The organism is Streptomyces sp. CA-142005, assembly GCF_050942335.1.
In the GTDB taxonomy this organism is placed as follows: Bacteria; Actinomycetota; Actinomycetes; order Streptomycetales; family Streptomycetaceae; genus Streptomyces.
In genome coordinates, this window is record NZ_CP192078.1 from 3038069 (window position 1) to 3496140 (window position 458072).

General features: G+C 72.0%; 404 protein-coding genes, 1 other RNA gene, 7 pseudogenes and 2 riboswitches (2 of these 414 running past the window's edge). Of the genes and pseudogenes, 175 read left to right on the forward strand and 237 right to left on the reverse strand.

From position 1 onward, the window contains the following. Positions 1–783, forward strand: partial view of a bifunctional metallophosphatase/5'-nucleotidase gene (locus tag ACQPXS_RS14495; RefSeq protein ID WP_351800613.1) — the 3' portion only. Its footprint begins 1023 nt before the window's first position; 783 of the gene's 1806 nt are visible here — the last part of the coding sequence; the start codon falls outside the window, past its left edge; the stop codon is at positions 781–783. 40 nt (positions 784–823) lie between these two features. Here the strand turns inward: ACQPXS_RS14495 and ACQPXS_RS14500 are convergent, their stop codons facing one another. The 6 genes from ACQPXS_RS14500 to ACQPXS_RS14525 all read right to left on the reverse strand — a co-directional run bounded on the left by ACQPXS_RS14500 (position 824) and on the right by ACQPXS_RS14525 (position 9399). Further along, a complete protein-coding gene (locus ACQPXS_RS14500) occupies positions 824–2236 on the reverse strand; it encodes a lysine N(6)-hydroxylase/L-ornithine N(5)-oxygenase family protein (RefSeq protein WP_433449601.1) in 1413 nt (470 codons plus the stop codon). Further along, a complete protein-coding gene (locus ACQPXS_RS14505) occupies positions 2233–3609 on the reverse strand; it encodes a pyridoxal phosphate-dependent decarboxylase family protein (RefSeq protein ID WP_433449602.1) in 1377 nt (458 codons plus the stop codon). Before ACQPXS_RS14505 ends, ACQPXS_RS14500 begins: the two co-directional genes overlap by 4 nt. A 140-nt stretch (positions 3610–3749) precedes the next feature. After that, on the reverse strand, positions 3750–4580 hold the full coding sequence (locus ACQPXS_RS14510; RefSeq protein ID WP_433449604.1) for an NAD(P)H-binding protein: 831 nt from the start codon (positions 4578–4580) through the stop codon (positions 3750–3752). 111 nt (positions 4581–4691) lie between these two features. Then, positions 4692–7205, reverse strand: coding sequence for an aminopeptidase N (pepN, locus tag ACQPXS_RS14515; protein ID WP_433449606.1), 2514 nt, complete (start codon positions 7203–7205; stop codon positions 4692–4694). A 923-nt stretch (positions 7206–8128) separates the two neighbouring features. Next, positions 8129–8476 (reverse strand): chorismate mutase, encoded by a 348-nt coding sequence (locus tag ACQPXS_RS14520; protein WP_433449607.1) that lies wholly within the window; start codon positions 8474–8476, stop codon positions 8129–8131. A 5-nt stretch (positions 8477–8481) separates the two neighbouring features. Further along, positions 8482–9399, reverse strand: a complete 918-nt coding sequence (locus tag ACQPXS_RS14525; RefSeq protein ID WP_433449608.1) for a helix-turn-helix domain-containing protein — start codon at positions 9397–9399, stop codon at positions 8482–8484. Positions 9400–9497: 98 nt separating this feature from the next. Between ACQPXS_RS14525 and ACQPXS_RS14530 the strand changes: the two genes are divergently transcribed. Continuing rightward, a complete protein-coding gene (locus ACQPXS_RS14530; RefSeq protein WP_433449609.1) occupies positions 9498–11255 on the forward strand; it encodes a glycoside hydrolase family 35 protein in 1758 nt (585 codons plus the stop codon). 57 nt (positions 11256–11312) lie between these two features. Next, complete coding sequence (locus ACQPXS_RS14535; RefSeq protein ID WP_433449610.1) at positions 11313–12194, forward strand: hypothetical protein; 882 nt, start codon at positions 11313–11315, stop codon at positions 12192–12194. Positions 12195–12240: 46 nt separating this feature from the next. On the opposite strand, the gene ACQPXS_RS14540 is transcribed toward ACQPXS_RS14535, so the two are convergent. Continuing rightward, positions 12241–13680 (reverse strand): MFS transporter, encoded by a 1440-nt coding sequence (locus ACQPXS_RS14540; protein WP_365326475.1) that lies wholly within the window; start codon positions 13678–13680, stop codon positions 12241–12243. 145 nt (positions 13681–13825) lie between these two features. Between ACQPXS_RS14540 and ACQPXS_RS14545 the strand changes: the two genes are divergently transcribed. Then, a complete protein-coding gene (locus tag ACQPXS_RS14545; protein WP_351800587.1) occupies positions 13826–14308 on the forward strand; it encodes a MarR family winged helix-turn-helix transcriptional regulator in 483 nt (160 codons plus the stop codon). 25 nt (positions 14309–14333) lie between these two features. Here the strand turns inward: ACQPXS_RS14545 and ACQPXS_RS14550 are convergent, their stop codons facing one another. Together ACQPXS_RS14550 and ACQPXS_RS14555 are read right to left on the reverse strand one after the other, a co-directional pair. Continuing rightward, positions 14334–14945: a TetR/AcrR family transcriptional regulator gene (locus ACQPXS_RS14550; protein ID WP_351800585.1), complete on the reverse strand. Its 612-nt coding sequence runs from the start codon at positions 14943–14945 to the stop codon at positions 14334–14336. Between the two features lie 24 nt (positions 14946–14969). Further along, positions 14970–15695 (reverse strand): VWA domain-containing protein, encoded by a 726-nt coding sequence (locus ACQPXS_RS14555; RefSeq protein WP_433449611.1) that lies wholly within the window; start codon positions 15693–15695, stop codon positions 14970–14972. A gap of 137 nt (positions 15696–15832) precedes the next feature. Here ACQPXS_RS14555 and ACQPXS_RS14560 point away from each other — a divergent pair, with 137 nt between their 5' ends. Then, on the forward strand, positions 15833–16699 hold the full coding sequence (locus tag ACQPXS_RS14560; protein WP_433449612.1) for a rhomboid family intramembrane serine protease: 867 nt from the start codon (positions 15833–15835) through the stop codon (positions 16697–16699). 845 nt (positions 16700–17544) lie between these two features. Here the strand turns inward: ACQPXS_RS14560 and ACQPXS_RS14565 are convergent. The 3 genes from ACQPXS_RS14565 to ACQPXS_RS14575 all read right to left on the reverse strand — a co-directional run bounded on the left by ACQPXS_RS14565 (position 17545) and on the right by ACQPXS_RS14575 (position 24778). Continuing rightward, complete coding sequence (locus ACQPXS_RS14565; RefSeq protein WP_433449613.1) at positions 17545–19008, reverse strand: glutamate synthase subunit beta; 1464 nt, start codon at positions 19006–19008, stop codon at positions 17545–17547. Next, a complete protein-coding gene (gltB, locus tag ACQPXS_RS14570; protein WP_433449615.1) occupies positions 19001–23512 on the reverse strand; it encodes a glutamate synthase large subunit in 4512 nt (1503 codons plus the stop codon). The genes ACQPXS_RS14565 and gltB overlap by 8 nt, the downstream gene beginning before the upstream one ends. Positions 23513–24046: 534 nt before the next feature. Beyond that, entirely contained in the window at positions 24047–24778 is a 732-nt protein-coding gene (locus ACQPXS_RS14575; RefSeq protein WP_433449616.1) for a VIT1/CCC1 transporter family protein, read from the reverse strand. A gap of 258 nt (positions 24779–25036) precedes the next feature. On the opposite strand from ACQPXS_RS14575, the pseudogene ACQPXS_RS14580 reads away from it, so the two are divergent. From ACQPXS_RS14580 to ACQPXS_RS14610, 7 genes and pseudogenes are all read left to right on the forward strand, one after another. Further along, positions 25037–26047 (forward strand): annotated as a pseudogene (locus ACQPXS_RS14580) (ADP-ribosylglycohydrolase family protein); the annotation flags it as partial. A gap of 569 nt (positions 26048–26616) precedes the next feature. After that, positions 26617–27735 (forward strand): ADP-ribosylglycohydrolase family protein, encoded by a 1119-nt coding sequence (locus ACQPXS_RS14585; protein ID WP_433449618.1) that lies wholly within the window; start codon positions 26617–26619, stop codon positions 27733–27735. 7 nt (positions 27736–27742) lie between these two features. Further along, positions 27743–28945, forward strand: coding sequence for an ADP-ribosylglycohydrolase family protein (locus ACQPXS_RS14590; RefSeq protein WP_433449620.1), 1203 nt, complete (start codon positions 27743–27745; stop codon positions 28943–28945). After that, positions 28933–30351: an ADP-ribosylglycohydrolase family protein gene (locus tag ACQPXS_RS14595; protein WP_433449622.1), complete on the forward strand. Its 1419-nt coding sequence runs from the start codon at positions 28933–28935 to the stop codon at positions 30349–30351. Before ACQPXS_RS14590 ends, ACQPXS_RS14595 begins: the two co-directional genes overlap by 13 nt. After that, complete coding sequence (gene rbsK, locus ACQPXS_RS14600) at positions 30348–31241, forward strand: ribokinase (RefSeq protein WP_365326493.1); 894 nt, start codon at positions 30348–30350, stop codon at positions 31239–31241. The genes ACQPXS_RS14595 and rbsK overlap by 4 nt, the downstream gene beginning before the upstream one ends. 10 nt (positions 31242–31251) lie before the next feature. Next, complete coding sequence (locus tag ACQPXS_RS14605; RefSeq protein ID WP_433449623.1) at positions 31252–32478, forward strand: CaiB/BaiF CoA transferase family protein; 1227 nt, start codon at positions 31252–31254, stop codon at positions 32476–32478. Continuing rightward, positions 32475–33287: an HpcH/HpaI aldolase/citrate lyase family protein gene (locus ACQPXS_RS14610; RefSeq protein ID WP_433449624.1), complete on the forward strand. Its 813-nt coding sequence runs from the start codon at positions 32475–32477 to the stop codon at positions 33285–33287. Before ACQPXS_RS14605 ends, ACQPXS_RS14610 begins: the two co-directional genes overlap by 4 nt. A gap of 82 nt (positions 33288–33369) precedes the next feature. Here the strand turns inward: ACQPXS_RS14610 and lgt are convergent, their stop codons facing one another. The 9 genes from lgt to ACQPXS_RS14655 all read right to left on the reverse strand — a co-directional run bounded on the left by lgt (position 33370) and on the right by ACQPXS_RS14655 (position 40348). After that, complete coding sequence (lgt, locus tag ACQPXS_RS14615; protein WP_433449625.1) at positions 33370–34335, reverse strand: prolipoprotein diacylglyceryl transferase; 966 nt, start codon at positions 34333–34335, stop codon at positions 33370–33372. Between the two features lie 102 nt (positions 34336–34437). Next, positions 34438–35214: a DsbA family protein gene (locus tag ACQPXS_RS14620; protein WP_433449626.1), complete on the reverse strand. Its 777-nt coding sequence runs from the start codon at positions 35212–35214 to the stop codon at positions 34438–34440. 111 nt (positions 35215–35325) lie between these two features. Continuing rightward, positions 35326–36144, reverse strand: coding sequence for a tryptophan synthase subunit alpha (gene trpA, locus ACQPXS_RS14625; protein WP_433449627.1), 819 nt, complete (start codon positions 36142–36144; stop codon positions 35326–35328). Next, a complete protein-coding gene (gene trpB, locus ACQPXS_RS14630) occupies positions 36141–37424 on the reverse strand; it encodes a tryptophan synthase subunit beta (protein ID WP_351800539.1) in 1284 nt (427 codons plus the stop codon). Before trpB ends, trpA begins: the two co-directional genes overlap by 4 nt. Positions 37425–37561: 137 nt before the next feature. Beyond that, the gene (trpM, locus tag ACQPXS_RS14635; RefSeq protein ID WP_351800536.1) at positions 37562–37729 is read right to left on the reverse strand and encodes a tryptophan biosynthesis modulator TrpM; all 168 of its coding nucleotides are present in this window, start codon (positions 37727–37729) and stop codon (positions 37562–37564) included. A 21-nt stretch (positions 37730–37750) separates the two neighbouring features. Next, a complete protein-coding gene (trpC, locus tag ACQPXS_RS14640; protein WP_323375029.1) occupies positions 37751–38560 on the reverse strand; it encodes an indole-3-glycerol phosphate synthase TrpC in 810 nt (269 codons plus the stop codon). A 135-nt stretch (positions 38561–38695) separates the two neighbouring features. Then, positions 38696–39115 carry a DUF2752 domain-containing protein gene (locus ACQPXS_RS14645; protein ID WP_433455814.1) on the reverse strand — a complete coding sequence of 140 codons (420 nt, stop codon included), beginning with the start codon at positions 39113–39115 and terminating at the stop codon, positions 38696–38698. A 145-nt stretch (positions 39116–39260) separates the two neighbouring features. Continuing rightward, on the reverse strand, positions 39261–39521 hold the full coding sequence (locus ACQPXS_RS14650; RefSeq protein ID WP_351800529.1) for an HGxxPAAW family protein: 261 nt from the start codon (positions 39519–39521) through the stop codon (positions 39261–39263). A gap of 188 nt (positions 39522–39709) precedes the next feature. Beyond that, on the reverse strand, positions 39710–40348 hold the full coding sequence (locus ACQPXS_RS14655) for a TIGR02234 family membrane protein (RefSeq protein ID WP_351800526.1): 639 nt from the start codon (positions 40346–40348) through the stop codon (positions 39710–39712). A 261-nt stretch (positions 40349–40609) separates the two neighbouring features. Between ACQPXS_RS14655 and ACQPXS_RS14660 the strand changes: the two genes are divergently transcribed. Next, on the forward strand, positions 40610–41827 hold the full coding sequence (locus tag ACQPXS_RS14660) for a S53 family peptidase (RefSeq protein ID WP_433449629.1): 1218 nt from the start codon (positions 40610–40612) through the stop codon (positions 41825–41827). Between the two features lie 6 nt (positions 41828–41833). Here the strand turns inward: ACQPXS_RS14660 and ACQPXS_RS14665 are convergent, their stop codons facing one another. Next, on the reverse strand, positions 41834–43312 hold the full coding sequence (locus ACQPXS_RS14665; protein ID WP_433449632.1) for an anthranilate synthase component I: 1479 nt from the start codon (positions 43310–43312) through the stop codon (positions 41834–41836). Positions 43313–43323: 11 nt separating this feature from the next. Beyond that, positions 43324–43737 carry a phosphoribosyl-AMP cyclohydrolase gene (gene hisI, locus ACQPXS_RS14670; RefSeq protein ID WP_433449634.1) on the reverse strand — a complete coding sequence of 138 codons (414 nt, stop codon included), beginning with the start codon at positions 43735–43737 and terminating at the stop codon, positions 43324–43326. Positions 43738–43820: 83 nt separating this feature from the next. Between hisI and ACQPXS_RS14675 the strand changes: the two genes are divergently transcribed. Continuing rightward, a complete protein-coding gene (locus tag ACQPXS_RS14675; protein ID WP_433449636.1) occupies positions 43821–44456 on the forward strand; it encodes a TIGR03085 family metal-binding protein in 636 nt (211 codons plus the stop codon). 22 nt (positions 44457–44478) lie between these two features. On the opposite strand, the gene ACQPXS_RS14680 is transcribed toward ACQPXS_RS14675, so the two are convergent. The 10 genes from ACQPXS_RS14680 to hisD all read right to left on the reverse strand — a co-directional run bounded on the left by ACQPXS_RS14680 (position 44479) and on the right by hisD (position 52118). Next, on the reverse strand, positions 44479–45720 hold the full coding sequence (locus ACQPXS_RS14680; protein WP_433449638.1) for an MFS transporter: 1242 nt from the start codon (positions 45718–45720) through the stop codon (positions 44479–44481). 14 nt (positions 45721–45734) lie between these two features. Further along, positions 45735–46322: an ArsR/SmtB family transcription factor gene (locus ACQPXS_RS14685; RefSeq protein ID WP_365326515.1), complete on the reverse strand. Its 588-nt coding sequence runs from the start codon at positions 46320–46322 to the stop codon at positions 45735–45737. A gap of 84 nt (positions 46323–46406) precedes the next feature. Further along, entirely contained in the window at positions 46407–47162 is a 756-nt protein-coding gene (gene hisF / locus ACQPXS_RS14690) for an imidazole glycerol phosphate synthase subunit HisF (protein ID WP_433449640.1), read from the reverse strand. Positions 47163–47168: 6 nt separating this feature from the next. Further along, positions 47169–47564 (reverse strand): RidA family protein, encoded by a 396-nt coding sequence (locus ACQPXS_RS14695; RefSeq protein WP_351800506.1) that lies wholly within the window; start codon positions 47562–47564, stop codon positions 47169–47171. After that, positions 47561–48286 carry a bifunctional 1-(5-phosphoribosyl)-5-((5-phosphoribosylamino)methylideneamino)imidazole-4-carboxamide isomerase/phosphoribosylanthranilate isomerase PriA gene (gene priA / locus ACQPXS_RS14700; protein WP_433449641.1) on the reverse strand — a complete coding sequence of 242 codons (726 nt, stop codon included), beginning with the start codon at positions 48284–48286 and terminating at the stop codon, positions 47561–47563. The genes ACQPXS_RS14695 and priA overlap by 4 nt, the downstream gene beginning before the upstream one ends. A gap of 3 nt (positions 48287–48289) precedes the next feature. Next, the gene (hisH, locus tag ACQPXS_RS14705) at positions 48290–48940 is read right to left on the reverse strand and encodes an imidazole glycerol phosphate synthase subunit HisH (protein ID WP_433449643.1); all 651 of its coding nucleotides are present in this window, start codon (positions 48938–48940) and stop codon (positions 48290–48292) included. Continuing rightward, a complete protein-coding gene (locus ACQPXS_RS14710) occupies positions 48931–49095 on the reverse strand; it encodes a hypothetical protein (RefSeq protein ID WP_351800499.1) in 165 nt (54 codons plus the stop codon). The genes hisH and ACQPXS_RS14710 overlap by 10 nt, the downstream gene beginning before the upstream one ends. A gap of 4 nt (positions 49096–49099) precedes the next feature. After that, on the reverse strand, positions 49100–49693 hold the full coding sequence (gene hisB, locus ACQPXS_RS14715; RefSeq protein WP_030783530.1) for an imidazoleglycerol-phosphate dehydratase HisB: 594 nt from the start codon (positions 49691–49693) through the stop codon (positions 49100–49102). 2 nt (positions 49694–49695) lie between these two features. Then, on the reverse strand, positions 49696–50796 hold the full coding sequence (locus ACQPXS_RS14720) for a histidinol-phosphate transaminase (RefSeq protein WP_366488019.1): 1101 nt from the start codon (positions 50794–50796) through the stop codon (positions 49696–49698). Beyond that, complete coding sequence (gene hisD / locus ACQPXS_RS14725) at positions 50793–52118, reverse strand: histidinol dehydrogenase (protein ID WP_356304663.1); 1326 nt, start codon at positions 52116–52118, stop codon at positions 50793–50795. The genes ACQPXS_RS14720 and hisD overlap by 4 nt, the downstream gene beginning before the upstream one ends. Before the next feature lie 164 nt (positions 52119–52282). Here hisD and ACQPXS_RS14730 point away from each other — a divergent pair, with 164 nt between their 5' ends. From ACQPXS_RS14730 to ybaK, 4 genes are all read left to right on the forward strand, one after another. Continuing rightward, positions 52283–53860: an oxidoreductase gene (locus ACQPXS_RS14730; RefSeq protein WP_351800492.1), complete on the forward strand. Its 1578-nt coding sequence runs from the start codon at positions 52283–52285 to the stop codon at positions 53858–53860. A 169-nt stretch (positions 53861–54029) separates the two neighbouring features. Continuing rightward, positions 54030–55091 carry a hypothetical protein gene (locus ACQPXS_RS14735; protein WP_433449645.1) on the forward strand — a complete coding sequence of 354 codons (1062 nt, stop codon included), beginning with the start codon at positions 54030–54032 and terminating at the stop codon, positions 55089–55091. Between the two features lie 11 nt (positions 55092–55102). Next, complete coding sequence (locus tag ACQPXS_RS14740) at positions 55103–55843, forward strand: LON peptidase substrate-binding domain-containing protein (protein ID WP_433449646.1); 741 nt, start codon at positions 55103–55105, stop codon at positions 55841–55843. A 51-nt stretch (positions 55844–55894) separates the two neighbouring features. Further along, the gene (gene ybaK / locus ACQPXS_RS14745; protein ID WP_433449648.1) at positions 55895–56398 is read left to right on the forward strand and encodes a Cys-tRNA(Pro) deacylase; all 504 of its coding nucleotides are present in this window, start codon (positions 55895–55897) and stop codon (positions 56396–56398) included. A 28-nt stretch (positions 56399–56426) separates the two neighbouring features. Here the strand turns inward: ybaK and ACQPXS_RS14750 are convergent, their stop codons facing one another. The 4 genes from ACQPXS_RS14750 to ACQPXS_RS14765 all read right to left on the reverse strand — a co-directional run bounded on the left by ACQPXS_RS14750 (position 56427) and on the right by ACQPXS_RS14765 (position 60313). Beyond that, entirely contained in the window at positions 56427–57056 is a 630-nt protein-coding gene (locus ACQPXS_RS14750) for an AAA family ATPase (RefSeq protein ID WP_433449650.1), read from the reverse strand. A gap of 34 nt (positions 57057–57090) precedes the next feature. After that, the gene (locus ACQPXS_RS14755) at positions 57091–57906 is read right to left on the reverse strand and encodes an ABC transporter permease (protein ID WP_351800481.1); all 816 of its coding nucleotides are present in this window, start codon (positions 57904–57906) and stop codon (positions 57091–57093) included. Between the two features lie 94 nt (positions 57907–58000). After that, the gene (locus ACQPXS_RS14760) at positions 58001–59014 is read right to left on the reverse strand and encodes an ABC transporter ATP-binding protein (protein ID WP_433449653.1); all 1014 of its coding nucleotides are present in this window, start codon (positions 59012–59014) and stop codon (positions 58001–58003) included. A gap of 81 nt (positions 59015–59095) precedes the next feature. Further along, positions 59096–60313, reverse strand: a complete 1218-nt coding sequence (locus tag ACQPXS_RS14765) for an NYN domain-containing protein (RefSeq protein ID WP_433449656.1) — start codon at positions 60311–60313, stop codon at positions 59096–59098. Positions 60314–60538: 225 nt separating this feature from the next. Here ACQPXS_RS14765 and ACQPXS_RS14770 point away from each other — a divergent pair, with 225 nt between their 5' ends. After that, the gene (locus tag ACQPXS_RS14770; RefSeq protein ID WP_356304682.1) at positions 60539–60715 is read left to right on the forward strand and encodes a hypothetical protein; all 177 of its coding nucleotides are present in this window, start codon (positions 60539–60541) and stop codon (positions 60713–60715) included. A gap of 83 nt (positions 60716–60798) precedes the next feature. Here the strand turns inward: ACQPXS_RS14770 and dnaE are convergent, their stop codons facing one another. Beyond that, on the reverse strand, positions 60799–64338 hold the full coding sequence (gene dnaE, locus ACQPXS_RS14775; protein ID WP_433449658.1) for a DNA polymerase III subunit alpha: 3540 nt from the start codon (positions 64336–64338) through the stop codon (positions 60799–60801). Between the two features lie 217 nt (positions 64339–64555). On the opposite strand from dnaE, the gene ACQPXS_RS14780 reads away from it, so the two are divergent. The 4 genes from ACQPXS_RS14780 to ACQPXS_RS14795 all read left to right on the forward strand — a co-directional run bounded on the left by ACQPXS_RS14780 (position 64556) and on the right by ACQPXS_RS14795 (position 69347). Then, positions 64556–65881: a DUF2252 domain-containing protein gene (locus tag ACQPXS_RS14780; protein WP_433449659.1), complete on the forward strand. Its 1326-nt coding sequence runs from the start codon at positions 64556–64558 to the stop codon at positions 65879–65881. Between the two features lie 67 nt (positions 65882–65948). Continuing rightward, a complete protein-coding gene (locus ACQPXS_RS14785; protein WP_433449661.1) occupies positions 65949–66638 on the forward strand; it encodes a hypothetical protein in 690 nt (229 codons plus the stop codon). Between the two features lie 133 nt (positions 66639–66771). Further along, positions 66772–67584: a thioredoxin domain-containing protein gene (locus tag ACQPXS_RS14790; protein ID WP_433449663.1), complete on the forward strand. Its 813-nt coding sequence runs from the start codon at positions 66772–66774 to the stop codon at positions 67582–67584. Positions 67585–67676: 92 nt separating this feature from the next. Beyond that, on the forward strand, positions 67677–69347 hold the full coding sequence (locus ACQPXS_RS14795; protein ID WP_433449665.1) for an alkaline phosphatase D family protein: 1671 nt from the start codon (positions 67677–67679) through the stop codon (positions 69345–69347). Between the two features lie 7 nt (positions 69348–69354). Here ACQPXS_RS14795 and ACQPXS_RS14800 read toward each other — a convergent pair whose 3' ends face one another. Then, the gene (locus tag ACQPXS_RS14800) at positions 69355–69933 is read right to left on the reverse strand and encodes a dienelactone hydrolase family protein (protein WP_351800456.1); all 579 of its coding nucleotides are present in this window, start codon (positions 69931–69933) and stop codon (positions 69355–69357) included. Between the two features lie 104 nt (positions 69934–70037). On the opposite strand from ACQPXS_RS14800, the gene ACQPXS_RS14805 reads away from it, so the two are divergent. Continuing rightward, positions 70038–71120: a mechanosensitive ion channel family protein gene (locus ACQPXS_RS14805; RefSeq protein WP_433449668.1), complete on the forward strand. Its 1083-nt coding sequence runs from the start codon at positions 70038–70040 to the stop codon at positions 71118–71120. On the opposite strand, the gene ACQPXS_RS14810 is transcribed toward ACQPXS_RS14805, so the two are convergent. The 6 genes from ACQPXS_RS14810 to ACQPXS_RS14835 form a co-directional block, all read right to left on the reverse strand. Next, positions 71083–71823 carry an SDR family NAD(P)-dependent oxidoreductase gene (locus ACQPXS_RS14810; RefSeq protein WP_356304704.1) on the reverse strand — a complete coding sequence of 247 codons (741 nt, stop codon included), beginning with the start codon at positions 71821–71823 and terminating at the stop codon, positions 71083–71085. The two genes, ACQPXS_RS14805 and ACQPXS_RS14810, sit on opposite strands and share 38 nt — an antisense overlap. 90 nt (positions 71824–71913) lie before the next feature. Beyond that, complete coding sequence (locus ACQPXS_RS14815; RefSeq protein WP_356304707.1) at positions 71914–73500, reverse strand: Na+/H+ antiporter; 1587 nt, start codon at positions 73498–73500, stop codon at positions 71914–71916. 131 nt (positions 73501–73631) lie between these two features. Further along, a complete protein-coding gene (locus ACQPXS_RS14820) occupies positions 73632–74099 on the reverse strand; it encodes a GNAT family N-acetyltransferase (RefSeq protein WP_433449670.1) in 468 nt (155 codons plus the stop codon). Beyond that, entirely contained in the window at positions 74096–75040 is a 945-nt protein-coding gene (locus tag ACQPXS_RS14825) for an RluA family pseudouridine synthase (protein ID WP_433449673.1), read from the reverse strand. Before ACQPXS_RS14825 ends, ACQPXS_RS14820 begins: the two co-directional genes overlap by 4 nt. 81 nt (positions 75041–75121) lie before the next feature. Then, on the reverse strand, positions 75122–75766 hold the full coding sequence (lspA, locus tag ACQPXS_RS14830) for a signal peptidase II (protein WP_351800437.1): 645 nt from the start codon (positions 75764–75766) through the stop codon (positions 75122–75124). Between the two features lie 59 nt (positions 75767–75825). Continuing rightward, positions 75826–77022, reverse strand: coding sequence for a TraR/DksA C4-type zinc finger protein (locus ACQPXS_RS14835; RefSeq protein WP_433449674.1), 1197 nt, complete (start codon positions 77020–77022; stop codon positions 75826–75828). A 606-nt stretch (positions 77023–77628) separates the two neighbouring features. Between ACQPXS_RS14835 and ileS the strand changes: the two genes are divergently transcribed. Further along, a complete protein-coding gene (gene ileS / locus ACQPXS_RS14840; protein WP_433449676.1) occupies positions 77629–80772 on the forward strand; it encodes an isoleucine--tRNA ligase in 3144 nt (1047 codons plus the stop codon). Positions 80773–81113: 341 nt separating this feature from the next. Here ileS and ACQPXS_RS14845 read toward each other — a convergent pair whose 3' ends face one another. The 16 genes from ACQPXS_RS14845 to rsmH all read right to left on the reverse strand — a co-directional run bounded on the left by ACQPXS_RS14845 (position 81114) and on the right by rsmH (position 99500). Beyond that, a complete protein-coding gene (locus tag ACQPXS_RS14845) occupies positions 81114–82256 on the reverse strand; it encodes a DivIVA domain-containing protein (protein ID WP_351800428.1) in 1143 nt (380 codons plus the stop codon). A 55-nt stretch (positions 82257–82311) separates the two neighbouring features. After that, positions 82312–82599, reverse strand: coding sequence for a YggT family protein (locus ACQPXS_RS14850; protein ID WP_055707297.1), 288 nt, complete (start codon positions 82597–82599; stop codon positions 82312–82314). 61 nt (positions 82600–82660) lie between these two features. Continuing rightward, positions 82661–83302 (reverse strand): cell division protein SepF, encoded by a 642-nt coding sequence (locus ACQPXS_RS14855; RefSeq protein ID WP_351800424.1) that lies wholly within the window; start codon positions 83300–83302, stop codon positions 82661–82663. Between the two features lie 128 nt (positions 83303–83430). Then, entirely contained in the window at positions 83431–84150 is a 720-nt protein-coding gene (locus ACQPXS_RS14860; protein WP_351800421.1) for a YggS family pyridoxal phosphate-dependent enzyme, read from the reverse strand. 6 nt (positions 84151–84156) lie between these two features. Beyond that, the gene (pgeF, locus tag ACQPXS_RS14865) at positions 84157–84864 is read right to left on the reverse strand and encodes a peptidoglycan editing factor PgeF (RefSeq protein ID WP_433455816.1); all 708 of its coding nucleotides are present in this window, start codon (positions 84862–84864) and stop codon (positions 84157–84159) included. Positions 84865–84881: 17 nt separating this feature from the next. Beyond that, a complete protein-coding gene (gene ftsZ / locus ACQPXS_RS14870) occupies positions 84882–86090 on the reverse strand; it encodes a cell division protein FtsZ (protein WP_433449679.1) in 1209 nt (402 codons plus the stop codon). A 279-nt stretch (positions 86091–86369) separates the two neighbouring features. Next, positions 86370–87164, reverse strand: coding sequence for a cell division protein FtsQ/DivIB (locus ACQPXS_RS14875; RefSeq protein ID WP_433449680.1), 795 nt, complete (start codon positions 87162–87164; stop codon positions 86370–86372). Positions 87165–87292: 128 nt separating this feature from the next. Continuing rightward, complete coding sequence (murG, locus tag ACQPXS_RS14880) at positions 87293–88384, reverse strand: undecaprenyldiphospho-muramoylpentapeptide beta-N-acetylglucosaminyltransferase (RefSeq protein ID WP_351800410.1); 1092 nt, start codon at positions 88382–88384, stop codon at positions 87293–87295. Positions 88385–88390: 6 nt separating this feature from the next. Next, positions 88391–89749 carry a putative lipid II flippase FtsW gene (gene ftsW / locus ACQPXS_RS14885; protein ID WP_433449682.1) on the reverse strand — a complete coding sequence of 453 codons (1359 nt, stop codon included), beginning with the start codon at positions 89747–89749 and terminating at the stop codon, positions 88391–88393. 97 nt (positions 89750–89846) lie between these two features. Next, on the reverse strand, positions 89847–91289 hold the full coding sequence (gene murD / locus ACQPXS_RS14890) for a UDP-N-acetylmuramoyl-L-alanine--D-glutamate ligase (RefSeq protein ID WP_433449684.1): 1443 nt from the start codon (positions 91287–91289) through the stop codon (positions 89847–89849). Then, positions 91271–92341, reverse strand: a complete 1071-nt coding sequence (gene mraY, locus ACQPXS_RS14895; protein WP_351801111.1) for a phospho-N-acetylmuramoyl-pentapeptide-transferase — start codon at positions 92339–92341, stop codon at positions 91271–91273. Before mraY ends, murD begins: the two co-directional genes overlap by 19 nt. After that, on the reverse strand, positions 92341–93747 hold the full coding sequence (locus ACQPXS_RS14900) for a UDP-N-acetylmuramoyl-tripeptide--D-alanyl-D-alanine ligase (protein ID WP_365326574.1): 1407 nt from the start codon (positions 93745–93747) through the stop codon (positions 92341–92343). The genes mraY and ACQPXS_RS14900 overlap by 1 nt, the downstream gene beginning before the upstream one ends. 28 nt (positions 93748–93775) lie before the next feature. Then, the gene (locus ACQPXS_RS14905; protein ID WP_433449686.1) at positions 93776–95431 is read right to left on the reverse strand and encodes a UDP-N-acetylmuramoyl-L-alanyl-D-glutamate--2,6-diaminopimelate ligase; all 1656 of its coding nucleotides are present in this window, start codon (positions 95429–95431) and stop codon (positions 93776–93778) included. Between the two features lie 41 nt (positions 95432–95472). Then, entirely contained in the window at positions 95473–97437 is a 1965-nt protein-coding gene (locus ACQPXS_RS14910; protein ID WP_433449688.1) for a peptidoglycan D,D-transpeptidase FtsI family protein, read from the reverse strand. A 5-nt stretch (positions 97438–97442) separates the two neighbouring features. Continuing rightward, positions 97443–98039: a septum formation initiator family protein gene (locus ACQPXS_RS14915; RefSeq protein ID WP_433449689.1), complete on the reverse strand. Its 597-nt coding sequence runs from the start codon at positions 98037–98039 to the stop codon at positions 97443–97445. A gap of 504 nt (positions 98040–98543) precedes the next feature. Then, the gene (gene rsmH / locus ACQPXS_RS14920; RefSeq protein WP_433449690.1) at positions 98544–99500 is read right to left on the reverse strand and encodes a 16S rRNA (cytosine(1402)-N(4))-methyltransferase RsmH; all 957 of its coding nucleotides are present in this window, start codon (positions 99498–99500) and stop codon (positions 98544–98546) included. A 419-nt stretch (positions 99501–99919) separates the two neighbouring features. Between rsmH and ACQPXS_RS14925 the strand changes: the two genes are divergently transcribed. The 4 genes from ACQPXS_RS14925 to ACQPXS_RS14940 all read left to right on the forward strand — a co-directional run bounded on the left by ACQPXS_RS14925 (position 99920) and on the right by ACQPXS_RS14940 (position 105502). Continuing rightward, the gene (locus ACQPXS_RS14925; RefSeq protein ID WP_351800386.1) at positions 99920–100468 is read left to right on the forward strand and encodes a beta-class carbonic anhydrase; all 549 of its coding nucleotides are present in this window, start codon (positions 99920–99922) and stop codon (positions 100466–100468) included. A gap of 248 nt (positions 100469–100716) precedes the next feature. Next, entirely contained in the window at positions 100717–101757 is a 1041-nt protein-coding gene (locus ACQPXS_RS14930) for an AAA family ATPase (protein WP_351800383.1), read from the forward strand. Next, positions 101757–103118 (forward strand): DUF58 domain-containing protein, encoded by a 1362-nt coding sequence (locus ACQPXS_RS14935; protein WP_433449693.1) that lies wholly within the window; start codon positions 101757–101759, stop codon positions 103116–103118. The genes ACQPXS_RS14930 and ACQPXS_RS14935 overlap by 1 nt, the downstream gene beginning before the upstream one ends. Continuing rightward, a complete protein-coding gene (locus ACQPXS_RS14940; RefSeq protein ID WP_433449694.1) occupies positions 103115–105502 on the forward strand; it encodes a transglutaminase TgpA family protein in 2388 nt (795 codons plus the stop codon). Before ACQPXS_RS14935 ends, ACQPXS_RS14940 begins: the two co-directional genes overlap by 4 nt. A 91-nt stretch (positions 105503–105593) precedes the next feature. On the opposite strand, the gene ACQPXS_RS14945 is transcribed toward ACQPXS_RS14940, so the two are convergent. From ACQPXS_RS14945 to ACQPXS_RS14955, 3 genes are all read right to left on the reverse strand, one after another. Next, positions 105594–105977, reverse strand: coding sequence for a DUF3040 domain-containing protein (locus tag ACQPXS_RS14945; RefSeq protein WP_433449696.1), 384 nt, complete (start codon positions 105975–105977; stop codon positions 105594–105596). Between the two features lie 276 nt (positions 105978–106253). Beyond that, on the reverse strand, positions 106254–107081 hold the full coding sequence (locus tag ACQPXS_RS14950) for a methyltransferase (protein WP_351800372.1): 828 nt from the start codon (positions 107079–107081) through the stop codon (positions 106254–106256). A gap of 120 nt (positions 107082–107201) precedes the next feature. Next, positions 107202–107765: an SAV_6107 family HEPN domain-containing protein gene (locus tag ACQPXS_RS14955; protein ID WP_356304762.1), complete on the reverse strand. Its 564-nt coding sequence runs from the start codon at positions 107763–107765 to the stop codon at positions 107202–107204. 165 nt (positions 107766–107930) lie between these two features. On the opposite strand from ACQPXS_RS14955, the gene ACQPXS_RS14960 reads away from it, so the two are divergent. The 4 genes from ACQPXS_RS14960 to ACQPXS_RS14975 all read left to right on the forward strand — a co-directional run bounded on the left by ACQPXS_RS14960 (position 107931) and on the right by ACQPXS_RS14975 (position 113341). After that, positions 107931–108710, forward strand: coding sequence for an ATP-binding cassette domain-containing protein (locus ACQPXS_RS14960; protein ID WP_433449697.1), 780 nt, complete (start codon positions 107931–107933; stop codon positions 108708–108710). Next, positions 108697–110781, forward strand: coding sequence for a YhgE/Pip family protein (locus ACQPXS_RS14965; RefSeq protein ID WP_433449699.1), 2085 nt, complete (start codon positions 108697–108699; stop codon positions 110779–110781). The genes ACQPXS_RS14960 and ACQPXS_RS14965 overlap by 14 nt, the downstream gene beginning before the upstream one ends. A gap of 47 nt (positions 110782–110828) precedes the next feature. Then, on the forward strand, positions 110829–111458 hold the full coding sequence (locus tag ACQPXS_RS14970) for a TetR/AcrR family transcriptional regulator (RefSeq protein WP_356304768.1): 630 nt from the start codon (positions 110829–110831) through the stop codon (positions 111456–111458). Between the two features lie 371 nt (positions 111459–111829). After that, entirely contained in the window at positions 111830–113341 is a 1512-nt protein-coding gene (locus ACQPXS_RS14975; RefSeq protein ID WP_433449701.1) for a phytoene desaturase family protein, read from the forward strand. Between the two features lie 33 nt (positions 113342–113374). On the opposite strand, the gene ACQPXS_RS14980 is transcribed toward ACQPXS_RS14975, so the two are convergent. From ACQPXS_RS14980 to ACQPXS_RS15005, 6 genes are all read right to left on the reverse strand, one after another. Continuing rightward, the gene (locus ACQPXS_RS14980; RefSeq protein WP_433449703.1) at positions 113375–114325 is read right to left on the reverse strand and encodes a hypothetical protein; all 951 of its coding nucleotides are present in this window, start codon (positions 114323–114325) and stop codon (positions 113375–113377) included. Positions 114326–114381: 56 nt separating this feature from the next. Next, positions 114382–115305 (reverse strand): methylenetetrahydrofolate reductase [NAD(P)H], encoded by a 924-nt coding sequence (metF, locus tag ACQPXS_RS14985; protein ID WP_356304774.1) that lies wholly within the window; start codon positions 115303–115305, stop codon positions 114382–114384. Between the two features lie 122 nt (positions 115306–115427). Further along, positions 115428–116075 (reverse strand): thiamine phosphate synthase, encoded by a 648-nt coding sequence (gene thiE / locus ACQPXS_RS14990; RefSeq protein ID WP_356304775.1) that lies wholly within the window; start codon positions 116073–116075, stop codon positions 115428–115430. 94 nt (positions 116076–116169) lie between these two features. Continuing rightward, positions 116170–116535 carry an Rv2175c family DNA-binding protein gene (locus ACQPXS_RS14995; RefSeq protein ID WP_055707421.1) on the reverse strand — a complete coding sequence of 122 codons (366 nt, stop codon included), beginning with the start codon at positions 116533–116535 and terminating at the stop codon, positions 116170–116172. A 64-nt stretch (positions 116536–116599) separates the two neighbouring features. Beyond that, positions 116600–117832: an NAD(P)/FAD-dependent oxidoreductase gene (locus ACQPXS_RS15000; RefSeq protein WP_433449705.1), complete on the reverse strand. Its 1233-nt coding sequence runs from the start codon at positions 117830–117832 to the stop codon at positions 116600–116602. 32 nt (positions 117833–117864) lie between these two features. Then, the gene (locus ACQPXS_RS15005) at positions 117865–118215 is read right to left on the reverse strand and encodes a hypothetical protein (protein ID WP_351800343.1); all 351 of its coding nucleotides are present in this window, start codon (positions 118213–118215) and stop codon (positions 117865–117867) included. 53 nt (positions 118216–118268) lie between these two features. Next, a riboswitch (TPP riboswitch) is annotated at positions 118269–118380 on the forward strand. Here ACQPXS_RS15005 and thiO point away from each other — a divergent pair. The 7 genes from thiO (at position 118378) to fxsT (ending at position 131074) form a co-directional block, all read left to right on the forward strand. Further along, positions 118378–119541: a glycine oxidase ThiO gene (gene thiO, locus ACQPXS_RS15010; RefSeq protein WP_433449707.1), complete on the forward strand. Its 1164-nt coding sequence runs from the start codon at positions 118378–118380 to the stop codon at positions 119539–119541. (Overlaps the previous riboswitch by 3 nt.) Before the next feature lie 2 nt (positions 119542–119543). Continuing rightward, positions 119544–119744 carry a sulfur carrier protein ThiS gene (gene thiS, locus ACQPXS_RS15015; protein ID WP_351801109.1) on the forward strand — a complete coding sequence of 67 codons (201 nt, stop codon included), beginning with the start codon at positions 119544–119546 and terminating at the stop codon, positions 119742–119744. Between the two features lie 3 nt (positions 119745–119747). Next, entirely contained in the window at positions 119748–120542 is a 795-nt protein-coding gene (locus tag ACQPXS_RS15020) for a thiazole synthase (protein ID WP_356304781.1), read from the forward strand. A 1114-nt stretch (positions 120543–121656) separates the two neighbouring features. Next, the gene (gene pknB, locus ACQPXS_RS15025; protein WP_433449710.1) at positions 121657–123573 is read left to right on the forward strand and encodes a Stk1 family PASTA domain-containing Ser/Thr kinase; all 1917 of its coding nucleotides are present in this window, start codon (positions 121657–121659) and stop codon (positions 123571–123573) included. A gap of 153 nt (positions 123574–123726) precedes the next feature. Further along, entirely contained in the window at positions 123727–125661 is a 1935-nt protein-coding gene (locus ACQPXS_RS15030; RefSeq protein WP_433455819.1) for a hypothetical protein, read from the forward strand. Continuing rightward, positions 125658–126674 carry an AAA family ATPase gene (locus ACQPXS_RS15035; RefSeq protein ID WP_365326615.1) on the forward strand — a complete coding sequence of 339 codons (1017 nt, stop codon included), beginning with the start codon at positions 125658–125660 and terminating at the stop codon, positions 126672–126674. The genes ACQPXS_RS15030 and ACQPXS_RS15035 overlap by 4 nt, the downstream gene beginning before the upstream one ends. Next, on the forward strand, positions 126674–131074 hold the full coding sequence (fxsT, locus tag ACQPXS_RS15040; protein WP_433449711.1) for an FxSxx-COOH system tetratricopeptide repeat protein: 4401 nt from the start codon (positions 126674–126676) through the stop codon (positions 131072–131074). Before ACQPXS_RS15035 ends, fxsT begins: the two co-directional genes overlap by 1 nt. A 647-nt stretch (positions 131075–131721) precedes the next feature. Here the strand turns inward: fxsT and ACQPXS_RS15045 are convergent. The 4 genes from ACQPXS_RS15045 to ACQPXS_RS15060 form a co-directional block, all read right to left on the reverse strand. Then, positions 131722–133443, reverse strand: coding sequence for an aKG-HExxH-type peptide beta-hydroxylase (locus ACQPXS_RS15045; RefSeq protein WP_433449714.1), 1722 nt, complete (start codon positions 133441–133443; stop codon positions 131722–131724). Beyond that, positions 133440–134597 (reverse strand): FxsB family cyclophane-forming radical SAM/SPASM peptide maturase, encoded by a 1158-nt coding sequence (locus tag ACQPXS_RS15050; RefSeq protein ID WP_433449716.1) that lies wholly within the window; start codon positions 134595–134597, stop codon positions 133440–133442. The genes ACQPXS_RS15045 and ACQPXS_RS15050 overlap by 4 nt, the downstream gene beginning before the upstream one ends. Positions 134598–134604: 7 nt before the next feature. Then, positions 134605–134775, reverse strand: coding sequence for a hypothetical protein (locus ACQPXS_RS15055; RefSeq protein WP_433449717.1), 171 nt, complete (start codon positions 134773–134775; stop codon positions 134605–134607). 159 nt (positions 134776–134934) lie between these two features. Beyond that, entirely contained in the window at positions 134935–135255 is a 321-nt protein-coding gene (locus tag ACQPXS_RS15060) for a CU044_2847 family protein (RefSeq protein WP_433449718.1), read from the reverse strand. 92 nt (positions 135256–135347) lie between these two features. Between ACQPXS_RS15060 and ACQPXS_RS15065 the strand changes: the two genes are divergently transcribed. Together ACQPXS_RS15065 and ACQPXS_RS15070 are read left to right on the forward strand one after the other, a co-directional pair. Further along, positions 135348–136241 (forward strand): deoxyribonuclease IV, encoded by an 894-nt coding sequence (locus ACQPXS_RS15065; protein ID WP_365326625.1) that lies wholly within the window; start codon positions 135348–135350, stop codon positions 136239–136241. A gap of 75 nt (positions 136242–136316) precedes the next feature. Next, positions 136317–136829: a DUF4396 domain-containing protein gene (locus ACQPXS_RS15070; RefSeq protein WP_433449720.1), complete on the forward strand. Its 513-nt coding sequence runs from the start codon at positions 136317–136319 to the stop codon at positions 136827–136829. A 3-nt stretch (positions 136830–136832) separates the two neighbouring features. On the opposite strand, the gene ACQPXS_RS15075 is transcribed toward ACQPXS_RS15070, so the two are convergent. Then, positions 136833–137465 carry a sulfite oxidase-like oxidoreductase gene (locus tag ACQPXS_RS15075; protein WP_365326629.1) on the reverse strand — a complete coding sequence of 211 codons (633 nt, stop codon included), beginning with the start codon at positions 137463–137465 and terminating at the stop codon, positions 136833–136835. A gap of 185 nt (positions 137466–137650) precedes the next feature. Between ACQPXS_RS15075 and bfr the strand changes: the two genes are divergently transcribed. Further along, entirely contained in the window at positions 137651–138130 is a 480-nt protein-coding gene (gene bfr, locus ACQPXS_RS15080; RefSeq protein WP_351800317.1) for a bacterioferritin, read from the forward strand. Here bfr and ACQPXS_RS15085 read toward each other — a convergent pair. Both ACQPXS_RS15085 and ACQPXS_RS15090 read right to left on the reverse strand, forming a co-directional pair. Continuing rightward, positions 138127–138366 carry a (2Fe-2S)-binding protein gene (locus ACQPXS_RS15085; protein ID WP_365326633.1) on the reverse strand — a complete coding sequence of 80 codons (240 nt, stop codon included), beginning with the start codon at positions 138364–138366 and terminating at the stop codon, positions 138127–138129. The two genes, bfr and ACQPXS_RS15085, sit on opposite strands and share 4 nt — an antisense overlap. Positions 138367–138535: 169 nt before the next feature. Then, on the reverse strand, positions 138536–139888 hold the full coding sequence (locus ACQPXS_RS15090; RefSeq protein ID WP_351800311.1) for a class II 3-deoxy-7-phosphoheptulonate synthase: 1353 nt from the start codon (positions 139886–139888) through the stop codon (positions 138536–138538). 114 nt (positions 139889–140002) lie between these two features. Here ACQPXS_RS15090 and ACQPXS_RS15095 point away from each other — a divergent pair, with 114 nt between their 5' ends. Beyond that, complete coding sequence (locus tag ACQPXS_RS15095; protein WP_115913573.1) at positions 140003–140059, forward strand: trp operon leader peptide; 57 nt, start codon at positions 140003–140005, stop codon at positions 140057–140059. A gap of 90 nt (positions 140060–140149) precedes the next feature. Next, positions 140150–142012, forward strand: a complete 1863-nt coding sequence (locus tag ACQPXS_RS15100) for an anthranilate synthase family protein (RefSeq protein ID WP_433449723.1) — start codon at positions 140150–140152, stop codon at positions 142010–142012. 46 nt (positions 142013–142058) lie between these two features. On the opposite strand, the gene ACQPXS_RS15105 is transcribed toward ACQPXS_RS15100, so the two are convergent. The 4 genes from ACQPXS_RS15105 to ACQPXS_RS15120 form a co-directional block, all read right to left on the reverse strand. Further along, a complete protein-coding gene (locus tag ACQPXS_RS15105; protein WP_365326637.1) occupies positions 142059–143087 on the reverse strand; it encodes a 6-phosphofructokinase in 1029 nt (342 codons plus the stop codon). A 111-nt stretch (positions 143088–143198) separates the two neighbouring features. Then, positions 143199–143876, reverse strand: coding sequence for a response regulator transcription factor (locus tag ACQPXS_RS15110; RefSeq protein ID WP_351800302.1), 678 nt, complete (start codon positions 143874–143876; stop codon positions 143199–143201). Further along, complete coding sequence (gene macS / locus ACQPXS_RS15115; RefSeq protein WP_433449726.1) at positions 143873–145081, reverse strand: MacS family sensor histidine kinase; 1209 nt, start codon at positions 145079–145081, stop codon at positions 143873–143875. The genes ACQPXS_RS15110 and macS overlap by 4 nt, the downstream gene beginning before the upstream one ends. Before the next feature lie 34 nt (positions 145082–145115). Beyond that, positions 145116–145844 carry a lysophospholipid acyltransferase family protein gene (locus tag ACQPXS_RS15120; RefSeq protein ID WP_351801105.1) on the reverse strand — a complete coding sequence of 243 codons (729 nt, stop codon included), beginning with the start codon at positions 145842–145844 and terminating at the stop codon, positions 145116–145118. Between the two features lie 187 nt (positions 145845–146031). On the opposite strand from ACQPXS_RS15120, the gene ACQPXS_RS15125 reads away from it, so the two are divergent. From ACQPXS_RS15125 to ACQPXS_RS15135, 3 genes are read left to right on the forward strand one after another with little or no spacing between them, the layout of a single operon-like run. Further along, positions 146032–146811, forward strand: coding sequence for an alpha/beta hydrolase (locus ACQPXS_RS15125; protein ID WP_433449727.1), 780 nt, complete (start codon positions 146032–146034; stop codon positions 146809–146811). Beyond that, positions 146804–147364 (forward strand): hypothetical protein, encoded by a 561-nt coding sequence (locus ACQPXS_RS15130; protein WP_433449729.1) that lies wholly within the window; start codon positions 146804–146806, stop codon positions 147362–147364. The genes ACQPXS_RS15125 and ACQPXS_RS15130 overlap by 8 nt, the downstream gene beginning before the upstream one ends. A 40-nt stretch (positions 147365–147404) precedes the next feature. Next, positions 147405–148121: a TetR/AcrR family transcriptional regulator gene (locus ACQPXS_RS15135; RefSeq protein WP_433449730.1), complete on the forward strand. Its 717-nt coding sequence runs from the start codon at positions 147405–147407 to the stop codon at positions 148119–148121. 32 nt (positions 148122–148153) lie between these two features. Here the strand turns inward: ACQPXS_RS15135 and ACQPXS_RS15140 are convergent, their stop codons facing one another. The 7 genes from ACQPXS_RS15140 to ACQPXS_RS15170 form a co-directional block, all read right to left on the reverse strand. After that, entirely contained in the window at positions 148154–149524 is a 1371-nt protein-coding gene (locus ACQPXS_RS15140; RefSeq protein WP_433449731.1) for a serine hydrolase domain-containing protein, read from the reverse strand. Positions 149525–149624: 100 nt separating this feature from the next. Further along, the gene (locus ACQPXS_RS15145) at positions 149625–150407 is read right to left on the reverse strand and encodes an endonuclease/exonuclease/phosphatase family protein (RefSeq protein WP_433449734.1); all 783 of its coding nucleotides are present in this window, start codon (positions 150405–150407) and stop codon (positions 149625–149627) included. Positions 150408–150534: 127 nt separating this feature from the next. Continuing rightward, positions 150535–151488, reverse strand: a complete 954-nt coding sequence (locus ACQPXS_RS15150) for an ROK family glucokinase (protein WP_055705252.1) — start codon at positions 151486–151488, stop codon at positions 150535–150537. Positions 151489–151555: 67 nt separating this feature from the next. Then, entirely contained in the window at positions 151556–152056 is a 501-nt protein-coding gene (locus tag ACQPXS_RS15155) for a DUF5304 domain-containing protein (RefSeq protein ID WP_356304819.1), read from the reverse strand. A 60-nt stretch (positions 152057–152116) separates the two neighbouring features. Further along, positions 152117–153292, reverse strand: a complete 1176-nt coding sequence (locus ACQPXS_RS15160; RefSeq protein WP_433449738.1) for an ArsA family ATPase — start codon at positions 153290–153292, stop codon at positions 152117–152119. 794 nt (positions 153293–154086) lie between these two features. After that, on the reverse strand, positions 154087–154527 hold the full coding sequence (locus ACQPXS_RS15165; protein ID WP_351800275.1) for an SRPBCC family protein: 441 nt from the start codon (positions 154525–154527) through the stop codon (positions 154087–154089). A gap of 144 nt (positions 154528–154671) precedes the next feature. Further along, positions 154672–155484: a metallophosphoesterase family protein gene (locus ACQPXS_RS15170; protein WP_433449740.1), complete on the reverse strand. Its 813-nt coding sequence runs from the start codon at positions 155482–155484 to the stop codon at positions 154672–154674. Between the two features lie 297 nt (positions 155485–155781). Between ACQPXS_RS15170 and ACQPXS_RS15175 the strand changes: the two genes are divergently transcribed. Next, a complete protein-coding gene (locus tag ACQPXS_RS15175; protein ID WP_433449741.1) occupies positions 155782–157578 on the forward strand; it encodes an AMP-dependent synthetase/ligase in 1797 nt (598 codons plus the stop codon). Between the two features lie 19 nt (positions 157579–157597). Here ACQPXS_RS15175 and ACQPXS_RS15180 read toward each other — a convergent pair whose 3' ends face one another. Together ACQPXS_RS15180 and ACQPXS_RS15185 are read right to left on the reverse strand one after the other, a co-directional pair. Continuing rightward, a complete protein-coding gene (locus ACQPXS_RS15180; RefSeq protein WP_433449742.1) occupies positions 157598–159184 on the reverse strand; it encodes a GMC oxidoreductase in 1587 nt (528 codons plus the stop codon). Positions 159185–159322: 138 nt separating this feature from the next. Further along, a complete protein-coding gene (locus ACQPXS_RS15185; RefSeq protein WP_433449744.1) occupies positions 159323–160465 on the reverse strand; it encodes a glycosyltransferase family 4 protein in 1143 nt (380 codons plus the stop codon). A 116-nt stretch (positions 160466–160581) separates the two neighbouring features. Between ACQPXS_RS15185 and ACQPXS_RS15190 the strand changes: the two genes are divergently transcribed. Beyond that, on the forward strand, positions 160582–161817 hold the full coding sequence (locus ACQPXS_RS15190; RefSeq protein ID WP_433455822.1) for a glycosyltransferase 87 family protein: 1236 nt from the start codon (positions 160582–160584) through the stop codon (positions 161815–161817). Between the two features lie 661 nt (positions 161818–162478). Further along, positions 162479–163009: a PadR family transcriptional regulator gene (locus ACQPXS_RS15195; protein ID WP_433449746.1), complete on the forward strand. Its 531-nt coding sequence runs from the start codon at positions 162479–162481 to the stop codon at positions 163007–163009. 25 nt (positions 163010–163034) lie between these two features. Here the strand turns inward: ACQPXS_RS15195 and ACQPXS_RS15200 are convergent, their stop codons facing one another. The 5 genes from ACQPXS_RS15200 to ACQPXS_RS15220 all read right to left on the reverse strand — a co-directional run bounded on the left by ACQPXS_RS15200 (position 163035) and on the right by ACQPXS_RS15220 (position 168444). Continuing rightward, positions 163035–164228 carry a hypothetical protein gene (locus tag ACQPXS_RS15200; protein WP_433449747.1) on the reverse strand — a complete coding sequence of 398 codons (1194 nt, stop codon included), beginning with the start codon at positions 164226–164228 and terminating at the stop codon, positions 163035–163037. Between the two features lie 28 nt (positions 164229–164256). Further along, entirely contained in the window at positions 164257–165285 is a 1029-nt protein-coding gene (locus ACQPXS_RS15205) for an NlpC/P60 family protein (RefSeq protein ID WP_433449748.1), read from the reverse strand. A 286-nt stretch (positions 165286–165571) separates the two neighbouring features. Then, positions 165572–166606, reverse strand: a complete 1035-nt coding sequence (locus tag ACQPXS_RS15210) for an NlpC/P60 family protein (RefSeq protein WP_433449750.1) — start codon at positions 166604–166606, stop codon at positions 165572–165574. 212 nt (positions 166607–166818) lie between these two features. Further along, on the reverse strand, positions 166819–168162 hold the full coding sequence (locus ACQPXS_RS15215) for an NYN domain-containing protein (protein ID WP_433449751.1): 1344 nt from the start codon (positions 168160–168162) through the stop codon (positions 166819–166821). Positions 168163–168204: 42 nt separating this feature from the next. Next, positions 168205–168444 carry a hypothetical protein gene (locus ACQPXS_RS15220; RefSeq protein WP_014672226.1) on the reverse strand — a complete coding sequence of 80 codons (240 nt, stop codon included), beginning with the start codon at positions 168442–168444 and terminating at the stop codon, positions 168205–168207. Positions 168445–168599: 155 nt separating this feature from the next. Between ACQPXS_RS15220 and ACQPXS_RS15225 the strand changes: the two genes are divergently transcribed. Together ACQPXS_RS15225 and ACQPXS_RS15230 are read left to right on the forward strand one after the other, a co-directional pair. Continuing rightward, positions 168600–169343 (forward strand): rhomboid family intramembrane serine protease, encoded by a 744-nt coding sequence (locus tag ACQPXS_RS15225; RefSeq protein ID WP_433449752.1) that lies wholly within the window; start codon positions 168600–168602, stop codon positions 169341–169343. Next, positions 169340–169621: an Lrp/AsnC family transcriptional regulator gene (locus tag ACQPXS_RS15230; RefSeq protein WP_351798615.1), complete on the forward strand. Its 282-nt coding sequence runs from the start codon at positions 169340–169342 to the stop codon at positions 169619–169621. Before ACQPXS_RS15225 ends, ACQPXS_RS15230 begins: the two co-directional genes overlap by 4 nt. Before the next feature lie 52 nt (positions 169622–169673). Here the strand turns inward: ACQPXS_RS15230 and ACQPXS_RS15235 are convergent, their stop codons facing one another. From ACQPXS_RS15235 to ctaE, 6 genes are all read right to left on the reverse strand, one after another. Further along, positions 169674–171050 carry an aminotransferase class V-fold PLP-dependent enzyme gene (locus ACQPXS_RS15235; RefSeq protein ID WP_433449754.1) on the reverse strand — a complete coding sequence of 459 codons (1377 nt, stop codon included), beginning with the start codon at positions 171048–171050 and terminating at the stop codon, positions 169674–169676. Between the two features lie 162 nt (positions 171051–171212). Further along, positions 171213–171329: riboswitch (SAM riboswitch) on the reverse strand. A gap of 75 nt (positions 171330–171404) precedes the next feature. Continuing rightward, complete coding sequence (gene trpD / locus ACQPXS_RS15240) at positions 171405–172469, reverse strand: anthranilate phosphoribosyltransferase (protein ID WP_351798609.1); 1065 nt, start codon at positions 172467–172469, stop codon at positions 171405–171407. 119 nt (positions 172470–172588) lie between these two features. Beyond that, the gene (gene qcrB / locus ACQPXS_RS15245) at positions 172589–174226 is read right to left on the reverse strand and encodes a cytochrome bc1 complex cytochrome b subunit (protein ID WP_433449755.1); all 1638 of its coding nucleotides are present in this window, start codon (positions 174224–174226) and stop codon (positions 172589–172591) included. Beyond that, positions 174223–175281: a cytochrome bc1 complex Rieske iron-sulfur subunit gene (gene qcrA, locus ACQPXS_RS15250; protein ID WP_433449757.1), complete on the reverse strand. Its 1059-nt coding sequence runs from the start codon at positions 175279–175281 to the stop codon at positions 174223–174225. The genes qcrB and qcrA overlap by 4 nt, the downstream gene beginning before the upstream one ends. Beyond that, a complete protein-coding gene (qcrC, locus tag ACQPXS_RS15255) occupies positions 175278–176090 on the reverse strand; it encodes a cytochrome bc1 complex diheme cytochrome c subunit (RefSeq protein ID WP_356304852.1) in 813 nt (270 codons plus the stop codon). Before qcrC ends, qcrA begins: the two co-directional genes overlap by 4 nt. A gap of 63 nt (positions 176091–176153) precedes the next feature. After that, positions 176154–176774, reverse strand: coding sequence for an aa3-type cytochrome oxidase subunit III (ctaE, locus tag ACQPXS_RS15260; RefSeq protein WP_153534828.1), 621 nt, complete (start codon positions 176772–176774; stop codon positions 176154–176156). A 166-nt stretch (positions 176775–176940) separates the two neighbouring features. Here ctaE and ACQPXS_RS15265 point away from each other — a divergent pair, with 166 nt between their 5' ends. Beyond that, positions 176941–177342 (forward strand): hypothetical protein, encoded by a 402-nt coding sequence (locus ACQPXS_RS15265; protein ID WP_351798598.1) that lies wholly within the window; start codon positions 176941–176943, stop codon positions 177340–177342. Between the two features lie 104 nt (positions 177343–177446). Here the strand turns inward: ACQPXS_RS15265 and ACQPXS_RS15270 are convergent, their stop codons facing one another. From ACQPXS_RS15270 to ctaC, 4 genes are all read right to left on the reverse strand, one after another. After that, positions 177447–178709 carry an Ig-like domain-containing protein gene (locus ACQPXS_RS15270; protein WP_433449758.1) on the reverse strand — a complete coding sequence of 421 codons (1263 nt, stop codon included), beginning with the start codon at positions 178707–178709 and terminating at the stop codon, positions 177447–177449. A 165-nt stretch (positions 178710–178874) separates the two neighbouring features. Continuing rightward, on the reverse strand, positions 178875–179273 hold the full coding sequence (locus ACQPXS_RS15275; protein ID WP_351798592.1) for a cytochrome c oxidase subunit 4: 399 nt from the start codon (positions 179271–179273) through the stop codon (positions 178875–178877). Further along, complete coding sequence (ctaD, locus tag ACQPXS_RS15280; RefSeq protein WP_433449761.1) at positions 179270–181003, reverse strand: aa3-type cytochrome oxidase subunit I; 1734 nt, start codon at positions 181001–181003, stop codon at positions 179270–179272. The genes ACQPXS_RS15275 and ctaD overlap by 4 nt, the downstream gene beginning before the upstream one ends. Further along, positions 181000–181959, reverse strand: coding sequence for an aa3-type cytochrome oxidase subunit II (gene ctaC, locus ACQPXS_RS15285; RefSeq protein WP_351798588.1), 960 nt, complete (start codon positions 181957–181959; stop codon positions 181000–181002). Before ctaC ends, ctaD begins: the two co-directional genes overlap by 4 nt. Positions 181960–182243: 284 nt before the next feature. On the opposite strand from ctaC, the gene ACQPXS_RS15290 reads away from it, so the two are divergent. Beyond that, positions 182244–183623: a cysteine desulfurase/sulfurtransferase TusA family protein gene (locus tag ACQPXS_RS15290; RefSeq protein ID WP_433449763.1), complete on the forward strand. Its 1380-nt coding sequence runs from the start codon at positions 182244–182246 to the stop codon at positions 183621–183623. 35 nt (positions 183624–183658) lie between these two features. Here the strand turns inward: ACQPXS_RS15290 and ACQPXS_RS15295 are convergent, their stop codons facing one another. Further along, positions 183659–184633, reverse strand: coding sequence for a carbohydrate kinase family protein (locus ACQPXS_RS15295; protein WP_433449765.1), 975 nt, complete (start codon positions 184631–184633; stop codon positions 183659–183661). A gap of 129 nt (positions 184634–184762) precedes the next feature. Between ACQPXS_RS15295 and ACQPXS_RS15300 the strand changes: the two genes are divergently transcribed. Together ACQPXS_RS15300 and ACQPXS_RS15305 are read left to right on the forward strand one after the other, a co-directional pair. Continuing rightward, positions 184763–184984, forward strand: coding sequence for a hypothetical protein (locus tag ACQPXS_RS15300; RefSeq protein ID WP_356315763.1), 222 nt, complete (start codon positions 184763–184765; stop codon positions 184982–184984). A 102-nt stretch (positions 184985–185086) separates the two neighbouring features. After that, positions 185087–186592 carry a hypothetical protein gene (locus tag ACQPXS_RS15305; RefSeq protein WP_433449766.1) on the forward strand — a complete coding sequence of 502 codons (1506 nt, stop codon included), beginning with the start codon at positions 185087–185089 and terminating at the stop codon, positions 186590–186592. A gap of 115 nt (positions 186593–186707) precedes the next feature. On the opposite strand, the gene ACQPXS_RS15310 is transcribed toward ACQPXS_RS15305, so the two are convergent. Next, the gene (locus ACQPXS_RS15310) at positions 186708–187064 is read right to left on the reverse strand and encodes an iron-sulfur cluster assembly accessory protein (RefSeq protein ID WP_028422454.1); all 357 of its coding nucleotides are present in this window, start codon (positions 187062–187064) and stop codon (positions 186708–186710) included. Between the two features lie 263 nt (positions 187065–187327). Here ACQPXS_RS15310 and nadA point away from each other — a divergent pair, with 263 nt between their 5' ends. Continuing rightward, positions 187328–188512: a quinolinate synthase NadA gene (gene nadA / locus ACQPXS_RS15315; protein ID WP_433449768.1), complete on the forward strand. Its 1185-nt coding sequence runs from the start codon at positions 187328–187330 to the stop codon at positions 188510–188512. A gap of 51 nt (positions 188513–188563) precedes the next feature. On the opposite strand, the gene ACQPXS_RS15320 is transcribed toward nadA, so the two are convergent. The 6 genes and pseudogenes from ACQPXS_RS15320 to ACQPXS_RS15345 all read right to left on the reverse strand — a co-directional run bounded on the left by ACQPXS_RS15320 (position 188564) and on the right by ACQPXS_RS15345 (position 196013). Beyond that, positions 188564–191665, reverse strand: coding sequence for an efflux RND transporter permease subunit (locus tag ACQPXS_RS15320; RefSeq protein ID WP_433449771.1), 3102 nt, complete (start codon positions 191663–191665; stop codon positions 188564–188566). 129 nt (positions 191666–191794) lie between these two features. Beyond that, positions 191795–192475 carry a response regulator gene (locus ACQPXS_RS15325; RefSeq protein ID WP_433449772.1) on the reverse strand — a complete coding sequence of 227 codons (681 nt, stop codon included), beginning with the start codon at positions 192473–192475 and terminating at the stop codon, positions 191795–191797. Continuing rightward, positions 192472–193704, reverse strand: coding sequence for a sensor histidine kinase (locus tag ACQPXS_RS15330; RefSeq protein WP_433449774.1), 1233 nt, complete (start codon positions 193702–193704; stop codon positions 192472–192474). The genes ACQPXS_RS15325 and ACQPXS_RS15330 overlap by 4 nt, the downstream gene beginning before the upstream one ends. A 599-nt stretch (positions 193705–194303) precedes the next feature. After that, positions 194304–194418, reverse strand: a pseudogene (locus ACQPXS_RS15335) (DUF5819 family protein); the annotation flags it as partial. 491 nt (positions 194419–194909) lie between these two features. Continuing rightward, complete coding sequence (gene pspAA, locus ACQPXS_RS15340; protein WP_433449775.1) at positions 194910–195188, reverse strand: PspA-associated protein PspAA; 279 nt, start codon at positions 195186–195188, stop codon at positions 194910–194912. A 33-nt stretch (positions 195189–195221) separates the two neighbouring features. Next, complete coding sequence (locus ACQPXS_RS15345) at positions 195222–196013, reverse strand: PspA/IM30 family protein (protein ID WP_433449776.1); 792 nt, start codon at positions 196011–196013, stop codon at positions 195222–195224. A 246-nt stretch (positions 196014–196259) separates the two neighbouring features. Between ACQPXS_RS15345 and ACQPXS_RS15350 the strand changes: the two genes are divergently transcribed. The 3 genes from ACQPXS_RS15350 (at position 196260) to ACQPXS_RS15360 (ending at position 198792) form a co-directional block, all read left to right on the forward strand. Then, positions 196260–196886 carry a DUF3043 domain-containing protein gene (locus ACQPXS_RS15350; protein WP_351798560.1) on the forward strand — a complete coding sequence of 209 codons (627 nt, stop codon included), beginning with the start codon at positions 196260–196262 and terminating at the stop codon, positions 196884–196886. Positions 196887–196969: 83 nt separating this feature from the next. Then, positions 196970–197671, forward strand: a complete 702-nt coding sequence (locus tag ACQPXS_RS15355; protein WP_433449778.1) for a class I SAM-dependent methyltransferase — start codon at positions 196970–196972, stop codon at positions 197669–197671. Between the two features lie 56 nt (positions 197672–197727). Next, on the forward strand, positions 197728–198792 hold the full coding sequence (locus tag ACQPXS_RS15360) for a S1C family serine protease (protein ID WP_433449779.1): 1065 nt from the start codon (positions 197728–197730) through the stop codon (positions 198790–198792). A gap of 49 nt (positions 198793–198841) precedes the next feature. Here the strand turns inward: ACQPXS_RS15360 and ACQPXS_RS15365 are convergent, their stop codons facing one another. Continuing rightward, complete coding sequence (locus ACQPXS_RS15365; RefSeq protein ID WP_055709718.1) at positions 198842–199054, reverse strand: hypothetical protein; 213 nt, start codon at positions 199052–199054, stop codon at positions 198842–198844. Positions 199055–199241: 187 nt separating this feature from the next. Between ACQPXS_RS15365 and ACQPXS_RS15370 the strand changes: the two genes are divergently transcribed. Then, positions 199242–200444, forward strand: a complete 1203-nt coding sequence (locus ACQPXS_RS15370) for a bifunctional adenosylcobinamide kinase/adenosylcobinamide-phosphate guanylyltransferase (protein WP_433449781.1) — start codon at positions 199242–199244, stop codon at positions 200442–200444. An 8-nt stretch (positions 200445–200452) separates the two neighbouring features. Here the strand turns inward: ACQPXS_RS15370 and ACQPXS_RS15375 are convergent, their stop codons facing one another. Beyond that, the gene (locus ACQPXS_RS15375) at positions 200453–201439 is read right to left on the reverse strand and encodes a class I SAM-dependent methyltransferase (protein ID WP_433449783.1); all 987 of its coding nucleotides are present in this window, start codon (positions 201437–201439) and stop codon (positions 200453–200455) included. Between the two features lie 133 nt (positions 201440–201572). On the opposite strand from ACQPXS_RS15375, the gene cobT reads away from it, so the two are divergent. The 3 genes from cobT to ACQPXS_RS15390 all read left to right on the forward strand — a co-directional run bounded on the left by cobT (position 201573) and on the right by ACQPXS_RS15390 (position 205325). Next, complete coding sequence (gene cobT / locus ACQPXS_RS15380) at positions 201573–202649, forward strand: nicotinate-nucleotide--dimethylbenzimidazole phosphoribosyltransferase (protein ID WP_433449784.1); 1077 nt, start codon at positions 201573–201575, stop codon at positions 202647–202649. A 104-nt stretch (positions 202650–202753) separates the two neighbouring features. Continuing rightward, entirely contained in the window at positions 202754–204550 is a 1797-nt protein-coding gene (locus ACQPXS_RS15385; protein ID WP_433449785.1) for a phosphatidylglycerol lysyltransferase domain-containing protein, read from the forward strand. Positions 204551–204560: 10 nt separating this feature from the next. Further along, positions 204561–205325, forward strand: a complete 765-nt coding sequence (locus ACQPXS_RS15390) for a hypothetical protein (protein WP_433449787.1) — start codon at positions 204561–204563, stop codon at positions 205323–205325. A gap of 293 nt (positions 205326–205618) precedes the next feature. Here ACQPXS_RS15390 and ACQPXS_RS15395 read toward each other — a convergent pair whose 3' ends face one another. Beyond that, positions 205619–206383, reverse strand: coding sequence for a hypothetical protein (locus tag ACQPXS_RS15395; protein WP_433449789.1), 765 nt, complete (start codon positions 206381–206383; stop codon positions 205619–205621). A 60-nt stretch (positions 206384–206443) separates the two neighbouring features. On the opposite strand from ACQPXS_RS15395, the gene ACQPXS_RS15400 reads away from it, so the two are divergent. From ACQPXS_RS15400 to ACQPXS_RS15445, 10 genes are all read left to right on the forward strand, one after another. After that, positions 206444–207229 carry an adenosylcobinamide-GDP ribazoletransferase gene (locus ACQPXS_RS15400; RefSeq protein WP_433449790.1) on the forward strand — a complete coding sequence of 262 codons (786 nt, stop codon included), beginning with the start codon at positions 206444–206446 and terminating at the stop codon, positions 207227–207229. A 61-nt stretch (positions 207230–207290) separates the two neighbouring features. Next, positions 207291–207983, forward strand: coding sequence for an RDD family protein (locus tag ACQPXS_RS15405; RefSeq protein ID WP_433449792.1), 693 nt, complete (start codon positions 207291–207293; stop codon positions 207981–207983). Between the two features lie 202 nt (positions 207984–208185). Then, the gene (locus ACQPXS_RS15410) at positions 208186–209751 is read left to right on the forward strand and encodes a leucyl aminopeptidase (RefSeq protein ID WP_433449793.1); all 1566 of its coding nucleotides are present in this window, start codon (positions 208186–208188) and stop codon (positions 209749–209751) included. A 290-nt stretch (positions 209752–210041) separates the two neighbouring features. Then, positions 210042–211430 carry a dihydrolipoyl dehydrogenase gene (gene lpdA / locus ACQPXS_RS15415; protein ID WP_356315799.1) on the forward strand — a complete coding sequence of 463 codons (1389 nt, stop codon included), beginning with the start codon at positions 210042–210044 and terminating at the stop codon, positions 211428–211430. 61 nt (positions 211431–211491) lie between these two features. Then, positions 211492–213288, forward strand: a complete 1797-nt coding sequence (gene sucB / locus ACQPXS_RS15420; protein ID WP_433449794.1) for a 2-oxoglutarate dehydrogenase, E2 component, dihydrolipoamide succinyltransferase — start codon at positions 211492–211494, stop codon at positions 213286–213288. A 318-nt stretch (positions 213289–213606) separates the two neighbouring features. Next, positions 213607–214230 (forward strand): GntR family transcriptional regulator, encoded by a 624-nt coding sequence (locus ACQPXS_RS15425; RefSeq protein ID WP_351798522.1) that lies wholly within the window; start codon positions 213607–213609, stop codon positions 214228–214230. 281 nt (positions 214231–214511) lie between these two features. Next, entirely contained in the window at positions 214512–217214 is a 2703-nt protein-coding gene (gene aceE / locus ACQPXS_RS15430; protein ID WP_433449795.1) for a pyruvate dehydrogenase (acetyl-transferring), homodimeric type, read from the forward strand. Positions 217215–217309: 95 nt separating this feature from the next. After that, positions 217310–218326 carry a helix-turn-helix transcriptional regulator gene (locus ACQPXS_RS15435; RefSeq protein WP_433449797.1) on the forward strand — a complete coding sequence of 339 codons (1017 nt, stop codon included), beginning with the start codon at positions 217310–217312 and terminating at the stop codon, positions 218324–218326. Next, the gene (locus ACQPXS_RS15440; protein ID WP_433455824.1) at positions 218323–218550 is read left to right on the forward strand and encodes a WYL domain-containing protein; all 228 of its coding nucleotides are present in this window, start codon (positions 218323–218325) and stop codon (positions 218548–218550) included. The genes ACQPXS_RS15435 and ACQPXS_RS15440 overlap by 4 nt, the downstream gene beginning before the upstream one ends. 66 nt (positions 218551–218616) lie before the next feature. After that, the gene (locus ACQPXS_RS15445; protein ID WP_365334658.1) at positions 218617–219135 is read left to right on the forward strand and encodes a DUF4240 domain-containing protein; all 519 of its coding nucleotides are present in this window, start codon (positions 218617–218619) and stop codon (positions 219133–219135) included. An 11-nt stretch (positions 219136–219146) separates the two neighbouring features. On the opposite strand, the gene ACQPXS_RS15450 is transcribed toward ACQPXS_RS15445, so the two are convergent. Both ACQPXS_RS15450 and ACQPXS_RS15455 read right to left on the reverse strand, forming a co-directional pair. Further along, entirely contained in the window at positions 219147–219392 is a 246-nt protein-coding gene (locus ACQPXS_RS15450; protein ID WP_433449799.1) for a hypothetical protein, read from the reverse strand. Between the two features lie 72 nt (positions 219393–219464). Continuing rightward, positions 219465–220235, reverse strand: a complete 771-nt coding sequence (locus ACQPXS_RS15455) for a peptidoglycan recognition protein family protein (protein ID WP_433455826.1) — start codon at positions 220233–220235, stop codon at positions 219465–219467. Positions 220236–220914: 679 nt separating this feature from the next. Here ACQPXS_RS15455 and ACQPXS_RS15460 point away from each other — a divergent pair. After that, positions 220915–222099, forward strand: coding sequence for a MarP family serine protease (locus ACQPXS_RS15460; RefSeq protein WP_433449800.1), 1185 nt, complete (start codon positions 220915–220917; stop codon positions 222097–222099). Positions 222100–222102: 3 nt separating this feature from the next. On the opposite strand, the gene ACQPXS_RS15465 is transcribed toward ACQPXS_RS15460, so the two are convergent. Beyond that, positions 222103–222582: a GNAT family N-acetyltransferase gene (locus ACQPXS_RS15465; protein WP_356315810.1), complete on the reverse strand. Its 480-nt coding sequence runs from the start codon at positions 222580–222582 to the stop codon at positions 222103–222105. 583 nt (positions 222583–223165) lie between these two features. Here ACQPXS_RS15465 and ACQPXS_RS15470 point away from each other — a divergent pair. After that, the gene (locus ACQPXS_RS15470; RefSeq protein WP_433449801.1) at positions 223166–224062 is read left to right on the forward strand and encodes a TIGR01777 family oxidoreductase; all 897 of its coding nucleotides are present in this window, start codon (positions 223166–223168) and stop codon (positions 224060–224062) included. Between the two features lie 183 nt (positions 224063–224245). After that, a complete protein-coding gene (locus ACQPXS_RS15475; RefSeq protein WP_433449802.1) occupies positions 224246–225610 on the forward strand; it encodes an NAD(P)/FAD-dependent oxidoreductase in 1365 nt (454 codons plus the stop codon). Positions 225611–225659: 49 nt separating this feature from the next. Here the strand turns inward: ACQPXS_RS15475 and ACQPXS_RS15480 are convergent, their stop codons facing one another. Next, positions 225660–227129 (reverse strand): regulator, encoded by a 1470-nt coding sequence (locus ACQPXS_RS15480; RefSeq protein WP_351798503.1) that lies wholly within the window; start codon positions 227127–227129, stop codon positions 225660–225662. 239 nt (positions 227130–227368) lie between these two features. On the opposite strand from ACQPXS_RS15480, the gene lipB reads away from it, so the two are divergent. From lipB to ACQPXS_RS15500, 4 genes are all read left to right on the forward strand, one after another. Beyond that, a complete protein-coding gene (lipB, locus tag ACQPXS_RS15485; RefSeq protein ID WP_356315818.1) occupies positions 227369–228166 on the forward strand; it encodes a lipoyl(octanoyl) transferase LipB in 798 nt (265 codons plus the stop codon). Positions 228167–228285: 119 nt separating this feature from the next. Continuing rightward, positions 228286–229251 carry a lipoyl synthase gene (gene lipA, locus ACQPXS_RS15490; protein ID WP_365334655.1) on the forward strand — a complete coding sequence of 322 codons (966 nt, stop codon included), beginning with the start codon at positions 228286–228288 and terminating at the stop codon, positions 229249–229251. A gap of 244 nt (positions 229252–229495) precedes the next feature. Further along, positions 229496–229693: an SCO2195 family GlnR-regulated protein gene (locus ACQPXS_RS15495; protein ID WP_208901281.1), complete on the forward strand. Its 198-nt coding sequence runs from the start codon at positions 229496–229498 to the stop codon at positions 229691–229693. Positions 229694–229770: 77 nt separating this feature from the next. Further along, on the forward strand, positions 229771–230460 hold the full coding sequence (locus tag ACQPXS_RS15500) for a DUF4191 domain-containing protein (RefSeq protein ID WP_351798493.1): 690 nt from the start codon (positions 229771–229773) through the stop codon (positions 230458–230460). Between the two features lie 24 nt (positions 230461–230484). Here ACQPXS_RS15500 and ACQPXS_RS15505 read toward each other — a convergent pair whose 3' ends face one another. Next, entirely contained in the window at positions 230485–230985 is a 501-nt protein-coding gene (locus ACQPXS_RS15505) for a flavin reductase family protein (protein WP_351798491.1), read from the reverse strand. Positions 230986–231089: 104 nt separating this feature from the next. After that, complete coding sequence (locus ACQPXS_RS15510) at positions 231090–231560, reverse strand: RDD family protein (protein ID WP_351798488.1); 471 nt, start codon at positions 231558–231560, stop codon at positions 231090–231092. A gap of 210 nt (positions 231561–231770) precedes the next feature. On the opposite strand from ACQPXS_RS15510, the gene glnA (ACQPXS_RS15515) reads away from it, so the two are divergent. The 4 genes from glnA (ACQPXS_RS15515) to pspAB all read left to right on the forward strand — a co-directional run bounded on the left by glnA (ACQPXS_RS15515) (position 231771) and on the right by pspAB (position 235456). Then, entirely contained in the window at positions 231771–233180 is a 1410-nt protein-coding gene (glnA, locus tag ACQPXS_RS15515; protein WP_351798485.1) for a type I glutamate--ammonia ligase, read from the forward strand. 350 nt (positions 233181–233530) lie between these two features. Beyond that, positions 233531–233785 (forward strand): hypothetical protein, encoded by a 255-nt coding sequence (locus ACQPXS_RS15520; RefSeq protein ID WP_351798477.1) that lies wholly within the window; start codon positions 233531–233533, stop codon positions 233783–233785. Between the two features lie 162 nt (positions 233786–233947). Continuing rightward, complete coding sequence (gene htpX / locus ACQPXS_RS15525) at positions 233948–234868, forward strand: zinc metalloprotease HtpX (protein ID WP_433449804.1); 921 nt, start codon at positions 233948–233950, stop codon at positions 234866–234868. Between the two features lie 3 nt (positions 234869–234871). After that, the gene (pspAB, locus tag ACQPXS_RS15530) at positions 234872–235456 is read left to right on the forward strand and encodes a PspA-associated protein PspAB (protein ID WP_433449806.1); all 585 of its coding nucleotides are present in this window, start codon (positions 234872–234874) and stop codon (positions 235454–235456) included. Between the two features lie 16 nt (positions 235457–235472). Here pspAB and ACQPXS_RS15535 read toward each other — a convergent pair whose 3' ends face one another. Further along, on the reverse strand, positions 235473–235751 hold the full coding sequence (locus ACQPXS_RS15535) for a hypothetical protein (RefSeq protein WP_433449807.1): 279 nt from the start codon (positions 235749–235751) through the stop codon (positions 235473–235475). A 137-nt stretch (positions 235752–235888) separates the two neighbouring features. On the opposite strand from ACQPXS_RS15535, the gene ACQPXS_RS15540 reads away from it, so the two are divergent. Continuing rightward, positions 235889–236635 (forward strand): alpha/beta hydrolase, encoded by a 747-nt coding sequence (locus ACQPXS_RS15540; protein WP_433449808.1) that lies wholly within the window; start codon positions 235889–235891, stop codon positions 236633–236635. Positions 236636–236713: 78 nt separating this feature from the next. On the opposite strand, the gene ACQPXS_RS15545 is transcribed toward ACQPXS_RS15540, so the two are convergent. Next, positions 236714–237028: a hypothetical protein gene (locus ACQPXS_RS15545; RefSeq protein ID WP_433449811.1), complete on the reverse strand. Its 315-nt coding sequence runs from the start codon at positions 237026–237028 to the stop codon at positions 236714–236716. Positions 237029–237248: 220 nt separating this feature from the next. Between ACQPXS_RS15545 and ACQPXS_RS15550 the strand changes: the two genes are divergently transcribed. Both ACQPXS_RS15550 and ACQPXS_RS15555 read left to right on the forward strand, forming a co-directional pair. After that, positions 237249–237617, forward strand: coding sequence for an arsenate reductase family protein (locus ACQPXS_RS15550; RefSeq protein ID WP_433449814.1), 369 nt, complete (start codon positions 237249–237251; stop codon positions 237615–237617). Between the two features lie 121 nt (positions 237618–237738). Continuing rightward, positions 237739–238452 carry a hypothetical protein gene (locus tag ACQPXS_RS15555; protein ID WP_433449816.1) on the forward strand — a complete coding sequence of 238 codons (714 nt, stop codon included), beginning with the start codon at positions 237739–237741 and terminating at the stop codon, positions 238450–238452. 3 nt (positions 238453–238455) lie between these two features. Here the strand turns inward: ACQPXS_RS15555 and ACQPXS_RS15560 are convergent, their stop codons facing one another. After that, positions 238456–238989: a hypothetical protein gene (locus ACQPXS_RS15560; RefSeq protein WP_433449817.1), complete on the reverse strand. Its 534-nt coding sequence runs from the start codon at positions 238987–238989 to the stop codon at positions 238456–238458. Between the two features lie 81 nt (positions 238990–239070). On the opposite strand from ACQPXS_RS15560, the gene ACQPXS_RS15565 reads away from it, so the two are divergent. The 8 genes from ACQPXS_RS15565 (at position 239071) to ACQPXS_RS15600 (ending at position 246436) form a co-directional block, all read left to right on the forward strand. After that, positions 239071–239535: a MarR family winged helix-turn-helix transcriptional regulator gene (locus ACQPXS_RS15565; protein WP_433455828.1), complete on the forward strand. Its 465-nt coding sequence runs from the start codon at positions 239071–239073 to the stop codon at positions 239533–239535. Positions 239536–239694: 159 nt separating this feature from the next. Continuing rightward, the gene (gene glnII / locus ACQPXS_RS15570; RefSeq protein WP_433449819.1) at positions 239695–240726 is read left to right on the forward strand and encodes a glutamine synthetase; all 1032 of its coding nucleotides are present in this window, start codon (positions 239695–239697) and stop codon (positions 240724–240726) included. Between the two features lie 186 nt (positions 240727–240912). Then, positions 240913–241035 (forward strand): hypothetical protein, encoded by a 123-nt coding sequence (locus ACQPXS_RS15575; RefSeq protein WP_433449820.1) that lies wholly within the window; start codon positions 240913–240915, stop codon positions 241033–241035. 117 nt (positions 241036–241152) lie between these two features. Further along, positions 241153–241719: a winged helix-turn-helix domain-containing protein gene (locus ACQPXS_RS15580; protein ID WP_356303362.1), complete on the forward strand. Its 567-nt coding sequence runs from the start codon at positions 241153–241155 to the stop codon at positions 241717–241719. A 66-nt stretch (positions 241720–241785) separates the two neighbouring features. Further along, positions 241786–242838, forward strand: a complete 1053-nt coding sequence (locus ACQPXS_RS15585; protein ID WP_433449822.1) for an NAD-dependent epimerase/dehydratase family protein — start codon at positions 241786–241788, stop codon at positions 242836–242838. A gap of 31 nt (positions 242839–242869) precedes the next feature. Beyond that, complete coding sequence (locus ACQPXS_RS15590; RefSeq protein ID WP_433449823.1) at positions 242870–244132, forward strand: sensor histidine kinase; 1263 nt, start codon at positions 242870–242872, stop codon at positions 244130–244132. Beyond that, a complete protein-coding gene (locus ACQPXS_RS15595) occupies positions 244117–244770 on the forward strand; it encodes a LuxR C-terminal-related transcriptional regulator (protein ID WP_433449825.1) in 654 nt (217 codons plus the stop codon). The genes ACQPXS_RS15590 and ACQPXS_RS15595 overlap by 16 nt, the downstream gene beginning before the upstream one ends. A gap of 136 nt (positions 244771–244906) precedes the next feature. Continuing rightward, complete coding sequence (locus ACQPXS_RS15600) at positions 244907–246436, forward strand: DUF1996 domain-containing protein (RefSeq protein WP_433449827.1); 1530 nt, start codon at positions 244907–244909, stop codon at positions 246434–246436. A 67-nt stretch (positions 246437–246503) separates the two neighbouring features. Here ACQPXS_RS15600 and ACQPXS_RS15605 read toward each other — a convergent pair whose 3' ends face one another. Further along, the gene (locus ACQPXS_RS15605) at positions 246504–246905 is read right to left on the reverse strand and encodes a hypothetical protein (protein WP_433449829.1); all 402 of its coding nucleotides are present in this window, start codon (positions 246903–246905) and stop codon (positions 246504–246506) included. A 172-nt stretch (positions 246906–247077) separates the two neighbouring features. Here ACQPXS_RS15605 and ACQPXS_RS15610 point away from each other — a divergent pair, with 172 nt between their 5' ends. The 4 genes from ACQPXS_RS15610 to ACQPXS_RS15625 all read left to right on the forward strand — a co-directional run bounded on the left by ACQPXS_RS15610 (position 247078) and on the right by ACQPXS_RS15625 (position 251699). After that, on the forward strand, positions 247078–248994 hold the full coding sequence (locus ACQPXS_RS15610; RefSeq protein ID WP_433449831.1) for a hypothetical protein: 1917 nt from the start codon (positions 247078–247080) through the stop codon (positions 248992–248994). Positions 248995–249072: 78 nt separating this feature from the next. Further along, the gene (locus ACQPXS_RS15615; RefSeq protein WP_433449832.1) at positions 249073–249951 is read left to right on the forward strand and encodes a metal-dependent hydrolase; all 879 of its coding nucleotides are present in this window, start codon (positions 249073–249075) and stop codon (positions 249949–249951) included. Then, the gene (locus tag ACQPXS_RS15620; RefSeq protein ID WP_433449833.1) at positions 249951–250973 is read left to right on the forward strand and encodes a PDR/VanB family oxidoreductase; all 1023 of its coding nucleotides are present in this window, start codon (positions 249951–249953) and stop codon (positions 250971–250973) included. Before ACQPXS_RS15615 ends, ACQPXS_RS15620 begins: the two co-directional genes overlap by 1 nt. 36 nt (positions 250974–251009) lie before the next feature. After that, the gene (locus tag ACQPXS_RS15625) at positions 251010–251699 is read left to right on the forward strand and encodes a TetR/AcrR family transcriptional regulator (RefSeq protein WP_365325195.1); all 690 of its coding nucleotides are present in this window, start codon (positions 251010–251012) and stop codon (positions 251697–251699) included. Positions 251700–251706: 7 nt separating this feature from the next. Here the strand turns inward: ACQPXS_RS15625 and ACQPXS_RS15630 are convergent, their stop codons facing one another. The 7 genes from ACQPXS_RS15630 to ACQPXS_RS15660 form a co-directional block, all read right to left on the reverse strand. Continuing rightward, positions 251707–252066: a 5-carboxymethyl-2-hydroxymuconate Delta-isomerase gene (locus ACQPXS_RS15630; protein WP_351798422.1), complete on the reverse strand. Its 360-nt coding sequence runs from the start codon at positions 252064–252066 to the stop codon at positions 251707–251709. 32 nt (positions 252067–252098) lie between these two features. Then, positions 252099–257471 carry a pullulanase-type alpha-1,6-glucosidase gene (gene pulA, locus ACQPXS_RS15635; protein WP_433449835.1) on the reverse strand — a complete coding sequence of 1791 codons (5373 nt, stop codon included), beginning with the start codon at positions 257469–257471 and terminating at the stop codon, positions 252099–252101. A gap of 189 nt (positions 257472–257660) precedes the next feature. Then, on the reverse strand, positions 257661–259037 hold the full coding sequence (locus ACQPXS_RS15640) for an alpha-amylase (protein WP_433449836.1): 1377 nt from the start codon (positions 259035–259037) through the stop codon (positions 257661–257663). A gap of 155 nt (positions 259038–259192) precedes the next feature. Further along, on the reverse strand, positions 259193–260875 hold the full coding sequence (locus ACQPXS_RS15645; protein WP_365325201.1) for a glycoside hydrolase family 13 protein: 1683 nt from the start codon (positions 260873–260875) through the stop codon (positions 259193–259195). A gap of 166 nt (positions 260876–261041) precedes the next feature. After that, complete coding sequence (locus ACQPXS_RS15650) at positions 261042–261947, reverse strand: sugar ABC transporter permease (protein ID WP_351798411.1); 906 nt, start codon at positions 261945–261947, stop codon at positions 261042–261044. A 16-nt stretch (positions 261948–261963) separates the two neighbouring features. Next, the gene (locus ACQPXS_RS15655) at positions 261964–262968 is read right to left on the reverse strand and encodes a carbohydrate ABC transporter permease (RefSeq protein ID WP_433449838.1); all 1005 of its coding nucleotides are present in this window, start codon (positions 262966–262968) and stop codon (positions 261964–261966) included. Positions 262969–263068: 100 nt separating this feature from the next. Beyond that, a complete protein-coding gene (locus tag ACQPXS_RS15660) occupies positions 263069–264346 on the reverse strand; it encodes an extracellular solute-binding protein (RefSeq protein WP_351798406.1) in 1278 nt (425 codons plus the stop codon). Between the two features lie 344 nt (positions 264347–264690). Here ACQPXS_RS15660 and ACQPXS_RS15665 point away from each other — a divergent pair, with 344 nt between their 5' ends. Next, the gene (locus tag ACQPXS_RS15665) at positions 264691–265725 is read left to right on the forward strand and encodes a LacI family DNA-binding transcriptional regulator (protein WP_365325205.1); all 1035 of its coding nucleotides are present in this window, start codon (positions 264691–264693) and stop codon (positions 265723–265725) included. Between the two features lie 68 nt (positions 265726–265793). Continuing rightward, positions 265794–266666: a phosphatase PAP2 family protein gene (locus tag ACQPXS_RS15670; protein ID WP_433449839.1), complete on the forward strand. Its 873-nt coding sequence runs from the start codon at positions 265794–265796 to the stop codon at positions 266664–266666. 26 nt (positions 266667–266692) lie between these two features. Here the strand turns inward: ACQPXS_RS15670 and ACQPXS_RS15675 are convergent, their stop codons facing one another. Beyond that, positions 266693–269692, reverse strand: coding sequence for a bifunctional [glutamine synthetase] adenylyltransferase/[glutamine synthetase]-adenylyl-L-tyrosine phosphorylase (locus tag ACQPXS_RS15675; RefSeq protein WP_433449840.1), 3000 nt, complete (start codon positions 269690–269692; stop codon positions 266693–266695). A gap of 405 nt (positions 269693–270097) precedes the next feature. Between ACQPXS_RS15675 and ACQPXS_RS15680 the strand changes: the two genes are divergently transcribed. The 3 genes from ACQPXS_RS15680 to ACQPXS_RS15690 are packed head-to-tail and all read left to right on the forward strand — an operon-like array spanning position 270098 to position 273262. Continuing rightward, positions 270098–270985 carry an alkaline phosphatase family protein gene (locus ACQPXS_RS15680; protein ID WP_433449842.1) on the forward strand — a complete coding sequence of 296 codons (888 nt, stop codon included), beginning with the start codon at positions 270098–270100 and terminating at the stop codon, positions 270983–270985. A gap of 1 nt (position 270986) precedes the next feature. Next, a complete protein-coding gene (locus ACQPXS_RS15685) occupies positions 270987–272246 on the forward strand; it encodes an MFS transporter (RefSeq protein WP_433449844.1) in 1260 nt (419 codons plus the stop codon). Next, positions 272243–273262, forward strand: a complete 1020-nt coding sequence (locus tag ACQPXS_RS15690) for a TolB family protein (protein ID WP_433449845.1) — start codon at positions 272243–272245, stop codon at positions 273260–273262. Before ACQPXS_RS15685 ends, ACQPXS_RS15690 begins: the two co-directional genes overlap by 4 nt. 13 nt (positions 273263–273275) lie before the next feature. On the opposite strand, the gene ACQPXS_RS15695 is transcribed toward ACQPXS_RS15690, so the two are convergent. Genes ACQPXS_RS15695 through ACQPXS_RS15705 form a run of 3 tightly spaced genes read right to left on the reverse strand, consistent with a single transcriptional unit; the run spans position 273276 to position 277800 of the window. Beyond that, complete coding sequence (locus tag ACQPXS_RS15695; protein WP_433449848.1) at positions 273276–274250, reverse strand: antibiotic biosynthesis monooxygenase; 975 nt, start codon at positions 274248–274250, stop codon at positions 273276–273278. Between the two features lie 5 nt (positions 274251–274255). After that, a complete protein-coding gene (locus ACQPXS_RS15700; RefSeq protein ID WP_433449850.1) occupies positions 274256–276973 on the reverse strand; it encodes a molybdopterin-dependent oxidoreductase in 2718 nt (905 codons plus the stop codon). Then, a complete protein-coding gene (locus ACQPXS_RS15705) occupies positions 276970–277800 on the reverse strand; it encodes an FAD binding domain-containing protein (protein ID WP_433449852.1) in 831 nt (276 codons plus the stop codon). Before ACQPXS_RS15705 ends, ACQPXS_RS15700 begins: the two co-directional genes overlap by 4 nt. Positions 277801–278111: 311 nt before the next feature. Between ACQPXS_RS15705 and ACQPXS_RS15710 the strand changes: the two genes are divergently transcribed. Beyond that, positions 278112–278771 (forward strand): NADPH-dependent FMN reductase, encoded by a 660-nt coding sequence (locus ACQPXS_RS15710; RefSeq protein ID WP_433449854.1) that lies wholly within the window; start codon positions 278112–278114, stop codon positions 278769–278771. A gap of 21 nt (positions 278772–278792) precedes the next feature. On the opposite strand, the gene ACQPXS_RS15715 is transcribed toward ACQPXS_RS15710, so the two are convergent. Together ACQPXS_RS15715 and ACQPXS_RS15720 are read right to left on the reverse strand one after the other, a co-directional pair. After that, on the reverse strand, positions 278793–279902 hold the full coding sequence (locus ACQPXS_RS15715; RefSeq protein ID WP_433449855.1) for a PP2C family protein-serine/threonine phosphatase: 1110 nt from the start codon (positions 279900–279902) through the stop codon (positions 278793–278795). A gap of 158 nt (positions 279903–280060) precedes the next feature. Continuing rightward, a pseudogene (locus ACQPXS_RS15720) lies at positions 280061–280147 on the reverse strand (glutamine synthetase); the annotation flags it as partial. Positions 280148–281013: 866 nt separating this feature from the next. Here ACQPXS_RS15720 and ACQPXS_RS15725 point away from each other — a divergent pair. Continuing rightward, complete coding sequence (locus ACQPXS_RS15725; protein ID WP_433449857.1) at positions 281014–282063, forward strand: hypothetical protein; 1050 nt, start codon at positions 281014–281016, stop codon at positions 282061–282063. Here the strand turns inward: ACQPXS_RS15725 and ACQPXS_RS15730 are convergent. Further along, a pseudogene (locus ACQPXS_RS15730) lies at positions 282024–282368 on the reverse strand (UTRA domain-containing protein); the annotation flags it as partial. The gene ACQPXS_RS15725 and the pseudogene ACQPXS_RS15730 overlap by 40 nt on opposite strands. 30 nt (positions 282369–282398) lie before the next feature. After that, positions 282399–282626: a hypothetical protein gene (locus ACQPXS_RS15735; RefSeq protein ID WP_433449859.1), complete on the reverse strand. Its 228-nt coding sequence runs from the start codon at positions 282624–282626 to the stop codon at positions 282399–282401. 484 nt (positions 282627–283110) lie between these two features. On the opposite strand from ACQPXS_RS15735, the gene ACQPXS_RS15740 reads away from it, so the two are divergent. From ACQPXS_RS15740 to ACQPXS_RS15755, 4 genes are all read left to right on the forward strand, one after another. Beyond that, the gene (locus tag ACQPXS_RS15740) at positions 283111–283359 is read left to right on the forward strand and encodes a hypothetical protein (protein WP_433449860.1); all 249 of its coding nucleotides are present in this window, start codon (positions 283111–283113) and stop codon (positions 283357–283359) included. 221 nt (positions 283360–283580) lie between these two features. Beyond that, positions 283581–283784: a cold-shock protein gene (locus ACQPXS_RS15745; RefSeq protein WP_141360305.1), complete on the forward strand. Its 204-nt coding sequence runs from the start codon at positions 283581–283583 to the stop codon at positions 283782–283784. Positions 283785–284681: 897 nt separating this feature from the next. Next, on the forward strand, positions 284682–285026 hold the full coding sequence (locus ACQPXS_RS15750; RefSeq protein WP_433449863.1) for a hypothetical protein: 345 nt from the start codon (positions 284682–284684) through the stop codon (positions 285024–285026). A gap of 1057 nt (positions 285027–286083) precedes the next feature. After that, a complete protein-coding gene (locus tag ACQPXS_RS15755; protein WP_433449864.1) occupies positions 286084–286482 on the forward strand; it encodes a hypothetical protein in 399 nt (132 codons plus the stop codon). A 366-nt stretch (positions 286483–286848) separates the two neighbouring features. Here ACQPXS_RS15755 and glnA (ACQPXS_RS15760) read toward each other — a convergent pair whose 3' ends face one another. Beyond that, positions 286849–288210 (reverse strand): type I glutamate--ammonia ligase, encoded by a 1362-nt coding sequence (glnA, locus tag ACQPXS_RS15760; protein WP_356303289.1) that lies wholly within the window; start codon positions 288208–288210, stop codon positions 286849–286851. A 304-nt stretch (positions 288211–288514) separates the two neighbouring features. Here glnA (ACQPXS_RS15760) and ACQPXS_RS15765 point away from each other — a divergent pair, with 304 nt between their 5' ends. After that, entirely contained in the window at positions 288515–289705 is a 1191-nt protein-coding gene (locus tag ACQPXS_RS15765; RefSeq protein WP_433449865.1) for a globin domain-containing protein, read from the forward strand. Between the two features lie 6 nt (positions 289706–289711). Here the strand turns inward: ACQPXS_RS15765 and ACQPXS_RS15770 are convergent, their stop codons facing one another. Together ACQPXS_RS15770 and ACQPXS_RS15775 are read right to left on the reverse strand one after the other, a co-directional pair. Next, the gene (locus ACQPXS_RS15770) at positions 289712–290491 is read right to left on the reverse strand and encodes a hypothetical protein (RefSeq protein ID WP_433449866.1); all 780 of its coding nucleotides are present in this window, start codon (positions 290489–290491) and stop codon (positions 289712–289714) included. A gap of 107 nt (positions 290492–290598) precedes the next feature. After that, complete coding sequence (locus ACQPXS_RS15775; protein WP_433449867.1) at positions 290599–291051, reverse strand: RrF2 family transcriptional regulator; 453 nt, start codon at positions 291049–291051, stop codon at positions 290599–290601. A gap of 152 nt (positions 291052–291203) precedes the next feature. On the opposite strand from ACQPXS_RS15775, the gene ACQPXS_RS15780 reads away from it, so the two are divergent. From ACQPXS_RS15780 to ACQPXS_RS15790, 3 genes are all read left to right on the forward strand, one after another. Beyond that, the gene (locus ACQPXS_RS15780; protein WP_351798356.1) at positions 291204–291881 is read left to right on the forward strand and encodes a DUF3105 domain-containing protein; all 678 of its coding nucleotides are present in this window, start codon (positions 291204–291206) and stop codon (positions 291879–291881) included. Then, entirely contained in the window at positions 291881–292516 is a 636-nt protein-coding gene (locus ACQPXS_RS15785) for a DUF305 domain-containing protein (RefSeq protein ID WP_433449869.1), read from the forward strand. Before ACQPXS_RS15780 ends, ACQPXS_RS15785 begins: the two co-directional genes overlap by 1 nt. Before the next feature lie 247 nt (positions 292517–292763). Next, positions 292764–294704 (forward strand): S53 family peptidase, encoded by a 1941-nt coding sequence (locus ACQPXS_RS15790; protein ID WP_433449870.1) that lies wholly within the window; start codon positions 292764–292766, stop codon positions 294702–294704. Positions 294705–294917: 213 nt separating this feature from the next. Here the strand turns inward: ACQPXS_RS15790 and ACQPXS_RS15795 are convergent, their stop codons facing one another. The 4 genes from ACQPXS_RS15795 to ACQPXS_RS15810 all read right to left on the reverse strand — a co-directional run bounded on the left by ACQPXS_RS15795 (position 294918) and on the right by ACQPXS_RS15810 (position 299797). Further along, entirely contained in the window at positions 294918–296141 is a 1224-nt protein-coding gene (locus tag ACQPXS_RS15795) for an MFS transporter (protein ID WP_433449872.1), read from the reverse strand. 107 nt (positions 296142–296248) lie between these two features. After that, the gene (locus tag ACQPXS_RS15800; RefSeq protein WP_433449873.1) at positions 296249–297298 is read right to left on the reverse strand and encodes an endonuclease/exonuclease/phosphatase family protein; all 1050 of its coding nucleotides are present in this window, start codon (positions 297296–297298) and stop codon (positions 296249–296251) included. A gap of 187 nt (positions 297299–297485) precedes the next feature. Next, positions 297486–298115: a TetR/AcrR family transcriptional regulator gene (locus ACQPXS_RS15805; protein WP_351798348.1), complete on the reverse strand. Its 630-nt coding sequence runs from the start codon at positions 298113–298115 to the stop codon at positions 297486–297488. Between the two features lie 95 nt (positions 298116–298210). After that, a complete protein-coding gene (locus tag ACQPXS_RS15810) occupies positions 298211–299797 on the reverse strand; it encodes an MFS transporter (RefSeq protein ID WP_365325247.1) in 1587 nt (528 codons plus the stop codon). Positions 299798–299994: 197 nt separating this feature from the next. On the opposite strand from ACQPXS_RS15810, the gene panB reads away from it, so the two are divergent. The 3 genes from panB (at position 299995) to ACQPXS_RS15825 (ending at position 303482) form a co-directional block, all read left to right on the forward strand. Continuing rightward, positions 299995–300861 (forward strand): 3-methyl-2-oxobutanoate hydroxymethyltransferase, encoded by an 867-nt coding sequence (gene panB, locus ACQPXS_RS15815; protein ID WP_351798344.1) that lies wholly within the window; start codon positions 299995–299997, stop codon positions 300859–300861. A 777-nt stretch (positions 300862–301638) separates the two neighbouring features. Beyond that, a complete protein-coding gene (locus ACQPXS_RS15820; RefSeq protein WP_433449877.1) occupies positions 301639–302664 on the forward strand; it encodes an ATP-binding cassette domain-containing protein in 1026 nt (341 codons plus the stop codon). Beyond that, positions 302661–303482: an ABC transporter permease gene (locus ACQPXS_RS15825; RefSeq protein ID WP_390681942.1), complete on the forward strand. Its 822-nt coding sequence runs from the start codon at positions 302661–302663 to the stop codon at positions 303480–303482. Before ACQPXS_RS15820 ends, ACQPXS_RS15825 begins: the two co-directional genes overlap by 4 nt. 26 nt (positions 303483–303508) lie before the next feature. Here ACQPXS_RS15825 and ACQPXS_RS15830 read toward each other — a convergent pair whose 3' ends face one another. Together ACQPXS_RS15830 and ACQPXS_RS15835 are read right to left on the reverse strand one after the other, a co-directional pair. Next, positions 303509–306772: a BTAD domain-containing putative transcriptional regulator gene (locus ACQPXS_RS15830; protein ID WP_433455830.1), complete on the reverse strand. Its 3264-nt coding sequence runs from the start codon at positions 306770–306772 to the stop codon at positions 303509–303511. Between the two features lie 14 nt (positions 306773–306786). Then, positions 306787–307272 (reverse strand): DUF6578 domain-containing protein, encoded by a 486-nt coding sequence (locus ACQPXS_RS15835; protein ID WP_433449878.1) that lies wholly within the window; start codon positions 307270–307272, stop codon positions 306787–306789. A 116-nt stretch (positions 307273–307388) separates the two neighbouring features. Between ACQPXS_RS15835 and ACQPXS_RS15840 the strand changes: the two genes are divergently transcribed. Beyond that, complete coding sequence (locus ACQPXS_RS15840) at positions 307389–308159, forward strand: site-2 protease family protein (protein ID WP_433449880.1); 771 nt, start codon at positions 307389–307391, stop codon at positions 308157–308159. On the opposite strand, the gene ACQPXS_RS15845 is transcribed toward ACQPXS_RS15840, so the two are convergent. From ACQPXS_RS15845 to ACQPXS_RS15855, 3 genes are read right to left on the reverse strand one after another with little or no spacing between them, the layout of a single operon-like run. Further along, the gene (locus ACQPXS_RS15845) at positions 308156–308398 is read right to left on the reverse strand and encodes a hypothetical protein (RefSeq protein WP_356303249.1); all 243 of its coding nucleotides are present in this window, start codon (positions 308396–308398) and stop codon (positions 308156–308158) included. The genes ACQPXS_RS15840 and ACQPXS_RS15845 overlap by 4 nt on opposite strands. Before the next feature lie 4 nt (positions 308399–308402). Next, positions 308403–309116: an NADPH-dependent F420 reductase gene (gene npdG, locus ACQPXS_RS15850; RefSeq protein WP_433449881.1), complete on the reverse strand. Its 714-nt coding sequence runs from the start codon at positions 309114–309116 to the stop codon at positions 308403–308405. Between the two features lie 35 nt (positions 309117–309151). After that, positions 309152–310225, reverse strand: coding sequence for a sialidase family protein (locus tag ACQPXS_RS15855; protein ID WP_433449883.1), 1074 nt, complete (start codon positions 310223–310225; stop codon positions 309152–309154). A 129-nt stretch (positions 310226–310354) separates the two neighbouring features. Here ACQPXS_RS15855 and ACQPXS_RS15860 point away from each other — a divergent pair, with 129 nt between their 5' ends. Then, positions 310355–310954 (forward strand): hypothetical protein, encoded by a 600-nt coding sequence (locus tag ACQPXS_RS15860; protein ID WP_351798329.1) that lies wholly within the window; start codon positions 310355–310357, stop codon positions 310952–310954. 493 nt (positions 310955–311447) lie between these two features. After that, on the forward strand, positions 311448–312734 hold the full coding sequence (locus tag ACQPXS_RS15865; RefSeq protein ID WP_433449885.1) for an MFS transporter: 1287 nt from the start codon (positions 311448–311450) through the stop codon (positions 312732–312734). Here ACQPXS_RS15865 and ACQPXS_RS15870 read toward each other — a convergent pair whose 3' ends face one another. Next, a complete protein-coding gene (locus ACQPXS_RS15870; RefSeq protein WP_351798326.1) occupies positions 312735–312968 on the reverse strand; it encodes a hypothetical protein in 234 nt (77 codons plus the stop codon). Positions 312969–313026: 58 nt separating this feature from the next. Here ACQPXS_RS15870 and map point away from each other — a divergent pair, with 58 nt between their 5' ends. Both map and ACQPXS_RS15880 read left to right on the forward strand, forming a co-directional pair. After that, entirely contained in the window at positions 313027–313884 is an 858-nt protein-coding gene (map, locus tag ACQPXS_RS15875) for a type I methionyl aminopeptidase (RefSeq protein WP_351798324.1), read from the forward strand. Positions 313885–313991: 107 nt separating this feature from the next. After that, positions 313992–314639, forward strand: coding sequence for a heme oxygenase (biliverdin-producing) (locus ACQPXS_RS15880; protein WP_433449889.1), 648 nt, complete (start codon positions 313992–313994; stop codon positions 314637–314639). Positions 314640–314646: 7 nt separating this feature from the next. On the opposite strand, the gene ACQPXS_RS15885 is transcribed toward ACQPXS_RS15880, so the two are convergent. The 5 genes from ACQPXS_RS15885 to ACQPXS_RS15905 all read right to left on the reverse strand — a co-directional run bounded on the left by ACQPXS_RS15885 (position 314647) and on the right by ACQPXS_RS15905 (position 316609). Further along, a complete protein-coding gene (locus ACQPXS_RS15885) occupies positions 314647–315291 on the reverse strand; it encodes a PhzF family phenazine biosynthesis protein (RefSeq protein ID WP_433449891.1) in 645 nt (214 codons plus the stop codon). After that, positions 315284–315478: a hypothetical protein gene (locus ACQPXS_RS15890; protein WP_433449894.1), complete on the reverse strand. Its 195-nt coding sequence runs from the start codon at positions 315476–315478 to the stop codon at positions 315284–315286. Before ACQPXS_RS15890 ends, ACQPXS_RS15885 begins: the two co-directional genes overlap by 8 nt. A 138-nt stretch (positions 315479–315616) precedes the next feature. Beyond that, positions 315617–316087, reverse strand: a complete 471-nt coding sequence (locus tag ACQPXS_RS15895; protein WP_433449897.1) for a hypothetical protein — start codon at positions 316085–316087, stop codon at positions 315617–315619. Positions 316088–316106: 19 nt separating this feature from the next. Next, entirely contained in the window at positions 316107–316352 is a 246-nt protein-coding gene (locus tag ACQPXS_RS15900) for a type II toxin-antitoxin system RelE family toxin (RefSeq protein WP_433449900.1), read from the reverse strand. Continuing rightward, entirely contained in the window at positions 316349–316609 is a 261-nt protein-coding gene (locus ACQPXS_RS15905; RefSeq protein WP_399176331.1) for a type II toxin-antitoxin system Phd/YefM family antitoxin, read from the reverse strand. Before ACQPXS_RS15905 ends, ACQPXS_RS15900 begins: the two co-directional genes overlap by 4 nt. 177 nt (positions 316610–316786) lie before the next feature. Here ACQPXS_RS15905 and efeO point away from each other — a divergent pair, with 177 nt between their 5' ends. Genes efeO through ACQPXS_RS15925 form a run of 4 tightly spaced genes read left to right on the forward strand, consistent with a single transcriptional unit; the run spans position 316787 to position 321016 of the window. Further along, complete coding sequence (gene efeO, locus ACQPXS_RS15910; RefSeq protein ID WP_433449902.1) at positions 316787–317923, forward strand: iron uptake system protein EfeO; 1137 nt, start codon at positions 316787–316789, stop codon at positions 317921–317923. A 2-nt stretch (positions 317924–317925) separates the two neighbouring features. Next, on the forward strand, positions 317926–319188 hold the full coding sequence (gene efeB / locus ACQPXS_RS15915) for an iron uptake transporter deferrochelatase/peroxidase subunit (RefSeq protein WP_433449903.1): 1263 nt from the start codon (positions 317926–317928) through the stop codon (positions 319186–319188). Positions 319189–319191: 3 nt separating this feature from the next. After that, positions 319192–320064, forward strand: coding sequence for an iron uptake transporter permease EfeU (gene efeU, locus ACQPXS_RS15920; protein WP_433449905.1), 873 nt, complete (start codon positions 319192–319194; stop codon positions 320062–320064). After that, positions 320024–321016, forward strand: coding sequence for a hypothetical protein (locus ACQPXS_RS15925; RefSeq protein ID WP_365325278.1), 993 nt, complete (start codon positions 320024–320026; stop codon positions 321014–321016). The genes efeU and ACQPXS_RS15925 overlap by 41 nt, the downstream gene beginning before the upstream one ends. Positions 321017–321045: 29 nt before the next feature. Here the strand turns inward: ACQPXS_RS15925 and ACQPXS_RS15930 are convergent, their stop codons facing one another. The 5 genes from ACQPXS_RS15930 to ACQPXS_RS15950 all read right to left on the reverse strand — a co-directional run bounded on the left by ACQPXS_RS15930 (position 321046) and on the right by ACQPXS_RS15950 (position 326034). Continuing rightward, a complete protein-coding gene (locus ACQPXS_RS15930) occupies positions 321046–321774 on the reverse strand; it encodes a bifunctional DNA primase/polymerase (RefSeq protein WP_365325280.1) in 729 nt (242 codons plus the stop codon). A gap of 115 nt (positions 321775–321889) precedes the next feature. Next, positions 321890–322504 (reverse strand): TetR/AcrR family transcriptional regulator, encoded by a 615-nt coding sequence (locus ACQPXS_RS15935; protein ID WP_433449906.1) that lies wholly within the window; start codon positions 322502–322504, stop codon positions 321890–321892. Between the two features lie 26 nt (positions 322505–322530). Beyond that, a complete protein-coding gene (locus ACQPXS_RS15940; RefSeq protein WP_433449908.1) occupies positions 322531–323538 on the reverse strand; it encodes a small ribosomal subunit Rsm22 family protein in 1008 nt (335 codons plus the stop codon). 70 nt (positions 323539–323608) lie between these two features. Continuing rightward, the gene (locus ACQPXS_RS15945; protein WP_433449909.1) at positions 323609–324790 is read right to left on the reverse strand and encodes a serine hydrolase domain-containing protein; all 1182 of its coding nucleotides are present in this window, start codon (positions 324788–324790) and stop codon (positions 323609–323611) included. After that, positions 324730–326034 carry a multidrug effflux MFS transporter gene (locus ACQPXS_RS15950; protein WP_433449911.1) on the reverse strand — a complete coding sequence of 435 codons (1305 nt, stop codon included), beginning with the start codon at positions 326032–326034 and terminating at the stop codon, positions 324730–324732. The genes ACQPXS_RS15945 and ACQPXS_RS15950 overlap by 61 nt, the downstream gene beginning before the upstream one ends. A 133-nt stretch (positions 326035–326167) precedes the next feature. On the opposite strand from ACQPXS_RS15950, the gene ACQPXS_RS15955 reads away from it, so the two are divergent. Together ACQPXS_RS15955 and ACQPXS_RS15960 are read left to right on the forward strand one after the other, a co-directional pair. After that, positions 326168–327181 carry a Gfo/Idh/MocA family protein gene (locus ACQPXS_RS15955; protein ID WP_433449914.1) on the forward strand — a complete coding sequence of 338 codons (1014 nt, stop codon included), beginning with the start codon at positions 326168–326170 and terminating at the stop codon, positions 327179–327181. Positions 327182–327277: 96 nt separating this feature from the next. After that, a complete protein-coding gene (locus ACQPXS_RS15960) occupies positions 327278–328036 on the forward strand; it encodes an SDR family oxidoreductase (RefSeq protein ID WP_433449915.1) in 759 nt (252 codons plus the stop codon). A gap of 220 nt (positions 328037–328256) precedes the next feature. On the opposite strand, the gene ACQPXS_RS15965 is transcribed toward ACQPXS_RS15960, so the two are convergent. Beyond that, positions 328257–329516 carry a D-alanyl-D-alanine carboxypeptidase family protein gene (locus ACQPXS_RS15965; protein WP_433449917.1) on the reverse strand — a complete coding sequence of 420 codons (1260 nt, stop codon included), beginning with the start codon at positions 329514–329516 and terminating at the stop codon, positions 328257–328259. Positions 329517–329716: 200 nt separating this feature from the next. Here ACQPXS_RS15965 and ACQPXS_RS15970 point away from each other — a divergent pair, with 200 nt between their 5' ends. Together ACQPXS_RS15970 and ACQPXS_RS15975 are read left to right on the forward strand one after the other, a co-directional pair. Further along, complete coding sequence (locus ACQPXS_RS15970) at positions 329717–331156, forward strand: ABC transporter permease (RefSeq protein ID WP_433449919.1); 1440 nt, start codon at positions 329717–329719, stop codon at positions 331154–331156. Between the two features lie 99 nt (positions 331157–331255). Next, a pseudogene (locus tag ACQPXS_RS15975) lies at positions 331256–332064 on the forward strand (ABC transporter ATP-binding protein). A 241-nt stretch (positions 332065–332305) separates the two neighbouring features. Here ACQPXS_RS15975 and ACQPXS_RS15980 read toward each other — a convergent pair. Then, positions 332306–333289 (reverse strand): aldo/keto reductase, encoded by a 984-nt coding sequence (locus tag ACQPXS_RS15980; RefSeq protein WP_433449922.1) that lies wholly within the window; start codon positions 333287–333289, stop codon positions 332306–332308. Positions 333290–333342: 53 nt separating this feature from the next. Beyond that, the gene (locus ACQPXS_RS15985; RefSeq protein WP_433449923.1) at positions 333343–333669 is read right to left on the reverse strand and encodes a nuclear transport factor 2 family protein; all 327 of its coding nucleotides are present in this window, start codon (positions 333667–333669) and stop codon (positions 333343–333345) included. Between the two features lie 132 nt (positions 333670–333801). On the opposite strand from ACQPXS_RS15985, the gene ACQPXS_RS15990 reads away from it, so the two are divergent. Both ACQPXS_RS15990 and ACQPXS_RS15995 read left to right on the forward strand, forming a co-directional pair. After that, complete coding sequence (locus tag ACQPXS_RS15990) at positions 333802–334347, forward strand: DoxX family protein (RefSeq protein ID WP_351798292.1); 546 nt, start codon at positions 333802–333804, stop codon at positions 334345–334347. Positions 334348–334388: 41 nt separating this feature from the next. Then, positions 334389–334742: a MazG-like family protein gene (locus ACQPXS_RS15995; protein WP_433449924.1), complete on the forward strand. Its 354-nt coding sequence runs from the start codon at positions 334389–334391 to the stop codon at positions 334740–334742. A 56-nt stretch (positions 334743–334798) separates the two neighbouring features. On the opposite strand, the gene ACQPXS_RS16000 is transcribed toward ACQPXS_RS15995, so the two are convergent. Further along, on the reverse strand, positions 334799–335458 hold the full coding sequence (locus ACQPXS_RS16000) for a response regulator (protein WP_433449926.1): 660 nt from the start codon (positions 335456–335458) through the stop codon (positions 334799–334801). Then, positions 335431–336693 (reverse strand): sensor histidine kinase, encoded by a 1263-nt coding sequence (locus tag ACQPXS_RS16005; protein ID WP_433455832.1) that lies wholly within the window; start codon positions 336691–336693, stop codon positions 335431–335433. The genes ACQPXS_RS16000 and ACQPXS_RS16005 overlap by 28 nt, the downstream gene beginning before the upstream one ends. A gap of 290 nt (positions 336694–336983) precedes the next feature. On the opposite strand from ACQPXS_RS16005, the gene ACQPXS_RS16010 reads away from it, so the two are divergent. The 4 genes from ACQPXS_RS16010 (at position 336984) to ACQPXS_RS16025 (ending at position 342797) form a co-directional block, all read left to right on the forward strand. Next, entirely contained in the window at positions 336984–338828 is a 1845-nt protein-coding gene (locus ACQPXS_RS16010) for a BTAD domain-containing putative transcriptional regulator (RefSeq protein WP_433449927.1), read from the forward strand. Positions 338829–338944: 116 nt separating this feature from the next. Next, positions 338945–339460 carry a DedA family protein gene (locus ACQPXS_RS16015; RefSeq protein WP_433449928.1) on the forward strand — a complete coding sequence of 172 codons (516 nt, stop codon included), beginning with the start codon at positions 338945–338947 and terminating at the stop codon, positions 339458–339460. A 149-nt stretch (positions 339461–339609) separates the two neighbouring features. Continuing rightward, complete coding sequence (locus tag ACQPXS_RS16020) at positions 339610–340347, forward strand: ABC transporter ATP-binding protein (RefSeq protein WP_356303186.1); 738 nt, start codon at positions 339610–339612, stop codon at positions 340345–340347. Continuing rightward, positions 340341–342797 carry an FtsX-like permease family protein gene (locus ACQPXS_RS16025; protein WP_433449931.1) on the forward strand — a complete coding sequence of 819 codons (2457 nt, stop codon included), beginning with the start codon at positions 340341–340343 and terminating at the stop codon, positions 342795–342797. The genes ACQPXS_RS16020 and ACQPXS_RS16025 overlap by 7 nt, the downstream gene beginning before the upstream one ends. A gap of 322 nt (positions 342798–343119) precedes the next feature. Here ACQPXS_RS16025 and ACQPXS_RS16030 read toward each other — a convergent pair whose 3' ends face one another. The 35 genes and pseudogenes from ACQPXS_RS16030 to ACQPXS_RS16200 all read right to left on the reverse strand — a co-directional run bounded on the left by ACQPXS_RS16030 (position 343120) and on the right by ACQPXS_RS16200 (position 392583). After that, positions 343120–344064: a TauD/TfdA family dioxygenase gene (locus ACQPXS_RS16030; protein WP_433449932.1), complete on the reverse strand. Its 945-nt coding sequence runs from the start codon at positions 344062–344064 to the stop codon at positions 343120–343122. Continuing rightward, positions 344061–344837 (reverse strand): 4'-phosphopantetheinyl transferase family protein, encoded by a 777-nt coding sequence (locus ACQPXS_RS16035; RefSeq protein WP_433449934.1) that lies wholly within the window; start codon positions 344835–344837, stop codon positions 344061–344063. Before ACQPXS_RS16035 ends, ACQPXS_RS16030 begins: the two co-directional genes overlap by 4 nt. A 4-nt stretch (positions 344838–344841) precedes the next feature. Beyond that, a complete protein-coding gene (locus ACQPXS_RS16040) occupies positions 344842–345780 on the reverse strand; it encodes a TauD/TfdA family dioxygenase (protein ID WP_433449936.1) in 939 nt (312 codons plus the stop codon). Between the two features lie 3 nt (positions 345781–345783). Further along, complete coding sequence (locus ACQPXS_RS16045; protein WP_433449939.1) at positions 345784–346578, reverse strand: thioesterase II family protein; 795 nt, start codon at positions 346576–346578, stop codon at positions 345784–345786. Then, a complete protein-coding gene (locus ACQPXS_RS16050) occupies positions 346541–347848 on the reverse strand; it encodes an MFS transporter (RefSeq protein ID WP_433449941.1) in 1308 nt (435 codons plus the stop codon). Before ACQPXS_RS16050 ends, ACQPXS_RS16045 begins: the two co-directional genes overlap by 38 nt. Then, entirely contained in the window at positions 347845–348768 is a 924-nt protein-coding gene (locus ACQPXS_RS16055; protein WP_433449943.1) for an ornithine carbamoyltransferase, read from the reverse strand. Before ACQPXS_RS16055 ends, ACQPXS_RS16050 begins: the two co-directional genes overlap by 4 nt. Positions 348769–348802: 34 nt before the next feature. Further along, positions 348803–359680 (reverse strand): amino acid adenylation domain-containing protein, encoded by a 10878-nt coding sequence (locus tag ACQPXS_RS16060; protein ID WP_433449945.1) that lies wholly within the window; start codon positions 359678–359680, stop codon positions 348803–348805. Then, entirely contained in the window at positions 359677–364728 is a 5052-nt protein-coding gene (locus tag ACQPXS_RS16065) for an amino acid adenylation domain-containing protein (RefSeq protein ID WP_433449947.1), read from the reverse strand. The genes ACQPXS_RS16060 and ACQPXS_RS16065 overlap by 4 nt, the downstream gene beginning before the upstream one ends. A gap of 42 nt (positions 364729–364770) precedes the next feature. Further along, positions 364771–364989, reverse strand: a complete 219-nt coding sequence (locus ACQPXS_RS16070) for an MbtH family protein (protein ID WP_433449948.1) — start codon at positions 364987–364989, stop codon at positions 364771–364773. Between the two features lie 108 nt (positions 364990–365097). Beyond that, on the reverse strand, positions 365098–366096 hold the full coding sequence (gene sbnB, locus ACQPXS_RS16075; protein WP_433449950.1) for a 2,3-diaminopropionate biosynthesis protein SbnB: 999 nt from the start codon (positions 366094–366096) through the stop codon (positions 365098–365100). A 114-nt stretch (positions 366097–366210) separates the two neighbouring features. Then, positions 366211–367560, reverse strand: coding sequence for a condensation domain-containing protein (locus ACQPXS_RS16080; RefSeq protein ID WP_433449952.1), 1350 nt, complete (start codon positions 367558–367560; stop codon positions 366211–366213). A 6-nt stretch (positions 367561–367566) separates the two neighbouring features. After that, complete coding sequence (gene sbnA / locus ACQPXS_RS16085) at positions 367567–368550, reverse strand: 2,3-diaminopropionate biosynthesis protein SbnA (protein WP_433449953.1); 984 nt, start codon at positions 368548–368550, stop codon at positions 367567–367569. Positions 368551–368591: 41 nt separating this feature from the next. After that, positions 368592–368861, reverse strand: a complete 270-nt coding sequence (locus tag ACQPXS_RS16090; RefSeq protein ID WP_433449955.1) for an acyl carrier protein — start codon at positions 368859–368861, stop codon at positions 368592–368594. Continuing rightward, positions 368858–370669: an acyl-CoA dehydrogenase gene (locus ACQPXS_RS16095; RefSeq protein ID WP_433449956.1), complete on the reverse strand. Its 1812-nt coding sequence runs from the start codon at positions 370667–370669 to the stop codon at positions 368858–368860. The genes ACQPXS_RS16090 and ACQPXS_RS16095 overlap by 4 nt, the downstream gene beginning before the upstream one ends. Beyond that, on the reverse strand, positions 370666–374250 hold the full coding sequence (locus ACQPXS_RS16100; protein ID WP_433449957.1) for an AMP-binding protein: 3585 nt from the start codon (positions 374248–374250) through the stop codon (positions 370666–370668). The genes ACQPXS_RS16095 and ACQPXS_RS16100 overlap by 4 nt, the downstream gene beginning before the upstream one ends. Positions 374251–374490: 240 nt before the next feature. Then, the gene (locus ACQPXS_RS16105) at positions 374491–375225 is read right to left on the reverse strand and encodes a 2-hydroxychromene-2-carboxylate isomerase (RefSeq protein WP_433449958.1); all 735 of its coding nucleotides are present in this window, start codon (positions 375223–375225) and stop codon (positions 374491–374493) included. Beyond that, positions 375222–375968 carry a 3-oxoacyl-[acyl-carrier-protein] reductase gene (fabG, locus tag ACQPXS_RS16110; RefSeq protein ID WP_433449960.1) on the reverse strand — a complete coding sequence of 249 codons (747 nt, stop codon included), beginning with the start codon at positions 375966–375968 and terminating at the stop codon, positions 375222–375224. The genes ACQPXS_RS16105 and fabG overlap by 4 nt, the downstream gene beginning before the upstream one ends. A 12-nt stretch (positions 375969–375980) precedes the next feature. Beyond that, positions 375981–376484: a 3-hydroxyacyl-ACP dehydratase FabZ family protein gene (locus tag ACQPXS_RS16115; RefSeq protein ID WP_433449961.1), complete on the reverse strand. Its 504-nt coding sequence runs from the start codon at positions 376482–376484 to the stop codon at positions 375981–375983. After that, the gene (locus ACQPXS_RS16120; protein ID WP_433449963.1) at positions 376481–376909 is read right to left on the reverse strand and encodes a 3-hydroxyacyl-ACP dehydratase FabZ family protein; all 429 of its coding nucleotides are present in this window, start codon (positions 376907–376909) and stop codon (positions 376481–376483) included. Before ACQPXS_RS16120 ends, ACQPXS_RS16115 begins: the two co-directional genes overlap by 4 nt. Continuing rightward, a complete protein-coding gene (locus tag ACQPXS_RS16125; RefSeq protein WP_433449964.1) occupies positions 376906–377169 on the reverse strand; it encodes an acyl carrier protein in 264 nt (87 codons plus the stop codon). The genes ACQPXS_RS16120 and ACQPXS_RS16125 overlap by 4 nt, the downstream gene beginning before the upstream one ends. Positions 377170–377219: 50 nt before the next feature. Next, complete coding sequence (locus tag ACQPXS_RS16130) at positions 377220–378335, reverse strand: beta-ketoacyl synthase N-terminal-like domain-containing protein (RefSeq protein ID WP_433449965.1); 1116 nt, start codon at positions 378333–378335, stop codon at positions 377220–377222. A gap of 48 nt (positions 378336–378383) precedes the next feature. After that, positions 378384–379199: an SDR family oxidoreductase gene (locus ACQPXS_RS16135; protein WP_433449966.1), complete on the reverse strand. Its 816-nt coding sequence runs from the start codon at positions 379197–379199 to the stop codon at positions 378384–378386. Then, a complete protein-coding gene (locus ACQPXS_RS16140; RefSeq protein ID WP_433449967.1) occupies positions 379183–380241 on the reverse strand; it encodes a beta-ketoacyl synthase N-terminal-like domain-containing protein in 1059 nt (352 codons plus the stop codon). Before ACQPXS_RS16140 ends, ACQPXS_RS16135 begins: the two co-directional genes overlap by 17 nt. Continuing rightward, entirely contained in the window at positions 380238–381434 is a 1197-nt protein-coding gene (locus ACQPXS_RS16145; RefSeq protein ID WP_433449968.1) for a beta-ketoacyl synthase N-terminal-like domain-containing protein, read from the reverse strand. The genes ACQPXS_RS16140 and ACQPXS_RS16145 overlap by 4 nt, the downstream gene beginning before the upstream one ends. After that, positions 381431–382405: an acyl-CoA thioesterase gene (locus ACQPXS_RS16150; protein ID WP_433449969.1), complete on the reverse strand. Its 975-nt coding sequence runs from the start codon at positions 382403–382405 to the stop codon at positions 381431–381433. Before ACQPXS_RS16150 ends, ACQPXS_RS16145 begins: the two co-directional genes overlap by 4 nt. A 60-nt stretch (positions 382406–382465) precedes the next feature. Further along, on the reverse strand, positions 382466–383383 hold the full coding sequence (locus ACQPXS_RS16155) for an alpha/beta fold hydrolase (protein WP_433449970.1): 918 nt from the start codon (positions 383381–383383) through the stop codon (positions 382466–382468). Continuing rightward, a complete protein-coding gene (locus tag ACQPXS_RS16160; protein WP_433449972.1) occupies positions 383380–384417 on the reverse strand; it encodes a beta-ketoacyl synthase N-terminal-like domain-containing protein in 1038 nt (345 codons plus the stop codon). The genes ACQPXS_RS16155 and ACQPXS_RS16160 overlap by 4 nt, the downstream gene beginning before the upstream one ends. A gap of 23 nt (positions 384418–384440) precedes the next feature. Continuing rightward, a complete protein-coding gene (locus ACQPXS_RS16165; RefSeq protein WP_433449973.1) occupies positions 384441–385634 on the reverse strand; it encodes a beta-ketoacyl-[acyl-carrier-protein] synthase family protein in 1194 nt (397 codons plus the stop codon). Continuing rightward, on the reverse strand, positions 385631–386917 hold the full coding sequence (locus tag ACQPXS_RS16170) for a beta-ketoacyl-[acyl-carrier-protein] synthase family protein (protein ID WP_433449974.1): 1287 nt from the start codon (positions 386915–386917) through the stop codon (positions 385631–385633). The genes ACQPXS_RS16165 and ACQPXS_RS16170 overlap by 4 nt, the downstream gene beginning before the upstream one ends. A 34-nt stretch (positions 386918–386951) precedes the next feature. Further along, on the reverse strand, positions 386952–387221 hold the full coding sequence (locus ACQPXS_RS16175) for an acyl carrier protein (protein WP_365721463.1): 270 nt from the start codon (positions 387219–387221) through the stop codon (positions 386952–386954). 89 nt (positions 387222–387310) lie between these two features. Continuing rightward, positions 387311–388132 carry a helix-turn-helix transcriptional regulator gene (locus ACQPXS_RS16180; RefSeq protein WP_433449975.1) on the reverse strand — a complete coding sequence of 274 codons (822 nt, stop codon included), beginning with the start codon at positions 388130–388132 and terminating at the stop codon, positions 387311–387313. A gap of 747 nt (positions 388133–388879) precedes the next feature. Beyond that, positions 388880–389282, reverse strand: an RNA gene (gene rnpB, locus ACQPXS_RS16185) — RNase P RNA component class A. Between the two features lie 118 nt (positions 389283–389400). Further along, positions 389401–390180 (reverse strand): annotated as a pseudogene (locus ACQPXS_RS16190) (DMT family transporter); the annotation flags it as partial. A 22-nt stretch (positions 390181–390202) separates the two neighbouring features. Further along, positions 390203–391024: a helix-turn-helix domain-containing protein gene (locus tag ACQPXS_RS16195; protein ID WP_433449976.1), complete on the reverse strand. Its 822-nt coding sequence runs from the start codon at positions 391022–391024 to the stop codon at positions 390203–390205. 122 nt (positions 391025–391146) lie between these two features. After that, the gene (locus ACQPXS_RS16200) at positions 391147–392583 is read right to left on the reverse strand and encodes an RNB domain-containing ribonuclease (RefSeq protein WP_433449977.1); all 1437 of its coding nucleotides are present in this window, start codon (positions 392581–392583) and stop codon (positions 391147–391149) included. Between the two features lie 74 nt (positions 392584–392657). Here ACQPXS_RS16200 and yaaA point away from each other — a divergent pair, with 74 nt between their 5' ends. Continuing rightward, positions 392658–393440, forward strand: coding sequence for a peroxide stress protein YaaA (gene yaaA / locus ACQPXS_RS16205; protein ID WP_433449978.1), 783 nt, complete (start codon positions 392658–392660; stop codon positions 393438–393440). A gap of 73 nt (positions 393441–393513) precedes the next feature. After that, entirely contained in the window at positions 393514–394176 is a 663-nt protein-coding gene (gene eda, locus ACQPXS_RS16210; protein ID WP_433449979.1) for a bifunctional 4-hydroxy-2-oxoglutarate aldolase/2-dehydro-3-deoxy-phosphogluconate aldolase, read from the forward strand. Here eda and ACQPXS_RS16215 read toward each other — a convergent pair. Further along, entirely contained in the window at positions 394148–395305 is a 1158-nt protein-coding gene (locus ACQPXS_RS16215) for a bifunctional RNase H/acid phosphatase (protein ID WP_433449980.1), read from the reverse strand. The genes eda and ACQPXS_RS16215 overlap by 29 nt on opposite strands. Before the next feature lie 22 nt (positions 395306–395327). Continuing rightward, positions 395328–396011, reverse strand: coding sequence for a zinc ribbon domain-containing protein (locus ACQPXS_RS16220; protein WP_365325669.1), 684 nt, complete (start codon positions 396009–396011; stop codon positions 395328–395330). Here ACQPXS_RS16220 and ACQPXS_RS16225 point away from each other — a divergent pair. Then, positions 395970–396092: a hypothetical protein gene (locus ACQPXS_RS16225; protein ID WP_365325319.1), complete on the forward strand. Its 123-nt coding sequence runs from the start codon at positions 395970–395972 to the stop codon at positions 396090–396092. The two genes, ACQPXS_RS16220 and ACQPXS_RS16225, sit on opposite strands and share 42 nt — an antisense overlap. Here the strand turns inward: ACQPXS_RS16225 and ACQPXS_RS16230 are convergent. Next, complete coding sequence (locus ACQPXS_RS16230) at positions 396085–396933, reverse strand: Nif3-like dinuclear metal center hexameric protein (protein ID WP_365325321.1); 849 nt, start codon at positions 396931–396933, stop codon at positions 396085–396087. The genes ACQPXS_RS16225 and ACQPXS_RS16230 overlap by 8 nt on opposite strands. Positions 396934–397121: 188 nt before the next feature. Between ACQPXS_RS16230 and ACQPXS_RS16235 the strand changes: the two genes are divergently transcribed. Continuing rightward, the gene (locus ACQPXS_RS16235) at positions 397122–398492 is read left to right on the forward strand and encodes a hypothetical protein (protein WP_433449983.1); all 1371 of its coding nucleotides are present in this window, start codon (positions 397122–397124) and stop codon (positions 398490–398492) included. A gap of 96 nt (positions 398493–398588) precedes the next feature. After that, positions 398589–398747: a hypothetical protein gene (locus tag ACQPXS_RS16240; RefSeq protein ID WP_356303156.1), complete on the forward strand. Its 159-nt coding sequence runs from the start codon at positions 398589–398591 to the stop codon at positions 398745–398747. 74 nt (positions 398748–398821) lie between these two features. On the opposite strand, the gene ACQPXS_RS16245 is transcribed toward ACQPXS_RS16240, so the two are convergent. Genes ACQPXS_RS16245 through ACQPXS_RS16255 form a run of 3 tightly spaced genes read right to left on the reverse strand, consistent with a single transcriptional unit; the run spans position 398822 to position 401768 of the window. After that, positions 398822–399775 carry a 3-oxoacyl-ACP reductase gene (locus ACQPXS_RS16245; protein WP_433449985.1) on the reverse strand — a complete coding sequence of 318 codons (954 nt, stop codon included), beginning with the start codon at positions 399773–399775 and terminating at the stop codon, positions 398822–398824. A gap of 14 nt (positions 399776–399789) precedes the next feature. Next, the gene (locus ACQPXS_RS16250; protein ID WP_433449986.1) at positions 399790–400866 is read right to left on the reverse strand and encodes a Zn-dependent alcohol dehydrogenase; all 1077 of its coding nucleotides are present in this window, start codon (positions 400864–400866) and stop codon (positions 399790–399792) included. 26 nt (positions 400867–400892) lie between these two features. Beyond that, positions 400893–401768, reverse strand: a complete 876-nt coding sequence (locus ACQPXS_RS16255; RefSeq protein ID WP_433449987.1) for a MaoC/PaaZ C-terminal domain-containing protein — start codon at positions 401766–401768, stop codon at positions 400893–400895. Between the two features lie 254 nt (positions 401769–402022). Here ACQPXS_RS16255 and ACQPXS_RS16260 point away from each other — a divergent pair, with 254 nt between their 5' ends. From ACQPXS_RS16260 to ACQPXS_RS16270, 3 genes are read left to right on the forward strand one after another with little or no spacing between them, the layout of a single operon-like run. Beyond that, a complete protein-coding gene (locus ACQPXS_RS16260) occupies positions 402023–403021 on the forward strand; it encodes an ABC transporter ATP-binding protein (RefSeq protein ID WP_433449988.1) in 999 nt (332 codons plus the stop codon). After that, complete coding sequence (locus ACQPXS_RS16265) at positions 403021–403737, forward strand: ABC transporter permease (RefSeq protein WP_433449989.1); 717 nt, start codon at positions 403021–403023, stop codon at positions 403735–403737. Before ACQPXS_RS16260 ends, ACQPXS_RS16265 begins: the two co-directional genes overlap by 1 nt. A gap of 17 nt (positions 403738–403754) precedes the next feature. Next, positions 403755–405026, forward strand: a complete 1272-nt coding sequence (locus ACQPXS_RS16270; RefSeq protein WP_433449990.1) for a sensor histidine kinase — start codon at positions 403755–403757, stop codon at positions 405024–405026. Here ACQPXS_RS16270 and ACQPXS_RS16275 read toward each other — a convergent pair. Both ACQPXS_RS16275 and ACQPXS_RS16280 read right to left on the reverse strand, forming a co-directional pair. After that, entirely contained in the window at positions 405004–406572 is a 1569-nt protein-coding gene (locus ACQPXS_RS16275; RefSeq protein ID WP_433449991.1) for an alpha-L-arabinofuranosidase B, read from the reverse strand. The genes ACQPXS_RS16270 and ACQPXS_RS16275 overlap by 23 nt on opposite strands. 163 nt (positions 406573–406735) lie before the next feature. Beyond that, positions 406736–407512, reverse strand: coding sequence for a class I SAM-dependent methyltransferase (locus ACQPXS_RS16280; protein ID WP_433449992.1), 777 nt, complete (start codon positions 407510–407512; stop codon positions 406736–406738). A gap of 63 nt (positions 407513–407575) precedes the next feature. Here ACQPXS_RS16280 and ACQPXS_RS16285 point away from each other — a divergent pair, with 63 nt between their 5' ends. Beyond that, positions 407576–408217 (forward strand): response regulator, encoded by a 642-nt coding sequence (locus ACQPXS_RS16285; protein ID WP_433449994.1) that lies wholly within the window; start codon positions 407576–407578, stop codon positions 408215–408217. A 63-nt stretch (positions 408218–408280) separates the two neighbouring features. Here the strand turns inward: ACQPXS_RS16285 and ACQPXS_RS16290 are convergent, their stop codons facing one another. Next, entirely contained in the window at positions 408281–409711 is a 1431-nt protein-coding gene (locus ACQPXS_RS16290; protein ID WP_433449995.1) for an MFS transporter, read from the reverse strand. Positions 409712–409919: 208 nt separating this feature from the next. On the opposite strand from ACQPXS_RS16290, the gene ACQPXS_RS16295 reads away from it, so the two are divergent. The 6 genes and pseudogenes from ACQPXS_RS16295 to ACQPXS_RS16320 all read left to right on the forward strand — a co-directional run bounded on the left by ACQPXS_RS16295 (position 409920) and on the right by ACQPXS_RS16320 (position 415759). Further along, positions 409920–411662: an MFS transporter gene (locus ACQPXS_RS16295; RefSeq protein WP_433449996.1), complete on the forward strand. Its 1743-nt coding sequence runs from the start codon at positions 409920–409922 to the stop codon at positions 411660–411662. A gap of 118 nt (positions 411663–411780) precedes the next feature. Beyond that, positions 411781–411987 (forward strand): annotated as a pseudogene (locus ACQPXS_RS16300) (MFS transporter); the annotation flags it as partial. 155 nt (positions 411988–412142) lie between these two features. After that, positions 412143–412793, forward strand: a complete 651-nt coding sequence (locus tag ACQPXS_RS16305) for a class I SAM-dependent methyltransferase (protein ID WP_433449997.1) — start codon at positions 412143–412145, stop codon at positions 412791–412793. Between the two features lie 22 nt (positions 412794–412815). Continuing rightward, positions 412816–413769: an N-acetylmuramoyl-L-alanine amidase gene (locus ACQPXS_RS16310; RefSeq protein ID WP_433449999.1), complete on the forward strand. Its 954-nt coding sequence runs from the start codon at positions 412816–412818 to the stop codon at positions 413767–413769. Between the two features lie 116 nt (positions 413770–413885). After that, positions 413886–414635, forward strand: a complete 750-nt coding sequence (locus ACQPXS_RS16315; protein WP_433450000.1) for a hypothetical protein — start codon at positions 413886–413888, stop codon at positions 414633–414635. 104 nt (positions 414636–414739) lie between these two features. After that, positions 414740–415759, forward strand: a complete 1020-nt coding sequence (locus tag ACQPXS_RS16320) for an LLM class F420-dependent oxidoreductase (RefSeq protein WP_433450001.1) — start codon at positions 414740–414742, stop codon at positions 415757–415759. Here ACQPXS_RS16320 and ACQPXS_RS16325 read toward each other — a convergent pair. Continuing rightward, positions 415756–416319 (reverse strand): hypothetical protein, encoded by a 564-nt coding sequence (locus ACQPXS_RS16325; RefSeq protein ID WP_433450002.1) that lies wholly within the window; start codon positions 416317–416319, stop codon positions 415756–415758. The two genes, ACQPXS_RS16320 and ACQPXS_RS16325, sit on opposite strands and share 4 nt — an antisense overlap. A gap of 128 nt (positions 416320–416447) precedes the next feature. Between ACQPXS_RS16325 and ACQPXS_RS16330 the strand changes: the two genes are divergently transcribed. Further along, complete coding sequence (locus ACQPXS_RS16330; protein WP_351798243.1) at positions 416448–416741, forward strand: hypothetical protein; 294 nt, start codon at positions 416448–416450, stop codon at positions 416739–416741. Between the two features lie 33 nt (positions 416742–416774). Here ACQPXS_RS16330 and ACQPXS_RS16335 read toward each other — a convergent pair whose 3' ends face one another. From ACQPXS_RS16335 to ACQPXS_RS16345, 3 genes are read right to left on the reverse strand one after another with little or no spacing between them, the layout of a single operon-like run. After that, entirely contained in the window at positions 416775–417842 is a 1068-nt protein-coding gene (locus tag ACQPXS_RS16335) for a prenyltransferase/squalene oxidase repeat-containing protein (RefSeq protein ID WP_365325358.1), read from the reverse strand. Further along, positions 417839–418585, reverse strand: a complete 747-nt coding sequence (locus tag ACQPXS_RS16340) for a class I SAM-dependent methyltransferase (protein ID WP_351798239.1) — start codon at positions 418583–418585, stop codon at positions 417839–417841. Before ACQPXS_RS16340 ends, ACQPXS_RS16335 begins: the two co-directional genes overlap by 4 nt. Next, a complete protein-coding gene (locus ACQPXS_RS16345) occupies positions 418579–420072 on the reverse strand; it encodes a glycosyltransferase family 4 protein (protein ID WP_433450003.1) in 1494 nt (497 codons plus the stop codon). Before ACQPXS_RS16345 ends, ACQPXS_RS16340 begins: the two co-directional genes overlap by 7 nt. A gap of 220 nt (positions 420073–420292) precedes the next feature. On the opposite strand from ACQPXS_RS16345, the gene ACQPXS_RS16350 reads away from it, so the two are divergent. Beyond that, positions 420293–420913 carry a TetR family transcriptional regulator gene (locus ACQPXS_RS16350; RefSeq protein ID WP_351798235.1) on the forward strand — a complete coding sequence of 207 codons (621 nt, stop codon included), beginning with the start codon at positions 420293–420295 and terminating at the stop codon, positions 420911–420913. 3 nt (positions 420914–420916) lie between these two features. Here ACQPXS_RS16350 and ACQPXS_RS16355 read toward each other — a convergent pair whose 3' ends face one another. The 5 genes from ACQPXS_RS16355 to ACQPXS_RS16375 all read right to left on the reverse strand — a co-directional run bounded on the left by ACQPXS_RS16355 (position 420917) and on the right by ACQPXS_RS16375 (position 424560). Further along, a complete protein-coding gene (locus ACQPXS_RS16355) occupies positions 420917–421780 on the reverse strand; it encodes a tetratricopeptide repeat protein (protein WP_356303101.1) in 864 nt (287 codons plus the stop codon). A 63-nt stretch (positions 421781–421843) separates the two neighbouring features. Beyond that, the gene (locus ACQPXS_RS16360; RefSeq protein WP_356303098.1) at positions 421844–422077 is read right to left on the reverse strand and encodes a ferredoxin; all 234 of its coding nucleotides are present in this window, start codon (positions 422075–422077) and stop codon (positions 421844–421846) included. 3 nt (positions 422078–422080) lie between these two features. Next, positions 422081–423532 carry an aldehyde dehydrogenase gene (locus tag ACQPXS_RS16365; protein WP_433450005.1) on the reverse strand — a complete coding sequence of 484 codons (1452 nt, stop codon included), beginning with the start codon at positions 423530–423532 and terminating at the stop codon, positions 422081–422083. A 108-nt stretch (positions 423533–423640) separates the two neighbouring features. Next, positions 423641–424375 (reverse strand): carbonic anhydrase, encoded by a 735-nt coding sequence (locus ACQPXS_RS16370; protein ID WP_433450006.1) that lies wholly within the window; start codon positions 424373–424375, stop codon positions 423641–423643. Between the two features lie 35 nt (positions 424376–424410). Next, positions 424411–424560 carry a hypothetical protein gene (locus ACQPXS_RS16375; protein WP_433450007.1) on the reverse strand — a complete coding sequence of 50 codons (150 nt, stop codon included), beginning with the start codon at positions 424558–424560 and terminating at the stop codon, positions 424411–424413. A gap of 66 nt (positions 424561–424626) precedes the next feature. Between ACQPXS_RS16375 and ACQPXS_RS16380 the strand changes: the two genes are divergently transcribed. The 9 genes from ACQPXS_RS16380 to ACQPXS_RS16420 all read left to right on the forward strand — a co-directional run bounded on the left by ACQPXS_RS16380 (position 424627) and on the right by ACQPXS_RS16420 (position 433502). After that, positions 424627–425649: an MBL fold metallo-hydrolase gene (locus ACQPXS_RS16380; RefSeq protein WP_433450008.1), complete on the forward strand. Its 1023-nt coding sequence runs from the start codon at positions 424627–424629 to the stop codon at positions 425647–425649. Between the two features lie 53 nt (positions 425650–425702). Beyond that, entirely contained in the window at positions 425703–426065 is a 363-nt protein-coding gene (locus tag ACQPXS_RS16385; protein ID WP_433450009.1) for a nuclear transport factor 2 family protein, read from the forward strand. Positions 426066–426296: 231 nt separating this feature from the next. Then, positions 426297–427529: a prenyltransferase/squalene oxidase repeat-containing protein gene (locus ACQPXS_RS16390; RefSeq protein ID WP_433450010.1), complete on the forward strand. Its 1233-nt coding sequence runs from the start codon at positions 426297–426299 to the stop codon at positions 427527–427529. Then, positions 427526–428179 (forward strand): SCO2322 family protein, encoded by a 654-nt coding sequence (locus tag ACQPXS_RS16395; RefSeq protein WP_433450012.1) that lies wholly within the window; start codon positions 427526–427528, stop codon positions 428177–428179. Before ACQPXS_RS16390 ends, ACQPXS_RS16395 begins: the two co-directional genes overlap by 4 nt. Further along, positions 428166–429338 (forward strand): CbiQ family ECF transporter T component, encoded by a 1173-nt coding sequence (locus ACQPXS_RS16400; protein ID WP_433450013.1) that lies wholly within the window; start codon positions 428166–428168, stop codon positions 429336–429338. The genes ACQPXS_RS16395 and ACQPXS_RS16400 overlap by 14 nt, the downstream gene beginning before the upstream one ends. Next, positions 429335–431080 carry an ABC transporter ATP-binding protein gene (locus tag ACQPXS_RS16405; RefSeq protein ID WP_433450014.1) on the forward strand — a complete coding sequence of 582 codons (1746 nt, stop codon included), beginning with the start codon at positions 429335–429337 and terminating at the stop codon, positions 431078–431080. The genes ACQPXS_RS16400 and ACQPXS_RS16405 overlap by 4 nt, the downstream gene beginning before the upstream one ends. After that, complete coding sequence (locus ACQPXS_RS16410) at positions 431077–432000, forward strand: ECF transporter S component (RefSeq protein ID WP_433450015.1); 924 nt, start codon at positions 431077–431079, stop codon at positions 431998–432000. The genes ACQPXS_RS16405 and ACQPXS_RS16410 overlap by 4 nt, the downstream gene beginning before the upstream one ends. A gap of 285 nt (positions 432001–432285) precedes the next feature. Then, positions 432286–432699, forward strand: coding sequence for a transglycosylase SLT domain-containing protein (locus ACQPXS_RS16415; RefSeq protein ID WP_433450016.1), 414 nt, complete (start codon positions 432286–432288; stop codon positions 432697–432699). 101 nt (positions 432700–432800) lie between these two features. Then, positions 432801–433502: a YoaK family protein gene (locus tag ACQPXS_RS16420; protein ID WP_433450017.1), complete on the forward strand. Its 702-nt coding sequence runs from the start codon at positions 432801–432803 to the stop codon at positions 433500–433502. Between the two features lie 84 nt (positions 433503–433586). Here the strand turns inward: ACQPXS_RS16420 and ACQPXS_RS16425 are convergent, their stop codons facing one another. Continuing rightward, entirely contained in the window at positions 433587–434822 is a 1236-nt protein-coding gene (locus ACQPXS_RS16425) for a cytochrome P450 (protein ID WP_433450018.1), read from the reverse strand. 236 nt (positions 434823–435058) lie between these two features. Here ACQPXS_RS16425 and ACQPXS_RS16430 point away from each other — a divergent pair, with 236 nt between their 5' ends. Beyond that, positions 435059–436228 (forward strand): steroid 3-ketoacyl-CoA thiolase, encoded by a 1170-nt coding sequence (locus ACQPXS_RS16430; RefSeq protein WP_433450019.1) that lies wholly within the window; start codon positions 435059–435061, stop codon positions 436226–436228. On the opposite strand, the gene ACQPXS_RS16435 is transcribed toward ACQPXS_RS16430, so the two are convergent. Together ACQPXS_RS16435 and ACQPXS_RS16440 are read right to left on the reverse strand one after the other, a co-directional pair. Next, positions 436212–436472, reverse strand: coding sequence for a DUF397 domain-containing protein (locus tag ACQPXS_RS16435; RefSeq protein ID WP_433450020.1), 261 nt, complete (start codon positions 436470–436472; stop codon positions 436212–436214). The two genes, ACQPXS_RS16430 and ACQPXS_RS16435, sit on opposite strands and share 17 nt — an antisense overlap. Further along, positions 436453–437280, reverse strand: a complete 828-nt coding sequence (locus ACQPXS_RS16440; protein ID WP_433450021.1) for a helix-turn-helix domain-containing protein — start codon at positions 437278–437280, stop codon at positions 436453–436455. Before ACQPXS_RS16440 ends, ACQPXS_RS16435 begins: the two co-directional genes overlap by 20 nt. A gap of 108 nt (positions 437281–437388) precedes the next feature. Between ACQPXS_RS16440 and ACQPXS_RS16445 the strand changes: the two genes are divergently transcribed. Next, positions 437389–437793, forward strand: a complete 405-nt coding sequence (locus ACQPXS_RS16445) for an ATP-binding protein (protein ID WP_365325673.1) — start codon at positions 437389–437391, stop codon at positions 437791–437793. A 394-nt stretch (positions 437794–438187) separates the two neighbouring features. Next, positions 438188–438787 (forward strand): hypothetical protein, encoded by a 600-nt coding sequence (locus ACQPXS_RS16450; protein ID WP_433450023.1) that lies wholly within the window; start codon positions 438188–438190, stop codon positions 438785–438787. A gap of 348 nt (positions 438788–439135) precedes the next feature. Here the strand turns inward: ACQPXS_RS16450 and ACQPXS_RS16455 are convergent, their stop codons facing one another. Beyond that, positions 439136–441187 carry a bifunctional glycosyltransferase 87/phosphatase PAP2 family protein gene (locus tag ACQPXS_RS16455; protein ID WP_433450025.1) on the reverse strand — a complete coding sequence of 684 codons (2052 nt, stop codon included), beginning with the start codon at positions 441185–441187 and terminating at the stop codon, positions 439136–439138. 355 nt (positions 441188–441542) lie between these two features. On the opposite strand from ACQPXS_RS16455, the gene proP reads away from it, so the two are divergent. Continuing rightward, entirely contained in the window at positions 441543–442928 is a 1386-nt protein-coding gene (gene proP, locus ACQPXS_RS16460; protein WP_433450026.1) for a glycine betaine/L-proline transporter ProP, read from the forward strand. 576 nt (positions 442929–443504) lie between these two features. Further along, positions 443505–444176 carry an O-methyltransferase gene (locus ACQPXS_RS16465; RefSeq protein WP_399173718.1) on the forward strand — a complete coding sequence of 224 codons (672 nt, stop codon included), beginning with the start codon at positions 443505–443507 and terminating at the stop codon, positions 444174–444176. A 27-nt stretch (positions 444177–444203) separates the two neighbouring features. Here ACQPXS_RS16465 and ACQPXS_RS16470 read toward each other — a convergent pair whose 3' ends face one another. Then, positions 444204–444596 (reverse strand): hypothetical protein, encoded by a 393-nt coding sequence (locus ACQPXS_RS16470; protein ID WP_356303036.1) that lies wholly within the window; start codon positions 444594–444596, stop codon positions 444204–444206. Positions 444597–444714: 118 nt separating this feature from the next. Here ACQPXS_RS16470 and ACQPXS_RS16475 point away from each other — a divergent pair, with 118 nt between their 5' ends. Then, positions 444715–445161: a DUF1992 domain-containing protein gene (locus ACQPXS_RS16475; protein ID WP_433450028.1), complete on the forward strand. Its 447-nt coding sequence runs from the start codon at positions 444715–444717 to the stop codon at positions 445159–445161. On the opposite strand, the gene ACQPXS_RS16480 is transcribed toward ACQPXS_RS16475, so the two are convergent. The 4 genes from ACQPXS_RS16480 to ACQPXS_RS16495 form a co-directional block, all read right to left on the reverse strand. Further along, the gene (locus ACQPXS_RS16480) at positions 445150–446220 is read right to left on the reverse strand and encodes a hypothetical protein (RefSeq protein WP_433450029.1); all 1071 of its coding nucleotides are present in this window, start codon (positions 446218–446220) and stop codon (positions 445150–445152) included. The two genes, ACQPXS_RS16475 and ACQPXS_RS16480, sit on opposite strands and share 12 nt — an antisense overlap. Before the next feature lie 5 nt (positions 446221–446225). Further along, a complete protein-coding gene (locus ACQPXS_RS16485; protein ID WP_433450030.1) occupies positions 446226–446834 on the reverse strand; it encodes a hypothetical protein in 609 nt (202 codons plus the stop codon). An 88-nt stretch (positions 446835–446922) separates the two neighbouring features. Next, entirely contained in the window at positions 446923–447351 is a 429-nt protein-coding gene (locus ACQPXS_RS16490) for a nuclear transport factor 2 family protein (RefSeq protein WP_433450031.1), read from the reverse strand. Between the two features lie 49 nt (positions 447352–447400). Next, entirely contained in the window at positions 447401–448054 is a 654-nt protein-coding gene (locus tag ACQPXS_RS16495; protein WP_433450032.1) for a helix-turn-helix transcriptional regulator, read from the reverse strand. A 51-nt stretch (positions 448055–448105) separates the two neighbouring features. Between ACQPXS_RS16495 and ACQPXS_RS16500 the strand changes: the two genes are divergently transcribed. Continuing rightward, positions 448106–448612 (forward strand): GNAT family N-acetyltransferase, encoded by a 507-nt coding sequence (locus ACQPXS_RS16500; protein ID WP_351798174.1) that lies wholly within the window; start codon positions 448106–448108, stop codon positions 448610–448612. Here the strand turns inward: ACQPXS_RS16500 and ACQPXS_RS16505 are convergent. Continuing rightward, positions 448605–450644, reverse strand: coding sequence for a DHA2 family efflux MFS transporter permease subunit (locus ACQPXS_RS16505; RefSeq protein WP_433450033.1), 2040 nt, complete (start codon positions 450642–450644; stop codon positions 448605–448607). The two genes, ACQPXS_RS16500 and ACQPXS_RS16505, sit on opposite strands and share 8 nt — an antisense overlap. Positions 450645–450784: 140 nt before the next feature. On the opposite strand from ACQPXS_RS16505, the gene ACQPXS_RS16510 reads away from it, so the two are divergent. Next, the gene (locus ACQPXS_RS16510; RefSeq protein ID WP_433450035.1) at positions 450785–451720 is read left to right on the forward strand and encodes a peptidoglycan-binding domain-containing protein; all 936 of its coding nucleotides are present in this window, start codon (positions 450785–450787) and stop codon (positions 451718–451720) included. A gap of 66 nt (positions 451721–451786) precedes the next feature. On the opposite strand, the gene ACQPXS_RS16515 is transcribed toward ACQPXS_RS16510, so the two are convergent. Beyond that, on the reverse strand, positions 451787–452443 hold the full coding sequence (locus tag ACQPXS_RS16515; RefSeq protein ID WP_433450036.1) for an HAD family hydrolase: 657 nt from the start codon (positions 452441–452443) through the stop codon (positions 451787–451789). Positions 452444–453298: 855 nt separating this feature from the next. Next, on the reverse strand, positions 453299–453880 hold the full coding sequence (locus tag ACQPXS_RS16520; protein ID WP_433450038.1) for a TMEM165/GDT1 family protein: 582 nt from the start codon (positions 453878–453880) through the stop codon (positions 453299–453301). A gap of 389 nt (positions 453881–454269) precedes the next feature. On the opposite strand from ACQPXS_RS16520, the gene ACQPXS_RS16525 reads away from it, so the two are divergent. Next, positions 454270–454914 carry an HNH endonuclease family protein gene (locus tag ACQPXS_RS16525; RefSeq protein ID WP_433450039.1) on the forward strand — a complete coding sequence of 215 codons (645 nt, stop codon included), beginning with the start codon at positions 454270–454272 and terminating at the stop codon, positions 454912–454914. A gap of 141 nt (positions 454915–455055) precedes the next feature. On the opposite strand, the gene ACQPXS_RS16530 is transcribed toward ACQPXS_RS16525, so the two are convergent. Beyond that, a complete protein-coding gene (locus ACQPXS_RS16530; RefSeq protein WP_433455835.1) occupies positions 455056–455667 on the reverse strand; it encodes a DedA family protein in 612 nt (203 codons plus the stop codon). A 245-nt stretch (positions 455668–455912) separates the two neighbouring features. On the opposite strand from ACQPXS_RS16530, the gene ACQPXS_RS16535 reads away from it, so the two are divergent. After that, the gene (locus ACQPXS_RS16535) at positions 455913–456449 is read left to right on the forward strand and encodes a superoxide dismutase family protein (RefSeq protein ID WP_433450041.1); all 537 of its coding nucleotides are present in this window, start codon (positions 455913–455915) and stop codon (positions 456447–456449) included. A 48-nt stretch (positions 456450–456497) separates the two neighbouring features. On the opposite strand, the gene ACQPXS_RS16540 is transcribed toward ACQPXS_RS16535, so the two are convergent. Both ACQPXS_RS16540 and ACQPXS_RS16545 read right to left on the reverse strand, forming a co-directional pair. Beyond that, positions 456498–456953, reverse strand: coding sequence for a DoxX family protein (locus tag ACQPXS_RS16540; RefSeq protein ID WP_351798160.1), 456 nt, complete (start codon positions 456951–456953; stop codon positions 456498–456500). Positions 456954–457318: 365 nt separating this feature from the next. Next, entirely contained in the window at positions 457319–457549 is a 231-nt protein-coding gene (locus tag ACQPXS_RS16545) for a DUF2277 domain-containing protein (RefSeq protein ID WP_433450042.1), read from the reverse strand. A 93-nt stretch (positions 457550–457642) separates the two neighbouring features. Between ACQPXS_RS16545 and ACQPXS_RS16550 the strand changes: the two genes are divergently transcribed. Beyond that, a protein-coding gene (locus ACQPXS_RS16550) for a ketopantoate reductase family protein (RefSeq protein ID WP_433450043.1) crosses the window boundary here: on the forward strand, positions 457643–458072 show its 5' portion. It continues 470 nt past the right edge of the window; the window shows 430 of its 900 coding nt (coding positions 1–430); it begins with the start codon at positions 457643–457645; its stop codon lies beyond the right edge, outside the window.

Sequence of the window (458072 nt, forward strand, 5' to 3'; positions counted from 1 at the left end):
TCCGCGTCGCTGCGCAATTCCAGCACGGTCGCCGACGACCCGGAGATCACCCGGCTGCTGAAGGAGGAGCACGAGAGGGTCGTCGCGTACGTCAACCAGGTGGTGGGCCGGGCCACCGAGACGCTGACCACGGTCGAGGCCCGCTACAAGGACGCCCCGATCATCGACCTGATCACCAAGGTGCAGGAGGACGTGGTCAAGGCGGCCCTCGCGGGCACCTCGTACGCCTCGCTGCCGGTGATCGCCCAGGCCTCGCCGTTCTCCCGGACCTCCGAGATCCCGGCCGGCGATGTGACCATCCGGGATCTGTCGGGTCTGTACGTGTACGACAACACGCTGGTCGCCAAGCTGCTGACGGGGGCTCAGGTGCGGGCGTACCTGGAGTACTCGGCGGAGTACTACGTCCAGACGGCCGCCGGTGCACCCGTCGACGTGGACAAGCTCACCAACGCCGGTGGCCGCCCCGACTACAACTACGACTACGTCTCGGGGCTGTCGTACGACATCGACATCGCCCGGCCGGCCGGGTCCCGGATCAAGAACCTCACCTTCGACGGCGCCCCGCTGGACGACGCCCAGCGGTTCGTCCTCGCGGTGAACAACTACCGGGCGAACGGCGGCGGTGCGTTCCCGCACGTGGCCACCGCGCAGGAGCTGTGGTCGGAGTCCACGGAGATCCGCACCCGGATCGCGGAGTGGGTCACCGCGAAGGGTGTGCTGGACCCGAAGGACTTCGCGTCGGCGGACTGGAAGCTGGTGCGGGACGGCGTGCCGGTGTTCTGATCGCGGAGGTGGCGCGGCGGCGTCGGGCGGCCGCCGCCCGTCACCTTCCCTCGACCAGTGGTGTCAGGCGCGGTGCCTGGCGGGCCTGCGGCATGCGGTGCGGGGGTGCCTCGAGTCCGAACGAGGTGAAGGCGGTTCGTGAGGGCTGCGGGTAGGGCTCCTTTCCGGTGAGGGAGTTGAGGATGGTGGCGCTGCGCCAGGCGGCGAGGCCGAGGTCGGGGGCGCCCACGCCGTGGGTGTGCCGTTCGGCGTTCTGGACGTACACCGAGCCGGTCACGGACGGGTCGAGGACGAGCCGGAACTTCTCGTCGATGCGCGGGCGTTCGCTGCTGTCGCGGCGGATGTAGGGGGCGAGTCCGGCGAGGATGCGGCCGAGCGGGCGTTCCCGGTAGCCGGTGGCGAGGACGACGGCGTCGGTCGTCAGCCGGGAGCGGCTGTCCTGCTGGAGGTGTTCGAGGTGGAGCTCGATCCTGGTGTTGGCGATGCGGCCCGCCGTGCGGACGCGGACGCCCGGGGTGAGGACGGCGTCGGGCCAGCCGCCGTCGAGGGTGCGCCGGTACAGCTCGTCGTGGATGGTGGCGAGGGTGCCGGCGTCGATGCCCTTGTGCAGCTGCCACTGGGCGGCGACCAGCCGGTCCCGGACGGGTTCGGCGAGGGCGTGGAAGTAGCGGGTGTAGTCGGGGGTGAAGTGCTCCAGGCCCAGCTTGGAGTACTCCATCGGCGCGAACGCCTCGCTGCGGCCGATCCAGTGCAGTCTCTCGCGTCCGGCGGGGCGGTGCCGCAGCAGGTCGAGGAAGACCTCGGCGCCGGACTGTCCGGAGCCGACGACGGTGACGTGGTCCGCGGCGAGGATCTCGGCGCGGTGGTCCAGGTAGTCGGCGGCGTGGACGACCGGCACGCCGGGGGCGTCCACCAGGGGCTTGAGCGGATCGGGCACATGGGGCGCGGTGCCGACGCCCAGGACGACGTTGCGCGTGTAGGTACGGCCCAGGGCCTCGGCCTCGCCCTCGGCGTCGAGCTGGGTGAAGTCGACCTCGAACACGTCTCGTTCGGGGTTCCAGCGGACCGCGTCGACCTGGTGGCGGAAGTGCAGCCCGGGCAGGCTCTGCGCGACCCAGCGGCAGTAGGCGTCGTACTCGGCGCGCTGGAGGTGGAAGCGCTCGGCGAAGTAGAAGGGGAAGAGCCGCTCGTGGGCTTTGAGGTAGTTCAGGAAGCTCCACGGGCTGGTCGGGTCGGCGAGGGTCACCAGGTCGGCCAGGAAGGGCACTTGGATGGTGGCGCCGTCGATGAGCAGGCCGGGGTGCCAGTCGAAGCCGGGGCGCTGTTCGTAGAAGACGGCGTCGAGTTCGGCGAGCGGGTGGGCGAGGGCTGCCAGCGAGAGGTTGCACGGGCCGATGCCGATGCCGACCAGGTCGCGGGGGGATGTGGGCTCGTGTCGTGGGGGGTTGGTCATGCGAGGGTGCCTTCTTCGACGAGTTTGAGGAGCTGGGCCAGGTCGTCCGGCCGGGTGTGGGGGTTGAGGAGGGTGGCCTTGAGCCAGAGGCGGCCGTCGAGCCGGGCGCGCCCGAGGACGGCCCGGCCCTCGTGCAGCAGTCTGCGGCGGACGGCGGCGACGGCGTCGTCGGTGGCGTCCGCGGGGCGGAACAGGACGGTGCTGATCACGGGTTGGTCGTACAGCTCGAAGCCGGGGTGTTCCCGGACCAGGGCGGCGAACTCGTGTGCGTGGGCGCAGACCTGGTCGACGAGGGCGCCGAGTCCGGTGCGGCCGAGGGTCTTCAGGGTGACCGCGGTCTTGAGGACGTCGGGGCGGCGCGTGGTGCGCGGGGAGCGGCCGAGCAGGTCGGGGAGTCCGGCGTCGGTGTCGTCGTCGGCGTTCAGATAGTCGGCGCGCTGGTGGAGGACGGCGAGTTCGCCGGGGCGGGCGACGGCGAGGAGGCCGGCGGCGATCGGCTGCCAGCCGAGCTTGTGCAGGTCGAGGGTGACGGTGTGGGCCGCTTCCAGCCCGGCGAGTTTCCTCCGGTGCCGGTCGCTGAAGAGCAGGCCTCCGCCGTAGGCCGCGTCGATGTGCAGGCGGGCGCCGTGCGCGGCGCACAGGCCGGCGATCTCGGGCAGCGGGTCGACGAGGCCGGCGTCGGTGGTGCCGGCGGTGGCGGTGACCAGCAGTGGGCCGGAGAGCGTGGTGAGGGCCTCGTCGAGGGCGGCGAGGTCGAGGGTGCCGCCGGCCGCCGGGACGACGACCGGGTCGGGCAGGCCGAGCAGCCAGGCGGCGCGCGGCAGCGAGTGGTGGGCGTTGGCTCCGCAGACGAGGCGCACGCTGCCGCCGTGCGCCTCGCGGGCGAGCAGCAGGGCGAGCTGGTTGGATTCGGTGCCGCCGGTGGTGACGAGGGCGTCGGCGAGGCCGGCGGCGTGGGCGAGGGCGCGGGTGACCGCGGCCTCCAGGGCGGAGGCGGCCGGTGCCTGGTCCCATGAGTCCAGGGAGGGGTTGAGGGCGCTGACGGCGAGGTCGGCGGCGGTGGCCACGGCGAGCGGCGGGCAGTGCAGATGGGCCGCGCACAGCGGGTCGGCGGGGTCCGCGGCGCCCTCCGCGAGGGCGTGTACGAGGGCGCGGAGGGCGTCGGGGTCGCCGTGGTCCGGGAGTACGTCCCCGAGCACGTCGGCGACGCGCGCGGCGACGGCCTCCGGTCCGCCGGCGGGCAACGGCCCGCCGCGCGCCCGGGCACCGGCCGCGAGCGCGTCGAGGACGGTGCCGAGGAGGGGACGCAGGGCGTCGGGGCCGTGCGGGCCCGAAGCGAGGGGCGGCGTGCGCAGAAGTTCTTCACCGCTCATCGGCTGTCCCTCCGCTCGTGGACCGACCCTGGCTTCCGGCTTTACGGGGCCTTGGGCTTCCAGCTTGTACGGGAAGCGCCCCGTGTGTCCCGAAAGTTCAACGACCGGAACCCGAAAGTGGGTACGGCGCAAGGGCGTGCTCAGGCCTTTGCGCGGAAGTCCTCCGCGTGATCCCGTGCCCACTGGGCGAAGGTCCGGGCGGGGGTGCCGGTGAGTTTCTCCACCGTGCCGGTGATCTCCGGCGGTACGCCGACCGTCTCCTGGAAGGTCCGCAGCAGTCGTTCGAGCATCTGCGGCGGGACGTGCGGGAACAGCTCCGGGCCCGCCTGGCGGGGGGCGGTCTCCACGAACGTCAGCTCCCTGCCGAGGGCCGCGCCGATCGCCGCGACCTGCTCGGCGTTGGTGGTCGCCTCGGGACCGGTCAGCCGGTGCACTGCGCCTTCGTGTCCGCCGTCGAGCAGTACCCGTTCGGCTACGGCCGCGATGTCGTCCTCGTGGATCGGCGCGGAGAGCGCGTTGGCGAAGACCCCGCGGACGGTGTCCCCGGCGCGGACCTGCGGCGCCCACTGCAGGGCGTTGGTGGCGAAGGCGTTCGGGCGCAGGAAGGTCCAGTCGAGCCCGCTGTCGCGGATCTGCCGTTCCACGGTGGCGTGCATGACGTGGATGGGGTGGGTCTCGTCGGCGCCCTCCTGGATGATGCCGCTGGAGAGCAGGACGACGTGCCGCACCCCGTGGGCGCGGGCGGCTCGAAGGAGGTCGGGCGCGCCGGCCTGTGCGTACAGGAAGAGGGCCGTCGCCGCGCCGAACAGGGCGGCCGGGTCGTCCGGACGGAACCGGACCACCTCGGCGCCGGCGGGCAGGGCGGCCCGCTGCGGGTCGCGGGTGAGCGCCCGCACGGGCCGGCCCGCGGCGAGGAGACGGTCGACGAGGGCACGGCCGACGTTGCCGGTCGCGCCGGTCACTACGATCACGGAAGGTGCCTCCGAAGGCTCGGCTGATCGCTTCTGACGGCTCGAGCCTAGGGGGACGACCGGGGCCGCGGCATCGTCGGCAGGGACCAGCCGCGCCCTACGTCGACGGACCTACTCCGCCCGTGCCGCCTGCGCCTCTTGCGTCTCCTCGCCGCGCACCCGCAGGGCGCGGGCCAGGTCGTCGAGGCGGTCGGCGAGGGTGCGGCGCAGGGCCGGGGTGGGGTCGGCGCCCTGCAGACAGGCCTCGCCGAGCCGCAGGTTCTCGGTGTCGACGGCGTGGGCCGGGAAGGCCCAGCGGCCGGCGGCCTGCGCGATGGCGGGCCCGCGCCGGGCGCTGAGGGCGACGGCGTCCGCGTAGAAGCGCGGCACGTACTCCCGTACCAGGTCGGCCTGTTCGGGCTGCCAGAAGCCCTGGGCGGTGGCCGTGAAGAGGTAGTTGGACAGGTCGTCGCCGGCGAACATCGCCTCCCAGGCCGTCCGCTTGGCCTCCGGGTCGGGCAGGGCGGCGCGGCAGCGGGCGGCGCCCTCCTGGCCGGTGGCGCTCGGGTCGCGCTCCAGCTCGGCGGCGATGGCGGCCTCGTTGGTGGCGCCGAGCACGGCGAGCCGGCCGAGGACGCGCCAGCGCAGTTCGGGGTCGAGTTCCGGCCCGCCGGGCACCGTGCCGTCGGCGAGCCAGGCGGCGATGGTGTCGGGGTGGGCGGCCACGCCGATGAGGTGCCGTACGGCGAGCAGCCGCAGGCCGGGGTGGTCGCCGTCCTCGGTGCGCCGCAGCAGGTCGCGGCAGAGGGCGGTGAGGGTCGCCAGGGCGGCCGGGCGGTCCTCGGGCCTGAGGTACTGGTCGGCGATCTGGCCGGAGGCGAAGGCGAGGACGCCCTGGACCAGGGCGAGGTCGGTCTCGCGCGGGAGGTGGGCGCGGGCCGTCTCCAGGTAGGCGGCGGGCGCCAGTTCGCCGTCGCGTACGGCGTCCCTGAGGGCGTTCCAGACGACCGCGCGGGTGAGCGGGTCGGGCAGGCCCGACAGGCCGGTGCGGACCGTCTCGAAGGACTCGGTGTCGAAGCGGATCTTGGCGTAGGTGAGGTCGCCGTCGTTGAGCACGAGCAGCGCGGGGCGCTTGCCGATGGGCTGCGGGTCGGGCTGCGGGACGTCGAGGTCGAGGCGCTCGCGCAGCACCAGCCGGCCCTCGTCGGCGACGTCGTGGTCGTACAGGCCGGCGGTGAGGCGGTGCGGGCGGCTGCCGGTGCGGTCGACGGTCAGCGCGCAGGTGCCGTCGGCGGAGGCGACGACGGGCGTGAGCTTGTCCACGCCCGTGGTGCGCAGCCAGCTGTCGGCCCAGGCGGGCACGTCGCGCTCGGTGGCGGAGGCGAGGGAGTCGATGAAGTCGGCGAGGGTGGCGTTGCCGAACCTGTGCCGGGCGAAGTGGGTGTTGATGCCGGCGAGGAAGTCCTTCTCGCCGAGCCAGGCGGCGAGCTGGCGCAGCGCGGAGGCGCCCTTGGCGTAGGAGATGCCGTCGAAGTTGAGCAGTGCGGAGGCCGTGTCGTCGACCTTCTCGGGGGCGACCGGGTGGGTGGTGGGCCGCTGGTCGGCGTCGTAGCCCCAGGCCTTGCGGGTGACGCCGAACTCGGTCCAGGGGCCGGTGAAGCGGGTCGCCTCGGCGGTGGTCTGGTAGCCCATGTACTCGGCGAAGGACTCGTTCAGCCAGATGTCGTCCCACCACTTGAGGGTGACGAGGTCGCCGAACCACATGTGGGCCATCTCGTGCGCGATGACCATGGCGCGGGTCTCCCGCTCGGCGTCGGTGACGGCGGAGCGGTAGACGAACTCGTCGCGGAAGGTGACCAGGCCCGGGTTCTCCATGGCGCCCGCGTTGAACTCGGGGACGAACGCCTGGTCGTAGGAGTCGAAGGGGTACGGCTCCTCGAACTTCTCGTGGTAGCGGTCGAAGCACGCGCGCGTGACGTCGAGGATCTCCTCGGCGTCGGCCTCCAGGTGGGGGGCGAGGGAGCGGCGGCAGTGGATGCCGAAGGGCAGTCCGCGGTGCTCGGTGCGCACCGAGTGCCAGGGGCCGGCGGCGACGGCGACGAGGTAGGTGGAGATCAGCGGGGTGGGGGCGGCCTGCCAGACGCCGTCGGCGCGCTGCTCGGTGATGCCGTTGGCGAGCACGGTCCAGCCCTCGGGCGCCCTGACGGAGACCTCGAAGACGGCCTTCAGGTCGGGCTGGTCGAAGGCGGCGAGGACACGCTGGACGTCGTCCATGAACATCTGCGTGTAGACGTAGGTCTCGCCGTCGCTCGGGTCGGTGAAGCGGTGCATGCCCTCGCCGGTGCGGGAGTAGCGCATGGCCGCGTCGACGTGCAGCTCGTGCTCCCCGGCGGAGAGGTTCTTCAGCGGCAGCCGGCCGTCGTCGAGCGACTCGGGGTCGAGGGGCTCCCCGTCCAGCGTCACCGCGCGCAACTCGGCGGGCTTCAGCTCCACGAACGTGTCCCCGGCGGACCGCGCGGTGAACCGGATCACGGTGCGGGAGTCGAAGGTCTCGTCCCCGGTCGTGAGGTCCAGTTCGACGGTGTAGCGGTGGACGTCGAGGAGCTGTGCTCGGAGCTGCGCTTCATCGCGCGTGAGTACGGACATGCAGGCCATGCTGCCTGATCGCACCGACAGCGCACAGGGGGCGGACGGCTTCACGGCTTATGTCCGACTCACCGCCCCACCCTGTGCCCGCTACCCCGGCTGCCCCGCCCGGCACACCCCCGACCACCCGTGACCGCACCGCGCTTACTTCTGCACGCCCCCGACCGAACATGACCACGTGACCCGTCCCCAGCCGCTCGCGCCCCGATCCTGAAAGACCCCGCTCGCTCCCACCCATTCCCTCGCCCGGCCCTGCACCGCCGACGCCGCGCTCCGGCCCCGGCCCCTCCGCGCCACGGCCGAGGGGGATCAGACGTCCGCCTCTCAGCCCGCTGCTCCCATCCGGCCCGGCCCCTGGCCGCCCGCGTTGCCACCGACCGTCCCGTCCCCGTCCAGCCGTTCCCCATCCAGCCCCGGCCGCCCGTAGCCAACCCCGAGCCTCCGCGCCACTGCCGGCCGCCGCCGTCGCTCGCCTCTGCCGGCCGGACCGAGGGAGATTGGGCGTCCGCCTCATGGCCCGCTGCTCCCGTCCGGCCCCGGCCGCCCGCGCCGCTCCCGGCCGCCCCGTCCCCGTCCAGCCGTTCCCCATCCAGCCCACGGCCGCCCGCGCCGCATTCCCGCCCGGCCGCCCCGTCCGGCCCCAACCTTCCGCACCGCTGCCGACCACCCCCGTCGGCTCACTCGCCGTTGTCGGCCGGACCGAGGGGATTGGGCGTCCGCCTGCTCGCAGCTCCCGTCCGGTCCGTACCGCTCCGGCCCGAGCCGCCCGCGCCGCTCCCGGCCGCCCCATCCCCGTCCAGCCGTTCCCCATCCAGCCCCCGGCTGCCCGCGCCCCCACTCCCGCCCAGCCGCCCCGTCCAACCCCGACACTCCGTGCCGCTCCCGTCGGCTCACTCGCCGCTGCCGACCGGCACGAAGGGGGATCAAGCGTCCGCTTGCTGCCCGTTCGCGGTGTCCTCGGCGATGCGCTCGTGGTGCCGGATGACCTCGGCGATGATGAAGTTCAGGAACTTCTCGGCGAAGGCCGGGTCGAGCTTGGCGTTCTCGGCGAGGCGGCGCAGCCGGGCGATCTGGCGGGCCTCGCGGGCCGGGTCGGCGGGCGGCAGCTGGTGCACGGCCTTGAGCCGGCCGACCTGCTGGGTGGCCTTGAACCGCTCGGCGAGCAGGTGGACGACGGCCGCGTCGATGTTGTCGATGCTGTCGCGCAGCCGCTCCAGTTCCTGGCGGACCTCAGGGTCCACGTCACCGGTTCCGGTGTTGCTGGTGGTCATGCCGGTCACCCTATGGGTTCCGCGGGCCGCGCCTCGGGGCTGTCCGGAGAGTGGATCATCGGCGGATCGTCCGGGTCCGGGACGCGGTCGCTCCAGCCGCCGGGCACGCTGCGGCCCTGCTGGGCGCGGAAGCGGACCGGGGCGAGGCCCACACGGCGGGTGAACAGCCGGGAGAAGTACGCGGGGTCGTCGTAGCCGACGCGCCGGGCGACGGCGGCGACCGGCAGCTCGGTGGCGGCGAGGAGTTCCTTGGCGCGGCCGAGGCGGATGCCGAGCAGGTAGTCCTTGGGGCTGCAGCCGGCGGCCCGGCGCACGGCACTGCGCAGCTCGGCGGGGGTCATACCGTGCACGCGCGCGTGGTCGGCGACGCTCATCGGCGTGCAGGCGTCCCGCGCGAGCGCCTGGAGCACCTGGTCGCCGTCCGGCGCGAGGTCGGCGTGGGCGCGGCGCAGGGCGACGAGGAGCTCGTGCACGGCGGCGCCGGTCTCCACCTCCAGCAGCGGGTTGCCCCGGCGGGCGGCGCGGGCGATGCGGGCGACCACGGCACGGGGCCCGGAGGCGTCGGAGAGCGGCACGACGGGCCGCTCGGGTTCGATGTAGCCGAGCTCGGTGTACGTCGTGGTGGCGGGCCCGGCGAAGTCGACGAAGCCCTCGTCCCAGCCGGTGTCCGGATCGGGCGCGTAGTGGTGGGGCACGCCGGGGGTGAGCCAGAGCAGCGCGGGCGCGGTGACGGCCGTACGGCGGCCGTCGGCGCCCCGGTGCCAGCCGCGGCCGGAGCTGATCACGACGGCCACGTGGTGGTCGAGGGTGCGCGGGCCGACCGTGGGCAGGGCGCCGTGCTGGAGGCCGACGCCGAGGCAGACCAGGCCGAGGCGGTGGTGGGCGGGGCCGGGGCTGAAGAACCGCATCCAGGTCTGGTACATCGGTGCTCCTCCCGGCGTCGGCGACCGCGGACTTCTGTCCAAGCAGCGACGATCTTCGTCCATGGCGCGGACCGCCGGAAGGGGTGAGGCTGGGGCGCATGAGCGAGTTCACGGTGGGGGAATCCGACTTCCTGCTGGACGGGCGGCCGGTACGGCTGCTGTCCGGGGCACTGCACTACTTCCGGGTGCACGAGGGGCACTGGCGGCACCGGCTGGCGATGCTGCGGGCGATGGGCCTGAACTGCGTGGAGACGTACGTGCCCTGGAACCTGCACTGGCCGGTCCCGGGCGGCTACCGGGACGTGCGGGCGCCCGGCCGGTTCCTGGACGCGGTCCGGGAGGCCGGGATGTGGGCGATCGTACGGCCGGGTCCCTACATCTGCGCCGAGTGGGAGAACGGCGGAGTGCCGCCCTGGGTGACGGGCGAGGGGGGCACGCGCGTGCGCACGCGTGACGAGCGGTATCTGTCCCGCGTGGAGCACTGGTTCCACCACCTGATGCACGAGGTCGTGCCCCGGCAGATCGACCGCGGCGGCCCGGTGATCCTGGTGCAGGTGGAGAACGAGTACGGCAGTTACGGCAGTGACACCGGCTATCTGGAGGCGCTGGCCGGTCTGCTGCGCGCCAAGGGGGTCACGGTCCCGCTGTTCACTTCGGACGGCCCCGAGGACCACATGCTGACCGGCGGTTCGCTGCCCGGGGTGCTCGCCACGGTGAATTTCGGCTCCCACGCGCGCGTGGCCTTCGAGACGCTGCGCCGCCATCGCGCCGAAGGCCCGCTGATGTGCATGGAGTTCTGGTGCGGCTGGTTCGACCACTGGGCCGGCGAGCACGTCGTACGGGACCCCGGGGAGGCCGCCGGGACGCTGCGGGAGATCCTGGAGTGCGGGGCGTCGGTGAACCTCTACATGGCGCACGGCGGCACGAGTTTCGGCGGCTGGGCGGGCGCGAACCGGGGCGGCGGCGAGCTGCACGAGGGCCCGCTGGAGCCGGACGTGACCTCCTACGACTACGACGCCCCGGTGGACGAGTACGGCCGCCCCGCGGAGAAGTTCTGGCGCTTCCGCGAGGTGCTGGCCGAGTACCACTCAGGGCCGCTGCCCGAACCGCCGCCGCCACCCGCCCCGTTGGGCCGCCCGGCGGAGGTGAGCCTCGATGCCTGGGCGCCCTTGGGGGAGGTCCTGGAGGCGCTGGGCGGCGAGGAGACGGTCGCCCCCGTGCCGCCCACCTTCGAGGAACTGCACGTCACCCGGGGCCTGGTGCGCTACGAGGTGGACGTGCCCGGCCCCCGGCAGCCGTACCCGCTCACCCTGCGCGGGCTGCGGGACCTCGCGGTGGTGTACGTCGACGGGGAGCGGGCGGGGGTGCTCACCGAGGAGGAGCCGCGGCTGAAGGAGCCCGTCGCGGGCCCCGCGCGCGTGGAGCTGTGGGTGGAGTCCCTCGGGCGGGTGAACTACGGGCCGCGCTTCGGCGAGGCGAAGGGGATCACCGGCGGCATCCTGCACGAGCGGCAGTATCTGCACGGGGTACGCGCGCGTGGGCTGGATCTGTGCGCGTTCGACGACGGCGTGGACGCGGTGCGGTTCGGCGCGCTGCCGCAGGAGGGCGCGCCGGGGCTGTACCGGGGCACCGTCATGGTCCGCGGGGCCGGGGACGCCCGGCTGGAGCTGCCCGGCCGGACGCGCGGGTTCGTCTGGATCAACGGCTTCAACCTGGGCCGCTACTGGTCGGTGGGGCCCCAGCGGTCCCTGTACGTTCCCGGACCGGTGCTGCGGGAGGGCGGGAACGAGGTGTGGGTGCTGGAGCTGCAGGAGGCCGACCCGGACTGCCCGGCACCCCGCCTGCTGCCGGTGTGACCGGCCCCCGTCCCGCCTACAGTGGAGAGGGGTTCCGGCGTCTTTGGGGGTGCGGACGTGGCGAACGGCGGACCGGTCCAGCACGGCTATCCGCACCTGGAGACGGTGCGGGCCGCCATCACCGCGCTGTACAAGCGGTTGTCCCGCGACACCGTCCAGACCTTCTCCACCAGCGTGGTCCCCGCCGACGTGGCCTTCTGCGACACCGACGACCTGCATCTGGGCGCGCAGCGGGTGGCACGGGAGATCGTGCGGCACTTCCGGCTGCCGGACGCGCGGCTGATCGTCGGCTTCCGGGAGATGACCCATGCGGCGAACGTCGAACTGGCGGCGGGCCCCGAGTACTTCGTGGAACTGAACGACCGTTTCCGCACGCACCGCCGGGACATCGGCGCGGCGCTCGCGCACGAGGTGGCGCACGTGTACCTCCACCGGCTGGACCTCTCCTTTCCGACCACGGCGGAGAACGAGATCCTCACGGACACGGTGACGACGTATCTCGGCGCGGGCTGGCTGCTGCTGGACGCCTTCCGGGAGGACGCGGTCTCCTCGCAGAAGCTCGGTTACCTCACCCCGGAGGAGTTCGGTTACGTCCTGGCCAAGCGGGCGCTGCTCTTCCACGAGGACCCCTCGGTGTGGTTCACCAGCCCGCAGGCCCACGACGCGTACGTCAGGGGACTGGCCCTGGCCCGCCGGGACGAACAGCAGCCGCCGCTGACCGGGGCCGGCTGGGCGGGGCGGCGGCGCTACGCCCACGACCGCCGGCACGTCGCGGGCGTCCAGCCGACGGCGCCCTACGCCTTCTCCCCCGACCCCACCGGCCGGCTCCGCGTCTCCTTCTCCTGCCCTACCTGCCATCAGCGGATCAGGGTGCCGGTGAAGGGGCGGGTACGGGCGCGGTGCGGGTTGTGCCGGACGGTACTGGAGTGCGACACCTAGGTTCACGGCACCACCTGGAGGCTCCGCCCCCAGGTGGTCCGGGGCGTCAGCCGAGCTCCTCGGACGCCGCCCGCCGGGGAAGTGCCGCACACAGCGCCCCGCACACCACGAACGCCCCCACGACCCACGGCATCGCATCCCCCAGCGCCCCGGTCATCCCCGAGGACACCCGCCCGAAGAACACCGTGCCGACCACGGCGGCGCCCAGCGCCCCCCCGAACTGCTGAGCCGTGGAGAAAATCCCGGAGGCCGCGCCGGCCAGCTCCCCCGGCACCGCCGACAGCACCACGTTCACCAGCGGCACCACCAGGAACCCGAGTCCGGCCCCGGCGATCAGCAGCCCCGGCACCAGCGGCCACGCCCCCGCGTGCGCCACCGGCGCGCCGTCGACCACGGACCACACCCAGCCGAAGCCGCCCGCCATCAGCAGCGCGCCCGCGCCGAGCACCAGCCGCCCGTACCGTACGGCGAGCCCGTCGGCGGCGGGCGCGGTGAGGAAGCCGCCGGCCGAGAACGCGACCGTCACCAGCCCGGCCTGCATCGGCGTGTACCGCTCACCGGCCTGCAGCCAGACCGCGAAGACCAGGAAGAAGCCCTGCATGCCGACGGAGAACAGCAGTTGGACGAGTACGCCCACGGAGAACGCGGGGAGCCGGAAGGCGCGGGCGGGCAGCAGCGGCACGGTCCCGGGCCGGTGGCGTCGCGCCTCGTACACGCCGAGCCCCACCACGGTCACGACACCCGTGCCGAGGCAGCCCCAGCCCCACAGCGGCCAGCCGTTCTCCCGGCCCTGCACCAGCGGCAGCACGATCGCGACCAGGCCGCCGGCCAGCAGCAGGCTGCCCAGGACGTCCGGCCGGCCCGCCGACCGCTCGCGCGTGGCCGGGACCAGCAGCAGCCCGCCGGCGAAGGTCGCCACGGCCACCGGCACGTTCACCAGGAATACCGAGCGCCAGCCCCAGCCGAACAGATCGGCGTCCGTGAGCACCCCGCCGAGCAGCAGCCCGACGGCGGAGGCGAACCCGGCGACGGCGCCGTACATCCCGAAGGCGGCCCCGCGTTCCCTGCCCTGGAAGAGGGTGCGGAACGATCCGATCACCTGCGGCACCAGCACGGCGGCGAGGACGCCCTGCACCGCCCGTGCGGCGATCAGCTGTCCCGGTGACTGGGCGATCCCGCAGGCGAGGCTCGCCAGCCCGAAACCGGCGGTGCCGGCGAGGAAGAGCGGGCGGCGGCCGATGCGGTCGCCGAGGTGACCGGAGACGATCAGGGCGGCGGCGAAGCCCAGCAGATAGGCCGAGACGACCCACTGCAGATCGCTCGCCGAGGCGTGCAGGTCCCGGCTGATCGAGGGCACGGCCACGTTGACGATCGTGCCGTCCAGCAGGTCCATAAGCGCCGCGATCATCATCACGACGGCGGCCGCCCAGCGGCGGGGATGCGGTTCCGCCACGGGGGCGGAGGGTTCGGTGAGCGTTGCGGACATGGAGGTCTCCTCAGCTCCTTGGCAACGGATCCCGGAAGGGAGAACCGAGATTTATTTCGTTCGAGCTAACGAAATACTTGCACCGGCACCTCCGCCTCCGCAAGTCCTTAGTTCGACCGAACGAAATTTTTGTTAGCCTTGAGGCATGGCCAAGGCAGACGAGAAGCGGGACGAGGCGGCGCGGTCCGAGACGCTGGCGCAGCTCATGGAGGTGGGCCGGACCCACAGCGGGGTCACGGTCATGTTCCACTCGGCCGTAGCCGCCAAGCAGGGGCTGAACGCGACCGAGGAGAAGACCCTCGACCTCCTCCAGCGGCAGGGCCCGCTCACCGCGAAGGACCTCGCCGGGCTGACCGGCCTCGCCCCCGCCTCCGTCACCGGGCTGCTCGACCGGCTGGAGGCCAAGGGTTTCGTGCGCAGGGTGAAACACCCGACGGACAAGCGCCGGGTGCTGGTCGAGCTGAACCAGGAGAAGATCGCCGAGCTCGCCGTGTTCTTCGAGGACTGGGCGCGGGATGTCGTCGAGGCCTGCGAGGAGTTCAGCACGGACGAGCTGCGGACCGTCGTCCGCTTCCTGTCCGTCATGAGCGACCGCCAGCGCGCCGCCGCGGCCCGCCTGACCGGCTGACGCGCGCTCCGGTTCCTGCGGCGCGCTATGCGCGTACGGCGATCCCGTCCAGCACCATCGACAGATACTGGCGGGCGATCTCCTCGGGGCTGTGCCCGCCGCCGGGCCGGTACCAGGAGGCGGCGACCCACACGGTGTCGCGCACGAACCGGTAGGTGAGGCGGACGTCGAGGTCGGCGCGGAAGACGTGCTCGGCGACCCCGCGTTCCAGCGTGCCGAGCCATGCCTTCTCGAACCGTGCCTGCGACTCGGCGAGGAACGCGAACCGCTCCTGGGCGACGAGCTGCCTGCTCTCCTTCTGGTAGATCGCGACGGCGGCGCGGTGCCGGTCGATCTCCCGGAAGGACTCGGTGACGAGCGCCTCCAGCGTCTCGCGGGGGCCGAGTCCGGAGCCGAGGACGGTGTCGTAGCCGTCCCACAGCTCGTCCAGGAAGGTCCGCAGGATCTCCTCGAGCATCGACTCCTTGGAGTCGAAGTGGTAGTACAGGCTGCCCGCGAGCATCCCGGCGTGGTCGGCGATCCTGCGGACGGTGGTGGCGTTGTAGCCGTGCTCGGCGAAGACCTCGGCGGCGACGCCGAGGAGTTCACCGCGCCGGGCCGCCGCCGCGGTCACCTGAGGCTTCTTCTTGGTCGGCACGACACCCATTGTTTCAAACGCTTGTTAGGGAGTCCGTACGACGCCCGCGGCACGTGCGGCCCTCAGCCAGTGCGGGAACTCGCCGACGAGACGGTCGTACAGGTCGGCGTCGCGGACGCGCCGCGGGTCCTGGCCGGCGTGGAAGAAGCCGGCGTTGTCCAGGATCCGCCTGTCCGGCACGGCCAGCTCGTCCAGCTTCCGCAGGAACTCGAACTGCCGGCTGCCCGGGTCGCCGAAGCCGACGAACTGCCAGAACAGCGGGAGCTTCGCCGCCTTGCACAGATAGCGTTCGGCGGCGAGCTTGTTGATCGGGCCGCCGTCGGTCTGGAAGACGACCAGGGCGGGGTCGGTGGCGCCGCTGTCCAGGTAGTGGTCGATGACGGCGTCCATGGCCAGGTGGTAGCTGGTCTTGCCCATGTGCCCGAGCCGGGCCACGATCCGCTCGATCCGGCCCTCGTGGTCGTCGAGGGCGATGTCGGTGACCGCGTCGACGTCCGTGGAGAAGAACACCACCGGCACCCGGCCGTCGTCGTCCAGGTGCGCGGACAGGCCCAGCACCCGGTCGGCGAGCGTCTGCACGCTGCCGTCCTTGTAGTACGGCTTCATCGAGCCGGAGTAGTCGACCACCAGGTAGACCGCGGCGCGCAGCCCGGCCAGGCCGTGCTTGGTGAGCGACACGCCCGCCGACTTGTAGGCGCCGACGAGCGCGGGCGCGGTCTCCTCCACCTTGTCGAGACTGATCGCGGCCATGGATCCCCCCACAGGCTTTTCGGGAAGCTTATGTGATCACTGGGCCCTGTTGTCGCTCCTGTCACAGCAGTTCGCTATTTTGTTCGCCGCCGTCCCCACCGGCTCATCCCGTCCCGACCTTCCTCAAGGAGCCGGCCGTGACCGCCGAGTCCGCCGTCACCACCTGCTTTCGCCATCCCAAGGTGGAGTCCCACGTCCGCTGCACCCGTTGCGACCGCTACATCTGCCCGGACTGCATGCGCGAAGCGGCCGTCGGCCACCAGTGCGTGGAGTGCGTGAAGGAGGGCGCGCGGTCCGTCCGGCAGGCGCGCACGGCGTTCGGCGGCCGGATCAGCGCGGTGCCGCTGGTGACGTACGTCCTCATCGGGCTCAACGTGCTCGCGTATCTGGCCGAGTTGGCGCGGCCGTCCATCGAGGACCGCTTCGCGATGCTCGGTACGGTGCCCGCGGGCTACCTCCCCCAGGGCGTCGCGCACGGCGAGTGGTACCGGCTGCTGACCGGCGCGTTCCTGCATCTGACGCCCGGCGAGGGCACGTTCGGCATCACGCACATCCTGTTCAACATGTTCGCGCTGTGGAACGTCGGCCGGGTGGTCGAGGCACAGCTGGGCCGGGTCCGCTATCTCGCGCTGTACCTGCTGTCGGCGCTGGGCGGCTCAGTGCTGGTGCTGCTGCTCGCCCCGACGTCCTCCACCGTCGGCGCGTCCGGCGCGATCTTCGGCCTGGGGGCGGCGTACTACGTGATGGGCCGCCGCCTCGGCTACGACATGCGGGCGGTCAACCAGTACATGGGCGGGCTGCTGGCATGGCTGGTGATCTCCGCCTGGCTGACCTCCTGGCAGGCCCACCTCGGCGGTCTGCTCGCGGGCGGAGTGGTGACGCTGGCCTACGCGTACGCGCCCCGCGACGGCCGGCGCACGCCGGTCCAGGCGGGGGTGTGCGTGGCGGTGCTGGCACTGCTGCTGGTGCTCACTTGGATGAAGGTGACCTCGCTGACGGCCTGAGCGGGCGCGGGAAAACCAGGTGTCCGCCCCGCGGGGCCGACCGTACGCTGCCGGCCATGCCTGAGCACCCGTGGTTCGTCGTCGAACCCGACGCCGACGACGAGTTCGAGTTCACCGACGCCGAGCGGGCCTTCGCGGCCGCGCTGCGGGAGCGCACCGTCGGCTGGGCCTCGGCCGGGGTCGGCGGAGAGCTCGGGCGGACGGACGCGTGGGATTCGCTGGTGGCCTGTCTGTCCTTCGGCGATCCCCGGGGGCCGGCTCCGTCTGCTCTACGCCGGTGTCCACTTCACCGGAGACCGGGTCCGCGGAGACCGTCTGCACAACCAGCTGTTCACCCTGACCGACCGCCCCTCCGGCTGGGGTCTGGAGACCACCGGCACCGTCGAGGAACTGGCCGACCGCTCCGCGCGGTGGTTCCGTACGGTGCTGGACAAGCCCGCCGTGCTGTACGTCTGGCTGAACGCCGACCGGTACGCCTACGCGGCACGGTTCGCCTTCGCCGACGACGACCAGACGATCAGCCAGCTGTACCGCGAGGATCTGGCGCCGCCGGGGCAGTCGGAGGAGCTGATCGCGGCCGGGCATGTGCACGGCCGCGGCTGGATCCAGACCGCCGGCCTGCCCACACCCACGCTGTACCAGCAATCCGCGGCGATCTGGGCAGGGCCGTGCTGCCGTCCGGAGCGCGGGCCCTCACCCGGCGCGGCGCGCTCACCGGCGTCTGGTACGAGTAGGCACGGCCCGCGGAAAGGCAACGACGCCTGCCCAGGCGTCCGGTCGGGGACAGGGGCAGGCGTCGTCTGGTGTTCCGTACGCCGTTGTACGGGACGCTTTTCGGGGTGCCGTCAGACCGCCAGGGCGCGGTCCGTCGGGCGGATCGGGGCCGGCAGGTCGCTGGCACCGGTCAGGAACCGGTCGACGCCGCGGGCGGCCGAGCGGCCCTCCGCGATCGCCCACACGATGAGGGACTGGCCGCGGCCGGCGTCACCGGCGACGAACACACCCGGCACGTTGGTCTGGAAGTCGGCGTCGCGGGCGATGTTACCGCGTTCGTCGAGGTCCAGGCCGAACTGCTCCACCAGGCCGTTCTCCCGGTCGGTGCCGGTGAAGCCCATGGCGAGGGTGACCAGCTGGGCCGGGATCTTGCGCTCGGTGCCCGGCTTGGAGGTCAGCTTGCCGTCCACGAACTCCACCTCGGTGAGGTGCAGCCACTGCACGTTGCCGCCCTCGTCGCCCTCGAAGTGGGTGGTGGAGGCGGAGTAGATCCGCTCGCCGCCCTCCTCGTGGGCCGAGGTGACCTTGTACAGGATCGGGAACGTCGGCCAGGGCTGGTTGGTCGGGTGCCGCTCGTCGTTCGGGCGGGGCATGATCTCCAGCTGGGTGACGGAGGCCGCGCCCTGCCGGTGGGCGGTGCCCACGCAGTCCGCGCCGGTGTCACCGCCGCCGATGACCACGACGTGCTTGCCCTCGGCCGAGATCGGCGCGGTGACGTAGTCGCCCTCCTGCACCTTGTTCGCCAGCGGCAGGTACTCCATGGCCTGGTAGATGCCCTTGAGCTCGCGGCCCGGCACCGGCAGGTCACGGGCGGTCGTGGCACCGGCGGCGATCACGATCGCGTCGTACCGCTTCTTCAGGTCGCGGGCGTTGATGTCGCGGCCGATCTCCACACCGGTGCGGAAGCGGGTGCCCTCCGCGCGCATCTGCTCGATACGGCGGTTGATGTGCCGCTTCTCCATCTTGAACTCGGGGATGCCGTATCGGAGGAGGCCTCCGATGCGGTCCGCGCGCTCGTAGACGGCGACCGTGTGGCCGGCCCGGGTCAGCTGCTGGGCGGCGGCCAGGCCCGACGGGCCGGAGCCGATCACCGCGACCGTCTTGCCGGACAGGCGCTCGGGGATCTGCGGGGCGACGGTGCCCGCGTCCCACGCCTTGTCGATGATCGAGACCTCGACGTTCTTGATGGTGACCGGCGGCTGGTTGATGCCGAGCACACACGCCGACTCACAGGGCGCCGGGCAGAGGCGACCGGTGAACTCCGGGAAGTTGTTGGTCGCGTGCAGCCGCTCGGACGCGGCCGTCCAGTCCTCGCGGTAGGCGTAGTCGTTCCACTCGGGGATCAGGTTCCCCAGCGGGCAGCCGTTGTGGCAGAACGGGATGCCGCAGTCCATGCACCGGCTGGCCTGCTTGCTGATGATCGGCAGCAGGGAGCCGGGAACGTAGACCTCGTTCCAGTCCTTGACACGCTCACCGACGGGACGGGTCTTGGCGACCTCGCGGCCGTGGTTCAGGAAGCCCTTCGGGTCAGCCATTGATCGCCGCCTCCATCATCTTCTCGGTGATCTCGGTCTCGGAGAGACCGGCTCGCTCGGCGGCGTCCTTGGCGGCGAGCACTGCCTTGTACGTGCTGGGGATGATCTTGCTGAACCGCTCCACGGCCTGCTCCCAGTCGGCGAGCAGCTTCTCGGCGACCGTCGAGCCGGTCTCCTCGGCGTGGCGGCGCACCACGTCGTGCAGCCACTGCTTGTCCGCCGCGTCCAGCGCCTCGACGGACTCGACGTTGCCGGCGTTGACGTTGTCGCGGTCGAGGTCGATGACGTAGGCGATACCGCCGGACATGCCCGCCGCGAAGTTGCGGCCGGTCGGCCCGAGGACGACCGCGCGACCGCCGGTCATGTACTCGCAGCCGTGGTCGCCCACGCCCTCGGAGACGACCAGCGCGCCGGAGTTGCGCACGCAGAACCGCTCACCGGTACGGCCGCGCAGGAACAGCTCGCCCCCGGTGGCGCCGTAGCCGATGGTGTTGCCCGCGATGGTCGAGTACTCGGCGAGGTGGTCGGCGGCCCGGTCCGGGCGGACGACGATACGGCCGCCGGACAGGCCCTTGCCGACGTAGTCGTTGGCGTCGCCCTCCAGGCGCAGCGTGACGCCGCGCGGCAGGAACGCGCCGAAGGACTGGCCGGCCGAGCCGGTGAAGGTGATGTCGATGGTGTCGTCGGGCAGGCCCGCGCCACCGAACTTCTTCGTCACCTCGTGGCCGAGCATGGTGCCGACCGTGCGGTTGATGTTGCGGATGGCGACCTGGGCGCGCACCGGCTGGGCCTCGGTCGCGTCGTTCGCGGCCAGGGCGTCGGCGGCGAGCTTGATCAGCTCGTTGTCCAGCGCCTTCTCCAGGCCGTGGTCCTGCTCGATCAGCCGGTGGCGGACCGCGCCCTCGGGGAGGTCGGGCACGTGGAACAGCGGCTCCAGGTCCAGGCCCTGTGCCTTCCAGTGGTCGACGGCACGCTCGACGTCCAGCACCTCGGCGTGGCCGACGGCCTCCTCGATGGAGCGGAAGCCCAGCTCGGCCAGCAGCTCGCGGACCTCCTCGGCGATGAACTGGAAGAAGTTCACCACGTACTCGGCCTTGCCGGAGAAGCGGTCGCGCAGGGTCGGGTTCTGCGTGGCGATGCCGACCGGGCAGGTGTCCAGGTGGCAGACGCGCATCATCACGCAGCCGGAGACGACGAGCGGCGCGGTCGCGAAACCGAACTCCTCGGCGCCGAGCAGCGCGGCGATGACCACGTCACGGCCGGTCTTGAGCTGGCCGTCCGTCTGCACCACGATCCGGTCGCGCAGGCCGTTGAGCAGCAGGGTCTGCTGGGTCTCGGCGAGGCCGAGCTCCCAGGGGCCGCCGGCGTGCTTCAGCGAGGTGAGCGGCGAGGCGCCCGTACCGCCGTCGTGACCGGAGATCAGGACGACGTCCGCGTGTGCCTTGGAGACACCCGCGGCGACCGTGCCGACGCCGACCTCGGAGACCAGCTTGACGTGAATCCGCGCCTGCGGGTTCGCGTTCTTCAGGTCGTGGATCAGCTGGGCCAGGTCCTCGATGGAGTAGATGTCGTGGTGCGGCGGCGGGGAGATCAGGCCGACACCCGGCGTCGAGTGACGCGTCTTGGCGACCCACGGGTAGACCTTGTGGCCGGGCAGCTGGCCGCCCTCGCCGGGCTTGGCGCCCTGGGCCATCTTGATCTGGATGTCGTCGGCGTTGACCAGGTACTCGGAGGTCACGCCGAAGCGGCCGGAGGCGACCTGCTTGATGGCGCTGCGCCGCGCGGGGTCGTACAGGCGCTCCGGGTCCTCGCCGCCCTCACCGGTGTTGGACTTGCCGCCCAGCTGGTTCATGGCGATGGCGAGGGTCTCGTGCGCCTCCTTGGAGATGGAGCCGTACGACATGGCGCCGGTGGAGAAGCGCTTGACGATCTCGGAGACCGGCTCGACCTCGTCGACGGAGATCGGCTGCCGGTCCGACTTGAAGCCGAAGAGCCCGCGGAGCGTCATGAGGCGCTCGGACTGCTCGTTCACCCGGTCCGTGTACTTCTTGAAGACGTCGTAGCGGCCGGTGCGCGTGGAGTGCTGCAGGCGGAAGACCGTCTCCGGGTCGAACAGGTGCGGCTCACCCTCGCGGCGCCACTGGTACTCGCCGCCGATCTCCAGCGCGCGGTGCGCCGGGGCGATGCCGGAGGCCGGGTAGGCCTTGGCGTGGCGGGCGGCGACCTCCTGGGCGATGACGTCGATGCCGACGCCGCCGATCTTGGTGGCGGTGCCGTTGAAGTACTTCTCGACGAAGGCCTCGTCCAGACCGACGGCCTCGAAGACCTGGGCGCCGCGGTAGGAGGCGACGGTGGAGATGCCCATCTTCGACATGACCTTCAGCACGCCCTTGCCGAGGGCGTAGATCAGGTTCTTGATGGCCTTCTCCGGCTCCAGGCCGCTCAGGAAGGTGCCGGCGCGCAGCAGGTCCTCGACCGACTCCATCGCCAGGTACGGGTTGACGGCGGCGGCGCCGTAGCCGATCAGCAGGGCGACGTGGTGGACCTCGCGGACGTCACCGGCCTCGACCAGCAGGCCCACGTGGGTGCGCTGCTTGGTGCGGATGAGGTGGTGGTGGACGGCCGCGGTGAGCAGCAGCGACGGGATCGGCGCGTGCTCGGCGTCCGAGTGGCGGTCCGACAGGACGATCAGCCGGGCGCCGTTCTCGATCGCCGCGTCGGCCTCGGCGCAGATCTCCGCGATGCGCGCGGCGAGCGCGTCACCGCCGCCGGAGACCCGGTACAGGCCGGAGAGGGTCGCGGCCTTGAAGCCGGGCATGTCGCCGTCGGCGTTGATGTGGATGAGCTTGGCCAGCTCGTCGTTGTCGATCACCGGGAAGGGCAGGGTGACCGAGCGGCAGGAGGCGGCCGTCGGGTCGAGCAGGTTGCCCTCGGGGCCCAGCGACGAGCGCAGGGAGGTGACCAGCTCCTCGCGGATCGCGTCCAGCGGCGGGTTGGTGACCTGCGCGAACAGCTGGGTGAAGTAGTCGAAGAGCAGCCGCGGGCGCTCGGAGAGAGCGGCGATCGGGCTGTCCGTACCCATCGAGCCGATCGGCTCGGCGCCGGTGCGGGCCATCGGGGCGAGGATGACGCGCAGCTCCTCCTCGGTGTACCCGAAGGTCTGCTGGCGGCGGGTGACCGAGGCGTGGGTGTGGACGATGTGCTCGCGCTCGGGCAGGTCGACCAGCTCGATCTCACCGGCCTCCAGCCACTCGGCGTACGGCTTCTCGGACGCGAGGGTCGCCTTGATCTCGTCGTCCTCGATGATGCGGTGCTCGGCGGTGTCGACGAGGAACATCTTGCCGGGCTGCAGGCGGCCCTTGCGGACGACCTTGGCCGGGTCGATGTCGAGGACGCCGACCTCGGAGCCGAGGACGACGAGGCCGTCGTCGGTGACCCAGTAGCGGCCGGGGCGCAGGCCGTTGCGGTCGAGCACGGCGCCGACCTGGGTGCCGTCGGTGAAGGTGACACAGGCGGGGCCGTCCCAGGGCTCCATCATCGTGGAGTGGTAGCCGTAGAAGGCGCGCCGGGCCGGGTCCATGGAGTCGTGGTTCTCCCACGCCTCCGGGATCATCATCAGCACCGAGTGCGGCAGCGAACGGCCGCCCAGGTGCAGCAGTTCGAGGACCTCGTCGAAGGAGGCGGAGTCGGAGGCGTCCGGCGTGCAGACCGGGAAGATCCGCTCCAGCTTCTCCTGCGGCCCGAACAGGTCGGACGCCAGCTGGGACTCGCGGGCGCGCATCCAGTTGCGGTTGCCCTTGACGGTGTTGATCTCACCGTTGTGCGCGACGAAGCGGTACGGGTGGGCGAGCGGCCACGACGGGAAGGTGTTCGTGGAGAACCGGGAGTGCACCAGCGCGATCGCGGAGGCGAAGCGGCGGTCGGACAGGTCCGGGAAGAAGGGCTCCAGCTGGCCGGTGGTCAGCATGCCCTTGTACACGATCGTGCGCGCGGAGAGCGACGGGAAGTAGACACCGGCCTCGCGCTCGGCGCGCTTGCGCAGCACGAAGGCCTTGCGGTCCAGCGCGATGCCCTCGCTGGTGCCGTCACTGACGAAGATCTGCCGGAACACCGGCATGGTGGAGCGGGCGGTGGCGCCCAGCAGCTCCGGGGCGACCGGAACCTCACGCCAGCCGAGGACGGTGAGGTCCTCCTCGTCGGCGATCGTCTCGATGCGCGAGACGGCGTCCTCGGTCCCCTCGGTCGGCAGGAAGGCGATACCGACGGCGTACGAGCCGGCGGCGGGCAGTTCGAATCCGGCCACCTCGCGGAAGAAGGCGTCGGGCACCTGGCAGAGGAGACCCGCGCCGTCGCCCGAGTCGGGCTCGGAGCCGGTGGCACCGCGGTGCTCCAGGTTGCGCAGGACGGTGAGCGCCTGCTCGACCAGGGTGTGGGACGCCTCGCCGGTGAGGGTGGCGACGAAACCGACGCCACAGGCGTCGTGTTCGTTGCGGGGGTCGTACATACCCTGCGCAGCAGGGCGAGCATCCATGAACGACCAGTTCTGGCCATTCGCGGAATGCTGGGACGGCTGGCGCGGCGTACGCATCGGCTCTCCCGTCGTCGTCATGAGGCATGTGGCAAGTGCCGAGGGACGACGTTGGCCCTCTGCGTGATCTCAAAATTTCGTGCAGGTTACATGATGGGGCGGATCCCGGGAAGCGGATAGACCGTTCCAACATGCGGACGCCACGGGGTCCGTGGCGAAGGTGCCGCGCGTGGCGGCGGGGCCCCGCGTGACGGCGGGTGTGCCGCGCGGTGGCGGCGAAGTGTGTGGGGGACCGTACGGACGCGATCGGTCGGATCGGCGGCCGGCGGCCCGGTGGGGGGCGGGGGGAGCGGCTTCACTCACCCCACGGGGGTGCGGTAGGCGTCATTGCCCACAGCGCTTACGGCTCATGCCCGGTGGTCACGCGGCCGAAACCAGCGAGTAACGGGCGATCGTGCGGCTGCTGTCGCGCGGCTACTTATGCGGTCCGACGCATAAGTACCGGCGGCGCTATCCTACGGCCGTTCCGAACAGGGTACCCAGGGCGTACGTCACACCGGCGGCCGCGCCGCCCAGCGCGAGCTGCCTGAGGCCGCTGTACCACCAGCTGCGCGCGGTCACCTTGGCCACCACGGCACCGCAGCCGAAGAGTCCGGCGAGGGCGAGCAGCACGGCGGGCCACAGCACGGTCGCACCGAGCAGGTAGGGCAGCACGGGGAGCAGGGCGCCCAGGGCGAAGGACCCGAAGGAGGAGACGGCGGCGACCAGCGGCGAGGGCAGGTCGCCGGGGTCTACGCCCAGCTCCTCGCGGGCGTGGATCTCCAGGGCCTGCTCGGGATCCTTGGACAGCTGCCGCGCGACCTCACGGGCCAGGCCCGGCTCCACGCCCCGGGCGACGTACAGCGCCGCGAGCTCGTCCTCCTCGTCCTGGGGGTGCTTGCGCAGCTCACGGCGCTCGACATCGAGCTCGGCCTCGACCAGCTCCCGCTGGGAGGCGACCGAGGTGTACTCGCCGGCCGCCATGGAGAAGGCACCCGCCGCGAGCCCCGCGAGGCCGGTGATGACAATGGTCTGCTGGCTCACGGATCCGCCGGCCACACCGGTCATCAGGGCGAGGTTGGAGACGAGTCCGTCCATGGCCCCGAAGACGGCGGGGCGCAGCCAGCCGCCGTTGACGTCGCGGTGCGTGTGGTTGTCGCGGTGCGCTTCGTGCAGCGCGGCCTGGGTTTCGATGACGGCCATGCGGGCCCCCCGGATAGCTTAGCCAAAGCTAACTTTGGACGAGTTCTACTTTTCGACAACAAAGAACCTACGCCCCTTCTTCCGCTGCCGCCAGCAAGGAAAGGCTCGGCTAACCTGCGCCTTTACCTGGTTTTGCTCATCCGTGCATGATCTTGCTCAGATGCCAAGTGGGTGACTTCGACCCGGGGAGGCTCGCGGGGCGCGCGCCCCGTGGCACACATCCGCAAAGCGCGTTCCCGGCCCCGAAGGAGTCCGCCCATGGCATCGACCGCCTGCACTCCCCCGGTTCCGGAGCCCGACGACGCCGTCGGGCTCCGTGAGAGGGCCCGGGGCGCGCTGCTCGGCCTGGCCGTCGGGGACGCGCTGGGGGCGCCCGCGGAGAACCTCAAGCCGTCCGAGATCCGCGCCCGCTGGGGTCGCATCACGGGCTATGTGGCCGACGTCCCGTCCGGCACGGACGACACGGAGTACGCGATCTTCTCGGGCCTGTTGCTCGCCCGGCACGGCTCGGCACTCACCCCGGGCCATGTGGAGGCGGCCTGGCACGAGTGGATCGCCGACCTGGCCGAGGGCCCCTTCCGGGGCGCGGGCTTCAGCGAACGCGGCACGCTGGAGAACCTGCGCCGGGGCCTCGCCGCCCCGATCTCGGCCCAGCACCGGCACGCCTGGAGCGACGGTCTGGCCATGCGGGCGGCCCCCTTCGGCGTCTTCGCCGCCGGCCGCCCCGCCGAGGCGGCCCGGCTGGTGGCGATCGACGGTTCGGTGAGCCACGAGGGCGAGGGGATCTACGGCGGCCAGGCGGTCGCGGCGGGGGTGGCGGCGGCGATGACGGGCGCCCCGGTTCCGGTGGTGATCGCCTCCGCCCTGGCGGTGATCCCCGAGGACTCCTGGACGGCGCGCTCCCTGCGCCGGGCGGTGGCCGTGGCCCACCGCGGCGAACGCGCGGTCCGCTCCGCGGTCGTCATCGGCGGCTATCCCTGGACCGACCTGGCCCCCGAGGCGGTCGCCCTCGCCTTCGGCGCGTACGCGGCGGCCGACGGCGACTTCGTCGAAGCGGTCCTCACGGCCGTCAACATGGGCCGCGACGCGGACACGACGGCGGCCCTGGCCGGCGCCCTGTCCGGCGCGACCCACGGCATCACGGCGATCCCGCCCGCCTGGTCTTCCGAGATCGGCCCGGCCCGCGGCCGCTGCCTGCCGTCCATGGCGGGCCACCACGTCCTGGACGTGGCGGAGCTGCTGGTACCGGAGGAGGGCGGGAAATGGGGAATGCGGGTGGTGCTTCCGGGGGTGGTGCCGGAAGGGGCGCGGGCGGAGGTGGTCCGGGCGCAGGTACCGGTGAAGGTGCCGGACGGGGTACCGGCGGAAGTGCCGGGCACGGCGTCGGCTAAAGCGCCGGACGCGGTACGGGAAGCAGCGCCGGGCGAAATGCCGGACGGGGTACCGGCGGAAGTGCCGGGCACGGCGTCGGCTAAAGCGCCGGACGCGGTACGGGAAGCAGTGCCGGGCGCGGTACGGAAAGGGGTGCCAGCGGAAGTGCCGGGCACGGCGTCGGCGAAAGCGCCGGACGCGGTACGGGAAGCAGTGCCGGGCGCGGTACGGAAAGGGGTGCCAGGGGCGCCGGCCGAACCTGCCGCGTCGCTTCCGCCCGCCCCCGAGCCGGGCGACCCGCCCGCGCCCTTCCCGACCGGCCCCGAGCCGGGCGACCGACCCCCGCCCTTCCCGCCGGGCTCCCAACCGGCCAAGTCGGACGGCGTGGCGGGCAAGCGGGGGTCCAGCGGGTGCAGCCCCCTGGTTGGCGCGGGGAACTCCGGGCACCCGGACGGCGAGGGTCAGTCATGACAGCGCGCCGTATCGAGGGACTCCTGCTCGGCCTCGCCGCAGGCGACGCCGCCGGCTGGCCCGCCGCCCGGCACCGGGCCGCCCGCATGCCCGAGTGGACCCGACGCCTCACCCGCGAGCTGGACACCTTCGCCGAGCAGAACGCCACCACCACCCTCCCGGTACCGATCGCCCTCAACCAGCCCCCCGAACCCCTGCGCCTCGGCCCCTCCGACGACGCCGAGTGGGCGGCCTTCGCCGCGGAGGCGATCCTCCGGGCCGGCACCGACGACGCCCTCGGCGACCTCAGCCGGGAGCGCCGTACCCGCGCCGCCATCGACCTCACCTGGACCGCCGTGGCCGCGGAAGTCGCCGCCGCGGCGGACCGCGCACCCGAGGTCGAGTCCGCCGTACTCCCCCTGCGCGCCCGCATCTCCGTCCGCGCCGGCCTCGGCAACCTCGCCACCGGCCTGCGCCCGCCCGCCACCGGCCACGACAACCCGCACTACTTCGACGACGCCGCCTGTGTCCGCGCCTGCGTCCTCGCCGTCGCCCACCCCGGCGACCCCGAACGCGCCGCCGCCCTCGCCGAGTTCGACGCCCGCTACACCCAGGACGGCGACGGCGTGCACGGCGCGCGCGCCATGGCCGCCGCCCTCGCGCTCGCCCTCGCCGACGCCGAGACGGGCACCTGTGTGACCGCCGCGCTCACCGAGCTCCCGCCCGACACCGAGATCGGCCGCAACGCCCGCCACGCGCTCGCCCTCGCCGAGGACGGCGAGTCCGCCTTCTCCCTCGTCCCGCTCCTGGAACACCAGATCGTCGACCACGTCTACAGCTACGGCATCGCCGCCGCCGAGACCGTCCCGGTCGCCCTCGCCCTGGCCACCGCCGCCCGCGGCCGTATCGCCGAGGCCGTACCCGCCGCCGCCTGCCTGTCCCGGGTCGCCGACTCCGCCCCCGCCCTCGCGGGCGCCCTCACCGGAGCCCTCGGCGGCGGCGCGGCCATCCCGCAGACCTGGCGGGACGCCTGCCGCACCCTGTCCGGCTGCGCCCTGCCCCGCCTCACCGGCACCGACCTGGTGGAACTCGCCGGACTCCTGGAAGCCGCACAACCGGTCCGCCCAGGAGGATGATTCGGGCATGACGCCCAAGGAGTCCAAAGGACTCAAAGAAGAAGAAAGCAGCGGTCCCTCCCTGCCCGGTCTCGACGACCGGATCACCGGCGCCCTCGTCGGAGCCGCCGTCGGCGACGCCCTCGGCGGCCCCGTCGAGGGGTACTCCCCCGACCAGATCGCCGAGCGCCACGGCGGCCGCGTCCACGGCGTCGTCGGCCCCTGGCACGGCGACGACTGGCGCACCGCCCGCCCCATCGCGCCGTACCACAAGGGCGACGGCCACGTCACCGACGACACCCTGATGACGCATGCGCTGATCCGGGTGTACGCCCGCGTCCGCGACCACCTCGACGCGTACGCGATCGCCGACCACCTGGTCCCGGACCTGATGACGAACCCGCGCTGGATCCCGGAACTGGAGACCGAGACGCTGCCCCTGCACCGCCTCTTCCTCGCCGAGAAGTGGCTCGTGGCCCGGCTGGCCCACGCTCACGCCGATCCCCGGGAAGCGGGCGTCGGCAACATCGTCAACTGCGGCGCGGCGATGTACATGGCCCCCGTCGGCCTGGTCAACGCGGCCAACCCGGCCGCCGCCTACGCCGAGGCCCTGGACATCGCGGGCGCGCACCAGTCGTCGTACGGCCGTGAGGCGGCCGGTGTCCTCGCCGCGGCCGTGGCCGCCGCCGCGACCCCGGGCGCGACGCCGGACTCGGTCGTCACCGCCTGTCTGTCCCTGGCGAAGGACGGCACGCGCGAGGCGATCGAGAAGGTCTGCGAAGTGGCCCGCGGCCACAGCGACTTCGAGTCGGCGCTACGGCCGCTGCGCGCGGCGGTCGCCCCGTACGACACCGTCGGCCCGGACTACCGCGCGCCCTCCCTGGCCGCCCGCCGCCCCTCCCGTCTGCACTCGATCGAGGAACTGCCCATCGCCCTCGGCATGCTGCTGGTGGCCGGCGGCGACTACCGGCACGCCGTACTCGGCGCGGTCAACTACGGCCGCGACTGCGACTCGATCGCGACGATGGCCGGCGCCCTCGCGGGCGCGCTGGGCTCGCCCGTCCCGGAGGACTGGGCGAAGACGGTGGCGGAGGCCAGCCGGCTGGACCTGTGGGAGCCGGCCCGCACGCTCACCGAGGTGGCGCGGGAGGTCTTCGAGCGGGACGTACGGCGGCGGCGCGCCCACGAGCGGGCGTTCACGGCCCTCGGAGGCACCGCATGCTCCGACTGACCTGGGTCCAGCCGGAGGACCTGCTCGGCCACGAGCTCCGCCAGGCCCGCCTGGACGGGCGGGAGCCGTCGGCGATCGAGGCGCGGTGGCGGGCGGCGGGCGGCCCGGACGCGCCGGCCCGGGCGGGCGCGTCCGCCCACGGTGTCTCCCGGTATCTGCGCCTCCTCGCGGAAGACCTCCTGGACGAACTGGCCGACCTCCCGAGCGGCTTGTCCCACGACGAGCCGACGGATCTGGCCCGCATCAAGTCCCTGTGCACGGACTGGCCGAGTGCCCCCTCCGTGGGAGGCACCCCGCCGGCGCGGGCAGGCGACCCCACCTCCACCTCCGCCCCGGCCACGCCGGCCCCCGCCCCGGCCGCCCTCGAAGCCGCCTGGCTCGGCCGGGCCATCGGCTGCCTCCTCGGCAAACCCGTCGAAAAGCTCCCCCTCGACGCCATCCGCGCCCTCGCCCAGGCGACCGGCAACTGGCCCCTGACCACGTACTTCACGGCCCGCGGCGTCCCGGAGGACCTGCTCGCCGCGCACCCCTGGAACCGGCGCTCGGCCGCCACCTCCCTCGCCGAGAACATCGACGGCATGCCCGAGGACGACGACCTCGACTACCCCCTCCTGAACCTCCTGCTCCTGCGCCGTCACGGCAAGGCCTTCACCACCACCGACGTGGCCCGGCTCTGGCTGGACGAACTCCCGCCCGGCCGCACCTTCACCGCCGAACGCGTCGCCTACCGCAACCTCCTCACCGGCATCGAACCCCCGCACACCGCCCGCCACCGCAACCCCTTCCGCGAGTGGATCGGCGCCTCGATCCGCGCCGATGTGCACGGCTGGACCAACCCCGGCGATCCGGCGGCCGCCGCCGAGCAGGCGCACCGCGACGCGGTGCTCACACACACCGCCAACGGCGTCTACGCGGCGATGTTCACGGCCGCCGTCATCGCCACCGCCGCCACCGGAAGCCATGACGTCCACGCCTGTCTGCGCACCGGCCGCCGGGTGATCCCGCCCCACTCCCGGCTCGCGCGGGCGATCGACCACGCCGTCCGGCTGGCCGGGTCCCACGAGGACTTCGACGACGTGGTGGACGAGCTCCACGCCCGCTACACGCCCGCCCATCACTGGGTGCACGCCATCCCCAACACCGCCCTGCTCACCGCCGCCCTCACCCACGCGGACGGCGACTTCACCGGCTCCATCCGCCGTGCGGTGTCGGGCGGCCTGGACACCGACTCCAACGGGGCGACGGCCGGCAGCGTCGCGGGACTGCTCGCGGGCGACCCCGCCGCGCTCCCCGACCACTGGCGGGCCCCGCTGAAGAACCGGCTCGCCACCACCGTCGCCGACTTCGACGGCACCGGCTTCGACACCCTCGCCCACCTCACCCACCTGGAGGCGACCCGACCATGACCCACATCGTCGTCCTCGGCAGCACGAACATGGACCTCGTCACCTATGTCACGAAGGCCCCGCAGCGCGGCGAGACCGTGACGGGACGGGAGTTCCGCACGATCCCCGGCGGCAAGGGATCCAACCAGGCGATCGCCGCGGCCCGCGCCGGCGCCACCGTCTCGATGATCGGCGCGGTCGGCAACGACGCCTTCGGCCTGCGGCTGCGCGACACCCTCGAGCACTCCGGCGTGGACACCGACTTCCTGCGGACGGTCGAGGGCCCGTCCGGCACCGCGCACATCGTGGTGGACGACGAGGGCGCCAACTCCATCGTCGTGATCCCCGGCGCGAACGGCACCGTCGACCACCTCTCCCCCGGCGACGAGGGCCTGATCGCCTCCGCCGACGCCCTGCTGCTGCAGCTGGAGATCCCGCTGCGCGCGGTGGTCCTGGGCGCCCAGGCGGCGCGCCGGCACGGGGTCCGTACGGTGCTCACCCCCTCGCCCGCCCAGCCGCTGCCGCCCGAACTCCTCGACGCGACCGACCTGTTGGTGCCCAACGAGTACGAGGCGATCACCCTCACCGGCCGCACCGACCCGCGCGAGGCCGCCGCCGATCTGCTGCACCTGGTGCCGGAGGTCGTCGTCACGCTGGGCGCGACCGGCAGCCTCTACCTGGCCCGGGGCACCGATCCGCTGGTGATCCCGGCACCGCAGGTGACCGCCGTCGACTCCACGGGCGCCGGTGACACCTTCGTCGGCGCGCTCGCGGTGGCCCTCGCGGAGGAGAAACCGGTGCGGGAGGCACTGTCCTGGGCTGCGGCCGCCGCGGCGATCTCCGTGCAGCGGGCCGGGGCGTCGGTGTCGATGCCGTACCGCCCGGAGATCGACGCCCAGTTCACCGCGTGAGGTGCGACGCATGAGGTTCGACGCAGAGGTACGACGCATGGGTACGACGGCTCCACCGCCCCTCACCGGTCTGCGGGTGCTGGACCTCGCGACCCTCTTCGCCGGCCCGGTGGCCGCCACGCTGCTCGGCGACTTCGGCGCCGAGGTGATCAAGGTCGAGCATCCACGCCGGCCCGACCCCTCCCGTGGGCACGGCCCGGCCAAGGAGGGCGTCGGCCTGTGGTGGAAGGTGCTCGGCCGCAACAAGCGGACCATCACCCTGGACCTGTCCACCCCGGGCGGCCGTGCCACCCTGCTCCGGCTCGCCGCCACCGCCGACGTCGTGATCGAGAACTTCCGCCCGGGCACCCTGGAGAAGTGGGATCTGGGCTGGACGGAACTGGCGGCCGCCAACCCCCGGCTGGTCCTCGCCCGGGTGACGGCCTTCGGCCAGTTCGGGCCGTACGCCCACCGCGCCGGCTTCGGCACGCTCGCCGAGGCGATGAGCGGCTTCGCCGCGATCACCGGCGAACCGGACGCGCCGCCCACGCTCCCGCCCTTCGGGCTCGCGGACTCGGTCGCGGGCCTGGCGACCGCCTACGCCGTGCTCACCGCGCTGGCCGCACGGGAGCACACCGGCGCCGGTCAGGTCGTCGACATGGCGATCATCGAGCCGATCCTGTCGGTCCTCGGCCCCCACCCCACCTGGTACGACCAGCTCGGCCACGTCCAGGAACGCACCGGAAACCGGTCCGCGAACAACGCGCCGCGCAACACCTACCGCACCTCGGACGGCCACTGGGTCGCCGTCTCCACCTCCGCGCAGTCGGTGGCGGAGCGGGTGATGCGCCTGGTGGGCCGCCCGGAGCTGATCCGGGAACCCTGGTTCGCCACCGGCGCCGACCGCGCCGCCCACGCCGACGTCCTGGACGAGGCGGTCGGCTCCTGGATCGCCGCCCGCACCCGCGCCGAGGTCCTCGCGGCCTTCGAGAAGGCGGAGGCGGCCGTGGCCCCGGTCCAGGACGTCCGGGACGTCCTGGCCGACCCCCAGTACCAGGCGCTGCACACGATCACCACCGTCGACGACCCCGAGCTGGGCCCGCTGCGCATGCAGAACGTCCTCTTCCGGCTCTCCGCCACGCCCGGCGCGATCCGCTGGGCCGGCCGCCCGCACGGCGCCGACACCGAGGCCGTGCTCACCGAACTGGGCCTCACCCCCGCCGAACTGCGCGCCCTGCGCGAGGAGGGCGCGTTGTGACCCCGCACCCGCTCACCTGGCTCTACGTCCCCGGCGACCGCCCGCCCGTGGTGGCCAGGGCGCTGGCCGCAGGCGCCGATGTGGTGGTGATCGACCTGGAGGACGCCGTCGCGCCGGAGCGCAAGGAGTACGCCCGCGCGGCCACGGCCGAGCTCCTCACCGGCCCCCCGCCGGTCCCGGTCCACGTCCGTGTCAACGCCCTGGACAGCCCCTGGTCCGCCGGTGATCTGGCCGCCCTGGCCGCACTCCCCGGACTGGCGGGCCTACGGCTGCCCAAGGTGACCGCCCCGGCCGACATCAGGCAGGTCGCCACCGCCACCCCCGTGCCGCTGTACGCCCTGCTGGAGTCGGCCCTCGGCATCGAGCACGCCTACGCCATCGCCACCGCCCACCCCGCCCTGCGGGGCATCGCCGTCGGCGAGGCGGATCTGCGGGCCGACCTCGGGGTACGGGCCGACGCGGGCCTCGACTGGCCGCGCTCCCGGGTGGTCGTCGCCGCCCGCGCGGCCGGCCTCGCCCCACCGCCGCAGTCGGTCCATCCAGACATCCGGGACCTGGACGGCCTCGCCGCCTCCTGCGCCCACGGCCGTTCCCTCGGCTTCCTGGGCCGCGCCGCCATCCATCCCCGGCAGCTCCCGGTGATCGAACGGGCCTACCTTCCGACCCCGGCAGAGATCGAACACGCCGAGACGATCATCAAGGCGGCCGCGGCGAAAGAGGGCGCCCAGGCCCTGCCCGACGGCCGCTTCATCGACGCGGCGGTGGTCACGATGGCCCAGCGGACCCTGTCACTGGCACGCAGAGACTGACCCCGCACCGCCACGGCTCGCCCGCACGCATCGAGGGCGCCCGAACAGCTTCGGGCGCCCTCGATGTCGTAGAACAAACGCGTCAGCTCTTCTTGGTCGCCGACCCGGCCTCGTCCTTCGCCTCGGCAACCTCCGCGGCCTCCGTGGCTTCCACGTCCTCCGGCTCGGCCTTGTCCTCCGCCTTGTGCTCGGCCTCGTCGGCGCCTTCCGCACCGTCGGCCGGACCGTCGGGGACACCCGGCTCGACGACGGCCTCCCTGCCGGGCCGCTTCTTCGCCGACACAACGATGTACGTCACCGCCAGCAGGAACACGATCAGCGCGGTCCAGTCGTTCAGGCGGAGGCCCAGGATGTGGTGCGCGTCGTCCACGCGCATGTACTCGATCCAGCCCCGGCCCACGCAGTAGGCCGCGACGTAGAGGGCGAACGCGCGGCCGTGGCCGAGGGTGAAGCGGCGGTCGGCCCAGATGACCAGGAGAGCCACGCCGATGCACCACAGGGACTCGTACAGGAACGTCGGGTGGTAGTAGCCCGGCACCCGGCCGCCCTCGGAGGAGGTGATGTGCAGCGCCCAGGGAACATGCGTCTCACGGCCGTACAGCTCCTGGTTGAACCAGTTGCCCCAGCGGCCGATGGCCTGCGCGAACGCGATGCCGGGCGCGACGGCGTCGGCGTACGCCGGCATCGGGATGCCCCGGCGCCGCGCGCCGATCCACGCGCCGAGAGCGCCGAGCGCGATCGCGCCCCAGATGCCCAGGCCGCCCTGCCACACCTTGAAGGCGTCGACCCAGTCACGGCCCGGGCTGAAGTAGAGCTCGTAGTCCGTGATCACGTGGTAGAGCCGGCCGCCGACCAGACCGAACGGCACAGCCCAGACCGCGATGTCGGCGACCGTGCCGGACCGCCCACCGCGGGCGATCCAGCGCTTGTTGCCGAGCCAGACGGCGACGAAGACGCCGATGATGATGCAGAAGGCGTAGGCGCGCAGCGGAATGGGGCCGAGGTGCAGCACCCCGTGCGACGGGCTGGGAATGTAGGCAAGTTCCATGGCAAGTCCGACGCTACCCTGCCGGGCCGTGGTGACGGCAAGCAGCCCGGCTACGGGTGCATAACGGGGGCGTGAGAAATACGGGCGGCGGAAGGAAGATCCTTACCCGCGGTTGGCCGCCTCCACCATCTGCTTGAGCTTGGCCGGGGTCATGCCCTGCTGCTGGTAGATGTTCTTGCCGTCGAGCAGGACCGTGGGCGTGGAGTTGAGGCCGCTGGTCTGGAAGGCCTTGTGGGACTTGTCGACCCAGCTGTCGTGGGTGCCGTCCTTGACGCACTTCTGGAAGGCGGGGGTGTCCAGGCCGGCGACCTTGCCGGCCAGCTCGATCAGCTTGGCGTTGTCCGCGAAGGCGTCGTCGGTCTCCTTGGGCTGGTTGGCGTACAGCACGTCGTGGTAGTCGCGGAACTTTCCGGCGTCCTGGGCGCAGGCCGCGGCGTTGGCGCCGCGGAGGGAGCCGGTGCCGCGGAGGTTGCCGTCGATCAGCCGGACCAGGTGGTACTCGATTCTGAGTTTGCCCGAGTCGACCAGTTCATGGAGGGTCGGGCGGTAGGCGACCTCGAAGACCTGGCAGGCCGGGCAGCGGACGTCCTCCCAGACGGTGAGCGTCGACTTGGCGCCGTCCTTGCCGACCGGGATGGCGAGGCTGTCCTTGCCCTGCGCGCCCGAGGGCACCACGACCGGGCCCGCCTTCTCGCTGCTCTTGTTCTTGCCGGCGTTCGCGGCGAGCACGCCGATCACCGCCGCGAGGCCCAGGACGCAGACGATGCTCGCGCCCACGATCAGCGCGCGCCTTCGCTTGTCCGCGGCCTTCTGCTTCTCACGCTCGACCGCCAGCCGCTCCCGGGCGGTGCGCTTTCCGTCACGGTTCTTCTCGCTCACACCCCCAGAACGAACCGGGGAGGCGCAGCGCGCCTCCCCGGTTCCAGGTCCACTCGTTCGAGTGACCGAATGTTCTGACGGGGGTGTTCTGATAGGGAAAGTGACCTGCGGTCACGCCTGTTCGCGCACGCCCTTCGCCAGCTCCCCGGCCAGCTCGCGGACCGCCTCCACGCCGGCCGTGTGGTCGGGCGCGTCCAGCATCCGCTTCACGAAGGCCGAGCCGACGATGACGCCGTCGGCGAAGCCGGCGACCTCGGCGGCCTGAGCGCGGTTGGAGACGCCGAGTCCGACGCAGACGGGCAGCTCGGTGCCGGTGGCGCGGGTGCGCTCGACCAGGTTCCGGGCCTGCGCACCGACGGATTCGCGGGTGCCGGTGACGCCCATCAGCGAGGCCGCGTAGACGAAGCCGCTGCCCGCCGCGGTGATCTGGGCGAGCCGCTCGTCCTTGCTGCTCGGCGCCACCACGAACACGGTCGCGAGGCCGTGCTTCTCGGCGTGCTCCCGCCACAGCGCCGACTCCTGGACGGGCAGGTCGGGCAGGATGCAGCCCGCGCCGCCCGCCTCGGCCAGCTCGGCGGTGAACCGCTCGACGCCGTAGCGGTCGATGGGGTTCCAGTACGTCATGACGAGCACGGGCTTGCCGGTCGCCGCGTACACCTCGCGGACCGTGCGCATCACATCGGCGATCTTGACCCCGCCGCGCAGGGCGATGTCGTCGGCGGTCTGGATGACCGGGCCGTCGAGGACGGGGTCGCTGTGCGGCAGGCCCACCTCCACGACGTCCGCCCCGCCGTCGAAGACGGCCTTGATCGCCTCGATGCCGCCGTCCACGGTCGGGAACCCGGCCGGGAGGTAGGCGATCAGCGCGGACCGGCCCTCGGCCTTGGCGGCGGCCAGGGTGTCCGACAGCAGCTGGATGTTCCCGCTCACTTGGCGTCCCCCTCGATCTCCGCGGTGTCGGCTTCGTCGGCGGCCACCTCGGCGTCGGTGTCGTACAGGCCGAAGTAGCGGGCGGCGGTGTCCATGTCCTTGTCGCCGCGGCCGGACAGGTTGACGACGATCAGGCCGTCCTTGCCCAGCTCCTTGCCGACCTCCAGGGCACCGGCGAGGGCGTGGGCGCTCTCGATGGCCGGGATGATGCCCTCGGTGCGGGACAGCAGACGCAGCGCCTGCATGGCCGCGTCGTCGGTGATCGCGCGGTACTCGCCGCGGCCGGAGTCCTTGAGGTAGGAGTGCTCCGGGCCGATGCCCGGGTAGTCCAGGCCGGCCGAGATGGAGTACGGCTCGGTGATCTGGCCCTCGTCGTCCTGCAGGACGTACGACCGGGAACCGTGCAGGATGCCCGGCTCGCCCGCGGTCAGGGTGGCCGCGTGCTCGCCGGTCTCGATGCCGTGCCCTGCGGGCTCGCAGCCGATGAGGCGGACGCCCTCGTCGGGGATGAAGGCGTGGAAGAGGCCGATGGCGTTGGAGCCGCCGCCGACGCAGGCGATCGCGGCGTCGGGCAGGCGCCCCGCGCGCTCCAGGAGCTGGCGGCGGGCCTCCACGCCGATCACCCGGTGGAAGTCGCGGACCATGGCCGGGAAGGGGTGCGGGCCGGCGACCGTGCCGAACAGGTAGTGGGTGTGGTCGACGTTCGCCACCCAGTCGCGGAACGCCTCGTTGATGGCGTCCTTGAGCGTACGGCTGCCGGACTTCACCGCGACGACCTCGGCGCCGAGCATGCGCATGCGGGCCACGTTCAGGGCCTGGCGCCTGGTGTCGACCTCGCCCATGTAGATGGTGCAGTCGAGGCCGAACAGGGCGCAGGCGGTCGCGGTCGCGACGCCGTGCTGACCGGCGCCGGTCTCCGCGATCACGCGGGTCTTGCCCATCCGCTTGGTGAGCAGCGCCTGGCCGAGGACGTTGTTGATCTTGTGGGAGCCGGTGTGGTTCAGGTCCTCGCGCTTGAGGAACACGCGCGCGCCGCCGGCGTGTTCGGCGAAGCGGGGGACCTCGGTGAGGGAGCTGGGGCGGCCGGTGTAGTTGACCATCAGGTCGTCGAGCTCTCGGGCGAACTCGGGGTCGTGCTTGGCCTTGTCGTACTCGACGGCGACCTCGTCCACGGCGGCGACGAGGGCCTCCGGGATGAACTTGCCGCCGAACGCGCCGAAGTAGCCTTCGGCGCTGGGGACTTGACCCTCCGGGTCGGGGTAGAAGAAGTTGCTGGGCATGCCAAACCTCACGGTGAGTGCGTGTGAAAAGACACTATTCGCCGTGGGGGCGGGGATTTGTCCGTTGGCCGCGGACCGTCAGTGGCTTGTCGCGCCCGCGCGGCGGTAGCCGCACATCGAACAGAGCCCCGCGCCCCTTAGGTCGGCTGCTGCCATCGCATGCCGTTGACCTGCCCGGGCTCATCGCCGATGACGTACCGCACCCTGCGGCCGTGGACACGCCGGGCCGGGGCGCGGCAGCCCCTCGGGCGGCAGCCACGCGCCAGGCGGGCGTACCGGTCCACGGTCGTCACGGTGAGAGTCATCGGGATCAGCCTACCGGGTGATCAGCTCCGGCCGTGCCGCAGCGCGGGATGTTCACCCGCGGCGACCAGGTCGGCGACGGCGGTCTTGGGGTCGCGCCCGGTGACCAGGGACTCGCCGACCAGGACCGCGTCGGCGCCGGCGTTGGCGTAGGCGATCAGGTCGTGCGGGCCGCGGACACCGGATTCAGCGACCTTGACGAGGTGGTCCGGGATCTCCGGCGCGACCCGCTCGAACGTGCCGCGGTCGACCTCCAGCGTCTTCAGGTTGCGCGCGTTGACGCCGATGACCTTGGCGCCCGCGTCCACGGCCCGCTCGACCTCGTCCTCGTCGTGCACCTCGACGAGCGGGGTGAGTCCGATCGACACCGCGCGCTCGATCAGCGACTCCAGGGCCGGCTGGTCCAGGGCGGCCACGATCAGCAGCGCGAGGTCGGCGCCGTACGCCCGGGCCTCCCACAGCTGGTACGACGTGACGATGAAGTCCTTGCGCAGGACCGGGATGTCCACGCGCGCGCGGACGGCCTCCAGGTCGGCCAGCGAGCCGCCGAAGCGGCGCTGTTCGGTGAGGACGGAGATGACGGCCGCGCCGCCCGCCTCGTAGTCAGCGGCCAGCCCGGCCGGGTCGGCGATCGCCGCCAGCGCGCCCTTGGAGGGGCTGGAGCGCTTGACCTCGCAGATCACCTTGACGCCGTCGCCCTTGAGCGCGGCCACCCCGTCCTTGGCGGCGGGAGCCTTGGCCGCGCGCTCCTTGAGCTCGTCGAGGCTGACGCGTGCCTGCCGCTCCGCGAGGTCGGCACGGACTCCGTCGATGATCTCGTCGAGCACACTCACGCGAGCGGCCCCCTTTCCTGACGGTGGTTCCTTCAGGTTTTGAAAACCCGTGGTCACTGCGATGGTATCCGCACCAGCGCGGAGCCCTCGCATCCGGTGGACACCGGTCCCACTACCTGGACCTTCCCGATGTGATCAAGGGTGCAGCCAGCCACCCGACGGCAGATTCCGGACAGCCGTGAACACCAGCAGCAAGGCGCCGACCGCCCACAGGTGCGCCGGCCGCGGGTCCAGCCGCAGCGGCCGGCCGCGTACGGAGTGGACCACCCATACGGTCCACAGCACCGCGAAGCCCAGGTAGGCGGCCACGCCCAGCGCGTTGTCGCGCAGCGCGGTGAGCAGGTCGCCGTGGACGAAGGCGTGCGCGCTGCGCAGTCCGCCGCAGCCGGGGCAGTACAGGCCGGTGAGCCGGTACAGCGGGCAGACCGGGTAGTGACCGGGTTGGTTCGGGTCGACCGTGCCCACGTACGCGAAGGCCCCGGCGACGGCCGCGAGGAGTCCCGCCGGGACGGCGAGGCGCCGCCACGGCGGGCTGACCGGGACGTGAGGGGTCACGTGCGGGAACGGACGGCTCTCGGCGTTCACCTCAGCATTGTCTCCGGTGCACGGGCACCGCGCGCGCCGGTCCGCCCGCCTTGGACCACGAAAGGCGGCCCGCACCTTGTGCAGGTGCGGGCCGCCCCTCGGGAAGACCGTCGGCTCAGCTCTCGACGCCGGCCGGCTCACGGGTGGTGAGGGGGGCGCCGCTCATCTTGAGAGGGGCCTGCTTCGCGCCGAGGCCCATGGCGCGCATGATGCCGCCGACCACCGCGCCGCCGAGGATGAGCACCATGCCGGCCCAGAAGCCGACCGGCTGGGCCATCACCATGAAGGCGCCCGCGACGCAGAAACCGATGAAGGAAATGATGACACCGGTCCAGGCGGCCGGGGTGTGACCGTGGCCGTGGCTGCTGCCCGCCATGTCTGTGCTCCTCGTTGCTGTGTACGTGTCCCAGAGAGCGGCGTACGTCTCGTACGGCTCCGAGCCCGACCGTCACTGTCGTCACTGTCCGAGCCGGACGCTCGTCGTCCATTGTCCCGTACGGGCGCCCGTGCCGGACGCGGGGGTGGCGTCTGTTTCGCCACACCCGGCCCGCCGGGTGCGGCGGCTCAGGCCCCGGTGGGGTCCTCGCCGCGGTCCAGGGCCTTCCAGATCTCCTCGGGCCGTTCCGGGTCGACCGGGCGGGCCTTGCGGCGCGGACGGTCGGCGCCGCGCTCATAACGGCCGGACATGGCGGGCCACCGGGCGCCGTAGCGCAGCGCCAGCAGGCCGGCCAGCAGGATCAGCAGGCCGCCGGCGGCCGCGACGTAGGGCCAGCCGGTGTGGCTGAGCGCGGCGACGGTGGCGGAGGTGTCGCCGCTGGCCTGGGCGGCCTCCTCGTCCAGCGCGGAGCTGTCGGAGGCGCCGGTGAGCGCGGCGGCGACGATGCCGGCGCCGGACAGCGCGAGCAGCCCGGCGACGACGAACCGGCCGGCCCTGCGGACGGCGAAGACGGCGACGAGCGCGGCGAGGCCCACTATGGCGAGGGCCGCGGGGACACCCGTGACGTCGCTGCCCTTGACGTTCAGCGGGAACGGGCCGCCGGCCACCGTCGCGGTGCCCTCGGCCCAGCGCTGCCGGGTCGCGAGCAGCGCCACGGCCGCGCCGAGCGCGCCGCACAGGAGGGCCACGGCGAGGCTCCGCCGGCCGGACCGGACGGGCGCGGCGGCTTCGGTACGAGGGTGAGGTACGGCAGTCACGTACTCCACTATCGCCTGAACCCCCGGCGAACCGTCACCCGGGTCCGTCAAGCCATGGGCGGGTCGAATCTCGGCCATGATCCGCCCAGGAACGGCACATGAACGTCCCAGGAACCGCAAAGGAACGTTCTTGCTTCAACATCCATCTTGTTGACGTGGCCCCGCCATCCGTACGTTCTGCGCCACCACGGCACGACACCACGCGCTGTGGTGGCACCCGCGCACCCCCCACAGCCCTTCCCGATCCACCCACCTCGTGGAGGACGTAAGTTGCGCAGAACCGCTTCCCTCGCCGCCGTGGCCACGCTCGCCACGGCCGCCCTCGCCCTGGCCGCCCCGCTCGGTCAGGCGGCCCAGTCCACCGCCTCCCCGTCCCACGGTGTCAGCGTCGCGCACGCCTGCGCCGCCCCGACGAAGGGGGAAATGGCCTGCAACGCCCTCAAGGTCACCGCGGGCACCCCTAAGTCGGCACACGCCGAGAGCGATCTGACCGCGGCCGCCGCACCCGCCGGCTACGGCCCCGCCTCGCTGCAGGCGGCGTACAACCTGCCCTCCACGAGCGGCGGTTCGGGCCAGACGGTGGCGATCGTCGACGCCTACGACGACCCGAGCGCCGAGTCCGACCTCGCCGTCTACCGCTCCCAGTACGGCCTGCCCGCCTGCACCACCGCCAACGGCTGCTTCAAGAAGGTGGACCAGAACGGCGGCACCAAGTACCCGCGCGGCAACTCCGGCTGGGCCGAGGAGATATCCCTCGACCTCGACATGGTCAGCGCGGCCTGCCCGAACTGCAAGATCCTGCTGGTGGAGGCCAGTACGGCCACCATGACCAACCTGGGCACGGCCGTGAACACGGCGGTCAACCTGGGCGCGAAGTTCGTCTCCAACAGCTACGGCGGCTCCGAGTCCTCCAGCGACGCGACCTACGACTCCAGCTACTTCAACCACCCGGGCGTCGCCATCACCGTCTCCTCCGGTGACAACGGCTACGGCGTCGAGTACCCGGCGGCGTCCAAGTACGTGACGGCCGTGGGCGGTACGTCCCTGAAGACGGCCTCCAACTCGCGCGGCTGGACCGACACGGTGTGGAGCGGCGCCGGCTCCGGCTGCTCCGCCTACGACGCCAAGCCCAGCTGGCAGACGGACTCCGGCTGTGCGAAGCGCACGGTCGCGGACGTCTCGGCGGTCGCCGACCCCAACACCGGTGTCGCGGTGTACGACAGCTACGCCCAGGGCAGCGGCTGGATGGTCTTCGGCGGCACCAGCGCCTCCGCCCCGCTGATCGCGGCGACCTACGCGCTGGCCGGCACCCCGTCCGCGGGCTCCTACCCGGCGTCCTTCCCGTACGCGCACACCTCGGCGCTGAACGACGTCACCAGCGGCTCCAACGGCAGCTGCGGCGGCTCGTACCTGTGCACCGGCACCACCGGGTACGACGGGCCGACCGGGCTCGGCACCCCGAACGGCACCGCCGCGTTCACCGGCTGAACTCTCCTATGAGTTGAGCCTGTTGGCCGTGTGCACCGCGCGGAGGACCGCCGCCGCCTTGTTGCGGCACTCCTGGTCCTCCGCCACCGGGTCGGAGTCGGCGACGATGCCGGCTCCGGCCTGCACGTATGCCGTGCCGTCCCGGAGCAGCGCCGTACGGATGGCGATCGCGGTGTCGGAGTCGCCCGCGAAATCCAGATAGCCGACACAGCCGCCGTACAGGCCGCGCCGGGACGGCTCCAGCTCGTCGATGATCTGCATCGCGCGGGGCTTGGGGGCGCCGGAGAGGGTGCCCGCCGGGAAGCAGGCCGTGAGCACGTCGAAGGCGGTGCGGCCCTCGGCCACCCGGCCGGTGACCGTCGAGACGATGTGCATCACGTGCGAGTAGCGCTCGATGGACATGAAGTCGACCACCTCGACCGAGCCGGGCTCGCAGACCCGGCCCAGGTCGTTGCGTCCGAGGTCCACCAGCATCAGGTGCTCGGCGCGCTCCTTGGGATCGGCCATCAGCTCCTCGGCGAGGGCCTGGTCCTCCTGCGGGGTGGTGCCGCGGGGCCGGGTGCCGGCGATGGGGTGGACCATCGCCCGTCCGTCCTCGACCTTCACCAGGGCCTCGGGGGACGAGCCGACGACGTCGAAGCCGTCGAAGCGGAACAGGTACATGTACGGGGACGGGTTGGTGGCCCGCAGCACCCGGTAGACGTCCAGCGCGCTCGCCGTGCACGGGGTCTCGAAGCGCTGGGAGGGCACGACCTGGAAGGCCTCGCCTGCGCGGATGCGCTCCTTGACGTCCTCGACGGCGACCTGGAAGTCGGGACCACCCCACAGCGCGGTGTACTCGGGCAGCTCGGAGGGCGGCAGGACGGCCGGGGGCTGGGCGACCGCGCGCGTGAGGTCGGCCTCCATGGCGTCGAGCCGGGCCACGGCGTCGGCGTAGGCCTCGTCCACACCGGTGTCGAGGTCGTTGTGGTTGATCGCGTTGGCGATCAGCAGGACCGAGCCCTCCCAGTGGTCCATGACGGCGAGGTCGCTGGTCAGGAGCATGGTCAGCTCGGGCAGCCGCAGGTCGTCGCGCTCACCGGGACCGATCTTCTCCAGGCGGCGGACGATGTCGTAGCCCAGATAGCCGACCATGCCGCCGCTGAAGGGCGGCAGGCCTTCCTGCTGCGGGGTGTGCAGGGCCTGGAGCGTGGCGCGCAGGGCCTTCAGGGGGTCGCCGTCGACCGGGACGCCGACCGGCGGGGTGCCGAGCCAGTGCGCCTGTCCGTCGCGTTCCGTGAGCGTCCCGGCGGACCGGACGCCGACGAAGGAGTACCGGGACCAGGAGCGGCCGTTCTCCGCGGACTCCAGCAGGAAGGTGCCGGGGCGCTCGGCGGCCAGTTTGCGGTACAGCGCGACCGGCGTGTCGCCGTCGGCGAGGAGCTTGCGCGTCACCGGGATGACGCGCCGGTCGGTGGCGAGCTTGCGGAAGGTCTCGAGGTCCATGGCGGCCGACCTTACTGATCAGATGCCGGAACGGCGGAATCGGCTTCGGTGTCGGCGTCCTTCAGGAGCACGTCCTCGTCGAAGCAGGTGCGCGCGCCGGTGTGGCAGGCCGCGCCCACCTGGTCGACCTTGACCAGGACGGTGTCGGCGTCGCAGTCCAGCGCGACCGACTTCACCCACTGGAAGTGGCCCGAGGTGTCGCCCTTGACCCAGTACTCCCGGCGGCTGCGCGACCAGTAGGTGCAGCGGCCGGTGGTCAGCGTGCGGTGCAGGGCCTCGTCGTCCATCCAGCCGAGCATGAGCACCTCACCGGTGTCGTACTGCTGGGCGATGGCGGGCAGGAGGCCGTCCGCGCTGCGCTTGAGGCGGGCGGCGATCTCCGGGTCGAGGCTGCGGGGCCGGGGAGTCCCGGTCGTACTGGTCATGGGTGCCATTGTGCCGCGCGGGTACGACAACGCCGGAGCCGTGTCCACTGCGCGGACCGACCGCCTGGTCGTAGGCTGACACCATGTCGACCTTCGCCAAGCGTGAACGGCTCCTGCTCGCCGACCTCTTGGAAACCGTCGGTCCGGACGCCGACACCCTCTGCGAGGGCTGGCGGTCCCGGGACCTGGCCGCGCATGTCGTCGTGCGCGAGCGCCGCCCGGACGCGGCCGGGGGCACGCTGATCAAGCAGCTCGCGCCGCGCCTGGAGAAGGTGATGGCCGAGTACACCGCGAAGCCGTACGAGGAACTGATCCAGCTGATCCGTACGGGCCCGCCGCGTTTCTCCCCGTTCCAGCTCAAGCAGGTCGACGAGGCGGCCAACATCGTCGAGTTCTACGTCCACACCGAGGACGTGCGCCGGGCCCAGCCGGACTGGGGCCCGCGCGAGCTGGACCCCGTCTTCCAGGACGCCCTGTGGTCCCGGCTGGAGCGCACCGCGCGGCTGGTGGCCCGCGGTGTGCCGACGGGTCTGGTGCTGCGCCGCCCGGACGGGCAGACGGCGGTGGCGCACCGGGGCGCGCCGGTGGTGACGGTGACCGGCGAGCCGTCGGAGCTGCTGATGTTCGTGTTCGGGCGGCAGAACGCGGCCAAGGTGGAGGTCGAGGGCGAGACGGACGCGATCACCAAGCTGAACGAGTCCAGGCAGCTGGGCATCTGAGCCTGGGGCGGGCCGGTGGAGGTCAGCCCGGGAGTTCCGCGCGGCGCAGGGCCGGTACGGCGAGGGCGACGACCCCGCCGAGGCCGCAGACGCCGGCGCTGACGACGTAGACCGGCCCGAGGCCCCAGGCACCGATCGCGGCCGCCGCGAGCGGCATGCTGAGCGGGGCCAGACCGAGGCTGACCAGGCTGGAGACGGCGGTGACCCGGCCCAGGTAGGCGGGGTCGGACCGGGTCTGCAGCAGGGCCCCGCACAGGGCGCCGCTGAGCCCGGCGAGCAGGCCGACGAGCAGGGCCACGCCGACGGCGGCGCCGAGCGTGGGGACGAAGGCGAGGGCGCCGATGGCCACGGCCCCCGCCACACACGCCGACCCGGTGACCAGTCCCGCGCGCGGCAGCCGCCCCCGGACCGCCAGCAGCAGCGAGGCGGCTCCCGCGCCGGCGCCGAATCCGGCCAGCACCCAGCCCATGCCGGAGGCGCCCCAGCCGCGCCGGTCCGCCAGCAGGGTCAGACCGACGTTCAGCGGGCCGACGAAGCCGAGGTCGCCGAGGGCGATGGCGAGCATCAGCGGGGCGAGGACGCGGTGGCGGCGGATGTAGCGCAGACCGGCGCGGAGGTCGCTCCACGCGGTTCCGGCCACCTCGGGCGTGTCGTCCTTCGGCAGGTCCCGCACGCGTACCGAGACCAGCAGCGGCACGGACACGGCGATGAGCAGCCCGGCGAGGGCGAACGCGGCCGGGGCACCGCCGACGGCCACGCCGAGCCCGCCGAGCGGGGCGCCGGCCACACTGGAGAACCGGATCGCGAGGCCACGCATCCCCTGGACCCTGGCGAGCTGGCCCTTCTCGGTGAGACGGGCCGGCAGGGCCCCCACGGCGGGCATGAACACCGCGTCGACCGTGCCGAAGACCAGCGCCAGCAGGGCGAGCGGCCACAGTCCCGGGCTGGTGAGGAACAGCAGGGCGGCCACGGCGAGGACGGCCGCACAGCGCACGGCGTCGCTGCCGATGACGACCCGGCGGGGGCCGAACCGGTCGGCGATCACCCCGCCGCCGAGCATCAGCACGGCCCGGGGCAGCGCGCTCGCGGACATCACGAGCCCGGCCTGCGCGGGCGTTCCGGTCTGCACGGCGGCCCAGGACAGGGCGAGGTAGTAGACGCTGTCGCCGAGCATCGAGGAGGTGTAGGCGGCGAGCCAGCGCAGGACGTTGGGGTCGCGGTGGGCCTGCGGCGCGGTCACCGGCGGTGTGAGCGTGGCGGTCACGGGAGAGGGGCCTCTCAGACGCGGAACGGGAAGCCGTACACGTGCAGAGCGACGTGCTCGCGCCCTTCGGTGTCACCGGCGGCCTCACGGGCGCGCCCCTGCTCGTCGTAGCGCTTGAGCAGGGCGTGCAGGTCCTTCTTCAGCTCCGCGAGCTCCTCGGCGGTCAGCCTGAGCAACGACTCGGAGTCGTGGGCGGCCTCGTTCCACCCGGGTCCCCAGTGGGCACGCTGATCGAGGTATCCGCGGTACATCTCGGCTCGCTGGTCCAGGAACATCCGCGAGGCCGCGAGATGGGCCGCCACCTTCTCGGGGGCGTCCTGGAAGTCCTTGTCGCGGATGGAGACCCCTTCGGAGGACGGCTGCCACCAGCGCTCGCGCCCGTCCGCGCTGCGCGGCTCGGCCTCCTCCACCAGGCCGTGCTCGGCGAGCTTGCGCAGGTGGTAGCTGACCAGGGAAACGGCCTCGTCGACCTGTTCGGCGAGGTGGGAGGCGGTGGCCGCCTCGGCGACGAACAGCAGTCGGTAGAGCTTCATGCGCAGGGGATGCGCGAGCGCCTTCAGGGTGCCGACATCCGTGATCCGGCGCTCTTCCTCACGAGCCATACCCCGACCCTAGATACGAAAGAAAAGTTGCACAACAGATTTTGCGCAACCTCCCTTTCGCATCTGCCGAAGCTCGGCGCGGCGTCAGCGCACGGGGTGTCCCGCCGCCCGCAGCGTCTCCTTCACCTCGCCGATCCGCAGGTCGCCGAAGTGGAAGACGGAGGCGGCCAGGACCGCGTCCGCGCCCGCCTCGATGGCCGGCGGGAAGTCGGCCAGCTTGCCCGCGCCGCCCGAGGCGATCACCGGGACGGTCACGTGCTTGCGGACCGCCGCGATCATCTCCAGGTCGTAGCCGTCCTTGGTGCCGTCCGCGTCCATGGAGTTCAGCAGGATCTCGCCGGCGCCCAGCTCGGCCGCCCGGTGCGCCCACTCGACGGCGTCGATGCCGGTGCCGCGCCGGCCGCCGTGCGTCGTCACCTCGAAGGAGCCGGACTCGGTGCGGCGCGCGTCCACCGACAGCACCAGCACCTGCCGGCCGAACCGCTCGGCGATCTCGCGGATCAGCTCGGGGCGGGCGATCGCGGCGGTGTTCACGCCCACCTTGTCGGCGCCCGCCCGCAGCAGCTTGTCCACGTCCTCGGCCGTACGGACGCCGCCGCCGACCGTCAGCGGGATGAACACCTGCTCCGCGGTGCGCCGCACCACGTCGTACGTCGTCTCCCGGTCGCCCGAGGACGCGGTGATGTCCAGGAACGTCAGCTCGTCGGCGCCCTCGGCGTCGTACACCTTCGCCATCTCGACGGGGTCGCCCGCGTCGCGCAGGTTCTGGAAGTTGACGCCCTTGACGACCCGGCCGTTGTCCACGTCCAGGCAGGGGATGACTCGGACCGCCAGGGTCATGACTGCTCAGGCTCCTCTGAATGCTTCAAGTTCCACTTCCACCAGGATGCGCGGATCGACGAACCCCTCCACGACCAGCAGGGTCGAGACCGGGCGCACGGAGTCGAAGATCTCCTTGTGGGCCCGGCCCACGGCGTCCACGTCCCGCACATGGGTGAGGTACATCCGCGTACGGATCACGGACCCGATGCCGAGCCCGAACTCGCCGATCGCCTCGATGGCGCCGGTGAACGCCACCTTGGCCTGCTCGTACGGGTCGCCCTCGCCGTAGAGCACGTCGCCCCGGAAGGACGTCGTGCCGGCGACCAGCACGCGGTCCCCCGCCGCGACGGCCCGTGCGAAACCGAAACTCTCTTCCCAGGGACTTCCGCTCTGCACGCGCCGCACGGCTTCGGACGTCATGACGACACAGCCTCCAAGGCCTCTTCCAGGGTGAACGCCTTCGCGTACAGGGCCTTCCCGACGATCGAGCCCTCGACACCGAGGGGTACCAGCTCGGCGATGGCGCGCAGGTCTTCCAGGGACGACACGCCGCCGGAGGCCACGACCGGACGGTCCGTCGCCGCGCACACGTTCTTCAGCAGCTCGAGGTTGGGGCCCTGGAGCGTGCCGTCCTTGGCGATGTCGGTGACGACGTAACGGGCGCAGCCCTCCTTGTTGAGGCGCTCCAGCGTCTCGTAGAGGTCGCCGCCGTCGCGGGTCCAGCCGCGGCCGCGCAGGGTCGTGCCGCGCACGTCCAGGCCGACCGCGATCTTGTCGCCGTGCTCGGCGATGACCTTGGCGACCCATTCCGGGGTCTCCAGGGCGGCCGTGCCGAGGTTCACGCGGGTGCAGCCGGTGGCCAGGGCGGCGGCCAGCGAGGCGTCGTCGCGGATGCCGCCGGACAGCTCCACCTTGATGTCCATCGCCTTGGCGACCTCGGCGATCAGCTCACGGTTGTCACCGGTGCCGAAGGCCGCGTCCAGGTCGACCAGGTGCAGCCACTCGGCGCCGGAGCGCTGCCAGGCGAGGGCGGCCTCCAGCGGGGAGCCGTAGGAGGTCTCGGTCCCGGACTCGCCGTGCACGAGGCGTACGGCCTGGCCGTCGCGGACGTCGACGGCGGGGAGGAGTTCGAGCTTGGCCATGGTCTACAGGGTTCCGATCCAGTTGGTGAGGAGCTGGGCGCCGGCGTCGCCGGACTTCTCGGGGTGGAACTGCGTGGCCCACAGGGCGCCGTTCTCCACGGCGGCCACGAACGGCTTGCCGTGCGTCGACCAGGTCACCTTGGGGGCCGCGATCACCGGGTTGTGCGACTCCAGCCGCCAGTCGTGCACGGCGTAGGAGTGCACGAAGTAGAAGCGGGCGCCGGCGTCGAGACCGGCGAACAGCTCCGAGTCGGCAGGGGCGTCGACGGTGTTCCAGCCCATGTGGGGCACGACCTCGGCCTGGAGCGGCTCGACCGTGCCGGGCCACTCGTCCAGGCCCTCGGCCTCGACGCCGTGCTCGATGCCGCGCGCGAACAGGATCTGCATGCCGACGCAGATGCCCATCACGGGCCGTCCGCCGGACAGCCGGCGGTCCACCACCCAGTCACCGCGGGCGGCGCGCAGACCCTGCATGCAGGCCGCGAACGCCCCGACGCCCGGCACGAGCAGGCCGTCGGCGTTCATCGCCTTGTCGAAGTCGCGTGTGATCTCGACATCGGCACCCACGCGCGCGAGGGCCCGCTCGGCGGAGCGGACGTTGCCGAAGCCGTAGTCGAAGACCACGACCTTCTTGCCGCCGGTGCTCAATTCCACACCCCCAGCCGCATGACGCCCGCGACCAGGCACATGCCCGCGCCGATGGAGAGCAGCACGATCAGGCTCGTGGGCATCTTCTGCTTGACGAAGGAGATGATGCCGCCGAGCAGGAAGAGACCGACGACGATCAGCAGGGTGGAGAGGCCGTTCATGGGTTTACAGCGCGCCCTTCGTGGAGGGGAGGATGCCGGCCGCGCGGGGGTCGCGCTCGGAGGCGTAACGCAGCGCCCGGGCCAGCGCCTTGAACTGGCACTCCACGATGTGGTGCGCGTTGCGCCCGTACGGCACGTGCACGTGCAGCGCTATCTGCGCCTGGGCGACGAAGGACTCCAGGATGTGCCGGGTCATCGTGGTGTCGTACTCGCCGATCATCGGCGCCATGTTCTCGGGCTCGGTGTGCACGAGGTACGGGCGGCCGGACAGGTCGACGGTCACCTGGGCGAGGGACTCGTCCAGCGGCACCGTGCAGTTGCCGAAGCGGTAGATCCCCACCTTGTCGCCGAGCGCCTGCTTGAAGGCGGCGCCGAGCGCGAGGGCGGTGTCCTCGATGGTGTGGTGGGAGTCGATGTGCAGGTCGCCGTCCGTCTTCACGGTCAGGTCGAACAGACCGTGCCGGCCGAGCTGGTCGAGCATGTGGTCGTAGAAGCCGACGCCGGTGGCGATGTCGGTTCTGCCGGTACCGTCGAGGTCGATCTCGACCAGGACGGAGGTCTCCTTGGTCGTACGCTCCACGCGTCCTACGCGGCTCATGCTCACAGCTCCTTCTTCAATTCCCGTACCGCGTCGAGGAACGCGTCGTTCTCCTCCGGGGTGCCGGCGGACACCCGCAGCCACCCCGGTACGCCGTTGTCCCGGACCAGGACACCCCGGTCGAGGATCTTCTGCCAGGCCTCGTGGGCGTTCGCGAACCGGCCGAACTGGACGAAGTTCGCGTCGGACTCGGTGACCTCGTAGCCGGCCGCGCGCAGCTCGGCGACCAGCCGGTCCCGCTCCGCCTTCAGCTGCTCGACGTATCCCAGCAGGGTGTCGGTGTGCTCCAGCGCGGCCAGGGCGGTCGCCTGGGTGATCGCCGACAGGTGGTACGGCAGCCGGACGAGCTGGACGGCGTCCACGACCGCCGGGTCGGCGGCGAGATAGCCGAGGCGGAGCCCCGCCGCGCCGAACGCCTTGGACATCGTGCGGGAGACGACCAGGTTCGGGCGGCCCTCGAGCAGCGGCAGCAGCGAGTCGCCGTGGCTGAACTCGATGTACGCCTCGTCCACGACCACCATCGACGGCTTGGCCGCCTGCGCCGCCTCGAACAGCGCGAGGACCGTCTGAGGCGGGACCGCGTTGCCGGTGGGGTTGTTGGGGGTGGTGATGAAGACGACGTCCGGCTTGTGCTCGGCGATCGCCTCGACGGCCGCCGCGACGTCGATCGTGAAGTCCTCGTTGCGCGGACCCGAGATCCAGCCCGTGCCCGTCCCGCGCGCGATGAGCGCGTGCATCGAGTACGACGGCTCGAAGCCGATGGCCGTGCGGCCCGGCCCGCCGAAGGTCTGCAGCAGCTGCTGGATGACCTCGTTGGAGCCGTTGGCGGCCCACACGTTCTCGATGCCGAGCGGGTACTTGCCGGTCTTCGTCAGGTACTTGGCCAGCTCGGTGCGCAACTGGACCGCGTCCCGGTCCGGGTAGCGGTTCAGGTCGCGGGCGGCCTCCCGCACCCGCTCCGCGATCCGCTCGACCAGCGGCTCGGGCAGCGGGTAGGGGTTCTCGTTGGTGTTCAGCCGTACGGGGACGTCCAACTGGGGCGCGCCGTATGGGGACTTGCCGCGCAGCTCGTCCCGTACGGGGAGATCGTCGATGCGGGTCACTTGCTCTCGGGTACCTTCCAACCGAACCGTGCCTTGACCGCCGCGCCGTGCGCCGGCAGGTCCTCCGCCTCCGCCAGCGTCACCACGTGATGGGCGACCTCGGCGAGCGCGTCCTTCGTGTAGTCCACGATGTGGATGCCGCGCAGGAAGGACTGGACGGACAGGCCCGAGGAGTGGCAGGCGCAGCCGCCGGTGGGCAGGACGTGGTTGGACCCGGCCGCGTAGTCGCCGAGCGACACGGGGGCCCAGGGGCCGATGAAGATCGCTCCCGCGTTCTTGACGCGGTCGGCGATCTCGGAAGCCCGAGCGGTCTGGATCTCCAGGTGCTCGGCGCCGTACGCGTCGACGACCCTCAGGCCCTCCTCGATGCCGTCGACCAGCACGATCGCGGACTGCCGGCCCTTGAGGGCGGGCACGATCCGGTCCTCGACGTGCTTGGTGGCCGCGACCTGCGGCTGAAGCTCCTTCTCCACCGCCTCGGCCAGTTCGACGGAGTCGGTGACCAGGACGGCCGCCGCGAGCGGGTCGTGCTCTGCCTGGCTGATCAGGTCCGAGGCCACGTGCACTGGGTCGGCGGTGTCGTCGGCGAGGATGGCGATCTCGGTGGGGCCGGCCTCGGCGTCGATGCCGATCCTGCCGGTGAAGAAGCGCTTGGCGGCGGCGACCCAGATGTTGCCGGGGCCGGTGACCATGTTCGCGGGCGCGCAGGACTCGGTGCCGTAGGCGAACATCGCGACGGCGGTGGCGCCGCCCGCGGCGTAGACCTCGTCGACGCCGAGCAGGGCGCAGGCGGCGAGGATCGTCGGGTGCGGCAGCCCGCCGAACTCGGCCTGCGCGGGGGAGGCGAGCGCGACGGACTCGACGCCGGCCTCCTGGGCCGGAACGACGTTCATGATCACGGACGAGGGGTAGACGGACCGGCCGCCCGGCGCGTACAGCCCGACGCGCTGGACCGGCACCCACTTCTCGGTGACGGAGCCGCCGGGCACCACCTGGGTGGTGTGGGTGCTGCGGCGCTGCTCGCGGTGGACCAGGCGGGCGCGGCGGATGGACTCCTCCAGCGCGGCGCGCACGGCCGGGTCGAGGGCCTCGAGGGCATCGGTGAGAGCCTGGGCCGGCACACGGACGGATTCCAGCCGTACTCCGTCGAACTTCTCGGCGAAGTCGATCAGCGCCGCGTCGCCACGATGATGCACGGCCTCGCAGATCGGGCGCACCTTCTCCAGGGCGGCCGCTACGTCGAAGTCGGCTCGGGGCAGCAGGTCGCGCAGGGCGGGGCCCTCGGGAAGGGCGTCGCCGCGCAGATCGATTCGGGAAATCACGGTCCCAATTCTCTCAGACCGCCGTCGCGAGCCGTGGACGCGTATCAATGGCTGATACAGAACGTGGCGGAATTCGGAAGATCGCCTTCACGTCTAGTGTTCCGGGCGTCACTCAGCGGGCATGAACGGCTGTACGAAGGCACTGGGACCGGGAGAGGACGAGGGTGACCGAGGGGACCGGCGTCGTCGCCGGGGACCTGCCGGACGAGCTGACCGCGGCCGAGGCGGGCATGTGGCAGGCCTTCCGCAACGGCAGTATGTACGACCTGAGCCGTGGGGACGCCGTGGTGGACGATCCGCACGGCGGACACCCCTGGGGTCCGGAGCGCACGGTGCGGGCGCGGATCGTGGCCTGGCTGCTGCTGGACGGCCCCCCGGCGCTCGCGGGCCGGGTGTCCGCGCTGAAGCTGACCGGCGTGCGGATCACCGGCACGCTGGACCTCTCCGGCGGCACGGTACGGCCGTACGTCGAGCTGCGCGGCTGCCGCTTCGACGAGGAGGTCCTGCTGCCGGAGGCCCGGTTCACGACCTTGCGGATGGTGGACTGCGCGGTGCCCCGGCTGGAGGCGGCCCGGGTGCACACCGAGGGCGATCTGCATCTGCCGCGCTGCCGGTTCCAGAACGGCGCCCGGCTCACGGACGCGCACATCGGCACCGATCTGATGCTCAACGAGGCGGTGGCGTACCGCGACCGCAGCGGGCGGTCGATCTCGGCGGACGGCATGACCGTCGGCCAGGACCTGCAGGCGGAGATGCTTCAGTCGCACGGCGAGCTGCGGCTGCGCGGCGCCAAGGTCGGCGTCTCGCTCAGCCTGCGCGGCGCGACCCTGGACAACCCCTACTCCCGCTACGCCCTGAACGCCCCCCAGCTGACCGTCGAGCGCACCCTGTACCTGACCCCGGCCGGCGTGGGCAGCCCGCTGCTCAGCGGCACGACACCGGCGCGCGGCACGCGGATCCAGCGCTTCGAGTGCCGGGGCGGGATACGGCTGGACGACGGGCGGTTCGGGGACGCCGTCGACTTCGAGCGGTCCCGGTTCACCCTCACCGACGACCAGGAACTGTCGCTGCGCCGGGTGCACGCGTCGGAGCTGCGCTTCCTCGGCGACGGGCCGCAGGGCGGCAAGGTGGTGCTGTCCGGCGCCCGGATCGTCAGCCTGGTGGACCGGGCGGCGAGCTGGCCGGGCCCCGGCAATCTGCACATGGGCGGCTTCGTGTACGAGAACCTCGTCCCCCGCGGCCCGTTCCCGCTGGCCGGCCGGCTGGACTGGGTGGCGGCGGCCACCGCGGAGTACGCCCCGGAGCCGTACGAGCGGCTGGCGGCGGTGCTGCGGGCGGCCGGGGAGGACGAGGACGCGCGGGAGGTGCTGCTCGCCAAGCAGCGCCGGCGCCGCGAGACGCTGCCGCTGGCCGGGAAGTTCTGGGGGTACGTCCAGGACTGGACGGTCGCCTACGGCTACCGGCCCGGCCGGGCCGCGGTGTGGATGGCGGTGCTGTGGGCGGCGGGCACGCTGGCGTTCGCGCACGCGGACCATCCGCCGATGAACCATGACGCCCATCCCTACTGGAGCCCGGCCCTGTTCACCCTGGACCTGCTGCTGCCGGTGATCGACCTGGGCCAGGTCGGCCAGTGGCAGCTGCGCGGCGGCTGGCAGTGGCTGGCGGCGGCGATGATCCTGCTCGGCTGGATCCTGGCGACGACGGTGGCGGCGGGGGCGACCCGGCTGCTGCGGCGGGGCTGAGTCCCGGCGCCGGTGCGGACCCGGGCCGCCCCGGGGCGCACGACCGGCGCAGAAGCCACACGCGTCTCAAACGTTGAACAATCACCTTTACCGGTCCTTGACCGACCGCCATACAACTTTCCATGACTTGCCCGAAGCCTCTGGCGCGCGGCCGACCTGCGGACTTTCAATGGTCGGCACCATGGTTGCGCTCCCCCCGTTCATCCGCCCCACCCGGATGTCCAAACGCTCCGCGCGTCCGGCCGACCGACCGCCCGCCGGGGACGAGGTCGTGCTCGACGCACCCGACGACCGCCTCTCGCCCGCGCTGGTGGCCGCAGGCCGCGGCGAGTACCGGGCCGCGGCCGACCTGCTCGCCACCACCCGTACCGGGGGCGAGTGGGAGAACCACGACCGGTACGTCCGGCATCTGGCCGCCTTCGCCCGTTCGCGCCCCGAGTGGTTCGCGTCCTGGCGGGCCGCCACCCCGGCGAAGCCCGACGCCCTGCTGGTCGAGGCGCAGCTGGCCGTGGACCGCGCCTGGCCCTCGCCGGCCCGCGCCGAGCTGCTGCGCGAGGTGAGCCCGCTGATCACCGCCGCCGCCCGCGCCGACGACCGCGACCCGGTGCCCTGGCGGATCGCGCTGGACCACGCGCGCGGCTCGCGGGCCGGCCACCGGTACTTCGAGGAGCTGTGGGAGGCGGCCGTCCGCCGCGCCCCGCACCACTACGGCTGCCATGTGGCCGCCCTGCGCTATCTGGCCGGCTTCCGGCCCGGTTCCCACGGCGCCTGCTTCGACTTCGCCGAGCGGGCCGCGCAGGACTCCCCGGCCGACTCGCTCGTCCAGGCCCTGCCGGCCCGGGCCGCCTTCGGCTGCCTGACCGACGGCCGCGACCACGGGATCCCGCGCGCCCGGCTGGACGCCGCGGCCGACCGGGGGCTCGCGCTGTCCGCCCGCTTCCCGGCGGCCGACCCGTGGGCCGCCCAGGTCCGCAACAAGCTGCTGTACGTCCTGCTGCGCCTGCACCGCTGGGAGGACGCGCGCGCCGAGCTGAGCCGGATCGGCCCGTACGCCACGTCCTTCCCCTGGGAGCGGGTCTCCGAGGACCCGCTCGGCCACTTCATGCGGCTGCGCGAGCACCTGCTGACGGCGGGATCCCGGCCCGTCCCCGCAGGCCTCATGGCCCTGGTGAGTACGCCCGGAGCGGCACTCGGCAAGCGCGGCGGACACACGCGCGCCGGTGACCACTAGGCTGGGGCGTCGTGACCACCGCCCGTCTCCCGCTCTTCCCGCTGAACACGGTGCTGTTCCCGGGGCTCGTGCTGCCGTTGAACGTCTTCGAGGAGCGCTATCGCGCGATGATGCGCGAGTTGCTCAAGACACCGGAGGAGGAGCCGCGCCGGTTCGCCGTCGTGGCCATCCGCGACGGCTACGAGGTGGCGCCGAGCGCCCCCGGCATGCCGGACCCCACGGCACAGCCCGACCGGGGGCCGGCCGCGGGTTTCGGCCCGGATCCCCTGAAGGCCTTCCACGGGGTGGGCTGTGTGGCGGACGCGGCGACCATCCGGGAGCGGGCCGACGGCACGTTCGAGGTGCTGGCGACGGGCACGACCCGGGTGCGGCTGCTCTCCGTCGACGCGTCGGGCCCGTTCCTGACGGCGGAGCTGGAGGAACTGGTGGAGGAGCCGGGCGACGAGGCGGGCGCGCTGGCCGAGGGGGTCCTGCGCTCCTTCCGGCAGTACCAGAAGCGCCTGGCGGGCGCCCGCGAGCGCTCGCTGTCGACGGGCGCGGAGCTCCCGGACGACCCGAGCGTGGTGTCGTACCTGGTGGCGGCAGCGATGGTGCACGACACGCCGACGAAACAGCGCCTGCTCCAGGCCCCCGACACCGCGTCCCGCCTGCGCGACGAGCTGAAACTCCTTCGCTCCGAGACGGCCATCATCCGTAGTCTTCCGTCACTGCCCGCGTTCGAGCTGACCCGGGCACCGACAAGCCAGAACTGAGCAGGACGGCTGCTGAGGAAGGCGTCCGAGGAACACGGCCGAGGAAGACGGATGGCGAAGAAGTCGAAGAAACAGCAACAGTCCGGCGGCACCCCCGCGACGGTCGCCCTGTCCTCGGCCGGCGTGGACTTCACGGTCCACTCCTACGACCACGACCCCTCCCACCCCTCCTACGGCGAGGAGGCCGCGGAGGCGATGGGCGTCTCCCCCGACCGCGTCTTCAAGACCCTGGTGGCCGACGTCGACGGCGCCCTGACCGTGGCCGTGGTCCCGGTGTCCGGCTCCCTGGACCTGAAGGCCCTCGCGGCGGCGGTGGGCGGCAAACGGGCCACGATGGCCGACCCGACCCTGGCCGAGCGCACCACGGGCTATGTCCGCGGCGGCATCTCACCCCTCGGCCAGCGCAAGAAACTCCCCACGGTCCTGGACGACTCCGCCGAGGCTCACGAGACGATCTGTGTCTCGGCGGGCCGCCGGGGCCTGGAGGTGGAACTGTCCCCGACAGACCTGGCCAAGCTGACGAGCGCGGTGCTGGCGCCCATCGGGCGGGGCTGACGGGGTCCAGGGGGCGGAGCCCCCTTGGTCAGGGTGCCGGCAGCTCGGGGTCGCGGGGGCCGAACAGTGCCGTGAGGCCCAGGTGGACCAGCAGCGCGCCCAACGGCCAAGCCAGCAGCGCGCCCTTGGCGCCCAGTTTCAGCGGCGCCGAGAAGGTGACCCCCTTCCCCGCGGCCTTGGCGTGCGCCAGCACGTCGGACGTCGGCCCGAGCCACACCCCGAGCCGCCACGCCACCACCGAGCCGAGCAGCGCGCCGAGACCGAGGGCCACCACGAGAGGCACACCCCCACGCCGCCGCAGCAGAAAGACGACGACCGCGCTGACGAGCCCGAACGCCAGCCCCAGCAGGGCGAACGTGCCGTCCACCCCGGCGGCCTGCTCGCCCTCGCTGTCCTTGAGGTAGACGACCCAGTTGTCCTCGACCACGTCGCCGACCAGCGGCACATGCGGCGCCAGCCACCACCACAGCAGTCCGAACAGCACCCCGACCAGGGCCATGGCCACCGTGATCACGGCGGCGTCCCGCAGTTCGGTCTTCATACCGGGGCCGTCCTGTTCGTACACGCCCCCGGGCATCCCGGCAGGCGGCGGGGCCTGCCAGACGTCGTTCGAGGACTGGTTGTGCGGCGGCGTAGGCGGAGTCAACGGTGCGGTCACCCTGACATCGTGCCAGGTCGCGCTGTGCGCCGCGTCACCGGACGGCGGCCCTGCGGTACGCCCGGGCCGCCACGGCCAGCGAGACGACTCCGACACCCGCGCACACCCCCAGGTCGACCAGGACGACGGCCCAGTCCGGATGGGCCCCGAAGGTCCGGGCGTAGGCCTCCACACCGTACGTCGACGGCAGCAGATCCCGGGCCAGCCGTACGATCTCCGGCATCCGGTCGGCCGGCAGCACACCCAGCAGCAGCGCCGCCGACATGCCCAGCTGCCCGAGCAGCGTGGCCAGCTCGGGCCGCGGCGCGAGCAGCCCGCAGGCGGCACCGAGCCCGGACAGCGCGGCCCCGGCGAGCGGGATCACGGCCAGGAGAATCCACAGGTTGCCCAGCGGCAGCCCGAACAGCACGCACCCGAAGACGGCGGTCACCAGCGTCCCCGGCACGGTGAAGGAGGCGTACGCCGCCGCCGCGCCCAGTACCACGGCCGCGGGCGGCACCGGCAGGGTGGCGTAGTGATCGAGCCCGCCGCTCGCCCGCAGCTGCCCGAAGTACTGCGCCAGCAGGTTCAGCGCCACATACGCGACGACCAGCACCGACGACCCGGCCACCACGGACTGGGCCTCGCTGCCGCTGTCGACGACGCCCCGCATCATCACGGTGATGCCGACGGACTGGAAGGTGGCCACGAACAGCAGCGGGATCCGCGCCACCCGGGCCCGGGACAGCTGCGCCCGGTAGACGGCCGCCAGCGACGGCCACAACCGCGCGGCCGGCCCGAGCTCGGCCGCGCCCGGCGCCGTCTCCGGCACCACCCGGCCGCCGAGCACCTCGGCGGGTACGACACTCACGACGAGCCGCTCCTCTTCCCTGCCCCAGTCCCACCGGCCGCGGTCGCACGGACCGCGGTCGCACGGACCCATACGCACCGCGCGTCCGCCGCGCTCATGCCTTCACCAACCCCTGCCGGGCCGCGCCGCCCAGCGCCAGGTAGACGTCCTCCAGACTGGGCGTGGCGAGCGTGAAGTCGTCCAGCGCGGCGAAGGCGGCCCCGCCGGTCACCGTGGCGACGGCGGCGCGGGCCTCCTCGGGCGCGAGCCGCAGCGTCCAGCGCCGGCCGGACTCCACCGCGCGCTCGCGCAGCACGGCGACCTCGGGCACCTGAAGCGGCGCCCGGTCCCGCCACACCAGCTCGACCCGCACCTCGCCGGCGACCTGTTCCTTCAGCCCGGCCGGGGTGTCGCAGGCGATCACCCGGCCCTCGTCGATGACGGCGACCCGGTCCAGCACGGTCTCGGCCTCGATGACGTTGTGGGTGACCAGCAGCACGGTCGTACCGCGCTCGGCGCGCCGCCGGTCCACGGCCGCCCAGACCGCGCGGCGGGCCACCGGGTCCATGCCGGTGGTCGGCTCGTCCAGCACGAGCAGCGGCCGCTCGCCGACGAGGGCGGCGGCGAAGCAGGCGAGCCGCCGCTGTCCCCCGGACAGCTTCTTCAGCGCCCGCCCGGCGATCGGCGTCAGCCCCAGTTCGTCGAGTACGGCGTCCCGCTCGGCCCGGGCCCGCGTCACGTCCAAGCCGCGCAGGCGTCCGGTGGTCTCGGCGGCGAGGGAGACGGTCAGCTCGTCCAGCGCCGAGGACTCCTGCCCCAGGTAGGCGAGGAGGCGCGCGGCCCGCTCGGGGTGCCGGACGATGTCGTGCCCGAGGATCTCGATGCTGCCGGTGTCCGGCCGCAGCAGCCCGGTGAGCTGCCGTACGAGTGTGGACTTGCCGGCGCCGTTCGGCCCGAGCAGCCCGAAGACCTCCCCGCGCCGCACGTCCAGCTCGACCCCGTCGGTGGCCCGCACCTCGGGGGTGCCGGGCGCGCCCCGCCGCCCCTTCACGGCCGGGTAGGTCTTGGCGAGGCCGCGCACGCGTACGACCTCGTCATGCCGAGGTGCCTGTGCCGCGCGCGTACTCACAAGGGACGAGAGTACGGGGTCGGGCCGCTTTACTCGCCTTTGGGGCCACTTCCGTCCCCGAGCGGTAAGAAATCCCCGCCGTCACTCCCCCGTCGTGCTCTCCGCCGCCGCCGGCACGTCGATCTCCCGCCAGAACCCCGCCCGAATGGCGTAGCGGTCGTGCTCGTCGATCTGGTCGTCCTTGTGGGCGAGCAGCCCGAACCGCGCGGCGTACCGCAGCAGCTCGCCGTCGATGCGGTGCGGGATCCGCGGATACAGCTGCGACAGCTTCTGCAGATGGGTCTGGTCGCCGAGCCGGGACATCCAGCGGCGCGCGAAGACCTGTCCTACCTCGTACGGGTCGCCGCCGACGGTGGTGATGTCCTCCTCGCGGTCGGCCCACCGCTGCTCCGCCGTGGTGAGCTGGGCGAGCGTCGGCATGGAGGCGACCTCGGGCGGCTCGGCGACCCCGCCCGGCCGGTCCACCCAGCCCTTGTCGGAGGACCAGCGCAGGGTCGCGGTCGCCGGGTGCTGGGCGGGCTGACTGCCGGGGGCGCGCAGCGCGGCGAGGTCCTTGGGGGTGGGGACGCCCTTGTGGCCGGCGGCCCGCTCCTGGGTGCCGTTCTCCGTGACCGCCGTGGCCGACCGGGGCCCGCCCTCTTCGGGCGGCCGCTCGGCCGCCGTGGTGAGCGCGGACTCGGGCAGCGGTGCGGAGAGGATCGCGGCGATCTCGGGCCGGGGCGCGGGCGGCGGGGCGCAGACGCCGGTCAGTTCCTTGGCGCGGACGGCCTGGGTGATCCAGGCGCGGTCCAGCACACGCCGCTCGTCGGCCTCGGCGACCAGGTCCTCGGACTGGTTGTAGTCGCCGTCGGCGGCCTGTACGGCCCACAGGTGGACGGCGACGCCGTGCTCCTTGGCGGCCATCATGCCGGGCAGCAGATCGCCGTCGCCGGTGACGAGGACGATGTCGGAGCAGGCTCGGTTGCGGGCCAGCTCGGTCAGCTCGGCGTGCATGGCGGCGTCCACGCCCTTCTGCGCCCAGCGTCCGTCGCTGCGGGTGAGGGCGCCGAGCCGGACGGTGACCCGGGGCATCACCCGCAGCCGGCGATGCTCCGGTTGGGGGACACGGTCGGGGGCGCCGTCGAACCAGTAGATGCGCAGCAGGGGACGCTCGGTGTCGGACTCCGCGCGTTCCCGCAGCGCCTGGATCAGTGCGCTGTGGTCGACGGTGATCCGGGACCGCGAGGGCTCACCGGCGAGGAGGCTGGCGGCGGCTCCCAGCAGGTACCCGGCGTCCACCAGGACGATGCAGCGGTCCACGCGACTCACCCTCTTCCCGGGAGGTTTTGCTTCGGACTTCCTTCGAGTCTGCCCGACGGCGCGAGGGTTAACGGCCCGAACTCGATCTTCGGCGTGGCGTTTGCGGGTCGCGATCGCCCACCTGCCCTGTCACACACGGTAATTATCCGACATGCGCTTGATGTCAGCGTATGTGAATCTGGTCCCGGCCCTGGCCCCTAGATCCCCCACAGGAGGCAGATCACCATGGCCAAGAACAAGAACCGTAAGCAGGCCGGCCCGCAGAACCGCGCGTCGCACACCGAGCAGTCCCACGAGCACGCGCAGCGGCAGACGGAGGCGCATGAGTCGCCGGTGTCGCACATCCAGGGCAGCCCGGCTGATGTTGCCGGCAAGAAGCGGAAGAGCTTCGGCCACAACTAAAGGGCAGTTGAAGCCCAAGCACACAGGAGGGGCGCACCCTTGGCGGGTGCGCCCCTTCGTGCGTGCCCTCGCGCAGCGCGGTGTCAGCCGGCCAGGCAGGACGGGCCGAGCAGCACCTTCAAGTCGCCGAAGAGCGCCGGGTCGGGCTTGACCCGGTGCCGGTCCAGGCGCAGCACGGTGGTCTTGCGCGGGCCCTGCAGCTTGATGCGGACCTCGCTGTCGCCCTTGTGGTGGCTGAGGATCTCGCCAAGGCGGCTGACCATGGGCGGAGTGACCTTCACGGCCGGGATGGTGAGGACCACCGGCGCGTTGGTGCCCGCGTTGGACAGGTCCGGGACCATCAGCTCCATGGCGACGAGCCGGGGCACGTCCTCGCGCTTGTCGAGGCGGCCCTTGACGAACACCACGGCGTCCTCGACGAGTTGGGTCGACACCAGCTGGTAGGTCGCCGGGAAGAACATGCACTCGATGGAGCCTGCGAGGTCCTCGACGGTGGCGATCGCCCAGGCGTTGCCCTGCTTGGTCATCTTGCGCTGCAGACCGGAGATGATGCCGCCGATGGTCACGACCGCGCCGTCGGCGTGTTCGCCTCCGGTGAGCTGGGCGATGCCCGCGTCGGCCTTGTCGGCGAGGACGTGTTCCAGACCGAAGAGCGGGTGGTCGGAGACGTACAGACCGAGCATCTCCCGTTCCTGGGCGAGCAGATAGGTCTTGTCCCACTCGTCGGTGGAGAACTCCACGTCGAGTCCGAAGCCGGGCTCGCTGCTGGTGTCCTCGCCCATGCCGCCGAAGAGGTCGAACTGCCCCTCGGCCTCCTTGCGTTTGACCGCGACCACGTTGTCGATCATCGGCTCGTACTGCGCCATGAGCCCCTTGCGGGTGTGCCCCATGGTGTCGAAGGCGCCGGCCTTGATGAGCGATTCGGTGGTGCGCTTGTTGCAGACCACCGCCTCGACCTTGTCGAGGTAGTCGGGGAAGGAGGCGTACTTCCCCTTCGCCTTGCGGCACTTGATGATCGACTCGACGACGTTGGTGCCGACGTTGCGGACGGCGGAGAGGCCGAAGAGGATCACGTCGTCGCCCTGGGCCGCGAAGTTGGCCTCGGACTCGTTGACGTTCGGCGGGAGCACCCGGATGCCCATGCGGCGGCACTCGTTGAGGTAGACCGCCGACTTGTCCTTGTCGTCCTTGACGGAGGTGAGGAGGGCGGCCATGTACTCGGCGGGGTGGTTCGCCTTGAGGTAGGCGGTCCAGTAGGAGACCAGGCCGTACGCGGCGGAGTGCGCCTTGTTGAAGGCGTAGCCGGCGAAGGGGACCAGCACGTCCCACAGGGCCTGGATGGCTTCGTCGCTGTAGCCGTTCTTGCGGGCGCCGGCCTGGAAGATGGTGAAGTTCTTCGCCAGTTCCTCGGGCTTCTTCTTGCCCATCACGCGGCGGAGGATGTCGGCCTCGCCGAGCGAGTAGCCCGCGATGATCTGGGCGGCCTTCTGCACCTGCTCCTGGTAGACGATCAGGCCGTAGGTGACGTCCAGGACCTCCTTGAGCGGCGCCTCCAGCTCGGGGTGGATCGGCGTGATCTCCTGCTGCCCGTTCTTGCGCAGCGCGTAGTTGGTGTGGGAGTTCATGCCCATCGGGCCCGGGCGGTACAGGGCCGACACGGCGGAGATGTCTTCGAAGTTGTCGGGCTTCATCAGCCGCAGCAGGGACCGCATGGGGCCGCCGTCGAACTGGAAGACGCCGAGGGTGTCGCCGCGCTGGAGCAGATCGAAGGTCGTGGGGTCGTCGAGCGGCAGGGACAGCAGGTCGATGTCGAGGCCCTTGTTGGCCTTCACCATCTTGACCGCGTCGTCCATGATCGTGAGGTTGCGCAGGCCCAGGAAGTCCATCTTCAGCAGGCCGAGCGACTCACAGCTCGGGTAGTCCCACTGCGTGATGGTCACGCCGTCGGTGTGCCGGACCCAGACCGGGACGTGCTCGGTGATGGTCTCGCTGGACATGATCACGCCGGCGGCGTGCACGCCCATCTGCCTCACCAGGCCCTCCACACCGCGGGCGGTGTCGATGACCTTCTTCACGTCCGGCTCGTTCTCGTACATCGAGCGGACCTCGCCCGCCTCCGAGTACCGGGGGTGGCTGGGGTCGGTGATGCCGGACAGCGGGATGCCCTTGCCGAGGACGTCGGCGGGCATGGCCTTGGTGATGCGGTCGCCCATCGCGTAGGGGTAGCCCAGCACGCGCGCGGAGTCCTTGATCGCGTTCTTGGCCTTGATGGTGCCGTAGGTGCCGATCATGGCGACCTTGTCGGCGCCGTACTTCTCGGTCACGTACCGGATCACCTCGACGCGCCGGCGCTCGTCGAAGTCGATGTCGACATCGGGCATCGAGATGCGCTCGGGGTTGAGGAAGCGCTCGAAGATCAGGCCGTGCGGGATCGGGTCGAGGTCGGTGATGCCCATGGCGTAGGCGACGATCGAGCCGGCCGCGGAGCCTCGGCCGGGGCCGACGGCGATGCCGTTGTTCTTGGCCCACATGATGAAGTCGGCGACGACGAGGAAGTAGCCGGGGAAGCCCATCGAGATGATGACGTCCATCTCGTAGTCGGCCTGCTTCTGGCGGTCCTCGGGGATGCCGCCCGGGTAGCGGCGCTCCATGCCGCGGCGGACCTCCTCCTTGAACCAGGTGACCTCGGTGTAGCCCTCGGGGATGTCGAACTTGGGCATCAGGTCGCGCTTCTCGAACATGCCGTCCGTGTCGACCATCTCGGCGACGAGGAGCGTGTTGGCGCAGCCCTCCTGCCAGGCGTCCGAGGAGTCGATGGCGTACATCTCGTCCGTGGACTTCAGGTAGTAGCCGGTGCCGTCGAACTTGAAGCGGTCCGGGTCGGAGAGGTTCTTGCCGGTCTGGATGCACAGCAGGGCGTCGTGGGCACTGGCCTCGTGCGCGTAGGTGTAGTGCGAGTCGTTGGTGACCAGCGGGGGGATGCCGAGCTTCCTGCCGATCTCCAGCAGGCCGTCGCGGACCCGGCGCTCGATCTCGATGCCGTGGTCCATCAGCTCCAGGAAGTACCGGTCCTTGCCGAAGATGTCCTGGTAGTCGGCGGCGGCCTTCAGTGCCTCGTCGAAGTGGCCGAGGCGCAGCCGGGTCTGCACCTCGCCGGAGGGGCAGCCGGTGGAGGCGACGATGCCCTCGGACCACTGGGCGATGGTCTCCTTGTCCATCCGGGGCCACTTCTGCAGCCAGCCCTCGGCGTAGGCGTCGGAGGAGAGGCGGAAGAGGTTGTGCAGGCCGGTCTTGTTCACGGCCCACATCGTCTTGTGGGTGTAACCACCGGAACCGGAGATGTCGTCCCGCTTCTGGTGCGGCTGGCCCCAGAGGATCTTGCGCTTGTTGCGCCGGGACTCGGGGGCGACATACGCCTCGATCCCGATGATCGGGGTGATTCCGGCCTTCTTCGCGGAGTGGAAGAAGTCGTACGCCCCGTGGAGGTTGCCGTGGTCGGACATGGCGATGTGCGTCATGCCCATCTCGTTGCAGGCGTTGAACATGTCCTTGAGCCGCGCGGCACCGTCCAGCAGCGAGTACTGGGTGTGGACGTGCAGGTGCGTGAAGGGCGGCTTTGACACGGTATGGCCTCCGGTGGAAACACTCGGTAGCGGGCGGGCGGACAGTTCTGGGGTCAGCGTCGAAGTCTATGCCCCGGGACTGACACAGGAGGGGGATCCCTGCGTACCTTCATGGGGGAACCGGGCACTCCCGCGTGGCGTCGCCCGTTGGAGACGACGGAAGCGCTGTCGTACTCATTCACGCACATTCATGCACCGCACCAGGAGGCACCCAGCGATGTCGGCACCCCAGCTCAGCGACGAGCAGCGCGGCGAGGAGATCCTCGCCGTCTTCGACACCGCCTTCGGCCGGCTCCTGGCCGCCGACCCGGCCGCGTTCCGGGTGAAGTTCCGGAAGATGGCGGCCTCGGCCTTCGCGTTCTACCGGGGCACGGCGTGCCTCTTCTACCACGATCTGGACGCCGAGAAGCGGGGCGGCCCGTACCTGGACGACCGCACCTCGCGCGTGTGGATCCACGGCGACCTGCACGCGGAGAACTTCGGCACGTACATGGACTCCAACGGCCGCCTGGTCTTCAACGTCAACGACTTCGACGAGGCCTACGTCGGCCCGTTCACCTGGGACCTGAAGCGCTTCTCGGCGTCGGTCGCGCTCGTCGGGTACGCGAAGGCGCTCAGCGACGAGCAGATCACCGAGCTGGTGACGGTCTACGCGACCGCCTACCGTGAGCGCATCCACGCCCTGGCCACGGGCGCGAAGAGCGACGAGGTGCCGCCGTTCACCCTGGACACCGCCGAGGGCCCCCTGCTGGGCGCCCTGCGCGCCGCCCGCTCGCTGACCCGCTTCGAGCTGCTGGACTCGATGACCGAGATCCGCGACTTCGAGCGCCGCTTCGCCCCCGGCGGCGGCTCCATCGAGCTGGACGCGGCCACCCGCTACAAGGTCCTCGCGGCCTTCGACGGCTATCTGGAGACGCTGCCGGACTCCTCCCTGGCCCGCCCCGACTCCTACCGGGTGAAGGACGTCGTCGGCCGCCGCGGCATCGGCATCGGCTCGGCCGGCCTGCCGTCGTACAACATCCTGCTGGAGGGGCACAGCGACGCCCTGGAGAACGACGTCGTGATCTACATCAAGCAGGCCCAGACCCCGGCGGTCTCCCGGCACATCACGGATCCGGCCATCGCCGGCTATTTCCAGCACGAGGGCCACCGCACGGTGATCTCCCAGCGCGCCCTGCAGGCACACGCCGACCCGTGGCTGGGCTGGACGGAGCTGGACGGCACGGGCCAGCTGGTGGCCGAGGTATCGCCGTACGCCGTCGACCTGGACTGGGGCGACATCGACGACCCGGAGGAGATCGCGCAGGTCGTCGCCGACCTGGGCAGGGCCACGGCGACGATGCACGCGGCGGCGGACGACACCTCCGGCGAGTCCCTGGTGCCGTTCTCCACCGAGCGGGCCATCGACGCGGCCATCGCCGCCGACGAGGAGGGCTTCGCGCCGCTCCTGGTGGACTTCGCGCACGGCTACGGCGCACGCGCGCGTGCCGACCACCAGATCTTCGTCGACCTGTTCCGCAACGGCCGGATCCCGGGGCTGTAACCTTCGCAACTCACAGGCGCCCTTTAGGGGTCTCTTAACCGCCTTCGTGTCAGACTCTTCTTTCGCTATGGACATATCCGGGATCCAGCTCAGAGCCGTGCGCGCGGCGCTGTTCACGGCTGTCGTCGTGACGCTCAGCACCGCGTCGCACGTGCTGCTGTCCCGGGCCCCCCTGCCGGTGGCGACCGTGCTCGCGGTCGCCGCCGCGGTGTTCGCCACGGCGTATGCCCTGGCGGGCCGCGAGCGCGGCTTCGGCCGGATCGCGGCCCTGCTGATCCCGCTGGAACTGGCCGCCGACACGGTGTTCACCACCGGCCAGAACACCTGTTACGGCCGGGCGGGCGGCCCGGTCGCCGGCCCCCTGCACACGTTCGGCTTCGACGTGCTGTGCCAGGGCGGTGCCGTCGGCTCCCCGCTGGCCCAGATGACCGGGGCGCACGGCCGTCCCGGGGCCCTGCTCGCGCACGCCAGTCCGGCGGCCGCCTGGCTGCTGCTCGCCGCGCATCTCTGCGTGGGCCTGCTCGCCGCCGCCTGGCTGCGCCGGGGCGAGCGGGCGCTGGTGCAGCTGCTGCGCGCGGTCGCCGCCACCGCCTTCCGGCCGCTGCTGCTCGCGGTCGCCGCGGTCGCCGTCCGACTGACCCCGGCGCGCCGGCTGCCGCGCCCGGTCCCGCGCCGGTCCGCCGCCCGCGACCGGCTCCTCGTGCACTCCCTGGGACGGCGTGGACCGCCGTGCTCGCCCGCCCTCGCCGCCGGCTGAGCATCGGCGGCTGAGCGGCACCGGCTCCGCGGCGCCCGGTCGAACGGCGCCCGGGCGGCAGCACTGAGCACACCCAGTCCCCCACACGTATCCCGCGTACGGCATGTGCGCGTCCCACACGGAGATCACCAACATGAGCAAGCGGAACAGCCAGTCGGCCAAGACGGCGGCCCGGGAGCGGCTGCGCCAGGAGCGCGAGCGGCAGGCCAAGCGCGACAAGGCCAGGCGGCAGGTCATCGTGGCCGCCTCGGTCGTGGCCGTGCTGGCCGCGGCCGGCGGCATCGGCTATGCCGTCGTCCAGGGGAACAAGCCCACCGGATGGGACGCCGCCAAGGACAAGACGCTCGTGAAGCCAGCCAACACCACGGGCACGGACGGCACGACCGTCGTCATCGGCAAGAGCACCGCCCAGAAGACCCTCACCATCTACGAGGACCCGCGCTGCCCCGTGTGCGCGCAGTTCGAGCAGACCGTCGGCTCGACGGTGAAGCAGGACATCGACAGCGGCAAGTTCAAGCTCCGCTACGTCGGTGCCACCTTCCTCGACAAGAACCTGCCGGGTGTGGGCTCGAAGAACGCGCTCAGCGCCCTCGGCGCCGCGCTCAACGTCAGCCCGGAGGCGTTCCTCGAGTACAAGGCCGCGATGTACTCGACGAAGTGGCACCCGGACGAGAACGACGACAAGTTCAAGGACGACGCCTACCTGATCAAGATCGCCGACACCGTCCCCGCCCTGAAGGGCAACGCGGCATTCCAGAAGGCCGTGAAGGACGGCACCTACGACCGGTGGGCGCTGGAGGAGTCCAAGATCTTCGACAAGGACCGCATCCAGGGCACGCCGACCCTGAAGATGGACGGCAAGACGCTGACGGGCGCCGACGGCAAGAACCCGCCCATGACCGTGGCCGACTTCGACAAGGCCGTCGACGCGGCCCTGAAGGGCTGACGGCCCCTCGGAAACCGGCCTTCACGTGAAGAGCGGGCGAACTTTCCGAGTTCGCCCGCTCTCGCGTGTACCGATCAGTAACCTGATCGGTCGTGACCAGTCGATACAGATCGTTTCCGGCCGCCGAAGGCCCCAACTCCCTCTCCCCTCGCCGCCGTACGGTCGTCAAGGCCGCGGCGGCGACCGCTGTCCTGGCCGGCCCGCTCGCCGCCTCCCTTCCGGCGCGCGCCGCCGACCAGGCCCCCGCCTTCCTGCACGGTGTCGCCTCCGGTGACCCGCTGCCCGACGGCGTCCTGCTGTGGACGCGGGTGACCCCGACCCCCGAGGCCATACCCGGCTCCGGGGTCGGCCCGGACACCGAGGTGGGCTGGGTCGTCGCCCGGGACAAGGCGTTCACCAGCATCGTCGCCAAGGGCACCGTCACCGCGACCGCCGCCTCCGACCACACCGTGAAGGCCGACGTCCGCGGCCTGCAGCCGGCGACCGACTACTGGTTCCGCTTCTCGGCCGGCGGCACCGACTCCCCGGTGGCGCGCACCCGCACCGCGCCGGCGGCGGACGCGACCGTGTCCTCCCTGCGCTTCGGCGTGGTCACCTGCGCCAACTGGGAGGCCGGCTACTTCGCCGCCTACCGCCATCTCGCGGCCCGCGGCGACCTGGACGCCTGGCTGCACCTCGGCGACTACATCTACGAGTACAAGTCCGGCGAGTACGCGGCGCGCGGCACGGTCGTCCGCCCGCACGCGCCGGCGAACGAGATCATCACGCTCGCCGACTACCGGACCCGGCACGCGAAGTACAAGACCGACCCCGACCTGCAGGCCCTGCATCTGAAGGCGCCGGTCATCGCGATCTGGGACGACCACGAGTTCGCCGACAACGCCTGGTCGGGCGGCGCGGTCAACCACACAGAGGGTGCCGAGGGCACCTGGACCGCCCGCAAGGCGGCCGCCAAGCAGGCCTACTTCGAGTGGATGCCGGTCCGTACCGCGATCGAGGGCACCACCTACCGCCGGCTGCGCTTCGGCAAGCTCGCCGATCTGTCCCTGCTGGACCTGCGCTCCTTCCGCTCCCAGCAGGCGTCCGCGGGCAGCGGTTCGGTGGACGACCCGAACCGCACGATCACCGGGCGGGCCCAGCTCGACTGGCTGAAGGCGGGGCTCAAGGCCTCCGACACCAAGTGGCGGCTGGTCGGCAACTCGGTGATGATCGCGCCGTTCGTCGTCGGCTCGCTCACCGCCGACCTGCTCAAGCCGCTCGCCAAGCTGCTCGACCTGCCGCAGGACGGCATCGGCGTCAACACCGACCAGTGGGACGGCTACACCCACGACCGCCGTGAACTCGTCGACCACCTGCGCTCGAACGGCATCGGCAACACCGTCTTCCTGACCGGGGACATCCACATGTCCTGGGCCAACGACGTGCCGGTGGACGCGGGCACCTACCCGCTGTCGCCGTCGGCGGCCACCGAGTTCGTGATCACCTCGGTGACCTCCGACAACCTCGACGACATCGTCAAGGTCCCCGAGGGCACGGTCTCCGCGCTCGCCGCGCCGCTCATCGAGGTCGCCAACCGGCACGTCCACTGGGTGGACACCGACCGGCACGGCTACGGCGTGCTGGACATCACCGCCGACCGCGCGCAGATGGACTACTACGTCCTGTCCGACCGCACCGACCCGAACGCGACCTCCACGTGGGTGCGCTCCTACCGCACCCGCAGCGGCACCCAGAAGGTCGAGCGGACGTACGACCCGGTGTAGCCGGCGGCTACCCCTCCTGAAGGCTGTCGAGGAAGCCGAGCGCCACCCGCCAGGTGGCCTCGGCCGCCTCGGCGTCGTAATCCGGCAGCCCGGGGTCGGTGTAGAGGTGCCCGGCGCCCGCGTAGCGGTAGACCTCCACGTCGGCTCCGGCGCGGCCCATCTGCAGATACCAGGCGGTCAGCCAGTCGTCCGTCTCGAACGGGTCCGGCTCGGCCACATGCAGCTGCACCGGCAGCTCGTCCACGTGCGCGGTCGGCGCGATGTCCGAGGTGCCGTGCAGAAGCAGCAGCCCGCGCGCCTTGTCGTCGCCGAGGGCGAGGGTCTGGGCGATCGAGGCGCCGAGCGAGAACCCGGCGTACACCAGCCCGCGGTCCGAGTACGGCGCCGCCGCCAGCACGGCCCGCTTCAGCAGCTCCTCCTTGCCGATCGACTCCTTGAACTGCATGCCCTCCTCGACGGTGTCGAACGTGCGCCCCTCGAAGAGGTCCGGCGTCCACACCTCGTGGCCGGCCGCGCGCAGCCGGTCCGCGGCCTCGCGCACCGCGGGCCTGAGGCCGTAGGTCGAGTGAAAAAGCATGATGTTCATGAGGCCATGGTGCCAGCCGGTGCGACACCGCCTCGGCCGCCGTACCCGCGAACACGCCGAACTCACATGTTCATGCCCGCCGGGCTCCGGTAAGGAGCGCAGGCATGGAGATCCTAGTCCGCCCCGTGATCGTGATCGGCGGTGCGGTGCTGCTCACGCTCGCCATCGGCTGGGCCACCGACCGGCTGCTGCGCAAGGCCGACGAACGCGACCACGACTCACCGCTGTGGGAGCTGCTGCGCCGCGGCCGCATCCCCTACCAGCTCGTGCTGTGCGCCGCCCTGCTTCGCGGGTCCTACGACCAGGCGAAGGTGCTGGAACGGCACCAGATCGGCATCGGCCGGGCACTGACGCTGGTGCTGATCGGCTCCGCCGCCTGGCTGGTGATCCGGATCGCCTCGGCGATCGTCGAGACCACCTACAGCCGCTACGCCCGCGCGCACCGGGATCCGGCCCGGGTACGCAGGGTGCGCACCCAGGTGGAGCTGATCATGCGGGTGGTGTCCGCGATCGTCATCGTCGTGGCGATCGCCGCCATGCTGCTGACGTTCCCGGCGATGCGCGCGGCCGGCGCCTCGCTGCTGGCCTCGGCCGGCGTCCTCGGCATCGTGGCCGGTGTCGCCGCCCAGTCGACTCTGTCCAACATGTTCGCCGGGCTGCAGATCGCCTTCGGGGACATGGTGCGCATCGGCGACACGGTGGTCGTGGACGGCGAGTGGGGCACGGTCGAGGAGATCACCCTGACCTTTCTGACGGTACGGACCTGGGACGAGCGCCGGATCACCATGCCGGTGTCGTACTTCACCTCCAAACCCTTCGAGAACTGGTCACGCGGCACCCCGGAGATGACCGGCACCGTCTTCTGGCACCTGGATCACAGCGCGCCCATCGAGGCGATGCGCGCGAAACTGCGCGACATCCTGCGCGAGAGCCCCGCCTGGGACGGCCGCGCCTACGGCCTCGTGATGACGGACAGCACGCCCAACACCGTCCAGGTGCGGGCCCTGATGACCGCGAAGGACGCCGACGACATCTGGACGGTGCGGGTCACGGTCCGCGAGCAGATGATCGCCTGGCTGGCGGCGGAGCACCCCTACGCGCTGCCCCGCGTCAACACCTCCGAGGCGGTGCCGCGTCCCGCGGAGCCGGTCAATGGCCGCGCTCCGCGCCCCCGTTCACCTGGATGACCTGGGAGGTGACATGCCCGGCGCCGGGCGAGGCCAGCCAGTGCAGGGTCGCGGCCACGTCTCCCGGTATCCCGGCGCGGCCGGTCGAGGTCTCGGCGATGAGCTGCGCCCGCCGCTCCGGCGCCGGGCCGGCGCCGAAGAACTCGGTGTCCTCGATGTACCCGGGCGCGACCACGTTCACGGTGATGCCGTGCGGTCCCAGCTGCCGGGCCAGATCGTGTGCGTACGGGTGCAGCGCGGCCTTGGACGCCGCGTAGGCGCCGCTGCCCGAACCGCGGTAGGCGGCGATGGACGAGATGAACAGCACCCGCCCGCCCGGTTCGGCGAGGCGGTCCTTCAGGGCTTCGGTGAGCAGAGCGGCGGTCAGGGTATTGAGCCGGAAGTTGTCGGTCCAGGCGTGGGCCACCTGCTCCAGGGGGTCCTCGCCACCGGTCGGCGGATGCTGGCCCCCGGCGCCTCCGGCGCTGTGCACGAGCACGTCGACCGTGCCGAGTTCCCGGGCGACGAACTCTGCCACGCCCCGTACGTCCGCCGGCTCCGTCAGGTCGGCCGCATAGGTGAGGGAGCCGGGCACCGCGGCCTTCTCCAGCACCTCCGCGCGCCGCCCCAGCAACAGCACCCGGTCGCCGTCCGCCGCGAACGCCTGCGCCGTGGCCAGCCCGATGCCCGTACCGCCACCACTGATCACGATGTTGCGAGTCATGATCCGAGAGTAGGAGTGATCGGCCGACGATGCCGGTATTTATCCACAGGTCCGCCATGTTCATATGACTTTTCATGCACAGGGCTCAGCTCACCGCAGACTGCGCACGTCGAGATGCCTGAGCACCCGGTCCACGATCTCCGGATCCGCCCCCGGCTCGCTGCGCGCCGCCAGGACCTCGTGGCGCGCCGCGCTCAGCATCTCGTTCTGGATGTTCCGGACCCGCTTGAGCCGCTTGGCCCGCTGGTGCTGCGCCTCTCGCCGCTCCTCCTCCCCCATGTCGGGGCTGATCCGGATCCCGATGTCGAAGGCGCGCCGCAGCATCTGCTCGGACAGGTCCTCGGGCAGGTCCTCCACCTGTTCGATCTCCCGCAGTCTGCGCTTGGCGGCCTTCGCGGCCCGTACCGCCAGTTCCTTCTCGAACTCCTTCTCCCGCTCGGAGTCGGCCTGCACCCCGAGCCACCGCACCAGTGACGGCAGTGTGAGCCCCTGCAGGACCAGCGTGACGATGATGACTCCGAAGGCGATGAAGACGATCTCGTCGCGGTCGGGGAACGGCGCGCCGGCGTCGGTCCGCAGCGGGATCGCCAGCGCCAGCGCCACCGAGGCCACCCCGCGCATCCCGGACCACCACATCACGACGGTCTCCCGCCAGCTGACCGGGATCTCCTCGTCGTAGTCGCGCCGCGCGTGCAGCCGTTTGGTCAGCCAGGTCGCGGGCAGAAGCCACACCAGCCGCACGACGATCACCACGCCCACGATCGCGGCGGCCCAGCCCAGCAGCTCGCCCCAGCGCCCCTCGGCCGTGCGGATGGCGTTGTGCAGTTCGAGGCCGATGAGTCCGAACGCCACGCCGGTGACCAGGGTGTCGATGATGTCCCAGAAGGTGTGCCCGGCCAGCCGGGTCATCACGTCGTCCGCGTCGGTGGCGTACTCGGCGAGGAACAGCGCGGTGGTGAGCACCGCGAGCACCCCGGAGCCGTGCAGCTTCTCGGCGAGCACATAGGAGGCGTACGGCACCAGCAGGGTCATGCCGATCTGCAGGGTGGGATCGCCCAGCAGGTCCATGAGCCTGTTCGCGCCCCAGCCGAGCACCAGGCCCACGGCCACCGCGACGACGCCGGACAGCACGAGGTCCACCCCGGCCTGCCACGCCGAGAACGAGCCGCTCACGACCGCGGCGATGGCCACGTGATACAGCACGATGGCGGTGACGTCGTTGAACAGCCCCTCGCCCTCCAGGATCGACACCAGGCGGCGCGGCAGCCCCAGCTGCCCGGCGACACTGGTCGCGGCGACCGGGTCGGGCGGCGCGATCAGCGCGCCGAGCGCGAAGGCGGCGGCGATCGGCAGCCCCGGCACGATCGTGTGGGCGACGAACGCCACGCACACCATCGTGACGAACACCAGCGCGACGGCCAGCAGCAGGATCGGGCGGACGTTGGCCGCGAACTGCCGCCAGGAGGTGCGCCGTACGGCGGCGTAGAGCAGCGGTGGGAGCAGCCCGGGCAGGATCAGCTCCGGCGGGATGTCCACGTTCGGCACGAAGTCGGCCACCGCGAGGGCCCCGCCGAACAGGGTCATCAGCACCGGCGCCGGCACCCCGAACCGGTCCCCCACCGGGACGCTCACCAGGGCCCCGAGCAGCAGGACGAACAACAGAGCCAACTGATCCACGGCCGGCGCTCCGGGGTGTCGACGGTCACACGGCAGGCCTCAAGCCTGCCATCCGACCGGCGGCGACGCCCGCCACCGCGGGAGCCGGCGCAGGAGCGCGGCGCAGGACCTGCAGCGCCCGCCGCACAGGCCTACAGGGCCCGGCGCATCGCCCGGTGCGGGATGCCGGCGTCCGGGAACTCCGGGCCGTACGCCGCGTAGCCGAGCCGCTCGTAGAAGCCCAGCGCGTGGGTCTGTGCGTGCAGGTCCACCGCGGTGAGGCCGCGCACGCGTGCCGCCTCCTCGATGGCCCGCACCAGAGCCACGCCGACACCCAGCCCACGGGCCTCGCGGGCGACGGCGAGCCGCCCCAGGGAGCCCACCGAGGTGTCCGCACCGGTCTTCGCCGCAGCGGCCTCGCCGTGCAGCAGCCGTCCGGTGCCGAGCGGCACACCGTCCTCGCGGACCGCCAGGACGTGCACGGCGATCGCGTCGTAGGCGTCGTACTCGATGTCCTCGTCGACGCCCTGCTCGCGGACGAAGACCTCCTTGCGGACCGCGAAACAGGCCTCGCGGTCGGCGGGGCCCTCGGCGACCCGGACGGTGTACGGCGCGCTCACGCGTACGTCTCCTCACGGACCTGGTCGAGAGCCTTCTGCAGGTCCTCGGGGTAGGCGCTCTCGAACTCCGCCCACTGGCCGTCCCCGGGGTGCTCGAAGCCGAGGCGCACGGCGTGCAGCCACTGGCGGGTCAGGCGCAGCCGCTTGGCGAGGGTGGGGTCGGCGCCGTAGGTGAGGTCGCCGACGCAGGGGTGGCGGTGGGCGGACATGTGGACGCGGATCTGGTGGGTGCGGCCGGTCTCCAGCTTCACGTCCAGCAGGGAGGCGGCGCGGAACGCCTCGATGAGGTCGTAGTGCGTCACCGAGGGCTTGCCGTCGGCCGTGACCGCCCACTTGTAGTCGTGGTTCGGGTGGCGGCCGATGGGCGCGTCGATCGTGCCGCTCGTCGGGTCCGGGTGGCCCTGGACCAGGGTGTGGTACCGCTTGTCGACGGTGCGCTCCTTGAACTGGCGCTTGAGCGACGTGTACGCCCGCTCCGACTTGGCGACCACCATCAGGCCCGAGGTGCCGACGTCCAGGCGGTGCACGATGCCCTGGCGCTCGGCGGCGCCGGAGGTGGAGATCCGGTACCCGGCGGCGGCGAGACCGCCGATCACGGTGGGGCCGCTCCAGCCCGGCGACGGATGCGCGGCCACGCCGACCGGCTTGACGATCACGACCACGTCCTCGTCGTCGTGCACGATCTCCATGCCCTCGACCGGCTCGGCGACCACCTGCACCGGCGCGGGCGCCTGCGGCATCTCGACCTCGAGCCAGGCACCGCCGCGCACCCGCTCGGACTTGCCGACCACCGTGCCGTCGACCTGGACCTTGCCGGTCGCGGCCAGCTCCGCCGCCTTGGTGCGGGAGAAGCCGAACATGCGGGAGATGGCGGCGTCGACGCGCTCGCCCTCCAGGCCGTCGGGCACGGGCAGGGTGCGGATCTCGGGAATCGTGCTCACCCGTCGAGTATGCCGGACGGGTGGAACCGGCCCGCACGAGCCTGTGGAAAACCGCCCGTGGACGGCCCTGGCCTCAGTGCCTCAGTCCTTGTGGACCGTGCCGTCCGGGTCCAGGCCCCGGAAGGACAGCAGGACGATCAGGATGCCGCCGCACACGATGGCCGAGTCGGCCAGATTGAACACCGCGAAGCCCTTGGGCGCGATGAAGTCCACCACCTTGCCCTCGAAGACGCCGGGCGAGCGGAAGATCCGGTCGGTGAGGTTGCCGAGGGCGCCGCCGAGCAGCAGGCCGAGCGCGATGGCCCAGGGGTAGCTGTAGAGCTTGCGGGCCAGGCGCATGATCACCACGATCACGGCCGCGGCGATCAGCGTGAAGATGATCGTGAAGGCCGCGCCGAAGCCGAAGGCCGCACCCGGGTTGCGGGTGGCGTTCAGCTCCAGCCAGTCCCCGACGAGCCTGATCGGCTCGTGGCCCTCCAGCTTGGCGACCACGAGCAGCTTGCTGATCAGGTCGAGGGCGTACGCGAACGCGGCCACCGCGAACAGCAGGGCGATCCGGCGCCCACGGCGCCCCCGGGCCTCGGCCGGGGCCTGCTGCTCGCCCGCGCCGGACGCGGCGGCCGGGGTGGACGCGCCGGAGCCGGCGGGCGCTCCGGCCGCAGCCGTGTGCTCGCCGCCGTCGTCCGGGGTGTCCGGCGTACCGATGATGCGCTCCGCCTCTGCCACGTGAGTCCCTCAACCTAGGTGCCTGACTGAGGACGAGACTACGGCACCACCCCGCACACTCAGGAGCGGCGTTCCTGCTTCTGCTTGCACTCGACGCACAGCGTGGCCCTGGGGAAGGCCTGCATCCGGGCCTTGCCGATGGGGTTGCCGCAGTTCTCGCACAGGCCGTACGTACCCGCGTCCAGCCGCTCCAGGGCGTGCTCGTTCTGGATCAGCATCTCGCGCGCGTTGGCGGCGAGCGCCAGCTCGTGCTCGCGCGTGATGTTCTTGGTGCCGGTGTCGGCCTGGTCGTCCCCCGCACCGTCCCCGGAGTCCCGCATCAGGCCCGCGAGGGACACCTCGGAGGAGCTGATCTCGGCGCGCAGCCGCTCCACCTCCGACAGCAGTTCGGCACGGGCCTCGGCGACCTCTTCCGGGGTCCAGGGGTCCTCGCCGGGGCGGACCGCCAGCTCGCCGGGCTCCGCCGCGGCGAGCCGCGCCTTCGGAACAGCGGTGTCCGTCGTGGCCGTGCCAGGAGTCTTCTTCGCAACCACTGTCGTGGCTCCCGTCTGCTTCGCGGCCCGCGCCGCGCCCGCCTTCTTGGCCCTGCTCGTGTCGGCCGCCTGCGTGGAGGCGCCGTCCGCCCCCGCCTTGCTGCCGCCGGCCTTCCCGGCCGCCTTCTTGACGGCCGTCTCCGCCACCGCTCCCTTCGACGCCGGCTTCTTTCCGCCGGTCTTCCCGGCCGACGCCTTCTTGGCGGCGGTCTTCTTGGCAACGGCCTTCCTGGCCGGCCCCTCCCCGGCGCCGGTCTCCTTACCGGCCGCCTTCCCGGCAGAACCAGCCGCCTTCTTGGCGGCCGGCTCCTTGACCGTGGGTTTCTCGGCCGTGGGCTTCTTGGCCGCCGTCTTCTGAGCGGCCGTCCTCCCGGTGGCCCTTTTCTGAGCGGCCGTCTTCCTGGTGGCCGTCTTCTTGACGGCGGTCTCCTCCTCGGCCGTCATCGCCTTGTCCACGGGCTTCCCGCGAGCCTTCTCCGCGGCGGCCGGCGCCTTCGCGGCGGTCTTGCGCGCGGCCGTCCTCCCGGCGGCCGGCTCCTTCACGGCCGTCGCCCTCATCGCCGTCTTCCTCGCGGCCGGCTGCACGTCCCTCCCCGCGGTCGGCCTCTTCGTGCCGTCCACTCCCTTGGTCTCGCCGCCGGAGACAGCCGCAGCGCCGGAGGCGGCCGCGCCCCCGTGCCTGCCGGTCGCCGGCTGCTGTACGGCGGTCCTTTTCGCCACCATGGCCGCGACCCCTTCACATATTGTGATGTTGCTCGCGAATCGTGCTGGGACGATAAATCGACTTGAGTCCCGCGGCAACGGGGCACACCGCCCGATTCGCCCGCCCGCACTCCCCCGAGCAGCGGGCCTGCATCCGTTGTGCCCAGCTCCCCGCCGGGTAATCCGCCGGGCCCCGGCTGCCCGGAACCGAACACCCGCACCCCTGGCCATTCGGGTCATCCCGGACCGTCTGGCGACCGCCGGCCGCGCCGCGCGGAAACCGGTCGGCCGCTGTCCGCGCGGCGCCGTACACTGGGCGGAGCGAAAAGCGTGGATGGGGACGAGTAGCGGCGTACGCAGCCCAGAGCGACCCGGGGACGGTGTGAGCCCGGGGGCGAGCGCGACGTGAAGATCACCCCGGAGCCGCCGGAAGAAAGCCGCAGCCATCTGGCCAGGGCGAGTAGAACCGGCTTCGCGACCCCAATGAGGGGGCTCACCGCCGCGTACGGCGCGACGGAGGGCCAAGGAGGGTGGTACCGCGGGAGCGCGCCGCACACGGCGTAGGCAGGATCGAAGGCTCTCGTCCCTCCGACGGAAGGCAGCAAGTCCGTTGGAGGATGCTCGCAGATGACAGCGCCGACGTACCGCCAGGTGCCCGCACAGGTCGACCTGCCCGCTCTTGAGCACACCGTGCTCGACTTCTGGCGCGAGCAGAAGATCTTCGCCAAGAGCCTGGAGCAGTCCGGGGGCCGCCCGGAATGGGTGTTCTACGAAGGCCCGCCCACCGCCAACGGCATGCCCGGCGCCCACCACATCGAGGCGCGCGTCTTCAAGGACGTCTTCCCGCGCTTCCGCACCATGCGCGGCTACCACGTGGCCCGCAAGGCCGGCTGGGACTGCCACGGCCTGCCGGTGGAGCTGGCCGTCGAGAAGGAGCTCGGCTTCTCCGGCAAGCAGGACATCGAGGCGTACGGCATCGCCGAGTTCAACGCCAAGTGCCGTGAGTCGGTGACTCGGCACACCGACGCCTTCGCCGAGCTGACGACCCGCATGGGCTACTGGGTCGACCTGGACGACGCCTACCGAACCATGGACCCCGAGTACGTGGAGTCGGTCTGGTGGTCGCTGAAGGAGATCTTCACCAAGGGCCTGCTGGTCCAGGACCACCGCGTCGCCCCCTGGTGCCCGCGCTGCGGCACCGGCCTGTCCGACCACGAGCTGGCGCAGGGCTACGAGACGGTCGTCGACCCGTCCGTGTACGTCCGTTTCCCGCTCACCTCCGGTCCGCTCGCCGGCGAGGCCGCGCTCCTGGTGTGGACGACGACCCCCTGGACCCTGGTGTCCAACACGGCGGTCGCCGCGCACCCCGAGGTCACCTACGTCGTCGCCACCAACGGCGAGGAGAAGCTCGTCGTCGCCGAGCCGCTGCTCGCCAAGGCGCTCGGCGAGGGCTGGGAGAGCACGGGCCAGACCTTCACCGGCGCCGAGATGGAGCGCTGGACGTATCAACGTCCGTTCGAGCTCGTGGAGTTCCCGGAGCCGGCCCACTACGTGGTGAACGCCGACTACGTGACCACCGAGGACGGCACGGGTCTGGTCCACCAGTCCCCCGCCTTCGGTGAGGACGACCTCAAGGTCTGCCGCTCCTACGGCCTGCCGGTCGTGAACCCGGTCCGCCCGGACGGCACCTTCGAGGAGGACGTCCCGCTGGTCGGCGGCATCTTCTTCAAGAAGGCGGACGAGAAGCTCACCGAGGACCTCCAGCAGCGCGGCCTCCTCTTCAAGCACGTCGCGTACGAGCACAGCTACCCGCACTGCTGGCGCTGCCACACCGCGCTGCTCTACTACGCGCAGCCCTCCTGGTACATCCGCACGACGGCGATCAAGGACCGCCTGATCCAGGAGAACGAGAAGACCAACTGGTTCCCGGACACGGTCAAGCACGGCCGGTACGGCGACTGGCTGAACAACAACATCGACTGGGCGCTGTCCCGCAACCGCTACTGGGGCACCCCGCTGCCGATCTGGCGCTGCGAGGACGACCACCTCACCTGCGCCGGCTCCCGCGCGGAGCTGACCGAGCTGACGGGCACCGACCAGTCGAACCTGGACCCGCACCGGCCGTACATCGACGAGGTCACCTTCGCCTGCCGTCACGACGGCTGCGGCAAGACGGCCACGCGCGTGCCGGAGGTCATCGACGCCTGGTACGACTCGGGCTCGATGCCGTTCGCGCAGTGGGGCTACCCGTACAAGAACAAGGAGCTGTTCGAGAGCCGCTACCCGGCGCAGTTCATCTCCGAGGCGATCGACCAGACGCGCGGCTGGTTCTACACGCTGATGGCCGTCGGCACGCTGGTCTTCGACAAGTCGTCGTACGAGAACGTCGTCTGCCTGGGCCACATCCTCGCCGAGGACGGCCGCAAGATGTCCAAGCACCTGGGCAACATCCTGCAGCCGATCCCGCTCATGGACCAGCACGGCGCGGACGCGGTGCGCTGGTTCATGGCGGCCGGCGGCTCGCCGTGGGCGGCCCGCCGCGTCGGCCACGGCACCATCCAGGAGGTCGTCCGCAAGACCCTGCTGACGTACTGGAACACGGTCGCCTTCCAGGCGCTGTACGCCCGCACCTCCGAGTGGGCGCCCGGCGCGGCCGACCCGGCGCCGGCCGAGCGCCCGCTGCTGGACCGCTGGCTGCTGTCCGAGCTGCACGCGCTCACCGACCAGGTGACCCAGGCACTGGAGGCGTACGACACCCAGCGCGCCGGCAAGCTGCTGTCCGCGTTCGTGGACGACCTGTCCAACTGGTACGTCCGCCGTTCGCGCCGCCGCTTCTGGCAGGGCGACAAGGCCGCGCTGCGCACGCTGCACGAGGTGCTGGAGACGGTCACCAAGCTGATGGCGCCGATCACGCCGTTCATCACCGAGCGGGTGTGGCAGGACCTGGTCGTGCCGGTGACCCCGGGCGCGCCGGAGTCCGTGCACCTGGCCTCCTGGCCGGAGGCGGACCTGACGGCGATCGACCCGGAGCTGTCGAAGCAGATGGTCCTGGTCCGCCGGCTGGTCGAGCTGGGCCGGGCCACGCGCGCGGAGTCGGGCGTCAAGACGCGTCAGCCGCTGTCCCGCGCGCTGATCGCGGCGAGCGGCTTCGAGTCCCTGGACCCCGAGCTGCACACCCAGATCACCGAGGAGCTGAACGTCTCCTCGCTGGCCTCGCTGTCCGAGGTCGGCGGCTCGCTGGTGGACACCACCGCCAAGGCCAACTTCCGTGCGCTCGGCAAGCGGTTCGGCAAGCGGGTGCAGGACGTGGCCAAGGCGATCGCCGCCGCCGACGCCGCCGCGCTGTCCCTCGCGCTGCGCGAGGGCACGGCCTCGGTGGAGGTCGACGGTGAGACGGTGACCCTCGCTCCCGACGAGGTGATCATCACCGAGACCCCGCGCGAGGGCTGGTCGGTGGCCTCCGACTCCGGCGCCACGGTCGCCCTGGACCTGGAGATCACCGAGGAGCTGCGGCAGGCGGGCCTGGCCCGTGACGCGATCCGGCTGATCCAGGAGGCCCGCAAGAACAGCGGTCTGGATGTGGCCGACCGGATCGCCCTGCGCTGGGTGTCGACCGACCCCGCGGTGGTCGCCGCGCTGGCCGAGCACAGTGAGCTGATCGCCGAGGAGGTTCTGTCGACGGACTTCCAGCAGGGTGAGGGCGACGACGGCTTCGGCGAGCCGTTCACCGACGAGGGGCTGTCCCTCACGTTCCGGCTGCGCAAGGCGTAAGCGCCGAGCGGTCCGAGAAGGGCCCGGTCTCCCGCGCGGAGGCCGGGCCCTTCCTCATGGGCTCGGGTGGAGGCCACCGCCCTCGCCCGTGCGGCGCCGGGCATCGAGGCCCGCCCATTGCATCAGCGGCCCCTGTGGGGGCGTAGGGCGTCCTGCCGTTGCGCGGCCCGCATCGAGGCGTCTGTCGTTCCGTGGCCCCGTCTTCCATGGCCCCGCACGCTGCAACCCGCCGCTGAGACCTCCGTCAACCCGCGTAAAAAGGGCGGGCCCCCAGGACCGAAGTCCAAGGGGCCCGCCCTATTGAGCGCTGCCGACGCCGTTGTCGTACTAGTGCCCGATGCTCAGTTGTCGTCCTCGTCGATCAGGAACCCGCGCATAGGCGAGGGTGCCTGACCCATCGGGGACGGGCCCTGCGGGCGGACCGGGGCCATGGGCTGGGTCATGGCCGGGGTCATCTGCTGCTGGCCGCCGTAGGACGGGGCGGACGGACCGGGGTTGCCGCCCATCGTCTGGTTGCCGCCGTAGGACGGGGCGCTCGCGCCGGCCGGAGCCATGGAGGGCGCCGGGGACGGCGGCAGCGACGCGGTGGCCGGGGTGCGCGGCGGGGCCAGGGAGTCGTCGGCCTGGGTCTCCAGCTGGCGCAGCTGGGACTCGAGGTACGACTTCAGACGCGTGCGGTACTCGCGCTCGAAGCCGCGCAGGTCCTCGACCTTGCGCTCCAGCGTGGCGCGGGCGGACTCCAGGGAGCCCATCGCGACGCGGTGCTTCTCCTGCGCGTCCCGCTCCAGGGCGTCGGCCTTGGCGCGGGCGTCACGCTCCAGACCTTCGGCGCGGCTGCGGGCCTCGCCGACGATCTTGTTGGCCTCGGAGCGGGCCTCGGCGATCGCCTGGTCGGCGGTCTGCTGGGCCAGCGAGAGGACACGGGCGGCGCTGTCGCCACCGGGGCCCTGACCGGGGCCGCCCATCGGACCGCCCATGGGGCCGCCCATCGGGCCACCCATCTGCTGCTGCATGGGCGGCTGGCCGCCCATCGGGCCCTGACCCATCGGACCCTGGCCCATCGGGCCGGGACCCTGCGGGCCGCCCTGACCGCCGGGACCGGCGGGCAGCTGCGGGGCGCCGCTCGGCAGCTGGGGCGGGCCACCCATGGGGCCGCCCATCTGCTGCTGCGGCGGGCCCGATATGCCGGCGGGCACCGGCGCGCCGGGACCTCGCATGCCCTGCTGCTGCGGGTGCTGCTGCGGGTGCTGCTGCGGGTGCTGGTCCTGGTCCGGCGGGCCCTTGCGCATGTTCTGCTGGTTCTGCGCGGCCGCACGGGTGGCCGCGGCCAGCTTGGCGCGCAGGTCCTCGTTCTCGCGGAGCAGACGGGTCAGTTCGGCTTCGACCTCGTCGAGGAAGGCATCGACCTCGTCCTCGTCATAGCCTTCTCGGAGGCGGACGGTCGTGAACTGCTTGTTCCGCACGTCCTCGGGGGTCAACGGCATCTCTTCACCTCAACGTAGTCATCGGCAGTCGGCAAGACCGTATCGTCCACCCTCATCACATGAAGCTCCCCGTGATGGAGAGGAGGATGTAGACGATGATCATCAGTACGAAGAAGGACAGGTCTAGCGCCACGCCCCCGAGACGCAGCGGCGGGATGAACCGCCGCAGAAGCTTCAGCGGTGGATCGGTGACAGTGTAGGTGGCCTCCAGTACGACCACCATCGCCTTGCCGGGTTGCCACGAGCGGGCGAACTGGAACACGTAATCCATGACCAGCCGGAAGATGAGCACGGCGAGGAACACCAGCAGCGCGGTGTGGACCACCGTGACGAACACGCTCATGGCCTGCGCTTCCCTCTCCCCTGTTCCATGCTCTTCCGAGCCTCGATCCGGTTGTTGCGTCTCAGCTCTGGTTGAAGAACCCGCCCTCTGCGATGCGGGCCTTGTCCTCCGCCGTGACATCGACGTTAGCAGGCGACAACAGGAACACCTTCTGCGTCACCCGCTCGATGCTGCCGTGAAGACCAAACACCAAACCGGCCGCAAAGTCGACAAGTCGCTTCGCGTCTGTGTCATCCATCTCAGTCAGATTCATGATCACCGGGGTGCCCTCACGGAAGTGTTCCCCGATGGTACGGGCCTCGTTGTACGTCCGCGGGTGAAGCGTGGTGATCCGGTAAGGCTCTCGCTCGGACACAACCTTGGGCATGATCACCGGCGCGTTCTTCTCGAGGGACTGACGTTCTTGTGTGATGGACGCCACGGGCGCAATCCGCGCCGGACGTCCGGATTCCGCGGCGAGCGAAGTCGATCGGACCACCGGCTCGCGCGGCGCGGGCGGTTGCACGATTCGCACCTCTTCGTCCCTTTGGGACTGATGTGCACTGTGCGATTGGTGTGACGATTCATGCCGTCGATGATCCCGTTCGGGTTCCGGGTCCAACTCGGGTTCGAAGTCGTCGTCGGGGTCGAATCCGCGGCCGTCGTACCCATCGTCCTCCACGAGGCCGAGGTAGACCGCCATCTTGCGCATCGCGCCGGCCATGCTCTGAGTCCTCCGCTCTGTGGTGGATCGGCTGACGACTGCCAAGTGCCCGCGATCCACGAGGTCGTTGCGCCCGCCTTCGCAGGCACTGACCATATTTTCTGCTGTGGTCCGACTTCTTGGCGACGTTACCCGAGCCTGGGGCGGACTCCGAGTACCGCAGTGCCAACGCGCACATGTGTCGCTCCGGCGGCCACGGCCTGTTCGAGGTCCGCACTCATCCCTGCCGACACCATGGTTGCAGCCGGATGGGCTCGGCGCAGGTCGGTCGACAAATCCATGAGGCGTTCAAACGCCGCCTGTTCGCGTCCCGCGTACTCGCCGGTGAGCGGAGCCACGGTCATCAGCCCGTCGAGCCGCAGCCCCGGCGCCTCGGCGATGAGGTCGGCCAACTCTTCGATTCCGTACGGGGCGACGCCTCCGCGCTCGCCCCGGGCGCTCTCCCCCGCGTCGAGCGCGACCTGGATGAGACACCCCACCTCGCGCCCCGCTCGCACGGCCTCCTTCGACAGAGCTGTGACGAGCTTGGAACGATCCACGGACTGCACGACATCGGCATAACCGACCACGGAACGCACCTTGTTGGTCTGCAACTGACCGACGAAATGCCATTTAAGCGGCAGATCCGTACACGCGGCGGCCTTCGGCGCCGCGTCCTGGTCACGGTTCTCGGCGACATGCCGCACACCGAGTTCCGACAGGATCCGCACATCGCTCGCCGGGTAGGTCTTGGTGACCACGATCAGGGTCACCTCCTCCCGCTTGCGCCCGGCCGCCACACACGCGGCGGTGATGCGCTCCTCCACTTTCGCCAGATTCGCGGCGAGTTGGGTCTTACGGTCCGTCATGCCCCATCAGTCCAGCCAGACATAGCCCGCGAGCCGCCCGGTGGTGCGGTCACGGCGGTACGAGAAGTGGTCGCCCGACTCCAGCGTGCACTCCGGCGACTGCGCCCGGTCGCACACCCCGAGTCGGTCGAGCTGCGCGTGCACCCCGGCGCTCACGTCGACCGCCGGCGTACCCCAGCTCGTTTCAGCGTGCGCCGCCGGCTCGACGGCCGCCACCTCGGCGCGCATCGCCTCCGGCACCTCGTAGCACCGCCCGCACACGGCCGGCCCGGTGCGGGCGACGATCCGGCCCGGCTCGGCGCCGAGTTCGGCCATGGCCCGTACGGCGGCCGGGACGACCCCCTTGACCATGCCGGGCCGGCCCGCGTGCGCCGCCGCGACGACCCCGGCGACGGGATCGGCCAGCAGCACCGGCACGCAGTCGGCGGTGAGCACGGCGAGGGCGAGCCCGCGGCGGGCGGTGACGATCGCGTCGACCTCCGGCACCGCCCGCTCTCCCCAGGGCTCGTCCACCACGGCCACGTCGGCGCCGTGCACCTGGTTCATCCAGACGACCCGGTCCGGGTCGATGCCGAGCGACTTGGCCGCGATGTCCCGGTTGGCCCGTACGGCCTCGGGGTCGTCGCCCACCGCGCCGCCGAGATTGAGCTCCTCATACGGAGCGGCGCTCACCCCGCCCCACCGGTCGGTGAAGGCGAAATGCGCGCCGCTCAGGCTCTCGCGCCGTCCTATCACTTCAGGAAGTCCGGGACGTCCAGCTCCTCGGCCGCGCTGTCCGCGTAGGAGGTCCGCGGTGCCGGGGGGACCGGCGGGGCCGGGATGTCCGCCACCGGCTCGGGCGCCGGCTCCGGCTCCTCCTTGGGCTTGACGCTGCCCAGCGAGCCGAAGGACGGACGGCTGGGCTCGCTCGTCCGGGCCGCCGAGGGCTCCTCGCGGCGGGAGCCCGCCGAAGCCGAGGCCGAGCCGAGGACGTTGTCCCGGCGGGCCGGAGGCTGGCCCCCGTCGAAGCCGGCCGCGATCACGGTGACCCGGACCTCGTCGCCGAGGGCGTCGTCGATGACCGCGCCGAAGATGATGTTGGCCTCGGGGTGGGCGGCCTCGCTGACCAGCTGGGCCGCCTCGTTGATCTCGAACAGGCCGAGGTCGGAGCCGCCGGAGATGGAGAGCAGCACGCCGCGGGCGCCGTCGATGGACGCCTCCAGCAGCGGCGAGGAGATCGCCATCTCGGCCGCGGCCACCGCGCGGTCGTCGCCGCGGGCCGAGCCGATGCCCATGAGGGCCGAACCGGCCTCGGACATGACCGACTTCACGTCGGCGAAGTCGAGGTTGATGAGGCCGGGGGTGGTGATGAGGTCGGTGATGCCCTGGACACCGGAGAGCAGGACCTGGTCGGCGGACTTGAAGGCGTCCAGGACCGAGACCTGGCGGTCCGAGATGGACAGCAGCCGGTCGTTGGGGATGACGATGAGGGTGTCGACCTCTTCGCGCAGCTCCGCGATGCCGTCCTCGGCCTGGTTCGCGCGGCGCCGTCCCTCGAAGGTGAACGGGCGCGTGACCACGCCGATGGTGAGGGCGCCCAGCGAGCGCGCGATGTTGGCCACGACGGGCGCGCCGCCGGTGCCGGTGCCGCCGCCTTCACCGGCCGTCACGAAGACCATGTCGGCCCCCTTGAGGACCTCCTCGATCTCCTCGCGGTGGTCCTCGGCGGCCTTGCGGCCGACGGCCGGGTTGGCTCCGGCGCCGAGTCCGCGGGTGAGTTCGCGGCCCACGTCGAGCTTGACGTCGGCGTCGCTCATCAACAGCGCCTGAGCGTCGGTGTTGATGGCGATGAACTCGACGCCCTTGAGACCGACCTCGATCATCCGGTTGATGGCATTGACACCACCGCCGCCGACACCGATGACCTTGATGACTGCGAGGTAGTTCTGCGGTGCTGCCACGTCGAAGGCCTCTCGCCTCGAATTACGTTGTCGCCGCCGGGCGGTGCCCCGCGCCGGGACGACGGATGCCGAATGGGACGGTCCGTAGCGCCGACCCGAACCCTAACCCTGAAGTTTAGGGTTACCAGTGTGTCTGTTCCCTGGAGTCTTCTGAACAGGACACTAAGTCGACAAGTGGCGCCCGTTCAACGAACACGCCGAACCTCCCGTTTTTCTTTTCACCCTATGTGATCAGCCATAGCAGTGCCCAACCAGGGTGCTGGCCTGCGTCGATGCGCGTCAACTGCCCGACGAGGCAGGGGCGGTGGGAACGCTGACATCGAAGTGCCGCGCACCGGCAGCTGCTTTCATGAGAGCCGTGAGGGTCCGTGCCTTGGCGCGGCCGTTCTCTCCGCTGCCCCACTCCACCGTGCGGCCGCCGGCCAACTCCAGCGAGATGTCGTCGTAGGAACGGACTTGGACGGTCCGGGTGTCCTTCGCGACGGCGGCCGGCAGATCCCCGGCGACCCGCACCGCCTCACGCACCAGACGGTCGGTTCCGAAGCGGCGGAAGCTCGCGGCGCCGGAACCCGTGCGGGAAGCGGACAATTCCAGCATCGGAACGCCTTTCGGCGCCCCAGAAACCGTAGCGAATCGGACACCTTCGTCATCGACTTCGACGAAATCCCCGTTTTTTCGGACAAGTAGAACCGGAGTGCGCTCGGTCACTTTCAGCCCGATTCCGTGGGGCCAGGAACGGACCACATCAACGGTGTCAATTCTGGGCAATTTCCGCCGAAGTCGGGCTTCGATGCCATTGCCGTCGACGGAAATCATCGGCGCCCCGACCGGTACGGCCGCCGCGTCCCGTACCTCGGCGGGGGTCAGTACGCGCGTGCCGGACACCGAGACGTGCCGGACGCGCAGCCAGCTCGAGCCATACAGCACCCAGGTGCCACCGACCCCGAGGAGCACGGCGAGCGCGGCCAGAATGACGATCGTACGAAGGCGCGCTCTTGCGAGCCTGCGGACGAGCGGCGGGCCGGACGACTCCTGCCGGCGTTCACCGCGCTCGGCGGTGGAGGGTCCGGCCACGCACGCTCCCTTTCTTGGCTCGGTTCACCTTCGGGGCGCCGCGGTGCTCATGTGCGGCCACCGCCGCGTGGCGGTGCCGAGAGCCCTCTCGTGCTCAGTGCCGCGCCCCTTCGGCTCACTCGCCGATGCTAGTGGTGGCGCGAGGCGATCGCCTCGTACACCATGCCGACGAGCAGGTCGTCGGCGTCCCGGCGGCCGAACTCGCTTGCCGCGCGGGACATCTCGTACAGCCGGTGCGGGTCGGCGAGCACGGGCAGGACGTTCTGCTGCACCCACTCGGGCGTGAGTTCCGCGTCGTCGACGAGGAGCCCGCCGCCCGCCTTCACCACCGGCTGGGCGTTGAGCCGCTGTTCCCCGTTGCCGATGGGCAGCGGGACGTAGGCGGCCGGGAGTCCGACGGCGGAGAGTTCGGCGACGGTCATCGCGCCCGCGCGGCAGAGCATCATGTCGGCCGCGGCGTACGCGAGGTCCATCCGGTCCAGGTAACTTACCGGGATGTAGGGGGGCATTCCCGGCATCTGGTGCACCTGCGGCAGTTCGTTCTTCGGTCCGACCGCGTGCAGGATCTGGATGCCGGCCTGCTGGAGCCACGGCGCGACCTGCTGGACGACCTCGTTGAGGCGGCGGGCGCCCTGGGAGCCGCCGGAGACGAGCAGCGTGGGCAGGTTCGGGTCCAGGCCGAAGCGGTGGCGGGCCTCGGGACGGGCGGCCGCGCGGTCCAGGGTGGCGATGGAACGGCGCAGCGGGATGCCGATGTAGCGGGCGTCGCGCAGCTTGCTGTCGGGCGTGGAGACGGCGACCCGGGCCGCGTACCGCGAGCCGATCTTGTTGGCCAGGCCCGGGCGGGCGTTTGCCTCGTGGATCACGATGGGCACGCCGAGGCGCTTGGCGGCCAGATAGCCGGGCAGGGCGACATAGCCGCCGAAACCGACCACGACGTCCGCCTTGGTGCGCTCCAGGATCTGCTCGGCGGCCTTGATGGTGCCGCGCAGCCGGCCCGGGACGGTGATCAGCTCGGGGGTCGGCTTACGGGGCAGCGGCACCGCCGGGATCAGCGCCAGCTCGTAGCCGCGCTCCGGGACGAGCCGGGTCTCCAGGCCGCGCTCCGTGCCCAGGGCCGTGATCCCCACGGTCGGGTCCTGCCTGCGCAGGGCGTCCGCGAGGGCGAGCGCGGGCTCGATGTGGCCGGCGGTCCCCCCACCGGCGAGTACGACATGCACCGAAATTCACCGCTCTCCGGACGAACGCGCCGCTGAGGCACGCCGTCGCATCGTGTTCCATCTCCGAGGCCCCCGCTCGGCACCGGAGCCTCCCGCCCGCTTTCTACCAAAGCGAGGTTGCCGCATCGCAAGCGCCGCCCGCGCAGCGGGCTCGTCGCGCGCGAAGGCGATCAGCAGCCCGATGGCGAACATGGTCGGCAGCAGGGCGGACCCTCCGTAGGAGAACAGCGGGAGAGGGACGCCGGCGATCGGCAGCAGACCGAGCACCGCACCGATGTTGATCACCGCCTGGGCGGTGATCCAGGTGGTCACGCCTCCCGCGGCGTACCTCACGAAGGGGTCCTCCGTGCGTCCGGCCACGCGGATACCCGCATAGCCTAGAGCCGCGAACAGGGCGAGCACCGACAGCGTCCCCGCCAGGCCCAGTTCCTCACCGGTGACGGCGAAGATGAAGTCGGTGTGGGCCTCCGGGAGTTGGCCCCATTTTTCCACACTCGCACCGAGACCGGAACCGAAGAGTCCGCCGGAGGCGAGGGCGTAGATGCCGTGCGCGCCCTGCCAGCACATGTCGTTCGGGCCGGGGTCGGTGGCGGCGATGCAGCTGAGCCGGTTCAGCCGGTGCGGGCTGGACCAGATGGCGAGCGCGGCGAGCACCCCGGCGACGCTCAGCACCCCGGAGAACAGCCGGGTCGGCGCTCCCGCGAGCCACAGCAGCCCGAACAGGATCGCCGTCAGGATGATCGTCGTACCCATGTCGCCGCCGAGCATGATCAGCCCGAGCAGCAGGAAGGTGACCGGCACCAGCGGCACCAGCATGTGCTTCCACTGGGTCAGCAGCCTCTTCTCATGCTTGCGGGCGATCAGGTCCGCGCCCCACAGCACCAGGGCCAGCTTGCCGAACTCGCTGGGCTGGATCTGGAAGGAGCCGCCGAGGGAGATCCAGTTCTGGTTGCCGTTGACCGCCATCCCTATCCCGGGGATCTGCACCAGGACCATCAGGAAGACGGCGGCGGCGAGGATCGGGTACGCCAGCGCCCGGTGCAGCTTCACCGGCATGCGGGAGGCCACGAGCAGCAGTACGCCACCGATGACCGCGGCGAGGAACTGCTTGCGGAAGAAGTAGGACCCGGGCAGCGAGAGCTGCAGCGCGGTGATCTGGGAGGCCGAGTAGACCATCACCAGACCCAGCACCATGATCAGCAGGGTGCCGCCGAAGATCAGGTAATAGGCGGTCAGCGGGCGGTCCCAGGCCTTGCGCGCGCGGATGTAGAACCGCTGTACGGCGTTCTCGCGCGGCGTACGGAGCGCCGCGGGCCTTCCGGCGGCGCGCTGCACCGGTGGACGGCCTGTACGGCTACCGGACATCACCAGCTCCTCGCACCCGCCGACCAAACCCGAGCCACATCCGCCTCACGCGTCCCTCCAAGGGTCCCGAAGCGCCCCAGGTGGCCGAGACCCGCCGTCAGGCGCCCGCGCCGAGTTCGCGGACCGCCGCCGCGAACGCGTCACCGCGCTCGTTGTAGTTGGTGAACATGTCCATGGAGGCGCAGGCCGGGGCCAGCAGTACCGTGTCGCCGGGCCGAGCGAGCCGCCTGGCCTCCGTCACCGCCTGGAGCATCGCCCCAGTGTCGGTCCGGTCGAGCTCGACCACGGGTACTTCCGGGGCGTGTCGCGCCAGGGCCTCACGGATCAGCTCGCGGTCGGCGCCGATCAGGACGGCACCGCGAAGCCGCTTGGCCGACTTGGCGACCAGTTCGTCGAAGGTCGCTCCCTTCGCCAGGCCGCCCGCAATCCATACGATCGACTCATATGCCGCCAACGAGGCTTCCGTGGCATGGGTGTTGGTCGCCTTGGAGTCGTCGATGTACGCGACCCCGTCGAGGTCGGCGACGTGCGCGATGCGGTGCGCGTCCGGGCGGAAGGCCCTCAGTCCGTCCCGTACGGCCTGTGCGGGCACGCCGAAGGCACGCGCGAGGGCCGCCGCGGCAAGGGCGTTGGCGATGTTGTGCGGGGCCGGCGGGTTGATGTCGGAGACCTCGGCCAGCTCCTGGGCGTTCTTCTGCCGGTTCGCCACGAAGGCGCGGTCGACCAGGATGCCGTCCACGACGCCGAGTTGGGAGGGCGCGGGGGTGCCGAGGGTGAAGCCGACGGCCCGGCAGCCCTCCTCGACCTCGGCCTCGCGCACCAGCTCCTCGGTGAGCTTGTCGGCCACGTTGTAGACGCAGGCGACCCGATTTCCTTCGTAGATACGGCCCTTGTCCTTGGCGTACGCCTCCATGGAGCCGTGCCAGTCGAGGTGGTCCGGGGCGAGGTTGAGGACGACGGCCGAGTGGGCGCGCAGCGAGGGCGCCCAGTGCAGCTGGTAGCTGGACAGCTCCACGGCGAGGACGTCGTACTCCTCGTCCCCGAGCACGACGTCCAGCAGGGAGACGCCGATGTTGCCGACGGCGGCCGTGCGCAGGCCCGCGGCCCGCAGGATGGACGCGAGCATCTGCACGGTCGTGGTCTTGCCGTTGGTGCCCGTGACGGCCAGCCAGGGCGCCGCACCGGGACCGCGCAGGCGCCAGGCCAGCTCCACGTCGCCCCAGACCGGCACGCCCTTTTCGGCCGCCGCCGCGAAGAGCGGCTTGTCGGGCTTCCAGCCGGGGGCGGTGACGATCAGCTCGGTGCCCTCCGGCAGGGTCGCCCCGTCGCCGAGGCGCACAGTGATGCCGAGCGCCTGAAGTCCGGCGGCCTGCTCACGCGCGCGTGCGTCGTCGCCGTCGTTGACGACCGTGACGATCGCCCCGCGCGCGTGCAGCACCTTGGCCGCCGGGACGCCGGAGACACCGAGCCCGGCGACGGTGACGTGCTTGCCCTGGAAGTCGAAGAGCTCCGAGGTGGAGGTCACTTGTCCGCTGCCCATCCTGCATAGAAGAGGCCGAGTCCGACGATCACACAGATGCCCTGGATGATCCAGAATCGGACCACCACCAGGACTTCGGACCAGCCCTTGAGTTCGAAGTGGTGCTGGAGTGGCGCCATCCGGAAGACGCGCTTGCCGGTGAGCCGGAAGGAGCCGACCTGGATGACGACCGACATGGTGATGAGGACGAACAGGCCGCCCATGATGGCCACCAGCAGCTCCGTGCGGGAGAGGATGGCCAGGCCCGTGAGCACACCGCCGAGGGCGAGCGAACCGGTGTCGCCCATGAAGATCTTCGCCGGCGAGGTGTTCCACCACAGGAAGCCCAGGCAGGCGCCCATCAGCGCGGAGGCGACGACGGCGAGGTCGAGCGGGTCGCGCACCTCGTAGCAGGCACCCGGGTTGGTCAGGGTCGTCGCGTTGGCGCAGGACTCCTGGAACTGCCAGACGCCGATGAACGTGTAGGCGCCGAAGACGAGCACGGAGGCGCCGGTGGCCAGGCCGTCCAGACCGTCGGTGAGGTTCACGCCGTTCGACATCGCGAGGATCATGAACAGCGCCCAGACGACGAACAGCACCGGGCCGATCGTCCAGCCGAAGTCGGTGATGAAGGACAGCTTGGTGGAGGCCGGGGTGTTGCCGCGCGCGTCGGCGAACATCAGGGACAGCACCGCGAAGGCGATGCCGACGATCAGCTGGCCGGCCATCTTCGCCTTGGCCCGCAGACCCAGCGAACGCCGCTTGACGATCTTGATGTAGTCGTCGAGGAAGCCGACCAGGCCCATGCCGAACATCAGGCCGAGGACCAGCACCCCGGAGTAGGTGGGCGGGTAACCGGTGATGAGCTTGCTCAGGAAGTACGCCGCGATCGTCGCCAGGATGAAGGCGATACCGCCCATGGTCGGCGTACCGCGCTTGCTGGCGTGCTCACGCGGACCGTCGTCACGGATGTACTGGCCGTAGCCCTTGCGGGCCAGAAGCTTGATCAGCAGCGGGGTGCCGATCAGCGTCAGGAACAGGCCAATGACCCCTGAGAACAGGATCTGCTTCATCATCGGGCGGCAACCTCGCCCTCGGCACCGGTCTCGACGAGCGCCTGGGCAACGCTCTCCAGACCCACCGAACGGGACGCCTTCACGAGCACGACGTCCCCCGGGCGCAACTCGCTGCGCAACAGGTCGATCGCCGCCTGTGCGTCGGACACGTGCACCGACTCCTCACCCCACGAACCCTCGTTATATGCGCCCAGTTGCAGCCAGGAGGCCTCAATCCCCCCGACGGCGACGAGCTTGCTGACGTTGAGCCGGACGGCGAGCCGTCCGACGGCGTCGTGCTCGGCGAGCGCCTCGTCCCCCAGCTCGGCCATCTTGCCGAGCACCGCCCACGTGCGGCGCCCCTTGCCCATGGCCGCGAGCGCCCGAAGGGCGGCCCGCATGGACTCGGGGTTGGCGTTGTAGGCGTCGTTGACGATGGTCACGCCGTCCGGGCGCTCGGTGACCTCCATGCGCCAGCGGGAGAGGGAGCCCGCCTCGGAGAGCGCGGTGGCGATCTCTTCCGCGGACATGCCCAGCTCATGGGCGACGGCGGCCGCGGCGAGCGCGTTCGACACGTGATGCTCACCGTACAGGCGCATGGTCACATCGCATGCACCGGAGGGTGTGAGAAGCCTGAAGGAGGGCTGTCCGCTGTCCGTGAGTCGCACGTTCTCGGCGCGTACGTCCGCTTCGGCCGACTCTCCGAAAAGGACCACCTTCGCCTTGGTACGGGCGGCCATGGCGCGCACCAGCGGGTCGTCGGCGTTGAGGATCGCGGCGCCGTCCTCGGGCAGGCCTTCGACGAGTTCGCCCTTGGCCTGGGCGATCTGCTCGCGGCCGCCGAACTCGCCGATGTGGGCGGTGCCGACGTTGAGGACCAGACCGATCCTCGGGGGCGTGAGGCCGGTGAGGTAGCGGATGTGCCCGATGCCGCGGGCGCCCATCTCCAGCACGAGGAACTTCGTCTCCTCGGTGGCGGACAGGGCGGTCAGCGGCAGCCCGATCTCGTTGTTCAGCGAGCCGGGCGTGAACACCGTCGGCGCCTTGCGCCGGAGCACCTGCGCGATCAGGTCCTTGGTGCTGGTCTTGCCCGCCGAGCCGGTCAGGGCGACGAGGGTCGCGCCGAGCCGGCGTACGACGTGCCGGGCGAGGGCGCCGAGCGCGGTCTGGACGTCGTCGACGACGATCGCGGGCACACCGACCGGGCGCGACGCCAGTACGGCGACCGCGCCCGCCTCGATCACCTGCGGTGCGTAGTCGTGGCCGTCCACGCGTTCACCGACGAACGCGGCGAACAGGCTGCCGGGCAGCACCTCGCGGGAGTCCCGGACGACCGGTCCCGTGACCTCGACGGACGGATCCGGTATGTCGTGCGTCTGCCCGCCGACGACTGCTGCGATCTCGGCGAGGGAGAGGGCGATCACAAGTTCATCCCCTGGGTCTTCTGGATTTTCATCCCTGGGTCTTCTGGATGGCTTCGCGGAGCACCTGGCGGTCGTCGAAGGGACGGACGACGCCGGCGATGTCCTGTCCCTGCTCATGGCCCTTGCCCGCGACCAGCACGGTGTCGCCGGCCTGGGCGCGGCCCACGGCGGCGGCGATCGCGGCGGCCCGGTCCTCGAACAGGAGCACCTCGCCACGCTCGTGCGCGGGCACGGAGGCGGCGCCCTGGAGCATGGTCGCGAGGATCGCGAGGGGGTCCTCGGAGCGGGGGTTGTCGGAGGTCAGTACGGCGGTGTCGGCGAGCCGGGCCGCGGCGGCGCCCATCGGGGCGCGCTTGGTCTGGTCGCGGTCGCCGCCGCAGCCGAGCACGATGTGCAGCCGGCCCTTGGTGACCTTGCGCAGCGCCTTGAGCACGGACTCGACGGCGTCGGTCTTGTGGGCGTAGTCGACGACCGCGAGGTAGGGCTGCCCGGCGTCCACCCGCTCCAGCCGGCCGGGGACGCCCGGGACGGCGGCGACGCCGTCGGCCGCGGTCTGCGGGTCGAGACCGGCGGCGGCGAGGGCGACGATGGCGGCGAGGGTGTTCGCCACGTTGAAGGGGCCGGGGATCGGCGACTTGGCGTGGATCCGCTCGCCGTTCGGGCCGAGGACGGTGAACGTCGAGTTCATGGGGCCGACCTGGACGTCCTCGGCGCGCCAGTCGACGTCGGGGTGGCCCTCGGCGGAGAAGGTGACGACGGGGACCGTGGCCTCCTCGGCCAGCCGGCGGCCGTAGGCGTCGTCGGCGTTGATCACGCCGAGTCTGCTGCGTCCCGGTGTGAACAGCTGCGCCTTGGCCCGGAAGTAGTCCTCCATGTCGGAGTGGAACTCCATGTGCTCCGGGCTGAGGTTGGTGAACACGGCGATGTCGAAGACACAGCCGTCGACCCGGCCGAGGACCAGGGCGTGGCTGGAGACCTCCATGGCGACCGCCTCGACGCCCCCTTCGCGCATGACGGCGAACAGGGCCTGGAGGTCGGTGGCTTCGGGGGTGGTGCGCTCCGACTTGATGCGCTCGTCGCCGATGCGGATCTCCACCGTGCCGATGAGGCCGGCGGGGCGGGACGCGTCCAGGCCGCCTTTGACGAGATAGGCGGTGGTGGTCTTGCCGGAGGTGCCGGTGATGCCGATCTGGAGCAGGTCGCGGCCCGGGTGGCGGTAGATCGTCGCCGCCAGCTCGCCCATCCGGGCGCGCGGGTCCTCGACGACCAGGACGGGCAGTCCGGTCGCCGCGGCGCGCTCGGCGCCCGCGGGGTCGGTCAGCACGGCGACGGCGCCCAGGCTCGCGGCCTGGGTGACGAAGTCGGCGCCGTGCAGCCGGGCGCCCGGGAGGGCGGCGTACAGGTCGCCGGAGCGGACGGCGCGCGAGTCATGGGTGATGCCCTTGACCTCGGCGGCGCCCTCCGGCGCGGTGACACCCAGCTGGCCGGCGAGCTCCGCGAGGGGTGTGGCGGGAAGCAGCGTCGGCCTGGGCAGTCCCGGATATGTCACGGGTTGGCCCTTCTGGGTGGTTTGGGACTGATCAGCGTGTGGCACGGCGGTGAGCGTACCGGGCGTACCCGCTCCGGAGCGAAGTGAGGGGTTGTCGGCCCCTTGGTTCCCGGCATCGGGGGTGATCGTCGTCACGGGCTCGTTCCTGGTGTTTCGGTTGCTGATCAGGGCGTGCGTCAGGGCTTGTAGTCGACGGGCAGGTTGGCGGGCCGCGCACCGGTCGGCGGGACCTGGAGGGTCTTGAGGGCGAACTCCATCACCTGCTTGTAGATGGGACCGCAGATCTGACCGCCGAAGTAGTTTCCGGAGGTGGCGTTCTGGATGGCGCAGTAGACGGTGACGCGGGGGTTGTCCGCGGGTGCGAAGCCGGCGAACGACGAGGTGTACCCGTGGTACTTGCCGGTGGCCGGATCCACACGGTTGGCCGTGCCGGTCTTGCCCGCGACGCGGTACCCGGGGATGCGGGCCTTGACGCCGGTGCCCTGCTCGTCGTCCACGACGGACTCCAGCATCCGGGCGAGCGCCCTGGCCGTCTTCTCGCTGACCACGCGGGTCTCCTTGGCCTTGGGCGCGGGAGTGAAGCGGCCGTCGGCACCCTTGGTGCCGCGCACCAGGGTCGGCTCGACCCGGACCCCGCCGTTGGCGATGGTCGAGTAGACGGAGGCGGCCTGGACGGCGTTGATGGAGAAGCCCTGGCCGAAAGGAATCGTGTACTGCTGCGAGGTGGACCACTTCTGGTACGGCGCGAGGATGCCCGGGGTCTCGCCCGGGAAGCCGAGTCCGGTGTAGCTGCCGATGCCGAACCTGCGCAGGTAGGAGTAGAGGACCTTGTTGGCCTCGGGCTGGGTCTTGCCGAGCTGTCCGGTGGCCAGGATGGTGCCGATGTTGCTGGACTTGGCGAGGACGCCGTTCAGCGTGAGGTACCAGGTGCCGTGGTCGACGTCGTCGGAGAAGAGCCGGTCGCCGCGGTGCAGCCGGTTCGGTACGACGACGTGGGTGAGCGGGGTGGCCGCGTTCTCCTCCAGCACGGCCGCCATGGACATCACCTTGGCGGTGGAGCCGGGCTCGTAGGCGTCCTGGATGGCCGCGTTGCCCAGGGCGGCGGGGTCCGCCTTGGACAGATCGTTCGGGTCGAAGCCGGGCGAGTTGGCCATGGCCAGGATCTGCCCGGTCCGGGTGTCCTGGACGATGACGTAACCGCGGTCGGCCTTGGACTTCTTCACCTGCTCGGTGATGGCGTTCTGCGCGGCCCACTGGATGTCACGGTCGATGGTCAGCTCGACGTCGGAACCGGGCACGGCGGGCGTCTCCGTCGATCCCGCGGTGGGCACCTCGCGCCCCCCGGACTGGGCGTAGCGGATCTTGCCGTCCTTGCCGGACAGCTGCTTGTTCAGCTTCTGCTCGATGCCGCCGCCGCCCTGGCCGTCGGCGTTGACCCAGCCCAGTATCCCGGCGGCGAGGTCGCCGTTGGGGTACACCCGCTGGCTGCTCGGGTCGGCGAAGACGCCGGCGAGCACGTTGACGGTGTTCTTGTCCGTCTCCGCCTTCTTGGCGAGCGCGCTCTTCAGGTCCTTGATCTGCTTCCAGACCTGCGGGGTCTGCCGGGTGGCGAGCCGGGCGTAGCGGGAGTTCCGGTTCTTCGGCCGCAGCTTCTTCACGAGCTCGCCCTGGCTCTGCCCGAGGATCGGCGAGAGCAACGCGGCGGCCTGCTCCGGGCCGTCGCCGACCTTCAGCTGCTTCCTGTCGAACATCGTCGGATCGGCCGTGATGTCGTACGCGTCCTCGCTGATGGCGAGGGCCACGCCGTTGCGGTCGGTGATCCCGCCGCGCTCGGCGGCCAGCGTGTGCACGACATACCGGTTCTGCTCGGCCCGCGCGGCGTACGCGCTGGCGTCGACGGCCTGCACCTGGAGCAGCCGTAGCACGAAGGCGATGAGGACCAGGGTCAGCGTGAGGCCGACCAGGCGCAGCCGGGGCCGCGGGCTGCCGAGCCGGAGCGGGCCCTGATACGGCGGCCGAGCACCGCTCGGCCGCCGCACCGGACGCGCACCGGGCTCCGGCTGCCGCCGTACGGCACTCCTCGGCCGCGGCGGCTTGGCCGGCCCGGGCACACGACGGCGCGGCGGTTCCCTGTCGGACACTTCCGTCACCTGCCGGGGGTCGGGGTGGGGGTGGGCTGGGGGGTGGAGAGGCGCGGGGGAATGGCCCCCGCGGGGGCGGAGGCGAGGGGGGCCGACAGGGGCCGGCCCTGTGCCGGTGCGGTGGCGGAGGGCGTGACCGAGGCCGAGGTCGTGGGTGCGGCCGGGGTCGTGGAAGGGGACGCGGGCGGCGGGGTCAGGGCCTCGGGGGCGACCGGGTCGGTGAAGGCGGCGGACTCGGGGACGGCGGCGCTCGGGACGCCCTTGACCGTGCCGTCGGGGCCGAGGAAGGCCGGGTCGCCGCCGGGGACCATGCCGAGTTCGCGGGCGCGGCGCTGGAGGGCGTCGGGAGAGGAGTAGGCGTCGATGTCCCGCTGGAGGGCCTGTTCCTCGTCGGTGAGGTTCTTCGTCTGCTTCTGCAGGTCGGCGAGTTTGAACGAGCCTTCGCTGAGCGCGGAGTTGAGCACCAGCAGCCCGATGAGGCCGCCGCCGAGGAGCAGGACGACGAGCAGGACGAACGGGGTACGGGCGGCCCGCGCCCGGCCGGCGGGAAAAAGCCGCGCCAGCCGCGCGGCCCGCCCCTTCAGCTGCGGTGTGCTACCCACGGCTCCCCCGGTCGGTGCGCGGGCCCTCACAACTCCGCCGGTCGGCGCGGGGACCCTCACAACTCCGCCGGTCGGCGCAGGAACCCTCACAGCTCCGCCGATCGGTGCGGGACGTCGCGAGGCACTCTGGGCGGGTACGGGAACCGTCGCGATGCTCCCGGAGAGCCCTGAGATCCGCGCGATGCTCCCGGAGCGTCCCAAGGTCCGCGCGACGCACCCGGAGAGTCCGGGACTCCTCCCCGGTTCTCCGGGACGTCCGGTGATGGGAATCCGCGCGACTGTTCTGGAGAGCCCGGCAGTTCCCGCGAGCCACCCGGTGCGTCCGGTGATGGGAATCCGCATGAACCGCCTCGAGAGCCCCACAACCTCCGCGAGTCACCCAGTGCCTCCGGGAGCCCTCGCGACCCTCCTGGCGAGTACGGGAACGTCCCCGGCTCCCTTGGTGGGGCCGGGGATCCCCGTGAGTCCCCCGGTGAGTTCGGGAATCCAACCGACCCATCTCGGTCACTCGGCGTCCTCCCTGATGCGTTCGGCGCCGCGCAGCCTGGCGGGCGCGGCCCGGCGGTTCTCGGCGACCTCTTCCTCGGTGGGAAGTTCGGCACCCCGGGTGAGCAGCTTGAGCCGCGGCTGGTAGCGCTCGGGCACGACCGGCAGGCCGGGGGGCGCGGTGGAGGCAGCGCCGGCCGCGAAGACCTGCTTGACCAGGCGGTCCTCCAGCGAGTGGTACGAGAGCACGGCGATGCGGCCGCCGACGTCCAGGGCCTTCACCGCCGCCGGGATCGCCCGCTCCAGGACGGACAGTTCGCCGTTGACCTCGATGCGCAGCGCCTGGAAGGTGCGCTTGGCGGGATTGCCGCCGGTGCGCTTGGCGGCCTGCGGCAGGGCGTCCCGGATCAGCTCGACCAGCCGCGCGCTGTTGGTGAACGGCTCCTTCTCGCGCTCACGCACGATCGCACCCACGATCCGCTTGGCCTGCTTCTCCTCGCCGTACGCGCGCAGGATCCGCACGAGCTCGCCCGCCGGATAGGTGTTCAGGACCTCCGCGGCACTGATGCCGGTCGTCTGGTCCATCCGCATGTCCAGCGGCGCGTCCTGGGCGTAGGCGAAGCCGCGGTCGGCCTCGTCCAGCTGCATGGAGGAGACCCCGAGGTCGAACAGGACGCCCTGCACGCGCTCGATGCGGAGCTTTTCGAGTACGTCGGGCAGCTCGTCGTAGACGGCGTGCACGAGGGTGGCGCGCTCACCGTAGGGCGCCAGCCGCTCACCCGTCAGGCGCAGCGCCTCCTTGTCCCGGTCGAGACCGATCAGCCGTGCCTCGGGGAAGCGGGTCAGCAGCGCCTCACTGTGTCCGCCGAGGCCGAGGGTGCAGTCGACGACCACCGCTCCCGGGCGCTCCAGGGCTGACGCCAGCAGGTCCAGGCACCGCTGGAGCATCACCGGGACGTGTCGACTCTGGCTCAAGGGGGCCTCTCATCTTCCGGCGGGGCCGCACGCACCGCCGGGTCCCCGCCAGCTCGTGTGGGGGAGGCCTGCCGGCGCCGGAAGCGTCAGCCGGACCGGGAGCGGGAGGAGGCCGAGCCGTACGTACGCGCCGCGCACGTGGGGAGACGGTCCGGGGTGAGCCGGGGTCTCCGGGGTTTTACGAGCAGGGAGAGCCGCGTCTCCCGCTTCGCGTCACTTTAGTCCACCCTGTCTCGCGGTCAATCAACCGGCCTGCGCGTCGCCTACCGCATCGCGGCGGGCGCCGCAATCCGACGGGATTCACCCGCCCGGGGCAAGTTTGTGCCCCCTATGGGATAGCTCACAACAAGCCACGATGACGTTTTTTGTCCCGCTCTCACAGGAGGACGGGACCGGGGGTGACCAGTAACGTCTTGAGTATGACGACTTCCGCAGCAGTGCCCACTGGATCCGAAGGCGCCATAACCGAAGGCGGCACCGTGACGGATCGCCTGGTCGAGGCCAACCAGGCGTACGCCGCCGAGTTCACCGACCCTGGAATGGACGCCCGTCCCGTTCTCAAGGTCGCGGTCGTGGCCTGTATGGACGCCCGTCTCGACCTGCACGCCGCGCTCGGCCTGCAGCTCGGCGACTGTCACACCATCCGCAACGCGGGCGGTGTCGTCACCGACGACGTGATCCGCTCCCTGACCATCAGCCAGCGGGCGCTCGGCACCCGCAGCGTCGTGCTCATCCACCACACCGGATGCGGCATGGAGACCATCACCGAGGACTTCCGGCACGACCTGGAGATGGAGGTCGGACAGCGACCGGCCTGGGCGGTGGAGGCCTTCCGGGACGTCGACCAGGACGTGCGCCAGTCCATGCAGCGCGTGCGCACCTCGCCGTTCCTGCTGCACACCGACAATGTGCGCGGTTTCGTCTTCGACGTGCGCACCGGTCTGCTGCGCGAGGTCGACCCGGCCTGACCGGCACACCGGCCGCCCCGGAAGCATCCCGCCATCGCCGTACCGCCCCATCGAAGATGCGGTCAAAGGGACGTAAGACCGACATAGTGCGGGCAGTTGTCCACAGGCGAGTGACACGAATCGGTAACGGCGGCAAGAATGCGGGGTGTGGCGTCGCGCGGAACCTTTCCCGCGTGGTGTCCGTGTTTCGGGGTGGGCCGGTTTCGCACGCAGCGTCGGCCCGTATAGAACGGGCCGAGGAGGGCCGGGTGACGACCTATGACGATCGAGCGAGCCTCACTGATCTGACCGCCACGGTGGAGCGGGTGCGCGGTTCGGTGGAGGGCGTGATCGAGGGCAAGCCCGAGGTCGTACGGCTCGCGCTGACCGTGCTGCTCGCCGAGGGCCACCTGCTGATCGAGGATGTCCCCGGAGTGGGCAAGACGATGCTGGCCAAGGCGCTGGCACGGTCCATCGACTGCTCCGTGCGGCGCATCCAGTTCACGCCCGACCTGCTGCCCTCGGACATCACGGGTGTGTCCATCTGGGACCAGCAGCGCCGGGACTTCGAGTTCAAGCCGGGCGCCATCTTCGCCCAGATCGTGATCGGCGACGAGATCAACCGCGCCTCGCCCAAGACCCAGTCGGCGCTGCTGGAGTCGATGGAGGAGCGGCAGGTCACCATCGACGGGCAGACCTACGAACTGCCCAGCCCCTTCATGGTGGTGGCCACGCAGAACCCGGTCGAGATGGAGGGCACCTACCCGCTGCCCGAGGCCCAGCGCGACCGTTTCATGGCCCGGGTCTCCGTCGGCTACCCGAGCGTGGAGGCCGAGTTGCAGATGCTCGACATCCACGGCGGGGTGAGCCCGCTGGCGGACCTGCAGCCGGTGGCGCACGCGCACGAGATCGTGAAGCTGATCGAGGCCGTGCGCACCGTGCACGTCGCCGAGCCGGTCCGGCGGTACGCGGTGGAGCTGGTCGCCGCCACCCGCACGCACCCCGACCTCAGACTCGGCGCCTCCCCGCGCGCGACGCTGCATCTCCTGCGCGCCGCGAAGGCGTCCGCGGCCCTCGCCGGCCGGGAGTACGCGCTGCCGGACGACGTCCAGGCACTCGCCGTCGCCGTCCTCGCGCACCGTCTGCTGCCCACGGCCCAGGCCCAGCTGAACCGCCGTACGGCCGAGCAGGTCGTGCAGGAGATCCTCCAGCACACCCCGGTGCCAGCGGCACCGGGCCCGCAGAGCGGCTTCCACGGCCTCGGACACGGCGTTCCGGCGTATCCCCAGCAGCCCCCGCGGAGTCTGTGATGAGCGCCGGGGGGACGGGGCAGGCGGAGGCCGACCGCGGCGAGAGCGGCAGCGTCCGTACGGCCCTGGCGGGCCTGACGACCCGCGGCCGTTCCTTCCTGGCGGCCGGCATCGCGGCCGCGATCTGTGCGTACGTCCTGGGGCAGAGCGACCTGCTCCGGGTCGGCCTGCTGCTGGCCGCACTGCCACTGACCTGCGCGACCGTGGTGTACCGCACGCGCTACCGGGTGGCCGGCACCCGCCGGCTCTCCCCCGCGCGCGCGCCGGCCGGCAGCGAGGCCCGGGTGCACCTGCGGATGGACAACGTCTCCCGGCTGCCCACCGGCCTGCTGATGCTCCAGGACCGGGTGCCCTACGTCCTCGGGCCGCGCCCGAGGTTCGTGCTGGACCGGGTGGAGCCGGGCGGCCGCCGCGAGGTGTCCTACCGGGTCCGCTCCGATCTGCGTGGCCGCTATCCCCTGGGTCCGCTGCAGCTGCGCCTCACGGACCCGTTCGGGATGTGCGAACTCACCCGTTCCTTCTCGACGTTCGACACCCTGACGGTCATCCCGCGCGTGGAACCGCTCGCCCCGGTCCGCTTCAGCGGCGAGGCCAGGGGGTACGGCGACGGGCGGCAGCGCTCGCTGGCCCTGGCCGGCGAGGACGACGCGATCCCGCGCGGCTATCGCTACGGCGACGATCTGCGCCGGGTGCACTGGCGGTCCACCGCGCGCTACGGCGAGTTGATGGTGCGCCGCGAGGAGCAGCCCCGCCGCTCGCGGTGCACCGTCCTGCTGGACACCCGGGGCGGTGCCTACGAGGGCGCGGGCCCCGACTCGGCTTTCGAGTGGGCCGTCTCCGGTGCCGCCTCGGTGCTGGTGCACATGCTCGAACGCGGCTTCTCGGTACGCCTGTTGACCGACAGCGGCAGTGCGGTGCCGGGAGAGGGCGGCGACGGGTTCGCGGGCACCGGGCAGGAGACCGCGGAGGCGGCCGGGCTGATGATGGACACCCTCGCGGTGATCGACCACTCCGACGGCACGGGTCTGTCCCGGGCGTACGACGTGCTGCGCGGCGGCAACGAGGGGCTGCTGATCGCCTTCCTGGGCGACCTGGACGAGGAGCAGGCCGCGACGGTCGCCAAGATGAGCCGGCGCAGCGGCGGTGCGGTCGCCTTCGTGCTGGACCCGGACACCTGGGCGCGGGAGGCGGCCGATGTGCCGCGGCCCGGCGACCGGCACGCCGAGAGGCTGCGGATGCTGCGCGAGGCGGGCTGGACGGCGCTGAGCGTGCCGCGGGGCGCCGGACTGAACGCGCTGTGGCAGCAGGCGGACCGGGAGCGCTCGGGCCTGGCCGCGGTGGGCGGGGAGGCGACGCGATGAGCGGGCGGGCCCGACTGGCACTGTGCGCGGCCGCGGCCACGCTGATGGCCTCCTGCGCGCTGCTGCCCCTGGTGGCCGAGCCGACCTGGCTGCTGCAGCTGGTCCCGCTGGTGGCCGTGCAGACCGGGGTGGGCGCGGCGGCCCGCCGGGTGCCGCTGGGCCGGCCGCTGACCGTGGCGGCACAGGCGCTGGTCACCCTGATGCTGCTGACCCTGGTCTTCGTCCGGGAGTACGCCGTCGTCGGGCTGATCCCCGGCCCGGACGCCTTCCGGCACTTCGCCGACCTGCTCCAGCAGGGCTCGAACGACGTCAGCGAGTACGCCATACCGGCGCCGCTGACGGACGGCATCAAGCTGATGCTGATCGGCGGCGTGCTGGTGATCGGCCTGCTGGTGGACACGCTCGCGGTGACCTTCCGCAGTGCGGCCCCGGCCGGGCTGCCGCTGCTCGCGCTGTACTCGGTGGCCGCCGGGCTGTCCGACGGCGGGGCCGACTGGCTGTGGTTCCTGGTGGCTGCGGCCGGCTATCTGATGCTGCTGCTCGCCGAGGGCAGGGACCGGCTGGCGCAGTGGGGCCGGGTCTTCGGCGGCGCCGCCCGTTCCCCGGGCTCCCCGGAGAACGGCGCGGTGGCCCCGGTGCGCACCGGACGCCGGATCGGCGCGGTCGCGCTCGGCGCCGCCCTGGTGGTGCCGCTCGCCCTGCCCGCGATGCAGGGAGGCCTGCTGGACGCCGCCGGCACGGGCGTGGGAGCGGGCAACGGCAACGGGGGCACGATCTCCGCGGTCAACCCGCTGGTGTCGCTGCGCGACAGCCTGAACACGAACAACGACCGCCAGGTGCTGTCCCTGAAGACCAGCACGAACGACATCTCGGACCTGTATCTGCGGATAGTGTCCCTGGACGACTTCGACGGCACCACATGGAAGCCCGCCCAGCGGCACATCGTCGGCGTACCGGCCCGGTTCCCCACGCCCGTCGGCCTCGACGGAGACGTCAAGCGCGGCACGGTGACCACCACCGTCTCGGCGTCGGACTGGTACGCCCAGGACTGGCTGCCGATGCCGTACCCGCCGAGCGGTGTGAAGATCGGCGGCCGCTGGCGCTACGAGCCGGTCGGCATGACCCTGGTCGGCGACCGCGGTCAGACCACGCGTGGCGAGACCTACCAGGTCACCAGCCTGGACGTGCAGCCGACCGCCGAGCAGCTGTCCACCGCGCCGGAGCCGCCGGCGGCCCTGCAGCGCGAGTACACCAAGGTGCCGTCCGCGCTGCCGAAGGTGGTGGCGAGGACCGCGAAGGAGATCACGGCGGGCGCCCGCAGCCACTACGAGGAGGCCGTCAGGCTCCAGGACTACTTCGCCGTGACGGGCGGCTTCCAGTACGACACCCAGGTCGAGGTCGGCCGCGGCCCCGACGCCATCGCGAACTTCCTGAAGAAGAAGGAGGGCTTCTGCGTCCACTTCTCCTTCGCCATGGCGGCGATGGCCCGCACCCTCGGCATCCCGGCCCGGGTCGCGGTGGGCTTCGCGCCCGGCACCCCGCAGCCCAACGGCACGGTCGCGGTGAACCAGAAGGACGCGCACGCCTGGCCGGAGCTGTACTTCGAGGGTGTGGGCTGGACCCGGTTCGAGCCGACCCCGACCCGTGGCACCGTGCCGTCGTACACCCAGTCGGACACGCCCAGCACCTCGCTGCCGGACCAGACCCTGCCCTCGCACCAGTCGTCCTCGGCGCCCTCGGCGGCGGCCTCGCCGAGCCGGAGCTGCACGCCCGAGCTGATCAAGTTGCAGGGCTGCGACACCGCGTCCGCCGCGGCGGCCCCGCACAGCGGCGGCGGGGGCAGGGGCCCGTGGTGGTATCCGCTGATCGGCCTGGCCGCGCTGGTGATACTGGCGATTCCGCTGTCGCCGCTGCTGTGGCGGATGCGGGTGCGCTCGGTGCGGCTCGGCGGGCACGTCCGGACCGAGCAGGGCGCGGCGGCGCACACCCTCGCGGCCTGGCAGGAGTTGGCGGACAGCGCCTGGGACCACGGTATCGCGCCGGACGAGTCGCTGACGCCACGCCGGGCGGCCGCCCGGATCGTCGAGCTCGGGCGGCTGGACGCGGTGGCCGGTGCCGCGGTGCACCGGGTGGCGGACGCGGTGGAGCAGGTGCTGTACGCACCCCGGCCGCGCCCGGCGGCGGGTACGGCGGCGGATGTGCGCCGGGTGATCGAGGGGCTGCGCGGCCCGGCGAGCACCGGTAGACGGCTGCGGGCGCTGTTCCTGCCCCGCTCGTCGGTGCGGGTGCTGTGGGCGGTGTCGGCCCGCTGGGCGGCGCTCAGGGCGTGGGTGTCGGGGGCCCGGCCCGGCGGTGTGCGCCGGCCGTCGCAGCAGCGGGGCTGAGAGCATGCGTGAGGGGCGACCACCAGCGGTGGTCGCCCCTCACCCGTTGTCTGTCGCCTCCGGGGAAAACTCCGAAGAAACCGCCGGTCGGCTAATGGCCGTGTTCGTCCCGGCGGCGCTGCCAGCGCTCCTCGATCCGCTCCATCATGGAGCGCTTGGGCCGCGCCTGGCGGCGGACGGCTCCCGCGGGCTGTTCGCCCGGCTTCGGGGCCTTGCGCCAGCCGGTGACGGCGAGCACGGCACAGCCCAGCATGACGAGGAAACCCACCACGCTGACCCAGATCAGCTGCGCGACCATTCCGGCCATGAGGAGCGCGATACCCATGAGGAAGCCTGCGACCGCCTGGTAGACCCGCCGCCGGGTGTACGTACGCAGCCCGCTTCCCTCAAGCGCCGACGCGAACTTGGGATCTTCGGCGTACAGCGCTCGCTCCATTTGCTCGAGCATGCGCTGCTCGTGCTCCGAGAGCGGCACGGAGTCCTCCTCATCGTGCAGTCGCCGGGGCGACCCGGGGGGTCCCTTCAGGATAGGCAGGGAATCGCCCCCGTGAAACCCGCCCCTCTACGCCAATTGGCCAACCGGAATCCGTCATGACCTACCGGCTCGCTGAGGCTTCCATTCCCCGGCGGCCGACCCGTCATGCCGGGCGGTGTACCTCGATCATACGGCGCAAACCCCACGATCGGGGGTCTTGTGGCGTACTCCATCCGCTGCCAAGGCCCTGATCAGCGGCGGGTCACGGCAGTCCGCTCAGGCCTCGGCGGCACCCGGCGTCTCACCGAGCACGTGCAGCTGGGTCGCGACGGAGTGGAACGCGGGCAGCTCGGCCGCGGCGGCCTCCAGCTTGAGGAGCGCGTCCAGGGCGCCGGGCTCGGTGTCCACGAGGACGCCGGGGACCAGGTCGGCGAAGACCCGCACGCCGTGCACGGCGCCGACCGTGAGGCCCGCGCCCTCGACGAGCGCGGTGAGCTGCTCGGCGGTGAACCGGCGCGGCATCGGGTCGCCGGTGCCCCAGCGGCCCTCGGGGTCCTGCAGCGCCTGCCGGGCCTCCGTGAAGTGGCCGGCGAGGGCGCGGGCGAGCACGGCGCCGCCGAGACCGGCGGCGAGCAGGCTGAGGACGCCCTCGGAGCGCAGCGCGGCGACGGCGTTGCGGATGCCCTCGGCCGGGTCGTCGACGTACTCCAGGACGCCATGGCACAGCACGGCGTCGTAGCCACCGCGCTCGACCACGTCGAACAGGCCGTGCGCGTCGCCCTGGACGCCACGGACCCGCTCGGCGACACCGGCCTCGGCGGCCCGGCGCTCCAGCGCGAACAGCGCGTTGGGGCTGGGGTCGACGACGGTGACGCGATGGCCGAGCCCGGCGACGGGCACGGCGAAGTTGCCGCTGCCGCCTCCGGTGTCGAGGACGTCGAGCGACTCGCGTCCCGTGGCCTTGACCCTGCGGTCGAGGGCGTCCTGGAGGACTTCCCAGACCACGGCGGTACGCAGGGAGGCGCGGGATCGAGGGGTGCCGGAGCGCAGCGACGCCGTGTGAGGGTGCTGGTGGGAGACGGGCGGGCGCATCGGGTCCGACACGGCAGTTGACTCCTCGGCAGGGCTGGATCGCTACAGGCCCCACCCTATTGCCTGCGCCGCCCTGCCGGTCACCGCGGGCGGATCCGGCCGGGCGCGTCTCGAACGCCGGACTTCCGGTGGTCAGCCCGCGTCCGGAAGGTCACCGCGCGCGCTCGGGCCGTCCGGTTCCCCCGGGTCCTGGCGGGGTTGGGGCAGGACCGGCTGGAGGACGAGCATCCGCTCGACGATGCGCAGGAACATCGCCACGTCCCGTATCAGGTCGTCGGCGTCGCGACGGCTCGCGGCGCCTTGGATGCCGGCCTCGGCACGGGCCCGGCGGGCGGCGCCGGCGGCGAACAGCGCGCTCCACTCGGTCAGTTCGGGGGCGATCTCGGGCAGCACTTCCCAGGCGCTGCGGATCCGGGCGCGGCGGCGTGGGGAGGTCTCGGGGCGGCCGCGGGCGGCGAGCACGGCGGCGGCGGTGCGCAGGGCGGCGAGATGGGCCGTCGCATAGCGCTCGTTCGGCGTTTCCAGGACGGTCGCCTCGTCCAGTCCGGCCCGGGCCTGGGCGAGCAGGTCGAGGACGGCGGGCGGGGCCGTGGCCCGGCGGAGCACGGGGTGCACATCGCTCGCCGGGCCGGTCAGTGAGGGGGCAGGGCCGGTGGCGCGGCGCCGGCGGGCGGCGGCTGCGGACGGGTTGGCCATGACGAACCTCCTGTCGTCTGAGTGACGGCACGGGTGCCGTATGTGCCCATCGTGAGGTATGGCACTGACAATCCGTTCTGACCTGGGGCTTTGCTTCGATCGTAGGTTCGGGCGTACTTTTGCACTGACCAGTCAGTTCAAAACACGAGAATCACAGGGGGGCTTGTGGACGGCGTGGACGTCAGGGCCGAGGGCCTCGGGCTCAGGGGACCGCGGGGGTGGGCCTTCCGCGGCATCACCCTCGACGCGGAGCCCGGCTCACTCATCGCGATCGAGGGACCGTCCGGCTCCGGGCGCACCTGTCTGCTGCTCGCGCTCACCGGCCGGATGAAGCCCACCGAGGGCACGGCCCGCGTCGGCGGGTTCCGGCTCCCCCGGCACATGGCCCGGCTGCGCCGCGTCAGCGCGGTGGCCAACGTGGCCGGGGTGACCGACCTGGAGCCGGCCCTGACCGTCGGCGAGCACCTGCGCGAACGGGCCCTGCTGCAGAGCCGCTTCGGCGACTCCCTGCGCGAACTGCTGCGCCCGCGCACCCAGCGCGTGCACGAGGCACGGCTGCGCGTCGACGCGGCCCTGGCCGCCGCCGGACTCGACCTGGAAACGCTGCCCAAGGGCTCGCGGACGGCCGTGCGCGACCTGGAGCGGCCCCAGGAACTGCGCCTGTCCATCGCCCTGGCGCTGCTCGGCAGGCCCGGACTGCTCGGCGTCGACGACATCGACACCAAGCTCTCCGACGCCGAGCGTGCCGGACTGTGGGAGGTGCTGCGCTCGCTCACGCGCGCGGGGACGACGGTGGTGGTCGTCTGCCGCACGGCCCCCGGCGACTGCGTCGTCGTACGGACCGGGACGAAGGATGCCGGAGCGCAGGCCGGCACGAGCGACGAGGGCGACGTCGAGGACGCCGCCGAGAGCGACCCGAAGGAGGACGTCGATGCGCTCGCCTAGGCTGGCCGCGCTCGAACTCAGGCGCTTCGGGCGGGGACGGCTGCCGCGTGCCGCCCTGGTCGCGCTCCTCGTGCTGCCACTGCTCTACGGCGCCCTGTACCTGTGGTCCTTCTGGGACCCGTACGGCCGCCTGGACCGCATCCCGGTGGCCCTGGTGAACGACGACAAGGGCGCCACCGCGGGCGGGAAGAAAATCACCGCCGGTGCCGACATCGTGGACGGACTGCGCGACAGCCGGACCTTCGCGTGGCACGAGGTGAGCGACGAGGAGGCCCGCGAGGGCGTCGAGAACGGCACGTACTACCTGTCGTTGACCATGCCGGCCGACCTCAGCCGGCGGATCGCCTCCAGCTCCGGCCACTCCCCGCGGACCGGCGCCCTCCAAGTGCGCACCAACGACGCGAACAACTACATCGTCGGCCAGATCTCCCGCACCGTCTTCAACGAGGTCCGCACGGCCGCCTCCACCAAGGCCTCCCGCACCTTCCTGGACAAGATCTTCGTCTCGTTCTCCGACATCCACGACAAGACCGTCACGGCCGCCGAGGGCGCCGACCGGCTGAACACCGGTATCGGGAAGGCGGAGAAGGGCTCCAAGGACCTCGCCGACGGACTGAAGGACGCCAAGAGCGGCAGCGGCAAGCTGGCCAAGGGACTGGAGAAGCTGCACAAGGGCGCCGGTGACCTGCAGGACGGGTCCCGCCGGGTCGCCGACGGCACCCAGGCCCTCGCCGACAAGGTCGACGGCGTCCGCGACAAGGCCGGCCCGTACCTCAAGGACAACGAGAAGACCATCGCGGACACCGCCCGCCTGGTCGCCGACTCGGCCAAGACCGTCGGGGACAATCTCGACGTCCTGGTGGAACTCGCCCCGGGCGCCGCGAAGGCCGCCCACGCGAACGCGGACGTCCTGGCCGAGGTCTACAGGACGCGCTGCGAGGGCGCGCCCGTCCCCGACCCGGTCTGCCCGGACCTGAAGCGGGCCAAGACGGCCGCCGCCGAGGTGGCCACCGTCGCCGACGACCTCAACACGCTGATCGCGGACCAGGACGGCGACCTGAAGACGATGCGCGACAACCTCGGCGCACTGCAGAAGCAGGCCGCGGCCCTCGAAAAGCGCGCACCGCACCTGTACGAGGACGTCGACGACGCCGTCAAGAAGATCGACAAGCTCAACACCGGCGCTCAGAAGGTCGCCGACGGGGCCGAGAAGCTGCACACCGGGCTCGGTACCGCCAAGGCCGGCGCGACCGCGCTGGACCACGGCATCGGCACAGCCGCGGCGGGCGCCAAGACCCTGAACGGCGGTCTGTACCGGCTGTCCGACGGCTCCGGGAAGCTCGCCGGCGGACTGCACGACGGCGCCGGGAAGATCCCGGACTACGACAAGAAGGACCGCGACCGGCGCACCGGCGTGATGGCCGACCCGGTCCAGCTGGCCTCCCACGACCTGCACAAGGCGCCGAACTACGGCACCGGATTCGCCCCGTACTTCATCCCGCTGTCCCTGTGGGTGGGCGCGATGGTCGCCTACATGCTGATCCCGCCGCTCAACCGGCGTGCCCTGGCGGCCGGTTCGCCGGCCTGGCGGATCGCGCTCGCCGGCTGGCTGCCGGTGGCCGCCGTGGGCGTGCTCCAAGTGGCCGCACTGATGGCCGTACTGCACTGGGCGATCGGTCTGCAGATGCTCCGCGCGGCCGGCACGATCGGTTTCCTGTGCCTGGTCACGGCCTGCTTCGCGGCGCTCGTGCAGTGGCTGAACGCCCGCTTCGGCGCGGCCGGCCGGATCCTGGTGCTCGCGCTGCTGATGCTGCAGCTGACCTCGGCGGGCGGCACCTACCCCGTGCAGACCAGCCCGCGCTTCTTCGCCGCGATCCACCCGTTCCTGCCGATGAGCTACATCGTGGAGGCGCTGCGCCGGCTGATCACCGGCGGCGGGCTCGGCCCGGTCTGGCAGGCGTGCGGTGTGCTCGCCGCCTTCACCGCGGGCGCGCTCGCGCTGACCGCCCTCGCGGCCCGGCGCCGCCAGGTGTGGACGCTCGACCGGCTGCACCCGGAACTGAGCCTGTGAACCGGGCGGAGGCACCGCACGCGCGCGTACCTGTGAGAATCAGGGCCATGGAAAGCAGCAGCGCCAGGTCCGGCGGCAGCACGCGCCGCGAGGCCACCCGGCAGAAGCTCTACGAGGCGGCCGTCACGCTCATCGCCGAGCAGGGCTTCTCCGCGACCACGGTGGACGAGATCGCGGAGCGGGCCGGGGTCGCGAAGGGCACGGTCTACTACAACTTCGCGAGCAAGTCGGTCCTCTTCGAGGAGCTGCTGCGGCACGGGGTGGGCCTGCTCACCGCCTCGCTGAAGGAGGCGGCGGAGCGGACCGCGCGGGCGGGCGGCGGCAAGGTGGACGCGCTGGACGCGATGGTCCGCGCGGGCCTGGTCTTCATCGACCGCTATCCGGCCTTCACCCAGCTGTACGTGGCCGAACTGTGGCGCACCAACCGGGCCTGGCAGTCCACGCTGATGGTGGTCCGGCAGGAGGCCGTGGCGGTGGTCGAGGGTGTGCTGCGCGAGGGCGTGGCGGCCGGCGAGTTCAGCGACGAGATCGACATCCAGCTGACGGCGGCCGCGCTGGTCGGCATGGTCCTGGTGGCCGCGCTGGACTGGAAGTCCTTCCAGCCGGAGCGCTCCCTGGACGACGTCCACGCGGCGCTCTCCCGGCTCCTCCAGGGACGCGTGAGCGGAAAGGGCTGAGCTCGTGAGAAAGGCGCCGGTCCGCTGCCGGACCGGCGCCTGACGTTCCCCCGCACTCCCCCTGCGGTCCCCCGTGGGTGGTCGTCCCCGGGTCCCCCGACTCGCTTCCGCCGACGGATCGGCGGAAGGAGCGGCCGGGTGGCGGGCGCCGTTCCGCCGCCCCGTGTCGGCGGTGCCGGGCCGCGCCCCCTGCCGTGCCTCCACTGTCCCGTTCCCGCACGTCGCGGCCCATCCGCGCGCGTACTCATCTCGCAACCTAGGTACGGATACTCAGGCCTACGCATGCGTGCCCACGCTTCCGGGCAGGCCCGGCGGGCGGCTGCGGCCTCCCGCGGACCGGATTGTCAGTGGCGGTCGATAAAGTCGCAGGCATGGCACGGATTGCGGTGATCGGCGCCGGGATGGGCGCGATGGCGGCCGCCGCCCGGCTGGCCGTCGCGGGCCACCGGGTGGTGGTGTACGAGCGCACGGACACGTACGGCGGTGCGGTGCGCCGCTTCGAGCGGGACGGGTTCGGCTTCGACACCGGCCCGGGCCTGCTGACGCTCCCCGCCGTGTACCGCGACCTGTTCGTCAAGACCGGCAAGGAGCCGCTGGAGGACCGCGTCGAGCTGGTCCAGGTCGATCCGTCCTCGCGGCACCTCTTCGCGGACGGCACGGAGGTGTCGCTGCCGAACGCCTCGCGCGCGGGCGTGGTCGCGGCTCTGGACGAGGCGCTCGGCGGAGGCGCGGGCGAGCGCTGGGGTGAGTTCCTGGTGCGGGCCCGGGAGGCCTGGGACCGCACCCGCAGGCCGCTGCTGGAGGAGCCGTTGTGGCCCAACTGGCAGGTGCTGGCCGACAAGGAGCCGTATCCGGCCGTCCCGCACAAGCGGCTGCTGCGCACGCGGCGCGCGAGCACGCTGTCCGAGATCGGCTCCTGGGAGCTGCGCGACGAGCGCCTGGCGGCCCTGCTGGAGAGTTCCGTGCTCGCCCACGGCCTCGATCCGCGGACCACTCCGGCGAGCGCGGCCGTCCTGCCCTACATGGAGCACGCCTTCGGCACCTGGTATGTGCGCGGCGGGATCCGGGAGTTGGCGCGCGCGGTGTACGAGCGCTGTGTGCAGCGGCGGGTGGAGTTCGTCTTCGGCGCGGAGGTCACCCGAGTCCTGGAGAAGGACGGCCGGGCGGTGGGCGTGGAGTTGAGGGGCGGCGAGGTCGCGGAGGCGGACCACGTCGTGGCGGACGTGGACCCGGCGCGGCTGAAGACGCTGACGGAGCATCCGCTGGACGGGGACGGGGACGTCCGGACCGATCCCTTGGGCCCCCGGCCGGGGCGGTTCACCGTGCTGCTGGCCCTGCGCGGCGGACGCGAGGCCGGTGCCGCGCACCGCACGGTCGTCCACGCGCCGGCCCCGGAGTCCGAGCTGGACTTCCTGGCCTCTCCGGGCGGGGACCACCCCCCGCGTCCCACGGTGACCGTGCTGCGCCCCGGAGACCCGGCGCTCAGACCGGACGACGGACACGAGTCCGTGGTGCTGTCCGCGGTGGTGCCGACCGAGGCCGGCTGGGACCAGGAGGGCACGGCCCGGCGGTACACCGAGCATCTCCTCGCGGCCGCCGAGGCCGCGATTCCCGGGCTGCGGGACCGCGTCCTGTGGCAGGAGGTCCGCACACCCCGGCACACCGACGAGGAGACCGGCGGCTTCCTCGGCGCGGTGCCCGCCCCCGCCCTCGCCGCCGGCCAGGGACGTTTCCTGCATCCGGCGAACACCACACGGCTGCCCGGTCTGTACCGGGTCGGCGGCTGGTCCCACCCCGGCGGCGGACTGCCGCACGCGGGCATGTCGGGCGCGCTGGTGGCGGGGCTGATCGTGGAGGGCCCGGAGTTCCGCGGCTCCCAGTGAGCCGGGGCCGGACCTCGGAAGCGGGGTAAGGCCTCAGAAGCGGTACTGCTCGTCGTACCCGGCACCGGGCTGCTGCTGGGCCTGCCCGTGCCCCTGGTTCTGGTACGGGTACGGCTGCTCCTGCGGGAGTTCGCCGCCGTAGGTCTCGTCGGTGCGCTGCTGCGGCACCCACACCCCGCCCGCCGGGGTCTCGCCGTAGCCGCCGCCGTACGGGGCCTGCGCGTAGCCCTGCTGGTCGTACTGCCCGGAGTAGCCGGTGCCGTACGAGGCGCCGTCGTAGGACTGGCTGCCGATGTACGGGTCGGAGTAGTTGGCGTAGCCCTGCTGGCCGCCGTCGTAGTAGCCGTACCCCTGCTGGCCGTAGCCGGAGTAGTCGTAGGCGTAGTTCTGCTGCTCGGCGCCCTGGGGCTGGGCGGCGGCCGCGTAGGCGGTGTCGCCGTAGACGCCGTAGGAGCCGGTGTCCTCGGGCATGGGCTGCGGCTCGTAGACGGTGGTGGTCTCGGCCGCGGTGGGCTCTGTGGCCGGATGGCCGGCCGGGGCGAAGACGTCGTCGCGGTCGTAGTCGTCGTAGTCGCCGTGCCCCTGGCCGTAGCCGGCCCGGTCGGCGTCCTGGTCGTCCTCCGGGCCCATCAGTTCCTGCTCGGGGTCGTCCAGCGCCGGGTCGTGCCGGTCGGCCCTGCCGCGGCGGCGCTTGCTGCCGCCTCCGGCCTCGGCCTCCGCCTCGGCGTCGGGGCGCTTGACCGCCCAGCCGGCGGCGAAGCCGCGGCGGAACGACAGCGTGACATAGGTCTGGCCGATCGCGAAGGCGATGGCTCCGATGCCGATCACGATCACGGACGGCATCAGCACACCGACCACGACCCCGAGGAAGCCGGCGAACGCGAGCAGCCGCCAGCGAAGGCGCGCCTTGTACTGCAGCAGCACCTCGCCCAGCAACCACAGTGCGACGATGCCGAACGCGATGTAGAGGACCGTCCAGCCCATGTACGCCCCTCTCCCAGTGGCCGCTACGCAGTGTGTCGTATCACGGTGCGGCCGGTCTAGGCCTGCGGGGGGTGGTGCAGGCCCAGGTTCTCGTAGATTTCCAGGGTCGCCGTGGAGTTGTTGAGCGTGATGAAGTGCAGTCCGGGCACTCCCTCGGCGAGCAGCCGAGCGCAGAACTCCGTGGCGAAGTCGATACCGATGGAGCGTACCGCCGCCGGATCGTCCTTGGCTGTGAGGATCCGCTCTTTCAGGGCGTCGGGAAACAGCGCGGTGCTGAGCTTGGGCACTCGTTGCAGCATCTTCACGCTGGTGACGGGCAGCACCTCGGGAATGATCGGGGTCTCGCAGCCCGCGGCCACAACGCGGTCGCGCAGCCGAAGATACGACTCCGGGTGGAAGAACATCTGTGTGATGGCGTAGTCCGCGCCCGCACGGCACTTGTCCACGAAGTGGGCGACGTCGGTGTCCCAGTCCGCGGAGCGGGGGTGCATCTCCGGGAAGGCGGCGACTCCCACACAGAAGTCGCCCGACTCCTTGATGAGCCGGACGAGCTCGGCCGCGTACGTCACCCCCCGGGGGTGCGGCACCCACTCGCCCATCGGGTCGCCGGGCGGGTCGCCCCGCACGGCGAGCATGTTGCGGATCCCGGCGTCCGCGTACTGGCCGATGATGTTCCGCAGTTCGGCGATCGAGTGGTCGACCGCGGTGAGGTGGGCGACAGGCGTGAGCGTCGTGTCCACGACGATCTGCTGCGTCTCGCGGACCGTGGTCGTGCGCGTGGAACCGCCGGCGCCGTAGGTGACGGAGACGAAGTCGGGCGCGACGGCCTCGACCCTCCTGAGCGCGTTCCACAGGTTCCGCTCGCCCTTGGGGGTCTTCGGCGCGTAGAACTCGAACGAGTACGTCGTCTTGCCGGTGGCGAGCATGTCGCGCACGGTGCGTGCGCGATCAGTCCTGGTGGAGGGGGTTCCGAGGGCCATACCGGCAGGTTAGCCAGGGGCGGGCGGTCCCCCAACCGGACGACGGAGATTTACCCTGATTGTCGCTTTCCCGTCCACTCCTTGGACAGAAAGGCGGACAGAAAAGCCGGCAAGCCGGGTGGCTAGCCCTGCCGCAGCCGCTTCGCGAACTCCGCCGCGGCCGCTCCCGGGTCCTCGGCCTCGGTGATCGCGCGCACCACGACCACCCGGCGGGCACCCGCGTCCAGCACCTGGTCGAGGTTGGCGAGGTCGATCCCGCCGATCGCGAACCAGGGGCGGTCGGTGCCCAGGCCCGCCGTGTACCGCACCAGGTCGAGGCCGGGCGCGGGCCGGCCCGGCTTGGTGGGGGTGGGCCAGCAGGGGCCGGTGCAGAAGTAGTCCACGCCCTCCTGCCCGGCGGCCGCGGCGGCCTCGGACTCGGCGTGCGTGGAGCGGCCGATCAGCACCTCGTCGCCGAGGATGGCGCGGGCCGCGGGGACCGGCAGGTCGCCCTGGCCGAGGTGCAGCACGTCGGCGCGGGCGGCGTGGGCGACGTCCGCGCGGTCGTTCACCGCGAGGAGTTTGCCGTGCCGGGCGCAGGCGTCCGCGAAGACCTCCAGGTGCGCCAGCTCCTCGGCGGCCTCCATGCCCTTGTCGCGCAGCTGCACGATGTCGACACCGCCGGCCAGGACCGCGTCCAGGAACTCGGGAAGGTCGCCCTGGCGCGTGCGCGCGTCCGTGCACAGGTACAGGCGGGCGTCGGCGAGCGCGGCGCGTGCGGTGTCGGACATACGTGGGTCCCCCCTGGTCGGTGTCCCTGGCGGCTTCGGCGGGTGGCGTACGGGCCACGACGGCCCGCACGCCACCCCTCATATGCGATTCGGCTCAGACGGCGAGCGCCTGGGCGCGGCGCTTCACCTCCGTGCCGCGATTCTCGCTCAGAGCCTGCGCGGGGGTGCCGGGCAGGGTCGGGTCCGGGGTGAAGAGCCACTCGATCATCTCTTCGACCGTGAAGCCGTCGTCCCGCAGGAGCGTCAGGGTGCCGGACAGGCCCTTGACGACCTTGTCCCCGTCGATGAAGGCGGCGGGAACGTGCAGTGCGCGGTTCTCACCCCGGCGTACGGCGATGAGCTGGCCCTCCTTGACCAGCTGCCGCACACGCGTCACCTCGACGCCGAGCTGTTCGGCGATGTCGGGGAGGGTGAGCCAGGCGGGGACGAGAGCATCGATCTTTGCGTCAATCTCGGTCACAGGACAAGCCTGCCATCCCGCACTGACAGTCGGAAGTCAGGCAGGTCCGGGCGGGAGGTCGTGGCTAGTCGGCGGTGGCGTCCTTGAGGGGCTTTCCCGGGTCCGCAAGGGCCTGCGCGTCCATCCGGCGGCCCGCCTCGATCAGCCGACGGCCCTGCGCCAGATCACGCGGTCGGCCCACCGCCAGCAGGGCCACCAGGCGGTCCTCGCGCAGCCAGCAGACCGTCCAGGCCGGGCCCTCCGGTTCGCCGCGCCAGATCAGGTGGTCGGCGGCGGCGTGGTGGCCGGCGTACTGCACGAACCGGCCGAACTGCTCGGACCAGAAGTACGGCACCGGGTCGTAGACCGCCGGGGTCTCGCCGAGGACGTTCGCGGCGACCGTGCGCGGGCCCTGCAGGGCGTTGTCCCAGTGGTGGACGAGCAGCCGTTCGCCGTAGCGGGCGGAGGGGAAGGAGGCGCAGTCGCCGACGGCGTACACGTCCTCGACGGAGGTGCGCAGCCGGTCGTCGGCGAGGACGTCCCCGTGCGGGCCCAGCTCCACGCCGGAGCCGGCCAGCCAGCCGGTGGAGGGGCGGGCGCCGATGCCGACGACGACGGCGTCCGCGGGCAGCCGGGTGCCGTCGGCGAGCACGACCGCGCCGGGCTCGATGTGCTCCACGCGCGCGTGGGTGCGCAGTTCCACACCCGCGTCGGCGTACCAGGCGGCCATGGGTGCCGTGACCTCGGCCGGCAGGGCGCCGGCGAGTGGACGGTCGGCGGCCTCCACGACGGTCACCGCACAGCCGGTCTCGCGGGCGGCCGTGGCGAACTCGGCGCCGATCCAGCCGGCCCCGACGACCACGATCTCGTGCTGCCGGGCGAGCACCGGCTTCAGCCGTTCGGCGTCGTCCAGGGTGCGCAGCAGATGCACGCCGGGCACCCCCTCGGTGCCGGGCAGGGTGATCGGCTCGGCGCCGGTGGCGAGGACCAGGACGTCGTACGGCACCCGGCCCGCCTCGGTCTCCAGCTCGTGCTCGGCGGGGCGCAGGCCCAGCACCTCGCAGCCGAGCCTCAGCTCGACGCCGAGGGACTCGAAGTCCACGTCGAAGGCGGAGTCCTCGGCCTTGCCGAGCAGCACGGCCTTCGACAGGGGCGGCCGGTCGTACGGCTGGTGCGGTTCCGCGCCGATCACGGTGACGGGACCTTTGAAGCCCTGCTCCCGCAGCGCGACCGCGGTCTGCACCCCGGCCATGCCCGCGCCCACGACGACCACGCGCCGCCCCGCCGACGTGCCCCCTTGCGCTGTCTGCTCGCTCACCCGATCACCATAGACACGTGACAACGCGTCAGTCAGCGGGCGTGCCCGGTGACCTCTTCCACAACGCTCGTACCGGCGCCCGCCTGGGACTCCCACTCCCAGGTCTCCTCCAGCCGCACCCGCCCGTCCGGCAGCTCCACGACCGTGGAGACGCAGTGCCCCGATGAGGTCGTCCCGTCGGTCTTCAGCTGGACGTAGCGGAAGTCCAGCCGGTCGCCCTCCCGGGTGCCGACCAGATGACCGCGTACGACATCGCCGCCCGCGTACTCGGCCCAGATCTCGCCGTCCTTCTCGTGGTACGCGAACCGGGTGCGGGTACCCACCTGACCTGGGGCTTGGTCCGCCACGGGGGCGAGGATCAGTCCGTCGAGCGACCGGGCCATGAGCAGGGGCTCCCTTACGAGTGACGAGCGGGGCGGGCTAGGGTGGCCACCGTACAAGCACTCGCGGGAGCCCGGACGCACCGGGCTGAGAGGGAGGCTGGCGGCCTCCGACCGTACGAACCTGATCCGGGTCATGCCGGCGAAGGGAGGGGCTGGACGCCCATGTCGTCACGTACGTCCGACGTCCTCGTCATCGGGGGCGGAATCATCGGCCTGGTCACGGCCTGGCGCGCGGCGCAGCGCGGGCTCGCGACCGCCGTGGTGGACCCCGAGCCCGGCGGCGGGGCCGCGCGGGTCGCGGCCGGGATGCTGGCCGCGGTCACCGAACTGCACTACGGCGAGGAGCGGCTGCTCGCCCTGAACCTGGAATCGGCCCGCCGCTACCCGGACTTCGCGGCCGAGCTGACCGAGCTGACCGGCCAAGACCTCGGCTACCGCCGCTGCGGCACCCTCGCGGTCGCGCTCGACGCCGACGACCGCGCCCATCTGCGCGACCTGCACGCCCTGCAGCAGCGCTCCGGCCTGGACTCGGAGTGGCTGTCCGGACGGGAGTGCCGGCGCCTGGAGCCGATGCTGGCGCCCGGGGTGCGCGGCGGGCTGCGGGTCGACGGCGACCACCAGATCGACCCGCGGCGGCTCGCGGCGGCCCTGGTGACCGCGTGTGAGCGGGCCGGCGTGGAGTTCCACCGCGCGTGGGCCGAGCGGCTGGACGTCGTACGGGACCGGGCCGCCGGGGTGACCACCGCGGACGGCACCGAGCTGCGTGCCGGGCGGGTGGTGCTCGCGGCAGGAAGCATGAGCGGGCGGCTCGCGGGCGTGCCGGAGGCGCTGCTGCCGCCGGTGCGGCCGGTGAAGGGGCAGGTGCTGCGGCTGACGGTGCCGCGCCGGTACGCGCCCTTCCTCAGCCGCACCGTGCGGGCCGTGGTCCGCGGCAGCCAGGTCTACCTGGTGCCCCGCGAGAACGGCGAACTGGTCGTCGGCGCGACCAGCGAGGAGCTGGGCTGGGACACGACCGTCACCGCGGGCGGCGTGTACGAACTGCTGCGCGACGCCCATGAGCTGGTGCCGGGCATCACCGAACTGCCACTCGCCGAGACCCGGGCCGGGCTGCGCCCGGGCTCGCCCGACAACGCGCCGCTGCTCGGCCCGTCCGGGCTCGACGGCCTGCTGCTGGCCACCGGGCACTACCGCAACGGGGTGCTGCTCACGCCGGTCACCGGGGATGTGATGGCCGAGGTGCTGGCGAGCGGCCGGCTGCCGGAAGAAGCCCGTCCCTTCACGCCGCAGCGCTTCGGCGCCGCCGTCCTCATGGAGCAGCCCGCATGAGCATCTCGATCTCTGTCAACGGAGAGCGCCGGGAGATCGTTCCGGGCACCGCTCTCGACATCGTCGTACGGTCGTTGACCCCGTCGCCCTCCGGGGTGGCCGCCGCCGTCAACGAGACCGTCGTCCCGCGCGCGCAGTGGGCGGCCACGGCGCTGGCCGAGGGCGACCGGGTCGAAGTCCTCACCGCGGTCCAGGGAGGCTGAGCCATGGCCGACGATCCCTTGGTCCTCGGGGGTACGACCTTCTCGTCGCGGCTGATCATGGGTACGGGTGGTGCGCCCAGCCTGGAGGTGCTGGAGCGGGCGCTGGTCGCCTCCGGTACGGAGCTGACGACGGTCGCGATGCGGCGGGTGGACCCCTCCGTGCACGGTTCGGTGCTGTCGGTGCTGGAGAGGCTGGGCATCCGGGTGCTGCCGAACACGGCGGGCTGTTTCACCGCGGGCGAGGCCGTGCTGACCGCTCGGCTGGCGCGGGAGGCGCTGGGCACGGATCTGATCAAGCTGGAGGTCATCGCCGACGAGCGGACGCTGCTGCCGGATCCGGTGGAGTTGCTGGAGGCGGCGGAGACGCTGGTCGACGACGGGTTCACGGTGCTGCCGTACACCAACGACGATCCCGTGCTGGCGCGGAAGCTGGAGGATGTGGGCTGTGCGGCCGTCATGCCGCTGGGGTCGCCGATCGGGTCCGGGCTCGGGATCCGCAATCCCCATAACTTCCAGCTGATCGTCGAGCACGCGCGCGTGCCGGTGATTCTGGACGCGGGGGCCGGTACGGCGTCCGATGTCGCGCTGGCCATGGAGCTGGGGTGTGCGGGGGTGATGCTCGCCTCCGCCGTGACCCGGGCGCAGGAGCCGGAGCTCATGGCGGCGGCGATGAGGCATGCCGTGGAGGGGGGCCGGCTGGCTCGGCTGGCGGGGCGGATCCCGCGCAGGCACTTCGCCGAGGCGTCGTCTCCTGCGGAGGGTTTGGCCGTGCTGGATCCCGAGCGCCCTGCGTTCTGACCCGGTGCCGCCCTCGCCCATCGCACTCCCACCCACGCACCACCCGTGACCGCCTGCTGGAGGGCTGGACTTTCCCGCGGGGCACATTCACCGCCGGCGGCCGCGGGTCGGGGGGGACGGGCGGGCGGCGCGGGTTGCAGGGGCGGTACCGGCGGCCACGCAGCGCCTGCGCCGTCAGCTGCCGCGAGCCGCGCGAGCGACGGCTGGCACGCGGCGCGGGGCGGGATCGGCGGTAGAGCCCCTGCGCCCCGTCAGCTGCCGCGAGCCGCGCGAGCGACGGCTGGCACGCGGCGCGGGGCGGGATCGGCGGTAGAGCCCCTGCGCCGTCGGCGGCCGCAAGCCGCGCGAACGGTGACCGACACAGGGCACGGGGACGGTATCGGCGACCGCAAGTCGCCCGAGCGACGACCGGCACGCGGCGCGGGGGGCGATACCGGCGGCCGTAGAGCCCCTGCGCCGTCGGCAGCCGCGAGGCGTGGGGGAGGCAGAACAGCCGTCCAGGTCGGAGAGGCGGCACCGGCGGCAACGGGCCGCCTGCGCCGCGACGGCCGGAGCCGTGGCGCGCGAGCGATCGGCACGGGTCGTAGGAGGCAGCCGAACTGCACGGGTGGTTGCCAGCGGCAGTGATCGGCGGCAGCCGGCGGGACGGACGGTGGGCCGCATCAGCCGACCGTCGCGACAGTGGGCGGCGCCGACCTGGCGGGACGGACGGTGGGCGGCGGTGGCGACGGACCGGGCAGCGGGCGGGGCCGGTCTGGTGGGACGGACAGTGGGCTGCATCAGCCGACCGTCCCGACAGTGCGCCGCGCCGACCTGGCGGGACGGACGGCGGGCGGCGGTGGCGCCAGACCGGGCAGCGGGCGACGCCGGTCTGGCGGGACGGACGGTGGGCTGCGTCGGCCGACCCCCGACAGTGCGCCGCGCCGACCGACGGACCTGGCAGTGCGCCGCGCCGGCCGACGGACCGGGCAGTGGGCGGGGCCGGTCTGGCGGGACGGGTGGGGGCTGGGGATCGGAATCCTTGTTCGTGTGTCGCGTCACAGGTCGGCTTCAGTGCCTGGGGAAAGCGGTCTCGGCGGGGGAAGTGTCGGTGGGTCCTCGTAGACTCGCCTGCGTGGATACGACCCTTCAGGACCCTCTCGTCGGGCAGGTGCTCGACGGCCGTTATCGCGTCGACGCGCGGATCGCGGTCGGCGGGATGGCCACGGTCTACCGGGCCCTGGACACCCGTCTGGACCGCGTGCTCGCGCTGAAGGTGATGCACCCGACGCTCGCGGCCGACGGATCCTTCGTGGAGCGGTTCATCCGGGAGGCGAAGTCCGTCGCCCGGCTGGCGCACCCGAACGTGGTGCAGGTCTTCGACCAGGGCACCGACGGGTCGTACGTGTACCTGGCGATGGAGTACGTCGCCGGGTGCACCCTGCGGGACGTGCTGCGGGAGCGGGGGGCGCTGCAGCCCCGCGCGGCCCTCGACATCCTCGAGCCCGTGCTCGCCGCGCTCGGCGCCGCGCACCGGGCCGGTTTCGTGCACCGGGACATGAAGCCGGAGAACGTGCTGATAGGGGACGACGGCCGGGTCAAGGTCGCCGACTTCGGGCTCGTGCGGTCCGTGGACACCCAGACCAGCACGACCGGCGCCGTCCTCGGGACCGTGTCGTATCTCGCGCCCGAGCAGATCGAGCAGGGCACCGCCGATCCGCGCGTCGACGTCTACGCCTGCGGTGTCGTGCTCTACGAGATGCTGACCGGCGGAAAGCCGCACTCCGGTGACTCCCCCGCCCAGGTCCTCTACAAGCACATCCACGAGGATGTGCCGCCGCCCTCGGCGCTGGTGCCGGGGCTGCCGTACGAGCTGGACGAGGTGGTGGCATCCGCGACGGCGCGCAACCCGGACATCCGGCCGCACGACGCCGTGGCGCTGCTCGCCCAGGTGCGCGATGCGCGCCAGGGGCTGAGCGACGAGCAGCTGGACGCCATACCGCCGCAGGCGCTGTCCGCGGAGCACGACAACGCCGGTGACCGTACGAGCGTGATACCCCGCTCGCTGACTGTGCCCCGGCCGCTGCCCGTCAACGAGGAGGAGCCGGCCGGGGCCGGCGTCCAGCACACCAGCCGGCTGCAGGCGCCGCCCGTGCCACCGCGCCCGTCGCGGCGGCTGGTGCTGACGATCGTCGCCGCCGTGCTGGTGGTGTTCGGCGTGGGCGCCGGCGTCTGGTACATCAACTCCGGCCAGTTCACGAAGGTCCCGCCACTGCTGTCGAAGACCGAGGCGCAGGCCCGGGACCGGCTGAAGTCGGCCGGGCTGGAGGTCGGGCAGGTCAAGCGCGAGTACAACGACGCCGTCCAGCGGGGCACGGTCATCGGCACCGACCCCGCCCCCGGCGCCCGGATCCGCGACCACGACTCGGTGACGCTGACCATCTCGCTGGGCCCGGAGACGGTGAACGTGCCGGATGTCGCGGGCCGCCCGCTGGCCGAGGCGCGGGCGCGGCTGAAGGCGGACGGGCTGGAACCGGGCATGGTCACCCGGGAGTTCAGCGAGGACGTCGCCAAGGGCTCGGTGATCGCCACCACGCCGCGGGCCGGCACCAAGCGGCACGCAGGGTCGGCGATCGCACTGACCGTCAGCAAGGGCCGCCCGATCGACGTGCCGGACGTCACCGGTGACGATGTGGCCGACGCCAGACAGCAGCTGACGGAGGCCGGGCTGAAGGTGAGGATCGCGCCGCAGCAGGTCAACTCCGAGTACGACAAGGGCAAGGTGGCCCAGCAGAGCCCGGGCGACGGCAGCCAGGCCGCCGAGGGCGACACGGTGACGCTGACGCTGTCCAAGGGCCCGGAGATGATCGAGGTGCCGGATGTGGTCGGCGACAACGTCGACGACGCCCACAAGGCGCTGGAGGGCGCCGGGTTCAAGGTGGACGAGGACCGCGGCCTGCTCGGGCTGTTCGGCGACACCGTGAAGAAGCAGTCGGTGAGGGGCGGCGACAAGGCGCCCAAGGGGTCGACCATCACGATCACCATCCGCTGACCAGGGCACTTGCGGGCCTCTCGGCGACAGTGTCAACTGGCCGCCGTCGAGGGACTGTTGCCCCCTCCGTCCGCCCCCTCCGAGGCCGCTACTATGGCGGCTTCGCGGTGCTCGTCCGGTGGCGTGGCAGACGGGGGGAGAGGCGTCTTGGGGGTGGAACCGGTCGCGGAGCTGACCGCAACCGACGTCTGGCAGGTGAGCATCCTCGGACCCACGGGCCTGCCCGTGGGCGGAGGAGTCGTCATGCCGCCGCGGTACGTGCTGACGTGCGCCCACGTGGTGACGAGCGCCCTCGGCCGGCCCTGGCAGGACGACCCGGGCGCCACCGTGACGATCAGCCTGAGCAACGGACTGCGGCTGAGCGGCTCCCCGGGCGGCGGGCACCACTATGCGGGCGGAAACTCGCACGAGGACTTCTCGGTGCTGACCCTGCACGGCGATCTGTCCCTGGCCGGCGACCGGTTACCCACCTCGCACGGCCACCTGTCCGCCGGCTCCTACAGCGCGAAGCGGCGGATGCAGGTGTACGGCTACCCCCAGGGGCAGCCGCACGGCGTGTGGGCGGACTGCCTCATGGCCGGCCACGGCGGGCCGGCGTCGGCGCTGATCCAGCTGAACGACGCGCCCGACACGGGCCGCAAGGTCAGCAGGGGGTACAGCGGTTGCGGCGTGAAGGACGTCGCGACCTCCCGGGTGATGGGGCTGGCCGTCCTCAGGGACAAGGCACCGGACGCGGGCGTGACCTGGATGATCCCCATGGCCCGGCTGGCCCGGTCCTGGCCCCCGCTGCGCGCCGCCCTCGCGCTGTCCGGAGAGGTGCTCACGGACCCCTCCGAGGCGGAGCCCGACCTCCACCAGGGTCTGTACGACGACGGCCCGTTCGACGCGGAGGCCATGGACGACCTCTACCGCCTGCTGCTGGACGGCGCGGTGCCGCTGCCGGGTCTGGTGACGCTGCGCGACGAGGCGCTCGGTCCGGTGCGCCGTCCCTGGCAGGGCGCTCCCGAGGACATCCTCGGCATCGTGCACGACCTGCAGCAGATCGCCCAGGCCGGCCGCCCGGTGCCGCCGCTGCTGACGTTCGTCGCGGCGCTGTCCCAGCGCGTCCCGGGAACCCGCGGGCAGGAGCTGGCCCGCTGGGTGCGCGGCCGGGCCGGGCACTGCTCGCCGGTGGTCGATCCGGGCCCGCTGCTCGAGCGGCGTTCGCGTCCGGCGCGGGCGACCGCCCGGTGGACGTACGCCACCTTCCGCATCACTCCGGCCTCGCCGTCCCGGCACTATCTGCTCGATGTCTTCCAGGAGCACGAGGGCTCGCCGCGGGAGGCCGTGCAGCAGTACACCGAGGCCATGCGATTCGGCCACATCGAGCGCCTGATCCGGGAGGAGATCATTCGGATGCGCCGGGCGAAGGCCATCGACTCCCCTGATCTGTTCGTGGAGTTCGTGCTGCCGCGCGAGCTGCTCGGCAGGCCGGTCGACGGGCTCCCGATCACCACGCCCAGCGGCGCGGAGGTGCGTCTGGGGGTGGTGCATCCGGTCGCCGTGCGCAGTCTCGAGCGCCAGAACGCGTCGGTGTGGGTCGAGTGGGGGCATAACTGGTCCCGCAAGTGGGACAGGATGAGAGCGATGTCCGTACTCTCCGGAGAGCGGGTGGTGGATGTGGTGCCCGCCCGGAGCCAGGACCCGACGTCGTACGAAGTCGTGTTCTCCGCCCTGTACCCGGAGGACGGGCCGCTCGCACTGGTGCTCGGCTTCCCGCCGCGGGCGGCCCGCAAGCGCACGCCCGACCCGGAGTTCGACGCGGCCCTGGACGCGGGGATCCCGGCGCTGGTGTGGGCGCACGACGAACAGGACGGGCCGCGGGTCACCGGGGAGCTGCCGGGCCGGTTGCGGGCGACCAGCGTGCGGACCCTGCCCGAGGCGGTGTTACGGGCGCGCCGGGGCGAGTGGTCGCCCGTGCCCGCGGGCGGCGGACCGCGCATCGCCGGCGGACTGCGCCTGGGTTTCCTCTGGGATCCCTTCGACCGGCTGCCACCGCAGACCCCCTTGGCCGCACCCGTTCCCGCCCCCGGAGGTGACCCCTCGTGACCGAGACCGGAAGCCCGCAGACACCCGGGTGGTGGCTGTACCGTGGCGACGGCGTTCCGCACGACGCGATCGACCGGCTGCCCGATCCCCCGGGCTGGCGGGCGATCCAGCAGGGTGTGCCCCCGAAGGACGAGGTCCTCGCCCCCGAGCCGGCCGACGCCCGCCGGGGCCGGGTCTTCCAGGTGGACCGGGGACTGGTCGACGTCGTCAACGCGGCGCTGCTGCTGCGCCGCCCCCTGCTGCTGACCGGCCGTCCGGGCACCGGCAAGTCCACGCTGGCCCATGCCGTCGCCTATGAGCTGGGGCTCGGGCCCGTGCTGCACTGGCCGGTGACCTCCCGCACGACCCTGCGGGACGGGCTGTACGCCTACGACGCCATCGGGCGGCTGCACGAGGCGAACCTGCGGCGGGCCGGCCTGGACACGGGCGAGGGCACCGGCGACATCGGACGGTTCCTGCGGCTCGGGCCCCTGGGCACGGCTCTGCTGCCGCGCCGCCGGCCGCGCGTGCTGCTCATCGACGAGCTGGACAAGAGCGACATCGACCTGCCGAACGATCTGCTGACGGTGTTCGAGGAGGGGCGCTTCAGCGTCGAGGAGCTGTTGCGGCTGCCCCCGGAACAGCGCAGCGTGCCGGTGCGCACGGCGGACGGCGGCCAGGCGCTGGTGACGGACGGTCAGGTGGCCTGCTGGGCCTTTCCGTTCGTGGTCATCACCTCGAACGAGGAGCGGGAGTTCCCCGCCGCGTTCGCCCGGCGCTGCCTGCGCTACGACATCGAGCCGCCGGGTCCGGAGCGGCTGGCCGCTATCGTCGCCGCGCATCTGGGCGAGGAGGCGCTGGAGCAGGCGCGGCCGCTGGTGGAGGCCTTCCTCGTCGAGCAGGGCAACGGCAGTGTCGCCGTGGACCAGTTGCTGAGCGCCATCCAGTTGGCGCGTGTGGGAGCGGACGAGGACCCCGAGCAGTGGCAGGATCTGCTGCGCACCCTGTGGCGGCATCTCGAAACGGGGCCCTGATGTCGTACGAATCACCGGAGCGCCCCACTCCGGACGCGCGGGAGATCGCCGAAGTCCTCTGGCTCGCGGCGCAGTTGGCGCGCGCCGCCGACGACGACGCGCCCGCGCTCCCGGCCGCCCGCGGGCCGCACCGGCTGTCCGGGCTCGTGGGCCAGCTGGAGCCGGATCGGCCCCGGCGCCGGCGGGACGACCCCGGCGGCGAGAACTCCGCCGAGGCACAGGCGAACGGCACGCCGCGCGCGGGCATTCCCGCTCCGCGCACGCGGGGACCGCAGCTGCACGTACGCGACTTCCGCGCGCCGGCCGGCGACGCCGCGACAGCCGTCCCGGCGCTGCCGGTCCGCTCTCCCGGGGTGCGCCCGTTGGGGAAGCCGGCCGAGCTGGGGCGGGCCCTGCGGCCGCTGCGGCGCCGCGCCTCCTCCACGGTGCGGCACCGGATGGACGAGGCGGCGACCGCCGACCGTGCGGCGCAGACCGACGTCTGGGAGCCGGTGCTGGTCCCGGAGGAGGAGCCCTGGCTGGATCTGGTGCTGGTGGTCGACACCGGCGAGTCCATGGTGCTGTGGGACAGCGCGGTGGCCGACCTGCGCACGGTGCTGCGCCGGGTGGGGGCCTTCCGCTCGATCACCGTGCGCTGGCTGGAACACCTGGCGGACGGCACCATCGCGGTGCGCGGCACGCCACCTCCGTGGTCCGGCGACGGTCCGCGCCGCCGCGCCGACCAGGGGCCGCCCGCCTACCACTCCCCGCGCGGTGCCGTGCTCGTCTTCAGCGACGGCATCGGCCCCGGCTGGCGCTCCGGCGCGGCGCTCCGGCTGCTGGCCCGCTGGGCGCACAGCCGGCCCACGGCCCTGGTGCAACCGCTGGACCGGCGGCTGTGGCACCGCACCGCTCTGCGCCCCGTCCCCGTCACCCTGCACGCCGCCCGCCCCGGTGCCCCCAACCGCGACCTGCACGCCGGTGCGGACCAGGCCGGCGTGCCGGTGCCGGTGGTGGAACTCGCGCCCGCCGCACTGCAGATGTGGGCCCGGATGGTCGCCCACCCCGAGTCGTCGCCGTTCCAGGGGTACGCCGTGGCGGCGGGCGGCGCGGTGCCCTCGGCACCGGAGGAGGCGGTGCCGCCGCGGCCGGCCGAGGAGCGGCTGTCTCCGCTGGACCGGGTGCTCGCCTTCCGTGCGCAGGCCTCGCCGCAGGCCTTCGAACTGGCCGGATACCTGGCCGCGGCTCCCCTGTTCCTGCCGGTCATGCGCCTGGTCCAGCAGGTCATGGCGCCCCGCACGACGCCCTCGCACCTGGCGGAGGTGTTCCTGTCCGGACTGCTGCACCCGGTGCCCTGCGACGGGCCGCGCCCGGCCGAACAGACGGAGTTCGACTTCCCCGAGGCCGTGCGCTCGCTCCTGCTGGGCTCCCTGCACCGGCAGGAGAGCCGGCGGGTCCTGACCGCGGTCTCCGACTACCTGGCCGAGCACTCGTCCGCGCCCTACCGGTTCGACGCGACGCTCGCCGACCCGTCCGCGGAGCTGCCCACGCGGATCAGCGCGGAGAGCCTTCCCTTCGCCAAGGTCGACGCCGCGGTGGCCGACGCGCTGGGCGGGGGCTTCACCACCCGGGCGCGCAAGCTGCGCGATCTCATCTCCGGGCAGCACCGCCCCGCGGGCGTAGGTAACCGTCCGCAGCCGTACAGTTACGATGTGACCGACACCACAACCACGAACAGCACTGCCGAAACCGGGATCGCCCGCCCTCACCCGGTCGAATCCGGCGGGGCGGCCAGGACCCCCCGGCCGCCGGCGGAAAGGGAATCATCCGTGGCCGAGTCCGCGTCTCGCCTGGCCGGCGTCGACGGCCCTACGAGCACCGGGGGGCCCACCACCGCTCCCCTGTCGACGCTCACGCGGCCCGTGCGGTTCGAGGAGAGCGTCCCGCAGGTGTGGGGTCGGCGCATTCCGCCGCGGAACCACATCTTCACCGGCCGGGACGAGCTGATCACCCAGTTGCACGACCGGCTGGCCGACCGGCGCGCGGCGATCGTGCCGCAGGCCTTCTTCGGGCTCGGCGGCGTGGGCAAGACGCAACTGGCTGTGGAGTACATCTACCGGTACCAGTCGCAGTACCAGCTGATCTGGTGGATCAACGCGGAGGATCCCGCGCTGGTCCGCTCGTCCATCGCCGCTCTCGCACCGCACCTGGGCCTGGAGGCGGCTCCCAGCGGTGACGAGGCGCTTCCCCTGGTTCTGGACTGCCTGCGGCGCGGAACCCCGTTCCGGAAATGGCTCCTGGTGTTCGACAACGCCGACCGGCCCGAGGACCTGGAGGAGTACTTCCCCTCCGGCGAGGGCCACATCGTGGTCACCTCACGCAACCAGAGCTGGGCCGGGCACGCCCACCCCATCGCGGTGGACGTCTTCTCCCGGGAGGAGTCGGTCCGCTTCCTGCAGCGCCGGGTTCCGGGGATGCCGGCGCAGGACGCGTCCCGGCTGGCCGAGGCGCTGGGCGACCTGCCGCTCGCCGTGGAGCAGGCCGGAGCCTGGCACGCGGAGACGGCGATGTCCGTGGACGAGTACCTGGAGCTGCTGCGCGAGCACGCGGGACGGCTGCTCGACACGTCCGTGCCGTCCGGCTATCCGCACTCCGTGGTGGCGACCTGGAACCTGGCCATGGAGCGGCTGGCCGAACGCAACCCGGCCGCGGTCCAGTTGCTGCGGCTGTGCTCCTGCATGGCGCCGGAGCCGATCAGCTGGGCCGTGCTGCGCAGCGCGGCCTTCGCGCCGCTGCCGTCCCCGCTGGCCGAGGCGCTGCGCGACCCGGTGGAGCTGGGCCTGGTCACCCGGGAGATCGGCCGGCTGGCGCTTGCGCGCATCGACCACCGCAGCAACAGTCTGCAGATGCACCGGCTCGTGCAGGCCGTGTTGTTCAACCAGATGTCCCCGCAGGAGCAGGAGGACACCTACCACCTCACCCATGTCCTGCTGGCGGCGGCCGACCCGAAGGAGCCGGAGGACGACGCGAACTGGCGCAGGTACGCCGAGCTGCGCCCGCACATCCGGCCCACCCGGTCGGTGGAGTGCGAGCAGCGGGACGTCCGCGACCTGGTGATCAACGAGGTCCGCTATCTCTACCAGCACGGGGACTACACCGGCGGCGCCCAGCTCGCCGAGTTCGCGCGCGCGGAGTGGCGCGACCGGCTCGGCGAGGACCATCCGCAGACCATGCGCATCACCCGTGCCTACGGCAACCTGATCCGCAGCTTCGGGCGGTTCGACGAGGCCCGGCAGCTCAACGCAGAGCTACTCGAACGCACCCGCCGGGTGTACGGCGAGGACCACGAGGAAACCCTCGCTATCGCCAACAGCAACGCGGCCGACCTGCGCGTCCTCGGCGATTTCGAGGCGGCGGCGGAGCGGGACCGGGACACCCTTGACCGGCTGATCGCCGGCTTCGGCCCGGACCATCCGCTGGCGCTGATGTCCGCGGCCAACCGCGCGCTCGACCTGCGGCTGCTGGGCCGGTTCCAGGAGGCGCTGGAGCTGGACGCGGAGACCTACGAGCGGCGGGTGCGCATCTTCGGCCCGGACGACCCGCTGACCCTGGTGGTGGCCGCGAACTACGCGCGCGACCAGCGGGAGATGGGCGACTACCGCGGTTCCACCGAGTCGTTGCGCGCCCTGTACCCGAAGCTGCGCGACCGGCAGGGCCGCGAGCACCCGTCCACCCTGGACGTGGCCAAGAACCTCTCCGTCTCCCTGCGCGCGATGGGCGCCTACGAGGAGGCGTACGAGAGGTCCGGCCGTACCGTGGCCCGCTGCCGGGCCCGCTACGGCGAGGGAGACCTCAACACCCTGGCCGCGATCGGCAACCACGCGGTCGACCTGTTGCTGCGCGGCGAGCTGGAGGAGTCGGAGCGGCTGGCCGCGCAGACCGTGACGGGGTACGAGCAGCTGTTCGGCGCGGACCACCCCTATGTGCCGATGACGGAGACCAATCACGCCGTCGTCCTGCGGGCCCTCGGCGAGCACGAGCGGGCGCTGTCGCTGAACCTGTCCGCCTACGAGAAGCTGGAGCGCCGGTTCGGTCCGGAGCACAACTGCACGCTGCGCTGCGGCGTGAACCTCGCCAACGACCTGCACTCGGCGGGGCGGCACGAGGAGGCGATGCAGGCGAACACCCGCCACCTGGACGCGCTGCGCGGCACCCTCGGCCCCGATCACCCGGTCACGCTGGTGTGCGGCGGCAACCTCGCGCACGACCTGCGTTCGCTGGGCCGGGAGGACGAGGCCGCGGCGCTCCTCGACGACGTCCTGACGCGGTTCGCCCGGACGCTGGGCGCGGACTATCCGGTGGCCGAGGTGTTCTCCCGCGGCGAACGGGCGTTCTGCGACATCGAAACACCGGTGTTCTGACCCGCCCGCCCCTCCGGCCTCAGACACCGGTATTCCACCCCGGACCGGCGCCCGTCTCCCGGGCTCCAGGCGTCCCGGCCGGCCAGGCCGCGAGGCCCGGCGCGTCCGGCGGTCGCCTGGTGGCCGAGGTGTTCTCCCGCAGTGGGTGGGCGTCCTACTACATCGAAACACCGGCGTTCCGACCCCGGCGGCCCTCCGGCTCAGACGCCGGTGTCCTGCCCCGGACCGGCGCTCACCTCCCCGGCTCGGGCGTTCCGCGCCCGGCTGTGAACTCCGGTACAGGTCCGGACTGCCCGGTGGCCGAGGCGTTCCCTGCGGCGAGCGGACGTTTTGCGGCATCGAGGCACCAGTCTTGCGACCCGGGCCGGCGCCCACCTCCCAGGCCCCGGGTGCGCTGGCCGGCCTGGACGCGACGGCCGGCGAAACACCGGCGTTCGGTCCCCGGCGGCCCCGGCCCCCCGGCTCCGACACCGGTGTCCTGACCCGGACCGGCGCTCACCTCCCAGGCTCGGGCGTCCCGGGGCCCGCCAACCCGCGAAGCCCGGTGCGTCCGGTCGTCGGTCCTGCTCGGGCGTTCCGCCGCCGCCGGTGGACTCCCGGTACGGGTCCGGACTGGCCGGTGATCGAGGCGGGCCCCCGCCGCCGGCTCAGGTACCGGTGTCCTGGCCCCGATCGGTGTCCGTCTTCCCGGACTCGGGTGCACCGGTCAGCCAGGCCGCGAGGGACAGGGGGTCCGGGGGGCGGGTCTGCTCGGGTGTCCTGGCGTCGGTGGTGAGTTCGCGGTACAGGTCACGGACGACCTCGGTGCGGCGGCGCAGCACGCCCGCGCCCGGCAGACGCTCCTCCGCGGCGGAGGCGGCCAGGCCGGCCCAGCGTTCGGCCCGGTCGGGCTCGGCGGCGACGGCCGCGGCGGCCTCAGTGGCGGGTGGTGCCCGGTGGGCGCCGCGCTGCTTGGCCGCCCAGCGGCCGAACTCGGGGCCGGGACCGGATACAGGCCCGGAGGCGGGCCGTACGGCGTCGGCGGGCAGCGCTCCGGCCGGCAGCCGGGCCCGCCACAGCTCGGCCAGCTGCTTGATCCCCGTGCCGTCGGCCTCGGCCCAGCGCAGCCGCCAGACGGCCTCGGCACCGGCCTCCACACGCGCCGCGACGCGTGCCGGGCCGGGATCCACGTGGACGGCCCGCACGGTCTGCGCGGCCCGGTCGAGGAACCGGGCGCCGAGCCGGGTGAGCCGGAGCCGGCTCGCCGCCTCGGTCACGCCCCGCTCGGCCTGGGCCCGGGTCAGCGCCAGCCGCCAGGCGGCGTCGGCCCGTTCGGGCTCGGGCCGGCCCGCACAGCGCTGCTGCCAGAACGCCAGGTCCCCCAGGTGGGCGTAGATCCCCTGGAGCAGTCCCGCGGGCGGGCGTGGGTCCGGCCGCCAGGGTGCGTACAGCCGGGGCCGGCCGTCCGGCTCGTGCAGGGTCACCAGGTCGGCCAGCGCGCTGAGTTTGCTGTGCTGGAACTCGTGGAGCAGGGTCAGGGCCAGCCGGTCGGGGTCGGCGGGCCAGGAGGCCAGGACGGTGCCGAAGGCGTGCCGTGAGGTCGCGGAGGTGACCCCGCGCGCGGGTGCGGGCAGGGGGACGATGCCGCCCAGCCCGGCGGCGAGTTCCTCGGCGCGCCCCGGGTGGCTGTCGACGAGGAGCCGCCAGGCCGACCGCAGCAGCTCCTGCCAGGCCGCGGGGCGGGCGCTGGCCGTGTCGAGACAGGGCAGTCGGGGATCCGCGGTCTCCAGCGGAACCCTGAGCGCCAGGCCCCGGTGCCGGGCTTCCAGGAAGGCCACGGGCTGCCAGTCGTGTCCCGCCCGGCCCGGGTCGCGCGGCAGCGGCCGTACCTCGCCCGGAAGCCGGATGTCCACCTGGCAGCCCGCCTCCGGCCGGGGGGTGACCACGACCAGCGCCTCACCGGCCGGACCGAGCCGGGTGGCCGTGCCCAGACCGGGCAGCCGCAGGACCCCGTCGTGCACCGGCACGGTGATCTCGGTGCCGAGCCCGGCCCGTACGGCGGCGACCGCCGCGAGGGCGCCCAGGTCACCGGCCGTGCAGCCGCCGTGCCGGTGGGCCGGGCAGTCGCTCGTGGCCCGCGCGGCCCAGGTGCCGAACGAGGAGGCGTCGATCACGCTCCGGGCCACGGCGGGGGCGGCCCGTTCCACCCGGGCGAGGAGGTCGGCGGCCGGCTCGGCGGCGGCCGCGCACGGGCCGTCCAGGATCCGCCGCAGCAGCAGGAGATTCCGGCTGCGCCGGGCCTGCCGCAGCAGCCGTACCGCCTCGGGGCCGCCCCCGCCCGCGGCGAGCGCGTCGAAGACGGGGTCCGAGATGACATGTGTCCCGATCACTGCGGCCGCCCCGCGGAGCCGGCCACCCAGCGCCGGATGTGCCGGATGAGCAGCAGGAGGTCCGCGCAGTAGACGGACGGCCGGCGGTATCCGCCGTCCGGGCCGTAGCGATGGCCGTATTCGCCGCCGCCGCACACGGACAGTTCGGTGCAGTTCAGGCACTGCTCGGCGAGCAGCCGCCGGCCGGCCTGCCGGGCGGCGAACCCCGGGTGCAGCAGGACGTCGTCGAAGGAGTGGCGGAAGACGTCCAGGCCGGTGGCGGACGCGCCGTCGTGCCCGGTGCGCAGGGCGTCGTTCTGGTGGATGCCGCCGTCGGCCTCGACGAAGGCGGAGACCGAGCGGGTCAGGCCGACCCAGTCCAGCCGGCTGCGGCCGCCCAGCACGGCGTGCAGCAGCTCGTCCAGCAGGCGCACCGAGGTCTCCTTGCGCGGTGCTCCGGCCCAGCGGTCGAAGACGGCCGCGAGCCAGGTGCCGTAGGCCCCGGACGGTCCGGGCGGGCGGGCGCCCCAGTGGGCGTGCGGCAGCAGGAAGTCGATCAGCGGGGGGCGGGTGGGCAGCAGCGACTCGTAGACGGCCACGGGATCCCGGGTGGGGTCGATGGTGCACAGCAGTCCGGCGTACAGCTGCGGGAACTGGTCGGACAGGCGGTGGAGTCCGGCCATGACCCGGTCGTAGGAGCCGCCGCCGGACGAGGTGCGGCGATGGGCGTCGTGGGCCTGCCGGTCCCCGTCCACGCTGACCCCGACCCGTACGCCGTGTTCGGCCAGGGTGTGCAGCATGCGGGGGCTGAGCAGGGTGCCGTTGGTCTGGACGGTGAACTCGGCCTCGGCGCCCGCGTCTTCGACAATCTCGCGCAGGGCGCCCACAATTCGGCCGATACCCATCGGTCCGGCCAGCAGGGGCTCGCCCCCGTGCAGCACGATCCGGACATGCGGGAGCGCGTGCCGCGCCGCGTGCTCGGCGATCCGCCGGGCCGTCTGCCGCACCGTCTCCGCGCTCATGACCCGGGGCTGACGGCGCCAGGTCTGATCGGCGTGCTCGTAGATGATGCAGTAGTCGCAGGCCAGGTTGCACCGGCTGCGTATCTTGAGGACGAACTGGCGCAGCGGGACGGGCCGCCAGCCCTGTTCGAGAAGCGCCTCGACATCGGCCATCGGTCCGTCAGGGGCTCGACTGCCAGCTGTTGTACGCGTCCTCGCCGGATTCCGCCGCCTCCGCCTCGAGCCGTTCCAGTGCCACCGCGAGCACGGATCCCGGCAGCGCGCGCAGTTCGTCGATGGTGAACGCGGCGACGTCCGGCAGCTCGCACCGCACCCCCGTCGTCTCTTCCATGCCTGTGCCCCTTCCGTCTCCCGGGACATCCGGCATACGGCTCGCACCACGGCGTCCGCGCCGCCTGGGCATCGTAGGCGCATCCTCCCGGCTGCGGGAGAAGGCCGCACTACGCTGCGACGGATCCGGACACGTCGGCCGCGGCCGCGCCGGGCCCCGCTACTTCTCCCACACGGCCCGGACGACCAGGTGAGCCTCACCGGTCGCCTTGGCCAGGACCGCTCCGGTCTCCCCGCTGAGCTTCACCCCGAACTCCAGTTCCAGGCGCTGCGGGGCGACCACGAGCGACGTGATCCGGGCGTGTGCCTCCGCGGCCATCCGCCGGATACCGTCGAGCGCCTCCCCGAGGCCCTCCTGGGCACGCCTGACGACCGTGCCCCCGTTGACCGAGATCTCCTCCAGGCCGTAGACGTCCTCGTCGACCGGTTCGACGAGGACCGTGCCGCCGTCCGGCAGCGAGAAGCTGACGACGTCCCCCATGTACACCCTCCCCTGGCGTCCGCACAGGTGCGCTGGTGCAGTCGTACCCTGATCGGGGGCGTCCCCACACGTCCTGGCATGCTGGGTGAGCCATGACCTCACCATCTTCCCCCTCGCTTCCCGCCTCCCCTCCGCGCAACCCCGTCGGCGGACATGTCCCCGTGGCCGGTGGACTGCACTCCGTGGGACTGTCGTACGCCCGCGAGTTGAGGGCGGAGACCGTGCAGGTCTTCGTGGCCAACCCGCGCGGCTGGGCCACGCCCGGCGGGAATCCCCGGCAGGACGAGGCGTTCCGGGCGGCCTGCGCCGAGGAGTCCATCCCGGCGTACGTCCACGCTCCCTATCTGATCAACTTCGGCTCGCACACCGAGGCGACCGTGGAGCGGTCGGTGGAGTCGCTGCGGCACTCCCTGCGGCGCGGGCGGGAGATCGGTGCGCTGGGTGTGGTGGTGCACACCGGGAGCGCGACCGGCGGGCGGGCCCGCGAGGTGGCGCTGAAGCAGGTGCGCGCGCACCTGCTGCCGCTGCTGGACGAGCTGACGCACGACGACGACCCGTTCCTGCTGCTGGAGTCGACGGCCGGGCAGGGCGCCTCCCTGTGTTCCCGCACCTGGGACTTCGGCCCGTACTTCGAGGCGCTGGACGCGCATCCGAAGCTCGGGGTCTGCCTGGACACCTGCCACATCTTCGCCGCCGGCCACGACCTGACCGGCCCGAGCGGCATGCACCAGACCCTGGACCTGCTGGTGGACACCGTCGGCGAGGGCCGGCTGAAGCTGATCCACGCCAACGACTCCAAGGACGTCGTCGGCGCGCACAAGGACCGCCACGAGAACATCGGCGCCGGGCACATCGGCGAGGACCCGTTCCGGGCCCTGATGACCCACCCCGCGACCGAGGGCGTACCCCTGATCATCGAGACGCCCGGCGGCAGGGCGGGGCACGCGGCGGACGTGGAGCGGCTGAAGAAACTGCGGGATTCATAACCCGTTCAGGAATACCCCCATGGGGTATCTGGTTCCTGTCCGGTACAGGAACCGTCACGCGACATGGGGGCAGTCATGCAGCACGAGGCACACGCCGAACACATGGGGCACGTCCACCACGAAGAGGTGCACGCGCACCACGCGGCGCCCGCCGCCGGCTGGGCCGTCGCAGCCCAGGCCACCCTGCACTGCCTCACCGGCTGCGCCATCGGCGAGGTGCTCGGCATGGTCGTCGGTACGGCGCTCGGGTGGGGCAATCTGCCGACGACCGTGCTGGCGATCGTCCTGGCCTTCTTCTTCGGCTACTCGCTCACGCTGCGCGGGGTCCTGCGGGCCGGCGTCGACTTCCGCACGGCCTTCCGGGTGGCCCTGGCGGCCGACACCCTGTCCATCGCGGTGATGGAGCTGATCGACAACGGGGTGATCCTGGTCTGGCCGTCCGCGATGGACGCGACGCTCGGCGACGCGCTGTTCTGGATCTCGCTGGCGGTCTCGCTCGTGATCGCCTTCGTGGTGACCACGCCGGTCAACAAGTGGACGATCGGGCGGGGCAAGGGGCACGCGGTGGTGCACCGGTACCACCACTGACGGCTACAGCTCCGGCCCCTCCCCGGGCTCCTCCTGGTACGAGTACCGCTGTTCCTTCCACGGGTCGCCGATGTTGTGGTAGCCGCGTTCCTCCCAGAAGCCGCGGCGGTCGGCGGTCATGTACTCGACGCCGCGGACCCACTTCGGGCCCTTCCAGGCGTACAGGTGGGGCACGATCAGGCGGACCGGGAAGCCGTGCTCGGCGGTGAGGAGTTCGCCGTCCTTGTGGGTGGCGAAGAGGGTGCGGTCGGAGGCGAAGTCGGTCAGGCGCAGGTTCGAGCTGAAGCCATACTCCGCCCAGACCATCACATGGGTGACGTCTGGCGCCGGCGGGGCCAGTTCGAGGATGGTGCGGGCGGGGATGCCGCCCCACTCGGCCCCGATCATGCTGAACTTCGTCACGCAGTGCAGATCGGCCACCACGGTGGCGTACGGCAGGGCCGTGAACTCCTCGTGGTTCCAGATGTGCTTGTCACCGTCGGCGGTGGCGCCGAAGACCCGGAACTCCCAGCGCTCGGGGCGGAACTTCGGGACGGGGCCGTAGTGCGTGACCGGCCAGCCACGCTGGAGCCGCTGCCCCGGCGGAAGCGCGGACCCTGCCGTTGCTCCAGACTCTCGCTCCACCGGATGACCCATGTATCCATCCTGACAGACCTCGGGCAGTGCCTTTGACCATGAGTCGACCGGGAGCCCGCGAACCGGACAACTCATATCAAGCAAGCACTTACTTACTAAGTACCCACTTACTGGACGATCTTCGTTACCGGTGCAATCATGCGGCGGCACACCCCCGTGTTTCCCGTGTGGAAGGAGCCGCTGCGATGCAGGGCGACCCCGAGGTCATCGAGTTCCTCAACGAGCAGCTCACCGGCGAGCTGACCGCGATCAACCAGTACTTCCTGCACGCGAAGATGCAGGAGAACCTCGGTTGGTACAAACTCGCCAAGTACACACGGCACGAGTCGTTCGACGAGATGAAGCACGCCGAGGTGCTCACCGACCGGATCCTGTTCCTGGAGGGGCTGCCGAACTACCAGCGGCTGTTCCACGTACGCGTCGGGCAGACCGTGAAGGAGATGTTCGAGGCCGACCGGCAGATCGAGGTCGAGGCGATCGACCGGCTCAAGCGCGGGATCAAGGTGATGCGCGAGAAGGGCGACATCACGTCCGCCAACATCTTCGAGGACATCCTCGCCGACGAGGAGCACCACATCGACTACCTCGACACCCAGCTGGACCTGGTGGAGAAGCTGGGCGAGGCGCTCTACATCTCGCAGATCATCGAGCAGCCGGAGAGCTAGGCGGCTTCCGGGAGCTCGGCTTCCGGGAGCTCCGAGAGGACCGGCCTGCCCTGGTCGGCCAGCTCACGCCGTGGGCAGGCGCCCCGGCCGAGGAGGGCCTGGATCCGGCGGACGCACGAGCCGCAGTCCGTGCCCGCCTTGCAGGCGGAGGCTATCTGGCGGGGGGTGCAGGCACCGTCCTCCGCGTGCTGCTTGACCTGGGCCTCCGTGATGCCGAAGCAGCTGCAGACGTACACGCGGATTCACCTCCCGACGGGATCGCTCTATGACTGCCGTCCCGTTCCCGGTGAGGCAAACCTAACCTTACCCATCCCCCGGTGGCCGGAAAAGTGGGTGGGGCGCGGAACCTGTGTGATCCGCGCCCCAGACCTGTCCGGAAGGACCCGGGGAGTGCCCCGGCGGTGCCTACTGGTCCCGGTACATCTCCGCGACGAGGAACGCCAGGTCCAGCGACTGGCTGCGGTTCAGCCGCGGGTCGCAGGCCGTCTCGTAGCGCTGGTGCAGGTCGTCGACGAAGATCTCGTCGCCGCCGCCCACGCACTCGGTGACGTCGTCGCCGGTCAGCTCCACGTGGATGCCGCCCGGGTGGGTGCCGAGCGCCTTGTGGACCTCGAAGAAGCCCTTGACCTCGTCGAGCACGTCGTCGAAGCGGCGGGTCTTGTGGCCGGAGGCCGCCTCGAAGGTGTTGCCGTGCATCGGGTCGGTCACCCAGGCCACCGTCGCACCGGACGCCGTGACCTTCTCCACCAGCTCGGGGAGCTTGTCGCGGATCTTGTCGGCGCCCATCCGGACGATGAAGGTCAGCCGGCCCGGCTCCCGCTCGGGGTCGAGGCGGTCGATGTACTGCAGCGCCTCCTCGGCCGTCGTCGTCGGGCCGAGCTTGATGCCGATCGGGTTGCGGATCTGCGAGGCGAACTCGATGTGCGCGTGGTCCAGCTGCCGGGTGCGCTCACCGACCCACACCATGTGCGCGGAGACGTCGTACAGCTTGCCGGTGCGCGAGTCGACCCGGGTCAGGGCGGACTCGTAGTCCAGCAGCAGCGCCTCGTGCGAGGAGTACAGCTCGACGGTCTTGAACTCCTCCGGGTCCGTGCCGCAGGCCCGCATGAAGTTCAGCGCGTTGTCGATCTCGCGGGCGAGCTGCTCGTAGCGCTGGCCCGACGGTGAGGTCTTCACGAAGTCCTGGTTCCAGGCGTGCACCTGGCGCAGGTCCGCGTAACCGCCGGTGGTGAAGGCGCGCACCAGGTTCAGCGTGGACGCCGACGCGTTGTACATGCGCTTGAGCCGCTCGGGGTCCGGGATGCGGGACGCCTCGGTGAACTCGAAGCCGTTGACGGAGTCGCCCCGGTACACCGGGAGCGTCACGCCGTCGCGGGTCTCGGTCGGCTTGGAGCGGGGCTTGGAGTACTGCCCGGCGATACGGCCGACCTTCACCACGGGCACGGCGGCCGCGTAGGTGAGGACGGCACCCATCTGGAGCAGCGTCTTCAGCTTGTTGCGGATGTGGTCGGCGGACACCGCGTCGAAGGCCTCGGCGCAGTCGCCGCCCTGGAGGAGGAACGCCTCTCCCTTGGCGACGGCCGCCATCCGGGCGCGCAGCTGGTCGCACTCGCCCGCGAAGACGAGCGGCGGATACGACTCGAGGTCCGCGATCACTGCGCGCAGAGCCTCGGGGTCGGGGTACTCGGGCTGCTGCGCCGCGGGCAGGTCTCGCCAGGTGTTGCCAGCGCTCGGGCTGGTCTTAGCGTTCACGGTCACCTCGTAAACATTACGGGGTCGTCTGCCCTGCCCCATCTTCTGGCTCGAAGGGTGAGACGCGCCGGTTGTCCCGTGGACAGTCGGCCGGCGCACGGGTGCGGTAGGGTTCCTGCCATGTTCGCGCTTTCGATCCAGAACTGGTGGTGGACCGCTCATCCGGCGGCCCACTGACTGCGCGTACGCAAGACTTCGCGAAGGCCGCCCGAGGGGCGGCCTTCGGCGTGTCCGGGGTCGTTCCTCCTCACCGACGGAAGAGGAACCATGGACCTGGCACAGCTCCGGCACGACGACCGCCCCTTCGCCCTGCTCCGCCGCCGCACCCCGGGCCGCGACGAGCACCCGGTGGAGGTGCTGCTCGGCCCGGTGACCAGCCGCGACCGGCTCGCCGATCTCCCCGACGAGGGCCTCGCGCTGGTCCCGTTCCGGCAGATCCGCGAGCGCGGCTTCGACGTCCGCGACGACGGCACCCCGCTGCTGGTACTGACCCCCGAGGAGTCGTACGAGCTCCCGCTCGACGTGGCGCTGGCGCAGCTCCCGGCGCACGAGGTGCGCGTCGAGGGCGGCGGCTTCGACGTCGGCGACGAGGAGTACGGCGAGATCGTCGGGCGGGTGCTGGCCGAGGAGATCGGCCGGGGCGAGGGCGCGAACTTCGTGATCCGGCGCACGTACGAGGGCGGGATCCCGGGGTTCGGCCGCGCCGACGCGCTCGCGCTGTTCCGGCGGCTGCTGGAGGGCGAGCGGGGCGCGTACTGGACGTTCGTCGTGCACACCGGAGACCGGACGCTGGTCGGGGCCAGCCCCGAGGTGCACGTACGGATGTCCGGCGGGACGGTCGTGATGAACCCGATCAGCGGGACCTACCGCTATCCCGTCGAGGGTCCGACCCCGGACCGTCTCCTCTCCTTCCTCGCCGACGGCAAGGAGATCGAGGAGCTGTCGATGGTGGTCGACGAGGAACTGAAGATGATGTGCACCGTCGGCGACATGGGCGGGGTGGTCGTCGGGCCGCGCCTGAAGGAGATGGCGCACCTCGCGCACACCGAGTACGAGCTGCGCGGCAAGTCCTCCCTGGATGCGCGGGAGGTGCTGCGGGAGACCATGTTCGCGGCGACGGTGACCGGGTCGCCGGTGCAGAACGCGTGCCGGGTGATCGAGCGGCACGAGGTCGGCGGACGCGGCTACTACGCGGGTGCGCTGGCGCTGCTCGGCCGCGACTCCGGGGGCGCGCAGACCCTGGACTCCCCCATCCTGATCCGCACCGCCGACATCTCCGCCCGGGGACGGCTGCGCGTCCCGGTCGGGGCGACTCTGGTGCGCGGCTCGGACCCGGCGGGCGAGGTCGCCGAGACGCACGCGAAGGCGGCGGGCGTACTGGCGGCCCTCGGGGTACGGCCGTCCCGGCCGCGCGAGGAGCGGGAGCGGCCCCGGCTGGCCGACGACCCTCGGGTGCGGGCGGCCCTGGACGGGCGGCGGGCCGCGCTCGCGCCGTTCTGGCTGCGGATGCAGGAGCCGGTGCGGGAGCTGACCGGCCACGCCCTCGTGGTCGACGGCGAGGACACCTTCACCGCGATGCTCGCGCACGTGCTGCGCTCGGGCGGCCTGGAGGTGAGCGTACGGCGGTACGACGAGCCGGGGCTGCGGGCGGCCGTGCTCGCGCACGAGGGTCCGGTGGTGCTCGGCCCCGGCCCGGGCGACCCGGCGGACCTGGCCGATCCGAAGATGCGGTTCCTGCGGGAGCTGACCGCCGGGGTGATCGGCGAGCACCGGCACGGGGTGCTGGGCGTCTGCCTGGGCCATGAGCTGATCGCGGCCGAGCTGGGGCTGGACATCGTCCACAAGGAGGTGCCGTACCAGGGGGCGCAGACCACGATCGACCTGTTCGGCCGGCCCGAGACGGTCGGCTTCTACAACAGCTTCGTCGCCCGCTGCGACGAGGAGACGGCCCGGGAGCTGGCCGCGCACGGCATCGAGGTGAGCCGGGCGGCGAACGACGAGGTGCACGCGCTGCGCGGCCCGGGCTTCGCGGGCGTGCAGTTCCACCCGGAGTCGGTGCTCTCCCTGAACGGGGCCGCGATCGTGCGGGAGCTGGTCGGTCGGCTGCGCGGCGCGAGCAGGGCGAGATGAGCGGGCGGGCCCGGGGACGCTCGGTCCCCGGGCCCGGACCGGACTGTCAGCCGAAGAACACCCCGACCTCTTCGTACAGCTTCGGGTTCACCGTCTTCAGCTTGGCGGTGGCCTCCGCGATCGGGACCCGGACGATGTCGGTGCCGCGTAGGGCGACCATCGTGCCGAAGTCGCCGTCGTGCACGCAGTCGATGGCGTGCAGGCCGAAGCGGGTGGCGAGCCAGCGGTCGAAGGCGCTGGGCGTGCCGCCGCGCTGGACATGGCCGAGGACCGTGGTGCGGGCCTCCTTGCCGGTGCGGCCCTCGATCTCCTTGGCCAGCCACTCGCCGACCCCGGAGAGCCGGACATGCCCGAAGGAGTCCTGCGAGCCGTCCTTGAGCACCATGTCGCCGTCCTTGGGCATGGCGCCCTCGGCGACGACCACGATCGGCGCGTACGACGCCCGGAAGCGGGAGGTCACCCAGGCGCAGACCTGGTCGACGTCGAAGCGCTGCTCGGGGATGAGGATGACGTTGGCGCCGCCGGCCAGGCCGGAGTGCAGGGCGATCCAGCCGGCGTGCCGGCCCATCACCTCCACGACCAGGACCCGCATATGGGACTCGGCGGTGGTGTGCAGCCGGTCGATGGCCTCGGTGGCGATGTTGACGGCGGTGTCGAAGCCGAAGGTGTAGTCGGTGGCGGACAGATCGTTGTCGATCGTCTTGGGCACCCCGACGCAGGGCACCCCGTACTCGTCGGACAGCCGCGCGGCGACGCCGAGGGTGTCCTCGCCGCCGATCGCGACGAGGGCCCCGACCTCCAGCTTGGCCAGGTTGTCCTTGATCCGGCGGATGCCGTTCTCCGCCTTGAGGGGATTGGTGCGCGAGGAGCCGAGGATGGTGCCGCCGCGGGGCAGGATGCCGCGCACCGCGGGGATGTCGAGACGGACGGTGTCGCCTTCGAGGGGACCCCGCCAGCCGTCCCGGAAGCCGACGAAGTCATAGCCGTACTCCTGCACGCCCTTGCGGACGATGCCCCGGATGACGGCGTTGAGCCCGGGGCAGTCGCCGCCTCCGGTCAGTACTCCGACCCGCATGGAAAAGTCCCTTCACCGCGGTTCCCTGACACCGAGTCACGCTAATGGTGATTCACGTCACATCGGGAGAGGCGAGGAGGGTGATTCAGGCGTACGGCCCCGCGGCGGGCCCTACGCGTCGTCGAGTCCGCGCTCTATGGCGTACCGCACCAGCTCGACCCTGTTGTGCAACTGCAGCTTGCCGAGGGTGTTCTGGACGTGGTTCTGCACCGTGCGGTGGGAGATGACGAGGCGTTCGGCGATCTGCTTGTAGCTCAGGCCCTTGGCGACCAGCCGCAGCACCTCCGTCTCCCGGTCCGTGAGCCGGGGCGCGCCGGGCGCGTCGGTGTCCGGGGCGGGCGCGGGCTCGGAGGCCAGCCGGCGGTACTCGCCGAGCACCAGTCCGGCGAGGCCGGGCGTGAACACCGGGTCGCCGACGGCCGTACGGCGCACCGCGTCCAGCAGTTCCTCGGTGGACGCCGACTTCAGCAGATAGCCGGTCGCGCCGGACTTCACCGCCTCCAGCACGTCGGCGTGCTCACCGCTCGCCGAGAGGACGAGGACGCGCAACGCCGGGTTGTGGCCGACCAGTTCCTTGCACACCTGGACGCCGGGCTTGGCCGGCAGGTTGAGGTCCAGCACGAGGACGTCGGGGGCGGCGGCCTTGGCGCGGCGGACCGCCTGCTCGCCGTCGCCGGCGGTGGCGACCACGTGGAAGCCGGACTCGGTCAGGTCCCGGGCGACCGCGTCGCGCCACATGGGGTGGTCGTCCACCACCATGACCTTGATCGGGTCCTGCTGCTCGCTCATCGACGTCCCGCCTTCACGTTCTTCGGTACCTTCAGTTCCACTTCCGTGCCCTGCCCGGGGACGGAGACGAGTTCGGCGCTGCCGCCCAGGTCGCGCAGCCGCCCCCGGATCGACTGGGCCACGCCGAGCCGGCCCTCTCCCTCGGCCTGGGCGAGCCGGCCCTCGGGGATGCCGGGGCCGTCGTCCCGGACGGTCACCACGACCTCGTCCGGCTCGTCCTCGACCAGGATCCAGGCCCGGGCCTGCTCGCCCGCGTGCCTGCGCACGTTGTCCAGGGCGGCCCCCACCGCGGCGGCCAGCTCCCGCGCGGCCGGCCGGGGCAGCTCGACCGGCGCACCGGGCTCGGCCAGGCTCACCCGGGCACCCGCGTACGGGGCCAGCAGGGCGCGCAGGTCCATCGGCCCGTCGTCGTCCGGTTCCTCGACGGCGCGTACGACGGCCCCGGCCGCGGCGTCCTCCGACACCCGGGAGACCGGCAGCAGACCGCCGGAGACCAGGGTGCGCAGCGCCACCTCCTGCTCCCCCGCGAGCCGGCCCAGCTCCGCCGCCTCGCCGCCGATGACCGCGCCGCGGCGCTGCACCATCGCCAGCACCTGGAGCACGCTGTCGTGGATGTCCCGGGCCAGCCGCTCCCGTTCCCGGGTCGCGGCCTCGATCTCCAGGGCGCGGGCGAGGGTGCGCTCGGAGGCGCGGGCGACCTCCACGACGTAGCCGATGGCGATCGAGGCCACCCAGACCAGGATCACGTTGTGCACGGTGTCCCGGGCGGGCCGGCCGCGCTCGACCAGGTTGACGGCGGCCACGGCCGTGGAGGCGGCGGCCGCCCAGCGCCAGCCGCCCTTCAGGGCGAACGCCAGCACCGAGCCGGCGGTCCATATCGACGGCAGGGTGGGGCCGCCGCCCGCGATCCGCTCGTGGTTGTCGGCGAGCGGGGTGAGCAGGATGCCGGTGAGCGCGACGGCCAGGTCGGCGGCGAGGAAGCGCCTGGTGCAGCTCGCCGCGTTCCGCACCCTGGGCAGGGTGGCGAGGGTCCACACGAACAGGACGGCGTAGTAGGCGACGGCGATCCAGGGCCGTACGAAGTGGGAGTACGCGGTGGCACACAGGCCGATGGCGTACAGCATGGTCAGGACCCGGTAGCCGGCGAGCGCACGCCACAGCGGCAGCTCGACCGACATTCTCATCACGCGCTCACGCCTGGGCATGTCCCCCCGTCCCCCGGCCCCTCCGTAAGGCTGTCTAAGCCTCTGCCTTCTTCTCCGCCTCCGCCTTCTTCTCCGCTTCCTTGGCCGCCTTGGCCGCCTCCGCGATCTGCCGCTTGGCGGCCGTCGCGTACATGTCGACGTACTCCTGGCCGGACAGCTTCATGATCTCGTACATGACCTCGTCGGTCAGGGCGCGCAGGACGAAGCGGTCGTGCTCCATGCCGTGGTAGCGGCTGAAGTCCAGCGGCTCGCCGATGCGGATGCCGGGCCGCATCAGCTTCGGCATCACCTTGCCGGGCGGCTGGATCTTCTCGGTGTCGATCATCGCCACCGGGATGACCGGAGCGCCGGTGGCCAGCGCCACGCGCGCGAGGCCGCCGGGCTTGCCCCGGTAGAGCCGGCCGTCGGGCGAGCGGGTGCCCTCGGGGTAGATGCCGAACAGCTCGCCGCGCTCCAGCACCTCTATGCCGCTCTTGATCGCCGCCTCGCCGGCGCCGCGCGCCCCGGAGCGGTCCACCGGGAGCTGTCCGACGCCCTTGAAGAAGGCCGCGGTGAGCCGGCCCTTCACACCGGGAGTGGTGAAGTACTCCGCCTTCGCGATGAAGGTGACCTTGCGGTCCAGGACCGCGGGGAGGAAGAAGGAGTCCGAGAAGGACAGGTGGTTGCTCGCCAGGATGGCGGGGCCCTCGGCCGGAATGTTCTCCAGGCCTTCCACCCAGGGCCTGAAGGCGACCTTCAGCGGCCCCCCGATGGCGACCTTCATCGTGCCGTACAACACCCGCTTGCCTCCTGTTTCCGTCGAACAGACCTTAACCCTTCGGGAGTGCCAAAGGCCCCGACGACCCTGGTCGGTGTCAGTGCGGTCGCGTACGGTGAAGCACATCCGCACGTTTTCCTCACGCCGCCGCCGTCCACCGGTGGGGCCCTCTTCAGGAACAGGAGCGTCGAAGGTGCCGGTCCTCCCCGGAGCCGAGCCGTACCGCCACCAGGGCGGGGAAGTGGGGGTCCTCCTCTGCCACGGCTTCACCGGCTCGCCCCAGTCGCTGCGCCCCTGGGCGGAGCACCACGCGGCGCACGGCCTGACCGTGTCGCTGCCCCTGCTGCCCGGCCATGGCACCCGCTGGGAGGACATGCAGGTCACGGGCTGGCAGGACTGGTACGCGGAGGTGGACCGCGAGCTGCGCATCCTCTCCGAGCGCTGCTCCCGGGTGTTCGTCGCGGGCCTGTCGATGGGCGGCGCGCTGGCGCTCAGGCTGGCCGCCCGGCACGGCGAGCGGGTCACGGGCGCGGTGGTCGTCAACCCGGCGAACAAGGTGCACGGCCTGTCGGCGTACGCCCTTCCGGTGGCCCGCCATCTCGTGCGGACGACGAAGGGTATCGCCAGCGACATCGCCAAGGTGGGCGCGGCCGAGCTGGGCTACGACCGGGTGCCGCTGCACGCGGCGCACTCGCTGCGGGTGTTCCTGCGCCGGCTGGACGGCGAGCTGCCCCAGGTCACGCAGCCGTTGCTGCTGCTGCGCAGCGCCCAGGACCATGTCGTGCCGGCGGCCGACTCGGCCCGGGTGCTGAGCCGGGTGTCGTCCACCGACGTGACGGAGATCGTGCTGGAACAGAGCTACCACGTGGCAACGTTGGACCAGGATGCGGACCGGATCTTCGAGGAGAGCCTCGCCTTCATGGGCCGGCTCGCACCCAGTCTCGGCAAGGAAGGGGCGGCCACAGGTGGCTGAGCACGAGTCCGACCGCGAGGACCGCGAGCCGGACGAGCAGAAGGTGCCCTTCGACGAGGACGCCGCCTGGCGGGCCATCGTCGCGGGGTTCGGCGAGGAGCCGCCGGACCCGCCGGGCGCCCGGCCCTTCCGGTCGGTGGAGGATCTGGCGCTGCCGGAGCCGGAGCCGGAGAAGGACGCCGAGAGCGACACCGACAAGGCGCCGGCCCGGCCGCTGGGCAGCTCGGTGTCCTTCGCGCCCGGTGTCGGCCCGCGCGACCACAACCCGCCCGAGCCGTCCGAGGACGACTTCGACGAGGACGACGAGGGCCACTTCGTCCCGCCGGAGCCGCCACCGCTGCCGACCGCCGACACCACGGCGAAGTTCGCCTGGCTGGGCGTCGTCGGCGGCCCGGTCCTGCTTCTGCTGGCGGTGCTGCTCGGCTGGGACATGACCTGGTGGCTGACGACCCTCGGCATCGGCGGCTTCCTCGGCGGCTTCGCCACGCTGGTGATGCGCATGCGCACGGACGACGAGGAGGACGACGGCCCGGGCCGGGGCGCGGTGGTCTGAACTTTGTACAGGTCGTGCGGGGCTCACCTATGGTGAGCCCATGCCGCGCGACACCCTCACCCAGGAACAGATCGTCCGGACCGCCGTGGAGCTGCTGGACGACGAGGGCCTCGAAGGCCTGAACATGCGAAGCCTGGGCAAGCGGCTCGGGGCCGCGGCGACCGCCGTCTACTGGCATGTGAAGAACAAGGACGACCTCGTCCTGCTCGCCGCGGACCGGGTGTGGCAGGAGATCGAACTGCCGGCGCTCGACGCGGACGACTGGCGGGAGACCGCCACGGTGACGGCCGACCGGCTGCACGCGATGCTCGTACGGCATCCGTGGCTGGTGCAGGCGATCGGCTCCCATCTCCTCTACGGCACCGGCAAGGCCCGTTACGACGACCATCTCCTCGGCGTCTTCGAGACCGCGGGGTTCACACCGCAGGAGGCGGACCGGGCGGCCGGGGCGCTGGTGACGTACGTCCTGGGCAACGCGCTCGGCACCTCGGCCGTCGCCTCCCTGACCCGGAAGCTGCGGCGGGCCGGGGAGGACGCGGAGGGCATGCTGTCGCAGACCCTGGCCAAGGCGGCCGAGGTGGCGGAGCCGTTTCCGCGGTTGCGCGAGCGGCTCGGGACGTCGGCGGCCGCGGAGTACGGGGAGGCGCCCGACGGCAGCTACGCGGCGGGGTTGCGGGCACTGCTCGACGGGCTGCGGCCGGGCGGAGCGGACACGGCGCCCGGTACCGCCCGAACGGCCGGGGACGCTGCTCGCTGAGAGGCGCCCCTCCCCCAGAGGGGCGCCTCTGGTCAGACCCGGGTGAAGAGGCGGCCGGCCAGGTCGACCCCCGTCACCGTGCCGTCGTCCGCGCGCGAGAAGAAGCCCTTCTGCCCCTTCAAGCCCCCCTCCGTGACGATGTACTCGTCACCGTCCCCGGGCAGGAAGCCGATGCCCGCGGCCGGATGGTCCGGCGGCATCTCCACGTCGGACGCCGCGCGGATCTCCGGCTTGATGCCGACGGCCAGCGTGAGCCGGCCGGCCTCCAGCGCGATGTCGAGGTTCATCGCGTCGATCTCGTACCGCCCGGCGACCTCCCCCGCCCGCTGCTCGTCGTACGGCAGCGGCTCCGGTTCCCGCTCGACCACATCGAGGAACAGCTCCAGCGCCCGCTTCAGCACCGCCTGGTTGAACTGGTAGCCCTCCGGGCCGCAGTTGGTCAGCGAGACCACGGCGAAGTCCCGCTCCGGCACCAGCAGCAGCTCGGCGAACTGCCCGTTGCCCGAGCCCCCATGGCCGACCGTGCGCACGCCCTCCACGTCCCGCAGGAACCAGCCGATGCCGAAGGCGTCGCCGAGCGTGCTGCCCCGCAGTTCCACGGTCGGTTCCTGCATGCGGCGCAGCGTCTGCGCGGTCAGCAGCCCCTCTACCTCGCCGAGCTGGAACCGCGCCCAGCGCAGCAGGTCGCTCGCCGAGGAGACGACACCGCCGCCGGGGTTGTTGCCGCGCAGTCCGGCCCGCCGTGACTTCCAGGGGCGGGCGAGGGTGAGGGAGCCGTCCTCGGCGCGGTTGTGGCCGACGGCGAAGCGGCGGACCACGACGTCGTCCAGGTCGAAGACGGTGTCGGACAGGCCCAGCGGCTCCAGGACCAGTTCGGCCAGCGCCTGCTCGAACGGCAGGCCGGTGACGTTCTCGACCACGCGGCCGAGCAGGTTGTAGCCGGCCTGGCTGTAGGAGGCGCGGGCGCCGGGCGGAGCGATCAGCGGCAGCCGGTGCAGCTGTCCGACGAACGCGGCGAGCGAGCCGTCGCCCTCGTCCGCGTCGACCAGGTTCCAGTCCAGGCCCGCCGTGTGGTTGATCAGGTTGAGCACGGTGATCCGGGCGGCGGTCTCCTCGTCGGCGAGGCGCAGCTCGGGAACGTACCGGCGGACCGGCACGTCGAGGTCGACCCTGCCCTGCTCCACGAGCCGCATCAGCGCGGTCGCCGTGAAGCTCTTGCTGACCGAGGCGATCGGGAAGAGCGTGTGCTCGTCGATCGGCAGGGGGTGATCGACGTTCGTCACACCCTGGCTGACATGGATCTCCTCGTCGCCGATCAGTACGGCGACGGCGGCCCCCGGCACCCCGAACTCCTTCGACGCCGCCTCAACGAACGCGGCCAGCGCCTCACGCTTCGCGGACATCGGTTCCCCCTCCTGGTCACTTGAACTAAGTGCAATCAGGACTGTAGGTGGGCGGGGCAAGACCCACAAGGGGTTTTCTGTACTTAGTTCAAGTAGGGGCTCACGCCACCGGCACGCGCAGGGCGGCGAGGACCGGGAGATGGTCCGTGGCCGCGGTCAGGTCGGCCCGGGTGACGCCCGGCCGGGCATGGGGGTCCCCCCGCTCGGGCGAAGCCGAGAGTGGGAGAGGGACCCCGCAGCCGAGCACCTCGATGCCGTTGGTCGCGAAGACGGCGTCGATACGCTGCGGGGGGTCACTGTGCGGCCAGGTGTCCGCACCGCCCCAGGGCGCCACGGCCCGGCAGTCCTGGAGGCTCGCGGAGAGCAGGCGGAAGGCGGAGCCCTCCGGGCCTTCGTTGAGGTCGCCGCCGGCGATGGCGTGCTCCACGCCCAGGCCGGCGAGCCGGTCGAGGAGCATGGCGGCCTGCTCACGGCGTTCGTCCCGCTGCAGGCTCAGATGACAGCTGAGCAGGCCGACGCGGGCGGCACCGAAGCGGACCACCGCCGTGGCGAAGCCGCGCCGGTGGAGTCCGGGGGTGAGCGGGAGGAGCACGTCCTCGGTGCGCTCGACGGTGGCCCGGAGCGAGCAGAGGATCGCCGGGCCGGCCGCCGTGGCTCCGCCGGTGAGGATGACCTGGCCGGAGGCCGCGGCGAGGCGGGCGAGCTTCTTGCGCCAGCGGAAGAAGCGGGGGGCTTCCTGGACGAGGACGACGTCGGGGGCGCAGGCGGTGATGATCCTGGCCAGGGCGTCGGTGTCGTCGCGCATCGAGCGGATGTTGTAGCTCAGGACGCGGATGACGGGTGAACCGTCTGGTTCGGTACGGGAGTTGGGGAGCAGCTCCATGTGGATCAATGTACGCCCAACAGCCCGGGGCGCGAGGTCCGTGTGCGACTGCCGGCTCGTCGTGGCTTGTCGCGCGGTTCCCCGCGCCCCTGGGTAGGCACGGTTGCTCCTCAGTGAAGCACTGCTGTCACATGATCGGGTCGGGCTCGCGGGCCAGGTCGGCCGCGCCCACCAGGCCCGCCTTGTTGCCGAGCTGGGCGGCGATCACGTCGGCCACCGGGCGCCAGTTGCCGCCGACCAGCCAGCGCTTGTAGGACTTGCGGATCGGGTCGAGGACCAGTTCGCCCTCGTCGGAGAGGCCGCCGCCGACGATGAACGCGGACGGGTCGAAGAGGGAGGCGAGGTCGGCCAGGCCCGCACCGGCCCAGCGGGCCAGCTCGCGGTAGGAGTCGACGGCGACCGGGTCGCCCTGACGGGCGGCCATGGAGATGTGCTTGCCCTCGATGCCGTCGGGGGTGCCGTCGCCGAGGCCGAGCAGGATCTCCGCGTTCTCCGGGGTGGCGTTGGCGCGCTGCTTGGCGTATCTGACGAGCGCGCGACCGGAGGCGTACTGCTCCCAGCAGCCCTGCGAACCGCAGCCGCACAGCAGGCCGTCCGGGACCATCCGGATGTGACCGAACTCCGCGGCCACGCCGAAGTGGCCGCGGCGCAGCTTGTTGCCGATGATGATGCCGCCGCCGAGACCCGTGCCGAGGGTGATGCAGATGACGTTGCGGTGGCCCTTGCCGGCGCCGAACTTGTACTCGCCCCAAGCGGCGGCGTTGGCGTCGTTCTCGACCACGACCGGGAGGCCCACGCGGGCCTCGACCTTCTCCTTCAGCGGCTCCTGGCGCCAGTCGATGTTCGGCGCGAAGTACACCGTCGAGCGCTGCCGGTTGACGTAACCGGCCGCACCGATGCCCACGCCGACGATCTCGTGCCCGGCGCGCGCGCCTTCCACCGCCGAGGCGATGGCGTCCACGATGGCCTCGGGCGTGGTGGGGGTCGGCACCTTGAAGGTCGAGAGGATGTTGCCTTCCTCGTCGACCACGCCGGCCGCGATCTTGGTGCCGCCGATGTCGACGCCGATGGTGAGTCCCATGAATCCCTCAGTTTCGGTCGAGCCCCGCTACGGCCCACCGTACCCGAGGCCCTGCCGTGAAAGCGCTTCAGTCCAGGTCGATCCGCTCCCCCGGGCCGGTGCCCTCGCCCTTGTCCCGCCGGTCTTCCCGGCCCTCGTGGGTCAGGTCGTCGGCCGTGCGGGCGGTCCAGCGGCGCTCCTGGGCCTGGACGGCGGAACGGTAGGCGGCGAGCAGTTCGCCGCCGGCCGCGGCGAGGTGGTCGAAGACGTCCGGGTTGCGGTCTATGACGGGCTCGACGGCGGCCTTGGCCTGCTGGACGACCTGGCGCACGACCTGCTGGGCGGCGGGTCCGGCGAGGCCTCCGAGGAGCGGTGACGGAAGGCCGGACAGCTTGTCGGCCACCGTCTCCACGAGTTTCTTCAGTTCCTCCGCGGCCGAGCCCGGCTGTGGGCCGTACTCGGCGTGGCGGCGGGCCTTCTCGGCGGCGAGGTCCTCGGCGCAGGCCGTGGCCCAGGCGTCGGCGTCGGTCGCCCGCCCCTGTGCCTCATATTCCTCATACGAGTCGGATGCGGGACGCTCTTCGCTCATGGCGGACTCCTGACTACGGTTCGCCTTTACGACGTTACCCGAACAGGCGTGCCCGGATCATCACTGTCCGGTGGCGGGCCACAGGTCGGGGTCCGGGGCGAACCGGACGCGCAGTTCGCCCTCGCGCAGACCGGCCCCGGCGACGGTGCAGCGGCGCAGGGCGGAGGGCAGCGGGACGATCCGCCGGAACGGGCCCACGGTGATCACGAGCTCGTCGCCGCGCCGGATCAGATCGAGTTCGTCCCGTATCGCGCCGGGCAGCGGGATGTGCCAGACCAGGACGCCGTCGTCGCTCCTGCGGTCGGTGACGGGCCACTCGACCGGGGCGGGCGCGGGGTTGACGGACGGTACGGCGAGGGCGGTGAGGTCGTCGGCGCCGCGCGGGTCGTGGCCGAGGTGCGGGACGGGGTGGACGTCGTACGACTGCTCCTGCCAGTCGGCGAGTGCCTTGCGCTGCTGGGCGAGGAGTCCGGCGAGCAGGCTGTCCGGGTCGGCCTCGGGCAGGGTGCGGTTGGCGATCAGGGCCTCGGTGCGCAGACCGCGCAGGGCGAGGCCGAGGCCGGCGGACCGTACGGCCTCGGCGCCGGCCGGGCCGGGTTCGGCGACCAGGCGTACGGCGGTGTTCCGGTCGGTGAGGACGGCCTCGACGGCGGCGAGTTCGACGTCCCAGCGGGCGGCCGTCTCGTACAGCCAGTCGGACGGCATCGGCACGCCGGCCAGCCGGCCGAGGACCGGACGCAGGGCGCGGGCCGCCTGCCGCTCGGGCGGGAGGAGACGGCGCAGATAGCGGCGCAGCTCCTCGGGGAGGGCGAGCAGGGCGAGGGCCTGCGGCAGCGGCGGGAGGTCCACGACGAGCAGGTCGTAGCGCTCGGACAGCGCCGCGTCCCTGACGGCCCGCAGGAAGCACAGTTCCTCGGCGCCGGGCAGCGGGGTGACCTCCTCGGCGTCCAGCCGGGCGGCGCCGAGCAGGTCGAGGACGGTGGCCGCGCGGCTCTGGAAGGCGGTGAGGTCCTCCTGGAACCGGGCGGCCGCGTCGGGACGCCAGGTGGTGACGTTCTCGGTGACCTCCTCGGGCACCGGTCCTGTCGCGAAGCCCAGCGCGGCGCCGAGGCTGTCGGTGCGGTCGGCACTCAGGAGCAGCGTGCGAACGCCCTCGCCCGCGGCGCGCTGTGCGGTGGCGGCGGCGACGGTCGTACGCCCGCTGCCGCCCGGGCCCGTGATCAGGATGGTGCGCATGAGGCTGAACGGTAACGGAGGCCGGGGACAGGGGGCGTTGACCGGCCCCCGAAACACGGCCGCCCGGCTGCGGGCCGCGCCCCGGCACCGACGGGGTACCGCCCACACCCACCGCGCCGCCTGGGGGTCCCTGGGCCCTCAAGGGCATTGGGGGGAGGCACGACTGCCTGCGGATGAGCGGGTGAGCGCGGGCGCGGATGGGCGAGTGGGTGCGGGCGCGGATGGGCAAGCAGGGGCGTTTGGCCGCCGCGGCCGGGCAGGACAGGGCGCGGCCCGTAGCCGGACGCCACAGGTGACGACCCGGCGGATGCGGCAGCGGCTGCACACGGCGGATAGCGACCCGGCTGTCGGCGGTACGCGGGAGCCGCACACACCCGCAGCTGGGCGAGTGGGTGCGGCCGCGAATGGGCGGGCGGAGCGCGGCGCATGGCCGCCCGCGGCTGGGCAGGACAGGGCGCGGCCCGCAGCCGGACGCCACAGGTGACCACCCGGCGGTCAGCAGCAGGTGCGACACCCGCGGCTGCACACGACGAATAACGACCCCGCTGCCGGCCGCGCGCGGGAGGCTTGATCACCCACCGGCCGGGCGGGACAAGGTGCGGCGCGCAACTGGACACCACACGTGACAACCCGGCGGTCCGCGGCGGATGCGGCACCCGCGGCTGCACACAACCGATAGCGACCCGACGGCCGATCGCGACTCGGCGCGTGGGTGCGGGCTCGGCGCGTGGCCGACCGCGGCTGGACACTCCGGGTAGCGGCACGATCGCTCGCGCCGCCGTCGGGCGGGTGGGCTACTCGGCCGACTCGACCCTCTTCTTCAGGCCTGCCAGGGCTCGGTCGATGATGACCTTTTCCGCCTTGCGCTTGATCATGCCGAGCATGGGGATCTTGACGTCCACGGTGAGGAGGTAGGTGACCTCCGTCGTGGCGGGGCCCGTGGGCTTGAGGATGTACGAGCCGTCCAGGGCGCGGAGCATCTGGGACTTGACCAGGGTCCAGGAGACCTCGTTCTCGCCGGTCCAGGTGTACGCCAGCGTCTGGTCGTCCTTGATCGCCCCCGCGTCCATGACGAGCCGGACCTGCTCGGCGCGGCCCTGGTCGTCGGTCTTGAGGACCTCCGCCTCCTTCACCTCGCCGGTCCAGTCCGGGTAGCGGGCGAAGTCGGCGATCACCCCCATGACGTCGGCCGGTGCCGCCTCGATGGTGATGCTCGAGCTGGTGTGTTCCGCCATCGCCGTGGCTCCTCCAGATGCGGGCCGGTACAGAGGTCGTCGTGCGCACGTGTGTGCAGCGTGAAGGCTACCGCGCCGCCGACCTGCCGCCTTCACCCCATGTCCCACGCATCGCCGACCGGTCGCCGGCGCGTCACCAGGGGATCACCATTCGAGCGCCCAGGGCCTCCCCGTCCCGGCGAAGTGGCCCACGTTCACGCACTCGGTCACGCCGATCCGCATCCGCCCCGCGAGCGGCTGATGGACATGCCCGAAGAGCGCGTAACGCGGCTTCGTGCGGCGGATCGCGGCCAGCAGGGCACGGCTGCCGCGCTCGAAGCGGCGCGCGACGGTGTCGTAGACCAGCTCGGGGACCTCCGGCGGGATGTGCGTGCACAGCACGTCGACCTCGCCGACCGCCTCGATCTTCGCCGCGTATTCCTCGTCGCTGATCTCGTACGGCGTCCGCATGGGCGTGCGCAACCCGCCGCCGACGAAGCCGAAGGTCCAGCCGCCGATCTCCACCCGCTGGCCGTCGAGCACGGTGGTGCCGGGGTGGGCGTACTCCTTCCACAGTGGCGGCATGTCGACATTGCCGTAGGTGGCGTACGTCGGGGTCGGGAACGCGGCGAACAGCTCGGCGTACTGCTTGCGCACCGCCTTCTCGATGGCCGCGGCCCGGTCCATGCCGATACCGGCCCACAGCCGGGCGCCGAACTCCCGGGCCTCCTCGAACCGGCGGGCGGTGCGCAGCTCGACGATGCGGTCGGCGTTCTCCCTGCCGAAGAGGTCGGGGAAGATCCCGCGCGAGTGGTCGGCGTAGTCCAGGAAGAGGACGAGGTCGCCCAGGCAGATCAGGGCGTCCGCGCCCTCGCCCGCGCGGGCCAGGTCCCGGGCGTTGCCGTGCACGTCGCTGACCACGTGGACGCGTGTCCTGCGCTTTCCGGCGTTTCGGTCACCGGAGCGTGTGGGTGCCATGGTGATCAAGCGTAGGCGTGTGGGATGTGCGTGAACAGTGTCGGTCCGGCCTGCGGTTACTCGCCGGTCGCTTCGGCCGTGGACTACTGTGCGCGAAGGAACGCCAACATGTGTGACGCAGCGAACATCTCACCGGGAACCCCTGTCCGGAACGCCATACCGGCGGGTAACGTCCGGGCAGTCCAGTCGTGCTCTGGATTTTCAACAGCTGAATTCCCGAGCACCTGCCCGAGCCTTGGACCGCACCGTCGCATCACACAGTGTCGTGGCGCCGGCGCCCTATGAGGAGCAGCAGTCTTGCGCGAGTTCAGCCTTCCGGCTTTGTACGAGGTCCCTGCGGACGGCAACCTGACCGACATCGTCCGCAGAAACGCCGCGCAGCATCCCGACGTCGCCGTCATCGCCCGCAAGGTGGGCGGCGCCTGGCAGGACGTGACGGCCGCCGCCTTCCTCGCCGAGGTGCGCGCCGCCGCCAAGGGTCTCATCGCCTCCGGCGTCCAGCCCGGTGACCGGGTGGGCCTGATGTCCCGCACCCGGTACGAGTGGACCCTGCTCGACTTCGCGATCTGGAGCGCGGGCGCGGTCACCGTGCCGGTGTACGAGACCAGTTCGCCGGAGCAGGTGCAGTGGATCCTGTCCGACTCGGGCGCGACCGCCTGCATCGTGGAGCTGCCGGGCCACGCCGCGGCCGTGGAGTCGGTGCGCGAGACGCTGCCCGCCCTCAAGCACGTCTGGCAGATCGAGGCCGGGGCTCTGGAGGAGCTGGGGCGGCTCGGCCAGGGCGTCTCCGACGAGACGGTGGAGGAGCGCAGCTCGCTCGCCCGGGCCGACGACCCGGCGACCATCGTGTACACCTCCGGCACCACGGGCCGCCCCAAGGGCTGTGTGCTCACCCACCGCAGCTTCTTCGCCGAGTGCGGCAACATCGTGGAGCGGCTGCGCCCGCTGTTCCGTACCGGCGAGTGCTCGGTCCTGCTGTTCCTGCCGCTGGCGCACGTCTTCGGCCGGCTGGTACAGATCGCCCCGATGATGGCGCCGATCAAGCTGGGCTGCGTCCCGGACATCAAGAACCTCACCGACGAGCTGGCCGCCTTCCGGCCGACGCTGATCCTCGGTGTCCCGCGCGTCTTCGAGAAGGTCTACAACACGGCGCGCGCCAAGGCGCAGGCGGACGGCAAGGGCGCGATCTTCGACAAGGCGGCGGACGCCGCGATCGCCTACAGCAAGGCGCTGGACAGCGCCTCCGGCCCGTCGTTCGGCCTGAAGGTCAAGCACAAGGTCTTCGACAGGCTGGTCTACAGCAAGCTGCGGGCGGTCCTCGGCGGCCGGGGCGAGTACGCCATCTCCGGCGGCGCCCCGCTGGGCGAGCGGCTCGGGCACTTCTTCCGGGGCATCGGCTTCACGGTGCTGGAGGGCTACGGCCTGACCGAGTCCTGCGCGGCGACCGCGTTCAACCCGTGGGACCGGCAGAAGATCGGCACGGTCGGTCAGCCGCTGCCCGGCTCGGTGGTGCGGATTGCGGACGACGGCGAGGTGCTGCTGCACGGCGAGCACCTGTTCAAGGAGTACTGGAACAACCCGGGCGCGACGGCGGAGGCGCTGGCCGACGGCTGGTTCCACACCGGTGACATCGGCACCCTGGACGAGGACGGCTACCTCAGGATCACCGGCCGGAAGAAGGAGATCATCGTCACGGCGGGCGGCAAGAACGTGGCGCCCGCGGTGATCGAGGACCGGATCCGGGCGCACGCGCTGGTCGCGGAGTGCATGGTGGTCGGCGACGGGCGGCCGTTCGTGGGCGCGCTGGTCACCATCGACGAGGAGTTCCTCGGCCGTTGGTGCGCCGAGCACGGCAAGCCGGCGGGTGCCACCGCGGCGTCGCTGAAGGACGACCCGGATCTGAACGCCGCGATCCAGGCCGCGGTCGACGACGGCAACGCCGCGGTGTCGAAGGCGGAATCGGTGCGGAAGTTCCGCATTCTGTCCTCCCAGTTCACGGAGGAGTCGGGCCACCTCACCCCGTCGCTGAAGCTCAAGCGGAACGTGGTGGCGAAGGACTACGCGGACGAGATCGAGGCGATCTACGCGAAGTAGCACGCCTGCTGACGGAGTGTCATGGCGCGGTGTCCTCGGCGAGGACCCGCGCCATCGTGCGTTCGGCGAGCGCGGTGATGGTGACGAAGGGGTTCACGCCGATGTTGCCGGGCACGAGCGAGCCGTCGGTGACGTAGAGGTGCGGGTACCCCTTGACCCGGCCGTAGTCGTCGGTGGCCTTGCCGAGGACGCAGCCGCCCAGCGGGTGGTACGTGAAGTCGTCGGCGAAGACCTTGTTGCCGGAGCCGAACAGGTCGTAGCGGTAGATGGTCGCGTTGGCCAGGTTGATCCGGTCGAACAGCTTCTTGGCCATTTTCACCGACACCGCGCTCTGGGCGGCGCTCCAGCCGAGCTTCACCGCACCGGAGGCTGAGTCGTACGTGAAGGACGCCCGTTCGGGATTCTTGGTGATGGCGAGGTAGAGGCTGATCCAGTGCTCGAACCCCATGGGCAGCGGGGCGATCTCGGCGAAGACCGGGTTGTCGGTGTTGGCCCAGTCGTCGATGCCCATCACCGGCATGGTGGCCTCGTCGGCGCCGACGGTGTCCCAGACGTGGTTGGCGCGGCCGAGCATGGTGTTGCCGTTGGTGCCCCAGCCCGCGCCCACGGCGGGGTCCAGGTCCGGCAGGGTGCCGGTGTCGCGGGCGCGGACGAGGAGTTCGGTGGTGCCGAGGCTGCCGCCGCCGAGGAAGAGGTACGTGCAGCCGTAGCTCTTGGTCTCCACGACCGCGCCGGTGCTGTCGATCCGGTCGGCGGTCAGGACGTACGATCCGTCGGCCGCCCGGCCGAGGGACTTCACCCGCTCCAGGGTGTGGATGGTGACGTTGCCGGTGCCGAGGGCGGCGGCCAGATAGGTCTTGTCGAGGCTGCGCTTGCCGTGGTTGTTGCCGTAGATGACCTCGCCGGCGAGCGCGGACTTCGTGGCCGTGCCGGCGGCCTCCTGCCGCATGTAGCCGAAGTCGTAGACGTTCGGCACGAAGGTGGTCTTCAGGCCCGCGTTGCCGGCGGCCTTCCGGGAGGTGCGGGTGAAGCGGTACCAGTCGGTGGACTCGAACCAGGCCGGGTCGATGGTGTTGACGCCGAGCATGGCACGGGCGCGCGGGTAGTAGGTGCCGTACATCTCGTCGGCGTCCACGGTCGGGAACTGCTCGGTGAAGTACGACTTCAGGGGCGTGACCGCCATGCCGCCGTTGACGAGGGAGCCGCCGCCGACGCCGCGGCCGACGTAGACGGACATGTGGTCGTAGTGGACGCGGTCCAGGACTCCGGGGTAGGCGCCGATGTCCTTGTTGACCACGTCCAGCCAGAGGAAGGTGGCGAGCGGGGCCTCGGTGCGGGTGCGGAACCACATGGAGCGCTGGTCGGGGGCGGAGGTGGAGCAGAACACCTTGCCGTCGCTGCCGGCGGTGTTCCACAGGCGGCCCATTTCGAGGACGAGGGTACGGATGCCGGCCTGGCCCAGGCGGAGGGCGGCGACCGCGCCGCCGTAGCCGGAGCCGATGACTATCGCCGGGGCGGATTCGACCGCGTCGGGCTGCGCCGCTCGGGCCGACTGGAGGCCGATGCGGGTGAACCCCAGGGTGGCCGCGGTCTGCAGTGCGGCCATGCCGAGTATGTGACGTCTTGTCAGCTGACGCCTCATCAGGTTGGATGTCATGGGCGCAGCATGGGCGGATTATGGGGTTCCGCCAAGTGTGAAAACGCCATCGGCGGAAGGGAGTTCGCGCCTTCGGGCGCGTTTGACCTACAGCAGGTCTTTCAGTTTCTCGGCGAGCAGGTCCCAGCGCCACTTCTCTTCCACCCACTGGCGGCCCCGCTCGCCCATCCTGCGGCGCAGCTCGGGGTCGCCCAGCAGGGCCACGATCCGGTCGGCCGCCTCCGCCGGTTCGCCGCCCCTGACGACCCAGCCCGTCTCCCCGTCGAGTACGGCGTCGGGCGCGCCGCCCGAGTCGCCCGCGACCACCGGCAGGCCCGTCGCGGAGGCCTCCAGATAGACGATGCCCAGGCCCTCCACGTCCAGACCGCCGCGCCGGGTGCGGCAGGGCATGGCGAAGACGTCGCCCGCGCCGTAGTGGGCGGGGAGTTCGGACCAGGGGACGGCGCCGGTGAAGCGGACGGAGCCGGCCACACCCGTCTCGGCCGCCATCCGCCGCAGATCCCGCTCGTAGGGGCCGCCGCCCACGATCAGCAGGACGGTGTCCGGCTCGGCGGCGAGGATGCGGGGCATGGCCTGGACGAGGGTGTCCTGGCCCTTGCGCGGGACCAGCCGGGAGACGCAGACCACGACCGGGCGGTCGGTGAGGCCGAGGCGGGCGCGGATCTCGTCGCCGCCGGAGGCGGGGTGGAAGGTCTTCTCATCGACGCCGGGAGGCAGCTGGACCATGCGGCTCACCGCGTCCGGGGTCAGCGCGGTGGCGATCCTCGACCGCGTGTACTCGCCCAGATAGGTGATCGTGTCCGTCGACTCCCCGATGCTCCGCAGCAGTTGCCGGGCGGCGGGCAGCTGGGCCCAGCCGGCCTCGTGGCCGTGGGTGGTGGCCACCAGCCGCTCGGCGCCCGCCCTGCGCAGTGCCGGGGCCATGAGGCCGAGCGGTGCCGCCGCCCCGAACCACACCGAGGTGCAGCCGTGCTCGCGGAGCAGACCGACCGCCCGCCGGGTGGCTCCCGGCGTGGGCAGCAGCATGGTCGTACGGTCGCGTACGACGGTGAAGGGCTGCTCGGCGTCGAAGGCGGCCGTGGCCTCGACGCCCTCCCGGCTTCGCTTCCAGGTGGAGGCGTAGACGACCAGCCGGCCGGGGTCCAGGCGGAGGGCCATGTTGTGCAGGAAGGCCTGGATGCCGCCCGGCCGGGGCGGGAAGTCGTTGGTGACGATCAGGGTCTTGTGCATCGCCGCCGACCCTACCGAATCAACCGTCCGGAGCCAGGTGCGGCCGAGTCTGTGGCATGGACACAGACGGGCACGACATCATGGTGCCGACCGGAAACCGAATTGCGGGGGATCACGTGGAGACCAAAGGCGCCGGGCGGTCCCTGGCGTGGCTGCTCGCGACCTGGGGCGCCACCCGTGCGGTGCTGCTGCTGTTCGTCTTCCAGGTGTACGTCTTCCCGGGCCCGGACGTCACCTCCGACGTGTCGGTGATCTACCGGGGCTGGTACGAGGTGCTGCGCCAGGGAACGTTTCCGCTGGACGACGTGACCTGGCAGTATCCGCCGGCCGCCGCCCTCCCGGTGCTCTCCCCCGCCGCCCTGCCGTTCCTGTCGTACGCGCACGCCTTCTTCGTGCTGGCGTTCCTCGCCGACGCGGTCGTCCTGGCGCTGCTGCTGCGTCCGGGCAGGCGCCCCGGCCGCTCCCTGCGCGGCGCCTGGGTGTGGGTGGCGGGCGTACCGCTGCTCGGTCCCACGGTGTACGCCCGCTACGACGTGATGGTGACCGCGGTGGCCGTGGCGGCGCTGCTGGCCGGGGCCCGGCATCCGCGGGTGATGGGCGCGCTGACCGCGTTCGGGGCGCTGCTGAAGGTGTGGCCGGCGCTGCTGCTGGTCGGTGCCGTGCGGCGGCGGGCGTGGTGGTCGGCGGCGGTGACCGCGACCGGGCTCGCGGCGCTGTTCTCGGTGTCCATGCCGGGCGCTTTCGCCTTCCTGACCTTCCAGCGGGACCGGGGCACCGAGGTGGAGTCGCTGGGTGCCCTGGTCTTCCATGTGGCCCGGCACTTCGGCTGGCACGGCCAGGTGCTGCTGAACTACGGGTCGATCGAGTTCGTCGGCCCGCATGTGAACCAGGTCAGCACAGCGGCGCTGGCGCTGACCGTGGCCGCGTTCGGCTGGCTGCTGCTGTGGCGGCTGCGCATGACCCGCCGGGCGCCGCACACCCTGGCGGAGGCCGCGTTCACCGCGGTCCTGCTGTTCACGGTCACCAGCCGGGTGATCAGCCCGCAGTACCTGGTGTGGCTGATCGGCCTGGCCGCGGTCTGTGTCTCGTACCGGGCGAGCCGGATGGGGGCGCCCGCGGTGATGGTGGTGGCCGCGTCCTTCCTGACGGTCCTGGAGTTCCCGCTCGGCTTCCAGCACGTGGTGACGAGCGACCGGTACGGCGTCCTGCTGCTGGTGCTGCGCAACGGCCTGCTGGTCGCGGCCTCGGTCACGGCGGCCCGCCGGCTGTGGGACTCGACCGTGCCGCCGGCCCCCGCCACACCCCTGCCGCCCCAGCCGGCCCAGCCACGACAGACCCCGGTCTCCCCCTGACCCGGCCAGTACCCACCGGAAGACGCCACCCGAGCCGGCAACCGGAGCACCCCCCAACCCAAGGCAACCCACCGCCGACCCGACCACGGCAGCCCCGACCTCCCCTGACCCGGACAAGGCCCGCCGGAAGATGACACTCGAGCCGGCAACCAGAGCGCCCCCACCCCGGAAACCACCGCCGCCCCAGCCAGGGCAGACCCCGGCCTCCCCCGACCCGGCCAGTGCGCACCCGAAGACGACGCCCAAGCCCGCACCCAGAGCAGCCCAAACCCCAGGCAACCCACCGCCGACCCAGCCAGGGCAGACCCCGGCCTCCCCTGACCCGGCCGACGCCCACCGGAAGACGCCACCCGAGCCGGTAGCCGGAGCACCCCCTGACTCCAGGGAGCCCGCCGCCGCCCCGACCACGACAGACCCCGGTCTCCCCCCGACCCGGCCGACGCCCGCCGGAGAATGACCCCCGAGCCCCCAACCGCAGCAACCCAAACCCCACAGACTCCCCGCCGCCCACCCACCACGGCAGCCCCGCCCGTTCCCGGCTCACCCACTGCTGCTGCCGTTCGCACCGGTGCGTGATAGCCCCTCTTATCGAGCTATCTCGAAACGAGGTAGCTCGATAAGAGCTAGCATGGCGCCGAGGCCGCTGCAAGGAGGAGGGCGCGTGCTGGAGTTGTCGATCCTGGGCTTCCTCGCCGAGGAACCGCTGCACGGTTACGAGCTGAAGGAGCGCATCAAGGCGCTGAGCGGTCATGTCCGCCCGGTCAGCGACGGCGCGCTCTATCCGGCCATCAACCGCCTCGTCGCCGGCGGGCTGCTCGACCAGCGCACCGAGGAGGGCGCGAGCGCCGCACCGCGCCGGGTGCTGTCCCTGACGGCCAGGGGCCGGCAGGAGCTGCTCGCGCGGCTGCGCGACCCCAAGCAGGCGGAGATCACCGACCACGTCCGCTTCAACACGCTCCTGGCCTTCCTGCGCCACCTGGACGACCCCGCCGAACAGGCCGCGGTGCTGCGCCGCCGGCTGGACTTCCTCCAGGCTCCGGCGAGCTTCTTCTACCGGCAGGGCGAACCGGTGCGCGCGGAGGAGGCCGGGGACCTGTTCCGCGAGGGCATGCTGCGGGTCGCCCGGGCCACGGGCAAGGCGGAGCGGGCCTGGCTGCGCGAGGCCATCGAAAAGCTCGGCGCATCCGACTGACCTGCCGGAGAGGGGAGTCGGTCGCTCACTCGGTCCGGGTCAGCTGCGCCCGCACATACTCCCGCCACTGCTCGGTGAACGCTCCCGGTGTGGTCCCCAGCACCTTCTTCAGCGCGTCCTCGACCGCACCCGCCCGCTGCTGATGGGTGCCGACGGCACGGTAGAAGGCGTCGAGCCGGGCCTGCCCCCAGTGGTCGGCGATCATCCGGCAGGCCAGCCAGCCGCCCTCGTAGGCCCGGGCGAGCTCGGCCGGGTCGCTGGTGAAGCGGAAGTCCTTGTCGGTGGGGAGCCCGGTGGGCGGGTGGCCGTCCTGGACGGCGCGGGTGAGTTCCGGCGCGGCCTCGGTGGGGGTGCGGCCGGTGCCGAGGTAGCCGATCCAGTCCGCGTAGCCCTCGGAGAGCCACAGCGGGGTCGCGGCGGTGGTGTGGGCGCGGGTGGCCACGTGGGTGGTCTCGTGGGTGAGCACCACCTGCTTGCCGAGGTCGCCGAGGATGGCGTACGCCTCCGGGTTCACCACCACCCGGTCCGCCGGCGCCTTGCCGGAGCCCCCCGCCTCGCCGGTGGTGACGGCGGCGATCCCCCGGTAGTTGGCGGCGGGCGAACCGAGCAGTCCCGCCATGCCCTGCAGGGACTGCGGGACGAGGACGACGACGTGGCGGGTCCAGTCGGTGCCCCAGACCCGGGAGACGGCCGGTACGGCGCGGTCGGCCAGCGTGGCGTAGCCGCGCAGCCGGGCGGCCGTCCGGCCGGTGCCCAGCACCAGGCTGTGCGCGCCCTTGACGGCCGTCACCGGGCCCTGGTCCCACAACTGCTGCCCGGTGTCCTTGGCGGGCCTGTCGGCGGTGACGTACCACCCGCCGTCGGCGGTGCGGCCCAGGGCGAGGGTGCGACGGGCGTCGACGGGGGCCTTGTCGTACCCGGCGACGCGGTAGCGCAGGTCGGCGTCGGCGGTGGCCCCGGCGGAGGTGCGGTGCACGGCGGTGACCCGGTAGGTCCAGGAGGCCAGCGGGAGGGCGCGCAGCCGGGTGTACTCGGTGCGGGTGCCCGTCGCCCCGTACGCCGTCTCGTCGTGGCCGAGGAGCGCGGCCGAGCGCCGGTCGAGCAGGTGCTGCACCTCGGTGCGGGCGGAGTCGGCCGGGGTGCCGCCGCAGCCCGCCAGGGGCAGCAGCAGCCCGAGCCCCACGGCCCCGATGCTCCACGCCCGTCTGCGACCAGCCACTTCCCGATCGTAACGGCGCCGGGCTCGTTCAGGGACGGGTGACCGAGGAGATCGGCATCATCCCGACCGGGTCGTAGCGCACCGCGGCGCCCGGATAGGGGGCGTGGATGACCTGGCCGTTGCCCACGTACATCCCCACATGGCTGGCGTCCGAGCGGTAGATCACCAGGTCGCCGGGGCGGGCCTGGGAGAGCGGGACGTGCCGGCCGGCGAAGCGCTGCTCCTGCGAGGTGCGCGGCAGCTGGATGCCGGCGTGCGCGTACGACCACTGCATCAGGCCCGAGCAGTCGAAGCCGGAGGGGCCGCTCGCGCCCCACACATACGGCCGGCCGAGGGCGGAGCGGGCGGCGGCCACCGCGGCGGCGGCGCGGGTGTCGGGGGCGGCGGCGCCGGTCAGGTCGGACAGGTAGGACAGGTCCATGCGGCCGGAGCCGTCGGAGCGCGAGGCCCGGCCGAACGCGGCGCGCTCGGCGGCCGGGAGCGTGTTGAGCAGCTTCTGGGCCGTGGTGAGCTTCTTCTCCACGGTCCGCTTGTGCGCGGCCACGGCCTTGCGGCTGCTCTCCAGCTCGGCGAGCTTCCCGGCCGTCTCCGCGCGCTCCTGGGCGAGCTCCCGCAGTGCGGACTGCAACTCCCGGAGCTGCCCGGCCTGTTGGCTGGTGATGCGGTCGAGGGTGGACGCCTTGTCGAGATAGTCGTCGGGGTCGTCGGACAACAGCAGGGCCACGGCCGGGTCGATGCCGCCCGCGCGGTACTGGGCGCCGGCCAGCGAACCGAGCTGCTCGCGCAGGGAGTTGATGCGCTGCTGCTGCCGGGCGATGTGGTCCTGGGCGTCGCGCACCTCGCGGCGCAGCGTGCCGGCCCGCTCCCGGGCCTTGTCGAAGGCCTGGGTCGCCTGCTCGGCCTCCTGGTAGAGCCGGTCCACCTCGGCACGGGTGTCGGTGTGCGGGACCGCGTGCGCCGGTACGGCGCCGAGCGCGGCGGCCGTGGCCGACAGGACGCACAGGGCGGCGGCGCCCCGGTCGAATCCGGAGGAGGCAAAGCGGCGATGAGACCCCACGGCAGTCCTTCTGCTGGCGGACGTAAGACCGCTTCCCCGGCGCCTGGGGACGGGGAGGCCCCGGCGCCGGGGAAACGCGGCAGACAGTAGCCGTGCGCGAGCGGCCGGACCAACGGCCGTGGGGGCGACATACGGTGACGCCCCGCCGCTGACCCAGGTCAGTGGCGGGGCATGGAGTCAGTTCCGGTCCAGGGGATTCGCCCGTTCGGGCGCCCCCGCGTGAGCGTTTCCGGCGCGATCGCGCGGGTGTCGGACCCGGTTTCGCGGGGGTGTTGTGCCAGGTGCCTCAGACCCGGACACCGAACTGGAAGGGCATGTCGGACATCGCCTCGTAGCGGACCACGGCACCGGTGTGCGGGGCGTGCAGCACCTGGCCGTTGCCCGCGTACAGGCCCACGTGGTGCAGGTCGCCGTAGAAGAAGACCAGGTCGCCGACCTTGAGCTGGCTCTGGTCGTAGATCCGGGTGCCGATGTTGGCCTGCGCCTCGGAGGTGCGCGGTATGGAGACGCCGGCCTGGGCGTAGGCCCAGGAGGTAAGGCCCGAGCAGTCGAAGGAGGAGGGGCCGGAGGCGCCGTAGACGTACGGCGAGCCGATCCTGCTCTGCGCGGCGGAGAAGGCCGCCCCGGCACGGCCGGAGGCGGGCGGGGCGTCGCCGAGGTTCACACGCGCGCTGGCGGAGCGGTCGGCGCGCTGCTGCTGGGCGGCCAGGTCCGCCTTCTCCTTGGCCGTCAGGGTGTTGAGGACCTTCTGGGCGTCGGCGAGCTTGCCCTGGACTTCCTTCTTCTTCTGCTCCAGCTGGGTGCGCGTGGAGGAGAGGTCCTTGAGCTTGTCGGCGGCTTCCGCACGCTCCTGGGCGAGTTCGCGCTGTTTGTCCTGAATCTTCTTCAGCGCGTCGACCTGCTGGGCGCTCAACTGGTCCAGCGTGGAGGCCTTGTCGAGGAAGTCGTCCGGGTTGGAGGACAGGAAGAGCTGGACCGAGGGGTCGATGCCGCCGGAGCGGTACTGCGAGGTGGCCAGCGAGCCCAGGCCGTCGCGCAGCTTGTTCAGGTCCTGCTGACCGCGGGCGACGTTGTCCTGGATCGTGGATATTTCCTTCTGCAGCTTCTGCTGCTTCTCCTTCGCCCCGTTGTACTTCTCGGTGGCCTGCTCGGCCTCCTCGTAGAGCTTGTCGACCTTGGCCTTGACCTGGTCCTTGGTGAGCTTCTGGCTCGGCGCGGCGTTGGCGGCGTTCGCGCTCAGGACGACGGCGGCGGCGGCTGCGGTGGTCAGCACGGTCACGCGAGCGCGACTCTGCTGCTTGGGTCGACGGTGGGACGCCACGGAGGACGAACTCCTTCTTGTGAGTGATCACCCGTTCGGAGGTTCGAGGCCTGACCCTAGTGACCCACTTGTGATCAGTTCAAATCCTCACACCAAAAAACCTCGTCACACAATGCATTCTTTGCACACAAGTCACATGCGGTGAGACGCGGTTGACACTACGTTGCGCGATGATCAACTCAATTCGGGCATTACGTATGCCCGTTGGACCTTCAGGACAGTCGCTTGAGAAGCACCGCAGAGGCGACCGGACGGGCACCCGCCCTGGCGACCCCGTCGGCCACCTCCCGGTCGGTGGAGGCGACGATGACCGGACGGCCCGGCGGCTCCGCGCGCACGAGCTGCCGGATCAGCTCGTCGGCCGTGACGCCCGGCTTCGAGAACAGCACCCGGACGCCGCGCGGCGGCGCCAGAAGCACCGGGGCGGCCAGTTCGGCGCCGTCGAAGACACAGGTCACCTCGGCGCCCGTCTGCGCGGCGAGCGCGGAGAGCTGCCCGAGGAGCCGGAGCCGCTGCTTCTCCAGCGGCATCTGCGGATAGCCGGTCTTGGTGACGTTGTAGCCGTCGACCACCAGATGCGCCTGCGGCAGCGCCAGCAACTGGTCCAGGATGGCCGGATCGTTCTCCGACAGGGCGCGCGCCGCGATGTCCTTCGGTGTCATTCGTCCCGGTTCGACCGCGTCCACGGTCTCGGCGGGCCGTACGGACACGGGCGGCAGGGCGAGTTCGCGCCTGAGGCCCTGGGTCGCGTCGAGCAGGGTGTCGAGCAGCAGCCGTACCCGCATGTCCTCCACGCTGCGGCCCTCGCGGGCGGCGCGGCGGGTGGCCTCCAGCGCGGACTCCGCCTCGCCGAGCCGGGCCTTGAGCCGGCGGGACTCGCTCTCGGCGGCCGACACCCGCAGGTGCGCCTCGGCGCGTACGGCGTCCATCTCGCCGTGGGCCTTGCGCAGGGCGGCCTCGCCCCGCTTGACGTCGCTGAGGGCGGCCCGGAGCTTGCGGTGCAGCGACTCCGCTTCCTTCTTCGCCGACTCCAGCTCCGTACGCAGCCGTTCGCTCTCGGCGCGGGTGTGCTCGCGGGCCTGGGCCAGCTCGGCGCGCAGCCGCTCCAGCTCGGCCCGGTTCTCCTCGTCGGCGCGTTCGGCGTCCGCGCGCTGGACCTCCTCGCCGGCCGCCGTGACCAGCTTCACCCAGCCCGTCGGGCGCAGTACGTAGGCCGCGGCCGCCACGTCGAGCGGGTCCGCGGCCGGGAGCGGCGAGCCGGAGTCGAGTGCGCCGGCGAGTTCCGGCTGCGCCTCTCTGAACTTCTCCCCGATCCGCTGCCGGAACAGCGCATCGGTCTCCAGCGCCGCCGCCATGGCGTTCCCGGCGAACTTCGCCCGGCGACTGGGGGTGAACCGGGCGTACTGCCTCAGCTGGGCGGGGAGTTCCGAGACGGTCAGAGCGCCGAAGCCGTCCGAGATGATCTGGACGACTTTCCGGCGCACCCCGTCGGGCAGCGGACGGTCAAGCACCTCGGCGGTGCCGTCGCCCGGCCCCCCGCCTGTGGTCTCCACCATCCGTCACACCCCACTACTTCAACTTCTTCGGGGCCGCTCCGCTCAGGAGCCGGCGCCCGGCCTGTCCACGAGTTCCACCTGGTCCACCGCGTTGCACCAGCGGCACCGCACCGACTCGATGGTCTCACTGACCACCTCGCGCTCCTCCACGGTCGGCTCCCCGGCCAGATCGAGGTGGACGTACTCGACGACCTTCGAGGAACGCGTCACGTCGAACCGGGTGAGGTTGCCGCACAGGGTGCAGCGCCATCGGGTGGTGGCGGTCGGCAGGGGAACCGTCATCGTGGCTGTCCGCTTCCTTCTCGTAGTCGCTCGCCGCGCCGCCGGCCGACGCGTGTGGCCGTAACCCTACGGCCTGGCGGCAACTCGCCGCTGGTCCGTTCGCGGCGGCGAGGCGGTCTGTCCGCTTGCGTCCCGTTACGTCATGCTCTGTATTCATGATCAGCCAGTGGAGCAGGGCGGCCGGCAGGGCCTTCAGAGCGGTCCGGAGCACCTCAGCACCGATGACGTACGGCCTCATCGTCCTGTGCTGCCTGCTCTTCGTCCTGGGTCCGGCCTCGGGACTGACACCGGCATACGGCTCCGGGGACGGCCTGCAGGCCGCACAGCGGGCGTACTTCCGGCGCTGGGGCGTGGTTCCGGCCGAGCTGTTCGCCAGGCCGGTGCGGGAGGCCCTGACCCCCGCGACGGCCCTGTTCGTGCACGGCAGCTGGGTGCATCTGCTCGGCAACATGCTCTTCCTCTTCGTCTTCGGCGCGATGACCGAGGAACGGATGGGCCGGGTCGAGTTCACCCTCTTCTTCGTAGGCTGCGGCTATCTCGCCCTGCTCGGATATGCGGCCGCCAACGCCGCCTCCGACCAGTCGCTGGTGGGCGCGTCCGGGGCGATCTCGGCGGTTCTCGGAGCGTTCCTCTACCTGTTCCCGCGCGCCCGTGTCACCAGTCTTCTGCCGTTCCTGTTCTTCCTGCCACTGCGGTTTCCCGCGTGGATCGTGCTGCCGTTCTGGGCGGCGCTGCAGTGGGCGGCGGCGGAGCACAGCTCAGAGGGGCCCGGGGTGGCGTATCTGGCGCACCTCGTCGGCTTCGGTCTGGGCTTCGGCTACGCATGGGTCCGGTACAGCCGTACGACTAGAGTGAAGTGCGCCCCAGCTCCGGCACCCGAGGGAGAGAACCAGCCGTGATCACCGCGATCGTCCTGATCAAGACCAGCGTGGACCGGATCCCCGAGATCGCGGAGCAGATCGCTTCGCTGGAGTCGGTGAGCGAGGTCTTCTCCGTCACCGGCACGTATGACTTGATCGCGATGGTCCGGGTACGGCAGCACGACGATCTCGCCGATGTCATCCCCGGCCGGATCAGCAAGATCCCCGGTGTGGAGGGCACGGACACGCATGTGGCGTTCCGGACGTACTCGCAGCACGACCTGGAGGCCGCGTTCTCGATCGGCCTGGACAACTAGGGTTCGCCCCCGGTCGCCCACGCCGTCCCCCGCGCCCCCTCCCGGGTACTGATCACACCGCCGGCACGCAGCGGCCGTCCTCCGTGCGGTACGTCCACTTCGCGCCCTCGGTCACGAGTTCCCGGACCGCGGTGACGAAGCGGTCGACGTGCTCGTCCGGGGTGCCGGCGCCGAAGCTCACGCGGATGGCGTTGAGGGACTTCTCGCCCGGCTGGGCCTCGGGGGCGCCGCATTCGCCCTGGGTCTGGGGGTCGGTGCCGAGGAGGGTGCGGACCAGGGGGTGGGCGCAGAAGAGGCCGTCGCGGACGCCGATGCCGTACTCGGCGGACAGGGCCGCGGCGAAGTGGGAGCTGTTCCAGCCCTCGACGACGAAGGAGATCACGCCGACGCGCGGGGCGTCGTCGCCGAAGAGGGACAGCACCTTCACCTGGGGGACCTCGGCCAGGCCCGCGCGGACCCGGGCGATCAGGTGCCGCTCGCGCGCGACCAGGGTGTCCCAGCCGGCCTCGGTGAGCGCCTTGCAGGCCGAGGCGATGGAGTAGGCGCCGATCACGTTGGGCGACCCCGCCTCATGCCGCGCGGCGCTCTCGTGCCACTCCACGTCCACGCCGCCGTCCTGCCGCCGGGAGACCGTACGGCTGGCCCCGCCGCCCGCGAGGTACGGCTCGGCCGCGCGCAGCCAGTCGGCGCGGCCGGCCAGGACACCGGAGCCGAAGGGCGCGTACAGCTTGTGGCCCGAGAAGGCGACCCAGTCGACGTCCAGGTCACGGACGGACACGGGGTGGTGCGGGGCCAGCTGGGCGGCGTCCAGGACGATACGGGCGCCGTGCGCGTGGGCGGCCGCCGCCAGCTCCCGTACGGGCCACAGCTCGCCGGTGACGTTCGAGGCGCCGGTGACGCAGACCAGGGCCGGGCCGTGCCCCCCTTCCACGGACACCGTGCGGTCGGCGAGGGCCCGCTCCAGGGTCGCGACGGCCTGCTCCGGGGTGCGCGGGGCGTCGAGGTAGGTGACCTGGGCGTCCTGCCAGGGCAGCAGCGAGGCGTGGTGCTCGGTCTCGAAGACGAAGACCTGGCAGCCGGCCGGGAGGGCCCGGGCCAGGAGGTTCAGGGAATCCGTGGTGGACCGCGTGAAGATCACCTGGTCGTCGGGGCGGCAGTCCAGGAACTCGGCGACCGTCCTGCGGGCGTTCTCGAACAGGTCGGTGGACAGCTGCGAGAGGTAGCCGGCGCCCCGGTGGACGCTGCCGTAATACGGCGCGTAGGCGGCCACGTCGTCCCAGACGCGCTGCAGGGCGGGGGCGCTGGCCGCGTAGTCGAGGGCCGCGTAGGTGACCTCGCCGCCGGTGACGAGCGGCACGGTGACATCCCGGCCCAGAACGGGCAGCGGGGAGCAAACGGACTGGCCGGAGGCAGCGGTGAAGACGGACATGGGTGGACTCCCGTGAGAACGTACGCCGAAGACGGCGTACGGAAAGAAGAGAAAAGGGGGATGCGGAGGCGGGGCTCGGCGGCCCTATCGCATTCGCTTGCTCACGGAAGGCTCCCTCGATGACCAGGACCCCTGGTCCCGCGCTCTCAGCGGCGCGCGAGGGGTCCGCGCTTGCCGTAGACCTCGCTGCCTACGGCCTGGTCCTCACCCGGGGCACCCCGCCACGGACGGAGGGTTGCCGGACAGCCGGCCGGGGCCGAATGGCTGTCACTCATGACCTGGTACAGGAACGTACGGGAAATGATCGTCGTCCCGCAACCCGAGTCCGGATCGCGGGACGATCCCCGGTGGGCGCTAGGCGTTGCTCGCCGCCACCCACCGCTCCAGCGTCCGCTTCGCCGCACCCGAGTCGATCGACTCGGCCGCCAGCGCCATCCCGTCCCGCAGCTGCTCGGTCAGCGGCGCGTCCGTGGGCCGCAGCGCGACGAGCGCCGCCGCCGAGTTCAGCAGCACCGCGTCCCGTACGGCCCCTGTCTCACCGTCGAGCAGGCGGCGGGCGACCTCCGCGTTGTACGACGCGTCCGCGCCGCGCAGGGCCTCAACGGGGACGAGCTCGATGCCGACGTCCCTCGGGTCGAAGGTCTGCTCGGTGACCTTGCCGTCCCGGACGACCCAGACCCGCGAGGTGGCGGTCGTCGTCAGCTCGTCCAGGCCGTCGTCGCCGCGGAAGACCAGGGAGGAGTTGCCGCGCTCGGCGAGGACGCCCGCCACGATCGGGGCCATCCGCAGATCCGCCACGCCGACGGCCTGGGCGCGCACCTGCGCCGGATTGGTCAGCGGACCGAGGACATTGAAGGTCGTACGGATCCCCAACTGGCCACGGGCGGCGGCCACATGGCGCAGCGCCGGGTGGAACTTCACCGCGAAGCAGAAGGTGATCCCGGCCTCCTCGGCGACCTGCGGGACCCGCTCCAGCGGGAGGTTCAGATTGACGCCGAGCTTCTCCAGCACGTCCGACGCCCCCGACGCCGAGGACGCGGCCCGGTTGCCGTGCTTGACGACCTTCGCGCCGGTGCCGGCGACGACGATCGAGGACATCGTGGAGATGTTCACCGTCTTGGCACCGTCACCACCGGTGCCGACGATGTCGACGGTCTCCCCCGGCACCTCGATGACGTTCGCGTGGGCGTACATCGCGCGGACGAGCCCGGTGATCTCCTCCACCGTCTCGCCCTTGGCGCGCAGGGCCACGGCGAATCCCGCGATCTGCGCGTCCGTAGCCTCCCCGCGCATGATCCGGTCCATCGCCCATGCCGTGGCGTCCGCGCTCTGGTCCCGGCCCTCCAGCAGGGCGTTCAGTACCTCGGGCCAGGAACGGCCCGCCGCGGTGTCGCCTCCAGCGGGGGTCACAGCGCTCATCAGCCGCTCCTGGTGTCGTGAGAAACAGTGTGATCCCAGCCTATCCACCCCCGGACACGGCGAAGGGCCCCGTCCGTAAGCCGGACGGGGCCCATCAGCGTGGCGTGGCGACGCGGGGATCAGTGGTGGCCGTGGCCGCTCGTGATCTCCTTGTACTCGTCGACGGTCGGCTTCGGGATCTGGTTGTCCTCGCCGTAGTAGGCGTTGGACAGCCTCACCCGGAACTTCTCCGAGGCCGGCACCTTGCGCTCGACACCGTTCTCGTCGACCGTCGGGCCGATCTCGGCCGGCTCGTACTGGTGGTGAGCCGTGAGGGTGTGCAGCTGCTCCTGGCTGAGCGGCTCGTGCACCTCGATGAACTCACCGTGCGGCAGGCGCTTGATGATGCCGGTCTCGCGACCGTGCAGCACCTTGTCGCGGTCGCGGCGCTGCAGGCCCAGGCAGATCCGCTTGGTGATGAGGAAAGCGATGACCGGGCCGACGAAGAACCCGATCCGGACGAACCAGGTCACGGCGTTGATCGACAGGTGGAAGTGCGTGGCCCACAGGTCGTTGCCACCGCCGACCAGCAGGAGCAGGTACAGCGTCATCCACGCGACACCGAGGCCGGTGCGGGTCGGGGCGTTGCGCGGGCGGTCCAGGATGTGGTGCTCGCGCTTGTCGCCGGTGACCCAGGACTCGATGAACGGGTAGACCGCGATCGCCGCCAGCACCAGCGGGAAGATCATCAGCGGGATGAACACGCCCAGGACGAGCGTGTGGCCCCAGAGGTTGATCTCCCAGCCCGGCATGAAGCGGATCAGGCCCTCGGAGAAGCCCATGTACCAGTCGGGCTGGGCGCCGGTGGACACCTGGTCCGGACGGTAGGGGCCCATGGCCCAGATCGGGTTGATCTGGGCGACCGCCGCGATGGCCGCGATGACACCGAAGACCAGGAAGAAGAAGCCTCCGGCCTTGGCCATGTACACCGGCAGCAGCGGCATGCCGACGACGTTCTTCTCGGTCTTTCCGGGACCCGCGAACTGCGTGTGCTTGTGGTAGAAGACCAGGATCAGGTGGCCCACCATCAGGCCGAGCATGATGCCCGGCAGCAGCAGGATGTGGATCGAGTAGAACCGGGCGACGAAGTCGTGACCGGGGAACTGACCGCCGAAGAGGAAGAACGACAGGTACGTGCCGACGATCGGCACGGACAGGACCGCGCCCTCCATGAAGCGGACACCGGTGCCGGAGAGCAGGTCGTCCGGGAGCGAGTAACCGGTGAAGCCGGTGAACATGCCGAGGACGAACAGCAGGAAGCCGAACAGCCAGTTGATCTCACGCGGCTTGCGGAACGCGCCGGTGAAGAACACGCGCATCATGTGCACGAACATGCCGGCGAGGAAGATCAGCGCGGCCCAGTGGTGGATCTGCCGCATGAGCAGACCACCGCGCACGTCGAAGGAGATGTGCAGGGTCGAGTTGAACGCCTCGGACATCAGCTGTCCCTGCAGAGGGACATAGCTGCCGTGGTACTCCACCTCGTTCATCGACGGGTGGAAGAACAGCGTCAGATAGACACCCGTGAGGATGATGATGATGAAGCTGTAGAGGCAGACCTCACCCAGCATGAACGACCAGTGGTCGGGGAAGATCTTGCGCATGTTGGCCTTGGCCAGGGAGTAGATCCCGAGCCGGCCGTCGGCCCAGTCGGCGACACGCTCGCCGGCCGGGGCCTTCCCGCGAGAGCGGGGCGTCTCGTTCGCAGCAGTACTCATCCGCGCTCCCAGAATGCAGGACCGACGGGCTCCTCGAAGTCGCCGAGCGCCTGGAGGTAACCCTCACTGTCCACACCGATGCGCAGCTGCGGCAGGGCGTGGCCGGCGGGGCCGAAGATCACTCGGGCACCGTCGGTGAGGTCGAAGGTGGACTGGTGGCACGGGCACAGCACGTGGTGCGTCTGCTGCTCGTACAGCGAGATCGGGCAGCCGACGTGGGTGCAGATCTTGGAGAACGCGACGATGCCCTCGTGCGACCAGTCGAGCTCGCGCTTGTCCTTGATGTTGCCGGGCTGCAGCCGGACGATCATCAGCGCGGCCTTGGCGATCTCCGTCTGGAACTCCTCGTCCGTCTCCTCCAGCCCGTCGGGCTTGGCGAAGGTGAGGGAGCCGACGGCGACGTCCTCGGGGCGCAGCGGCTGGTTGGTGTTCATGTTGACCAGACGCTTGCCCTTGGCCCACAGCGTGTGACGCAGCGAGGTGCCGGGCAGCGGACCGAGGTCGCGCAGCAGCATGACGCCGGAGAGCGGGAACAGGGCCAGCGCGCCGAACATCGTGTTGCGCAGCAGCTTGCGGCGGCCGAGCGCCGACTCCTTGGCGCCCTGCCGGAAGTCCGCGTGGACCTTCGCGCGGACGTCGGCCGGGGCCTCGATGGCGTGCCGCTCGTCGGCGACCTCGACGTCGGACATCAGGGTGCGGGCCCAGTGGACCGCGCCCGCGCCGATGCAGAACAGCGCCGCGCCGAGGGTCAGGCCCAGCGCGAAGTTCAGCGCGCTGAGGTGCCCGATCGGGAAGACGAAGATGCTCTGGTCGTGCGGGATCGTCACGTACGAGACGATGAAGCCGACGGTGGCCAGCATCGACACCGTGAACAGCAGGGCGACCGTGCGCTCGGACCGCTTGGCGGCCCGCTCGTCGATGTCCTGGATCCGGTGCTCGTGGGGCGGCAGCCCCGGGTCGGCGAACGGGTTCTCCTCGTCCGCGATCCCCACCGCGCCGCGCGCGTGGTCCTGCTCAGCGGGCAGGTTCTCTTCTGGAATGTCTTGGCTACTCATGACTTCTTGGCCTTTGCGGTCCGAGCGGCGACCCAGACGGCGACGGCGATCAGTGCGCCGAGACCGAAGATCCAGGCGAACAGACCCTCACTGACCGGCCCGAGGCCGCCCAGCTCCAGACCGCCGGGGTTCGTCGTCTCGCTGCTGTCGACCGCGTGCAGGTACGCGATGATGTCCTTCTTGTTCTTCGAGGACAACGTGGTGTCGGGGAAGGACGGCATGTTCTGCGGGCCGGTCTGCATGGCCTCGTAGATGTGCTTCGGGTCGACACCCTCGAGGGTCGGCGCGAACTTGCCCTTGGTCAGGGCACCGCCCTTGCCGGTGAAGTTGTGGCACTGCGCGCAGTTGGTGCGGAACAGCTCGCCACCCTTGGCGATGTCCGCGCCGTCAGGGCCGTACTGGTCCTTGGTCGGCACGTTCGGGCCGGCGCCCAGCGAGGCGATGTACGCGGCGAGCTGGTCGATCTGCGTCTGGTTGTAGACGACCTTCTTGCGCGGGACCTGGGCGCCCTGCGAGGTGGCGGCCGGCATACGGCCGGTGCCGACCTGGAAGTCGACGGCCGCGGCACCCACGCCGACCAGGCTCGGCCCGTCGGAGGAGCCCTGGCCACCGGTGCCGTGGCAGCTGGCGCAGCCGACCTCGTAGAGCTTCTTGCCCTCCTGGATGGTCAGAGACTGGGCGGAATCATCGGCCTGCGCCTTGCCCGCGGGTGCGAACGCGGCGTACAGCCCCCCAGTGGCCGCCAGCGCGAGGAGTAGGACGACGACCGCCGCCAGCGGATGGCGTCGTCGTGCGGAGAGCTTTTTCACGGATTACCCCGGTGTCAGGATCTTCTGCGTCGGTGCTTCTGGATGTGCGGGAGCCGGTCCCGGCTACTTGATCAGGTAGATCGTGGCGAAAAGGCCGATCCAGACCACATCGACGAAGTGCCAGTAGTAGGACACGACGATGGCGGCGGTCGCCTGCTCGTGGGTGAACCTCTTGGCCATGTAGGTGCGGCCGAGGACCAGCAGGAAGGCGATGAGACCGCCCGTCACGTGCAGGCCGTGGAAGCCGGTGGTCAGGTAGAACACCGAGCCGTAGGGGTCGGAGGAGAGCGAGATGCCCTCGTCCCGCACCAGGCTCGTGTACTCGTAGATCTGACCGCCGATGAAGATCGCACCCATGATGAAGGTGACGATGAACCACCCTCTGAGCTTCTTCACGTCACCGCGCTCGGCCGCGAACACGCCGAGCTGGCAGGTGAGCGAGGAGAGCACCAGGATCGTGGTGTTCGTCGCGGAGAAGGGCACATTGAGCGCATCGGCCATGTGCTTCCAGTGCGCCGGACCCGTCACCGATCGCAGGGTGAAGTACATCGCGAAGAGGGCCGCGAAGAACATCAGCTCGGAACTCAGCCAGATGATGGTTCCGACGCTGGTGAGGTTCGGCCGGTTGACCGACGGGTGCGCGTGCCCGGTTTCTACTGTCGTTGCTGTCGCCACGACCGACATTATGTCGGTCGCTTATCCCGCCCTCACTCCGGGGGGTGCCGTTCGGAGTGTTGCTGCCCGCCGAACCGGTGTTGACGTGGTGTTCATGGGGACTTCCACGGGAGTAAGCTCCGCCCGAACGGCCTTGTCCGTCCCGTCCGTACGACGCTGACGTCCCGGAGGAACAATGCAGCCGACCGCCACGGTGCTGGTCTACAGCGACGACTCCAACACCCGCGAGCAAGTACGGCTGGCGACCGGCCGCAGGCCCGCTCCCGACGTGCCCCTGGTCGAGTTCCTGGAGTGCGCGACGCCCGAGGCGGTGCTGCGTGAGCTGGACAAGGGCGGTGTCGACGTGTGCGTGCTGGACGGTGAGGCCGTGCCGATGGGCGGCATGGGGGTCTGCCGGCAGATCAAGGACGAGGTGTTCAACTGCCCGCCGGTGCTGCTGCTCATGGGGCGGCCGCAGGACGCCTGGCTGGCGACGTGGAGCCGGGCGGACGCCGCGGTCACCTTGCCGGTGGATCCCGTGGAGTTCTCCTCGGCCCTCGCCTCCCTGCTCCGTCAGAAGAGGTTGCTGAGCGCCTAGCGGCCCGGGGCGCCGTGTCCGTGCGCGAGAGCGGGTCCGTGGGTCCTTCTCGCGCCCACGCGGCGCAGCCGCGTATCGGCCAGTCCCGCGCCCCTTCAGGGCGTTTACAGCGCCGCCGGCTGGAGGCGTACCGTGTCCGCCTCGGACGGGCTGTCGGCCTTGCCGTTGGTCAGCGCGCTGCCCTTGCGCCACTTCGTCCAGTCGACGTTCCAGTCACCGAAGCCGTTGCCGAAGTCCTCCATCTGGTGGCCGTTGGAGTTGACGACCTTGACGATGTCGCCCTGGTGGATGTTGTCGAAGAACCACTGGGCGTTGCCGTTGCTCATGCCCGTGCAGCCGTGGCTGACGTTCGCGTAGCCCTGTGAGCCCACGGACCAGGGCGCGGCGTGCACGTATTCGCCGGACCAGGTCACCCGGGTGGCGTAGTAGACCGACAGGTCGTAGGAGTCGGAGCTGCCCGCGGCGATGCCGATGGTGGTGCCGCGCATGCGGACGACGTACGCCTTCTCCAGGACGACCTTGATGCCGTTGCGGGTGTCGTAGCCGGGTTTGCCGGTGGTGACGGGGATCCGCTTGATGTCCTGGCCGTTCTTGTAGAACGTCAGCTGGTGCGCGGCGGCGTCGGTGACGGCCTCGATCCGGTCGCCGATGGTGAGCTTGACCGGCTTGGACTTGCCGCCCCACAGCCGGTCGCTGATCTTGATGCCGTCCAGGTTGCTGTGCACCGTGATGGTGGTGTGGGTGGGCCAGTACTCCTGGGGCCGGTAGTGGAGTTCCTTGTCGCTGACCCAGTACCAGGAGCCCGGCACGGCCGGCGTGGAGTCCACCCGCAGGGCGCGCTCCACGATGGCGCGCTGCGCCTTGTCCTTGACCGCCTGGTCGAGTTGGGCGGTGATGGGCTGGCCGACGCCGTACTGGCCCGACTTCGGCCCGAAGGTGACGGTCAGGCGCTTCTTGCTGCTGGGCCGGCTGGTGTCGAACGCGAAGACCTTGCGGCCGGGTGCGCCGTCGTCGTCCTCGGTGCTCACGGCGACCGTGTAGTGGGTGTTGGCGGCCAGCGGGGCGGTGCTGTGCCATCTGCTGCCGTCGGCGGCGAGTTCGCCCGCCACATAGCGCCCTGCGGAGTCCTGGACGGTGACGTCGGTGATGCTGTCGTCACCCTCGGCGGTGATCTCCAGGGGCTTGTCCGGATCGGCCCGCTTCCCCGCTTCGGTGGGGCCGTTGAAGGAGACTATGTCCGCCGCGTCGTACGGCTTGGCCGACAGTGGGTTGCCGCCGTCCGAACCGCAGGCGGTGACGCACGCGCCGAGCGCGGTCACCAGCAGGGCGCAGCTGACGACGGTGCGGGTCCGCGGAGTGTGGTTCATACCATCACGCTATGAGGCACTGCCCTCATCGGCGCGGCGGGTAACCCGTCCGGGCGACCGACACTGCGGCAAACGTACGAAGGCACCCGCTGTGACCTGCGCAAAAGCCGGAAGCCCGGACCCTGCTGAACAAGGGTCCGGGCTTCCGGTGCGTGCACGCGGGTGCTACTGGGTGCGGTTCTCACCGTGGTAGTACTCGAACACCCAGCCGAACAGACCGACCACGATGAACGGGGCGGAGAAGTAGATCAGCCACCAGCCGACCGCGATGCTGAGGAAGGCGATCGCACCGCCGAAGCCCAGCATGAGCGGCTGCCAGCTGTGCGGGCTGAAGAAGCCCAGCTCGCCCGCGTCGTCCGCGACGTCGGCCTCCTTGTCGTCCTGGGCGCCCGCGTCGACCCGCCGGGCGGTGAAGCCCAGGTAGAAGCCGATCATGACGCTCAGGCCGAAGGCCAGGAACAGTGCGGTGGTACCGGCCGGCTCCTTCGACCACACGCCATACACGATGGCCATGATCAGGAGGAAGAAGCTCAGCCAGATGAACATCCGGCCCTGGATCTTCACTTGCCGGCCTCCTTGCTGCCCGCGATGGCGGTGCCGTGACCGCTGTGCGCGAGCTGCTCGAGCGCTGCGATCTCAGGGTGGTGCAGGTCGAACGCCGGGGATTCGCTGCGGATCCGCGGCAGGGTGAGGAAGTTGTGCCGCGGCGGCGGGCAGGACGTCGCCCACTCCAGCGAACGGCCGTAGCCCCAGGGGTCGTCGACGTCGACCTTCTTGCCGTACTTGGCGGTCTTCCAGACGTTGTAGAGGAACGGCAGGATCGACAGGCCCAGCAGGAAGGAGCTGATGGTCGAGACCGTGTTCAGGGCCGTGAAGCCGTCGGCCGCCAGGTAGTCGGCGTAACGGCGCGGCATGCCCTCCACGCCCAGCCAGTGCTGGACCAGGAAGGTGCCGTGGAAGCCGACGAACAGCGTCCAGAAGGTGATCTTGCCGAGGCGCTCGTCCAGCATCTTGCCGGTCATCTTCGGCCACCAGAAGTGGAATCCGGAGAACATGGCGAACACGACCGTACCGAAGACCACGTAGTGGAAGTGGGCCACCACGAAGTACGAGTCGGAGACGTGGAAGTCCATCGGGGGCGAGGCCAGGATGACACCGGTCAGACCACCGAACGTGAAGGTGATCAGGAAGCCGACGGCCCAGAGCATCGGGGTCTCGAAGGACAGCGAGCCCTTCCACATGGTGCCGATCCAGTTGAAGAACTTCACACCGGTCGGCACCGCGATCAGGAACGTCATGAAGGAGAAGAACGGCAGCAGCACGCCGCCGGTGACGTACATGTGGTGGGCCCACACGGTCACGGACAGACCGGCGATGGAGATGGTCGCGGCGATCAGGCCCATGTAGCCGAACATCGGCTTGCGGGAGAACACCGGGATCACTTCGGAGATGATGCCGAAGAACGGCAGGGCGATGATGTACACCTCTGGATGGCCGAAGAACCAGAAGAGGTGTTGCCACAGCAGGGCGCCGCCGTTGGTGGCGTCGAAGACGTGCGCGCCGAACTTGCGGTCCGCCTCCAGGGCGAACAGCGCGGCCGCCAGGACCGGGAAGGCCAGCAGGACCAGCACGGCGGTCAGCAGCACGTTCCACACGAAGATCGGCATGCGGAACATGGTCATGCCCGGGGCGCGCATGCAGATGATCGTGGTGATGAAGTTGACCGCACCGAGGATGGTGCCGAAGCCGGAGAAGGCCAGACCCATGATCCACATGTCGGCGCCGACGCCCGGGGAGCGGACGGCGTCCGACAGCGGCGAGTAGGCGAACCAGCCGAAGTCCGCCGCCCCGTCCGGGGTGAGGAAGCCGCCCACCGCGATGGTCGAGCCGAACAGGTACAGCCAGTAGGCGAACATGTTCAGCCGCGGGAACGCCACGTCGGGCGCGCCGATCTGCAGCGGCATGATCCAGTTCGTGAAGCCGGCGAACAGCGGCGTCGCGAACATCAGCAGCATGATCGTGCCGTGCATCGTGAACGCCTGGTTGAACTGCTCGTTCGACATGATCTGCAGGCCCGGCCGGGCCAGCTCGGCGCGCATGAGCAGCGCCATCACGCCACCGATCAGGAAGAACGCGAACGACGTAACGAGGTACATCGTCCCGATCGTCTTGTGGTCGGTGGTCGTCAGCCACTTCACCACGACACTGCCGGGCTGCTTGCGCCTGACCGGCAGCTCGTCCGCGAACGCGCCGTCAGCTGCCGCGGCACCCTGGGGTTCGTTGAGGATGCTCACAGGTTGTTCGTCTCCCGGTTCTTCTCGTGGCTCGTCTGCGCGATGCCGGCGGGAATGTAACCGGTCTGCCCCTTCTTGGCGAGGTCCTGGAGGTGCTTCTGGTACGCCGCCGGGGAGACGACCTTCACGTTGAACAGCATCCGGGAGTGGTCGACGCCGCAGAGCTCGGCGCACTTGCCGAGGAAGGTGCCCTCGTGGTTCGGCGTCACCTGGAACGCGTTGGTGTGGCCCGGGATGACGTCCTGCTTCATGAGGAACGGCACCACCCAGAAGGAGTGGATGACGTCACGCGAGGTGAGGATGAAGCGGACGGTCTGGCCCTTGGGCAGCCAGAGCGTCGGACCGGGGTTGCCGGTCTGCGGGTTCCGCGTGCCCGGCGTACCGACGTCGTAGACGCCGCCGGCGTTCGCCGGGAACTGGTTCTTGAACCGGTCCGGAATGGCGTTCAGGTTCTTGTCGGTCTTGGCGTCGCCGGAGACACCGGGGACGTTCGCGACGTAGTTGAAGCCCCAGCTCCACTGGAAGCCGACCACGTTGACCGTGACGTCGGGCTTCTTGTCGAGGCTGAGGAGCTTCGTCTCGTCCCGGGCCGTGAAGTAGAAGAGCACCGAGATGATGATGATCGGGACCACCGTGTACAGGGCCTCGATGGGCATGTTGTACCGGGTCTGCGGAGGTACCTCGACCTTGGTGCGGCTGCGCCGGTGGAACATGGCGCTCCACAGGATCAGGCCCCACACCAGCACGCCGACGGCGAGCGCGGCAGCCCAGGAGCCCTGCCACAGGGAGAGGATCCGCGGAGCCTCTTCCGTGGTCGGGGTGGGCATGCCAAGGCGGGGGAAGTCCTTGTATGTGCAACCGGTTGCGGTCGCCAGGACCAGGCCCGCGGTCATTGCCTGCAGCAGCTTCCGCCGCATCGGGCGCCGCGGCGAGCGGTCGGAGCCGTTGGGACTCACGTAGCGCCTTCCCGAGAGTCTCGCCCGCGCGGTCGGCTGCGGCCTTGTTCTCGCTGGTCGGTCGCCGCCCTGCGTCGGGCAGGGGTTTGGATGTTTATGCGGACCAAACCCTAGCCGACGCCCTCCGGGGGTTCGCGGGGAGGGGTGCCTACTAACTCGGGTGGTTCGCTGGATTGGCGGCTGCGGGTCAGTTGTGGCTGGTCGCGCCCCGCGGCGAAGCCGCTGTGGACACAGCCCCGCGCCCCTTCGGGACGCTGCCCTGACCGGCGGTTTAGCGTTGCCGTATGGCCTACTTTGATGCTGCTTCCGCCGCTCCCCTCCATCCTGTGGCCCGTCAGGCGTTGTTGGCCTCTTTGGATGAGGGGTGGGCCGATCCTGCCCGGCTCTACCGGGAAGGACGCAAGGCCCGGATGTTGCTGGACGCTGCCCGGGAGGCCGCCGCCGAGGCCCTCGGCTGCCGGGCCGACGAGGTGGTGTTCACCTCCTCCGGGACACGGGCCGTACATACGGGCGTGATGGGGGCGTTGGCCGGGCGGCGGCGGGTCGGATCCCACCTGATCGTGTCAGCGGTCGAACACTCCTCCGTCCTCCACGCGGCGGAGGTGTTCGAGTCGGACGGGGGGACGGTCACCCACGTGGCGGTCAGCCGGGCCGGAACCGTCGAACCCGCCGCCTACGAGGCCGCGCTCCGCCCGGACACGGCGCTGGCGGTGCTGCAGTCGGCCAACCACGAGGTGGGGACCGTGCAGCCGGTCGCCGAGGTGGCCGAGGTGTGCCGGGCCGCCGGGGTGCCGCTGCTGGTGGACGCGGCGCAGTCGCTGGGGTGGGGGCCGGTCGAGGGTGACTGGTCGCTGCTCGCGGCCAGCGCGCACAAGTGGGGCGGGCCCTCGGGGGTCGGACTGCTCGTCGTGCGCAAGGGGGTGCGGTTCGCCGCCCAAGGGCCCGTCGACGAGCGGGAGTCGGGGCGGGCGCCCGGGTTCGAGAACCTCCCGGCGATCGTGGCGGCCGTGGCCTCCCTGCGGGCGGTGCGGGCCGAGGCGGCCCAGGAGGCGGTACGGCTGCGGGAGCTGACGGACCGGATCCGGACGCGGGTGCCGGAGCTGGTGCCGGACGTGGAGGTCGTCGGCGACCCCGAGCGCCGGCTGCCCGGCATCGTCACCTTCTCCTGCCTCTACGTCGACGGCGAGGCGCTGCTGCACGCGCTGGACCGGGAGGGCTTCTCCGTCTCCTCCGGTTCCTCCTGCACGAGCAGCACGCTGACGCCGAGCCATGTGCTGAAGGCGATGGGCGTGCTGACCGAGGGCAACGTACGGGTGTCCCTGCCGACGGGGACGGCCGAGGAGGACGTGGAGCGCTTCCTCGCGGTGCTGCCGGACGCGGTGGCGGGGGTACGGGAGAAGCTGGGCGCACCGGCGGCACCGGCCGCCCGGCAGGGCGCCGGGGAAGTGCTCGTCGACTCCCTGGGCAAGCGCTGCCCGATCCCGGTCATCGAGCTGGCGAAGGTGTTCGGGCAGGTACCGGTCGGCGGGATCGTACGGGTCCTCTCCGACGACGAGGCCGCCCGCCTGGACATCCCGGCGTGGTGCGATATGCGGGGGCAGGAGTACGTCGGAGAGGAACCCGCGGAGAGGGGTACGGCGTACCTGGTACGCCGGGTCGGCTGAGCGGCCGGGAAGGGGTGAGTGGCCGGAGGCCCGCCTCAGCCGAGGTGGGCCCGCACTTCCTCCCCGGCCTCGTCGCCGTACGCCTTCACGAACCGCTCCATGAAGTGCCCGCGCTGCAGCCGGTACTCCTGCGTGCCGACCGTCTCGATGACGAGCGTCGCCAGCATGCAGCCCACCTGGGCAGCGCGCTCCAGCGAGACGCCCCAGGCCAGTCCCGACAGGAACCCCGCGCGGAAGGCGTCGCCGACGCCCGTGGGGTCGGCCTTGCGCTCCTCCTCGGGGCAGCCGACCTCGATGGGGTCCTCGCCGACCCGCTCGATGCGCACGCCGCGCGAGCCGAGGGTGGTGACGCGGTGGCCGACCTTGGCCAGGATCTCGGCGTCGCTCCAGCCGGTCTTGGACTCGATGAGGCCCTTCTCGTACTCGTTGGAGAACAGGTAGGTCGCGCCGTCCAGCAGCACCCGGATCTCGTCGCCGTCCATCCGGGCGATCTGCTGGGAGAAGTCGGCGGCGAAGGGGATCGCGCGGGAGCGGCACTCCTCCGTGTGGCGGAGCATCGCCTCCGGGTCGTCGGCGCCGATGAGGACCAGGTCCAGGCCGCCCACGCGGTCGGCGACGGTCTTCAGCTCGATGAGGCGGGCCTCGCTCATCGCGCCGGTGTAGAACGAGCCGATCTGGTTGTGGTCGGCGTCGGTGGTGCACACGAAGCGGGCGGTGTGCAGGGTCTCGGAGATCCGGACCGAGTCGGTGTCCACGCCGTGCCGGTCGAGCCAGGCCCGGTATTCGTCGAAGTCGAAGCCGGCGGCACCGACCAGGACCGGCTCGGTGCCGAGCTGGCCCATGCCGAAGGCGATGTTCGCGCCGACGCCGCCGCGGCGCACGTCCAGGTTGTCGACGAGGAAGGAGAGCGAAACCGTGTGCAGCTGGTCCGCGACGAACTGGTCGGCGAAACGGCCGGGGAAGGTCATGAGGTGGTCGGTGGCGATGGAGCCGGTGACTGCGATGCGCACGACGGGGATCTCCTGCGGGAGGCTGGGTTGACAGTTCACGCTACCGGGTCGGCCGCTCACTCTGTAGTTGGCGAAACTACCCGATAGTAGATCTTTCTTCGCGGCCCGGAGCAGGCCTACGGTGCGGTCATGACGAACCTCGAGTTCCGCCACACCGCCCCCGCCGGCCTCGGGAGTGACCCGGAGGGCGACCTCGCGTCGCTGCGCGGCGACTGCGCCCGGATGGCTCCGCACTGGGCGGCCCCGGAGCACGCCGAGCCCCGGCCGGTGCCGCCGTCCCTGATCCACGGCGTGACCGTGCCGGCGCGGTCCGCGCGGCTGCTGGACGCGATGTCCGACTACGGCGACTGACAGCCGGGGCGCGTTTCGCAGGGAACCGCACGCTCCCCTCGCGCGTCCCATCGCCGTCCCCCGGGCGGGGGAGGCGGGATACGACCAGCGAGGAGCGATGCGGTGAACACCGAGCGACCCGAGAACCGCGAGCACCCCGAGGGCTCCGAGCACACGGAGAGCGCAGGGAGCGCGGAGACCGCGGGTCATGAGGGCGTGCGGTCCGGCAGGCGGCGGTCGCGGCTCGTCGTCGTCTCCGTCGCCGCCGCCGTACTGCTGGTCGGCGGCGGTGGCGCCTACCTCGCGGCGAGCGGCGACTCCGGCGGCCGTACGGGCGGACCGGGCACGGCCGGCGCCACTCCGCCGCCGCTCGCGCTGGACGGCCGGACCGGCACGGGCGGCATCGCCCCGGGCGAGCCGAACCCGTACGGCGCCCTGTACGTCGCCCATGGCGAGCTGCCGGCCGGCCCCGGCTCCGCGCCGGTGTACGAGCCGAAGGGCGAGGTCGGCAAGGACGCGGTGGCCCGGCTGGCCAAGGCGCTGGGCATCGACGGCACACCGGTGGCCGAGGGCCGGATCTGGCGGGTGGGCGGCAAGGACGGCTCCGGGCCGAGCCTGACGGTGAACCGGGACGCGCCGGGCAGCTGGACGTTCAGCCGGTACGCGCCGGGCACCGACGACTGCAGGAAGGGTGTCCTGTGCACCCACGACCCGATGGGCCCGACCGGCGCCCCGGTCAGCGTGCGGAAGGCGACCGAGGCGGCCGCGCCGGTGCTGAAGGCGGCGGGGCTGGACGACGCGAAGATCGACGCGAGCCAGGTCATGGGGAGCCAGCGGGTCGTGAACGCCGATCCGGTGGTCGGCGGGCTGCCGACGTACGGCTGGACGACCGGCCTGACCGTGGACCAGAAGGGCGAGCTGGTCGGCGGGCACGGGCTGCTCGGGGCTCCGGTGAAGGGCGACACGTACCCCGTGCTGAGCGCCGCGAAGACGCTGACGCTGATGAACGCGGCGCCGAGGAGCGACCACCGCATGGGGATCGGCGGCTGCGCCAGTCCGGTGCCGCTGAAGAACCGGCTGGAGCAGCCCTGCGGCGGGTCCACCGCGGTGCCGAAGCAGGGGGCTGACCCGGGACGGGACACCGTCACCGTGGAGAAGGCGGTGTTCGGGCTGGCCGCGCACTCCGTCGCCGGGCGGCAGACGCTGGTGCCGTCCTGGCTGTTCGAGGTGCGGGGGCCTGCCGGCCAGGGCGCGTCGACGGTTGCGTACCCGGCGGTCGATCCCCGGTATGTGGCGTCGGCGGCCACGCCCTCGGCTCCGCCGGTGTCCGGGACGCCCACCACCCGGACGGTGAAGGTCACCGGCTACACGGCCGAGGGCCGGGATCTGACCGTGAGCTTCTTCGGCGGGGTGTGTGCCGACTACACGGTGGCGGCGAAGGAGAGCGGCGGGCGGGTGACCGTGAGCGTCGCCGAGCACCCCTGGCCGGACAAGGTGTGTGTGCTGATCGCCAAGGAGTACGTGAAGACCGTGCGGCTGGCCGCGCCGCTGGACGGGCGGACCGTGGTCGGTGACGACGGCAGCCGTATTCCGCAGGGCAAGCCGGGGGCGTTGCGGGGAGGGCGGTGACGGTTCGCGCCCCTTCGGGGGCGCACTGCGGCTCAGCCCTTCGGCATACGCCGACGGCGGCACTCCCACGCGGGGAGTGCCGCCGTCGGCAAACCGTCGGACCTGGTCCCTCGGCTCAGCTGAAGGAGTCGCCGCAGGCGCAGGAGCCGGTCGCGTTCGGGTTGTCGATCGTGAAGCCCTGCTTCTCGATCGTGTCCACGAAGTCGATGGTCGCGCCGCCCAGGTACGGAGCGCTCATGCGGTCCGTGACGACCTTGACCCCGCCGAAGTCCTTCTCCACGTCACCGTCGAGCGAGCGCTCGTCGAAGAAGAGCTGGTAGCGCAGGCCGGAGCAGCCGCCGGGCTGGACGGCGACACGCAGCGCGAGGTCGTCGCGGCCTTCCTGGTCGAGCAGGGCCTTGACCTTGGCCGCGGCGGCGTCGGTCAGGATGATGCCGTCGGTGACGGTGGTGGTCTCGTCCGATACGGACATCTACATCTCTCCCGGGTTGTACGGAGACTGCTTGCCGACGAGTGCAACCGGCGCTTCCGCGGATTCATTCCGGGCCGGGCAGTCACGTTGTCGCGTTTTTGCTTCCGTCTTCATGCTCGCATACGACCGGGAAGGCAGACAGCGGCCCGAAGAGGGAGTTGGCGGGATTCACGTCACATCGACGCTATGGCCATCGTCAAACTGACGTGAACCGGTTATGATAGATAGCGTCAGTTAGACGAAAAGTAGAAAGGGTGCGTGTCGTGACCACCGCCCAGACCCCGGAACTCGACGTGCAGCCGACTCCGCTCGCCCTGCTGCTGCTCGGCCGTGAGGCCGACCCGAAGAGCGAGCGGGGCGTCGAGTGCCCCGGTGACCTGCCCTCGCCGTCCGACCCGGACCTGGTCGCGCGCGCCCGCGCGGCCAAGGAGAAGCTCGGCGACAAGGTCTTCGTGCTCGGCCACCACTACCAGCGCGACGAAGTCATCCAGTTCGCCGACGTCACGGGCGACTCCTTCAAGCTGGCCCGGGACGCGGCCGCGCGCCCGGAGGCCGAGTACATCGTCTTCTGCGGTGTGCACTTCATGGCCGAATCGGCGGACATCCTCACCTCCGACGACCAGAAGGTCGTCCTGCCCGACCTCGCCGCCGGCTGCTCCATGGCCGACATGGCGACGGCCGAGCAGGTCGCGGAGTGCTGGGACGTGCTGACCGAGGCGGGCATCGCCGAGCAGGTCGTGCCGGTCTCGTACATGAACTCCTCCGCCGACATCAAGGCCTTCACCGGCAAGCACGGCGGCACCATCTGCACGTCCTCCAACGCCAAGCGGGCGCTGGAGTGGGCCTTCCAGCAGGGCGAGAAGGTGCTCTTCCTGCCCGACCAGCACCTCGGCCGCAACACCGCCGTCCGGGACATGGGCATGTCCCTGGACGACTGCGTGGTCTACAACCCGCACAGGCCCAACGGCGGGCTGACGGCTCAGGAGCTGCGCGACGCGAAGATGATCCTGTGGCGCGGCCACTGCTCCGTCCACGGCCGCTTCGGCCTCGACTCCGTCAACGACGTGCGCGAGCGCATCCCGGGTGTGAACGTCCTGGTCCACCCCGAGTGCAAGCACGAGGTCGTGGCCGCGGCGGACTACGTCGGCTCCACCGAGTACATCATCAAGGCCCTGGAGGCGGCCCCGGCCGGTTCCAAGTGGGCCATCGGCACCGAGCTGAACCTGGTCCGCCGCCTGGCGAACCGTTTCGCCCCCGAGGACAAGGAGATCGTCTTCCTCGACAAGACGGTCTGCTTCTGCTCGACCATGAACCGCATCGACCTGCCCCACCTGGTCTGGACCCTGGAGTCCCTGGCCGAGGGCAACCTGGTCAACCGGATCGAGGTCGACAAGGAGACCGAGGCGTTCGCCAAGCTGGCGCTGGAGCGGATGCTGGCGCTCCCCTAGCACCCACGAAAGGGCCGGGCCTCGTACGAGACCCGGCCCTTTGCCATACCGTCAGACTCCGGCCGGCTCCAGCACCTTCTCCGCCTTCGCCTCCCGCCTGGCCGCGCGCTTCTTCGCCCGCCGCTCCTTGCGCAGCTCCAGCATCGCGTAGAGGGTCGGGACCAGGAGCAGGGTCAGCAGGGTCGACGTGACCAGGCCGCCGATGACCACGACCGCGAGGGGCTGGGCGATGAAGCCGCCCTCGCCGGTGACTCCCAGGGCCATGGGAAGCAGCGCGAAGATCGTCGCCAGGGCCGTCATCAGGATCGGGCGGAGGCGGTGGCGGCCGCCCTCGACGACGGCTTCCACGACGCCGTGGCCCTGCCTGCGGTACTGGTTGATCAGGTCGATCAGCACGATCGCGTTGGTCACCACGATGCCGATCAGCATCAGCATGCCGATCATCGCCGGGACGCCCATCGGGGTGCCGGTCGCGACCAGCAGGCCGATCGCACCCGTCGCCGCGAAGGGGATCGACACCAGCAGGATCAGCGGCTGGGCCAGCGAGCGGAAGGTCGCCACCAGCAGCATGAAGACGATCGCGATCGCCGCCAGCATGGCCAGGCCCAGGTTCTTGAACGCGTCGTTCTGGTCCGAGGTCACGCCGCCGATCTCGGCCTTCGCGCCCGCCGGCAGCTTCAGGGCCTTGATCTTCGACTGGAGCTCGGTGCTGACCGCGCCCGTGTTGTCACCGGTCGGCTTGGCCGTGATGGTCGCGGCGCGCCGGCCGTCGATCCGGGTCAGCGACACCGGGCCGTCCACCAGCTTCACCGTGGCGATGTCGCCGAGCTTCACCGGGCCGAGGCGCAGGTTCTTCAGCTGGGCCGGCGTGGTCGCGGGCTTCGCCGACCTCACGACGACGTCGCGCTCGGTGTCGTCGAGGATCGCCTTGGCCGCCGTCGTACCGCGCACCGCCTGGGCGACCGCTGCGCCGAGCTTCTGGTCGTCGAAACCGGCCGCCGCCGCCTTGGCGTTCGCCTTGACCGAGATCCGGGGCACGCTGGTGGACAGGTCGCTGGTGACGTCGGTGACGTCGTCCAGGCCGGCGACCGTGGAGCGGACCTGCTCGGCCGCCGTGCGCAGCGCCTCGGGGTCGGAGGCCTTGACCACCACGCTCAGGTTCTGGTTGCCGAAGCCGTCACCGGCCGACACGGTGGTCGTGCCGATGCCCCTGAGCTGCTTGAGGCCGTCCGCGATGTGCTTCTGCACCTTGTCGTACGACTTCGAGTCCTCCAGCATCACCTGGTACGACGCCTGGTTGGAGTCCGTGCCGCCGCCGAAGGCCGCCATGAAGCCGGAGGAGCCGACGGTGACCTGGTAGTCCTTGACGCCCTCGGTGGAGGCGAGCAGCTTCTCGACCCGCCTTGCCTGCGCGTCGGTGGCGGCCAGGCTCGTGCCGGGCTTCAGCTCCTGCTTGACCGTGATGACCTGCTGCTCGCCCTGGTCGAAGAAGTTCGTCTTCAGCAGGCCGCCCATGCCGAACGTGACGACCAGGACCACGATCGCGATCAGCACGCTGGTGAGGCGGCGGCGCGTGGCGAAGCGCAGGACGGGGACGTAGGCGCGCTGGAGGCGGCTGTTCGCCTCCTTCTCCTCGGCCCGGCGGCGGGCCTCCACGGCGTCCTCGGGGGTGCCCTTCGGGGCGCGCAGGAACCAGTACGACAGGACGGGGACGACCGTCAGGGACACCAGCAGGGAGGCCAGCAGGGCCGCCGTCACCGTGATGCTGAACGAGCCGAACAGGGCGCCCACCATGCCGCCGACCAGGCCGATCGGCAGGAACACGGCGACCGTGGTGAGGGTGGAGGAGGTGACCGCGCCGGCCACCTCGCGGACGGCGCCCAGGATGGCCTCCTTGCGCTCCTCGCCGTAGCCGAGGTGCCGCTTGATGTTCTCCAGGACCACGATCGAGTCGTCCACGACCCGGCCGATGGCGATGGTCAGCGCGCCGAGCGTGAGCATGTTCAGCGACAGGCCGCGCGTCCACAGCACGATCAGGGCCAGCACCACCGACAGCGGGATGGAGACCGCGGTCACCAGCGTCGAGCGGATCGACGCCAGGAAGACCAGGATGACCAGGACCGCGAAGAGCAGGCCGAGCGCGCCCTCCGTGGTCAGGCCCTTGATGGACTTCGACACCGCCGGGCCCTGGTCGCTGACGACCGTGAGCTTCGCGCCGGAGCCGAGCTGCTCGCGCAGGTCGGGCAGCTTGTCCTTGACCGCGTCCGAGATGGTGACCGCGCTGCCGTCGTGGTCCATCGTCACGTTGACGGCGAGGCTGGGCCGGCCGTCGGTGCGGGTGATGGAGTCGGCCGGGGCCGGCTGCTCCTTGACGGCGGCCACGTCACCGAGGCGCACGGGCTTCCCGCCGCGCTCGCCGGTCACCATGAGGTCCTGGATCTGCCGCAGCGAGGTGAAGCCGCCGCCGACCTGGACGGTGCGGCTCACGCCGTCCTCGTCGAAGGAGCCGGCCGGGACGGTCGCGCCGCCCGCCTGGAGGGCCTGGCCGAGCGCGGCGGAGGTGAGGCCGGCCCGCGCGAGCTCGGCGTCGTCCGGGGTGACGGTGACCTGGAGGTCGCGGACGCCGGTGACCTGGACGCGGCCGACGCCGTCGATGTCCTTCAGCGCCGGTACGACGGTCCTGTCCAGCTGGTCCGCGAGCGCCTGCTGGTCCTTGTCCGAGGTGACGGCGAGGACCACGGTCGGCATGTCGTCGGTGGACCCGGAGACGACCTGCGGGTCGACGCCGTCCGGGAGCTGGTTGCGGGCCCGGTTCACGGCCTGCTGGACGTCGGAGACGATCTGCTTGGTGTCGTTGTCGTAGTCGAAGGACGCCATGATCACGGCGTTGCCCTCACTGGCGGTGGAGGTGACCCCGGTGACACCGTCGACGCCCTGGAGGTTGTTCTCGATCGGCTCGACGACCTGCTTCTCGACGACGTCGGGCGAGGCGCCCTGGTACGGCGCGACCACCGACACCATGGGCAGGTTGATGGTGGGCAGCAGCTGCTGCTTGATCTGGGGAATCGCGATCAGCCCGAAGACGAGCGCGACGAGCGACATCAGGGCGATCAGGGCCCGTTGCCGGAGGCTGAATCTCGACAGCCAGGACATGGATCAGGGTCTCTCTTCCGTGAGCGGCAGACCCTCTCACCCTGAGCCATGGCAGGGCGCGCTCTTGTAAGCCCTGGGTCGATTTCCTTATCCCGGCCCTACTGCGCCCGCAGTACGCCCGGGTGGAGATCAGTCCGCCCTCGGACGCACCAGCCCCGACTCGTACGCGATCACCACGAGCTGCGCCCGGTCGCGCGCGCCCAGCTTGGCCATGGCCCGGTTGACGTGCGTCTTCACCGTGAGCGGGCTGACCTGGAGGCGGTCGGCGATCTCGTCGTTGGAGTGGCCGCCGGCGACCTGGACCAGCACCTCGCGCTCCCGCCCGGTGAGCGCGCCGAGGCGCTCGGAGCGGGCGGGGTCACGGCCGTCGTCGCCGTCGCCCTGGGCGAGGAAACGGGCGATCAGCCCCTTGGTGGCGGCCGGGGACAGCAGGGCCTCACCGCCCGCCGCGACCCGGATGGCGTTCAGCAGCTCCTCCGGCTCGCTGCCCTTGCCGAGGAAGCCGGAGGCTCCCGCGCGCAGGGACTGGATGACGTAGTCGTCCACCTCGAAGGTGGTCAGGATGACCACGCGGACCTGCGCCAGGGAGGGATCGGCGCTGATCAGCCGGGTGGCGGCGAGCCCGTCCGTGCCCGGCATCCGGATGTCCATGAGGACGACGTCGGCGGCCTGCTCCTTGGCCAGCCGGACCGCCTCGGCCCCGTCGGAGGCCTCCCCCACCACCTCCATGTCGGGCTCGGAGTCGACCAGCACCCGGAACGCGCTGCGCAGCAGTGCCTGGTCGTCGGCGAGCAGGACACGGATCGTCATGCGGGCTCCCCCGGGGCCGTCGTACGGGTCTCGCTTCGGGTCTTGAGGGGCAGGATCGCATGGACGCGGAAGCCGCCGCCGTAGCGGGGCCCGGTGGTGAGGGTGCCGCCGAGGGCGGTGACCCGCTCACGCATGCCGAGCAGTCCGTGCCCGCCGCCGTCCCCGGGCACACCGGCCGCGCCCGCGCCGTCGTCCAGCACGGTGACCTCGATGTTCGGTCCGACGCGTACGACGCTGACCTCGGCCTTGGCGTCGGCGCCGGCGTGTTTCTGGGCGTTCGTCAGCGCTTCCTGGATGATCCGGTACGCGGCGAGGCCGACGGCGGCGGGGAGTTCCGTGCCCTGGTCGGCGCGGGCCACCTCCACCGGGAGCCCCGCGTGGCGGAAGGTGTCGGCCAGTTCGTCCAGCCGGCTCAGGCCGGGAGCGGGCTCGGTCGGGGCCTCGGGGTCACCGGACTGACGGAGCAGTCCGACGGTGGCGCGCAGTTCCTCCAGCGCCGAGCGGCTGGCCTCGCGTACGTGCCCCAGGGCCTCCTTGGCCTGGTCGGGCCGCTTGTCCATGACGTGCGCGGCCACCCCGGCCTGCACGTTCACGAGGGCGATGTGATGGGCGACGACGTCGTGCAGATCGCGGGCGATGCGCAGCCGCTCCTCGGCGACCCGGCGGCGGGCCTCCTCCTCGCGGGTGCGTTCGGCTCTCTCCGCCCGCTCCCGGATGGCCTGGACGACCGCGCGCCGGCTGCGTACGGCGTCCCCGGCGGTCGCGCCGATGCCGGTCCAGGCGAGCACGCCGAGGTTCTCCTGCGCGTACCAGGGCAGCGGGCCGCCCAGTATGGCGGCGGCCGTCAGCACGGTCATGGTGAGCAGGCCGACGCGCAGGGTGGTGGTGCGGTCGGTGGTCGAGGCGACGGTGTACAGGGCGATCACGGCGGACATCGCGACGGGGGCGCGGGGGTCGCCGGTGACGCACTCGATCACGGACAGGGCGCCGGTGACGGCGAGGACCGTCCGCGGGGCGCGGCGACGGAAGACCAGCGTGGCCGCGGCGAGCAGCATCAGGAGGAGGCTGAGCGGGTCGGGGGTGCGCACGCCCCAGGTGACGCCGTTCGCTCCGCGGGGCACGACGAGGGAGCCGGCGACCATGCATGCCAGCACGCCGGCGGCGATGGACGCGTCCAGGGCGAGGGGGTGGGCCCTGAGGCCGCACCGGGCGCGTTCGAGAGTGCTCACCTAGGGAACAGTACGGGGACGCGCAAGGTGCCCATGCCGCAGCTGGTCGGGGCTGGGTCCGCTCACCGGCACCGACGAGGGACGGGACGCTGCCGCCGGGCGACGGGGAATCCACTCACCCGCGCCGGCAGGATGCGCGGCGCTGCCGCCGAACAACGGGGAATCCACTCACCCACGCCGACGAGGCGCGGGGCGCAGCGGCCGGGCGACGGGGGCCGCTCACTCGCGCCAGCGAGGTGCGCGGCGCTGCGACTGAACGACGAGCCGCTTCGTTGCTCCGCGCCGACAGGGCGCGGAGCACTGCCCCCCGAACGACGGGGGATCCGGCTCACCCGTGCCAGCAGGATGCGGGGCGCAGCCACCAACGACGGGGGATCCGCTCACCCGCGCCGACGAGGCGCGGGGCGCTGCCGCTGGGCGCCGGGGGCCGCTCACTCGCGCCGACGAGGTACGGAGCGCAGCGACTGAACGACGAGCCGCTTCGTTGGGCCGCGCCGACAGGGCGGCGGAGCGCTGCCACTGGACGACGGGGGATCCGCCCACCCGCGCCAGTGCTGGACCGGATCTGCACGCGCTGTATGACGCCGTCGCGGTCGGCCGGTGCTCGGAGAGGGAGCCGCGCATGCCCACCGGGCGGTTGTCGGTGCTGTGCGTGGCGGTGAAGAAGTCCCAGGCGCGGCGCAGCTCGTTCTGCTGGGTATGGCTCGGCACCAGTCCCCGGCCGGCGCGGATCCCCAGGCGGGCGCGGCTGCCGCGGGCCGACCCGCCGGGGTCGGGTCGGGCCCCCGGGTCCTTGTCGTACGCGTCCATTCCGCCCCGTCCCCCGTTTCACTCAGTCGCAGGATGCGGGACACTGCCGCCGAACGACGGGGGCCGCTCCCCCGCTCTGGCGAGGTGCGGGACGCTGCCACTGGACGACAGGGGTCCGCCCACCCGCGCCAGTAGGGTGCGGGGCGCAGCCGGCCAACGACGGGGGATCCGCTCGCCCGCGCCGGCAGGGTGGCTCCCCTGGAAGGGGTACCGACAGTGCCCAGCCGTGCCGCCCCCCAGCCGCACAACTGTCCGCGGGCTGCGCGAGGCCGGCTGTCGCTGTCGGCTACGGCGGCGATGCGCGACCCCAAGGGGCGCGGGGAACTGCGCGGGCGGCCGCAGTCGGCCCACAGCCGCCGTACCGCAGAAGCTTCCGCTCTCCGGGCGCCCGGACGTCAGCCCGGGATCAGCCCGTCGTCGCTGAGCATCTCCCGGACCTCCTCCAGCGTCGCGTCCGGCGAGGGAAGGATCAGTTCCGAGGGTTCCAGCGCCTCGTCCGGCAACGACGTGCCGAGCCGGCGGACGGAGTCGAGGAGGGCGCCGAGGGTGCGGCGGAAGCCCGCCTCGTCGCCGGCCTCCATCGCCCGCAGCAGCTCGTCGTCCAGCTTGTTCAGCTCGACGACGTGGGAGTCGTCCAGCCTGACCTGGCCCTCCCCCATGATCCGTACGATCACGTCGGCCTCCTCGGCTCGGGTCCCGGCGCCGGACTACTGCTTGTCGAAGCGCGGGGTGTCCTGCGGCTGCTGCTGGGACTGCCCCTGCCCGGTGCCGCCCTCGATGGCCTGCTGCGGGGAGCCTCCGGCCAGCTCGGCCTTCATGCGCTGCAGTTCCAGCTCTACATCCGTACCACCGGAGATCCGGTCCAGCTCGGCGGCGATGTCGTCCTTCGCCATGCCGGTCGGGTCGTCCAGGGCGCCGGAGGCGAGCAGCTCGTCGATGGCGCCGGCCCGGGCCTGGAGCTGCTGCGTCTTGTCCTCGGCCCGCTGGATCGCCAGGCCGACGTCGCCCATCTCCTCGGAGATGCCGGAGAAGGCCTCGCCGATCCGGGTCTGGGCCTGGGCGGCGGTGTAGGTGGCCTTGATGGTCTCCTTCTTCGTGCGGAACGCGTCCACCTTGGCCTGCAGGCGCTGGGCCGCGAGGGTGAGCTTCTCCTCCTCGCCCTGGAGGGTCGCGTGCTGCGTTTCGAGATCCGTCACCTGCTGCTGGAGTGCGGCGCGGCGGGACAGCGCCTCGCGGGCCAGGTCCTCGCGGCCGAGCGCGAGCGCCTTGCGGCCCTGGTCCTCCAGCTTGGAGGACTGCTGCTGCAACTGGTTGAGCTGGAGTTCCAGGCGCTTGCGGCTGGTCGCCACGTCGGCGACGCCGCGGCGGACCTTCTGCAGCAGCTCCAGCTGCTTCTGGTACGAGTAATCGAGGGTCTCGCGCGGGTCCTCGGCCCGGTCAAGGGCCTTGTTCGCCTTCGCGCGGAAGATCATCCCCATACGCTTCATGACACCGCTCATGGGCTTCGCGCGCCCCCTTCTGACGGACTCCAGCTCACAGATCCTGCGACAGGACCCACAGTACGGGCCCTGACTCCATTACCGCACTGTTCGGGGACGGATGCGCTCATCCCCGAGGACGACTGCGGACGCTATCGCTCCGGCGTGAGGAGTAGGTGATCCCCCACCGGCCCCCACCGGAACGTCCCCTCTGTCCCCCTACAGACGTCCGGCGTTGCGGGATCGTTCCCCGCCGGGCTGGGGTCCATGCCGGTGAAGCCCTTACCCTTGGGTTTTGTGTTCCGTAGCCGTGCCAAGGACGAGAAGGCCCCCGCCGACAAGGCGCAGGTGACCCTCTCCAAGCAGCCCCGTGACCCGCAGGCCCCGAAGGGCAGGCCCACGCCCAAGCGCAGTGAGGCCCAGTCCCAGCGGCGCAGCGTGGCCCATACGCCGACCAACCGCAAGGAGGCCGCCAAGCGCCAGCGCGAGGACCGGCGCCAGGCCCTGGAGCGGCAGCGCCAGGCGCTCGCCACGGGTGACGAGCGCTATCTGCCCGCCCGGGACAAGGGCCCGGTCCGCAAGTTCGCCCGCAACTGGGTGGACTCGCGGTTCAACGTGGCGGAGTTCTTCCTGCCGCTCGCCGTGGTGATCCTGGTGCTGAGCGTGGTGCGGGTGCCGGCGATCCAGTCGATCGCGCTGCTGCTGTGGCTGGTGGTGATCGTGCTGATCGTGCTCGACGCGGCGTTCAGCGGCTTCCGGCTGAAGAAGCGGCTGGCGGAGCGCTTCCCGGACGAGAACACGCGCGGAGCGGTCGCCTACGCCCTGATGCGCTCCCTCCAGATGCGCCGGCTCCGGCTGCCGAAGCCGCAGGTCAAGCGCGGAGAGCGACCCTGAGCGCAGAGGCCTTCACCGGGGGTGCGGCCGAGGCCTGGCTGAACAAGCTGGGCGGGCTGCGTGATGTCGTACGCCAGGAACTGGTGGCGCGGCAGCTGGACGAGCAGATAGCCGGCCGGTTCCCGGTCGGGCAGCGGCTGCGGGTGCTCGACGTCGGGATGGGCCAGGGCACCCAGGCGCTGCGGCTGGCCCGGCTCGGCCATCAGGTGACCGGGGTCGAGCAGGACGCGACGATGATCGCCGCCGCCCGGGAGGCGCTGGCCGCGCAGCCGGAGGGCATCCGCGAGCGGGTGCGGCTGGTGCAGGGCGACGGGCGGGACACCGGTGTGCACTTCCTGCCGGGCAGCTTCGACGTGGTGCTGTGCCACGGGGTGCTGATGTACGTCGAGGAGCCGGACCCGCTGGTGGCGGGCCTGGCGAGGATGCTCGCCCCCGGCGGACTCCTCTCCCTGCTCGTCCGCAACGGCGACGCGCTCGCCATGCGGCCGGGCCTGTCCGGCGACTGGGCGGGCGCCCTGGCCGCCTTCGACACGACCTCCTACCGCAACCGCCTCGGCCTGGACGTACGGGCCGACCGGCTGGCCTCGCTGACCGCCACGCTCGCCGGGATCGCGGCCCCGCTGCACGCCTGGTACGGCGTCCGGGTGTTCACGGACACGGCTGCGGACGACACGGAGATCCCGCAGGACCTCCAGACGCTGCTCGCGGTCGAGGAGCGGGCCGGGCGCACGGACCCCTACCGCGGCGTGGCGGCACTGCTGCACCTGTGCGGCGTACGCGGCTGAATCCGTTCGGGCCAACAGCGCGGGCCGGGTGACCGGCGTGCGGTGAGACTCGGGACATGGACGCTTCCCCGAGCCGTGCCCCGTGGAGGGCCGCCGCCGCTGCCGTGCTGCTGTGCTGCGTGGCGGTGAGCTGTACGTCCAACGGCCCCGAGGCCCGGCAGGACACCGCGCAGACCGGGCGGGCGGCCGTGCCGATGGCCCCGCGGGATCTGCAGAGCCAGTACCAGAAGGTCATCAAGCAGGCCCTGCCGTCGGTCGTGCAGATCCAGGCGAGCCAGGAACTGGGCTCCGGAGTGGTGTACGACGACAAGGGACACATCGTCACCAACGCGCACGTGGTCGGGTCGGAGAAGACCTTCAAGGTGACCACGGCCAACAGCGAGCAGCCGCTCACCGCGAGCCTGGTGTACTCCTACCCCGAGCAGGACCTGGCCGTGATCAAGCTGGACAAGGTGCCGGACGGGCTGAAGGCGGCGGAGTTCGGCGATTCCGAGAAGGTGGAGGTCGGCCAGATCGTGCTGGCCATGGGCTCACCGCTCGGGCTGTCGTCCAGCGTGACCCAGGGCATCGTCTCGGCGACCGGGCGGACGGTCAGCGAGGCGTCCGGCGGGGGCACGGGCGCGACGATCGCGAACATGGTGCAGACCTCGGCCGCCATCAACCCGGGCAACAGCGGTGGCGCGCTGGTCAATCTCGCCGGTCAGGTCGTCGGCATCCCGACGCTCGCCGCCACCGACCCCAGCCTCGGGAGCAGCGCGGCGCCCGGCATCGGGTTCGCCATCCCGGCGTCGATGGTCAAGACCATCGCCGGACAGATCGTCGAGCAGGGCAAGGTGGTCAACTCTGGCCGGGCCGCGCTCGGCATCACCGCGCGGACGGTCGTGGACGAGCGCTACCAGTCGGCCGGGGTGGCGGTGGTCACCGTCAAACCCGGCGGCGCGGCCGACCAGGCGGGCATGCGCCCGGGCGACATCATCACCAAGGTGGGCGGCCAGCCGATCTCCACCATCACCTCCCTCTCCGTGGCGCTGGCGGCGGACAAACCGGGCCAGAAGACCTCGGTGACCTACCAGCGGGACGGCGCCGAGAAGACGGTGGAGGTGACGCTGGGCGAGCAGTGAGAGGGATACGGCCCCTGCGTGTGCCGGGGCCGCACCCTCTCGGCGCCGGCTACGCCGCGTCGGCGTGCAGGCTCATCGGCCCGTAGATCTCGGTGTTCTCCTCGAACAGCCGCACCTGGTCGGCGCCGCCCTCCAGGAGCGCCTTCCAGTGCTCGCCGATCCAGGACTCGGCATCCCCCTGCGTGGTGAACTCCTCGGGCTGCACGGCGGGCTGGACCTCCGTCCCGTCGGCCTTCTCGAACCGCCACGTCCATGCCGTCATCTAGGCCTCCTTCGATCCAACACCTGCTGGCAGGGTATGCGCTCCGCGGGTCCGGCCGTTAGAGGCTGTGGATCACCCGCGGGTCCGGTGCAGGCCGCTCGCGCCCGCCGGCGAAGCCGCGCGGCCGGGGCCCCTTTCGGGGCGCCGAAGTGAGCAGTGCCTGGTGGGGCGGGTGAGAATCGGTCCCGTGGACATCACTCTGCTCGGTACCGGTGCCCCTGCTGGGCTGCCCCGCCCCGACTGCCCCTGCGCCGCGTGTGCGAGGGCGCTCGGGCCCGACGCGCGGGCGGCCACCGCGGTGCTGGTGGACGGGGCGCTGCTGCTCGACCTGACGCCGGGCGCGGCGTTCGCGGCGGCGCGGGCCGGACATTCGCTCGCCGGGGTGGGGCAGGTGCTGCTGTCGCATCCGCACGGCGGCCCGGCGGTGGAGGTGCCGGCCGGGCTGCCGCAGCCCGGGCGGGTGCCGGACGGCCGGGAGTTGGCGCTGCTGACGGGGCATCGGGTGCGGGCCGTGGCGATGGACGCGGGCGGCACCGGGTACGCGGTGACCGGGCCGGACGGGCAGCGGCTGCTGTATCTGCCGCCGGGCGGGGCGCCGGCGGGCCTGGAGGAGGCGACGGCGGAGTCGTACGACATGGTCCTCGCGGACGTGGTGGGCCGCCCCGACGCGCTGGCGCGGCTGCGGGCGGTCGGCTCGGTCGGCCCGACGACGGATGTGCTGGCGGTCCACCTCGACCACGACGTGCCGCCCGGCGCGGAGTTGCGGCGCCGGCTGGCGGCGGCCGGGGCGCGGGCGGTGCCGGACGGTACGACGCTGGCGGTCGGCGCGTACGAGGACGTGCCGGACGTGCCGCGCCGGACGCTGGTGCTGGGCGGGGCGCGCTCGGGCAAGTCGGTGGAGGCCGAGCGCCGGCTGGAGTCCTTCCCGGACGTGCTGTACGTGGCGACCAGTGGGTCGCGGGGCGGGGACACCGAGTGGGCGGAGCGGGTGGCTCTGCACCGGGAGCGGCGGCCGGGGTCGTGGCGTACGGCGGAGACGACGGACCTGGTGCCGCTGCTGGGCGAGGACGGGCCGCCGCTGCTGATCGACTGTCTGTCGCTGTGGCTGACGGATGTCATGGACTCCGTGGGGGCGTGGGACGACGCGGAGTGGGCGGGCGGGGGTGAGAAGTCCCTGCGGGAGCGGGTGCGGGAGTTGACGGAGGCGGTGCGCCGCACACGGCGGACCGTGGTCGCGGTGTCGAACGAGGTGGGCTCGGGGATCGTGCCGGCGACCGCGTCCGGCCGTCGGTACCGTGACGAACTCGGGCGGTTGAACGCGGCGTTCGGTGCGGAGTGCGAGCAGGTGCTGTTGGTGGTGGCGGGGCAGCCGTTGGTGCTGCGGGGCTGAGCCCGCGGTTACGCGGGCTGTTCCGCCTTGCGGGCCAGGATCCGGTACGCGTTCGAGAAGCGGGTTCGGCGCAGCACAGGGGCCAGCGCGTGGTCCAGGGCGGAGGCGGTGGCGATGAGGGGGGCCGCCGCTTTGCGGAGGGGCGCGGAGGTGCGGGCCAGGGCGATGGTGAGCGCCGCCGAGAGGTCGCAGGGGGTGTGCGGGGCGCGGCGGTCCGTCGTGAGGATCTCGCAGCCCCGGGTCTTCAGTTCCGCGCACAGGTTGGCCATCGGCAGCAGATGCAGATGGCGGGGCCGGCCGTAGGGAAGCCACCATCCGCCGAGGAGCGCCGCGAACGCGCAGCGCGGATCCGCCAGTTCGATGAGCAGGTGGCCGCCGGGCCGCAGGACGGCCAGGGCCGCGCGGAGTTCGGCGCGCGGGTTGGGCGCCTGCTCCAGGTGGTGGAACATGCTGACGACGTCGTACCGGGAGCGCAGCCGGGCCAGGACCCAGGGATCCGTGAGATCGCCGATGTGCGCCTCCTCCACGCGTTCCTCCCGGAGGGCCTGTTCGACGCGGGGGGTCGGGTCCAGGCCGTCGAAGGACGTGTAGGGGAAGAGCTCCTTCGCCGTCTCCGGGAAGCGGGCGTGGCCGGTGCCCACGTCCAGCCAGCTCTCCGGTTCGGCGGTCACCGGCAGGACCGTACGGGCCGCGGCCAGGCGCCGGCGACGCGCCGCCCGCGCGGTAAGGCTCCGCTCGGCGAAGTCCTCCAGCCGGCCCGCGAAGAAGTCCAGCTGGTGGAAGGCGAGGCCCTCCGCCGTGAGCCGCGGGTTCTGGAAGGCGTGCCGGCACTCGCGGCACTCGTCCACGACGAACAGGCCGGGATCGCGCGGCCTCAAGGCGGCGGCCCGCGCCCGCGTGCGCAGGTTCCCGGAGCCGCACCAGGGGCAGTTCTCGCGGCGCGGCTCCTGGAACAGGTCGGCGACCCGGGGTGGGGTGAGGGGCGAGGTCGGCATGGGCGGCTCCCTGAGCGACATTCCGCAGCAAACCGGAACGTATGGGATCCCGATCTTGGGTGCAATGACGTCGTGGGGGTGTGGTGGCCATGTGGCGCGGAAGCGTTCGTTCTCGGGCGGTACTGTTCGGCGAATGAGCAGGCTTAATCTGGACGACTTCACCGATCTGATCGAGCGCCCGGACGGGGGCGTGCGCCGTGACGCCGAGGCCCGGCGGGAGCGCCAGATCGTGCCGCCCGGGGCGCTGGGCCGCCTCGACGAGCTGGGCGAGTGGCTGGCCGCCGCGCAGAGCGCCGTACCGGTACGGACCGTCGAGCGGCCGAAGGTGATCCTCTTCGCCGGTGACCACGGCATCGCCGAGCTGGGTGTCTCGGCGCGTCCCGCCGGCGGTGCGCAGGAACTGGTACGGGCCGTGCTGGAGGGCGCGAGCCCGGTGTCCGTGCTCGCGCGCCGGCAGGAGGTGCCCGTACGGATCGTGGACATGGCCCTGGACTGCGCGCCGGACGCCTTCCCGGAGGACGTCGTACGGCACCGGGTGCGGCGCGGCAGCGGCCGTATCGACCTCGAGGACGCGCTCACCCTGGACGAGGCCGAGGCGGCGCTGCGCGCGGGTATCGCCGTCGCCGACGAGGAGGCCGACTCGGGTACGGACCTGGTGGTCCTCGGCGACATCAGCGTCGGCGGCACCACGGCCGCCGCGGTGCTGATCGCCGCGCTGTGCGGGACCGACGCGTCGGTGGTGACCGGGCGGGGCGGGCTCGCGATCGACGACCTGGCGTGGATGCGCAAGTGCGCGGCGATCCGGGACGCGCTCCGGCGGGCGCGGCCGGTGCTCGGGGACCAGTTGCAGTTGCTGGCGACCGTGGGCGGGGCGGACCTGGCGGCGATGACCGGGTTCCTGCTGCAGTGCGCGGTGCGGAAGCTGCCGGTGATCCTGGACGGGGTGGTGGCCGCCGCGTGTGCGCTGGTCGCGCAGCGGGTGGCCTTCCGGGCGCCGGACTGGTGGCTGGCCGGGCACGACAGCGGGGAGCCGGGGCAGGCGAAGGCGCTGGACCGGATGGCCCTGGAGCCGCTGCTGGAGCAGGGGGTGAAGGTCGGCGAGGGCGCGGGTGCGCTGCTGGCGCTGCCCCTGGTCCGGGCCGCAGCCGCGCTTGCCGCGGAGCTTCCCGAGCAGGAGCCGCGGGAGGAGAAGGAAGAGGAGCAGGAGTAGTCCGCCGAGCGGGCGTGAACGACGCCGGGCGGAAAAGCCCGCGCACAGCACACGCACAGCTCGATGTGCGTTTCGCCAGGGCAGCACCCATATGATCCTGCCCCATGGGAGATGCCCGAAATGCCGTGCCGCAGCAAGCCGAACCGGGGCGTCCGGGCGAGGAGAGGCGGCGGTCCACCGGAACCTCCCGGCGGGCCGCCGCCTTCGCCGTCTGGTACCTGCGGACGGTCGCCTTCATCAACTTCCTCAGCGCGGTCTGGGTCTCGCTCGGCCAGGACGTGCGCCGGCACAACCAGGACGACTTCTTCACCCCGTACCTGCTGACGGCCGGCTTCGCCTCGGGCGTGTTCACCGCGTTCCTGGCGATCACCATGCGGCGCAGAAAGCGCGCCGCCTGGATCCTCAACCTGGTGATCAGCGGGGCCTTCCTCGCGCTGTTCGCGTTCGCCATGGCGTTCCCGGAGATCCGGCGGTACGCGCAGAACTGGATCTCGCTGGCGCTCACGGCCGTGTTCGTCGGCGCACTGCTCGTGGGCCGCCGGGAGTTCTACGCCAAGGGCGACCGGTCCAACCCGCGGCTCGCGGCGACGGTCGCCGTCGGCGGCGGGCTGGCCGCGAGCCTGCTGGCCGGGCTGCTGGTGACGGTCACCAACCAGGCGCCGGACACGGCCCGTTCGACCTTCCTGGAGCGCTGGCACTACGGCGCCCTGCGCCTGGTGTCGGTGGCCGCCGACGAGAACCGCTTCCCCGGCATCGCCCCGCCGAACTGGGCCAACGTCGCCGTCAACGTGCTCAGTACGGCCCTCGTCCTCGCCGTGTTCTACGCCGCGTTCCGCTCCCGGCGCGCCGTGGACCCGCTCACCGAGGACGACGAGAAGCAGCTGCGGGCCCTGCTGGAGCGGCACGGCGAGCGGGACTCGCTGGGCTACTTCGCGCTGCGCCGGGAAAAGAGCGTGGTGTGGTCGCCCACGGGCAAGGCGGCCGTCGCCTACCGGGTGGTCGGCGGGGTGAGCCTGGCCTCCGGGGATCCGCTCGGGGATCCGGAGGCCTGGCCCGGCGCGATCGTGCCGTGGCTGGCCGAGGCGCGGGCGCACGGGTGGATCCCGGCGGTGATGGGGGCGAGCGAGGAGGCGGGGACGATCTACGCCCGGCATGGGCTCGACGCCCTGGAACTCGGCGACGAGGCGATCGTGGAGGTCGCCGACTTCACGCTGGAGGGCCGGGCGATGCGCACGGTCCGGCAGGCGTACAACCGGGTGAAGCGGGCCGGGTACGAGGTGCGGATCCGGCGGCACGAGGACATCCCGGCGGACGGGATGGCGTATCTCGTCGAGCGTGCGGACGACTGGCGAGACGGGGCCACCGAGCGCGGGTTCAGCATGGCGCTCGGCCGGCTCGGGGACCCCGAGGACGGGCAGTGCGTGATGCTGGAGTGCACCGACGCCGAGGGGAGGCTGCGGGCGCTGCTGTCCTTCGTGCCGTGGGGGCCGCACGGGCTGTCGCTGGACCTCATGCGCCGGGACCGGGACTCCGACAACGGGCTGATGGAGTTCATGGTCATCGAGCTGCTGCGCCGGGCCGACGAGATCGGGATCACGCAGGTCTCACTCAACTTCGCGATGTTCAGGTCGGTCTTCGAACGTGGCGCGCGCCTCGGTGCCGGTCCGGTGCTGAGGCTGTGGCGGTCGCTGCTCAGCTTCTTCTCCCGCTGGTGGCAGATCGAGTCGCTGTACCGCGCCAACGCCAAGTACCGGCCCATCTGGGAGCCGCGGTTCCTGCTCTTCGAGAAGAGCGCGGACCTGCTGCGCATCGGCCTCGCCTCGGCCCGCGCGGAGGGCTTCCTGGAGGCGCCGGGACTGCCGAAGTGGCTGCACCGCAGGCACCTGGACACGCACCGATGAGGACCGGCCGATGAGAGCGCTCGCCCGCTGGGCCCGTGAGGAGTGGGGCCTGCTGTACGTCACCGTACGCACGGCCCTGCCGAAGCGGCGCCTGCGGGCGGCGCCGATGACGCTCGGCGCGGTGGGTCTGACGGCCCTGCTGCAGTACGTGCAGAACCGGCCGTGGGGCTATCAGTTCGTGCAGGACGTGGGCGCCGTACGGGCCGAGGACCCGCTGTGGCTGGCCCTGCTGCGCACGCCCCTGTCGCTGTTCGTGCCGGCGCTGGACCTGCCGGTGTGGGGCGCGCTGGCGCAGATCCTGCTGGTGTTCGGGATCGCCGAGATCTGCATCGGATGGTGGCGGACCCTGGTCATCGCGTACGCCGCCACGCTCGCCGGGACCCTCTACGCGCGCATCGGCATCTCCCTCGGCGCGCACGCCCCGTTCGGGCTGCCGTGGACGGACGCCCAGGTGGTGGACACCGGTCCGTCGGCGGCCGTGGTGGGGCTCGCCGTGTTCGTGAGCTGGCGCTACGGCGCGTACGTCACCTCGAGCGCGGTGACCCTGTCGATGGTCACCGAGGTGCTGCTCAAGGAGAACCTGGCGGGCAAGGAACACCTGGCCGCGCTGATGACCGTGGGGCTGATCTGCCTCGCGGTGGCGGTCCGGCACCGATACGGCCACGGGCTGCGGCTGCGAACCCGGCACCCCTGCGGACGCCCGCTGCGGCGCGATCAACGGCGGCCGGGCAGCCGGGCCGGGCGCGGGTCGGGCTTGCCACCGATCCAGTCCTGAACGGCGCGGCTCCGCAAGGCGGTGCCGGTACGTGCGCAGCGCGGCCCGGGGCCGGCGACCGTAGAAACGGCGGGCTGCGGCTGCGGCACCCCTGCGGACGCCCGCTGCGGCGCGATCAACGGCGGCCGGGCAGCCGGGCCGGGCGCGGGTCGGGCTTGCCACCGATCCAGCCCTGAACGGCGCGGCTCCGCAAGGCGGTACCGGTACGTGCGCAGCGCGGCCCGGGGCCGGCGACCGTAGAAACGGGGCGGGCTGCGGCTGCGGCACCCCTGCGGACGCCCGCTGCGGCGCGATCAACGGCGGCCGGGCAGCCGGGCCGGGCGCGGGTCGGGCTTGCCACCGATCCAGTCCTGAACGGCGCGGCTCCGCAGGGCCCAGCGGCGGTCGTGCCGGTAGGTGCGCAGCGCGGCCTTGGCGCGGGCGCGGGGCCGGCGGCCGTAGAAGCGGCGGGCCCACGGCGAGCCGGGACGGGCCAGCCGGACGGCGCCGACCAGGGCGACCAGCGGCACGATCGCCCCGAAGATCGCGACGCGCGCCTTGCCCTTGCTCAGCGCGACGAGGGCGAAGAGGAAGTTGACGGCGATGGTGCCGAGGGCGCCGCCGCGGTCCTGAAGTTCCTGCGCGGACAGGTCGTTGACGCCGAAGGGCGCGAACCCGGCGAGCAGCAGCCCGACGAGCGCGGCGGTCAGCACGACGACCTCGACGCTCTTGCGGCCCTCCTCGGTCCAGTAGACGTCGTCCAGGTGCAGGATCAGCGCGAACTCGTCCAGGACCAGCCCGACCCCCATCCCGAACAGCACGGCGGCGATGGCGCCGCCGGCGCCGTGCCGGTCGCTGGCGACCGAGCCGAACCCGCCGACGACGGTGAGGACGACCCCGGGGACGACGTGGTGGATGTGCAGCCCGCCCGCCTTCACGTTCCCGAACGGGCCCTTGCCGGCCCGGATCAGCCGGGTGATCACCCGGGTCACGACGAACGTGAACAGGAAGGCGGTAAGGGCGAGCAGCAGCGGGAGCTTGCCCGGTTCGACGATGTTCCGTACCCACCAGTGCCCCATATGCGCACTTTATCCCCGGGCCTGGAGAGCGGCTCCGCGACCGCCGGGTAACCTGCGCCGGTGTCCACGTCCTCACCGCTCCACGGCCTCCGCTTCGCCTTCGGCACCCTCACCGTGCTGCCCGTCCGGGTGCACCGCTGGGACCGCGAGGCCGCACGCGGCGGGATGCTGAACGCCCCGGTCGCCGGGCTGGCCGTGGGGGCCTGCGCGGCCGGACTCGGACTGCTGCTGCTTCTCCTCGGCGCCGGCCCGCTGCTCGCCGCCGTCGCCTCCGTCGCCGTACCCGCCGCCCTGACCCGCGGACTGCACCTCGACGGCCTCGCCGACACCGCCGACGGGCTGGGCAGCGGCAAGCCCGCGGAGGACGCGTTGCGGATCATGAAGCAGTCGGACATCGGCCCCTTCGGCGTCATCACCCTGGTGCTGGTGCTCCTGGCCCAGGTCGCCGTCCTGGCCCAGCTGTACGGCGACTCGTGGTTCCGGGGTGCCCTGGCGGCCGTCGTCTCGGCGGTCACGGCCCGGCTCGCCCTCACCCTGGCCGCGCGGGCGGGAGTCCCGGCCGCCCGGCCCGAGGGCCTGGGGGCGGCGGTGGCCGGGGTCGTACCGGTGCCGGGCGCGCTGGCCGTCACGGCGGCCTTCACGATCGGTTCGGCGGCCTGGGGGACGGCCCTCGGCCCGTACGCCGCCGTACGCACGGCGGCGGCGGTCCTGCTGTCCCTGGCCGTGGCCGAACTCCTGCTGCGCCGCTGCGTGAACCGGTTCGGCGGGGTGACGGGGGACGTCTTCGGCGCGCTGGCGGAGACGGCCGCGACAACGTCGTTGATCGTGTTGTCCCTGGGCCACTGAGGCGCCCGCTAAGCTCTCCGCCCGTACACGGACAAGAGAGTTGCACCCCGGGGGAATTTCCGTGCTGAAGCTGCGCCGTGCCCTGGCCTGGTCCATAGACTTCGCACTCATCGCGTCGGCGGCCACCCTGCTCGCGATACTCACCTTCCACCGCGTCACCGCCCTCGTGACCGACGTGCCCGAGCTGGCGACACGGGGCGGCCTGGACCTCGTGACCTCGCGCGGTGACGTCGTCGGCGCCTCCGCACACCTCGGCCTGTCCGTGTGGGACACGGTGGTCCTGGACGTGGAGGAGGCCTTCGGCGCGCTCGTCGTCGTCACGTTCCTCTACCAGTGGGCCTGCCTCACCTGGCTCGGCCGCACCCTCGGCAAGGGCCTGCTCGGCCTGCGTGTCACCCCGCGGCTGTCCCGGCACGCCCTGCGCCGCGCCGCCGTCACCACCGCCGCCGACGTCGCGGTGTACGCGCTGGCCTGTGTGCTGCTGATCGAGGGGAGGTTCGGGCTGTCACTGCTGGTGTGGGCCGTCGCGGTGGTGCTGTTCCTGGTCAACGCGCTGACGGTGGTCTTCCCCGGCCGCCGCTCCCTCGCCGACCGGCTGGCCGGCACCTCCGTCGTGGGCGCCTTTCGGCGGGCGGAGCCCGGCCCGACGGGCAGCCTGCCCAGGTCCCTCGCGCGGGATGAGTCCGGCGGAAGACCCTGCGCGGTGGGCGAAGTGACCATGACGCCACACACAGGTGAACGCCCGCAGGAATGAGCGAACGCGCGCACGCGCGTAGTCTCGTCCCGGGTGTTCGCCGACAGGGTGAAGGCCCCGGTTGCCACCCGCGCCCAGGCATGGACCTAGGGTCGGCTCTCGGGCCCGGTCGACCTACCCCACTGCGGCGGTCGTCCCACAAGGACGACCGAGGTTCGCAACGGCCACAGCAACTTCACATCGGAAGCGAGATTTCACCACCGTGACTGCTCTGACTCTCAGCACCGCCGCGGCGCCCGGCCTGCGGGCCGACGCGATCGTGATCGGTGTCGCCAAGGGCACTGGATCCAGGTCTGGGGACCTCGTCGTAGCGCCGGGCGCCGAGGCCGTGGACAAGGCGTACGACGGCAAGCTGGCCGGCGTCCTGGAAACCCTCGGCGCCTCGGGTGCCGAGGGCGAGCTGACGAAGCTGCCCGCTCCGGCGGGCTTCAAGGCACCCCTCGTGGTGGCGGTCGGCCTGGGCGCGGAGCCGGACGCCAAGACCGAGAACGAGGACGCCGAGGGCGGCGAGGGCTACGACGCCGAGGCGCTGCGCAAGGCCGCCGGCGTGGCCGCCCGCGCGCTCGCCGGCTCCAAGAAGGCCGCGTTCGCCCTGCCGGTCGACAGCCCGGGCGCCGTCGGTGCGATCGCCGAGGGCATCCTGCTCGGCGCGTACTCCTTCGACGTCTACAAGGAGAACGGCAAGGACGCCAAGGCCAAGAACGGCAAGGCGCCGCTGGCCGAGGCCGCGCTGCTCGGCGGCAAGCCGCGCGACGCCGCCCACAAGGGGGCCGTCGCCCGCGCCGTCGCGGTCACCGAGGAGCTGAACCGCGCCCGCGACCTGATCAACACCCCGCCGAACGACCTCACCCCGGCCATCTTCGCCGGCATCGCGCAGACCGCGGCCAAGGAGCACGGCATCAAGGTGCAGGTGCTCGACGAGAAGGCCCTGACCAAGGGCGGCTACGGCGGCATCCTCGGCGTCGGCGGCGGCTCCGCGGCCGCACCGCGCCTGGTGAAGCTGTCGTACACCCACCCGAAGGCGGACAAGCACCTGGCCTTCGTCGGCAAGGGCATCACCTACGACTCGGGCGGCATCTCGCTGAAGCCGGCCGGGCACAACGAGACGATGAAGTGCGACATGAGCGGTGCCGCCGCCGTGTTCGCCGCCGTCGTCGCCGCCGCGCGTCTCGGCCTGGAGGTCAACCTCACCGGCTGGCTGGCGCTGGCGGAGAACATGCCGTCCGGCTCCGCGGTGCGCCCGGGTGACGTGCTGCGCATGTACAGCGGCAAGACGGTGGAGGTCCTCAACACCGACGCCGAGGGCCGGCTGGTGCTCGCGGACGCGCTGTGGGCGGCCTCGCAGGAGAACCCGGACGCGATCGTGGACGTCGCGACCCTCACCGGCGCCATGATGCTGGCCCTCGGCAGCCGGACGTTCGGTGTCATGGCCAACGACGACGCGTTCCGCTCCGCGGTGCACGAGGCGGCGGAGGAGGTCGGCGAGCCGGCCTGGCCGATGCCGCTGCCGGAGCACCTGCGCAAGGGCATGGAGTCCCAGGTCGCCGACATCGCGAACATGGGCGAGCGGATGGGTGGCGGGCTGGTCGCCGGTCTGTTCCTGCGCGAGTTCGTCGGCGAGGGGATCACGTGGGCGCACCTCGACATCGCCGGCCCGGCCTTCAACGAGGGCGGTCCGTTCGGTTACACGCCGAAGGGTGGTACCGGGTCGGCTGTGCGCACGCTGGTGCGGCTGGCGGAACTCACGGCCGCGGGTGACCTGGGGTAACGGTCGCCCATCAGCTCGGGCCGCACGTCGTACGGCGGCTTTCGGGGCGCGGGGGGCCGGTCGCACGGCCCCCCGCGCCCCTTTCCGTGGGCCGCTTCCCCCTTCGTTTCAAGCGAACGTGGGACGTCTCACACACCGGCCCGGCGTCTCGATCCCCTCCGACAGGTGCAAAGATGGAGCCCGGCAGGACAGGGCCCCCACCGAAGGGCCGAAGCATCAAGCGGCCGGACACCAGCCGCCTGCCGGTCACAGGAGACCGGCGTACGGCGCACATGCATGGAGGACGTGACGTGGCGAACGACGCCAGCACCGTTTTCGACCTAGTGATCCTCGGCGGTGGTAGCGGTGGTTACGCCGCGGCCCTGCGCGGGGCGCAGCTGGGCCTGGACGTCGCCCTGATCGAGAAGGACAAGGTCGGCGGCACCTGCCTGCACCGGGGTTGCATCCCCACCAAGGCCCTGCTGCACGCGGGCGAGATCGCCGACCAGGCCCGCGAGAGCGAGCAGTTCGGCGTCAAGGCCACCTTCGAGGGCATCGACGTCCCGGCCGTCCACAAGTACAAGGACGACGTGATCTCCGGCCTGTACAAGGGCCTGCAGGGTCTCATCGCGTCCCGGAAGGTGACGTACATCGAGGGTGAGGGGCGCCTGTCCTCCCCCACCTCCGTCGACGTGAACGGGCAGCGCATCCAGGGCCGCCACGTCCTGCTGGCGACCGGCTCCGTGCCGAAGTCGCTGCCGGGCCTGGACATCGACGGCAACCGGATCATCTCCTCCGACCACGCCCTCGTCCTGGACCGCGTGCCGAAGTCCGCGATCATCCTGGGCGGCGGTGTCATCGGCGTCGAGTTCGCCTCGGCGTGGAAGTCCTTCGGCTCGGACGTCACGATCATCGAGGGCCTGAAGCACCTCGTCCCGGTCGAGGACGAGAACTCCTCGAAGCTTCTCGAGCGCGCGTTCCGCAAGCGCGGCATCAAGTTCAACCTCGGCACCTTCTTCCAGAAGGCCGAGTACACCCAGGACGGCGTGAAGGTCACCCTGGCGGACGGCAAGGAGTTCGAGGCCGAGGTCCTCCTCGTCGCCGTCGGCCGCGGCCCGGTCTCGCAGGGCCTGGGCTACGAGGAGGCCGGGGTCGCCATGGACCGCGGTTACGTCCTCGTCGACGAGTACATGCGGACCAACGTTCCGACCATCTCCGCCGTCGGCGACCTCGTCCCGACGCTCCAGCTCGCGCACGTCGGCTTCGCCGAGGGCATCCTGGTGGCGGAGCGTCTGGCCGGTCTGAAGGTCGTTCCGATCGACTACGACGGTGTCCCGCGGGTGACGTACTGCCACCCGGAGGTCGCCTCCGTCGGTATCTCCGAGGCCAAGGCCAAGGAGATCTACGGCGCGGACAAGGTCGTCGCTCTGAAGTACAACCTGGCGGGCAACGGCAAGAGCAAGATCCTGAAGACCGCGGGCGAGATCAAGCTCGTCCAGGTCAAGGACGGTGCCGTGGTCGGCGTCCACATGGTCGGCGACCGCATGGGTGAGCAGGTCGGCGAGGCCCAGCTGATCTACAACTGGGAGGCGCTGCCGGCCGAGGTCGCCCAGCTCATCCACGCCCACCCGACGCAGAACGAGGCGCTCGGCGAGGCCCACCTGGCCCTGGCCGGCAAGCCGCTGCACTCCCACGACTGAGCCTTCGGTCAACGGGCGCGACGACACAGACTTCCGCAATTCGTTAGGAGCAACCGAAACCATGGCGGTTTCCGTAACCCTTCCGGCGCTCGGTGAGAGCGTCACCGAGGGCACTGTCACCCGCTGGCTGAAGGCCGAGGGCGAGCGCGTCGAGGCCGACGAGCCGCTGCTCGAGGTGTCGACCGACAAGGTCGACACCGAGATCCCCTCGCCCGTCTCCGGTGTCCTGTCCTCCATCAAGGTCGCCGAGGACGAGACCGTCGAGGTCGGCGCCGAGCTGGCCGTGATCGACGACGGCACCGGCGCCCCCGCGGCCGCCCCGGCCCCCGCCGCCGCCGAGGCCCCGGCTCCGGCGGCCCCCGCCGCCCCGGCCCCGGTCGCCGAGGCCCCCGCGGCTCCGGCCGCGCCCGCCGCCCCGGCCCCCGCCGCTCCGGCCGGCGGTGCCACCGGCACGGACGTGGTCCTGCCCGCGCTCGGTGAGTCCGTCACCGAGGGCACCGTCACCCGCTGGCTGAAGTCGGTCGGCGACTCCGTCGAGGCCGACGAGCCGCTGCTCGAGGTCTCCACGGACAAGGTCGACACCGAGATCCCGGCGCCCGCCTCCGGCGTGCTGCTGGAGATCGTGGTGAACGAGGACGAGACCGCCGAGGTCGGCGCCAAGCTCGCCGTCATCGGCGCCCCGGGTGCCGCCCCGGCCGCCGCTCCGGCTCCGGCCGCCCCGGCGCCCGCCGCCGCTGCCCCGGCCCCGGCCGCCCCCGCGGCTCCGGCTGCCCCGGCCGCCCCGGCTCCGGCCCCCGCCGCTCCGGCCGCGGCCGCCCCGGCCCCGGCCCCGGTCCAGCCCGCGGCCCCGGCTCCGGCGCCCGCCCCGGCTCCGGTCACCCCGGCCACCGCGCCGACCCACCCGACCGCCACCCAGGCGACCGACGAGGGCGCCTACGTGACCCCGCTGGTGCGCAAGCTCGCCGCCGAGAACGGCGTCGACCTGGCCACCGTCAAGGGCACCGGCGTCGGCGGCCGTATCCGCAAGCAGGACGTCCTCGCCGCCGCCGAGGCCGCGAAGGCCGCCGCGGCTGCCCCGGCTCCGGCCGCCGCTGCCGCTCCGGCCGCCAAGAAGGCCCCGGCCCTGGAGGTCTCCCCCCTCCGTGGCCAGACCGTCAAGATGCCGCGTATCCGCAAGGTCATCGGCGACAACATGGTCAAGGCGCTGCACGAGCAGGCCCAGCTGTCGTCGGTCGTCGAGGTCGACGTCACGCGCCTGATGCGGCTGCGCGCCCAGGCCAAGGACTCCTTCGCCGCGCGCGAGGGCGTCAAGCTCTCCCCGATGCCGTTCTTCGTGAAGGCGGCGGCCCAGGCGCTGAAGGCCCACCCGGTCATCAACGCCAAGATCAACGAGGCCGAGGGCACCATCACCTACTTCGACACCGAGAACATCGGTATCGCGGTGGACTCCGAGAAGGGCCTGATGACCCCGGTCATCAAGCACGCCGGCGACCTCAACATCGCGGGCATCGCCAAGGCCACGGCGGAGCTGGCCGGCAAGGTCCGCGCCAACAAGATCACCCCGGACGAGCTGTCCGGCGCGACCTTCACCATCTCCAACACCGGTTCGCGTGGCGCGCTGTTCGACACGATCATCGTGCCGCCGGGCCAGGTCGCGATCCTCGGCATCGGTGCCACGGTCAAGCGTCCGGCCGTCATCGAGACCGAGGAGGGCACGGTCATCGGCGTCCGCGACATGACCTACCTGACCCTCTCCTACGACCACCGCCTGGTCGACGGCGCCGACGCGGCCCGTTACCTGACGGCGGTCAAGGCGATCCTGGAGGCGGGCGAGTTCGAGGTCGAGCTCGGCCTCTGATCTCCCTGATCGGGCAGTACGGCGAGAGCCCCCGTCCGGAGTCCTTCTCCGGGCGGGGGCTCTGCTCGTACGCGCGGGGCCGCGTGCCGCCGTCTCTCTCTCGAACACGACCGCGGAGCCGGCGAGATGGACCAGGTCCTGCGCGATCGGCCACAAACCCGCCCGCACCCGCCCGACTACCCTGCGCATCGGGTCCCGCAGGTGCCCCAGTGACCATGTGCGCCTCGTCTCACCTGCACCAAAGCACCCCCGCGCGCCCTACCCACGGAGCGAACCCGCCGTATTGTCTAAGCGTCAGCCCTCCCGAAGGAGCCCTCAATGACCGCGCCCGTCGTCCACTCGCTGCGCGAACAGATCCGCGAGCACATCGTGGAGGGAATCGTCAGCGGGCGCTGGCAGCCGGGTGAGCGGATCGTGGAGCGGCGGATCGCGACCGAGCTGGAGGTCAGCCAGACACCCGTGCGGGAGGCGCTGCGCGAGCTGGAGTCGCTGCGGCTGATCGAGTCCGCGCCGAACAAGGGCGTCCGGGTGCGGAACCTGACCGCAGCCGACCTGGAGGAGAGCTACCCCGTGCGCGCCGGGCTGGAGGCCATCGCGGCGGAGCTGGCGGCCGACCGGCTCGCGGAGGACTGCTCGGCGCTGGAGCCGCATGTGCTGGCGCTGTACGAGGCCGACCGCAAGGCCGATGGCACCGCGCAGGTGCGCCACACCGTCGGCTTCCACCGCGAACTGGTGCGGGCGGCGCACAACTCGGTGCTGCTGCACACCTGGGAGGGCCTGGGTATCGAGGTCTTCACGGCGCTGTCCATCCGCTGGCTGGGCACGGTCCAGCAGTCGTACGCGGAGGAGCACGAGGAGCTGGTGGCCGCCTTCAAGAGGCGGGACCCCCGCATCCCCGAGATCGTGAAAGCCCACGTGCTGGGCTGCGCGCCACGAGCCTGACGCGGCCTTGGTTCAGTCGAGCGGGCCCCCGCTCAGACGCCGTCCCACCTGCGAAAACAAGGCGATTCGGCGTCACCCGGTGCCATCTGTCAAGGCACCGCGTGCCGACTTTCTCGGAATCGAGACTTTTTCCCCCTCAACCCTTTGATCGATCATCGATCAGGGAGTTACAGTCGCCGACGGACTTCCACCGAAGTCCCCGCCCTGTCCTGCCAAAGACCTAGGGCACCCCCGAACCCTTACCGATGAGGGAACCCCCTTCGACTGAGGAAGGCGGCGACATGACCGACCCCAACGCCATCCAGCCGAGCGCGCTCGACCAGCTCCCCGACCGCGACCCGGAGGAGACCGCCGAGTGGCAGGCCTCCCTCGACGCCGTCGCCAGGGAGGCCGGGCCGCACCGCGCCGCGTACCTGATGCGCCGCACGCTGGAGCGCGCCGAGGCGGGCGGCATCGCGCTGCCGAAGCTCCTCGAGACGGACTACGTCAACACCATCCCCACCTCCGCCGAGCCGGACATGCCCGGCGACCCGGAGATGGAGGCCCGGATCACCGCGTGGAACCGCTGGAACGCGGCCGCGATGGTGACCCGTGGCGCGAAGCACGGCGTCGGCGGCCACATCGCCACCTTCGCCTCCGCCGCCTGGCTGTACGAGACCGGCTTCAACCACTTCTTCAAGGGCAAGGAGGGCGACGGCTCCGGCGACCAGCTGTACATCCAGGGCCACGCCTCCCCCGGCATCTACGCCCGCGCCTTCCTCGACGGCCGCCTGAACGAGGCCCACCTGGACAACTTCCGCCAGGAGGCCGGCGGCAACGGCCTGCCGTCGTACCCGCACCCGCGCCGCCTGCCCTGGCTGTGGGAGTTCCCCACCGTCTCCATGGGCCTCGGCCCGCTGTCGGCGATCTACCAGGCGCGCTTCAACCGCTACCTCACCAGCCGCGGCATCAAGGACGTCTCCGCCTCGCACGTCTGGGCCTTCCTCGGCGACGGCGAGATGGACGAGCCCGAGTCGACCGCGGCCATCGCGCTCGCCGCACGTGAGGAGCTCGACAACCTCACCTTCGTCATCAACTGCAACCTGCAGCGCCTCGACGGCCCGGTCCGCGCCAACTTCAAGATCGTGCAGGAGCTGGAGGCCCAGTTCCGCGGCGCCGGCTGGAACGTCGTCAAGACGCTGTGGGGCACGGCCTGGGACGAGCTGTTCGCCCTCGACACCACCGGCGCGCTGGTACGCCGCCTGCGCGAGGTACCGGACGCGCAGGTCCAGACGTACCAGACCCGCGACGCCGCCTACATCCGCGCCGACTTCTTCGGCAAGGACCCGGCGCTCGCCGAGATGGCGAAGCTGCTGAGCGACGACAAGATCCTGGAGTGCTTCCACCTCTCGCGCGGCGGTCACGAGGCCCGCAAGGTCTACGCCGCGTACAAGGCCGCTGTCTCGCACAAGGGCGCGCCGACCGTGATCCTGGCCCAGACGGTCAAGGGCCACACCCTCGGCGAGGGCTTCGCGTCGAAGAACGCCAACCACCAGATGAAGAAGCTGACGGTGGACGAGTTCAAGGCGATGCGCGACCGCCTCGACCTGCCGATCAAGGACAGCGACTTCGTCGACGGCGTGGTCCCCTACGGCCACCCGGGCGCCGACTCCCCCGAGGTCCGCTACCTCCAGGAGCGCCGCGCGGCCCTCGGCGGCCCGGCCCCGGCCCGCCGCACGCACGCCCTGGCCCCGCTGCCGGCCCCGGCCGAGAAGGCCTTCGCCGCCTTCGACAAGGGCTCCGGCTCGCAGAACGTGGCCACCACGATGGCCTTCGTCCGCCTGGTCAAGGACCTGGTCCGCGACAAGGAGACGGGCAAGCGCTGGGTGCCGATCGTCCCCGACGAGGCGCGCACCTTCGGCATGGAGAGCCTGTTCCCGTCCCTGGGCATCTACTCCCCCAAGGGCCAGACGTACGAGCCGGTCGACCGCGACCAGCTGATGTACTACAAGGAGGCCAAGAACGGCCAGATCCTCAACGAGGGGATCACCGAGGCCGGTTCGATGGCCGACTTCATCGCCGCGTCCACCGCGTACGCGACGCACGGCGAGGCGATGATCCCGTTCTACATCTTCTACTCGATGTTCGGCTGGCAGCGCACCGCCGACCAGATGTGGCAGCTCGGCGACCAGCTCGGCCGCGGCTTCCTCGTCGGCGCGACGGCGGGCCGTACGACCCTGACCGGCGAGGGCCTGCAGCACGCCGACGGCCACTCCCCGGTGATCGCCGCGACCAACCCGGCCGCGCTGACCTACGACCCCGCGTTCGCCTACGAGATCGCGGTGATCGTCCGTGAGGGTCTGCGCCGGATGTACGGCGAGGCCAAGCCGGGCGAGGACCAGAACGTCTTCTACTACCTGACGGTGTACAACGAGCCGCTGCCGCAGCCGGCGAAGCCGGCCGGCCTCGGCATCGACGAGGGCATCGTCAAGGGCCTGTACCGCTTCAACACGGCGGAGTCCGCGGGCCTGTCCCCGGCCGCCAACGCCCCGCGCATCCAGCTGCTGGGCTCCGGTACGGCGATCCACTGGACCTTGGAGGCCCAGAAGCTGCTCGCCGAGGAGTGGGGTGTCGCGGCCGACGTCTGGTCGGCGACCTCCTGGTCCGAGCTGCGCCGTGACGCGATGGAGGCGGACGCCGCCCTCCTGCGCGGCGAGGAGCGGGTGCCGTACGTCCGCCAGGCCCTGCAGGGCGCCGAGGGCCCGGTCCTCGCCGTCTCCGACTACATGCGCCAGGTCCCGGACCAGATCGCGCAGTGGGTCGAGCAGGACTGGTCCTCGCTGGGCGCCGACGGCTTCGGCCTCTCCGACACCCGTGAGGCCGCCCGCCGCCACTTCGGCGTCGACGCCCGGTCGATCGTCGTCGCGGCCCTGGCCCAGCTCGCCCGGCGCGGCGAGGTGAAGGCCACGGCGGTCAAGGAGGCCCGGGAGAAGTACGGGCTGTAAGCAGCACAAGGCCTCGCGCACCGAGGTCCTGAGGAAGGGGTACGGCGACCTGCCGTGCCCCTTCCGCTGTCAGTGGCCCCCGGCATCATGAACGCATGCGTGCCGCCCGGCTCATCAAGATGGTGCTCCTCCTCCAGTCCCGGCCCGCCATGACCGCGGCCGAACTCGCCCGCGAGCTTCAGGTGTCGGAGCGGACGGTCACCCGGGACGCGCAGGCGCTGTCGGAGGCGGGGGTGCCGGTGTACGCGGACCGCGGGCGGGCCGGCGGGTACCGGCTGGTCGGCGGATACCGGACGCGGCTGACGGGGCTGGCCAGGAGCGAGGCGGAGGCGCTGTTCCTGAGCGGGGTCCCGGCGGCGCTGCGGGAGATGGGGCTCGGGGATGCCCACTCCGCCGCCCGGCTGAAGGTGTCCGCGGCGCTGCTGCCGTCGCTGCGGGACGCCCCGGACAGCGCCGCCCAGCGGTTCCATCTGGACGCGCCCGCCTGGTTCCGGGAGCCGGAGACACCCGCGCTGCTGCCGGCGGTCGCGGAGGCGGTGTGGGACGACCGCCGCGTCAGCGCCCGCTACCGGCGCGGCGAGGCCGAGGTGGAGCGGGTGCTGGAGCCGTACGGGCTCGTGCTGAAGGCGGGCGTCTGGTACCTGTGCGCACGGGTGGCCGGCGGGGGCTCCTGCCGGACCGGCGACGGCCCCTTCCGCACCTACCGGATCGACCGGTTCGGCGCCGTGGAACCCCTGGAGGAACAGTTCGCGCGGGATCCGGACTTCGATCTGCCGGGCCACTGGGCCGCGCAGGCCGAGCGGTTCGCGCGCTCGATCCTGCGCGCCGAGGTCGTCGTACGGCTGTCCCCGGAGGGTGCGCGCATGCTGCGGTACGCCGTCGATCCGCTGTCCGCGCGGGAGGCGCTGAGCGGGCCGGTCGAGCCGGACGGGGCCGGCTGGGTGACGGTGACGCTGCCGGTGGAGTCCGAGGAGGTGGCGCACGCCCAGCTGACGACGCTCGGCGCGGAGGCGGAGGTGCTGGCCCCTCGGAGCCTGCGGGAGCGGTTCGCGGCGGACGCGGCGCGGCTGGCCGCGCTGTACGGCGGCCCGCGTCCGCGCAGGAGGCGCTGAGCGGGCCGGTCGAGCCGGACGGGGCCGGCTGGGTGACGGTGACGCTGCCGGTGGAGTCCGAGGAGGTGGCGCACGCCCAGCTGACGACGCTCGGCGCGGAGGCGGAGGTGCTGGCCCCTCGGAGCCTGCGGGAGCGGTTCGCGGCGGACGCGGCGCGGCTGGCCGCGCTGTACGGCGGCCCGCGTCCGCACGGCCGTACGGACGCCGGTTCGCACACCGGATAACGATCCGCCGTACTCCGGCGTACTCCGCGTGCGTCCCACCGGTGGAGGCCCGATGCTGGTGGCGTGATGGACGAGACGGAGTTCTGGGAGCTGATCGACGCCGCCCGCGAGGCCGCCGAGGGCGATCCCGAGGAACAGGCCGACGCGCTCGTGGACCGGCTGCTCCAGCTGGACCCCGACATGATCCTGGACTTCGCCCGTCACTTCGAGGCCCGCTACAACCGCGCCTACCGCTGGGATCTGTGGGGCGCGGCCTGGGTGCTGCTGGACGGGGCCAGCGACGACGCGTTCGACTTCTTCCGGTGCTGGCTGATCGGCCAGGGCCGGGAGGTCTACGAGGGCGCCCTGCACGATCCCGACTCGCTGGCGGAGCTGCTGGACGAGTTCGACGAGGAGATCGACGGCGACGGCGAGGAGCTCGGCTACGCGGCGGACGAGGCCTATGAGCAGCTGACCGGCACCGTCGCGCCCGACCTGGGCATCGCCCCGGCGCCCGCCGAACCGGAGGGCTCCCCGGTGGACTTCGAGAACGAGCGGGCGCTCGCCGCACGCTTCCCCCGGCTGTGGGACCGCTTCCGGGAATAGCCCGCCCCGGCTCAGCCGGCCGAACGCCTGCGGAGGCTGTCGGCCGGCAGATACGCCTGCGGCCGCTCGGCCCGCACCACGTGGTGCGGCGGCGCGGCATTGGCCTGGTCGAGGGCGGACGCGGTGGCCGCGGCCGGGCCGAGGACGACGGTCGCGACCGCGCAGAGCACCGCCCAGGGTCCCCGCGCGGTCCGCGTCCGGTGCGCCCGCTCCGTGGGCTCGGCCGTGGCCCGCGCCTGGGTACGACTGCTGTTCATGATCCCCACCTCCGGTCGGCTTGTGCTGTCCACGACCGTAGGACGCGGGGTTCGGAGCGGGCTGCGTGGCGCCTAGGGGGTTCCTATGGGCCATACCAGGGTGGTCCGGCCCTGCAGGCGCGCGGCCTGCTCCCTGATCTCGGGGAGCCGGGCGGTGAGCGCGGCGCCGGGGCAGCTGGTCATGAACCCGGCGTTGTGGCCGGCCAGCACGGGCAGGGTGACCGGGGTGCCGGCCTGGTAGCGGCTGAGGCTGTTGCTGGAGACCAGCCGGACCCTCGCGCGCGGATCGATGTCGGCGAGGCCCAGCTTCCAGGCGGCCAGCGCCGCGATCGAGTCGAGCATGGGCCGGGGCACGGGCACGCCCGCGGTGAAGGTGCCGATCGCGGCTATGCCCGCGGTGCGGTGGTTGAAGCCCTGGGTGTGGGCGCCGGTGACGGCCCGGTCGATGCCTCCGGCGCGGCCTTCGTAGATGGTGCCGCAGCGGTCGACGAGGAAGTTGTAGCCGATGTCGTCCCAGTTCCGGGCGCCGGTCTGGCCGGCGTACAGGCGGCGGATGATCTCCGGCGCGTCGCGGCAGTCGTATTTGCTCGGCGAGTCGGTGTGGTGCAGGAAGACGGCGACCACCTTGTCGTCGTAGCGCGGCGGCGGCTGGCGGCGCGCCGCGGTGCCGAGCCAGACGGAGCGGGGCACGATGTGCGGCCGGGGGGCGCGGTGGGTGACCGGCGCGGGCCGGTCGGAGTGGGCCACCGCGGAACTCTCGGCGCTGCGGGCGCTCAGGGCGAGCACGGGGACGGCCACCAGCCCGGGCAGACAGCCGAGCAGCACCAGCAGGACGCCGGGTATCCGCCGGACGGACCGCAGCCACGTCCATGGCCGTCGCGACCTCGGCTCGTGCGGGCTGTCGAGCGGCGCCTCGGCCTCCGCGGGCGACGGCGTCCGCGGCACGGGGTGTCTCCTGAGCAGGAGCCCCAGGAGGCGTCTTCGTATCTTCGCGACGGACCGGGCCCGGGAGGTCGCCCGCGTCGCGGTCCGACGCGGCACCCGAGCGGTCTCCGCCGGCTCCGGCGTGCCCGGTGTCCCCCCGGCGGTCCCCGGGAGTCCGGGCGTCCCCGGCGCCTCGGCGGTCCCGGCGGTCTCCGGGGGTCCGGGGAGCCCCGGCGCCTCGGGGGTCCCAGTGGTCTTCGATATTCCCTGAGTCCCCGCCGCCCCGGCGGTCTCCGGTACTTCCCGAGTCCCCGGCGCCCCGGCGGTCTCCGGCATATCCAGCGTGCCCGGGGTCTGTGGATTCCCGGGCGTCTCCAGTGTTCTTCGGACGACGTGCATGGTGCCACTCTCCGGCGGCCGGGCCATGCCCGCGATGTGCACTCTGCCACCTGGCGGAACCATCATCCCGGTCCAGGACGTTTCTGGGGGTACATACAAGCGTGGCCGGTTCACCGTCCGGTGGCCGTGCGCGTGTGTCTGTGACTGATCACCGGGCCCGTCCCGTCCGTACTGAGGGGTCCGAGAGAAAGGCGGCTCCGTGGACCTGCTCGACCTGGTACTCGTGCTGGTGATGCTCGTCTACGCGGTGTCCGGTTACCGGCGGGGGCTGGTGGCCGGCTGTGTCTCGCTGGCCGGGTTCGTCGGCGGTGCCGCCGTCGGCGTGTGGGTGCTGCCCTGGGTGACCGGCCTGGTGGAGCGCGGTACGACGCAGGCGACGGCGCTCGCGGTGGTGACGGTGCTGGTGCCCGCGGTGGTGGGGCACGAACTGGCGGGCCGGCTGGCGCTGCGGCTGCGCGGGGAGCTGGACCGGGGCCCGCTGCGGGTGCTGGACGGGATGGGGGGCGCGGCGGCGAACGCGGTCGCGGTGCTGATCGTGGCCTGGGTCGCGGCGAGCGTCCTGGGCGCGGCCCCGTCGCAGGCGCTGAACTCGGCCATACGGAACTCCACGCTGCTGGGCACGGTGCAGAAGGCGATGCCGGACACCACGCCCGCGTGGTTCTCGCGGGCCACGTCGGCGCTGGCCGAGGCGGGTTTCCCGCAGGTCTTCAACCCGTTCGAGAACGAGTCGACGGCCCAGGTCGCCCGGCCCTCCGGTGACAGCGTCACCCCGGCCGCGACGAGCGCCGCGAAGCTGAGCACGGTGAAGATCGAGGGCGTCTCGGGCAACGAGGGCCGCGAGGGCAGCGGTTTCGTCTTCGCCGCACACCGGGTGATGACCAACGCGCACGTGGTGGCGGGCATCGACCACCCGAGCGTGCGGGTCGGCGGCGTCGGGCAGTCGTACCCGGCCCGGGTGGTGCTCTTCGATCCCGACCGGGACGTGGCGGTGCTGTACGTGCCCGGGTTGCGCGCCCCGGTGCTGAGCTTCGACACCAGCGCCGCACGGGGGGATTCCGCGGTGGTCGCGGGCTATCCGCAGGACGGCGGCCTGAACCTGCAGGCGGCGACGGTGGCGAGCCGGGTGCGGGCGACCGGGCAGAACATCTACAACGACGGCGCGGTCACCCGGGACATCTACTCGATCCGGTCCACGGTCCGGCCGGGCAACTCCGGAGGCCCGCTGCTGACCACGGACGGCAAAGTGTTCGGCGTGGTCTTCGCGCGCTCCACCTCGGACGCCGAGACCGGGTACGCGCTGACGGCGGACGAGGTGGCGGGCGACGCCCGGCGCGCGGCCACGGCGACGGTGTCGGTGGACACGGGCCAGCTGGTCAGCTCCTGACGGTCACAGGCGCCGGCCCATGAGCACGTCGTCGACGTAGGCGCCGTCGAGGAGGAACTCCTCCGGCTGCACTCCCTCGACGGCGAACCCCTCGGACTCGTACAGCGCGCGGGCCGGGGCGTTGTGCCCGAGGACGCGAAGGCTCAGTCGCCGTGCACCGCGCCTGCGCGCCTCCGTGACGGCGGCCCGGATCAGCGCGCGCCCGAGACCCCGCCCGCGGGCCTCCTCGGCGACGGCGAGGCCCTGGATCTGCAGGACGTGCGTGTTGGAGGCGAGCGGGGTCGGGCGGCCGATGCGGACATAGCCGACGACGCGACCGTCGGCCTCGGCGACCAGGTAGTCCTCCGGGAGATGGCGCTCGTCGAAGAACGGCCCCTCCGGCGGGGGCGACACGGCGTGCAGCGTGGACCAGGTGGACCGGTCGAGGAGGGCCAGTCCCTCTTCGTCGGCGGGCACGGCGATGCGTATGGACGGCTCGAGCATGCCGATCACCCTACGGCGACGCCCCACGCCGCCTCACCGTGATTTCGGGCGGGAGGGGTGATTTTCGGGCGGGGCCCGGGGTGGATCTCCGTCGGCCGTCCGGTCGCGCGGGGGGCATGGCGCGCGGGCCGTACGGTCGCGCCGCGCAGGCGTGGCATGCGGGCCGCACCGCGCCGCAGCACGGCATGCGAGCCGCACGCGCGCCGGCATGGGGTGCGGGCCCTAGGTTCGCCCCGAAGGGCCTGGCCAGCGGGCCGAACGGTCGCGCCAGGGTACGACATACGGACTCGTAGGACCGCGCTGCGGGCAGGGCACGGCACGCGGGTCCTAGGGTCGCGTCGCGCGGACACGGCATACGGGACGTACGCGCGCGCCGAAGGGCATCGCGGGCGGACCTTGACGGTCGCGCCGGGGCCCGGCATACGAACCCGTACGACCGCGCCGCGGGCACGGCAAGCGGGCCCCAGGGTCGCGCCGCGGGCACGGCATGCCAGCCGAACGGTCGCCCCGCGCGGGCATGGCATGCGGGCCGTGTGACCGCGTCGGGGGCATGGTGTGCGGGTTGGGCGGTCATGCTGGGGGCATGGAACGTCTGCGTATCGCGGTGGCCGGCGCGTCCGGGCTCATCGGCAGCGCCCTGGTGCGGTCCCTGACCGCGGACGGGCACGAGGTGGTACGACTGGTGCGCCGGGCGGCCGCGGGCCCGGACGAGGTCTGCTGGGACCCCGAGGGCCAGTACGTCGACGCGCGCGGGCTGGCCGGCTGTGCCGTGGTGGTGAACCTGGCCGGGGCCGGGATCGGCGACCGGCGCTGGACGCCGTCGTACAAGCGGCTGCTGCGGGACAGCCGGGTGCTGGGCACCGCCGCGCTGGCGGAGGCGGTGGCAGCGTTGCCGGAGCCGCCGCGGGTCTTCGTCAGCGGCAGTGCGATCGGCATCTACGGCGACACCGGCGACCGGGCGGTGGACGAGGACGCCCCGCCGGGGCACGGCTTTCTGCCCTCGCTGTGCGTGGAGTGGGAGGAGGCGGCGGCGCCCGCACAGGAGGCGGGCGTGCGGACGGTGTTCCCGCGCACGGGGTTGGTGGTGGCGCGGGGCGGCGGTGCCTGGGGCCGGCTGTTCCCGCTGTTCCGGGCTGGGCTCGGGGGGCGGTTGGGCGACGGGCGGCAGTACTGGTCGTACATCGCGCTGCACGACGAGGTCGCCGCGATCCGCCATCTCATCGACGACGACCGCCTCTCCGGGCCGTTCAACCTGACGGCTCCCCAGCCGCTGACGAACCGTCAGATCACGGCGGCGATGGCGCGGGTGCTGCACCGCCCCGCCCCGTTCGCGGTCCCGGCGCCGGTGCTGCGGGCGGTGCTGGGCGAAATGGCGAGGGATGTGCTGGGCAGCCAACGCGTGCTGCCCAAGCGGCTGTTGGAGTCGGGGTTCCGGTTCGCGTTTCCGGGGATCGAGGAGGCGATTCGCTCCGCGGGGTGAGCCCGGCGTCTGCAACACCGGCAAACAGACGTGACCGTATGCGACCTCCATGCGACCGTGCCCTGTTGATGCGCGACTGTTTGCGACCGATCACGGACCTAACCTCGACGCGAACTCGGGTATCCCCGGAGCCTGTTGGGGGCATGACGTCTCCACCGGCCGCGCAACCACAGGAGGGGCCTCGTGCTTGAGCCCGCGTACCAGGTGGACGTCGTCATCGTGGGAGCCGGAATCGCCGGACTCTCGGCGGCTCATCGGCTGACCAGCGCAGGAATCTCGACCGCAGTCCTCGAGGCCGCCCCTTACGTCGGCGGCCGCATGTCGACGGAGAAGGTCGACGGCTTCCGGCTCGACCGCATCGGACAGCTGCTGTCCACGTCCTACCCCGAACTCCGCACGACCCCGGGCCTGGACTCCCTCGTCCTGCGCACCTTCGCGCCAGGCGTCCTGCTGCACCGCGACGGACGCACCCAGCGCGCGGGCGCACCGGCGGCCGGGAGGAGCGCAAGGGGCGCACTCCATGCGGTGCGCGCCCTCGCGAGCGCCCCCAGGGGGCCGGCGGCCACCTCCGGCCGGGCCGGCGCGCCCGTGGGCGGCGCGGTGGACCAGGCCCGGCTCGGCGCCGCACTGGCCCGGATCGCCGCCAACCCGGTCGAACGCGTGCTGGCCCGGCCCGAGATGCCCGCCCGCCAGGCCCTCGCCCAGCGCGGGATGCCGCCGCGCACGGTCGACGGCTTTCTGCGCCCGCTGCTCGCCACCCTGCTGTGCGACCCGGAGCTCGGCACCTCCAGCCGGTGCGCCGACCTCGCGCTGCACGCCTTCGCGAGCGGCCGGCTGTGTGTGCCGGAGGGCGGCGCGGAGATGCTGCCGGAGCTGCTGGCGCGGGCGCTGCCGTCCGGCACCGTGCACACGGGCGTACGGGTCACCTCGGTCTCCACGACGTCCGTCGCCACCGCCGATCACGGGGAGATCCGCTGCCGGGCGGTGCTGCTGGCGACCGACGCGCGGGCCGCGGCGGAGCTGCTGCCGGGCCTGAGGGTGCCGGACTTCCACCCGGTGACCGTGGTCCACCACACCACCGACGACCCGTCGGCGGCCTTCTCGACCGGCACCTCGCTGCTGCTGGACGCCGACCGGGGCGGGCCGGTGGCGCACACGGCCGTGCTGAGCAACGTGGACCCGAGCCGGGCCCCGGGCGGGCGGGTGCTGATCTCCTCGACGGTGCTCGGCACACCGCCCGAAGGCGTGGACACGGCGGTCCGCATCCACCTCGCCCGCCTCTACGGCAGCTCGACGCGCCGCTGGGAGACCCTGGCGGTCCACCACACCGCCGAGGCCGTCCCCGCCATGCGCCCACCCCACGACCTGCGCCGCCCGGTCCGCCTCCTGGCCGGCCTGTACGTCTGCGGCGACCACCGCGACACCAGCACGGTCCAGGGCGCCCTGCACTCGGCGCACCGGGCGACGGCGGCGATCCTGGCCGACCTGGGTGCGGCGGGTTCCCTGAACAGCGCGGATCCGGCGCCCACTGTGCCGAGGGCGGCGTGACCGCGCCCCTTCAGGGGCTCGTGGCCGTATCGGCACGCGGCCGCGCGGGCTACCCCAGCGCCGCCACCTTCTCCCGGTAGCCCCGTACCGGTGCCGCGTCCCGATACGGCTCCAGTCGGCGTTCGAAGTCCCGCACGTACTCGATCGCGCGAGCGGACCGCATCTCCGCGGCCTGCCCCGCCGCCTCGGCGGCGAGCGCGCAGGCCTGGTCGAGTTCGCCGAGGCCGAGGCGGGCCGTGGCGAGGACGACGCGGCAGAAGAGCCGGCTGCGGGCGTAGGAGGGCGCGCGGAGCTGGAGCGAGCGTTCGGCGTGCTGGGCGGACGCCCGAAACTGCTGCAGATCCCGGTGGCAGTGCCCGAACTCGTCGGCGAGCTGCGCCTCGTCGAAGAACCTGGCCCAGTACGGCACCTCGTCCCCGGGCCGGGCCGCCTCCAGCGCGCGCTCGGCCCGCACGAGCGCCGCCGTGCACGCCCGCACCTCGCCGAGCACGCCGTGCGCCCGCGCCTCGGAGGCGTGCAGCAGCGCCTGCACGACCGGCGGGCCGCCCGTGCCCATGCCCTGCTGGGCGACCCGGGCCAGCTGCACGGCCTCCCTGCCGTGGCCGAGATAGACGGCCTGGCGGCTCATGGTGACCAGGACGAAGGAGCCGTACGCCCGGTCGCCGGCCGCCTGGGCGAGCCGCAGGGCCTGCACGAAGTACCGCTGGGCGAGCCCGTGCGCGGCGATGTCGTACGAGGTCCAGCCGGCGAGCCGGGTGAGGTCGGCGGCCGCGGCGAACAGCTTGCGGCCGGTCTGCTCGTCGTAGCTGCCGCGGAGCATCGGCTCGCACTCGTGCTCCAGGTAGCGCACCAGGGCCTGCCGGGCGTGGCCGCCGCCGTAGCGGTCGTCGAGGGTGCGGAACAGCTCGCCGACCGAACGCAGCGCGTTGATGTCGCCGCCCGTGACCTTGTGGCCCGGGGCGCGCTCGGCATGCCCGCGCGCCCGGGGCGGGATCGCGAGCACCGGCCGGCCCTGGGGCTTGGCCGGGGCCGGGCGGCCCTGCGCGGGCACCCGGGGTGCCGGTTCGCGGGCCACCTTGTCGTCGGCCTTGCCGATCAGCCAGTCCCGGCTGGGCACCACGAGCCCCGCCGGGGTGAAGGCGATCTTGCGCAGCTCGGCGTGGCTGCCGGAGTCCTTGCGCCACAGCCCGCTGACGATGTCGACGGCCTCCTCCGGGGTGGCCGCGAACTCCAGCCCGGCGTACACCGGCGCGCAGGCGTCCAGGCCCAGATCCTGGGCCGTGAGCCGGCGCCCGAGCCGGCGCGTGAAGACCTCGGCGATCAGGGCGGGTGTCGTCCCCCGCGGCTGCTGTCCGCGCAGCCAGCGGGTGACCGAGGTCTTGTCGTATCTGAGGTCCAGCCCGTGTTCCAGGCCGAGCTGGTCGACGCGACGGGCCAGACCCGCGTTGGAGAACCCCGCTTCTGCGATGAGCGCGGCGAGCTGGCGGTTGGGGGTGCGCTGCGCGGGTCGGTCCGTCATCTGCGGTGCGGTCTCCTGCCTTCCGGGCTGCTGAAGTGCCCGGTTTGCCTTTGAGCAGCCCTTATGGCCTCACGAACGGCGCGAATGTAGCGGAGAGTGAGCAGGCGATCGCACATTCCGCCTGGCATTCATCCGATCGTGTGAGAAACGCCCGCAGGGCTGACGTACGCGGGTCGGACGTACAGTGGCGTGGGCGCGTTACGTGCCTGACACACCGGTCGCTGAGGGAGGCGCTTGCCGTGAGTGAGTTGCGGTTCGTCCGCATGGGGTTCGGTGCGGATGCCGTCGATTACCAGGAGGCCTGGGACGAGCAGCGCCGCGTGCACGCGGCCCGGTTCGCCGACGAGGTCCCGGACACCGTGATCCTCCTGGAGCACCCCCCGGTGTACACGGCGGGCCGCCGCACCGAGGACAGCGAGCGTCCGCTGGACGGCACCCCGGTCATCGACGTGGACCGCGGCGGCAAGATCACCTGGCACGGCCCCGGCCAGCTGGTGGGCTACCCGATCCAGAAGCTCCCGCGCCCGGTGGACGTGGTCGCGCACGTACGGCGTCTGGAGGAGGCGCTGATCCGCACCTGCGCCGACTTCGGCCTCGAGACCACCCGGGTCGAGGGCCGCAGCGGGGTGTGGGTGCTCGGCGACCCGGTCGAGCAGCGGCCGGCGCTCGGGGGGCTGTCCCTGGACTTCGACCCGCGGCTGCAGGACGAGGAGTTCGACCCCCGCCTCAACGGCCCCGAATACGCTCCCTCCAACGCCGGCCAGCGCCGCGAGGACCGCAAGATCGCCGCGATCGGCATCCGGGTCGCCAAGGGCGTCACGATGCATGGCTTCGCGCTCAACGTGAACCCCGACAACAAGTGGTTCGACCGGATCATCCCGTGCGGGATCCGGGACGCGGGGGTCGCCTCCCTCGCGGGCGAGCTGGGCCGGGACGTCACGATCGAGGAGGTCCTGCCGGTGGTCGAGAAGCACCTGAAGGACATCCTGGAGAACGCGGAGCTCAAGCCGCGGGTGATCGAGAAGGCGTCCGCCTGAGCCGTCGGCCGTCCGGGGGAATGCGCCCTGCGACCGCGAGGTTGATCTCGTCGGCAGGGCGCTATGAACACGGGCGTACCCTGGTGTGCGCCGAAGAATCAAAGCTTAGGGAGCCGGTCGTGTCCGCAGTCGCACCCGACGGACGCAAGATGCTGCGCCTGGAGGTCCGCAACAGCCAGACCCCCATCGAGCGCAAGCCCGAGTGGATCAAGACCCGGGCGAAAATGGGCCCCGAGTACACGAAGATGCAGAACCTCGTGAAGAGCGAGGGCCTGCACACGGTCTGCCAGGAAGCCGGCTGCCCCAACATCTACGAGTGCTGGGAGGACCGCGAGGCGACCTTCCTCATCGGCGGCGACCAGTGCACCCGGCGCTGCGACTTCTGCCAGATCGACACCGGCAAGCCCGAGGCCCTGGACCGCGACGAGCCCCGCCGCGTCGGCGAGTCCGTGGTCACGATGGACCTGAACTACGCCACCATCACCGGCGTCGCCCGCGACGACCTGGAGGACGGCGGCGCCTGGCTGTACGCCGAGACGGTGCGCCAGATCCACGCGCAGACGGCGGACCGCGAGGCCGGCCGCACGAAGGTGGAGCTGCTGGCCCCCGACTTCAACGCGGTCCCCGAGCAGCTGGCGGAGGTCTTCTCCTCCCGCCCCGAGGTCTTCGCGCACAACGTCGAGACGGTCCCCCGGATCTTCAAGCGGATCCGCCCCGGTTTCCGCTACGAGCGCTCCCTGAAGGTCATCACCGAGGCCCGCGACTACGGCTTGGTGACCAAGTCCAACCTGATCCTCGGCATGGGCGAGACCCGCGAGGAGGTCAGCGAGGCGCTGAAGCAGCTGCACGACGCCGGCTGCGAGCTGGTCACCATCACCCAGTACCTGCGCCCCTCCGTCCGGCACCACCCCGTCGAGCGCTGGGTGAAGCCGCAGGAGTTCGTGGAGCTGAAGGAGGAGGCCGAGCAGATCGGCTTCTCCGGTGTGATGTCGGGTCCGCTGGTGCGGTCCTCGTACCGTGCCGGGCGCCTGTACCAGATGGCCATCGAGAAGCGGGGTTCGTTCGTCGCCACCCAGGCGGTGTGAGCGCCCGGCGCGTGCGCCAACCGTGTGAATTCGCGCACAAGTAACTACTGGCCAGTAATGGCCGAGTCGACGCGGTTCTGACCGTCCTCGCTGATGAGGGCCACCGTCAGGGCCGCGTCGGCGTTTCAGCGCTCCATATCAAGGCTTCATTGGTGTTTGACCGGTCGGACACGCCCTGGTAACACCAATCAGTGACTCTGGTATCACCGCTCGTACACCACCGATCCGAGGGGGGACCTCGATCATGCAGGCCGCGCCCGTACGCGCCACCGCCATCCCGTCCTTCACCGACGCTCTCCGCGCCGTCGAGTCCCTGCTCATGAGCGGCGGTCAGCGCACCGCCCGGCGCAACGCGTGGACCTCCGTGCTGGAGGACCGCCGGCGCGCCAAGGACCGGGTCGAGGCGCAGCGCTTCCTGGAGCAGGCCGCCGGCCGCTCCTGAGCCCTCCCGACCGCTTTCCCGCTTTCCCCCGGGCACTGCCGTCGTCCGCACTCCCGGGGCCACGTAGACTTCCTGACATGGCGAGGAAGGAACCCGCGGCGGACGCCGCGAACGCAGGGCGACTGAAGCAGATCGCTCTCACCTACAAGATGACCCGCAAGGTCGACACGAAGATCGGTCTTGTACTCGGGGCCGTCGGCATCGGCACCCTCGCTGTCTTCCTTGTGATCGGCTTCTTGATCGGCCACCCCATCTACCTGGGCATCTTCGGCCTGCTGATCGCGCTGCTGGCGACGGCGATCGTGTTCGGCCGCCGGGCCGAGCGCGCCGCCTTCGGCCAGATGGAGGGTCAGCCGGGCGCCGCGGCCGCCGTGCTGGACAACATCGGCCGGGGCTGGACGACGACTCCGGCGGTGGCGATGAACCGCAGCCAGGACGTGGTGCACCGGGCCGTCGGCAAGGCCGGCATCGTGCTGGTCGCCGAGGGCAACCCGAACCGGGTGAAGAGCCTGCTGGCCGCCGAGAAGAAGAAGATGAACCGGATCGTCGCGGACGTACCCGTGCACGACGTGATCGTCGGCAACGGCGAGGGCCAGGTCGAGCTGAAGAAGCTGCGCACGACCATGCTGAAGCTCCCGCGCGTGCTCACCGGCCCCCAGGTCACGGCCACCAACGACCGGCTGCGGGCCCTGGGCGACCTGATGAGCAACATGCCGCTGCCGAAGGGTCCCATGCCCAAGGGCATGCGGATGCCGAAGGGCCGCTGAGCCCAGCCAAGTGGTGCCGGCCCGTCAGGACAGGCGCCGGAACTCCCGCTCGCAGTAGACCATCGGCGAACCCTCGCCCAGCCGCACTCCCGTTACCCGGCCGATCAGGATCGAGTGATCCCCGGCCGGGTAACGCGCGTATGCGGCACAGTCCAGCTGTACGGGCGCCTGCCGCACCGCCGGCAGCCCGGAGGGGCTCGGCTGCAGCAGGGCGTCGGAGAACTTGTCCGCGCCCTTGGTGGCGAACAGCACGGCCAGCGGCTGGTGCTCCGGGGCCAGCACGCTCACCGCGAAGTGCTCACACCGTGCGAAGACCGCCGCCGAGTCGGCCGCGTCCGCGAGACACACCAGGACCAGGGGCGGCTCCAGGGAGACGGAGCAGAAGGAGCTCGCCGTGAAGCCGCGCGGGGTGCCGTCCTCGCAGCAGGCGGTCACCACCACCACGCCCGAGGGGAAGCGCGCCATGGCGTCCCGGAACTCCTCCGGCGTCACCTCGGCCGCCATCACATCCTGAGCATCGGTCATACGGCGACGATGCCGCCGACGGTGTGACCGGGCAACCGGATGGATGCATATGGGCCATGCCGGGTGCGGACGGGCAGGGGTCGCTCGGCCGCGGCCGGGAACGGTCAGACCCGGACCTCGACGGTCTTCGCGAGCCGGTCGTGCAGCCCGCGTCCGTCGCGGTCCCAGATCAGTGCCGGGACGGCGAGACACAGCAGGACCGTGCGGAGCATGGACCGCAGCGGATTGACCGTGCCGGTCTCCAGGGCCACCACCCGGATGCCGAGCAGCCGCTTGCCCGGGGTGAAGCCGATCGTGCCCACGGTCAGCACGCTCATCACGAAGAAGACGCCGAGCGCCCAGTTACTCGTGGCAGGGACCTTGTAGCCATCCGTGATCAAGCCGTATGCGATCAGGACACTCAGGCCCCAGTCCACGGCCAGCGCGCCGAGCCGGCGGCCGGGCCGGGCGATGGAGTTCGGGCCCTCCTTGGGGAGGCCGAGCTGCTCACCCCGGTAGCCGAAGTCCGCACCGGCCTCTTCCATGGCCGCGCGGGGCCCGGAGAGCCACGATCCGAGTGCTTGCCTGTTGTCCACCCGTCAACGGTACTGCGCCCGGTTTCGCGCACTGTGCCGAGGGGTGTGTCAGAGCTACGGTGGACACGTGGCCGGTTAACTTCTGCGAAACAAATGGGTCACGCCCGAGAAATCACCCGTCCCTAGGGTCATGACCAGCGTGTGCCACCGCACTGGCCGCACGAACGATCTACCACCCCGGCGAGGACGGTCGGGAGTAGGAGGAGCTGGATGTTCCAGAACGCCGACGAGGCCAAGAAGTTCATCGCGGACGAGGACGTCAAGTTCATCGACGTCCGCTTCTGCGACCTGCCGGGCGTCATGCAGCACTTCACGGTGCCCGTTGAGGCGTTCGACCCGGACGAGGAGCTCGCCTTCGACGGATCGTCGATCCGTGGTTTCCAGGCCATCCACGAGTCCGACATGGCCCTGCGCGCGGACCTGTCCACCGCCCGTGTGGACCCGTTCCGCCGGGACAAGACCCTCAACATCAACTTCTTCATCCACGACCCGATCACGGGCGAGCAGTACTCCCGTGACCCGCGCAACGTGGCGAAGAAGGCCGAGGCCTACCTCGCGTCGACCGGTATCGCGGACACCGCGTACTTCGGTCCCGAGGCCGAGTTCTACGTCTTCGACAGCGTCCGTTTCGCTACCACGGCGAACGAGAGCTTCTACCACATCGACTCCGAGGCCGGCGCCTGGAACACCGGTGCCCTCGAGGACAACCGTGGTTACAAGGTCCGCTACAAGGGCGGCTACTTCCCGGTCCCGCCGGTCGACCACTTCGCCGACCTGCGCGCCGAGATCTCCCTGGAGCTGGAGAAGGCCGGCCTCAAGGTCGAGCGCCAGCACCACGAGGTGGGCACCGCCGGTCAGGCGGAGATCAACTACAAGTTCAACACGCTGCTCGCCGCCGCCGACGACCTGCAGCTGTTCAAGTACATCGTGAAGAACGTGGCCTGGCGCAACGGCAAGACCGCGACCTTCATGCCGAAGCCGATCTTCGGTGACAACGGCTCGGGCATGCACGTGCACCAGTCGCTGTGGAGCAACGGCGACCCGCTGTTCTACGACGAGGCCGGTTACGCGGGCCTGTCGGACACCGCCCGCTACTACATCGGCGGCATCCTCAAGCACGCCCCGTCGCTGCTGGCCTTCACCAACCCGACGGTGAACTCGTACCACCGTCTGGTGCCGGGCTTCGAGGCGCCGATCAACCTGGTGTACTCGCAGCGCAACCGCTCCGCCGCGATGCGTATCCCGATCACGGGCTCGAACCCGAAGGCCAAGCGCGTCGAGTTCCGCGCCCCGGACTCCTCCGGCAACCCGTACCTGGCCTTCTCGGCCCTGCTGCTGGCGGGCCTGGACGGCATCAAGAACAAGATCGAGCCGGCCGAGCCGATCGACAAGGACCTGTACGAGCTGGCTCCCGAGGAGCACGCGAACGTCGCCCAGGTCCCGACCTCCCTGCCGGCCGTCCTCGACTCGCTCGAGGCCGACCACGAGTTCCTCCTCCAGGGCGACGTGTTCACGCCGGACCTGATCGAAACGTGGATCGACTTCAAGCGCACCAACGAGATCGCGCCGCTCCAGCTGCGTCCGCACCCGCACGAGTTCGAGCTGTACTTCGACGTGTGACAGACGGTCCCCGCGGACTGGACAGGCCCCCCGGCTCGGCCGGGGGGCCTTCCCCGTGCGGCCGGATGCGCCCGAGGGCGAGGCGGTGGTCGTCGAACAGTCGCCGCACGCGTTCCCCGGCACCGAGCTGGGCGGAGACGGCCGTCGCCGAGGTGTCCGCCGAGCGGCACCACGGCGCGCTCGCGACGATCGAGGACCTGGACGGCGTCGTCGTCCCGTCCGCCGCGTCGCTCGGCCGGCCGCCGCCGGCCCGGCCGCCGGGGCGAGGGAACTTTTTCCCGCTTACCGGACTTCCTACTTCCGGGGGATCATCCCTCCTGACCCTGCCGGACGAGAGAGGTTGAACGGGGATGACGGAACAGGACGACTGGGAGCGGGAGTTCGATCACCGCTGGGCGAATTCCGCCGAGCACAAGGAGCCCTCGGCCCGGGCCCGGATGCTGGCCGCGCGCTGGAAGGAGAACCCGCCCAGCCCGGCGCCCTTCCGCGCCGATCCCGAGCCGGTGCCGCGCCGGGCGTCATGGGCGTCGACGGCCGTGGTCTTCGGCTGTGTGATCGCGGTCATGGTGCTGATCGGGCTGCTGCAGTTCGGCTCCTCCCGCTAGGACGGGTCGTACCCGGCGCACGGTGACCGGGGACGCTCGGCGACGGCCGGTCGACTCCCAGGTACGTTTTGCCGCTCCTAGGGGCGTTCGGGACCTGTTCATGGGAATCGGCTGGTGCACACTGGACAGCGGGACGAGTGCCTGACTGCGGGGTGATGCAAGATGCAGAGCCGCTTCCGGAGCGACCGACGGCTGACCGTGCGCATGGGTCTGACGATGTTCCTGCTCGGTCTGCTGTACGTGGCGTTCGTGGCCGCGCTGATCGCGCTGCTGAAGTCCTGGGTGCTGGTCGTCGTGGTGGTCGGGGCGATGTTCGTGGCGCAGTTCTGGTTCTCCGACCGGATCGCCATGTTCGCGATGCACGGCCGGGTCGTGGAGCGCGAGGAGTATCCCGAGCTGCACGCGGTGGTCGACCGGCTGTGCGGACTGGCCGACATGCCCAAACCGGTGGTCGCGGTGTCCAACATGGACATGCCCAACGCGTTCGCGACCGGCCGTAACCCCGATCACGCCGTGATCTGCGTGACCACGGGGCTGCTGCGGCGGCTGGAGCCGGCCGAGCTGGAGGGCGTGCTCGCGCACGAGCTGTCGCACGTGGCGCACAAGGACGTCGCCGTGATCACGGTCGCGTCCTTCCTCGGCGTGCTGGCAGGCCTGATCGTGCGGTTCGCCTTCTACTCGCAGCTCTTCGGCGGGGGCCGCAGGGACCAGAACACCGCCGCCGTCTTCGCCGCGATCATGGGTGTCTCCGCGGCGGTGTACGCGATCAGCTTCCTGCTGATCCGGGCGCTGTCCCGGTACCGGGAGCTGGCGGCGGACCGCGCGGCCGCGCATCTGACCGGCCGCCCGTCGGCCCTTGCCTCGGCGCTCATCAAGGTCACCGGGGACATCGCCCGGATCCCGACCAAGGACCTGCGCACCGCCCAGGCCTTCAACGCCTTCTACTTCACCCCGGCGACCGGGAAGGAGCCGGGCATCGAGCGGATCTTCTCCACGCACCCGACCCTGGAGCAGCGGCTGGAGCAGCTCGGCCGGATCTCGGCGGAGCTGGGCGAGGCCGCCACTCCGGGGAAGGCGGGCTGAGCCTTGGGGCTGCTGGACATCCTGCTGGGCCGCACGAAACCGGTCGCGCCCGATCTCGACCAGCTCTTCGCGCTGCCCTCGGCGGCCGTGACCCTTCAGGCCGCGGCCGGGTTCACACCGACCGGGACCGGTGCGGTGTGCTTCGCCACGGTGGAGGGTTCGGCGTTCGAGCAGACCCACCGGGAGGTGCAGGCGCTGCTGGACGCGGACACCGACCGCAGCGGTCCGCCGGTGGAGCTGCGCCGGGACGACTACGGCTACTCCTGGCTGGTGTCCGCGCGCAGCCCCGAGCAGCTGCCGGAGCTGGTCAACGATCTGCACGCGGTGAACAGCGCGATGGAGATCAACGGCTTCGGCCCGCAGCTGCTGTGCTCGCTGGCCGCCTTCACGGACGACGGCGGCCGCAGGCTGGCGATGGTCTACCTCTACAAGCGGGGCACCTTCTATCCGTTCGCTCCGCTGCCCGGCGCGGCCGAGCGGCGGGACAACGCGCTGGAGCTGCAGGTGAAGGCGGCGCTCGGGAACGAGCTGCGGATCGAGCAGGACCTCGGCCGCTGGTTCCCGGTGTGGGGCGCCCCCGGTCTGTGACCGGGGACGCCGTCGCTCACCTGCTCTTCTCGCGCTCCTGCCGGCGGGTCTCGAAGGGCCGTTCCCGGCGGTAGCGGCGCTCCCACTTCGCCAGCCGGTCCCGGCGGTCGCGGTAGGCGCGGTAGCTCTCCGGCGTGGGCGGGGTGCCGGCGCCGGCGGGCGGTGGCGTGCCGGGCGAACCGCGTCCCTGCTTCGCGTACAGGTACAGCAGCGCGACGGCGGCGAGCCACCACAGATGGTTTCCGATTCCGAGGATCACCAGGACGACGGTCCCGGACGCGACGATGCCACGCATGACGGACCTCCGTAGGGGTGAGTGTGGCGGGGGTGGAGTGTGTCGGCTTCGTGCCGTTTGTTCAGAGTAGGGAGGCGACGACGGGGAGCGCATCCCGTTTTCCACCCGGCGAGCGCCCGCCATGAGTGAATGACCCCGTGAACGAACTCTCCGCATTCACCCACGACTTCGACGGCGAACGACTCAGCGGCCTGACGGCCGGTGCACCCGGCCGGGCCACGGCGGTGCTGCTGCACGGCGCGGGCAACGGCAGCAAGCAGCGCCTCCTGCCGCTGCTCAGGGACTTCGCCGAGCGCGGCCGCCATGCCCTGGCCTTCGACTTCTCGGGTCACGGCGACAGCACAGGATCCCTCGCGGAACTGAGCCTGCGCCGCCGGTTCGAGCAGGCGGTGGCGGTGGTCGACGCGCACGCGCCCGCGGACTCCCCGCTGGTGCTGGTCGGTTTCAGCATGAGCGGCCAGACGGTAGCCGATCTCGTACGGCACTACGGCCCACGGGTGGTGGCCGTCGGCCTGTGCGCGCCGGCCGTCTACGCGCCCGAGGCCTGGGAGCTGCCGTTCGAGAACGGCCAGGGCCGCTTCAGCGAGATCATCCGCACGCCGGCCGGCTGGCGGAGCTCACGGGCGCTGGAGATGTTCCGGGCGTACGCGGGCCGGGCGGTGCTGGCGGTCCCGGGCACCGACGCGGTCATCCCGCCGGCCGTGACCGAGGCCGTGCAGGACGCTCTGGCGGCGCGGGCCCGGTACACCCGCTTCGAACTCCCCGAGGCGGAGCACCGGTTGGGGTCGTGGTTCCGGGATCACGCCGGGGACCGGCGGGAGTTCGTCGAGTGCGTCCTGGCGGAGTCGGACGAGCGTGCGGCGGCGGAGGCCGCATCGGCCTAGGCCCGGCCGGAGAGCGGCGGGCGGCGGGGGACGCCGGGTGCCTCCGGGAAGACGGGCACCCGGCGTCGGTGCGGGCTTTCAGCGGTTGTAGCGCATGAACGCGCGCACCATGTGGCACGTCGTGTCGGACGGCGGGCGCATGCCGATCTCCTCCGCCGTGCTGCGGATCGTGTCGTCGCGGGCCTGGGCCGACTGGTAGATCCCGGAGTCGAGCAGGGCTATCGCCAGGCGCATGGCCTTCAGGCGGCGGTTGTGGGTGACGTACCACTCGCGCGGCCGTCCGGCCGGCAGCGGCCGCTTCACCACGGGCTCGTAGGGCGAGTCGAACAGCACGGGATGCTTGGCGGTGGACTGGGTGGGCAACGGCTTCGGCTTCAGGGCGGCAGCGGGCACGGGCATCCTCCTGTCGCGGTCAGGGCAGCCCTCCGGGTTTCCGGCGACTGTCTCGAACACTGCTTCCAGTCTACCGGCGGCCACTGACAATCGGGGGTCCGCGAAGGCAGCCGAATGCCCAGGTGGAGAGGGGGATTTGGAGGGCGTGACAGGCGGTCGAGGAGGGGCTGCCGGGGCGTCGGAAATTCGAACAGAGCCGGGGCCGAGTACCGTGTGCGGCATGGAAATCTGGATCAACCCGGCCTGCTCCAAGTGCCGCAGCGCCATCAGCCTGCTCGACGCCGAGGGAGCCGAGTACACCGTCCGCCGCTATCTGGAGGACGTGCCGAGCGAGGACGAGATCAGGGCCGTGCTGGAGCGGCTGGGGCTCGAACCGTGGGACATCACCCGCACCCAGGAGGCCGAGGCCAAGGAACTGGGCCTCAAGGAGTGGGCGCGGGACGCCGGCACCCGCGACCGGTGGATCGTCGCGCTCGCCGAGCATCCCAGGCTCATCCAGCGGCCGATCATCACCGCCGACGACGGGACGGCCCTGGTCGCCCGCTCCGAGGACGCGGTACGGGAAGCCCTGGCGCACGACAAGGCCTGAGCCGCGTGCCCAACCCCTCTGTGACGCAGCGCACTTCACCAACTCCCGAAACCGCTGAGTAACCCCGTTCGGTATCTCGTACATAGCGGCGTACGCTCCCCTACCTCTTCAGGAGGCGCGCATGTCGCGCAGGAGAACTCTCGGTACGAAGAAGAAGGTCGCGCTGCTCGTCGGTGCCGCGGCGGTGGCGGGCGGCGGGGCCTTCGCGCTGGCCACGACGTCCAACGCCGCCCAGCCCGCGCAGGGCGCGAAGACCCTGTCCGCCGGGGACTCGACGGTGTGCCAGGGGCTGGCCACGGCCCACGGCAACAACGACCGGTTCATCGCGGACCAGAAGGCGCATCCGGACGCGCAGTCGGCGGCCCGGATCGCCAACCGTGAGGCGGTCATCAAGCAGATCGAGGTCCAGCAGAAGGCGGCCGGTTGCACGGTTGGGGAGTCGGCTCAGGGCTCCCAGACCGGGCAGCAGGCGCAGAACGGCCAGCAGGGCGCCGGACAGCAAGCCGGTCAGCAAGCCGGACAGCAGGGCGCGCAGCCCTCGCAGTCCGCCGCCGCAGGGAACAACGGCGGTGGCGCCGCCGCCACCGGTCAGCAGGTCTGCAACGGCTCCACGGTCACGCTCTCCGGTGAGGGCGGCGCCCCGGCCGCCTCCAGCAACCAGTTCCCGGCCGGGACCACCCTGAAGGTCACCAACCTGGACAACAACAAGTCCACGACGGTGAAGGTCACCTCCGTCTCCGGCAGTTGTGTGCTGCTCAACAACGCGGCCTTCGAACAGGTCAGGGAGCCCGGCAAGTTCCTCATCCGCCACGCCCGGATCGAGAAGGTGGGGTGAGGCTCAGGGACCGGTCAGGAACGCGATGAGGCGACCGGCGAGATCACCCGGCGCGGACTGCGGCAGCGCGTGATGGGACACCTCCGGCAGGACGGCGGTCTCCACGTGCGGCAGCAGCGCGCGGGCCCGGTCGGCCACCGCGCGCGGCATGGAGGTCCCCCCGCTCGAGCGAAGCCGAGAGTGGGGGAGGGTCCTGCTGTTCGCGGCCACGAGCAGCAGGACCCGGTCGGCGACCGTACGGGGGTGGCGGTCGCCGGCCGGGACGCTCAGGCCCGGGGCGCCGATCACGTCGACCGCGTGCACCCGGCGCACCCGGGCCAACCCGGCGACCTGGGCGTACCAGGAGACGGAGGTGGCCCCACCGCCACCCGGGAGCAGGAGCAGCGAGGGCGCGTCGCGGGGGCCGCAGGTGTTGACGCGGGTGTCGCCGAAGGGGGTGGCGACCGTCAGCGCCTCCCGCCCGGCGGGCCATTTCGCCAGCACCTTGTCGTACGCAAACCGGAAGGCCTCGCTGTCGAATCCGGTGTCTGCGCCCATGGAACCGCCCCCTATTATCTCGTTCGGCAAGATGCTCGCCGAGCGAGATGATAGTCCGGGAGGCCCCGCGTGCAGTCCGATATGGAGACCGTCCACCTGCTGCGTGCCGCCGTCGTCGAACTCGGCCTGCACAGCGGCCGGTTCGCGCAGCAGAACGGCATGCACCCCACGGACGTACGCGCCCTGATCGCGCTCATGGACGCGCGGCGCGCCGGCGAGGAGCTGACCGCCGGGCGGCTCGGGGCCGTGCTCGGGCTCAACTCGGCGGGCACGACGGCGCTGCTGGACCGGCTGGAGCGGGCGGGACGGGTACGGCGGGCGCGCGGGAGCAGCGATCGGCGGAAGGTCGTCGTGGAGGTGACGGACAGTGCCGTGGAGCTCGGCCGGACGTTCTTCGGGCCGCTGATCGAGCGCTCGCTGGAGCTGCTGCGCGGCTACGACGAGCATCAGCGGGCCGCGATCCGGGACTTCCTCGACGGGGTCCGGCAGGCCGCGGCGGAGGGCGCCCATACCCCGCCCACCGGCACCTCACAACATGAGCCGTGACACAGAACGACCAGGTAACACGGGGTTCACACAAGAGCAATGGACGGGAAATCGCCTGTTGACAGGCTGCCCGGCAGATCGAGCGGCGCCCCAGTGCCGCAGCGCCGCAGCACCCGCGACGACGAGTGCGCCCGACCCACCGCTTAAGGATGTGGCCCCGTGACCTTCAAGGCTGAGTACATCTGGATCGACGGCACCGCGCCGACGGCCAAGCTCCGTTCCAAGACGAAGATCATCACGGGTGCCCCGACCGGTCTCGACGCGCTGCCGATCTGGGGCTTCGACGGCTCCTCCACCAACCAGGCCGAGGGCCACGCCTCGGACTGCGTGCTCAAGCCGGTCTTCACCTGCCCGGACCCGATCCGCGGCGGCGACGACGTCCTGGTGCTGTGCGAGGTCTTCGACACGGACATGAAGCCGCACCCGTCCAACACCCGGGCCGCGCTGGCCGAGGTCGCCGGGAAGTTCGCCGCGCAGGAGCCGATCTTCGGCATCGAGCAGGAGTACACCTTCTTCGACGGCTCCCGCCCGCTGGGCTTCCCCGAGGGCGGCTTCCCGGCCCCGCAGGGCGGCTACTACTGCGGTGTCGGCGCCGACGAGATCTTCGGCCGCGAGATCGTCGAGGCCCACCTGGAGAACTGCCTGAAGGCCGGCCTCGGCATCTCCGGCATCAACGCCGAGGTCATGCCGGGCCAGTGGGAGTTCCAGGTCGGCCCGCTCGCCCCGCTGGAGGTCTCCGACCAGCTGTGGGTGGCCCGCTGGCTGCTGTACCGCACCGCCGAGGACTTCGGCATCTCCGCGACCCTGGACCCCAAGCCGGTCAAGGGCGACTGGAACGGCGCGGGCGCGCACACCAACTTCTCCACCAAGGCCATGCGCGAGGGCTACGACGCGATCATCACCGCGTGCGAGTCGCTCGGCGAGGGCTCCAAGCCGCTGGACCACGTCAAGAACTACGGCGCCGGCATCGACGAGCGCCTGACGGGTCTGCACGAGACCGCCCCCTGGGACAAGTACTCCTACGGCGTCTCCGACCGCGGCGCCTCGGTCCGTATCCCGTGGCAGGTCGAGAAGGACGGCAAGGGCTACATCGAGGACCGCCGCCCGAACGCCAACGTCGACCCGTACGTGGTGACCCGCCTGCTGGTGGACACCTGCTGCTCCGCCCTGGAGAAGGCCGGCCAGGTCTGATCCGACCCGCTTCCGACAGGGGCGCCCGCCGTGCTGGCGGGCGCCCCTGTCGCGTGCCGTGCGCTGCCGTGGAGACCGACGGGGCGAACGGCGCAGAGACCGGCGACGGAACAGCCCGCGTCCGTATGCCGAGACGACATTTCACGCGGGGTCCTGTCCGGCGCCCGCGTCTGCTTCAATGGGCCCATGGCCAGCTTCCAGAGGATCACCGCGACGGGTCGCCACGACCTCGAGCCCTTCTGGCCCTCCCGTCAGCACCACGACTTCGACCGGGTGTGTTGCCGCGCGGTGAACGCGCGGGCCCTCTAAAGCCGTAACCCCCGGCCTTCGGCCAGCGCGGAACGACGTACGTCCCGGCGCGCCCGACCACGAATCGCGGCCGTCGCTCCCACCGACGAACTTCTCGCGCGAAAGAGCTGACCTCTCATGGCGACCACTCGTTCCCTCTCCTCCCCCTCCACCCTCACCGCCCCCGCCCGGCACCGGCTGCGCGCCGTCGACCGGGACGAGGTGGTCGACGTCGCGGACTTCCTGCCGCCGGGCGCCACCTGGCTGCCCGCGCCGCAGCACACCCTGCCGACCCTGCCCGGGCAGCCGCCGATGGTCGGCTACCTGGTGCTGGTCCCGGCCGACCAGCGCCCGCCGTTCCTGCCGGTCGCGGTGCCGGACCAGCCGGAGACGGCGGCCGATGCGGGCACCGAGCCGCTGGTGCGGATCGACGCCGTGCAGCGCATCGCCAGCGTCGACGGCCGTGAACTCGACCTCACCTACCTGGAGTTCGAGCTGCTCGCACACCTGGTGGCCCATCCGCACCGGGTGCACACCCGCGACCAGCTGGTCACCACCGTGTGGGGCTACGGCCACGTCGGTGACGGCCGCACCGTCGACGTGCACATCGCCCGGCTGCGCCGCAAGCTGGGCGCCGAGCACCGTCGGACGATCCAGACGGTGCGCCGGGTCGGCTACAAGTACGCCCCGCCGACCGGCCGCTGACCGGGCCGCTCTGCCCTCGGCAGAGCCCCGTACCGCCCGGCGCCCGGAGCGGGCACGATCACCGGTATGAGACTTCTGGTGCTGGGCGGTACGGAGTTCGTGGGGCGGGCCGTCGTGGAGGCGGCGCTCGGACGCGGCTGGGAGGTGACCGTCTTCCACCGGGGACGGCACCAAGCCCCGCCCGGGGTGCGGTCGTTGCACGGCGACCGCACCGCCCCGGACGGCCTGGCCGAGCTCGCCGAGGGCGCCGGCTCCTGGGACGCCGTGATCGACACCTGGTCGGCCGAGCCGCGTGCCGTGCGCGCGGCGGCACGGCTGCTGCGGGACCGTGCCGCCCGGTACGTGTACGTCTCCAGCCGGTCCGTGTACGCCTGGCCCTGGCCCACCCTGGGCGGGGCCGCCGCGGCAGGGGCGCTGGTCGAGGGCGCCGCCGCCGACGCCGGGCCGACCGACTACCCACGCGACAAGCGGGGCGGCGAGCTGGCCGCCGTCGAGGCCTTCGGTGAGCGGGACTCGCTGCTGGTGCGGGCCGGGCTGATCCTCGGCCCGTACGAGAACGTGGGCCGGCTGCCCTGGTGGCTCACCCGGATCGCGCGCGGCGGCCCGGTCCTGGCCCCCGGGCCGCGCGAGCTGCCGGTGCAGTTCATCGACGCCCGCGACCTGGCCGGCTGGCTGCTCGGCGCGGTGGAACGGTCGCTGAGCGGGTCGTACGACCTGGTCGGCCCGCCGGGGCACAGCACCATGGGCGAGCTGCTCGACCTGTGTGTCCGGGTCACCGGCGCGGACGCCGAGCTGCGCTGGACCGACCCGGAGACGATCCTGGCCGCCGGGATCGAGCCGTGGACCGGGCTGCCGGTGTGGGCGCCACCGGGCACCGAGCTCTACGACTGCGTGCACCGGACGGACGTGTCACGGGCGCTGGCCACCGGTCTGGTGTGCCGGCCGCCCGCGCAGACCGTGGCGGACACCTGGCGCTGGCTGACGGAGCTCGGCGGCGTGGCACCGCTGCGGCCCGACCGGACGGCCAAGGGCGTCGATCCGGAGGTGGAGGCGAGGGTGCTGGCCGGGGCCGGGGGTGTACCTGGCACCACCCCGCAGGAGGGGGCCTCGGGCCCATGACCCCCGCCTCGGGATCGACGAGACTTGCCGCATGAGCAGCGAAGACAAGAGCGGCCGCGTCCGGGAGGCCGTACTGGCCGCCGTGCGCGGGCTGGTGCTGGCAGTGACCGTGCTGCCCTTCGGAATCGTGTTCCTGGTACTGGTCCCACTGTCCCTCGCCTTCATCCCGCTCGGCGTCGGACTGGTGACGACTCCGGCCGTGCTGACGGGCGTTCGTGCGCTGGCGGACGTGCGCCGCAGGCTGGCGGGCGAGTGGTGCGGGATGCGGATCGGGGCGGCGTACCGGCCGATCCCCCGCGGTACCAACCCGTGGACCCGCACCTTCACGATGCTGGGCGACCCCCAGACCTGGCGGGACGTGCGCTGGCTGCCGGTGGACGTCACGGCCGGTTTCGTCACCGCGCTGGTCCCGGCCGTGCTGCTGTTCTACCCCGTCGAGGGGCTGATGCTGCCCTTCGGGCTGTGGCAGCCGTACACGCACGGCGGCGGCACCTACTGGTACGCGTTCGTCCCGGTCACCGGAGAGGCGAGCGCCATCGGCGCGGGCGTTCTCGCCCTCGTCCTCCTCGGCGTCGCCCTGCGCTACACCCCGGCCCTGCTGACCGCGCACTTCCGGCTCACCCGGGCGGTGCTCGACAACGGCAAGGGCGAACTCGCCGAGCGGGTGAGGGTGTTGACCGAGACCCGGCGGGACGCCGTGGACACCTCCGCCGCCGAGCTGCGGCGCATCGAGCGGGACCTGCACGACGGAGCGCAGGCCCGGCTGGTCGCCATGGGCATGGACCTCGGCACCATCGAGATGCTGGTGGAACGGGACCCGGCCCAGGCGAAGCGGCTGCTCGCCCAGGCCCGCCGGAACTCGGCCGATGCCCTGGAGGAGCTGCGCGACCTGGTGCGCGGCATCCACCCGCCGGTCCTCGCCGAACGCGGGCTCGGCGACGCCGTACGGGCGCTGGCGCTGCGGCTGCCGCTGCCGGCCGAGGTGACCGTGGAGCTGTCCGGCCGGGCGGACGCGCCGGTGGAGTCGGCGGCCTACTTCGCGGTCAGCGAGGTGCTGACCAACGCCGCCAAGCACTCGGGGGCCGACCGGGTCTGGGTCGACGTGCACCACGCCGACGGCCGGCTGCGGATCACGGTCACCGACAACGGCAGGGGCGGCGCGGCGATCGGGGCCGGGTCGGGTCTCGGCGGGGTGGAGCGCCGGCTCGGTACATTCGACGGCGTCCTGGCCGTCAGCAGCCCCGTCGGCGGCCCCACGCTGGTGACCATGGAGATCCCGTGCGCGTTGTCCTAGCCGAAGACCTCTTCCTGCTGCGCGACGGACTGGTGCGGATGCTGGAGGCCTTCGGCTTCGAGATCGCCGCCGCCGTCGAGTCCGGCCCCGACCTCACCCGGGCGCTGGCCGACTTGGAACCGGACGTTGCCGTGGTCGACGTACGGCTGCCGCCCACGCACACCGACGAGGGCCTGCAGTGCGCCCTCGCGGCCCGCAGGGCCCGGCCCGGGCTGCCGGTGCTGGTCCTCTCCCAGCACGTGGAGCAGCTGTACGCGCGCGAGCTGCTCGCCGACGGCAGCGGCGGGATCGGCTATCTGCTGAAGGACCGGGTGTTCGACGCCGAGCAGTTCGTGGACGCCGTACGACGGGTGGCGGCGGGCGGTACGGCGATGGACCCGCAGGTCATCCAGCAGCTGTTGTCCCGGCGGGCCGGCGGCGACCGGCCGCTCGCGGGCCTGACCCCGCGCGAGCTGGAGGTGCTGGAGCTGATGGCGCAGGGCAGGTCGAACGCGGGCATCGCGGCCCAGCTGGTGGTGACCGAACGCGCCATCGCCAAGCACACCTCCAACATCTTCACCAAGCTGGGCCTGGAGGTGTCGGACGACGACAACCGGCGCGTGCTGGCGGTCCTCGCCTATCTGGACCGGGACCGCTGACCTGCCAACTCACCTGTTTCTGCGAGGAATTTGCGAGACGGGTGAACACCTCTGGGGCGGCGTCCGTATGGAAGGGCGCCGCTTCACTCCTGTCGGGCGCCTCGATGCTGCCCCGCAAGGAAGTCAGAGGAGTTCCATGGGACGCAACACACGAAAACGCCGTACGCCGCTGGCCACCAAGGCCATAGCCGCATCGGCGGCCCTAGCGCTCGGTGGGGGCGGGCTGATCTGGGCGAACTTCTACGCCTCTGCGCACGAGTCGCACAACCAGACATGGGGAGGCAATCAGACGAAGGCCGCGACGGCGCAGGTCGCGACGATCTCTTGTCCGGACGTCCAGCAGAAGCTGACGAACGTGCCGTGGCGGGCCCGCCAGGGCGTGGCGACCGAGCTGGCCAACCTCGACAAGCAGATCACCGAGGCCTACACCCGGCTCGCCTCCACGCGCGACGCGCAGGCCAAGGATCCGAACTTCGTGCAGAACGCGATCGTCGGCCCCCTCAAGGAGAAGCGGGCGGCGACGATCGACCGGATCCGGATCGACATCGAGCGCGTCGGCGGGTCCTTCGACAACGCCATCAAGCAGCTCGCCGCCTGTACGACGCAGTCCGCCAACCAGACCACCGCCGGGGGGAACGGCGATGGCCAGCAGCAGAACGGCGGCGGAGAGCAGCAGAACACCGGCGGCCAGCAGCAAGGTGGTCAGCAGCAGGGCAACGCCGGGCAGAACATCGGCGGGCAGGCCGGCAACGGCCCGGTCGCGGCCGACTTCGTCGACATCACGAAGGTCGCGCCGAACGTCCTGTCCAAGCCGAACAAGACCCCCAACGCCTCGACGGGCACGTTCACCACGCGCTGCGGTGTGAACGCCAACAAGAACCACAACACCGACAACGTGATCGTGGCGCCCGGCGTGACCAACGGCGCGCACCACCTGCACGACTACGTCGGCAACCAGAAGGTCAACGCCTTCTCCAGCAACCAGACGTTCCTGCAGGGCGGCACCAGCTGCCAGAACAGGAACGACCTGTCGGCGTACTACTGGCCGGTGGTCCGGGTCCAGGACGGCAGCCAGGACTTCGACCAGAACGCCGACGGCGGTGGCAAGGAAGGCAACGTCGGCAAGATCCTTACCCCGGTACAGGCCCAGATCAAGTACGTGGGCAGCCCGGCGAGCAAGGTCGTCGCGATGCCGCAGTTCCTGCGCATCATCACCGGTGACGCCAAGACCACCACCAACGGTCTGGCGAACGCCAACGCGCACTGGAGCTGCACCGGCTTCGAGAACAAGGTCCAGCTGACACAGCAGTACCCGATCTGCCCGCAGGGCAGCAAGGTGGTACGCACGTTCGCCTTCCAGAGCTGCTGGGACGGGCAGAACATCGACAGTGCCAACCACCGCACGCACGTCGCCTTCGCCGATCCGGCCAGCGGAGTCTGCCCGAACGGTTTCAAGGCGATCCCACAGCTGACGATGCGCCTGGTGTACAACATCACCCCGCCGACGATCCAGAACGGCCAGGTGAAGAACGCCTACGCGGTGGACGGATTCCCGGAACAGCTGCACAAGCCGGCCACCGATCACGACGACTTCATCAGCGTCACGACCGGCGGCCTGGCCAACAGGATCGCCAACTGCATCAACAACGGTCAGAACTGCGCCTGACCTTCTGACCGGGCCGAGAACAAGGCCGGTGACGGACCCCCCTCCCGTCACCGGCCTTCCCGCGTCTTCAGCCGCCGTGCCCGGCGTGGGCGGCATGGTTCGTGCCCGTCTCCACGTCCCCGCCGAGGGTGCCCCGCAGCGCCTTGACGACCCCGTCGTCGCCGACGGCGACCCACTTGCGGCCGACGAGGTAGTAACCGCCGTAGTCCTTCGCGTCGTTGATCCACTCGCGCTGGCCGCGGTCGGTGGCGAAGGTGGCGAGGATGAATCTGCCGTCGCCGTTGTCGCAGATGGCCTGGCGGATGTCGTCGGCGTCGGTCTGCATGTTCGGCTTGCACTTCACCTCGGCGGCCAGGCTCTCCAGGCTGCCGGTCGCGGTGGGCGGGACCGCCTCGGTGTCCCCGCCCGAGCCGCAGCCCGCCAGCGCCAGTACGGCCGCGGCGGCCGGCAGCAGTCGTGTCACCCTCATCTGTTCCTCCGGTCCAGTGGGCCAAGCATGCCTCAGCTCCTTCGGATACGGCTCCGGGACGCCGCGTGCTCAAACGCGGTGACGGCCTGAGCCCCGCCCTCGGCGATGCCGTCGGCCGGCCGCGTCACCCGTCCGGTGGTGACCAACTCACACTCCGCTCGTTCTCCATGACGTGCAGTCACAGGATGTAGCCCCCCGTCACGCACTCATCTCCGAGAAGACCGGACCGGTCGCTGTCGAGCAGGCCGAGGCCGCGCTCGTCGAGCACTATCCACGGCTGGTCCGGATCGCCTACCTGGTGCTGCCGCCGGGCCTCGGCCGCAGCCGCCGGGTGCTGACCGCGCACGCGCTCGTCCAGCGCGCCCTGCCCCGGGGCCGGGGGCGGCATTCCGTGATCCCGGCCCAGGCCGCCGGGCGCGAGGGCGACCCCGGGTACGCCTTCCTGCGCGAGCGCGTCCTGCGTACGGCCCTGGAGGCGGCCCGGCCCCGCAAGGGCCTGCCCCGGCTCTCCCAGCTGCCGCCGCTGCTGCCGCAGGTGTGGGGCCTGAGGCTGTTCCCGCGCTCGGGGGGCGCCGACGAACTCGCCCTGGACCAGCGGCTGTCCGCCCTGTCCGGACCGGCCTGTGCCGCGTATGTGCTGCGCGGCCTGGAGCGGCTGCCCGACGCCGAGATCCGCAAGCTGCTCACCGCGGCCGGGGTGGACGACCCGGGCGGCGCGCTGGCCTCCGCGAACGGCGTGCCCACCCAGCCCGGACTGCTCTCCTCCCCCGAGTTCGACCCCTGTCTGCTGCAGGCCCGGCCCACCGATCTGATGCGCCGCCGCCAGCACACCAAGGCCGCCCTCGCCGCCGCCGCCGCGCTCGCGGTGTGCGGGGCGCTGGTCGCCCTGCCCGGAGGCGGCTGGGGCCCGGACGGCGCCGCCGCGCCCTCCTACGCCGAGAACCCGGCCGCCGAGGCCGCCCTCGACCCCGGTCGGCTGGTCCGGGTCTCCCCCGCCGACTGGCGGACCGCCGCCCGCGCCGACTTCTCGGTGTGGCCCGCGCGCGGCCCGCTCACCGGCGACACGGCCCTGCTGCGCCGCGCCCTCGCGGTCTGGGCCCGCCCCGGCGCCAAGGTCCGGGTCTCGGCGACCCCCGGCACCCAGACCGGCGGCCCGGCCGGCCCGCCCCAGCTGCTGTACGCGGGCAAGGTCGACAACGCGCGCGTGGTGATGTTCTATGACGGCCTGCGCATCGCCCGGTACGCCGAGCCGGTCGACGGCACCCAGGGCGCGGCCCTCGACTTCGCCCGGGTCGACGGCGCGACCGGCGCCGAGGCGAGCGCGCTGGTGCTGGGCCGCTCCGACGGCAATGTCCGCTATCTGACCGCGCCGTGGGTGAAGAAGGCGGCCGCGCGGGACCTGACGAAGCCGGACGCGGACGCGACCGCGCTGACCGTCACCGACGGCATCACCGCACCGCTGGCCAGCCCCGCGCTGCGGCCCGGCGGCTGCACTTCCTGGACCGTGCTCCAGCTGACCGACGCGTCCGGCACCGAACTCACCACCGACCTGAGCGAGTTGGTGCCGGCCCACCTCACCGCCGGGCGGCCCGGATCGGCGGGCGAGGTGTCCGGGGCCGCCGGGCTGCGGGCGTGGGCGCCGTTCGCCTGCTCGCTGCAGGCGGAGCGGTCCGCCGGGGTGCGCAGCGTCAACGCCTGGGCGTTCGCCGACCAGCCGCTGCCCGACGGCAGCGGGGCTGCCGGATGGGTGTGCACCAGGGCCGAGACCTGGCGCGGCGACGGTACGGCCGCGCTGGCCCAGTTCCGCACGCCGGGCGCGGCGGTGGGAGCGGCGGTGGCCAAGGGCACGGACGCACGGGCCTGCGGTCCGCGTGATCCCCATGTGCTCGCCGGGGTGCTGTGGAAGTCCGCGGCCGGGCACTGGTACCTGCTGGCGGCGGGCGACAAGGACACGGCGTCGATCCGGGCGGGCGGCGGGGTCACCGCGGCCGGGCAGGGACAGTTCCTGGTCGCCCGGGCCGAGCAGGGGGCCCAGGCCTCGCTGAAGGGCACGCTGGCGGACGGGACCGAGATCAGCGGGTTGCGGTAGAGCCCCTTGCTGACAGCAACGTAAACAAGCCTCGCCCCAGGGGTTCTCAGGGCGCCTACCCGTCAGTACATTGACGCCATGTCTAACACGCAGGTCCGGGTGCCGCTCAAGGCACGCAAGGTGTCCTTCTCCTGGGACGGCACGCCGTTGCACTGGGTGCCGGGGGATCCGTTCACCACGCACACCATCAACGTGCTGCACCTGCTGCTGCCCGCCGGTGAGCGGTGGTTCGTGCACGTGTACAAGCAGGTGCTGCCGTACATCCGCGACGAGCGGCTGCGCGAGGACGTCATCGGGTTCATCGGCCAGGAGGCCATGCACTCCCAGGCCCACGACGAGGTGCTGCCGCATCTGCGCGAGCAGGGGCTCGATCCGACGCCGTACACCGCGCAGGTCGACTGGTTCTTCGAGAAGCTGCTCGGCGACCGGACGCTGCCGCCGGGCAGGGCGCGCAGATGGTGGCTGATGGAGCGGGTCGCGCTCATCGCGGCCATCGAGCACTACACCGCGTTCCTCGGCGACTGGGTGCTCAACGCCGGGGAACTGGACCGGCGCGGCGCCGACCCGACCATGCTGGACCTGCTGCGCTGGCACGGCGCGGAGGAGGTCGAACACCGCTCCGTCGCCTTCGAGTTGTTCATGCACGTCGACGGCAGCTACCGCCGGCGCGTGCGCACCTGGGCGACGGCCTTCTCGGCGCTGGTGTTCCTGTGGCAGCGCGGTGCGCGGTTCTTCATGGAGAACGACCCGACCCTCATCGACGGCAAGGCCTCCTTCAAGGACTTCTACGACCGCGGCCGGAGCGGCCTGCTGCCCGGGACCGGGGACATGCTCAGGTCCATCCCCCGCTATCTGAGCCGCGCCTACCACCCCTCGCAGGAGGGCGACACCGAGCAGGCCGTCGCCTATCTGGCCTCCTCCCCGGCGGCAACGGCGGCGGAGAAGAGGGCCGCCTGATGCCGAAGCTGCGCAACCTCGTGCTCGTCGCGGGCGCCGCCCTGCTGACCCGGCGGGCCCTGCGCCGCCGCATCCAGGCCTCGCCGCTGTGGCCGATGCCCGCGCTGGAGAATCCCACCTCGGGCCGGCCGCGCTCGCAGGCGCTGCGGCTGCTGGTCACCTCCCGCGAGACGGTGGCCGAAGGCGTCGTGCAACTCCGCCTCGAAGGGCGGAACTTGCCGCGCTGGGAGCCCGGAGCGCATCTCGACCTCGTCCTGCCGTCGGGGCTCGTGCGGCAGTACTCGCTGTGCGGCGACCCCGACGACACCTCCTCGTACACGGTCGCCACCCGGCTCGTGCAGGACGGCCGGGGCGGCTCGCGCGAGGTGCACGAGCAGGTCACCGTGGGCATGGAGTTGACGGTACGGGGGCCGCGGAACCGTTTTCCGCTGATCGAGGCGCCGTCGTACGTCTTCGTCGCCGGCGGGATCGGGATCACCCCGTTGCTGCCGATGCTGCGGGCCCTGCCGGAGCACGCCGAGTGGCGGCTGCTGTACGCGGGACGCGACCGGGCCTCGATGCCGTTCCTGGAGGAGGTCGAGAAGCTGGGCGGCGGCCAAGTGACCGTCGTGGAGGGGCGGCCGGACCTCGACGCACTGGAGGTGAGCGAGGGGGCCGCCGTCTACGCCTGCGGTCCCGAGGGACTCATGGCGGCCGTCGCGGCACGCTTCCCGGACGTCCGTCTCGAACGGTTCGCGCCCCGTACGTCGTCCGAGGGCAACGCGGAGTTCGAGGTCGAACTGCGCCGCAGCGGGCGCACCTTGACCGTCCCCGCCGACTCCACGGTCCTGGCCGCCGTGCGCCGGGAACTGCCGGGCACCGCCTACTCCTGCGAGCAGGGCTTCTGCGGGACCTGCCAACAGCGGGTGCTGGAAGGGAAGATCGACCACCGGGACGAGCTGCTGACCGACGAGGAGCGCGCCGACTCGATGCTGATCTGCGTCTCGCGGGCCCGCAGCGATCGTTTGGTGCTCGACATGTGAACGCCTGCGGCCGAATCCGATCGGTAAGGTGTTCGCATGAGTACCGGGGTTCGCCGCAGGATGGGTGTCGAGGAGCGGCGGCAGCAGTTGATCGGCGTCGCCCTCGACCTGTTCAGCCGACGCTCGCCCGACGAGGTCTCCATCGACGAGATAGCGTCGGCCGCGGGCATCTCACGCCCGCTCGTGTATCACTACTTCCCCGGCAAACTCAGCCTGTACGAGGCCGCGTTGAAGCGTGCCTCGGAGGATCTCGCGGGCCGCTTCGCCGAGCCGCACGAGGGCCCGCTCGGCGCGCGGCTACTGCGGGTGATGGGCCGCTTCTTCGACTTCGTGGACGAGCACGGCCCCGGTTTCTCGGCGCTGATGCGCGGCGGCCCGGCCGTGGGCTCCTCGGCCACCAACGCGCTCATCGACTCCGTGCGCCAGGCCGCGTACGAGCAGATCCTGTCGCACCTCGGCGTCACGGACGCGCCCCCGCGCCTGGAGCTGGTCGTGCGCTCCTGGATCTCGCTCGCCGAGTCCACGGCGCTGATCTGGCTGGACGGCCGGCGCATCCCGCGCGCCGAGCTGGAGGTCCAGCTGGTGCACGACTTCGCCGCGCTGGCCGCGGTCAGCGCCGCCTACGACGAGGGCATGGCGACCCTGCTGAAGGGGATGGTCAAGGACGAGCCGGCCGACGGCCCCTTCGCGGAGCTCGTCGGCCGGCTGATCGCCCTCGGTTCCTGAGCGTCCTTTAGCGCTCGAACTTCCGGTAGGAGGGGTCGAGGTCGCGGACCTCGGCGGAGGCGTGCAGGGTGACCCCGTCCTCCGGCTGTACGTACTTCCGGAGCAGGTCCAGCGTCGTCTCCGTGAGCCGCTCCTTCGTCTCGTCACTGCGGCCGGCGAGGAGCCCGATGGTCACGTGGAAGATCGCGTGTCGCTCGGAGTCCTCGTAACCGAACGCCCGCCAGTCGCTGTACCGGAACAGCGTCTTGCACGCCTCGGGCCTGGCCGCGGCGATCTCGACGGTCGCCTCGTGCATCGCCCGCGCGAAGCCGTCCAGGTCGAAGTGGTCCTCGACCGGGGTCGAGTAGTCGACGGTGATCTGCGGCATGGGTACTCCTGTTCTACGACGACGCCCCGACCCTACTCGGCCGCCCGTGCGAACACGGCCACGGTCCGCGCCGGGACGCTGAAGGTGCCCGAGCCGGCCGCGTACGAGGAGGTCTTCACCACCGGGTCGGCACCGGAGGCCTGCACCGGGTGCAGCCGGTAGGACGTCCCGGCCAGGCCGTCGACCTTCTGCTCCTGCCGCTCCGGCGTGGCGTTGAAGACGACGACCAGGTCACCGAGCTTCATGGTGATCACCCCGGGGGTCTCGTCCTTCCCCGACAGCGGGAAGGACAGCCGGTCCTGCACCTGTCCGGCCGTACCGAGCGAGAACGCCTTCTCGGTGGTCCGGATCCTCAGCAGGTCCTGGTAGGCGGCGGAGGTGCCGGTGATCTGCTCGCAGCCCACCTTGACGCTGGTGAGCAGCGGCTTGGCGTAGTCCCACTTGGACTGGTTGTCGGCCGCCATGGGCAGTCCGCGCCCGAAGCCGTTGCCGTCGGCGCAGTTCCAGTGGATGGCGTTGAACCAGTCCCCGCTGTCGAAGGAGTTGCGGTCCAGCGACTTCGAGCGCAGCAGGTCGGTGCCCGCCTGGGACAGCGCCGGCCCCTGTGACAGGGCGGCCGTGGCCATCGCCAGGACCTGCATCCGGGCCCGGTCGGAGGCGGGGGTGTCCTTCGGGAGCTTGTAGGCCAGGGCGTCGAACAGCGACTCGTTGTCGTGGGCGTCCACATAGGCGAGGGCGTCGCCGGGTGCGTCCGCGTAGCCGGCGGGCGCGCCGTTGTAGTCGACCTCGGCTCCGGTGACCTCCTTGCCGTCGCTGTCCGTGAAGTGGTACTTCGCCAGGTTTCCGGTCAGGCCGATCTTGATCAGGTCCTGGTAGTGCAGGAGGCGCGCCTTCTGCTCCTCCTTCGTCCCGTTCGCCGTGGACGAGTTGGGGTCGGTGTACAGCCCGGACGCGAAGCCCTGGATGCCGGGGTCGGAGTCGAAGGGGCCGCCGCCGCGCACCGCGTCACGGGCGCGGTCGGAGAAGGTGGCGATGCCGGTGCCGGCCATGTGGGCCTGGGTGGCCTGCACGAAGCGGGCGTCGTTCGCGACCTCGCCGAAGTTCCAGCCCTCGCCGTACAGGATGATCTTCTTGCCGTCGACGCCGTCCTTCTCCGGGGTCAGCGCGTCGAGGGCCTTGCGGACCGCGAGGATGTTGGCCTTCGGGTGGTGTCCCATGAGGTCGAAGCGGAACCCGTCGACCTTGTACTCCTTCGCCCAGGTGACGATCGAGTCCACGACCAGCTTGCCCATCATCGCGTTCTCGGGCGCGGTGTTGGAGCAGCAGGTGCTGTTGGCCACCGAGCCGTCGGCGAGCAGCCGCTGGTAGTAGCCGGGCACGATCCTGTCGAGCACGCTGGTGTCCGCCTGGCCGCTGGCCGCCGTGTGGTTGTAGACGACGTCCATGACGACCCGGAGGCCGTCCTCGTTCAGCGCCTGCACCATCGTGCGGAACTGGACCGTACGGGCGGTGCCGTCCGGGTCGGTGGCGTACGAGCCCTCGGGGACCGTGTAGTGGTACGGGTCGTAGCCCCAGTTGTAGGCGTCCTTCGCGGCGGTCTTCGCCACGCACTCCTGCTGCTTGTCGGAGTCGGCCGCGTAGGAGGCCAGGTCGCAGTCGGGACTCGCCTGGTCGGCCTTCTTCTCGGGGATGGTGGCGATGTCGAAGGCGGGCAGCAGGTGCACGTACGACGTGCCGGACTTCGCCAGCTCCTTCAGGTGCCGGGAGCCGTCGCTGCCCTTGTCGGCGAAGGCCAGGTAGGTGCCCTGGTCCTTCGCGGGAACCGTCTTGTCGGCGACGGAGAAGTCCCGGATGTGCAGCTCCTGGATCTGCGCGTCCTTCAGCGGTACGGCCTTGGGCTTGTGCAGGGTCGACCAGCCGTTCGGGGCGAGGGCCTTGTCGTTCAGGTCGACGACGAGGCTGCGCTCGGAGTTGGCGGTGAGGGCGACCGAGTAGGGGTCGGTGACCTTGTTGGTCACCATCTTGCGGACGCTGGGCGCCCAGACCTTGACGACGTACCGGTACGGCTTGCCCTTCCAGGACGCCGGGCCGGTGACGGACCAGACGCCGGTCGTGTCGTCGCGGTGCATGGGGTGGGTGGAGCCGTCCAGCTCCAGCGCCACGCTCTGCGCGGTCGGCGCCCACACGGACAGAGTCGGCCTGCCGTCGTGGAAGACCGGGCCGAGGGCAGCCTTGGTCGCGGCGGGGTACAGGTCGTCCAGCACGCCCGCGATCTGCACGCCGGTCGCGGCCAGCACGGCTCCGTTGGCGGCCCGCTGGGAGGCGACCAGCTGGCCCTTGAGAGCCGCACGCACCCGGTCCCGGTCGCGCGGGTCGACGGACCAGGCGGCGTAGTCCTTCAGGTGCGGGAACCTCGCCTTCTGGGCGTCGGACAGCGTGGTCTTCTCCAGCCGGATCCAGCGCTCGTCGTCGCTGGTCAGTGCCCCGTCCTTGACGGCGATGGAGCCATCGGGGGAGTACAGCAGCTGGGTGGAGGCGGCGCCGTCCACGCCGTTCCAGGCGACCGTGTCCCGGTCGATCCAGATCGCCTTGGAGGTGCTCAGGTCGAGGGCGGCAGAGCTGCCCGCCGGCTGCGGCAGCAGGTACTTCTCCTGGCCGTTCAACAGCCACACCTCGTAGCCGCCCGCCTTGAGGTCCAGTGACTGGTCGGCGGGCAGGTCCTTGTCGTCGCCCTTGTGGATGATGTAGCTGAGGCTGGTGGCACCCTCGGTGAGCGGCACCTCGAAGACCGCGCCATAGGCATCAGTCTTCACCGGCTTCAGCGGGTTCGACCAGTCGGTGGGGTTCGCGGCACCCGTCCAGACGTGCAGGCCCCAGCCGTCGTAGTTCCCGTCGGCGCGGTGGTAGTGGATGACCGCCTTGGTCGTGTCCTGCGCCGGATGGTCGGGCTTCTGCGTCAGTACGTCCGGCTTCCCCTGCTCGACCCAGACCTCACCCGTCTTGGTGACGTCGATGCTCCGGTCGGCGGAGACGTCCTTGTTGCCGTTCTTGTCGATGACCAGGAAGCCGACGTTGGAAGCGCCGGGCTTGAGCTTGACCCAGGCGAAGGCGCCGTAGGCGTCCCGGCCGGTGAAGGGGTGGCTGGCGGGCCAGTTCGTGGCCTCGCCGTCGGCGATGTCGCCCCAGGCGTACAGGCCCCAGTTGTCGTAGTCGCCGTCGGTGCGCTTGTAGTGGACGATCGCGTAGTCGCGGGAGGAGGCCGTGGGGACCTCGGGCGCGGGCGGGGTGCCGGTGGTGCTGCTCGCCGTGGCGCTCGCGGTGTGCCCGGCCGAGTCGATCACAACGGCCTTGTAGCGCAGCGCGGTCCCGGCGGGTACGTCCTCGCCGAGGGTCTGGGTGACCTTGTACGGGGCGTGGTCGGCGGAGCCGAGCACCTGCCACGGGGCGTCGCCGACCTGGGCGGCGAAGACGACCCGGTTCAGCCGACCGCCGTCGACGTCGGCGCCGACCTCCACCGTGCCGGTGGCTCCGGCGGCCGGGGCCTTGAGGGTGACGGCCGGCTCGGTGGCGGGCTGGGCGAGGGTGCCGGTGGCCTTGTAGACGACGGCGGACTCGGCCGGGACGGTGACGCTGACCTTGCGGTCGCCGTCGGACGTCACGGAGCCGGTGGCGCCGTAGACACCCCGGTACACCATGTCCGCGGAACCGGTCGCGAAGGTCGCCGTCTGCGCCGAGTCGGCGTTGTTGAGCGCGACGACGTACTCCTGCCCGGTCCTGGCGTCCGTGCGGGTGAAGGCGTAGACGCCGGCGCCGTCGGCCGCGTAGCGCTGGGTCTGCACTCCGTCGGTCAGGGCCGGGTTGGCCTTGCGGAGCCTGGACAGCTCGGCGATCTGCTCGTACAGCGGCGCGCCGGTGTCGTAGGAGTCGCTCGCGTGGGTGCGGTCGGTGCCGATCTCGTCGTCGTCCAGGTAGTCGGCGACCTTGGAGGCGAACATGGTCTGGCGGGCGTCCTTGTCACCGCCGGAGCCGGTGAAGCCCTGCTCGTCGCCGTAGTAGACGACCGGGTTGCCGCGGCTGAGGAACATCAGCTCGTTGGCGAGCTCGTCCTTCTTCAGGACCTCGGCGTCGGCCGCCTTCGGGTTGTCCTGCTTCAGGAAGTACCCGATCCGGCCCATGTCGTGGTTGCCGAGGAAGGTGACCTGCTCGTACGCGTTGGCCTTGTCGGTCGTGTACTTGTAGTCGTCCCCGAAGACGCTCGCCAGCTTCTGCGCGCTCGCGCCCTGGGAGGCGTAGGCGCGTGCCGCGTCCTGGAAGGGGAAGTCGAGGGTGGCGTCGAGGCGGCCCTGGGTGACGTACGGGGACGTGATGTTCGTGTCGGCGGAGTAGACCTCGCCGAACATGAAGAAGTTCTTCCGCCCGTGCGCCGCGGCGTACTTGTCGAGCGCGGTCGCCCACTGGGTCCAGAACGGCATGTCGACGTGCTTGACGGTGTCGATCCGGAAGCCGTCGACGGCGAAGTCCCTCACCCACCGCTCGTAGATCTTCTCCATGCCGTGGACGACCTCGGGACGCTCGGTCCACAGGTCGTCCAGACCGGAGAAGTCGCCGTAGGTGGTGGACTCGCCGGCGTACGTCGAGTCGCCCCGGTTGTGGTACATCGTCGGGTCGTTGAGCCAGGACGGGACCTTGGACCGGCTGGTGACCTTCGGCGTGTACGGGAAGGAGTCGCCGGAGACGGCCGGGAACCTCCGGCCGCCGTCCGCGTAGTCGGCGTCGTCGAAGGGCCTGCCGTCCTCGGTCAGATAGGGGAAGGCGCCCTTGGAGAGGTAGTCGTAGGACCTCTCCTGGTAGTCCACGACGTCGGCGGTGTGGTTGGTGATGACGTCGAAGAAGACCTTCATGCCCTTGGCGTGCGCCTTGGAGATGAGGGCCTTCAGGTCCTTGTTGGTGCCGAAGTGCGGGTCGACCCGGGTGAAGTCGGTGATCCAGTAGCCGTGGTAGCCCGCGGAGGCGTTGGCCCCGGTGCCCTGCACGGGCCTGTTCTTGAAGATCGGTGCCATCCAGATGGCGGTCGTGCCCAGGCCCTTGATGTAGTCGAGCCTCTTGGTCAGGCCCTTGAGGTCGCCGCCCTGGTAGAAGCCCTTGTCGGTGGGGTCGTAGCCGGTGCTGAGCCGGGAGCCGGTCAGTCCGCCCTTGTCGTTGGACGTGTCACCGTTGGCGAAACGGTCCGGCATGACGAAGTAGAACTGCTCGCGGGTGTCGTCGTGCCGGGCGGGCACGGCGGCGAGCTTCGCGTCCGACGGAGGCGCGGGCGGGGTGGCCGCCTGCGCGGCCAGTGGCTGGATCAGGGCGGCGGCGAGGGCCACGGCGGTGACGGCCGCGGCCCGTTTCGCTCTCGGTATCACAGGCGGTAACTCCTAGCGAATGCGGCTCTCTTGGATCCCTTGGGTCCGACCCCGCGCGACCGTATCGCCGTCGAAAGGTTTACAGCAAGAGTCTTGAAACACATGGCAAGAGGTTTCAGCGTCAAACCTCGGCGGGCCGGGGCCTGGTCGCCGCGCCTCGGCGGCGACCAGGGCTTCACCGGCCGCAGTTCAGCAACTCGGCTTCCCCGCATAGATCGCCAGCGCGGTGTTGCTGCCGAGGGTGGCGGTGAACTGCCCACTGGAGTTCACCGTCACCGTCGTGTTGTTCTGCACGTTGCAGTACGTGCCGGCGGGCAGCGAGGTCTGGTACGTGCGGGTCTGGGACGAGGACTCGTGGTTGATGGCCACGTACCCCTTGCTGCCTCGACCGAAGGCGATCCAGTTGTTGCCGTTGTCCCACCAGTTGGTCACCGACTGGCCGCGGGTCGCGTTGCGGAAGGCGACCATGCGGATGATCTCCGGCCAGGCGTGCTGGCACTTCCAGCCGTCCTGCCAGCAGGCGGTCACCTGGCCGCCGTTGGGCGGGCCGGCGTCCGCGTCGGACCACTCGTAGCCGGAGTTGACGTCGGGGGCGCCGTAGGGCCAGGCGAGCATGAAGACGTTGGCCAGGGTGTAGTTGGCGCCGTCCTTGTAGTTCAGGGTGCTGCCGTTGCGCTCGGTGTCGTGGTTGTCGACGAAGACGCCGGCCACCGATCTGCCGAGGTAGCCCCAGCCCTCGCCGAAGTTGGTGAGGTAGGCCAGCTTCTCGTTGTTGAAGACGCGCTTGAGGTCGTAGGCGTAGCGGAACTCCTGGACGTCCCCGTTGCCGGTGTACTCGGAGGGCTGGACGGCCTCGTTCGCGCCGTAGATGACCTCCTGCTTCCAGTAGACGGAGGGGTTGGTGAGGCGGGACTTGATGTTGGCCAGGTCGTCCGCCGGGATGTGCTTGGCCGCGTCGATGCGGAAGCCGTCGGCGCCCAGGGAGAGCAGGTCGTTCATGTAGCCGGCGATGGTCTTGCGGACGTACTCCTCGCCGGTGTCCAGGTCGGCGAGGCCGACCAGTTCGCAGTGCTGGACGTTCCAGCGGTCCTGGTAGTTGGTGACCTGGGACATGCAGTCGTCGAAGTCGTAGACCGAGTACAGGCCGGGGTAGTCGTACTTCGTGTACGACGAGCCGCCGGTGCCGGTGCCGCTGCCCGCCGACATGTGGTTGACGACGGTGTCGACGACCACCTTCAGGCCGGCCGCGTGACAGGTGTCGATCATGTTCTTGAAGGACGTGCGGTCGCCGAGGCGGCCCGCGATCTTGTACGACACCGGCTGGTACGACGTCCACCACTGCGAGCCCTGTATGTGCTCGGCGGGCGGGGAGACCTGGACGTAGCCGTAGCCGGCGGGGCCGAGGGTGGTGGTGCACTCGCGGGCCACCGAGGCGTAGTTCCACTCGAACATGACGGCGGTGACGTCCTTGGTGCCGGGCGGGGAGGCCACCGCGGTAGTCGGGTTCATGCCAACCGTGACGGCGGCTGCGAGGGCGAGCGCCGCGGGGAGGGTTCTGCGTGCCATGTGGGGGTCCTTCGTCCTTGAAGGCTGGGGAAAGACCGCTGAAGGAGCTTGCTGCAATGTTTCAGCAAGGTTGCGGTGACGCAGATGTTAAAGGCCCGCCGCCTGAAAGGCAGCGGGCCGTTGTGAAGTTGATGCAAGAACTTTCAGAAGGGCCGTCAGGCCACGGTCGTCCACCACACCGTGGTGTCCGCCGGCACCTTCGTCTCGCCCCCGGCCTCGGTCACCTCACCGCTGGCGAGCAGGACACGGCCGTAGGACGGGGCCGTCACGGACTCGCCGGTCGTGTTGGTGACGCACACGAACTCGCCCCGCCGGAAGGCCAGGACGCCCTCGGGGGCGCGCAGCCACTCCACCGCTTCGCCCGCGCCCAGGTCCGACTGCGTCCGGCGGACGGCCAGGGCCGTGCGGTACAGCTCCAGCGTCGAGCCGGGGACACCGGTCTGGGCCTCCACGCTCAGTTCGCCCCAGCTCGCCGGCTGCGGAAGCCAGCTGCCGCCGCTGCCGAAGCCGTACGACGACCCCGTACGGGTCCACGGGATCGGCACCCGGCAGCCGTCGCGGAAGCCGTCCTGGCCGGCGCCGCGGAAGTACGCCGGGTCCTGGCGCACCTCGTCGGGCAGGTCGACGACGTCCGGCAGGCCCAGTTCCTCGCCCTGGTAGATGTACGCCGAGCCGGGGAGCGCGAGCATGAGGAGGGTGGCGGCGCGGGCCCGGCGCAGGCCCAGTTCGCGGTCGCCCGCCGTGCGGATCTGGGTGCCCAGGCCCGGAGGGTTGGCGAAGCGGGTGGCGTGCCGGGTGACGTCGTGGTTGGACAGCACCCAGGTGGCGGGGGCGCCGACCGGGCGCATGGCCTCCAGGGTGCGGTCGATGACCGTCCGGAGCTCCTTCGCGTCCCATTCCGCGCTGAGGTACTGGAAGTTGAAGGCCTGGTGCAGCTCGTCCGGGCGGACGTAGTTGGCGGTGCGCTCGACGGTCGGGGTCCACGCCTCGGCCACGAAGATCCGCTCGCCCGCGTACTCGTCGAGGATCGTGCGCCACTGGCGGTAGATCGCGTGGACGCCGTCCTGGTCGAAGAACGGCATGACATCGTTGCCCAGCAGCTTGAGCTGGTCGTGGGAGCCGAGGTCGGGCAGGCCGTCGGCCTTGACCAGGCCGTGGGCCACGTCGATGCGGAAGCCGTCCACGCCCATGTCCAGCCAGAAGCGCAGGATGGAGCGGAACTCGTCACCGACGGCCGGGTGCTGCCAGTTGAAGTCGGGCTGCTCGGGCGCGAACAGGTGCAGGTACCACTCCCCGTCGGCCACCCGGGTCCAGGCCGGGCCGCCGAAGATGGACTCCCAGTCGTTGGGCGGGAGTTCGCCGTTCTTCCCCTTGCCGGGGCGGAAGTGGTAGCGCTCGCGCAGCGGGGAGCCGGGGCCCTCGGCGAGGGCGCGCTTGAACCACTCGTGCTGGTCGGAGGAGTGGTTCGGCACGAGGTCGACGATGATCCTCAGGCCCAGCTCGTGGGCGTCGCGGATCAGCGCGTCGGCGTCGAGCAGGTTGCCGAACATCGGGTCGACGGCACGGTAGTCGGCGACGTCGTAGCCCGCGTCGGCCTGCGGGGAGGCGTAGAAGGGGCTGAGCCACACGGCGTCGACGCCGAGGTCGCGCAGGTACGGCAGGCGGGAGCGTACGCCTTCCAGGTCGCCCATGCCGTCGCCGTTGCTGTCGGCGAAGCTGCGCGGATAGACCTGGTAGATGACCGCGTCCCGCCACCAGTCGCGGCGGCGGTCGGCGACGGCGGCGACGGTTGCGGCGGTGGAGTGGTGGGCCGGTGCGGCAGGGTGCTGCTGGCTCATGGCGTCCTTGGTCTGTAACGGGGTTCGGTTCATGGGCGCGTGGGTGCGGCGGCGGATGCGGGTGGGCCGGGGGTGCGGGTGCGAGGCGGCCGCGGTGACAGCGGGGTCGGATGGACACCGCGGCCGCCTACCCGCGCGGTGAGGCGCGCGGGAGTCCCGGGGGGCGTCAGCCCTTGGTGCCGCCGGCGGTGAGGCCGGTCACGAGGTTCTTCTGCACGAGGTAGAAGAACACCGACACGGGTATCGCGATCAGCACCGCGGTGGCGGCCATGTAGTTCCACTGGGCGTCGTGCTCGCTGACGAAGGTCTGCAGACCGACGGCGAAGGTGTATTTGGAGTCGTCCAGCATGAAGGTCGTCGCGAAGGCGACCTCGCCGACCGCGGTGATGAAGTTGTAGAAGGCGGCGACGGCGAGGCCCGGGCGGGCCAGCGGCAGGATCAGCCGGAAGAAGGTGCCGAAGGGGCTCAGTCCGTCGACGCGTCCGGCCTCGTCGATCTCGAAGGGGATGGTGTCGAAGTACCCCTTGAGCAGCCAGGCGCTGTACGGCACGGCGGTGGTGCAGTTGATGACGATCAGCGCCCAGTAGGTGTCGATGAGGTCGAGCTGGCTGAAGATCTCGTACATCGGCACGATGAGGATGGCGATCGGGAAGGCCTGGGTGAGCAGCAGGACCCACATCAGCTGCTTGTAGCCGGGGAAGCGCATCCGGGAGACCGCGTAGCCGGTGGTGGCGGCGACGAAGACGCCGATCAGGGTGGTGCCGCCGGCCACGATCATCGTCGACTTGAACCAGTCGAAGAAGCCGGTGTGCTCCAGCACGAAGCTGTAGTTGGAGAAGCTGAGCTTGCCCAGGATCTTGCCCGGGTGCAGGTAGTCGTCCTTCTCGGGGCCGAGCGAGAGGAAGATCAGCCAGGCCACGGGGGCGAGCGCGATCAGGCTCGCCACGGCGAGACCGCCGTGCAGGAGGGCGGCGCCGACCGGGCCGCGTTCGCCGCGCCGGCGGGTCCGGCGCCGGGGCTGCGCGGCGGGGACCGGCCCGGCCTCGGTCTTTTCGAGGGTCGTGGTGCTCATGGCGGCTCCTGCGGCGTCAGACGGCGAGCTGGTCATTGCGCTTCAGCCAGCGGAAGTAGAAGGAGGTGAAGACGGTGATGATCGACAGCAGCAGTACGCCGTACGCGGCGGACTGGGCGAAGTCGCGCGGCTGCTGTCCGAAGCCCAGGAAGTAGGCCCAGGTGACGAGGATCTGGGCGTCGGGGGCGCTGGTCGGCCCGAACAGCAGGAAGATGATGGCGAACTGGTTGAAGGTCCAGATGATGCCGAGGAGGACGACGGTGGAGCTGACGGACCTCAGCCCCGGCAGGGTGACGTGCCGGAAGCGCTGCCAGGCGCTGGCGCCGTCCATCTCCGCGGCCTCGTAGAGCGAGGAGTCGATGGACTGCAGTCCGCCGAGCAGCGAGAGCATCATGAACGGCACACCGCACCAGGTGTTGACCATGATCGCGGCGAACCGCTGCCAGAAGGTGTCCTCCAGCCACTGCGGCTGGGGCAGGTGCACGGCGTGCAGGATCTGGTTGATCACTCCGGAGTCGGAGAGCATGATCCGCCAGGAGAAGACGGTGACGAAGGTCGGCACGGCCCAGGGCAGGACCAGCAGCACCCGGTAGAAGGTGCGGCCGCGCAGCTTCTCGTTGAGCATGAGCGCGAGGGCCAGGCCGATGGTGTAGTGCAGGGCCACACAGGCGGCCGTCCACACCACGGTCCACAGGAAGTGCGACCAGAACCGGTCGTACGACAACGGGCCGAACAGGATGTCCTTGTAGTTGCCGAACCCGATGAACTTGTAGCTGGCCGGGATGTGGTTGACGCCGATCGTGCGCGCCGAGTTGAGGCTGTTGGCGTCGGTGAGGGTGAGGTAGACACCGCGGATCAGCGGGTAGCCCACGATCACGGCGAGCACGACGACCACCGGGGCGATCATCGCGTAGGCGTACCAGTACCTCTGGTACCCGTTCTTGATGCGCTGCCCCAGCCCGGGCCGAGGCGCGCGGTCACCGCGGCGCTTGCCGGTCGCGCGGTCGATGGCGACTGTCATGGTTCGACACCTTCAAAACGATCAGGGGTTGGGCCGGGCACAGGGCGGTGGCCGCCGGATCCTTCCCCTCCTTCGAGAGGATCCGACGGCCACCCGGGCGTCACTTGCTGAAGTCGGGCACCAGCTTGGCGATGGCGACCTCGGCGTTGCTCAGGCCCTTGTCCAGCGACTCCTTGCCGCCGGCGATCTTCGGCAGCTCGGTGTCGAGCGGACCCCACAGGCTGCTGTACTCGGGCAGCGCCGGGCGGGGCTGGGCGGCGGGCAGCACGGCCTGGTAGCCGGCGATGCCCGGGTCGGCCTTGACCTGCGCGGTGTAGGCGTCCTCACGGGTGGGCAGGGTGGAGTTCTTCAGGGCGATGGTCTCCTGGGAGGCCGCCGAGGTCATGAACTTCACGAACTTCAGCGCCGCCTCCTGGTGGGACTTGTCCGAGCCGGCGTAGACCGCGAGGTTGTGGCCGCCGGTCGGGGCGCCCGCCTTGCCGCTGGAGCCGGCCGGGACGGTGGCGATGCCGAGGTTGGACTTGTCCTTGAAGGCGCTGCCCTTGTAGAAGTTCGTGATCTCCCAGGGGCCCTGGATGATCGCGGCGACCTTGCCGTTGACGAACGCGTCCTGGATGTGGGCGTAGGCGTCGGCGGTGGTGTCGGCCTTGTGCAGGCCCTTGCCGGAGAACGTGCTCAGCCAGGTGCCGTAGGCCTTCTTCGCGGCGGCCGAGTCGACGGTGATCTTCTTGGCGGAGGCGTCGACGGTGTCGGTGCCCTCGCCGTAGAGGAAGGACTGCGCGTAGTAGGCCTGGGTGGAGCCCCAGTAGCCGAACTGGCCGGTCTTGGCCTGGACCTTGGCGGCGTCGGACTTCAGCTCGTCCCAGGTCTTGGGGGCCTCGGTGATGCCGGCCTTCTTGAACAGGGCCTTGTTGTAGACGAGGGCCAGGGTGTCGGTGACCAGCGGCACGCCGTAGGTCTTGCCCTGGTACTGGGCCTGCTTGATCAGGCTCGGCTGGAACTTGGCCTGGTCGGCGAGGGCCTCGGTGCCGTCCAGCGGCAGGAAGTAGCCCTTCTTCGCGAAGGCCGGGGTCCAGCCGACCTCGGAGCGCAGCACGTCCGGGGCACCCTTGGAGCCGGCCGCGGTGTCGAACTTGTTCTGCGCCTGGTCGAAGGGGACGTTGACGTACTTGACCTTGATGTTCTTGTTGGCAGCCTCGAACTGCTTGATCAGGGCCTGGTACGTCGGCGCCTCGTTCGTGGCGTTGGAGGTGTCCCACCAGGTGATGGTCACCGGGCCGTCCGACTTACCGCTGTCGCTGCTGCTCCCGCCGCCGCAGGCCGTCGCCGCGAGGGCGAGGGACGCCACCAGCGCGGAGGCCGCTATGCCACGCCGCATGAGTTCTCCTTGAGGGTTAAAGCCCGTGTGATGCAGGAGCCGGTCCCGCGCCGTCCCTGCCGTCTTGCCGACTGCGCCGTTGCGGCCGCCGGGCGACCAGGAACGTAACAGCGTTGTAAGCGTTGCGAAAGACCTTGCAGAAAAAAAGTGCAAGGGAACACGATGGTTACCCTGTCGTTACCGCTCAGCGGAGAGACGACTCGTGTGCAAGACTCTGCAAGCTCTTGCCGCCACCAACTCGAGGGAGCCCGATGAGGCAGCAACCCAGGGCGGGCCGTCCGGCCGCTCGTGCACGGCGTCCCGTCGGTGTGCAAGGCGACATACGACCGGTACAGTCCAGTGCCGTGACCACACGGCTTGCCGACATCGCTGCGCAGGCGGGGGTGAGCGAAGCGACCGTCAGCCGGGTCCTCAACGGGAAGCCGGGCGTCGCCGCCACCACCCGCCAGTCCGTGCTGGCCGCGCTGGACGTGCTGGGCTACGAGCGCCCGGTGCGGCTGCGGCAGCGCAGCGAGGGGCTGGTCGGTCTGATCACGCCGGAGCTGGAGAACCCGATATTCCCGGCGCTGGCCCAGGTCATCGGCCAGGCGCTGACGCGGCAGGGTTACACGCCGGTGCTGGCCACCCAGACCCCGGGCGGCTCGACCGAGGACGAGCTGACCGAGATGCTGGTGGACCGCGGGGTCGCCGGGATCATCTACGTCTCCGGGCTGCACGCCGACACCACCGCCGACATGCAGCGCTATGAGCGGCTGCGGGCGCAGGGCGTGCCGTTCGTGCTGGTGGACGGTTTCTCGCCGAAGGTGCAGGCGCCGTTCATCTCCCCCGACGACCGGGCCGCGATGACCCTCGCGGTGACCCACCTGGCGTCACTCGGCCACACCCGGATCGGGCTCGCGCTCGGGCCGAAGCGGTTCGTGCCGGTGCAGCGCAAGATCGAGGGCTTCGTGCGGGCCGTGCAGGACCAGTTGGGGCTCGCCGCCGAGACGATCGAGACCGAGCTGATCCAGCACTCGCTGTACACGCTGGAGGGTGGTCAGGCGGCGGCGACCGCGCTGATCGAGCGGGACTGCACGGCCGTGGTGTGCGCCAGCGACATGATGGCGCTCGGTGCGATAAGGGCGGCCCGGCAGCGGGGTCTGGAAGTGCCCCGGGACGTGTCGGTGGTGGGCTTCGACGACTCCCCGCTGATCGCCTTCACCGACCCGCCGCTGACCACGATCCGCAAGCCGGTGCCGGCGATGGGCCAGGCCGCGGTGCGCACGTTGCTGGAGGAGATCGGCGGGACGCCCGCGCCGCACAGCGAGTTCGTGTTCATGCCGGAGCTGGTGGTGCGCGGTTCGACCGCTTCGGCGCCGAATGTCGTCCGTGCGTCGTAGAAGGTGCGTGGCGGACCCGACCTTGGGATGATCGGTCGAAGGACCCTTTTCTGGCAGACTTGATGCCTATGAGTGACTCGACCGTGACGCAGTCGGAAGGTCGCGATGAGGTGGCCGTTCCGCAGGCCGTCACGGGTGAGGACAGGCGAGGGGTGCGGGGTCTCGCCGGCCGGCTGCGGCGCCCGCGCCGGCCCCGGCTCTGGTTCGAGGTCCTTCTGATCGCGGTGAGTTACTGGACGTACTCGCTGATCCGCAACGCCGTCCCGGAGCAGCGGGGCAAGGCGCTGCGCAACGCCGACTGGATCTGGCGGGTCGAGCACCACCTGGGCGTCGCCGTCGAGCAGTCCGTCAACCACGCCGTGAACTCGGCGACTTGGCTGATCATCGGCATGAACTACTACTACGCCACACTGCACTTCATCATCACGATCGGTGTCCTGGTGTGGCTGTACCGGTGGCATCCCGGCCGCTATGCGGCGGCCCGGCTGGTGCTGTTCGCGACGACGGGTGTGGCCCTGCTCGGTTACTATCTGTTTCCGCTCGCGCCCCCTCGGTTGATGCGCGGCGGGCACTTCGTGGACACCGTGATGGTGCACCACACATGGGGCTCGATGGCCTCCGGCGATCTGAAGGACATGTCGAACCAGTACGCGGCGATGCCGTCGATGCACATCGGCTGGTCGCTGTGGTGCGGGCTGACGATCTTCGCGCTGGCGTCCGTGCCGTGGGTGCGGGTGCTGGGCCTGCTCTACCCGGCGGCCACCCTGCTGGTCATCGTTGCCACGGCCAACCACTTCTGGCTGGACGCCGTGGGCGGCATGCTCTGCCTGGCCTTCGGGTTCACGGTGGCGCGGGTGTGGTACGGCACGCTGCCGTACGCCCTGCCCCGGGTCGTGCCGGTCCGCAGGCGCGAGCCGGAAGGGGCGGCGGCCCGGGCCTGAGCGCGCGCCCGGGTCCCCCGCCGGGCTCACCCTCCGTTGCCGTAGAACAGCTCCTCGACCACGGTGCGCGCCCTGCGGGTGGTACGGCGGTACGCGTCCAGCATGTCCCCGGCGTGCCCGGCGCCGTAGCCCAGGTAGCGGCCCACGGCGGACAGCTCGCGCGGCTCGGTGGGGAAGGTGTCCCCGGCCCGGCCGCGCACCAGCATCACCGCGTTGCGCACCCGCGTCGCCAGCACCCAGGCCTCGTCCAGGATCTCCGCCTCCTCGGCGGACAGCAGCCCGGCCTCGCGCGCGGCGGCCAGCGCCTGGCGGGTGCGGGTGGTGCGCAGACCGGGCTGCTCCCAGCCGTGCCGCAGCTGGAACAGCTGGACGGTCCACTCGACGTCGGACAGCCCGCCCGGACCGAGCTTGGTGTGCAGCTTCGGGTCGGCGCCGCGCGGCAGGCGCTCGGACTCCATACGGGCCTTCAGCCGGCGGATCTCACGGACGGCGTCCTCGTCGAGACCGCGCCGCGGATAGCGCAGGGGGTCGATCAGCTCGGTGAAGCGGCGGCCCAGGTCCTCGTCCCCGGCGACCGGCTCGGCCCGCAGCAGCGCCTGCGACTCCCAGACCAGGGACCAGCGGCGGTAGTACGCCTCGTACGACTTCAGGGTGCGCACCATCGGGCCCGACTTGCCCTCCGGGCGCAGGTCGGCGTCGATGAGCAGCGGCGGGTCGGCGCTGGGCAGCTGGAGCAGGCGGCGCATCTCGGCGACGACCTTGTTCGCGGCGGCGGCCGCCTCGTGCTCGTCCACGCCGTCCTGCGGCTCGTGCACGAAGACGACGTCCGCGTCGGAGCCGTAGCCCAGCTCGTGGCCGCCGAAACGGCCCATCCCTATGATCGCGAACCGGGTGGGCAGCGTGTCGCCCCAGCCGTCCCGGACCACCGCGCGCAGGGTGCCGGCGAGGGTGGCGGCGGTGAGGTCGGAGACCGCCGCGCCGACCCGGTCCACGAGGGCGCCCTGGTCGGCCTCGGCGGGGCTGGTCTCGGTGCCGTAGGAGCCTACGATGTCGGCGGCGGCGGTGCGGAACAGCTCGCGGCGGCGCACGCCGCGGGCCGCGGTGACGCCCTGCTCGGCGTTCTCCGCACGGCCCACGGCGGCCAGGATCTCCTGCTCCAGGTGGGCGCGCACGCGCGGGTCGAGGCCGCCGCCGTCGCCGTCGCCCAGCAGGGCCACCGCCTCGGGGGCGCGCATGAGGAGGTCGGGGGCGAGGCGGCCCGCCGACAGCACGCGGGCCAGGTTCTCGGCCGCCGCGCCCTCGTCGCGCAGGAGGCGCAGGTACCAGGGGGTCTTGCCGAGCGCGTCGGAGACCTTGCGGAAGTTCAGCAGGCCCGCGTCCGGGTCCGCGGAGTCGGCGAACCAGCCGAGGAGGACGGGGAGCAGGGTGCGCTGGATGGCCGCCTTGCGGGTCACGCCGGACGCGAGTGCTTCGAGGTGGCGCAGGGCGGCTGCCGGGTCGGCGTAGCCGAGGGCGACGAGGCGCTCGCGGGCCGCCTCGGGGCTCAGGCGGGCCTCGCCGGGTGCGAGTTGGGCGACCGCGTCGAGCAGCGGGCGGTAGAACAGCTTCTCGTGCAGCCGCCGTACGACGCCGGTGTGCCGCTTCCACTCCCGGATCAGCTCGGTCACCGGGTCGGTGCGCAGGCCGAGGGAGCGGCCGAGGCGCCGCTGGTCCTCCTCGGCGACCGGGACGAGGTGGGTGCGGCGCAGGCGGTAGAGCTGGATGCGGTGCTCCATCGAGCGCAGGAAGCGGTACGCCTCGTCCAGGCGGGCGGCGTCCTCGCGGCCGACATAGCCTCCGGCGGCCAGGGCCTGGAGGGCGTCCAGGGTGGTGCCGCTGCGCAGGGCGAGGTCGGTGCGGCCGTGCACCAACTGCAGGAGCTGGACGGCGAATTCGACGTCGCGCAGACCGCCGGGTCCGAGCTTGAGCTCGCGCTCGATCTCGGACGCGGGGATGTTCTCGACCACGCGCCGGCGCATCTTCTGGACGTCCGCCACGAAGTTCTCGCGCTCGGCCGCCTTCCAGACCAGGGGTTCCAGGGCGTCGACGTACGCCTGGCCGAGGTCGGCGTCGCCCGCCACCGGGCGGGCCTTGAGCAGGGCCTGGAACTCCCAGGTCTTGGCCCAGCGTTGGTAGTAGGCGACGTGGGAGGAGAGGGTGCGGACCAGGGGGCCGTTGCGGCCCTCGGGGCGGAGGTTGGCGTCCACCGGCCAGATGGAGCCCTCCACGGTGGTCTCCGAGCAGATCCGCATGAGGTGCGAGGCGAGGCGGGTGGCCGCGGTGAGGGCCTTGGCCTCGGTGGTGCCGTCGGCCGCCTCGGCCACGAAGATCACATCCACGTCGGAGACGTAGTTCAGTTCGTGGCCGCCGCACTTGCCCATCGCGATCACCGCGAGGCGGCAGGCGGCGGCGTCCCCGGGGGCGTGGGCCTGCGCGATGGCCAGGGCGGCGCGGAGGGTGGCCGTGGCGAGGTCGGCGAGTTCGGCGGCCGTCTCGGCGACGTCCGTGGTGCCGCAGACGTCGCGGGCGGCGATGGAGAGCAGACAGCGGCGGTAGGCGACGCGGAGGGAGACGGGGTCCGCGGCCCCGGCCAGGCCGCGCTCGAACTCCTCGACGCCCGGGTGCAGGTCCCGGGGCTCGTAGGTGACCAGGGCGTGCCAGTCGCTCGGGTGGCGGGCCAGGTGGTCGGCGAGGGCGGCGGAGGCACCGAGGACGCCGAGGAGGCGGTCGCGCAGCGGCTTGGCCGCGATGAGGGTGTCCAGCAGTTCGCGGTGGGCCGTCTGGCCGTCCTGCGCCTCCAGGAGGCGGACCAGGCCGTGCAGGGCGAGGTCGGGGTCGGCGGTGGCGCCCAGCGCTTCCAGGAGGACGGGGTCGTTGCGGACGGGGGCGAGTTCCGGACCGTCCAGGAGGCGCTCCGCGGCGGAGGGGTCGGTGAAGCCGTGCCGGAGCAGCCGGCTGAAGGTACTGCTTCTGCGCCCCGGCGTCATCTCCGTGGCCTCCCCTGCGTACGTCTCGGCTCGGCATCGTCCTGGCCAGAGCCTAACCGGAGGGGGGCGGGGGGGCTTCGCCGAGCGGGTGTGGGTCCTGCGGGGGCTGGGTCGCATGCGGGTGGGGGCCCGTGCTGGGCCGGTGTGGGGTGCCGGTGTGGGAGTCGCCTGCGGATGCGTGGTCCGGCGTGGTTCCTACGATGCGTGGCCCCCTGCGGATGCGTGTCCCGTGTCTGCGGCGGGCGGACACCGCCCGGCACGTCCCCGTCCCGCCGGGCGTGGCTGCGGGTAGTAGTTCATCCGCTCTTCACTCTCCCGGTTGGGTGCCGTGCGGCGGGGGAATGTTGGCGTGTGCATGCTCTGTCCGCACCGCCAACCCCGTCCCGCCCCCAACCGGAGGTTGATGTGTCCGGCAGTTCCGTGTCCCGCCGTGCCCGTACCGTCGTGGCGTCCGCAGCGGCCCTCGCCGCGGCCGCGTTCGGGCTGTGGACCGGGATCGGCGAGGAGTCCGCGCACGCCGCGGGCGCCGTGCCGAGCCCGGACCACGTGGTCGTCGTGGTCTTCGAGAACCACGCGTACAGCCAGGTCATCGGCTCCTCCAGCGCCCCGTACATCAACTCGCTGAAGTCGGGAGGTGCCAACCTCACGCAGTCCTACGCCGAGACCCACCCGAGCCAGCCGAACTACTACGCCATGTTCTCCGGCTCGACGCAGGGAATCACGGACGACAGCTGCGTCACGCCGGGGTTCTCCTCCGCCCCCAACCTGGCGTCCGAGCTGATCGCCGCCGGCCGCACCTGGGCCAGCTACAACGAGACCCTGCCGAGCCAGGGCTCGACCGTGTGCACCAGCGGCAAGTACGCCCAGAAGCACAACCCGTGGTTCGGTTTCAGCAACGTGCCGACGTCCAGCGCCAAGACGTTCGCCCAGTTCCCCACCGACTACACCCAGCTCCCCCAGCTGTCGTACGTGGTCCCCAACCTGTGCAGCGACATGCACGACTGCTCGGTGTCCACCGGTGACACCTGGCTGAAGAACAACCTGGGTGCCTACGCGACCTGGGCCAAGGCCCACAACAGCCTGCTCGTCGTCACGTTCGACGAGGACAACCGGCTCAGCGGCAACCGGATCCCGACCGTGCTGTACGGGCAGCCGGTGGCGGCCGGGTCGTCCAGCTCGACCACGTACAACCACTACGACCTGCTGCGCACCCTGGAGGACAGCCAGGGGCTGACCTCGCACGCGGGCAACGCGGCCTCCGCCAAGGACATCACCGGCATCTGGGCGTCCTGACGTGTACGTAGCGGACAGCCGCGCGAGTACGCCGGCGTCCGCGGACGGTGCCGTCCGGCCACTGGCCGGGCGGCGCCGTGCCGCGATCGCCCCGACCGTGCTCGCGCTCGGAACGGTCAGTCTGGTGACGGACGTGTCGTCCGAGATGGTCACGGCCGTGCTGCCGTTGTACCTGGTCAGCGGGCTGGGCCTGTCCCCGCTGGGCTTCGGCCTGCTCGACGGCGTCTACAACGGGTTCTCGGCGGTCGTACGGCTCGTGGGCGGACACCTCGCGGACCGTGGTGGCGGGCGGCACAAGTGGGTCGCAGGGTTCGGGTACGCGGTCTCGGCCGTGTGCAAGCCGCTGCTGCTGGTCGCGCACTCGCTCACCCCGATCGGGCTCGTCCTGGCCGCCGACCGCACGGGGAAGGGGCTGCGGACCGCGCCCCGGGACGCCCTCATCTCGCTGTCCAGCACGGCGGAGACCCGGGGGCGGGCCTTCGGTGTGCACCGCGCCATGGACACGGCGGGTGCGCTGCTCGGCCCGCTGGTGGCCTTCCTGATCCTGCGGGCGACCGTCGACGGATACGACGCCGTGTTCACCGTCAGCTTCTGTGTCGCGGCGCTGGGTGTGCTGGTCCTGGTGCTGTTCGTGCCGGGCGGGCGCGGTGGCGCCGTCGGGGACGAGCGGCCCACCCTGCGGGGCGCGGTGGGGCTGTTGCGGCGGCGCGGGCTGCGGCGGATCGCGGTGTGCGCGCTGCTGCTGGGCCTGGCCACGGTCAGCGACTCGTTCGTGTATCTGCTGCTGCAGCGCCGGCTCGGCGTCCCGGACCGGTGGTTCGCCTTGCTGCCGCTCGGTACGGCCGCCTCCTTCCTGCTGCTGGCGGTGCCGCTCGGGCGGCTCGCGGACCGGGTGGGCCGGTGGGCGGTGTTCGTCGCCGGGCACGGTGCCCTGCTGGTCGCGTACGCCTTGCTGCTCACGGCGTGGCACGGCTCGGCCCTGCCGTACGTCGTCCTCGCCCTGCACGGCGCCTTCTACGCGGCCACCGACGGCGTGCTGATGGCGGCGGCCTCGGACGGGGTGCCGGAGGCGCTGCGCTCGTCCGGGCTGGCCCTCGTGCAGACCGGGCAGGCGCTGGCCCGGTTCGCCTGCTCGCTGCTGTTCGGCGCGGCCTGGACGGTGTGGGGCGACCGGACGGCGCTGGCGGGCGCGGCGGTGGCGCTGGCCGCGTGTGCCGCCTTCTCCCTCACCCTGCGCCCGAAGGGGACGGTGCCCGCATGACCGTACGCAACCGCATCCTGATCCTGGTCGCCGCCGTCGCCGTGCTCGCGGCGGTGGGGCTGGCGTCCGTGCTGCACGCCTCGGCCCGGGCCGACCGCCGTGGCCAGGCGCAGGCGGGCGGTCCGCGGGTCACGGCGGGGGCGGTGACGCTGACCGGGCGCGGGGTGCTGGAGTTCCGGAACATGGCCTGGGGGCCGCACCGGGACGAGATCGTCAGCGTCCCGGCGTCCGACCCGTCGGGTCCGCGTACCGCCTCCGGCGTCAAGTGCCTGCGCTTCTACACCGCTGCCGGAACCGGCGTGTGTCTGCAGGCGGTGCACGGCCCGGTCTCGGACACCTATCGCGCGCTGATCCTGGACGCCCGCCTGCGCACCGTCCACCGGTACGACGTCCCGGGCATCCCGTCCCGCGCCCGGGTCTCCCCCACGGGTCACTTCGCGGCCTGGACGGCGTTCGTGGGCGGCGACTCCTACGCCGGTACGAACTTCTCCACGCGTGCGGCGATCGTGGACACGAGGAGCGGTGAGCTGATCCCGTCCCTGGAGGCCTTCCGGATCGTCAAGGACGGGCACACCTACCACGCGGCGGACGCCAACTTCTGGGGCGTGACGTTCGCGGCGGACGACCGCACGTTCTACGCCACCTTGGCGACGCAGGGGAAGACCTATCTCGTACGAGGTGATCTGCGCGCCCGCACGGTCACGGCTGTGCACACCAACGTCGAGTGTCCGTCCCTCTCGCCCGACGGCACGCGGATCGCCTACAAGAAGCGGGTCGCGGGGCTGCCGAAGGACGCCCCTTGGCATCTGTACGTCCTCGACCTGCGCACCTTGCGGGAGACCCCGCTCGCCGAGTCCCGCAGCGTCGACGACCAGGTGGTGTGGCGCGATGCGCACACCCTGGTCTACGCCCTGCCCGGGGACTACGGCGCGGACCTCTACACGGTTCCCGCGGACGGCTCCGGGGCCCCGCGCCGGATCGCCTCGGCCGCGGTGTCCGCCGCGTACGTCCGCTGACCGTGCGAACGGGTCAGGGCAGCGTCCAGAACCGGACCGTGACGAGATAGAAGACAGCGGCCCAGAAGACCATCGCCACCGCGACCACGGCGAGGCCGCGGACGTTGGTTCTGACCACCGCCTCGCCCGGTGGCGGGCGCAGCCACCGCCCGAGCAGCGGGTTCACGTAGAAGGGCATCGTGAGGAAGCTCATGAGGAAGCTCGACAGCAGGTTCCCCACGAGCAGGCCGATCCAGAGCGGCAGGTGCAGCGGGAACAGCGCGAGCGTCAGCAGCACGACGGTCGGGTACAGGCCGACCCAGACGGCGAGGGAGGTCTTGGTCGCGGAGGGCGGCGGCGGTGCCTCCTTGCCGTCGCCCTCGAACGCGAACCAGCTGCCGAACGAGTTGTCGATCGTGCGCAGTTTGAAGTCGTTGAACTTCTCGCCCGCGGCCAGGATCTTCTGCCGCTGCGGCGACGTGAGCCAGGCGTCGAGGTGCTCGGCGGTGTCGTAGCGGTACAGCGTGGTCCACTCCTCCTGCAGTCCCTCGACGGGGCGGAAGAGCTCGGTCCCGCGGAACCCCTCGAACTTGCTCTCCTCCTCGACCATGTGGTGCTGCCACTCAAGGAAGTCGTCGACGTGGTCCGGGTGGACGCGGTGGGTGACCACCACGGTCACCAGGGGATCCAGTGACCGCGTGCCGCTGCTGACCACCTGCTGGGTCGCCGGGCCGTCGAAGTACTTGGCGCCGACGTCGAGGTACGTCTGCCGGGTCGCGCTGTTGATCCAGGTCTGAAGGTGCGCGACCGAGTCGAAGCGGTACACCACGACCCAGTCGGGTTGCAGGGGGGTCGGCGGCGAGACCTCGGCCCCGAGGAAGCCGGGGTAGTAGGCGGCGGCGGCGTTCAGGTCCTGCTGCCAGGTCTCGTACTCCTTCTCCATGCCGGGCAGGACCTTCTGCCCGATGATCGCCGTGGCCGCGGCGGCGACGTTCTTCGTGGTGTCCATGGTGCTCAACCTGCCGGCACCGACTGCTGTGCGTGGAGCCGGCCGTAGATCCGTTCCGGTGTCAGCGGCAGCGCGCGGTAGCGGACGCCCGTGGCGTCGTGGACCGCGTTCGCCAGCGCGGGGGCCACCGGGTTGATACAGCACTCCGCCATGCCCTTGGAGCGCATGGGCCCCACCGAATCCGCCGAGTCCACGAGGAGAACCTCGGTACGGGGGACGTCGGCGTAAGTGGGCATGCGGTAGTTCCGGAAGTTCGGATTGGTCATCACGCCGTTGTCGTCGACGTGATGGTTCTCGGTCAGCGCGAAGCCGATCCCCTGGGCGACACCGCCCTCCACCTGTCCGCGGACCTGCGCCGGGTTGATGACCACTCCGGCGTCCGCCGCCTGCACGCTGTACAGGATCCGTATCTCGCCCGTCACCCGGTGGACGGCGACCCGGAACCCCTGGGTGTTGGAGGTGACGCTGCGGGGCGAGCCGTACGCCTTGCGGGCGGCGGTGAACCGGATGCCGCGCGCTCGGGCCGACGCGACGAGTTCGGCCAGCGACACCCGGCGGTCCCCGCAGACGACGCCGTCGTCGTCCATGGAGCACAGCACGACGTGCACGCCCGTGTGCGCCGCGGCGAACTCCAGGATGCGGTCGCGCACGGCGCCGGCCGCGCGCAGGACGGCGTTGCCCGCCACGAAGAGGCCCGCGCTCGCGAAGGCGCCGGTGTCGAATCCCGTGCGGTCGGTGTCGGACTGCACGAGTCGGATCCGGGCCGGCGTGGTGCCCAGCTGGCTCGCCGCGATCTGTACATGGGCCGTGGAGGTGCCCTCCCCGAACTCCACCGTTCCTACGGCCACTTCGTAGACGAGGTCGTCGCCGAGCGTGACCCAGGCCTCGCAGAGGTGGTCGGTCGGGGGCGCCGTCTCGTGCAGGGAACTCGCCACACCGGTTCCCACGAGCCACTCGGGTCCGGGCGGCGGCCGGCCGGCCGTACGGGCCAGGGCCTCGCCCACGAGGTCGATGCAGGTGGCGAGCCCGTCCTCCGTGAAGAGCACGTCGTCGGGGCCCTCGTGAAGGGCGAGCAGCGGCTCACCCGGCCGCACGATGTTGCGCCGGCGCAGTTCCAGCGGGTCGAGGTGCAGGGCGCGGGCCAGTTCGTCCATCGCCGACTCCACGGCGAACGCCGGCTGGGTCATCCCGTAACCGCGCAGGGCACCGCTCGGCACCGTGTTCGTGTACACGGAGTACGCGTCGTACCTCTTGTTGGGGCAGCGGTAGATCATGACGGCGGCGCCGCCCGCGTACACCGTCTCGCCACCGTGGTTGCCGTAGGCGCCGGTGTTGGAGACGTTGCGCACCTGGAAGGCCGTCAGTGTGCCGTCGGCCTTCGCTCCGAGCTTGACCGTCAGGGTCATCGGATGCCGCGGCGAGGCCGTGGTGAACTCCTCCTCCCGGGTGTACTCGAGACAGGTGGGCCGCCCGGTGTCCAGGGTGGCGAGCGCGACCAGGTCCTCCGAGATCACCTCTTGCTTGCCGCCGAAGCCTCCGCCGACCCGCTTGCAGAACACCCGTACCTGGTCGGGGCGCAGGCCGAACAAGTGCTCCAGTTTGCCCTTGGCGATGGACGGTGACTGCGAACTGGTGCGGACGTTCAGCCGGCCGTCCTCCATCCAGGCGATCGAGCCGTGGGTCTCCAGGTGCCCGTGCTGCACCCGCGGTGAGAAGTACGTGCCTTCGTGGATCACGTCGGCCGCGGCGAACCCCGCCTCGACATCACCGATGTCCGAGTGGAGTTCGACCAGGATGTTGTGGACGGGATCACGGACGAACGGGTCGTGGGATCCGTGCAGTTGGGGGGCGCCGTCGGCCATCGCCCGCTCGGGGTCGAACACCGCCGGCAGCACCTCGTACGTGACGGCCAGGCGCCGGCAGCCCTCCTCCGCCGCCCCGACGGTGTCGGCCAGGACGGCGGCGACGCGCTGGCCGGCGAAACGGACCGTGTCGTCGAGGATGTACGTGTCGTCCGGGTCCACCAGGTGGTCGGTGTGGATCGCCGTGGTGAAGCGTTTCCGCGGTACGTCCTCCCAGGTGTAGACCCGGTGCACGCCGGGCACGGCCAGTGCGGCGCTCTTGTCGACCGAGAGGATCCGGGCGTGCGCGTGCGGCGAGTGGAGCACCTTGAGGTGCAGCAGGCCGTCGATGTGCGTGTCCATGGTGAACTCGGCGTGACCGGTCACGACGTCCTCGCCCGCGGGGGCGCCGACGCTCGTCCCGACGGCCTTGCCCGGCGCGGCCGTCTCCACCGCGCCGACGCCCCGCACCGCGTCCTCGATCGCCCGGTAGCCGGTGCATCGGCAGAGGTTGCCCTTCAACGCCCGCGGCAGATCCGCCTTCTGCTCCTCGGTGAGGGCCGCCGAGGTCATGATCATCCCGGCGGTGCAGAAACCGCACTGGAACCCCGCGGCGTCGCGGAACTGCCGCTGCATGGGATGCAGGGCGCCGGGCCGTCCCAGGCCCTCGATCGTGGTCACCTCACGGTCGTCCGCGCGGAACGCGGGGGTGATGCAGCTGTGGACGGGGTCGCCGTCCAGCCACACCGTGCAGGCGCCGCAGTCGCCCGCGTCACAGCCCTTCTTGACGCCGAAGTGCCCGAGTTCGCGGAGGAAGGTGCGCAGGCACTGGCCGGGTGCCGGTTCCCGGTCGAACCTGTTGCCGTTCACGAGATAGGTCATGCCAGATCCCCAGCCAGGAGTTCGCGGCGAATCTCTTCGGCGAAGTGCTGTGTCAGATGGCGACGGTGGTCGGGCGTCCCGTTGGGATCGGCGAACCAGACGTCGGCGGGAAGGGCGTCGATGCTCTGCCGCAGAGTCCGGGCGTCGGGCACGGCGTCGAAGGCGATCCGGACGGGCCGCGTGGTACCGGCGGTGACGGTGAGCAACAGATCGGCCTCGACCGGCCGTTGGGTACCGATGAGGAACACCGTCGAACGGCCGAGCCGGGTCAGGGAGAAGCGCCGGTGCGCGGTGCGTCTGCGCAACGCGTGCGCCGGAACGGTGACACGCCGCAGGATCTCCCCCGGAGCGAGAATGTTGCGGTGCTCGCCCGTCACGAAGCCGAGGGCGTCGACGACGCGTACGGAGCCGTCGGGAGCCCACAGTTCGTACTGCGCCTCCAGCGCCACCGTCAGGGTGATCATCGGTCCGGCCGGCAGGGCCATGCAGATGTTGCCGCCGACGGTCGCCGCGTTCCAGACCTTGAACGAGGACAGGAAGGCCTCGCAGCTCGCGCGGAGGAGAATCCCCGCGGTCCAGTCCACGGGGCAGGCGAAGGCGTGCAGATCGCGGATCGTGCAGGTGGCGCTGATCTCGAGTCCGCCGTCGGCCGTCGGGACAAGGGGTTCCCAGCGCAGGGCCGTGAGGTCGATCAGCCGGTGCAGGTCCGGCTGATCGACGGAGTAGAGCCAGGTTCCGCCGGCGAGCCAGGCATCGCCGTCGTGCCAGTCCTCGCCCGGACGATCGGACGGCTGCCGGACTACTTCCGTGATGGTGTTGAGGTCCATGAGAAACGACCTACGCAGAAAAGACCCCCGGGAGGGGGATGTCCCGTGACACCGTGGGAATCGCTGTCCCGCCCATGGACGACCCGCGGGTACATGTGTCTGTGACTGATGTCTGTGACTGCGCTTTCGGCCAGCGTATCCCAGCGTGCCGACGACGGCCCTCGGAGCGAGATGAGCCCGGCGTCCCCGGCGGGTGCCGAACCACCGGTCCGGCCGGCGGGCTGTCGGTCGCGCGTCGGCCCTCGCGGAACCACACTGGTCATCGGGGCCGCCTCGCCGGAAGGGCGTGCCCACGACAAGAGGACGGACCCATGCCCACGGACACGTCTCCCGGACCGCTGCGATTCCTGGTCTTCGGTGCGGCGCTGCGGGCCGATTCGGCCAACGCCCGCCTCGCCTCGCTCGTCGCCCGGCTCATCTCCGACACCGGTGCCACCGTCGACCTCGCCTCCATGCGCGACTTCGACATGCCCTTGTACGACGGCGACATGGAGGCCCGCGAGGGGCTCCCGCCCGGCGCCCTCGCCCTGCGCGACCGACTCGACCGGAGCGACGCCTTCGTCATTTCCTCGCCGGAGTACAACGCCTCCGTGCCGGGAGTACTGAAGAACGCGATCGACTGGGTCTCCCGTGTCCGGCCGCAGCCGTTCAAGACCAAGCACGCGCTGCTCGTGTCCGCCTCGCCGTCCCTGGTCGGCGGCAACCGCGGGCTGTGGGCCCTGAGGATCCCCCTGGAACACCTGGGAACCCGCGTCTACCCGGACATGTTCAGTGTGGCCAACAGCTACCAGGCCTTCACCGAGGACGGAACGCTGGCCGACCCCGGGCTGCAGCGACGTCTCACCGATACCGTGGCGGGTTTCCTCAGCCTCGTCGAGGCGGACGTGCGCTACGTCTGTCTGGAACGCCGGTGGTACGAGTTCCTGGGAGACCGCACCGAGGCAGCCGTCACCCAGCGGGCCGAGGCGTGAGGCGAACGCAGCGGGCCGGGTTCACAGGCGCACGATGACCAGGGCGGTGTCGTCGGTGGCGCCATCGGGTGGGAGCAGGTCGTCGAGCACGGCGTCGGCGAGGGCTTCGGGCTCTTCCGCCCGGTGGCGGGCCAGGGAGTCGGCGAGCCGGGCGAGGCCGGTGTCGATGTCCTCGCGGCGGCGTTCGATCAGGCCGTCGGTGTAGAGCACGAGAACGGCGCCCTCGCCGAAGGCCGTGACGGCCTGGACCCGGGGGGCGTGCTGAGGGCGGGCGGCCAGTGGCGGGTCGGTGGCCTGGTCCAGGAACTGGACGGTCCCGTCCCTCTGCAGGAGCCCGGGCGGGGGGTGGCCGGCGCTGCTGTAGGTGATGGTGCGGGTCTCCCAGTCGACGAATGCCGTGGCCACGGTGGTGTTCTCGGCGCCGTCGATGGTGCGGGCGTACAGCCCGAGGATTTCCAGGGCGCGGGCGGGGCCTTCGGCGACGAGGGAGGCGGCGGTGAGGGCGCTGCGCAGTTGTCCCATGACGCCGGCGGCGTACAGGCCGTGGCCGACGACGTCACCGACGGCGACGACGATGCGATCGCCGGGCAGATCGGCCAGGTCGTACCAGTCGCCGGCCACGTTCAGCGCTTCGGCGGCGGGCCGGTAGCGTACGGCCGCTGGATGCCGGCCGACCGGCCGGGGAGCGGGCAGCATGGCTTCCTGCAAGGTCAGCGCGACTTCCCGGGCGCGGATGAGCTCCGTGACGTCCTCCACCCGGTGCAGCAGCAGCGTCACCCGCCCATCAGGTCCGAGTACGGGAATGTTGGTCAGGTTGTAATACCGCTCGTGCGCCACCCCGGGCTGGTCGGGGTCCTCCATGTCGATGCGCTGGAGCGCTACGGTGCTGCGCTCACCGGTTGCCGCCGTCCGGCGCAGTGACGCCAGGATTCTGAGCAGGAGAGGCTCGGCGGGGTCCTTGTCGGGGCGGTCCTCGGGCAGGAAGCGACCGACCAATTCCTCGCGGGGCAGGCCCCTGAGGGTCAGGAACTCGGGGTTGGCGTCCACGAAGACCAGCTGCGGGGTCACCAGCGCCACCGCTCCGGGAGTGGCCTGGAACACGGCCGCGTAGTCGACCGCCGGTACCTTCATGACTTTCCTGCCTTGCCACCGCGGCTGCGTCTCTTTTCACGATACGAGCGGGGAGTCACAGCCGGCCCCACGAGCCCTCGGCAGACGCGCCGGGGCCGAGGGTCCGAGACCGCCGGCCCCAGGGGATCGTTTCGCCGGTAACCCGCCCTGACCTGCGCCTACAGCACCGGCAGGTTCTTCCGCAGCTCGAAGGCCGTGACCTCGCTGCGGTACTCCTCCCACTCCTGCCGCCTGTTGCGCAGGAAGTGACGTCGGCCCGAACCGACCCCATGCCATGAACATGAGCACAGCGCTGACCTGTGCTCGCGGGGTGGTCATTGGTGTTGATGGTCGCCGTGGGCCACCCTTCGACGGCCCACAGACGACCCAGCCCTCACATCGCGGCGAGGGTGTCCGCGCAGGTTGCCGGGCACTGGTCCAGCCGCAGAAGTCCGAGGGTACGAGACGGAATGCCTGAGCGTATCGACCGCTTCATTATCACTCTTTACGGCGCCGTTAAGGCCGGACTGACCGGGGGCTCAGGAAGAGGCGAGGAACCCGGTGGCCCACCTGCGCCCAAGCAGCGCGACTGTCCGCGCCCGATCAGGTTCGTTCGCAGCCGGACGCCTCGGTTGGCTCCCCGATTGGCTCCCGGCAGCGCGGGCACGTGTTGCCTTGCTGAGCCTGGGCCCATGGCTCCGGAGGGCAGGCGCCAGGAGCACGGACATAGGCCTCTGAACTGGGCGAACGTCCAAGGCGCTCCCGCCGCACACGTCCCTCACTCGCTGCTCTCTCGGAGGTCGGGTCCGCACAGTGAGCGCTACGGCGGTCTAGCGCCTGCAGGTGGCGCCTTGCCGGCGGACGGGCCTGGCTCGCGCTGAGCGACCGGGCGCTTAGAAGGCGCCTGGCGAAACAAGCGGCGCACACCCGTCGACCTGCTTCTCTTCCCGCGCATGGAGCCTCGTCGACCGGCCTTCGACACGCATTCGACAGGCTCTAGCAGGGTGCGTCCTGAGAAGGCGGCATGCGGACACGGAACCCCATACTCCGCCCTCCTCCCTGCAACGTGCATACTGCCAGCACCCCCCACCTCGTGCGTCGCGACGCCCTTTCTGGAGGGATACGTTCATCCATGGGATTCTTTGTTCCCGTGTGCCTGCTGCTCTGGTGCTGGCTCTGGTACGGCCTGTTGCCGCTGCGATGGCAGAACTCCAGCCTTGCCGGCCCCGATGCCGCGTTGCAGCGCGCGTGCAGGGCTGCCGCCCGGGGGCACTGGGAGCTGGCCGCCAGTCTCTTCGCGGACGCAGGTCAGGACTGGGAGCGCCGCTCCCTGTACAGCAATCGGTTGGGATACCTCGCTGCCTGGAAAAGCGACCGTTGGCTGAAGGCATGGCAGGAGGCCCGTCCCGGAGACCCGGACGCCGCGCTTGTGGTGGCGCACACCAGAGTCCAGTACGCGTGGAAGCTGCGAGGTGCGGCGCTTGCCCGACATACGTCGCAGTGCCAATTCGACGGATTTCACCGGGAACTGCTGGCCTCGCAGGACGAGGTCGAACGGGCCTCGGCGCTCTGCCCTGACGATCCCAGCCCCCTCGTCGCGGAAATCTGGAGAGCGCTGGGACTGGGCTACTCCAACGAGCAGATGAACAGGCTGTGGTCCGAGATCACGTCAAGGGCGCCGTATCACTGCGAGGCGCATTACAGCGCCCTCCAGTACTGGACCGCGAAATGGCGCGGCTCGAAAAAGCTCGCACAAGAGTTCGCCGAGAAGGCGGCGGCCGGTGCGCCGCCGGGCAGCCTGCTGACCGTGCTGCCTCTGATCGCCTGGTTCGAGAGCCATGCGTTGGAGCTCGGCGATCCCGGATTTCGCAGCCCGCGAGTACGTGCGCTGGTCGACACGGCGCTCGCCGACGTGGCGCTGGCTGATCCGAACCATCCGAGGCTCCCGGAAGTACGGCACCTGCTGGGGTACTTCCTGTACCGGCAGGGCCGCTACAGGGCGGCCAGGGAGCAGTTCCGTCAGGTCGACGGTTTCACGGACGCACTTCCGTGGCAGTATGTCGGCCGCCTGAAACCGCTCTACTACCGAGCAGTCCGAACGAAGACGGCCCGCAAGGCGCTCTTTGAGTCCAGGCTTAGTGATCACCAAGCCGGAAGCGCCCACCCTCTCCAGGGCCAGTGACGGTTGATCGGAATCTCGTAGACGATCTCGCAATGAGCGGCGGGCACCACGATATCCGCCGTCTCCACGGGCCGGCCCTGGTCGCTGTAGTACGTCCGCCGGATGTGCGTGACGAGGGCGGCCTTCTGGATGCCCAGGAGCGATGCTTCCTCGGCGGTCGCCTGCCTCGGCTCGGGTCGCTCCACGGCGTGGCTGACGGAGACGCCGATCGCCGCCATGCGGTTCACGACGCCCGCCCCTGCGTGCGGCCCTCCCTCGGGGAGGACGACGAGAGTGCCGCCGGTGAGGTCGTACGGCTCCCAGCTTCCCTGCTGTATCGCAGTTGTGTCTGTGGCTCAGTCCTCGTCGAGGCCGAACCCGTCCGGGACAGCCAGCAGGGCCTCGCGCCACGGCCCTTCCGGCTCTTTCATGGCCGCTTCGCGGAACAGGTCTGCGAGTCGGTGCCGATCTTCCGCGCTGAGGCGGCCGAAGAGGTACGCCGGATACTCGAACCATGTGGACACCGCGTCCGGCGAGGCTTCCTCATCTGTGCTGGTGTCCACTGCTGCCACGAGGTGCGCCACGGCTTCTGCCAGTGTGCTCAGGAGCGGATCACGGTGGCCACTTGTTGAGGTCAGCCCGCCAGAATTCATGCGTGCAGCGTATCCAGCGGTCGGCGTAGCGACTTTGGCCGGGAGCTGCTTTGGCGCGAGTGATCATGGCCTCGCAAGCTTCCGGCGCGTCGGGCAGTGTAGCCCCAGCCACGACGTGTTCTGACCTCATGCACTGTGTGCCTTCCTCTTGGGCGGGAGCGGAAGGCCGCCGGTGCCGAGCGGGGCGGAGACATGAGCGCGGGCGCCGCCGGCCGCCCGCGCCCGCCCGGAGGAGCGAAGCGACGACGGGTGCTTGAGTGAGCGGCATGTACCTGTCCCGTCCACTGATGCTGGGCCAACGCGACACAGGCGGTCCTGGGTGACCTTCACTCAGATCGGAACTCCACCCCACCTGATGGTGCCGGGGCCTAGGGGTGGCCGCGCGCCCTGGTCGGTAGGGACGTAGCGTCAGCGCATGGACTTCCGTATCACCGCTGAGGAGGAAGCGCTCGTCTTCCGGCTCGCGGAGCTCCTGGACGGCGGCACGCAACCGCTGGAGACGCAGCTCGTCGAGGAGCTGGGCCCGGACATTCGGCAGCAGCTCGAAGGGCTCGAGGCGAAGGGCTGGATCCTCGTCCGCGAGGCTGCAGACGGAATGATGGTCGTCGATCTGACCGGGCCGGCGTGGAAGGCCGTCCGCAGCCGCCGCGACGTCGGCCGGTAACGGCCGTGTGACGCCAGAGATTCGCCTACGCGATCCCATAAGGCCTGTGATCTTCGGCCTCGCCCGGTGTAGCGTCGCTACAAGTAGTCGTGGTTCCGAAGTCCGTTCGCCCGTGACACACGTCTCGGGCGTCCTTGCTGTTCAGCGCCTCTCCGGACCAAGGCGATCACCTCCGGGTCCCGCACGGTGCGGGATTCCGAATTTCCTTGAGGGAGACAGACATGGCCAGCGGCACCGTCAAGTGGTTCAACGCTGAAAAGGGCTTCGGTTTCATCGAGCAGGACGGCGGCGGCCCCGACGTCTTCGCCCACTACTCGAACATCGACGCCTCCGGCTTCCGCTCCCTGGAAGAGGGCCAGCGGGTCACGTTCGATGTCGGCCAGGGGCAGAAGGGCCCGCAGGCGGAGCACATCCGCCCCGAGTAACAACGCATAGAGAGACCCCGGCCGGATGGTTACCGGCCGGGGTCTCTTGCTGCCCGGGTGAAAGGGGGACAAGTCGGTGCGCACCCCTGGCAGTGATCCGCCGCCCGAACCCGCAAAGTCACAACGGGTCCGTAGCGGGGCCGCGGCGAGCCCTCGTGAAGGCAGGGCAGATCGGGAGTCGCCTCCGACTCCTGCACCCACTGAGAGGTCGGCTTCGCCGACGGGCTGTAACACCCCGGGGTGTTGCAGCTCTCTGTGACCGGACAGCCCGGACACCGGCACTTTGCGCTGTCCGGGCCGTTTATGCAGATGAGAGGCATACCCGGACAGCCGGACAGCCGGAACCGTGGTGGTCAGCTCAGCCGCGCGGACGCGACGCTCCGTCGCCTATTCAGCGTCGCTGTGCGCTGGCACGTTTCGACCTCGACGACATCTTGATTGACCGACGCGGTCCCCTGGGGGACTGGGCCAACGGTTTCGTGCAAGCCAAGGTGGTTCGACGCGGCAACGCCACGCATGCAATGGAGATCACCCTGTGTTCATGCGGCTGCGAGGTGAGCCGGTGACGGCAGACAGGGCGTCGAACGGAGACCCCATCTGCTCTGCTTTTACACCGTCTTGCCTTGGCACTCCACGGCGAGAGGGAGCGGATAGGCCAAACGAGGGGTATCAAACCAACAATCATATTATATGTCGTGTCGGAGTGTGGGTGTCGCTGATGTCCGAATAGCCTGCAGATCGATCCCGTTCTTCAGGCTGGTTCGGCTTGGAGAAAGACCCGGGATCGAAGGGTCCGACGGCGGATGAGGGTGGCGCAGCCAATCCCAAATTCCGGCTTCCCTAGGCCCGATCAGGAATTCACCAGGACTCCAGTCCGCTCGACAGAGGAGCACCACCGTGACCAAGATGACCCGCATCACCGGTGTACTGGCAACCGCCGCCGCCGGCCTGATGCTCCTGAGCATCCCGGCGCTCGCCGAGGAAGGCGAGCTGACGACCAGCCCCGACCTGGTACAGGTCGACGAGCAGGAGTTCACCGACCCGGCACAGGCCGACGAGCAGGAGTTCACCGACCCGGCACAGGCCGACGAGCAGGAGTTCACCGACCCGGCACAGGCCGACGAGCAGGAGTTCACCGACCCGGCACAGGCCGACGAGCAGGAGTTCACCGACCCGGCACAGGCCGACGAGCAGGAGTTCACCGACCCGGCACAGGCCGACGAGCAGGAGGACAGTGAATGAGGGAGGTCCCGTAGGAGCTTGTGCGTCGCGGCAGCCGCGACTGGCCCCCTCAGCGTAGCGTGCCAACGTCGGCGCGTGCACGGGCCGGGGCCATGCGCTACCTGTCGATCGGCACGATGAAATTGATTGGCCAATGCCCGAGTTCAGTTGGCCAGACCGCTCCCAGATGCCGGCCTCGGGTGCCATAGACCGGAGTCGGCCAACCACCGTCTCCGCACTGATTCCTCCTAGGAGTTCGATCGAGAGCTGGCATCGGCGAAGTGACCTCGCACCACTGCGGCCGGACATGAGCGCTCGTGTACACCCTCGTCCGACGTCGTTGATGTCAGGGACTTGTCGTCAGGGAGAGATCATCTGTACTGGATCGGGCATCCAGGGCCTGTCTGCAGGCAGGGAGGAGCTGCTCTCCAAAAGCCCGGGCCAAGATCGATCCGGAGCGTCTTCCCTGGTGTCCCGGCAGGATTCGAACCTGCGACACCCGCTTCAGGAGTTCGATCACGGGCCGCCTGGAGGCGCTTCACTGCGTAAGCGCACAGTCCTGTCTGACGGTCCTGGACCGCCCGTGCGGGCGCCCATCTGGTGGTCCGCTCACGAGCGCTGCCAGAGCGCAGGCCACAAGGGGGAACAGATGGGAACATCCGCACCGAGCCGCGGGATCGGAACCGAGGGGGGAGGCGGCCGCGTTGCTGGCTGCGACGGAAGGCCTCCGGGCGAGGACCCGCACGCAGACCAACGGAGCATGGACTCCCCTCCTTGGCTTCGGACTCCTTGCACTGGCGGCCGTTCCGGTCGCCCGGTACGCCTTCAACTTCGGAGCCACGGGCGCGACATCGGGTCATACCCGGCCTTTGCCTACGCTGAGCTGACCGGCCTGTGCGTCGTCCACGAACCGGGAACCCCTTGCCTGACGGGCGAGTTCGACGGAGCCTTCCTGCGCTTCGCGGCATGGGGCGTGTGGTTCGCGCTCCTCCCCCTCGCATGGTTCGCCTTCGCCCGCTGGTATCGCCTGCGTGGCGAGGCCCGGGGCGTCGTCCCCCGGCGCGGCATGTGGGTCCGCGTGACCGCCACAGCCACCACTGTGATCACGACAGCTCTGGTGGCGTTGCTGTTCGGCAAGGACCAGCCGTGGGAGGCCGTGCTGCTGGAGAACAGCTACGCCTCCCCGTGGTACCTGGTCGGCATCGGACTTCTCGCCCTCGGCATTGCCGAACGCAGTTGGATCACCGCGGCGGCCGGCACCGCGCACGCCCTGCTGCTCACGGGGTATTTGGGAGCCTCCTGGGGCAGTGGATGGCTTCCCTGGCAGCATCCCGCCCACCCCGGCTGGGCCGACGGACCGCAGGTCAAGGCCCTTCTGCTCGCTGCCGTCCTGCTCCTCGCCGGCCTGTGCGAGTGGACAGCGGTCCGCCGGCGGGGCGCGCCCGGTGTAGCGGTTGCGGGTACGGTCGTCTCATGAGCGTCGAAGACCGCGGCCGCGAACGGCGCCCCCTCCATCCCGGTGCCGGCCGATCCCCCGCCGGAGGCATCGTTCTGGCCGTGGCCTTGCCCGTTTGGGTCTGCCAAGGGGCCAGCCCGCGCCGTGCGCGGGCCCTTGATCGATGAAGCGAAAGTTGGAACAGCTCACTGCTGAGCAGCGCTGGCTGGATTTCTGGGCCGTCCTGAAGCAACGCATGGCCGGAGCTCCCAGGATGGCTGCAGGGCGTCGGAGATTTGCTCTGACGGCCCAGAGACGGCCCAGAGGCTGTGAGACGCAGTGGGGCCGACGGTCCACGACCGTCGGCCCCAAGGGATCGTTTCGGCGGAAACCCGCCCTGGCCTGCGCCTACAGCACCGGCAGGTTCTTGCGCAGCTCGAACGCCGTGACCTCCGAGCGGTACTCCTCCCACTCCTGGCGCTTGTTGCGCAGGAAGAAGTCGAAGACGTGCTCGCCGAGGGTTTCGGCGACCAGGTCGCTGCGTTCCATGAGGGTCAGGGACTCGCCGAGGTTCTGCGGGAGGGGCTCGATGCCCATCGCGCGGCGCTCGGCGTCGGAGAGGGCCCAGACGTCGTCCTCGGCGCCCGGCGGAAGCTCGTAGCCCTCCTCGATGCCCTTCAGGCCGGCCGCCAGGAGGACGGCGTAGGCCAGGTAGGGGTTGGCGCCCGAGTCCAGGGAGCGGACCTCGACGCGGGCCGAGCCGGTCTTGCCGGGCTTGTACATCGGGACGCGGACCAGGGCGCTGCGGTTGTTGTGGCCCCAGCAGATGTACGACGGGGCCTCGCCGCCGGCGCCGGCCGTGCGCTCGGAGCCGCCCCAGATGCGCTTGTAGGAGTTCACCCACTGGTTGGTGACCGCGGAGATCTCCGCCGCGTGCTTGAGCAGGCCCGCGATGAAGGAGCGGCCGACCTTGGAGAGCTGGTACTCGGCGCCGGACTCGTAGAACGCGTTGCGGTCGCCCTCGAAGAGGGAGAGGTGCGTGTGCATGCCGGAGCCGGGGTGCTCGGAGAAGGGCTTCGGCATGAAGGTCGCCTGCACGCCCTGCTCCAGCGCCACCTGCTTCATGACCAGGCGGAACGTCATGATGTTGTCCGCCGTGGAGAGCGCGTCTGCGTAGCGCAGGTCGATCTCCTGCTGGCCCGGCGCCCCCTCGTGGTGGGAGAACTCCACCGAGATGCCCATCGACTCCAGCATGGTGATCGCCTGGCGGCGGAAGTCCATGCCGACGTTGGTGGGCGTGTGGTCGAAGTAGCCCGAGTTGTCGGCCGGGGTGGGGCGGGAGCCGTCCAGCGGACGGTCCTTCAGCAGGAAGAACTCGATCTCGGGGTGGGTGTAGAAGGTGAAGCCCAGGTCGGAGGTGCGGGCCAGGGCACGCTTGAGCACGTAGCGGGGATCCGCGAAGGACGGGGAGCCGTCCGGCATGAGGATGTCGCAGAACATGCGGGCGGTGCCGGGGGTCTCCGCGCGCCACGGCAGGACCTGGAAGGTGGACGGGTCCGGCTTGGCGATCATGTCGGACTCGTAGACCCGGGCGAATCCCTCGATGGCCGAGCCGTCGAAGCCGATGCCCTCGTCGAAGGCCTGCTCCAGCTCGGCGGGGGCCACGGCGACGGACTTGAGGAAGCCCAGCACGTCCGTGAACCACAGGCGTACGAACCGGATGTCGCGCTCCTCCAACGTCCGGAGCACGAACTCCTGCTGCTTGTCCATCTTCCGCTACCCCATCCTTGCTGGTCAGGCCGCCTGTCCCCCGTCCCGCGGGAGGCGGTCGGGCACCTGAGCATCCCACCACAACACCATTTCATGCGCGTTGCGGACCTTGATCGCGGACGCATCCTCGGCCTGAACGCCTCTCGTACGGCAGATGTACTGCCGTATCGCCCATCTTGCCTGTTCGGACCGGCATCCGTAATGGCCGATTCGCTGACGGCGTGAGCGATGCCACGTCCGTTTAATTTGCATCTCAGATGCAACTTTTCTTACGGTCGGATCAGTTGAGATGCAAGGAGTCCTGATGCTGACCGAACAGTCCGCAGTCACCGTCCGCGCCACCCTTCCCGCAGTCGGCGCGGCCATCGGCGAGATCACCGAGCGCTTCTACGCCCGCCTCTTCGCCGCCCACCCCGATCTGCTGCGGGACCTGTTCAACCGCGGCAACCAGGCCTCCGGCGCCCAGAAGCAGGCCCTCGCCGGCTCCATCGCCGCCTTCGCCACGTACCTGGTGGACAACCCGGACCAGCGGCCGGACGCGATGCTCAGCCGCATCGCCCACAAGCACGCCTCCCTGGGCGTGGCCCCCGAGCACTACCCGATCGTGCACGAGCACCTCTTCGCCGCCATCGCCGAGGTCCTCGGCGAGGCCGTCACGCCCGAGGTCGCCGCCGCCTGGACCGAGGTCTACTGGCTGATGGCCAACGCGCTCATCGCCGTCGAGAAGCGGCTGTACGAGGAGAGCGGCAGCACCGAGCGCCGCCCCTGGGAGGTCGTGGAGCGCGTCGAGGAGACGGCGGACGTCGTCACCTTCCGCCTCCGCCCGGCCGACGGCGGCCCGGTGCGCGACTTCCGCGCCGGCCAGTACGTCTCCGTCCAGGTCGAGCTGCCCGACGGCGCCCGGCAGATCCGGCAGTACAGCCTGTCCGGCGCGCCCGGCGAGGCGCTGCGCCAGTTCAGCGTCAAGCGCGTGACCGGCGACGACGCCCCCGACGGCGAGGTCTCCAACCACCTCCACGCGCGCGTGCGGGTGGGTGACGTCCTGGACCTGTCCGAGCCGTACGGCGACCTCGTCCTGGACGCCGACGCCGAGACTCCCCTGCTGCTCGCCTCCGCCGGTATCGGTGTGACCCCGATGACCGCGATGCTGGCCGGCCTCGCGGCGAGCGGTCACGGCGGCCCGGTCACCGTCGTCCACGGCGACCGCTCCCCCGCCGACCACGCCCTGCGCACCAACCACGAGACGTACGCCGGGAAGCTCGCGGACGCGTCCGTGCACTTCTTCTACGAGCGGGACGCCGAGCCGGGCACCCGCACCGGCCTGGTCGACCTCGCCGGCATCGCCGTACCGGCCGGCACGCGCGCGTACCTGTGCGGACCGCTGCCGTTCATGCGCGCGGTGCGGGCCCAGCTCATCGAGAAGGGCGTGGCCCCGGCCGACGTCCACTACGAGGTGTTCGGTCCGGACCTGTGGCTGGCCCAGCAGGGCAGCTGACCCCGCTCAGCCCCGGTCGTGTCCGCCGGCCACCTTGGTCACCTTGTTCATGAGCGGTGACAGCTTGTCGACCAGGGCCTGGTAGTCGGCGGTACGACCGTCCGACCACTGGCCCAGGCCGACGACCGGCAGCCTGCCGTACCCGGCGAAGGACTGCACCAGCCCGCTGTCCGCCGGCAGTGCCCTCAGGCCGGATCCGGCGGGCGGCGTCAGCACGCCCACCTCGTAGTCCGTGGGGTGCGTGCTCAGGGCGGTGACCAGGTGGACGACGTCGACCGGGTCCTTCATGCCGAAGGCGACGATCGTGTACTCGTTGTTCGACGCGTCCTTGTACAGGGCCCCGATCACACCCCGGCAGCCCTTGCTCCCCTCGATCAGCGCGGTCAGGTTCGGACCCACCATGCCCGAGCCCGTGCAGTTCGGACCGCCCGACTGCTTGACCTTGGTGTAGCCGGCGACCCGCGCCTGGAACGCCTGGTCCACGGTGACCATCGACATCGGCGCCGTGGACGGCTCCGCCGGGCTCTCCGGCCGCGCCGACCGCTGCGAGGGGGCGGCCGACGCGGGCCCTGCCGTCCCGCCCGCCGTCTCGTGCCGCGTCCCGTGTCCCGCGCTCAGCCAGAATGCCGCTCCGGCCAGCACGGCCACGGCACCGGCGACGGCCGTCACCGTCGTCGTCTTCCGGCGTCGCGGGCGCTTGCCGGCGGCCTCGCGCTCGGCGGCGGCCTGGCGCTCGGCTCGTGGATCGCCCTGGTCGTCTCGAACTCTCTGACGAACTGGTCCCACCGGTGGTCACCCGCCCCATGGTTCGCGTCAGTCACGCGCGCACCCCCGCGCCCGCCGATGAACAGGCGGAGACACGCGGAGCTGCCCGAAGACATCCGCGGAGAGCGTCAACCGGCCGCGGGCCCCCGGGAGATACCCAGCAGCAGAAGGCCCGTCGGCTCGGCGACGAGCTCGTCGATCGTGACCGGGTCCAGCGCCGCGTAGAACGCCTCCTGCGCCCGGCGCAGGGCCCCGCGCAGACGGCAGGCGGAGTTCAGGGGGCAGGGGGCCGTGCCCGCCGTACCCTCACAGTCGACCACGTCGCCCTCGCCCTCGAAGGTGCGCACCACCGCGCCGACCGAGGCCGTACGGCCCTTGACGGTCAGGGCGAGGCCGCCGCCCCGGCCGCGCCGGGCGTCGACGAGGCCCAGGTGCTGGAGTTCGGCGACGACCTTCGCGGCATGCGTGTAGGGCACGTCCATGTCCGCCGCGACCTGGCGGGTGGTGGGCGTGGCGTCGGCGGTCACGGCCAGTCGCATCAGGACGCGCAGGGCCAGGTCGGTGGAGCGCAGGAGCCGCATATCACGAGCGTAGGTAATGCGCATCCGTGGTTCAAAATTTCGCCTCGGCCGCCTCTTTGCCCTGCCCTGTCTACGGAAGCCGTCCCCCTCCCCATTACGATCAGCGGGCCCCACCCTTCCCGTTGCCGGCCCTTTCCCCAGAAGGACACCTCATGGGTTCCGCCAAGAACAGCAGCGCGGCGCGCAAGGCGCGCATCGAGGAGATGCGCCGTGCCGAGCGTGCGCGCGAGCGCCGCAACCGCGTGCTCACCATCGCCGCGAGCGTGGTGGTCGTCGCCGGCCTCGTGGTCGGCGGTGTGGTCCTCGTGAACTCCCAGTCCGGGAAGAAGAAGGACACGGCGAGCGACTCCAAGGCCTCCGGGAGTTCCGGGGACTCCGGGCACTGGACCACCGGCAAGGACGGCGTGCGGACCTGGTCCGGCAAACTGGCGCGGACGCACGTCCAGACCAAGGTGTCGTACCCGATGCACCCGCCGGTCGGCGGCAACCACAACCCGGTCTGGGCGACCTGCAACGGCACCGTCTACACCAAGCCCCTGCAGGACGAGAACGCGGTGCACTCGCTGGAGCACGGCGCGGTCTGGGTGACGTACACGAGCAAGGCGAACAAGTCCGACGTCGACGCGCTGGCGGCGAAGGTGAAGAAGACGCCGTACTCGCTGATGAGCCCGTACGAGAACCAGGCGGCGCCGCTGGTCCTGTCGGCCTGGGGCCACCAGGTGACCGTCAAGAGCGCGGACGACCCCGAGGTGAACAAGTTCTTCGCCGCCTACGTCCAGGGTCCGCAGACCCCGGAGCCGGGCGCCGCCTGCACCAGCGGGGCGATGTAGTGAAGCGCCGGCACGTCGGCTGGATCGCCGGGGCCGCGGCGGCGGTGCTCGTCGCGGCCGGCGCCATCACCTACGCGGTCGCCGAGGACAGGACCGGTGGCCCGGTCGTGCGGACACCGGGCGCGGAGTCGGCGGACGCCGGGTTCGCGCGGGACATGGCCGTGCACCACCAGCAGGCCGTGGAGATGTCGTACATCGTCCGGGACCGCACGCGGAACGCGGAAGTGCGGCGGCTCGCCTACGACATCGCGCAGACGCAGGCCAACCAGCGCGGCATGCTGCTGGGCTGGCTGGACCTGTGGGGGCTGCCGAAGGTGTCGGAGAAACCGCCGATGGCCTGGATGGGCATGGGCGACATGCCCGAGCGCGGGGACGGCTCGCTGATGCCGGGCATGGCGACCGACACGGAGCTGAGGAAGCTCCAGTCGCTGAACGGCAAGCAGGCCGAGATCCTCTACCTGCAGCTGATGACGGACCATCACAAGGGCGGGATCCACATGGCCGAGGGCTGTGTCGCCAAGTGCACCGTCGGCGTGGAGAAGCGGCTCGCGCGGGGCATGGTGGACGCGCAGCAGGGCGAGCTCCAGGTGATGACCCAGATGCTCAAGGAGCGGGGCGCGAAGCCGCGTTCCTGAGCGGCGGACCTGAACAGCCGCCACACATTTCCGTTACACAACCGTGAGGTACGAAAGGCGCAATTCGCCCTATCTGACGGCCACTTGAGCTTCTCTTGACCTTTTCGTTCCCCTGGCATGAACGGTTCATCGAAAGAGTGACCCCCATCGTGTGATCCATTCGCCGGCCGAACCGCCGCGGGCCGTGCGCGCGGACGCATGACGTACCAGCCACTACATGCATGCGAACCGCATCGCAGGGGGTTCTATGAGATCCAACCGCGCCAAGCTGCGCGCCGTGAGCATGGCAGCCACGCTGCCCATGGTCGCCGGCGCGCTGGCGCTGGGCATACCCGCGGCACACGCCGCGGACAGCCCCGCCCGTGAGGCACTGAAGGGCACCAAGCCGCTCTGGGCCACGGCCAAGGCGGACAAGGGCGCGACCTCGAACAGCGCCCAGGTGAACGCCCGGGTCTACCTGGCCGGCAAGAACGCGGCGGGCCTCGCCGCGTACGCCAAGTCCGTGTCCGACCCCAGCTCGCCGCTCTACGGCAAGTACCTGAGCGCCAAGAAGGCGCAGGCCGCCTTCGGTGCCAGCAAGGCCCAGGTGGCCGCCGTCAAGTCCTGGCTGACGTCGGCCGGTCTGAAGGTCACCGAGGTCACCCAGCACTACGTCGCCGTCTCCGGTGACGTGGCCGCCGCCGAGAAGGCGTTCGGCACCCAGCTGCACAACTTCGCCAAGGGCTCGGCCACTTACCGCGCCCCGGCCAAGTCGGCCACCGTGCCGGCCGGCCTGAAGGGCGCCGTCCTGACCGTCACCGGCCTGGACAACGCCCCGCACAAGGCCAACCACGACGGCCAGCTGCCGCCGCCGGACGCCGTGTTCAAGAACTCCGGGCCGTTCTCCTCGTACTACGGCTCGAACATCGCGACCACGCTCCCGGACGCGTACGGCGGCAAGATCCCGTACGCGATCAAGGGCTACACCGGCAAGCAGCTGCGCGCCGCGTACGGCGCGGGTGACTACACCGGCCAGGGTGTCCGCATCGCGATCACGGACGCCTACGCGTCCCCGACGATCGCCTACGACGCGGGCACGTACGCGGTCAAGCACGGTGACGCGGCCTGGAAGACCGGCCAGCTGCACCAGGTGCTGCCGAAGAACTACACCAAGACCAAGGAGTGCGGCGCCGCCGGCTGGTACGGCGAGGAGACCCTCGACGTCGAGGCCGTGCACGCGGTCGCCCCGTCCGCCGACGTCACCTACGTCGGTGCGGCCTCCTGCTACGACGACGACCTGCTGGACTCGCTCAGCAAGATCGTCGACAACCACCTGGCCGACATCGTCTCCAACTCCTGGGGCGACATCGAGGCCAACCAGACCCCGGACCTCGCGGCCGCCTACGACCAGGTCTTCCAGCTGGGCGCGGTGCAGGGCATCGGCTTCTACTTCTCCTCCGGTGACAACGGCGACGAGGTCGCCCACACCGGGGTGAAGCAGGTCGACACTCCCGCCAACTCCGCCTGGGTGACCGCGGTCGGCGGTACGTCGCTGGCCGTGGGCAAGGGCAACACGTACGAGTGGGAGACCGGCTGGGGCACCGAGAAGGCTCTGCTGTCGGCCGACGGCAAGAGCTGGACCAACTTCCCCGGCGCCTTCACCTCGGGCGCGGGCGGCGGCACCAGCAAGACCGTCGCCGAGCCGTTCTACCAGAAGGGCGTCGTCCCGGACTCGCTCGCCAAGGCCAACAGCGCCGACGGCAACCGCGTCGTCCCGGACATCGCGGCCATCGCCGACCCGAACACCGGCTTCCTGGTCGGCCAGACCCAGTCCTTCCCGGACGGCTCGGAGCAGTACAGCGAGTACCGCATCGGCGGCACCTCGCTCGCCGCTCCGGTCATCGCGGCGGTCCAGGCCCTGGCCCAGGAGGCGCGCGGCGGCAAGGCGATCGGCTTCGCCAACCCGACGATCTACGCCAAGTACGGCAAGCAGGGCGTCTTCCACGACGTCACGGACAACCCGACGGGCTCCGGCCTGGCGGTCGCCCGCGTGGACTTCGCCAACGGCTACGACGCGTCGGACGGCCTGCTCTACTCGGCCCGCACCCTGGGCAAGGACAGCTCCCTGTCGGCGGTCAAGGGCTACGACGACGTGACGGGCGTCGGTTCGCCGGCGAACGGTTACGTGCAGTCGTACCGCAAGCACTGACGCACTGACGCTCCGCTGAGCAGTGGGGGGCGTGAGGTCCTGGTGACCTCACGCCCCCGTTTCGTTCAGGAGGGAGTGATTGGCGGACTTGTTCCACCCCCGGCCGCCTCTCGGCTGCCTGACCTGGGGTTTTCGGAGCGCCCCTTGGGTCAAATCCTCCCATCACCGCTGGAGCAAGGAGACCCGGCGGTCCAGGGGGCAGCGCCCCCTGGGTCAGTGGTGCAACACTCCCGGCTCCTCCGGCATGTGGGAGGCGACCAGCCTCTCCCGCCCCGCCGACGGAGTCCCCTGGCGGCGGTCCACCCCGTACGCCACGCCGGCCACGCCCAGACCCAGCACCGCCAGCATCGCGCCGGCCAGCGCCGGGGACGTCGTACCGAAGCCCGCCGCCAGTGCCAGGCCGCCGATCCAGGCGCCGCCGGCGTTGGCCAGGTTGAAGGCCGCCTGGTTGGCGGAGGAGGCCAGGGAGGGGGCCGCCGATGCCTTCTCCATCACCATCAGCTGCAGCGGCGAACCCGTGATGAACGCCGCCATGCCCAGCAGGGTCACCGCGAGCGCCGCGCTCCACTCGGCCCGCATCAGCACCGGGAACAGCAGCAGCACGGCACCCAGTGACGTCAGGCCGCCGAACAGCGTGCCCCGCAGCGAGTGGTCCGCCAGGCGGCCGCCCAGCAGGTTGCCCGCCGTGGCGCCCACGCCGAACAGGGCCAGGAGCAGCGTCACGTTGCCCTCCGCGAACCCGGCCGACCGCGTGAGCATCGGGGTCACGTAGCTGTAGGCCGCGAAGAGCGCGCCGAAGCCCGCCACCGTCGTACCCAGGGCCAGCCAGACCGGCAGGGACCTCAGCGCGGCCAACTCGCCGCGCAGGCCCGCCCGCGAGGCGGCCTGCCCCCGGTCGTGCGGGATCAGCAGCGCCAGAGAGGCGATCGCCGCGAGGCCGATCGCGCTCACGCCCAGGAAGGTGGCCCGCCAGCCCAGGTGCTGGCCCATCAGCGTGGCCGCCGGTACGCCCGCGATGTTGGCGACGGTCAGGCCGAGGAACATCAGCGAGACCGAGCGCGCCTTGCGCTCCGGCGGGACCATCGTCGTGGCGACGACCGCTCCCACGCCGAAGAAGGCGCCGTGCGGCAGGCCGCTGAGGAAGCGGGCGGCCAGCAGGGAGTCGTTGCCGGGGGCGAGCGCCGAGAGCGCGTTGCCCGCGACGAACAGCGCCATCAGGGCGATCAGCACCGTGCGGCGGGACAGGCGGGCCGTGAGCGCGGCCAGCAGCGGGGCGCCGATCACCACGCCCAGCGCGTACGCCGAGACCAGGTGCCCGGCGGCGGGGATCGAGATGTGCAGGTCGTCCGCGACGTCGGGCAGCAGGCCCATCATCACGAACTCGGTCGTACCTATACCGAAAGCGCCGACGGCCAGAGCGAGCAGGGCCAGGGGCATGAAGGGCCTGTGCCTTTCGAAGTCAGAGAGGAGAAAGGGAGAGCGGTTCCGTCACAGCATATGTTCAGCTGCGGAACAAAGCCTCTCAGGCCCAGTATTCCAAGGGGTTACGACGACGTGTCCAGCTTCACACGGGCAGCCACCGGCAGGTGGTCGCTGCCGGTGCGCGGCAGCGACCAGGAGCTCTCCGGCTCCACGCCCCTGACCATGATCTGGTCGATCCGTGCCATCGGGAACGCCGCCGGCCAGCTGAACCCGAAGCCGCTGCCCGCCGCACCCTGCGTGGAGCGCATCTGGGAGGTGACGGCGTTGAGGGAACGGTCGTTCATCGTGCCGTTCAGGTCGCCGAGCAGCACCACCCGCTTCAGCGGCTCGTCGGCGATGGCCTCGCCGAGCGCGTTGGCGCTCTTGTCGCGCTCCCGGGCGGTGAACCCGGCCTTCACCTTCACCCGCACCGAGGGCATGTGGGCGACGTACACCGCGACGGGGCCGTGCGGGGTGGTGACGGTGGCCCGCATCGCGCGCTTCCAGCCGAGCTTGATGTCCACCGCCCGCACATCGCTCATCGGGTACTTGCTCCACAGGCCGACCGTGCCCTCGACCCCGTGGTAGCGGTACGTCGGCGCGAGCGCCTTCTCGTAGGTGGACACGGCCGCCTGCGGGACCTCCTCCAGGGCGAGGATGTCGGCGCCGGAGGCGGCCACCTCACGGGCGGTCGCGGCGGGGTCGGGGTTCTCGGCGTTGACGTTGTGGGTCGCCACCATCAGGTCGCCGCCCGGGCCCGTCTTGTCGGTGAGCAGCCCGCCGAAGAGGTTCAGCCACACGATCGCCGGGAGGAGTACGGCGATCAGCGCGGTCGCCGACCTCCGCAGCAGCCCGAGGACCAGCAGCACCGGGATGGCGAGCCCCAGCCACGGCAGGAACGTCTCGGTGAGGCTGCCGAGGTTGCCCACCCGGTTCGGGATGTGCGAGTGCAGCAGCATCACCAGGGCGAGCAGGAGGGCGAGGACCGCGAGGACGGCGCCCCGGCGCCAGATGCCCGGATCGCCGCGCCAGCCGGCGAGGAGGTGGTGCACCAGGCGCCGAAGCCGGGATCCCGGTCGCTCGGGCCCCGAGCCGCCGTTGTCCGTCTCCGTCATGTACGCCTGCTGCGCCATACCGTCTGCCTCACTGCCTGCCGTGCACACCGTCGTTCCCCCGTGTTCTTCCGACCCTAGGGGATGATCGGCTCCGCTCCCGCCGTCCCATGACGGCCGTACGGAAGACGAGGACGAAGGAAGCGGGACAGGGAGTTCCGTTATCCCCGGGACACCTGGGGTTTGTGACGAAACGCGCACATAAGTGCTACGAGGCTGTCGAGCTGACGGGCCGTAGGCCCTCCAGAACCGTGTCGACGATCTGTTCCGCCAGGTCCTCGGGCAGGTCGCCCTCGGGACGCATGACGGTGCGCACGAGCATGGGGCCGACGAACAGGTCGTTGGCCAGGTCCAGGTCGACGTCCGGCCGCAGTTCGCCGTTCTCCCGGGCCCGGCGCAGGACCTCCAGGGCGAGGGCGCGGCGCGGCGCGATCACACTGGCGTGGTACGCCGACCACAGCTTCGGGCTGTGCTTCATCTGCGCGTAGACGTTGTGCAGGATCGCCGAGGAACGGTGGACGAGTCCGCGTTGGCGCAGGGACTCCAGCAGCACGACGAGGTCGTCGCGCAGGCAGGTGCCGGGGAGTTCGGGATCGGGGGGTTCGGCGGCGCGTACGACGTCGACGAACAGCTCCTCCTTGCCGCTCCAGCGGCGGTAGATGGTGGCCTTGCCGACCCCGGCCGTGCGCGCGACGCGCTCGATGGAGAGTTCGGCGAGCGGTACGCCGTCCTCCAGGAGCTTCATCACGCCTTCCAGAATGGCGCGTTCCACGGCCTCGCTGCGGGGTCGTCCCCGCGCGGGCCCGTCCGGTCGCGGCCGGCTCTCGGCAAGGCTCACGTCGTCCGTCCTCTCACTGTGCTGCGGGAATTGTCCCGCAGCCGCCTCCTTCCCCCGCGGAACCCACGATGGGAACCCTGGTCCGCCGGTCCGCGTCAGTCCGCGGCCGCGACCAACTCCGCCTCCTGCTCGCCCGCTTGCGCGGCCGGCGGCTTGCCGGGCAGGAACAGGGCCGTCACCACGGCCCCGATCAGCGCGACACCGACTCCGCACAGGGCGGTGACGTGCATGGCGTGCAGGAACGCGTCGTCGGCCGGGGTGACCAGGGCCTTGCCCTGCGGGCCGAGCTTGCCGGCGATGCCGAGGGTGGCCTCGATGGACTCGGCCGCCTTGTCGCGCAGGGCGGGCGGCAGCATGCCGAGCTTGCCCTCGATGCCGTTGCGGTAGGACGTGGCGAGCACCGAGCCGAGTACGGCGATGCCGAGCGCGCCGCCGACCTGGCGGAAGGTGTTGCTGAGCGCGGAGGCGGAGCCGGCCTTCTCGCGCGGCAGCGCCTGCATGATGACGACCGAGGTCGGCGTCATGATGTGCGCCATGCCGGTGCCCATGAGGAAGAAGACGACCTCGAGGATCCAGATCGGGGTGTCCGCCTCGAACGTGGCGAACGCGGCCAGTGTCGCCGCGATCAGCACCAGTCCGGCGGTGGTGGTGGCCCTGTTGCCGAACCGGTCGACCAGCAGCCGGGCGCGCGGCGCGAAGATCAGCTGGGCGCAGGCGAGCGGCAGCATCAGCACACCGGATTCCAGCGGCGAGTAGCCGCGCACGCTCTGGGTGTAGAAGACACCGAAGAACGTGACGCCCATCAGCGCGAAGAAGACCAGCGCGATGGCGCTCATGGCGGCCGAGAAGACCTTGTTCTTGAAGTAGGTGACGTCGAGCGACGGGTGGTCGCTGCGCTTCTCGAAGACGACGAAACCGGCCAGGACGACGACACCGGCGATGATGGTCGCCAGCACCTTGGCGTCGGTGAAGTCGGCGAGTTCGCCGCCCTTGATGATGCCGTACACCAGCAGGACCAGGCCGACGACGGACAGGACGACGCCGACCGGGTCGAGGCGGCCGGGCTTGGGGTCGCGGGAGTCGGGCACCAGCCAGGTCATCAGGACCAGCGCGACGATCACGATCGGCACGTTGATGAAGAAGACCGAGCCCCACCAGAAGTGGTCGAGGAGCGCGCCGCCGGTGATCGGTCCGATGGCGATGGCGAGGCCGACGCCGCCCGCCCAGATACCGATGGCCTTGGGCTGCTCCTCGCGCTCGAAGACGTTCATCAGGACGGCGAGGGTGGCGGGCATGACGAAGGCGGCACCGAGGGCCATCAGCGCGCGGAAGGCGATCAGCTGGCCCGGCGAGCCGGACTCGGCGGCCAGGGCGGAGCCGATGCCGAACACGGCGATGCCGCCGAGCAGCACCTTCTTGCGGCCGAGGCGGTCGCCGATGAGGCCCGCGGTGAACAGCAGGCCGGCGAAGACGAGGGTGTAGGCGTTGATCGCCCACTCGATCTGCCCCTGGGAGGCGCCGAGGCCGGTCGGCGCGGGGCTGGAGATGGTCTTGATGGCGACGTTCAGGATCGAGTTGTCGAGCACCACGATCAGCAGGCTCAGCATGAGCACGCCGAGGATCGCCCAGCGGCGCCGGTGCACCGCTTCCGGTATCCGGGAGGCAGGGACAGGACTTGTCATGTGTTCGACCCTACGACCATTTCGATACGGAACGGTCTCGTATCTTAGTTCTTTACCAAGGCCTTACACAGCCGGGTCTCGGCCACGGTTGTGGATCACAGGCGGTTCCCCTGGCCCTGACTGGCACGAGGTGCCACCATGGAGGCGATCCGGGGACGCCGTCAGGGCGCCTCGAGATGACTGAAGGAGCCGTTGCCATGACGCAGCTTTCGGCTGCCCAGAACAAGCCCTCCGACGGCAGCAAGGCGCTGTACGGGGGGAAGGGCACCCGCCGCATCACCGTTCGCGACATCGCCCTCGCCAAGGAGCGGGGCGAGAAGTGGCCCATGCTCACCGCCTACGACGCGATGACCGCGTCCGTCTTCGACGAGGCCGGGATCCCGGTGATCCTGGTCGGCGACTCGGCGGGCAACTGCCACCTCGGGTACGAGACGACCGTGCCCGTCACCCTCGACGAGATGACCATGCTGTCGGCGGCCGTGGTACGCGGCACGCAGCGCGCCCTGATCGTCGGCGACCTCCCCTTCGGCTCCTACCAGGAGGGCCCGGTGCAGGCGCTGCGCTCGGCGACCCGGCTGGTGAAGGACGCCGGGGTCGGCGCGGTCAAGCTGGAGGGCGGCGAGCGCTCGCACGAACAGATCCGGCTGCTGGTGGAGTCCGGCATCCCGGTCATGGCGCACATCGGGCTGACCCCGCAGTCCGTCAACGCGATGGGCTACCGCGTGCAGGGGCGCGGCGAGGAGGCGGCGCAGCAGCTGTTGCGGGACGCGAAGGCGGTGCAGGACGCCGGCGCGTTCGCCGTGGTCCTGGAGCTGGTTCCGGCGGAGCTGGCGGCCGAGGTGACGCGCGTGCTGCACATCCCGACGGTGGGGATCGGCGCCGGGCCCGAGACGGACGCGCAGGTCCTGGTCTGGACGGACATGCTCGGGCTGACCTCCGGCCGGGTGCCGAAGTTCGTCAAGAAGTACGCCAACCTGCGTGAGGTCATGGGCGACGCGGTGAAGTCGTTCGCCGAGGACGTCGTCTCCGGGGCGTTCCCGCTGGAGGAGCACTCCGTCCACTGAGCCATCGCGGCAACACCCGGACAGCCCGCCGATCTTCCCCCGTCGGCGGGCTGTCCCCGTTCCGCGCCCGAACCGGCGCCGCGCCCCGGACGTGCCGCCCTCCCTCACACAGTCGTGCGCTGTGGGCATCGGCGGGAGCGTCGCCTGCCGGGCGTCCGGTGGGTGTCCTGGCACTCCCTCGGTTCCCGCTGTGTGGCGTACTCGTTCGGCGGCGCCGAGGCGCCAGGGGCCGATCGGCTGGTGGGCGGTGAGGGCGCGCGGCCGCTCCGGGGTCGACGGCCAGGTGCAGTCCGATGGTGGCGCCCATGCCGCGGCCGGGCATCGGCGCCGGCTCGTCGGCGACCTGTGCGGGGAGGCGGTGGACGTCGTCGGCGTGCGTGGCGATCGGGGGTGGCCGGACCGGATCGGTGACCGCGCCCCGGTGGTCGGCGTCCGGCCGACCGTCGTCTGGGGCGCCACCGGCCTGCGTCCCGGTGATTTCGGCCGGGAAGATCCGCATGCCGCCGACCAGACGGTTCGGCTGGGTGCGCATGCCATACCCCGGACACGGTGTGGCGGCGGTGAGCCGGTCGCCGGGAGTGCCCGCGGCGGCGGCTGTGGTGTCGAGGGCCCGTGCCGGCCCGCCCGGCGGACGGCGTCACGGACAAGGGATGACGAGGGATGACGAGGGATGACGACCGCCGGCCGACGGACGTGGCGACGGGCTGTCGGTGCGCCGCAGGCGGCTGTCGGTGGCCTGTCGGTGGTTTGTCGGCAGCCCCTGGCACCGTCTTCCCCATGACGCGAATCCATGAGAACCCCGTCGGCGCAAGCCACGCAGTGACGGTACGGGGACTGGTCAAGCACTACGGCGAGACCAAGGCGCTGGACGGTGTCGACCTGGACGTGCGCGAGGGCACCGTGATGGGTGTGCTCGGTCCGAACGGCGCCGGCAAGACCACCCTCGTACGGATCCTGTCCACCCTGATCACCCCGGACGCCGGCCAGGCCACCGTGGCCGGGTACGACGTCGTACGGCAGCCCCGGCAGTTGCGCCGGGTCATCGGGCTCACCGGGCAGTACGCCTCCGTCGACGAGAAGCTCCCCGGCTGGGAGAACCTGTACATGATCGGCCGGCTGCTGGACCTGCCCCGCAAGGACGCCCGCGCCCGCGCCGACGAGCTGCTGGAGCGGTTCTCCCTGACGGAGGCGGCCAGGCGGCCCGCGAGCACGTACTCCGGCGGCATGCGGCGGCGGCTCGACCTCGCCGCCTCGATGATCGGCCGGCCGGCCGTCCTCTACCTCGACGAGCCGACCACCGGACTCGACCCCCGTACCCGCAACGAGGTGTGGGACGAGGTGAAGGCGATGGTCGGCGACGGCGTCACCGTGCTGCTGACCACCCAGTACATGGAGGAGGCCGAACAGCTCGCCTCCGAGCTGACCGTGGTCGACCGCGGCAAGGTCATCGCCACGGGAGGGATCGAGGAGCTGAAGGCCCGCGTCGGCGGGCGCACCCTCCGGGTCCGGCCCGTCGACCCGCTGCAGCTGCGCCCGCTCGCCACCATGCTGGACGAGCTCGGCATCACCGGGCTCGCGACCACCACCGTGGACACCGAGTCCGGAGCCCTGCTGGTGCCGATCCTCAGCGACGAGCAGCTGACCGCCGTGGTCGGCGCGGTCACCGCGCGCGGCATCACGATCTCCGCCATCACCACCGAACTGCCCAGCCTGGACGAGGTCTTCCTGTCCCTCACCGGCCACCGCGCCAGCGCCCCGCAGGACACCACGCCCGCCGAATCCCGCGAGGAGGTCGCCGTATGAGCGCCGCCACCGCCACCGTCGCCCACGCCGACGCCGACGTCCGGATCCCGCTGCGCGGGCATCTGCGGCACACCGGCGCGCTCATCCGCCGCAATCTGCTCTGGATCCGCCAGGACCCGGAGTCGATGTTCGACGCGCTGCTGATGCCGGTCGTCTTCACCCTGCTGTTCGTGTACGTCTTCGGCGGGTCCATCGGGCAGGCGCTCGGCGGCGGCCAGGGCCAGTACGTGCAGTACGTCATCCCGGGCATGATCGCGATGATGAGCATGACGCTGTCCCAGGGCGTCGGCACCGGGTTCAGCCAGGACTTCAACAGCGGGGTCATGGACCGGTTCCGGTCGCTGCCGATCGGGCGCGGGTCCGTGCTGTTCGCGAAGATCGCCGTCGAGCTGGCCCGGATGCTGTTCGCCACGGCCGTGCTGATGGTCGTCGCCGTGCTGGTCGGCTTCCACATCACCCACTGGGCCGGCCTGCTCGCGGCGGTGGGTCTGTCCGCGCTGTTCGCCTCCTCGATCATGTGGGTGTTCCTCACCCTGGGCGTGATCCTGAAGAACGCGCAGTCCGTGCAGGCGATGGGCTTCCTGGTGCTGTTCCCGCTGCAGTTCGGCTCGTCGATCTTCGCGCCGACCAAGTCGATGCCGGGCTGGCTGCAGAGCTTCACCGACTACAACCCGCTGTCCACGCTCGCGGACGCGGCCCGGGGCCTGATGATCGGCGGCCCGGTCGCGCACGACCTGTGGGTGACCGTGGCCTGGTCGGTGGCGATCACGGCGGTCATGGGGCCGGTCGCGATCCACAAGTTCCGCACGAAGAGCTGACCTCTGCCCACCCGGAGCAGGACGGCTCAGACCAGGGCGGTGGCCTCCGCGAGGGAGAGGCCACCGCCCTCGGCGTACGCGACCCGGTAGGCGGGTTCGTCCAGGGCGTCCCGGATCCGGCTCTCGGCCATGTCATGGCACCGGCGCTCGACACCGGAGAGGATGTGCCCGGACGGCAGCAGGGCCTGGGCGGCACCCAGGCAGCGGGCGGCGTCGACGGCCCGGCCGCCGCCGTCGACGCGGGCGAGGCCCATCGCCGCGGTGTAGAGGCAGATGGAGTCCAGATGCGGGGCGACCGCCTTGGACAGCGGGTCCTGAGCGAGTTCCAGCGCCCGCCGGACCGCGTCCAGCGCGTCCTCGGCACGGCCGTCGAGGGCGTCCAGCCAGGCCTCCTGGGTGAGGATCATGGCGTCGAAGACGACGAAGTGCGCGATCCTGAACTCCTCGCGCAGCGCTCGCAGTTGCTCACGGGCCTCGCCGGTACGGCCGGTCAGGCCGAGCCAGCAGGAGAGGAACAGCCGGGCGGCGGGCATGGCCTCGTTGAGGGAGCCGTCCTTGCTCGCGATGACACCCCTGAGCAGTTCCTCGCCGCGCTCGACGTCTCCCGCCTCCATGAGCACGCTGCCGAGACGGGCGCGGAGGATGGCCATCTGGCCGCGGGCGCCGATGCGTTCGGCGTGTTCGATGGCCGCCCGGTAGTCGGCGGCGGCCTCCTCGTTGGCTCCCTGGCGTTCATGGGCCTCACCACGGGCGGACAGCGCCTCGGCGGTGCCCCAGGCGTCACCGAGGCGGTGGAAGATCTCCAGGGCCTCCTCGGCGTCCCGGGTGGCGTTGCCGGCCCAGGCGGCGCGGTTGGCGAGGAGGTTGGCGCGCAGCTGCAGGGCGCCGGCCAGTTCCCACTCGAAGCCGGGGGTCTCCCGGCACGTCCGCACGCTGGCGTCGACGACCTCCCGCATCCGCGTCACACCGCCGCCGGCCAGGATCACCGCGTAGAACCACACCATGCCGGGCGCACGGCAGGTCTGCGGCAGCCCCGGCCGGTAGACCTGGGTGATGGCGCGGAGCTTGGCCTGGGCGTCGGGGGTCTGCCAGGCCTCCAGCTCGTGGTCCATGCAGGCGAGGTGGGCGAGGTGGACGCCGCGCCGCGCCTCGGCGAGGACCTCGCCGGTGTACGGGGGCGGGGCGTCGGTGCAGCGCTGCCACACCGGCTGCGCGGGCCGGACGGGTTCGGTGAAGGGGTCGGGACCGAGCGCCATGACCTCGCGGCACCAGTTGCGGGTCTCGATGCGCAGGTCCCGCATCTGCCAGAACCACACCAGGGACAGCACCAGGCACAGCCCCTCCTGCTCGTCGCCGGCGGCGACGGCGTGCCGCAGGGCGGTGCGCAGGTTCTCGTACTCCAGCTGGAACCGGTCGATGGCGGTGGGCTGTTCGGGGCCGCGCAGCAACGGGTCGGTGGTGCGGGCGAGTTCGCGGTAGTACGTCAGATGGGCGCGCTCGGCCTCGCCGCGGCGCCCGGTCTCGTCGAGCCGTTCGCCGGCGTACTCGGCGACGGTCTCCAGGAGCCGGTAGCGCATCCCGCCCCCGGCCGAAGGGGCGGCCACCACCAGGGACTTGTCGACCAGGGAGCCGAGCGCGTCCAGGGCGCCGGGCCCGCACACGGCCTCGGCGGCGGCGAGGTCGCAGCCGCCCGCGAAGACGGACAGCCGGGCGAGGACGTCCCGCTCGTCCGCGTCCAGCAGCTCCCAGGACCAGTCCACGACGGCCCGCAGGGTCTGCTGGCGGGGCAGGACGGTGCGGCTGCCGGAGGTGAGCAGCCGGAAACGGTCGTCGAGGCGGCCCGCTATCTGGCGTGGGGTCAGCATCCGCAGCCGGGCCGCCGCCAGCTCGATCGCGAGCGGGAGTCCGTCGAGCCGCCGGCAGATCTCCGCGCAGGCCTCGGGATCGTCCTCGACACGGAATCCGGGCCGGGCCGCCGCGCCCCGGTCGGCGAGCAGCCGCAGCGCGACCGGCTCCGGCAGCGGCTCCACCGGGCGCACCAGCTCCCCCGGCACGCCGAGGGGTTCGCGGCTGGTGGCGAGGACGGTCAGCTGCGGACAGCGGGCCAGCAGGCGCTCGGTGAGGTGGGCGGCGGCCTCGATCACATGCTCGCAGTTGTCCAGGACGATCAGCATCCGGCGCCGGGCGCAGTGCTCCACGATCCGTTCGAGGGGGTCGTCGTACCGCTCGGCGACCGCGCGGATGCTCTCGGCGCCGGCGCCGTGCAGCACGGTGTCGCGGGCGCCGATCGCGGTGAGCACGGCCTGCGGTACGGCCTCGGGGTCGTCCACGGGCGCCAGTTCGGCCAGCCACACCCCGTCCCGGACGGTGTGCCGCACCGCCTCGGCGGCCTCCTGGGACAGCCGGGTCTTCCCGGCGCCGCCCGGACCGAGCAGGGTGACCAGGCGGGCAGCGGCCAGATCGGCGCCGATGGCCTCGATGTCGCTCTCCCGGCCGACGAAGGAGGTGAGCCGGGCGGGCAGATTGCCCACGGCCGCCGGCCCGGGCCGCGGCGCCGGGTGCCGCTCGGTCAGCAGCTCGGTGTGCAGGGCGCGCAGTTCGGGCCCGGGGTCGGAGCCGAGCCGGTCCGCGAGCCGCCGTCGTACCTCCTCGTAGGCGGCGAGTGCCTGGGCCGGGCGGCCGGCGTCGCGCAGGGCGCGCAGCCGCAGCACCTGGAGCGGTTCGTCCAGCGGGTGGTCGTCGCACAGGGCGGTCAGCTCGGGCAGGGACTGCTCGGCGTGCCCGAGGGCGAGGGCGGCGGTGTGCCGGGCGCGCAGCGCGTCCAGGCGGCGGGTCTCCCAGCGGGCCGCCTCGGCGGCGTGGTCGGGCAGGTCGGCGAGGGCCGGGCCGTGCCACAGGGCGAGCGCGTCGTCCAGGACGGCGGCGGCCTTGGCCGGGTCGCCGTCGGCGAGGGCCCGCAGGCCGTCGCCGGTCAGCCGCTCGAAGCGGCTGAGGTCGACGTCGTCGGGCGCGGCGGTGAGCCGGTAGCCGCCCTCGGCGGAGGCGACGGCGTCCGCACCGAGGGTACGGCGCAGCCGGCCGACCAGCGCCTGGAGCGCCCCGGCGGCGTCGGCGGGCGGGTCGGCGCCCCAGACCTCGTCGACCAGCACCCCCACGGGCACGGTCCGGCCGGCCCGGAGCGCGAGCACGCCCAGCAGGGCACGCAGCCGCGCCCCGCCGACCGGGACGGCCGTGCCGTCGGGGCGGAGTACCTGGGTGGTGCCGAGCAGGCGATAGCGCACGGGGTCCATTGTCACCGGAGCGGTCACCGGTGGTCACCGGGTTGCGGCGGCGTGCCGTGTGGGACGTCCAGGGTGACGAGGGCGCCCCGGGTGCGGCGGATGCGGTGCGGGCCCGGGTCCCTGCCGGGTTCCCGGCTCTCGAACCGCTTCGGGCAGGTGCCGACGGCCTCGACGGTGTACGCGCCGGGCACCGGTTCCGTGCTGTACGGGGACGGGAGGAAGGTCACTCCTCGGGACTCCGACGGTTCGAGGGCACGGTCGACGCGTGCGAGGGCACGCCGGTCGGTGTGGGCCAGGTACTCCTGGTGCACCAGGTCGATGGCCCGGACCCGGCCGACGGTCGTCTCGTCCGGGCCGCCGTGGTTCTCCACCCACGCCTCGGCGCCGTAACCACGGCCCTCCCGGACGGCTTCGGCGTCGTAGGCGACCAGCGGCCAGGACACCTCGTCGCCCACCGCGAACGGGGTGCCGCAGCACTCCATCTGCCAGTCCTCGTAGAACACCCTCATCCGTGGCATTCCCCCAGGGTCCAGGAACCGGACGGCGAGTGCGAGACGTTTCCCCCGCGAGGGCGCGGCCGGTACGGTCGCACTCCGCACCGTCCCCACCGCACAGGAGCCTGTTGATGACCATCGCCTCCACCCGCCGCGGCGATCGCCGGGTCAGTCCCGTGTTCGTGGGCATCCTGGCCGTGACGGCGGTGACGGGCTGGGCCACCTGGACGGGCTATGCGGCACGGCCGGGCGTCGCGGTGTTCCTGTTCGTGACGGCGGCCTGGATCGTCTCCCTGTGCCTGCACGAGTACGCGCACGCGCGCGCGGCCCTGCACAGCGGCGACATCACGGTCGGCGCGAAGGGCTACCTGACCCTGAACCCGCTGAAGTACACGCACGCGCTGCTGAGCATCGTGCTCCCGGTCCTCTTCGTGATCATGGGCGGGATCGGTCTGCCGGGCGGCGCGGTGTTCATCGAGCGCGGCCGGATCCGGGGCCGCTGGCGGCACAGCCTGATCTCGGCGGCGGGCCCGCTGACGAACGTGCTGTTCGCGGCGGTGTGCACGGCACCCTTCTGGCTGCACGCGCTGGACGGCATACCGAGCGACTTCCGGTTCGCGCTCGCCTTCCTGGCCCTGCTGCAGGTGACGGCGGCCATCCTGAACTTCCTGCCGGTGCCGGGCCTGGACGGCTACGGCGTGATCGAGCCGTGGCTGCCGTACGAGGTGAAGCGCCAGGTGGAGCCGTTCGCTCCGTTCGGCCTGCTGTTCGCGTTCGCGCTGCTGTGGGTGCCGTCGATCAACATCGCGTTCTTCCACATGATCGACGCGATCCTGCGCGGACTGGGAGTCAGCCACCAGGACACGTCGTACGGCTGGAGTCTCTACCGCTTCTGGGCCTAGGCCGAGCGTCCGCGCCTGATGTAGTACCAGGTCATGTTGGACGTCAGGCCCGCCAGCAGCACCCAGACGATCCCCAGCCAGCTGCCCTGGGCGAAGGAGACGACGGCGGCGGCCACGGCGAGCACGCAGACGACGAGGGTGTAGAGGGCGAGTCGCCGGGTCCGGGTGGGCGCGGGCGGAAGGGGCATGGGGGTCGGCTCCTTGCGGGGGACACTGCTACGCCGAACAGTGTCCCCCATCGGCTCAGACGTCGGTGACGCGGAGCCCGGCGTGCGCCTTGTAGCGGCGGTTGACGGAGATCAGGTTCGCGACCAGCGACTCGACCTGGTGGGCGTTGCGCAGCCGCCCGGCGAAGACGCCGCGCATGCCGGGGATGCGCCCGGCGAGGGCCTGCACGATCTCCACGTCGGCCCGCTCCTCCCCCAGCACCATCACATCGGTGTCGATCTGCTCGATCTCCGGGTCCTGGAGCAGGACGGCCGACAGGTGGTGGAAGGCGGCGGCGACCCGGGAGTCCGGCAGCAGGGCGGCGGCCTGCTCGGCGGCGCTGCCCTCCTCGGGCCTGATCGCGTAGGCGCCCTTCTTGTCGAAGCCGAGCGGGTTGACGCAGTCCACGACGAGCTTGCCGGCCAGTTCCTCGCGCAGGGCCTTCAGCGTGTCGCCGTGGCCGTCCCACGGTACGGCGACGATCACGATGTCGCTGCGGCGCGCGGCCTCGGCGTTCTCGGCGCCCTCGACGCCGTGGCCGCATTCCTGGGCGGCGCTCCGGGCGCGGTCGGCGGACCGGGAGCCGATGATCACCTTCTGGCCGGCCCTGGCGAGCCGGTAGGCGAGGCCCTTGCCCTGCGGTCCGGTGCCGCCGAGCACGCCGACGACGTGTCCGGAGACGTCGGGCAGGTCCCAGGGGTCCTTGGCGGGGGCCTTGGCAGGGGTCTGTGCACTGTCGGTAGTGGTCATGGGGCGAGCCTACGTCGGTGGCGCTCGCGGCACGCTCAGGTGAGGCGGTGCACGGGCACCCGGCGGAAGGTGATGGTCTCGTAGGCGCTGAAGTCCCCGGTCTCGTAGAGGAGTCCCACCGTGTCCCGGTCGACGCGCACCAGGTCGGAGTAGGCGGCGGGCAGCCCGTCGACGGTGAACGCCGTGCGCCAGGTGGTGCCGCCGTCGGTGGAGGCGCGGATCGTCATCAGGGCGCGGAAGGCGGGGTCGGCCGGGCCGGAGCAGAGGAGCAGGTCCGGGTCGCGGAGCTGGAGGACGGAGGCCTCGCAGACGGGTGCGGTCAGCCCGGCCTGCGGCCGGAACGGCTTGACCAGGGTCTTCCCGCCGTCCGTGGAGTGGGCGTCGGCGCGGTTGCCGGGCGAGGGCGAGTCGTTGCGGGTGTTGAAGTAGACGCGTCCGTCGGGGAGTTCGGCGGCGGTGGTCTCGTTGACGTTGATGTAGCCGTCGGTGTTCTCGTCGACGTACCCGAGGTGCCAGGACTCTCCCCGGTCGTCGCTGAGCAGACAGTGGCCGCTGTTGTACCGCGGCTCGGCGCCGGTGTCGGTGCCGGTGGGCGGCACGGTGTGGTTGGCGGGGACGAGGACGCGGCCGGTGCTCAGCTGGAGGGCGTGGCCGGGGGTGGTGGCGTACCAGCGCCAGCCGCGCCTCTTCACCCGCGCGGTGATCTCCCGGGGCGCGGACCAGGTCGCCCCGTCGTCGTCGCTGTGCTGCACCCACACCCGCCGCCCGTCGGCGTCGGAGACCTGGCCGCGCAGGATGGCGGCCTCGGTGGCGCCGGCGGCGGCCCGGATGTGCACGAGCAGGACGCGGCCGGTGTCGAGGACGACGGGGGCGGGGTTGCCGGCGAGGTCCTTGCCGTTGCTCGCGGCGACCTGGAGCGGTCCCCAGGTGCGGCCGCCGTCCGTGGACCGCCTGAGCACGATGTCGATGCGCCCGTGGTCGGCGGCGGAGGCGACGCGGCCCTCGCAGAAGGCGAGCAGCGTGCCGGCTCGGGTGGCGACGACGGCCGGGATCCGGAAACTGGCGTAGCCCTCGTGTCCGGCGCGGAAGGGGACGGTGACCTCGGTCATCGGGCGGCTCCTCGGGAGGGGAGGGGAACGGGGACCGGTTCGCACGGTGACCGGTGAATGTCCCCGGGACGGGCGAATTCCGGGTGAACTCCGCGTCACGAGTGACCGGTTGCGGCAGGATGCGGGCGCATGGACGCCGTACGGGTCGCGCTGCTGCGGGAAGTGCTCGCCGGGACCGAGTGGCTGGGGGCCACCCGGAGATTCGCGGGGGTGCTGCGCGGGTCGGTGGTGGCGCACGGGGGCGGGCTGCTGCTGGTGGGCACGCCGGAGTACGAGCCGTGGCATCTGGCGGCGCATCTGGTGGACGAGGCCGCGTGGTCCGGCACGCCCGAGCTGGCGCCGACCCTGGTACGGCACCACGCGCGCCCCTGCGACCCGCCCCACCTGGCCGTGGGGCCGGGCCGGATCGAGGCGGCGCGACGCGGTGAGACCCTGCTGGTCGTGGCCCCTGAGGAGCCCGCGCCCCTGCTGGAGCGCGTGCACGACGCCCGCCGGGCCGGGGTGACGGTGCTGGCGCTCGGCGCGGACGACGGCGACCTTGCCGCACTGGCCCACGACACGCTGCCCGTACCGGAGGCCGCGGAGCTGGACCTGGACACCGTCCAGCACCTGGTCAGCGCGGCGGCGGGCGAGAACGGCGGTGTCTCTCCGAGGGTTCGGCGCGGTTTCCGGGACCGCCTGTCGAGGCTGGCGGAGATCCTGACGGCCCCGCCGCCCGCCCCCTGGTGAAAAGCGGGCCAGACAGTGGGGGTGCCGCCGAGGCGGGTCTTCCGGGCACCTTTTCAGCCGCCCCAGCCGGGCGGGTGGGAGCCAAGGCTTCTCGGGGTGCCCGCCCAGGGGAGACGTGGGTCGACCGGGCCCTGTCGGTGGAGCCCGGGGCCGGGTGCCGCAGACGCAGGGCACTTCGTGAACCTCCCGCACGGCACGGGCCGGTCACCCGGCGCACCGCGTCGGGCCCTCCTCTCCGGTGAACAGCAGGACGTCGTGGCCAAGCCGGTTCCGGTGCCCTCCCAGCCGACGGAGACGCGTGAGCGGGGCGCAACGCCGACGGCAACGGGCCGGCCGGGCCCTGTCGGTGCAGCCCAGGGGGGTACCGCAGACGCAGGGCACTTCGTGAACCCGCCGCACGGCCGGCCGAGCCGGTTCCGGTGCCCTCTCAGGTGGGCGAGACGCGTGGGCGGGTAAGGAAAATCGGTTGCTGCGGTACCGTCGGCGGTCGAGCATGCCTCGGGTGGCCCGTGCTCTTCTCCCCGACCTCGCCCCCTGGAAAGCCTCCGCGGACTTTCGCCGGCTCTGGAAGTCGGGGCTGATCAGCAACTTCGGCAGCTTCCTCACCTTCGTCGCGCTCCCGGTCCAGCTGAAGGACCTCACCGGATCCGCGGCAGCGGTGGGCGCGGTCGGCGCCGTGGAGCTGCTGCCGCTCATCGTGTGCGGTCTGTACGGCGGCGCCCTCGCCGACGCGCTCGACAAGCGCAGGCTCATCGCGTGGACGGAGGCCGGGCAGGGCGTGCTGAGCGCCCTGCTGCTGCTCAACGCCCTGCTCCCGCACCCGGCGGTCTGGCCGCTGTACGCCGTCGCCGCCCTCTCCTCCGCCCTGGTCTCCGTCCAGCGCCCGGCGCTCGACTCCCTGTGGCCCCGGATCGTCGCCCACGACGACATGCCCGCCGCGGCCTCCCTGAACTCCCTGCGCTGGACCGTCGGCGGAGTCGCGGGCCCGGCCCTGGCCGGCGTGGTCGTCGCCTACGCGGGCCTCGGCTGGGCGTACGCCGCCGACCTGCTGACCTTCGCCGTCTCGCTGGCGTACATCGTGCGGATCGCCCCCTCCCCCGCCTCCCACGAGGCGTCGAAACCCTCGCTGCTCGCCATCCTGGAAGGCGCCCGCTACGCCTGGAGCCGCAAGGAACTCCTCGGCACCTACGTCGTCGACCTCGCGGCGATGTTCCTGGCCATGCCGCTCGCGGTGCTGCCGTTCCTCGCCGACGAACTGCACGCCGACTGGGCGCTGGGCCTGATGTACGCCACCCTCCCCGCCGGGGCGATGCTGGTGAGCCTGACCAGCGGCTGGGCCTCCCGGGTCCACCGGCACGGCCTGATGGTGGTGCTGTCGGCCACGGGCTGGGGCCTCGCGGTCGCGGCGGCCGGTATCTGCGGGAACGTGTGGCTGGTGCTCCTGTTCCTGACCGTCGGCGGTGGCTTCGACATGGTCAGCGGGATCTTCCGGGCCGCCATGTGGAACCAGACGATCCCGGACGAGCTGCGCGGCCGGCTCGCCGGGATCGAGCTGCTGTCCTACTCGGTCGGCCCGCAGCTCGGCCAGGTGCGGGCGGGCGGCATGGCCGCGTGGGCGGGCGTACGGACCTCGGTCGTCTCCGGCGGGCTGGCGTGCGCGGGCGCCATGGGCCTGCTCGCGCTGTGCCTGCCGGGACTCATGACGTACGACGCCCGCACCAACGAGCACGCGGTACGGATGCGCGAGCACCGCGCCGCCGCCGTACCCACGGAGGTGTGATCACTCCTCGTCGGTGCTCCCGCCGGCCGGTGCGTCGTGCCAGCGCGGGTCGTTCTCCCACTGGAGGTTGCGCTCGGCGGCGGTCTCCATCGCGTGCCGGGCCTCCTCCGGGGAGGCGTACGGACCGAAGCGGTCCTTGCCCGGGCACTCCGGGCCCTCCTCGACCTTCTTGTGCTCCAGGCAGTAGTACCACTCGCCCGGCTTGCCGACGGTGCGCTTCTTGAACAGGGCCATGAACAGCTCCTCTCGCCAACGACATGTTCCCCCATGCCGGCTGGATAGACTCGCTGTCATGTCTGGCCAGTCGCTGCTCGTACCGGGGGAGCTGTCCCCCACCCGTTCGGTCCCCGGAAACATCCGCCGCCCCGAGTACGTCGGCAAGCCCGCGCCGGCGCCGTACACCGGTCCGGAGGTGCAGAGCCCGGAGATCATCGAGGCGATGCGGATCGCCGGCCGTATCGCCGCGCAGGCGATGGAGGAGGCCGCGAAGATCATCGCGCCCGGGGTCACCACGGACCAGCTGGACAAGGTCGCCCACGAGTACATGTGCGACCACGGCGCCTACCCCTCCACGCTCGGCTACCGCGGCTTCCCGAAGTCCCTGTGCACCTCCGTCAACGAGGTCATCTGCCACGGCATCCCGGACTCCACGGTCCTGAGGGACGGCGACATCGTCAACCTGGACGTGACGGCGTACATCGGCGGGGTGCACGGCGACAACAACGCCACCTACCTGGTCGGGGACGTGGACGAGGAGTCCCGGCTGCTGGTGGAGCGGACCCGGGAGGCCCTGAACCGCGCGATCAAGGCGGTCAGGCCGGGCCGGCAGATCAATGTCATCGGCCGGGTCATCGAGTCCTACGCCAAGCGGTTCGGCTACGGAGTCGTCCGCGACTTCACCGGCCACGGCATCAACTCCTCCTTCCACTCGGGCCTGATCATCCCGCACTACGACAGCCCGCACGCGACGACGGTCATGCAGCCGGGCATGACGTTCACGATCGAGCCGATGCTGACGCTGGGCACCCACGAGTACGACATGTGGGACGACGGCTGGACGGTCGTGACGAAGGACCGCAAGCGGACGGCCCAGTTCGAGCACACGCTGGTGGTGACGGAGACCGGCGCGGACATCCTGACCCTGCCGTAGCGCCGCGCCCGCTTCGGCCATGACCGCACGGCCCGCCCTCTGCGAGGGCGGGCTTTCTCTTGTAAAATTTTACCGACATGCTGTCGGCAAGATGCGGAGACGGCTTCATGGACACCTTCTCGACCCTCATCCGCACCGCGTCCCACGAGGCACACACGGAGGCGGAGACGTCGGCCTTCATGAGCGACCTGCTCGGCGGCCGGCTGGGCGTGGCCGCCTACGCGCGCTACACCGAGCAGCTGTGGTTCGTGTACGAGGCGCTGGAGAGCGGCGCCGCGCGGCTGGCGGCGGATCCGGTGGCGGGGCCGTTCGTCCGGCCCGAGCTGTTCCGGCTGGCCGCGCTGGAGCGGGACCTGGCGCATCTGCGCGGGCCGGGATGGCGGGCGGGCCTCAGCGCCCTGCCCGCCACGCGGGAGTACGCGGCCCGGGTCCGCGCGTGCGCCGAGCGCTGGCCCGGCGGTTACGTCGCCCACCACTACACCCGCTACCTCGGCGACCTGTCCGGCGGCCAGATCATCCGCGACCGGGCGGAGAAGACCTGGGGGTTCGGGAGGAAGGGCGACGGCGTCCGCTTCTACGTCTTCGAGGGCGTCCCCAACCCGGCCGCGTTCAAGCGGAGTTACCGGCAGCTGCTGGACGGGATACCGGTGGACGACCTGGAGAAGCAGCGGGTCGTCGGGGAGTGCAGGCGGGCTTTCGCCCTGAACACCGCGGTGTTCAGGGCACTCGGGGACGAGTTCCCGCTGAGCGCCTAGGGGGCGGTCAGCGCTCCAGGAACACCCGGCCCCCCACCTCCACCCACCCCTCCGGCTGGGGCGCGGTCAGGATCTGGGAGCCCTTGCCCTGGGTGATGTTCAGGGCGCGGCCCAGTCGGTCGGTGAGGAGGAGGGCGGCGGCGCCGGTGGCCTCGTCCTCGTCGATCCCGTCGTTCCGGCCGGGGAAGGCGCGGGCGCGGATCCGGCCGGCCGCCTCGTCCTCCCAGGCCCAGGCGTAGATCCACTCCCCCGGCGGGGGCACGTCGAGGGCTTCGACCTCATCCGCCGTGCCGTACTGGCGCAGGGTGCGTGGCGGCGCCCACTCCGCGCGGGCCTCGATCCAGCTGAACTCGCCGTCCAGGCGGGCGCCGACCACTCCGGCGGGCGTGACCAGTTCGGGCACGTCGAGCAGCCAGGCGGTGCCGACGCAGGGGTGACCGGCGAAGGGCAGCCGCAGGGTGGGCGTGTAGATGTCGATCATGCCGCGCTCGGGGTCGTCCACGAACACGGTCTCGCTGAAGCCGAGTTTGGCCGCGAGCTCCTGCCGGTCGGCTCGCTCGGGCAGCACCGAGCCGTCGCGGACGACACCGAGTTCGTTGCCGTAGCCGCCGTTCGGTCCGCAGAAGACGCGGAGCACGTCGTAGTCAGTCACGGGGGAATTGAAACATCGCGGCAGCCGCGAGCGCGTCCCAGGCGGGGGTGCCGCCGGGGAGGGGCCAGGAGTAGGTGCGCGCCGGCTCGTAGGGCAGCGAGGACAGGGTGCCGGCGTACGCCCGCAGCGTGGTCTCCCGCTGCCGCTCGACGCCGGGGGTGGACCGGCACCCGGGTGAGCACCACACAGGGCGGGGTCAGCCCCTCCGCGAGCGCCGACACGGCCCGGTCGTGGCCGTCCAGGAGCAGCCAGCCGTCGAGGGCGGTGACCCACCACAGCAGAACCGGCGCCAGGGTGCCGGCCCGGGCGTGCTTGCGATGGGCCTTCACCCGAGGCGCGTCCTCGGACGAGAGAGCGGGCGCAGGGGGACGACGCCGTGCCGGCCGGCAGCGGACCAGTCGAGGTGGCAGTGGGGCCAGTCGCGGACAAAGTCCTCGCCGTGCCAGACGTACGGCGGGAAGGCGGTGCGCACCCCGAGCAGCCGGCGGGAGTCGTGCAACGGGCCTTCGGGTGCCTGCTCGAGCCATCGGGCACAGGTGTGCACCCAGTTGGCATGGCTGCGCATCAGCGCCGAGCCGATCGGCGGGAGGGGTGGGCGGTAGCCGTCGTACCGGCTGACGTACACGCCCTGGTTCCACTCCTCGACCCGGCCCAGCAGTACGACGCGCCCGCCTTGCCGCAGCAGCATCCGGCCGCCGTCGGCCGCTTCGAAGCGGAGCGGCGGCGGTCCCGGACGCTGCCGCACATCCAGCACCAGGCCACCGGCTCCCCACAGTTCCCTGCGCGCGCTCCCCATGCCGGCCACCCTCCCACCGTCAGCGCACGCGCCCGAGGTGGATCACGGACACGCGGATCTGCCGGTCGCCGACCTCGTACATCACGCGGTAGGGGCCGACGTGGATGCGCAGCAGGTCCGCGCCGCCGAACGCGCCATCGGGCCGCGGGTTGTCGCCGAGACGGTCGACGGCGCTGAACACCTGCCGCACCCCATGCGGGTCGTCCTTGGCGAAGCGCTCTGCCTGGACGAGGGCCTCGGGCTCCCAGATGACCTCGTACCTCACGCCTCACCCTCGCCGAACACGCGCCGATAGGCCTCGTCGTGCGGGACACCGGCGTCCTCGGCCCGGGCCTGGCGCGCACGATACGCCGCGAGCGCCCGCAGCTCCTCCAGCTCCAGGGCGTCGGCGGGGCTTATCAGTATCGCGACGGTCTGCCCGTGGTCGGTGATGGCGACCGGTTCGCGGGTGGCGCTGACCGTGCGCGCGATGGCACCCAGGCGGGCACGGGCTTCGACGATCGAGTACGTCAACTCCGTCATGCACACCACCTTACAGAAGTGTGCACCTCTCGCCCATCGAACACCTTTCGCACACAGCGGCGTTGTCGGTCGCATGAACGCTGTTGAGACCTGAATCACGACCCCGAAAGATATGAGCCAGGTAAGGCTAAGGTAAGTTAGGGCAGCCTCACCAAACGAGATCCGCCAGGAGCCCGCATGCGAGCCGTCCGACTGACCGTCACCGCCGCCACCACGGTGGCCGCTCTGACCGCCCTTACGGCCTGCACCGCGAAGAGCGATGCCAAGGACGGTGACGCCGTCCAGGTCACCGCGGCCGACTCGAAGTGCGACACCTCGGCGAAGTCGGTCCCCGCCGGACAGGTCACGCTGAAGATAGAGAACAAGGGCTCCAAGGCCACCGAGGTCGAGATCCTGTTCCCGGACGACCGGATCGTCTCCGAGAAGGAGAACATCGGCCCGGGCACCAAGTACACGCTGACCGCCGAGGTGAAGGCGGGTTCGTACGAGATCGCCTGCCGCCCGGGCATGAAGGGGCACGGCGTCCGGCAGAAGCTCACCGTGACCGGTGGCGGCACGACGGCCAAGCGGGACCCGAAGCTGGACACGGCCGTCGCCCAGTACCGCACGTACGCCCAGGACCAGGCCGACGAGACGCTGCCGAAGGCCGAGGCCTTCGCCAAGGCCGTCAAGGACGGCGACCTGGACGCCGCGAAGAAGGCCTACGGACTCTCCCGCCTCGGCTGGGAGCGCACCGAGCCGGTCGCCGAGTCCTTCGGCGACATCGACCCGAAGGTCGACGTCCGCGAGGACGGCCTGGAGGACGGCCAGAAGTGGACCGGCTGGCACCGGCTGGAGAAGGCCCTCTGGCAGGACAGGAAGATCGGTGCCGAGGAGAAGGCGCTCGCCGACCAGCTGGTGACCGACCTGAAGGACTGGCAGCAGCGGGTCGGCAAGGCCGAGATCACCCCGACCTCCATGGCCAACGGCGCCAAGGAGCTGCTGGACGAGGTCGCCACCGGCAAGGTCACCGGCGAGGAGGACCGCTACGCGCACACCGACCTGGTCGACTTCAAGGGCAACGTCGAGGGCGCCCAGAAGGCGTACGAGCTGCTGAAGCCGGTCGCCGCCGAGAACGACCCGGCGCTGACCAGGGAACTGGACAAGCAGTTCACCGCGCTCAACGCGCTGCTCGACACCTACCGCTCGGACAGGACGTCGTACGACTTCGTCTCCTACGACAAGGTCACCAAGGACCAGCGCAAGGAGCTGTCGGACGCGGTGAACGCGCTCGCCGAGCCGCTGTCCAAGCTCGCCGCCGCGGTGGTGAAGTAGCCATGACCGAGCACACCGACGGAAGCGGTCCGTCCCGCCGCGCACTGATCGGCTGGGGCGGTGCCGGACTCGCGCTCGGCGCCGCCGCGGCCGGCGGGGCCGTGGCGATGGCCAGGACCGGCGACGACCCCGACCCGGCGGCCGCCGAGGCGGGCGGCGCGGTGGAGTTCCACGGCGCCCACCAGGCCGGCATCGCCACCCCGGTGCAGGACCGGCTGCATTTCGCCGCGTTCGACGTGAAGACCGACGACCGCGAAGAGTTCGTCCGGATGCTCAAGGACTGGACGGCGGCGGCCCGGCGGATGACCGCCGGAAAGCCGGTCGGCGAGGGCGCCTTCGACGGGCTCGCCGAGGCCCCGCCGGACGACACCGGAGAGGCGATGGGGCTGAAGCCGTCCCGGCTGACCCTCACCATCGGCTTCGGGCCGTCGCTCTTCGACCGGTTCGGGCTCGAGGACCGCCGGCCGGAGGCCCTGGTCGACCTGCCCAAGTTCCCCGGCGACAACCTGGAGAAGACGCGCACCGGCGGCGACCTGTGCATCCAGGCCTGCGCCGACGACCCCCAGGTCGCCGTGCACGCCATCCGCAACCTCGCCCGCATCGGCTTCGGCAAGGTCGCCGTGCGCTGGTCCCAGCTGGGCTTCGGCAAGACCTCCTCGACCACCCCGGACGCGCAGACCCCGCGCAACCTCTTCGGGTTCAAGGACGGCACCCGCAACATCGCGGGCACCGAGACCGACCGGCTGCGGAAGTTCGTGTGGGTCGGCGACGGGGATGCCGGCGACAAGGACGCCTGGATGACCGGTGGGTCGTACCTCGTCGCCCGGCGCATCCGCATGAACATCGAGACCTGGGACCGCACTTCGCTCCAGGAGCAGGAGGACGTGTTCGGGCGGGACAAGCGCGAGGGCGCGCCGGTCGGCAAGGCCAAGGAGCACGACGCGCCGTTCCTGAAGGCGATGAAGCCCGACGCGCATGTGCGCCTCGCACACCCGGACTCCAACAACGGGATCACCATCCTGCGCCGGGGCTACTCCTTCACCGACGGCACCGACGGCCTCGGCCGGCTGGACGCCGGACTGTTCTTCCTGGCCTACCAGCGGGACGTCCGGCAGGGCTTCATCCCGCTGCAGCGCAAGCTGTCCGCGCACGACGCGCTCAACGAGTACATCCAGCACGTGGGTTCCGCGGTCTTCGCGATACCGCCCGGCGTCCGGGACTCCGGCGACTGGTGGGGCCGCTCGCTGTTCTCCAAGGAGGCCTAGCCCGTGTTCTCCAACTACCTGATCGGCCTGCGCGAGGGGCTCGAGGCGTCGCTCGTCGTCTGCATCCTGATCGCCTATCTCGTCAAGACCGGCCGCCGGGACGCGCTGAAGCCGATCTGGATCGGCATCGGCATCGCGATCGCCATCGCGATGGGCTTCGGCTGCGCCCTCGAATTCGGCTCCCAGGAGCTGACGTTCGAGGCGCAGGAGGCGCTCGGCGGTTCGCTCTCGGTCATCGCCGTCGGACTGGTGACCTGGATGGTGTTCTGGATGCGGCGCACCGCCCGGCACCTGAGGTCGGAGCTGCACGGCAAGCTGGACGCGGCCCTCGCCATGGGCACCGGCGCGCTGGTCGCCACCGCCTTCCTCGCCGTCGGCCGGGAGGGCCTGGAGACCGCGCTGTTCGTGTGGGCGTCGGTGCACGCCGCTTCCGACGGCACCCCGCGCCCCCTGATCGGTGTGGCCCTGGGCCTCGCCACCGCCGTCCTGCTCGGCTGGCTGTTCTACCGGGGCGCCCTGCGGATCAACCTGGCCAAGTTCTTCACCTGGACCGGCGGCATGCTGGTCGTGGTCGCGGCGGGCGTGCTGGCGTACGGCTTCCACGACCTGCAGGAGGCGGACTGGCTGCCCGGCCTGACCCACCTGGCCTTCGACATCAGCGGCACCATTCCGCCGGACAGCTGGTACGGGACGTTGCTGAAGGGCGTGTTCAACTTCCAGCCCGACCCGACCGTCCTCCAGGTCACGGTGTGGCTGCTGTACCTGATCCCGACGCTCGCGATCTTCCTCGCCCCGGTAGGGTTCGCCTCCGGAAAGGGGAAGGTGAAGGGATCCGATGAGCAGGGATCGCAGCCCGCGCAGGCTCCGCAGGCGTGACCGGAACGCACTCATAGCGGCCTCGCTGACCGCTTTGTCGTTGACGGCGAGCGGATGCGTGGTGGTGCACGGGGAGCGCGAGGTGCTCCCCGCCGCCACCCGCGCCGAGGCCGCCAAGGCGCTCACCGCGTTCACGACCGCGTACAACAAGGCCGACAAGGCCTACGACAACTCCCTGGACGCGCCCTATATCACCGGTCCGTTCGGCGACATCACCGCCGCCCGGCTGAAGGCGGGGCAGGCCAACAGCCCGTCCGGCAACCCGGACCACGTGCCGCTGAAGCTGTCGGACGTGAAGATCACCATCCCCGAGAAGGCAGGCTGGCCGCGCTGGTTCGTCGCCGACGCCCAGGGCAACAAGACCGGCACGGTGCGCTGGCTGATGGTGTTCACCCGGGGCGACCTCGGCGAGCGCTGGCGGGTGGCGTATGTCACCCTCGTGGCGCCCGGCGCCGTACCGCAGTTCAAGACGGACAAGGACGGCTGGGCCGAGGCGGTGCCGGCCGGCTCCCGGCAACTCGCCGTCGCGCCCGGAAAGCTGAGCCAGGAGTACGCGACGTACCTGAACAAGGGCGGCCAGACCTTCGCCGACGGCAGGTACACCAGCGTCGAGCGTGCCGCCCGGGCCAAGCGGGCCCGTAAGCCGGGCCTGGTCACCCAGTTCATCGACGGTCCGCTGACGAACGGCGGCTACGCGCCGCTGGCGCTGCGCACCGCGGACGGCGGGGCGCTGGTGTTCTTCACCACCCACCACTACGAGAAGCAGACCGCCGCCACCGGCACGACGGTGCCCCCTCAGGGCAAGGACGTCCAGGCACTGACCAAGGGCGAGGTGAAGCAGTCCCTGACGCTGGAGTTCATGTCGGGGGAGGTCGCGCTCGACCCGGCGGGCAGCGGCAAGGTGGCGGTGCTGGGGCGGGTGCCGGGTCTCACATCCGCGCAGGGCGAGTAGCACAGCGCGCCCGGGACCCCGCGCAGCGCTCAGTGCCGCAACGGCCAGGCGGCGCCCTGATGACCGGAGTCGGCGTACCGCGCACACGCGTCGGTGAGCGCCTCCAGCAGGCTCAGGGGATCGGGCAGCGCGTGCTCCGGCCCCCGCACCCACCGCACCCGCTGGTCGTCACCGGGCAGCCGGGCGGGCGGCACCAGCACGTACGACCCCCGGCAGTGCCAGCGCATCCCCGGGTGCTCGTCCATGGTCTCGGGGTGGCAGTCCAGCTCGCACGGCCACCACTCGTCCTCGTCCTCGGGGGTGCCGCGGGTGAGGGTGAAGAAGAGCATGCGGCCGTCGTCGCTCTCGGCGACGGGTCCGACCTCGACACCGGAGCCGAGCAGCCGCTCAAGGGCCTCCCGGCCGGCTTCCAGGGGGACGTCGAGCACGTCGTGCACCATGCCGGTCGCGGTGATGAAGTTGGCCTGCGGCTGGTGCCGGGCCCAGCGTTCGATCTGCGCGCGGTCGGTCGTGGACTGCGTCTGCCAGGCGAACGACACCGGGTGCCGGGCCGGGGTGGGACAGCCGACGCGGTCGCAGGAGCAGCGGTAGCCGGGGGCGGGGTGCGCGGCGGGGGCGAGCGGCAGGCCCGCCGCGGCGGCGGCCAGCAGCACGGTCTCACGGCCCCCGTCGTCGGCGGCCTCCTTCGGGCGGCGTCCGAGCAGCCACTGGGAGAGTTTGCCCTGCCGGCCGGACCGGCCGCCGAACGTCGCGCTCATCTATCCCCTCGCCTCGCTGGTGTGCGGACAGTGTGCCCTATCGTCCCATCTTCGTGCGCTTCGGGGTGGCTGCCGAGGGCGGGAAGCCGACCGGGACGGGGGGCGGGTGGGCCGATCAACGCGGTGCGATTCCGTGCAGTGCGTAGCCGACCAGGGTGTCCGTGTAGTCGTACGAGATCGGCCCGGTCCGCTGCAGCCACCTCTGTGCGAGGGGTGAAACGAACAGTTCCAGCGCGATACGGGGATCGACGTCACCCCGTACCGCCCCGCTGTCCTGCGCGGCGCGCAGGCGGTCGGCGTACAGCTGGAGCTGTGGTTGCAGCAGCCTCTCGACGAACTCCCGCCCGACCTGCTCGTTGAGCAGCCCCTCCGCGGCCAGCGCCCGCGCCGGCACCTCGAAGCGCGGGTCGAGGAGCTCGTCCACCGTGGCCCGCAGCACCGCCTTGAGGTCGGCGGCGAGATCCCCGGTGTCCGGGATGGCGTACGGCTCCTGCCCCGCCGCCCGGGCCGTCCGCTCGCCGAGGTCGAGGAACGCCTCCAGCAGGACGTCCGCCTTGGAGGACCACCAGCGGTAGATCGTCTGCTTGCCGACGCCGGCGCGTGCGGCGATCCCCTCGACGGTGGTCCTCGGGTAGCCGACCTCGCCGACGAGGGCGAGGGCGGCGGCGTAGATCGCTCTGCGGGACTTGTCGCTGCGGCGGGTGGCGTCGGGGGCGGGCTGCTTGACCATGGCCCGACGCTAACAAGCCGCGCCGGCTACGCGGACGGCTCCTCGGGGGAACCCTTCGGCGGCCACGGGTCTCCCCACTCGGCGTCCCGGGCCGCCTTGTACAGGGGGCCGTGGCGTTTGGTGACCGTCGTACGGGCCAGCCGTTCGCCGGTCTCGCACAGGTCCAGGAGCACCTGGCCCTTGCGGATCTGCGGGCGCCGGATCACCCGGGAGGGGGCCGGCGCGGCGGGCAGGCGGGTGGCGGCGACGTAGGAGAACTTCTCGTCCTCGTACGGCAGGGTGCCGCCCTTGACCCGGCGGTGCAGCGAGGAGCGGCTGACCCGGGCGGAGAAGTGGCACCAGTCCGTGCCGGGCTCTATGGGGCAGGCGGCGCTGTGCGGGCAGGGGGCGACGACGTGCAGCCCGGCGCGGATCAGGCGGTCGCGGGCCTCGATGACGCGGGCGTAGCCGGCCGGGGTGCCGGCCTCCACGATCACCACGGCCTGCGCGGCGGCCGCGGCGGCGTCGACGAGGGCGGCGCGGTCGGCCTCGGAGAGCTCGTTGAGGACGTACGACACCGTGACGAGGTCGGTGTCGTCCAGGCTGAGGTCGGCGCCGATCCGGGCGCGCTGCCAGCGGGCGCCCCGCAGGTCCGGGTTGGCGGCGGCGATCTCCCGGCCGAGGGCGAGCGCGGGCTCGGCCCAGTCCAGCACGGTGACGCCGCGCTCGCCGGGCCAGGTCGCGGTGACGGCCCAGGTGGCGGCGCCGGTGCCGCCGCCGACGTCGACATGGCTGCCCGGCGTCCAGTCGGGGACGGTCGCCGCGAACGCCTCCAGCGCCGAGTGGACCGCTTCGAAGGTGGCGGGCATGCGGTAGGCGGCGTACGCGGCGACGTCGGCGCGGTCGCGGAGGATCGGGGCGTGCGTCGGGGTGTCGCCCCGGTAGCTGGCGATGAGCCTGTCGACGGCGCCGGCGGCCTGGGTGGGCGGGAGTCCGTCGAGCAGGTCGGCGAGGCTTCGGCGGAGGGCTTCGGCCGGTGGTACGGGGGCGTTCACCCGGAGATTCTATGGCGCCCGGTGTCCGGGCCGGCCCTGCCGGGTCCGGACACCGGGCGGGAGCCGCGGGTCAGACCACCGCCCTCGCCAGGCGGGTCGCCAGTCTCGCCCTCGGCCCGCTGTCCGCCGGTCTGCGCCGCGGATGCACCGTGTTGGCCAGCAGGATCAGGAACGTGTCGGTCCTCGGGTCGAGGACGAGCGACGTGCCCGTGAAGCCCGTGTGGCCCGCCGCCCCGTGGCCCGCGAGTTCGCCCATGAACCACGGCTGGTCGACGGCGAAGCCCAGCCCCGGCGGGGTGAGCAGGAGCTCGACGAAGTCGGGGCCGAGGATGCGGCCCGGGCCGTAGGAGCCGCCGACGAGCAGGGCGCGGCAGAAGACGGCCAGGTCGCGGGCGGTGGAGAAGAGCCCGGCGTGCCCGGCCACGCCGCCCAGCGCCCAGGCGTTCTCGTCGTGGACCACGCCCCGCAGCATCCCCCGGTGCGCCTTGGCCCAGGGCCGGCGCTGGTCCTCGGTGGCGGCCGCGCCGGGGCAGGGCCCGAAGCGGGTGGCCGTCATGCCGAGCGGCCGGGTGATGCCGTCCCGCACGAGGACGTCGAGGGTCCGGCCGGTGATGCGCTCCAGCACGGACTGGAGCAGCAGCATGTTCAGGTCGGAGTAGAGGTACCGGCCGGGCTCGCCGGTGGGGGCCTCGGCGCGCAGCAGGGCCAGGCGGGAGGCGTCGTCGGGGCAGTCGTACAGCGGCAGCTCGGGGCGCAGCCCGGAGGTGTGGGTGAGCAGCTGCCGGACGGTGATGCCGTGCGCGGCGGCGGCGTGGAAGTCGGGCAGGTAGTCGCCGACCCGGGCGTCCATGCCGAGGGTGCCGCGCTCGATCTGCTGAACCGCGGCGACCGAGGTGAACAGCTTGGTGAGGGAGGCCAGGTCGAAGGGCGTGTCGAGGGTGGCCGGGACCCGGGCGGCGGGCGGCAGTTCGACACCGTTGTCGGTCTCGCGGTCGTAGCCGGAGTAGCGGACGGCCCAGCCCGCGGCCTCGGCCACGGCGATCACGGGCCCGCGGCCGGCCAGCACGACGGCGCCGGCCGCCCAGGGGCGGTCTCCGGCGGTGAGGGCGTGCACCTCGCCGACCAGGTGCCCGAGTTCCACGGGGTCCAGCCCGGCCCGTTCCGGTGTGTCGGCGCGCAGTCTCGGTGCGCTCAGTTCTCGTCTCCCTCCGACCCCGCACGTGTGTTCCCACGTGTGCTCCAGGGACGGCACATTCCCATGAAGCAGGCCGCCGCGACCAGTGCTCCCACCAGTTGGACCACCGCCATGGGCACGGCGGTGTGCTCCCCGGCGACGCCGACGAGCGGTGAGGCGACCGCGCCGACGAGGAAGGAGGAGGTGCCGAGCAGGGCGGAGGCGGAGCCGACGGCGTGCCGGGTGCGCAGCAGGGCGAGGGTCTGGGCGTTGGGGAGGGTGATGCCCATGGCGGACATCAGGACGAAGAGCGCGGCGGCGATCGGCGGCAGACCGACCTCGCCGAGGGCGCCGGTGGACATCAGCAGCAGGGCGGTCGCGGCGAGCACGATCACCGCGAGGCCGCAGGCCAGCACCTTCTCCAGGGCGACCCGGCCGACCAGCAGCTTGCCGTTGGCCTGCCCGGCGGCCACGAGGCCGACCGAGTTGAGACCGAACAGCAGGCTGAAGGTCTGCGGGGAGGCGCCGTAGATCTCCTGGATGACGAACGGGGAGGCGGATATGTACGCGAACAGCGCGGCGAAGGCGAAGCCGCCGGCCAGCATGTAGCCGGAGAAGGGCAGGTCGGCGAGCAGGCCGCGCATCGCGCGCAGGGCCGCCTGGACTCCCCCGTCATGCCGTTCCGCCGGCGGCAGCGTCTCCGGCAGCCGCAGCAAGACGAGGGCGGCCAGCAGCACGCCGACGACCGTCAGGACGACGAAGACGCCCCGCCAGTCCGTCACCCGCAGGATCTGCCCGCCGATCAGGGGCGCGACGATCGGCGCGACCCCGGAGACCAGCATCAGGGTGGAGAAGAAGCGGGCCATGGCCACGCCGTCGTACAGGTCGCGTACGACGGCCCGGGCGATGACGATGCCGGCGGCGCCCGCGAGGCCCTGGGCCAGCCGGAAGGCGACCAGCGTCTCGACGTTCGGCGCGAGCGCGCACAGGGCGGTGGCGAGGAGGTAGACGGCGAGGCCGGCGAGCAGGGGACGGCGGCGGCCCCAGCGGTCGCTCATCGGGCCGACGACCAGCTGCCCGAGGGCCATGCCCAGCAGGCAGGCGGTGAGGGTGAGCTGGACGGTGGCGGCGGGCGCGTGCAGGGAGCGGGTGACCTCCGGCAGGGACGGGAGGTACATGTCCATCGCGAGCGGGGGTGTCGCGGTGAGGCCGCCGAGCACGAGCGTCACGAGCAGGCCGGTGCGGCGGCCGGCGGCGGATGTCCGGGCCGAAGTGGACGAGTGGTGGGTGTCCGGTGTCGGTGCCGCCGCGTGCTCGGGCATCTGTCCCCTCCCCTTGGTGAAACGGCCGCCTGCTGGGAATCCCCTGGGCATCGGCCGCCTGCCGAGAACGACCGGCACCTATGCTCTCAGCTCGTACACACTGCCAGGGCACACATGACCGAGGGGCGGGGCGATGGAGGAGCGGAAGGTGCGCTGGGGGATCCTGGCGACGGGCGGGATCGCGGCGGCGTTCGCGGCGGACCTGGTGGATCTCCCGGACGCGGAGATCGCCGCGGTGGCCTCGCGGCGCCGGGAGTCGGCGCAGGCGTTCGCGGAGCGGTTCGGGGCGGAGCGGGCGTACGGCGACTGGGAGTCGCTCGCGGCGGACCCCGACATCGATGTCGTGTACGTCGCCACTCCGCACTCGGCGCACCGCGCGGCGGCCGGGCTGTGCCTGGAGGCGGGGCGGAACGTGCTGTGCGAGAAGCCGTTCACGCTGAACCTGCGCGAGACGGAGGAACTCGTCGCGCTGGCGCGGGAGCACGACCGCTTCCTGATGGAGGCGATGTGGATGTACTGCAACCCGCTCGTACGGCGGCTGAAGGCGCTGGTGGACGACGGGGCGATCGGCGACGTGCGCACCGTGCAGGCCGACTTCGGGCTCGCCGGACCCTTTCCGCCGGCGCACCGGCTGCGGGATCCGGCGCTGGGCGGCGGGGCCCTGCTGGACCTCGGCGTCTACCCGGTGTCGTTCGCTCAGCTGCTGCTGGGTGAGCCGGACGCGGTCGCGGGGAGCGCGCTGCTGTCGCCGGAGGGCGTAGACCTCCAGACGGGCGCGGTGCTGTCCTGGGAGAGCGGGGCGATGGCAGCGCTGCACTGCTCGATCGTCGGCGGTACGGGCGGCACGGCCTCGGTGACCGGTTCGCGGGGCCGGATCGACGTGCCGTCCGGCTTCTTCCACCCGGAGCGGTTCGTGCTGCACCGCGACGGCAGCGAGCCGGAGGAGTTCGCCGCCGACCCGGCCGACGGGCCGCGCACCACCTTGCGCCACGAGGCGGCCGAGGTCATGCGGGCGCTGCGCGCGGGCGAGAAGGAATCGCCGCTGGTGCCGCTGGAGGGTTCGCTGGCGGTGATGCGGACGCTGGACGCGGTGCGGGAGCGGATCGGGGTGCGGTACCCGGGAGACGCGGTCGCGGTGACGGTGTGAGCCGGTATCCCGGGCGGCGGTGACCGTCACCCTCGGATAACCGTATGGCGGACATGGCATTCCGCATGGCGGACTCGCCGCCTACGCTGCGGTGCCATGACTGACAGGCATTCGAAGATCGCGGTGGTGACTGGCGCCGGCTCCGGCATCGGGCGGGCCGTCGCCGTGGAACTGCTGCGCGCCGGCTGGTCGGTGGCGCTGGCCGGCCGGCACACCGAGACGCTGGCGGAGACGGCGGCGCTGGTGCCGGAGGGCGCCTCCGTCGCCGTACGCACCGACGTGTCCCGGCCCGAGGACGTGGACGCGCTGTTCGCGGCGACGGTGGACCGGTTCGGGCGGGTGGACCTGCTGTTCAACAACGCGGGGACCTTCGGGCCGGGCGGGGTGCCGGTCGAGGAACTGCCGTACGACGCCTGGCGGCACGTGGTGGACACCAACCTCAACGGCGCGTTCCTGTGCGCCCAGGCCGCGTACCGGCGGATGAAGGAGCAGGATCCGCAGGGCGGCCGGATCATCAACAACGGGTCCATTTCCGCCCACACGCCCCGTCCGCTCTCGGTCGCCTACACCGCGACCAAGCACGCGCTGACCGGCCTGACCAAGTCGCTGTCCCTGGACGGGCGGCCGTACCGCATCGCCGTCGGGCAGATCGACATCGGCAACGCGGCGACCGACATGACGGCCCGCATGCAGACCGGCGCGCTGCAGGCGAACGGCGAGATGGCCCCGGAGCCGGTGATGGACGTGGCCGACGTGGCGCGGACCGTGCGGCACATGGCCGAGCTGCCGCTGGAGGCGAACGTGCAGTTCGCGACGGTGCTGGCGACGGCGATGCCGTACATCGGGCGGGGTTGACCCCTATACCACAATCGGAATTCGAACATCCGCGGTGTTGCGGCCCGTCGGACCCATGTGCTCAACTTTCCTTCACGAGAGCTTCACAGTTGGAGCAAATGGATTCCGCGGCCAACACCGAGGGGGGAGGCGACGGCCGTTCCACCGGGCCGGAGTTGGGGGTGGACCTCGCGACGGGACGCGAGGTGCACGCCGGTCGGTGGAACGGCCGCCGCACTGTTCAGCGGCGGTGCCGGCCGCCGGGCTCCGTGTTCCCCGCGGCCCCATCGGACCCCTGGTCCCTCTCGGCCCTCTCGGCCCCCGAGGATGTCTCAGCCCCCTCGGCCGTCGTGGCCGCCGCGACCGCCCTGCGCCGCCGCCTGACCACCAGCGCCCCCGCCGCCGCCAGCAGCAGCGCCGTACCCGCCGCGCCTTCCACCAGCCGGCCGATGGACGGTCCGCCGGAGCCCGGCTCCGACGCGCCGACCGCCGCCGGCGCCGCCTTCCCGTCCGCCGGTGACGGACTCGCCTTCGCCCCGCCCTCGCTGAGCGGATCGACCAGCGTGCCCACGGCCCGCGCCGAACGCCCGCGCCCGAAGCCCCAGTCGAGGAGCGCGGCGGTCTGCTCGTAGACGGCGTTGCTGCCGGTGGCCGGGTGCATCACGGTGACGAGCAGGGTGCGTCCGCCCCGGGTGGCCGCACCGGTGAAGGTGTTGCCGGCGTGGCTGGTGTAGCCGTTCTTGACGCCTATCAGGCCGTCGTACGTCTTCAGTCCCCACGCCCCGGTCAGCAGGCGGTCGGTGTTCTGGATCTGGAAGGTCTTCTTGCCGCCCGCCGGGAAGTCGGCGGTCCGCGTGCCGCAGTAGCCGCGGAAGTCGGCGTCCTTCAGGCCGTGGCGGGCGAACAGCGTGAGGTCGTACGCCGAGGAGATCTGGCCCGGGTGGTCGAAGCCGTCGGGGCTGACCACATGGGTGTCCAGGGCCTGCAGGTCCTCCGCCTTGGCCTGCATCTCGGCGACGGTCCTGGCGATGCCGCCGTTCATGTGGGCGAGCACGTGCACGGCGTCGTTGCCGGAGCGCAGGAACACGCCCTGCCACAGCTGCTCGACGGTGTAGGTGATGCCGGGCTTGATGCCGACCAGGCTGGAGCCGAACGGGACGTCGGCGACATCGGAGTCCTTGACGGTGTACCGCTGGGTGCGGTCGAACTTCTTCAGGACGGTGTCCGCGAACAGCATCTTCAGCGTGGACGCGGGCGCGAGCCGCCGGTGCGCGTTGAACGAGGCGAGCACCTCGCCGCTCGCGCAGTCGGCGATCAGCCAGGAGCGGGCGGTGAGCTTCTCGGGCAGTCCGGAGGCACCGCGCACCTGGACGCCGGTACGGGCCAGTTGCTCGCCGCCTATCACGGTCGCGGCGGAGGCCTGAGTGGTCGCGGACAGGGGAAGGGCGGCGGCCGTCAGTCCGAGGACGGCACGCCGGCTGAGCCGGGAACATTCGCGCACCCGGGGACGGTACACCGCGCCCAGCAGCGGATTCCGCACCGCGGGCCCTCCAGCGCCGTGGAATGTGCCACGTTATGAAAATCCGATGAGTTGGCCGGTTTTCTCAGGCCTTACACATCCTTCACCAAGGGCCGCTCAAAGGTTCCTCCCTAGCTTGTGGCCGCGCCCACAGCGGGCGCCAAGAACCTTCGAGGAACGGGATGTTTGGCATCTATCTCAAGCGCGAGCTGAGCCGCCGCAAGAAGGCCGCTCTGGTCATCGCGATGGGTCTGGCGCTCGGTATCGCGCTGGTCATCACCGTCAACTCGGTGTCGGCCGGCATGACGCAGGCGCAGGACAAGGTCCTGAAATCGCTCTACGGCCTCGGCACCGACATGACCGTCACCAAGGCCCGGTCGGCGCCGAAGGCGGGCAGCTCACAGGGTCCCAGGTTCCAGTTCGACGCGAAGTCGGATAGCAAGACCAGCCAGAGCTCGGACCGGGTGATGACGCAGGGCGGTCAGGCCCTGAAGTCCTCGCTGGTCCAACGGGTCGCCGCGCAGAAGGGCGTGGCCTCGGCGGTCGGCGCCCTGTCCCTGAACGTCACCAAGGTCGACGGCTCCTTCACCCAGGGCAAGGCCCAGTCGTCCGGCGGCGGGCAGCAGGGCGGCCCCGGAGGAAGCGGCGGCGGCCAGCCGCAGGTGCAGGGCGGTGGCGCCAACTTCGACGTCAACAGCTACTCGGTCGCCGGAGTCGACGTCACCGACCAGGCCCTCGGCCCGCTGGCCACGATGAAGATCACCTCCGGGAAGACCTTCACCTCGGCGCAGACCGACGCGAAGGTCGCGGTGGTGAGCACGTCGTACGCCAAGGAGAAGAAGTACAAGGCCGGCTCGACCTTCAAGATCTCCGGCACCGAGTACACCGTCATCGGCATCGCCACCCCGGACAGCAGCGAGTCCACCACCGACGTCTACCTGCCGCTGAAGCAGGCCCAGTCGCTCGGTGACGCCAAGAACAAGGTCACCACGATCTACGTCAAGGCGACCGACTCGAAGCAGATCGCGACCGTGAAGAAGACCATCCAGAGCAACATCTCCGGTACGACGGTCACCACCTCCTCCGACCTTGCCTCCACGGTCTCCGGCTCGCTGTCCACCGCCTCCAACCTCGCGACCAGCGTCGGCAAGTGGCTGTCCATCGCCGTGCTCGCCGCCGCGTTCCTGGTGGCCGCGCTGCTCACCTCCTCGGCCGTCTCCCGGCGCGTGCGCGAGTTCGGCACGCTGAAGGCGCTCGGCTGGCCGAGCCGCAGGGTGACCCGGCAGGTGGTCGGCGAGTCCGTCGTCAACGGCCTGATCGGCGGCGGCCTCGGCATCGCCCTGGGCCTCGCGGCGGCCTACGCCGTCACCGCGATCAGCCCGAAGCTCACCGCGCAGCTCGGCAGCACGGGCGGCGGGATGGGCGGCGGGCCCGGCGGTGGCGGTCCCGGGCAGCAGACGGCGAAGAACACCGTGGAGATCGCGCTCTCCGCGCCGGTGTCCGTGACGACCATCGCGCTCGCCGTCGGCCTCGCGGTCGCCGGCGGTCTGATCGCCGGTGCGATGGGCGGCTGGCGCGCGTCCCGGATGCGCCCGGCGGACGCCCTGCGCAGCGTCTCGTAACGCGCGCCGGAACACCCCTCGAACCGGGGTGCCGCTTCCCGCATTCCCCCCGGGGAGGCGGCACCCCACCCCCTACCTTGCGGACCTTGTGGAGAACCCATGTACAGACTCACCGGCGTCACCAAGCGCTACACGCGCGGCAGGCAGACGGTGGAGGCGCTGCGCGGCATCGACCTCACCATCGCCGACGGCGACCAGCTGGTCATCCAGGGCCCGACGGGCGGCGGCAAGTCCACCCTGCTGCAGATGATCGGCGGCCTGGACCGCCCGTCCTCCGGCAGCGTGGAACTGGACGGCGTCGACCTGGCGACCATCGGCGAGGCCCGGCTGCGCGCCGAGAAGATCGGCATCATCTTCCAGGCGTTCAACCTGATCCCGACGCTCACCGCGCAGGAGAACGTCGAGACCGCCCTGGTCCCGCTCGGTGTGAAGCCCGCCGAGCGCCGGGAACGGGCGGCGCAGGCCCTGCGCTCGGTCGGCATCGGCGAACGACTGGCCCACGTCCCCTCGGAGATGTCCGGCGGCCAGCAGCTGGAGGTGCCCCCAGGCCCTTAAGGCACTGGGGGAGCGTCGCGATCGCCCGCGCGCTGGTGAAGAACCCCAAGGTGCTGCTCGCCGACGAACCCACCGGCAACCTCGACGAGGGCACCCGTGACGACATCATGGCCCTGCTGGAGGGCCTGTGGCGGGAACACGGCCTGACCTTCGTCCTGGTCACCCACGACTCCTCCATCGCCCGCCGCGCCCCGCGCCTGGCCACGATCGCGGCCGGGCGGATCACGCTGACCGAGCAGGGCGGACGACACGGGGAACCCACGACGCACGGGGCGCCCGAGCGGCCCTACACGCAGGAGGGGTACGCCCAGCAGCCGTACGTGCCACAGCCCTACGGGGGTCACGGCTCCTGACCCGCTCCGGCGGGCGGGCGGCCCCTTCTCCATCGCGCCCGCGTTCTGCTCGGCCTGCGCGACCGAGCAGGCCGGCCATGCCGGGCAGATCACGCTGACCGAGCAGGGCGGACGACACGGGGAACCCACGACGCACGGGGCGCCCGAGCGGCCCTACACGCAGGAGGGATACGCCCAGCAGCCGTACGCGCCACGCCCTACAGGGGTCACGGCTCCTGAACCGCTCCGGCGGGCGGGCCGCTCACCTGCCGAGGATCTGGTCGATCTCGGCCAGCTGCCCGGCGGTGAGCGGCCCCTTCTCCATCGCGCCCGCGTTCTGCTCGGCCTGCGCGACCGAGCGGAAGCCCGGGATCGGCACGGTGCGCGGGCTGCGGGCCCACAGCCAGGCGAGGGCGCCCTGGGCCAGGGTGCGGCCGCCGCTGGTGAGGACGTCGCGCAGGGCGTCGATCCGGCTCAGCCAGTCCGCGTCGGCCCCGGACCCGTCACCGTCGTACCCCTGCAGCCAGGCCGGCGGCCGGCTCCGGATGTCCCCGGCCTCCATCGGCCCGCTCCGCCTCCCGGCGAGCAACCCCATGGCCAGCGGACTGCGGTTGATGCTCGCGAGCTCCATCCGCTCGCACAGTTCAAGGAGTTGCGGCGCGTCCTGGAGGACGTTGAGGGCATGCTGTACGGCCGTACAGTGCGGCCCCTCGGCGAAGACGGCGGCGCGGTCGGGGTCGTCGGTGCTCCAGGCGTAGGCGCGGATGAGCCCCTCCTCGACCAACTCCTCACACAAGTCGCGGAGTTCTGCGCCCCGCGCCGGATCGGCGTCGGACAGATGGAACTGGTACAGATCGATGTGGTCGGTGCCGAGGCGGCGCAGGGAGGCGGTGAGGGCGCGGCGGGCGTGCTCCGGGGTGTCGTCGGTGCCGGTGAGGGTGCGGGTGTCCGGGTCGAAGACGTTGCCCCACTTGGTGGCGAGCACGACGTCGTCGCGCCGCTTGCCGAGGGCGCGGCCGAGGACGGTCTCGCTGTGGCCGGTGCCGTAGACGTCGGCGGTATCGAAGAAGGTGACACCGAGATCGAGCGCACGGTGGACCGCCCGCACGGACTCCTCGTCGTCCACCTTTCCCCACCCGAGCGGCTGTCCGTCGGCGGACTGCCACTCCCCGCCGATGGCCCAGCAGCCGAAGCCGAGTGCGCTGACTTCGATCCCACTGCGTCCCAGAGTTCGCTTCTTCGTCATGCCCAGGGACGGTAGGAGTTGGAGCGCACCCGAAGGCAACCCCCCGGGAGCCTTTATGCCTGCCCGGTCTCGAAGCGTGAGATCCGCCCGTCGTCCTCCACGGTGAAGGTCCACTTGGTGCGCATCTCGCCCCAGGTGTCGTTGCGGTAGCGGGCGAGGAGGGTGCGTCCGCCGCCGGACTCGTTGTCGACCTCCATGTGGCCGTTGGAGGAGAAGATCTCCCGGTCGACCCACTCGGCGAGGTCACGGTCGGAGCCGTCGTCGGACATGGTGGCGCCGGGGGCGAGCAGCGCCATGAAGCCCTCCCGGTCATGGGAGTTGACGGCGTTCACGAAGGCCCGGACGGCCGCATCGCTGAGCTTGGCTGGCTGAATCGTCATGGCGTCAGAGTCACACCGCCGCCCCGTCCCCGCCACCCGAACGCCCTCCACAGCGGGCCGACGGGTGTCGGACCTGCGACGGTGGGAACACGGGCCTCTCCGCCTCTCCGTCCTCTCCGCCTGGGAGTCACCGTGAGCTGTTTCGACCGACGTGATCTGGGTCTGCTGTTGCTCCGGCTGGGGACCGGCGGGGTACTGGCCGCGCACGGCGCGCAGAAGCTGTTCGGCTGGTTCGGCGGGCACGGTCTGGAGGGCACCGGCCAGTTCATGGAGTCCGTCGGCTACACGCCCGGCAAGGCGAGCGCCACGGCGGCGGGCCTCGCGGAAACCGGCGGCGGCACCCTCCTCGCCCTGGGTCTCGCGACGCCGGCGGCGGGCGCGGCGGCGGCCGGAGCGATGGCCGGTGCTGCGGCGGTCCACCTGCCCAGCGGCTTCTTCGCCCAGGAGGGCGGCTACGAGTACGCGGCAAGCCTGTGCCTCGCCGCGACGGGTCTCGCGGTGACGGGCCCCGGCCGCATCTCCCTCGACCACGCCCTGGGCCATGTCTTCGACCGCGGCTGGATGGTGCCGGTGGCCCTGGGCGTCACGGCGGCGGCGACGGCGGTGGTGATCGGGGCACGCAACCAGCGGGTGCGGGCGAAGAAGGAGGGGGAGCAGGAGGTGCTGTTCGAGGAGTAGCCGGTACGGCGCAGTGCCCAGGGCGTGGGAAGCTGCCCGGCATGACCGATCAGGACACCGCCCGCACCACCGCCGCCCTCTGGCCGGCCGTCGACGAACTCTGGTCCCGCCTGGAGGCCGCCCGTGAGCACGCGGGCCGGGAAGGCGTGCTCCTGCGCATCCTGAAACTCTCGGAGGAGGTCGGCGAGGTGGCCGAGGCGATCATCGGGGCGACCGGCCAGAACCCCCGCAAGGGCGTCACCCACACGTGGGAGGACGTCCAGGCGGAACTGTGCGATGTGGTGATCACGGCCCTGGTGGCCCTCCGGACGCTGACCCCTCAGGCGCGGGAGGTGTTCGAGGGGCATCTGGCACGCGTGACGGCACGTCCCCTTCGGCCCGGCGACTCGGCGTAGATCCCCGTCCCCGCACCGCCGCGCCGCACGCCCGCATGGCGTAGGGGCGCCAGGTGTCATGCCCGCAGGAAGGCGAGGACCGCCAGTACCCTGCGGTGGGTCTCGTCCGTCTGGGGCAGGTCCAGCTTGGTGAGGATGCTGCTGATGTGTTTGCCGACGGCCGCCTCGGACACCACCAGTTCGCGGGCGATCGCCCCGTTCGACTTGCCCTCCGCGATCAGGGCCAGGACCTGTCGCTCGCGCGGGGTGAGCCGCTCGAGCGGATCGCGGCGGCGGCGCAGCAGCTGGCGCACGACCTCGGGGTCGACGACGGTGCCGCCTTCCGCGACCTCCCACAGGGCGTCGATGAACTCCTCGACCTGCCCCACCCGGTCCTTCAGCAAGTAGCCGACGCTCGTTCCGTCGCCGGAGTCCAGCAGTTCGGAGGCGTAGGTCCGCTGCACGTACTGGCTGAGGACCAGAACGGGCAGAGTCGGTCGTTTGTCACGCAGCTGCACCGCCGCGTGCAGGCCCTCGTCCTGGAAGCCCGGGGGCATCCGTACGTCCGTCACCACGATGTCGGGAGCGTGCTCCTCGACGGCGGCGATCAGCGCGACGGCGTCCCCCACGGCCGCGACCACCTCGTGGCCACAGCGGCTGAGCAGGCTGATCAGGCCTTCCCGCAGCAGCACGCTGTCCTCGGCCAGTACTACGCGCAGCGATCGGTCCGTTCGCAAGGAAACTCCACACGCAACAGGGTCGGTCCGCCCGGCGGGCTGGACAGGGAAAGTCTGCCATCCAGCACCGACACCCGGTCCGCCAGTCCGGTCAGCCCGGTGCCGGCCCCGGCCTCCGCGCCGCCCCGGCCGTCGTCGCACACCTGCAGGAAGAGGCGGCCGTCACGGTGGCTCCCCGTCACCTCCGCGCGGCTCGCCCCGCTGTGCTTGGCGATGTTGGCGAGGGCCTCGCAGACCACGAAGTACGCGGCGGACTCCACCGCCCGGGGCAGCCGTCCGTCCAGTTCCAGGTCGACGTCCACGGGTACGACGGAGCGGTCCGCGGCGTCGGCGACCGCCGCTTCGAGGCCGTAGTCGGTGAGCACCTTGGGGTGGATGCCGTGAATGAGTTCGCGCAGCTCCGCGAGTGCCTTGCCCGCCTCCTCATGGGCTTTGGCGAGCTGGTCGGCGAGCGGCCCGGGCGGGACGTCCAGGCGGGCGAGACCGAGCGTCATGGTCAGCGCCACCAGCCGCTGCTGCGCACCGTCGTGCAGATCGCGCTCGATGCGCTGCCGCTCCGCCTCGAAGGCGTCCACCAACCGCACCCGCGAGCGCGTGAGTTCCACGACCTTGGCCCCCAGGTCACCCTCGCGCGGCGCGATCAGCAGACGCGTCAGTTCGGCCCGGGCACCGGCCGCCACCCCCAGGACGTAGGCACCGAGCACTACGGCGAACAGACCGAGTACGGCGATGCCGAAGGCCGTCGGCCAGTCCGTGACCGTCCACGCCTTGAGCACTTTCGTTTCCCGGCCGCCGCCGACCGTGGCCATCAGCAGCGGGGTCGCGACCATGGCCAGGGGGTAGAGCAGGCCGACCGTGATCGCAAGGGCGTCGACGGGCCACAACAGCCCGGCGAAGAGCAGGGCGTAGCCGAGCTCCCGCCAGGTCGCCTGTTCCCTCAGGCGTGTGGTGAGCCAGGGCCACAGCCCCCCGGCGGTGGGCTCCCGGTGCCAGTCGGGTGCCGGGTCGCGGTCGATCAGACGGAGCCTGTGCCGCTCGGCCCAGGCCACCGGGATTCCGGCGAGGGCCACGACGACCAGCAGCGGAAGTCCCACCAGCACGATCGCCAGAGCGCCGCCCACGGCCACCGCGCCCAGGATCCCCACGAGGGCGACGACACCGGCCAGGGCCCCCGTGAGCAGATAGCCGACCGCCCGCCACGGCCATGGCGAGAGCAGGAATCCCGGCCTGGACATGGCCTGCCACACGTTTCGAGGGTGCATGGCCGTCACCGTAGAGGGCCCCGCCCCGGCGGTGCCATCGGTTCAAGGGGCGGACCGGGGGTAGGGCCAGCCCTACCTTCCGGGGTGGGGTGACGGGTCACGGGGCATTCCTCGCAGCCTCTTGCCAGCGCAGCCTGTTGCCAAATCGAAGACAGAATTCCGCCACCCGGTGCCGCAAACATTGGCCGGAGAACGACCCTTCAGCGTTCCGCGCCGACCGGGTCGTCTGTACGGCCCAGGTCGCACGAGGTGGGGGATGACTCATGGAATTCCGGCTTTTGGGACCGGTGGAGGCGAGGGACGGTGCGCGACGCGTCGCGCTGTCGGGCTCCAAGGTGCACACGGTGCTGGCCGCGCTGCTGCTCGCCCGCGGCCGGGTGGTGAGTGACGAGCGCCTGAGCGGGCTGCTGTGGGGGTGGAGTCCGCCCGCCACGATGAACGCCCAGATCTATACGTATGTGTCGCGGCTGAGGAAACTCCTGGGTCCCGGCGTCGACCTGGTCCGTCGACAGCCCGGTTACCAGCTGATCGCCACCGACGCGCAGGTCGACGTGCTCGAGTTCGAGCGGCTGGACCGGCTCGGCCGCCAGGCCCTGGAGGAGCGGCGGTTCGAGGAGGCGGCCGGTGCTCTCCGGCGCGCGCTGGATCTGTGGCACGGCCCGGCGCTGGCCAATGTGACACCGCATCTCGCCGAGGCGGAGCTGCCGCGGCTGGAGGAGGCCCGGACCAGCGCCCTGGAGCACCGGATCGACGCCGATCTGGAACTCGCCCGGCACGAGCGACTGGTCCCGGAGCTCAGAGGGCTGGTCTCCGAGTTCCCGGTGCGGGAGAGGCTGCGGGCCCAGCTGATGACCGCCCTCTACCGCTGCGGACGGCAGGCCGAGGCGCTCCGGGTGTTCCACGAGGGCCGCGAGGTGCTCGCCGAGGAACTCGGCGTGGACCCCGGCCACGACCTGACGGCCACCCATCAGGCGGTCCTCAGCGGAGAGCTGAGCCACACGCCACGGCCCGCATCCGCGCGGGTGTCCCCGGCCTCGCCGCACACCACGCCGCCGGTCATGGTGCCGCCCGCACTCGCCGACTTCACCGGCCGGGAGGCCGAACTGGCCGAAGTCTGCACCGAGTTGTCGTCCGAGTCCGGTCACCGCGGCGCCCGTTCCCGGGCGCGCCGCATACTGATCACCGGTATGGCGGGGGTCGGCAAGACCGCGCTGGCCGTGCAGGCCGTGCACGCCGTGGCCGACGACTTCCCCGACGGCCTGCTCCATGTCCGGCTCCGCCGCGAGGACGGTACGGTCAAGGACTGCGCCGCCGCCCTCACGCAGTTGCTGCGGGCCCTCGGCGAACCCTGTGACGACACGCCGGCACCCCATGGCGGGCCCGAGCAGCTGGACGACCTGATCCGCCGCTACCGCACCCGTACGGCGGGTCGCCGGCTGCTGATCCTGCTGGACGACGCCACGGACGAACTTCAGCTCGACGCGCTGCTTCCGGCTACGACCGACGCCGCCGTCCTCATCACCAGCCGCAGCAGACTGTTCGCCCTGCCCGGCTCCCGTACCGTCGCGCTCGACCCCATGGGGACCACGGAGTCGCTGGCCCTGCTCGCGGCGATCGCCGGACGAGCACGGATCCTGGTCGAACGCGATGCCGCCAGCGTCGTCTCCGAGGCCTGCGCCGGTCTGCCGCTCGCCCTGCGGGCCGCCGCCACCCGGCTGGCCGCCCGTCCCCACTGGCCCGTGGCCCGGCTTGCCCGGCGCCTGTCCGATCCGGCCCTGCGCGTCGAGGAGTTGTGCACCGGGGACCTGGACGTACGCCGGAGCCTCGGTTCGGCACTCCACCGACTTCCGTCCGACGAGCAGGAGTTGGTCCGCACCCTGGCTCCCGGGGCGAGCGGGACGTTCAGCGCGGCCGCCGCCCTGGACCTCGGCCTGCCCGAGGAGATGGCCGAGGAACTCCTGGAGCGGCTGGTCGAGAAGTCGTTGCTGGAGTTGGCGGGCATCGACGCCGATGGCGCGCCTCGATACCGCTTCCACGAGCTGATGCGGCTGATCGCGGCGGCCCCGCACGAGTGCCGCGCGGAGCTCCGGCTGACCCGGGCGAGTTGAACCGAGTGCCGTGGGTAGGGCTGGCCCTACCCCAAGTCTCGTTCCTGCCGCACTGCGCCGAGGTGCCCTCGCACGGTTTCGTGGAGTCACCGAGCGGACGAGGGAGGCGGCCCCTGATGACGGGATGGCTCGCGGAGCACATGGCGGCGCACGGGGGCTCCGGCATCCTCGCCGTGGTGCTGCTGCTGCCCGCGCTGGAAGCGGCGCTGCCCATGGTGGGCGTGCTGCTGCCGGGGCAGACGGCGGTGGTCCTGGGGGGCGCGCTCGCCTGGCGGGGCCACATCACCGTCGAGGCGGCGCTGCTCACCGCGGTCGTCGGCGCGGTCCTGGGCAATCTGGTGGGGTACGCCGTCGGCCGTCGGTGGCAGGCGTGGGTCCTGGCTCCCCAGCGGGGCCCGGCCCTTCGGCGCCGGTACACCGAGCGGGCCCTCGGCCTGATCGAACGGCACGGCGGCTGCGCGGTGTTCGTCGGACGCTTCGTCGCGGTGCTGCGCACCCTCGTCCCCACCCTGTGCGGGGCGACCCGCATGCCACTGCGGCGCTATCTCCTGTGGTCCGTGGTCAGCGGCGCCGTGTGGGCGCCGGCGTTCGTCCTGATCGGCTACCTCCTGGGGCCCGCCGGACCCGGCTGAGCCCGCACAGCTTGCTGCCGACGCAGCCACCTGCCACACGCCGGACCCGGCACCTCCGGTTCCCGCGCAATCGCCGTATGAATGCCGTTTTCCGATGATTTCCGTCCCGCCGGGTGCGCGGGAGGACCGACACCGAACAGTAGGGACAGATGAACAAGGACGCGATCCAGATGCGCTCCGTCAGCAGGCGGTACGGGTCGGGCGAGAACGCGGTGACAGCGCTCGACCAGGTCTCGCTCTCGTTTCCCGCGGGCACGTTCACCGCGGTCATGGGCCCCTCCGGCTCCGGCAAGTCGACCCTGCTGCAGTGCGCCGCCGGGCTGGACCGCCCCACGTCGGGCTCGGTCACCGTGGGCGACACCGATCTGACGAAGCTGAACGAGACCAAGCTGACCCTGCTGCGGCGCGACCGCATCGGGTTCGTCTTCCAGGCGTTCAACCTGATGCCGTCCCTGACCGCCGAACAGAACGTGGCGCTGCCCCTTCGGCTCGCCGGCCGCCGCCCGTCCAGGGCCCGGGTGCGCGAGGTCCTCGACCAGGTCGGCCTCGGCGACCGGGCAGGCCACCGGCCCACGGAGCTGTCCGGCGGCCAGCAGCAGCGCGTCGCCCTCGCCCGCGCCCTGATCACCCGCCCCGAGGTGCTGTTCGGCGACGAGCCGACCGGTGCCCTCGACTCACAGACGAGCCGTGAGGTGCTGAAGCTGCTGCGCGGCATGGTCGACTCCGAGGGCCAGACGGTCATCATGGTCACGCACGATCCGGTGGCCGCCGCGTACGCCGACCGCGTCGTCTTCCTCGTCGACGGACGGGTCAACGGCGAGATGCTCGGGGCGAGCGCCGACGACATCGCCGCGCGCATGACCAAGCTGGAGGCCGCGCCGTGCTGAGTGTCGCCCTGCGCACCCTGCGCACCCGCTGGATCACCTTCGTGGGCAGCTTCGTCGCGCTCTCGCTCGGTGTCGCGCTGATCGCCGTGATGGGCCTGGCCCTCGCCTCGTCGCTGGACGCGCCCGACCGCAAGCCGGAGCGGTTCGCCGCCGCGCCGGTCGTGGTCAAGGGAGCGGACTCCCTGCGGGTGTCCACCCCGATCGGCGAGCGGGTCCAGAAGCTCGCCCAGCCGCGCGCCGTGCCGGCCGGGGTCCTCGCGAGACTGAAGAAACTCGGCACCGTCGTGCAGGACCGGTCGTTCGCCGTACGCGCCCAGGGCGGGCCGGGCGACCTGGTGGGCCACCCGTGGTCCACGGCCCGCTTCGCCCCGTACGAGATCGACGGGGGACGCGCACCCCGCGCGGCCGACGAGGTCGTCGTCAGCGGCGACTGGGCGAGGCAGGGCGAGCGTGTGCGGACCGATCGCGGCACCGTGCGGGTGGTCGGGAACGTCGCCGCACGCGGCTTCGAGCACGCCGTCTTCTACACCGACGCCCGCGCCGCCCGACTGGCGCCGGTCAGCACCCAGTCGGTGGTGGACGCGGACGCCGGGGCGGTGCGCGCGGCGGTGCGCGGCAGCGACGGCGTCCGGGTCCTCACCGGTGACGGGCGACGCTACGCCGACGCGGACCCCGACCGGGACAGTGAGGCGCTCACCGCGATGAACGCCATGTTCGGCACCGCGGGCGGCGTCACCACCTTCGTCTCGGTCTTCGTGGTGGCGTCCACCTTCGCGTTCTCGGTGGCGCAGCGACGCCGGGAGTTCGGGCTGCTGCGTACGGCCGGGGCGACTCCGGGGCAGATCCGCAGGATGGTGTTCGCCGAGGCCTTCCCGGTCGGCGTGCTCGCCTCGGCCGCCGGCTGCGTGCTCGGCGCGTACGGCGCGCCCCGGCTGGCCACGTGGGTGGTCGACGGGGGCCTCGCCCCGCGCTGGTTCCGGATCGGCGCCGCCACCTGGCCGTACTGCACGGCCTTCGCGACGGGTCTGGTCGTCGCGCTGTGCGGGGTGGTGGCCGCGTCCTGGCGGGCGGGCCGCACCGGTCCCACCCAGGCGCTGCGCGAGGCGTCCGTGGACAGCCGGACGATGACGTGGGGCCGCTGGCTGTTCGGCGCGGGGCTGCTGCTGACCGCCGTCGTGACGCTGGCCATGGCGCTGTTCAGCGACCCGGGTGACCTGCTGCACCGCAAGACCTACGTGAGCCGGCCGATGCTGCTGATCACCGCGGTGGCGCTGCTCGCGCCCGTGGTGGTGCGCCCGCTGACCCGGCTGCTCGCCTGGCTTCCGGCCCAGCTGCCCGGTGCCGGGGGCATGCTGGTGCGGGAGAACGCCGCCGCCGGCGTGCGGCGGACCGCCGCGATCGCGGCGCCGGTTCTGGTCACGGTCGCGCTGGCGGGCTCGCTGCTCGGTGCCACCGCGACGCTGAACGAGGCGAAGGCCACCGAGACGCGCGAGCAGACGACCGCCGCTTTCGTCGTCACCCCGGCGGGTGACACGGGCTTCGACCCGGCGACCCTGCGCACGCTGCGCGAGGTGCCCGGCGCCGAGGTGTCGGCGACCTCGTCCAGCGCCGTCTACGTCCTGGAGGACGGTGTGGCGCTCAACAGGGACGAGGCCCGCGCGGCGACCCCCGGCCCGCTCACCGCGACCACCCGTCTGCCGATCGCCGCCGGGAAGGCGAGCGACCTCGACGACGGCTCGATCATCGTCAACGAGGAGTGGCAGCAGCACACCGTCGGACAGCGGGTGCGGGTGTGGCTCGGCGACGGCACCGAGAAGACACTGCGGATCGCCGCGGTGATGACCGCCGGGACCGGCGACAACGGCGTCTACGTCACGCCGCGCAACGCCCCGGGCGCACCCGTCGACCGGGTCGACGTGGCCCTCGCCGACGGCGCCGACGCCCACGCCGTGGCCGCCGGGCTGCGGGCCGCGGTGCACGCCTCGGGCGGTCAGGTGCTCACCAGGGCCCAGTGGGTGCGGGCCAGTTACCCCGAGACGAACCGGACGACCCGGATGGGCTTCCTGCTGGTGCTGGGCATCGCCCTGCTGTACACCGGCATCTCGCTGGCCAACACCATGGTCATGGCGACCTCCGACCGGGTGCGCGACCTGGCGGTGCTGCGGCTGGCCGGGGCCACCCGGTGGCAGGTGCTGCGGCTGGTGGGCGCCGAGGCGCTGATGGTCGTGGCGGTCGGCGCGGTGCTGGGACTCGTCGTCGCCGCGCTCAATCTGGCGGGCATGTGGAGCGCCCTGGGCGTGCTGTCGGTGTGGACCACGATCGAACTTCCCTGGACGGCAATCGGCGTGGCCGTGGGCGCCTGCGCGCTGCTCGCCGTGGTCTCGTCGGTCGCGCCCGCCTCGCTCGCCCTGCGCCGCCGGGCGGTGGAACTGGCGGGCGTGCGGGAGTGACCCGCTGACCCGGCGCCGGACGGTACGTTCCCCCGCCCCGGCCGGCGCCGATCCTCCGCGACGCGCGGCTCCATCCCCCGTGGCCCGCGCCGCGGAGCACCGACGGCCGGGACGCCTCTTGAGGAGCGTCCCGGCCGTCCGGTGTTTCCGGGGCGGTCGGGCGGTCGGCCGACGTGAGGGCGTACGCAGGGACGCGCGCGGAGGGCCGCGCAACGCGAGACGGCCGGGCGCCCCTGTCGGGGGTGCCCGGCCGTCTCGTGCGTGCAGGACCCGTGACGGCCGCGGAACCAGGCGGGTCGCTGCCGTGCGACGGGTCCTCGTGTCAGCTCGTTGCGGTGGCCGACGCGTCGGACAGCTCGGCCATCGCCACCGCGATCTTCCGAGGACCGGTGAACGGTTCCCGGCCGTGCGCGGCGAGCATGTTGTCGACGATCAGCACGTCGTCGCGCTGCCAGTCGAAGCGGGTCGTCGCCGAGCGGTAGGCCTCGCGCAGGTGCGCGACCGTCTCGTCCGGGATGCGCCCGCCGTCGCCGAAGTAGGTGTTCGTGGGCAGGTCCTCCTCGGCGAAGATCTCCCGGAGCCCTTCCCGCACCTCCGGTGCCAGCGAGGTGACGTGCCAGAACGTGGCGTGGTTGAACCACACCTCCTCGCCGGAGACCGGATGGGTGCGCACCACCGGCCGGACCGCCGTGGTGCGCAGCCCACCGTCCGCGCGCCATTCGGCCGTGATGCCCTTGTCCCGGCAGTACGCCACGACCGTGTCCCGGTCGTCGCTGCCGAACGACTCCTGCCACGGCACGCCGAAGTCCGCGTGGAAGTTGCGCACCACGCGCCAGCCGCCGCGCCGCGCGAACTCCTCCCGCACCGCGGGGTCGATGGCCCGGTACACCTCGCGGATGTCCGCGAGCGGGGTCGCGCCCCGGGTGTGGGCGGGCTCGATGCAGTAGAAGTAGAGCGTGTTGGGCCAGACCGCCTGGTACGAGTTCTCGTTGTGCAGGAAGATCTCCTCGTCGGCGGGATAGTCCGTCGACGTGTAGACCTGCCCCTTGATCGTGGAGCGCGGCGAGGACCGCTCGGCGTAGCGCAGCGGCCCGCTGCCGGAGAAGGCGTGCACCACCGCGTCGAACCCGTCGACCCCGCCGACCTCGAAGCCGCGCAGCAGGATCGCGCCGCGCTCGCCGAGGACCGTCCGCAGCTTCTCGCGGTGGGCGCGGATGAACTCGTGGACCGGGGTGCCCGGCTCTGCGGTGTACTCGATCGCGGTCATCGGACCAATACCTCTCTCGTGTGCGCGGTACCCGCCAGGTCTTCGTCGTGGTCCCGGACCACGACGGGCCCGGCCGGGCCGGTCTCCCGGGCGAGTGCCGCGAAGACGCCGGCGGGCACCGGCAGGTCCTGCACCAGCCAGGTGCCGGGGCCGCTGCCCTCGGCATGGTGGACCAGCGCTGGACCGTCCTCGGCGGGTTGTGTGTCGATGCTGCTGAGGTCCGTGACGATGCCGACGCCGATCGCCTTGACGACCGCCTCCTTCCGCGTCCAGCACCGGAAGAAGGCGTGCCTGCGCGCCGTGTCGTCGGGCGCGGACAGGACGTGGGCGAGTTCGGCGGCGCTCATCGCGAACCGGGAGGCGCCGTCCACGTCCAGCGGACGGCCGCCCTCCAGGTCCACGCCCACCTGGCGCCCGGCGACCACGGCGAGCAGCCAGTGCGGGCCGGAACGCGAGAGGCTGAAGTCCAGGTCGGTGGGCGGCCAGTCGATCCGCGGCCGGCCGTGCCCGGGGTGGGCGCAGCGCGGACACGGGCGCCTGCCGAAGACCACGTCGCCCGGCGGCACTCCGAGATATCCGGAGAGCACCCGGCGCACGGCCGTGTGCGCGGCCGCGTACCGTACCGCGGCCGCGGCCGGCAGCCGCCCGGCCTTCTTCGACTCCTCGTCCGACAGCGGCTCGGTGTCACCCGGGCCGAGCACGTCGGGGGCCCGGCCGCGCCAGACGTGGACCGCGTCGCCGTCCCTGAGCGATTCGTACGCGGTGGTGGTCATCGCCTCAGTCCGACATCGCGACCAGGATCCGGCGGTCGCCGGTGAACGGGCGGCGGCCGTGGGCGAGCAGGACGTTGTCGATGAGCAGCAGGTCACCGGTGCGCCAGTCGACGTCGACGGCGTGCTCCAGGCCTCGGTCGCGGATCTGGACGACGTACTCGGCGGGAATGGGGCTGCCATCGGCGAAGGTGACGTGCTGCGGCAGGTCCTCCTCGGGCAGGATCTGCACCAGGGCGGCCGCCGTTTCGTCGCCCAGGCCGGCCGGGTGCCACTGGTCGGCCTGGTTGAACCACACCTCGGCGCCGGTGTCCGGGTGCCGGGTGGTGGCCGGACGCACCGAGGAGACGCGGATACCGCCGTCGGCCTTCCACTCCCATGCGGCGCCGGTCGGCTCGAGGAACGCCTCCACCTCCTCGCGGCTGGTCGTCTCGAACGTGTCCTGCCAGCTCTTGCCCAGGCCGTAGCCGTCGTGCAGGTTCTGCACATAACGCACCCCGCCCGCGAAGGCCTCGCGCACCTCGTCGTCGAGGGACTCCAGCCACAGCGCGGCGTCGACGACGGGGGTGGCACCGCCGCTGCCCGGCTGGATCTGGCAGTAGAAGGCGAGGCGGGCCGGCCAGGAGTGGGCGTAACTCATCTCGTTGTGCATGGAGATGGTGAACTCCTGCGGATATTCGGTCGAGGTGTAGACGTTGCTGCCGACCTTGGTGCGCGGCGAGTTGCCGTGCACATAGGCGAGCCGGTTGGGCAGCAGCCGGCCGAGCACCTGGTCCAGGCGGTCAGGACTGGCCCCGAAACCCCGGAACACCAGGCCCTTCTCCTCCGTCAGCATCCGGGTGAGCTCTTCGGGGCCCATGTCGTCGAGCCGGCCGACCAGTTCGTCGGTACCGCCGACGCCCTCGGACTCGATCTCCAGCGGTGTCCAGATGTTCGTCTGCGTCATGGTTCATGCCTCCAGGTCCTTGGTGATGTCGGCGACCAGCTCGGCCTCCCGCTCGGCGAGGTAGAAGTGGTCGCCCGGATAAGTGCGCAGGGCGAAGTCCTGGACGCGGGTCAGCTCGGACCAGGCCAGTACGTCGTCGGGGTCGCAGCCCGGGTCGCCGAGCCCGAGACACGCGGTGATCGGGGCCCGCGTCGGCACGGGCGGCGAGGCGGGGCGGTAGCTCTCGATGAGCCGGTAGTCGGCGCGCAGGGCGGGCAGCAGCAGCTCGCGCAATTCCGGGATGTCGTAGGCCTCCGAGCCCAGCGAGCCCAGCCGGCGCACCCCGGCGACCAGTTCGTCGTCGTCGCGCAGGTGCAGCCCGGTGGGGCGGGAGCGGTGCGGCGCGGAGCGGGCCGAGACCACCAGGCGCCGGGGGACCACCCCGTGCCGGTGCTCCAGCCGGAGCGCGGTCTCGTAGGCGACGGAGGAGCCCATGCTGTGCCCGAACAGGGCGAGGGGCCGGTCGAGATGGGGCAGCAGCGCGGTGGTGACCGCTTCGGCGAGCGTGTCCATGTCCGCGACGAAGGGCTCGGCCAGCCGCTCCTGGCGGCCCGGGTAGCGGACCGCCAGCAGTTCCACGTCGTCCGGCAGGTGGGCGGGCCAGCCGTGGAAGAGCTGGGCGTTGCCGCCCGCGTGCGGGAAGCACACGAGGCGGATCCTCGGCGCGCGGCCGGAGGCGGGGCGGTGGCTCCGCAGCCACAGGTCGTCCCGCGCGGGCCGGTCAGTGGGCCGCGTCGGTGACGGTGTCGGTGGAGTCATCCCGGATCTCTCCCTTCAAGTCCGGTGCCAGTGCGGCGAACAGGGCCAGTACGGCCATGGCGGCGGCGATCGCGCGGACCGTGGGCAGGGCACCATAGGCGGCGAGGAGCAGGCCTCCGGCGAACGAGCCGAGCGCGTTGGTTCCCGAGCCGATGAGTCCCGCGGTGGCGGCGACCCGGCCCTGGAGCTCGTCGGGGGTGGTGCGCACCTGGTAGACGGCGGCGGCGACGTTGAACACGGCGCCCACGAATCCGGTGCCCGCGTACAGCGCGCCGAGCGCCACGGGTTCGCGGGTGAATCCCATGGCTCCGATCAGCACCGTCCAGGTGACGGCCCCGGCGATCAGCAGGGTGCGCTGCCGGATCCGGCGCTGGATCCGGCCGCCCACGAGGGCCCCGCACAGACCGCCGATCCCGCCGATGCCCAGCACGATCGCGAGGGTCGCCGACGGCAGCCCCGCCTCCTTGATCCGCAGGATCAAGGCGAGCGCGAGCATCTGGAAAAGGATGTTGGTGCCGGCGACATAGCCGAACGCCGCGCGCAGGAACCGCTGGCGCCACAGCCAGCGCATCCCCTCGGCGACCTCGCCGGCCATGCCGCGCCGGCCGGCGGTGGCGGTGCGCTCCTGCTGGAAGTCCTTGCGGATGAGCAGCAGGCTGAGGGCGGAGACGAGGTAGCCCAGCGCGCCGAAGCCGAACGGCACCCAGCGGCCCGCCGACTGCAGCAGCACGCCGCCGGGCTGGCCGAGCAGCCCCGCCGCCCGGCCCCGCGCCTCGTTCTGCGAGAACGCCGTGGACAGGTGGGCCGGATGCACGATGTTGCGTACGGCGCCCCGCTCGGCGAGCCGGTAGAACACGGCGAGGGACGCCTCCGTGAACGCCACGGCCGCCAGGTGCGCGACCGTCACCCGGCCCGCCGCGAGGGCGAGCGCCACGCTGCCCACGGCGGCGACCCGGCCCGTCTCGCACACCAGCATCAGCCGGCGCCGGTCCCAGCGGTCCACGAGGGCGCCGGCCGGCAACTGCACGAGCAGCAGCGGCAGCAGCGCCGCCGTGGACACCACGGACATGGCCAGCGGGGAGCCGGTGTGCCACAGCACGATCAGCGGGTAGGCGACCGCCGTGACCCGGTTGGCCAGGAACGACATGCTCGCCCCCGACCACAGGAGCAGGAAGTCGCGGTTGCGGCGCAGCGGCGGGGGCGGGGCCGGGGCCGCGACTGCGGCGGGAGCGGACCCGGGTCCGCTCCCGCCGCCCTCGACGAGGGTCATGTACGGCACCACTCCAGGACCGCCATGGCGCTGTGCATCTTGTTCTCGGCCTGTTCGAAGGCGACGCTGGCCGGGCCGTCGAGCACCTCGGCCGTGACCTCGTCACCGCGGTGCGCGGGCAGGTCGTGCATGAACACGGCCTTGGGGCTGTTCTCCCACAACGCCGCGGTCACCTGGAACGGCGCGAACACCGCCCGCCAGTCGGGGTCGGGCTTGCTGGTGCCGGTGGTCTGCCAACGCGTGGTGTACACGACGTCCAGGCCGCCGGGCAGGTCGGTCATGTCGTGCCGCTCGCGGAACACCGCGCCGTACCGGGCGGCCTGTTCCGCGGCGCGCTCGCGGTAGTGCGGGGCCAGACCGTACCCGGGCGGGGTACGCAGCTCGAACTCGACGCCCGGGAACCGGGTCAGGGCGAGCGCGAGGGCCGACGCGGTGTTGTTGCCCTCGCCGACGTAGAGCACGCGCAGTCCCTCGACGCCGCCGAACTGCCGCCGCAGGGTGGTCAGGTCGGTGAGGGCCTGCGTCGGGTGCTCGTCGGCGCTCATGGCGTTGATGACGGCCATGCGCTCCTGGGAGGCCCAGGCGCGCATCTCGGCGGGGTCGCCCGCGGTGCGGGCGACCAGGACGTCGAGCATGCGGGACATCACCTTGCCGGTGTCCTCGCTGGTCTCACCGGTGTTGAGCTGGAGATCGCCGGGTCCGTACGCGATGATCTGCGCGCCCAGGCGCAGCGCGCCGCTGGAGAAGGCGGTACGGGTACGGGTCGAGGTCTTGCTGAAGTAGACGCCCACGACGTCGCCGGCCAGCGGGGCGGAGCGGGCCGCGGTGCCGGCCGAGAACTCGGCACCGCGGGCGACCAGCGCGTACAGATCGTTGTCGTCGAGGTCGTCGATGGAGATCAGATGCCGTACGGATGCCACGGGTTCCTCCTGGAGGGTGCGTGGGAGGCGCGGGTCATGCCCGCTCCTCGTCGGTGACGACAGGGGCGAGGACCGCGGGGAGCTCGGCGGACCGCCCGGCGGCGCGCCAGTCGGCGGCCAGTCGCCCAGTACCGAAGGCGCTGTCGTCGCGGCCCAGTTCGGCGGTGAGGTGCTTGACCACCGCCTTGCCGGAGTCGGCGTTGGTCAGCGCGACGAAACCGGTGCCGCCGTGGAGCCGGCTGATCGCCATGTTCCAGTAGCCCGAGGGCTCGCCCCCGTGGCCGAACTCCAGGTCGTCGCCGCTGTCGTCGACGATCGTGCCGAGCCCGTAGAAGGTGCCGGTCTCGCCCGCCAGCAGCTCACGGGCGAGGGCCTGCGGCACCAGCGCGCCCGGTGCACCGAGCAGGGCGTCCCGCACGGCGACCACGAACCGGGCGGTGTCGACCGCGGTCGTCCACAGGCCGGCGGCCGCCAGGTGCGCGCGGGTGCGCCAGCCGCCCTTGAGTACGGCGCCGTGGGCGTCGTGGCCGAGGGCCGTGGAAAGCCCGGAGGTGCGCGGGTGGTCCTGGTCGAAGCTGGTGTCGGCGAGACCGAGCGGGTCCAGCACCAGACGCCGCATCAGCGGCTCGAACTCCTCCCCCGTGGCGTCCTCCAGCAGTTGCTGGAGGACCCAGTAGTGCGTGCTGCTCTTGCGGAAGGTCCCGCCCGGCGGCAGTTCGCGGCGCACCCGTGACGTGTGGGCAGGCGGCCTGCCGTCCAGCAGGTCGAGCAGGCTCGGCATCGGCTCGCCGGGCCGGAACCCGACGCTGCGCTGCCGGGCGAGGCCGGCGCGGTGCCCGAGCAGCATCCGCGGGGTGACCGGTCCGGGGGCGTCCGGGGCGTCGGCCAGGTGCCAGGACGTCAGGTAGGTTTCGATGTCCGTGTCGAGGTCGATCACCCCCTCGTCCACCAGGCGCAGCACGCCCAGCGCGGTCACGTGTTTGCTGATGGAGCCGACCTGGAAGAGAGTCCGCGCCGTCACGAGCGCGTTGCCGCCCGCGGCCAGCACGCCGTGGCCCGCCACGGACGCGACCGCGCCGTCATGGATGACGGCGAGGGCGAGGCCGGGCACATGGTGGTCGGCCATGACGGCATCGATCCCTGGCACGCTCGCGACCGGTCCGGCCGTGCCCGCCGCGGGGCCGCGCTGTGCCGGCACCACCGCCCCGATCAGGGCGGCGGCCTCCGCCGGCGCCCCGGTCGCCAGCGCGTCGGGATCACCCGCTGCGGCCTGCTGCAGCAGCCGTGCCAGCAGTTCGGTGGGTACCTCGACGGTGGCGGGGGCACGGTCCGCGGCGTCCTCGCCCGGCATCCCGGTGGAGGGGGTGTCCGCGCTCACCGTTTGCCCGGCGGGCGGGGTGCCGGTGTTCCCCGGTGCGGCCTGTGCCGAGGTGTCCGCGTCGACCGCCGCCGCCAGGTCGATCAGGGTGTCGTGCTGGTACATCCGGTAGATCGAGACCGCCAGCCCGGCCGCGCGGGCCTCCGCCAGAACCTTGATCATCAGCAGCGAGTGGCCGCCGAGGTCGAAGAAGCGGTCGTGGACGCCGATCTCGGCGACGCCCAGGACGTCCGACCAGATGGCGGCCAGCGCCTTCTCCGTGGGCGTGCGGGGCGGCACGTGGTCCGTGCCGGTGCGCAGTGCTCCGCGGCCGGGCAGGGGCAGGGCGCGGCGGTCGACCTTGCCGTTGGCGTTGAGCGGCATCGCCTCCAGCGCCACGAAGGCCGCGGGCAGCATGTACTCGGGCAGCCGCGCCGCGCAGTGTCCGGACAGCTCCTCGGCGGACGGCTCGGCGGCGTCCGCCGTCGCCGTCCAGTACGCGACCAGGCGGCGGTCACCGGGAACCGGCTCGTGGGTCGTCACGAACGCCTCGCGGACGGCGGGGTGGTCGGTCAGCACCGCCTGGATCTCGCCGAGTTCGACCCGGTAGCCCCGGATCTTGACCTGGTCGTCGATCCGGCCCAGGAACTCGACGTTCCCGTCCGGCAGTTGACGCACCAGGTCACCCGTGCGGTACATCCGCGCACCCGGCGTGCCGGCGTACGGATCCGGCACGAACCGCTCGGCCGTCAGATCGGCACGCCCCGCATACCCGCGGGCCACACCCGTACCGCCCACGTACAACTCGCCCGCGACCCCGACCGGCACCGGCTCCAGCGCCGCGTCCAGCACATACGTCCGCATGTTCGGCAACGGCCGGCCGATCGGCACCACCTCGCGCCCCACCGGCTCCCGCACCGGGAACACGGTCGAACCCACCGACGCCTCCGTCGGACCGTACTCGTTGATCAGGCGTTCCGGGCCGAGGATCGCCAGCGACCGGTCGGCGGTGGTCCCGGGCAGCGCCTCGCCCGCCACCACCGTCACCGCGGCGAGTTCCTCCGCCTGCTCGGTGGTGAGCTGCTCGGCGAGCAGGTCCAGGTGTCCGGGCGTCAGCTTCACGAAGCTGTAGGGCGCGCCGGCCAGCAGGGCGCGGCCCAGCTCCGCCGGAGGCGTGTCCTGCGCCACCGCGAACACCCGCTGTCCGGTGACCAGCGGCGCCCACAGGTTGGGGACCACCAGGTCGAAGGCGACCGACGAGAACAGCGGAGCACCGCCCGTGCCGCGGGAGGCCAGCTCGCGCGCCGCCCACCCCACGTGATTGGCCAGACCCCGGTGGGTGACCTCGACGCCCTTGGGCACACCGGTCGAACCCGAGGTGAAGACCACGTACGCCAGCCCGTCCGGATCGTCTCCGCGCGCCGGCGCCGTCGCCGGCAGGGCGCTGACGTCCTCGTCGGCGAGCAGCACCGCGGTGCCGCGGAACCGGTCCGTGTACGGCTCGGACGTGATCGCCACCCGGGCGCCGGACGTCGCCACGATGGAGGCGACGCGCTCGGCGGGGTAGGACGGGTCGACCGGCACGTACGCGCCGCCCGCCTTCCAGATCGCGAGGAGTGCCGTGATCAGGGCGGGGCCCCGGTCCAGCTGGACCGCGACCCGCGTCTCCGCGCCGACGCCGCGGTCCCGCAGCGCGTGCGCGAGCCGGTTGGCCCGCGCGTCCAGCTCCGCGTAGGTCACCGAGTCGGGGCCGAGGCTCACCGCCGGGGCGTCCGGGACGCGGGCGGCCTGCTCCTCGAACCGCTGGAGCACGGACGCGGACGCCTCCGCGTACGCGGTGTCGTTCCACTCCACCAGCTGCCGCTCGCGCTCCCCGGCCGGCAGCGGCGCGATCCGGGCGTCTCCCTCGGGATCCTGGACCATGGCGGACAGCACCGCCTCGTACAGCGCGGTCAGCCGGTCGGTGTTCGCCCGGGACAGTGCGTGTGTGTGCGTGGTCAGCAGCAGGTACCCGGAGACCGCCGACACCGCCAGGTCGAACTCGGTCGCGCCCTCGGCGGAGCTGCCGCCGACGTCGACGCGTGCGGTGTCGACGTGGTCGAAGTCCTGGTAGCTGAAGCGGACGTCGAGGAGGCGCTCCGCCCCGGCGTCGCGCTGGATCGCGGGCATCGGGTAGCGGCGGTGCTCCCACATGCCCGCCTCATGGGCGAAGACCTCGCGGACGAGCTCCTCCCAGGTGCGGTCGCGGTCCGCGTCGAAGGCGAACGGCAGGGTGTTGAGGTACATGCCGTACACCCGGTCGGCGCCCGGGGCCTCGGGGCGGGCGCTGAAGACGAGACCGGAGTGGAAACGGCTGTCCTCGGTGAGCAGGCTGAGCACCTTCAGGTGCGCGGCGAGCAGCACGCTCTTGACCGAGACCCGGGCCCGTGCCGCAAGGGCGCGCAGCCCCGGCTCGAACTTCTTCAGCTCCACCGCGGCCCGGTACCGCTCGCGTTCGGCCGTGCGGTCCCCCGCCCAGGCCCCCGGAAGGGAGAAACGCGCATGGCCTCCGGTGACCTCCGCCCAGTACGCCCGGTCCCGCTCGGACTCCAGGGAGCGCAGTTCGGCGGCGACGAAGTCGGCGTAGCGCACGGAGGGAGCGGGTGCCGAGGTCGGCTGTCCGCCCTCGCGCACGCGCCGGTACTCGTCGAGCAGCTCCATCAGCAGGGCGCGGTGGCTCCAGCCCTCGGTGATGGCGTGGCAGACGGTCACCCCGAGCCGCCAGCCGTCGTCCTCGACGTGCGCGGCCATCCGCAGCAGCGGCGCCCGCTCCAGATCGAACAGGTCGGCGCGCTCCCGGGTGAGGAACTCCTCGACGGCGGCCGCGCGTCCGGCCTCGTCCAGGCCCCTCAGGTCGTACACGCTCACGGGGATCTCGGCCTCGGCGCGCACCACTTGCAGCGGCCCTGTGTAGCCGTCCAGGTGGAAGGAGGTGCGCAGCATCTCGTGGCGGGCCGTGACCACCCGGGCGGCGGCGCCCAGCGCCTCGGCGGAGAACGGCTCGGACTCCGTGATCCGGAACGACGACACGTTGTGGTAGGCGTGCTTCGTGTCGTCCGCCAGCATCTCCAGGACCATGCCGAGCTGCACCTGGGTCAGCGGGTAGGCGTCCACGGCGTCGTCGGGCAGCAGTGCCCGGTCCTCGGGGGCGATCAGCGCGAACGGCTCGACGGGTGTGTCGATCTCCGTGCGCGCGGGCCGTCCGGTGAGGAACTCGCCGAGCTCGGCGACCGTGCGGTGTTCGAAGACGTCACGGACGCCGATGTCGTACCCGGCAGAGCGCAGGGCGCCGACGAGGGCGACGGCTCGGATCGAGTGTCCGCCGATCTCGAAGAAGCCGTCCTCGACGCCGACCCGCTCCAGGCCCAGCACCTGGGCCCACACCTCGGCGATCCGCTCCTCGGTCACCGTGCGCGGGGCGACGTAGCCGTCGCCGGCCTCCTCGGCGACGTCCGGGGCGGGCAGGGCGCGGCGGTCGACCTTGCCGTTGGCGTTGAGCGGCATCGCCTCCAGCGCCACGAAGGCCGCGGGCAGCATGTAGTCGGGCAGGCGGTCGGTCAGGTGCGCGCGGACGGAGTCCGCGGACGCCTCGGCGGGCGCGTAGTACGCGGTCAGCTCGCCGTCGTGGGTCGTCACGAACGCCTCGCGGACGGCGGGGTGGTCGGTCAGCACCGCCTGGATCTCGCCGAGTTCGACCCGGTAGCCCCGGATCTTGACCTGGTCGTCGATCCGGCCCAGGAACTCGACGTTCCCGTCCGGCAGTTGACGCACCAGGTCACCCGTGCGGTACATCCGCGCACCCGGCGTGCCGGCGTACGGATCCGGCACGAACCGCTCGGCCGTCAGATCGGCACGCCCCGCATACCCGCGGGCCACACCCGTACCGCCCACGTACAACTCGCCCGCGACCCCGACCGGCACCGGCTCCAGCGCCGCGTCCAGCACATACGTCCGCATGTTCGGCAACGGCCGGCCGATCGGCACCACCTCGCGCCCCACCGGCTCCCGCACCGGGAACACGGTCGAACCCACCGACGCCTCCGTCGGACCGTACTCGTTGATCAGCTCCGTGTCGGGGGCGAGCGCGCGCCACCGCTCCAGCGTGGCCGTGGTGAACGCCTCGCCCGCCACCACCAGGACCGGGGCGAGCGCGGCCGCCTCCTCGGCGGTGAGCTGCCGGGCCAGGACGTCCAGATGTCCGGGGGTGAGCTTGACGAAGCTGTAGGGGGCCGAGGCGGTGAGCCGCTGTCCCAGGTCGGCCAGGTCGACGTTCTGCCCGACCGTGTGCACGGTCTGGCCCACGACCAGCGGCGCCCACAGGTTGGGGACGACGAGGTCGAAGGCGACCGACGAGAACAGGGGAGCACCGCCCGTGCCGCGGGAGGCCAGCTCGCGCGCCGCCCACCCCACGTGATTGGCCAGACCCCGGTGGGTGACCTCGACGCCCTTGGGCACACCGGTCGAACCCGAGGTGAAGACCACGTACGCCAGCCCGTCCGGATCGTCTCCGCGCGCCGGCGCCGTGTCGGGCAGCGCGGCCAGCACGTCGGCATCCGGCAGTTCGGTGAGCGTGACCACGGCCGCGGAGGCCTCGCGCATGGTGGCCACGCGCGCCGCCGGATGGGCGGGGTCGGCCGGCACGTAGGCGCCGCCCGCCTTCCACACCGCGAGCAGTGCGGTGAGCAGGTCGGGCCCGCGGTCGAGCTGTACCAGGACGCGGGACTCCGCCGTCACGCCGAGGCCGCGCAGGTGGTGGGCCAGCCGGTTGGCGCGGGCGTCGAGTTCGCCGTAGGAGACGGTGGCGCCGGAGTGCTCGACGGCGACCGCCTCCGGAACGCGGGCGGCCTGCTCCTCGAACCGCTGGAGCACGGACGCGGACGCCTCCGCGTAGGCGGTGTCGTTCCACTCCACCAGCTGCCGGTGCCGTTCGCCCTCCGGCAGGAACGAGGCCCGCGCATCACCCTCCGGGTCCGCGGCCATGGCCTGTAGGACCTGGCGCAGCATGTGCGCGAGGCGGTCCGTGCCGGAACGGCTCAAGGTGCGCGGGGCAGCGGTGAGCACGAGGTGGCCGATGCGGGCCGAGACGCCGAGCGAGAACTCCGTGGGGCTGTCGTCGATGCTGGCGAGGTAGTCGACCTGCTCGTGGTCGACCTGGTCGAAGTCGTGGTAGCTGAAGCGGATGTCGACCAGCCGCTCGCCGTCGGCGAGTTCGCGCTGGATGACCGGCATCGGATAGGCGCGGTGCGGCCACAGCTCGACCTCGCGGGCGAACACGGCGGCGACGAGCTCACGCCAAGTGGCCGCCGAACGGTCGTACGCGAACGGCAGCGTGTTCAGGTGCATGCCGTAGACGCGGTCGGCGCCCAGCACCTCGGGCCGGGCGTTGCACACCAGACCGGTGAAGAAGCGCTCCTCCTCGGTGAGCATGCTGAGCGTCTTCAAGTGGGCGGCGTGCAGCACGCTCTTGAGCGAGGCGCCGGCCTTCGAAGCGAGCGCGCGCAGCCGGTCCTCGAGGTCGTGGAACGGCACGGGCACCCGGTAGGGGGCGCCGGGGTCGTCCGGGTCGCCGCGCCACGGGGCGGGCACGGTCAGCCGGGCGTGACCGTCCACGACCGACTGCCAGTAGGCGCGGGACTCCGCGGACCCGATGGCGTCCAGCTCCGCGGCGATGAAGTCGGCGAACCGGACGGCGGGGCGCGGCTGCTCGGCGGGATCCCGGCCGTCGCGGATGCGGACGTACTCCTCCAGCACCTCCATGAGCAGCGAGTGGTGGCTCCAGCCGTCCAGGATCGCGTGGCATTCGGTGTTGGTGATCCACCAGCTGCCGTCGCCCGCCACATGGGCGGACAGACGCAGCAGCGGTGGGACGGCGAGGTCGAACAGCTCGGCGCGCTCCTGCCGGACGAACTCCCTGAGAGTGCTGAGGAGTTCGTCCTCCACCAGGTGCGAGACGTCGTATACGGCCACCGGCAGTTCGGCGGTCGCGTGCACCAGCTGCATCGGCACGGAGTACGCGGTGAGGTCGAAGGAGGTGCGCAGCACCTCGTGGCGGTCGGCGACGACCGCGGCGGCCGCCCGCAGCGCCTGCGCCGAGAAGGGCCGGTCGTCGCGGATCCGGAACGACGTGGCGTTGTGGTAGGGGTGCTTGCCGTCGTCGGTCAGCATCTCGACGACCATGCCGAGCTGTACCTGCGACAGCGGGTAGGCGTCGACGATCCCCTCGGGCAGCCGGGCCGTGTCCTCGGCCGTGATCGACGCGAACGGCGCGACCGTGCGGTCGGCGTCCGCCGGCGCCGGGCGCCCGGTGACCAGCTCGGCGATGCGGGCGACCGTACGGTACTCGAACACGTCGCGTACGGCGAGGTCGTAGCCGATGGCGCGCAGTCGGCCCACCAGGGTGACGGCGCGGATGGAGTGCCCGCCCAGGTCGAAGAAGCCGTCCTCGACGCCGACCCGCTCCAGCCCCAGGACATCCGCCCACACGGCGGCGATCCGCTCCTCGGCGACCGTGCGCGGGGCGACGAAGCCCGCGGAGCCCAAGGCGTCCTGGCCGGGGGCCGGCAGGGCGCGCTTGTCGAGCTTGCCGTTGGTGGTCAAGGGCAGCGCGTCCAGGACGACGAACGCGGCCGGAACCATGTACCCGGGCAGCCGAGCCGCCAGATGGGAGCGCAGTGCGGCCGGATCCGGCACGGTGTCCCCGGCGCGCGTGACGTACGCGACGAGCCGCTTGTCCCCGGGCGTGTCCTCACGCACCAGCACGACGGCGTCCCGCACCTGCGGATGGGCGGCCAGGCCCGTCTCGATCTCGCCCAGTTCGATGCGGAAGCCGCGGATCTTGACCTGGTCGTCGAGGCGGCCCAGGAACTCCAGGCTGCCGTCGGCCAGCCGGCGAGCCAGGTCACCGCTGCGGTACAGGCGGGACCCGAGCGGTCCGAACGGGTCGGGCACGAACCGCTGCGCGGTCAGACCCGGCTGGTTGAGGTAGCCGCGCGCTACTCCGGCACCGCCGACGCAGATCTCGCCGGGCACGCCCAGCGGCACCAGCCGGCCGTCCTCGTCCAGCAGGAGGACCCGCAGGTCGGCCAGCGGGTGGCCGACCGGATTGCCCGCCTGCGGATCCAGGTCCCGTTCGGTGAGGCGGCGATAGGTGGTGTGGACCGTGGTCTCGGTGATGCCGTACATGTTGACCAGGGCGATCCGCTCCAGGCCGAACCGGTTGGCCCAGGGCCGCAGTTCGGAGACCTCCAGCTTCTCGCCGCCGAAGACCACCGCGCGCAGGGCCAGGTCCGCGTCGGTGTCGACCAGCGCGCGGAAGGCGGTGGGCGTCTGGTTGAGGAACGTGACCCGTTCGCGCACCAGCAGGGCGAGGAACTCCTCGGGGGAACGCACGACGGAGTCCGGCACGACGACCAGGCGCCCGCCGTACAGCAGCGCTCCCCACATCTCCCAGACGGAGAAGTCGAAGGCATAGCTGTGGAACAGCGTCCACACGTCGGCCGCGTCGAAGGCGAAGTGCTCGTGGCCGCGGTCCATGAGGCGGACCACGTTGCCGTGGGTGAGCGCGACGCCCTTCGGCCGGCCGGTCGACCCCGAGGTGTAGATCGTGTAGATCAGGTTCCCGGGGCTGCCGGGGACCGCCGGGTCGGTGTCGGGCTGCGCCGCGATCAGCTCCGCGTCCGCGTCGAGCAGCAGCAGGTCGCCGTCGAACAGCCCGGCGTGCGCCTGCGTGGTGACGACCAGCGGTGCCCGCGCGTCCCGCACGATGTAGGCGATCCGGTCGGCGGGGTTCGCCGGGTCCAGCGGGAGATAGCCGGCACCGGACTTCAGGATGCCGAGCAGCGCGGGGATCAGGTCGGCGCCGCGCTCCAGGCTCAGACCGACCAGGGTCTCCGGGCCGGCTCCTCTGGCGATCAGGGCGTGCGCGACGCGGTTGGCGCGCGCGTTGAGTTCGGCGTACGTCAGGTCCGTGCCGGCGAAGGTGACGGCGACTCGGTCCGGGGTGCGCGCGGCCTGCTCCTCGAACAGCTCGTGCACCCGGCGGGTCACCGGGCGCGGCTGCTGGGGCGGGCCGGTAAGCAGGGCCCGCTCCTCCTCGCCGATGACCTCCAGCGCGGACAGCGTCGCACCGGGGTCGGCGGCGATGCTCGCGAGCAGCCGCAGGAGGTGACCGCGCAGCCGCTCCACCGTCGTACGGTCGAACAGCGCCGCCGCGTACTCCAGGTGCCCGCCGAGCGATCCGTCGGTGCCCTCGCGCAGCTGCAGGTCCAGGTCGAACTTGGCGACCCGGCCCGAGCCCTCGAACGGCGACACCTCGACGCCGGGCAGCTCAAACGCCGCGCTCCGGTCGCCGTGCAGGGTGAAGGCGACCTGGAACAGCGGTGTGCGCGTCAGGTCACGCTCGGGGGCGATCTCCTCCACGATCCGCGCGAAGGGCACGTCCTGGTGGTCGTAGGCGTCCAGCACGGTGGCGCGGGTGCGGGAGAGCAGCTCGGTGAACGCCGGGTCATGGGACAGGTCGCCGCGCATCACCAGGCTGTTGATGCCGTAGCCGATCATCTGCTGGAGCTCGGGGCGGCCGCGGCCGGAGACCACCGTGCCGACCGCGATGTCCGAGCGGCCGGTGTAGCGGGCGAGCAGGGTCTGGAAAGCGGCCAGGAACACCATGAACAGTGTGCTGTCGTGAGCGGCGGCCAGCTCGCGGAGCCGGGCCGCGAGTGCCTCGGGCACCTGGAACGGCACCGCGTCCCCGGCGCCGTCGCGCACCGCCGGGCGGGGCCGGTCGGCCGGCAGGTCCAGCGGCGCGAGACCGGCCAGCTGCCCGGTCCAGTAACGGAGGTGACGCGAGATCACCTCATTGGTCGTGGTCGAACGCTGCCAGGCCGCGAAGTCGGCGTACTGCAGGGCGGGCGGGGCCGGGGTCGCGCCCGTGTACGCCGCGCAGAGTTCCCGGCCGAAGACCTCGGTGGACCAGGCGTCGCAGGCGATGTGGTGGAACACCACGGCGAGCACGTGCTCGTCGGCGGCGACCCGGATCAGCCGGCCGCGCACCGGCCAGTCGCGGCCGAGGTCGAACGTCCGGGCCAGGTCCGCCTCGACCAGGGCGCGCACGGCGTCGTCGTCGGCCGCCGCGGACCGCTCCAGGGACAGCGGCGCCGGGGCGTCGACGACCTGGACCGGCTCGTCGTCCTCGAGGACGTAGCGGGTGCGCAGGATCTCGTGCCGCTCCAGCACGCCCTGCCAGGCCTGTTCCAGCGCGTCGGCGTCGAGGTGGCCGCGCAGCCTGAGGACCAGCGGCACCAGGTACTCGGGGCTGTCGGGCTCCAGTCGGCTGAGGAACCACATCTGCTGCTGACCGTGCGACAGGGGCAGCGGGGCGTTCCGGTCGGCGCGGGGAATCTCGGCGCGGTGCGGCGCGGCGCCGCGCCGGCCCGCGAGTCGCCGGCGCAGCAGCTCGGCGCGGAGCGCGTCGGCATCCGTGCCCGAGTCGACGGGCTTCTCCATTTCCCCGGTGCTCATGCCTGGTGCTCCTTGGTCGGCGGGGTGAGGTCGGCCGTGGCGAGGGGGCCGACGGCGTTCAGCAGGTCGTCGTCGGAGAGCGCGGCCACCTCGGCGGTGACGCGCTGCTCGACCGTGGCAGCGAGCTGGGCGATCGTCGGGCCCTCGAAGACGGTGCGGACGGCGAAGTCGATCCCGAAGTCCTGCTGGATGTGCGAGATCAGGCGGATCGCGAGGATCGAGTTGCCGCCGATGTGAAAGAAGTTGTCGTGCGCCGAGGCCCGGACGCCGAGCAGTTCGGCCCAGATCTCGGCGATTCGCTCCTCGACGGGCCCGCTCGGCAGGACGTGCGCCCCGTCCGCGGGCCGCCCGGGCTCGGGCAGCGCCCGGCGGTCGAGCTTGCCGTTGGCGTTGACGGGCAGGGCGTCCAGGGCGGTGAAGGTCGCCGGGATCATGTACTCGGGCAGCCGCTGCGCGCAGTGGGCGGTGAGGTCGGGCAGCGCGGCACCGGGCTCGGCGGGCACCGCGTAGCAGGCCAGCGCGGGTTCGCCGCCCTCGGGGCGGTGCACGGTGACCACGGCCTCGCGCACGGCGGGGTGCTGCTCCACGACGGCCCGGATCTCGCCGGGCTCGACGCGGTAGCCGCGGATCTTGACCTGGTCGTCGAGGCGGCCGAGGAAGGCCACGTTCCCGTCCGGCAGCCGGCGGACCAGGTCTCCGGTGCGGTAGAGGCGGGCACCGGGCCGGGCGGAGTAGGGATCGGGGACGAACCGCTCGGCCGTGAGGTCGGGGCGGCCGGCGTAGCCTCGGGCCACGCCGGTGCCGCCGACGTACAGCTCGCCCGCGACACCGACCGGGACGGGCCGCAGGGCCTGATCCAGCACGTACATGGTCATGCCGGGCAGCGGCAGGCCGATCGGGAGAACGTCGGGGAGCGGCGCCGCCTCGTCCTGCGGCACCGGGAAGACGCTGGTTCCGACGGAGGCCTCGGTCGGGCCGTACTCGTTGATCAGCAGCATGTCCGGGGCCAGCTCCCGCCAGCGCTCCAGCGCGGCCCGGGTGAACGGCTCGCCCGCCACCACCGTCAGGGGGGTCAGCGCGCTCGCCTGGGCCGGGGAGAGCTGGTGCGCCAGGATGTCCAGGTGGCCCGGCGTCAGCTTCAGGAAGCTGAACGGGGCAGCCTCCGCCAGGCGTTTGCCGAGCTCGGACATGTCCGTGTCCTGAGGCAGCAGGAACAGCCGCTGTCCGGTGACCAGGGGCGCCCACAGGTTGGGTACGACGAGGTCGAAGGCGACCGAGGAGAACAGCGCCGCGCCGCCGTAGTCGTGCCCCGCCAGCTCCCGCGCGGCCCAGGCCACGTGGTTGGCCAGGCCCCGGTGGGTGACCTCGACGCCCTTGGGCACACCGGTCGAACCCGAGGTGAAGACGGTGTACGCGAGCCGGTCCAGGTCCCTGGTCCGGGCGGGCGCGGCGCCGGGGCGCGCGGCGATGTCGTCCGCGTCCGTGTCCAGGCACACCACCCGCACACCGGATGCGGTGAACCGCTTCGCGTACACGGAGGAGGTCACCACCGTGCGTACCCCGGCGGCCTCGCACATCGCGGCGATGCGCTCCGCCGGGTAGGCGGGGTCGATGGGCACATAGGCGCCGCTCGCCTTCCACACCGCGAGCAGCGCGGTCACCAGGTCCGGCCCGCGGTCCAGCAGCACCGCGACCCGCGACTCGGCGCCCACGCACCGCGTGCGCAGGTGCTGCGCGAGCCGGTTGGCGGCGGTGTCCAGCTCGCCGTAGCCGACGGTGTGCTCGCCGAAGGCCAGGGCGACCCGCTCCGGGGCAGTGCGGGCCCGGTCCTCGAACAGCTCGAAGACGGTGCGGTCGTCGGTCGTCCACGCGGTGTCGTTCCAGTCGGCGACCAGCCGGCGGCGCTCCTCCTCGCCGAGAAGCTCAAGGGCGCCGAGCGGCAGGCCGGGGTGGCGCACGACCTGGTCCAGGAGGGTGAGGAAGTGACCGGCCATGCGCTCGGCGGTGGCCCGCTCGAACAGCGAGGTGGCGTACTCCAGGACGCCGTCCAGTGCGCCCTCGGGGGTCTGCCGCATGAACAGCGACAGATCGGTCTTGGCCACCTGCCAGGCCTCGGTGAACGCGGCCAGGTCCGCGTCGTGCGTGACGACGCTGGTCACACCCTCGCTGTGCAGGTCGAAGGCGACCTGGTAGAGCGGCGTGCGGGACAGGTCGCGCTCGGGCTGCAGCTCGTCGACGAGCCGTTCGAAGGGCAGCTCCTGGTGGACGAAGGCCGCACGGGCGACCTCCCGGACGCGTTCCAGGGCCTCGGTGAAGTTCAGGTCGGGCGTCAGGCCGCAGCGCACCACGAGGGAGTTGAGGAAGAAGCCGACCATGTTCTCGGTCTCGGGCCGGGTGCGGCCGGCCACCGGGGTGCCGACCGGCACGTCCCACTGGCCGCTGTAGCGCGCCACGAGCGTGGCGTACGCCGTCAGCAGCGTCATGAACGGCGTCGCACCGTGCGCACGGCCGAGCTCGGTGAGGGCCGCGGCGGTCGGTGCGGGGACCCGGAACGGCACGACTGCTCCGCGCGGGTCACGGACCGCGGGCCGGGGGCGGTCGGCGGGCAGGTCGACCGGGGCGATGTCGTCGAGGGCGGCCCGCCAGTGGGCCAGCTCCCGCTCGACGAGCTCGTCGCTGAGCCGGGTGTGCTGCCAGGCGCCGTAGTCCGCGTACTGCAGGGGAAGGGCCTGCAGCCGGGGCTCGCGGCCGGCCAGGTGGGCGGCGCACAGCTCGCGCAGTTCGCGCTCCAGCACCACCGTCGACCAGCCGTCGCAGGTGATGTGGTGCAGCGTCAGCAGCAGCAGGTGTTCCTCGCCGGGCAGCCGGACGAGCAGCGCCCGCCACAGCGGGCCCGCGGCCAGGTCGAAGCCGCGCCCGAACTGGTCGGCGAAGAGCGCGGGCACATCCTCGCGTGCGGCGTCCGCCACCCGCAGGTCGATGCCGGCGGTACCCGGCGCGTCGATGATCTGGCGCACGTCGCCGCCCTCGGCGACGTAGCGCGTGCGCAGCGGCTCGTGCCGGGCGGCCAGGGCGGTCAGGGCACCGCCCACGGCCGCGGGGTCCAGTTCGGGGGGCAGCCGCAGGAAGAGCGGGGCGACCCACTCGGGGCTGCCGGGGTGCATCCGGTCCAGGAACCACAGGCGGCGCTGGCCCGAGGACAGCGGCAGCCGCCCGCCGCGCGGCACCGGGCGGATGCCCGCCTCCTCGCCGGACGTCGCGGCGGCGCCGATCAGCTTCGCCTGCGCCTCGACGGTGGTGGCCGCGAACAGGCCGCGCAGCGAGAGCTTCTCGCCCGACGCGGCGCGCAGCCGCGCGGCGAGCCGGGTCAGCTGGAGGGACGTGCCGCCCAGGGAGAAGAAGTCGTCGTGTGCCCCGACCTTCTCCCGGCCGAGCAGCTCCGCCCAGACCTCCGCGACGAGCCGCTCCGCCGTGTCGCGCGGGGCCGTGAAGGCGGGCCCGTGCGCGGCGGCGATCTGGTCCGGGCTCGGCAGCGCGGCCCGGTCGACCTTGCCGTTGGGCAGCAGCGGGAAGGCGGCGAAGGTGTGGAAAAGCGCGGGGACATGGCTGTCGGGCAGCCGCTCGGCCAGGAAGGCCCGCAGGCCGGCGGTGTCCACGCCGGCGCTCGCGGTCAGGTAAGCGGCCAGCCGCGTGCCGCCGTCCTCGGCCCGGTACGCCGTGACCACGGCGCCGGTGACGCAGGGGTGGGCGGCGAGAGCGGCCTCGATCTCACCGGGTTCGATCCGGACGCCGTTCACCTTCACCTGGTGGTCGAGGCGCCCGAGGTACTCCAGGGTGCGGTCGGCTCGCCAGCGCACCTGGTCCCCGGTGCGGTACAGGCGCGCGCCGGGCTCGGTGGCGTAGGGGTCGGGGACGAACCGCTCGGCGGTCAGGTCGGGGCGCCCGGCGTAGCCGCGGGCGACGCCGGTGCCGCCGACGTACAGCTCGCCGGGGACACCGACCGGCACGGGCGCACCGTTGGAGTCGAGGACGAGCACCCGCAGGCCGGGGATGGGGCGTCCGATGGCCACCGGTCCGGACGTGAGGGCGGCGTCGACGGGCTGGGCGGTGACGTCGATGGAGCATTCGGTCGGGCCGTAGGTGTTCCAGACCTCCAGGTCCGCCCCGGCCCTGTCCCGCACCCGCGCGACCAGCTCCCCGTGCAGGGTCTCGCCCGCGGAGAACAGGAGCCGCAGGGAACCGCACCCGCCCCAGTCGCCCGCGGTGTCCGCGCCGCCCTCGGGGTTCTGCTCGACGAGCAGGCGCAGCACGGAGGGCACGACCTGCAGCACGGTGATGCCGTGATCGGCGACCGCGCGCAGCAGCGCGGCGGGGTCGCGTTCGGCGCCCGCCGGGGCGAGCACGACGGTGCCGCCGCTGACCAGCGGTGCGAAGATCTCCCACCCTGCGGCGTCGAAGCCGATGGTGGTCTTCTGCAGCACGCGGTCCGCGGCGCCGAAGGCGTGGCGCTCCACGGTCCAGCCGACCCGGTTCGCGATGCCCGCGTGGGTGACGGCGACGGCCTTGGGCTTCCCGGTGGAGCCCGAGGTGAAGATGGCGTACGCGACGTTGTCCGGGTGGACTGCGGGCAGCGGCGCGGACGCGTCCCGCTCCGGGGCGCCCGGCAGGTCCCCGGGACCGACGCGCCGGGCTCCGGCCTCGGTCACCGCGTGCTCCAGGTCCGGGCCGGCCAGCACCAGGGCCGCCCCGGAGTCGTGGATCAGGCCGGACAGGCGGGCCGGCGGCTGGGCGGGGTCGAGCGGCACGTAGCCCGCACCGGCCCGCCAGACGCCCAGCAGTGCGACCACCAGGTCGACGCTGCGGGGCAGGCACACCCCGACCAGCGTCTCGGGCCCCGCCCCCAGGTCCCGGAGGCAGCGGGCCGTGCGCAGGGAGGCGCGGTCCAGCTCCTCGTACGTCACCGCCCGGTCGCCGTCGACGACGGCAACGGCGTGGGGCGTGCGGAACGCCTGCTCGGCGAAGCGTTCCGGAAGCAGTTCGGCGTTCACGGCAACTCCTGTCACTGACCTGGCTGTCGGGCGGACGCGGACTCAGACCGCGGAGGACTTGTACATGTGACGGCGCAGGCTCAGCGGGCGCATGTCGGTCCACACCTCGGCGATCCGGGCCAGGCACTCCTCGCGCGTGCCCTCGGTGCCCTCGGCGTGCCACCCGGCGGGCAGCTCCCGCCCGGCGGGCCACAGCGAGTACTGCTCCTCGTCGTTGAACACCACGCGCTGGCGGGGGCCTTCGGTCTGCTCGGCGGTCATGGGGAACTCCTTCGTGGATGCGGTCGGCGGCCCCGGCCGGGCCGCCGGTACGGGTGGCGGTGCGATGGGTCCGCGCCGGGCGCGGCGCGCGAGCGGCGCCCCGAGGGCTCAGACGGGCAGGAAGTCGTCGACGCGGACTCCGAGGCCGCGCCGTCCGGCTTCCTCGCGCACGAACTCGGCGAGCGCCACGTCCAGTACGCCGAGGCCGAACGGGGAGTAGACGACGGGTCGCTCCGGCTGCCGGCGCACGGTGGCGGTGCCGCGCAGCAGTGCGCCGATCGGCGCGGCGATGAAGTCCCGGTTCCCGGCGGCCTGCTGGGCGAGGTCGAGGGAGGTGCGCTCGCGGCAGACGTGGTCGGCGTCGTCGACGACGTTGACCGCGCCGAGGATCGCCTCGGCCGTCAGGTCTCGCAGCGAGACGTGCAGCACGGTGGTGTCCGGCCCGCAGTCGGAGAGGGTCATGTGCGGGGTCGCCGCGGTGGTGGCCAGCGAGACCAGTCGGTGCGCGCCGAGCCCGGCGGCCAGGTCGCTCACCGGCTGGGCCTTCACGTCGGGCACCTCCTCGGCGCAGCGGAGCGCGAATGCCTCGGCGCGCGCGGGGTCGGTGTCGTAGAGGGCGGCCTCGCGCAGGTCCGGCAGGGCGGCGGCGAGGAAGCGCAGGATCTCCAGGTTGATCACGCCGCAGCCGACGAGCAGGACGGAGGCCGGCGGGCGTGCCGTGGTGAGCTCCCTGGCGGCGAGCGCGGCGCTCGCCGCGGTCCGCCGGGCGGAGATCACCGCGCCCTCGACGAGGGCGAGGGGACGGCCGTGCGCGAGGGAGTTGAGGAGGATGGCGGCGCTCGCCCGCTCGGTGCCGGAGGTGACGTTGCCGGGGAAGGAGGCTATCCACTTCATTCCCGCGGCGGGCCGCTCGCCGCCGCGGTAGGCGGGCAGGCCGATGATGCGGTCGCGGCTGTGGTGCTCTTCGGGAAAGCGCAGGAACACCGAGTGCGGCAGGGACGTCTGTCCCGCGTCGTGCAGCCGGTAGGTGTCGGCGACGAGGTCGATGATCTCCGTCTCCCGGCCGGACAGGACGTCCGTCACGTCGGTGCGTCGGAGGATCAGCATGGGGTTCCCTCTCTGCGGGACGGGCGGGGGCAGGGCACTGTTGACCAGGCGATGGTGGGTTCCGCCGCTATATGCGCCCTATACGGCTCATACGGCCGCCCCTACGCCACCCGGTCAGGGCGTGTCCGACCCCAGCGCCAGAAGGAACTCCAGGTCGTTCTGGGCGACGAGGGCGACGTCGGCCACCCTGGTGGCGGGGGCGTCGAGAGACGCCCCGAGCAGGCGCTGCCAGGTGTCGCCGAACCGTTCGACGGTGTCGGCGTCGAACAGGTCGGTGTTGTAGCGCAGCACCGCCCGGAAGCCGCGGGAGTCCTGGATGATCTCGACGGTCAGGTCGAGCTGGCCCTCCTGCTGCGGCACGTCGCACAGCTCGGCCCGCACACCGCCGAGCCGCACCGGGCCCTCGTACAGGCCCTCGATCGGCAGCCGGTCGGCGGCGACCAGGGTGCAGGAGATCCGGAACAGCGGCCCGCGGGCCGGGCCGCCGGCCAGGAGTTCGACAGGGTGGCGGGCGTGGGCCATGCCGGTGCGCAGCTGCCGCTGCGCCGATTCGACGGTCTCCGCCAGCGTCGTCGCGGGACTGAGGCGGGCGGCGATCGGAAGGATGTTGACGTAGTAGCCGACGGCCTCCCGCGTGCCGGGCGTGAAGCGGGTGGTGACCGGGCAGCCGATGAGGAACCCGTCGCCGCATCCGGACCGGTGCAGCGCCGCCTGGAACGTGCCGAGCAGCCAGGCGAACGGGGTCGCGGCGCGCTCCGCCGAGGTCTCCCGCAGCTGCAGCGCGGTCGGCGGGTCGAGCGCGAACTCGTCGGTGGCCCCGTTGAGGGTGCGTTGCGGCGGTCGTGGCCGGTCGGTGGGCAGCGCGGCCGCCTCGAGTCCCTCGGTCACGGCCCGCCAGTACGCGGCCGCCCGCGCGCCGCGCGGCGAGGTCACGAAGTCCCGTTCCGCCCGCACGTGTTCGTCCCAGCCGGACACCGCCGCGGCCGCCGCCCGGGCGGGCTGCCCGGTACGTGCCCCGTACTCGGCGAACAGGTCGCGCACGAGCAGCCACTGCGAGGTGGCGTCGCTGACGATGTGGTGGGTGACGGTGACGAGGACGGCGTCGTCGGTGGCCCGGCGCAGCAGCACCGCGCGGAAGGCACCCGACCGGCCGAGCCGGAACGGCTCCCGCCCGGCCCGGCCCGCGAGCCGGACCAGTTCGGCCTCGTCGGCGTCGGGGACCTCGCGGACGTCCAGGCGCACCGTCGCGGGCGGATCGGCCCGGCGTGCCGGGCCCTCGTCGGTCGCGGGGAAGCGGGAGCGCAGCAGTTCGTGGCGGGCCACGAGCGCGGTCAGCGCCTCCTGCAGGACGTCGGTGCGGACCCGGTCGCGCAGCCGCACGGCGAGTACGACGTTGTACGCGGGGCTGTCCGGGTCCAGTTGGTGGGCGACCCAGAGCGCTTCCTGGCCGGCGGACATGAGCATGGACCGTCAGTCCTTCCACAGGTGTGAGACGTCACCGAAGTTCTCCCGCACCCAGGTGTCCGAGTAGATGGTGTTGAGATAGCGGTCGCCGCCGTCGGGGAAGATGAGGACGCAGTTCGAGCCCTCCGGAATGCGGTGTCTGATCTTCCACAGGGCGGCCACGGTGGCTCCGGACGAGCCGCCCGCGAGTACCGCTTCACGGGCGACGAGCCGCCGGCACGCGACGACACATTCCAGATCGGAGATGTGCACCACCTCGTCGGCCGCGGAGGAGTCCTTCAGCGGGGGCACCACGGAGGCGCCGTGCCCGGGGATGAGCCGCTGGGTGGATTCCAGCCCGAAGATGGCGCTGCCCATCGCGTCGACGGCCACCACGGTGGTGTCCAGACCGCGTGCCCGGATGTGGTCGCGGCAGCCGCGCAGGGTGCCGAAGGTGCTGACCGAGCAGAAGAGGTAGTCGACGCGGCCGTCGAGGCTCTCCTCGATCTCCCGCATGGTGGTCTCGTGGGCCTTGGGGTTGAGCAGGCTCTCGTACTGGTTCGGCCAGTACGCGTCCGGGATCTGTGCCACGAGCTCGCGCACCCGGCGCAGCCGGACGGGCAGGTACTCGCCGGTCTTGTCGTCACGGTCGGTGACGACCTCGACCTCGGCGCGGAACGCCTTGAGGATGGCGAGGTTCTGCTGGGTGGTCTTGCCGTCCACCACGCAGATGAAGCGCAGCCCGAAGTAACGGCAGATCTGGGCGAGTCCGACGGCGAGGTTGCCCGAGCTGGACTCGACGATCACGGAGCGACCGGGTTCCACCTCACCGCTGTGGATGGCGGCGACCAGCATGCCCAGGGCGGACCGGTCCTTGATGCTGCCACCCGGGTTGAATCTCTCGATCTTCCCGAACACGCGCGAGCCGAAGTGGGGCAGGAGTCTTTCGAGTTGGACGAGTGGGGTGTTCCCGACGGTGGAGAGGATGCCTGGGAACGTCTTCTCGGGCACGGTCGCCCCTTCCCGGAGGAGTCACGGCAGAACAGGCGGGTCTACTGGGCCAGTTCGGCCGAGAGGAACACGGTGATCGCGTCGATCGTCGGATGGTCCCAGGCCAGGGTGGGCTCCACGACGAGCCCGAACCGGTCCTCCACGTCGCCGCAGAGGTTCAGCGCGTACACGGAGTCGAGCCCCAGCTCGGTGAGTTCCGCACCCTGGTCGAGGTCGGCCGGTGAGCACTCGAGGTAGTAGGCGACCCGTTCGGTCAGCCAGGCGCGGATCACTTCGGGCGAGGCGGCGGACGGAGCGGTGATGTCGGTCATGAGTCAACTTCCTTGGCGGACGGGGCACGTGTGGCGAGCCCGGTGCGGAACAGGTCGAAGGTGCGGGCGGTCCGATGACGTCCGGCGAGCTCCTCGTACAGGGCGTCGACGTCGCTTTCGGGGAGCGGGTCCCGGCTCGGGCCGAGGTGTTCGGCAAGGCGCCGCAGCGCCGCGGTGACCCAGAGCGGGTCGGCGAGGAAGGGATCGCCGGGACCGGCTGCCCGCCAGACGCCCAGGCAGGCGGCGGCCGCGAGGAGATGGGCGTACCGCTCCGCCAGCAGGAAGGCGCGCCGGCCGGCCACCGGAGTGCGGTCCCGGGGCGACAGGGCGCCGGCCCGCCGCGTCAGGTCGGCCAGCTCGGCCGTGAACGCGTCGGCGAGCCGGGCGAGTTCGGCGACCGCCGGACGGTGGGCGGCCTCCCGGTCGAGTTCGTCGGCGAGCGCCGGGAGGTGACCGGCCAGGCTGTCCGCGCCGCGCGTGGACAGTTCCAGCCAGGTGAAGTCGAGTTCGGGCAGCGGGTCGTGGAGACGGAACAGCGTCTCGGGGACCGCGGGCGCGCAGGGCGCGCGGTCCAGGGCCGGTCGCCAGGCCCGCTCGGCGAGCCGGGGCAGCTGCGGCACGATGTTCGACAGGCACACGGCCCCGCTCGCATGGGCGAGCGCGACGACGGGCAGGTCGCGGGCCGCCTTCTGGAAGGCGGCGTACGGGCCCTCGCGTACGTAGCTGCGTGCGCCCAGCAGCACACCCAGCCGGTACGAGTTGTCCTGCAGCAGTTTCGGCACGAGGTACTTGACGGCCGCCGACCGGACGCTCGCCTCCTCGGGCAGCAGATGCAGCGACCGGGCGGCGACCATGGACAGCGCGTCGCAGATCAGCAGGTCCACGAAGGCATCCGTCAGGACGGAGCGGGTCAGGGGCAGTGCGCTCACCGGTCCGCCGTACAGCCGCCGCTCCCCCGTGAAGTCGAGGACCGCGCGCAGCTGGCCGTCCCCCACGCCCACGACCATGCCGGGCAGCACGCACCGGGTCACCTGGAAGACCTTCAGCACCGTCTCCATGGCGCCGCCCTCCTGGCCCAGCAGCGCGCCGGCCGGAACGGGGCAGTCGTCGAAGCCGACGCCGCCGAGCAGGCACCCCCGCACGCCCGAGGTGGTGTACCGGGCGGAGCGGTCCACGCGGGCGGCGGGCAGCGCGTCGAGGTCCACGAGCAGATGCGAGTGGCTGCGGCTGCCCGGGCGGTCGTCGGTACGGGCGAACAGCACGGCCGCCTCGGCCCGGCCGATGTTGTTGACCAGTTGCTTGCCTCCGTCGAGGAGGTAGCCGCCGGGTGCGGGCCGCGCGGCGAGCGAGACGCGGGCGAAGTCGCTGCCGTGGTCGAGCTCGGTGTAGGCGGCGACGATCCGGCCGCCGCCGCACAGCAGCTCGGCCGCCCTGCGCCGCTGCTCGGCGCTGCCGTCCGCCCAGACGGGCAGCCCCGCGATGAAGCTGGTGACGCCGTGGCCGATGCCCAGGCTGCAGTCGCGCCGGAACAGGCTCCGCATGAGCAGCGAGAAGCGGTCGGCGCGTTCGAAGCGTCCGCCGAGCGCGGCCGGGACGAACTCGGCTCCGAGCCCGAACCCGGCCAGTGCCCGCTCCCCTTCGGGCAGCAGCTCCCCCCGCTCGTCGGCGGCGAGGACGGCCCGCAGGCCGAGGGGGTTGTCCGGATCGTCCGGATCGCCGAGCAGGGCCTCCAGGTGCCGGATGCGCTCCAGGGCGGTGGCGTGGTCCGCCGGAGCCTGTGTCGCGCCGGTGGTCAGCAGGTTCGTCATGCCGCGTCCTTCGCCGAACGGGTGGGGTCGGTCGCCGTGCGGCCGGTGGTCGCCACGCTCTCGGCCAGCGGGCAGTGCAGCAGCGAGAACAGCAGTCCCCGGTCGGCCTGCGCGTACAGCGCGGGCAGCAGGCCGTCCAGGGCGGGACCGTCGGCGTCGTCCAGGTCGGGCACCCGGGTGAGGCGGTGCAGCAGCCGGGCCAGCACGGCGTCCAGCCAGGCGGCGCCCTCCCACAGCGGGCCCGTCGCGCGGGCGGTGCCGGCGTTCTCCAGCCACAGGTGCACGCTCGCCGCGCCCGCGTACACCAGGGCGTATCTGCGGGCGGAGGTGAACGCCGCAGCGGGCACGGCACGCGCCCGGTGGCGATGGGCGGCCATCTCCTCGTGCACCTCCTCCGCGACGGCCAGCAGGGCCCGGGCGCGCTCGGCCACGGAGGACGGCGCCGCCTCCTCGACCCGGCGCACGGCCCCGGGCAGGGACTGCACCACCCCGGAACCGGAGCGGGCGTACAGGGTGAGCCGGCCGTGGTCGAGCGCGGGCGGCGGCCCGTCCAGCCGGGCGGCCGCGGCAACCCCGTCGAGATCGGCGCGCCCAGCCCGCCAGCCTCGGTGGAGCACGGGGAACTGGTTGATCAGGGAGTTGAGGTTGACGGCCGTACTGCCGTCGAAGATGCCGACGATACGGTGGTCGCGCTCCAGCTTCTGGAAGGCGCCGTCGGCGAAGTCCTCCACCAGCATCGCCCGGGCGCCGAGCAGCCCGCGCAGGGTGCCGATCACCTCGTCGCCCAGGGTCGGCACCAGGTACTTGACCGCGGCCGACACCAGGCTCTGCTCCTCGGTCAGGGTGTGCGCGGAGCGGGTCGCGACGAGGCTCACGGCCTCCATGGCCAGCAGGTCGGCATAGCACTGGGCCAGACTGCGCGCCGCGTGCGGGAGTTCGGCGAGGGGGCGCCGGTACAGGCGGTGGGTACGGGCGAAGCCGACGGTGATGCGCAGTGCGTGGTCCGTCATGCCCAGGGACATCGCGGAGCACAGGGTGCGGGTGATCTGGAAGCCCCTGAGCACGGTCTCCAGGCCCTCTCCCTCCCGGCCCACCAGGGCGTCCGCGGGTATCTCGGCGCCGGTGAAGGCGATGCCGCTGATGTCCGCGCCGCGCACGCCGTGCGTCGGCACCGGCGGCAGCGCGCGCCAACTGCCCTCGGCGAGCCGGGCCTTGTCGACCAGGAAGAGGCTGAAGCCGCGGCTGCCGCCCTCCTGCCTGGTGCGGGCCAGGACACAGACGAGATCGGCCCGGGTCGCGTTGTTGATGAGCCACTTCTCGCCGTCGAGCCGCCAGCCACGCTCGGTGCGTTCGGCCCGCAGCCCGCCGGCCAGCAGATCGCTGCCGTGGGCCTGTTCGGTGAGCGCCAGGGAGACGACCGCGCCCCGGGTGATGCGTCCGGCGAGTTCCTCGGCCTGCTCCGTGCGGCCCGCCACCCAGACGGACACGGCTCCCAGGTAGGTCTTGGCGTGGGCGAGGGCGGAGGTGAAGTCGCGCCGGGACAGCATCCTGATCAGCTGCAGCAGTTCCTCGCCGCTGCGCAGCTCGCCGCCGTGCTCGGCGGGCACGAACCAGCGGGGCACGCCCAGCGCGTCCAGTTCCCGGCAGACCGCCGCGGGGAACGCCTCCGCCCGGTCGAGTTCCGCGACACGCCGGTAGGAGAACTCCAGGCGTTCGTCGTGCGGGTCGCCCAGGCGCACCTCCAGTTCCCTGGCGAGTGCGAGGGGATCCCAGTCCGCGCCGGCCGGCGTGGACGGCACGCTCAACTGGTGGGCAGGGCCGGTGGGGCCGGCCGGGGCGCGGAAGGCGGCGCGCAGCTCGGCCGACAACTCCTCGTGGAGCGACGTCAGTTCGCCGGTCTCGAACAGCGTCCGCATCCGGGTGCGCCTGATCTTGCCGCTCGTGGTGCGGCTGATCCGTCCGGGCTTGACGAGGACGACACCGCCGACCCGGACCCCGAGGCGACGTGCGAGCCCGGCCCGCGCGGTGCGGGCCAGAGCGGTCAGCTCCTCGGCGCGGCGGCCGCGACCGCGCACCTCCTGCACCGCCACGATCTCCTCGCCCGCGCCGGCGCCGGGCCGGCACGCGAAGACGGCGGCGGGCAGCTCGGCGAAGGCCGCGTCGATGTCGCGCAGTTCGCGCTCGATGTCGTGCGGATACAGGTTCCGCCCGTGCACGATGATCATTTCCTTGAGCCGGCCGGTGACGTACAGCTGGCCGGAGCGCAGCGCCCCGAGGTCGCCGGTGCGCAGGAAAGGGCCGTGGCCGTCGGCGGTCGTCGCGCGGAAGGTCCGCTCGGTCTCCTCGGGCCGGTTCCAGTAACCGAGCGCGACGCTGTCGCCGCGGATCCAGATCTCGCCGACCCTCCCCTCGGGCAGTTCGGTGCGGGTCGCGGCGTCCACGACGCGCACGTCCAAGCCGCGCACCACACCGCTGCCGGCCAGCTCCCGCACCGTGGCCCCCGGCCCGGCCTCGGCCACCTCGTCACGGGCCAGGGCCGCGGCGTCGGCGCGCAGCACCGTCGGCAGCTCGTCGGCCGGGGTTCCCGAGACGTAGAGCGTGGCCTCGGCGAGGCCGTAGCCGGGCAGCAGGGACCGCGCCGAGAAGCCCGCGCCCGCGAAGCGCTTGGCGAAGCGGTCCAGGGTCGCGGCGTCGACCGGTTCGGCGCCGTTGCACGCGTAGGTCCAGCGGGACAGGTCGAGCCCCGCGGTCTGCTCCTCGGTGAGGTGCCGCGCGCACAGGTCGTAGGCGAAGTTCGGGGCGCAGCTGATGTCCGCGCCGTACCGGTCGATCAGCCGCAGCCAGGAGACGGGACGCTTGAGGAAATCGGTGGCCGACATGAGCACGGCGGTGCCGCCCAGGTGGAGCGGGGCCAGCATCATCGCGATGAGCCCCATGTCGTGGTAGGCGGGCAGCCAGCTGCACCAGGTCATACCGCCGTGCCAGCCGTGGCTGTCGCGCATCAGCCGCAGGTTGTGCACGAGCGCGCCGTGCGGGACCATCACGCCCTTCGGGTCGCTGGTGGAGCCGGAGGTGTACTGCAGGAAGCACAAGGTTCCCGGTTCCACCCGGCGTTCGGCCCAGGCCTCAGCGTCGCCGGCGTGCTCGGCGGTCTCCACGGCGGCCGCGGCCAGGTCCGGCAGCTCCGCGCGCCCGGCCTCCAGCCAGCGGGTCACGGCGGGCAGCCCGGTCTCGTCGGTCAGCACCAGCCGGGCCCCGGTGTCGGCGGCGATCGCCGTGGTCCGCGACTCCTGCCGCCCGAACCCGCCGGGCAGGGGCACCGGGACCGGTACCGCCCCCGCGTAGAGGCAGGCGAGGAAGGCACGGACGAACCCGGTGCCGGGGCCGCAGGACACCAGCACCCGCTCGCCGGGCCGTGCCCGCCGCCCGAGCCACTGCGCGGCGGCCCGGGCCCGCTCGTCCAGTTCCGCGTACGTCAGGTGCTCCTCCGCCTGTCCGGCGCTGAAGCGGACTGCGCTGCGCGCGGGTGTCCGTGCGACCCTGCGGCGCAGTGCACTGACGAAGCTCTCGAAGTCGGTCACCCCAACTACTCACCCTCTGCGGCTCGTTGGGCCGCGTTTCGCACAGCAGCGGTATGAGCACCAGCGAACCGGCGTCCGCTATGCGGCTCCTATATCTCCGATATGCGGCCTTGCGGTGCTTTGCGGCAGAAGGGGCTTGCCTTCACTCCGCGCCCGTGGGCGGGCCGCCGTACCGCACCCTGAAGGGGAGGTGATGCCGTACGGCGGCCCCGGGACACAGCCGCGATGGGGCCGGCAGGCTCAGCCGCATCCCCCCGCGTGCCCGTCGTCGACGGACCGTGCGGGCTCGGTGAGCGGGATCGCCGGGTCGTCCGGGGGCTCCGCGAGAGCGGGGTTCTTCCCGGTGAGTGCCGCGACGAAGGCGGGCAGTCGGTCGACGCCCCAGTACTTGTCGTAGTGGTCGACGAAGAAGGGCACGCCGAAGACACCGTCACGCTGTATCTCCAGCAGGATCCGCACCCCCTCCGCACGCAGCTCCGGGTCGTCCGCGGCGGCGGCCAGTTCCCCGGGGTCCAGGCCCAGTTCGGCGCCGAAGCCGGCGATCACCGACCGGTCGCAGACGTCCTGCCCGAGTTCCCAGCGGGCCCGGGCGGCGAGCGCGATGTACTCGGGCCCCCTGCCGTGCCGTGCCGCGGCCAGGTACCCGAGGTGCGGCACCTCCCACACGGGATCCCGGTCCACCGGCCAGCTGAACGCCAGCCCCCGCTCGGCGGCCAGCCGCCGCACGTCCTGGAGGATGTAACGGTGCTTCTCCGGGGACATGGGGGTGTAGGGGAAGGAGCCACCGGCTTCGGCCAGCAGCTTGCGGCTCAGCTCGTCCGGCTCGAAGAACGGCACCCATTCCAGGGCCGCGGCGGTGCGCGGGTGCCGCTGGAGGAGGTCGCGGTAGGCGAGCCAGGAGTACGGGCTGCGCAGCGAGAAGTAGAAGCGCGGGGGACGCCTGGCGCGGCGGGCCCCGCGGGCCGTGGCACTCACAGGGCGATACCGCCGTCCACCTGGAAGACCTGCCCCGTGATGTACGACGCCTCGGGCGAGACCAGGAAGGCGACGAGCGAGGCGACGTCCTCGGCGCTGCCGAAGCGCTTGAGCGGGATGCGGCCCAGCATCTCCTTGGCCGTCTTCGGCGGCAGCGCCGACGTCATGTCGGTCTCGATGAAGCCGGGTGCCACCGCGTTGGCGCGGATCCCGTGCCGCCCGGCCTCCTTCGCGAAGGAGCGGGTGAAACCGATGATCCCGGCCTTCGACGCCGAGTAGTTGGTCTGGCCCGCGTTGCCGGCCACTCCGGCGACGGAGGAAAGGGTGACCACCGTGCCGCCACCCCGCCTGATCATCGGGAAGGCCACCGATCGGCACAGGTTGTAGGTGCCGTCCAGGTTGGTGCGTACCACGGCGTCCCAGTCCTCGTCCGGCATCAGGGCCAGCGGGCTGTCCCGGGTGATGCCGGCCGAGGTGACCGCGGCCGACGGCGGGCCGAGTTCGTCCTCGGCCGCGGCGACGAAGTCCCGTACCTGGGTGCGGTCGGCCACGTCCACGCGCCGGGAGAGCACGCGCCGCCCCTGCGCCCGCACCGCCTTCTCCACGAGGGCCGCCGCCTGCTCGTCGGAGCGGTAGCAGAAGCCGATGTCGTAGCCGTCCCTGGCCAGGCGTTCGACGACCGCGCGGCCGATGCCGCGCGACCCCCCGGTGACCAGTGCGACCTTGTCGCTCTGTGCGGACATTGCGTCATCTCCTCACACGTTCAGCAGGGTGCGTTCGGCGGCCGGGCGCAGGTCGGCCACATCGCGCAGCGCCACCACGAACGTGCCGACCCGCAGCACCTCGCGGCCGCCGGCGTACGTCGCGCCCGCGAGGATCGCCGTCTCGTCGACGGCCTTCACCAGGCGCACCCGGTGCTCCAGGACGTCACCCGGGTAGGCGCGCACGCCCACGGTCACGTCGTTGATGGACCCCGCCAGCTCGACCTTTCCGGCCAGCACGTCCGGGTTGGGCGCCTCCCACACCGACAGCAGCACCGCGGACTGGGCCCACGACTCGATGACGAGGGAGGTCGGATAGGCGTAGTCGGCCGGAGCGGCGTCCTGGCCGAGCCGGGCGTAGCAGGGCTCGTTGCCGGAGACGGCCTTGATCGCGGTCAGGCTCTCGCCCGGCGCCACCCGCGTGACCCGGTCGACCAGGAGAATCTGCCCCCGGTGCGGGATGGTGTTCTTGATCCGGTCGATGCCGTACCCGGTCACTGCGTGCCCTCTTCCCGGTCACGGCCGTGCCCGAGGCGATAGCGCAGGCGGATGTCCGCGACCTTGCCCCGGTTGGTGGCCACGGCCGCCTTGAACAGCAGCCCGGCCGCGCTGTCGGCGACGGACACGTCGGCCAGCACGCGGTCGCCCGGGAAGACGGGCCGGTGGAAACGGCAGCGCTCCATGGCGAGAAGTTCCACGTCACCGCCGTCCGCGCCGTCCGCAGCGGGCGCGTTGGTCCTGGCCCACTGGCGCACCGTGCGGTCGGCGGCCTCGATGAGGAACACGCCGGGCAGCACCGGAAAGCCCGGGTAGTGACCGGCGAGGACGGGGTCGTCGTCCATCGGGGCCTCGAAGACGGTGGCCGCGCCCTCGGCGTTGCTGCGGATCAACTCCAGTTCGCCCAGTGGCGAGGCGGCGCTCAACGGGACTCCCGCAGCTTGTGGTCGAGCAGTTCGTAGGTGCCCTGGAGGGAGGTGATGGAGGCCAGCTCGGTCTCGGCGAGCCGCACCCCGTACTCCTTCTCCAGCCGCACCGTGATCTCCAGCGCCATCAGGGAGTCGACGTCGAGGTCCTCCATGAAGTGGGCGCCGTCGGTGACCTCGGCCACGTCCAGGTCGAGGACTTCCGCGACCAGGTCACGCAGTTGTTCCTTGTCCAGCCCGGATGTGGTGGTGTCGGCCATGGTGTGCACGCGTCCTTTCGGGTGATGGGTGTGCGAGTGCGAGGGCTGCGTCACCGGACTGCGGTGCGCAGGACGACGGCGCCGGTCTGGCCGTCCGGGTCGACGGAGGTGACGAGCACCGGCCGGTCCGCCTCGGCTGTCAGGGCCGCGGCGAGCTGGAGCGAGGCGGAGGCCGCGCCGCAGTCGCCGGTCAGCCGGCGCAGCCGCAGCCGGGGCGGCCGGTGTTCGCCGAAGATGCGCGCGAGCGCCGCGTCCTCACGGGCGCCCAGCGGCCCGCCGCTGTCGGAAGGCACCAGCAGTTCGACGTCCTCGGGGCGCACGTCGGCCTCCTTGAGGGCCTCGGTGACGGCCCGGGCGACGGCCTCTCCGGCCCGCTCGGGGTCGGTGAAGGCGATGAACCGGGCACCGGCCGGCGCGGCGTGGGCGGTCCGGCCGTGGGCGCGGGCCCTGGAGAGCGGTTCGAGCAGGAAGAGCGCGCAGCTCTCGCCGAGCGGTCCGGCGGGCTGCCGGTGCGGTCCACCGGTGCGGCCGCGGTACTCCAGCCAGGCACGCTCGGTCGAGAACTCCTCCACGGCGCCGCACAGCACGGCCTCGCAGTGCCGCTGACGCAACAGCCGGGCCGCGTAGTTCAGGGCGAGCAGACCGGTCAACGCGCCACCGGCCACCGTGGTGTTGGGCCCGCGCAGCGTGTGCCAGATGGCGCTCTGGCCCGCGGCCCGGTTCATCACCGTGTTCGGGAACAGCGCCGGGTCGACGTGGAAGGGCTTCTCGCCGGTCAGTGAGTCCCGGGTGAAGTCCATGATGCTCTGCACGCTGCCGTGCCCGGTGCCCAGCACCATGCCCACCGCTTCCGGGTGGTCCTGGGCGAGGCCCGGTCCGGCCTGCTCCAGCAGCATGCCGGCGGTCGCGACGGCGAGCGCTGTGGCGCGGTCCATCGCCCGGGTCCCCTTGCGGCCCAGCACGGCCCGCACGTCGAAGTCCGGTATGCGGCCAGCCCGTTCGTACGGGCCGAGGTCCGCCGCTCCGTCACCGGGGCGCACCGCCTCGCGGTTGCCCCGCACGCCTTCGGTGAAGGCCTCGGCGCCCAGCCCGTACGGCGACGCCACGGACCAGCCGGATACGACCAAGGGGTCCGGGTCCGCCCCGGTGGCAAGACTGACACTCATCGCTGTCTGCTCCTGAAGGTGGAAGTCGTGAAGGGAACGGCGGCGGGCTCAGCCCCAGGCGCCCGCGGCGGCGTGCAGCTCCGCCCCGTCGACGCCGATGGTGTTGCCGGTCAGCCACGAGGACTCGGTCCGGGAGAGCAGTGCGACGGCGTCCGCGACGTCCTCGGGACGCGTCAGACGGCCGTGCGGGTTGTTCTCGGCGGCGCGCTCGAGGTAGCCGGCGTGTTCCGGAATGCGGCGCAGGGCGGGGGTGTCGGTGGTGCCCGCGCGCAGGGCGTTCACCGCGATGCCGCTGGTCGCCAGCTCACACGCCAGCTGCCGGACGTGGGACTCCAGGGCGCTCTTGGCCGCGGAGACCGCGCCGTAGCTGGGCAGGTGCTGCGAGGTGCCGGCGCTGGTCATCGCGTACACCTTGGAGCCGGGGCGCAGCAGACCGGCGGCGCGTAGATCCTGAGTCCAGTACACGAGGCTGTTGGCCATGACGTCGAGGGTCATCTCCAGTTGCCGCGCCGTGATCTGCTTCTCCCAGCCCTCGCGCGGCAGGAAGGGCACCAGGGTGCCGAAGGCCAGCGAGTGGACCAGGATGCGGACGCCGCCGCCGGAACCGGTCAGTTCGGCGAGCTCGGGGACGAGCCGTTCGCGGGTGGCGCGCGCGGCCGCGTTGGCGTTGAAGAAGTGTGCTTCGACGCCCCGCCCGCGCAGGTCGGTGACGAGCGCCTCGACCTCCTCGGCGCGAGCCGCCGTGTCGAAGTGCACGCCGGCGATGTTGACCCCCTCGTCGGCGAGCCCGAGGGCGATGGCCCGGCCGATACCGCTGGAGGCCCCGAGGATCAGGCACCAGCTCTCCTCAAGCGGTTTCAGCATGCTGTGACTCCTGTGTGTGGTGAGGCGACAGGGGGCGGACGCGAACCAGGGCGACATGACCGGCGCCGGTCGCGCAGACCACGAGCCGGTCCTCGCCCTCCGGCGCGGTGACGGCCTGGGCAACGGCCAGGGCGGGGCCCACGCAGCCGGTCCGCCGCGGCGGGAGCGGCCGGCCGGGTCCGGCGGGGTCGTCGGCGGCGGACGGCTCCGGCCGGCGTACCGGGACGCCGGTGAGCGCGGCCGCCACCGCTTCGGAGACCGCGGAGGAGTCCAGGTCCGGGTGGACGGTCACGGGCGGGTCCGCCGGCCCGGCCAGGGGGGCGAGCGCCTCGGCGAGGACACGGTGGGCGCGGGCGCGCCCGGCGGCACCCTCCAGCGCCGCCGGCGGCACGAACAGCGAGCGGGTCCGCAGGGTGGCGCGGACTGTGGCCCCCCGGGTCCGGGCCGCCGCGGCGGACTCCAGGGTGAACGCCACGGCGCCCTGTTCGCCCCCGCCTCCCCGGGCGGCCGGGACGGGCTCCTCGGCCGCGGCCATCACCAGCGTGTCGCACCGGCCCGACGCCAGGGCGAGGGCGCCGGCGGGCAGCGCGTCCACCGCGGCCGTGCGTGCGGTGGCGACGGTCAGGGCGAAGCCGTTCAGCGAGAGCTCGGCGGCCAGCCGGTTGCCCAGGACGTTGACCGCGAAGTAGGGGGCCGAGGCCGGGGAGATGCCGGCCGCCCCCTCGTCCACGACGGTCGTGTCCATGCTGTCGAACAGACCGGCGAGACCGCCGTTGGTGGCGAGCAGGAGGCCGCGCCGGTCGGCCGGGTACGCGTCGGGACGTCCTCCGTCCGCCAGTGCCGCACGGGCCGCGGCGAGGACGTACTGGGCAGCCGGGGGAAGGTACTTGTAGCCGCGGGGGCCGAGTCGCTCGCGGTGGTCGAACCATGTGCCGGCCGGAGACGGTACGGCCGCGGCCGTCCGCGGGTCGTCGCCCCACGGGGTCACGACGCCCACGCCGGTGACGGCGAGTTCGGCCGGAGCCGGACACCGGGTGTTCACCGCGGTTCACCCCCGTCGCCCGGTCCCGGCCCGCCGGCCATCACCAGTGAGGCGTTGTTCCCGCCGAACCCGTACGCGCTGACCAGCACCCGGCGGGCCGTCGTGGGCAGCGGCACCGGCGCGCCCTGCGGCAGCAGCACCTCGCACTCCGGGTCCTGCTCCTTGAGCGGCACGTTCGGCGGGATGACGCCGTGCCGCAGGATCAGCGCCGCCGCGACCGCGCCGAGCGCGGCGGACGCGCCGCCACAGTGGCCGAGCAGCGCCTTGAGGCTGTACAGCGGCAGATGGGCGGCGCGTTCCCCGAAGACCCGGTGCAGGGCGCGGCTCTCCAGGACGTCGTTGAGCCGGGTTCCGGTGCCGTGCGGGATGACACAGCCCACTTCGTGCGCCGCGTCGCCCACGGCCTCGCGCATGGCCCGCACGATCTGCTCGGCGTCGGCCCGGGGGGCGGTCGGATGGTCCGCGTCGCAGCTCCACGCGGCGCCTTCGAACCTCAGCGCCCGACTTGAGGACGACGGGGCCGACGCCCCCCGTGCCCGGGCGTGCGCGGCCGACTCCACGACGAGGACGCCCGCGCCCTCGGCGAACACGGTGCCGCCGCGGTCGCTCTCGAAGGGGCGGCAGCGCTCGGGGTCGACGGCGCCGAGTCGGTTGAAGCAGCCGAGCGCCACCCGTGAGTACGCGTCCGACCCGCCGGCGATCACGATGTCCGCCTCGCCCGCGCGCACCAGGTCCGCCGCGACACCCAGGGCGTAGCCGCCAGCCGCGCAGGCGTTGGCGACATCGTGGACCGTGGCGAACAGCTCCAGTTCACCGGCGAGCGCCGTCGCGAGGCGGAACGGCGGCAGCCATCCCTCGGCACCCCGGCCACGCTCGTTGGACCCCGGCTCGCCCATGCAGCTGCCGAGGACCACGGCCGTACGGGCGGCGGCCAGGGACGCGGCGTCGAGTCCGGCGTCGGCCAGCGCCTCGGCGGCGGCGAGCGAGGCGAACCGGGTCGCCCGCTCGGCCGCCAGGTCGGGATCCGGCACCAGGCTGATCAGCGGCAGGTCCATGCGGGCGAGCGGGTCCGCCGGCCGGTCGGGCAGGCGGGTACCGGCCGCCGTCATGGCCTGCCACAGCAGGTCCGCGCCGGCACCGTGGCAGGTGACGGCGCCGACCCCGGTGACCACGACCTCGACCTCGTGGTTCATGCCGTCCGGCCCTCCAGGGCCGCGTTCATCCGGTCGTCGAAGGGCACCAGGGACCAGTCGCGACGGTTCTCGATCACCGCGTAGCCGTGGGTGATCCGGCCGGTCGCGGTCTGCACGAGCCGTCCGTCGCGCACCACGTAGGTGTCCATGCGCGAGTCGTACGTGAAGCCCTTGAAGACGCTCTCGACGGTGAGGACGACATAGAGGTCCTCCTCCATGCGCGCCTCGTCGAGGACGGTGATGCGCGAGTGCGGCACGACCGGGATCCAGTTCTGCTCGTCCAGCAGCGTCTTGATGGACACGCCGCGGTCGGCGACCAGGCGGTCCTTGGCCTCCTCCATCAGGCGCAGGTAGCCGGACATCTGCTGGCGCTCGGTGAAGTGGCAGTACCAGTAGGGGATCCGGAACTTCCACGCGTAGGCGTTGCGCCCGGCCGTCAGTTCCTTGACCAGGTCGTCGGCGGCGAGGTCCACCTCGACGGGCTCCGGCGTCCAGCCGGGCTCCGCCGCGAGCCGGTCGACCGCGAACGGCGCGAGCGCGGCCGGCACGGGCTGCGCGCCGCCGCCCCGCGGGTCGAGGCGGAGCTGCACCCTCACGGTCGAGGTGACGGCCTTGAGCAGGGTCTCGCGCCGCACGTGCAGCGTGACGGCGAAGACCAGTTCGCCGTCCTTCGCCCTGCGGTGCGGCCTCACCTCGGCGACGGCCGTGTCGTCGATGTGGAAGGCGTGCAGGATGCGGGTGTCGATGTCGACTATGTCCGTGCAGAGGCCGTACACCTCGTAGAGGGTCCCCGGGGCGATGCCCGCCTGCCTCAGGTGGTTCAGGACGGCTTCCTCGACGAGGTAGTTGACATGCTTGAACCCGATCCAGGTGCAGATGTTGGAGCCCTCGTAGCGGGGGCGGATCTCCAGTCGGCTGGGTTCCTTCAGGGCGAGAACCGAGGCGGCGAGGTCAGCGGTGTGGGTGGTCACGTCGACTCCGGTGCTTAGAGGTGGAGTTGCGGAAAGGTGGCAGAGCGGGAGGTGGAACGGTCAGGAGGCGACGCGGGTGGTGGGTGCCGTGCCGCCTGCGAGGCCGGGAAAGACCTCGTCCAGCAGCCCGTGCACCGCGTCCGCGAAGCGCTGCGGCTGTTCGGCCATGGCGAAGTGGCCGCAGCTCCCGAAGAGTTGGAACCTGCCGTCGGGCAGGGCGGCGGCCAGCGCCTTGGCGTCGTCCGGCGGGGCGGCGAAGTCGTCCGCGCCGGCCACCACGAGCACCGGCAGGCGCAGCGCGTCGACGTCGAGCCAGGGACTGCGCAGATACGCGCCGAAGAACTGTTGCCAGCCGTACGGCCCGATCCGGTCCCGCACCCGCTGCGCCATAGCGCTGCGCAGGTCGGGCCGGATGCGGTCCCCCGCGCTGATTCTCAGCCCCTCCTCCAGGATGCGGTGGAAGCCGCCGAGGTAGTACAGGGCGTCGTCCCAGGTGAACTGTTCGGGGCTGCGCCGGTGGAAGGGGGCGACCACCACCGCGGCCCGTGGCCCGTGGCCGGTACCCCGGCGCGCGAGGGCCTCCAGGGCCGGCCCCGCGGTGAAGGAGTGCGCGACGACCGCGTCCGCCCCGCCGGGCACCCCGTCCAGGGCGTGCTCGACGTGGTCCGCCGGGTCGTCCGTCCGGCTCCACTCGGGATCTCCCTCGGCCCCCCACGGCAGCACGGCTTCCCAGATCTCGACGCCGGCCAGTGCCAGCCGTTCGTATGCCCGCCACACGGACGTGCTGCCGGCCAGCCCGTGCAGGAGCAGCACCCGGACCGGTCGGCCGGCGGCCCGGGGCGCGCGCCGGCGGCGGACCACGGCGACGCGGTGTCCACCCCGCCCCAGCAGCCCACCGGGCCCGGCCGGGGCACCCGATCCGCCGGAGCCGGCGGGGCCGGCCCCGGCATCCCCGCCCGGCGGGTCCTGCGTCCTCATCGGGCGGTGCCCGCGAGCCGGGGCGCGACGGCGTCCGGCACGGTCAGGATCAGCGCCGCGCTCGCGTCGTCCCCGCCCGCGTCGCCGGTGCCCGCGCTGACGAGCACCACGTCGTCGTCCGCTCCGCCGCGGCCTTCCAGCCAAACGGCCGCCGCCGCGCACTGCAGCACGCCGAGCGCGCCGGACGAAGCGCCATGGAGCGCGGTCAGGTCGTGCACCGGGACGCTGCCCACCCCGGCGCCGAGGCCCGGTGCGGGGGCTCGCACCCCTTCGGGATGCTCGGGTACGCACCACAGCCCCACCCGGCCCGGATGCAGGGCCCGCACCTCGGCGACCGCGTCGGCGTGGCCGCCCCGGCGGGCGTACGGGCCGATGGCGGCCAGCGGGCGCACCCCGCGGGCCTCGGCCGACGCGGCCGACTCGACCACGAGCGCCACCGAACCGTCGAACAGGTCGGGAGCATCGCCCAGCTCGTCCGGGGCGGCTTCCGGCACCCCCGTGACATGCCGTACGGCCGGATTGTCGGGCTCAACCCCGAGGACGAGCATCCGCTCCACCCGGCCCGAAGCGATCAGCAGCCGGGCCCAGTTGACGGCGTCGAGTCCGGAGGTCGGCCCGTTGCACAGCGTCAGGTTGGCGCCGCGCAACCCGTGGGTGATGGCGACCCAGGAGGCGACGACGTTGCTGGAGGTGGCGGGCAGCATCATGGGACTGGTCGCCAGGTAGCCGGACTCGGCGATGGTCGACACGGTCTCGCAGACCGTGTCGACGTTGCCGTAGTTGGTGCTCGCGGTCACGCCCACGCTCTCGCCCGGGACCGTCAGGGCGCCCGTCCCGTCGGTGAGTCCGGCGGCGCGCAAGGCGTCCCGGGCCGCCACCATGGCGAGCTTGGTGGCCCGGTCCTTGTACCGCAGTCCGCGCCCGGTGAGCCGGGAGACCGGGTCCACCGCCTGGCGGTGGTCCGCGGGCAGCGGCCTGAGCAGGTCCTGCGGTCCCGGCACCCCGCGGACCGCGGTGCCCAGTCCTGTGATCACGGCAGGCGCCGTGCGTACGCTCCTCACTGGTCCGCTCCCTCCCGATGCCCCGCGGCGCTGCCGGGGCCCTCGGCCCGCTCCACGACCGCCACGGCGTTGAGTCCGCCGAACCCGAACGAGTCGATCTGCGCGACGCGCAGCGGCTGCCGCGGCCGCTCGGCCGTGCCTCGCACCAGGCGGAAGCCCGCGACGGCGTCCACGGGGTCGTCGAGGTACACGGTGGGCGGGACGATCCCCGTCCGCATGACGTCGACGGCCGTGACCAGGCTGTGCAGCCCCGAAGCGCCCGCGGTGTGACCGGTCATCGACTTGATGGCCGTCATGTACGGCGACGCGGCGAGCCCCGTGAACACCGAACCCAGTGCGGTGGACTCGGCTTCGTCGTTCAGCGGCGTGCCGGTGCCGTGCAGCATGACCAGGTCGATGTCGGCGGGCCGCACGCCGGAACGCCGGTGCGCCTCCTGGACCACCGCGGCGATGCTCTTGGCGTCGGGTGCCGAGGGGTGGTACGCGTCGCAGTTGACCGCGACGCCCCGCACCCTGGCGTGCACTCGGGGCGCGGCGCCGGGCCCGTCGCTCTCCCTGCGCAGCACCACGGCCACCGCGCCCTCGCCCTGGAGCATGCCGCGCCGGCCCCGGTCGAACGGCCGTACCCGGTCGGGGGCCTCGGGGTAGCAGCGGTCCAGCAGCCCGTAGGTGCTCTCGGTGATGGTGTCGACACCGGCGACGACGACGGTGTCCGCCGCACCCTGGTCGAGCAGATCCGCGCCCAGGGCCAGGGTGTACAGCGAGGCCGAGCACGCGTTGGCCACGGTGTGGGTGTCGGCGGCGCCGAAGCGGCGCCGCAGCATGGTGCCGAAGTGCAGATCGGACGCGTCGAAGGGGATGTTGTCGCGCCACGAGAGTTCCACCGAGCGCAACTCGCGCAGGGTGGTGCCGACCAGCACCGGAACGCGTGACAGGTCGTCGCCGAGCCCCGCGTCCGCCGCGGCCGCCGCGACGGCCTGCTCCAGCCAGCGCGTGGCCCGCAACGGCCGGTCCACGCCGGGCGCCGGGCGGTCGTCGATCTCGTAGGCCACCCGGGCACGGAACTTGTCGCGGTCGTATCCGCGCAGCGGCGCAAGTCCGCTGCGGCCGGCGACCAGCGAGTCGAAGATCTCCTCGACGCTGCGGCCGATGCTCGCGACGGCGCCCATTCCGGTCACGATCCAGCTCATGCCGCCCTCCGGTAAGCACCGAGGATCAGGACGGCGTTGTTGCCCCCGAATGCCAGGGCGTTGTTCTGCACCACGTTCAGCTCCGCCTTCACGGCCTCGTTGGGCACGCAGTCGACGGCGCATTCGGGGTCGGTCTCGCGGTGGTTGATCGTCGGGGGAATGAACCCCTCGGTGATCGCCAGCGCGCAGGCGGCGGCGGCGACGGCGCTGGCCGCGCCCATGCTGTGGCCGATCATCGACTTGATGGAGACGGTGCGCGGCATGGCGTCCGCGCCGAAGACCTGACGGATGGCGCCCGCCTCGGTGATGTCGTTCGCCCTGGTTCCGGTGCCGTGCGCGGAGACGAAGTCGATCTGGTCCGGGGTCACGCCCGCGTTGCGGTGGGCGATCTCCATGGTCCGCGCGACGCTGTCGCGGTCCGGGGCGACCGGGTGCAGTGCGTCGCAGGCGAGCCCGTAGCCCAGGACCTCGGCGTAGATCCGGGCCCCGCGGGAGAGCGCGGAGTCGAGACTCTCCATGAGGAGGATGCCCGCGCCCTCTCCGGTGAGAATGCCTTCGCGGTCCTTGTCGAAGGGACGGCAGACCTCGGGAGCGACCGTGCCGAGCCGGTAGAAACCGGTGAACGTCTTGCGGCACGCGGCGTCGGCGCCCCCGCACAGCGCGATGTCGACGTCGCCGCTGCGCAGGGCGTCGTAGCCGTACCCGACCGCGTAGTTCCCCGCCGCGCACGCGGTCGGGATCGTCACGGCCTCCACGTCCTCCAGTTCGAGCTCGCGGACGATGCCGGCCGACAGGCGTCCGGCCGGGACGCGCCGGGCGACGACGGGGTCGTACTTCTCGGGGCCGGTCGCCACGCCCGCGGCGACGAGCTGGTCCAGATCGCGGGATTCCCCGTCCGTGGTGCCCACGGACACCAGCGACCGGCGAGCTCGTACGTCGGCCGCGGTCAGGCCCGCGTCCTCGACCGCCATCCGCGCGGCGGCGACCGAGAACTGGCTCGCCCGGCCCAGCTCTTCGGGGTGCTGCCGGGTGATCCAGCGCCCGGGCTCGAAGTCGGTGACCTCGCAGCCGTTGGCATGGGCGAACCCGGTCGTGTCGAACGCGGTGATCGGCTTGACGCCGCTGCGTCCTTCACGGAGTCCGGCGGTGAAGGCCTCGACACCGATGCCGATGCTGGTGATCACACCGAGCCCGGTGATCACCACCCGGCGCCCGTCGGCCCCGCGGCCCTGGACCTGGCGACCGCTGCGAACGCGTGTGTCCGTGCTGATCGAAGCATTCATCGAAGTTCACCCATCCGGCGATCGAGAACGGCGATCAGTGCTGGGCGGCTTCGGCCACCACCGCGTACACGCCCTCCAGGTTGACCATCCGGCTCAGCTCGGCCTGGTCGATGGTCACCTTCTGCGTCCGCTCCAGAGCGGCGAGGATCTCGATGGCGCGGAGGGAGTCCGCGTCGTGCTCCTCCTTGAAGAGGCTGGTCTCGGTGACCTCGTCCTCGTCGATCTCGAGGATGTCGCAGACGATCTCCTTGATCTCCTGCTTGCGGGCAGCGTCAAGGCCGTTCGTAACGCTCGCGTTGGTCATCTCGACTCCAATGAGGGATCCGTGCCGGCGTCCGGCGACTGAGCCGTCCGTGTGATGGGTCGAGGGTGGAATGGGCGGCTATACGCGGCCTATACGGCTTCTGCTTCGTCGACCCAGCCCAGCTGGGCGGCGCGCAACCCCGCCTGGAAACGGCTGCGGGCGCCGAGCCGGCTCATCAGCTCGGCGGTGATCCGGCGCCCGGTGCGTACGGACACGCCCAGCTTGCGGGCGACGACCTCGTCCGTGAGCCCCTCGCCGAGCAGCCGCACGACGGCCTTTTCCTGCGGCGTGAGCTCCCCCTCGCTGCGCTCCCTGTGCTGCGGCCGGCCATCGGCGAACGGGGTGGCGTTCGCCCATACCCGCTCGAAGAGTTCGCAGAGCGCGACGATGACACCGCGGCCGTTCACAACGAGGGCTCCGGCCGCGGAGTCGTCGGGATCGGTGGGCACCACGGCGTGGACGCGGTCGAACACCAGCATCCGGCAGGGCAGCGAGGCCGTGGTGCGCACCTCGTCGCCGTGGGAGTGCAGCCAGCGCAGGTGCTCCACCGTCGCCGGGTCGTTGTGGACGCTCTCCAGATAGACGCTGCGCATGGCCACGCCGCGCAGGGCCAGGTCCTGGGTGAGGGGCTGGCTGGCCAGGCGGCTCGCCTCGCTCTGCGGACCGCCGGTCGCGAAGGCGAGCAGCTCGGACTCGCACTTCCGGGTCAGCCCCTCGATGCGCAGCCGTATCTCTTCCAGGCCGTTGAGCCGTTCGATCGCCGAGCCCCGCAGGTCCTGATGCGCCGCGTTGTAGTCGTCGATGAACCGGGACACTTCCGTCCGCGCGTCCGCGAGTTGCTGCTGGCGCACCAGGAGCTCGTTCTCCTGGCGCGCCAGAAGTGCCTCGAGGGCCACCTCCGGGCTCACCACGCGGAGATTTTCCGGCGCCCCCCAGGCCGGCTTTACGAGAGAAAGGCGGACACATTCGTCCAGCGCGGAGCGGACTAACTCGCGCGACCATCCCAGCGAGGCGGCGAGGTCATCTACCCCGCTTTCAGGATTCCTCAACATCGATCGGTAGATCTCGGACACATGGGACGACAGACCCAAGGGGTCCAACATCTGCACTCCTCCCCCGTCGATCGCACACACGCCCGAACATTATGTTCGAGTCGAAATTAGTTCGCAACGAATATGCAACGTTGCGGAGGGAAGTGGACACACAAGTAGGGCCCGCCTCTGCGAAGCGGGCCCTTTTCAGTCACCGACGGCCGGATATCAACCCCAGATGGGGTCTCCCTGACTGCCGTCCGAACTATCCGATTCGACCGACACCGCACCCCAGATCGGATCCTGAGCAGGAGCGGCCACCGACGCGGCGGCCCGCGCCGGAGCCGACACCGAGGCACTCGCGACAGTCAAGGCGCCCGCAGCCGCAATGATTGAAAGGGCGACAACGGCACGCGACAGACTCTTCCGCATGAAAAGAATTCCCCCATAGAAAAGAACATCGTTCAAATTCTCGATCGGAAGCTCGTCGATCGACCCACAAATTGTCGCCGATACGCACCGGGAATCGCCACGAAAACTGAATGCAGGGACCTGCACTGGCAGTACACTGACAGCGGAACCCAGAATTCCGAATTCCCGCGTCAGGTTTCTGTGAGGTCCCGAGGGCAGACGAGTCGGGCTGTACGCCGGGTTCTGTTCCCCGGTGTCCTCGCGGACGCCGGGGCGACGGCCATCCATCTAGGGCCGGTGTTGCCACCGGCCTCGTGCGGTCTACCCGCGGACTCGGGCGGGCAGCCCTCGAGCGTCCGCGCAGAAGCACCGGAGTGCTTCCTCTTGACCTTGCTCCGGGTGGGGTTTACCTAGCTGCCCAGGTCACCCTGGGCACTGGTGGTCTCTTACACCACCGTTTCACCCTTACCAGGGGCCGGAGCCCCGGGCGGTTTGCTTTCTGTGGCACTGTCCCGCGGGTCACCCCGGGTGGCCGTTAGCCACCACCCTGCCCTGTGGAGCCCGGACGTTCCTCGGGAAGCCCCCTAGGGGGACTCCACGCGGCCGTCCGCCCGGCTCGTCTGCCGTGTCGACCATGGTACCGGGCGCCTGGAGCGGCGCGGACCCGCGGCCGCCGTCGCCAGGACCGAGCCCGTCAGGATCAGGGCGAAGGCCACCAGGACCGTGGGCGTCAGCGGCTCGCTCAGGAAGATCGCGCCCGCCGCCACAGCCACCGCCGGGTTGACATACGTGATCACCGTCGCCCGCGTCGGGCCCGCCTCCTTGATCAGCTCCAGGAACGCCACGAACGCCACCGCCGTGCAGAGCACACCCAGGCCGGCCAGCGCCGCCAGCACGGAGGACGAGGGGATGGACGACGGCCACGCCACCGCCGCCAGCGGGGCGTAGACCACCGCCGCCAGGGTCAGGCAGGCCGACGTCAGGTGCAGCGACGGGACGTCCTTCATGCGCCGCGCGGCTATCAAGGGAGCCGTCGCGTAGCCGACGACCGTCACCAGGACCTCGGCGAGAGAGCGGGCGTCACCGCCGGTCAGGTGGGGCAGGGTCAGGACCGTCACGCCGGCCAGGCCCAGGGCGAGACCAGTCAGGCGGCGGGCTCCCAGGTGTTCCGTGTCGCCCAGGAGGCGGATCGCGATCACGCCGACGATCGGTACCCCCGCGATCAGCAGGCCCGACGTCGAGCTGGACAGGTGCCGTTCGGCGTCGGTGAGGGTGAACCAGGGGATCATGATCTCCAGGCACGCGAAGGCCAGCATGGGGCGCCAGTGGGTGCGTACGGTCGCGAGCAGTCCGCCCTGGCGTACGGCGAACGGGAGCAGCAGGGCCGCGCCGAGCGCACAGCGCGTGAACACCAGCGTCGGCGGGGACACCTCCGCCACCGCCACCTTGATCAGCAGATAGGGGATGCCCCAGACCACTCCCATCAGGGAGAACAGGAACCAGCCGCGTGCAGTCATACGGCGAGTTTCGGCCGGCCCCTCACCTGGCGTCTTGAACGCTGTTGCGGTACGCCGCCGGCGTCACCCCGAGCACCCGGCGGAACCAGCGGGTCAGGTGCGCCTGGTCGGCGAAGCCCACCAGGCCGGCCACCTCCGCCGGGCGCAGGCCCGCCTCCAGCAACCCGCGCGCCCTGTGCACCCGGTACTGGGCGAGCCAGGCGTACGGCGGTATGCCCATCGCCGTACGGAAGGCCCGCAGGAGCTGGTACCGGGACAGGCCCAGCTCGGCCGCGAGGCCCGCCAGCGTCGGGGGCGCGGTGAGTTCGTCGGCGAGGCGGTCGCGGACCGTCAGGGCGATCGCGGCCGCGCCGGGGATCTCGTCGGAGGCGGACCTGGCGGTGGAGTGGCGGCGGGCCAGGGCCGTCAGCAGCCAGGGGAGCCGGGATTCGGCCTCCAGCGGGTCGGGGCAGGCGCTGAGTCCGGTGTGGGCGAGGCGCAGGGCCGTGGCCAGTTCGGGGTCGTCGAGGAGCGGTTCGCGAAAGTGCGGGAGGCCGCCGAGGGTGCCGTCGGCCAGCAGGGACGGCTCGGCGTACAGGGCGCGGTAGGCGTAGCCGTCGGTGGCGTTGCCGGGACCGCCGGTGTGCATCTCGCCGGGGTCGAGGACGACGATCGTGCCGGGGCCGGTACGGATGTGGCCGCCCCGGTAGTCGATGACCTCGCTGCCGCCGACGCAGACGCCGATCGTGTACTCGGCGTGGGCGTGCGGGGCGTAGGTGTGGCGGCGGAAGTTCGCCGTCAGGAGGTCCAGCGGAGGTCCGCCGCTGCCCAGCCGGGCGCGCGTCCACAGCGCCTGTTCCGCCATCCCCCATCACCCCTCCCGGCCAAGGGTGCAACGCTTTCGGGCCTCACTTCATGCCGCGTCCGGGCCGGCTCCCCGGGAAACCGGCCCGCCTGCGACGTTCGTCCGTACGCTCGCCGGCGCGCTCACGCCGGAACGAACAGGATCTTCGTCGTCCCCGGCTCGGCCCGGCTGAGCCGGACCCGCAGGCGTTCGCCGAGCGGCAGCCGGTCGCCCTCGATGCGGCCGATGACCGCCGGGGAGTCCACCTGGACCGTGCCGACGGTCGGCCGGTGCTCGTCGACCTCCACCACACAGCCCTCGAAGACGTCCCCGACCCGGTCCTTGAGCAGGGCCGCCTCCACGATGTCCACGCACTCGCGCTCGACGGTGCCGGCGATCCGGGCGCCGTCGGCCATCCGCCGGGGCAGCGCGTCGAGCGCGTCGCGCACCCAGTCGGGCGGGGCCTGGCCGGCGACCGCCGCGAGGCAGATCTCCGAGGCGTAGCGGTCGGCGAGGCGGCGCAGCGGGGCGGTGCAGTGGGTGTAGGGGGCGGCGACGGCGGAGTGGGTGGTGATCGCGGGGAGGACGCCGTCACGGAACACCGTGTAGCCGGAGCCGCGCAGCAGGGTGGTGCACTCCTGGAGGAAGGCCGCGTGGCGGGTGTCGTGCGGGTCCAGGGTGCGGATCAGCGCGGCGTACGACACATGGTGCGGCCAGTCGATGTGCAGCGCGGTGGCGGTGCGGCGGAGGCGGGCGACGGCGCCGTCGGGGGCGGCGGGGAGGGTGCGCAGGATGCCGGTGCCCTGCGCGAGCATCAGGTCGGCGGCGGCCATCCCGGTGAGCAGGGAGAGCTGGGCGTTCCAGCCGTCGGCGGGCAGCGGGGCCCGGTAGCGGAGCACGTAGGTGTGGTCCTGCTCGGTGATCTGCTGCTCTGGCACGTTCAGGGAGATGCCGCCGCGCTCGGTCTCCTGCCGTCCCCGGGCCTCGCCGATCTCCTTGAGCAGCGCGACCGGTTCCTCGGCCGTCCCTGCGTCGATCTCCTTCTGCACGCGCGCGTAGTCGAGCCTGGCGCGGCTGCGGACCAGGGCGCGGCGCACGTCGACGGCGAGGGTCCGGCCCTCCGCGTCCAGGTCGATCGTCCACAGCACGGCCGGGCGGACCTGGTCGGGCAGCAGGCTGGCCGCGCCCTCGCTGAGCACGGTGGGGTGCAGCGGCACCTTCCCGTCGGGGAAGTACAGGGTGTTCACCCGGCGGTGCGCCTCGGCGTCCAGCGCTCCGCCGGGCACGACGAAGGCGGCGACGTCGGCGATGGCGTACCGGACCCGGTAGCCGGTGCCCTGCCGGGAGAGGTGGGTGGCCTGGTCCAGGTCGGCGGAGGCCGGGGGGTCGAGCGTGAAGAAGGGGATGTCCGTGGCGTCGTACGACGGCAGGGCGGGCGGCGTCTTCGCGGCGCGCTCGGCCTCTTCGCGGACCTGGGGCGGGAAGGCGGCCGGGATGCCGAGTTCGGCGCGCAGGGCGGCCAGGGCGGCCCGCAGCGGCGCCTCGGGGGCACCGGTCACGCGGATCTTGCGGCGGGGCATACAGCGAGCGTAGGTCGGGGGCGCCGGGGCGGCACGCCGTACCCTGTCGCGGAGGTCTACGTAAGGAGTACGTGTTGCTGGTCCTGCTGCCGCCGTCGGAAGGCAAGGCGAACTCGGGCGAGGGCGCCCCGCTGGAGCTTTCCTCGCTCTCCCTGCCGGGCCTGACCGCCGCGCGGCGGGCCGTGCTCACCGAGCTGGTCGAGCTGTGCACCGGTGACGAGGAGAAGGCGCGCGAGGTGCTCGGACTGAGCGAGGGGCTGCGCGGCGAGATCGCGAAGAACACCGCCCTGCCGACGGCAGGTGCCCGCCCCGCCGGGGAGATCTACACCGGTGTCCTCTACGACGCCCTCGGCCTGGCCACGCTGGAGGCGGCGGCGCGCAGGCGTGCGGCGGACTCGCTGCTGGTGTTCTCCGGGTTGTGGGGCGCGGTGCGGGTGACGGACCCGATCCCCTCCTACCGCTGCTCGATGGGGGTGAGGCTGCCGGGTCTCGGCGCGCTGGCCGGGCACTGGCGGGCGCCGATGGCCGAGGTGCTGCCGGAGGCGGCCGGGGACGGGCTGGTGCTGGATCTGCGCTCCTCCGCCTACGCGGCGGCCTGGAAGCCGAAGGGCGAGCTCGCGGGCCGCACGGCGACCGTACGGGTGCTGCACGCGCCGACCCGGAAGGTGGTCAGCCACTTCAACAAGGCGACCAAGGGCCGGATGGTGCGGAGCCTGCTGACGGCCGGTACCGCGCCGAAGGACCCCGCCGAGCTGGTGGAGGTGCTGCGGGAGCTCGGCTACGTCGTGGAGGCGCAGGCACCGGGCAGGCCGGGCAAGGCGTGGTCGCTGGACGTGCTGGTGGAGGAGATCCACTAGCCGCCTTCACGAGCGTATTGCAACATGCGCAACGCTCATTGCGAATAGTGCAGCTGCTGGGCACGATGAGGGCATGACCTCACCCCTGCCCTCCTCTTCGGCTGCCTCCGTGCTGGATCTCGCCCCCGTCGTGCCCGTGGTGGTCGTCTCCGACGCCGCCGACGCCGTACCGCTGGCGCGGGCGCTGGTGGCGGGTGGGCTGCCGGCGATCGAGGTGACGCTCAGGACGCCGGGGGCGCTGGACGCGATCCGCGCGATCGCCGGTGAGGTGCCCGAGGCCGTCGTCGGCGCGGGCACGGTGCTCACACCGGAGCAGGTCGGGGCGTGCGTGGCGGCAGGGGCGCGGTTCCTGGTCAGCCCCGGGTGGACGGACACGCTGCTGGAGGCGATGCGCGGGTCCGGAGTGCCGTTCCTGCCGGGGGTCTCGACCACCTCGGAGGTCGTGGCGCTGCTGGAGCGCGGGGTGCGGGAGATAAAGTTCTTCCCGGCGCAGGCGGCGGGCGGTACGGCGTATCTGCGGTCGCTGGCCGGGCCGTTGCCGCAGGCCCGCTTCTGTCCCACGGGCGGGATCGGCCCGCAGACCGCGCCCGAGTATCTGTCCCTGCCCAACGTCGGCTGCGTGGGCGGCAGTTGGATGGTCCCGGCGGACGCGGTGGCCGCCGGGGACTGGGCGCGGATCGAGGAGCTGGCGCGGGGCGCCGCGGGGCTCAGGGACGCAGGTGGGACGTGTCGTTGAACAGCCGCACGCTCGCGTTGCCGTCCGCGTAGTACGCCACCGCCGACAGGGAGGCCGCCGACAGTTCCATCCGGAACACGGACTCGGGCGGGGCGCCGAGGGCGAGGCGGACGAAGGTCTTGATCGGGGTCACATGGCTGACCAGCAGGACCGTGCGGCCGGCGTGGGCGGCGACCAGCTTGTCGCGGGTGGCGGCGATCCGGGTGGCCGTCTCGGCGAAGCTCTCGCCGCCCCCGGTGGGGTGGGCCTCCGGGTCGGCGAGCCAGGCGTTCAGATCGTCGGGGTGGCGGTCGCGGACCTCGCCGAAGGTGAGGCCCTCCCAGGCGCCGAAGTCCGTCTCGCGCAGGCCGTCCTCGATCGTCACGTCCAGACCGAGGCGGGTGGCGACGACGGCCGCGGTCTCACGGGTGCGGGTGAGGGGGGAGGCGATGACGGCCTCGATGGTGCCGCGCCGGGCGAGCGCCTCGGCCGTGCGGTGGGCCTGTTCTCGGCCGGCGGCGGAGAGGGAGGGGTTGGTGCCGCCGCTGCCGGAGAAGCGCTTCTGGGGGGTGAGGGGGGTTTCGCCGTGCCGGAGCAGCACGAAAGTCGCCGGTGCGCCGAGGTCGGGGGCGCTGCTCCAGCCAGGGGCGCCGGACAGGTGCTGCTCGCTGCCCGCAGCCGCGGCGGCAGCGGTCGAAGCGGCCAGTGCCGCCGTCGACTCCGAGGCCGACCACTGCTCCCCCCTCGATCCCGCGTCCATCGCCTCGTTCGCCAGGCGGTCCGCGTGCTTGTTCTGCTCGCGGGGGATCCACTCGTAGGTGACCTGCTCCGGCGGGAAGACCGACCTCGCCTCCGCCGCCAAGGGCTTCATGTCGGGGTGCTTGATCTTCCAGCGCCCCGACATCTGCTCGATGACGAGCTTGGAGTCCATGCGGACGTGCACCATCGCGGCCGGGTCGAGGGTGTGGGCGGCGCGCAGGCCGGCCACGAGGCCCCGGTACTCGGCCACGTTGTTCGTGGCGACGCCGAGGTATTCCGCCGCCTCGGTCAGCGGCTCGCCCGTGACCGCGTCCCGCACCACCGTGCCGTAGCCCGCGGGCCCCGGGTTGCCCCGCGACCCGCCGTCCGCCTCGACGATGAACTCCCGCACTCCTGAAGCCCCTTACCGGCTCTTACAGACCCGACTCGGCGGTACGCACCAGGATGCGGCGGCAGTTCTCGCAGCGCACCACGGTGTCCGGCGCCGCCGAGCGGATCTCGTTCAGCTCGGTGATCGCCAGCTCCTGGCGGCAGCCCTGGCAGGTGCGGGCGTACAGCTTGGCCGCGCCGATGCCGCCCTGCTGCTCGCGCAGCTTGTCGTAGAGCTTCAGCAGGTCGGCGGGCACGGAACCCGCGACGACCTCGCGCTCCTTCGTCACCGTCGCCACCTCGCCGTCGATCTCCTCGAACGCGGCGTCCCGGCGCGCGCTCGCGTCGTCGATCTTCGACTGCACCGAAGCGACCCGCTCGGTCAGCTCGTTCACCCGCTCCTGCGCGGCCTCACGGCGCTCCATGACCTCCAGGACCACGTCCTCCAAGTCGCCCTGGCGCTTGGCGAGGGAGGCGATCTCGTGCTGGAGGTTGGACAGGTCCTTGGGCGAGGTGACCGCGCCGGAGTCCAGGCGCTGCTGGTCGCGGGCGGCGCGCTGGCGCACCTGGTCCACGTCCTGCTCGGCCTTGGTCTGCTCGCGGGCGGTGTCGCTCTCCTCGGTCTGCGCGGCGACGAGCAGGTCCCGCAGCTGGGTGAGGTCCTTGTTCAGCGCGTCGATCTCGGCGTGCTCGGGCAGGGACCTCCGCCGGTGCGCGAGCTGCTGCAGGCGGACGTCGAGGTCCTGGACGTCGAGGAGTCGGATCTGGTCGGCGGGCGCGGCGTTCAGTTGGGGGCTCCTGTTAGTTAGACGTGGTGGTGGACGCCGCGTGGGCGGTCCAGGGGTCGGTGACCGTCTTGGAGACGTGGACGCGCAGGTCCCAGCCGCGGCGGTCGGAGATCTCGTCGAGCTGGCTCGCGGCCAGCTCGCACCAGGGCCACTCGGTGGCCCAGTGCGCCGCGTCGAGCAGCGCGAGGGGGCTGTGGGCGACGGCCGCCGTGAATTCCGCGGCCGGGTGGTGGCGCAGGTCGGCGGTGAGGAAGGCGTCCACCCCGGCGGCGCGCACCTCCTCGAAGAGGCTGTCGCCGGAGCCGCCGCTGACGGCGACCGTGCGGACGACGGCCTCGGGGTCGCCGGCCACCCGGATGCCCTGCGCGGTGGCGGGCAGCCGCGCGGCGGCGCGCTCGGCCAGCTCGCGGACGGTCAGCGGGTGGTCCAGTTCGCAGACGCGGCCGAGGCCGCGGCGGCCCTCCGGATCGGTGGGGTCCGGCACCAGCGGTCGTACGACGCGAAGGTCCAGCGCACCCGCGAGCGCGTCCGAGACACCCGGATCCGCGGTGTCGGCGTTGGTGTGGGCCACGTGCAGCGCGATGTCGTTCTTGATCAGCGTGTGCACGACACGGCCCTTGAAGTGGGTCGCCGCGACCGTGGTCGTCCCCCGCAGGTAGAGCGGGTGGTGGGTGACCAGCAGGTCGGCGCCGAGCTTCACCGCCTCGTCGACGATCTCCTGCACGGGGTCGACGGCGAACAGGACCCGGGTGACCTCCTGGTCGGGTTCGCCCACGACCGTGCCGACCGCGTCCCAGGACTCGGCCCGCTCGGCGGGCCACAGGTTCTCCAGCGCGGTGATGACTTCAGACAGACGGGGCACGTAGGCAAGGCTACCTGGCCGGTCTGCGCGGCCGTACCGCATCCGACCGCTCTGACCCCCGTCAGCACGAAGGTCCCGTTTTCCTCAGGTGAATCGCTTCTGCACCACCCGTATGTGTGAAGCCGGGCTCGGCCGGTCCCCCGCCAGTGCGTGCGAAAACTAGCTTCGTCGCCGGAGGTGACCGAACGATGACGGCCTGTGCGATCGAACCCCCGCCCACGGGCGGGGCCGATGGTGCGCCGGGGACGGCCTTCGCCGTGACGGCGGACGGCGCGTACGCGGCCCGGCTCGCCCCGGCCGGGGACTGCTGGTTCCCGGAGCGCTGGACGCTGGACGGCCCGGAGCCGTACGCGGTGCCGTTGCCCGGCAACCAGCCGGAGGAGCCCGGCACCGAGGTGCAGCCCCTGTCAGACGGCCGGGTGCTGATCCACCGGCTGGTCGAGCACCGGCACGCCTTCTCGCTGCTGTACCCGACCGGGCCCGGCACCGGCGAGCTGCCGCTGGGCGCGGTGGAGTGCCCCGAGCCCGGCACCCGGCTCACCCTGCTGCCGCCTGCCCCGGGAGGCCTGCGGGCGTACGCCCTCGCCGTCGGGCCGCGGTCGAGTGCGGTGTGGCTGGTGGCGGGCGGGGCGTTCGGACCCGAGCAGCTCGCCGAGGTGCCGGGGCGCTGTTCGGGCGGGATCTGGCTGGACCGCGCCGGGCGGATGCTGGCGCTGGACCGGGAGTTCGACGGCGGGCCGGTCAAGACGGTCGTGCTGGACCTGGAGCGCGTGGAGGTCTCGCCGCTGCTGCAGATCGCGGCCGTGAGCGACGACCGGCTGCTGCTCGCCGAGCCCGACAGCGGGCTGCTGCTCATCTCCTCCGACGCGCCCTCGCCGGGGCAGGAACGATTGGGCTGGGGCGTGCTGGGCAGCACCCTGCCGGTGCGTTTCCCCGAGAGCCTCAGGGTGCCGGACTGCGCGCTGACGCCGTTCGCGATCCAGCCCGGGCAGGTGCTGATGCCGGAGAACTGCGCGGTGGCGCTGCGCGTCGACGGGCCGTTCGGCGACAGCTGGGTGGGCGTCTGGCGGCCGGCGGAGCGGCGGATGAGCCATCTCCCGCCACCCCGGGGGTGGCTGACCGGGGCCGGGCTGTGGACACGGGACGGGGTGCTGCGGCTGCCGTACGCGACGGAGGAGACTTCCTGCGGCGTGGCGGAGCTGACGGTGCCCCGGGGGGAGACCGCCGCGGGGAGCAGTACTGCCGCGGCGCGGGGGGATGCGGGCCCGGAGGGTCCGGTCCGGGACGGCACGGCTGCCGGGACGCTCGGGGCGTCACCGGAGCCGACGGCACCGGATCCTCCGGGACCTGCGAGCAGGCGGGCTCCGGTCCCTGCGACGCGGGACGCTGCGGATCCCCCGAGGCGGGGCGTCTGGGAGCGCGTGGGACGGATCGGGGAGCCCGGGGGTACGAACCCCCCGGCATCTCCGGAGCCTGCGGAATCAGGGATTCCGGACCCCTCCGCGACACGTCCGGTGCCGTTGCAGCAGGCACCTCTGGGCCGTCTTGTAACGAACTAGTGCCGGTTGGCGTGTGCGCCTGGAATCGGCCCGTGGTGTGCCGGTTACACTCGCCCGGCTGTACGAAAGATCATGTTGACGGGGTGAATACGTCCGATGAGCGACACGAGCACGAAGGACCAGCTGTCCGCCGACTCTCACGAGGCTGCCGGCCACGGCCGGCACCGGGGTCCGGTCGCGGCCCAGGAGAGCGAGTCGGCTCCGCACGGCCGGCACCGCAAGCCGGCCGAACAGACCGCGGAGGCGGCTGCCTGACGGTGGTGACGAGAAGAGGGGGCGTCCGACGGGCGCCCCCTCTTCTCGTCCGGAAGTCTCCTCGGGCGCTCTCCTCAGCCCCGCTTGAGTCCCAGCACCTCCGCCGCCGCGAAGGTCTCCCCCGGCGGCCGGTCCGCGTAGTGCGGGGTGAGGAGCGCGTCGAGTTCGTCGTACGTGAACGTCTCCTGCTTGCTGTCGAACTTCGCGCGCACCCGCGGCCGTTCGACGATCGCGACCATGCCGCCGTGCACGACGAGCAGCTGGCCGTTGATCCCGGCGGCGGCCGGCGAGGCCAGGTAGCCGACGAGCGGGGCGACATGCTCGGGGGCCAGCGGGTCCAGTCCCTCGTCCGGCTGCTCGAACCCGGCGAAGACGTCCTCGGTCATGCGGGTGCGGGCGCGCGGGCAGATCGCGTTGGCCGTGACGCCGTACTTGGCGAGGGCGAGGGCGGTGGAGGTGGTCAGGCCGACGATTCCGCCCTTCGCGGCCGCGTAGTTGGGCTGTCCGGCGGAGCCGGCGAGGAACGCCTCCGAGGAGGTGTTCACGATCCGCCCGTACACCTTCCCTCCCCCGGCCGCCTTGGACCGCTCCCGCCAGTGCGCGGCGGCGAAGTGGGTGGTGTTGAAGTGGCCCTTGAGGTGGACGCGGATCACCGAGTCCCACTCGTCCTCGGTCATGGAGAAGACCATGCGGTCGCGCAGGATGCCCGCGTTGTTGACGAGGATGTCGAGCCCGCCGAACTCGTCGATCGCCAACTGCATCAGCCGGCGGGCCTGTTGGAAGTCGGCGACGTCCCCGGTGTGGGCGACCGCCCGGCCTCCGTGCGCGCGGATCTCGGCGGCGACCTGTTCGGCCGGTCCCGCCGAGGCCTCCCCCGACCCGTCCCGGCCCGGCTGCCCGTAGTCGTTGACGACGACGGCCGCGCCGAGCCGGGCGAGTTCCAGGGCCTCGGCCCGGCCGAGCCCGCGTCCGGCGCCGGTGACGACGGCGGACAGCCCCTGCAGCGGTCCCTCGGATGGCAGTGCCATGCCGGTCCCCGTCCTCAGATCTCGATGCACGTACGCAGGGCGGTCCCGGTACGCATCTGATCCAGCGCCTCGTTGATCCCGGCCAGGTGGACCCGGTGGGTGATCAGGCCCGCGAGGTCGACGCGGCCGGCCCGCCACAGGGCGATCGTGCGCTCGTAGGAGCGCAGCACGTCGCCGCCGCCGTACATGGACGGCAGGATGCGCTTCTCGTCGAAGAACAGCTCGAACATGTTCAGCTGCAGGAAGTCGTCCATGGCGCCGGCGCCGACCACGACGAGGGTGCCGCCGCGCCGGGTGTTCTCGTAGGCGGTGCGGGCGGTGGCCGACCTGCCGACGACCTCGAAGACGTAGTCGAAGCCCTCGCCGCCGGTGACCTGTTGCTTGGCGTCGGGCAGCTCCTCCGGCGAGACCGCCTTGGTGGCGCCGAACCTCAGAGCGGACTCGCGCCGGGAGGCGACCGGGTCCACGGCGACGATCTCGGCGGCGCCCTTCAGCCGCGCCCCCTGCACCGCGGAGATGCCGACGCCTCCGCACCCGATGACGGCGACCGACGAACCGGCCTCCACGTCGGCGGTGTTGAGGGCGGCACCGAGTCCGGTGGTGACGCCGCAGCCGATGAGCGCGGCGATGTCGAAGGGCACGTCGTCCGGGATCGGAACGGCACACCCGGCGTCGACCACGACCTCCTCGGCGAAGGTGCCGGTGCCGGCGAAGCCGAAGACGTCACCGCCGGAACGCCTGAAGTTGGGGGTGCCCGCGTTCATGAACCCGGCCAGGCACAGCTCGGTCTGCCCGCGCCGGCAGGCCGGGCAGGCGCCGCAGGCGGGCAGCCAGCAGATGACGACCCGATCGCCGGCCTTCAGGTGCCGTACGCCCTCCCCGACTTCGAGGATCTCGCCGGCACCCTCGTGGCCCGGCACGAAGGGGGCCGGCTGCGGCAGCACCCCGTTCATCGCGGACAGGTCCGAGTGGCACAGCCCGGTCGCCCGCACCCGGACCCTGACCTTGCCGGGGCCGAAGCCCACCGCCTCGACGTCGTCGAGGACCTCCAGCTTTTCCTGGCCGATCTCGTGCAGTACGGCTGCGCGCATGGTGCGGCTCCCCTCGATGACTGGTTTCAGGAGTGCTCTACGACGGTGTCCGCGAGGACCGGCGCGTCGCCCCGCTCGACCGAGCTCACCTCCACCCGGACGCTCCCCTCCCGCCGCCACATGCGGATGCGCAGGGTCTCCCCCGGGTACACGACGCCCGCGAACCGGGTGGTGTACGACCGCACCCGGCTCACGTCCCCGCCGAGCAGCGTGTCCACGACGGCCTTGAGGGTGATGCCGTAGGTGCACAGCCCGTGCAGGATCGGCCTGTCGAACCCGGCGCGCTTGGCGAACTCGGGGTCGGCGTGCAGCGGGTTCCAGTCGCCGGAGAGGCGGTAGAGGAGGGCCTGGTCGGCGCGGATCAGGCGCTCGACGGTCCGGTCGGGTTCGCCGGCGGGGGGTTCGAGCCGGGTGGAGGGGCCCCGGTCGCCGCCCCACCCGCCCTCCCCGCGTACGAAGATCTGGGCGTCGTTGGTCCACAGCGGGCCGTCGGCGTCGGCGACCTCGGTGCGCAGGACCAGGATGGCGGCCTTGCCTTTGTCGTAGACGGCGGCGAGCCGGTGGGTCGCGGTCGCCGTGCCCTCGGCCGGGATCGGGCGGTGGATCTCCAGCGTCTGTCCGCCGTGCAGGACCTTGGCGAGCTCGACCTCCACGCCGGGCATGGACAGCCCGCTGATGACGCCGGGTGCGCCGGAGCCCGCGACGGTGGCGAAGCTCGGCAGGACGTGCAGCCGGGACTCCAGGGTGTAGCGCAGCTCGTCGGGGTCGGTGGCGGGGTCGTCCTTGTCGGGGCGGGCTCCCGCGCCGATGCCGAGGTGGTAGAGCTGGACGTCCTTGGTGGTCCAGGAGATCTCGCCGGTCCGGGGTTCGGCCGCGAGGGCTCGGCTTGCGTCGATGGGCATACGGCTCCTGACACTGGCGGTTCAAGACCCCGGTGCGGACGTCCGCACCGTCGGCCGCACCGAGGTCGCTACGGGCCGTCCTAGAACGCGTTCCAGTCCGGCGCCCTCTGTATAGCCCAGCGCTCCACACTTGTGAAGGCTCCTGACGCTGCGTCAGCACGCTTGCCGGCAGCCCCGGACAGTGACATTTGTACTGCGCGAGTCCGTACATGCGCATCTGCCGGGAGCGCGGCCGCGCTTCTAGCGTCGTAGGCATGACACAGACGGAGAACACCGCCGTGTCCTTCAGGGGGGCGGTCAAGACGTACGGCGCGGTGCGCGCCGTGGACGGGGTGGACCTGGAGATCGGGCCCGGACAGACCGTGGCCCTGCTGGGCCGCAACGGGGCCGGCAAGTCGACCACGATCGGGCTGCTGCTCGGGCTGTACGAGCCCGACGCCGGTGCGGTGGAACTGTTCGGCACGGCGCCCGAGCGCTCGGTGCGCGCGGGGCGGGTGGGCGCGATGCTCCAGGACACCCGGCCGGTGCCCCGGGTCACCGTGGGCGAGCTGGTCACCTTCCTGGCCTCCCTCCCCCGCTCTCGGCTTCGCTCGAGCGGGGGGATCCCCATACCCGCGCCGATGCCGGTGGCGCGGGCGCTGGAGCTGGCCGGCATCGCCGACCTGGCCGGGCGCCGGGTGGACCGGCTGTCCGGCGGGCAGGTCCAGCGGGTGCGGCTCGCCCTCGCGCTCGCCGGCGACCCGGCACTGCTGGTCCTGGACGAGCCGACGGCGGCACTGGACGTGGAGGCACGGCACGCCTTCTGGGACTCCATGCGGACCTACGCCCGCCGTGGCCACACCGTCCTGTTCTCCACCCACTACCTCCAGGAGGCGGACGCGCACGCCGACCGGATCGTGGTCATCGACCGGGGCCGGATCGTCGCCGACGGCACGAGCGAGGAGCTACGGCGCGCGGCGGGCGGCAACCTGGTGTGCGTGGACCTGGCGGGCCGGGATGCGGAGTCCTTCGGCCTGCTGCCCGGGGTCCGCTCGGTGGAGGTGCAGGGCGACCGGGTCCGGCTGCGCACCGAGGACTCCGACGCGACGGTGGTGGCGCTGGCCGGGCTGGGGGCGATCAGGAACCTGGAGGTGTCTCCGGCTTCACTGGACGACGCGTTCTTGGCCCTGACGGCCGGCGGACGCGCCCCGAGCGGACGCGCGGAACTGCGCGAGCAACCCATGACGGCCCGCACCCGAACGGAAACCTTCTGATGCTCGCCTACGTGAGGCTCGAGATCCGCCGCACCCTGCGAGACACCGGCTTCGTCATCGGCGGCATAGCCATGCCGGTGATGATGTATCTCCTGTTCACCAACCTCGGCGAGAACGACGGGGCTTGGAAGACCACGGCCATGGTCGGCATGGCGGCCTACGGCGCCGTCGGCTCCGGCCTGAACACCGGAGGCGCCGTCGCCGAGGACCGCGCGACCGGCTGGCTGCGCCAGCTGCGCGTGACCCCCATGACCCCACGCGAGGTGGTGATCGGCCGGACCCTGACCGGCGTGGTGACCGTGCTGCCCTCGATCGTCGCGGTACTCGCGGCGGGCGGACTGGTCAACGGCGTACGGCTGGCGGCCGGCCACTGGGTGGCGATCGCGCTGCTGCTGTGGCTCGGCTCGATCCCGTTCACCCTGCTCGGCCTCGGCAACGGCTACCGGCTGACCGGGCCGAGCACCGGGGTGGTCAACATGGTCTGCAATCTGGGGCTCGCGGTGATCGGCGGCCTGTGGTTCCCGATCAGCCTGTTCCCCGGCTGGCTGCAGACCCTGTCGGCGTACACCCCCACCCGTCGGTTCGCCCAGCTGGGCACCGCCGTATCGGAGGGGCACGCGCCGGGGGTCGGTGCCATCATCGTGCTGACGGCCTGGCTCGCTCTGTTCGGTTCGTACGCTGTGCTGTCGTACCGCCATCGGGCGGGGACCATCTGACCGGGGGAACATCGGACATGACGTGGGCATGGGGAGTTCGGTGCCAGCTACGGGCCCTTCGGGCCGAGCGGCACCAGTGGCGGGCCGAGCACGAACGATTCAAGGCCGCGCAGCGGGCCGCCCGGAAGGAGGGCAAGGAGCCGGACGTCGACCATCCGGGCCCGCCGCCCACCGGTTTCGCCCTGCTGCCCTGGCTGCTGATGGGGATGGGGTCCTTCTCCAATCTCCTGCAGGGCAGGACCCCGAACCCGTGGATCGGCAGCCTGGGCCTGCTGACCTTCAACAGCCTCTACATCTACGTCACCTTCCGCTCCTTCGACCGGCAGAAGCGCGAGGCGGTCTCCACCCGGGTGGCGCTGCTCGTCATGGGCCTCGTGACCACGGGCCTGGCGCTCGGCTACGGCGGCAACTGGCTGCTGTTCTTCCCGCTGCTGGGGCTGGCGACGGGTGCGGCGCTGCGCGGTCCGTGGCTCGGCCGTACGGGCGTGCTGCTGGCCGCGTACGCGGGTGCGATCTCCGCTGTCCGCGACGGCTCGGAAGCGGTGAACATCGCCTACGGCACCTTCCTCTCCAGTATGGTGACCGCCGCGATCCTCAGCCTGTCCGAGGCGGTGCGGGAACTGCGCGCCGCCCGCGAGGAGCTGGCCCGGCGCGCGGTGGAGAAGGAGCGGCTGCGGTTCTCGCGGGACCTGCACGATCTGCTCGGGCACACCCTGTCGGTGATCGTGGTGAAGTCGGAGGCGGCCCGGCGGCTGGCCCCGCGCGACATGGACGCGGCGCTGGGCCAGATCACGGACATCGAGTCGGTGGGCCGGCAGGCGCTCACCGAGATCCGCGAGGCGGTGACCGGCTACCGGGAGGGGAGCCTGGCCACCGAGCTGACCCGGGCCCGCTCGGCGCTGTCGGCGGCGAGTGTGGAGCCGGTGGTGCGGCAGTCGGGGGCCCCGCTGGAACCGCAGACGGAGGCGCTGCTGAGCTGGGTGGTGCGCGAGGCGGTGACGAACGTGGTCCGGCACAGCGACGCGGGCCGCTGCGAGATCACCGTCGACAGCGGTGCCGAGCGGGTCCGGCTCATCGTCACCGACAACGGCAGTGGCAGGGCCGTCAGCCGGCCCCAGCAGGGCATCGGCGGCACCGGACTGAAGGGGCTCACCGAGCGCCTCGCGGCGGCGGGCGGCTCGCTCACGGCCGGCCCGTCGCCGCGCGGCGGTTTCACGGTGACCGCCGAACTCCCGGTGGAGTCGGCCCGGTTCGCCGAGGCGGTGGCTACGGCGCCCAGGGCGCGCTGACCGCCCAGGTGACGTCGTCGGTCCAGGACGTGCTGCTGTCGAAGGCGTTGGACCCGCCGTCGCTCGCTATGTACAGGTTGTAGTCGTAGTGGCGCAGGTATCTCGTCGGGTAGTTGTACGAGGCGAACGAGGTGCCGGTGCCGCTCTTGCCGGTCTGCGGACAGAACGTGGCGTCGGCCCGGAACTGGGCGGTGCCGTCCATGGGCTGCCGGTAGAGCTTGTAGTTGTAGTGGCGCAGGTAGTCGCCGGGGTAGTTGCGTGACTCGAAGGAGACGCAGGAGCTGTCGGCGAGTCCCCTGCGGACGATCCAGGTGGCGTCGTTCTTGTCCAGGCCGGAACTGCCGGAGGTGATGGCGGAGATGACGCCGGCGTTGTTCTGGTGGCGGACGTAGTCGGCGGTGCAGCAGGTGGTGGTGGCGCGCAGCGAGATCTCCGAGCCGGAGCTCAGCGTGCCGGTGCTGCCGGTCGCGCCGCCGTAGCCGACGGAGACGATGTTCGTCTGGACGGCGTCGTCGGCGGCGTCCGTCGAGATGCCGGAGGTCATGACGCCCTCGAAGAACGAGCCGATGGAGCCGTTGCTGTTGTCGCCGCCGGTGCCGAGGACGATCGCGCCTTCCTGGTGCATCGGCGAGTAGCCGCTCGTGGTCGGCTCACCTCCGGAATAGGTGGTCGTGAGCCCACCGGATTGCGCATTCCCCCATTTGAGCGCGAAATGGTTCTGGCCGTTGTTCTTGAGCAGCGCGGTCACGAACGGCAGGGGGCCCGTTCCGGTGTTGGCGGAGTTCTTGCTGTATCCGGCGTCGGACTGGAACAGCCCGTTCTCCAGGTCGGCCTGCACCCAGGGGCCCTGCCCGTAACAGGGGGAGAACCAGCACTCGGTGCCGAAGTTGATGGCGTCCATGTGGCCGTTGCCGGTGTCCTTGTTGTTGGTCTCGGCGTTGCCGTAGTCGAAGCAGCAGCGGCCGTTGACGTGGGTGCCGGAGGTCACCATGTACATCCCCTCGGCGGCGCCGTTGGTGGCCACACCGGAGGTGGAGTTGTCCCGGTAGCCCATGCCGGCGGAGATCTCCAGGCCGTAGACCTGGTGGCCGCCGACGGTCACCGGCAGGGCGTCGGCGGGCGCCCCGACATCGGCCTTCCCGGCCCCGCCCGCGCCCTCGATCGTGAGGTCGTTGTGGCGGGAGGACTGGTCGTAGATCTTGGTGATGATGCAGGTCGTACCGGAACAGAAGGAGTCCTGGGCGGCCGCGTTGGCGTATCCGCCGGCGGTCAGCAGCCCGATGTCCTTCGTGGCGCCGTCCGAGGCCCGCTGCACCTGGTAGAGCGAGCCGTTGTACGACGAGTACAGCGCCCGGACCAGGCTGTGCGCGGCGACGCAGGGGGTGCCCGCGGCGGCGTAGACGTCACAGGGCAGTGAACTCGCGGCGGCGGCCTGGGGCGCGCCGACGCCGAGGAGCAGCGCGGCGAGGGTCGCGCAGACGGCGAGCACGGACAGGGCGGCGCTTCTGGGCCACCGGAGGCGGATGTGGGGGGATCTCACGGGCACGGTACACCTCGGATTCTCTCGTTCGGCATATCGGACGCTGTTCGATCGAAATACCGAACCTATTCGACGGTGGAAATTGCTCGGATTCCTGGAAATGCAGAGGCGATTGTTTGAGTACCGCCGAAGACCGTCAACCCCCGCCGCACCGGCCGATGCCAAGTCTTTAATCGGGGGCGGCTGCCCGCGCCACGAGCAACGGCTGGAAGAAACCCGTCTCTTCGGGCATCAGCCAGGCGATGTCCGTGAATCCCGCACCGGCGGCGAACCCGGCGAGCCGCTCCCGCCCGAGCGCCCAGTAGGTGGCCCGGCGCACCCGGACCCCCCCCCACTGCACCTCGCCCGGACGCAACTGGAAGTGCTCCAGGTCGTAGTGCTCGCCGTCCGCGTGCCACTGCCAGAGCTGGAAGCTGACGGTCCGCCCGGTGCCGTCGGCGCACTCGTGCACCTGCGGGGGCGTCGAGACCGGACGCTCGCGCAGCAGCTCGTCATAGGGCCGGGTACTGACGAGCAGCCGCCCGCCGGGCCGCAGCACCCGCCGCATCTCCCCCAGCGCGGCACGCACGTCCGGCTCCGTCAGGAGATGGGGCAGCGAGTTGTCGGCACAGACCACGGCGTCGAACCGGCCTCCGGGGAAAGGCAGTCGCCGCATGTCGGCACCGGCGGTGGGCAGAGCCACCCCGCACCGGGCGGCCTCCCGGCGCGCACGCGCGGCGGCCCGCACGCTCAGGTCGGTCCCGACCATCCGGTGACCCCGCAGGGCCAGCCCGATGGCCTGTGTCCCGATGCCGCAGGAACAGTCCAGCACGGCCGCACCCGCCCGGCCGACCAGGGCGTCCAGCGCGGCACCCTGCCTGCGGAGGCTCGTCTCCCAGTCCGGGTAGATCAGGTGGTAGTCGTCGGCCAGCTCGTCGTAGAAGCGCGCGGTCGAGAACTCGGGCACGCAAGCGAGGCCAGCGTGCCGGGAGCCGCGGTGGGCCGGAGTTCCCGGCCGTAACCTGAGCCCATGAACGAGATGCCCCGGGAGCACCGGACCGCCAAGTCCATTCGGGTGCTGCTCGCCGAGGACCAGGGCATGATGCGGGGGGCGCTCGCGCTGCTGCTCGGCATGGAGGAGGACATCGAGGTGGTGTCCCAGCTGGGCTCGGGCGACGCCATCGTGGACGCCGTGCTCACCCACCGGCCGGACGTGGCCCTGCTGGACATCGAGCTGCCGGGCATCAGCGGGCTGGACGCGGCGGCCGAGCTGCGCGAGCAGGCGCCCGGCTGCCGGGTGCTGATCCTCACCACCTTCGGCCGGCCCGGCTATCTGCGCCGGGCCATGGAGGCCGGGGCGGCCGGGTTCCTCGTCAAGGACGGGCCCGTGGAGGAACTGGCCGCGGCCATCCGGCGCGTGCTCACCGGGGAGACCGTCGTCGACCCCGCGCTCGCCGCCGCCGCGCTCAGCGCCGGGCCCAGTCCGCTGACGGCCCGCGAGTGCGATGTGCTGAAGGCCTCGGTCGACGGGGCGACCGTCGCCGACATCGCCGGCAAACTGCACCTGTCCGAGTCCACCGTCCGCAACTACCTCTCCTCCGCGATCGGCAAGACGGGCACCCGCAACCGGGCGGAGGCGGTACGGGAGGCCCGGCAGCAGGGCTGGCTGTGATCGGGGCTCTGCCGGGCGTGGACCCGCTCCAGAAGGAGTCCATGGGCGGCCCGGACCGTTGCCTCACGTCGAGGAGGTCCTCCGCGGCAGCCACAGCAGCATCAGCACCGCCCCGCCCACCAGCACCGCCGTACTGGCCCGGAAGGCCAGCGCATAGCCGTCGGTCAGCGCCTCGGGGCCGTGTCCGCCGTCCGTGCCGGCCGCGGCGACGGTCGACATCACGGCCAGCCCGAGCGAACCGCCCATCGTGCGCGAGGTGTTGATCAACCCCGACACCACACCGGCCTCGCCCGGAGCCGCCCCGGACGTGGCCAGGGAGGCGAGCGGGGTCGCCGCGAGACCCGCGCCGAGCATCATCAGGATCCCCGGGACCATGATCGCGGTGAGGTACGCCTCGTGCGCGCTCATCGTCGACTGCCAGCCGAAGCCGGCCGCGGCCACCAGGGTGCCCAGCACCGCCACGGTCCGCGGGCCCGCGAGCCGCATCAGGCGCGGCGCCAGCTTGGAGCCGACGACCACGGACAGCGAGCTGGGCACCAGGGCGACTCCGGCCTCCAACGGTGTGTAGCCGAGGACGTTCTGGGCGTAGAGGGTCATGAAGTACCACATGCAGAACATGGCCGAGCCGGAGAAGAACATCGCCGCGTTCGCCGCGGCGACCGAGCGCAGCCGGAGCAGGCCGAGCGGCATCAGCGGGGCCGCCGTACGCGCCTCGACCAGCAGGAAGAGGACGATGAGCGCCAACCCGGCGAGCAGCGGCAGCAGCGTGGCGGCGGCGGTCCAGCCCTCGGCCTCCGTCTGCGAGATGCCGTAGGCGAGGGTCGCGAGGCCCGCCGTGACCAGCAGCGCGCCCGGCAGGTCCAGGCGCCGCCCGTCACCGGCCCGGCTCTCGGTGAGCCAGAGCACCGAGCCGGCCAGCACCAGCGCGCCCACCGGCACGTTGATCAGCAGCACCCAGCGCCAGGAGAGCACGTCCACGAGCACCCCGCCGACCAGTCCGCCCGCGGCCCCGCCGCCGGCGCCGACCGCGGTCCAGGTGGCGATCGCGCGCGCCCGCGCCGCCCCCTCCGGCACGGCGGACGTCAGCAGGGTCAGCGTCGAGGGAGCCAGCACCGCCGCGCCCAGTCCCTGCACCGCCCGCGCCAGCAGCAGCTGCCAGCCCTCCTGGGCGAGGCCGCCGCCCAGCGAAGCCAGCGTGAACAGGCCGAGGCCGACGAGGAACATCCGCTTGCGCCCGTACAGGTCGCCGGCCCGGCCGCCGAGCAGCATGAAGCCGGCGAAGGCGATGGCGTACGCGTTCACGACCCACTGCAGGCCGGACGCGGTCAGGCCGAGACCGGAGCGCATCGACGGCAGGGCGACGTTCACCACCGACACGTCGAGGACGACCAGGAACTGCCCGGCACAGGCGAGCGCCACCACCAGCCAGGTCGGCGGGGCCGTGCGGCGGGATATGACGGGCGTGGTGTCGGCGGCTTCCAGCATGGGTGTCATGCTCTCAACCCGGTTACGGTCCTTGCATCAGGATTTCGGACCACGGGTGCCTAGGCCGTGCGTCCTACGCCCCTCGCGGCATCGCCCTGACACGCGATCAGAAACCCATGAGCTGGTCAAGGATTCGTTAGAGGCCCGAAGCAACGGAATAGTTGCCTGTGCATACGAGGTTTACCCAGCACTTATCACTACGGGGAGGCCTCGCTCCATGACTCACACGACGACCGACCAGCCGGCCCGGAGGGCGGGCGGTGCCGTGGTCCCGGTGCTCGCCTTCGCGGGCATCGTCGTCGCGGTGATGCAGACCCTGCTGGTGCCGGTCATCAAGGACCTGCCGCAGCTGCTGGACACCGCTCCCTCCAACGCCACCTGGGTCCTCACCTCGACCCTCCTGTCCGGCGCCGTGGCCACCCCGATCATGGGCCGGCTCGGCGACCTCTACGGCAAGCGGCGGATGCTGATCCTCAGCCTCGCCGTGATGGTGGTCGGCGCCCTGGTCAGCGCGCTCACCAGCCAGCTGCTCACCATGATCGTCGGCCGTACGCTGCAGGGCTTCGCCATGGGCGCGATCCCGCTCGGCATCGGCCTGATGCGGGACATGCTGCCGCGCGAGCGGCTCGGCTCGGCCATGGCCCTGATGAGCTCCTCGATCGGCGTCGGCGGCGGCCTCGCACTGCCCGCCGCCGCCCTGGTCGCGCAGCACACGAACTGGCACGCCCTGTTCTACGGCGCCGCCGGCCTCGGCGCGCTGTCCATCGTCCTGACCCTGCTGGTCGTGCCCGAGGCCCCGATGCGGGCGGAGGGCTCCTTCGACCTGCTGGGCGCGCTCGGCCTGTCCACCGGCCTGGTGCTGCTCCTGCTGCCCATCACCAAGGGCAGCGACTGGGGCTGGTCGTCGGGCACGACGCTCGGTCTGTTCGCCGCGGCGGTCGTGGTCCTCGTCCTGTGGGGCCTGTTCGAGCTGCGGGTCAAGGCGCCCCTGGTCGACCTGCGCACCACCGCGCGCCCGGCCGTCCTCTTCACCAACCTCGCGTCGATCATGGTCGGCGTCGCGTTCTACGTCGTCTCCCTGGTCCTGCCCCAGCTGCTCCAGCTGCCCAAGGCCACCGGATACGGCCTCGGCCAGTCCATGGTCGTCGCGGGCCTGTGCGTGGCCCCGCTGGGCCTGACGATGATGTTCACCGCTCCGGTGTACGCCCGGCTGTCCGCGAAGTACGGCCCGAAGACCACCCTCATCATGGGCCTGCTGATCATCGCGCTCGGCTACGGCGGCGGCCTCGGCCTGATGGACGCGGCCTGGCAGACGATCGTCACGTCCGTGGTCCTCGGCGCGGGCATCGGTCTCGCCTACTCCTCGCTGCCCGCGCTGATCGTCGGCGCGGTCCCGGCCTCGGAGACCGGCGCGGCGAACGGCCTCAACACCCTGATGCGGTCCATCGGCACCTCGGTGTCGAGTGCCGTCATCGGCATGGTGCTCGCCAACACGGCGCAGAACGTGGGCGGCGTCGCGATCCCGACCATGCACGGCTTCCGGGTGTCCTTCCTGATCGCCACCGCCGCGGTGGCGGCGGGTCTGCTGATGGCCCTGTTCCTGCCGAAGGCCTCCCGGCCGCAGCAGCACACGCAGCTGCGGGCCAGCAGCGAGGAGGACGCCGTGCTGGAGCGGGCCGAGGAAGTGCTGCGGGGCTTCCGGGGGCGGGTCCTGGGTGCCGACGGTGCTCCGGTAGCTCGCGCCAAGGTCACGCTGATCGACCGACGGGGGCGGCAGGCCGGGGCGACCGTCTCCGACGAGGACGGCGGCTATGTGCTCGCCGTGCCGGCCCAGGGCGCGTACGTGCTCGCCGCGAAGGCCTCCGGCCATGGACCGCACGCCTCCGCCGCCACGCATTCCGGTGAGGAGCGGGCCGTCGAGCTGGATCTTTCACTGCCCGGGGAGACTGTGAGCGCCTAGAGCCCAGGGCGCCTGCCGGCTTGCGGCCGACCCGCCGTCGTGGCCCTTCCCGCCCACGCGGCGGAGCCGCACATGGATGCAGCCCCACGCCCCTTTGGGACGCCTGCCGCACCCCCCCGTCATCGACCGGCGGGGGCGGCAGGCCGGGGCGACCGTCTCCGACGAGGACGGCGGCTATGTGCTCGCCGTGCCGGCCCAGGGCGCGTACGTGCTCGCCGCGAAGGCCTCCGGCCATGGACCGCACGCCTCCGCCGCCACGCACTCCGGTGAGCAGCGGGCCGTCGAGCTGGATCTTTCACTGCCCGGGGAGACTGTGAGCGCCTAGAGCCCGGGGGGTCTGCCGGCTTGCGGCCGACCCGCCGTCGTGGCCCTCCCGCCCACGCGGCGGAGCCGCAGGCGCCTGCCGCACCCCCGTCGAAGAAGTGGCCGGGGGTGCGGCAGCATGGGTCCCTGAACAGTCGTGCGACCGAGAGGCCCCCTATGACCGCCGCCCCCAAGCCCGAGATCGTGGCCGCTTTCGAGGCGGCCAAGGGGTTCATGCCCACGGACGAGGGGCTGGCGTTGTACGCGGCCGCCGTGGAGGCGGGGCGGCTGGGGCTGCCGTTGCTGGAGGTCGGGACGTACTGCGGGCGGTCCACCGTGCTGCTCGCCGACGCGGCCCGTGCGGCCGGGGTCACGGTGCTGACCGTGGACCACCACCGGGGCAGTGAGGAGCAGCAGCCCGGGTGGGACTACCACGACCCCGAGACCGTCGACCCCGAGGTCGGGCTGATGGACACCCTGCCGGCCTTCCGGCGGACGCTGTTCAAGGCGGGCCTTGAGGAGCACGTGGTCGCCCTCGTGGGGCGCTCGCCGCAGATCGCCGCCATCTGGAACTCCCCGCTCGGTCTCGTCTTCGTCGACGGCGGGCACACCGACGAGCACGCGGGCGCCGACTACGAGGGCTGGGCGCCCCATGTGGCCGAGGGCGGACTGCTCGTCATCCACGACGTCTTCCCGGAGCCCGAGGACGAGTTCACCGGGCAGGCTCCGTACCGCGTCTACCTGCGGGCACTTGAGTCCGGGGCGTTCACGGAGGTCTCGGTGACCGGTTCCCTGCGTGTCCTGCGGCGAACGGGGACGGGGATCTGAGTCCCCGGTTAGAGTCGCTGACGTGTCGTACCTAGGCCCGGAGTTCGATCCCCCGCAGCCGCGCCGGCCCCGGCGCGGCCCGCTGACCGTGGCGCTCGCCGCGCTCGTGCCCGGTGCGCTGCTCGGCTGGGTGGTGTACGAGGCGGTGGGCGGCGGAACCGGCGACGGCGGCGTGCGTACCGCCTCCGCCGCTCCGGCGTCCGGTACGTCCGCCGCGCCCTCCCCGTCCGCCCGCTCGGCTTCCCCCTCCGCCGCGACGGACGACGGCAAGCGGCCCTCGGGAGGTTCCGCGTCCGGCCCGCTCAAGGGCAAGGTCGTCGTCATCGACCCCGGGCACAACCCGGGCAACTTCCAGCACACGGCCGAGATCAACCGCAAGGTGGACATCGGCACGAACCGCAAGGAATGTGACACCACCGGGACGTCCACCAACGACGGTTACACCGAGGCCCGGTTCACCCTCGACGTCGCCCACCGGCTGCGCTCGCTGCTGGAGAAGCAGGGCGCCACGGTGAAGCTGACCCATGACGGCGACAGCCCGGCCTGGGGCCCGTGTGTCGACCAGCGGGCGAGGATCGGCAACGACGCGCACGCCGACGCCGCCATCTCCCTCCACGCCGACGGATCGGCGCAGGGCAACCGCGGCTTCCACGTCATCCTGCCGGGCTCGGTGCACTCCGGCGCCGCGGACACCCGCCGCATCGTCGGACCCTCGCACGACCTCGGTGTGCGCGTCGCCGGGAACTACCTGCGCGAGACCGGCGAGCCGCCGTCCAACTACCTCGGAAACGGTACCGGTCTCGTCACACGCACGGACCTGGGCGGTCTCAATCTGTCAACGGTTCCCAAGGTGTTCATCGAGTGCGGCAACATGCGCGATAGCAAGGACGCGGCACTGCTGACCAGCGGCGCCTGGCGGCAGAAGGCGGCGCAAGGGATCTCTGAGGGAATCGTGAGTTTCCTGCGCGGTTCGTGACCGACGGGCGGAACCGGCCGGACAGCCGGATCTTGCGGACGGTAGTGTCTACCGACGACGAGACGACTCACGAAGGACCTGAAGTGAATATCCGCTCCCTCACTAGAGGCGATGGCGTGGTGATCGGAGCAGCGGTGGTGCTGTTCATCGCGTCGTTCCTCACCTTCCAGAGCTACTCCGCCTTCGGCTCCTCGGCCAGCCGGAACGCGTGGGACGACCTGGGCATGGGCCTGGGTATCTACATGGGCGCGGTCATCGGTGCCGTCCTCATCGTCGTCAACCGCTGCCTGCCGCAGCCCCGCAAGGTGCTCGGGCTCGACCTCGGCCAGGTCGGCACCGCGTTCCCGGTCCTGGCGGCCTGGACGCTGCTGTGGACGCTGATCGACCTGCCGGACGGTGTGGACGCCGGTGCCGGTCTCATCCTCGGTCTCATCGCCGCTCTGGTTATCGCGGGCGGCGCCATCGCCACCCCGCTCTCCCCGCCGCTGCAGGCCGCCCTGATGCCGGCCCCCAAGCCGGTCGCCCCGCAGCCCTACGGCGCCCAGCCGCCCGGTGGTTACGGCTACCCGGGCGCCCAGCCGCAGCAGCCGTACGGTGCCCAGCCGCAGCCGGGCCAGCCGTTCGGGCAGCAGCAGGGCGCTCCGGCGGCCGCGCAGCCGCCCGTCGGTGATTTCTCGCCGTTCTGGTTCGCCGTGCCGGTGACCCGTCCGCTGTTCGCGGAGGACGGCTCGCCGACCCCGATCGCCGAACTGGCGCCCGGTACCTGGTACTTGGCCGTCGAGCAGCGCGGTGCCGCGCTGGTCGCGCAGACCCAGGACGGCCGCCGCGGCGTCCTGCAGGACACCTCCGGCATCCAGCGCGGCTGAGCCCCGCAACCGGCGCGCACGGCCCCTCGCCCTTCCGGGCGGGGGGCCGTTGTCGTACAGTCGCCTCCCGGCAGCGAACTGACGAACCGTCAGGAGGGCAGGCTATGCGGCTCGGTCTCGCACTCGGTTACTGGGGACGCGGCCCGGATGCCGGTCATGTGCCGCTCGCCCAGGAGGCGGAGCGGCTCGGCTATCACTCGGTGTGGACGGCGGAGTCCTGGGGCTCGGACGCCTTCACCCCGCTGACCTGGATCGCCGCACACACGTCAACGATCAGGCTGGGTACGGCCGTTGCCCAGATGGCCGCCCGCTCGCCGACCACCACCGCGATGCACGCGCTCACCCTGGACCACCTCTCCGGCGGGCGGATGATGCTCGGGCTCGGGCTGTCCGGTCCGCAGGTGGTGGAGGGCTGGTACGGCCGCCCGTTCCCGAAGTCGCCGCTGACCGCGACCCGGGAGTACGTGGACGTCGTACGGCAGGTGCTGCGGCGCGAGGCGCCGGTGGCCTCCGGCGGACGCTTCCACCCGCTGCCCTACCGGGGGCCGGACGGCACCGGGCTCGGCAAGCCGCTGAAGCCGATCACCCACCCCCTGCGGGCCGGCCTGCCCGTCCTGCTCGGCGCCGAGGGCCCGAAGAACGTGGCCCAGACCGTCCGCATCGCCGACGGCTGGCTGCCGCTGTACTGGGCGCCGAGCCGGCCCGAGGTGTACGGGGACGTGGTGCGGGCGCTGCCGGAGGGGTTCCTGGTGGCTCCGATGGCCCGGGTGAAGGTGTGCGACGACGTGGCCGAGGGGCTGCTGCCCGTGAAGGCCATGCTCGGCTTCTACATCGGCGGGATGGGCCACGCCTCCCGCAACTTCCACGCCGACCTCATGGCGCGCATGGGATACGAGAAGGAGGCCCGGCGGATCCAGGAGCTGTTCCTCGCCGGGCGGCGCCAGGAGGCGGTGCTGGCCGTGCCGGACGCCTTCGCCGACGAGATCTCCCTGGTCGGCCCGCGCGAACGCATCGCCGAGCGGCTTGAGTTGTGGCGTGCGGGCCCGGTGACGGACCTGCTGGCCCTGTCACCGGACCCGCACTCCCTCAGGGTGCTGGCGGAGCTGAACTCCCGGCTGGGCTAGCTGCCCTTGGCGAGCTCGGAGGCCGACGGCACCTTGTTCTTCACCGGGGCGCCGGCACTGCTGCCCGCGTCCTTGACCTTGTTGATCACGTCGTCGAAGGAGCCGGCCGCTTTCGTGTCGCCGCTGCGGAGCTTGGCCGGCAGGCTCTTCAGGGCCGCGATGCCGGCGCTGATCGGGGCGAGCGCCTTGGCCAGCTTCGGGTCGCCCTGGGCGTTCTTCTCGGCGGCCTTGAGGCGGTTGTAGGTGAAGGCACCGGCCAGACCGGCCTTCACCAGGGCCGACTTGCGGCCCTTGGCGCCCTTCTTGAACTTGCCCGCCTTCCAGGGCTTCACGATCCACTGGTAGGTCGCGCCCGCCGCGAGGCCGGCGTTCGCCACGAACCGGGTCTTGGCGAACTTCTGCCGTTGCGCGGACGTCGTCGGGCCGGGGGTGTCGGCGGTCGGGACCGTCCCGGTGTCCTTCGTGCTGCTCTTCTCGCTGCCGCCGCAGGCGGTGGTACCGGCCAGCAGGGCGCAGCTGAGCGTGAGCGCGACGACGAGGCGCCGTATGGGTACGGGCACGGGGTCCTCCGGACGTGTCCTCCCCGAGCGGACTGCTTCCTCCGGCAGCCTCACCCAGGACTGCCGGGTACGCCACTCGGCCGCCGCCGTCGGGGTTTCACCGCTCGCCGCCCGGCAATCCGGAAGGTATGTCCCCTCGATATCGCAACAGTGCGAATCAGGCCGGGACGGTCATCGCGGTCGTCGCCGATGTCATGGCGCTGATCCTCGGCCTGTGGATCCTCATGTACCTGCTGGACGCCAACCGCGCCAACAGCCTGGTCCAGTTCATCCACCACGCCGCGGCCTGGCTGGCGGGCTGGTCCCACGACCTGTTCACGTTCGACGAGGCGTGGGCGAGGGTCGTGGCCGGCTACGGCCTCGCGGCGGTCGTGTACCTGTTCGTGGGCCACGCCATCGCCAACCGCATACACCGGCACTGAAACGCCCCGTCGAGAACGCGTGCCGCGAACCGCCTAACAGCAGTCCGGATCGAGCCCCGTCGGCAGGTGCTCCCCGCCGAAGACGGCGCACGTCGCCTCGTGGCCGCCCAGCGCCGCGACGGCGAGGAGCAGGGAGCCGGCCGTCCAGGTGGTCAGCTCGCGGGGCCAGATCGCGTCGTCCTCGAAGACGTAGCCCGTCCAGTACAGGCCGCTCACCGGGTCGCGCAGGTGCTGGATGGACTGGAGGATCTCCAGGGCGCGGTCCGACTCCCCCACCGCCCACAGGGCCAAGGCGAGTTCGCTGGACTCGCCGCCGGTGACCCACGGGTTGGGGACCACGCAGCGCACGCCGACGCCGGGTACGACGAAAAGGTCCCAGGACTTCGCTATCCGGTCCTTGGCCTCCTCGCCGGTCAGCGCGCCGCCGAGGACCGGGTAGTACCAGTCCATCGAGTAGCGGTCCTTGTCGAGGAAGCGCTCGGGGTGCCGGCGGATCGCGTGGCGCAGTGCCCCGACCGCCAACTCCCAGTCCGGCTGCGGCTCTTCGCGCTGCTCGGCGATGGCGAGCGCGCAGCGCAGCGCGTGGTGGATCGAGGAACTGCCGGTCAGCAGGGCGTCCGCGGTGGGCGTGCCGTCGTCCTCGCGGCGCCAGCCGATCTGGCCGCCGGGCTGCTGGAGGGCGAGCACCCACTCCATGGCCGCGTAGACGCAGGGCCACATGCGGTCCAGGAACGTGTCGTCGCCGGTGGAGAGATAGTGGTGCCACACGCCCACGGCTATGTAGGCGACGAAGTTCGACTCGCGGGCCCGGTCGGTGACGTCGTCGTGGGCGCCGTCGGCGTAGGCGGCGTGCCAGGAGCCGTCCTCGTTCTGGTGCCGGGCCAGCCACTCGTAGGCCCGCTCGGCGGCCTCGTGTTCGCCGGCCGCGTCCAGGGCCATCGCGGCCTCGGTGTGGTCCCACGGGTCCAGGTGATGCCCGCGGAACCACGGGATCGCGCCGTCCTCCCGCTGCACAGCCAGGATGCCGCGCACGGTCGCGGCGGCCTGCCCGGCGGTGAGGACCCCGGGCAGGACGAGGTGTTCTGTCCGGGGGGTGGTCACTCGGCGGCCGCCTCTTCGGCGAGACGCGGCAGGTGCGGCTTGGTCGCGTAGACCACGAAGCTCTTGCCGATCAGCGGGTTCAGCGCCTGCTCGGCGACCCGCGTGGCGAGCGGCTTCTTCATGATGTCCCAGACCAGCAGCTTGTGGTACGCCCGCACCGGCAGCGCCTTGTCGTTGTCGACGCCGAACGCGCACTTCAGCCACCAGTACGGCGAGTGCAGCGCGTGCGCGTGATGGCTGCCGTACGGCTTCAGGCCCGCCTCGCGGATCTTCGCCACGAGTTCGTCGGCCTTGTAGATGCGGATGTGGCCGCCCTCGACCTCGTGGTAGGCGTCGGACAGCGCCCAGCAGACCTTCTCCGGCCCGTAGCGCGGCACGGTGACGGCGAGACGGCCGCCCGGCTTGAGCACGCGGACCATCTCGGCGAGCACGCCCTTGTCGTCGGGGATGTGCTCCATCACCTCGGAGATGATGACCACGTCGAAGGACTCGTCCGGGAAGGGAAGGGCGAGCGCGTCGCCCTCCATGGCCGTGGCGGTGGCGCCCTCGGGTGCCTCCCCGGCCTCCTTCATCGCCGCGAACCACTTGGCGACCTCGCGGATCTCCTCGCCGTTCTGGTCCAGGGCCACGACCCGGGCGCCGCGCCGGTAGCACTCGAAGGCGTGCCGGCCGGCCCCGCAGCCGAGGTCCAGGACTCGGTCGCCCGGGGCGAGCGGGAACCGGGAGAAGTCGACGGTCAGCACGTGGCCCTGCTTTCGGAAGAGACAACACTTGCCGAGGCCGCGGAGGCGACGCTCGTCGGGGTCGCGGAGGCAGCGCTCGGTGAGGCCGCGGAGCGGCCGGGAGTCCGGGGCGCGGTGGGGGTCCCCCCGCGCGAGCCGGTTCGAGCGTGGGGGCGGCTGAGGCCCGCCGCGGTGCGGTGGGCGCCCGCGGAGCGGGCGATGGCCTCGCGGTAGTGGGCGACCGTGCCCTCCGCGGCGCGGGCCCAGGTGAACTTCCGCAGCACCCGCTCACGGCCGGCGCGGCCGAGCCGGACCCGGAGCTCGCGGTCCCCCAGCAGCCGGCCGAGCCCCGCGGCCAGCGCCCCCGCGTCGCCGGGCGGCACGGCCAGGCAGGTCTCGCCGTCGCGGCCGGCGACCTCGGGGATCGCGCCGCCGGTCGTGGCGACCAGCGGGGTGCCGGTGGCCATGGCCTCGGCGGCGGGCAGCGAGAAGCCCTCGTACAGCGAGGGCACGCAGGCGACCTCGGCGGAGCGGATCAGGTCGACGAGTTCGGCGTCGGAGATGCCCTTGACGAACTCGACGGCGCCTTCGAGGCCGTACCGCTCGATCGCCGCCGCGACCGGCCCCTCCTCGGGGCGCTTGCCGACGACGACGAGATGGGCGGCCGGGTGCTCGGTGCGCACCTTGGCCAGCGCCTCCACCAGGAACACCAGCCCCTTGAGCGGCACATCGGCGCTGGAGGTGGTGACGATCCGGCCCGGCACCTCGGGCACGGCCGGATTCGGCGCGAACAGATCGGTGTCGGCGCCGATGTGGACCACGTGCACGCGGTCCTCGCGGACGCCGAGGTGGTCCACGATCTCCTGCCGGGAGGTGCCGGAGACGGTGAGGACCGAGGGCAGCCGGCGCGAGACGCGCTTCTGCATCCGGGTGAAGGCGTACCAGCGGCGCACCGAGTAGCGGCGCTGCCAGCCCTCGGCCGCGTCCAGCTCCAGCTGCCGGTCGACGGTGATGGGGTGGTGGATGGTGGTCACCAGGGGCGCGCCGATGTCGCCGAGCAGCCCGTACCCGAGGGTCTGGTTGTCGTGGACGACGTCGAACTCGCCGCGCCGGGCGCGCAGATGGCGGCGCGCGCGCAGGGAGAAGGTCAGCGGCTCGGGAAAGCCGCCGGTCCACATCGTCGCGACTTCCAGGGCGTCGATCCAGTCCCGGTACTCGTCCCGTCCCGGGGTGCGGAAGGGGTCGGGCTGGCGGTAGAGGTCGAGGCTGGGCAGCTCGGTCAGCGTGAGTCCGGGATATCCCTCGTCGAGCACGGGGTACGGCTGCGAGCCGATGACCTCGACCCGGTGCCCGAGCCGGGCCAGCTCACGCGAGAGATGCCGTACGTAGACGCCCTGACCGCCGCAGAACGGGTTCCCTTTATAGGTGAGGAGCGCGATGTCGAGCGGTCGCTCGCCGTCGGTGGCAGGGCCTTGATCGACGCCCGCCACACGGGCCTCAGCGGTCACTCCGTGCCCCCTTCTGCCTGCGCTGTCCCGCGAGACTACGTCGGGACGCTAATCTAGAACAAGTTTCAGACTTGATCGTTCAAGAGGCTCTGAATCTACCGGCAGGTAGGGGCGCTGTGAGCAGTGGATCAGGTGATTCGCGCCACGGCGCGTCGCCCTGCCATGCTGTCTGATCACGTGCCCCACAGACGCCTTCACCGACTGTCACGGAACGGGACCCATGCCTGCGGAAGCCAGTGTTTCGAGGCCCCCCTCGCCGCCGCTCACCGAGCGCCAGGAGGCCCGCCGTCGCCGGATCCTGCACGCGAGCGCCCAGCTGGCCAGCCGGGGCGGTTTCGACGCCGTGCAGATGCGCGAGGTCGCCGAGTCCTCCCAGGTGGCCCTCGGCACCCTGTACCGCTACTTCCCCTCCAAGGTCCACCTGCTGGTGGCGACGATGCAGGACCAGCTGGAGCACATGCACGGCACCCTGCGGAAGAAGCCCCCGTCCGGTGACACGGCCGCCGAGCGGGTCGCCGAGACCCTCATGCGGGCCTTCCGCGCCCTGCAGCGCGAGCCGCACCTGGCCGACGCGATGGTCCGCGCCCTGACCTTCGCCGACCGCAGTGTCTCGCCGGAGGTCGACCAGGTCTCGCGCCAGACGACCCTGATCATCCTGGACGCGATGGGCCTGGAGAACCCCACTCCCGAGCAGCTCTCGGCGGTCCGCGTCATCGAGCACACCTGGCACTCGGCCCTGATCACCTGGCTCTCGGGCCGCGCCTCCATCGCCCAGGTGAAGATCGACATCGAGACGGTGTGCCGCCTGATCGACCTGACGGAGCCGGGCGGGCGCGCCTGACCCTCAGCCGGCCGGGGCCAGGTCGCTCCAGGCGCGCCCCGAAGGAGCCTGAGCGGCCCACAGGTCCAGCAGCCGCCGGGCCTCCTCCTCCGACGCCGCCAGGGAGACCCGCTGGACGCCCCCGTGGGTGTTGCGTTCGCGTTCCAGCGTGCCCTCGCTGCAGCAGGCGCACAGCAGCTCGAAGCTGCTGTGCGGCTCGGCCCCGTAGTCCCGGGCCACGAAGACGTCGATCAGGGCCTCGACGTCGGCGGCCTCGGCGGCGTTCACCGTCACGGTGAGCGTCGGCAGGTCGGAGGCCTCGAAGAGGAGGAGTTCGTCGAAGACGGGGTATTCGCGGCCGTCCACGACCCGGTGGCCCTTCGGCTCGCCGTCGTGGACGACGATCTCGCCGAAGCGGCGGCCGGCGGTCCCCGGTACGTTCATGACGCGGCCGCGCGTCGGGCACAGCCGCTCGATCCAGACGACCTCCCGCTCCCCGCCCGTGTCGAGACGGACGCACGCCTGCCCGAACCGGCCGTCGATCTCGCCCTCCCCGTCCGGGAGCCGGATGCCGAAGCCGGTCCACGCCTCCCGGGCCGTCGCCCAGTCGCGCTGGATGGTGGCGGCGATGCCGAGGTTCCAGTACGCCGGGTCGCCCTCGCCGCGCGGTGCGCGGGCGGCGGCCTCGCGGCCCAGCTCGTACGCCTTGGCCCAGTTGCGCAGGAACTTGTGGGCGAGCGCGGCGTCGTACCACCACACCGCGCTCGGGGTCTCGTCCGGGTAGTGCGCGAGCACGCGCTCGTAGAGGTCGGCAGCACGCAGCCACTCCTCGGCGTCCCACTCCTCGCGCGCCCGCCTGATCAGCTCGACCGCCTCGGACCTGTCCACGCTTCCCCGCCCCTGCTCGTTCCGTTGGAGACCGCAGGAGGGTAACCCGGGGCACGGACACGCCTACTCCTCGGGCGGGAACACCGCCTCCCCGCTCTCCAGCAGCGTGATCACGATCGCCTCCACCGGGCAGCCCTCGGCCGCCTCCAGGACGGGTTCGGCGGCGTCGGTGTCCGGGTCCACCGGATGGGACTGGCGGGCGGAGTCGAGACGGAAGGAGTGCGGGGCGTGGTGGAGGCACTGGGCCGAGCCGATGCACAGCGACCGGTCGACCTCGACGTGCCAGCGGTCGCCCATGGCCTACGCCCCCGCCGGCAGGTGGATCATCTTGTGCTCCAGGTAGGCGCCGTACCCCTCCGGGCCGAACTCCCGCCCCAGCCCGGAGTTCTTGTAGCCGCCGAACGGGCCCAGCATGTCCAGGCTGAAGGTGTTGACCGAGTAGGTGCCGGTGCGGACCTGCCGCGCCACGTCGATGCCGTGCTCGACGTCGGCCGTCCACACGCTGCCGGACAGGCCGTAGTCCGAGTCGTTGGCGATCTTCACGGCCTCGGTCTCGTCGCCGTACGGGAGCAGGCAGATGACCGGGCCGAAGATCTCCTCGCGGGCGATCCGCATGGAGTTGTCCACGTCTCCGAAGAGGGTCGGTTCGACGTACCAGCCCTTCTCCAGCCCCGCCGGCCGGCCGCCGCCGGTGAGGACCTTGGCGCCTTCCTCCTGGCCGATCCGGATGTAGTCGAGGTTGCGCTGCTGCTGGCGGCGGGCGACCAGCGGGCCGACCTGGGTCGCCGGGTCCAGCGGGTCGCCGACGCGCAGCGCGCCGGCCGCCGCCGCGAAGGCGTCGGCGAACTCGTCGTAGCGGGCGCTCGGGACGAGGATGCGGGTCTGGGCCACGCACGCCTGCCCGTTGTTCATCCAGGCCGCCGGGACGATGCCCGACACGGCCGCCTGGAGATCGGCGTCCGGCAGCACCAGCGCCGCCGACTTCCCGCCCAGCTCCAGCGTGACCCGGGTGAGGTTGCGGGCGGCGACCTCCATCACGCGCTTGCCGGCCGCGACCGAGCCGGTGAAGGAGATCTTGTCGACGCCGGGGTGGCCGACCAGGTACTCGCTGACCTCGCGGTCGGCGGGCAGGATGGAGAGCACGCCCTCGGGCAGACCGGCCTCCCGCGCGATCTCCCCCAGGAGGTACGCGTCGAGCGGGGACTCCGGGGACGGCTTCAGTACGGCCGTGCAGCCGGCCAGCAGCGCGGGCGCGAGCTTGGCGGCGGCGACGAACTGCGGGACGTTCCAGGGGACCACGGCCGCGACCACACCGACCGGTTCGCGGCGGACGATGATCGGGCCAAGGACGCCGTCCCGGCGCTCCTCGTACGTGTGGTCCCGCGCGACCCTGATCGCGGCGTCCCACACCATCATCGCGCCGAGCGCCTGGGCGAGGACGCTCCAGGAGTACGGGGAGCCGTTCTGGGCAGAGATCACCCGGGCGATCTCCTCGTGCCGGGCCGCGATACCGTCCTTGATGCGGGTGACGACCTCGATCCGCTCCTCCAGTGTCGCCCGCGGCCACGGCCCCTCGTCGAAGGCGCGGCGCGCGACGGCCACGGCCCGGTCCACGTCCTGCCGGGAGGCGTGCGGCACCCGGCCGATGACCTCCTCGGTGTGCGGGGAGACCACCTCGATGACGTCCTCGCCCAGGGGCTCGGTCAACTCCCCGCCTATGAACAGCTGTCCGTGTTCCACGAGCTCGGTCATGGCCGATTGCCTCCCACCGCACCGCATGTTTCTGACGCTGTTTCAGAACTGATATCAGTTCTAGTTATAGGGGGCAATGCTCGGCGCCGCCGTCGGCCGGACGGCCGGTCAGGAAGGCGCGCCCGCCAGGACGTCCACCTTCCCGGTGTCGAGGGAGTAGTAGGCGCCGACCACGGCAAGGCTGCCCTTTCTCACGAGGGGGGCCAGGTCCCGGTTCTGGCGCAGGTCGGCCGCGGTCAGCTCGGCCTGCGCGCGGGCCATGGTCTCGACCGGGTCGGCGCCGCCCTTCTTGACCGCCTGTTCGTACGCCGGACGCAGAGCCCTGGCGATCGATTCGAGATTCCCCGGCAGCCGCTTGCCGCCGTGGAGCGACTTGTACGCCGCCTCGATGGCGCCGCACCGCTGATGCCCCAGGACCACGACGAGCGGAGTGCCGCTCGTCATGGGCCCGTACTCCACGGACCCGGTGACCACCGGCCCGACCGCCTCCCCGCCGGTGCGCATCACGTACAGGGCGCCCAGCCCGGTGTCGAAGATGAGTTCCGGCGGCACCCGGGAGTCGATACAGGAGAGGATCGCCCCGAACGGCTTCTGCCCCTGGGCCACGAACTGGCGCCGGTTCGGGTCCCGGTCGGGGTGCTGAAGGCCTCCGCTCACCCACCGCTTGTTGCCGTCCATCAGCCTCGCGAACGCCGCGGCGGGCGTCGTCGGGCTAGCTTCCGGTGAGGCACTGGCCTTCATGAGGGTGGCACTCGTCGATGAGCACCCCGCGAGCACGGCACTGGAGACCGCGAGTCCACCGGCGAGCAGGGTCCTGCGATTCAGGTGTTCCACTGCGGCCACCGGTCCTTCCTCCCTCAATCCGCCCAGACGCGTACCTACGTCATGACCAGGCGATTGTTCAGCCCGGCCGGGAAGCCGGCCCGCAGGCACAAGCGGGCGGCGGCCGCTTTCCCGCAGACGGCCCACAGAACGCGGGCCGGCATGCGGGCGACAAAGCGGGTGCTCAGCACTGTCTGACGTGTCATCAGTTCTCGTTATAGTGGGCCATGGCCACGGGCCGGCGGGTGGAGGGGCGGAGGGGCGGAGGGGCGATGGTGACGACGTTCGAGTACGGTGGGGGCGTACGGTCGGTGGCGGTTCCCATTCCGGACAATCCCCTCGGTCACACGCTGGTCTACGTCGTGCAGAGCGACCGCGGTCCGGTGCTGGTCGACACCGGGTGGGACGATCCGGCGTCCTGGGACACGCTCGTGGCGGGGCTGGCCGCGTGCGGTACGGCGGTGGCGGAGGTGTACGGCGTCGTCGTCACGCATCACCACCCGGACCACCACGGCCTGTCGGCGCGGGTGCGCGAGGCCTCCGGCGCCTGGGTGGCGATGCACGCCGCCGACACCGCGGTCGTACGGCGCACCCGGGAGGCCCGGCCGGAGCGCTGGTTCGGCTACATGCATGCCAAACTCGCCGCCGCCGGCGCGCCCGAGGAACACCTGGCGCCGCTCCTCGCCCCCCGCACCCTGCCCGGACTCTCCCCCGCCCTCCCGGACCGGGAGATCGTCCCCGGCGAGCTCCTCGACCTGCCCGGCCGCAGGCTGCGCGCGATCTGGACGCCGGGCCACACACCGGGCCACGTCTGCCTGCACCTGGAGGAGGAGCACCCGGACCGACGGCTTCCGGGGCACGGGCGGCTGTTCAGCGGTGACCACCTCCTGCCCCGGATCACCCCGCACATCGGCCTGTACGAGGACCCGGACGACGCGACCGTGACCGACCCCCTCGGCGACTACCTCGACTCCCTGGAGCGGATCGGCCGTCTCGCCCCCGCCGAGGTCCTCCCCGCGCACCAGCACGCCTTCACCGACGCGCCGGGCCGGGTGCGGGAGTTGCTCGACCACCACGAGGAGCGCCTGGCCGGCCTGCTCGCGCTGCTCGCCGAGCCGCTCACGCCCTGGCAGCTCGCCGAGCGCATGGAGTGGAACCGCCCCTGGGCCGAGATCCCCTACGGCTCCCGGAACATCGCCGTCTCGGAGGCCGAGGCCCATGTGCGCCGCCTGGTGAAGCAGGGCCGGGCGGAGCCGGTGGCGGGGAGCGAGCCGGTGGCCTACGTGGCGGTCTGAGTGGCGGTCCAATCGGTTCGCCTCGTCTCGCGTGCCCCTGTTATGACAGCCCCATGGACCCCTTGCAGCGGCTTCTCGCCGAGCGCGCCCGTGAGCGCCTGATCGTCGACTTCGTCCACCGCCTCGACCTCGGTGAACCGGCGTCGGTGGGCGAGCTGTTCACCGAGGACGGCACCTGGGAGTGGCCCCCGCCGGGGGACGGGCGCCGGATCGAGGGCCGGGAGGCCCTGCGCGCGTACTTCGGCTCCCGGCCCGGCGGCCCCATCCCCTCCGGTCCGCCCGTCCAGGTGGGCCACTACGAGGACGCCTTCCGCCGGCTCGACGGCGACTGGCTGATCACCTCCCGCACGCTGCACCTGCCCTTCGGCGGCCCGACCCCGACAGCCACTGCTCAGGCCGCTGAAGGCTGCCGGTAAAGTGGCGGGGTCGTCATCACACCCGTTCGGGGGAAAGCCGGTGCAATTCCGGCGCTGACCCGCAACCGTGAGCCGCCGTAAGGCGGTGAGCCGGAACGCCCCGGCGGGACGTTGACCGGCTCGCGTGCGTCGGCGGTCCGCCGCGCACGGCACCGTCGAGGTTTACGGAGCCGAGCCGCCCGGGGGGTTTCCCGTGCTGCCGGTTCCCCACAGGAGAGGCAGTCGCCGACCATGAACGTCCGCCGCAGTGCCGCGGCTCTCGCCGCCATAGGCGTGCTGGCCGCCGCCGCACCCGCCACGGCCGCCGGCCAGTCCCCGTCTCCCTCCCCGAAGGCCGCGCTCCCGTCCGGGCTGTACGGCACCTCCGACCCGACCTACGACGGCGTGTGGCGCCAGTCGCTGACGATCGTCGCCCAGCGGACCCTCGGTTACCGGCCCGCGGCGAAGGCCGTGGACTGGCTCGCCGGTCAGCAGTGCGCGAACGGCGCCTTCGCCGCGTTCCGCGCCGCCCCCGCCAAGGCCTGCGACGCCAAGGTCATGGTGGACACCAACAGCACGGCCGCCGCGGTCCAGGCCCTGAAGGCGGCCGGCGGGCACGACGACGCCGTCGGCAAGGCGGTGACCTGGCTGAAGTCCGTGCAGAACAAGGACGGCGGCTGGGGCTACTCGCCGGGCGGGCCCAGCGACACCAACTCCACCTCCGTCGTCATCGGCGCGCTCGCGGCGGCCGGTACGGATCCGGCGAGCGTCGGCAAGGCGGGCAAGTCCCCCTACGACCTCCTGGCCGCCATGTCCCTCCCCTGCGGCCGGGACGGCGGCGGCGCCCTCGCCTACCAGCCGGACAAGAAGGGCAAGTTGCCCGCCAACGCGGACGCCACGGCGGCCGGGGTGCTCGGCGCGCTCGGCAAGGGGTTCGTGGTCCAGGCCGGCAAGGCGCCCGCGCACGACGCGTGCGACAAGGCCGACCGTCCCGGCCCGGCCCAGGTCGCCGACAACGCCGGCGCCTATCTGGCGGCCGCCGTCGGAAAGACCGGGCACCTGCAGTCCACCCTCCCCGGCGCCAAGGCCCAGCCGGACTTCGGCAACACCGCGGACACGGTCGTCGCGCTCGCCGCGGACGGCCGGACCGAGCAGGCGAAGAAGGCGTACGGCTGGCTGGAGAAGAACGCCGGGCACTGGGCGGCGCAGAGCGGTCCGGCGGCGTACGCCCAGCTGATCCTCGCTGCGCACGCGGTCGGCGCGCAGCCCGGCGACTTCGGCGGGACCAGCCTGGTCCGGTCCCTCAACGAGCTCGGCCCGGCCCCGGCCATGGACTCCGCCGCGCACGGGACCAAGAAGGCCGAGCAGCCGGAGACGTCCGACAGCGGCTCAGGTTCCGGCGTCTGGTGGTTCGTCGGCGTCTGCCTCGTCGCGGGCATCGGCGTCGGCTTCCTGCTCAGCGGCCGGAAGAAGCGGCAGCCGTGACCGCCGTCCGCCGCGCCGCGGGCCTGCTGTGCGCCGCGCTCGCCCTGCTGGCCGGGGCGGCGGGCCAGGCGCAGGCCACCGGCTACCGCTACTGGTCGTTCTGGGAGCGCGACGACGGCCACTGGACGTACGCCACGCAGGGCCCGTCGACGGCCCGTCCCGACGACGGCGCCGTGCAGGGCTTCCGCTTCGCAGTGAGCGAGGACTCGTCGGACGCCAGCCGGCCGCGCGGGGCGGCGGACTTCGGCACGATCTGCGCGGGCACGCCCGCCAAGTCCGGTACGAAGCGGGTGGCACTCGTCCTCGACTTCGGCACCGCCCCGGACGCGCCGTCCGGCGAGACACCGCCGGCCCGCCGCACCGCGTGCGCGCGGGTCCCGGCCGACGCCACGACCGCCGACGCCCTGGCGGCCGTCGCACCGCCCCTGCGCTACGACACCAACGCCCTGCTGTGCGCGATCTCCGGGTATCCGCAGAAGGGGTGCGGGGAGCAGGTGGCCTCCGGCCGGAAGCCGGGCGCCCACAAGGAGAAGAGCGGCGGCTCGGGCGGCGGGCCCTCCCTGGGGTTGCCGATCGGCGCGGGAGCCGTCGCCATGCTGGCAGGCGCGGCGGTGTGGCAGTACCGACGGCGACGCGATGACTCCGTCTGACGGCGTGCCGGTGGGAGCTGATCGCTCCCCCTGCGGGGCACGTCGGCGCCGGGCCACCGTTCACCCCGGTGCCTGGTGGCTCTGGTCGCTCTCCCTCGGCACCGCCGCCACCCGCACCACCAACCCCCTCCTCCTCGCGCTCCTCATATCCGCCTCCGCCTACGTCGTGGCGACGCACCGCGGCGACACCGGCACGGCCACCGCCCACGCCTACACCGCCTTCGCCAAACTCGCTCTCGCCGTCCTCCTCGTCCGCCTTCTCTTCGCGGTGGCGCTGGGCTCCCCCATCCCCGGCACCCACACCGTCCTCACGCTCCCCGAGGTCCCCCTCCCCCACTGGGCACAGGGCATCCGCCTGGGCGGGAAGGTGACGGCGGAGGCGCTCGTCTTCGCCGCGTACGACGGGCTGAAGCTGGCCACCCTCCTGATCTGCGTCGGCGCGGCGAACGCGCTCGCGAGCCCCGCCCGCCTGCTCAAGTCCCTCCCCGGCGCCCTGTACGAGACCGGCGTCGCCGTGGTCGTCGCGCTCACCTTCGCCCCGCACCTCATCGCCGACGTCCAGCGCCTGCGGGCCGCCCGTCGGCTGCGCGGCCGCCCGGACCGGGGCCTGCGGGGCCTGCTCCAGGTCGGACTGCCGGTGCTGGAGGGCGCGTTGGAGCGCTCGGTGGCGCTCGCCGCCGCGATGGAGGCCCGAGGCTACGGCCGCACCGTCGAGGTCTCCGCCCGCGTCCGCCGTACGACGGCCGCGCTCACCCTCGGCGGCCTGCTCGGCGTGTGCGCGGGGACGTACGGCCTGCTCACCGCCGAGGGCGGTACCTACGGCGTCCCGCTCCTCCTCGCCGGTGTCGTCGCCGCGCTCGCGGGGCTGCGCCTCGGCGGCCGGCGTTCGCCGCGCACCCGGTACCGCCCGGACCCGTGGGACGCCCGGGCCTGGCTGGTCACCGGCGCCGGCGCCGCGGTGGCCGCGCTGCTCAGCCTGGCCTCCGCCCGCGACCCGGAGGCGCTGCACCCCGGGGTCGTCCCCCTCGTCGCCCCCGCCCTCCCCCTGTGGCCGGCCGCGGCGATCCTCCTCGCCCTCCTCCCCGCCTTCGTCGTCCCCCAGGACCGCAGGGACCCCCAGGACCCCAAGGACCCCCAGGACCCCAAGGAGCCGTCGTGATTCGCTTCGAGGATGTCAGCGTGACGTACGACGGTGCGGCCGAACCCACCGTCCGAGGCGTTGACTTCGAGGTGCCGGAGGGCGAACTCGTGCTGCTCGTCGGACCGTCCGGGGTCGGCAAGTCGACCGTGCTCGGCGCGGTGAGCGGTCTCGTGCCGCACTTCACCGGCGGCACCCTGCGCGGCCGTGTCACGGTGGCGGGCCGGGACACCCGCGCCCACAAGCCGCGCGAGCTCGCCGACGTGGTCGGCACGGTGGGGCAGGACCCGCTCGCCCACTTCGTGACCGACACGGTGGAGGACGAACTCGCCTACGGCATGGAGTCGTTGGGCCTCGCCCCGGAGGTCATGCGGCGCCGGGTGGAGGAGACCCTCGATCTGCTGGGCCTGGCCGGACTGCGCGACCGCCCGATCGCCACGCTCTCCGGTGGCCAGCGGCAGCGGGTCGCGATCGGCTCGGTCCTCACCCCGCATCCCCGGGTGCTGGTCCTGGACGAGCCGACCTCGGCCCTGGACCCGGCCGCGGCGGAGGAGGTCCTGGCGGTGCTCCAGCGCCTGGTGCACGACCTCGGCACGACGATCCTGATGGCCGAGCACCGTCTGGAGCGCGTGATCCACTACGCCGACCGAGCCGTCCTCCTGCCCGGTCCCGGCGAGGCCCCGATCGTCGGCTCCCTGCCCGAGGTGATGGCGGTCTCCCCGGTCCACCCCCCGGTGGTCGCCCTGGGCCGCCTCGCGGGCTGGTCCCCCCTCCCCCTCACGGTCCGGGACGCCCGCCGCCAGGCCGGTCCCCTGCGCGAACGCCTGGCCGCATCCGCCGCCGCGGGTCCGCGTGCCACTGCGGCCGCGGGTGCGTCCAGGCTGGTCGCGCAGCTCCCCGCGCCCCCTCGGGGCGCCACCCCCCTGGCCGCGGACAGCCCGGCCGGCACCGGCGCAGGGCGCCGCCTCTGGTTCCGTCACCGCCCGGCCCCCGCCCCGGAGCCCCGGCGACCACACATCGCCGAGGTCCGCTCCCTCTCCGTCCGCCGGGCCCGCGTCGACGCCCTGCGGCACATCGACCTCACCGTCGCCCCCGGCGAGACCGTCGCCCTCATGGGCCGCAACGGCGCCGGCAAGTCCACCCTGCTCAACGCGCTCGTCGGCCTGGTGGCACCCGGCGCCGGGAGCGTCCGGGTCGGCGGAGTCGAACCCCACCGCACCGCACCCCCCGACCTCGTACGCCGCGTCGGCCTGGTCCCGCAGGAACCGCGGGATCTCCTGTACGCCGACACGGTCGCCGACGAGTGCGCGGCGGCCGACCGGGACGCGGGAGCCGAGCCGGGGACCTGCCGGGCGCTGGTGTCCGAGCTGCTGCCAGGGATCACGGACGGCACCCACCCCCGCGACCTGTCCGAGGGGCAGTGCCTGGCGCTCACTCTGGCCGTGGTGCTGACCGCCCGCCCGCCCCTCCTGCTGCTGGACGAGCCGACCCGCGGCCTGGACTACGCGGCCAAGGCCCGCCTGGTGACCGTGCTGCGCGGCCTCGCCGCCGAGGGGCACGCGATCGTGCTGGCCACGCATGACGTGGAGCTGGCCGCCGAGATCGCGCACCGGGTGGTCCTGCTCGCCGAGGGGGAGGTCATAGCCGACGGACCGACCGCGCACATCGTCGTCTCCTCACCGTCCTTCGCCCCGCAGGTGACGAAGATCCTCGCCCCGCAGCAGTGGCTCACCGTGGCCGAGGTACGAGAGGCCCTGGCATGAGCCCGATCACTCCGGCGAGCGCGGTGAGTCACATAGGTACCGTGAGCCCCACCCGCCTTCACGCCATCCGTCTAGGCCCCCGCTCGCTCGCCGCGCTGGCCCTGGTCAGCGCGGTCGGCGTGGCCGGCTTCGGGTGGCCCTTCCTCGCTCCGCCCAGCTCGCAGCTCAGTGCCCACGCCCAGGACGCGCCCTGGCTCTTCGCGGGCCTTCTCGTCCTCCTGGTAGCGGTCGTGGCGGCGACGATCTCGGAGTCGGATCTCGGGCCGAAGGCCGTGGCCATGCTGGGCGTGCTGGCGGCGACGGGGGCCGCGCTGCGTCCGATCGGCGCGGGTACGGCGGGCATCGAGCCGATGTTCTTCCTGATGGTGCTCAGCGGGCGGGTGCTGGGCCCCGGCTTCGGCTTCACCCTGGGCTCGGTGACCATGTTCGCGTCCGCCCTGCTCACGGGCGGGGTCGGACCGTGGCTGCCGTTCCAGATGCTGTCGATGGGCTGGTTCACGATGGGCGCCGGGCTGCTCCCGGGCCCGGTCCGGCTGCGCGGCCGGTTCGAGTTGTTGCTCCTCGCGGTCTACGGCTTCCTCGCCGCCTTCGCCTACGGCACGGTCATGAACCTGGCCGGCTGGCCGTTCATGGGAGCCGCCGCCTCGGACATCTCCTTCGACGCCCAGGCCTCCGTCCCCGCCAACCTGGCCCGTTTCGTGGCCTACTGCCTGGCCACCTCGCTCGGCTGGGACCTCGGGCGGGCCCTGTGCACGGTGGTGCTGACCCTCGTGCTCGGCCCGGCCGTGCTGCGCGCGCTGCGCCGGGCCACCCGCCGGGCCGCCTTCGAGACCGCGGTCACATTCGACGGCCCGGAACGCTCACGTGACGGGTCCGGCGCTTCACACAGTGCAAGCGAGACGGTGAAGCGCCCCACATGACGCAGGTCACCTACGATCCGCGACAGTAGCGCCGAATGTCCGTTACGGACCTTAGTGCACCCTCGCTGACCTGCACATTGAGACCCAGGCCACAGAGTCGGCGGTTCCCGTCGATCCGGCCACAACTAGTAAAAGGGGTCATTGCGGACGGCTTTCCGGGCTGCTTCTCTGGACGACGTCGCAAGGCGCCGCAAGCCCCCCGGGCCGAGGCGCCGACGCATGCGGTCACATCGCGTGGCCCGTCCCATGCGGGCGATCCCCTGTCCCCGACGCAAGAGGTACTTCGTGTCCGTCTCCTTCATCCGCCGCATCGCTTCCCCGAAGAAGGCCCTCACCGTTGCCGCCGTGGCCGCCGCCACCGCCGGCATGGCACTGTCCGCGGCGCCCGCCCAGGCCGCCCCGGCCTCGGCCTCCTCCGCTCAGGCGATCGCGCACAAGATGATCCCGGACGCCGCGCAGTTCAACGCGTTCAGCAAGATCGTCTCTCATGAGAGCGGCTGGAACCCGACGGCCACCAACAGCTCCTCCGGCGCCTACGGCCTGGTCCAGGCCCTGCCGGGCTCGAAGATGGCCTCCGCCGGTTCCGACTGGAAGACCAACCCGGCCACCCAGATCAAGTGGGGCCTGGACTACATGAACTCGCGCTACGGCAGCCCCGTGAAGGCCTGGGCCTTCTGGCAGGCCAACGGCTGGTACTGAGCCACCCGCAGCGCGCCCCGAAGCCGCTGAAGGCGGCGGCCCCCGATCCCCGGGCCGCCGCCTTCGGCGTTTCCCGCACCCCCGCGTGGTCAACTGGGGCGGTGAGCGCAGCGGAAGAGGCATCGGCACAGGAGCCGTACGACCCGGAGGCGCGCGGGCTCCGGCTGGTGTTCGTGCTGCTGGCCCTGACCGTGGTGAGCGGGCTGATCGACGCCGTCAGCTATCTGGGGCTCGGCCGGGTCTTCACCGCCAACATGACCGGCAACGTGGTCGTCCTCGGCTTCGCGGCGGCCGGTGCGCCCGGCTTCTCCGTGCGGCACACGTCGACCTCGCTGGGGTTCTTCCTGCTGGGCGCGGTGACCGGCGGCCGGCTGGCGCTCCGCGTCGGCAGCGGACCGCGCCGCACCTGGACCCGCCTCACCCTGACCGCCGAAGCTGCCCTGCTGGCCCTGTCGGCGGCGGTCGCCTTCGCCCGGCCGCACGCCACCGGCACGGTCTACGCCCTGATCGCCCTCACGGGGTACGCGATGGGTCTGCGCAACGCGACCGTCCGCAAACTGGGTGTGGCCGCCATCAGCACCACCACCGTGCTGACCATGACCCTGACCGGCCTGGCCGCCGAGTCGCGCCTCGGTGGTGCCCCCGGCCGGCGCTCGCCGCGCCGCACGGCCTCGGTGGTCGCCATGCTGGCCGGCGCCTTCCTGGGCGCGTGGCTGGTCCTCCATCACGGCCTGGGCATCCCGCTGCTGGTCGCGGCCCTCACCTCGGGCGTGCTGGCGGTGGTGGCGTCCGGCAGGGAGTGAATCCCGCCGACCTCGGGGGAGGCAGGAACGGGGCGTTGGGGTAGGGGTGCTCCTGCCTCCCTCGGGGTGGGCCGGACCGCGGGGTCAGCCGGTGGTGACCTGGAGTTCCTTGACGCCGTTGATCCAGGCCGAGCGCAGCCGCCGGGGCTCGTCGGCCGAGCGCAGGCCCGGCATCGCGTCGGCGATCGCGTTGAAGATCAGGCCGATCTCCAGGATCGCCAGGGACTTGCCGAGGCAGTAGTGGGGCCCGCCACCGCCGAAGCCGAGGTGGGGGTTGGGGTCGCGGGTGATGTCGAAGGCGTCGGGGTCGGTGAAGACCTCGGGGTCGTGGTTGGCGGAGGCGTAGAACAGCCCGACGCGATCGCCCTTCCTGATCCGGACCCCGCCCAGTTCCGTGTCCTGGGTGGCCGTGCGCTGGAAGGCGTTGACCGGCGTCGCCCAGCGCACGATCTCCTCGGCCGTCGTCCCGGGCCGCTCCCTCTTGAACAGCTCCCACTGCCCGGGGTGGGTGAGGAAGGCGTGCATCCCGTGGGTGATGGCGTTCCGGGTGGTCTCGTTGCCGGCCACCGCCAGCATCAGTACGAAGAAGCCGAACTCGTCGGAGTTCAGGTTGCCCTCGTCCTCCGCCGCGACGAGCGTCGTCACGATGTCATGGGCGGGGCACTTCTTGCGGTCGGCGGCCATGTTCATGGCGTAGGCGATGATCTCGGCGGCCGACTCCGCGCCGACCTCCTCGGTGATCGCGTACTCGGGATCGTCGTAGGCGATCATCCTGTTGGACCAGTCGAAGATCTTGGCCCGGTCCTCCTGTGGGACGCCGATCAGCTCCGCGATGGCCTGCAGCGGCAGTTCACAGGCGACCTCGGTGACGAAGTCGAAGGGTCCGGAGCGGGCGCGGGCACTCGTGACGATCGCCTCGGCGCGTGCCCGGAGCCGGTCCTCCAGGGCCCGGATGGAACGTGGCGTGAAGCCGCGCTGCACGATCTGCCGCACCCGCGTATGTTCCGGAGGATCCATGTTGAGCAGGATCAGCCGCTGTGCGTCGATCGCGTCGCGCTCGATGTGCTCGTTGAAGCGGATGATCGCGGTGTTGACGGTGGAGGAGAACAGTTCCGGGTGCGTGGAGACGTACTTGACGTCCGCGTGCCGGGTCACGGCCCAGTAGCCGTCGTCGGCGAAGCCCGCCACGCCGTGCGGCTGCGGGATCCAGCGGACCGGCTCGGTGCGGCGCAGCTCGGCGAACTCCGGGAGGGGCACACGGTGGTGCAGCAGGTCGGGGTCGGTGAAGTCGAACCCGTCGGGCAGCGCGGGGCAGTGCATCGGCGGCTCCCGTCGTGAAGTTCTGACGGCCCATCAGCGAGTGCGGTGAACGTAGTAACGGGTTCTACAACTCGCAAGAGGTACGGCACCCCCAATCCGTGCGGAATTCATGCAGATCGCGACTTCGACACCTGCAAGACTCTTGCGGTGATGGACATCACGTCAGCAGACTGCTGGTCAGAACTAGAACGCGTACTAGTTCTGGAGGAGAGCCCTCTCGGAGAGGACCCGCACCCATGGCCGCCGAACCCGTGATCGTCGAAGCCGTCCGCACCCCGATCGGCAAGCGCGGCGGCGCGCTCGCCAATCTGCACCCCGCCTATCTCCTGGGCGAGACCTACCGTGAACTCCTCGGCCGCACCGGCATCCCCGCCGACGCGGTGGAGCAGATCGTCGGCGGCACGGTCACCCACGCCGGCGAACAGTCCATGAATCCCGCGCGCACGGCCTGGCTGACCATGGGCCTCCCCTACGAGACGGCCGCCACGACCGTCGACTGCCAGTGCGGCTCCTCCCAGCAGGCCTCGCACATGGTGGCCAACATGGTCGCCGGGGGTGTGATCGACGTCGGGATCAGCTGCGGTGTCGAGGCGATGAGCCGGGTCCCGCTGGGGTCGGGGTCCAAGCACGGTCCCGGCAAGCCGTTCCCGGACGAGTGGAACGTCGACCTCCCCAACCAGTTCGAGGCGGCCGAACGCATCGCCCGCCACCGGGGGTTGACGCGGGAGAACGTGGACGCGCTGGGCCTGCTCTCCCAGCAGCGGGCGGCCCTGGCCTGGGCGGAGGAACGCTTCAAGCGCGAGACGTTCGCCGTGCAGGTGCCGACCACCGAGGAGGAGCAGTACGCCGGTCAGGGCATGTGGCGGCTCGTGGACAAGGACGAGGGTCTGCGGGACACGTCCACGGAGGCGCTGGCGAAGCTGAAGCCGGTGATGCCGACGGCCGTCCACACGGCGGGCAACTCGTCCCAGATCTCCGACGGTGCGGCGGCCATCATGTGGGCGTCGAAGCGGATGGCTCGGGCGCTGAAGCTGAAGCCCCGGGCACGGATCGTCGCCCAGGCGCTGGTCGGCGCCGACCCGCACTTCCACCTGGACGGCCCGATCGACGCGACGCGCGCGGTACTGGGCAAGGCGGGGATGTCCCTGAAGGACATCGACCTGGTCGAAATCAACGAGGCCTTCGCGTCCGTGGTGTTGAGCTGGGCCCAGGTCTTCGAACAGGACCTGGACAAGGTCAACGTCAACGGCGGTGCGATTGCGCTGGGTCACCCGGTGGGGGCGACGGGCGCCCGCCTGATCACCACCGCCCTGCACGAACTGGAGCGCGCGGACAAGGAGTTCGCGCTGATCACCATGTGCGCGGGCGGTGGGCTGGCCACCGGGACGATCATTCAGCGGCTGTAGCCGAGGCCCAGTTCACGAAGGTGGTGAAGGTGGCGGGGTCGAGGGTGAGGATCGGTCCCGCCGGGGTTTTGGAGTCGCGGATCGCGATGGTGGCGCAGGGGGTGTCGGCGATCTCCACGCAATCACCGCCTTGGTCACCGCTGTACGACGACTTACGCCATGCGAGCGGGCCGAGCGGCGCGCATTCGACGCATTCGCCGCCCTGGTCACTGCTGTAGCTGGACTTACGCCACTTGCTCCCCATAGCGGTCCTCCATCACCTCTCGGATCAGCCCCGCCGAGTCCTTGATCGAGAGCGCGGCGGCTCGTAGATGATCGTAACGGAGCGAGCAGTCTTTGACGGTGTCCGGGTTGGCGGTCGGGTGCCCGCTGCCGTACCCCTCGGTGTAGACGATGGTCGGATCGCCAGCAAAGCGGAAGGTGGTGAACGAGCCTGTCAGTCCCGCGTGCGCCCCGGCCGAAAACGGCAGCACCTGGATGTTGATCCGCGGGTTGTTCTCGAAGGTCAACAGGTGCGCCAGTTGCCCGCGCATGATCTCCGGCCCGCCGATCTCCTGCTTCAGCGCGGCCTCGCTGAGGACCACCCAGAAGACCGGCGGCTCCTCCTTGTCGAAGATGCGCTGGCGAGCCAGCCGTACGGCGGTGCGGTCGTCGAGGTCGGTGTCGTCCAGCGCGCCGAGCACCGCACGCACATACTCCGGAGTCTGCAACAGTCCGTGGATCATGCCCATCTGGAACGTGCAGATCTCCGCCGCCCGCACCTCCAACTCCGCCACCTGCTGAAACCACGCCGGAAGTTGGCTTCGCATCACCAGTGGATGGAGCCGGGTCAGTAACCCGCCCGTGCACAGCGCCGCGTCCGCCCGCTGGCTGAAGTCGAGGGTCGGCAGCTTCCGGGCCGTCTCCACCTGGCCGACCATCGACCCCGTGTAGTTGATGATGTCCCCGAGCTGCTTCTGCGTGAGCCCCGCCGCCTCGCGGAAGCGACGCAACTCGAAGCCGTAGTAGTCGAGCGGTGAGGCGCTCGGGTCGAGGGTGTTGATGTTCACCATGCCAAGTCCCCTCTCGGACCCGTTGTATTCAACCTGTAGCCGAGCGTAGTGATCCGAGATCAGCCTCGTCCTGTGAACCTCAACATTCCCCACACGCCCCTGTACCGCATGAACCTCACCGTCGGCGAACACTCGGTGCGCCACGTCCGCCGGATCGTCCGCTCGCTGCTCCACGAGTGGGAGCTGACGGAGCTGACGTTCGCCGTGGAGCTGGGCGTGAGCGAGCTGGTCACCAACGTCGTACGGCACGTACCGGACCGCCGCTGCACGATCCTGCTCGCACGGCAGACGGCGGGGGTACGCGCCGAGGTGACCGACGGCTTCGCTCAACTCCCCCTTCTCCACGACGGCTTGGCCCAGGAGGCGGAATGCGGTCGGGGCCTCGCCCTGCTGGACGCGGTGGTCGACAAGTGGGGGGTGTCACCGGGCGCCGCCGACGGCAAGACCGTCTGGTTCGAGTGCGGGGAGTCGCCCCGGGCGACGAGGCGGTCGCCCTCGGGAGTGCGCTGGTAGTACACCCTGTGGCCTTGGCGCGTCCGGTTCAGTAACCCCACCCGGTGGAGCCGGACCAAGTGGTACGACACCCTCGACGCGGTCAGGTGGTGCCGCTCGGCGAGTTCCGTCGTGATCCCGGGTCTGCCCAGGTCGGCCAGGAGGGTAAAGCGGGCCTGTCCGATGACCTGGCCCAGTGAGTCCTGCGGCACGGGCTCCTCCGTCGGAGGGTGGTCGCCCTTGGAGCCGGGCACCGGATAGGTGAGGTGGGTGCCGTCCTCCCCCATGGATCGCTGCGGATGAGCCAGGTCGTCGCCAGCGGCGAAGGGCACAGGGTGATCCTCGTGCTCTCGCGCACCTGCAACGTGCGCGTGTCCTGGATGCGCAGGGCACCGGAGTCGTAAGTGAGGGCCGGATGAAGGGAGTTCAGCGTGTCCGCCAGCCCTCGCTCGACCACGGACGCGGCGCGGTGCCGGATGTCCGCCACCGCCACCTGGCGCAGCGCGCCCCATCGGGCCGCCACGCCGGCCGACCAGAACCGGCCGAGTTCCCGGGCGACGCGCTGGGCGAAGGCCCGCTCTCCGGACTCCAGGGCGTCCACGATCTTCCGCAACTCGGCCGCGTCCGACCGCTCCCCGGCGCGCGCCGACTCCAGGAACCTCCGCATCTGGCGTGCGACCACCCGGGGCGGTGTCGAGGCCATCGCGTGGAGTTCCTCTTCGAGCGTGCCATGGCTCACCGCGCTCGCGCGCGGGATCCGGGCGCCCTGTACCGGGGCGCCCGGCTGCTGCCCGCCCGGGACGCGTTCATGCAGGCGGACGGTCCCTCGCCCGAACTGACACCGCTGGAGCGGGAGTTCCTCACCGCGAGCGTCCGCAGCGGGCGCTTCGTGCAGCCGGCCCTGGTCCTGGTCCGGCGCTTCGTACGGAGCCGCTGGTGGCCGGCGTTCCAGCTCGCACTGCTGTGCGCGGTGGTGCTGTGGACCGTGTGGTTCCTCAACCGCGACCGCCCGTGATGTTCCCGGGGCCGCCGGGCAGGGCCGGGGAGGGGCCGCCGGCGGTGGGGCGCGGTGCCGCGCCGTGCCAGGCGGCCCCCGCCCTCGACCCCGCCCACCAGTCCTCCGACCCGTCCCCCTCCGCCACCGGCGCCATCCCCGCCACCCACACCGGCCTCCAGCTCCCGGTCGGTGCCCGAGAAGTTCGCGTGGTGGCCCTTGTAGTCGTCGTGCTCGTACAGCACGAAGTAGGAAGCCTGCGCCCCCGTGGGGGCCGCCGACGCCGTCGGCGCGGTCATGATGGCGCCGGCGGCGCACATGGCCAGAGCACCGAGCGCCACACCCGATGTTCGACGCCTGGGGCGGTGATCAGGTGCCGGACACGTGCAGGTGCTCCCGGTCCTGTCGTACGAACGACCGGTCGGAGCCGGCGCCGGCGGTCACGGAGACCGGGCGCGGCCCGGTCAGGGCGTAGGTCAGGCCGAAGCCCGCGGTCACCACCACCGCGCCGCCGATCGCGTCGAGCACCCAGTGGTTGCCGGTGGCGACGATGGCCGAGACGGTGAGGAGGGGGTGCAGCAGGCCGAGGGCCTTCATCCACCGCTTCGGGGCGATGACCGCGATCACCACGCCGCACCACAGGGCCCAGCCGAAGTGCAGCGACGGCATCGCCGCGTACTGGTTGGTGAGTGCGGTCAGGGCGCCGTAGTCCGGCTTGGAGAAGTCCTGGACGCCGTGGACGGAGTCGACGATACCGAGGGCCGGCATCAGGCGCGGCGGGGCCAGCGGGAAGAGCCAGAAGCCGATCAGGGCGAGGAAGGTGGCGAAGCCGAGGGAGGCGCGGGCCCAGCGGTAGTCGACGGGGCGGCGCCAGTAGAGGACGGCGAGGACCGCCAGCGGGACCGCGAAGTGGAACGACTCGTAGTAGAAGCCGAAGAAGTCCCGCAGCCAGCCGATCGTCGCCACCGCGTGGTTGACCCCGCGCTCGAAGTCGATGTGCAGGAACCGTTCGAGGTCGAGGACGAGACGGCCGTCATGCTCGGCCGTCGCCCGGCCCTCGGTGGTGCTGCCGCCGGTCGCGGCCAGGCGGACCTGCGCGTAGACGGCGTACACGACCCGGATGAGCAGCAGCTCCAGGAGGAGGTTCGGGCGGGTGAGGACACGGCGCAGGAAGGGCAGGAGGGGGACGTGGCGGAAGCGGGCCGGGATCGCCGGCGCGTACTGCGCCGGGACCGGCCGCTGGTAGTGGGGGGCCGTCCGGGACAGGAACGGCACGGCCGTGGCGGCGGCCAGCGCCGCGAGCAGGACGAGGTTGTCGCGCAGCGGGAACATCACCGCCATGTCCGGCAGCAGCATCCTCGCCGGCAGGGTGGTCACCAGGATCATCGCCACCGGCCAGACGTACCGGTCGGAGGCCCGGCGGCCGACCCGGCCGACCATCGCGAGCAGCACCCACAGCAGCTGGTACTGCCAGGCGGTGGGAGAGACGGCCACGACGGCACAGCCGGTGACGGCGACGGCGAGCAGCAGCTGGCCGTCGTGGGCGTACCGGACGGCGCGGCGCACGGCGAGCGCGCCGACCGCGGCGCCGAGCACCAGGAAGAGGGCGACCTCCAGCGGGCCGGTCAGGCCCAGGCGGAGCAGGGCGCCGTGCAGGGACTGGTTGCCGAGGGCGTCGGCCTTGCCGCCGAGGCCCGTCCCGGCCATGTGGTGCACCCAGTACGTGGACGAGTCGTGCGGGAGCGCCGCCCAGGCGAGGGCGGTGCAGGCGGCGAAGGTACCGGCCGTGGCGGCGGTGGCCCGGCGGCGGCCGGTGAACCACAGCAGCGGGGCGAAGAGCAGCATGGTCGGCTGCAGAGCGGCGGCAAGCCCTGTGCACAGCCCGCTCTCCCGCTCGCTCCGTACGGTGAAGCAGCCGAGCAGGACGAGCAGGACCGGCATGATGCTGGTCTGGCCGAGCCACAGGGCGTTGCGGACCGGCAGCGACAGCATGAGCAGGCTGATCGCGACCGGCGCGGCCAGCAGGGAGGTGCGGCGGCCCACCGGCCGGGGGAGCGCGCGGGCGGCCACCAGACCGAGGGCGACGACCAGCAGCAGGGTGCCGAAGGTCCAGCCCCAGCCGAGGGCGGCCTGCGCCGAACGGGTGAGGGGTTTGAGCACCAGACCGCCGAAGGGGGTGCCGGTGAACCGGGTCGAGTCGTAGATCGAACCGTTCACGTGCAGCACGCCGTGGGGGCCGACCCAGGTCTCCAGGTCGGTCAGCCGCTCGCCGCTCGGCGTGGTGAGGACGACGGCCAGCTGCCGTACCGCGAGGATCGCGGCCACCGCCCACAGGGCGAGCCGGGCCGCGCGCAGCCGCGCCCCGGCCGGGGCCCTGCCGAAGGTGTCCGGCGGTCGCCCGCTGTGCTGCACGTTCGCCACGCCTCGTCGGCCTCCCGCCCCGTCCGGTCCCGACGCCGGTCACGCCGGGTTGGTTCGCGAATCCTGTGAGGGCTTTACCTGACGTTGTGTTCCTGTTTGTCCGGATGACGATAGTCCGAGGTACGTCCGGTTGCCCGTCCGGGGCGCGACAAGGATCACAGCGCGGGACCGGACTGCCTGATCAGGAGCGGGCAGACCTGCCTGGGTACGCGCGGTTTGGCTGCACCATGCAGCCGACTGGCTACAGAACGTCAGGGGCCGAGGTCCGCCTATGGTCGCTTTTCGGCCCGTTTACCGGCAGCGTCGCCGCACGGACCGCGCCCCTGTCCCCGTCGAAAGGTAGGCGAGCCCCGTTTTGGCGACCGCCACAGCAGTCTCCCCGTCCCTTCCGAAGCCCCCGCGGGCCACCAAGGCCCGTGACGTCACCGTCACCGACCCCGCGCTGGTCAAGCGCGCCGTGAAGGCGGCCGCGCTCGGCAACGCGATGGAGTGGTTCGACTTCGGTGTCTACAGCTACATCGCGGTCACGCTGGGCAAGGTCTTCTTCCCGTCCGGCAACCCGACCGCTCAGCTGCTGTCGACCTTCGGCGCCTTCGCGGCGGCCTTCCTGGTCCGGCCGCTCGGTGGCATGGTCTTCGGTCCGCTGGGCGACCGCGTGGGCCGTCAGAAGGTTCTCGCCCTCACGATGATCATGATGGCGGCGGGCACGTTCGCCATCGGCCTGATCCCGTCGTACGCCTCGATCGGCGTGGGCGCGCCGCTGCTGCTTCTGGCCGCCCGGCTGGTGCAGGGCTTCTCGACCGGTGGTGAGTACGCCGGCGCGTCGACCTTCATCGCCGAGTACGCCCCCGACAAGAAGCGCGGCTTCTTCGGCAGCTGGCTGGAGTTCGGCACGCTGGCGGGCTACATCGGCGGCGCGGGTCTGGTGACGCTGATGACGGCGCTGCTGTCGTCGCAGGACCTGCTGTCCTGGGGCTGGCGCGTCCCGTTCCTGATCGCGGGCCCGATGGGCATCATCGGGCTGTATCTGCGGATGCGGCTGGAGGAGACCCCGGCGTTCGCCGCCGAGGTGGAGAAGGCGGAGGCCGCCCGGCCGAAGGTGCCGCTGCGCGAGATGGTGGCGGGCCAGTGGAAGGCGCTGCTGCTGTGCATGGGTCTGGTGCTGGTCTTCAACGTCACCGACTACATGCTGCTGTCGTACATGCCGAGCTACCTCACCAGTGAGCTGAAGGACGACGAGACGCACGGACTGCTGGTCGTGCTCGGCGTGATGGCCCTGATGATGATCGTCCAGCCGTTCGCGGGCGCGCTGACCGACCGGGTCGGCCGGCGTCCGGTGATCGCCGCGGGCTGCGCGGGCTTCCTGTTCCTGTCCATCCCCGCCGTGCTGCTGATCCGCGAGGGCAGCCTGCTCGCGGTGGGGCTGGGCATGGGCGCGCTGGGTCTGCTCCTGGTGTGCTTCACGGCGGCCATGCCGGCCGCGCTGCCCGCTCTCTTCCCGACGCGGGTGCGGTACGGGTCGCTGTCCATCGGGTTCAACGTGTCGGTGTCCCTGTTCGGCGGGACGACTCCGCTGGTCGTGACCGCGCTGATCGGGGCGACGGGGAACATGATGATGCCCGCGTACTACATGATGGCCGCGGCTGTCGTGGGCGGTTTCGCCGTGTGGCGCATGTCCGAGTCGGCCGGACACCCGCTGCCCGGTTCGGCACCGTCGGTGGAGGGCCGCCAGGCGCCGTAGGGGTGCGGGTGGAGACTCGCCAGGCGCCGTAGGGGTGCGGGTGGAGACTCGCCAGGCGCCGTAGGGGTGCGGCTGGTGTGCCGGGCGCGGGCGCGCGGCGGCTGGTCGCGCAGTTCCCCGCGCCCCTGGGGAGCCGCGGCCGGCGCAGCCTGGGACGCGCCGTAGCTGCAGGAAGCGGTGCTGCCGGGGGGAAGGCCCGCCAGGCGCCCTAGGGGGTGCGGGCCGTGTGCCGGGCGCGGCCGCGCGGCGGCTGGTCGCGCAGTTTCCCGCGCCCCTGGGGAGCCGCGGCCGGCGCAGCCTGGGACGCGCCGTAGTCGCCGGGGCGACCGTGACAACTCGGTGCCGACACCCCGGGTCGGCGGGGGATCTGCGATCAGCGGATGCGCGGGGTCCCCGGGGTTCCGGTCCGGTCGCTCACCCTGGGGGGTGGGCTCCTGGCGGTCGCTGCCGCCGGCGTCCTGATCGTCGTACGGCGCTCCCGGCGCCGGTGAATCCGTCGGTGATCACGCCGTCGGCGCCCGTCGGCTGAGACGATGTCCGTGGGAAGGGCCCGCACTCGGGAAAGGCAGCAGGAGCATGAGCGACTCCCAGCTCTGGGACGACGTCGACGACTACTTCACCAGCCGGCTCGCCCCCGATGACGAGGCGTTGCAGGCGGCCCTGCGGGAGAACGACGCAGCCGGCCTGCCGCACATCGCCGTCACGGCGGCGCAGGGCAAGTTCCTCCAGCTGCTCGCCCAGGTCCAGGGCGCGCGGCACATCCTGGAGATCGGCACCCTGGGCGGTTACAGCACGATCTGGCTGGCCCGGGCCCTGCCCGAGGACGGCAGGCTCGTGTCGCTGGAGTACAACGCCAGACACGCCGAGGTGGCCACCCGGAACCTCGCCCGGGCCGGCCTGGACCGGATCGCGGAGGTGCGGGTGGGCCCGGCCCTGGAGTCGCTGCCCAAGCTCGCCGACGAGAACCCGGCCCCGTTCGACCTGGTGTTCATCGACGCCGACAAGGCCAACAACGCGCACTACGTGGAGTGGGCGCTGCGGCTCACCCGCACCGGCAGCCTGATCGTCCTGGACAACGTGGTGCGCGGCGGCCGGGTCGTCGACGAGAGCAGCACCGAGCCCGACGTCGTGGGCACGCGCGCCGCGATCGAGCTGATCGCCACGCACCCGAGGCTGAGCGGCACGGCCCTCCAGACCGTCGGCAGCAAGGGCCACGACGGCTTCGCGCTGGCCCGGGTACTGGACTGAGCCGCTCCGGCGCGGCCCGGCCGGGCTTCAGACCTCGTGGTAGAAGCCGACGTTGACGCTGCGCGGCGCGGTGCGGTCCTGGACGACGATCTCGCCGGACCCGCCGCGCGGCAGCGCTACGGTCGCGCCGTAGCCGAGGGGCTGCGCGTACTCCCCCACCACCAGCCGCACTTCGGACGACGGCTCGGCCTGCGAACCGCGCAGCCAGGTCAACTGCCAGCCGCCGTCCGGGCCGCACCGGAACTCCAGGTGCACACGGGAGACGAACAGCCAGTCCTCCGGGGTGGCCAGCCGGCACACGGACGCGTCCCGGCCGACCCGGAGCACGGCGCCCGGCTCGCTCGGCGCGTCGGCCATCGTCATGCCGGCCGTGGCGCCCGCGTCGGCACCGGAGACGGTGGCCATGGTGAGTTCGAGCACGAGCGTTTCCCCCTCGACGTCGGTGACGTCCTTGTACGGCGGCCGGATTGGGCCGGAATCGTGTACCGCGGCCGCATGATAAAACGCCCGGCCGGGCCGCGTCCGGCACAATGGGTTCATGACCGAGCGAAAGCCACCGGGCGTGCCGTTCGAGTCCTGGGTCGACAAGCAGATCCGCGACGCACAGGGGCGGGGGGAGTTCGAGCGGCTGCCGGGCTCGGGTGAGCCGCTGCCCGCCGATCTCGACTCCGGCTACGACGAACTGTGGTGGATCAAGCGGAAGATGGCGCGCGAGGGCCTGTCCGTGCTGCCGCCCGCCCTCGCCCTGCGCAAGGAGGCCGAGGACGCGCTCGCGGCGGCCTACGCGGCGCCCTCCGAACGGATCGCGCGGAAGATCATCGAGGACGTCAACGTCAAGATCAAGGACATGATGTTCAAGCCGCCGCCCGGGCCCCCGCTGGGCAAGAAGCCGTACGACGTCGAGGAGGTCGTACGCGAGTGGCGGCAGCGCAGGGCTGCCGCCAGGGGTGAGCTGCGGGCTCCGGGGCGAGCGTCAGATGTGTAGCAGGCGCCCGGCCAGCTCCTGGTAGTCGCGCAGAGCCAGCCTGAGCTGCTCGGTGTCGGTGTCCGAGCCCGGTCCACGGTCCTCGGAGGCCTCCCAGGACCGCCGCAGCGTGCGGCGCCGCCGCTCCACGGCCTCTTCGAACCGCCCCGTGATCTCCTCCAGCACGTGATCGGCCTGCTCGACCGCGCTGAGAGGCTCGTCCACGAACCCGACGGCCAGCTGCCGCATCCGCTGCTCCCAGAGGTCGGTCTCGTCGTGGGACAGCAGGGGGGCGCCGGTGCCGGAGGGAGCGGGTGCCGTCTCGCCGACGGTGGACCCGCGTGACCCGGTGCCGCCCGGTGCCGTCGGCCATGCGTCCCGTTCCGTGGACTCGCTGGTGTGCGCATCCCGCGCGCTCACATCACCGGGGGACGGAACCCCCAGCCCGTCTTCGGGCATCGGGCTCTCGTACGCCGTACCACCTTCCCCGGCCATACGGCTCTCATGCCGGGTCGCGGGCTCGCGGGGCATCCGGCCCTCGTCCGGCATGCGCCCCTCGGCCGGCATTCCGCGCTCGTTCGGCAGCCCGACCCCACCGGGCATGCGTCCCTCACCCAGCGGCATACCCCTCTCGCCGGACGTCCTGCTCTCCGGCGGCGTCACGGGCTCGACGGGAACCCCGGACAGCCCCGTCCCACGGGACATCCGCCCCTCACCTGGCGGCACACCCCTCTCGCCGGTCATCCGACCCTCCGGTCGCGTCACGGGCTCGACCGGCATCCGGCTCTCTCCGGGCATGCGCCCCTCCCCCGGCATACCCCCCTCGTCCCTTATGGGAGGTGTGTCCTCCGGGGTGAGGTCGTCGGCTGTCAGGCCGTTGCGGCCGGGGCCGATCGAGCCGGGGAGGCGGGAGGTGTCCGCTGTGGGCGGGGGTTCGCCGGGGAGCCGTTCCTCCGGCAGGGGGTCCCTCGGGGCGTGCCGGCCCAGAGGCATGTCCTCCGGGGTCCAGTCCTCGTCCGGCGGCCGGCGGAAGCGGCCGGTGGGACGCTCGTCGCCGGGCTCGCTCGTCCTGTCCGACATGGTGCTCACCCCTCCTTCGAGTGGCTGGTGCCGGCATGGGTCGCCCGGTGGCGGCGGGTCTCCCGGGAGGCGTGGGTCAGGTCGTCGAAGAGTTCGCGGGCGCCGACGAGCGCCACACGCATCTCCTCGGTCCCGGATCCGGCCTCGGTCAGCCCGTCGCGCGCCCCGGCACGGGCCACCCGGTGCACCCGCCGATAGCCGTCGACGTGCGCGGCGTGGTGCACGGACAGCGCGGCGAGCTGCTCGTCGTAGTGCCCGCCGTTCGGGTAGCCGCGCGCGGCCGCGAGGTCCGCGAGCAACTGGTCGGCCTCGGCCACCGCCTGCCGCGGCGACTCGACGAAGTGTTCCTGCACGGCCGTCCAGCGGGCCTCGTACTGCTCACGCCCGGCCGGGTCCAGTGGCCGTTCCCGAAGGTGGCCGTGGCGCTGGACGCGCTCGGCCAGCTCCCGTTCGGCGGCCTTGGTGTCCCCGTCGTGCAGGGCGACGGTCCGCTCGTACTCGGGTCCGAAGCGCCGCTTCAGGCCGGGACCGCCGTACCGTCCGCGGCCCCGCAGGATCGGGGCGGTGGCCGCGGCGATGATCACTACCGCCACGATCACGGTCAACACGATCATGCCTGTGGACATGGTTGCCTTCCGATCGGCCGGCCCCGCTGGCCGGCTCCCCCTCCGGGTGACCCGCAGGGGGAGCCACAAACGGTGGTCAGTCCGCGAAGCGACGCGCTCCGGTCACCGACCAGACCGTCGCGATACGACCGTCCGCCACCTCCAGCAGATCGATCCCGCTCTTCTGGCTGCCGTCCGGCAGGGTCACGTACCAGCGGCAGGCGGCCCGGCCCGGCTCGCCGTCCACCACCGGCGTGCCGTCGACGGTGAAGCGCAGTCCGGGCTTCTCCTCGCGGAAGGCGGAGATCAGGCCGACGATCCCGGCCGGGCTGTGCACCGCGTCGGTGACCGCGCCCCGCTCGGGGTCGTTCGCGAAACGGATGCGGAAGCCGGGCGCGAGGAACGCCTCCGGGTCGCTGAAGTCGCCGTTCCACAGCGCGGTCCAGCGGTCGAAGAGGGCGATGCCGGTGGCGGGGGTCAGCGTGCGGTGACCGGCGTGAGAGGTCGTTGGCGTTGTCGTTGTCATGGCCTCAGCCTCCGCCCCGTCCGCGACACCCCCCTGTCGGTGATTGCCGTCACATCACCGTCGCCGCGTCGAGCGGTACGACGTCGGAGCCGAGCGTGTCGAGCCCGGCGAGGTCGACCGTGCGGTGCGGGGCCCGCTCGTCCAGGGCCGTCGCCGCGCGGACCCGGTCCAGCCGGAAGCCACGCGGCGCGTCCCGCAGCCGGCACCAGGCCGCCAGATACCAGTGCTCCGTCCCGCCGAGGAAGCCGAGCGGTTCCACGTCCCGCGCGGTGACCCGGCCGGCGGCGTCGGAGTACTCCAGCCGCAGCACCCGGCCCGCGGTCAGCGCCTCCCGCAGCGCGCCGGGCACCACGGGACCGGCGGGCCGCTCCGGCATCACGGCGAGCACCTTGTGCAGCGCGCTGCGCGCGTCCGCCGCGAACGGCGTCCCGGCCAGCGAGTGCAGAGCGACGGCGAGGGCGGTCGCCTCGGCCGGGGTGATGGTCAGCGGCGGCAGCGTCCGCTCCTTGTCGAGCACGTAGCCGCCGCTGCGCCCCGGTTCGGCGTGGATGGGCACCCCGGACTGCTGCAACGCGGCCAGGTCCCGCTCGATCGTGCGGACACTGACCTCGAAGCGCCGGGCGAGCGCGCGGGCGCTGCGGGGACGCGGAGCGGCGGCGCGCAACTCCTCGACGAGGGCGTAGAGACGATCGGTGCGGTTCACGGCAGACAGTCTGCGGAAATCCGCTCGGCGGCGCGGCGGCGGCCGCCGACAATGGCCGGCATGACGTGGACGATCAGCCCGGAACCGTACGACTCCCCGGTCGCCGCCGCGCTCTGGCGGGCGTACTACACGGAGGTCAGCGACCGCTGGTATCTGCTGCACGAGGGCCGGCGTACCGACCCCGACGAGCTGGAGCGGGAGATCGCGGCCACGACCGGATCCGAACTCGCCCCGCCCACCGGGCGGTTGCTCGTCGGCCGGTACGGCGGCGAACCGGCCGGCTGCGCGGGCGTACGGCTGCTGGAGCCGGACACGGCGGAACTGACCCGGGTGTTCGTGTACGAGCGGCTGCGCGGCAAGGGCGGGGCGCCCTTGCTGGTGGCCGCCGCAGAGGAGGCCGCCCGCGCCCTCGGGGCCCGGCGGCTGATCCTGGACACCCGCGGCGACCTGGTCGAGGCCCGCGCCCTGTACGCCCGCCTCGGCTACACGGAGACCGGCCCGCACAACGACGACATCTATGCCGAGCACTGGTTCCGCAAGGATCTGGCCCTCAACTGACCTCGGCCTTCGTCGCGTTGTGCGGCCGCTCGCCGTCGATTCCGCACAGGTCGGCGGTCAGCTGCCGGACGAGCTGGGTCAGGTCGGTGGAACGGCCGGGCCCCCACCAGTCGCCGAGGAGCTCGGCGAGGGATTCCTCGCGGGCCTTGGCGAGGTGTTCGGCGACCTCGCGGCCGGAGTCGGTCAGGTACAGCTCCAGGCCCCGGCGTTCGGCGAGGTGCCGTTCCTCGACCTGGCGGGCGGCGGCGAGGACGGCCTCCAGCGGGACGGGACTGCGCTCGGCGAGCACGCCCGGCTCGACCGAGCCGTACCTGCGGATGCGCAGCAGCACCCAGCTGGCGGCGGGCAGCAGGTCGTACCCGGCCCGTTCGGTGATCTTCCGGTAGACCTCGCGGCGGCCCTCACGGGTGCCGAGCAGGGACAGGGCGCGGGAGCACTCGTCGTAGGAGGACCGCTCGACCGGGTTGGGCGGGATGGTCTCGGAGGCGTCCGGGGCGGTGACCGAGCCGCGCAGCCGGTCCTCCTTCAGGAGCCAGGCCAGCAGGAAGCCGAGGAGGGCGACGGGGGCGGCGTAGACGAAGACGTCGGTGATGGCGGACGCGTACGCGTGCAGGGCCGCCGGGCGCAGGGCGGGCGGCAGGGCGGCGATGCCGCGCGGGTCGGACTTGAGGGCGTCGGCGCTGACGCCGGGCGGCAGGCCGACGCCCCGGAAGGCGGCGGCGAGCTTGTCGCCGAGGCGGCTCGCGAACACCGTGCCGAAGATCGCCACGCCGAAGGACGCGCCGATGGAGCGGAAGAAGGTCGCGCCGGAGGTGGCGACGCCCAGGTCCTCGTAGGAGACCGCGTTCTGCACGATGAGGACGAGGACCTGCATGACCAGGCCCAGTCCGAGGCCGAACACGAAGAAGCAGGCGCTCATCGCGGCGGTCGGGCTGTGCTCGTCGAGCCGGTGGAGGAGGAGCAGGCCGATGGTGGTGACGGCGGTGCCGGTGACCGGGAAGACCTTCCAGCGGCCGGTGCGGCTGACGATCTGCCCGGAGATCGTGGAGGACAGCAGCAGGCCGACCACCATGGGCAGCATGTGCACGCCGGACAGGGTCGGCGAGATGCCGTGCACGACCTGCAGGAACGTCGGCAGATAGGTCATCGCGCCGAACATGGCGAAGCCGACGATGAAGCTGATGACGGCGGCGAGGGTGAAGGTGCGGATGCCGAACAGCTTCAGCGGCAGCACCGGTTCGGCGGCCCTGCGCTCGACGGCCACGAACGCCACGGCCAGCAGCACGCCCAGCACGGCGAGCCCGATGATCTGCGCCGAGCCCCAGGCCCAGGTGGTACCGCCGAGGGAGGCGACGAGGACCAGGCAGGTGGCGACGGAGGCGATCAGGAGGGTGCCGAGATAGTCGATGACGTGGTGCGCGCTGCGGCGCGGGATGCGCAGGGCGGTGGCGATCACGGCGAGCGCGACGACGCCGACGGGCAGGTTGACGTAGAACACCCAGCGCCAGCTCAGATGCTGGGTGAGCAGCCCGCCGAGCAGCGGTCCGAGCACACTGGTCGCGCCGAACACCGCCCCGAACAGCCCCTGGTAGCGGCCGCGTTCACGGGGCGGCACGATGTCGCCGACGATCGCCATCGACAGCACCATCAACCCGCCGCCGCCCAGGCCCTGCAGCGCCCGGAACCCGATCAGCTCGCCCATGTTCCGCGCCATGCCGCACAGCGCCGAGCCGACGAGGAAGATCACGATGGCAGTCTGGAACAGCCGCTTGCGCCCGTACTGGTCGCCGAGCTTGCCCCACAGCGGGGTCGCGGCGGTCGAGGCCAGCAGATACGCGGTGACCACCCAGGACAGGTGCTCCAGGCCGCCGAGGTCGCTGACGATGGTGGGCAGCGCGGTCGACACGATCGTCTGGTCGAGCGCGGCGAGCAGCAGCCCGAGGAGCAGGGCGCCGATCGAGACGAGCACGTTGCCCGAGACCTGCTCGGCGGCCTTGATCTCCTTCTGCGTGCCGTGCGTTTCCAGCGTCATGGAGACCTCCCGGGGCCGGATGCGCCTCTTCCATCGTGGTCGGTGTCACCGTTTATGGCCTGTTGAGTCCCGCGTTTCCGGCGGCGGATGCGAAGAAGTTGCGCATAGGGTCTGTAGTTCGTGAGGGGAGGGGCGAACGGGTGAGTGAATCCGAGGGCCACAGCTGTCCGGAGTGCGGAGCGCCGAGAGGCCCGGACCTGAGCCCGTCCTGCGACTGCACCGAGCGCGTGGCCGAGGCCCTGCGGGAGAGTCGTACGGCCGAGGCGGCAGCGGCGGAGGACTTCGATCCGCTGCGGATACGGCCGTATGTGAAGGTCGAGGCCGTCGAGACGACGCTGCCCCTGCGGCCGTCGGAGGAGCCGCCGAGTACGGCCGACCCGGGGGTGCGGCGCCCTGAAGAGGCGCTGGACGGTGCCTCGACACGCGACCCGGCCGCGATCGCTCCCGCGGCGCCGCCGCAGCCGGACGACGACCCGCCGCGGCCGAAGGGGCGAAGCGCTCGCCGTACCCTCCTGCTGTCCGCCGCGGGCGCGCTCGCGGCGGCCGGGGTCGCGGGCGGGCTGCTCTCGTACCCCACGCCGTCCCGGGACCGGTCGGCCCAGGAGGTCAGGGCGAGTGTCCCGCAGGTGAGCACGGCGCGCCCGGCATCACCGACGGCGCCGCCCGCCTCCCCCGCCGTACCGCGCTCTCCGGTGCCGCCGCCCGCCGCTTCGGCGACCCCGCCGAGCCCGACGAGCCCGACGAGCCCGACGGCGACGCCGACCACGACACCGACGCCCTCCCCGTCCACCGCGACGACCCGCCCGGCCTCCCCCACGTTCTCCGCCACCACCCGGGCCACCCCCGTCGGCGCCCCCGTGCTGCAACGCGGCGACCATGGCCCGGAGGTGACCGAACTCCAGGAGCGACTGCGCCAGTTGAACCTCTACGGCGCCCAGATCAACGGCAAGTTCACCCGCCCCGTGGAGGACGCGGTACGCACCTACCAGCTGGCGCGCGGCATCCAGGGCGACACCCTAGGCGTGTACGGGCCGGCGACGCGGGAGAGCCTGGAGGCGGAGACGTCCGAGCCGTGAGGGAGGGCGCGGCGGCCCTTGGCGGGTGAAGGGCCGATGCCGCCGGAGGACAGCCGGAACGCGCCGTCAGCCGATGTGCAGCCGGATCGTCCCGTCACCCGTCGCCTCGACGCGCACCTGCGTCAGGTCGGGCACGGTCACGTCGGGAGCGTGGAGACCGGCGCGGGGTCCGACCCCGACCACCGTCATCCCGGCGGAGCGGCCCGCCGCGATCCCGGCGCCGGAGTCCTCGAAGACGACGCAGTCCGCCGGATCCACGCCCAGCTCGGCGGCGCCCTTCAGAAACCCCTCGGGATCGGGCTTGCTCGCACCCACCGACTCGGCGGTGACGCGGACCTCCGGCAGCGGCAGCCCGGCGGCGTTCATACGCGCGGTGGACAGCGCGACGTCGGCGGAGGTCACCAGCGCGTGCGGGAGACCGCGCAGGGAGGCGAGGAAGGCGCTCGCGCCGGGGATCTCGACCACGCCGTCGGTGTCGGCGGTCTCCTCGGCGAGCATGCGGGCGTTGTCGGCGAGGTTCTGCTCCCTGGGCCGGTCGGGCAGCAGTACGGCCATGGAGGCGTGCCCCTGCCGGCCGTGGACGACCTTCATCACGTCGTCGCCGTCCAGCCCGTGCCGCTCGGCCCAGCGGCGCCAGATGCGCTCGACGACGGCGTCCGAGTTGACGAGGGTGCCGTCCATGTCGAGCAGGAGGGCGCGGGCGGTGAGGACGGTGGCCGTCATCGGCAGCTCCAGGAACGAAAAGACCCCGAGGGGAGGAACAAGGCGGCCCCGCCCGCCGGTCAGGGAAAACGGGCGGGAGCCACTTTGTTCCCCCACGGTACAAAACCGAGGGCGGATCCCGCCACCGCACCGGAAAGGGTTCACCGACCGTTCAGCTCGACGGGGCCCCACGCCGGCGCCCACAACCGGGGCCGAGCCCGCCACCCGACTGGGCCTCGGCCGAGGGCCCGGCCAACCACAGCGACCAGGACTCGGCCGGCAACGGCGACCGGGCGTGAACCCCGACCGGGCCGCAACTCGCCACCGCGACTGGAGCTCAGCCGGCACCCCCGACTGCGGGCCCGACCAGCCGGCGCGACCGGAGCTGAGCCCGCCACCCGGACCAGGACTCAGCCAGCAACCCCGACCGGGACTCGGCCCCCCGGCCAGGACCCGGTCAGCCACCGCACCCGGGCCGCAAACCGCCACCGCGAGCAGGGCTCAGCCAGGAACCCCGACCGGGACTCGGTCCCTCCGACCAGGACTCGGCCAGCGACCGCGACCGGCGCCACCGCGACCGGGCCGCAACCCGCCACCGCACCCGGACAGGGGCCACCGACCGTTCAGCTCGACCGGGATCCACAACGGGGGGCTCGGTCAGCCACCCCGACCGGGGCTGAACCCGACACCCGGACCAGGACTCAGCCAGGAACCCCGACTGGGACTCGGCCGCCCCCGGCCAGCCACCACGACCGACCCGCAAACCGCCTAGGCGACCGAGACGCAGCCCGCCACTATGGCCAGGGCCCGGCCAGCCACCCGATCGGGCCGAGCCCGCCCCCCGACCCGGGCTCAGCCAGCCGCGCCGGTCGAAGTTCAGCCCGCTACCGCCTCGTACAGGCTCCACGCGCCGAGTGCGAGCATCAGCAGGGCCGCGATCTGTGTGATCAGTCGCAGCGGCACCTTCTTCATCAGGGCCTTTCCGCCGACGATGCCGAGGCCGGCGACGGCCCACAGGCCGAGCACGGCGCCGAGGCCGACGGAGATCGGGTCGTCGTAGCGGGCGGCGAGGTTGGCGGTCATGATCTGGGTGAGGTCGCCGAACTCGGCCACGAGGATCAGCGTGAAGCCCGTGCCCGCGACCCTCCAGAAGGACTGGTCGGCGGGCTTCTTGATCTCCTCCTCGCCCTCGTCCTTCTTCAGCAGCAGCATCGCGGCGCCGCCGAGGAAGAGGACGCCGGTGAGGGCGTGCACGATCTGCTGGGGCAGCAGGGTCAGCACGCTGCCGGCCGCGACGGCCAGCACGACGTGCAGCAGGAAGGCGGCGGCGACACCCGCGAAGACATAGCTCGCGCGGTACCGGGTGCCGAGGACGAGGCCGGCGAGCGCGGTCTTGTCCGGCAGTTCGGCGAGGAAGATGACGCCGAAGACGAGCGCCGTCACGGTGATGCTGATCAAGGTTCCTCAATCGGTCGGGGCTGCCCCACCGAGAGTGCGGTACGTCACGCGATGACACCTCGGCACGGCAGCACACTCGGCGTCCGTGTCGGGGACACGGACGTGCACTGCTTGCCGAAGGTCTCGCTGGCGGTCTGCGTGAAGATCCGCCTCCGGGCGCCGGCTCAGGCTGACTGAGCAGTATGTCGACGGTCCGGCGAAGAGCTACTCCCCTTCTGCGCTCCCCATCGTAAGGGATGTGAAGGTTGAGCACCGACTGTTGTCATGCACCTTGTTGTGACATGAACGCGTCATTATTTTCTTACCGAACGCTCACCCCACGGCAACACGGCCTCGCGAGCATTCCCTGGCTCGCGCCCAATGACCTCACCCCACAAGGGAGTTCACGCATGCCCAGGCTCTACGCGCGTCGACGGCTGAGCATACTCGCCGCCCTCACCGGACTCATAGCCTCCGTCGCCCTGTTCGACTCCCCGAGCGCCTCCGCCGCGCTGCCCACGCCGGTCAGCGCCAGCACCGCCCGCAGCTACCTCTCCCAGCTCACCGTGGCCACGGAGAACCGCACCGGCTACAACCGCGACCTGTTCCCGACCTGGATCACCATCTCGGGCACCTGCAACACCCGTGAGTGGATCCTCAAGCGGGACGGCTCGAACGTCGTCACCGACTCCGCCTGCGTGGCCCGGAGCGGCAGCTGGTACTCCCCCTACGACGGGGCCACCTGGACCTCCCCCTCCGACGTCGACATCGACCACCTCGTCCCGCTCGCCGAGGCCTGGGACTCCGGCGCGAGCAAGTGGACCACCGCGCAGCGGCAGGCCTTCGCCAACGACGTCACCCGCCCCCAGCTCCTCGCCGTCACCGACAACGTCAACCAGGCCAAGGGCGACCAGGACCCGGCGACCTGGATCCCGTCCCGGTCCGCCTACGTCTGCACCTACGTCCGCGCCTGGGTGCAGGTGAAGTACTACTACAACCTCTCCGTCGACTCCGCGGAGAAGTCGGCGCTCACGAACTACCTGGCGGGCTGCTGAGTTCCGCACCACGCCGTAGGGCTTGAGACCCTACGGCGACGGCGCACCCGACGTAGACGGTCGCGCGGTTCCCCTCCCCCTGGGGAGCCGCGGCGACCGGCACCCCGCATCGCGCGCCCGTGGGCCCGCACAGCCGGCCGCCTACACGGCGCGGCGCCGCATCAGGTACCCCGCCGCCGTGCCCGCGGCGAAAAGGGCCGCGAACGAGACGGCCGTGGCCAGCCATGTCGCGCCGAGCCACTGCGCGCCGTAGTAGCCGAGGGCGACGCTGTAGGCGGCCCAGGAGAGGCCGGCCAGGGCGGACCAGGGGACGAAGTCGCGGGCTCGGCGGTGGGCCGCGCCGGCACAGAAGGAGACGACCGAGCGGCCCGCCGGGGCGAACCTGGCGAGCACGACCAGCGCGCCGCCGCCCCGGGCCAGCGCATCGCCGAGACGTTCCTGCGCGGTGGTCAGCCGCCGGGAACGCGCTATCGCCCGGTCCAGCCGCGCACCGCCCCGCCAGGCCAGGCGGTACGCCACCAGATCGCCGAGGACCGAGGCGGTCGCCGCGGCGAGGATCAGGACCATAAGGTCCGGCACGTTGCGCGGGACCTGGCCGGCCGCCGCACCCGAGCCCGCCGCCGCTGCCGTACCCGCCGTGATGACGAGCACGCCGCTCGGCAGCACCGGCACGAACACGTCGAGCAGCACGGACACGACGACCGCGGCATAGATCCACGGTCCGGCGGCCAAAGCCCCCACGTTCTCGAACACCACGACTCCCGTTGCTCCCCCGTTGACAGCCAGACAGCGTACGCCGGGGGTGCGACAGAAGGGGTCAGGGGGGCGCATGAGGACTCGTGCGAGTCCAGGGGCGTCCGACACGCTCTGTCACCCGATCAGCGCACGCTGTGCGGCGGAGCCCTGCCGCGTCCGTAGGAATAGGTAGAGACCTGGCGCGAAATGTCAGGCACACATCCGAACGAAAACGGCGCGTAAGCGCAGATAAGGTGCACATCATGGTGGCAGTAGCCATATACGCGGGCACCCTCGCCGCAGCCCTGCTCGCGTCCGGGACCGCAGGCACCGCCCATAGCTCCGCGCGGGAGACCTACGGGGTGTTCTCCCCTCCGAACGCGACCGTCAAGTCGAACGCGGTGGTGTACGACCAGAGCCTCGTCCCGGCGGGCTCCCTGGTCCAGGTCCGGCAGAACACCCGGCCGAGCGGTGCCACGACCGTCGAGCTGCGGGTGGCCGGCGTCAAGCCCAACCATCTCTTCGGGGTCCACGTCCACCAGAAGGCCTGCGGCGCCGACCCCGCCGCCGCCGGGAAGCACTACCAGAACCAGTCCGGCACGGATGCCGCCCACGTCAACAGGGACAACGAGGTCTGGCTGGACTTCAAGTCCAACGCGAACGGGATCGGCCGCGCCACCGCCAAGCACACCTGGGCCTTCCGCAAGGGCCAGGCGGGCTCGGTGGTGATCCACAGCGAGCCCGGCACCAAGGGCAGGCGGGTGGCCTGCGTCACCGTGCCGTTCGGCGGGAAGTCGTAGCCGGGCGGCGCCCTTCCCCCTCGTGGCGGGGAAGGGCCCCGTCCGGGGTCAGGCGGCGATCGGGGTGCGCTCGGTGGCGGCCCGGCCGTCCGCGGCGGTGCGGCGGGCGACGAGCCGGTCGAGCCCGAAGGCGCCGGACCCGGTGAAGACCAGCAGGAAGAAGGCCCAGCAGAACAGGACCGACAGCTCGCCGCCGTTCTGGATGGGCCACAGCGCGGCCTGCTGGTGCACGTCGAAGTAGGCGTACGCCATCGAGCCCGAGGCGAGCAGCGCGGCCGCGCGGGTGCCGAGGCCGAGCAGCACCAGGCCGCCGGCGACCAGCTGGATCACGGCCGCGTACCAGCCGGGCCAGGTGCCGGCCGGGATCGTGCCGCCCTGGGTGCCGGCGGCGCCGCCGAGGACACCGAAGAGGGACGCGGCGCCGTGCACGGCGAAGAGCAGGCCCACGACGATGCGGAAGAGTCCGAGGGCATAGGGCTGAGCGGAGTTGAGGCGTGCGGTCATGAGGGGGTTCTCCTCTTCGGTGACGGTCGGACCGGCCGGGGACGTACGAGTGGCCGGTCGTGGGGGGTGCGGCGGTACCGAACGAGGGACCCAGGTTAGGGCTGCCTAATCAGTGCTTGCAAGTTCAACATCCGGCCATGACTCCGGTTGCGCTCGCGGCTCCGCGCCGGCGAAAGCGGCACACAGGGCGGCCCGCGCGACCGCGCCGGCGCCCGGGAACGTGACCGAATCCGCCCCCCGGCGACGCGCCTGGGCGCTTCCTTGACGGCCCATCAGGCGGCCCGACGCCGATCAGGGGCTCCTGCTTGGCCCAACACTCCTACTCATGGCCAGAGTTGCCCGTCGTGCGGGATTGCGGGCGCGCCCTACGGGGCGCTTCGCGCCGACTGCCCCCGCACCTCCAGTCCCGCGAGCAGTTCCGCCGTGGCCTCGGCCACCGCGGCCACCGCGCGGTCGAAGACCTCGCGGTTGTGCGCGGCGGGGGCCCGGAAGCCCGAAATCTTCCGCACGTACTGCAGCGCGGCGGCGTGGATGTCCTCCTCCGTGGCCTCGCTGGGCAGCACGGGCGGACGCAGCGTCTTGATACTCCGGCACATGACCCCAGTCTCACGCACACCGCACCCCGGTGCGAGGATCGCGTCGAAGGCGGCCACCGACTCCCGGGGCCGACCGACGAGAGGAACCTCCTCATGACCACCGAGCACACCGTGGCCGTCCTCGGCCCCGGCGGCACCGGCGGCCTCCTCGCCGCCCTGCTCTCCCGCTCCGGACACCGCGTCGTCTGCCTGGCCCAGGACCGTACGGCCGACACCCTGCGCCGTACCGGAATCACGGTCCGCAGCGCGCAGTTCGGCGAGTTCACCGCTCCCGTCGAGGCGGACGCCGCACTGCGCGAACCGGTGGACGCCTGTCTGATCGCCGTCAAGCACACCGCTCTGGACGCCGCGCTCACCCGGGTGCCGCCGAAGGCGCTGGGCGACGCCCTCGTCGTACCGCTGCTGAACGGCGTCGAACACCCCGCCGCTCTGCGCGCCCGCTACCGCGCCGACCGGGTGGCGCCCGCGGTGATCCGCGTGGAGTCCACCCGGGTCGCCCCGGGGGTGATCGAACACGGCAGCC

Coding starts and splice junctions, on each gene's coding strand:
- ACQPXS_RS14980 (WP_433449703.1), bottom strand. CDS start 114,325: ATGGGCTGGACGGTCCTCTACATCGCGTTCGGCATCGTCGCACTGTGG.
- metF (WP_356304774.1), bottom strand. CDS start 115,305: ATGGCCCTCGGAACCCCCTCCACCAGGACTGATCGCGCACGCACCGTG.
- ACQPXS_RS15060 (WP_433449718.1), bottom strand. CDS start 135,255: ATGGGGGACGTCGTCAGCTTCTCGCTGCCGGACGGCGGCACGGTCCTC.
- ACQPXS_RS14520 (WP_433449607.1), bottom strand. CDS start 8,476: ATGACCACCAGCAACACCGGAACCGGTGACGTGGACCCTGAGGTCCGC.
- ACQPXS_RS15780 (WP_351798356.1), top strand. CDS start 291,204: ATGGGTTCCGCCAAGAACAGCAGCGCGGCGCGCAAGGCGCGCATCGAG.
- ACQPXS_RS15860 (WP_351798329.1), top strand. CDS start 310,355: ATGGACGCCGTACGGGTCGCGCTGCTGCGGGAAGTGCTCGCCGGGACC.
- ACQPXS_RS15435 (WP_433449797.1), top strand. CDS start 217,310: ATGCGTGCCGCCCGGCTCATCAAGATGGTGCTCCTCCTCCAGTCCCGG.
- glnA (WP_351798485.1), top strand. CDS start 231,771: ATGTTCCAGAACGCCGACGAGGCCAAGAAGTTCATCGCGGACGAGGAC.
- aceE (WP_433449795.1), top strand. CDS start 214,512: ATGACCGACCCCAACGCCATCCAGCCGAGCGCGCTCGACCAGCTCCCC.
- ACQPXS_RS15620 (WP_433449833.1), top strand. CDS start 249,951: ATGCCGAAGCTGCGCAACCTCGTGCTCGTCGCGGGCGCCGCCCTGCTG.
- ACQPXS_RS15075 (WP_365326629.1), bottom strand. CDS start 137,465: ATGGGTCATCCGGTGGAGCGAGAGTCTGGAGCAACGGCAGGGTCCGCG.
- ACQPXS_RS16485 (WP_433450030.1), bottom strand. CDS start 446,834: ATGATCGTGTTGACCGTGATCGTGGCGGTAGTGATCATCGCCGCGGCC.
- ACQPXS_RS16030 (WP_433449932.1), bottom strand. CDS start 344,064: ATGACCGCGATCGAGTACACCGCAGAGCCGGGCACCCCGGTCCACGAG.
- ACQPXS_RS16430 (WP_433450019.1), top strand. CDS start 435,059: ATGGCCGCCGAACCCGTGATCGTCGAAGCCGTCCGCACCCCGATCGGC.
- ACQPXS_RS14850 (WP_055707297.1), bottom strand. CDS start 82,599: ATGAGCGTGTTCGTCACGGTGGTCCACACCGCGCTGCTGGTGTTCCTC.
- ACQPXS_RS16170 (WP_433449974.1), bottom strand. CDS start 386,917: ATGAATGCTTCGATCAGCACGGACACACGCGTTCGCAGCGGTCGCCAG.
- ACQPXS_RS15795 (WP_433449872.1), bottom strand. CDS start 296,141: ATGCCCCTGGCCCTGCTCGCTCTGGCCGTCGGCGCTTTCGGTATAGGT.
- ACQPXS_RS16095 (WP_433449956.1), bottom strand. CDS start 370,669: ATGACGAACCTGCTGACCACCGGCGCGACACAGGCTCCGGCGGACCAC.
- ACQPXS_RS15165 (WP_351800275.1), bottom strand. CDS start 154,527: ATGGCGGAACACACCAGCTCGAGCATCACCATCGAGGCGGCACCGGCC.
- cobT (WP_433449784.1), top strand. CDS start 201,573: ATGAGCAGGCTTAATCTGGACGACTTCACCGATCTGATCGAGCGCCCG.
- ACQPXS_RS15935 (WP_433449906.1), bottom strand. CDS start 322,504: ATGGTCAAGCAGCCCGCCCCCGACGCCACCCGCCGCAGCGACAAGTCC.
- efeO (WP_433449902.1), top strand. CDS start 316,787: ATGCGAGCCGTCCGACTGACCGTCACCGCCGCCACCACGGTGGCCGCT.
- ACQPXS_RS16260 (WP_433449988.1), top strand. CDS start 402,023: ATGACACAGACGGAGAACACCGCCGTGTCCTTCAGGGGGGCGGTCAAG.
- trpM (WP_351800536.1), bottom strand. CDS start 37,729: ATGACTCTCACCGTGACGACCGTGGACCGGTACGCCCGCCTGGCGCGT.
- ACQPXS_RS15555 (WP_433449816.1), top strand. CDS start 237,739: ATGTCGCGCAGGAGAACTCTCGGTACGAAGAAGAAGGTCGCGCTGCTC.
- ACQPXS_RS16090 (WP_433449955.1), bottom strand. CDS start 368,861: ATGACCGACATCACCGCTCCGTCCGCCGCCTCGCCCGAAGTGATCCGC.
- ybaK (WP_433449648.1), top strand. CDS start 55,895: ATGGCGAAGAAGTCGAAGAAACAGCAACAGTCCGGCGGCACCCCCGCG.
- ACQPXS_RS14650 (WP_351800529.1), bottom strand. CDS start 39,521: ATGGCGGGCAGCAGCCACGGCCACGGTCACACCCCGGCCGCCTGGACC.
- ACQPXS_RS16295 (WP_433449996.1), top strand. CDS start 409,920: ATGACTCACACGACGACCGACCAGCCGGCCCGGAGGGCGGGCGGTGCC.
- ACQPXS_RS15155 (WP_356304819.1), bottom strand. CDS start 152,056: ATGAGCGAAGAGCGTCCCGCATCCGACTCGTATGAGGAATATGAGGCA.
- ACQPXS_RS15270 (WP_433449758.1), bottom strand. CDS start 178,709: ATGAACCACACTCCGCGGACCCGCACCGTCGTCAGCTGCGCCCTGCTG.
- ACQPXS_RS15450 (WP_433449799.1), bottom strand. CDS start 219,392: ATGAACAGCAGTCGTACCCAGGCGCGGGCCACGGCCGAGCCCACGGAG.
- ACQPXS_RS16380 (WP_433450008.1), top strand. CDS start 424,627: ATGGTGACGACGTTCGAGTACGGTGGGGGCGTACGGTCGGTGGCGGTT.
- ACQPXS_RS14565 (WP_433449613.1), bottom strand. CDS start 19,008: ATGGCTGACCCGAAGGGCTTCCTGAACCACGGCCGCGAGGTCGCCAAG.
- ACQPXS_RS15550 (WP_433449814.1), top strand. CDS start 237,249: ATGGAAATCTGGATCAACCCGGCCTGCTCCAAGTGCCGCAGCGCCATC.
- ACQPXS_RS15480 (WP_351798503.1), bottom strand. CDS start 227,129: ATGACGGACCGACCCGCGCAGCGCACCCCCAACCGCCAGCTCGCCGCG.
- ACQPXS_RS15955 (WP_433449914.1), top strand. CDS start 326,168: ATGGAGGAGCGGAAGGTGCGCTGGGGGATCCTGGCGACGGGCGGGATC.
- ACQPXS_RS16040 (WP_433449936.1), bottom strand. CDS start 345,780: ATGACGCAGACGAACATCTGGACACCGCTGGAGATCGAGTCCGAGGGC.
- ACQPXS_RS15375 (WP_433449783.1), bottom strand. CDS start 201,439: ATGCCGACCTCGCCCCTCACCCCACCCCGGGTCGCCGACCTGTTCCAG.
- eda (WP_433449979.1), top strand. CDS start 393,514: ATGACCTCACCCCTGCCCTCCTCTTCGGCTGCCTCCGTGCTGGATCTC.
- ACQPXS_RS14500 (WP_433449601.1), bottom strand. CDS start 2,236: ATGACCAACCCCCCACGACACGAGCCCACATCCCCCCGCGACCTGGTC.
- ACQPXS_RS16475 (WP_433450028.1), top strand. CDS start 444,715: ATGACCGAGCGAAAGCCACCGGGCGTGCCGTTCGAGTCCTGGGTCGAC.
- ACQPXS_RS15535 (WP_433449807.1), bottom strand. CDS start 235,751: ATGCGTGGCATCGTCGCGTCCGGGACCGTCGTCCTGGTGATCCTCGGA.
- ACQPXS_RS16010 (WP_433449927.1), top strand. CDS start 336,984: ATGGAATTCCGGCTTTTGGGACCGGTGGAGGCGAGGGACGGTGCGCGA.
- ACQPXS_RS16195 (WP_433449976.1), bottom strand. CDS start 391,024: ATGGCGGAACAGGCGCTGTGGACGCGCGCCCGGCTGGGCAGCGGCGGA.
- ACQPXS_RS16290 (WP_433449995.1), bottom strand. CDS start 409,711: ATGACACCCATGCTGGAAGCCGCCGACACCACGCCCGTCATATCCCGC.
- ACQPXS_RS15905 (WP_399176331.1), bottom strand. CDS start 316,609: ATGACGGAGTTGACGTACTCGATCGTCGAAGCCCGTGCCCGCCTGGGT.
- ACQPXS_RS14845 (WP_351800428.1), bottom strand. CDS start 82,256: ATGCCGTTGACCCCCGAGGACGTGCGGAACAAGCAGTTCACGACCGTC.
- ACQPXS_RS15310 (WP_028422454.1), bottom strand. CDS start 187,064: ATGTCCGTATCGGACGAGACCACCACCGTCACCGACGGCATCATCCTG.
- ACQPXS_RS15110 (WP_351800302.1), bottom strand. CDS start 143,876: ATGAGCGAGCAGCAGGACCCGATCAAGGTCATGGTGGTGGACGACCAC.
- gltB (WP_433449615.1), bottom strand. CDS start 23,512: ATGTACGACCCCCGCAACGAACACGACGCCTGTGGCGTCGGTTTCGTC.
- sucB (WP_433449794.1), top strand. CDS start 211,492: ATGGCGGTTTCCGTAACCCTTCCGGCGCTCGGTGAGAGCGTCACCGAG.
- ACQPXS_RS14525 (WP_433449608.1), bottom strand. CDS start 9,399: ATGTACCAGACCTGGATGCGGTTCTTCAGCCCCGGCCCCGCCCACCAC.
- ACQPXS_RS16265 (WP_433449989.1), top strand. CDS start 403,021: ATGCTCGCCTACGTGAGGCTCGAGATCCGCCGCACCCTGCGAGACACC.
- ACQPXS_RS15425 (WP_351798522.1), top strand. CDS start 213,607: ATGACCGCGCCCGTCGTCCACTCGCTGCGCGAACAGATCCGCGAGCAC.
- ACQPXS_RS15645 (WP_365325201.1), bottom strand. CDS start 260,875: ATGAGCCAGCAGCACCCTGCCGCACCGGCCCACCACTCCACCGCCGCA.
- ACQPXS_RS15925 (WP_365325278.1), top strand. CDS start 320,024: ATGAGCAGGGATCGCAGCCCGCGCAGGCTCCGCAGGCGTGACCGGAAC.
- ACQPXS_RS16425 (WP_433450018.1), bottom strand. CDS start 434,822: ATGCACTGCCCCGCGCTGCCCGACGGGTTCGACTTCACCGACCCCGAC.
- ACQPXS_RS16450 (WP_433450023.1), top strand. CDS start 438,188: ATGAAGGGAGTTCAGCGTGTCCGCCAGCCCTCGCTCGACCACGGACGC.
- ileS (WP_433449676.1), top strand. CDS start 77,629: ATGACAGCGCCGACGTACCGCCAGGTGCCCGCACAGGTCGACCTGCCC.
- ACQPXS_RS15140 (WP_433449731.1), bottom strand. CDS start 149,524: ATGTCCGCGAAGCGTGAGGCGCTGGCCGCGTTCGTTGAGGCGGCGTCG.
- ACQPXS_RS14595 (WP_433449622.1), top strand. CDS start 28,933: ATGCTCCGACTGACCTGGGTCCAGCCGGAGGACCTGCTCGGCCACGAG.
- ACQPXS_RS15585 (WP_433449822.1), top strand. CDS start 241,786: ATGAGACTTCTGGTGCTGGGCGGTACGGAGTTCGTGGGGCGGGCCGTC.
- ACQPXS_RS15565 (WP_433455828.1), top strand. CDS start 239,071: ATGGAGACCGTCCACCTGCTGCGTGCCGCCGTCGTCGAACTCGGCCTG.
- ACQPXS_RS15105 (WP_365326637.1), bottom strand. CDS start 143,087: ATGCGGGTCGGAGTACTGACCGGAGGCGGCGACTGCCCCGGGCTCAAC.
- ACQPXS_RS16375 (WP_433450007.1), bottom strand. CDS start 424,560: ATGACACGTCAGACAGTGCTGAGCACCCGCTTTGTCGCCCGCATGCCG.
- trpD (WP_351798609.1), bottom strand. CDS start 172,469: ATGAGCGCTGTGACCCCCGCTGGAGGCGACACCGCGGCGGGCCGTTCC.
- ACQPXS_RS15970 (WP_433449919.1), top strand. CDS start 329,717: ATGTTTGGCATCTATCTCAAGCGCGAGCTGAGCCGCCGCAAGAAGGCC.
- ACQPXS_RS16490 (WP_433450031.1), bottom strand. CDS start 447,351: ATGACAACGACAACGCCAACGACCTCTCACGCCGGTCACCGCACGCTG.
- ACQPXS_RS15675 (WP_433449840.1), bottom strand. CDS start 269,692: ATGACGCCGGGGCGCAGAAGCAGTACCTTCAGCCGGCTGCTCCGGCAC.
- ACQPXS_RS15845 (WP_356303249.1), bottom strand. CDS start 308,398: ATGGGGGACACTGTTCGGCGTAGCAGTGTCCCCCGCAAGGAGCCGACC.
- ACQPXS_RS15640 (WP_433449836.1), bottom strand. CDS start 259,037: ATGGCACGCAGAACCCTCCCCGCGGCGCTCGCCCTCGCAGCCGCCGTC.
- ACQPXS_RS15725 (WP_433449857.1), top strand. CDS start 281,014: ATGGGATTCTTTGTTCCCGTGTGCCTGCTGCTCTGGTGCTGGCTCTGG.
- ACQPXS_RS16330 (WP_351798243.1), top strand. CDS start 416,448: ATGTCCCCTCGATATCGCAACAGTGCGAATCAGGCCGGGACGGTCATC.
- ACQPXS_RS15235 (WP_433449754.1), bottom strand. CDS start 171,050: ATGTCCGTCTTCACCGCTGCCTCCGGCCAGTCCGTTTGCTCCCCGCTG.
- ACQPXS_RS14810 (WP_356304704.1), bottom strand. CDS start 71,823: ATGACTCGCAACATCGTGATCAGTGGTGGCGGTACGGGCATCGGGCTG.
- ACQPXS_RS14925 (WP_351800386.1), top strand. CDS start 99,920: ATGACGACTTCCGCAGCAGTGCCCACTGGATCCGAAGGCGCCATAACC.
- ctaE (WP_153534828.1), bottom strand. CDS start 176,774: ATGTCGGTCGTGGCGACAGCAACGACAGTAGAAACCGGGCACGCGCAC.
- ACQPXS_RS15660 (WP_351798406.1), bottom strand. CDS start 264,346: ATGCGGCGTGGCATAGCGGCCTCCGCGCTGGTGGCGTCCCTCGCCCTC.
- ACQPXS_RS16435 (WP_433450020.1), bottom strand. CDS start 436,472: ATGGGGAGCAAGTGGCGTAAGTCCAGCTACAGCAGTGACCAGGGCGGC.
- ACQPXS_RS15715 (WP_433449855.1), bottom strand. CDS start 279,902: ATGAAGGTACCGGCGGTCGACTACGCGGCCGTGTTCCAGGCCACTCCC.
- ACQPXS_RS15790 (WP_433449870.1), top strand. CDS start 292,764: ATGAGATCCAACCGCGCCAAGCTGCGCGCCGTGAGCATGGCAGCCACG.
- ACQPXS_RS14555 (WP_433449611.1), bottom strand. CDS start 15,695: ATGGCCGCGATCAGTCTCGACAAGGTGGAGGAGACCGCGCCCGCGCTC.
- ACQPXS_RS15495 (WP_208901281.1), top strand. CDS start 229,496: ATGCAGGCCGCGCCCGTACGCGCCACCGCCATCCCGTCCTTCACCGAC.
- ACQPXS_RS15465 (WP_356315810.1), bottom strand. CDS start 222,582: ATGCTCGAGCCGTCCATACGCATCGCCGTGCCCGCCGACGAAGAGGGA.
- ACQPXS_RS14975 (WP_433449701.1), top strand. CDS start 111,830: ATGGCACGGATTGCGGTGATCGGCGCCGGGATGGGCGCGATGGCGGCC.
- ACQPXS_RS15705 (WP_433449852.1), bottom strand. CDS start 277,800: ATGGACCTCAACACCATCACGGAAGTAGTCCGGCAGCCGTCCGATCGT.
- ACQPXS_RS15505 (WP_351798491.1), bottom strand. CDS start 230,985: ATGACCGATGCTCAGGATGTGATGGCGGCCGAGGTGACGCCGGAGGAG.
- ACQPXS_RS15320 (WP_433449771.1), bottom strand. CDS start 191,665: ATGTCCTGGCTGTCGAGATTCAGCCTCCGGCAACGGGCCCTGATCGCC.
- mraY (WP_351801111.1), bottom strand. CDS start 92,341: ATGAAGCAGATCCTGTTCTCAGGGGTCATTGGCCTGTTCCTGACGCTG.
- ACQPXS_RS15145 (WP_433449734.1), bottom strand. CDS start 150,407: ATGGAGCTGCTCCCCAACTCCCGTACCGAACCAGACGGTTCACCCGTC.
- ACQPXS_RS15290 (WP_433449763.1), top strand. CDS start 182,244: ATGGCCTACTTTGATGCTGCTTCCGCCGCTCCCCTCCATCCTGTGGCC.
- pepN (WP_433449606.1), bottom strand. CDS start 7,205: ATGTCCGTACTCACGCGCGATGAAGCGCAGCTCCGAGCACAGCTCCTC.
- glnA (WP_356303289.1), bottom strand. CDS start 288,210: ATGGACAAGCAGCAGGAGTTCGTGCTCCGGACGTTGGAGGAGCGCGAC.
- ACQPXS_RS15625 (WP_365325195.1), top strand. CDS start 251,010: ATGAGTACCGGGGTTCGCCGCAGGATGGGTGTCGAGGAGCGGCGGCAG.
- ACQPXS_RS15560 (WP_433449817.1), bottom strand. CDS start 238,989: ATGGGCGCAGACACCGGATTCGACAGCGAGGCCTTCCGGTTTGCGTAC.
- ACQPXS_RS16545 (WP_433450042.1), bottom strand. CDS start 457,549: ATGTGCCGGAGTATCAAGACGCTGCGTCCGCCCGTGCTGCCCAGCGAG.
- ACQPXS_RS15650 (WP_351798411.1), bottom strand. CDS start 261,947: ATGAGCACCACGACCCTCGAAAAGACCGAGGCCGGGCCGGTCCCCGCC.
- thiO (WP_433449707.1), top strand. CDS start 118,378: ATGTCGTCACGTACGTCCGACGTCCTCGTCATCGGGGGCGGAATCATC.
- ACQPXS_RS16015 (WP_433449928.1), top strand. CDS start 338,945: ATGACGGGATGGCTCGCGGAGCACATGGCGGCGCACGGGGGCTCCGGC.
- ACQPXS_RS15520 (WP_351798477.1), top strand. CDS start 233,531: ATGACGGAACAGGACGACTGGGAGCGGGAGTTCGATCACCGCTGGGCG.
- ACQPXS_RS15810 (WP_365325247.1), bottom strand. CDS start 299,797: ATGACAAGTCCTGTCCCTGCCTCCCGGATACCGGAAGCGGTGCACCGG.
- rbsK (WP_365326493.1), top strand. CDS start 30,348: ATGACCCACATCGTCGTCCTCGGCAGCACGAACATGGACCTCGTCACC.
- ACQPXS_RS15445 (WP_365334658.1), top strand. CDS start 218,617: ATGGACGAGACGGAGTTCTGGGAGCTGATCGACGCCGCCCGCGAGGCC.
- ACQPXS_RS15695 (WP_433449848.1), bottom strand. CDS start 274,250: ATGGACACCACGAAGAACGTCGCCGCCGCGGCCACGGCGATCATCGGG.
- ACQPXS_RS15395 (WP_433449789.1), bottom strand. CDS start 206,383: ATGGGGCACTGGTGGGTACGGAACATCGTCGAACCGGGCAAGCTCCCG.
- trpB (WP_351800539.1), bottom strand. CDS start 37,424: ATGCCCAGCAACTTCTTCTACCCCGACCCGGAGGGTCAAGTCCCCAGC.
- ACQPXS_RS15055 (WP_433449717.1), bottom strand. CDS start 134,775: ATGGAAGAGACGACGGGGGTGCGGTGCGAGCTGCCGGACGTCGCCGCG.
- ACQPXS_RS15365 (WP_055709718.1), bottom strand. CDS start 199,054: ATGACGGCATGGACGTGGCGGTTCGAGAAGGCCGACGGGACGGAGGTC.
- ACQPXS_RS15220 (WP_014672226.1), bottom strand. CDS start 168,444: ATGACGGTTCCCCTGCCGACCGCCACCACCCGATGGCGCTGCACCCTG.
- lgt (WP_433449625.1), bottom strand. CDS start 34,335: ATGGAACTTGCCTACATTCCCAGCCCGTCGCACGGGGTGCTGCACCTC.
- ACQPXS_RS15895 (WP_433449897.1), bottom strand. CDS start 316,087: ATGGGGAGCGCGCGCAGGGAACTGTGGGGAGCCGGTGGCCTGGTGCTG.
- ACQPXS_RS15215 (WP_433449751.1), bottom strand. CDS start 168,162: ATGGTGGAGACCACAGGCGGGGGGCCGGGCGACGGCACCGCCGAGGTG.
- ACQPXS_RS15855 (WP_433449883.1), bottom strand. CDS start 310,225: ATGACCGAGGTCACCGTCCCCTTCCGCGCCGGACACGAGGGCTACGCC.
- ACQPXS_RS15615 (WP_433449832.1), top strand. CDS start 249,073: ATGTCTAACACGCAGGTCCGGGTGCCGCTCAAGGCACGCAAGGTGTCC.
- bfr (WP_351800317.1), top strand. CDS start 137,651: ATGCAGGGCGACCCCGAGGTCATCGAGTTCCTCAACGAGCAGCTCACC.
- ACQPXS_RS16285 (WP_433449994.1), top strand. CDS start 407,576: ATGAACGAGATGCCCCGGGAGCACCGGACCGCCAAGTCCATTCGGGTG.
- ACQPXS_RS16515 (WP_433450036.1), bottom strand. CDS start 452,443: ATGACGGCCACCGTCCTCACCGCCCGCGCCCTCCTGCTCGACATGGAC.
- ACQPXS_RS15950 (WP_433449911.1), bottom strand. CDS start 326,034: ATGCCCGAGCACGCGGCGGCACCGACACCGGACACCCACCACTCGTCC.
- ACQPXS_RS14935 (WP_433449693.1), top strand. CDS start 101,757: ATGAGCGCCGGGGGGACGGGGCAGGCGGAGGCCGACCGCGGCGAGAGC.
- ACQPXS_RS15995 (WP_433449924.1), top strand. CDS start 334,389: ATGACCGATCAGGACACCGCCCGCACCACCGCCGCCCTCTGGCCGGCC.
- ACQPXS_RS16500 (WP_351798174.1), top strand. CDS start 448,106: ATGGCCGGCATGACGTGGACGATCAGCCCGGAACCGTACGACTCCCCG.
- ACQPXS_RS14965 (WP_433449699.1), top strand. CDS start 108,697: ATGCGCTCGCCTAGGCTGGCCGCGCTCGAACTCAGGCGCTTCGGGCGG.
- ACQPXS_RS16440 (WP_433450021.1), bottom strand. CDS start 437,280: ATGGTGAACATCAACACCCTCGACCCGAGCGCCTCACCGCTCGACTAC.
- ACQPXS_RS16305 (WP_433449997.1), top strand. CDS start 412,143: ATGACCGCCGCCCCCAAGCCCGAGATCGTGGCCGCTTTCGAGGCGGCC.
- ACQPXS_RS16400 (WP_433450013.1), top strand. CDS start 428,166: ATGACTCCGTCTGACGGCGTGCCGGTGGGAGCTGATCGCTCCCCCTGC.
- ACQPXS_RS15835 (WP_433449878.1), bottom strand. CDS start 307,272: ATGAGGGTGTTCTACGAGGACTGGCAGATGGAGTGCTGCGGCACCCCG.
- ACQPXS_RS14685 (WP_365326515.1), bottom strand. CDS start 46,322: ATGGCTCGTGAGGAAGAGCGCCGGATCACGGATGTCGGCACCCTGAAG.
- ACQPXS_RS15840 (WP_433449880.1), top strand. CDS start 307,389: ATGACCATCGCCTCCACCCGCCGCGGCGATCGCCGGGTCAGTCCCGTG.
- macS (WP_433449726.1), bottom strand. CDS start 145,081: ATGCCCAGGCGTGAGCGCGTGATGAGAATGTCGGTCGAGCTGCCGCTG.
- ACQPXS_RS15170 (WP_433449740.1), bottom strand. CDS start 155,484: ATGGCACCCACACGCTCCGGTGACCGAAACGCCGGAAAGCGCAGGACA.
- ACQPXS_RS15690 (WP_433449845.1), top strand. CDS start 272,243: ATGACCGTACGCAACCGCATCCTGATCCTGGTCGCCGCCGTCGCCGTG.
- htpX (WP_433449804.1), top strand. CDS start 233,948: ATGCAGAGCCGCTTCCGGAGCGACCGACGGCTGACCGTGCGCATGGGT.
- ACQPXS_RS15500 (WP_351798493.1), top strand. CDS start 229,771: ATGGCGAGGAAGGAACCCGCGGCGGACGCCGCGAACGCAGGGCGACTG.
- ACQPXS_RS15385 (WP_433449785.1), top strand. CDS start 202,754: ATGGGAGATGCCCGAAATGCCGTGCCGCAGCAAGCCGAACCGGGGCGT.
- ACQPXS_RS16135 (WP_433449966.1), bottom strand. CDS start 379,199: ATGCTGAAACCGCTTGAGGAGAGCTGGTGCCTGATCCTCGGGGCCTCC.
- ACQPXS_RS16390 (WP_433450010.1), top strand. CDS start 426,297: ATGAACGTCCGCCGCAGTGCCGCGGCTCTCGCCGCCATAGGCGTGCTG.
- ACQPXS_RS15050 (WP_433449716.1), bottom strand. CDS start 134,597: ATGGCCGATGTCGAGGCGCTTCTCGAACAGGGCTGGCGGCCCGTCCCG.
- ACQPXS_RS14735 (WP_433449645.1), top strand. CDS start 54,030: ATGGTCGGCACCATGGTTGCGCTCCCCCCGTTCATCCGCCCCACCCGG.
- ACQPXS_RS14780 (WP_433449659.1), top strand. CDS start 64,556: ATGTCGGCACCCCAGCTCAGCGACGAGCAGCGCGGCGAGGAGATCCTC.
- ACQPXS_RS15590 (WP_433449823.1), top strand. CDS start 242,870: ATGAGCAGCGAAGACAAGAGCGGCCGCGTCCGGGAGGCCGTACTGGCC.
- ACQPXS_RS15345 (WP_433449776.1), bottom strand. CDS start 196,013: ATGAGCGGTGTCATGAAGCGTATGGGGATGATCTTCCGCGCGAAGGCG.
- ACQPXS_RS16175 (WP_365721463.1), bottom strand. CDS start 387,221: ATGACCAACGCGAGCGTTACGAACGGCCTTGACGCTGCCCGCAAGCAG.
- ftsW (WP_433449682.1), bottom strand. CDS start 89,749: ATGTCCGGTAGCCGTACAGGCCGTCCACCGGTGCAGCGCGCCGCCGGA.
- ACQPXS_RS15865 (WP_433449885.1), top strand. CDS start 311,448: ATGCCTCGGGTGGCCCGTGCTCTTCTCCCCGACCTCGCCCCCTGGAAA.
- ACQPXS_RS14605 (WP_433449623.1), top strand. CDS start 31,252: ATGAGGTTCGACGCAGAGGTACGACGCATGGGTACGACGGCTCCACCG.
- ACQPXS_RS14530 (WP_433449609.1), top strand. CDS start 9,498: ATGAGCGAGTTCACGGTGGGGGAATCCGACTTCCTGCTGGACGGGCGG.
- ACQPXS_RS14545 (WP_351800587.1), top strand. CDS start 13,826: ATGGCCAAGGCAGACGAGAAGCGGGACGAGGCGGCGCGGTCCGAGACG.
- ACQPXS_RS16365 (WP_433450005.1), bottom strand. CDS start 423,532: ATGACCGAGCTCGTGGAACACGGACAGCTGTTCATAGGCGGGGAGTTG.
- ACQPXS_RS15655 (WP_433449838.1), bottom strand. CDS start 262,968: ATGACAGTCGCCATCGACCGCGCGACCGGCAAGCGCCGCGGTGACCGC.
- ACQPXS_RS14800 (WP_351800456.1), bottom strand. CDS start 69,933: ATGAACATCATGCTTTTTCACTCGACCTACGGCCTCAGGCCCGCGGTG.
- ACQPXS_RS14695 (WP_351800506.1), bottom strand. CDS start 47,564: ATGACGTCCGAAGCCGTGCGGCGCGTGCAGAGCGGAAGTCCCTGGGAA.
- hisB (WP_030783530.1), bottom strand. CDS start 49,693: ATGAGCCGCGTAGGACGCGTGGAGCGTACGACCAAGGAGACCTCCGTC.
- ACQPXS_RS15225 (WP_433449752.1), top strand. CDS start 168,600: ATGATCAGCCAGTGGAGCAGGGCGGCCGGCAGGGCCTTCAGAGCGGTC.
- ACQPXS_RS16480 (WP_433450029.1), bottom strand. CDS start 446,220: ATGTCGGACAGGACGAGCGAGCCCGGCGACGAGCGTCCCACCGGCCGC.
- ACQPXS_RS14860 (WP_351800421.1), bottom strand. CDS start 84,150: ATGACGGACCGTAAGACCCAACTCGCCGCGAATCTGGCGAAAGTGGAG.
- ACQPXS_RS15065 (WP_365326625.1), top strand. CDS start 135,348: ATGACCTCACCATCTTCCCCCTCGCTTCCCGCCTCCCCTCCGCGCAAC.
- ACQPXS_RS16445 (WP_365325673.1), top strand. CDS start 437,389: ATGAACCTCACCGTCGGCGAACACTCGGTGCGCCACGTCCGCCGGATC.
- ACQPXS_RS16535 (WP_433450041.1), top strand. CDS start 455,913: ATGGTGGCAGTAGCCATATACGCGGGCACCCTCGCCGCAGCCCTGCTC.
- qcrB (WP_433449755.1), bottom strand. CDS start 174,226: ATGAGTACTGCTGCGAACGAGACGCCCCGCTCTCGCGGGAAGGCCCCG.
- ACQPXS_RS15180 (WP_433449742.1), bottom strand. CDS start 159,184: ATGGCCGCACTGCAGACCGCGGCCACCCTGGGGTTCACCCGCATCGGC.
- ACQPXS_RS15135 (WP_433449730.1), top strand. CDS start 147,405: ATGCCGCGCGACACCCTCACCCAGGAACAGATCGTCCGGACCGCCGTG.
- ACQPXS_RS16360 (WP_356303098.1), bottom strand. CDS start 422,077: ATGGGCGACCGCTGGCACGTCGAGGTCGACCGGTCGCTGTGCATCGGC.
- panB (WP_351798344.1), top strand. CDS start 299,995: ATGACGCAGCTTTCGGCTGCCCAGAACAAGCCCTCCGACGGCAGCAAG.
- ACQPXS_RS15390 (WP_433449787.1), top strand. CDS start 204,561: ATGAGAGCGCTCGCCCGCTGGGCCCGTGAGGAGTGGGGCCTGCTGTAC.
- ACQPXS_RS15120 (WP_351801105.1), bottom strand. CDS start 145,844: ATGAAGGTCGCCATCGGGGGGCCGCTGAAGGTCGCCTTCAGGCCCTGG.
- ACQPXS_RS15020 (WP_356304781.1), top strand. CDS start 119,748: ATGGCCGACGATCCCTTGGTCCTCGGGGGTACGACCTTCTCGTCGCGG.
- ACQPXS_RS15670 (WP_433449839.1), top strand. CDS start 265,794: ATGAGTGACTCGACCGTGACGCAGTCGGAAGGTCGCGATGAGGTGGCC.
- ACQPXS_RS14575 (WP_433449616.1), bottom strand. CDS start 24,778: ATGGCCGTCATCGAAACCCAGGCCGCGCTGCACGAAGCGCACCGCGAC.
- ACQPXS_RS15100 (WP_433449723.1), top strand. CDS start 140,150: ATGGACCTGGCACAGCTCCGGCACGACGACCGCCCCTTCGCCCTGCTC.
- ACQPXS_RS15820 (WP_433449877.1), top strand. CDS start 301,639: ATGACGCGAATCCATGAGAACCCCGTCGGCGCAAGCCACGCAGTGACG.
- ACQPXS_RS16525 (WP_433450039.1), top strand. CDS start 454,270: ATGCCCAGGCTCTACGCGCGTCGACGGCTGAGCATACTCGCCGCCCTC.
- ACQPXS_RS16255 (WP_433449987.1), bottom strand. CDS start 401,768: ATGCCCATCGACGCAAGCCGAGCCCTCGCGGCCGAACCCCGGACCGGC.
- ACQPXS_RS16320 (WP_433450001.1), top strand. CDS start 414,740: ATGCGGCTCGGTCTCGCACTCGGTTACTGGGGACGCGGCCCGGATGCC.
- hisI (WP_433449634.1), bottom strand. CDS start 43,737: ATGACCAGTACGACCGGGACTCCCCGGCCCCGCAGCCTCGACCCGGAG.
- ACQPXS_RS16465 (WP_399173718.1), top strand. CDS start 443,505: ATGAGCGACTCCCAGCTCTGGGACGACGTCGACGACTACTTCACCAGC.
- ACQPXS_RS15830 (WP_433455830.1), bottom strand. CDS start 306,772: ATGGACCCCGTGCGCTATCGCCTGCTCGGCACCACCCAGGTACTCCGC.
- ACQPXS_RS15005 (WP_351800343.1), bottom strand. CDS start 118,215: ATGGCCCGGTCGCTCGACGGACTGATCCTCGCCCCCGTGGCGGACCAA.
- ACQPXS_RS16080 (WP_433449952.1), bottom strand. CDS start 367,560: ATGCTCATGTCCGCCGGCCAGGAAGCGCTCTGGGTCGCCCACCAACTG.
- ACQPXS_RS16540 (WP_351798160.1), bottom strand. CDS start 456,953: ATGACCGCACGCCTCAACTCCGCTCAGCCCTATGCCCTCGGACTCTTC.
- ACQPXS_RS16145 (WP_433449968.1), bottom strand. CDS start 381,434: ATGAACCACGAGGTCGAGGTCGTGGTCACCGGGGTCGGCGCCGTCACC.
- ACQPXS_RS16200 (WP_433449977.1), bottom strand. CDS start 392,583: ATGCCCCGCCGCAAGATCCGCGTGACCGGTGCCCCCGAGGCGCCGCTG.
- priA (WP_433449641.1), bottom strand. CDS start 48,286: ATGGCCAAGCTCGAACTCCTCCCCGCCGTCGACGTCCGCGACGGCCAG.
- ACQPXS_RS16050 (WP_433449941.1), bottom strand. CDS start 347,848: ATGACCCTCGTCGAGGGCGGCGGGAGCGGACCCGGGTCCGCTCCCGCC.
- ACQPXS_RS16060 (WP_433449945.1), bottom strand. CDS start 359,680: ATGAGCACCGGGGAAATGGAGAAGCCCGTCGACTCGGGCACGGATGCC.
- ACQPXS_RS14540 (WP_365326475.1), bottom strand. CDS start 13,680: ATGTCCGCAACGCTCACCGAACCCTCCGCCCCCGTGGCGGAACCGCAT.
- ACQPXS_RS15930 (WP_365325280.1), bottom strand. CDS start 321,774: ATGAGCGCGACGTTCGGCGGCCGGTCCGGCCGGCAGGGCAAACTCTCC.
- ACQPXS_RS15980 (WP_433449922.1), bottom strand. CDS start 333,289: ATGACGAAGAAGCGAACTCTGGGACGCAGTGGGATCGAAGTCAGCGCA.
- ACQPXS_RS16270 (WP_433449990.1), top strand. CDS start 403,755: ATGACGTGGGCATGGGGAGTTCGGTGCCAGCTACGGGCCCTTCGGGCC.
- hisF (WP_433449640.1), bottom strand. CDS start 47,162: ATGACCCTGGCGGTCCGAGTCATCCCCTGCCTGGACGTGGACAACGGC.
- ACQPXS_RS15360 (WP_433449779.1), top strand. CDS start 197,728: ATGGACGCTTCCCCGAGCCGTGCCCCGTGGAGGGCCGCCGCCGCTGCC.
- ACQPXS_RS14835 (WP_433449674.1), bottom strand. CDS start 77,022: ATGGTGGCGAAAAGGACCGCCGTACAGCAGCCGGCGACCGGCAGGCAC.
- ACQPXS_RS15825 (WP_390681942.1), top strand. CDS start 302,661: ATGAGCGCCGCCACCGCCACCGTCGCCCACGCCGACGCCGACGTCCGG.
- fabG (WP_433449960.1), bottom strand. CDS start 375,968: ATGTCCGCACAGAGCGACAAGGTCGCACTGGTCACCGGGGGGTCGCGC.
- ACQPXS_RS16020 (WP_356303186.1), top strand. CDS start 339,610: ATGAACAAGGACGCGATCCAGATGCGCTCCGTCAGCAGGCGGTACGGG.
- ACQPXS_RS15740 (WP_433449860.1), top strand. CDS start 283,111: ATGGACTTCCGTATCACCGCTGAGGAGGAAGCGCTCGTCTTCCGGCTC.
- ACQPXS_RS14955 (WP_356304762.1), bottom strand. CDS start 107,765: ATGGCCAACCCGTCCGCAGCCGCCGCCCGCCGGCGCCGCGCCACCGGC.
- ACQPXS_RS14785 (WP_433449661.1), top strand. CDS start 65,949: ATGGACATATCCGGGATCCAGCTCAGAGCCGTGCGCGCGGCGCTGTTC.
- fxsT (WP_433449711.1), top strand. CDS start 126,674: ATGTCGTACGAATCACCGGAGCGCCCCACTCCGGACGCGCGGGAGATC.
- efeB (WP_433449903.1), top strand. CDS start 317,926: ATGACCGAGCACACCGACGGAAGCGGTCCGTCCCGCCGCGCACTGATC.
- ACQPXS_RS14790 (WP_433449663.1), top strand. CDS start 66,772: ATGAGCAAGCGGAACAGCCAGTCGGCCAAGACGGCGGCCCGGGAGCGG.
- ACQPXS_RS16130 (WP_433449965.1), bottom strand. CDS start 378,335: ATGAGTGTCAGTCTTGCCACCGGGGCGGACCCGGACCCCTTGGTCGTA.
- ACQPXS_RS14665 (WP_433449632.1), bottom strand. CDS start 43,312: ATGGACCTCGAGACCTTCCGCAAGCTCGCCACCGACCGGCGCGTCATC.
- ACQPXS_RS15605 (WP_433449829.1), bottom strand. CDS start 246,905: ATGAGGGTGACACGACTGCTGCCGGCCGCCGCGGCCGTACTGGCGCTG.
- ACQPXS_RS14805 (WP_433449668.1), top strand. CDS start 70,038: ATGGAGATCCTAGTCCGCCCCGTGATCGTGATCGGCGGTGCGGTGCTG.
- ACQPXS_RS16385 (WP_433450009.1), top strand. CDS start 425,703: ATGGACCCCTTGCAGCGGCTTCTCGCCGAGCGCGCCCGTGAGCGCCTG.
- ACQPXS_RS15630 (WP_351798422.1), bottom strand. CDS start 252,066: ATGCCGCAGATCACCGTCGACTACTCGACCCCGGTCGAGGACCACTTC.
- ACQPXS_RS16125 (WP_433449964.1), bottom strand. CDS start 377,169: ATGGCCGACACCACCACATCCGGGCTGGACAAGGAACAACTGCGTGAC.
- ACQPXS_RS16410 (WP_433450015.1), top strand. CDS start 431,077: ATGAGCCCGATCACTCCGGCGAGCGCGGTGAGTCACATAGGTACCGTG.
- ACQPXS_RS14675 (WP_433449636.1), top strand. CDS start 43,821: ATGTCGACCTTCGCCAAGCGTGAACGGCTCCTGCTCGCCGACCTCTTG.
- ACQPXS_RS16070 (WP_433449948.1), bottom strand. CDS start 364,989: ATGACCGCCGAGCAGACCGAAGGCCCCCGCCAGCGCGTGGTGTTCAAC.
- ACQPXS_RS15265 (WP_351798598.1), top strand. CDS start 176,941: ATGCAGCCGACCGCCACGGTGCTGGTCTACAGCGACGACTCCAACACC.
- ACQPXS_RS16165 (WP_433449973.1), bottom strand. CDS start 385,634: ATGAGCTGGATCGTGACCGGAATGGGCGCCGTCGCGAGCATCGGCCGC.
- ACQPXS_RS14710 (WP_351800499.1), bottom strand. CDS start 49,095: ATGAACGGCCTCTCCACCCTGCTGATCGTCGTCGGTCTCTTCCTGCTC.
- ACQPXS_RS15985 (WP_433449923.1), bottom strand. CDS start 333,669: ATGACGATTCAGCCAGCCAAGCTCAGCGATGCGGCCGTCCGGGCCTTC.
- ACQPXS_RS14590 (WP_433449620.1), top strand. CDS start 27,743: ATGACGCCCAAGGAGTCCAAAGGACTCAAAGAAGAAGAAAGCAGCGGT.
- ACQPXS_RS16155 (WP_433449970.1), bottom strand. CDS start 383,383: ATGAGGACGCAGGACCCGCCGGGCGGGGATGCCGGGGCCGGCCCCGCC.
- ACQPXS_RS15470 (WP_433449801.1), top strand. CDS start 223,166: ATGGAACGTCTGCGTATCGCGGTGGCCGGCGCGTCCGGGCTCATCGGC.
- ACQPXS_RS16005 (WP_433455832.1), bottom strand. CDS start 336,693: ATGTCCAGGCCGGGATTCCTGCTCTCGCCATGGCCGTGGCGGGCGGTC.
- ACQPXS_RS15800 (WP_433449873.1), bottom strand. CDS start 297,298: ATGGCGCAGCAGGCGTACATGACGGAGACGGACAACGGCGGCTCGGGG.
- murD (WP_433449684.1), bottom strand. CDS start 91,289: ATGGGCAGCGGACAAGTGACCTCCACCTCGGAGCTCTTCGACTTCCAG.
- ACQPXS_RS16350 (WP_351798235.1), top strand. CDS start 420,293: ATGCCTGCGGAAGCCAGTGTTTCGAGGCCCCCCTCGCCGCCGCTCACC.
- ACQPXS_RS14505 (WP_433449602.1), bottom strand. CDS start 3,609: ATGAGCGGTGAAGAACTTCTGCGCACGCCGCCCCTCGCTTCGGGCCCG.
- ACQPXS_RS15580 (WP_356303362.1), top strand. CDS start 241,153: ATGGCGACCACTCGTTCCCTCTCCTCCCCCTCCACCCTCACCGCCCCC.
- ACQPXS_RS15775 (WP_433449867.1), bottom strand. CDS start 291,051: ATGCGGCTCCTGCGCTCCACCGACCTGGCCCTGCGCGTCCTGATGCGA.
- sbnB (WP_433449950.1), bottom strand. CDS start 366,096: ATGCTGATCCTCCGACGCACCGACGTGACGGACGTCCTGTCCGGCCGG.
- ACQPXS_RS15600 (WP_433449827.1), top strand. CDS start 244,907: ATGGGACGCAACACACGAAAACGCCGTACGCCGCTGGCCACCAAGGCC.
- ACQPXS_RS14940 (WP_433449694.1), top strand. CDS start 103,115: ATGAGCGGGCGGGCCCGACTGGCACTGTGCGCGGCCGCGGCCACGCTG.
- ACQPXS_RS15960 (WP_433449915.1), top strand. CDS start 327,278: ATGACTGACAGGCATTCGAAGATCGCGGTGGTGACTGGCGCCGGCTCC.
- ACQPXS_RS15300 (WP_356315763.1), top strand. CDS start 184,763: ATGACGAACCTCGAGTTCCGCCACACCGCCCCCGCCGGCCTCGGGAGT.
- qcrA (WP_433449757.1), bottom strand. CDS start 175,281: ATGAGTAGCCAAGACATTCCAGAAGAGAACCTGCCCGCTGAGCAGGAC.
- map (WP_351798324.1), top strand. CDS start 313,027: ATGTCTGGCCAGTCGCTGCTCGTACCGGGGGAGCTGTCCCCCACCCGT.
- ACQPXS_RS15150 (WP_055705252.1), bottom strand. CDS start 151,488: ATGGGACTCACCATCGGCGTCGACATCGGCGGCACCAAGATCGCGGCC.
- ACQPXS_RS15350 (WP_351798560.1), top strand. CDS start 196,260: ATGCCGGTGAAGCCCTTACCCTTGGGTTTTGTGTTCCGTAGCCGTGCC.
- ACQPXS_RS16035 (WP_433449934.1), bottom strand. CDS start 344,837: ATGACCACCACCGCGTACGAATCGCTCAGGGACGGCGACGCGGTCCAC.
- ACQPXS_RS14585 (WP_433449618.1), top strand. CDS start 26,617: ATGACAGCGCGCCGTATCGAGGGACTCCTGCTCGGCCTCGCCGCAGGC.
- ACQPXS_RS14770 (WP_356304682.1), top strand. CDS start 60,539: ATGGCCAAGAACAAGAACCGTAAGCAGGCCGGCCCGCAGAACCGCGCG.
- ACQPXS_RS16250 (WP_433449986.1), bottom strand. CDS start 400,866: ATGCGCGCAGCCGTACTGCACGAGATCGGCCAGGAAAAGCTGGAGGTC.
- ACQPXS_RS15700 (WP_433449850.1), bottom strand. CDS start 276,973: ATGACCTATCTCGTGAACGGCAACAGGTTCGACCGGGAACCGGCACCC.
- ACQPXS_RS16505 (WP_433450033.1), bottom strand. CDS start 450,644: ATGACGCTGGAAACGCACGGCACGCAGAAGGAGATCAAGGCCGCCGAG.
- ACQPXS_RS15710 (WP_433449854.1), top strand. CDS start 278,112: ATGCCCACGGACACGTCTCCCGGACCGCTGCGATTCCTGGTCTTCGGT.
- ACQPXS_RS16245 (WP_433449985.1), bottom strand. CDS start 399,775: ATGGCACTGCCATCCGAGGGACCGCTGCAGGGGCTGTCCGCCGTCGTC.
- ACQPXS_RS14855 (WP_351800424.1), bottom strand. CDS start 83,302: ATGGCCGGCGCGATGCGCAAGATGGCGGTCTACCTCGGCCTCGTGGAG.
- ACQPXS_RS15325 (WP_433449772.1), bottom strand. CDS start 192,475: ATGACGATCCGTGTCCTGCTCGCCGACGACCAGGCACTGCTGCGCAGC.
- thiE (WP_356304775.1), bottom strand. CDS start 116,075: ATGTCCGACACCGCACGCGCCGCGCTCGCCGACGCCCGCCTGTACCTG.
- ACQPXS_RS16045 (WP_433449939.1), bottom strand. CDS start 346,578: ATGACTCCACCGACACCGTCACCGACGCGGCCCACTGACCGGCCCGCG.
- ACQPXS_RS15880 (WP_433449889.1), top strand. CDS start 313,992: ATGGACACCTTCTCGACCCTCATCCGCACCGCGTCCCACGAGGCACAC.
- ACQPXS_RS15070 (WP_433449720.1), top strand. CDS start 136,317: ATGCAGCACGAGGCACACGCCGAACACATGGGGCACGTCCACCACGAA.
- ACQPXS_RS14970 (WP_356304768.1), top strand. CDS start 110,829: ATGGAAAGCAGCAGCGCCAGGTCCGGCGGCAGCACGCGCCGCGAGGCC.
- ACQPXS_RS16240 (WP_356303156.1), top strand. CDS start 398,589: ATGAGCGACACGAGCACGAAGGACCAGCTGTCCGCCGACTCTCACGAG.
- ACQPXS_RS15575 (WP_433449820.1), top strand. CDS start 240,913: ATGGCCAGCTTCCAGAGGATCACCGCGACGGGTCGCCACGACCTCGAG.
- ACQPXS_RS15870 (WP_351798326.1), bottom strand. CDS start 312,968: ATGGCCCTGTTCAAGAAGCGCACCGTCGGCAAGCCGGGCGAGTGGTAC.
- ACQPXS_RS16235 (WP_433449983.1), top strand. CDS start 397,122: ATGACGGCCTGTGCGATCGAACCCCCGCCCACGGGCGGGGCCGATGGT.
- ACQPXS_RS15745 (WP_141360305.1), top strand. CDS start 283,581: ATGGCCAGCGGCACCGTCAAGTGGTTCAACGCTGAAAAGGGCTTCGGT.
- ACQPXS_RS15160 (WP_433449738.1), bottom strand. CDS start 153,292: ATGCGCACCATCCTGATCACGGGCCCGGGCGGCAGCGGGCGTACGACC.
- npdG (WP_433449881.1), bottom strand. CDS start 309,116: ATGACCACTACCGACAGTGCACAGACCCCTGCCAAGGCCCCCGCCAAG.
- ACQPXS_RS15765 (WP_433449865.1), top strand. CDS start 288,515: ATGCTGACCGAACAGTCCGCAGTCACCGTCCGCGCCACCCTTCCCGCA.
- ACQPXS_RS15185 (WP_433449744.1), bottom strand. CDS start 160,465: ATGCACAAGACCCTGATCGTCACCAACGACTTCCCGCCCCGGCCGGGC.